Annotated in this window: 417 protein-coding genes and 1 pseudogene (2 of these 418 cut by a window edge); 221 read left to right on the top strand and 197 right to left on the bottom strand. The window is 71.6% G+C overall.

All coding sequences use genetic code 11. The annotated features are described in order from the left end of the window. The 3 genes in view from ACIQWX_RS36475 to pknB are tightly spaced (at most 55 nt apart) and all read right to left on the bottom strand, a layout consistent with a single transcriptional unit that may run on beyond the window. Positions 1–1066, bottom strand: the 5' portion of a protein-coding gene (locus ACIQWX_RS36475) for an SPFH domain-containing protein (RefSeq protein WP_400881129.1). 440 nt of this gene lie to the left of the window's left edge; the window shows 1066 of its 1506 coding nt (coding positions 1–1066); its start codon is at positions 1064–1066; the stop codon falls past the left edge of the window. A gap of 55 nt (positions 1067–1121) precedes the next feature. Further along, the gene (locus ACIQWX_RS36470) at positions 1122–1331 is read right to left on the bottom strand and encodes a hypothetical protein (RefSeq protein ID WP_400881127.1); all 210 of its coding nucleotides are present in this window, start codon (positions 1329–1331) and stop codon (positions 1122–1124) included. Beyond that, the gene (gene pknB / locus ACIQWX_RS36465; protein WP_400881125.1) at positions 1328–3355 is read right to left on the bottom strand and encodes a Stk1 family PASTA domain-containing Ser/Thr kinase; all 2028 of its coding nucleotides are present in this window, start codon (positions 3353–3355) and stop codon (positions 1328–1330) included. The genes ACIQWX_RS36470 and pknB overlap by 4 nt, the downstream gene beginning before the upstream one ends. Positions 3356–3458: 103 nt before the next feature. Between pknB and ACIQWX_RS36460 the strand changes: the two genes are divergently transcribed. Continuing rightward, complete coding sequence (locus ACIQWX_RS36460; RefSeq protein ID WP_400881460.1) at positions 3459–3827, top strand: Rv2175c family DNA-binding protein; 369 nt, start codon at positions 3459–3461, stop codon at positions 3825–3827. A 426-nt stretch (positions 3828–4253) separates the two neighbouring features. Here the strand turns inward: ACIQWX_RS36460 and ACIQWX_RS36455 are convergent. After that, positions 4254–4928: pseudogene (locus ACIQWX_RS36455) on the bottom strand (MFS transporter); the annotation flags it as partial. Positions 4929–4950: 22 nt separating this feature from the next. Between ACIQWX_RS36455 and ACIQWX_RS36450 the strand changes: the two are divergent. Continuing rightward, complete coding sequence (locus tag ACIQWX_RS36450) at positions 4951–5472, top strand: CGNR zinc finger domain-containing protein (protein WP_400881123.1); 522 nt, start codon at positions 4951–4953, stop codon at positions 5470–5472. 3 nt (positions 5473–5475) lie between these two features. Here the strand turns inward: ACIQWX_RS36450 and ACIQWX_RS36445 are convergent, their stop codons facing one another. From ACIQWX_RS36445 to merB (ACIQWX_RS36425), 5 genes are read right to left on the bottom strand one after another with little or no spacing between them, the layout of a single operon-like run. Further along, on the bottom strand, positions 5476–6255 hold the full coding sequence (locus tag ACIQWX_RS36445) for an LLM class F420-dependent oxidoreductase (protein WP_400881121.1): 780 nt from the start codon (positions 6253–6255) through the stop codon (positions 5476–5478). Then, complete coding sequence (locus ACIQWX_RS36440) at positions 6252–7178, bottom strand: phytoene/squalene synthase family protein (protein WP_400881119.1); 927 nt, start codon at positions 7176–7178, stop codon at positions 6252–6254. Before ACIQWX_RS36440 ends, ACIQWX_RS36445 begins: the two co-directional genes overlap by 4 nt. Then, positions 7175–8647 carry a phytoene desaturase family protein gene (gene crtI / locus ACIQWX_RS36435; protein ID WP_400881117.1) on the bottom strand — a complete coding sequence of 491 codons (1473 nt, stop codon included), beginning with the start codon at positions 8645–8647 and terminating at the stop codon, positions 7175–7177. The genes ACIQWX_RS36440 and crtI overlap by 4 nt, the downstream gene beginning before the upstream one ends. A gap of 1 nt (position 8648) precedes the next feature. Beyond that, entirely contained in the window at positions 8649–9740 is a 1092-nt protein-coding gene (locus tag ACIQWX_RS36430) for a polyprenyl synthetase family protein (protein ID WP_400881115.1), read from the bottom strand. A 60-nt stretch (positions 9741–9800) separates the two neighbouring features. Continuing rightward, positions 9801–10493, bottom strand: a complete 693-nt coding sequence (gene merB, locus ACIQWX_RS36425; RefSeq protein WP_400881113.1) for an organomercurial lyase — start codon at positions 10491–10493, stop codon at positions 9801–9803. Positions 10494–10542: 49 nt separating this feature from the next. On the opposite strand from merB (ACIQWX_RS36425), the gene ACIQWX_RS36420 reads away from it, so the two are divergent. From ACIQWX_RS36420 to ACIQWX_RS36410, 3 genes are all read left to right on the top strand, one after another. Further along, positions 10543–11427 carry a methylenetetrahydrofolate reductase gene (locus ACIQWX_RS36420; RefSeq protein ID WP_372668704.1) on the top strand — a complete coding sequence of 295 codons (885 nt, stop codon included), beginning with the start codon at positions 10543–10545 and terminating at the stop codon, positions 11425–11427. 42 nt (positions 11428–11469) lie between these two features. Beyond that, complete coding sequence (locus tag ACIQWX_RS36415; protein ID WP_400881111.1) at positions 11470–13152, top strand: DUF885 domain-containing protein; 1683 nt, start codon at positions 11470–11472, stop codon at positions 13150–13152. Positions 13153–13484: 332 nt separating this feature from the next. Continuing rightward, positions 13485–14357: a DMT family transporter gene (locus tag ACIQWX_RS36410; protein WP_400881109.1), complete on the top strand. Its 873-nt coding sequence runs from the start codon at positions 13485–13487 to the stop codon at positions 14355–14357. 19 nt (positions 14358–14376) lie between these two features. Here ACIQWX_RS36410 and ACIQWX_RS36405 read toward each other — a convergent pair whose 3' ends face one another. Both ACIQWX_RS36405 and ACIQWX_RS36400 read right to left on the bottom strand, forming a co-directional pair. Next, positions 14377–14949, bottom strand: coding sequence for an N-acetyltransferase (locus ACIQWX_RS36405; protein WP_086675138.1), 573 nt, complete (start codon positions 14947–14949; stop codon positions 14377–14379). Then, positions 14946–15458: a YbaK/EbsC family protein gene (locus ACIQWX_RS36400; protein WP_400881106.1), complete on the bottom strand. Its 513-nt coding sequence runs from the start codon at positions 15456–15458 to the stop codon at positions 14946–14948. The genes ACIQWX_RS36405 and ACIQWX_RS36400 overlap by 4 nt, the downstream gene beginning before the upstream one ends. Before the next feature lie 213 nt (positions 15459–15671). On the opposite strand from ACIQWX_RS36400, the gene ACIQWX_RS36395 reads away from it, so the two are divergent. The 4 genes from ACIQWX_RS36395 (at position 15672) to ACIQWX_RS36380 (ending at position 19258) form a co-directional block, all read left to right on the top strand. Next, the gene (locus ACIQWX_RS36395; RefSeq protein ID WP_400881104.1) at positions 15672–16535 is read left to right on the top strand and encodes an SAV_6107 family HEPN domain-containing protein; all 864 of its coding nucleotides are present in this window, start codon (positions 15672–15674) and stop codon (positions 16533–16535) included. Beyond that, positions 16525–17295 (top strand): maleylpyruvate isomerase family mycothiol-dependent enzyme, encoded by a 771-nt coding sequence (locus ACIQWX_RS36390; protein WP_400881102.1) that lies wholly within the window; start codon positions 16525–16527, stop codon positions 17293–17295. Before ACIQWX_RS36395 ends, ACIQWX_RS36390 begins: the two co-directional genes overlap by 11 nt. A 59-nt stretch (positions 17296–17354) precedes the next feature. Next, on the top strand, positions 17355–18083 hold the full coding sequence (locus tag ACIQWX_RS36385) for a VOC family protein (protein WP_400881100.1): 729 nt from the start codon (positions 17355–17357) through the stop codon (positions 18081–18083). Between the two features lie 95 nt (positions 18084–18178). After that, positions 18179–19258: a GNAT family N-acetyltransferase gene (locus ACIQWX_RS36380; RefSeq protein ID WP_400881098.1), complete on the top strand. Its 1080-nt coding sequence runs from the start codon at positions 18179–18181 to the stop codon at positions 19256–19258. Between the two features lie 70 nt (positions 19259–19328). Here the strand turns inward: ACIQWX_RS36380 and def are convergent, their stop codons facing one another. The 5 genes from def to pdxA are packed head-to-tail and all read right to left on the bottom strand — an operon-like array spanning position 19329 to position 27582. Continuing rightward, positions 19329–19829, bottom strand: coding sequence for a peptide deformylase (gene def, locus ACIQWX_RS36375; RefSeq protein ID WP_400881096.1), 501 nt, complete (start codon positions 19827–19829; stop codon positions 19329–19331). A gap of 36 nt (positions 19830–19865) precedes the next feature. Further along, entirely contained in the window at positions 19866–24527 is a 4662-nt protein-coding gene (locus tag ACIQWX_RS36370) for a DEAD/DEAH box helicase (RefSeq protein WP_400881094.1), read from the bottom strand. Next, positions 24508–25308, bottom strand: a complete 801-nt coding sequence (locus ACIQWX_RS36365; RefSeq protein WP_400881092.1) for a DeoR/GlpR family DNA-binding transcription regulator — start codon at positions 25306–25308, stop codon at positions 24508–24510. Before ACIQWX_RS36365 ends, ACIQWX_RS36370 begins: the two co-directional genes overlap by 20 nt. Next, a complete protein-coding gene (locus ACIQWX_RS36360; protein ID WP_400881090.1) occupies positions 25280–26557 on the bottom strand; it encodes an MFS transporter in 1278 nt (425 codons plus the stop codon). Before ACIQWX_RS36360 ends, ACIQWX_RS36365 begins: the two co-directional genes overlap by 29 nt. Then, entirely contained in the window at positions 26554–27582 is a 1029-nt protein-coding gene (gene pdxA, locus ACIQWX_RS36355) for a 4-hydroxythreonine-4-phosphate dehydrogenase PdxA (RefSeq protein WP_400881088.1), read from the bottom strand. The genes ACIQWX_RS36360 and pdxA overlap by 4 nt, the downstream gene beginning before the upstream one ends. A gap of 306 nt (positions 27583–27888) precedes the next feature. Here pdxA and ACIQWX_RS36350 point away from each other — a divergent pair, with 306 nt between their 5' ends. From ACIQWX_RS36350 to ACIQWX_RS36335, 4 genes are all read left to right on the top strand, one after another. Beyond that, positions 27889–29733: an Hsp70 family protein gene (locus ACIQWX_RS36350; RefSeq protein ID WP_400881086.1), complete on the top strand. Its 1845-nt coding sequence runs from the start codon at positions 27889–27891 to the stop codon at positions 29731–29733. A 45-nt stretch (positions 29734–29778) separates the two neighbouring features. Beyond that, positions 29779–29973, top strand: a complete 195-nt coding sequence (locus ACIQWX_RS36345) for a DUF3046 domain-containing protein (RefSeq protein WP_400881085.1) — start codon at positions 29779–29781, stop codon at positions 29971–29973. A 240-nt stretch (positions 29974–30213) separates the two neighbouring features. Then, complete coding sequence (recA, locus tag ACIQWX_RS36340; protein ID WP_400881083.1) at positions 30214–31260, top strand: recombinase RecA; 1047 nt, start codon at positions 30214–30216, stop codon at positions 31258–31260. Between the two features lie 14 nt (positions 31261–31274). After that, entirely contained in the window at positions 31275–31820 is a 546-nt protein-coding gene (locus ACIQWX_RS36335) for a regulatory protein RecX (RefSeq protein WP_372668673.1), read from the top strand. Positions 31821–31858: 38 nt separating this feature from the next. Here the strand turns inward: ACIQWX_RS36335 and ACIQWX_RS36330 are convergent, their stop codons facing one another. From ACIQWX_RS36330 to edd, 4 genes are all read right to left on the bottom strand, one after another. Continuing rightward, complete coding sequence (locus ACIQWX_RS36330; RefSeq protein WP_400881080.1) at positions 31859–33256, bottom strand: MFS transporter; 1398 nt, start codon at positions 33254–33256, stop codon at positions 31859–31861. An 18-nt stretch (positions 33257–33274) separates the two neighbouring features. Beyond that, positions 33275–35245, bottom strand: a complete 1971-nt coding sequence (locus tag ACIQWX_RS36325) for a PEP/pyruvate-binding domain-containing protein (RefSeq protein ID WP_400881078.1) — start codon at positions 35243–35245, stop codon at positions 33275–33277. 204 nt (positions 35246–35449) lie between these two features. Then, positions 35450–36055: a bifunctional 4-hydroxy-2-oxoglutarate aldolase/2-dehydro-3-deoxy-phosphogluconate aldolase gene (gene eda, locus ACIQWX_RS36320; RefSeq protein ID WP_400881076.1), complete on the bottom strand. Its 606-nt coding sequence runs from the start codon at positions 36053–36055 to the stop codon at positions 35450–35452. Continuing rightward, entirely contained in the window at positions 36052–37941 is a 1890-nt protein-coding gene (gene edd / locus ACIQWX_RS36315; protein WP_400881074.1) for a phosphogluconate dehydratase, read from the bottom strand. The genes eda and edd overlap by 4 nt, the downstream gene beginning before the upstream one ends. A gap of 248 nt (positions 37942–38189) precedes the next feature. Here edd and ACIQWX_RS36310 point away from each other — a divergent pair, with 248 nt between their 5' ends. The 6 genes from ACIQWX_RS36310 to ACIQWX_RS36285 are packed head-to-tail and all read left to right on the top strand — an operon-like array spanning position 38190 to position 43712. Beyond that, on the top strand, positions 38190–38477 hold the full coding sequence (locus ACIQWX_RS36310; RefSeq protein WP_196425237.1) for a hypothetical protein: 288 nt from the start codon (positions 38190–38192) through the stop codon (positions 38475–38477). Then, a complete protein-coding gene (locus ACIQWX_RS36305; protein ID WP_400881072.1) occupies positions 38474–39298 on the top strand; it encodes a hypothetical protein in 825 nt (274 codons plus the stop codon). Before ACIQWX_RS36310 ends, ACIQWX_RS36305 begins: the two co-directional genes overlap by 4 nt. A 51-nt stretch (positions 39299–39349) precedes the next feature. Then, positions 39350–41266 carry a fumarate reductase/succinate dehydrogenase flavoprotein subunit gene (locus ACIQWX_RS36300; RefSeq protein ID WP_400881070.1) on the top strand — a complete coding sequence of 639 codons (1917 nt, stop codon included), beginning with the start codon at positions 39350–39352 and terminating at the stop codon, positions 41264–41266. After that, positions 41263–42015, top strand: a complete 753-nt coding sequence (locus ACIQWX_RS36295; RefSeq protein WP_400881068.1) for a succinate dehydrogenase/fumarate reductase iron-sulfur subunit — start codon at positions 41263–41265, stop codon at positions 42013–42015. The genes ACIQWX_RS36300 and ACIQWX_RS36295 overlap by 4 nt, the downstream gene beginning before the upstream one ends. Before the next feature lie 27 nt (positions 42016–42042). Further along, positions 42043–42567, top strand: coding sequence for a GNAT family N-acetyltransferase (locus ACIQWX_RS36290; RefSeq protein ID WP_400881066.1), 525 nt, complete (start codon positions 42043–42045; stop codon positions 42565–42567). Continuing rightward, positions 42564–43712 carry an amidohydrolase family protein gene (locus tag ACIQWX_RS36285; protein WP_400881064.1) on the top strand — a complete coding sequence of 383 codons (1149 nt, stop codon included), beginning with the start codon at positions 42564–42566 and terminating at the stop codon, positions 43710–43712. The genes ACIQWX_RS36290 and ACIQWX_RS36285 overlap by 4 nt, the downstream gene beginning before the upstream one ends. Here the strand turns inward: ACIQWX_RS36285 and ACIQWX_RS36280 are convergent. Then, positions 43663–43845, bottom strand: a complete 183-nt coding sequence (locus tag ACIQWX_RS36280) for a DUF397 domain-containing protein (protein ID WP_400881062.1) — start codon at positions 43843–43845, stop codon at positions 43663–43665. The two genes, ACIQWX_RS36285 and ACIQWX_RS36280, sit on opposite strands and share 50 nt — an antisense overlap. A gap of 3 nt (positions 43846–43848) precedes the next feature. Continuing rightward, positions 43849–44700 carry a helix-turn-helix domain-containing protein gene (locus ACIQWX_RS36275; protein WP_400881060.1) on the bottom strand — a complete coding sequence of 284 codons (852 nt, stop codon included), beginning with the start codon at positions 44698–44700 and terminating at the stop codon, positions 43849–43851. 170 nt (positions 44701–44870) lie between these two features. On the opposite strand from ACIQWX_RS36275, the gene ACIQWX_RS36270 reads away from it, so the two are divergent. Both ACIQWX_RS36270 and ACIQWX_RS36265 read left to right on the top strand, forming a co-directional pair. Next, complete coding sequence (locus tag ACIQWX_RS36270; RefSeq protein WP_400881058.1) at positions 44871–45806, top strand: DUF4037 domain-containing protein; 936 nt, start codon at positions 44871–44873, stop codon at positions 45804–45806. Next, positions 45799–46488, top strand: coding sequence for a YoaK family protein (locus ACIQWX_RS36265; protein ID WP_400881056.1), 690 nt, complete (start codon positions 45799–45801; stop codon positions 46486–46488). The genes ACIQWX_RS36270 and ACIQWX_RS36265 overlap by 8 nt, the downstream gene beginning before the upstream one ends. Here ACIQWX_RS36265 and ACIQWX_RS36260 read toward each other — a convergent pair. The 5 genes from ACIQWX_RS36260 to ACIQWX_RS36240 all read right to left on the bottom strand — a co-directional run bounded on the left by ACIQWX_RS36260 (position 46442) and on the right by ACIQWX_RS36240 (position 50575). Beyond that, on the bottom strand, positions 46442–47179 hold the full coding sequence (locus tag ACIQWX_RS36260; RefSeq protein ID WP_400881054.1) for an SDR family NAD(P)-dependent oxidoreductase: 738 nt from the start codon (positions 47177–47179) through the stop codon (positions 46442–46444). The two genes, ACIQWX_RS36265 and ACIQWX_RS36260, sit on opposite strands and share 47 nt — an antisense overlap. Before the next feature lie 94 nt (positions 47180–47273). Continuing rightward, positions 47274–48182 carry an amino acid ABC transporter permease gene (locus ACIQWX_RS36255; protein WP_400881052.1) on the bottom strand — a complete coding sequence of 303 codons (909 nt, stop codon included), beginning with the start codon at positions 48180–48182 and terminating at the stop codon, positions 47274–47276. Beyond that, entirely contained in the window at positions 48179–48865 is a 687-nt protein-coding gene (locus tag ACIQWX_RS36250) for an amino acid ABC transporter permease (RefSeq protein ID WP_400881050.1), read from the bottom strand. The genes ACIQWX_RS36255 and ACIQWX_RS36250 overlap by 4 nt, the downstream gene beginning before the upstream one ends. A 76-nt stretch (positions 48866–48941) precedes the next feature. Beyond that, entirely contained in the window at positions 48942–49793 is an 852-nt protein-coding gene (locus tag ACIQWX_RS36245) for a glutamate ABC transporter substrate-binding protein (RefSeq protein ID WP_400881048.1), read from the bottom strand. A 53-nt stretch (positions 49794–49846) separates the two neighbouring features. Next, the gene (locus ACIQWX_RS36240) at positions 49847–50575 is read right to left on the bottom strand and encodes an amino acid ABC transporter ATP-binding protein (protein ID WP_400881458.1); all 729 of its coding nucleotides are present in this window, start codon (positions 50573–50575) and stop codon (positions 49847–49849) included. Positions 50576–50849: 274 nt separating this feature from the next. On the opposite strand from ACIQWX_RS36240, the gene ACIQWX_RS36235 reads away from it, so the two are divergent. Both ACIQWX_RS36235 and ACIQWX_RS36230 read left to right on the top strand, forming a co-directional pair. Continuing rightward, positions 50850–51524 (top strand): response regulator transcription factor, encoded by a 675-nt coding sequence (locus tag ACIQWX_RS36235; RefSeq protein WP_400881456.1) that lies wholly within the window; start codon positions 50850–50852, stop codon positions 51522–51524. 1 nt (position 51525) lies between these two features. Next, entirely contained in the window at positions 51526–52923 is a 1398-nt protein-coding gene (locus ACIQWX_RS36230) for an ATP-binding protein (RefSeq protein WP_400881046.1), read from the top strand. On the opposite strand, the gene ACIQWX_RS36225 is transcribed toward ACIQWX_RS36230, so the two are convergent. Next, entirely contained in the window at positions 52920–53846 is a 927-nt protein-coding gene (locus ACIQWX_RS36225) for a TAXI family TRAP transporter solute-binding subunit (RefSeq protein ID WP_400881044.1), read from the bottom strand. The genes ACIQWX_RS36230 and ACIQWX_RS36225 overlap by 4 nt on opposite strands. An 83-nt stretch (positions 53847–53929) precedes the next feature. On the opposite strand from ACIQWX_RS36225, the gene ACIQWX_RS36220 reads away from it, so the two are divergent. Further along, positions 53930–55135 (top strand): NAD(P)/FAD-dependent oxidoreductase, encoded by a 1206-nt coding sequence (locus ACIQWX_RS36220; protein ID WP_400881042.1) that lies wholly within the window; start codon positions 53930–53932, stop codon positions 55133–55135. 298 nt (positions 55136–55433) lie between these two features. Beyond that, positions 55434–56795 carry a beta-1,3-glucanase family protein gene (locus tag ACIQWX_RS36215; protein WP_400881040.1) on the top strand — a complete coding sequence of 454 codons (1362 nt, stop codon included), beginning with the start codon at positions 55434–55436 and terminating at the stop codon, positions 56793–56795. A gap of 49 nt (positions 56796–56844) precedes the next feature. Here the strand turns inward: ACIQWX_RS36215 and ACIQWX_RS36210 are convergent, their stop codons facing one another. Together ACIQWX_RS36210 and ACIQWX_RS36205 are read right to left on the bottom strand one after the other, a co-directional pair. Next, a complete protein-coding gene (locus tag ACIQWX_RS36210) occupies positions 56845–57078 on the bottom strand; it encodes a hypothetical protein (RefSeq protein WP_400881038.1) in 234 nt (77 codons plus the stop codon). A gap of 53 nt (positions 57079–57131) precedes the next feature. After that, the gene (locus tag ACIQWX_RS36205; RefSeq protein WP_400881036.1) at positions 57132–57791 is read right to left on the bottom strand and encodes a TetR/AcrR family transcriptional regulator; all 660 of its coding nucleotides are present in this window, start codon (positions 57789–57791) and stop codon (positions 57132–57134) included. 56 nt (positions 57792–57847) lie between these two features. On the opposite strand from ACIQWX_RS36205, the gene ACIQWX_RS36200 reads away from it, so the two are divergent. Beyond that, positions 57848–58933, top strand: coding sequence for an FAD-dependent oxidoreductase (locus tag ACIQWX_RS36200; RefSeq protein ID WP_400881034.1), 1086 nt, complete (start codon positions 57848–57850; stop codon positions 58931–58933). Here ACIQWX_RS36200 and ACIQWX_RS36195 read toward each other — a convergent pair. The 4 genes from ACIQWX_RS36195 to ACIQWX_RS36180 are packed head-to-tail and all read right to left on the bottom strand — an operon-like array spanning position 58911 to position 67352. Beyond that, on the bottom strand, positions 58911–60080 hold the full coding sequence (locus ACIQWX_RS36195; protein WP_400881032.1) for an SMI1/KNR4 family protein: 1170 nt from the start codon (positions 60078–60080) through the stop codon (positions 58911–58913). The two genes, ACIQWX_RS36200 and ACIQWX_RS36195, sit on opposite strands and share 23 nt — an antisense overlap. Positions 60081–60084: 4 nt before the next feature. After that, a complete protein-coding gene (locus ACIQWX_RS36190) occupies positions 60085–60531 on the bottom strand; it encodes a hypothetical protein (RefSeq protein WP_400881031.1) in 447 nt (148 codons plus the stop codon). Positions 60532–60566: 35 nt separating this feature from the next. Further along, positions 60567–60995 carry a hypothetical protein gene (locus ACIQWX_RS36185; protein ID WP_400881029.1) on the bottom strand — a complete coding sequence of 143 codons (429 nt, stop codon included), beginning with the start codon at positions 60993–60995 and terminating at the stop codon, positions 60567–60569. Positions 60996–61022: 27 nt separating this feature from the next. Further along, positions 61023–67352 carry a phosphotransferase gene (locus tag ACIQWX_RS36180; RefSeq protein ID WP_400881028.1) on the bottom strand — a complete coding sequence of 2110 codons (6330 nt, stop codon included), beginning with the start codon at positions 67350–67352 and terminating at the stop codon, positions 61023–61025. 142 nt (positions 67353–67494) lie between these two features. Between ACIQWX_RS36180 and miaB the strand changes: the two genes are divergently transcribed. Beyond that, entirely contained in the window at positions 67495–68976 is a 1482-nt protein-coding gene (gene miaB / locus ACIQWX_RS36175; RefSeq protein ID WP_400881026.1) for a tRNA (N6-isopentenyl adenosine(37)-C2)-methylthiotransferase MiaB, read from the top strand. Further along, positions 68973–69446 (top strand): hypothetical protein, encoded by a 474-nt coding sequence (locus ACIQWX_RS36170; protein ID WP_400881024.1) that lies wholly within the window; start codon positions 68973–68975, stop codon positions 69444–69446. Before miaB ends, ACIQWX_RS36170 begins: the two co-directional genes overlap by 4 nt. Here ACIQWX_RS36170 and ACIQWX_RS36165 read toward each other — a convergent pair. Both ACIQWX_RS36165 and ACIQWX_RS36160 read right to left on the bottom strand, forming a co-directional pair. Further along, complete coding sequence (locus ACIQWX_RS36165; RefSeq protein ID WP_400881022.1) at positions 69443–69868, bottom strand: hypothetical protein; 426 nt, start codon at positions 69866–69868, stop codon at positions 69443–69445. The genes ACIQWX_RS36170 and ACIQWX_RS36165 overlap by 4 nt on opposite strands. Before the next feature lie 1149 nt (positions 69869–71017). Then, positions 71018–72331: a DUF349 domain-containing protein gene (locus ACIQWX_RS36160; protein WP_400881020.1), complete on the bottom strand. Its 1314-nt coding sequence runs from the start codon at positions 72329–72331 to the stop codon at positions 71018–71020. A 219-nt stretch (positions 72332–72550) separates the two neighbouring features. On the opposite strand from ACIQWX_RS36160, the gene miaA reads away from it, so the two are divergent. Both miaA and dapF read left to right on the top strand, forming a co-directional pair. Continuing rightward, positions 72551–73462: a tRNA (adenosine(37)-N6)-dimethylallyltransferase MiaA gene (gene miaA, locus ACIQWX_RS36155; protein WP_400881018.1), complete on the top strand. Its 912-nt coding sequence runs from the start codon at positions 72551–72553 to the stop codon at positions 73460–73462. A 9-nt stretch (positions 73463–73471) separates the two neighbouring features. Next, positions 73472–74299, top strand: a complete 828-nt coding sequence (gene dapF / locus ACIQWX_RS36150; protein WP_400881016.1) for a diaminopimelate epimerase — start codon at positions 73472–73474, stop codon at positions 74297–74299. A 15-nt stretch (positions 74300–74314) separates the two neighbouring features. On the opposite strand, the gene valS is transcribed toward dapF, so the two are convergent. Together valS and ACIQWX_RS36140 are read right to left on the bottom strand one after the other, a co-directional pair. Then, positions 74315–76828 carry a valine--tRNA ligase gene (gene valS, locus ACIQWX_RS36145; protein WP_400881014.1) on the bottom strand — a complete coding sequence of 838 codons (2514 nt, stop codon included), beginning with the start codon at positions 76826–76828 and terminating at the stop codon, positions 74315–74317. A gap of 9 nt (positions 76829–76837) precedes the next feature. Next, positions 76838–78091: an MFS transporter gene (locus ACIQWX_RS36140; protein WP_400881012.1), complete on the bottom strand. Its 1254-nt coding sequence runs from the start codon at positions 78089–78091 to the stop codon at positions 76838–76840. 64 nt (positions 78092–78155) lie between these two features. On the opposite strand from ACIQWX_RS36140, the gene ACIQWX_RS36135 reads away from it, so the two are divergent. The 3 genes from ACIQWX_RS36135 to ACIQWX_RS36125 are packed head-to-tail and all read left to right on the top strand — an operon-like array spanning position 78156 to position 81207. After that, positions 78156–78659, top strand: coding sequence for an ArsR/SmtB family transcription factor (locus ACIQWX_RS36135; protein WP_400881010.1), 504 nt, complete (start codon positions 78156–78158; stop codon positions 78657–78659). Positions 78660–78701: 42 nt separating this feature from the next. Beyond that, on the top strand, positions 78702–80144 hold the full coding sequence (gene hflX, locus ACIQWX_RS36130; RefSeq protein ID WP_400881008.1) for a GTPase HflX: 1443 nt from the start codon (positions 78702–78704) through the stop codon (positions 80142–80144). A gap of 52 nt (positions 80145–80196) precedes the next feature. Then, complete coding sequence (locus ACIQWX_RS36125) at positions 80197–81207, top strand: hypothetical protein (protein WP_400881006.1); 1011 nt, start codon at positions 80197–80199, stop codon at positions 81205–81207. 289 nt (positions 81208–81496) lie between these two features. On the opposite strand, the gene lexA is transcribed toward ACIQWX_RS36125, so the two are convergent. Then, positions 81497–82156, bottom strand: a complete 660-nt coding sequence (gene lexA, locus ACIQWX_RS36120) for a transcriptional repressor LexA (RefSeq protein WP_051736098.1) — start codon at positions 82154–82156, stop codon at positions 81497–81499. Positions 82157–82509: 353 nt separating this feature from the next. Between lexA and ACIQWX_RS36115 the strand changes: the two genes are divergently transcribed. From ACIQWX_RS36115 to ACIQWX_RS36105, 3 genes are all read left to right on the top strand, one after another. Further along, complete coding sequence (locus ACIQWX_RS36115) at positions 82510–82974, top strand: LysM peptidoglycan-binding domain-containing protein (protein WP_400881003.1); 465 nt, start codon at positions 82510–82512, stop codon at positions 82972–82974. 679 nt (positions 82975–83653) lie between these two features. Next, the gene (gene nrdR, locus ACIQWX_RS36110; RefSeq protein WP_086676168.1) at positions 83654–84148 is read left to right on the top strand and encodes a transcriptional regulator NrdR; all 495 of its coding nucleotides are present in this window, start codon (positions 83654–83656) and stop codon (positions 84146–84148) included. A gap of 31 nt (positions 84149–84179) precedes the next feature. Then, positions 84180–86999, top strand: a complete 2820-nt coding sequence (locus ACIQWX_RS36105) for a vitamin B12-dependent ribonucleotide reductase (protein ID WP_400881002.1) — start codon at positions 84180–84182, stop codon at positions 86997–86999. A 201-nt stretch (positions 87000–87200) separates the two neighbouring features. Here ACIQWX_RS36105 and ACIQWX_RS36100 read toward each other — a convergent pair whose 3' ends face one another. The 5 genes from ACIQWX_RS36100 to ACIQWX_RS36080 all read right to left on the bottom strand — a co-directional run bounded on the left by ACIQWX_RS36100 (position 87201) and on the right by ACIQWX_RS36080 (position 91136). Further along, entirely contained in the window at positions 87201–87986 is a 786-nt protein-coding gene (locus tag ACIQWX_RS36100) for a hypothetical protein (protein ID WP_400881001.1), read from the bottom strand. Between the two features lie 248 nt (positions 87987–88234). After that, on the bottom strand, positions 88235–89647 hold the full coding sequence (locus ACIQWX_RS36095; RefSeq protein WP_400880999.1) for an MFS transporter: 1413 nt from the start codon (positions 89645–89647) through the stop codon (positions 88235–88237). Position 89648: 1 nt separating this feature from the next. Then, on the bottom strand, positions 89649–89963 hold the full coding sequence (locus ACIQWX_RS36090) for a VOC family protein (protein ID WP_400880997.1): 315 nt from the start codon (positions 89961–89963) through the stop codon (positions 89649–89651). Next, positions 89960–90118, bottom strand: a complete 159-nt coding sequence (locus ACIQWX_RS36085) for a CopG family transcriptional regulator (protein ID WP_400880995.1) — start codon at positions 90116–90118, stop codon at positions 89960–89962. Before ACIQWX_RS36085 ends, ACIQWX_RS36090 begins: the two co-directional genes overlap by 4 nt. 88 nt (positions 90119–90206) lie before the next feature. Further along, complete coding sequence (locus ACIQWX_RS36080) at positions 90207–91136, bottom strand: TIR domain-containing protein (protein WP_400880993.1); 930 nt, start codon at positions 91134–91136, stop codon at positions 90207–90209. Positions 91137–91278: 142 nt separating this feature from the next. Between ACIQWX_RS36080 and ACIQWX_RS36075 the strand changes: the two genes are divergently transcribed. Then, positions 91279–91941, top strand: coding sequence for a ferritin-like domain-containing protein (locus ACIQWX_RS36075; RefSeq protein ID WP_400880991.1), 663 nt, complete (start codon positions 91279–91281; stop codon positions 91939–91941). Here ACIQWX_RS36075 and ACIQWX_RS36070 read toward each other — a convergent pair. Further along, positions 91903–92472 carry a TetR/AcrR family transcriptional regulator gene (locus tag ACIQWX_RS36070; protein ID WP_400880989.1) on the bottom strand — a complete coding sequence of 190 codons (570 nt, stop codon included), beginning with the start codon at positions 92470–92472 and terminating at the stop codon, positions 91903–91905. The genes ACIQWX_RS36075 and ACIQWX_RS36070 overlap by 39 nt on opposite strands. A gap of 77 nt (positions 92473–92549) precedes the next feature. On the opposite strand from ACIQWX_RS36070, the gene ACIQWX_RS36065 reads away from it, so the two are divergent. Both ACIQWX_RS36065 and ACIQWX_RS36060 read left to right on the top strand, forming a co-directional pair. Then, the gene (locus ACIQWX_RS36065; protein WP_400880987.1) at positions 92550–93161 is read left to right on the top strand and encodes an FMN-dependent NADH-azoreductase; all 612 of its coding nucleotides are present in this window, start codon (positions 92550–92552) and stop codon (positions 93159–93161) included. Then, positions 93161–93475, top strand: a complete 315-nt coding sequence (locus ACIQWX_RS36060; RefSeq protein ID WP_400880985.1) for a DMT family transporter — start codon at positions 93161–93163, stop codon at positions 93473–93475. The genes ACIQWX_RS36065 and ACIQWX_RS36060 overlap by 1 nt, the downstream gene beginning before the upstream one ends. On the opposite strand, the gene ACIQWX_RS36055 is transcribed toward ACIQWX_RS36060, so the two are convergent. After that, the gene (locus ACIQWX_RS36055) at positions 93465–95477 is read right to left on the bottom strand and encodes a prolyl oligopeptidase family protein (protein WP_400880983.1); all 2013 of its coding nucleotides are present in this window, start codon (positions 95475–95477) and stop codon (positions 93465–93467) included. The genes ACIQWX_RS36060 and ACIQWX_RS36055 overlap by 11 nt on opposite strands. Before the next feature lie 127 nt (positions 95478–95604). Between ACIQWX_RS36055 and ACIQWX_RS36050 the strand changes: the two genes are divergently transcribed. Beyond that, positions 95605–96585: a neutral zinc metallopeptidase gene (locus ACIQWX_RS36050; RefSeq protein ID WP_400881454.1), complete on the top strand. Its 981-nt coding sequence runs from the start codon at positions 95605–95607 to the stop codon at positions 96583–96585. Here the strand turns inward: ACIQWX_RS36050 and ACIQWX_RS36045 are convergent. After that, on the bottom strand, positions 96578–97150 hold the full coding sequence (locus ACIQWX_RS36045; protein ID WP_400880981.1) for a TIGR03086 family metal-binding protein: 573 nt from the start codon (positions 97148–97150) through the stop codon (positions 96578–96580). The genes ACIQWX_RS36050 and ACIQWX_RS36045 overlap by 8 nt on opposite strands. A gap of 77 nt (positions 97151–97227) precedes the next feature. On the opposite strand from ACIQWX_RS36045, the gene ACIQWX_RS36040 reads away from it, so the two are divergent. The 3 genes from ACIQWX_RS36040 (at position 97228) to ACIQWX_RS36030 (ending at position 99611) form a co-directional block, all read left to right on the top strand. Further along, complete coding sequence (locus ACIQWX_RS36040; RefSeq protein ID WP_400880979.1) at positions 97228–98634, top strand: PLP-dependent aminotransferase family protein; 1407 nt, start codon at positions 97228–97230, stop codon at positions 98632–98634. Further along, entirely contained in the window at positions 98631–99077 is a 447-nt protein-coding gene (locus tag ACIQWX_RS36035) for a hypothetical protein (protein WP_400880977.1), read from the top strand. The genes ACIQWX_RS36040 and ACIQWX_RS36035 overlap by 4 nt, the downstream gene beginning before the upstream one ends. A 102-nt stretch (positions 99078–99179) precedes the next feature. After that, positions 99180–99611, top strand: a complete 432-nt coding sequence (locus tag ACIQWX_RS36030; protein ID WP_400880975.1) for a CBS domain-containing protein — start codon at positions 99180–99182, stop codon at positions 99609–99611. A gap of 122 nt (positions 99612–99733) precedes the next feature. Here the strand turns inward: ACIQWX_RS36030 and ACIQWX_RS36025 are convergent, their stop codons facing one another. The 3 genes from ACIQWX_RS36025 to ACIQWX_RS36015 form a co-directional block, all read right to left on the bottom strand. Further along, a complete protein-coding gene (locus ACIQWX_RS36025; protein ID WP_400880973.1) occupies positions 99734–100615 on the bottom strand; it encodes a hypothetical protein in 882 nt (293 codons plus the stop codon). A 219-nt stretch (positions 100616–100834) separates the two neighbouring features. Further along, positions 100835–102520, bottom strand: a complete 1686-nt coding sequence (locus tag ACIQWX_RS36020; RefSeq protein ID WP_400880971.1) for an Eco57I restriction-modification methylase domain-containing protein — start codon at positions 102518–102520, stop codon at positions 100835–100837. A 238-nt stretch (positions 102521–102758) separates the two neighbouring features. Further along, on the bottom strand, positions 102759–104312 hold the full coding sequence (locus ACIQWX_RS36015; RefSeq protein ID WP_400880969.1) for a mucoidy inhibitor MuiA family protein: 1554 nt from the start codon (positions 104310–104312) through the stop codon (positions 102759–102761). Positions 104313–104396: 84 nt separating this feature from the next. On the opposite strand from ACIQWX_RS36015, the gene ACIQWX_RS36010 reads away from it, so the two are divergent. The 3 genes from ACIQWX_RS36010 to ACIQWX_RS36000 all read left to right on the top strand — a co-directional run bounded on the left by ACIQWX_RS36010 (position 104397) and on the right by ACIQWX_RS36000 (position 108320). Further along, positions 104397–106202, top strand: coding sequence for a Xaa-Pro dipeptidyl-peptidase (locus ACIQWX_RS36010; RefSeq protein WP_400880967.1), 1806 nt, complete (start codon positions 104397–104399; stop codon positions 106200–106202). Then, positions 106202–106849: a YdcF family protein gene (locus tag ACIQWX_RS36005; protein ID WP_400880965.1), complete on the top strand. Its 648-nt coding sequence runs from the start codon at positions 106202–106204 to the stop codon at positions 106847–106849. The genes ACIQWX_RS36010 and ACIQWX_RS36005 overlap by 1 nt, the downstream gene beginning before the upstream one ends. A 73-nt stretch (positions 106850–106922) precedes the next feature. Further along, positions 106923–108320: an FAD-binding oxidoreductase gene (locus ACIQWX_RS36000; protein WP_400880963.1), complete on the top strand. Its 1398-nt coding sequence runs from the start codon at positions 106923–106925 to the stop codon at positions 108318–108320. A 1-nt stretch (position 108321) separates the two neighbouring features. On the opposite strand, the gene ACIQWX_RS35995 is transcribed toward ACIQWX_RS36000, so the two are convergent. Then, positions 108322–108963, bottom strand: a complete 642-nt coding sequence (locus tag ACIQWX_RS35995) for a response regulator (RefSeq protein WP_400881452.1) — start codon at positions 108961–108963, stop codon at positions 108322–108324. Next, positions 108960–110075 (bottom strand): sensor histidine kinase, encoded by a 1116-nt coding sequence (locus ACIQWX_RS35990; RefSeq protein WP_400880961.1) that lies wholly within the window; start codon positions 110073–110075, stop codon positions 108960–108962. Before ACIQWX_RS35990 ends, ACIQWX_RS35995 begins: the two co-directional genes overlap by 4 nt. A gap of 96 nt (positions 110076–110171) precedes the next feature. On the opposite strand from ACIQWX_RS35990, the gene ACIQWX_RS35985 reads away from it, so the two are divergent. Continuing rightward, entirely contained in the window at positions 110172–111026 is an 855-nt protein-coding gene (locus tag ACIQWX_RS35985) for a M23 family metallopeptidase (RefSeq protein ID WP_400880959.1), read from the top strand. A gap of 160 nt (positions 111027–111186) precedes the next feature. Next, positions 111187–112347, top strand: coding sequence for a DUF4192 domain-containing protein (locus ACIQWX_RS35980; protein ID WP_400880957.1), 1161 nt, complete (start codon positions 111187–111189; stop codon positions 112345–112347). 57 nt (positions 112348–112404) lie between these two features. Here ACIQWX_RS35980 and galE read toward each other — a convergent pair whose 3' ends face one another. The 3 genes from galE to ACIQWX_RS35965 all read right to left on the bottom strand — a co-directional run bounded on the left by galE (position 112405) and on the right by ACIQWX_RS35965 (position 115361). Next, positions 112405–113385 (bottom strand): UDP-glucose 4-epimerase GalE, encoded by a 981-nt coding sequence (galE, locus tag ACIQWX_RS35975; RefSeq protein WP_400880955.1) that lies wholly within the window; start codon positions 113383–113385, stop codon positions 112405–112407. Positions 113386–113463: 78 nt separating this feature from the next. Next, the gene (galK, locus tag ACIQWX_RS35970) at positions 113464–114648 is read right to left on the bottom strand and encodes a galactokinase (protein ID WP_400880953.1); all 1185 of its coding nucleotides are present in this window, start codon (positions 114646–114648) and stop codon (positions 113464–113466) included. After that, positions 114645–115361, bottom strand: coding sequence for a metal-dependent transcriptional regulator (locus ACIQWX_RS35965; protein WP_364445806.1), 717 nt, complete (start codon positions 115359–115361; stop codon positions 114645–114647). Before ACIQWX_RS35965 ends, galK begins: the two co-directional genes overlap by 4 nt. Positions 115362–115475: 114 nt before the next feature. Here ACIQWX_RS35965 and ACIQWX_RS35960 point away from each other — a divergent pair, with 114 nt between their 5' ends. From ACIQWX_RS35960 to ACIQWX_RS35945, 4 genes are all read left to right on the top strand, one after another. Beyond that, positions 115476–116321 (top strand): sulfurtransferase, encoded by an 846-nt coding sequence (locus ACIQWX_RS35960; protein WP_400880951.1) that lies wholly within the window; start codon positions 115476–115478, stop codon positions 116319–116321. 553 nt (positions 116322–116874) lie between these two features. Beyond that, positions 116875–118044 carry an acetoin utilization protein AcuC gene (locus ACIQWX_RS35955; protein ID WP_400880949.1) on the top strand — a complete coding sequence of 390 codons (1170 nt, stop codon included), beginning with the start codon at positions 116875–116877 and terminating at the stop codon, positions 118042–118044. Positions 118045–118046: 2 nt separating this feature from the next. Continuing rightward, positions 118047–120728: a GNAT family N-acetyltransferase gene (locus ACIQWX_RS35950; RefSeq protein WP_400880947.1), complete on the top strand. Its 2682-nt coding sequence runs from the start codon at positions 118047–118049 to the stop codon at positions 120726–120728. A gap of 2 nt (positions 120729–120730) precedes the next feature. After that, positions 120731–121867 (top strand): serine hydrolase domain-containing protein, encoded by a 1137-nt coding sequence (locus tag ACIQWX_RS35945; protein ID WP_400880945.1) that lies wholly within the window; start codon positions 120731–120733, stop codon positions 121865–121867. Between the two features lie 16 nt (positions 121868–121883). Here ACIQWX_RS35945 and ACIQWX_RS35940 read toward each other — a convergent pair whose 3' ends face one another. From ACIQWX_RS35940 to ACIQWX_RS35930, 3 genes are read right to left on the bottom strand one after another with little or no spacing between them, the layout of a single operon-like run. Continuing rightward, positions 121884–122816 carry an LLM class flavin-dependent oxidoreductase gene (locus tag ACIQWX_RS35940; protein WP_400880943.1) on the bottom strand — a complete coding sequence of 311 codons (933 nt, stop codon included), beginning with the start codon at positions 122814–122816 and terminating at the stop codon, positions 121884–121886. 36 nt (positions 122817–122852) lie between these two features. After that, positions 122853–123881 carry an acyl-CoA dehydrogenase family protein gene (locus ACIQWX_RS35935; protein WP_400880941.1) on the bottom strand — a complete coding sequence of 343 codons (1029 nt, stop codon included), beginning with the start codon at positions 123879–123881 and terminating at the stop codon, positions 122853–122855. 9 nt (positions 123882–123890) lie between these two features. Then, entirely contained in the window at positions 123891–125051 is a 1161-nt protein-coding gene (locus tag ACIQWX_RS35930) for an acyl-CoA dehydrogenase family protein (RefSeq protein ID WP_400880939.1), read from the bottom strand. Between the two features lie 70 nt (positions 125052–125121). Between ACIQWX_RS35930 and ACIQWX_RS35925 the strand changes: the two genes are divergently transcribed. The 14 genes from ACIQWX_RS35925 (at position 125122) to ACIQWX_RS35860 (ending at position 138040) form a co-directional block, all read left to right on the top strand. Continuing rightward, positions 125122–125313: a ferredoxin gene (locus ACIQWX_RS35925; RefSeq protein WP_400880937.1), complete on the top strand. Its 192-nt coding sequence runs from the start codon at positions 125122–125124 to the stop codon at positions 125311–125313. A gap of 82 nt (positions 125314–125395) precedes the next feature. Continuing rightward, positions 125396–126253 carry a 3-oxoacyl-ACP reductase gene (locus ACIQWX_RS35920; RefSeq protein WP_400880935.1) on the top strand — a complete coding sequence of 286 codons (858 nt, stop codon included), beginning with the start codon at positions 125396–125398 and terminating at the stop codon, positions 126251–126253. After that, positions 126250–127014, top strand: coding sequence for a glucose 1-dehydrogenase (locus ACIQWX_RS35915; protein ID WP_400880933.1), 765 nt, complete (start codon positions 126250–126252; stop codon positions 127012–127014). Before ACIQWX_RS35920 ends, ACIQWX_RS35915 begins: the two co-directional genes overlap by 4 nt. Before the next feature lie 88 nt (positions 127015–127102). Further along, positions 127103–127891 carry an MlaE family ABC transporter permease gene (locus ACIQWX_RS35910; protein ID WP_400880932.1) on the top strand — a complete coding sequence of 263 codons (789 nt, stop codon included), beginning with the start codon at positions 127103–127105 and terminating at the stop codon, positions 127889–127891. Continuing rightward, a complete protein-coding gene (locus ACIQWX_RS35905; RefSeq protein ID WP_176175936.1) occupies positions 127891–128733 on the top strand; it encodes an ABC transporter permease in 843 nt (280 codons plus the stop codon). Before ACIQWX_RS35910 ends, ACIQWX_RS35905 begins: the two co-directional genes overlap by 1 nt. Beyond that, on the top strand, positions 128730–130055 hold the full coding sequence (locus ACIQWX_RS35900; RefSeq protein ID WP_400880930.1) for an MCE family protein: 1326 nt from the start codon (positions 128730–128732) through the stop codon (positions 130053–130055). The genes ACIQWX_RS35905 and ACIQWX_RS35900 overlap by 4 nt, the downstream gene beginning before the upstream one ends. Continuing rightward, complete coding sequence (locus ACIQWX_RS35895; RefSeq protein WP_400880928.1) at positions 130052–131089, top strand: MCE family protein; 1038 nt, start codon at positions 130052–130054, stop codon at positions 131087–131089. Before ACIQWX_RS35900 ends, ACIQWX_RS35895 begins: the two co-directional genes overlap by 4 nt. Next, entirely contained in the window at positions 131086–132117 is a 1032-nt protein-coding gene (locus tag ACIQWX_RS35890; RefSeq protein ID WP_400880926.1) for an MlaD family protein, read from the top strand. Before ACIQWX_RS35895 ends, ACIQWX_RS35890 begins: the two co-directional genes overlap by 4 nt. Then, positions 132114–133307, top strand: a complete 1194-nt coding sequence (locus ACIQWX_RS35885) for an MCE family protein (protein WP_400880924.1) — start codon at positions 132114–132116, stop codon at positions 133305–133307. Before ACIQWX_RS35890 ends, ACIQWX_RS35885 begins: the two co-directional genes overlap by 4 nt. Next, positions 133304–134452 (top strand): MCE family protein, encoded by a 1149-nt coding sequence (locus ACIQWX_RS35880; protein WP_400880922.1) that lies wholly within the window; start codon positions 133304–133306, stop codon positions 134450–134452. Before ACIQWX_RS35885 ends, ACIQWX_RS35880 begins: the two co-directional genes overlap by 4 nt. Further along, positions 134449–135684, top strand: a complete 1236-nt coding sequence (locus tag ACIQWX_RS35875) for an MCE family protein (RefSeq protein ID WP_400880920.1) — start codon at positions 134449–134451, stop codon at positions 135682–135684. The genes ACIQWX_RS35880 and ACIQWX_RS35875 overlap by 4 nt, the downstream gene beginning before the upstream one ends. A gap of 5 nt (positions 135685–135689) precedes the next feature. After that, the gene (locus ACIQWX_RS35870; protein ID WP_400881450.1) at positions 135690–136157 is read left to right on the top strand and encodes a hypothetical protein; all 468 of its coding nucleotides are present in this window, start codon (positions 135690–135692) and stop codon (positions 136155–136157) included. Next, on the top strand, positions 136154–136636 hold the full coding sequence (locus tag ACIQWX_RS35865; RefSeq protein WP_400880918.1) for a hypothetical protein: 483 nt from the start codon (positions 136154–136156) through the stop codon (positions 136634–136636). Before ACIQWX_RS35870 ends, ACIQWX_RS35865 begins: the two co-directional genes overlap by 4 nt. A 177-nt stretch (positions 136637–136813) precedes the next feature. Continuing rightward, entirely contained in the window at positions 136814–138040 is a 1227-nt protein-coding gene (locus ACIQWX_RS35860) for a DUF222 domain-containing protein (RefSeq protein WP_400880916.1), read from the top strand. Between the two features lie 927 nt (positions 138041–138967). Here ACIQWX_RS35860 and ACIQWX_RS35855 read toward each other — a convergent pair. After that, positions 138968–139447: a hypothetical protein gene (locus ACIQWX_RS35855; protein ID WP_400880914.1), complete on the bottom strand. Its 480-nt coding sequence runs from the start codon at positions 139445–139447 to the stop codon at positions 138968–138970. 63 nt (positions 139448–139510) lie between these two features. Here ACIQWX_RS35855 and ACIQWX_RS35850 point away from each other — a divergent pair, with 63 nt between their 5' ends. The 4 genes from ACIQWX_RS35850 (at position 139511) to ACIQWX_RS35835 (ending at position 143892) form a co-directional block, all read left to right on the top strand. Beyond that, the gene (locus ACIQWX_RS35850) at positions 139511–140752 is read left to right on the top strand and encodes an aminotransferase class I/II-fold pyridoxal phosphate-dependent enzyme (protein WP_400880912.1); all 1242 of its coding nucleotides are present in this window, start codon (positions 139511–139513) and stop codon (positions 140750–140752) included. A 116-nt stretch (positions 140753–140868) separates the two neighbouring features. Then, a complete protein-coding gene (locus ACIQWX_RS35845; protein ID WP_400880910.1) occupies positions 140869–141837 on the top strand; it encodes a ferritin-like domain-containing protein in 969 nt (322 codons plus the stop codon). Positions 141838–141904: 67 nt separating this feature from the next. Beyond that, a complete protein-coding gene (locus ACIQWX_RS35840; protein ID WP_400880908.1) occupies positions 141905–143008 on the top strand; it encodes an FAD-dependent oxidoreductase in 1104 nt (367 codons plus the stop codon). Beyond that, complete coding sequence (locus ACIQWX_RS35835; RefSeq protein WP_400880906.1) at positions 142963–143892, top strand: aminoglycoside phosphotransferase family protein; 930 nt, start codon at positions 142963–142965, stop codon at positions 143890–143892. The genes ACIQWX_RS35840 and ACIQWX_RS35835 overlap by 46 nt, the downstream gene beginning before the upstream one ends. Before the next feature lies 1 nt (position 143893). Here the strand turns inward: ACIQWX_RS35835 and ACIQWX_RS35830 are convergent, their stop codons facing one another. After that, entirely contained in the window at positions 143894–144931 is a 1038-nt protein-coding gene (locus ACIQWX_RS35830; protein ID WP_400880904.1) for a LacI family DNA-binding transcriptional regulator, read from the bottom strand. A 160-nt stretch (positions 144932–145091) separates the two neighbouring features. Between ACIQWX_RS35830 and ACIQWX_RS35825 the strand changes: the two genes are divergently transcribed. Genes ACIQWX_RS35825 through ACIQWX_RS35810 form a run of 4 tightly spaced genes read left to right on the top strand, consistent with a single transcriptional unit; the run spans position 145092 to position 149579 of the window. Then, the gene (locus tag ACIQWX_RS35825) at positions 145092–146375 is read left to right on the top strand and encodes an extracellular solute-binding protein (protein ID WP_400880902.1); all 1284 of its coding nucleotides are present in this window, start codon (positions 145092–145094) and stop codon (positions 146373–146375) included. Next, positions 146375–147307: a carbohydrate ABC transporter permease gene (locus ACIQWX_RS35820; RefSeq protein ID WP_400880900.1), complete on the top strand. Its 933-nt coding sequence runs from the start codon at positions 146375–146377 to the stop codon at positions 147305–147307. Before ACIQWX_RS35825 ends, ACIQWX_RS35820 begins: the two co-directional genes overlap by 1 nt. 9 nt (positions 147308–147316) lie before the next feature. Then, positions 147317–148201 (top strand): carbohydrate ABC transporter permease, encoded by an 885-nt coding sequence (locus ACIQWX_RS35815; protein ID WP_400880898.1) that lies wholly within the window; start codon positions 147317–147319, stop codon positions 148199–148201. Between the two features lie 16 nt (positions 148202–148217). Continuing rightward, the gene (locus ACIQWX_RS35810) at positions 148218–149579 is read left to right on the top strand and encodes a GH1 family beta-glucosidase (protein ID WP_400880896.1); all 1362 of its coding nucleotides are present in this window, start codon (positions 148218–148220) and stop codon (positions 149577–149579) included. Between the two features lies 1 nt (position 149580). Here the strand turns inward: ACIQWX_RS35810 and ACIQWX_RS35805 are convergent, their stop codons facing one another. Beyond that, positions 149581–150018 carry a hypothetical protein gene (locus ACIQWX_RS35805; RefSeq protein WP_400880894.1) on the bottom strand — a complete coding sequence of 146 codons (438 nt, stop codon included), beginning with the start codon at positions 150016–150018 and terminating at the stop codon, positions 149581–149583. 113 nt (positions 150019–150131) lie between these two features. Beyond that, positions 150132–151928, bottom strand: a complete 1797-nt coding sequence (locus ACIQWX_RS35800; protein ID WP_400880892.1) for an AMP-dependent synthetase/ligase — start codon at positions 151926–151928, stop codon at positions 150132–150134. A gap of 127 nt (positions 151929–152055) precedes the next feature. Here ACIQWX_RS35800 and ACIQWX_RS35795 point away from each other — a divergent pair, with 127 nt between their 5' ends. The 8 genes from ACIQWX_RS35795 (at position 152056) to ACIQWX_RS35760 (ending at position 158094) form a co-directional block, all read left to right on the top strand. Further along, positions 152056–152466, top strand: coding sequence for a polyketide cyclase / dehydrase and lipid transport (locus ACIQWX_RS35795; protein WP_400880890.1), 411 nt, complete (start codon positions 152056–152058; stop codon positions 152464–152466). Between the two features lie 9 nt (positions 152467–152475). Further along, positions 152476–153270 (top strand): metallophosphoesterase, encoded by a 795-nt coding sequence (locus ACIQWX_RS35790; RefSeq protein ID WP_400880888.1) that lies wholly within the window; start codon positions 152476–152478, stop codon positions 153268–153270. A gap of 27 nt (positions 153271–153297) precedes the next feature. Then, positions 153298–153732: an SRPBCC family protein gene (locus tag ACIQWX_RS35785; protein WP_086678751.1), complete on the top strand. Its 435-nt coding sequence runs from the start codon at positions 153298–153300 to the stop codon at positions 153730–153732. A gap of 4 nt (positions 153733–153736) precedes the next feature. After that, positions 153737–154864, top strand: a complete 1128-nt coding sequence (locus ACIQWX_RS35780; protein ID WP_400880886.1) for an ArsA family ATPase — start codon at positions 153737–153739, stop codon at positions 154862–154864. Next, complete coding sequence (locus ACIQWX_RS35775) at positions 154861–155265, top strand: hypothetical protein (RefSeq protein ID WP_400880884.1); 405 nt, start codon at positions 154861–154863, stop codon at positions 155263–155265. The genes ACIQWX_RS35780 and ACIQWX_RS35775 overlap by 4 nt, the downstream gene beginning before the upstream one ends. 15 nt (positions 155266–155280) lie before the next feature. After that, complete coding sequence (locus tag ACIQWX_RS35770) at positions 155281–156219, top strand: ROK family protein (protein WP_086678753.1); 939 nt, start codon at positions 155281–155283, stop codon at positions 156217–156219. 163 nt (positions 156220–156382) lie between these two features. Then, positions 156383–157027: a hypothetical protein gene (locus tag ACIQWX_RS35765; protein ID WP_400880882.1), complete on the top strand. Its 645-nt coding sequence runs from the start codon at positions 156383–156385 to the stop codon at positions 157025–157027. Positions 157028–157251: 224 nt separating this feature from the next. Next, the gene (locus ACIQWX_RS35760; protein WP_400880880.1) at positions 157252–158094 is read left to right on the top strand and encodes an NUDIX domain-containing protein; all 843 of its coding nucleotides are present in this window, start codon (positions 157252–157254) and stop codon (positions 158092–158094) included. Here the strand turns inward: ACIQWX_RS35760 and ACIQWX_RS35755 are convergent. The 3 genes from ACIQWX_RS35755 to ACIQWX_RS35745 are packed head-to-tail and all read right to left on the bottom strand — an operon-like array spanning position 158091 to position 160508. Next, positions 158091–159230 (bottom strand): glutamate--cysteine ligase, encoded by a 1140-nt coding sequence (locus ACIQWX_RS35755; RefSeq protein WP_400880878.1) that lies wholly within the window; start codon positions 159228–159230, stop codon positions 158091–158093. The two genes, ACIQWX_RS35760 and ACIQWX_RS35755, sit on opposite strands and share 4 nt — an antisense overlap. Before the next feature lie 10 nt (positions 159231–159240). Further along, positions 159241–159744, bottom strand: a complete 504-nt coding sequence (locus ACIQWX_RS35750) for a hypothetical protein (protein WP_400880876.1) — start codon at positions 159742–159744, stop codon at positions 159241–159243. Continuing rightward, a complete protein-coding gene (locus ACIQWX_RS35745; RefSeq protein WP_400880874.1) occupies positions 159741–160508 on the bottom strand; it encodes an alpha/beta hydrolase in 768 nt (255 codons plus the stop codon). The genes ACIQWX_RS35750 and ACIQWX_RS35745 overlap by 4 nt, the downstream gene beginning before the upstream one ends. 209 nt (positions 160509–160717) lie before the next feature. Here ACIQWX_RS35745 and ACIQWX_RS35740 point away from each other — a divergent pair, with 209 nt between their 5' ends. Both ACIQWX_RS35740 and ACIQWX_RS35735 read left to right on the top strand, forming a co-directional pair. Next, positions 160718–161479, top strand: coding sequence for a lysophospholipid acyltransferase family protein (locus ACIQWX_RS35740; protein WP_400880872.1), 762 nt, complete (start codon positions 160718–160720; stop codon positions 161477–161479). Between the two features lie 17 nt (positions 161480–161496). Further along, a complete protein-coding gene (locus ACIQWX_RS35735; protein WP_400880870.1) occupies positions 161497–161985 on the top strand; it encodes a polyadenylate-specific 3'-exoribonuclease AS in 489 nt (162 codons plus the stop codon). A 3-nt stretch (positions 161986–161988) separates the two neighbouring features. Here the strand turns inward: ACIQWX_RS35735 and ACIQWX_RS35730 are convergent, their stop codons facing one another. Next, on the bottom strand, positions 161989–162453 hold the full coding sequence (locus ACIQWX_RS35730) for an Lrp/AsnC family transcriptional regulator (RefSeq protein WP_400880868.1): 465 nt from the start codon (positions 162451–162453) through the stop codon (positions 161989–161991). Positions 162454–162562: 109 nt separating this feature from the next. Between ACIQWX_RS35730 and ACIQWX_RS35725 the strand changes: the two genes are divergently transcribed. Beyond that, a complete protein-coding gene (locus ACIQWX_RS35725) occupies positions 162563–163420 on the top strand; it encodes a DMT family transporter (RefSeq protein ID WP_400880866.1) in 858 nt (285 codons plus the stop codon). 253 nt (positions 163421–163673) lie between these two features. On the opposite strand, the gene ACIQWX_RS35720 is transcribed toward ACIQWX_RS35725, so the two are convergent. Next, on the bottom strand, positions 163674–164756 hold the full coding sequence (locus tag ACIQWX_RS35720) for a 3-deoxy-7-phosphoheptulonate synthase (protein ID WP_400880864.1): 1083 nt from the start codon (positions 164754–164756) through the stop codon (positions 163674–163676). 280 nt (positions 164757–165036) lie between these two features. Here ACIQWX_RS35720 and ACIQWX_RS35715 point away from each other — a divergent pair, with 280 nt between their 5' ends. Then, a complete protein-coding gene (locus ACIQWX_RS35715; protein ID WP_400880862.1) occupies positions 165037–166062 on the top strand; it encodes a 6-phosphofructokinase in 1026 nt (341 codons plus the stop codon). Between the two features lie 49 nt (positions 166063–166111). Here the strand turns inward: ACIQWX_RS35715 and ACIQWX_RS35710 are convergent, their stop codons facing one another. From ACIQWX_RS35710 to ACIQWX_RS35695, 4 genes are all read right to left on the bottom strand, one after another. Continuing rightward, entirely contained in the window at positions 166112–166978 is an 867-nt protein-coding gene (locus ACIQWX_RS35710; protein WP_400880860.1) for a CU044_5270 family protein, read from the bottom strand. Further along, positions 166971–167549 carry an RNA polymerase sigma factor gene (locus tag ACIQWX_RS35705; RefSeq protein ID WP_400880858.1) on the bottom strand — a complete coding sequence of 193 codons (579 nt, stop codon included), beginning with the start codon at positions 167547–167549 and terminating at the stop codon, positions 166971–166973. The genes ACIQWX_RS35710 and ACIQWX_RS35705 overlap by 8 nt, the downstream gene beginning before the upstream one ends. A gap of 65 nt (positions 167550–167614) precedes the next feature. Then, a complete protein-coding gene (locus ACIQWX_RS35700; protein ID WP_400880856.1) occupies positions 167615–169051 on the bottom strand; it encodes an aromatic amino acid ammonia-lyase in 1437 nt (478 codons plus the stop codon). Between the two features lie 36 nt (positions 169052–169087). Next, on the bottom strand, positions 169088–169561 hold the full coding sequence (locus tag ACIQWX_RS35695; RefSeq protein WP_400880854.1) for a group II truncated hemoglobin: 474 nt from the start codon (positions 169559–169561) through the stop codon (positions 169088–169090). A gap of 64 nt (positions 169562–169625) precedes the next feature. Between ACIQWX_RS35695 and ACIQWX_RS35690 the strand changes: the two genes are divergently transcribed. Further along, on the top strand, positions 169626–169967 hold the full coding sequence (locus tag ACIQWX_RS35690) for a winged helix-turn-helix transcriptional regulator (RefSeq protein WP_400880852.1): 342 nt from the start codon (positions 169626–169628) through the stop codon (positions 169965–169967). 9 nt (positions 169968–169976) lie between these two features. Here ACIQWX_RS35690 and ACIQWX_RS35685 read toward each other — a convergent pair whose 3' ends face one another. Continuing rightward, positions 169977–170285, bottom strand: a complete 309-nt coding sequence (locus ACIQWX_RS35685) for a metalloregulator ArsR/SmtB family transcription factor (RefSeq protein WP_364385916.1) — start codon at positions 170283–170285, stop codon at positions 169977–169979. A gap of 168 nt (positions 170286–170453) precedes the next feature. Here ACIQWX_RS35685 and ACIQWX_RS35680 point away from each other — a divergent pair, with 168 nt between their 5' ends. After that, positions 170454–171677, top strand: a complete 1224-nt coding sequence (locus ACIQWX_RS35680; RefSeq protein WP_400880851.1) for a glycoside hydrolase family 18 protein — start codon at positions 170454–170456, stop codon at positions 171675–171677. Between the two features lie 49 nt (positions 171678–171726). Here ACIQWX_RS35680 and ACIQWX_RS35675 read toward each other — a convergent pair whose 3' ends face one another. Continuing rightward, the gene (locus ACIQWX_RS35675; RefSeq protein WP_400880849.1) at positions 171727–171939 is read right to left on the bottom strand and encodes a DUF1801 domain-containing protein; all 213 of its coding nucleotides are present in this window, start codon (positions 171937–171939) and stop codon (positions 171727–171729) included. 233 nt (positions 171940–172172) lie between these two features. Between ACIQWX_RS35675 and ACIQWX_RS35670 the strand changes: the two genes are divergently transcribed. From ACIQWX_RS35670 to ACIQWX_RS35640, 7 genes are all read left to right on the top strand, one after another. Continuing rightward, positions 172173–172838, top strand: coding sequence for a DUF2461 domain-containing protein (locus tag ACIQWX_RS35670; RefSeq protein ID WP_400880847.1), 666 nt, complete (start codon positions 172173–172175; stop codon positions 172836–172838). 530 nt (positions 172839–173368) lie between these two features. Continuing rightward, entirely contained in the window at positions 173369–174793 is a 1425-nt protein-coding gene (gene pyk / locus ACIQWX_RS35665; RefSeq protein ID WP_400880845.1) for a pyruvate kinase, read from the top strand. A 36-nt stretch (positions 174794–174829) separates the two neighbouring features. Next, positions 174830–175726 carry an acyl-CoA thioesterase II gene (tesB, locus tag ACIQWX_RS35660; protein WP_400880843.1) on the top strand — a complete coding sequence of 299 codons (897 nt, stop codon included), beginning with the start codon at positions 174830–174832 and terminating at the stop codon, positions 175724–175726. A 378-nt stretch (positions 175727–176104) separates the two neighbouring features. Further along, positions 176105–177007 carry a helix-turn-helix domain-containing protein gene (locus ACIQWX_RS35655; protein ID WP_400880841.1) on the top strand — a complete coding sequence of 301 codons (903 nt, stop codon included), beginning with the start codon at positions 176105–176107 and terminating at the stop codon, positions 177005–177007. A gap of 12 nt (positions 177008–177019) precedes the next feature. Next, positions 177020–177223 carry a DUF397 domain-containing protein gene (locus ACIQWX_RS35650; protein WP_400880839.1) on the top strand — a complete coding sequence of 68 codons (204 nt, stop codon included), beginning with the start codon at positions 177020–177022 and terminating at the stop codon, positions 177221–177223. Positions 177224–177382: 159 nt separating this feature from the next. Next, positions 177383–177592 carry a hypothetical protein gene (locus ACIQWX_RS35645; protein ID WP_400880837.1) on the top strand — a complete coding sequence of 70 codons (210 nt, stop codon included), beginning with the start codon at positions 177383–177385 and terminating at the stop codon, positions 177590–177592. Positions 177593–177653: 61 nt separating this feature from the next. Then, positions 177654–180677: a helix-turn-helix transcriptional regulator gene (locus ACIQWX_RS35640; protein ID WP_400880835.1), complete on the top strand. Its 3024-nt coding sequence runs from the start codon at positions 177654–177656 to the stop codon at positions 180675–180677. A gap of 3 nt (positions 180678–180680) precedes the next feature. On the opposite strand, the gene ACIQWX_RS35635 is transcribed toward ACIQWX_RS35640, so the two are convergent. The 3 genes from ACIQWX_RS35635 to ACIQWX_RS35625 form a co-directional block, all read right to left on the bottom strand. Beyond that, positions 180681–182291 (bottom strand): succinic semialdehyde dehydrogenase, encoded by a 1611-nt coding sequence (locus ACIQWX_RS35635; RefSeq protein ID WP_400880833.1) that lies wholly within the window; start codon positions 182289–182291, stop codon positions 180681–180683. A 112-nt stretch (positions 182292–182403) separates the two neighbouring features. Further along, complete coding sequence (locus tag ACIQWX_RS35630; protein WP_400880831.1) at positions 182404–183441, bottom strand: hypothetical protein; 1038 nt, start codon at positions 183439–183441, stop codon at positions 182404–182406. An 84-nt stretch (positions 183442–183525) separates the two neighbouring features. Next, positions 183526–184143: a TetR/AcrR family transcriptional regulator gene (locus ACIQWX_RS35625; RefSeq protein WP_400880829.1), complete on the bottom strand. Its 618-nt coding sequence runs from the start codon at positions 184141–184143 to the stop codon at positions 183526–183528. Between the two features lie 94 nt (positions 184144–184237). Here ACIQWX_RS35625 and ACIQWX_RS35620 point away from each other — a divergent pair, with 94 nt between their 5' ends. Further along, the gene (locus tag ACIQWX_RS35620; protein ID WP_400880827.1) at positions 184238–185389 is read left to right on the top strand and encodes an acyl-CoA dehydrogenase family protein; all 1152 of its coding nucleotides are present in this window, start codon (positions 184238–184240) and stop codon (positions 185387–185389) included. Between the two features lie 13 nt (positions 185390–185402). Further along, entirely contained in the window at positions 185403–186539 is a 1137-nt protein-coding gene (locus ACIQWX_RS35615) for a CaiB/BaiF CoA transferase family protein (protein WP_400880825.1), read from the top strand. An 8-nt stretch (positions 186540–186547) separates the two neighbouring features. Here ACIQWX_RS35615 and ACIQWX_RS35610 read toward each other — a convergent pair whose 3' ends face one another. Both ACIQWX_RS35610 and ACIQWX_RS35605 read right to left on the bottom strand, forming a co-directional pair. Beyond that, complete coding sequence (locus ACIQWX_RS35610) at positions 186548–187078, bottom strand: GNAT family N-acetyltransferase (protein ID WP_400880823.1); 531 nt, start codon at positions 187076–187078, stop codon at positions 186548–186550. Between the two features lie 284 nt (positions 187079–187362). Then, positions 187363–188136 (bottom strand): crotonase/enoyl-CoA hydratase family protein, encoded by a 774-nt coding sequence (locus ACIQWX_RS35605; RefSeq protein ID WP_400880822.1) that lies wholly within the window; start codon positions 188134–188136, stop codon positions 187363–187365. Positions 188137–188252: 116 nt separating this feature from the next. On the opposite strand from ACIQWX_RS35605, the gene ACIQWX_RS35600 reads away from it, so the two are divergent. From ACIQWX_RS35600 to ACIQWX_RS35580, 5 genes are all read left to right on the top strand, one after another. Further along, positions 188253–188408, top strand: a complete 156-nt coding sequence (locus tag ACIQWX_RS35600) for a hypothetical protein (RefSeq protein ID WP_167379779.1) — start codon at positions 188253–188255, stop codon at positions 188406–188408. Positions 188409–188768: 360 nt separating this feature from the next. After that, the gene (locus ACIQWX_RS35595) at positions 188769–189251 is read left to right on the top strand and encodes a helix-turn-helix transcriptional regulator (protein WP_364445927.1); all 483 of its coding nucleotides are present in this window, start codon (positions 188769–188771) and stop codon (positions 189249–189251) included. A 123-nt stretch (positions 189252–189374) separates the two neighbouring features. Continuing rightward, positions 189375–190289, top strand: coding sequence for a lytic transglycosylase domain-containing protein (locus ACIQWX_RS35590; protein WP_400880819.1), 915 nt, complete (start codon positions 189375–189377; stop codon positions 190287–190289). Between the two features lie 732 nt (positions 190290–191021). Continuing rightward, positions 191022–191420 (top strand): hypothetical protein, encoded by a 399-nt coding sequence (locus tag ACIQWX_RS35585; RefSeq protein ID WP_400880817.1) that lies wholly within the window; start codon positions 191022–191024, stop codon positions 191418–191420. A 24-nt stretch (positions 191421–191444) separates the two neighbouring features. Continuing rightward, entirely contained in the window at positions 191445–191789 is a 345-nt protein-coding gene (locus ACIQWX_RS35580) for a DUF3817 domain-containing protein (RefSeq protein WP_284741204.1), read from the top strand. On the opposite strand, the gene ACIQWX_RS35575 is transcribed toward ACIQWX_RS35580, so the two are convergent. Further along, positions 191767–193191, bottom strand: a complete 1425-nt coding sequence (locus ACIQWX_RS35575; protein WP_400880815.1) for an MFS transporter — start codon at positions 193189–193191, stop codon at positions 191767–191769. The two genes, ACIQWX_RS35580 and ACIQWX_RS35575, sit on opposite strands and share 23 nt — an antisense overlap. A gap of 136 nt (positions 193192–193327) precedes the next feature. Between ACIQWX_RS35575 and ACIQWX_RS35570 the strand changes: the two genes are divergently transcribed. After that, a complete protein-coding gene (locus tag ACIQWX_RS35570) occupies positions 193328–193888 on the top strand; it encodes a TetR/AcrR family transcriptional regulator (protein ID WP_400880814.1) in 561 nt (186 codons plus the stop codon). A 19-nt stretch (positions 193889–193907) separates the two neighbouring features. On the opposite strand, the gene ACIQWX_RS35565 is transcribed toward ACIQWX_RS35570, so the two are convergent. Both ACIQWX_RS35565 and ACIQWX_RS35560 read right to left on the bottom strand, forming a co-directional pair. Then, complete coding sequence (locus ACIQWX_RS35565) at positions 193908–195500, bottom strand: cation acetate symporter (RefSeq protein WP_400880812.1); 1593 nt, start codon at positions 195498–195500, stop codon at positions 193908–193910. Beyond that, positions 195497–195934, bottom strand: a complete 438-nt coding sequence (locus ACIQWX_RS35560) for a DUF485 domain-containing protein (protein WP_400880810.1) — start codon at positions 195932–195934, stop codon at positions 195497–195499. The genes ACIQWX_RS35565 and ACIQWX_RS35560 overlap by 4 nt, the downstream gene beginning before the upstream one ends. A 1015-nt stretch (positions 195935–196949) precedes the next feature. On the opposite strand from ACIQWX_RS35560, the gene ACIQWX_RS35555 reads away from it, so the two are divergent. Genes ACIQWX_RS35555 through ACIQWX_RS35540 form a run of 4 tightly spaced genes read left to right on the top strand, consistent with a single transcriptional unit; the run spans position 196950 to position 202938 of the window. After that, positions 196950–201173 carry a nitrate- and nitrite sensing domain-containing protein gene (locus ACIQWX_RS35555; protein WP_400881447.1) on the top strand — a complete coding sequence of 1408 codons (4224 nt, stop codon included), beginning with the start codon at positions 196950–196952 and terminating at the stop codon, positions 201171–201173. Next, positions 201170–201622, top strand: a complete 453-nt coding sequence (locus ACIQWX_RS35550) for a roadblock/LC7 domain-containing protein (protein WP_004561253.1) — start codon at positions 201170–201172, stop codon at positions 201620–201622. The genes ACIQWX_RS35555 and ACIQWX_RS35550 overlap by 4 nt, the downstream gene beginning before the upstream one ends. Positions 201623–201629: 7 nt before the next feature. Further along, positions 201630–202346, top strand: coding sequence for a DUF742 domain-containing protein (locus tag ACIQWX_RS35545; protein WP_400880807.1), 717 nt, complete (start codon positions 201630–201632; stop codon positions 202344–202346). A 28-nt stretch (positions 202347–202374) separates the two neighbouring features. After that, positions 202375–202938, top strand: a complete 564-nt coding sequence (locus ACIQWX_RS35540) for an ATP/GTP-binding protein (RefSeq protein ID WP_091389756.1) — start codon at positions 202375–202377, stop codon at positions 202936–202938. A gap of 87 nt (positions 202939–203025) precedes the next feature. On the opposite strand, the gene ACIQWX_RS35535 is transcribed toward ACIQWX_RS35540, so the two are convergent. From ACIQWX_RS35535 to ACIQWX_RS35525, 3 genes are read right to left on the bottom strand one after another with little or no spacing between them, the layout of a single operon-like run. Further along, complete coding sequence (locus ACIQWX_RS35535; RefSeq protein ID WP_400880805.1) at positions 203026–203676, bottom strand: DUF899 domain-containing protein; 651 nt, start codon at positions 203674–203676, stop codon at positions 203026–203028. Beyond that, a complete protein-coding gene (locus ACIQWX_RS35530; RefSeq protein ID WP_400880803.1) occupies positions 203673–204104 on the bottom strand; it encodes an SRPBCC domain-containing protein in 432 nt (143 codons plus the stop codon). Before ACIQWX_RS35530 ends, ACIQWX_RS35535 begins: the two co-directional genes overlap by 4 nt. After that, positions 204097–204426 (bottom strand): ArsR/SmtB family transcription factor, encoded by a 330-nt coding sequence (locus tag ACIQWX_RS35525; protein ID WP_400880801.1) that lies wholly within the window; start codon positions 204424–204426, stop codon positions 204097–204099. The genes ACIQWX_RS35530 and ACIQWX_RS35525 overlap by 8 nt, the downstream gene beginning before the upstream one ends. Before the next feature lie 137 nt (positions 204427–204563). On the opposite strand from ACIQWX_RS35525, the gene icmF reads away from it, so the two are divergent. Continuing rightward, positions 204564–207797: a fused isobutyryl-CoA mutase/GTPase IcmF gene (gene icmF / locus ACIQWX_RS35520; RefSeq protein WP_400880799.1), complete on the top strand. Its 3234-nt coding sequence runs from the start codon at positions 204564–204566 to the stop codon at positions 207795–207797. Here the strand turns inward: icmF and ACIQWX_RS35515 are convergent. Then, positions 207794–208171, bottom strand: a complete 378-nt coding sequence (locus ACIQWX_RS35515; protein WP_400880797.1) for a CPCC family cysteine-rich protein — start codon at positions 208169–208171, stop codon at positions 207794–207796. The genes icmF and ACIQWX_RS35515 overlap by 4 nt on opposite strands. 34 nt (positions 208172–208205) lie before the next feature. Continuing rightward, positions 208206–208904, bottom strand: a complete 699-nt coding sequence (locus tag ACIQWX_RS35510) for a class I SAM-dependent methyltransferase (RefSeq protein ID WP_400880795.1) — start codon at positions 208902–208904, stop codon at positions 208206–208208. A gap of 76 nt (positions 208905–208980) precedes the next feature. Here ACIQWX_RS35510 and ACIQWX_RS35505 point away from each other — a divergent pair, with 76 nt between their 5' ends. Next, complete coding sequence (locus tag ACIQWX_RS35505; RefSeq protein WP_400880793.1) at positions 208981–209811, top strand: LLM class F420-dependent oxidoreductase; 831 nt, start codon at positions 208981–208983, stop codon at positions 209809–209811. Here ACIQWX_RS35505 and ACIQWX_RS35500 read toward each other — a convergent pair. Together ACIQWX_RS35500 and kstR are read right to left on the bottom strand one after the other, a co-directional pair. After that, positions 209765–210457 (bottom strand): maleylpyruvate isomerase family mycothiol-dependent enzyme, encoded by a 693-nt coding sequence (locus ACIQWX_RS35500; RefSeq protein ID WP_400880791.1) that lies wholly within the window; start codon positions 210455–210457, stop codon positions 209765–209767. The genes ACIQWX_RS35505 and ACIQWX_RS35500 overlap by 47 nt on opposite strands. Continuing rightward, on the bottom strand, positions 210454–211074 hold the full coding sequence (gene kstR / locus ACIQWX_RS35495; protein WP_091389771.1) for a cholesterol catabolism transcriptional regulator KstR: 621 nt from the start codon (positions 211072–211074) through the stop codon (positions 210454–210456). Before kstR ends, ACIQWX_RS35500 begins: the two co-directional genes overlap by 4 nt. Positions 211075–211220: 146 nt before the next feature. Between kstR and ACIQWX_RS35490 the strand changes: the two genes are divergently transcribed. The 3 genes from ACIQWX_RS35490 (at position 211221) to ACIQWX_RS35480 (ending at position 217382) form a co-directional block, all read left to right on the top strand. Further along, a complete protein-coding gene (locus ACIQWX_RS35490; RefSeq protein ID WP_400880788.1) occupies positions 211221–213266 on the top strand; it encodes an acyl-CoA dehydrogenase family protein in 2046 nt (681 codons plus the stop codon). A 67-nt stretch (positions 213267–213333) separates the two neighbouring features. Next, positions 213334–216222, top strand: coding sequence for a DEAD/DEAH box helicase (locus ACIQWX_RS35485; RefSeq protein ID WP_400880785.1), 2889 nt, complete (start codon positions 213334–213336; stop codon positions 216220–216222). Continuing rightward, on the top strand, positions 216222–217382 hold the full coding sequence (locus tag ACIQWX_RS35480) for an SWIM zinc finger family protein (protein ID WP_400880783.1): 1161 nt from the start codon (positions 216222–216224) through the stop codon (positions 217380–217382). Before ACIQWX_RS35485 ends, ACIQWX_RS35480 begins: the two co-directional genes overlap by 1 nt. Here ACIQWX_RS35480 and ACIQWX_RS35475 read toward each other — a convergent pair. After that, a complete protein-coding gene (locus tag ACIQWX_RS35475; protein WP_400880781.1) occupies positions 217376–218611 on the bottom strand; it encodes an alpha/beta hydrolase in 1236 nt (411 codons plus the stop codon). The two genes, ACIQWX_RS35480 and ACIQWX_RS35475, sit on opposite strands and share 7 nt — an antisense overlap. A gap of 51 nt (positions 218612–218662) precedes the next feature. Here ACIQWX_RS35475 and ACIQWX_RS35470 point away from each other — a divergent pair, with 51 nt between their 5' ends. After that, positions 218663–220048: a wax ester/triacylglycerol synthase family O-acyltransferase gene (locus ACIQWX_RS35470; protein ID WP_400880778.1), complete on the top strand. Its 1386-nt coding sequence runs from the start codon at positions 218663–218665 to the stop codon at positions 220046–220048. Here ACIQWX_RS35470 and ACIQWX_RS35465 read toward each other — a convergent pair. Both ACIQWX_RS35465 and ACIQWX_RS35460 read right to left on the bottom strand, forming a co-directional pair. Then, complete coding sequence (locus tag ACIQWX_RS35465; RefSeq protein WP_400880775.1) at positions 220032–220529, bottom strand: nitroreductase family deazaflavin-dependent oxidoreductase; 498 nt, start codon at positions 220527–220529, stop codon at positions 220032–220034. The genes ACIQWX_RS35470 and ACIQWX_RS35465 overlap by 17 nt on opposite strands. 14 nt (positions 220530–220543) lie before the next feature. Next, a complete protein-coding gene (locus ACIQWX_RS35460; RefSeq protein WP_400880772.1) occupies positions 220544–221398 on the bottom strand; it encodes an alpha/beta fold hydrolase in 855 nt (284 codons plus the stop codon). A 90-nt stretch (positions 221399–221488) separates the two neighbouring features. Here ACIQWX_RS35460 and ACIQWX_RS35455 point away from each other — a divergent pair, with 90 nt between their 5' ends. The 6 genes from ACIQWX_RS35455 (at position 221489) to ACIQWX_RS35430 (ending at position 227075) form a co-directional block, all read left to right on the top strand. After that, positions 221489–222538 carry an acyl-CoA dehydrogenase family protein gene (locus ACIQWX_RS35455; protein WP_400880769.1) on the top strand — a complete coding sequence of 350 codons (1050 nt, stop codon included), beginning with the start codon at positions 221489–221491 and terminating at the stop codon, positions 222536–222538. A 5-nt stretch (positions 222539–222543) separates the two neighbouring features. Next, positions 222544–223698: an acyl-CoA dehydrogenase family protein gene (locus ACIQWX_RS35450; RefSeq protein ID WP_400880766.1), complete on the top strand. Its 1155-nt coding sequence runs from the start codon at positions 222544–222546 to the stop codon at positions 223696–223698. Beyond that, entirely contained in the window at positions 223695–224606 is a 912-nt protein-coding gene (locus ACIQWX_RS35445) for a bifunctional MaoC family dehydratase N-terminal/OB-fold nucleic acid binding domain-containing protein (protein WP_400880763.1), read from the top strand. Before ACIQWX_RS35450 ends, ACIQWX_RS35445 begins: the two co-directional genes overlap by 4 nt. Next, entirely contained in the window at positions 224603–224989 is a 387-nt protein-coding gene (locus tag ACIQWX_RS35440; protein WP_400880760.1) for a MaoC family dehydratase, read from the top strand. The genes ACIQWX_RS35445 and ACIQWX_RS35440 overlap by 4 nt, the downstream gene beginning before the upstream one ends. Then, on the top strand, positions 224986–226158 hold the full coding sequence (locus tag ACIQWX_RS35435; protein ID WP_400880758.1) for a lipid-transfer protein: 1173 nt from the start codon (positions 224986–224988) through the stop codon (positions 226156–226158). The genes ACIQWX_RS35440 and ACIQWX_RS35435 overlap by 4 nt, the downstream gene beginning before the upstream one ends. Positions 226159–226313: 155 nt before the next feature. Next, complete coding sequence (locus tag ACIQWX_RS35430) at positions 226314–227075, top strand: DUF5134 domain-containing protein (protein WP_400880755.1); 762 nt, start codon at positions 226314–226316, stop codon at positions 227073–227075. Between the two features lie 144 nt (positions 227076–227219). On the opposite strand, the gene ACIQWX_RS35425 is transcribed toward ACIQWX_RS35430, so the two are convergent. Genes ACIQWX_RS35425 through kstD form a run of 6 tightly spaced genes read right to left on the bottom strand, consistent with a single transcriptional unit; the run spans position 227220 to position 232641 of the window. Continuing rightward, positions 227220–227675 (bottom strand): riboflavin kinase, encoded by a 456-nt coding sequence (locus ACIQWX_RS35425; protein ID WP_400880752.1) that lies wholly within the window; start codon positions 227673–227675, stop codon positions 227220–227222. 34 nt (positions 227676–227709) lie between these two features. Beyond that, positions 227710–228558 carry a MaoC/PaaZ C-terminal domain-containing protein gene (locus ACIQWX_RS35420; RefSeq protein WP_400880749.1) on the bottom strand — a complete coding sequence of 283 codons (849 nt, stop codon included), beginning with the start codon at positions 228556–228558 and terminating at the stop codon, positions 227710–227712. 10 nt (positions 228559–228568) lie between these two features. Continuing rightward, complete coding sequence (locus tag ACIQWX_RS35415) at positions 228569–229597, bottom strand: 2Fe-2S iron-sulfur cluster-binding protein (RefSeq protein ID WP_400880746.1); 1029 nt, start codon at positions 229595–229597, stop codon at positions 228569–228571. Next, positions 229590–229847 (bottom strand): hypothetical protein, encoded by a 258-nt coding sequence (locus ACIQWX_RS35410; RefSeq protein ID WP_400880744.1) that lies wholly within the window; start codon positions 229845–229847, stop codon positions 229590–229592. Before ACIQWX_RS35410 ends, ACIQWX_RS35415 begins: the two co-directional genes overlap by 8 nt. Continuing rightward, positions 229844–230980 (bottom strand): Rieske 2Fe-2S domain-containing protein, encoded by a 1137-nt coding sequence (locus tag ACIQWX_RS35405; protein ID WP_400880741.1) that lies wholly within the window; start codon positions 230978–230980, stop codon positions 229844–229846. The genes ACIQWX_RS35410 and ACIQWX_RS35405 overlap by 4 nt, the downstream gene beginning before the upstream one ends. After that, positions 230977–232641 carry a 3-oxosteroid 1-dehydrogenase gene (gene kstD, locus ACIQWX_RS35400; RefSeq protein WP_400880738.1) on the bottom strand — a complete coding sequence of 555 codons (1665 nt, stop codon included), beginning with the start codon at positions 232639–232641 and terminating at the stop codon, positions 230977–230979. The genes ACIQWX_RS35405 and kstD overlap by 4 nt, the downstream gene beginning before the upstream one ends. A 100-nt stretch (positions 232642–232741) precedes the next feature. On the opposite strand from kstD, the gene ACIQWX_RS35395 reads away from it, so the two are divergent. The 10 genes from ACIQWX_RS35395 (at position 232742) to ACIQWX_RS35350 (ending at position 242782) form a co-directional block, all read left to right on the top strand. After that, complete coding sequence (locus tag ACIQWX_RS35395) at positions 232742–234340, top strand: FAD-binding protein (RefSeq protein ID WP_400880735.1); 1599 nt, start codon at positions 232742–232744, stop codon at positions 234338–234340. Positions 234341–234372: 32 nt separating this feature from the next. Further along, positions 234373–235536: a 3-hydroxy-9,10-secoandrosta-1,3,5(10)-triene-9,17-dione monooxygenase oxygenase subunit gene (gene hsaA / locus ACIQWX_RS35390; RefSeq protein ID WP_400880733.1), complete on the top strand. Its 1164-nt coding sequence runs from the start codon at positions 234373–234375 to the stop codon at positions 235534–235536. Then, positions 235536–236381, top strand: coding sequence for a 4,5:9,10-diseco-3-hydroxy-5,9,17-trioxoandrosta-1(10),2-diene-4-oate hydrolase (hsaD, locus tag ACIQWX_RS35385; protein WP_400880730.1), 846 nt, complete (start codon positions 235536–235538; stop codon positions 236379–236381). Before hsaA ends, hsaD begins: the two co-directional genes overlap by 1 nt. Next, complete coding sequence (gene hsaC / locus ACIQWX_RS35380; protein WP_400880728.1) at positions 236381–237292, top strand: iron-dependent extradiol dioxygenase HsaC; 912 nt, start codon at positions 236381–236383, stop codon at positions 237290–237292. The genes hsaD and hsaC overlap by 1 nt, the downstream gene beginning before the upstream one ends. Then, positions 237289–237828, top strand: coding sequence for a 3-hydroxy-9,10-secoandrosta-1,3,5(10)-triene-9,17-dione monooxygenase reductase subunit (gene hsaB, locus ACIQWX_RS35375; RefSeq protein WP_400880725.1), 540 nt, complete (start codon positions 237289–237291; stop codon positions 237826–237828). The genes hsaC and hsaB overlap by 4 nt, the downstream gene beginning before the upstream one ends. A 59-nt stretch (positions 237829–237887) precedes the next feature. After that, a complete protein-coding gene (locus ACIQWX_RS35370; RefSeq protein ID WP_400880723.1) occupies positions 237888–238949 on the top strand; it encodes a hypothetical protein in 1062 nt (353 codons plus the stop codon). Positions 238950–239069: 120 nt separating this feature from the next. Further along, positions 239070–239669, top strand: coding sequence for a hypothetical protein (locus ACIQWX_RS35365; protein ID WP_400880720.1), 600 nt, complete (start codon positions 239070–239072; stop codon positions 239667–239669). Between the two features lie 187 nt (positions 239670–239856). After that, positions 239857–240474, top strand: a complete 618-nt coding sequence (locus tag ACIQWX_RS35360; protein WP_400880718.1) for a Crp/Fnr family transcriptional regulator — start codon at positions 239857–239859, stop codon at positions 240472–240474. Positions 240475–240638: 164 nt separating this feature from the next. Next, complete coding sequence (locus ACIQWX_RS35355) at positions 240639–242093, top strand: hypothetical protein (RefSeq protein ID WP_400880715.1); 1455 nt, start codon at positions 240639–240641, stop codon at positions 242091–242093. Further along, positions 242078–242782 (top strand): hypothetical protein, encoded by a 705-nt coding sequence (locus ACIQWX_RS35350; RefSeq protein ID WP_400880712.1) that lies wholly within the window; start codon positions 242078–242080, stop codon positions 242780–242782. Before ACIQWX_RS35355 ends, ACIQWX_RS35350 begins: the two co-directional genes overlap by 16 nt. Before the next feature lie 28 nt (positions 242783–242810). Here ACIQWX_RS35350 and ACIQWX_RS35345 read toward each other — a convergent pair whose 3' ends face one another. The 10 genes from ACIQWX_RS35345 to ACIQWX_RS35300 form a co-directional block, all read right to left on the bottom strand. Further along, positions 242811–243077, bottom strand: a complete 267-nt coding sequence (locus tag ACIQWX_RS35345) for a Smr/MutS family protein (protein WP_400880709.1) — start codon at positions 243075–243077, stop codon at positions 242811–242813. After that, the gene (locus tag ACIQWX_RS35340; RefSeq protein WP_400880706.1) at positions 243062–244123 is read right to left on the bottom strand and encodes an MBL fold metallo-hydrolase; all 1062 of its coding nucleotides are present in this window, start codon (positions 244121–244123) and stop codon (positions 243062–243064) included. Before ACIQWX_RS35340 ends, ACIQWX_RS35345 begins: the two co-directional genes overlap by 16 nt. A 10-nt stretch (positions 244124–244133) precedes the next feature. Continuing rightward, on the bottom strand, positions 244134–245150 hold the full coding sequence (locus tag ACIQWX_RS35335) for a fatty acid desaturase family protein (protein WP_400880703.1): 1017 nt from the start codon (positions 245148–245150) through the stop codon (positions 244134–244136). A 99-nt stretch (positions 245151–245249) separates the two neighbouring features. Beyond that, positions 245250–246362: a pentapeptide repeat-containing protein gene (locus ACIQWX_RS35330; protein ID WP_400880701.1), complete on the bottom strand. Its 1113-nt coding sequence runs from the start codon at positions 246360–246362 to the stop codon at positions 245250–245252. 31 nt (positions 246363–246393) lie between these two features. After that, a complete protein-coding gene (locus ACIQWX_RS35325) occupies positions 246394–248751 on the bottom strand; it encodes an ATP-binding cassette domain-containing protein (RefSeq protein ID WP_400880697.1) in 2358 nt (785 codons plus the stop codon). Further along, the gene (locus tag ACIQWX_RS35320) at positions 248748–248996 is read right to left on the bottom strand and encodes a helix-turn-helix transcriptional regulator (protein WP_400880694.1); all 249 of its coding nucleotides are present in this window, start codon (positions 248994–248996) and stop codon (positions 248748–248750) included. The genes ACIQWX_RS35325 and ACIQWX_RS35320 overlap by 4 nt, the downstream gene beginning before the upstream one ends. Then, positions 248981–250165 carry an MFS transporter gene (locus ACIQWX_RS35315; RefSeq protein ID WP_400880691.1) on the bottom strand — a complete coding sequence of 395 codons (1185 nt, stop codon included), beginning with the start codon at positions 250163–250165 and terminating at the stop codon, positions 248981–248983. Before ACIQWX_RS35315 ends, ACIQWX_RS35320 begins: the two co-directional genes overlap by 16 nt. Before the next feature lie 47 nt (positions 250166–250212). Continuing rightward, positions 250213–250623 carry a VOC family protein gene (locus ACIQWX_RS35310; protein WP_364446040.1) on the bottom strand — a complete coding sequence of 137 codons (411 nt, stop codon included), beginning with the start codon at positions 250621–250623 and terminating at the stop codon, positions 250213–250215. Positions 250624–250633: 10 nt separating this feature from the next. Beyond that, a complete protein-coding gene (locus tag ACIQWX_RS35305) occupies positions 250634–251095 on the bottom strand; it encodes a helix-turn-helix transcriptional regulator (protein ID WP_400880688.1) in 462 nt (153 codons plus the stop codon). Positions 251096–251689: 594 nt separating this feature from the next. Continuing rightward, on the bottom strand, positions 251690–252574 hold the full coding sequence (locus tag ACIQWX_RS35300) for a LysR family transcriptional regulator (protein ID WP_400880686.1): 885 nt from the start codon (positions 252572–252574) through the stop codon (positions 251690–251692). 114 nt (positions 252575–252688) lie between these two features. On the opposite strand from ACIQWX_RS35300, the gene ACIQWX_RS35295 reads away from it, so the two are divergent. Then, on the top strand, positions 252689–254023 hold the full coding sequence (locus ACIQWX_RS35295; RefSeq protein ID WP_400881445.1) for an MFS transporter: 1335 nt from the start codon (positions 252689–252691) through the stop codon (positions 254021–254023). Positions 254024–254442: 419 nt separating this feature from the next. On the opposite strand, the gene ACIQWX_RS35290 is transcribed toward ACIQWX_RS35295, so the two are convergent. From ACIQWX_RS35290 to ACIQWX_RS35270, 5 genes are read right to left on the bottom strand one after another with little or no spacing between them, the layout of a single operon-like run. Further along, positions 254443–255882, bottom strand: coding sequence for an NAD(P)/FAD-dependent oxidoreductase (locus tag ACIQWX_RS35290; RefSeq protein WP_400880683.1), 1440 nt, complete (start codon positions 255880–255882; stop codon positions 254443–254445). Then, positions 255875–256105, bottom strand: a complete 231-nt coding sequence (locus ACIQWX_RS35285) for a ferredoxin (protein WP_310974825.1) — start codon at positions 256103–256105, stop codon at positions 255875–255877. Before ACIQWX_RS35285 ends, ACIQWX_RS35290 begins: the two co-directional genes overlap by 8 nt. 1 nt (position 256106) lies before the next feature. After that, entirely contained in the window at positions 256107–256724 is a 618-nt protein-coding gene (locus tag ACIQWX_RS35280; RefSeq protein WP_400880680.1) for a ferric reductase-like transmembrane domain-containing protein, read from the bottom strand. Continuing rightward, a complete protein-coding gene (locus tag ACIQWX_RS35275; protein WP_400880677.1) occupies positions 256717–257502 on the bottom strand; it encodes a DUF4142 domain-containing protein in 786 nt (261 codons plus the stop codon). The genes ACIQWX_RS35280 and ACIQWX_RS35275 overlap by 8 nt, the downstream gene beginning before the upstream one ends. Next, positions 257486–258046, bottom strand: coding sequence for a hypothetical protein (locus tag ACIQWX_RS35270; protein WP_400880674.1), 561 nt, complete (start codon positions 258044–258046; stop codon positions 257486–257488). The genes ACIQWX_RS35275 and ACIQWX_RS35270 overlap by 17 nt, the downstream gene beginning before the upstream one ends. A gap of 264 nt (positions 258047–258310) precedes the next feature. Between ACIQWX_RS35270 and ACIQWX_RS35265 the strand changes: the two genes are divergently transcribed. The 4 genes from ACIQWX_RS35265 (at position 258311) to ACIQWX_RS35250 (ending at position 262466) form a co-directional block, all read left to right on the top strand. Further along, positions 258311–258871 carry a sigma-70 family RNA polymerase sigma factor gene (locus tag ACIQWX_RS35265; protein ID WP_400880671.1) on the top strand — a complete coding sequence of 187 codons (561 nt, stop codon included), beginning with the start codon at positions 258311–258313 and terminating at the stop codon, positions 258869–258871. A 7-nt stretch (positions 258872–258878) separates the two neighbouring features. Next, a complete protein-coding gene (locus ACIQWX_RS35260; RefSeq protein ID WP_400880668.1) occupies positions 258879–259670 on the top strand; it encodes a zf-HC2 domain-containing protein in 792 nt (263 codons plus the stop codon). A 370-nt stretch (positions 259671–260040) separates the two neighbouring features. Continuing rightward, positions 260041–261489, top strand: a complete 1449-nt coding sequence (locus tag ACIQWX_RS35255) for a DUF1996 domain-containing protein (RefSeq protein ID WP_400880665.1) — start codon at positions 260041–260043, stop codon at positions 261487–261489. Positions 261490–261533: 44 nt separating this feature from the next. After that, complete coding sequence (locus ACIQWX_RS35250) at positions 261534–262466, top strand: SCO0930 family lipoprotein (RefSeq protein WP_400880662.1); 933 nt, start codon at positions 261534–261536, stop codon at positions 262464–262466. Positions 262467–263045: 579 nt separating this feature from the next. On the opposite strand, the gene ACIQWX_RS35245 is transcribed toward ACIQWX_RS35250, so the two are convergent. After that, entirely contained in the window at positions 263046–264167 is a 1122-nt protein-coding gene (locus ACIQWX_RS35245) for an Lrp/AsnC family transcriptional regulator (RefSeq protein WP_400880659.1), read from the bottom strand. Positions 264168–264253: 86 nt separating this feature from the next. On the opposite strand from ACIQWX_RS35245, the gene ACIQWX_RS35240 reads away from it, so the two are divergent. From ACIQWX_RS35240 to ACIQWX_RS35225, 4 genes are read left to right on the top strand one after another with little or no spacing between them, the layout of a single operon-like run. After that, the gene (locus ACIQWX_RS35240; protein WP_400880656.1) at positions 264254–265447 is read left to right on the top strand and encodes a M20 family metallopeptidase; all 1194 of its coding nucleotides are present in this window, start codon (positions 264254–264256) and stop codon (positions 265445–265447) included. Between the two features lie 5 nt (positions 265448–265452). After that, the gene (locus ACIQWX_RS35235; protein WP_086670897.1) at positions 265453–265650 is read left to right on the top strand and encodes a hypothetical protein; all 198 of its coding nucleotides are present in this window, start codon (positions 265453–265455) and stop codon (positions 265648–265650) included. Continuing rightward, complete coding sequence (locus tag ACIQWX_RS35230) at positions 265647–267062, top strand: sodium:solute symporter (RefSeq protein ID WP_400880653.1); 1416 nt, start codon at positions 265647–265649, stop codon at positions 267060–267062. Before ACIQWX_RS35235 ends, ACIQWX_RS35230 begins: the two co-directional genes overlap by 4 nt. Next, positions 267059–268261 carry an amidohydrolase family protein gene (locus tag ACIQWX_RS35225; RefSeq protein WP_400880650.1) on the top strand — a complete coding sequence of 401 codons (1203 nt, stop codon included), beginning with the start codon at positions 267059–267061 and terminating at the stop codon, positions 268259–268261. The genes ACIQWX_RS35230 and ACIQWX_RS35225 overlap by 4 nt, the downstream gene beginning before the upstream one ends. A 30-nt stretch (positions 268262–268291) precedes the next feature. Here the strand turns inward: ACIQWX_RS35225 and ACIQWX_RS35220 are convergent, their stop codons facing one another. Together ACIQWX_RS35220 and ACIQWX_RS35215 are read right to left on the bottom strand one after the other, a co-directional pair. Then, positions 268292–269089 (bottom strand): alpha/beta fold hydrolase, encoded by a 798-nt coding sequence (locus ACIQWX_RS35220; protein WP_400880647.1) that lies wholly within the window; start codon positions 269087–269089, stop codon positions 268292–268294. Between the two features lie 43 nt (positions 269090–269132). Beyond that, a complete protein-coding gene (locus tag ACIQWX_RS35215; RefSeq protein ID WP_400880644.1) occupies positions 269133–270290 on the bottom strand; it encodes a steroid 3-ketoacyl-CoA thiolase in 1158 nt (385 codons plus the stop codon). A gap of 234 nt (positions 270291–270524) precedes the next feature. Here ACIQWX_RS35215 and ACIQWX_RS35210 point away from each other — a divergent pair, with 234 nt between their 5' ends. Genes ACIQWX_RS35210 through ACIQWX_RS35200 form a run of 3 tightly spaced genes read left to right on the top strand, consistent with a single transcriptional unit; the run spans position 270525 to position 273671 of the window. Then, entirely contained in the window at positions 270525–271751 is a 1227-nt protein-coding gene (locus tag ACIQWX_RS35210) for a cytochrome P450 (RefSeq protein WP_400880641.1), read from the top strand. Positions 271752–271803: 52 nt separating this feature from the next. Next, a complete protein-coding gene (locus ACIQWX_RS35205; protein WP_400880638.1) occupies positions 271804–272595 on the top strand; it encodes a transglutaminase family protein in 792 nt (263 codons plus the stop codon). A 56-nt stretch (positions 272596–272651) separates the two neighbouring features. Then, positions 272652–273671 carry a YhjD/YihY/BrkB family envelope integrity protein gene (locus tag ACIQWX_RS35200; RefSeq protein WP_400880635.1) on the top strand — a complete coding sequence of 340 codons (1020 nt, stop codon included), beginning with the start codon at positions 272652–272654 and terminating at the stop codon, positions 273669–273671. Here the strand turns inward: ACIQWX_RS35200 and ACIQWX_RS35195 are convergent. The 5 genes from ACIQWX_RS35195 to ACIQWX_RS35175 all read right to left on the bottom strand — a co-directional run bounded on the left by ACIQWX_RS35195 (position 273646) and on the right by ACIQWX_RS35175 (position 278301). Continuing rightward, positions 273646–274257: a TetR/AcrR family transcriptional regulator gene (locus ACIQWX_RS35195; protein WP_400880632.1), complete on the bottom strand. Its 612-nt coding sequence runs from the start codon at positions 274255–274257 to the stop codon at positions 273646–273648. The two genes, ACIQWX_RS35200 and ACIQWX_RS35195, sit on opposite strands and share 26 nt — an antisense overlap. A 15-nt stretch (positions 274258–274272) precedes the next feature. Then, positions 274273–275436, bottom strand: a complete 1164-nt coding sequence (locus ACIQWX_RS35190) for a thiolase domain-containing protein (RefSeq protein ID WP_400880629.1) — start codon at positions 275434–275436, stop codon at positions 274273–274275. Next, positions 275433–276446, bottom strand: coding sequence for a thiolase domain-containing protein (locus ACIQWX_RS35185; RefSeq protein WP_400880626.1), 1014 nt, complete (start codon positions 276444–276446; stop codon positions 275433–275435). Before ACIQWX_RS35185 ends, ACIQWX_RS35190 begins: the two co-directional genes overlap by 4 nt. A 7-nt stretch (positions 276447–276453) precedes the next feature. After that, complete coding sequence (locus ACIQWX_RS35180) at positions 276454–277437, bottom strand: Zn-ribbon domain-containing OB-fold protein (RefSeq protein WP_400880623.1); 984 nt, start codon at positions 277435–277437, stop codon at positions 276454–276456. Positions 277438–277512: 75 nt separating this feature from the next. After that, entirely contained in the window at positions 277513–278301 is a 789-nt protein-coding gene (locus tag ACIQWX_RS35175; RefSeq protein WP_400880620.1) for a crotonase/enoyl-CoA hydratase family protein, read from the bottom strand. Between the two features lie 62 nt (positions 278302–278363). On the opposite strand from ACIQWX_RS35175, the gene ACIQWX_RS35170 reads away from it, so the two are divergent. Further along, positions 278364–279980 carry an acyl-CoA synthetase gene (locus tag ACIQWX_RS35170; protein WP_400880617.1) on the top strand — a complete coding sequence of 539 codons (1617 nt, stop codon included), beginning with the start codon at positions 278364–278366 and terminating at the stop codon, positions 279978–279980. Between the two features lie 13 nt (positions 279981–279993). Beyond that, on the top strand, positions 279994–281094 hold the full coding sequence (locus ACIQWX_RS35165; protein WP_400880615.1) for an NAD(P)H-dependent flavin oxidoreductase: 1101 nt from the start codon (positions 279994–279996) through the stop codon (positions 281092–281094). Positions 281095–281134: 40 nt separating this feature from the next. Here ACIQWX_RS35165 and ACIQWX_RS35160 read toward each other — a convergent pair whose 3' ends face one another. Continuing rightward, positions 281135–281935, bottom strand: coding sequence for a S1 family peptidase (locus ACIQWX_RS35160; protein ID WP_400880612.1), 801 nt, complete (start codon positions 281933–281935; stop codon positions 281135–281137). Between the two features lie 126 nt (positions 281936–282061). Beyond that, complete coding sequence (locus ACIQWX_RS35155) at positions 282062–283273, bottom strand: APC family permease (RefSeq protein WP_400880609.1); 1212 nt, start codon at positions 283271–283273, stop codon at positions 282062–282064. A gap of 69 nt (positions 283274–283342) precedes the next feature. Here ACIQWX_RS35155 and ACIQWX_RS35150 point away from each other — a divergent pair, with 69 nt between their 5' ends. The 7 genes from ACIQWX_RS35150 (at position 283343) to ACIQWX_RS35120 (ending at position 288553) form a co-directional block, all read left to right on the top strand. Then, on the top strand, positions 283343–284116 hold the full coding sequence (locus ACIQWX_RS35150) for a GntR family transcriptional regulator (RefSeq protein ID WP_400880607.1): 774 nt from the start codon (positions 283343–283345) through the stop codon (positions 284114–284116). A 57-nt stretch (positions 284117–284173) separates the two neighbouring features. Next, positions 284174–284554: a DoxX family protein gene (locus tag ACIQWX_RS35145; protein WP_400880604.1), complete on the top strand. Its 381-nt coding sequence runs from the start codon at positions 284174–284176 to the stop codon at positions 284552–284554. A 69-nt stretch (positions 284555–284623) separates the two neighbouring features. Then, positions 284624–285118, top strand: a complete 495-nt coding sequence (locus ACIQWX_RS35140) for a hypothetical protein (protein ID WP_400880601.1) — start codon at positions 284624–284626, stop codon at positions 285116–285118. A 157-nt stretch (positions 285119–285275) separates the two neighbouring features. After that, positions 285276–285785, top strand: coding sequence for a hypothetical protein (locus ACIQWX_RS35135; protein WP_400880598.1), 510 nt, complete (start codon positions 285276–285278; stop codon positions 285783–285785). A gap of 14 nt (positions 285786–285799) precedes the next feature. Beyond that, positions 285800–286237: an SRPBCC family protein gene (locus ACIQWX_RS35130; protein ID WP_400880595.1), complete on the top strand. Its 438-nt coding sequence runs from the start codon at positions 285800–285802 to the stop codon at positions 286235–286237. 66 nt (positions 286238–286303) lie between these two features. Then, entirely contained in the window at positions 286304–287707 is a 1404-nt protein-coding gene (locus tag ACIQWX_RS35125; protein ID WP_400880593.1) for an MFS transporter, read from the top strand. A gap of 165 nt (positions 287708–287872) precedes the next feature. Continuing rightward, positions 287873–288553: a hypothetical protein gene (locus ACIQWX_RS35120; RefSeq protein ID WP_400880590.1), complete on the top strand. Its 681-nt coding sequence runs from the start codon at positions 287873–287875 to the stop codon at positions 288551–288553. 57 nt (positions 288554–288610) lie between these two features. On the opposite strand, the gene ACIQWX_RS35115 is transcribed toward ACIQWX_RS35120, so the two are convergent. From ACIQWX_RS35115 to ACIQWX_RS35100, 4 genes are all read right to left on the bottom strand, one after another. Further along, the gene (locus ACIQWX_RS35115) at positions 288611–290266 is read right to left on the bottom strand and encodes a fumarate hydratase (protein WP_400880587.1); all 1656 of its coding nucleotides are present in this window, start codon (positions 290264–290266) and stop codon (positions 288611–288613) included. Positions 290267–291225: 959 nt separating this feature from the next. Further along, positions 291226–292260 carry a sigma-70 family RNA polymerase sigma factor gene (locus ACIQWX_RS35110; RefSeq protein WP_086681614.1) on the bottom strand — a complete coding sequence of 345 codons (1035 nt, stop codon included), beginning with the start codon at positions 292258–292260 and terminating at the stop codon, positions 291226–291228. 289 nt (positions 292261–292549) lie between these two features. Then, positions 292550–292975: a D-aminoacyl-tRNA deacylase gene (gene dtd, locus ACIQWX_RS35105; protein ID WP_400880583.1), complete on the bottom strand. Its 426-nt coding sequence runs from the start codon at positions 292973–292975 to the stop codon at positions 292550–292552. Continuing rightward, entirely contained in the window at positions 292972–294474 is a 1503-nt protein-coding gene (locus ACIQWX_RS35100) for a methyltransferase (RefSeq protein WP_400880581.1), read from the bottom strand. The genes dtd and ACIQWX_RS35100 overlap by 4 nt, the downstream gene beginning before the upstream one ends. A 28-nt stretch (positions 294475–294502) precedes the next feature. Between ACIQWX_RS35100 and ACIQWX_RS35095 the strand changes: the two genes are divergently transcribed. Both ACIQWX_RS35095 and ACIQWX_RS35090 read left to right on the top strand, forming a co-directional pair. Continuing rightward, positions 294503–295768 carry an amidohydrolase gene (locus tag ACIQWX_RS35095; RefSeq protein ID WP_400880578.1) on the top strand — a complete coding sequence of 422 codons (1266 nt, stop codon included), beginning with the start codon at positions 294503–294505 and terminating at the stop codon, positions 295766–295768. Positions 295769–295785: 17 nt separating this feature from the next. Further along, on the top strand, positions 295786–296121 hold the full coding sequence (locus ACIQWX_RS35090) for a DUF3099 domain-containing protein (protein ID WP_400880576.1): 336 nt from the start codon (positions 295786–295788) through the stop codon (positions 296119–296121). Here the strand turns inward: ACIQWX_RS35090 and ACIQWX_RS35085 are convergent. Genes ACIQWX_RS35085 through ACIQWX_RS35065 form a run of 5 tightly spaced genes read right to left on the bottom strand, consistent with a single transcriptional unit; the run spans position 296118 to position 299795 of the window. Further along, positions 296118–296990 (bottom strand): carbohydrate kinase family protein, encoded by an 873-nt coding sequence (locus tag ACIQWX_RS35085; RefSeq protein WP_400880573.1) that lies wholly within the window; start codon positions 296988–296990, stop codon positions 296118–296120. The two genes, ACIQWX_RS35090 and ACIQWX_RS35085, sit on opposite strands and share 4 nt — an antisense overlap. After that, positions 296987–297892 carry a pseudouridine-5'-phosphate glycosidase gene (locus ACIQWX_RS35080; protein WP_400880570.1) on the bottom strand — a complete coding sequence of 302 codons (906 nt, stop codon included), beginning with the start codon at positions 297890–297892 and terminating at the stop codon, positions 296987–296989. Before ACIQWX_RS35080 ends, ACIQWX_RS35085 begins: the two co-directional genes overlap by 4 nt. Positions 297893–297901: 9 nt before the next feature. Next, entirely contained in the window at positions 297902–298519 is a 618-nt protein-coding gene (locus ACIQWX_RS35075; RefSeq protein ID WP_400880567.1) for an HD domain-containing protein, read from the bottom strand. Continuing rightward, positions 298516–299007: a PPOX class F420-dependent oxidoreductase gene (locus ACIQWX_RS35070; protein ID WP_400880564.1), complete on the bottom strand. Its 492-nt coding sequence runs from the start codon at positions 299005–299007 to the stop codon at positions 298516–298518. Before ACIQWX_RS35070 ends, ACIQWX_RS35075 begins: the two co-directional genes overlap by 4 nt. Further along, on the bottom strand, positions 299007–299795 hold the full coding sequence (locus ACIQWX_RS35065; protein ID WP_400880561.1) for a sporulation protein: 789 nt from the start codon (positions 299793–299795) through the stop codon (positions 299007–299009). The genes ACIQWX_RS35070 and ACIQWX_RS35065 overlap by 1 nt, the downstream gene beginning before the upstream one ends. Before the next feature lie 58 nt (positions 299796–299853). Between ACIQWX_RS35065 and ACIQWX_RS35060 the strand changes: the two genes are divergently transcribed. Further along, on the top strand, positions 299854–300096 hold the full coding sequence (locus ACIQWX_RS35060; protein WP_167379801.1) for a DUF3039 domain-containing protein: 243 nt from the start codon (positions 299854–299856) through the stop codon (positions 300094–300096). Positions 300097–300259: 163 nt separating this feature from the next. Beyond that, positions 300260–301096, top strand: coding sequence for a hypothetical protein (locus tag ACIQWX_RS35055; protein WP_400880557.1), 837 nt, complete (start codon positions 300260–300262; stop codon positions 301094–301096). Between the two features lie 86 nt (positions 301097–301182). Here ACIQWX_RS35055 and ACIQWX_RS35050 read toward each other — a convergent pair whose 3' ends face one another. Continuing rightward, entirely contained in the window at positions 301183–304332 is a 3150-nt protein-coding gene (locus ACIQWX_RS35050) for an efflux RND transporter permease subunit (protein ID WP_400880554.1), read from the bottom strand. A gap of 89 nt (positions 304333–304421) precedes the next feature. Next, a complete protein-coding gene (locus ACIQWX_RS35045) occupies positions 304422–305579 on the bottom strand; it encodes a YihY/virulence factor BrkB family protein (protein WP_400880551.1) in 1158 nt (385 codons plus the stop codon). Positions 305580–305804: 225 nt separating this feature from the next. Between ACIQWX_RS35045 and ACIQWX_RS35040 the strand changes: the two genes are divergently transcribed. From ACIQWX_RS35040 to ACIQWX_RS35020, 5 genes are all read left to right on the top strand, one after another. Beyond that, positions 305805–307541, top strand: coding sequence for a DEAD/DEAH box helicase (locus tag ACIQWX_RS35040; RefSeq protein WP_400880549.1), 1737 nt, complete (start codon positions 305805–305807; stop codon positions 307539–307541). A gap of 697 nt (positions 307542–308238) precedes the next feature. Then, entirely contained in the window at positions 308239–309378 is a 1140-nt protein-coding gene (locus tag ACIQWX_RS35035; protein ID WP_400880546.1) for a sugar ABC transporter substrate-binding protein, read from the top strand. Between the two features lie 92 nt (positions 309379–309470). Next, the gene (locus ACIQWX_RS35030; protein ID WP_086862680.1) at positions 309471–310244 is read left to right on the top strand and encodes an ATP-binding cassette domain-containing protein; all 774 of its coding nucleotides are present in this window, start codon (positions 309471–309473) and stop codon (positions 310242–310244) included. 20 nt (positions 310245–310264) lie between these two features. Further along, positions 310265–311728, top strand: coding sequence for a sugar ABC transporter permease (locus ACIQWX_RS35025; protein ID WP_400880543.1), 1464 nt, complete (start codon positions 310265–310267; stop codon positions 311726–311728). Between the two features lie 11 nt (positions 311729–311739). Further along, entirely contained in the window at positions 311740–312921 is a 1182-nt protein-coding gene (locus ACIQWX_RS35020; protein ID WP_400880540.1) for an ROK family protein, read from the top strand. Between the two features lie 130 nt (positions 312922–313051). Here the strand turns inward: ACIQWX_RS35020 and ACIQWX_RS35015 are convergent, their stop codons facing one another. After that, positions 313052–313231 carry a hypothetical protein gene (locus tag ACIQWX_RS35015; RefSeq protein WP_086674396.1) on the bottom strand — a complete coding sequence of 60 codons (180 nt, stop codon included), beginning with the start codon at positions 313229–313231 and terminating at the stop codon, positions 313052–313054. A gap of 342 nt (positions 313232–313573) precedes the next feature. Here ACIQWX_RS35015 and ACIQWX_RS35010 point away from each other — a divergent pair, with 342 nt between their 5' ends. The 3 genes from ACIQWX_RS35010 (at position 313574) to ACIQWX_RS35000 (ending at position 317304) form a co-directional block, all read left to right on the top strand. Next, positions 313574–314425: an EamA family transporter gene (locus ACIQWX_RS35010; RefSeq protein WP_400880538.1), complete on the top strand. Its 852-nt coding sequence runs from the start codon at positions 313574–313576 to the stop codon at positions 314423–314425. A 727-nt stretch (positions 314426–315152) separates the two neighbouring features. Continuing rightward, positions 315153–316505, top strand: a complete 1353-nt coding sequence (locus ACIQWX_RS35005) for a glutamine synthetase (protein ID WP_400880535.1) — start codon at positions 315153–315155, stop codon at positions 316503–316505. Between the two features lie 16 nt (positions 316506–316521). Further along, positions 316522–317304 carry a DUF6885 family protein gene (locus ACIQWX_RS35000; protein ID WP_400880532.1) on the top strand — a complete coding sequence of 261 codons (783 nt, stop codon included), beginning with the start codon at positions 316522–316524 and terminating at the stop codon, positions 317302–317304. Here the strand turns inward: ACIQWX_RS35000 and ACIQWX_RS34995 are convergent. The 3 genes from ACIQWX_RS34995 to ACIQWX_RS34985 form a co-directional block, all read right to left on the bottom strand. Next, positions 317282–318745 (bottom strand): amino acid permease, encoded by a 1464-nt coding sequence (locus ACIQWX_RS34995; protein ID WP_400880529.1) that lies wholly within the window; start codon positions 318743–318745, stop codon positions 317282–317284. The genes ACIQWX_RS35000 and ACIQWX_RS34995 overlap by 23 nt on opposite strands. A 17-nt stretch (positions 318746–318762) precedes the next feature. Next, positions 318763–319428, bottom strand: coding sequence for a response regulator (locus ACIQWX_RS34990; RefSeq protein ID WP_400880526.1), 666 nt, complete (start codon positions 319426–319428; stop codon positions 318763–318765). A gap of 466 nt (positions 319429–319894) precedes the next feature. After that, positions 319895–321079, bottom strand: a complete 1185-nt coding sequence (locus tag ACIQWX_RS34985) for a sensor histidine kinase (RefSeq protein WP_400880523.1) — start codon at positions 321077–321079, stop codon at positions 319895–319897. A gap of 109 nt (positions 321080–321188) precedes the next feature. On the opposite strand from ACIQWX_RS34985, the gene ACIQWX_RS34980 reads away from it, so the two are divergent. From ACIQWX_RS34980 to ACIQWX_RS34925, 12 genes are all read left to right on the top strand, one after another. Continuing rightward, positions 321189–322175, top strand: a complete 987-nt coding sequence (locus tag ACIQWX_RS34980) for a hypothetical protein (protein ID WP_400880520.1) — start codon at positions 321189–321191, stop codon at positions 322173–322175. Further along, the gene (locus ACIQWX_RS34975) at positions 322172–322372 is read left to right on the top strand and encodes a hypothetical protein (RefSeq protein WP_400880518.1); all 201 of its coding nucleotides are present in this window, start codon (positions 322172–322174) and stop codon (positions 322370–322372) included. The genes ACIQWX_RS34980 and ACIQWX_RS34975 overlap by 4 nt, the downstream gene beginning before the upstream one ends. 40 nt (positions 322373–322412) lie before the next feature. Beyond that, positions 322413–324374 (top strand): 4-alpha-glucanotransferase, encoded by a 1962-nt coding sequence (malQ, locus tag ACIQWX_RS34970; protein WP_400880515.1) that lies wholly within the window; start codon positions 322413–322415, stop codon positions 324372–324374. Positions 324375–324467: 93 nt separating this feature from the next. Beyond that, complete coding sequence (glgX, locus tag ACIQWX_RS34965; protein ID WP_400880512.1) at positions 324468–326594, top strand: glycogen debranching protein GlgX; 2127 nt, start codon at positions 324468–324470, stop codon at positions 326592–326594. Next, a complete protein-coding gene (treY, locus tag ACIQWX_RS34960) occupies positions 326591–328867 on the top strand; it encodes a malto-oligosyltrehalose synthase (protein ID WP_400880509.1) in 2277 nt (758 codons plus the stop codon). Before glgX (ACIQWX_RS34965) ends, treY begins: the two co-directional genes overlap by 4 nt. Then, positions 328864–330585: a malto-oligosyltrehalose trehalohydrolase gene (gene treZ / locus ACIQWX_RS34955; RefSeq protein ID WP_400880506.1), complete on the top strand. Its 1722-nt coding sequence runs from the start codon at positions 328864–328866 to the stop codon at positions 330583–330585. Before treY ends, treZ begins: the two co-directional genes overlap by 4 nt. Before the next feature lie 52 nt (positions 330586–330637). Further along, on the top strand, positions 330638–332785 hold the full coding sequence (glgX, locus tag ACIQWX_RS34950; protein WP_400880503.1) for a glycogen debranching protein GlgX: 2148 nt from the start codon (positions 330638–330640) through the stop codon (positions 332783–332785). A gap of 271 nt (positions 332786–333056) precedes the next feature. Further along, the gene (locus ACIQWX_RS34945) at positions 333057–335039 is read left to right on the top strand and encodes a maltotransferase domain-containing protein (RefSeq protein WP_400880500.1); all 1983 of its coding nucleotides are present in this window, start codon (positions 333057–333059) and stop codon (positions 335037–335039) included. Between the two features lie 40 nt (positions 335040–335079). Continuing rightward, positions 335080–336888: a maltose alpha-D-glucosyltransferase gene (gene treS, locus ACIQWX_RS34940; RefSeq protein ID WP_400880497.1), complete on the top strand. Its 1809-nt coding sequence runs from the start codon at positions 335080–335082 to the stop codon at positions 336886–336888. A 5-nt stretch (positions 336889–336893) separates the two neighbouring features. Continuing rightward, on the top strand, positions 336894–338267 hold the full coding sequence (locus ACIQWX_RS34935; protein WP_400880494.1) for an aminoglycoside phosphotransferase: 1374 nt from the start codon (positions 336894–336896) through the stop codon (positions 338265–338267). Between the two features lie 4 nt (positions 338268–338271). After that, positions 338272–340497, top strand: coding sequence for a 1,4-alpha-glucan branching protein GlgB (glgB, locus tag ACIQWX_RS34930; RefSeq protein WP_400880491.1), 2226 nt, complete (start codon positions 338272–338274; stop codon positions 340495–340497). A 92-nt stretch (positions 340498–340589) separates the two neighbouring features. Further along, positions 340590–340982: a hypothetical protein gene (locus ACIQWX_RS34925; protein WP_400880488.1), complete on the top strand. Its 393-nt coding sequence runs from the start codon at positions 340590–340592 to the stop codon at positions 340980–340982. A gap of 62 nt (positions 340983–341044) precedes the next feature. On the opposite strand, the gene ACIQWX_RS34920 is transcribed toward ACIQWX_RS34925, so the two are convergent. Further along, positions 341045–342451 carry an RNA polymerase sigma factor gene (locus ACIQWX_RS34920; protein ID WP_400880486.1) on the bottom strand — a complete coding sequence of 469 codons (1407 nt, stop codon included), beginning with the start codon at positions 342449–342451 and terminating at the stop codon, positions 341045–341047. 185 nt (positions 342452–342636) lie between these two features. Then, complete coding sequence (ppgK, locus tag ACIQWX_RS34915; RefSeq protein WP_400881443.1) at positions 342637–343404, bottom strand: polyphosphate--glucose phosphotransferase; 768 nt, start codon at positions 343402–343404, stop codon at positions 342637–342639. A 64-nt stretch (positions 343405–343468) separates the two neighbouring features. Between ppgK and ACIQWX_RS34910 the strand changes: the two genes are divergently transcribed. After that, positions 343469–344287: an inositol monophosphatase family protein gene (locus ACIQWX_RS34910; protein ID WP_400880484.1), complete on the top strand. Its 819-nt coding sequence runs from the start codon at positions 343469–343471 to the stop codon at positions 344285–344287. A gap of 695 nt (positions 344288–344982) precedes the next feature. On the opposite strand, the gene cei is transcribed toward ACIQWX_RS34910, so the two are convergent. Further along, entirely contained in the window at positions 344983–345666 is a 684-nt protein-coding gene (gene cei, locus ACIQWX_RS34905) for an envelope integrity protein Cei (RefSeq protein WP_400880481.1), read from the bottom strand. A 517-nt stretch (positions 345667–346183) separates the two neighbouring features. Between cei and ACIQWX_RS34900 the strand changes: the two genes are divergently transcribed. After that, the gene (locus ACIQWX_RS34900) at positions 346184–346492 is read left to right on the top strand and encodes a DUF4193 domain-containing protein (RefSeq protein ID WP_086676737.1); all 309 of its coding nucleotides are present in this window, start codon (positions 346184–346186) and stop codon (positions 346490–346492) included. 138 nt (positions 346493–346630) lie between these two features. Here ACIQWX_RS34900 and ACIQWX_RS34895 read toward each other — a convergent pair whose 3' ends face one another. Continuing rightward, entirely contained in the window at positions 346631–347113 is a 483-nt protein-coding gene (locus tag ACIQWX_RS34895; RefSeq protein ID WP_400880478.1) for a DUF3093 domain-containing protein, read from the bottom strand. Positions 347114–347137: 24 nt separating this feature from the next. Here ACIQWX_RS34895 and dut point away from each other — a divergent pair, with 24 nt between their 5' ends. Both dut and ACIQWX_RS34885 read left to right on the top strand, forming a co-directional pair. Beyond that, positions 347138–347641, top strand: coding sequence for a dUTP diphosphatase (dut, locus tag ACIQWX_RS34890; RefSeq protein ID WP_372668174.1), 504 nt, complete (start codon positions 347138–347140; stop codon positions 347639–347641). Beyond that, positions 347641–348303 (top strand): DUF3710 domain-containing protein, encoded by a 663-nt coding sequence (locus ACIQWX_RS34885; RefSeq protein WP_400880475.1) that lies wholly within the window; start codon positions 347641–347643, stop codon positions 348301–348303. The genes dut and ACIQWX_RS34885 overlap by 1 nt, the downstream gene beginning before the upstream one ends. A gap of 44 nt (positions 348304–348347) precedes the next feature. Here the strand turns inward: ACIQWX_RS34885 and ACIQWX_RS34880 are convergent, their stop codons facing one another. After that, positions 348348–349031, bottom strand: a complete 684-nt coding sequence (locus ACIQWX_RS34880) for an alpha/beta fold hydrolase (protein WP_400881441.1) — start codon at positions 349029–349031, stop codon at positions 348348–348350. Positions 349032–349166: 135 nt separating this feature from the next. On the opposite strand from ACIQWX_RS34880, the gene ACIQWX_RS34875 reads away from it, so the two are divergent. Further along, complete coding sequence (locus ACIQWX_RS34875; protein WP_400880472.1) at positions 349167–349547, top strand: OB-fold nucleic acid binding domain-containing protein; 381 nt, start codon at positions 349167–349169, stop codon at positions 349545–349547. A 9-nt stretch (positions 349548–349556) separates the two neighbouring features. Continuing rightward, positions 349557–350279: a DUF3159 domain-containing protein gene (locus ACIQWX_RS34870; RefSeq protein ID WP_400880469.1), complete on the top strand. Its 723-nt coding sequence runs from the start codon at positions 349557–349559 to the stop codon at positions 350277–350279. A gap of 598 nt (positions 350280–350877) precedes the next feature. On the opposite strand, the gene ACIQWX_RS34865 is transcribed toward ACIQWX_RS34870, so the two are convergent. Together ACIQWX_RS34865 and ACIQWX_RS34860 are read right to left on the bottom strand one after the other, a co-directional pair. Next, on the bottom strand, positions 350878–351534 hold the full coding sequence (locus ACIQWX_RS34865; RefSeq protein ID WP_400880467.1) for a potassium channel family protein: 657 nt from the start codon (positions 351532–351534) through the stop codon (positions 350878–350880). Further along, the gene (locus ACIQWX_RS34860; protein WP_400880464.1) at positions 351534–352199 is read right to left on the bottom strand and encodes a potassium channel family protein; all 666 of its coding nucleotides are present in this window, start codon (positions 352197–352199) and stop codon (positions 351534–351536) included. Before ACIQWX_RS34860 ends, ACIQWX_RS34865 begins: the two co-directional genes overlap by 1 nt. Before the next feature lie 93 nt (positions 352200–352292). Between ACIQWX_RS34860 and ACIQWX_RS34855 the strand changes: the two genes are divergently transcribed. From ACIQWX_RS34855 to ACIQWX_RS34845, 3 genes are read left to right on the top strand one after another with little or no spacing between them, the layout of a single operon-like run. After that, complete coding sequence (locus ACIQWX_RS34855; RefSeq protein ID WP_400880461.1) at positions 352293–354326, top strand: APC family permease; 2034 nt, start codon at positions 352293–352295, stop codon at positions 354324–354326. After that, complete coding sequence (locus ACIQWX_RS34850) at positions 354323–355510, top strand: class I SAM-dependent RNA methyltransferase (protein ID WP_400880458.1); 1188 nt, start codon at positions 354323–354325, stop codon at positions 355508–355510. The genes ACIQWX_RS34855 and ACIQWX_RS34850 overlap by 4 nt, the downstream gene beginning before the upstream one ends. A 33-nt stretch (positions 355511–355543) precedes the next feature. Next, positions 355544–356101 carry a TIGR03086 family metal-binding protein gene (locus ACIQWX_RS34845; protein WP_400880456.1) on the top strand — a complete coding sequence of 186 codons (558 nt, stop codon included), beginning with the start codon at positions 355544–355546 and terminating at the stop codon, positions 356099–356101. A 376-nt stretch (positions 356102–356477) separates the two neighbouring features. Here the strand turns inward: ACIQWX_RS34845 and ACIQWX_RS34840 are convergent, their stop codons facing one another. Together ACIQWX_RS34840 and ACIQWX_RS34835 are read right to left on the bottom strand one after the other, a co-directional pair. Continuing rightward, positions 356478–356900: a hypothetical protein gene (locus ACIQWX_RS34840; protein ID WP_400880454.1), complete on the bottom strand. Its 423-nt coding sequence runs from the start codon at positions 356898–356900 to the stop codon at positions 356478–356480. Positions 356901–356993: 93 nt separating this feature from the next. Then, on the bottom strand, positions 356994–358463 hold the full coding sequence (locus ACIQWX_RS34835; RefSeq protein WP_400880451.1) for an aldehyde dehydrogenase family protein: 1470 nt from the start codon (positions 358461–358463) through the stop codon (positions 356994–356996). 185 nt (positions 358464–358648) lie between these two features. Here ACIQWX_RS34835 and dxs point away from each other — a divergent pair, with 185 nt between their 5' ends. After that, positions 358649–360562 carry a 1-deoxy-D-xylulose-5-phosphate synthase gene (gene dxs / locus ACIQWX_RS34830; protein WP_400880448.1) on the top strand — a complete coding sequence of 638 codons (1914 nt, stop codon included), beginning with the start codon at positions 358649–358651 and terminating at the stop codon, positions 360560–360562. 222 nt (positions 360563–360784) lie between these two features. On the opposite strand, the gene ACIQWX_RS34825 is transcribed toward dxs, so the two are convergent. Genes ACIQWX_RS34825 through ACIQWX_RS34805 form a run of 5 tightly spaced genes read right to left on the bottom strand, consistent with a single transcriptional unit; the run spans position 360785 to position 367622 of the window. Continuing rightward, positions 360785–362248, bottom strand: a complete 1464-nt coding sequence (locus ACIQWX_RS34825; protein ID WP_400880445.1) for a purine-cytosine permease family protein — start codon at positions 362246–362248, stop codon at positions 360785–360787. Continuing rightward, positions 362245–363603, bottom strand: coding sequence for an aminobutyraldehyde dehydrogenase (locus ACIQWX_RS34820; RefSeq protein WP_400880443.1), 1359 nt, complete (start codon positions 363601–363603; stop codon positions 362245–362247). Before ACIQWX_RS34820 ends, ACIQWX_RS34825 begins: the two co-directional genes overlap by 4 nt. Beyond that, entirely contained in the window at positions 363600–365243 is a 1644-nt protein-coding gene (locus ACIQWX_RS34815) for a thiamine pyrophosphate-binding protein (RefSeq protein WP_400880441.1), read from the bottom strand. Before ACIQWX_RS34815 ends, ACIQWX_RS34820 begins: the two co-directional genes overlap by 4 nt. Then, positions 365240–366184, bottom strand: coding sequence for an agmatinase (speB, locus tag ACIQWX_RS34810; protein ID WP_400880438.1), 945 nt, complete (start codon positions 366182–366184; stop codon positions 365240–365242). The genes ACIQWX_RS34815 and speB overlap by 4 nt, the downstream gene beginning before the upstream one ends. Beyond that, positions 366177–367622: a sodium:solute symporter gene (locus tag ACIQWX_RS34805; RefSeq protein WP_400880435.1), complete on the bottom strand. Its 1446-nt coding sequence runs from the start codon at positions 367620–367622 to the stop codon at positions 366177–366179. Before ACIQWX_RS34805 ends, speB begins: the two co-directional genes overlap by 8 nt. 152 nt (positions 367623–367774) lie before the next feature. Here ACIQWX_RS34805 and ACIQWX_RS34800 point away from each other — a divergent pair, with 152 nt between their 5' ends. From ACIQWX_RS34800 to ACIQWX_RS34785, 4 genes are read left to right on the top strand one after another with little or no spacing between them, the layout of a single operon-like run. Beyond that, positions 367775–369214 carry a PucR family transcriptional regulator gene (locus ACIQWX_RS34800; RefSeq protein WP_400880433.1) on the top strand — a complete coding sequence of 480 codons (1440 nt, stop codon included), beginning with the start codon at positions 367775–367777 and terminating at the stop codon, positions 369212–369214. Positions 369215–369262: 48 nt separating this feature from the next. Beyond that, positions 369263–369772, top strand: a complete 510-nt coding sequence (locus ACIQWX_RS34795; RefSeq protein ID WP_400880430.1) for a hypothetical protein — start codon at positions 369263–369265, stop codon at positions 369770–369772. 35 nt (positions 369773–369807) lie between these two features. Continuing rightward, complete coding sequence (locus ACIQWX_RS34790; RefSeq protein WP_372668141.1) at positions 369808–370485, top strand: response regulator transcription factor; 678 nt, start codon at positions 369808–369810, stop codon at positions 370483–370485. Next, the gene (locus ACIQWX_RS34785; protein WP_400880427.1) at positions 370482–371606 is read left to right on the top strand and encodes a sensor histidine kinase; all 1125 of its coding nucleotides are present in this window, start codon (positions 370482–370484) and stop codon (positions 371604–371606) included. Before ACIQWX_RS34790 ends, ACIQWX_RS34785 begins: the two co-directional genes overlap by 4 nt. A 20-nt stretch (positions 371607–371626) precedes the next feature. On the opposite strand, the gene ACIQWX_RS34780 is transcribed toward ACIQWX_RS34785, so the two are convergent. Then, positions 371627–373153, bottom strand: coding sequence for a twin-arginine translocation signal domain-containing protein (locus ACIQWX_RS34780; protein WP_400880424.1), 1527 nt, complete (start codon positions 373151–373153; stop codon positions 371627–371629). A gap of 69 nt (positions 373154–373222) precedes the next feature. Here ACIQWX_RS34780 and ACIQWX_RS34775 point away from each other — a divergent pair, with 69 nt between their 5' ends. Beyond that, on the top strand, positions 373223–373651 hold the full coding sequence (locus ACIQWX_RS34775; protein WP_400880421.1) for a hypothetical protein: 429 nt from the start codon (positions 373223–373225) through the stop codon (positions 373649–373651). Here ACIQWX_RS34775 and ACIQWX_RS34770 read toward each other — a convergent pair. From ACIQWX_RS34770 to ACIQWX_RS34730, 9 genes are all read right to left on the bottom strand, one after another. Further along, positions 373648–375759: a 3-hydroxyacyl-CoA dehydrogenase NAD-binding domain-containing protein gene (locus tag ACIQWX_RS34770; RefSeq protein WP_400880418.1), complete on the bottom strand. Its 2112-nt coding sequence runs from the start codon at positions 375757–375759 to the stop codon at positions 373648–373650. The genes ACIQWX_RS34775 and ACIQWX_RS34770 overlap by 4 nt on opposite strands. Beyond that, positions 375759–376949, bottom strand: coding sequence for a thiolase family protein (locus ACIQWX_RS34765; protein ID WP_400881440.1), 1191 nt, complete (start codon positions 376947–376949; stop codon positions 375759–375761). The genes ACIQWX_RS34770 and ACIQWX_RS34765 overlap by 1 nt, the downstream gene beginning before the upstream one ends. Before the next feature lie 127 nt (positions 376950–377076). Beyond that, positions 377077–377706, bottom strand: coding sequence for a DUF998 domain-containing protein (locus ACIQWX_RS34760; RefSeq protein WP_400880415.1), 630 nt, complete (start codon positions 377704–377706; stop codon positions 377077–377079). Positions 377707–377765: 59 nt separating this feature from the next. Then, on the bottom strand, positions 377766–378971 hold the full coding sequence (locus tag ACIQWX_RS34755) for a hypothetical protein (RefSeq protein WP_400880412.1): 1206 nt from the start codon (positions 378969–378971) through the stop codon (positions 377766–377768). A gap of 30 nt (positions 378972–379001) precedes the next feature. Then, positions 379002–380591 (bottom strand): allophanate hydrolase, encoded by a 1590-nt coding sequence (locus tag ACIQWX_RS34750; RefSeq protein ID WP_400880410.1) that lies wholly within the window; start codon positions 380589–380591, stop codon positions 379002–379004. After that, the gene (uca, locus tag ACIQWX_RS34745; RefSeq protein ID WP_400880407.1) at positions 380588–384121 is read right to left on the bottom strand and encodes an urea carboxylase; all 3534 of its coding nucleotides are present in this window, start codon (positions 384119–384121) and stop codon (positions 380588–380590) included. Before uca ends, ACIQWX_RS34750 begins: the two co-directional genes overlap by 4 nt. Then, entirely contained in the window at positions 384118–384753 is a 636-nt protein-coding gene (locus ACIQWX_RS34740) for an urea amidolyase associated protein UAAP2 (RefSeq protein WP_400880404.1), read from the bottom strand. Before ACIQWX_RS34740 ends, uca begins: the two co-directional genes overlap by 4 nt. Then, positions 384750–385583 (bottom strand): urea amidolyase associated protein UAAP1, encoded by an 834-nt coding sequence (locus ACIQWX_RS34735; protein WP_400880401.1) that lies wholly within the window; start codon positions 385581–385583, stop codon positions 384750–384752. The genes ACIQWX_RS34740 and ACIQWX_RS34735 overlap by 4 nt, the downstream gene beginning before the upstream one ends. 12 nt (positions 385584–385595) lie before the next feature. After that, a complete protein-coding gene (locus tag ACIQWX_RS34730) occupies positions 385596–387059 on the bottom strand; it encodes an amino acid permease (RefSeq protein WP_400880398.1) in 1464 nt (487 codons plus the stop codon). Between the two features lie 176 nt (positions 387060–387235). On the opposite strand from ACIQWX_RS34730, the gene ACIQWX_RS34725 reads away from it, so the two are divergent. Then, entirely contained in the window at positions 387236–387901 is a 666-nt protein-coding gene (locus ACIQWX_RS34725; RefSeq protein ID WP_400880395.1) for a TetR/AcrR family transcriptional regulator, read from the top strand. Between the two features lie 270 nt (positions 387902–388171). Here the strand turns inward: ACIQWX_RS34725 and ACIQWX_RS34720 are convergent, their stop codons facing one another. The 4 genes from ACIQWX_RS34720 to ACIQWX_RS34705 form a co-directional block, all read right to left on the bottom strand. Further along, positions 388172–389329: a toll/interleukin-1 receptor domain-containing protein gene (locus ACIQWX_RS34720; RefSeq protein ID WP_400880392.1), complete on the bottom strand. Its 1158-nt coding sequence runs from the start codon at positions 389327–389329 to the stop codon at positions 388172–388174. 110 nt (positions 389330–389439) lie between these two features. Next, entirely contained in the window at positions 389440–390663 is a 1224-nt protein-coding gene (locus ACIQWX_RS34715; protein WP_400881438.1) for an HRDC domain-containing protein, read from the bottom strand. Between the two features lie 98 nt (positions 390664–390761). Continuing rightward, positions 390762–391478 (bottom strand): response regulator transcription factor, encoded by a 717-nt coding sequence (locus ACIQWX_RS34710; RefSeq protein ID WP_033261886.1) that lies wholly within the window; start codon positions 391476–391478, stop codon positions 390762–390764. A gap of 1078 nt (positions 391479–392556) precedes the next feature. Next, positions 392557–393120: a DUF3000 domain-containing protein gene (locus ACIQWX_RS34705; RefSeq protein ID WP_400880389.1), complete on the bottom strand. Its 564-nt coding sequence runs from the start codon at positions 393118–393120 to the stop codon at positions 392557–392559. An 88-nt stretch (positions 393121–393208) separates the two neighbouring features. On the opposite strand from ACIQWX_RS34705, the gene hemE reads away from it, so the two are divergent. From hemE to ACIQWX_RS34685, 4 genes are read left to right on the top strand one after another with little or no spacing between them, the layout of a single operon-like run. Next, positions 393209–394279 carry a uroporphyrinogen decarboxylase gene (gene hemE / locus ACIQWX_RS34700; RefSeq protein WP_400880387.1) on the top strand — a complete coding sequence of 357 codons (1071 nt, stop codon included), beginning with the start codon at positions 393209–393211 and terminating at the stop codon, positions 394277–394279. After that, positions 394276–395676, top strand: a complete 1401-nt coding sequence (hemG, locus tag ACIQWX_RS34695) for a protoporphyrinogen oxidase (protein ID WP_400880384.1) — start codon at positions 394276–394278, stop codon at positions 395674–395676. The genes hemE and hemG overlap by 4 nt, the downstream gene beginning before the upstream one ends. Positions 395677–395733: 57 nt before the next feature. Continuing rightward, positions 395734–396426: a hydrogen peroxide-dependent heme synthase gene (gene hemQ / locus ACIQWX_RS34690; RefSeq protein ID WP_372668104.1), complete on the top strand. Its 693-nt coding sequence runs from the start codon at positions 395734–395736 to the stop codon at positions 396424–396426. Next, positions 396426–397766 carry a CoA transferase gene (locus ACIQWX_RS34685; protein WP_400880380.1) on the top strand — a complete coding sequence of 447 codons (1341 nt, stop codon included), beginning with the start codon at positions 396426–396428 and terminating at the stop codon, positions 397764–397766. Before hemQ ends, ACIQWX_RS34685 begins: the two co-directional genes overlap by 1 nt. Positions 397767–397950: 184 nt before the next feature. On the opposite strand, the gene ACIQWX_RS34680 is transcribed toward ACIQWX_RS34685, so the two are convergent. From ACIQWX_RS34680 to ACIQWX_RS34645, 8 genes are all read right to left on the bottom strand, one after another. After that, entirely contained in the window at positions 397951–398289 is a 339-nt protein-coding gene (locus ACIQWX_RS34680; protein WP_400880377.1) for a hypothetical protein, read from the bottom strand. After that, on the bottom strand, positions 398286–399086 hold the full coding sequence (locus ACIQWX_RS34675; protein ID WP_400880374.1) for a DUF692 domain-containing protein: 801 nt from the start codon (positions 399084–399086) through the stop codon (positions 398286–398288). Before ACIQWX_RS34675 ends, ACIQWX_RS34680 begins: the two co-directional genes overlap by 4 nt. Next, a complete protein-coding gene (locus ACIQWX_RS34670) occupies positions 399079–399993 on the bottom strand; it encodes a TIGR04222 domain-containing membrane protein (protein WP_400880371.1) in 915 nt (304 codons plus the stop codon). The genes ACIQWX_RS34675 and ACIQWX_RS34670 overlap by 8 nt, the downstream gene beginning before the upstream one ends. Positions 399994–400059: 66 nt before the next feature. Further along, positions 400060–400965, bottom strand: a complete 906-nt coding sequence (locus tag ACIQWX_RS34665) for a TIGR04222 domain-containing membrane protein (protein ID WP_400880368.1) — start codon at positions 400963–400965, stop codon at positions 400060–400062. Between the two features lie 90 nt (positions 400966–401055). Further along, a complete protein-coding gene (gene msrB, locus ACIQWX_RS34660; RefSeq protein WP_400880365.1) occupies positions 401056–401478 on the bottom strand; it encodes a peptide-methionine (R)-S-oxide reductase MsrB in 423 nt (140 codons plus the stop codon). A 19-nt stretch (positions 401479–401497) separates the two neighbouring features. Further along, positions 401498–401803 (bottom strand): hypothetical protein, encoded by a 306-nt coding sequence (locus ACIQWX_RS34655; protein ID WP_372668090.1) that lies wholly within the window; start codon positions 401801–401803, stop codon positions 401498–401500. Between the two features lie 53 nt (positions 401804–401856). Continuing rightward, positions 401857–403464 (bottom strand): protein kinase, encoded by a 1608-nt coding sequence (locus tag ACIQWX_RS34650; RefSeq protein WP_400880362.1) that lies wholly within the window; start codon positions 403462–403464, stop codon positions 401857–401859. A 114-nt stretch (positions 403465–403578) separates the two neighbouring features. Next, positions 403579–404292 carry a TVP38/TMEM64 family protein gene (locus ACIQWX_RS34645; RefSeq protein WP_400880359.1) on the bottom strand — a complete coding sequence of 238 codons (714 nt, stop codon included), beginning with the start codon at positions 404290–404292 and terminating at the stop codon, positions 403579–403581. A gap of 121 nt (positions 404293–404413) precedes the next feature. On the opposite strand from ACIQWX_RS34645, the gene ACIQWX_RS34640 reads away from it, so the two are divergent. The 4 genes from ACIQWX_RS34640 to ACIQWX_RS34625 all read left to right on the top strand — a co-directional run bounded on the left by ACIQWX_RS34640 (position 404414) and on the right by ACIQWX_RS34625 (position 407516). Continuing rightward, entirely contained in the window at positions 404414–405433 is a 1020-nt protein-coding gene (locus tag ACIQWX_RS34640; RefSeq protein ID WP_400880357.1) for a DNA polymerase domain-containing protein, read from the top strand. A gap of 241 nt (positions 405434–405674) precedes the next feature. Then, on the top strand, positions 405675–406067 hold the full coding sequence (locus tag ACIQWX_RS34635) for a DUF6221 family protein (RefSeq protein WP_400880354.1): 393 nt from the start codon (positions 405675–405677) through the stop codon (positions 406065–406067). A gap of 48 nt (positions 406068–406115) precedes the next feature. Continuing rightward, positions 406116–407081, top strand: a complete 966-nt coding sequence (locus ACIQWX_RS34630) for an LLM class flavin-dependent oxidoreductase (RefSeq protein ID WP_400880351.1) — start codon at positions 406116–406118, stop codon at positions 407079–407081. Positions 407082–407297: 216 nt separating this feature from the next. Beyond that, positions 407298–407516: a S1 RNA-binding domain-containing protein gene (locus tag ACIQWX_RS34625; RefSeq protein WP_400880348.1), complete on the top strand. Its 219-nt coding sequence runs from the start codon at positions 407298–407300 to the stop codon at positions 407514–407516. A gap of 30 nt (positions 407517–407546) precedes the next feature. Here the strand turns inward: ACIQWX_RS34625 and ACIQWX_RS34620 are convergent, their stop codons facing one another. Both ACIQWX_RS34620 and ACIQWX_RS34615 read right to left on the bottom strand, forming a co-directional pair. Then, positions 407547–408203, bottom strand: coding sequence for a maleylpyruvate isomerase N-terminal domain-containing protein (locus tag ACIQWX_RS34620; RefSeq protein WP_400880345.1), 657 nt, complete (start codon positions 408201–408203; stop codon positions 407547–407549). A gap of 19 nt (positions 408204–408222) precedes the next feature. Then, complete coding sequence (locus tag ACIQWX_RS34615; protein WP_400881436.1) at positions 408223–409776, bottom strand: PucR family transcriptional regulator; 1554 nt, start codon at positions 409774–409776, stop codon at positions 408223–408225. A 114-nt stretch (positions 409777–409890) separates the two neighbouring features. On the opposite strand from ACIQWX_RS34615, the gene pruA reads away from it, so the two are divergent. Continuing rightward, positions 409891–411519, top strand: a complete 1629-nt coding sequence (gene pruA, locus ACIQWX_RS34610; RefSeq protein WP_400880342.1) for an L-glutamate gamma-semialdehyde dehydrogenase — start codon at positions 409891–409893, stop codon at positions 411517–411519. A gap of 12 nt (positions 411520–411531) precedes the next feature. After that, the gene (locus ACIQWX_RS34605) at positions 411532–412461 is read left to right on the top strand and encodes a proline dehydrogenase family protein (RefSeq protein ID WP_400880339.1); all 930 of its coding nucleotides are present in this window, start codon (positions 411532–411534) and stop codon (positions 412459–412461) included. A gap of 49 nt (positions 412462–412510) precedes the next feature. Here ACIQWX_RS34605 and trxA read toward each other — a convergent pair whose 3' ends face one another. After that, positions 412511–412882, bottom strand: a complete 372-nt coding sequence (gene trxA, locus ACIQWX_RS34600; RefSeq protein ID WP_364446342.1) for a thioredoxin — start codon at positions 412880–412882, stop codon at positions 412511–412513. 85 nt (positions 412883–412967) lie between these two features. On the opposite strand from trxA, the gene ACIQWX_RS34595 reads away from it, so the two are divergent. Continuing rightward, on the top strand, positions 412968–413210 hold the full coding sequence (locus ACIQWX_RS34595) for a DUF2630 family protein (protein ID WP_372668071.1): 243 nt from the start codon (positions 412968–412970) through the stop codon (positions 413208–413210). 51 nt (positions 413211–413261) lie between these two features. On the opposite strand, the gene ACIQWX_RS34590 is transcribed toward ACIQWX_RS34595, so the two are convergent. From ACIQWX_RS34590 to ACIQWX_RS34540, 11 genes are all read right to left on the bottom strand, one after another. Continuing rightward, on the bottom strand, positions 413262–414809 hold the full coding sequence (locus ACIQWX_RS34590) for an alpha/beta hydrolase (protein WP_400880334.1): 1548 nt from the start codon (positions 414807–414809) through the stop codon (positions 413262–413264). A gap of 69 nt (positions 414810–414878) precedes the next feature. Then, complete coding sequence (locus ACIQWX_RS34585) at positions 414879–415958, bottom strand: ATP-dependent DNA ligase (RefSeq protein ID WP_400880332.1); 1080 nt, start codon at positions 415956–415958, stop codon at positions 414879–414881. A 26-nt stretch (positions 415959–415984) separates the two neighbouring features. After that, positions 415985–416584, bottom strand: coding sequence for an alkaline shock response membrane anchor protein AmaP (locus ACIQWX_RS34580; RefSeq protein WP_400880329.1), 600 nt, complete (start codon positions 416582–416584; stop codon positions 415985–415987). Then, a complete protein-coding gene (locus tag ACIQWX_RS34575) occupies positions 416581–417117 on the bottom strand; it encodes a DUF6286 domain-containing protein (protein ID WP_400880326.1) in 537 nt (178 codons plus the stop codon). Before ACIQWX_RS34575 ends, ACIQWX_RS34580 begins: the two co-directional genes overlap by 4 nt. Positions 417118–417119: 2 nt before the next feature. Further along, positions 417120–417470, bottom strand: coding sequence for a hypothetical protein (locus ACIQWX_RS34570; protein WP_372668066.1), 351 nt, complete (start codon positions 417468–417470; stop codon positions 417120–417122). After that, the gene (locus ACIQWX_RS34565) at positions 417467–417643 is read right to left on the bottom strand and encodes a hypothetical protein (RefSeq protein ID WP_086674141.1); all 177 of its coding nucleotides are present in this window, start codon (positions 417641–417643) and stop codon (positions 417467–417469) included. The genes ACIQWX_RS34570 and ACIQWX_RS34565 overlap by 4 nt, the downstream gene beginning before the upstream one ends. A 38-nt stretch (positions 417644–417681) precedes the next feature. Continuing rightward, on the bottom strand, positions 417682–417912 hold the full coding sequence (locus tag ACIQWX_RS34560; protein WP_400880321.1) for a hypothetical protein: 231 nt from the start codon (positions 417910–417912) through the stop codon (positions 417682–417684). Next, on the bottom strand, positions 417909–418346 hold the full coding sequence (locus ACIQWX_RS34555; protein WP_400880319.1) for an Asp23/Gls24 family envelope stress response protein: 438 nt from the start codon (positions 418344–418346) through the stop codon (positions 417909–417911). Before ACIQWX_RS34555 ends, ACIQWX_RS34560 begins: the two co-directional genes overlap by 4 nt. Positions 418347–418435: 89 nt before the next feature. Beyond that, a complete protein-coding gene (locus tag ACIQWX_RS34550) occupies positions 418436–418849 on the bottom strand; it encodes an Asp23/Gls24 family envelope stress response protein (RefSeq protein ID WP_400880316.1) in 414 nt (137 codons plus the stop codon). Beyond that, positions 418849–419403, bottom strand: a complete 555-nt coding sequence (locus ACIQWX_RS34545; RefSeq protein WP_400880313.1) for an RNA polymerase sigma factor — start codon at positions 419401–419403, stop codon at positions 418849–418851. Before ACIQWX_RS34545 ends, ACIQWX_RS34550 begins: the two co-directional genes overlap by 1 nt. Then, positions 419400–420137, bottom strand: coding sequence for a pyrimidine reductase family protein (locus ACIQWX_RS34540; protein WP_400880310.1), 738 nt, complete (start codon positions 420135–420137; stop codon positions 419400–419402). The genes ACIQWX_RS34545 and ACIQWX_RS34540 overlap by 4 nt, the downstream gene beginning before the upstream one ends. Before the next feature lie 90 nt (positions 420138–420227). Between ACIQWX_RS34540 and zapE the strand changes: the two genes are divergently transcribed. Then, entirely contained in the window at positions 420228–421247 is a 1020-nt protein-coding gene (gene zapE / locus ACIQWX_RS34535; protein WP_400880307.1) for a cell division protein ZapE, read from the top strand. On the opposite strand, the gene ACIQWX_RS34530 is transcribed toward zapE, so the two are convergent. Further along, entirely contained in the window at positions 421201–421752 is a 552-nt protein-coding gene (locus ACIQWX_RS34530) for a phosphatase PAP2 family protein (protein ID WP_400881434.1), read from the bottom strand. The two genes, zapE and ACIQWX_RS34530, sit on opposite strands and share 47 nt — an antisense overlap. Positions 421753–421820: 68 nt before the next feature. On the opposite strand from ACIQWX_RS34530, the gene ACIQWX_RS34525 reads away from it, so the two are divergent. Beyond that, positions 421821–422699, top strand: coding sequence for an FAD-dependent oxidoreductase (locus ACIQWX_RS34525; protein WP_400880304.1), 879 nt, complete (start codon positions 421821–421823; stop codon positions 422697–422699). Here ACIQWX_RS34525 and ACIQWX_RS34520 read toward each other — a convergent pair. Continuing rightward, positions 422686–424035, bottom strand: a complete 1350-nt coding sequence (locus tag ACIQWX_RS34520) for a DUF2252 domain-containing protein (protein ID WP_400880302.1) — start codon at positions 424033–424035, stop codon at positions 422686–422688. The two genes, ACIQWX_RS34525 and ACIQWX_RS34520, sit on opposite strands and share 14 nt — an antisense overlap. A gap of 116 nt (positions 424036–424151) precedes the next feature. Next, positions 424152–425384: an ornithine--oxo-acid transaminase gene (gene rocD / locus ACIQWX_RS34515; protein ID WP_400880299.1), complete on the bottom strand. Its 1233-nt coding sequence runs from the start codon at positions 425382–425384 to the stop codon at positions 424152–424154. A gap of 144 nt (positions 425385–425528) precedes the next feature. Between rocD and ACIQWX_RS34510 the strand changes: the two genes are divergently transcribed. From ACIQWX_RS34510 to ACIQWX_RS34485, 6 genes are read left to right on the top strand one after another with little or no spacing between them, the layout of a single operon-like run. Further along, positions 425529–425849 carry an ArsR/SmtB family transcription factor gene (locus tag ACIQWX_RS34510; RefSeq protein WP_400880297.1) on the top strand — a complete coding sequence of 107 codons (321 nt, stop codon included), beginning with the start codon at positions 425529–425531 and terminating at the stop codon, positions 425847–425849. Further along, positions 425846–426313: an SRPBCC family protein gene (locus ACIQWX_RS34505; RefSeq protein WP_400880295.1), complete on the top strand. Its 468-nt coding sequence runs from the start codon at positions 425846–425848 to the stop codon at positions 426311–426313. The genes ACIQWX_RS34510 and ACIQWX_RS34505 overlap by 4 nt, the downstream gene beginning before the upstream one ends. Positions 426314–426330: 17 nt before the next feature. Further along, the gene (locus ACIQWX_RS34500; protein ID WP_400880293.1) at positions 426331–427182 is read left to right on the top strand and encodes a PPK2 family polyphosphate kinase; all 852 of its coding nucleotides are present in this window, start codon (positions 426331–426333) and stop codon (positions 427180–427182) included. Between the two features lie 20 nt (positions 427183–427202). Continuing rightward, the gene (locus ACIQWX_RS34495; protein ID WP_400880290.1) at positions 427203–429302 is read left to right on the top strand and encodes a prolyl oligopeptidase family serine peptidase; all 2100 of its coding nucleotides are present in this window, start codon (positions 427203–427205) and stop codon (positions 429300–429302) included. Further along, complete coding sequence (locus tag ACIQWX_RS34490; protein ID WP_400880287.1) at positions 429299–430249, top strand: LLM class F420-dependent oxidoreductase; 951 nt, start codon at positions 429299–429301, stop codon at positions 430247–430249. The genes ACIQWX_RS34495 and ACIQWX_RS34490 overlap by 4 nt, the downstream gene beginning before the upstream one ends. A gap of 57 nt (positions 430250–430306) precedes the next feature. Beyond that, positions 430307–430687 carry a hypothetical protein gene (locus ACIQWX_RS34485; RefSeq protein ID WP_400880284.1) on the top strand — a complete coding sequence of 127 codons (381 nt, stop codon included), beginning with the start codon at positions 430307–430309 and terminating at the stop codon, positions 430685–430687. Here the strand turns inward: ACIQWX_RS34485 and crcB are convergent. After that, positions 430684–431058, bottom strand: coding sequence for a fluoride efflux transporter CrcB (gene crcB / locus ACIQWX_RS34480; RefSeq protein ID WP_400880281.1), 375 nt, complete (start codon positions 431056–431058; stop codon positions 430684–430686). The two genes, ACIQWX_RS34485 and crcB, sit on opposite strands and share 4 nt — an antisense overlap. Continuing rightward, positions 431055–431441: a fluoride efflux transporter FluC gene (locus ACIQWX_RS34475; RefSeq protein ID WP_400880278.1), complete on the bottom strand. Its 387-nt coding sequence runs from the start codon at positions 431439–431441 to the stop codon at positions 431055–431057. The genes crcB and ACIQWX_RS34475 overlap by 4 nt, the downstream gene beginning before the upstream one ends. 623 nt (positions 431442–432064) lie before the next feature. Between ACIQWX_RS34475 and ACIQWX_RS34470 the strand changes: the two genes are divergently transcribed. Genes ACIQWX_RS34470 through ACIQWX_RS34455 form a run of 4 tightly spaced genes read left to right on the top strand, consistent with a single transcriptional unit; the run spans position 432065 to position 437899 of the window. After that, a complete protein-coding gene (locus ACIQWX_RS34470; protein WP_400881432.1) occupies positions 432065–433585 on the top strand; it encodes a pyridoxal phosphate-dependent decarboxylase family protein in 1521 nt (506 codons plus the stop codon). Continuing rightward, positions 433582–434859: a lysine N(6)-hydroxylase/L-ornithine N(5)-oxygenase family protein gene (locus tag ACIQWX_RS34465; protein ID WP_400880275.1), complete on the top strand. Its 1278-nt coding sequence runs from the start codon at positions 433582–433584 to the stop codon at positions 434857–434859. The genes ACIQWX_RS34470 and ACIQWX_RS34465 overlap by 4 nt, the downstream gene beginning before the upstream one ends. Continuing rightward, the gene (locus ACIQWX_RS34460; protein ID WP_400880272.1) at positions 434856–436595 is read left to right on the top strand and encodes an IucA/IucC family protein; all 1740 of its coding nucleotides are present in this window, start codon (positions 434856–434858) and stop codon (positions 436593–436595) included. Before ACIQWX_RS34465 ends, ACIQWX_RS34460 begins: the two co-directional genes overlap by 4 nt. Further along, positions 436592–437899 (top strand): glutamine synthetase, encoded by a 1308-nt coding sequence (locus tag ACIQWX_RS34455; RefSeq protein ID WP_400881430.1) that lies wholly within the window; start codon positions 436592–436594, stop codon positions 437897–437899. Before ACIQWX_RS34460 ends, ACIQWX_RS34455 begins: the two co-directional genes overlap by 4 nt. Before the next feature lie 43 nt (positions 437900–437942). On the opposite strand, the gene ACIQWX_RS34450 is transcribed toward ACIQWX_RS34455, so the two are convergent. After that, entirely contained in the window at positions 437943–439331 is a 1389-nt protein-coding gene (locus tag ACIQWX_RS34450) for an FAD-binding oxidoreductase (RefSeq protein ID WP_400880269.1), read from the bottom strand. Between the two features lie 79 nt (positions 439332–439410). Then, a complete protein-coding gene (locus tag ACIQWX_RS34445) occupies positions 439411–442398 on the bottom strand; it encodes an ATP-binding protein (protein WP_400880266.1) in 2988 nt (995 codons plus the stop codon). A gap of 90 nt (positions 442399–442488) precedes the next feature. Between ACIQWX_RS34445 and sthA the strand changes: the two genes are divergently transcribed. From sthA to ACIQWX_RS34410, 7 genes are all read left to right on the top strand, one after another. Then, positions 442489–443901, top strand: a complete 1413-nt coding sequence (gene sthA, locus ACIQWX_RS34440) for a Si-specific NAD(P)(+) transhydrogenase (RefSeq protein ID WP_400880263.1) — start codon at positions 442489–442491, stop codon at positions 443899–443901. A gap of 81 nt (positions 443902–443982) precedes the next feature. After that, positions 443983–445881 (top strand): intein-containing Rv2578c family radical SAM protein, encoded by a 1899-nt coding sequence (locus ACIQWX_RS34435; protein WP_400880260.1) that lies wholly within the window; start codon positions 443983–443985, stop codon positions 445879–445881. Between the two features lie 258 nt (positions 445882–446139). Further along, complete coding sequence (gene merB / locus ACIQWX_RS34430) at positions 446140–446742, top strand: organomercurial lyase (protein ID WP_400880257.1); 603 nt, start codon at positions 446140–446142, stop codon at positions 446740–446742. Positions 446743–446837: 95 nt separating this feature from the next. Continuing rightward, positions 446838–448613, top strand: a complete 1776-nt coding sequence (gene aspS, locus ACIQWX_RS34425) for an aspartate--tRNA ligase (protein ID WP_400880255.1) — start codon at positions 446838–446840, stop codon at positions 448611–448613. Next, on the top strand, positions 448613–449560 hold the full coding sequence (locus ACIQWX_RS34420; RefSeq protein ID WP_400880253.1) for a DUF389 domain-containing protein: 948 nt from the start codon (positions 448613–448615) through the stop codon (positions 449558–449560). Before aspS ends, ACIQWX_RS34420 begins: the two co-directional genes overlap by 1 nt. Positions 449561–449638: 78 nt before the next feature. Next, the gene (locus ACIQWX_RS34415; RefSeq protein ID WP_400880250.1) at positions 449639–450823 is read left to right on the top strand and encodes a phosphotransferase; all 1185 of its coding nucleotides are present in this window, start codon (positions 449639–449641) and stop codon (positions 450821–450823) included. Between the two features lie 824 nt (positions 450824–451647). After that, on the top strand, positions 451648–452517 hold the full coding sequence (locus tag ACIQWX_RS34410) for an SGNH/GDSL hydrolase family protein (protein ID WP_400880247.1): 870 nt from the start codon (positions 451648–451650) through the stop codon (positions 452515–452517). Here ACIQWX_RS34410 and ACIQWX_RS34405 read toward each other — a convergent pair. From ACIQWX_RS34405 to ACIQWX_RS34395, 3 genes are all read right to left on the bottom strand, one after another. Next, the gene (locus tag ACIQWX_RS34405) at positions 452489–453217 is read right to left on the bottom strand and encodes a metallophosphoesterase family protein (protein WP_400880244.1); all 729 of its coding nucleotides are present in this window, start codon (positions 453215–453217) and stop codon (positions 452489–452491) included. The genes ACIQWX_RS34410 and ACIQWX_RS34405 overlap by 29 nt on opposite strands. 62 nt (positions 453218–453279) lie before the next feature. Next, positions 453280–454503 (bottom strand): cytochrome P450, encoded by a 1224-nt coding sequence (locus tag ACIQWX_RS34400; protein ID WP_400880241.1) that lies wholly within the window; start codon positions 454501–454503, stop codon positions 453280–453282. Positions 454504–454537: 34 nt separating this feature from the next. Further along, positions 454538–455233, bottom strand: coding sequence for a TetR/AcrR family transcriptional regulator (locus ACIQWX_RS34395; RefSeq protein ID WP_400880238.1), 696 nt, complete (start codon positions 455231–455233; stop codon positions 454538–454540). Between the two features lie 140 nt (positions 455234–455373). On the opposite strand from ACIQWX_RS34395, the gene ACIQWX_RS34390 reads away from it, so the two are divergent. Continuing rightward, positions 455374–455494, top strand: partial view of a replication-associated recombination protein A gene (locus ACIQWX_RS34390; protein ID WP_400880235.1) — the 5' portion only. The gene runs 1256 nt beyond the window's last position; only the first 121 of its 1377 coding nucleotides appear in the window; its start codon is at positions 455374–455376; the stop codon falls past the right edge of the window.

Below are 455494 nucleotides of genomic sequence, written 5' to 3'. Positions count from 1 at the left end.
CCTCGGCACGCGCCTTCGTGGCCTGCGCCTCGGCCTCCGCCGCCGTCTTCACGCGGGTCGCGTCCGCCGCCGCGCGCAGCTCGGTCTCCTTCGCCTCGGCCTGCGCCTTCGCGATCGATGCGTCACGGGCCGCGTCGGCCGCCGTGCGCGTGTCGTACGCCTTCGCGTCGGCCGGCTTGCGGACCTGCGACTGCAGCCGCTGCTCGGCCAGCGCCGCCTCCAGCTCGGCCGCGCGCGTCTCCTGGACGACGACCTCCTGGCGCGCCGTCGCCTCGGCCAGCGGGCCCGACTGCGACGCCTTCGCCCGCGCCTGGTCCACCTCGGCCTGGTAGCCGGCCTGCTGGATCTGGCTCTCGCGGACCGCCGCCGCCTTCTTCGCGGCGGAGACCTGCTCGACCTCGGCGGCCTCCTGGTCGCGCTGCGCCTCGGCGATGCGGGCCGACGCGGCGACCGCGGCGGCGTGCGGCTTGCCCAGGTTCAGGATGTAGCCGGACTCGTCGTCGATCTCCTGGATCTGCAGCGAGTCGACGATCAGCCCCAGCTTGATCATCTCCGTCGCCGACGACTGGCGGACCTCGCCGGTCAGCGCGTCCCGGTTGTGGATCATCTCCTCGATGGTCAACCCGCCCACGATCGAGCGCAGATGCCCGGAGAACAGCTCGTGGATCGTGTCGTTCATGCCTTTTTGCTGGTCCAGGAACCGGCGGGCGGCGTTGGCGATGGAGGCGAAGTCGTCGCCGACCTTGTAGATGACGACGGCCCGGACGGTGACCGGCAGCCCCTGCTTGGTCACGCAGGAAACCTGGAGGTTGACGCCGCGCGTGTCCAGCGACAGGCGGCGCGCGGTCTGGAAGCCGGGCAGGACGTTCACCCCGCGGCCGGTGATGATCTTGAAGCCCAGGCTGTCCGCGGTGTCCGCGCGGTCGACGCGGACGCCGAGGCCGGAGATGATCAGCGCTTCGTTCGGCTCGGCGACCTTGTACAGCAGCCGCAGGATCCCGAAGATCACCACCAGCGCGACGATGAGCCCACCCACCGAATACAGCAGGATTTCCACGAGACTCATGGCACCGACCCCCTCGCTCTTCTGTTGTGGGTGTGTTGGTGCCCCTTCGACGCCGTCAGCGGCTCAACGGTTGCCACCGCTCGACATAAACCGTCCGCGGGGGTTCGAAGTCCACGACGAGCACCTGGGTGCCGGAGCTGAACGTCTCGCCGGGGTCGGCCGGGTAGGCGTAGAACGCCTCCGTGCCGCCCCGGACGTTCAGCAGGACTTCGCCGATGAGGCCGGGGCCGATCGTGCCGGTCACGCGGCCTCGGCTGCCGATCATCCCCCGAAGCCCTTCAGCTTGACCTTGCTGCCCTTCTGCACGAACGTGCCCGGCTGCGGGTCCTGCTCGAAGACGAAGTCGAACCCGCCGCCGTTGCCGCGGCCCCGCCCGCCGTCGCGGTCGGCCTTCAGGCCGGCCTGCTCGAGGATCTTCTGGGCGTCGTCGAACGAGCGGAACCGGACGTCCGGCACCTGGACGGCGTTGTTGACGAACACGCCGATCCGCTTCGCCTTGGCCTGGGAGTTCGCCGGCGGGTCGGTCCGGGTGACGGCGCCGCCCGGGACGTCCTGCCTGAACTCCTCGCCCGCCTGGAACGGCTCGAACCCGGCCTGCTGCAGCAGCTGGAACGCCTCGTCCTTGCTCCGCCCGGCGACGTCCGGGACCGGTGGCAGCGGGATCGGGCCCTTGGACACGATGATCGTGACCTGGCCGCCGATGTTCAGCTGGCTGCCCGCCGACGGCGTGGTGCGGATGACCGCGCCCTGCGGGACTTCGGCGTCGTAGTCGTCGGTGCCGCGGACCGGCGTCAGCTGCGACGCCTTGATCGCCTGCTCGGCGTCGGGCAGCGCGGTGCCCGGCCGGACGTCCGGCACGGTCGGGCGGCCCTTCGACAGCACCACCGACACCGTCGAGTTCGGCGCCAGCGGCGTGCCCTCGGCGGGCTCGGCGCGCAGCACGGTGTTCGACGGCACCGAGTTGTCGTACTCCTGGCTGAACTGCGGGGTCAGCTTCACCGCGCGCAGCGCGTCGCCCGCCGCGGCCTGGTTGAGCCCGACGAGCTTGGGCACGGTCGCCGTCTTGTCGCCGCCGGTGTCGGTGAGCATGAAGATGAACGCCGTGATCAGCCCGCCGAACAGCAGCACGGCGCCGGCGATGATGGCGATCCGCTTCCGGTTGTCGGCCGGCTTCTCCGGCTCCGGCTCGCTCCGGCGCCGCGCCACCGGCGGCCGCACGGGCGGGATCTGCTGGGTGATGCCCGGGGGCGGGGTGCCGGGGTGGCTCAGCGCCCGCGTCGCGTTCGGGCGGTGCACCGGCATCGTCTTCTCGCTGTCCGGCGCCACCTGCGGGATCCGCGGCAGCGTGCGCTCGGTGTCGGCGAGGTCGCCCTGGCCGTGCGACACCGGGACCGGGACGGTCACCGGCAGCAGGCCCAGCCGCGCGCGCACCGCCGTCAGCTCGGTCAGGAACTCCCCGGCGTCGGCGGGCCGCAGCTCGGGGTCCCGCCGGGTCGCGCGCGTGATCAGCTCGTCGAGCTCCGGCGGCAGGTCCGGGCGCAGCGCGCTCGGTCGCGGGACGTCGTCGTTCACGTGCCGGTAGGCCACCGAGATCGCGGTGTCGCCGGTGTAGGGCACCTGCCCGGTCAGCATTTCGTAGAGCAGGATGCCCGCCGAGTAGACGTCGCCGCGCGCGGACGCCGCGCCGGTCTCGACCTGCTCCGGCGAGAGGTAGGCGACCGTGCCGAGGATGACGCTCGAACTGGTCGTGCCCGCGCTCGCGACGGCCCGCACCAAGCCGAAGTCGGCGACCTTCACCGCGCCGCCGGTGTGCGGCCCGGTCCGGCCGATCAGCACGTTCTCCGGCTTGACGTCCCGGTGCACCAGCCCGGACCGGTGCGCGGCGGCCAGCGCCGACAGCACCGGCTCGGCCACGCTCAGCGCCAGCGCGACGTCCAGCGGGCCCTTCTCGTCCAGCAGGTCGCGCAGGGTCCCGCCGTCGACCAGTTCCATGACCAGGAACGCGAGGCCCGACTCGGCGCCCTGGGGCAGGTCGAACCCCTGGTCGTGCACCGCCACGACGTGCGGGTGGTGCAGCTGCGCCGCCGACTGCGCCTCCCGGACGAAGCGGTCCACGAACGACCGGTCGTCGGCGAACCGCGGGTCCATGATCTTGATCGCGACCGGACGGTCCAGCCGGGTGTCCGTCCCCCGGTAGACGGAAGACATCCCCCCGTGCGCGAGCAGCCGGTCCACCCGGTAGCGCCGCTCGAGGAGCGTGCCGACCAGGCCGGGTTGGGTGCGAGTCACGAGTATGGATCGTACGGAACCGCACACGGTTCGTGGAGGAGACCTCGCGGGTCACCCGTGCGCACTAGCGGGAGTGAGTGCGGAATGTGGCAGAGTGTCACGTGTGAGTGGGATTCCTGTCGCCGACGACGTCCTCGACACCGCCATCGCGGTTCTGCCGCTGGCGGAGGTGGCGAACGTCCTCGGGACCTCCGCCAACAAGGTCCGCCAGATGCTGCGCGACGGGCAGCTGATCGCCCTCAAGCGCGGCGGTGACCTGTGCGTACCCAGCGACTTCTTCGTCAAGGACGGCGTCGTCAAGGGCCTGACCGGCACGATCACGGTGCTCGCCGACTCCGGCTTCTCGCGGACCGAGATGCTGCGCTGGCTCTTCACCGCCGACGACACGCTGCCGGGCAGCACGCCGATCAACGCCCTGCGCACCAGCCACGGCACCGAGGTGAAGCGGCGCGCGCAGGCGATGGCGTTCTGACCTGCGCAGACAGCTCGCCGCGGCTCCTATTTGGACGGCCGCGGCGGTGATCAGGCACGCCGTGAGCGACCAGTTCGCCAGCGGTCCGGCGACGGCCGCTCCGGCGGCCAGCCCGGTGATCTTCACGCTCGCCGCCGTCGTGAACACCTGAGCCCGCACGTGCTCCGGCGCTTCCCGGTGCCGGATGGCGAACAAGGCCGTGAGCTGCGGTCCTTCGGCGATCCCGGCGATCGCGGCGGCGGTCACGAGCGGCACGGCGCTTTCGCTCAGGGCCGCCAGTGCGGCGCTCGCGGCCAGGACCAGCGTGCTCAGCCAGACGATCCGGTCCGGTGGCCACGGCAGCGGTTTCCGCGTGAAGACCGCGTTGGCCAGCAGGGACGTGACCGCCAGGACGGTCAGCAGGAGAGCGCCGTCTTCAGGGCCGCGTAGGTGAGCCGCCCCGAGCAAGGGGTAACAGACGGTGACCATCCCGATGCCGGCGCAGGAGATCGCCGACGCCGTCGTCGCCCGCCTCAGCGGGGCGTTGCGCACGAGGACCGTGAAGCCGTCCCGGAGGCGGGTTTTGGTCGTGGGGCGTTGCTTCTTCGGGAGGAGCCAGGCGACCGGCGCCGCGGCGGCGACGAGGGCGATGGCCGTGGTCACTCCCGCGGGTCCGCCGAGGAGTCCCGCGAGGCCGGGCCCGGCCAGCGCGGCGGCGGTGAAGGTCAGGGCGTCGAGGCGGCTGGCTCTTTCGAGCTGTGGCCGGGCTACGCCGGGCAGCTGAGCCGTCCAGCCGCCCGCGACGGCCGGGTTGAGCAGGCCGGCCACGACGGCGATGGCCACCACGCCCACCAGCGGCAGGTGCCCGAAGGTCGTGGCGACGACGGCGAGCCCGCCGGCGTACCCGGCGAGGGCGGCCGCCAGCAGCCGTCCGGGCGCCGGGCTGCGGTCGAGGAAGGCGCCGAAGACGGGCCCGCCCACGGCGGCGGCCGCGGTCAGCCCGGCGAGCAGCGCCGAGCCGGCGTGCGGGCCGTGCTGCAGGCCGAGCAGCAGGAGGGCGGGGCCGGACAGCTCGTCGCCGGTCCGCGCGAGTGTCGCCCCGGCCAGGTAACGCCTTAACATTGCCGAGACGTTACAGTGGGGCATGGCCTTTCCGCACCGGGATTCCGTGCAGCGCGCGGTCGACCTGCTGGGTGTGCTGCTGGTTTCGGACTGTTCTCCGGCGGCCGTCGCGCAGGTTCTGCGTGCTCACGGCGAGCCGGACGTCCGGCTGTCTTCGGACGACCTCGCCGAGCTGAGGGCGGCGGCTGTTTCGCTTCGTGAAGTGTTCGCGGCCCCGGACGCGGCTTCGGCGGCTTCGGTGCTCAACGCGTTGTTCGCGGCGTACGCGGGGCCGCCGCGCTTGACGGACCACGAAGAGGGCTACGGCTGGCACTTGCACGCGGACGCGGCGGACGACGGGCCGTGGGGAGCGTGGCTGGTGACGTCGTCGGCGCTGGGGCTGGCTTCGCTGTTGGCCGAGCGTCAGGACGTGCCGGGAGGGTTGTGCGCGTCGCCGTCGTGCGGGAAGCCGTTCGCCCACACGGGCGGGGGAAGTCCACGGAGGTACTGCTCGCCCCGGTGCGCGACGAGGGAACGCGTCGCCGCACACCGGGCGCGAGGGTGAAACTCAGCCGTTGGTCTTGTCGCGCCAGGCGATCCACGACTTGAGCGCGTCCAGGTCGTAGTCCGGGCCGCCCACGCCGACCGTGAACGTCGTGACGCCCAGGTCCAGCAGCTTCGGCCCGAGCTCGTCCGGCTCGCCCTGGACGCCGCACGAGCGCTCGATCTCGGCCGGGTCGCGGCCGACGTCGGCGCAGTGCTGGTCGAGGATCTTCACCTTGCGCTCGACGACCTCCGGGTCGCCGAAGCCGTGCCAGATGTCGCCGTGCTTCGCCACGAGCTTGAGGGTCTTCTTCTCGCCGCCGCCGCCGATGAGGACCGGGATCTTGCGCGTCGGGGCCGGGTTCAGCTTGCCCAGGCGCGATTCGATGCGCGGCAGCGACTCGGCGAGGTCGTCCAGACGCCCGCCCGCCGTGCCGAACTCGTAGCCGTACTCGTCGTAGTCCTTCTCGAACCAGCCCGAGCCGATGCCGAGGATCAGCCGCCCGCCGGAGATGTGGTCCACCGTGCGCGCCATGTCGGCCAGCAGCTCGGGGTTGCGGTAGCTGTTGCAGGTCACCAGCGCGCCGATCTCCACCCGGGACGTCGACTCCGCCCACGCGCCGAGCATGGTCCAGCACTCGAAGTGCAGGCCGTCGGGATCGCCGTACAGCGGGTAGAAGTGGTCCCAGTTGAAGACGATGTCGGCCCCGAGGTCCTCGGCGGCCGACGCGGTGCGCCGGATGGTGTCGTAGTCGGCGTGCTGCGGCTGGAGCTGCAGGCCGATCCGGATGCGTCGTTCGGTCATGATCGCAGCCTACGACCGCCGCGGAACGTCTCGCGCGCCCAGACCGTGGCCAATGGGGGTAGTGCGACTACCAGCCTCCGCGAGTTCGGGACGACCGCCCGCCGGGTGAGGATGTCGTAGTCCAGCGCGACGATCTCGTCGAGAATGCCTTCGTACAACGTCAACGCCGTCCGCACGCACGGCCGCGATTCCGGGCGCAGCTGCGAAACCCCCGCCTCCGCCCGCCGGTACACCGCCCGCGTCCGCGCGACGAAGTACGCCAGCGCCGCCCGGATCCGCGGGTCCGGCTCACGCCGCTCCAGCAGCGAGCGCGTGACGCCGAACGCGGCCAGCTCGTCGAGCGGCAGGTACAGGCGGCCGCGGTCGAGGTCCTCGCCGACGTCGCGCAGGAAGTTCGTCAGCTGGAACGCCTCGCCCAGCGCGATGGCGCCCGGCTCGGCGTCGGAGAGGGGGCCGACCGTGCCGAACACCGGCAGCATCTGCAGCCCGATCACCGCGGCGGAGCCGTACATGTACTCGCCCAGCTCGGCGAACGTCCGGTACTCGACCGGCGCCAAGTCCATCCGCATCGACTTGAGGAACGCGTCGAACAGGTCTCGCGCGATGCCGTAGCGCCGTACAGTGTCGGCCAGCGCTTCGAGCACCGGGTCGCCCGGGGTGCCGCCGGCGTAGACGACGTCGACCATGGCGCCGACCCGGTCGAGCGAAGCCGCCGGGTCGCTGCCCGGCTCCGGGTTGTCGACCAGTTCGTCGGCCATCCGCGCGAAGCCGTACAGCGTGTGCGCGGCCGGCCGGGCCCGCGCCGGCAGCAGCCGGGTGGCCAGGAAGAACGTGCGCCCGAACTGGGCGTTGATGCGGCGGCACTCGGTGTACGCGGCCCGCAGGTCCGGCGAGAGGATGCCCGCCGCGTCGAGTTCGTTCACGGGCCGGTGATCCTTTCCGCTGCCAGTCTTCCGGAGATGAGCACGGGCGGGATGCCGACGCCCGGTGTGGTGCCGCAGCCGGCCAGTACGACGTTGCCCGCCGCCCGCACCAGGTTCGCGGGCCGGAACGGGCCGGTCTGCGCGAACGTGTGCGCCAGCGAAAACGGCGTCCCGGCGGCGAGCCCGCGCGCCGCCCAGTCCGCCGGGGTGATCGTCTCGTCGACGGTGAACCCGCCGCCGAACCCGGTCAGCCCGCGTGCTTCGAGCGTGCGGAACAGCTCGTCGCGGTACGGCTCGCGGACGCGGTCCCAGTCGATCTTCCCGTTGCGCAGGTTCGGCGCGGGCGCGAGCACCGAGACGATCTCGCCGCCGCGGCCGGCCAGCCCCGGGTCGGTGGCCGTCGGCCGCGTGACCAGCAGCGACGGGTCGCTCATGAGCTTGCCCTCGCGGATGATCTCGGCGAACGTCCGTTCCCAGGCGCCGCCGAAGAAGATCGTGTGGTGCCCGAGGTCCCACTTCCCGGTGGTCCGCCCGTGCAGGACGACGGCCGAGGGTGAGTACCGCAGCGGCACGAGTCGTCGGGGGCGCGCGCCGAGGAGCCGGTACGCCGCGGTCAGCTCGGTCGCGAGCACGACGGCGTCGCACGCGATCCGCTCGCCCGAGCGGGTCCGGACCGCGCGCACCCGCGAATTCACCCGTTCGAGCCACGCGGCTTCGGTGCCGAAGCGGACGTCGGCGCCCGCCCTTGCGGCCGCGCCGGTCATCGCCCGGCCGATCTCGCCCATGCCGCCTTCGGGGTAGTAGACGCCGCCGACGGTGTCCATGTAGGAGATGACGCCGTACGCGGCGATCGCGCCGGCCGGGTCGAGGCCGGCGTAGAGCGACTGGAACGTGAAGAGCCGCCGGACGCGCTCGTCGAGCAGGTAGCGGCCGACGCGCGGGCCGAGCCTGCCGAACCCGCCCAGCGCGGCGAGCTTCGCCAGCTCGGGACGGGCCAGGTCGACCGGCGAGTCGAAGTTCGCCCCGATGAACCGGTCCTTCTGCGCCGCGTACAGCTCGCTCAGCCAGCGCCGCAGCGCCCGGTAGCCCGCCGCTTCGCGCGCACCGGCGAAGGCGCGGATCTCGGCCTCCATGGCGTCGCCGTCGGTGTGCAACGCGAGCGAGCTGCCGTCGGCGAACCGCGCCCGGTACGCCGGGTCGAGCCTGGTCAGCCGCAGGTTCTTGGCCAGGGGCTCGCCGACCGCGGCGAACGCCTCTTCGAGCAGCTCGGGCATGGTCAGCACGCTCGCGCCGGTGTCCACGGCGTTGCCGTCGAAGTTCTCCTGCCCGGCGCGCCCGCCCGGGGTGGCCGCCTGCTCCAGCAGCGTGACGCGGCGGCCGGCGCCGAGCAGGTGCAGGGTCGCCGAAAGCCCGGCCAGTCCGGCCCCGATCACGACGACGTGGTCGGCCGGCCCGTCGATCGTCCGCACGTCAGTACGTCCGCTGGGTGGCCTTGACGACCAGGCCGGTCAGCGCCTCGGGCGCGGGCTCGGCCAGGTGCGCGCGGTCCAGCGCGGCCATCGCCGCGGTCGTCAGCTCGTCGATCCGGCGCTCCACGGCGTCGACCGCGCCGACCTGCTGCAACGCCAGCCGGACGGTCTCGACGCCTTCGTCGGACAGGTCCGCGTCGCCGATCGCGTCGGCGATCACGGTCGCCGCGGCCGTCTCGCCCTTCTCGGCGGCGAGCTGCAGGCCGAGCGCGACGAGCAGCGTGCGCTTGCCCTCGCGCAGGTCGTCGCCGGCCGGCTTGCCGGTGACCGACGGGTCGCCGAACACGCCGAGCAGGTCGTCCCGCAGCTGGAACGCGACGCCGACCTCGCCGCCGAACTCCAGCAGTGTCCCGATCAGTTCGGGGGAGGCGCCGCCGAGCGCGGCGCCCAGGTGCAGCGGCCGCTGGACGGTGTACGCGGCGGTCTTGAGCCGGTCGATCTTCAGCGCGGCCTCGACGGAGGCGTCGCCGGTGGCCTGCGTGCGGACGTCGAGGTACTGCCCGGCGAGCACTTCGGTGCGCATCGCGCGCCAGGCCGGGCGCGCCGCGGCGAGCGTCTCGGCGGGCAACGGCGCGTCGGCGAACATGTCGTCCGCCCAGGCCAGGGCCAGGTCGCCGACCAGTACCGCGGTGGCCAGGCCGAACGTCGCGGGGGAGCCGAGCCAGCCCCGGTCGGCGTGCAGCTTCGCGCCCGCGATGTGCACGGTCGGGAAGCCGCGGCGGGAGTCGGAGGAGTCGATGAGGTCGTCGTGGATCAGCGCGCACGCCTGGATCAGCTCGAGGCTGGCCACCGCCTGCAGCACGCCCCCGGCGTCCGGACCCGCCGGGTCGCCGCCCGCGCCGCGCCAGCCCCACCAGGCGAACGTCGGGCGCAAGCGCTTGCCGCCGTTCAGCACGAACCCGCGCAGCGCGTCGATCCCGGCCGCGACGGTCGGTTCGGTGTCCAGGATTTCGGTGCCCGCCCGATCGAGGAACCCGGCCAGCGCGCGCTCGACGTGGGCGGGCAGGTCGGCGTCGGAGACGGGCGCGTTCATCCCGCCATCCTCGCGGAACCGGCGGGGGTGGGGGCCGCCGGGGCACCCGGATGTGGCGAATCAGACTCCGGCCGTGGCCGGGGCCCAGAACGGCCCGGTGAGGCCCGCTTCGGCGAAGTAGGTGACCGCGCTGTCGGGCTCGCGCCGCCGGTAGCCGCGCTCGAGCCGGCCCGCGTACCAGCCGCGGGCGAGCCGCCAGAGCGTGACGAGGTCCATGACGTACCCCTTCTCGCCGCCGGTCGCCGCGAGCCAGGCGTCCACACAGGACTCGCAGCAGAACAGCCGCTGGTTGCCGCAGGTGTGCAGCACGTCGTCCCACATCCGCGCCGCCGGCACGAGGAAGTGCGCCACCTGCGCGCCCTCGGGCGGCTCCGCGCGGTTCACGACCAGCGCGTGCGGCTGGGCGCAGCCGGGGCAGCGGGTCGCGACCAGCACCTCGGGCTCGTCGTCGACCAGGTGGGGGATGGCGAACGAGTCCCACGCGCAGCCGCCCCACCAGAGCGTGTGCGAGCCCATCACGGAGAAGCCGAGCGACTTCGCCGCGAACGGGTGGGCCAGCACGACGTGCTCGCACTCGTCGAGCACCAGGTGGTGGGCTTCGGCGAGGCGGTGCAGCGCCTGCTTGGCGACGGCGAGCGACCCGCCCGCGGCGTCGGCCAGCTCCGGCCCGGTCGGCGCGCGGCCGCGCTCGGCGAAGGCGTGGTAAACGGCCAGGCGGACGTCTTCGTCCCAGCTCGCGTCGTCGTCCCTCATCGCTCACTCCTGTATCGAGTCTAGAGCCGGGCCCCTTAACATTCGAGGTATGACGTCGGTGATCGAGCGGTTGCGCGGAGACGGGCCGAAGTTCTCCATCGAGTTCTTCCCACCCCGGGACGCGGCGGACGAGGCCGTCCTGTGGAAGGCGATCCGGGAGCTCGAGCCGTACGACCCGGCCTACATGTCGATCACCTACGGCGCCGGCGGCTCCAGCCGCGACGGCACGGTCCGCAGCATCGCCCGCGTCGCGACCGAGACGACGCTGGTGCCGATGGCGCACCTGACCGCGGTCAACCACTCCGTCGCCGAGCTGCGGAACGTGATCGGCTGGTACGCCTCGGTCGGCGTCCGCAACATCCTCGCGCTGCGCGGCGACCCGCCCGGCGACGTCTACGGCGAGTGGATCCCGCACCCCGAGGGCCTCACCTACGCCGAAGAGCTGGTCCAGCTGGTCCGCGAGCTGGGCGACTTCTGCGTCGGCGTCTCGGCGTACACCTACGGCCACCCGCGATCCTCCGACCTGGAGTCGGACACCAAGTACCTGGTCCGCAAGCTGCGCGCGGGCGCGGACTTCGCGATCGCGCAGCTGTTCCACGACCCCGAGGACTTCCTGCGGCTGCGCGACCGGGTCGCCGCGACCGGCTGCGACGTCCCGGTGCTGCCGGGCGTCATGCCGCTGACCACCATGCGGACCCTGCAGACGACGATCAAGCTGTCCGGCGCGCCGGCGCCCCGCAAGGTCCTGGACCGGCTCGAGCCGCTGGCCGACGACCCCAAGGCGTTCCGCGCGGCGGGCATCGACGTCACCACCGAGCTGTGCGAGAAGCTGATCGCCGAAGGCGTGCCGAACCTGCACTTCTACACGTTCAACCGCTCGAAGGCGACGCGCGAGGTGATCGCACGGCTGGGGCTCGTCCCGGCCCGTGCTTAAGTACGTACCACCGGGTACAGGTGGCCCGGTAGCGTGCGGCGCATGGCTTCTACTGCTTCCGACGGCGTGCACGGCATCTGTGACCGCTACGTCGACGACTACGCGGCCGTGGACCCGGTCGCCGCGACCTCCTACGGCATCAAGGGTCACGACGACCGGCTGACCGACTACTCGGCCGACGGGTTCGCCGAGCGCGCCGGGCTGGCCGCGCGGGCGCACGCCGCCGTCACCGCCGCCGAGCCGCGCGACGCCGCCGAGCGCGCCGCCAAGGCCGTGTTCACCGAGCGCGTCGGCCTGGAGCTGGAGATCCACGAGGCCGGCCTCGACGTGGCGAGCCTGAACGTCATCTCCAGCCCGGTGCAGGAGCTGCGGATGGCGTTCGACCTGATGCCCCTCGACACCGAAGAGGACTGGTCGACCGTGTCGGCCCGCATCGCCGAGGTCCCGCGGGCGCTGGCGAACGTCCGCGGCGGCCTGCTCACGGCGTCCGACGCGGGGCACGTCGCGGCGTTGCGCCAGGTCGGCAAGGTCGCCGAGCAGTGCGAGACGTGGGCCGGGCTGAAGGACGAGACGGGCTACTTCACCCAGCTCGTCAGCGGCGCGCCCGGTCCGGCGCTGGCAGCGGACCTCGCACACGGCGCGCGGGCCGCGGAGGAGGCGTTCGCGGAGTTCGCCGGGTTCCTGCGCGCCGAGCTGGCCCCGAAGGCCCCGGTGAAGGACGCGGTCGGCGAGGAGGTCTACCGCCTGTGGTCGCGCTACTTCGTCGGCGCGGCACTGGACCTGCGCGAGGCGTACGAATGGGGCTGGGCGGAGTTCGCGCGCATCGAGTCCGAGATGCGCGCGGTCGCGAACCGGATCAAGCCGGGAGCGTCCCTGGCGGAGGCGGCGGCGGTCCTGGACGCCGACCCGCGCTACCGCGTCCAAGGCCGCGCTTCGTTCGAGGCGTGGATGCAGCACTTGTCGGACGAGGCCCTGAAGTCGTTGCGCGGCAAGCACTTCGAGATTTCGGACCGTGTGATGGCGTTGGAGTGCAAGATCGCCCCACCGGGTGGCGGAGTGGGCGCGTACTACACGGGCCCGAGCGAGGACTTCAGCCGCCCGGGCCGCATGTGGTGGTCCCTCCCGGCGGGCCGCGACGAGTTCTCGACGTGGCGCGAAACGAGCACGGTGTACCACGAGGGAGCACCGGGCCACCACCTCCAGATCGCGACGGCGGTGGACCAGTCCGAGGGGCTGAACAAGTACCAGCGCCTGATGGCGTTCACCTCGGGCCACGCGGAGGGCTGGGCGCTGTACGCCGAGCGGCTGATGGAGGAACTGGGCTACCTGGCCGACGACGGAGACCTGCTGGGGATGCTGTCGGAACAGCTGTTCCGCGCGGCCCGGGTCGTGGTGGACCTGGGGATGCACCTGGAGCTGGTCATCCCCACCGGAACGGGCTTCCACGAAGGCGCGCGGTGGACGCCGGAGCTGGGGTTGGAGTTCATGCTGACCCGGACGATCACGGACCAGGCCCACGTCCGCGACGAGATCGACCGGTACCTGGGGTGGCCTGGTCAGGCACCGGCGTACAAGATCGGCGAGCGTCTGTGGCTGGCGGCGCGGGCTGAAGCGCAGGGGCGGGCCGGGGCCGGGTTCGACATCAAGCGGTTCCACACGGAGGCTTTGCGGATGGGCGGGATGGGGCTGGACACGTTGCGGGAGCAGCTGGCCCAGCTGGACTGAGGTGTGCGGGGCCGCCCGACAACGGGCGGCCCCCGCCCTTCCCTGGGGGGCGTCCCACGTCCAGTTTATCGGCCCAGCCCGACAAAACCGCCCGGAAAGCCCTTTCGCGGCTCGGTTGTCCACAACTGCGCCGCCCTGTGGAAAACCCATCGCGCCACCCCCTGATCCGCCGCTAAGTTCCCCTTCGTGCGCCGAATTCTCTTCATCACCCCGCCGCCCCGCGTCTGAGCGGGGTGGTTCTTCGCCGCGTGGCCTCCAGTGCCCGCGGCCGGCTCGTCATGCACAACCGCCCCGCGTCGAACTCCCTTTTCCTTCGACGCAGGAGCTTTCCCATGTCTGTCGACCTACCCACGCGCGCCCGTTCTTCGGCCGCGCTCGTCTTCGCCGGGGTTCTCTGGGGCACCGGTGGCCTCGCCGGCTCACTGCTCGCCCAACGAGCCGGCCTCCACCCGCTCGCCGTCGCCGCCTACCGGCTGCTCGGCGGCGGAGGGATCGCCACCCTGGCCGTCCTCCTGAAAGGCGGCACCTTCCCGCGCACGGCCGAAGCCGCCAAGCGCGTCCTCGCCGTCGGCGGGCTGTTCGCGCTCTTCCAGGCGAGCTACTTCGCCGCCGTCGCGCTCAGCTCGGTCAGCATCGCGACCATGACCACCATCGGCGCCGCGCCCGTCTTCGTGACGCTCGCCGGCACCCGGAAACCCCGCGGCTGGACGCTGGTTTCCGTGGCCGGCACCCTCGGCGGCCTGGTGCTGCTCCGCTGGTCGCCGAACGCCGTGGCCACGCTCGGCGGGCTCGGCTTCGCGCTCCTCGCCGCGGCGGGCTTCGCGGCGTTGACGCTGCTCACCGCCAAGCCGGTCGCGGGGCTCGAGCCGCTGCCCACGACGGCGTTCGGCTGCCTGACCGGCGGCCTGCTGCTCACCCCCGTGGCGAGCTGGACGGGCATGGCGCTGCCGCTGCACGCGGACGTTCTGCTGGTCGTCTGCTACCTCGGCGCCGTCCCGACCGCGCTCGCCTACGCCGCGTACCTGCGCGGGCTGGCGGGCGCACACCCCCTGCTGGGCGCGCTGTCGGCGGTGCTCGAGCCGTTGACCGCCGCGATCCTGGCCGCGCTGCTGTTCGGTGAACGGCTGGGCGTCACGGCCTGGTGCGGCGCCGCCGTGCTGGTCGCGGCGCTCGCGGTCGGCTATTGGCGGCCCGAACCCCGGTAGCGGACGGCTGCCCCTCGGCTCAGCGCGCGTCGAGGGGCAGTGCCCGCCCGAGGATCGCGAACGGCCGCGGGTCGCCCGCGAAGTGGTAGTCGCGCAGCACGTCGACGAACCCGGTGCGGCGGTAGAGCTTCCACGCCCGGCTGGTGCCCTCGGGCGTCGACAGCAGGACGTTCGCGCTCGGCACGCCGTCCAGCAGGCCGCGCAGCAGGTCCTCGCCGATCTGGTGACCTTGGTTCTCCGGCTTGACGTGGATCTCGGTCAGCTCGAAGTAGTCCGACAGCCAGCGCTCGGCCGCCTCGGGCCCGAACCGGCGGCTCAGGCCGTGACGGACCTGCTCGTGCCACCACTGCCCGGCCCGGCCGCGGTAGCCGTAGGCGAGCCCGAGCAGGACGTCGTCGGCGTCGAGCGCGGCCATGCAGCGCCAGCCCTCACGCAGCGCGTGGGTGAGCCACATCGGCGCGCGCTGCTCGGCGGTGCCCGCCGGGTACCGCATCGCCCGGACGTAGATGTCCAGCGCTTCGGGCAGGCGTGCGCGGAACTCGTCCGTCGAGAGCTGGACGTAGCGGGAGCAGCCGGCGGGCATCGCGGTCACAGCGATCCATCTTCCTCCGCGCCGTCGAGCGCGCCCGGGGTGCCCCCGGTCAACGCCACCAGCTCGGCGAAGGTGGTCGGGTAGACGGTCTTCGGGTGCCCGGCGGCGGCCCACACGACGTCGTGGGCGCGCAAGGCGGTGTCGACGAGCGTGGGCAGCTTCGCCGGGTGCCCGGTGGGCGCGACGCCGCCGATCGGCTGCCCTGTGTGCGTCCTCACGAAATCGGCGTCGGCCTTGCCGATTTCGGCCCCGGCCAGGCGTTCGAGGGTGGCCGGATCCGCCCGGTGGGCGCCCGAGGTGAGGGCGAGGAGCGCGTTTTTGTCGGACCCCAGGCGGAAGATGAGGCTGTTGGCGATGGCACCCACGGGCACGCCGAGCGCTTCGGCCGCCTGAGCGGCGGTCCGGACTTCGGCGGGCAGCACGCGGATGCCCTCGGCGGCGGCGTGCTGCCCGGCTTCGGCGAGCGCGGCCGCCACCTTGGCGACGGCGGGGTGGTCCAGCGAACTCATGAGCCTATGAGATCACGCCGCCGACCTGGTGTCCCGCGGGATTCCACCCCTGGGGTTGAGCGGACGCCGGGTGGAGGGTTACTCTGGATTTTGTTCGAACAGACGTTCGACATCGGTGAGCGCGCACCGGTCAGGTGCCCGGCTCCGGGGCGGGGGAAGCGTCTCGGCGCCGGGCACATGATCGGGCTCACCCCGCGCAGGAGGAGGGTCGTCATGTCCGTCAAGGTCGTGTCCCCCACGGAGTCCGGGCAGCCGCAGCTGCCCATGTCGCTGCGCCCGCACACCGGGCGGTCCCCGCTGCGCCCGTCGGTGTCGTCGGCCCCGCCGGTCCCGGGGTGCGCGGAGCCCCGCAAGCCCCGGCGCCGCCCGGTGGACGCCGGCCAGCCCGAGCTGCCGATGCGGTCCCGCCCGGTCGACGAGCCCGAACTGCCGCTGGAGCCGCCCACCGCCGCGGTTTCAGTGCCCGAGCAGCCTCGGCCGAGCGAATCGCCGCGCCTGCCGGCAGTCGCCGCTCCTCAGCCGCCCGAGCCGCCGCGTTCGGTCGCGGAGCCCGAGCTGCCGGTGCGCCCGCCCGCCGCCGCTGCCCGGACGGTTGCCGCCGAGCCTGAACTGCCCCTGCGCCCACCAACCGCCGATGGTGACCGTGAGCAGTCCCAGCTGCCCATGTCCCTCCGCCCGCCCGCCCCGCCCGTTGCCGCCGGGCTGCTTGCCCAAGCCCGGCGCGGGCTGGCCGAAGCCGAGCGGGAGACCGATCCCGTCGAACGGTTCGTCGGCGCCTACCTCGCCGCCCTGCGCGGGGCCGCCGCCGTGCTGGCCGCTCGGGGGCGGCCGCACCGGGGGCGCGCCCGGCCGGCCAGTACCTGGGTGCTGCTCGACTCCGTGGCCCCCGAACTGCGGGAATGGTCCGCCTTCTTCGCCGGTAACTCCGCCGCGCGCGCCGCCGCTCAGGCCGGGATCACCGGGAAGGTCAGCGCCGAGTCGGCCGCCGGGCTGGTGCGCGCCGCCACGCCGTTCCTCGAACTCGTCCGCCGTCTCGTGCACGGCCTGCCGATCACCGGGGAAGCCCATGTCGCGTGAGCACGGCCCGGTCGACCAGGGGCGGCTGCTCACGGCGTTGGGAATCGAAGGCCGGGTGCTGGCCGAAGCCGTCCACGCGGCGCCGCTCGAAGCGCCGGTGCCCGCCTGCCCCGGCTGGTCGCTCGGCGAGGTGGCGCGGCACGTCGGGAGCCTCTACCGGATGGTCCGGCGCCGGCTGGCCGACGGCCGCGGCCCGGACGACTGGCAGCGCGACCCCGAGCCGGGCCAGAGCCTGGGCGCGTACCTGGAAACCGGCTTGACCGAGCTGCTCGACGAGCTCGCCGCGCACGATCCGGAAGACCACGCCGACACGTGGTGGCCGGCGGACCCGACCTACGGGTTCTGGCGACGCCGGATGCTGCACGAAACCCTCGTCCACCGCGTCGACGTCGAACAGGCCGCGGGCGCGGAGCCGCGCGGCATCGACGAAGACCTCGCGATCGACGGCATCGACGAGGCTTTGACGCTCTGGTTCGGGCAGAAGCTGCCGATGCTGGGCCTGACCGGCACGAAAGCGGGCTCGGTCGGCGTGCGCGTCGGCGCGCACAGCTGGATCGCGCGCGCCGGGCCCGACGTGACGGAGGCCTGGCGCTGCTCGGCCGAGGAGGCCGAGGCCGCGGACGACGTCGTCACGGCCGGCGAGCCCGAGCGCGTCTACCTGTGGTTGTGGGGCCGCTCGTCGCTGACGTCGGTGACCGTGCGCGGCGTGCACGACCAGGCGGCCCAGCTCTGGGCGCTGCTGCGGCTCGCGACCCGATGACTCCGGTAGGTGGGGAAGCCGAACCGGAACTGTCGGGGGTGGCGGTTAGCCTGCGGCGCATGAACACGCGGCTGGTGAACCTGGTGATCGACGCGGCGCGGCCGAGGGTCCTGGCGGACTTCTGGGCCGCGCTGCTCGGCTGGCGCGTCGCCGTCGAGGAGGCGGACGAGGTCGACGTGCGCGCCCCGGAAACCGACGGCTGGGACCTGGACCTGGTGTTCGTCCCGGTGCCCGAGCCCAAGGAGGTGAAGAACCGGATCCACCTGGACCTGGCGAGCACGACGCCCGCGCACCAGGAGGAGCTGGTGTCGCGCGCTTTGGAGCTGGGCGCGGGCCGCGTCGACCTCGGGCAGGGCGCGGTGCCGTGGGTCGTGCTGGCGGACCCGGAGGGCAACGAGTTCTGCGTTCTCGAGCCCCGCGATCGCTACGCGGGCGGCGCGGTGGCGTCGATCGTGGTCGACGCCCACGACCCGGAGCGCCTGGCGAGCTTCTGGACGCGGCTGACGGGCTGGCCGATCAGCGCCCGCGAGGAGAATGTCCTGGTCGGGCTGCGCGCGCCGTCGGGCCGCGGGCCGTGGCTGGAGTTCCTCCGCAACGACGACGAGAAGCGGGTCAAGAACCGCGTGCACCTCGATATCGCGCCGCCTGAGGGTGCCGAGCACGGCGAGTCGGTGGCCGAAGTGGTGGCGGCGGGCGCGGCGCCGGCCGACCTCGGCGGCCCGGACCTGCCGTGGCGCGTGCTGATGGACCCGGAAGGCAACGAGTTCTGCGTGCTGACCCCGCGCTGACCTGTTTCGGCCGGGTTGCCGAGCGGTCGTGAACGCTGATCTGCGCGAAACACCGGCGTCCTGGGCCGGCAACACACGCGGAGGACCGTGGGGGCATGGAGACCTCCAGAGCGGTGCCCCAGCTCGACCCGGCGGCCGACGTCGATGCGGCGGCCGCGCCGTCGGCGTGGCGGGTGCGGGTCCGGATGCACGACCACCCCGGCACGCTGGCCCGCCTCGCGATCCGGCTCGCCGACCTCGAGTGCAACATCCTCGGCCTGTCCGTGCTGCCGGTGCCCGGCGGCGTGCTCGACGAGATCGTCCTGCGCCCGGCGACCGGTCTGCCGCGGCGCCACCTCGTCGACGCCATCCGCGCCGAGGGCTGCGAGTGCACGGCGATCATCGACGCCGACGTCCACGAGCTGGTCGACCCGTCGTCGTCGACGCTGCTCGCGGCCCGTCGCGCGATCGACGACCCGGCCCGGCTCGCCGAAGTGCTGAAGGACGTGCTGGCCGCGGACGTCGTCACGCGTGTCCCGGCGGCCGAAGCCAACCCGGGCCGCACCGAGAGCGGGCACCGCGCGGTGTTCGCGCTGGGCGATGGAGAAGCGCTGGTGGCGCGGCGCCGGTGGGCGCCGTTCGTGCAGCTGGAGCTGACCCGCGCCGAAGCGCTGACGACGTTGCTGGGTGCGGCGGCCCGCAACATCGCGGGCCCGGTGGTGCTGAACCGCCCGGACGGCGCGGCGATCGTCCTGCGCAAGGGCCTCCCGGCCGACGCGGAGGCGGTCTCCGAACTGCACCGCCGCTGCTCGACGGCGACGCTCTTCCGGCGCTACCACACGGGCGTCCGCACGGTCCCGCGCCGCTGGCTGCACCGGCTGCTGGTGCCGCCGCGCGGAACGAGCGTGCTGGCGGTCTTCGGCCGCGAGGTGATCGGGCTGGCCCAGCTGATCCCGTCGGCCGCGGGCGGCGCCGAGATCTCGCTGCTGGTGGAGGACGACTGGCAGCGCCAGGGCATCGGCACGGCACTGCTGGCCAGGGTGGCGGCGCTCGCGGAGGGGCAGGGGATCACGGAGCTGCGAGCGGACTGCCTGGCCGGCGACGACGTGTTGCCCCGTACGGCCGCCCGGGCCGGTCTGCGCGCGGAACGCTCGGCGGAGGAGAGCACCCAGCTGCGGATGTTCCTGCGGGCTTGAGTGGCGTGGCCGCGCGAGCCGCCGGGTGCGGCCGGTTGATCTCTGTCGCCGCTCTGCCTTGCTCAGCCGGTCAGCGCTTCCAGAACCAGTCCTTGTCGCGGGCTTCGCGCAGCGCCTTCTTCTTGCGCTCGGCCGTCAGGCGGTCCAGGTACAGGATGCCGTCCAAGTGGTCGGTCTCGTGCTGGAGGCACTGGGCCAGCACGTCTTCGCCCTCCACCTCGATCGGCTCGTTGTGGATGTCCACCCCGCGGACCTTCGCGTGCTTCGCCCTCTTCGTCGGGAACCACAGCTCCGGGACCGACAGGCAGCCCTCGTCGATCTCGTGCGTCTCCTCGGACAGCTCGGCTATCTCCGGGTTGATCACGTAGCCCGTGAGGCCGGCGACGTCGTAGCTGAAGATGCGCAGCCCGACCCCGATCTGCGGTGCCGCCAACCCCGCGCGGCCGCCGGGTTTCACCGAGTCGACCAGGTCGCGCACGAGCGCCTCGAGCTTTTCGTCGAACACGGTGACCGGGTCGCAGGCGGACTTGAGGATCGGGTCGCCGAAATAGCGCAGTTCGCGCATCGCCATGAGCAGAACATCCTTCGTGCGTGTCGAACTGGCAGCTTAGGCCCGCAGGCGCAGGCCGGACGGCGTGGCCCGGAAACCCGCCTCCCTCAGCACCTCCGCCAGTTCCGACGTCAGGGCCTGCTCGCCGTCCGCACGTTGGACCGAGAGCTGACCCAGCCAGCCCTCCCGCACCGCCGCCGACAACGCCTGCGCCGCGTCCACCAGCGGTTGCCGCTCCTCCGTGAAACTCAGCAGTGACTTTCCTCCTCGCTCGACGTACATCGCCGGCACGCCGTCCACCAGTACCGCCAGCGCGCCGGCCTTGCGGGCCGGACGGTGCTTCGTGTCGCCCGTCGCCGCCGGCCAGGGGAGCGCCGCCCCGTACGGCTGGGCCGGGTCCGCCGCCGCCAGCACCACCGCGCGGCCGGGTGCCGGTCGACCCGGACCCGACAGCGCGCGCAACCGGTCCACCGCGCCCTTCGCCGCGAACTGCGCCGCGCCCAGCCCTTCCACGACGTAGCCGCGGATCACCTGGCCGGTGTCCTCCATCCCGCGCAGCACCTTGTAGATCCCGGAGAACCCGCCGGTGACGCGTTCGGTGTCGAGCGCCCCGCGGGTCAGGACGCCGTGGCGTTCCAGGAACGCCTCCGTCCGCGCGTGGGCGCGCCGGGTCGCGTCGGTCTCACGATCCGGCGTCAGCGCCCAGCGGCCGGCGACCGTCGGCGGCCCGGACCGCGACGGCATCTGTGGCCGCCCCGCCCGCAGCCGCGCGTACCGGCCGCGGGGTGCCTGGCGCCGTTGCTTGTGCGCGCCGTGCCCGGCCACCTGGGCCCGCAGCGGCCCCAGCGTGTCGCCGGTGACCAGCCCGGCCCACACCAGGTCCCACAGCGCGGCCACGACTTCGGCGTCGTTCGGCGCCTTGTCCACCAGGACGGTCGCGCGGTCCACCAGCTGGCGGAAGAACAGCGCACCACCCTCCAAAGTGGACACGAGTGCGTCGTGCAGCGGGCCGGTCGGGATGTCCTCGACGACTTCCGGCAGCAGCAGGTCGGCGACGTCCGTCGGTGCGAGGGCGATCCAGCCGTCCCCACCCGACAACGCGCCGCAGCCCGCCCACGTGACCTCACCCGCGGTCGTCAGCTCGTCCAGCAGCGCGGGGGAGTAGCCCGGCAGCCGGCCGGGCAGGATCAGCGACTCCACCGCACTCGCCGGCAACGGCGCCCCGGCCAGCTGCTCGACCACCGACAGCACGTCGTCCGCCGTCGGCGCCGAGCGGACGCGGCCGCCGAACCCGTGCCACGACGGCAGGAACCGGCCCAGCGCCGCAGGTTCGACCGGCTCCACCTCGGCCCGCAGCTTCGCCAGCGATGCCCGCCGCAGCCGCCGCAGTACCGCGGAATCGCAGTACTCGACTCCCACACCGTGGCTGTCCGGATGCCCGACCGGGCTCAGCTCGCCGCGCACCAAGCGACCTTCGCCGGTCATCCGGTCGAGGACGCCGGTAACCACGGCCAGCCCGAGCCCGAACCGCCGGGCCACGTCCGCCGCCGCGAACGGTCCCCGGCTGCGGGCGTAGCGGAACAGCAGGTCGCCGAGCGGGTCCGCCACCGGTTCGGTGAACGCCTCGGGCACGCCCACCGGCAGCGCGGTGCCCAGCGCGTCCCGGACCTTGCCGGAGTCCTCGATCGCCAGGAACCGTTCGGTGCCGCCGATCCGCACCCGGATCGCCCGCCGCGCCGCTTCCAGCTCGGTGAGCCACTCCGCTTGGATCCCGCGCTCCGCGGCTTCCTCGACGGTCAGGTCGCCGAGGAAGCGCAGCAGGTCGGCGGCGTCCTCCGCCGAGCGCGCGTGCCGGTCGGGGTCGAGCCGCTGCAGCGACCGGGTCACCTCCGCGACGGCCTCGGGATCCAGCAGCTCGCGGATCGCCTCGGTGCCCAGGAGCTCGGCCAGCAACGCGGAATCCAGCGACAGCGCCGCCGCCCGCCGTTCGGCCAGCGGCGCGTCGGTCTCGTACAGGAACATCCCGACGTAGCCGAAGAGCAGGCTGCGCGCGAACGGCGACGCGGCCGGCGTCTCGACCTCCACCAGCCGGACCTTGCGGGCCCGGACGTCGGCCATCAGCTCCCGCAGCCCGCCCACGTCGTAGACGTCCTGCAGGACCTCGCGCATCGCCTCCAGCACGACCGGGAACCGCTCGTACTTCGCCGCGACCGACAGCAGCTGCGACGCGCGTTGCCGTTGCTGCCACAGCGGAGTGCGGCGGCGCGGGTCCCGGCGCGGCAGCAGCAGCGACCGCGCCGCGCACTCCCGGAACCGCGCCGCGAACACGGCCGAACCGCCGACCTCCGCGACGATCAGCTGCTCCACCTCTTCGGGATCGAGCAGGATGTCGTCCGCGCCGATCGTGACGTCGCCGCCGTCGGCGTCGAGGGCGTCGGGCAGGCGCAGGACGATGCCGTCGTCGGAGTGCGCCACCTGGGCGTCGACCCCGCGGTTCTCCCGCAGCCGCGCGGCGATCGCGAGCGCCCACGGCGCGTTCACCTGCGCGCCGAACGGCGAGTGCACGATGATCCGCCAGTCGCCCAGCTCGTCGCGGTAACGCTCCAGCAGGATCGTCCGGTCGTTCGGCACGTGCCGGGTCGCGGCCTTCTGCTCGGTCAGGTACGCGAGCAGGTTGTCGCACGCCCGCTGGTCCAGCCCCGCCGCGGCGGCCCGCTCGCGCGCCTTCTCGTCGTCCGATGTGGACAGTTCGCGGACGAACTTCCCCAGCGCCCGGCCGAGTTCGAGCGGGCGGCCCGGTGCGTCGCCCTTCCAGAACGGCATCCGCGCCGGTTCGCCCGGCGCGGGCACCACGATGACCCGGTCGTGCGTGATGTCGGTGATCCGCCACGACGACGTGCCGAGCAGGATGGTGTCGCCGACACGTGACTCGTACACCATCTCTTCGTCGAACTCGCCGACGCGCGAACCGGGCTTGTCGTCCCCGCCCGGGGTCATCACGGTGAACAGGCCGCGGTCCGGGATGGTGCCGCCGGAGGTGACGGCCAGGCGCTGCGAGCCGGGCCGCCCGCGCAGCTCGCCGCTGATGCGGTCCCAGGTGATCCGGGCCCGCAGCTCGCCGAACTCCTCGCTGGGGTAGCGGCCGGCGAGCATGTCGAGCACCGCGTGCAGCGCGTCGTCCGGCAGCGACGCGAACGGCGCCGCCCGCCGCACCAGCGAAGCCAGGTCCGGCACCGTCCACGGCTCCAGCGCCACCATCGCGACGACGTGCTGCGCCAGCACGTCCAGCGGGTTGCGCGGGTAGCGGACCGCCTCGATCGCGCCGGTCGCCATCCGTTCGGCGACCACCGCGCAGGAGACGAGGTCGCCGCGGAACTTGGGGAACATCACGCCGGAGGAGACCGCGCCGACCTGGTGCCCGGCCCGGCCGACGCGCTGCAGCCCGGACGCCACCGTCGGCGGCGCCTCGATCTGGACGACCAGGTCGACCGCGCCCATGTCGATGCCCAGCTCCAGCGACGACGTCGCCACCACGCACGGCAGCCGCCCGGACTTCAGGTCTTCTTCGACGTGCGTGCGCTGCTCCCGCGACATCGACCCGTGGTGCGCCCGGGCGATCACCGGCGGCGCGCCGGTGCTGACCCCGGACTGCCCGACCGCTTCGGCCGGGAACGTGTCTTCCGCCCGCAGTTCTGTCTGCTCCGCGGCCAGCTCGTTGAGCCGGGCTGTCATCCGCTCGGTGAGCCGGCGCGAGTTGGCGAACACGATGGTCGAGCGGTGGGCCTGGATCAGGCTCAGCACCCGCTCCTCGACCGCCGGCCAGATCGACGGCCGCTGCACCGGGTTGCCGGCGATCTCCTCCAGCGTGCCCAGGCCGCCCGGAGCGATGTCGCCCGGCGGGAACGCTTCGGTGAGGGACTCCAGCTCGTCGAGCGGGCTCGGCGCCGGGCCGCCGCGCGGGGCGTCGAGGTTGCTCATGTCCTCGACGGGCACCTCGACGCGGACCTCGATGGTCTTCGCCAGCTTCGGCTGGACCACCCGCACCGGACGGCCGCCGGCCAGGAACGCGTTCACCTCGTCGATCGGACGGACCGTCGCGGACAGGCCGATCCGCTGCGCCGGCTTCGGCAGCAGGGAGTCCAGCCGCTCCAGCGACAGCGCGAGGTGCGCGCCGCGCTTGCCGCCCGCGACCGCGTGCACCTCGTCGACGATCACGGTCTCGACGCCGCGCAGCGACTCCCGCGCCGACGACGTGAGGATCAGGAACAGCGACTCCGGCGTGGTCACCAGCACGTCCGGCGGAGTCTTGTTGAAGGAGCGGCGCTCGGCGGCGGTGGTGTCGCCGGTGCGCATGCCGACTTCGATCCCGGGCACCGGGAGCCCGAGCCGCCGGGAGGCCTGCGAGATGCCGGCGAGCGGGGCGCGCAGGTTCCGCTGGACGTCGACCGCGAGGGCCTTCAGCGGGGAGACGTAGAGGATCCGGCAGCGCTTGGTGGCCTCCGCCGGCGGTGGTTCCACCGACAGCCGGTCCAGCGCCCAGAGGAACGCGGACAGGGTCTTGCCGGAGCCGGTCGGCGCGACGACGAGGGCGTGCTCGCCCGCGTGCGCCGCCCGCCAGGCGCCTTCCTGGGCCGCGGTGGGCGCGGCGAAGGCTCCCGCGAACCAGTCCCGGGTCGCGGGGGAGAAGAGGTCGAGCACGTCAACTGCCACGTCGTCCATGATGCGCGGCACCACCGACAATTTCGGGAGCATCCGCGACGATCACGCTGTCGGCGAACGCCGGGTACACGGCGTCGATGCGCGGCTCGTCGGTGATGAGCCGGTACTCGCGGTCGAGCGGCGTCCAGTAGGAAAAAGGGGCCTGGTCCAGCTTGGTGTGGTCGGCCAGCACGTAGGCTTCGGCGCCCGCGTGCAGCATCGCGTGCTTGACCACGGACTGCTCCAGTGACGGGCAGCACAGCCCCCGGCCGGGCACCACGCCGTCCGCGCCCAGGAATACCCGATCGGGTGAGATGTGCCGCAGCTGGGCGAGCACGGTCTCGCCGAGGACGGCCTCGTCGGGGTGCCGCAGCCGGCCGCCGAGGACGATCAGGTCGATCCCGGCGAAGCCGGCCAGCTCGCGGATGGCGGTGACGCCGTTCGTGACCACGGTCAGCCCCTCGCGGTGGGCGAGGTGGCGGGCGAGCCTGCCGGTGGTCGTGCCGGCGTCGAGCAGCACGACCTCGCCGTCGCGCACCAGCGCGGCGGCCTGCCGGGCGATGGCGTCCTTCGCCGCCGCGTTCTCGCGGTCCTTCTCGTGCGGGCTGCGCTCGGTGTCGAGCGCGCCGCCGTAGGTGCGGACGACGTGCCCGGCGCCGGCGAGGGAGGCGAGGTCGCGGCGGATCGTCGACTCCGAGACGCCGAACTCCTCGGCCAGCTCCGCGATGCCGCCCGAGCCGTCGCGGACGGCTTCGAGGAGCATCGCGCGCCGGTCACGGGTGCCTGGTCGCGGCTGGGACATGCGCCGAGTCTTCCACGGGTGCCGGTTTCAGCCCGAAGAACGCCAACCCGGCGGCGACGGCGAGGAACGCGGCCAGGACGACGAACCCGGTGGTCGCGCTGCCGGTGACGTCGGTGAGCCAGCCGACCAGGTAGGGCCCGGCGAACCCGCCGAGGTTGCCCAGCGCGTTGATCAGGCCGATCGCCACGGCGACGACCTCGATGCCGAGGATGCGGCTGGGGATGGCCCAGAACGGCCCGTACGGCATGTAGACACCGGTCGCGACGACGCAGAGCAGCACCAGCTGCACCGCCGCCGGCCAGTGCGCGAGGTTGCCGAGCAGCAGTCCGGCGATGGCCACGACCAGCGGTACCGCGACGGCGAGCCGCCGGTTGCCAGTGCGGTCCGACCAGTGCGCGCACGCGACCATTCCGGCCAGCGCGAGGACGTACGGCACGGCCGACAGGAACCCGACGGCGGTGGCCGAGCCGCCGGTCATCGTCTTCACGACCGACGGCAACCACAGGCTGAAGCCGTAGAAGCCGGTGATCCAGAAGAAGTAGACGCCGATCAGCAGCAGGACCTGCCGGTTCGCCAGTGCCTGCCGGTAACTCTGCTTGACGAACGCCGGCTTGGCCTCCTCCTCGGCCCGCAAGGTGGTTTCGAGGTACTCGCGCTCCTCGGCGGAGATCCAGCGGGCCTTCGCCGGGCGGTCGGCCACCGCGAACCACCAGACGACCGCCCACAGCAGCGGCGGCAGGCCCTGGATGACGAACACCCAGCGCCATGACATGTGGTCGAGCATCAGCCCGGACAGCGGGGACATGACGATCGCCGAGATCGGCAGGCACGTCATCCACAACGCGTTGGCCCGGGCCCGTTCGGCCTGCGGGAACCAGGACGCCAGCAGGATCAGCACCGCGGGCCAGACGCCGCCCTCGAACAGCCCGAGCAGCAGCCGTGCCAGGTGCAGCTGCGTTTCGTTCCGCACCAGGCCACAGAGGACGGCCGCGAACGCCCACGCGACCATCAGGATCAGCACCGTCTTGCGGGCGCTCCACTTCGCCGCCAGTACCGCGGCCGGGATCTGCAGCACGAGGTAGCCGACGAAGAAGATGCCGCTCGCCAGCCCCTTCGCGCTGGCCGACAAAGGGAAGTCGTCGCCGATGTAGGGCAGGATCACCGCGACGTTCGTGCGGTCGAGGTAGGCCAGCAGGTACATCACCACCGCGACCGGGATGACGTACGCCCAGCGCTTGCGAGGGATCACCGGAGGCTCGGCGGGTAGATCGCGGGCAGTTTCCGCGCGTACGGCGCCAGGGTGGCCGCGGCCTTGAACGCCGCGCGCATCGTGCCGTGCGACGCGCGGCCGGTGCCGGCGATGTCGAACGCCGTGCCGTGGTCGACCGACGTGCGCAGGATGGGCAGGCCGACCGTCACCGAGACCGTGCCGTCGAAGTCGTACGTCTTCGCCGCGATGTGCCCCTGGTCGTGGTAGAGCGAGAGCACGCCGTCGAAGCGGCCCTGGATCCCTTGGTGGAACACGGAGTCCGCCGGGATCGGGCCGACGACGTCGAGGCCCGCGGCCCGCGCGGCCGCGACCGCCGGGGCGATCGCGACGATCTCCTCGTCGCCGAACTTGCCGTTCTCGCCGCCGTGCGGGTTCAGCGCCGCCACGGCCAGTCTCGGTTTCTCCGTGCCGAAGACCTCCAGCGCGGTGTACGCCTCGCGGATCGCGTGCTCGATGTTCTCCCGGGTGATCTGATCGAGCGCTTCGCGCAACGAGAGGTGCCGGGTGGCGAAGAAGATCTTCAGCCCCGACACCCAGAACATCGTGGTGAACCGGGTCGAGCCGGTCAGCTCGCCGAGCATCTCGGTGTGCCCGAGGTGCCGGGAGCCCGCCGCCCAGATCGCTTCCTTGTTGATGGGCGCGGTCACGACCGCGTCGATCTCCCCGGCCAGCGCGAGCCGGGTGGCGACCTCGATCGCGCCGACGGCCGCGGCGCCCGCGGTCGCGTTCACCTCGCCCCACGGCAGGTCGTCGGTGACGACGCCGAGGTTGAGGACGTCGACCACGCCGGTGGTGAAACGCGCGTCGGCGACCGTGGCGATCGGGTTGATCTCCACGTGCAGGCCCAGGTGCCGGGCGACGCGCTCGAGCACGACGGCGTCGCCGACCGCCACCCCGCGGGCCAGCTGCAGCGCCTCCGGTTCGAGCAGCGTCTTCAGCGTGATCTCCGGGCCGATGCCGACGGGATCGCCGAGGGTGACGGCGAGGATGGGGAGGTCGCTCACGGGTTGTTCCTTCCGGTGGCCAGGACGTGGTTCAGGTGTTCCCTGCAGGCGGCTGTGACAACCGAGGCTTCGTCACCCGGACCACCGAACCGGCCGTGACCTCGACGGGCCCGGCCGGCTCGACCGTCTCTCGGAAACCTGCGCGATTCGTGCAACTCGCATGATCGGACTGTGCAACTATCGTGCACCGTGATCCACCTCTCCGTCAAGCCGCGGTGACTTTCGCGGGTCCGCACGCACGGTGACCGCGCGCATGGCAGCATCACCGCGAACGCCGTCACGGCGTGTTTCGCGAAGGGGAGTGCTGTGCGGATCCTGTCCGTTGACCTCGGGACGTCCAACACCGTCGCCGTCCTGTCGGCGCACGGCAGGCCGCCCCGGGTCGTCGAGGTCGACGGCTCGGCCAACATGCCGTCGGCGGTGTTCGCCACCGAAGAGGGCACGATCATGGTCGGCCGCGACGCCGAGCGCCGCGCCCGCCTCGACCCGACGCGCTTCGAGCCGAACCCCAAGCGCCGCATCGACGAGCAGACCCTGCTGCTCGGCACCGACGTCGTCCCGGTGACCGACGCGCTGGCCGCCATCCTGCGCCGCGTCCTCGAAGAGACCTCCCGCCAGCTCGGCGGCGAGCAGCCCGACGAGGTCCGGCTGACCCACCCCGCGCAGTGGGGCCAGACCCGCCGCAACGTCCTGATGTCCGCCGCCCGGCTCGCCGGCATGGGCCAGAACATCCTGCTGGTGCCCGAACCCGTCGCCGCGGCCGCGCACTTCGCGTCGTTCCCCGGCAAGTCCCTCGCGCCCGGCCAAGCACTCGCCGTCTACGACCTCGGCGCGGGCACCTTCGACGTCGCGGTCGTCGGCGCCACGCAGAACGGCTTCACCGTGCTCGCCGAGGACGGCCTGCCCGACCTCGGCGGCCTCGACGTCGACCAGGCGCTGATGGTGCACGTCGGGCGCGAGGTCTCGCACTCGGACCCGCAGCGCTGGCAACGGCTCCTGCGGCCGGAGTCCACCGGCGACCGGCGCACCCGGCGCGCGCTGCAGGAGGACGTCAAGGCGGCCAAGGAGGCGCTGTCGCGGCACCCGCAGACCGAGGTGCCGATGCCCGAGCCGTTCAAGGACGTCCTCGTCACGCGCGGCGAGCTGGAAGGTTTGGTCCGGCCGGCGATGCTGCGCAGCGTCGAACTGCTTTCGCGGACACTGCGCTCGTCCGGGCTGACCCCGGACCGGCTGGCCGGCATCTACCTCGTCGGCGGGTCGAGCCGGCTGCCGCTGGTCGGCACGATGATCGCGGAGAAGCTCGGCGTCGTGCCGGGCAGCCTCGACCAGCCGGAGACCGCCGTCGCGCTCGGCGCGCAGCACGTCGCGCGCGACGGCATGGGCGCGCGGACGCAGAACGTCGAAGGGGCGGTGGCCGCGGGTGCCCCGCAGCGGCCGCAGTACGCGCCCCCGGCGCCTCCGCCGCAGTACCCGGGGTACGCGCCGGCGAACTTCCCGCCCAGCGGGCCGCAGCCGGTGCCGGCGAACTTCCCGTCGTACGCACCGGCCGCGGAGAAGGCCGAGCCGAAGTCCGGCGGGAAGAAGAAGCTGCTCATCGGGATCGCGGCCGCGGTCGTCGTGGTGCTCGCGGCGGGGCTGACGTACTTCCTGACGTCGTCGTCCTCGGCGACGACGTACACCGCCGACCAGTGCAAGACGCCGGGGCAGGCCGACGCCAAGGGCCTCACCGGCTGCCTGCGCCAGCTCGCCGGGAAGATCGCCGACACCGGCGACTGCAAACCGGGCATGGGCAACGGCCCGGCGGCGCCGGCGGAGAACCTCGGCGTGTCCTCGACCTGCTCCGCGCCGGGCCGGGCCGGCACGCAGGTGACCTACGTCCAGGGCGACAACGCCGACACGCTCAAGCAGTACACCGACGGCCTGCTCACCTCCGCCGGCGGCGACCGCACGGAAGCCGACTGGGGCGGCAACGGGCTCAAGGGGCACTACTCGTCGGCCGCGGGCAAGACGTCGGCGGTGCTCGTGTTCACGGTGTCGGACCGGCCGCTCGCCGGGTTCATCTACCAGCTGAACTCGGCCGACCAGGCCGAGGCGACCACGCCGGGCACGCTGGCCGACTACTTCGAGGCGAGCGTCCAGCCGGGGGAGTAGGCGGCGCGAACGGACCGTTCGCGCCCGCCGGTTAGAGTGGGTCCGATGCGGATCACGGTTTTCCGGCGGCTGATGGCCGAGGAGTTCGGCCCCGGGCGCGCCCAGGTGCTGGCCAGGGACCACGTGCTCAGCGGGCTCGGCGGCCGCACCGTCGACCAGGCGCTGACCGCGGGAATCCCGGCCAAGGAGATCTGGCAAGAGGTCTGCGACGCCTTCGACGTTCCCCGCGAACGGCGCTGACCTGGGCGGATGCGCACGGGTCCCGATCCGGGCGGGCGAAAATCCTAGCGCAAGGGTGTGTCGCTGCCGACCTCGAACAGGTGTTCGTCTATGGTGTTGTCCACATCGGGTCCAGCGATCCACAGATTGGGCGCCGCGCCTGGAATTGTCGGTCCCCGCCGCTAGCGTCGGACCGGACAGCTGAAGAACCGACACAGAGCCCCCGGAGAGCCGGGGCTTCGACCAGCGAGGTGGACTTCCATGCCTGCAGCACCCGACAAGGACAAGGCGCTCGAGCTCGCGCTCGCGCAGATCGACAAGCAGTACGGCAAGGGCTCGGTGATGCGCCTCGGCGAGGACACCCGGCCGCCCATCGCCGTGATCCCCACCGGCTCGATCGCCCTCGACGTCGCGCTCGGCATCGGCGGGCTGCCCCGCGGCCGGGTCGTCGAGATCTACGGCCCGGAATCCTCCGGTAAGACGACGGTCGCCCTGCACGCGGTGGCGAACGCGCAGCGCGCCGGCGGCATCGCGGCGTTCATCGACGCGGAGCACGCGCTCGACCCGGAGTACGCGAAGAACCTCGGCGTCGACACCGACGCGCTGCTCGTGTCCCAGCCGGACACCGGTGAGCAGGCGCTCGAGATCGCGGACATGCTGATCCGCTCCGGCGCGCTCGACATCCTGGTCATCGACTCCGTGGCCGCGCTCGTGCCGCGCGCGGAAATCGAGGGCGAGATGGGTGACTCGCACGTCGGCCTCCAGGCCCGCCTGATGAGCCAGGCGCTGCGGAAGATCACCGGTGCGCTGTCCAACTCGGGCACCACGGCGATCTTCATCAACCAGCTCCGCGAGAAGGTCGGCGTCATGTTCGGCTCCCCGGAGACCACGACCGGTGGTAAGGCGCTGAAGTTCTACGCGTCGGTCCGCCTGGACGTGCGCCGCATCGAGACGATGAAGGACGCCGGCGAGGCGGTCGGCAACCGGACCCGCGTCAAGGTCGTCAAGAACAAGGTGGCCCCGCCCTTCAAGCAGGCCGAGTTCGACATCCTGTACGGCCAGGGCATCTCCCGCGAGGGTTCGCTCATCGACATGGGTGTCGACCAGTCCATCGTGCGCAAGTCCGGTGCCTGGTACACCTACGAAGGCGACCAGCTCGGCCAGGGCAAGGAGAACGCGCGCCGGTTCCTGCGCGACAACCCGGACATCGCCAACGAGATCGAGAAGCGGATCAAGGAGAAGCTCGGCATCGGCCCGCAGCTCGACGCGGAAGCCGTCGAGGCCGTCCCGGCGCCGGTCGACTTCTGAGAGAGGGCGAGGGATTGGCGAGGGCGCCCAAGGTTCCGCCGGCCGAGCTTCCTCCCGAGGAGCGGTACAAGAAGGCCAAGGAGATCTGCTTCGACCTCCTGGCCGCTCGTCCGCGCACTCAGGAAGAGCTCCGGCAGGCGTTGCACCGCAAGGGTTTCGACGAGGAGACCAGCGAAACCCTGCTCGGCAAGCTCGACCGGGCGGGGCTGGTCAACGACGAGGAGTTCGCCCAGCTGTGGGTGAAGTCCCGGCACGCGAACCAGGGGCTGTCCCGCACCGCACTGGTGGCCGAACTGCGACGCAAGGGCGTCGACGGTGAGGTCGCCGCGCAGGCGGCGGGGGAGGTCGACCGCGAGTCCGAGGAGCAGATGGCCAGGGAACTGGTCCGCAAGCGCCTCGGGTCCCTCGGCAACGTCGACGAGCAGACGGCGTTGCGGCGGCTGCTCGGCTTCCTCGCCCGCAAGGGGTATCCACAGGGGCTGGCCTACACCGTGATCAGGGAGGAACTCCGCGAGTACGGCGCGGAGTCCACCCTGCTCGACGACGCCGTCATCGACTGACCCGCGGGCTTCGTGGGCGAGGGGGAGTGCCAGGCGGGTCAGTTGCCGGCCTGGCCCACCTCACGCGACTGGAGTTGCGAGCCGCGGAACAGGCGTTCCGCAGCCGCCGAGCCGCCGGGCGCGACGGAATCGGTAGGCCGAGGGCCGGCTGGTAGGAAGCGGGGCGTCACCGTCTCGCGGGCGGGTGCCTGATCGCCGAGGCGGGCGACCGGCACCCGGCGGTCCGAGCGGTGCTTGCGGACCGCCAACAACAGCACGGCAAGCAACCCCATCACCACGCACGTGACCACCGCCGACAGCACCAGGAACTCGTCGAGCTGCCCGGCCGCCAGGTACGCGCCCAAGGCCACCGCCACCAGGGCGCACACCGCTCGGTCCACAATGGACTCCATCGACAGCAGCGTCGCGCGGTAACGGGAGTCCGGGATCGAGTCGTTCAGCAGCTGCTTCTGCACCGGGAACGAAATCCCCGTCGCCACCGCGAAGACGCACAACAACACCACCGTCGGGAAGGAGCCCACGAACACGACCGCACCGAGACAGAGCGCCATCACGATCGTCAGCGTGAACACCGAACCCACCGGGCCGATCGCGCGGCGGAGGCGGTGCGGGCGGGCCGCGCCCAATGCCTCGAAGACCGTCATGGCGGCCAGCACCGCGCCGTACCAGTTCACCGACAGCGTCTTCGACTCCAGGATCGGCTGGAACAGGTTCACCTGACAAATGCGGACCAGCGTGAACATCGCGATGCCCTGCACCATCAGCAACGCCAGCCACCGCGACGACCGCAACGCCGACAGCGCGCCGCCGACACCCGCGAGCAGCGACGCCGTCTTGCCCGTCACCCGGCGGCCGCCGGGGATCGGCGGGAGCTTCAGCGCGAACGCCAGCGCCACGCCGGCGTTGAGCGCCGTCAACCAGTACGGGGAAGGGAGGTTCCACGCCATCAGCAGGCCGATCACCGGCCAGTACACGATCTTGCCGACCAGGCTGTACGCGCGGCCGACGCCTTCCACGCGCAGGTAGTGCTCACCCGCACCGGAAGCGTGGAGGTACTCGTACAGGTACGCGCTCTGCGCGCCGGACACCAGTGACCGCGCCAAGGCGATCAGGATGAAGTGCAGCAGGAACCCGGTGTACGAGCCGAGGAACACCGGTACCAGGTTCGCCGCCACGAGCACGCCGGCGCCGGCCGCCAGGGACGTGCGGTAGTCGAACCGGTCCGCGATCATCCCGGTCGGGATCTCCAGCAGGCAGAACACGACGTAGTAGATGCTCTGGATGCCGAAGATCTCGCCGTCGGACAGGCCGGCGAGCTTCTGGTACTGGTAGAAGATCGGCACCCACAACAGCAGTCCGAAGAAGAACTGGAACCCGTAGGTCAGCCGGACGGTGCGCCGGACGGCGGGGTTCGCGGGCAGGCGAAGGCCCAGCATGACGGTTTCTCCCGGAACTCAGGCGGAATACGGACGCAGCTGCACGAGGTGGAGGTGCTCGCCGTCGGCGAGCCACTCGACGTCCACCGGCGAATCGAACGTGTAGTCGGGCGAGAAGTGCCCCTGCAGCAGGCGGCCGGCGATCGCCAGCCGCTGCAGCTGGTCGTGCGCCCGCGAGTCCAGGTCCGCCGGTGCGTCGCCGAGCGACACCGTGCGGCCGCCGCCCTCGACCGTCGAGTACAGGTACTGCATGGGCAGCGTCGACCCCTCGACGACGTCGGTCACGCGCGGCGACACGTTGACGTACACCGTGCGGAAGTCCGCGCGGTTCATCGGGTTCGTCGTCACGAGCACGCCGCCGAAGTCGGCCGCGACCTGCTCCTGGATCACCACGCCCATGTAGCACTCGTCGAGGGAGATGCCGGCCTGGTGCCGCAGCCGGACGCTGCGCACCGACACCAGCGACGCCCACACCTCCTTGACGCTGGAGAAGATCCGCTCGGCCGTGGTCACGTGGTTGAGCGACTCGTAGATCCCGGCCGCCGAGAACCCGGCCAGGTCTTCGGCGTTCGACGAGCTGCGCACGACGAACGTCCGCACCCCGGCCAGCTGCGACACCAGCGCGGAGTCGATCTCCCCGGCGAGCGCGCCCGGCATCCGCGCCGCCCGGATCAGGCCCTGCAGCTCGACGCACAGCGGCTCGATCTCGCGGGCGTCCAGCTCCAGTGCCATCTTCAGCTTGCCGATGGCCTGCTGGATCCGCGGCGACGACTCGAGGAACCGCCGCTGCAGCGAGAACGGCAGCGCGATCCCGCGAGGCACGCGGACGCGCTCGTCCAGGAGCCGGTGCGCGGCCGCGGCGAGGTCGGAACCCGAAGCGGGGACGTCCAGCAGCCGCGCCAGGTACGGCAGCAGGTTCTCCCGCGGCGGGCGCGGCACCTGGTAGAAGCCGAGCAGCCGCTGCGAGCCGTGCGCCAGCACGTGGTGCAGCTCGCCGAGGTTGGCCGCCTTCGTCCCGTACCGGTGGCGGTCGGTCGCGCGCAGCCGGTTCAGGTTCACGATCGGGCCGGCCCCGGCCTCCGGTTCCTCCAGCGTGACGCGCTGGGCGTACCACTTCGGCGGCGCGGCCGTGGCCGGCTCGGCGACCTCCCGCAGCGAAAGCCCCTGATCGTCCACTGTGTACTCGACCCACTTGCCGTCGAGCCCGCGGCGCTGGACGTCGGCCAGAGCGCCGACCTGGACGGCGTTCGGGATCTGCCAGCCGGTGGCCAGGACGTTGGTGTGCGACAACGGTGTCGTGTGGCGGGCGTTGACGATGCCCGACAGTCGCGGGATGTCGTCGGGCACGCGGTCCATCACGACGATGTCCGACCACTCCAGCGTCGCCGCGCGGTACTCCGCCTCGGTGCGGAACGCGCGCAGCCGGCCCGTCGCCGTGCCCGGGTTCAGCGGGACGAACGGCGCCGTCGAGAACAGCTCGTGTGCGAACACCCGCGGCAGCTCGCCCGGTGGGATCTCGCGGACGAGCCGTTCCTGCAGCTGGTTGGCCGGTTTGAACACCAGCGGCAGCGCCGGGTCGACGTACCGCGCGACGAACGCGTGGAACTCGCGGATCAGCGCGACCGGCATCGTGTCGACCTCGACCGTCTCCAGCGAAAGCAGCTGCGGGTGGCGAGCGAGAACGCCGAGCAGGAACCGGCGGTCCGGAGCGTGGTAGAAGTCCTGGTTGTAGGAGTCGATCTCCGCGCGCACCCGTTCTTCGGTGACGCCCAGGATCTCTTCCCCGATATAGATCGCGTGAAAGGAATGGCGGGCGTCGTTCAGGAAGTGGATCACCGCGTTTTCGCGGTCGACCACGACCTTGACGAACGAATAGCCGCCGAGGGTGCCGCCCAGCTGGTGGAGGGCGGACAGCGAAAGGCGTTCGCCGACGAGTGCGGCGACGTTCTCGGGGGCAGGACTGGGGGCGACCACATCGGTCAGGGACACCGGATCTCCTCGCTCGAAACAGCGAGGGGGAACGATAACAGGCCGGTAAATCACCCACCGGGACCGCAATTGCTCCATTCAGCGGGATTCATGACCGCCGCCACACCCGCTCGGAGCACCGTTCCAGAAAGCTGGAACGGTGCTCCCGCGATGCGGACGTGAATTCCGCCGTTCGGGCGCGGCGACGACGCGGGGTGATCTCCGCTACAGCTGCGCGGCCTCGGCGGCCAGCTTCTCGATCGCGGCGGGGTCGAGCGAGGCCGTCAGCCACGAACCGCCGATGCAGCCGACGTTCGGCAGCGCCAGGTACGAAGGCGCCGAAGCGACCGTGATCCCGCCCGTCGGGCAGAACTTCAACGACGGCAACGGGCCCGCGATCGACTTCAGGTACGCGACCCCGCCGGAGGCCTCGGCCGGGAAGAACTTCAACGCCGTGAGGCCGCGCTCGGCCAGCCGCATCGCCTCGGACACGGTGCTCGCGCCGGGCAGGAACGGCAGCCCGGTCTCGAAGCACGCGTCCACGACCGCGTCGGTGCAGCCCGGCGTCACGAGGAACTTCGCTCCCGCGTCCGCCGCCTGCTTCGCGTGGTCGGCCGCGGTGACCGTGCCGGCGCCGATGACGATCTCCGGCACCTCGGTCGCGACGCGCTCGATCGCCGACAACGCCGCCGGGGTGCGCAGAGTCAGCTCGATGACCCCGATCCCGCCGGCGAGCAGGGCCCGGGCCGTGGGGACCGCGTCGTCGGCGTCGTCGATCACCACGACGGGCATCACGGGGGACAGCTCGAGCAGGTCCTGACCGGTGGTCACTGACCGACCTCCTGGGTTGTGAAAGCGGGCATTCCGAAGTGTTCCGGCGTCAAGCCGCCGAACACGGAAGCGCCCTGGTCAGCGGGGCCGACCGCCCGGCGCAACGCGGCGAACAGCTCTCGGCCGGTGCCGGTCCAGGATGCTTCGGACGGCGGGGAGTCCACAAGCTCACGGCGGGCGAGTTCTTCGTCACCGACGAGCACGTCGAGGCTGCCCGTGGCCGCGTCGAGCCGGACGACGTCGCCGTCCGCGATGCGCGCGATCGGGCCGCCCGCCGCGGCTTCCGGCGTCACCTGGATGGCCGCCGGGATCTTGCCCGACGCCCCCGACATCCGGCCGTCGGTGAGCAACGCCACGGCGTGCCCGCGGTCCATCAGCACGCCGAGCGCCGGCGTCAGGCCGTGCAGCTCCGGCATGCCGTTGGCCCGCGGTCCCTGCTGCCGGACCACCACGACGACGTCGCGGTCCAGCTCGCCGGCCTCGAACGCGGCCTTGAACGCCTCCTGGGTGGTGAACACCCGCGCCGGCGCCTGGACGACCCGGTGCTCCGGCGCCACCGCCGACACCTTGACCACCCCGCGGCCGAGGTTGCCCTCGACCATCCGCAGCCCGCCGTCCGCGGCGAAGGGCCGCCACACCGGGCGCAGCACGTCCTCGTCGAGGCTGCGGGTGGGGACGTCGCGCCAGACCAGCTCGCCGTCGGACAGGATCGGCTCGGCCCGGTAGCGGTGCAGCCCGAACCCGGCCACCGTGTGCACGTCCTCGTGCAGCAGCCCCGCGTCGAGCAGCGCGCCGACCAGGAACTGGATGCCGCCGGCGGCGTGGAAGTGGTTGATGTCGGCGCTGCCGTTCGGGTAGACCCGCGCCAGCAGCGGCACGACGGCCGAGAGGTCCGAGAAGTCGTCCCAGGTCAGCTGGATGCCCGCGGCTGCGGCGATCGCGACCAGGTGCATCGTGTGGTTGGTCGAGCCGCCCGTGGCGAGCAGCGCGACGACGCCGTTGACGAACGCCTTCTCGTCGAGGATCCGCGCGACCGGCGTGTACTCCTCGCCGCGCGAAAGGGCGACGATCCGGCGTCCGGCTTCTTCGGTCAGCGCCTGACGCAGCGACGAACCCGGCTGGACGAAGCTGGCGCCGGGCAGGTGCAGGCCCATCACCTCGACGACCATCTGGTTGGAGTTGGCGGTGCCGTAGAAGGTGCAGGTGCCGGCCGAGTGGTACGACGCCGCTTCGGCGTCCAGAAGGTCTTCGCGGGTCGCGAGACCCTCGGCGTACAGCTGCCGGACGCGCGCCTTCTCCTTGTTCGGCAGCCCGGAGTTCATCGGCCCGGCCGGGATCAGGATCGCGGGCAGGTGCCCGAACGACAGCGCGCCGATCAGCAGGCCGGGCACGATCTTGTCGCAGACGCCCAGCAGCAGGCCTGCGTCGAACATGTCGTGGGAGAGCGCGATCGCCGTCGACATCGCGATGACTTCGCGGCTGAACAGGGACAGCTCCATGCCCGCGCGGCCCTGGGTGATGCCGTCGCACATCGCGGGCACGCCGCCGGCGAACTGGGCGACACCGCCCGCGGACCGCACGGACTTCTTCAGCCACGCCGGGTACTCCTGCATCGGCTGGTGCGCCGACAGCATGTCGTTGTAAGACGAGACGATCGCGACGCCGGGGGCGCGCGCGGCCCGCAGGGCTTCCTTGTCGACGCCGTCCATGGCGGCGAAGCCGTGGGCGAGGTTGCTGCAGGCGAGACCGCGGCGGACCGGGCCTTCTTCGTGGGCCGCGGCCACGCGGTCGAGGTAGGCCGCGCGGGTCGCGGCACTGCGGGCGGCGACGCGCTCGGTGACGTCGGCGACGACTCGGTGCAGCTTCGTGGTGGGGGTCGGGCTCATGTCCGGCTCCGGATCACTGGTGTGGGGTGGTCCGCGGGACGGCAGCGCTGGCGCCTCTGGGTCGTGACACTGGCCACAGTACCTCGCGAAAACGCCGAATCAAAATCGATTCAGAAGATCGACCCGCGTGACCCCGATCACCCCCAGAACCGTTAGTGTGCTAGTTGTCACACTGCACGACGCACGGTAAAGCCGTAGGGGCGAGTGATCGCCCGGCTCCGCCGGCCCCACCACACCCGGGAGGATTGATGTCCACCTCCGAGATCGCCGAGCTGCGGCGAACCATCGGCCAGCTCAGGCAGTGCGTCGGCGCACTGCGCTCTCGTTACGGCGACGCGTCGGCGGTCCGCCGGCTCGCGAACGACGTGGAGCGCCTCGACATCGACACCGCGGACCTCGACGGCACGCCCCTGGCGGTGCCCGCCCAGGCGAAAGCGGCCGAACGCGTCCCCGTACCGGACACCCCCTACGACCCGGCGCTCTGGCACGGCGCCGATGACGAAGGCGTCGGCGGCTACAAGCGCGACCAGCGGTGAGCGCTCCGGCTGACAACGGCGTCGGCACCGGCGTCCGGGCCCCCAAGCGGGCCCGGATCGCCGAGCGCACCCTCCGCACGGACCGGTGGTGGCTCCAGCCGCTGCTGACCGTGCTCGGGCTGTCGGCGTTCATCATCTACGCGACGGTCCGGTCGTTCGTGCGCACCGCGTACTGGGTGCCCGACTACCACTACCTGACGCCGTTCTACTCACCTTGCCTCTCGACGTCCTGCGTCGAGGGCTCGAGCCACTTCGGCCACTGGTTCGGCGACCTGCCCGGCTGGATCCCGCTCGGCTTCGTCGTGCTGCCGTTCCTGCTCGGGTTCCGCCTGACCTGCTACTACTACCGCAAGGCCTACTACCGGGCAGTGTGGTTCTCCCCGCCCGCCTGCGCCGTCGCGGAACCGCACGCGAAGTACACCGGCGAGACGCGGCTGCCGCTCATCATCCAGAACGTCCACCGCTACTTCTTCTACGTCGCGCTGATCGTCTCGCTGGTCAACACCTACGACGCGATCACGGCGTTCCACGGGAAGACCGGCGGCTTCGGGTTCGGGCTGGGCAACATCATCCTGCTCGGCAACGTGGTCCTGCTGTGGGCGTACACGCTTTCCTGCCACTCGTGCCGGCACGTGACCGGCGGCAGGCTGAAGCACTTCTCCAAGCACCCGGTGCGCTACTGGATCTGGACCAAGGTCTCGAAGCTCAACACCCGGCACATGGCGCTGGCCTGGACGACGCTCGGCACGCTGGTGCTGACCGACTTCTACGTCATGCTCGTCGCCAGCGGCGCGATCTCGGACCTGAGATTCGTCAACTAGCGCACCCCCTCCCCAACAGCGACGTCCCCAGTTCCGAGGTGGAATTTCTCTATGACCGAGGTCGAACGCCACAGCTACGACGTGGTGGTGATCGGGGCCGGCGGCGCCGGTCTGCGCGCGGTGATCGAGGCGCGCGAACGCGGTTTCCGCGTCGCCGTCGTGTGCAAGTCCCTGTTCGGCAAGGCGCACACGGTGATGGCCGAGGGCGGGTGCGCGGCGTCGATGGGCAACGCGAACTCGAACGACAACTGGCAGGTCCACTTCCGCGACACCATGCGCGGCGGCAAGTTCCTCAACAACTGGCGGATGGCCGAGCTGCACGCCAAGGAGGCGCCGGACCGCGTCTGGGAACTGGAGACCTACGGCGCGCTGTTCGACCGCACCGCCGACGGCCGGATCAGCCAGCGCAACTTCGGCGGGCACACGTACCCGCGGCTGGCGCACGTCGGTGACCGCACCGGCCTCGAGCTGATCCGCACGATGCAGCAGAAGATCGTTTCGCTGCAGCAGGAGGACTTCGCCGAGACCGGCGACTACGAGGCCAAGATCAAGGTCTTCGCCGAGTGCACGGTCACCGAGCTGCTCACGACCGAGGGCCGCATCGCCGGCGCGTTCGGGTACTGGCGCGAAAGCGGCCGGTTCATCCTGTTCGAGGCACCCGCGGTCGTGCTCGCCACCGGCGGCATCGGCAAGTCGTTCAAGGTGACGTCGAACTCGTGGGAGTACACCGGCGACGGCCACGCGCTGGCCCTGCGCGCGGGCGCGAAGCTGATCAACATGGAGTTCGTCCAGTTCCACCCGACCGGGATGGTCTGGCCGCCGAGCGTCAAGGGCATCCTCGTCACCGAGGGCGTGCGCGGTGACGGCGGCGTGCTCAAGAACTCCGACGGCAAGCGGTTCATGTTCGAGTACGTGCCCGAGGTGTTCAAGGGCCAGTACGCGGAAAGCGAAGAGGAAGCCGACCGCTGGTACGCCGACGCGGACAACAACCGGCGCACGCCGGACCTGCTGCCCCGCGACGAGGTGGCCCGCGCGATCAACTCCGAGGTCAAGGAGGGGCGCGGCTCCCCGCACGGCGGCGTCTTCCTCGACATCGCGAGCCGGTTGCCGACCGAGGAAATCAAGAAGCGGCTGCCGTCGATGTACCACCAGTTCAAGGAGCTGGCGGACGTCGACATCACGGCGGAGCCGATGGAGGTCGGCCCGACCTGCCACTACGTCATGGGCGGCATCGAGGTCGACCCGGACACGGCGGCGGCGAGCGTGCCGGGCCTGTTCGCGGCCGGCGAGTGCTCGGGCGGCATGCACGGGTCCAACCGGCTCGGCGGCAACTCGCTGTCGGACCTGCTGGTGTTCGGCCGGCGCGCGGGCCTCGGCGCGGCCGAGTACGTGTCCGGTCTCGAGGGCAAGCCCGCCGTCTCCGAGTCCGATGTGGACGCCGCGGCGAAGATGGCGCTCGCGCCGTTCGACCCGCCCGCGGGTGCGTCGGCCGAGAACCCGTACACCCTGCACACCGAGCTGCAGCAGTCGATGAACGACCTGGTCGGCATCATCCGCAAGGCGGGCGAGATCGAGCAGGCGCTGGTGAAGCTGGCCGAGCTGCGCCAGCGGATCCTGCACGTCACGGTGGAGGGACACCGGCAGTTCAACCCCGGCTGGCACCTCGCGATCGACCTGCGCAACATGCTGATGGTCAGCGAGTGCGTCGCGAAGGCCGCGCTGACGCGGACCGAGAGCCGCGGTGGGCACACCCGGGACGACTTCCCGGGCATGGACGCCGAGTGGCGCCACAAGCTGCTGGTGTGCTCGGCGTCGGACGGCGAGAACCCGGTCGTCCCGGACATCGGCGTCGAGGTCGAGGAGCAGGTGCCGCTGCGGCAGGACCTGCTGGAGCTGTTCGAATTCGGCGAACTCGGGAAGTACTACACCGACGGCGAGCTCGAAGCGCACCCCGGGAGCAAGGAATGACCTACAAGGCGAGTTTCCGCGTCTGGCGCGGCGACGACACGGGCGGCGAGCTGCAGGACTTCACGGTGGAGGTGAACGAGGGCGAGGTCGTCCTCGACATCATCCACCGGCTGCAGGCCACCCAGGCGTCGGACCTCGCGGTGCGCTGGAACTGCAAGGCGGGCAAGTGCGGCTCGTGCTCGGCGGAGATCAACGGCAAGCCGCGCCTGCTGTGCATGACGCGGATGTCGACGTTCACCGAGGAAGAGGTGATCACGGTGACGCCGATGCGGACGTTCCCGGTGATCCGCGACCTCGTCACCGACGTGTCGTTCAACTACACGAAGGCGCGGGAGATCCCGTCGTTCACGCCGCCCGCGGACCTGAAGCCCGGTGAGTACCGGATGCAGCAGGTGGACGTCGAGCGGTCGCAGGAGTTCCGGAAGTGCATCGAGTGCTTCCTGTGCCAGAACACCTGCCACGTCGTGCGCGACCACGAGGAGAACAAGGAGTCCTTCGCCGGGCCGCGGTACCTGATGCGCATCGCCGAGCTGGAGATGCACCCGCTGGACGTCGCGGACCGCCGCGACGCGGCGCAGGACGAGCACGGCCTCGGGTACTGCAACATCACGAAGTGCTGCAGCGAGGTGTGCCCGGAGGGCATCCACATCACGGACAACGCGTTGATCCCGATGAAGGAGCGCGTCGCGGACCGCAAGTACGACCCGATCGTCTGGCTGGGCAACAAGCTCTTCCGCCGGGAGAAGTGAACCGCCGCCACCTGGCAAGGTGGAGGCATGCAGATCGAGGTTTTGCCGCCGTCGGCGGACCGCGCCGTGATCGAGCGGATCACGGCGCTGGTCAACCACGTCTACGCCGAGTCCGAAAAGGGGCTCTGGCTGGGGAATGCCGACCGGACCTCCGCTGACGAGGTGGCCGGGCTCGTGCGGGCCGGGGAGATCGCCGTTGCCTTCGTCGATGGTGATCTCGCCGGGTCCGTGCGGGTCCAGCGGCTCGATGCGGCCACCGGTGAATTCGGCATGCTCGCGGCCGATCCCGCGCGGCGGGGCCTCGGCATCGGGCGTGAGCTGGTGGCGTTCGCCGAACGGGCGAGCCGGGACGCGGGCTGCCGGGAGATGCAGCTCGAACTGCTGGTGCCGCGGTCGTGGACGCACCCGGCCAAGCAGTTCCTCGCCGAGTGGTACGACCGGCTCGGCTACCGCGTGACCCACCGCGCCGACCTCGCCGTGGACTATCCGCACCTCGCACCGTCGCTCGCCACGCCGTGCGATTTCCTCGTCTACCGCAAGGCACTCGCGTGACGGTGCTTGCCGGGGCGCGCGTGTTCGATCCCGAGACCGGTGAGACGACTCGCGCGGACGTCCGGCTCGATGGTGCGCGGATCGCCGAAGTCGGGCTCGGTCTCGACGGCCCGGCCGTCGACTGCGCCGGCGGGCTGCTGATTCCCGGGCTCATCGATTGCCACGTGCACGTCGCTTTCCGGCGGCCCGAGTCGTTGCCGCGCAGCGCCCGGGTTCTCGAGGCCGTGCCGGTGCTGCGGGGGTTGCTGGCCCGGGGGATCACGACCGTGCGGGACGCGTGGGGCGCCGACGCCGGGTTCAAGCACGCGCTGGCGCAAGGGTGGATCGACGGGCCGGACCTGCTGGTCAGCCTGCGTCAGCTGGGGCCGACCGGCGGGCTCGGCGACGTCTGGGATCCGGCTTCGGGCGCCGTCGACAACTACGGTGACCCGTCGCTGCCGGACCCGGTGTTCGACGGGCCGGACGCCGCCCGCGCGGCCGTCCGCCGGATGGTGCGCGCGGGCGCCGACTGGATCAAGGTCGGCGCCGGCGGCTCCATGCGGGCGGTCCGCGCGGGCGTGGACGTGCGCCCGGCCGACGACGAGCTCGCCGCGGTGGTCGACGAGGCCCGCCGCTGCGGTCGCGACGTCCTGGCGCACGCGCACACCTCGCTGGCCGTGGTGTCGGCGGCCCGCGCGGGCGCGCGCAGCATCGAGCACGGCACGTTCCTCGACGACGCGGCCGTTTCCGCGTTGGCGGACGCCTGGTACGTGCCGACGCTCTCGCCGATGAGCGACACCGAGTTCGCCGAGACGCACCGACGGTCGCTGCGCCTCGCGGTGGAGGCGGGCGTCCGGATCGCCGCGGGTTCGGACCTGGCGCCGCGTCCCCATGTCGACTTGACGACCGAGCTGAGGTTGCTGGCCGCGGTACTGGGCGACGCGGCGGCCTTGAGGGCAGCGACGTCCGAAGCGGCGCGGTTGCTCCGGCTCGACGACGACCGGGGCCGGATCGAGCCGGGGCTGCGGGCGGACCTCGTGTGGCTCGACGGCACGGACTTGGACGTGGCGGATCTGCCCGGCCGCATCCGTGCCGTCTGGCACGACGGGGAACGGGTCAGCGAAGTGAACCGAGCAGCTCGGACCACGCCCGGTGGGGGAAGGTGAGGTGCCCGGCGTCCGGGGCTTTGGAGTCCCGGACCGCGGTGACGGTCTGGTCGAGTGCGATCTCCACGCAGGTCTGGTGTTCCTGGCCTTCGCTGTAGCTGCTCTTGAACCAGGTGCGGCTGCTGGGCGTCATGGATCACTCCCTCATGCGTTCGTACTCGTCCGCGAACCGGACGAGCCACTCCCTCGATTGTCCCTCGGGAAGCGCCGCCTGTTCCAGCCGTGTGACCAGGATGTAGAACGCTTCGACGGCGACCCGGTCGTCCACGAACAGGCCCGCTGTATAGGTCTCTTCGTAGACCACCGGCGGATGCTCGGGGAACTCCATGACGGTGAACGTCGTGGTGAGCACCCGGAACGTCGGGTCCGACTCCGGAACCACGCGGATGACGCAGTGCGGCAGATTCGTGGTGAGGACGAGGTTCTGCAGTTGCTCGTGCATGAGATCCGGGCCGCCCACGACCGAGCGCAGTGCCCGCTCGTGCACGAAGAACGTGCAGCGCGGCGGATCTCGGCGTTGGAGCAGCTGCTGCCGATCCACGCGTGCCCGCGTCAGCACACCCAGCCGTTCGGTCGTGTAACGACCGGTCAGTTCGAAACAGGTGCGGACGTACTCCTCCGTCTGCAGCATCCCGGGGATGGCGGCCGGGCTGTAGTAGACGACCGTGTCCGCGAGGTTTTCCTGGATGATCAGGGATTTCATCGGGTCGACGAGCTTGTCGAAGTACGGCCGTACCCAGTACAGGTCGCCTGGAGGTTTCGTCAGTTCGAGGAGCCTCGCGCGCTCGGCGGTCCTGGTGCCGCAGTGGGCGAGGTAGATCGCCGCGTCGATCGGCGAGATGCGGCGGCCGTTCTCCCACGCCGACACCTTGGATGCCGACCAGTCGGCGCGACGGGCCACTTCTCGCAGCGTCATCTCCTTCAGTTCACGTTGTGCCTTCAGTTCCACGGCCATTTCACGCGTGCGCACCGTGCTCTTTTCGGTCATGCCCGCACGCTAGAGGCGACCCCCGACAAAACGGCCCATGCCGCGCAGGGATTCACCGCAAGGAGGTCAGTGTTCCGCCTGTGTGACAACGGATTCCGCTTGCGAAGCACCGCGAAGCAGCTTCGCATAGTGAAGCGCGCTTCGCAGGTTAGTAAGCCACACTGGCATTCATGACGTTCCTTTCCGGAATCGAACTGAGCCGCCGGTTCTACGCCGAAGCCGTCGCGCCCGTGGTCGACGGGCCGCACACCGCCGCGCTGGTCGGGCCCGGGTCCGAGGTCCTCGGCTTCGACACCGTGCGCTCCACCGATCACGACTGGACCGCTCGCGTCTTCCTCTTCCTCCCGGAGGTCCGGGACGTCCCGACCCCGGGCACCTTCCGGGGCCATCCGACGAAACTGGAAGTCGCGACGCTTGACGAGTGGGTCCGCGGCTTCCTCGGCTTCGACCCGCGCCACGCCGGCCGCCGCGACTGGCTCGCCACGCCGACCCAGGTCTTCGCCGAGTTCACCGGCGGTGCCGTCCACCACGACGACCTCGGCTTAGAGGCGCTCCGGCAGCGCGTCGCCTGGTACCCCGATGACGTCTGGCGGTACGTCCTCGCCTGCCAGTGGCAGCGCATCGGCCAGGAGGACGCGTTCGTCGGCCGGTGCGGGGAGGCCGGGGACGAACTGGGTTCGGCCGTCGTCGCGGGGCGGCTCGTGCGGGACCTCATGCGGTTGTGCCTGCTCATGGCCCGCCGGTACCCGCCCTACAGCAAATGGCTCGGGAGCGCCTTCGCGCGGCTGCCCGCGGCCACGGCGTTGACCCCGCACCTCACCGGCGCCCTCGCGGCGACGGGCTGGCGGGAGCGCGAACGGCACCTCGTCGCCGCCTACGAGAACGTCGCCGGGCTGCACAACGCGCTCGGCCTCACCGAGCCGGTCGAACCTCGCGTGAGCTGCTTCCACGACCGCCCGTTCCAGGTGATCCACGCCGAACGGTTCGTCCGCTCCCTCGTCGGCGATACCCCGCTGATCGGCGCGATCGACCAGTTCGTCGACAGCACCGACGCGCTCGGGCACCGCGCGCTGACCCGTGCGGTGGTTGACTGCGCCCATGGCTGAACCGAAACCGCGCGACCTGGCCGCGCTGCTGCTGACGCTCACCGTCGTCACCGGGGTCGTCGACGCCGTCAGCTTCCTCGGGCTGGGCCGGGTGTTCGTGGCCAACATGACCGGCAACGTCGTGTTCCTCGGGTTCGCCGCGGCGGGGGAGGCGACGCTGTCGGTGCTCGCGTCGCTGACCGCGGTGCTCGCCTTCCTCGCGGGCGCGCTCGCGGGCGGGCGGCTGGCTCGCCGCGACGACGACCACGACGCCCTCCGGCAGGCGACCGCGGTGCAGGCCGCGCTGGTCGCGGTGGCCGTCGTGCTGTCCGCGACCCTCGGCGCCGGGACGCGGGTCGGCGCCGAGCTGCTGATCGTCGTGCTGGGTGTGGCGATGGGACTGCAGAACGCGGCCGTCCGCCGGATCGGTGCGCCCGATCTGACCACGACCGTCTTGACCATGACGTTGACCGGGTTCGCGGCGGACTCCAAGGCGGCCGGCGGCGAAGGGTCGCACCCGCTGCGGAAGGTGGCGGCCGTGGGCGCGATGCTCGTGGGCGCGTTGGCCGGGGGACTGCTGCAGCTGCACGTCGCGATGTGGACGGCGCTGACGCTGGCCCTGGTGCTCATCCTCGGCGTGCTGGCGGTGCTGCACGTCACCCGAGGGCGCGACCGCCGTCCACCAGCAGCCGCTGGCCCGTGACGAAGCCCGCCTCCTCCGACGCGAAGAAGCTCACCGCCGCCGCCACGTCCTCCGGCGTTCCCAGCCGGCCCGCCGGGACCGACGCCCGGTATTCCTCGCGCTCCGCCGAGGGGACCTCCGCGTGGCGCTCCACCGGGACGAACCCCGGGGCCACCGTGTTGACCGTGATGCCGTCCGGGGCCAGTTCGCGCGCCCACGCGCGGGTCAGGCCGATCTGGGCGCTCTTCGCCGTCGCGTACGCCGAGCGGCCGGGTGGCGGGCGGTCCGCTACCTCCGAGTCGATGTGGACGATCCGGCCGTGGCCGCGGGCCCGCATCCCCGGCAGCACCGCGTGCCCGAGGAGCACCGGGGACCGCACGAAGAAGTCGAGCTGCGCCAGGTGGTCCGGCCAGTCCACCCGTGACACCGGGGCCTCCGGCTGCGGGCCGGTCGCGTTCAGCACCAGCACGGTGATCGGCCCCAGCAGCGCCGTGACGCCGTCGACGAGCTCGCCCACCTGACGGCGATCCGTCACGTCCGCGGCGAACGCCGCCGCCTTGCCGCCCTCCGCGAGGATGCCCTCGGCCGCCGACTTGAGGTCGGTGTCGTCGTGGTGGCCGTTGACCGCGACGGCGAGCCCGTCACGCGCGAGCCTGCGCGCGATCACCCGGCCGAGCCCGCGGGAGCTGCCGGTCACCAGTGCGACACCCATGCGCCCGACGCTAGGGGAGACCCCCGGGTAGGACAACCCGGGCACGAAAAAGCGGGTGGGTGCGAACCGCGCACCCACCCGCTTCCGGTGAAACTCAGGCCGAGCTGTTGCCCGTGTTGAAGTCGGTCGCCGCGGTCACCGCAGCCGGGGCGGCTTCCAGCGGCTTCGCACCCCGGGGCGCCTTCTTCCGCCGCGACAGCCGGCGCTCCAGCCACGAGGCGAACCACGACAGGAGCAGATTCAGCACGATGAAGATGATCGCGATGACGATCAGCGTCGGGATCGTGTTGTTGAAGTTGCCGGTGATCGGCCCGGACGCGCGGATCAGCTCGTCGTAGCCGATGGTCAGCTGACCGGCGAGCGCGGTGTCCTTCAGGATGACCACCAGCTGGCTCACCAGGGCCGGCAGCATCAGCGTGACGGCCTGCGGGAGCAGGACGTTCACCATCGTCTGGGTCTTGCGCAGGCCCAGCGCCGACGCGGCCTCGGTCTGTCCCTTCGGGAGCGACAGGATGCCGGCGCGGAACACCTCCGCCATCACCGAGCCGTTGTAGAGCACCAGGCCCGTGACGGCGGCGAACAGCGGGCGGGTGTCCGCCTCGATCGGGGTGTAGTACGCGTACAGCGCGGCCCCGAACACCATCAGCAGCAGCACCGGGATGGCCCGGAAGAACTCGACCACGGCGCCGACCGGGATCCGCACCCACTTGTGCTGGGACAGCCGGCCGATGCCCAGCAGGGCGCCGATCGGCAGCGCGATCACGATGGACAGCGCGGCCGCTTCCAGGGTCTTCAGCAGGCCGGGCAGCAGGAACTGCGTCCAGGTCGACCCTTCGATGAACGGCTTCCAGAGCGCACCCGCCCACTGGCCCTTCTCGTCGAAGCCGGTGTAGACGAACCACGCCACCAGCAGCAGCACCAGCAGGAACAGGACCGTGTAGATCCAGTTGCGGGCCTTGGCCTTCGGGCCCGGGGCGTCGTAGAGGACGGACTGCGTGCTCATCGCTTGACCTCGGCTTTCTTGGCGACCCAGCCGAGCAGCAGGCCGAGTGGCAGGACCAGCGCGACGAACACCAGGGCGAACAGGATGAAGACCAGGAACAGCGAGTCGGACTCGTTCTCCACCATCGTCGACATCAGCAGCGACGCCTCGGCGACGCCGATCACCGACGCCACGGTGGTGTTCTTCAGCAGCGCGATCAGGACGTTCGCCAGCGGCGCGATCACCGAGCGGAACGCCTGCGGCAACACGATCAGCGTGAGCACCTGCAGGAAGTTGAGCCCCAGTGCCCGCGCCGCCTCCGCCTGGCCGACCGGGACGGTGTTGATGCCCGAGCGCAGCGACTCGCACACGAACGTCGCCGTGTAGACGACGAAGCCCAGCACGGCCAGCCGGAACGCGTTGTCGGCCAGCGAGGTGGGCGAGTCGGCGGCGGCCAGGTTGATGCCCAGCGTCGACGAGAGCCCCAGCGAGGTGAAGATGATGATCACCGTCAGCGGGGTGTTGCGGAAGATGTTGACGTACGCCGTCGCGAAGCCGCGCATGATCGGCACGGGACTGACCCGCATCGCGACGAGGACCGTCCCCCAGACGAGCGCCCCGATCGCCGAGAAGAACGTCAGCTGGATCGTGGTCCAGAACGCCTCGACGAGGTTGTAGTCAGGGTTGTCGAGAAAATCGAACACGGTTGTCCAACCTGGCCTCGGTATGGGAACGGTGCGCCGCTTTCACGGCGCACCGTTCGTCTTCACAAACCGGATATCAGGGAGCGATCGCCGGGGCGGCCGGGATCTTGTAGCCCGACGGGCCGACGTTGGTCTGCAGCGACTTCTCCCAGGAGCCGTCCTGCTCCATCGCCTGGATGGCCTTGTTGATCGCGGCCTTGCCGTCCGCGTCGTCCTTCTTCAGGCCGACGCCGTAGTTCTCGTCCGTGAAGCCCTTGCCGACCAGCTTGAGCTTGCCGGGCTGCTGCGCGGCGTAGCCGGCGAGGATGACGTCGTCGGTGGTCATCGCGTCGACGGTGCCGTTGAGGAGCGCGGTCACGCAGTCGGTGTACTTGCCGACCTCCTGCAGCTGCACCTCCTTGGCGTACTTCGTCTTCACGTTCTGCGCCGGGGTCGAGCCCTTGACCGAGCAGAGCTTCTTGTTGCCGGTCAGCGACTCGGGGCCGGTGATGTCGGTGTTGTCCTGGCGGACCAGCAGGTCCTGGTGGGCGATGAAGTACGGGCCGCCGAAGGAGACGTCGTTCTTGCGCTTGTCGGTGATCGAGTAGGTGGCGACGATGAAGTCGACCTCACCCTTCTTGATCAGGTCCTCGCGCTGCGCCGACTGCGCTTCCTTCCAGGTGATCCCCGACTCTTCGACGCCGAGCTGCTTCGCGATGTACTTCGCGACGTCGACGTCGAAGCCGGCGTAGGTGCCGTCCGGCTTCTTCAGGCCGAGGCCCGGCTGGTCGAACTTGATGCCGATGACCAGCTTCTTGTTGTCCTTGGCCCGCTGGACCAGGTTCTTGTCGCCGCTCGCGCCGCTGCCGGACCCGCCGCCGCAGGCCGTCAGGGCCAGCCCGGCGGCCATCACGACCGCGCCGACCTGCAGAACTCGGTTCAACCGCATCGTCTCTGGTGTTCCTTCCGAATCTCGTCCGGCCGCACGGCCGGGGAAAGTGCTCAGTGGGTCAGGATCTTGCCGAGGAAGTCCTTCGCGCGCTCGCTCTTGGGCGCGGTGAAGAACTCTTCCGGCGTGGTGTCCTCGACGATCTCGCCGTCGGCCATGAAGATCACCCGATCGGCTGCCCGGCGGGCGAAGCCCATCTCGTGCGTGACGACCAGCATCGTCATGCCGTCCTTGGCCAGGCCGGTCATGACGTCGAGGACCTCCTGGACCATCTCCGGGTCCAGCGCCGAGGTCGGCTCGTCGAAGAGCATGACCTTGGGCCGCATCGCCAGCGCCCGCGCGATCGCCACGCGCTGCTGCTGACCACCGGACAGCTGCGCCGGGTACTTGTCGGCCTGGTTGGCGATGCCGACGCGCTCCAGCAGTTCCATCGCCGTCTTGCGCGCGTCTTCCTTCGAGGCCTTGCGGACCTTCGTCGGCGCCAGCATCACGTTTTCGAGGATGGTCTTGTGCGCGAACAGGTTGAACGACTGGAACACCATGCCGACGTCGGCGCGCAGGGCCGCGAGGGCCTTGCCTTCGGCGGGCAGCGGGACGCCGTCGACGGCGATCTCGCCCGAGTTGATCGGCTCGAGCCGGTTGATCGCCCGGCACAGGGTCGACTTGCCCGACCCCGACGGACCCAGCACCACGACGACCTGGCCGCGAGGCACCTCGAGCGTGATCTCCCTGAGCACGTGCAGGTCGCCGAAGTACTTGTTCACGGCGGACGCCTTGATCATCGGCGCCGCCACCTCCGCGGTCATCTGGCCTCCAGGGTCGTTCGATTGCGGCGTAGGTCACCCGCGATGGCGAGAACCTACCGTTGCTTTACCGGCTGGCAAGCCGAGTTGAGCAATACTTAGGGTTTCAACTGCGTATCGATGTCCATTTTGGGGGTATCGGCGTCAGCGTAACCCACAGTCACCGTGCGGGTGGCTCGTGCGCGGTCGGCCGGGACGTCCTAGAGTTCGGCGCTACCGGCCGGTGGAGCGGGTCACCATGGGAGGCGGACGGGTGCGGGTGCTGCTGGTGGAGGACGACGACCGGGTCGCGGGCGCGCTCATCCCGGCGCTGACCCGCCGCGGCCTGGCGATCGCCCGGCTGGCCACTGGCGCCGGCGTGCTCGACCGCGTCCACGAGGTCGACGTCATCTTGCTGGACCTCGGCCTCCCGGACATCGACGGCGTCACCCTCTGCACCCAGATCCGCGCGGTCAGCGACGTCGCGATCATCGTCGTGTCGGCCCGCGGCGAGGTCGACGACCGGATCCGGGGCCTGCGCGCGGGCGCCGACGACTACCTCGTCAAGCCCTACGACGTCGAGGAGCTGCTCGCCCGCGTCGAAGCCGTGCGCCGCCGCCGTCCGGAGCACACGGTCACCGAGCCGGTGGTCATCGAGGTGGGGGACGTCAGCGTCGACCTCGCCCGGCACGAGGTGCTGGTCGACGGGCGCGCGATCGCGTTGTCCCGCAAGGAGTTCCAGGTGCTCGCGCTGGTCGCCGGCGCGCGCGGGGCGGTGTGCTCGCGCGAGCACGTGCTCACCGAGGTGTGGGGCCACCGGGGCGCGGCGGAGAGCCGGTCGCTGGACGTCCACGTCGCGACGCTGCGGACGAAACTGGGCCGCCCGGCGCTGATCGAGACGGTCCGCGGGGTCGGCTACCGGCTCGGCGGCGCGGCCACCCGGAGCTGACGTGCGCGTCCGGCTGCAGGGCATCGTGCTGACGCTGGTCGCGCTGCTGGTGTTCGGCCTCGGCATCCCGCTGGCCATCTCCATCGCCGCGGGCGCCCAGCAGGACCTCTTCCTCGACCGGCTCACGGACACCGCCCGCTTCGCGTCGCTGGCGCAGCGGCCGCTGCTGGACAACAAGCCGTACCTGATCGAGCCCGACGTCCGCCGCTACACCGAGGTCTACGGCGTCCAGGTGGTGGTCGTCGACCAGGACGGCAGGCCGGTCGTCACGGCGCTCGGCCCGGCCGCGGCGCGGATCGACCTCAAGGACGAGCGGATCAGCGACCCGGTCCACGAGGCGCTGGCCGGGCGCCGGTCGCAGCCCGCCGGCGTGCTGATGCCGTGGGACTCGACGCCGCTGGTGCTCGCCGAGCCGGTGCTCGCCGACGGCGAGGTGCGCGGGGCGGTGCTCACCGTGTCCACCACGGACTCCGAGCGCGCCGCCGTGCTGTGGTGGTGGCTGCTGCTCGCCGCGGGCGGCATCCTCGCGTTCGTGGTGGCGCTGGCCGTGGCGATCCCGGTTGTGCGGTGGATCCTGAAGCCGGTCAAGCGGCTCGACGACGCGACCGGCGCGCTGGTCGCGTCCGTGGTCAGCGGGCGGGAGGCCGAGCCGGTGGGGGAGGGCGGCGGGCCGCCGGAGCTGCGTCAGCTCGGCCGCTCCTTCGACCGGATGGCCGAAAGCGTGTCGAGTGCCTTGGCCGCGCAACGCGCGTTCGTCGCCGACGCCTCCCACCAGCTGCGCAACCCGCTGACCGCGCTGAAGATCCGGCTCGGCAACCTCGACGGCCACGTCGTCGACGACCAGTCCGCCGCCGACCTGGAGGCCGCGCGGATCGACGCCGGGCGGCTGCACCAGATCCTCGACGGTCTGCTCTCGATGGCCCGCGCCGAAGCGTCCGGCGGCGAGCTGGACCCGGTGCTGCTGGACGAAGCCGTCGCCGAGCGCGTCGCCGACTGGTCGGTGGTCGGCGAGGCCAGGGACGTGCGGCTGGTCGTCGACGCGGCGGGCGACGGCGTGCGCGTCCGGATGCCGCCGCGCGGCGCCGAGACGATCCTGGACGCGCTGCTGGACAACGCGCTCAAGTTCACCGCGGCCGGCACCGAGATCCGGGTCGCCGTCGAACGCGACGGCGACCGGGTGCGCCTGTCCGTCCGCGACCACGGGCCGGGCCTGCCGCCCGAGGAGCTCGACCGCGCGCTGGACCGCTTCTGGCGCAGCCCGGCTCATCAGAACGTGCCGGGGTCGGGGCTGGGCCTGGCGATCGTGTCCGAACTGACCGCGCATGCGGACGGCGAGCTGGCGCTCGACCTGCCCGACGGCGGCGGCCTGCGGATCACGATGACGTTCCCGGCCGCCTAGGTCTTCTTGTCGCGGTAGTACCGCAGCGCGCCGGGGTGCAGCGGGATCGGCTGGGTCTCGATGCCAGGGTGGACGTCGATCGACAGCGCCGCCGGGTTCGCCAGCGCCAGCTGCTGGCGCGCGTCGAACAGGCCGCGGACCAGCGCTTCGGCGACGTCGTCGCGCATCGACTTCGGGACGATCAGGAAGTTCGGCACCAGGAGCGTGGTCACCGGGCCCGGCTGGTTGTACGTGCTGGCCGGGATGGACGCGGTGCCGTAGACCTGGTTGATCTCCTGCATCTTCGGCATCACGTCGGCGATGTCGAGCAGCCGCAGCGACCCGCTTGCGTTGTACCCGGCCAGCGTGGGCGTCGGCAGGCCGCCGGACCAGAAGAAGGCGTCGATGTCGCCGTCGAGCAGCGCCTTGACGGAGTCGTCGAGCCCGCGGGCGCTGGTGGTGACCGCACCGGTGAGGTCGGTCGCCTGCAGCAGCCTCTTGGCGATGTACTCGACGCCCGAGGACGGCGCACCGGTCGCGATCCGGCGGCCGCGCAGCTGCCCGACGGTCCGGATGTCGGAGTCGCTGCGCACGACGACGTGCAGGTAGTCGTCGTGGATGCGGGCGAGGGTGGTCAGCCGCGGGTCGGCCTTGTACCGGTCGGCGGCGACGTCGGCGGCGACGAACGCGACGTCGGCGGCCCCGGCGAGCACCTTGTCGATGTTGTCGGGCGAGCCCTGGGTCTGCAGCACGGTCGGCCGCTCGATGTCCAGGCCGGCGGCCCAGGCCGTGGCGAGGGTCTGGGCGAGCTTGTCGTAGACGCCGCCGGGGTTGCCCGCGGCGATCCGCAGCTTGAGGCCGTCGAACCCGGAGCTGCACGCCGAGAGCACCAGGACCAGGGCGGCCGCCATCGCGAGCGCCTGCCTCCGCCGCGTCGTGGCCACGGCCCGATCGTGCCAGATCCGGCGGCCCGGCGGTTGGTCACCGGCGATCCGGGCACTACCAGTGAGGACGAAGGGAGAGCGGCATGGACGTCGTCGTCGTGGGTGGCGGGCTGGCGGGGCTGAGCGCGGCGCGGCGGCTGCGGCGGGCCGGGGCCGAGGTCACGGTGCTGGAGGCGGGCGACGACGTCGGCGGCCGGGTGCGCACCGACGTCGACGGGGGCTTCCGGTTCGACCGCGGGTTCCAGGTGCTGCTGCCCGCTTACCCCGCGCTGCGGCAGCTGGCCGACGTCGCCGCGCTGCGGCCGCGGCCGTTCACCCGCGGCACGATCGCGATGACGGGCTCCGGGCGCCGGTGGCTCGCCGGGCCGTGGCACGGCCTGCCCGCGGTGCGCGGGGCCGCGGCGTTCGCGGCGAGCCGGCCCTTCGACGGCGCGCGGATGGCGGCGCTGGCGGCGCGCGACGTGCTGAAGGCCGACCGCACCGACGCCGGGCGCAGCACCGCCGAAGAGCTGCGACGCTGGGGCATCTCGCGGGCGACGGTCGAAGAGGTGCTGAGGCCGTTCCTGGCCGGGGTGTTCCTGGATCCGGAACTGGCGACGTCGAGCCGCATGTTCCACCTGATCTGGCGCAGCTTCCTGCGCGGTGGCGGCGCGTTGCCCGCCGAGGGGATGCAGGCCCTGCCGCGGCAGCTGGCGACCGGGCTGGCGGTCCGCACCGGCGTCGAGGTCGACGCGGTCACCGAGGACGGCGTCCGCACCCGCGACGGCGAAGAGATCCGCGCGCGGGCCGTGGTGGTGGCGACCGACGGGGACACGGCCGCGCGGCTCCTGCCGGAGGTGGAAGCGCCGGGCTGGCACGCCGTCACGACGTTCTACTACCGGGCGGACACCTCCCCGCTGCGCTCGCCGACCCTGCTGGTCGACGGCCTCGACGACCTGCTGCTCAACACGGCGGTGCTCAGTGAGGTCTCCCCGGCGTACGCCCCGGCCGGCTCGGCACTGATCGCCGCGTCGGTGCCCGACCGCGCCGACCCGGGCCTCGAGCCGCGGGTGCGGCAGCGGCTGGCCCGGATCCACGAAACGGACACGCGGGGGTGGGAGCTGCTGCGGACCTACGCGATCCCGAAGGCACTGCCGGTGTTCGGGCCGGGTGCGCCGCTGCGACGTCCGGTGCGCGTCGGCCCGGGCCGGTACGTGTGCGGCGACCACCGGGACACGCCGTCGGTGCAGGGCGCGCTGGTGTCCGGCAGGCGGGCGGCGACGGCGGTGCTGGCCGATCTCGTGGCTTGAGTCCTTTTAGGACACCGGGGACCGCGGCGCGGTGGGGCATGACTGACTCCAGGGGGAAGCCGGCCCCTGTGCGGGTGGCGGCGCCACGCAGAGGTGTCGAGGTGGAACCGGTTCCGAGGATCGCTGCGCGGGACGGAACTGTCAAGGCTTGACAGGCCGGGTGCGGTGGTATGAACCTTTTCACCGATCGTCCCCCGCCGGCCCTCGAGGGCATCCGCCCGGCGCTCAGGGGACGAGCCGGACCGTGCCGTCCCCTGACCGGCGGCGGGTCCGCCACTTCCCCGGCCAGGGAGGAACCATGCCATCGAACGTCCCGCCGCGGCGCCGTCGCCGCGGACCCGGTACCCGTTTGGCGACGCTCGCGGCGGCCCTCGCGGTCGCCGTCCTCGGTCTCGCCGCACCGTCGGCGACCGCGGCGGACGCCTTGATCTCCCAAGGGAAACCCGCCACGGCCTCGTCGGTGGAGAACGCCGGCACCCCCGCGAGCGCGGCGGTGGACGGCAACACCGCCACCCGCTGGTCTTCGCAGTTCAGCGATCCACAGTGGATCCAGATCGACCTCGGCGGGGCGGCGACCGTCAGCCAGGTCGTGCTGCGCTGGGAGGCCGCCTACGCGACCGCGTACCAGATCCAATTGTCCGCCAACGGTTCCGCGTGGTCCACTGTGTACCAGACGACCACCGGCACCGGCGGCACGCAGACGCTGAACGTGACCGGCTCCGGCCGGTACGTGCGCCTGTCGACGACCGCGCGGGCCACCCCGTACGGCGTCTCGCTGTGGGAGTTCCAGGTGTTCGGCACCGGCGGCGGGACGACACAACCCGGTGCGGGCACCCCGCCGGACTCGTTCTGGGGCGACACCGCGAGCATCCCGGCCGCGCGCAACGTGCTCACCGTGAAGGTGCTCAACCGCACCAACGGCAAGTACCCGGACAGCCAGGTGTACTGGAACTTCGGCGGCCAGACGCACTCGATCGCCGAGCAGCCCTACATCGACATGCCGGCCAACTCCGCCGGCCGGATGTACTTCTACCTGGGCACCCCGAACGGCCAGTACGCCGACTTCATCGAGTTCACCGTCGGGCCGGACGTGTTCAACGGCAACACCACCCGGGTCGACGCGTTCGCGCTGAAGCTGGCCATGCGGCTGCACGCGCACGACGGCTACGACGTCCAGGTCGGTGACGACTACGGCCTGTTCCAGGAAGACCGCTCGGCCACCTTCGCCCGGTTCCAGGCCGAAGTGCCGACGGAGTTCAAAGGCCTGGCGACGGTGAACGCGCCGTACCGCATCCCGGCGCCGGGCAGCGCGCCGGACTTCCGCGCCGGCGGCAAGTACGCGAACTACTTCACCGCCTACGCGCAGTCGGTCGGCGTCAACGAGCCGACGTCGAACATCACCGGCTGCGCGGGTTCACTGGCCGGCAACCCGGACATGTGCGCGGCGCTGAACCGCCACACGGCGCACCTGCCGCAGTCGCAGTGGCAGGACCCGGCGCGCTACTACCAGGCGGCCCCGGCGAACTACTACGCGAAGTTCTGGCACGACCACGGGATCAACCACCTCGCGTACGGCTTCCCGTACGACGACGTGGCGGCCCAGTCGTCGTTCGTGTCCCACGGGGACCCGCAGTGGCTGGTGGTCGCCGTCGGCTGGTGACGCGGATCCGGTGCGGCGGCTCCCGGGCCGCCGCACCGGGCCCGGTCCGTCAGTCCGACCAGCCGACGAGCCCGGCCCACCGGAAGTTCGAGTACCCGCACCCGACCCAGGTGACGAGGTAGCCCTCGGCCTGCTTCTGCTGGGCGAGCGCGGTGCCGGCGGCCTCGCACTGCGCCTGCGTGGAGCCGGTGACGGTCTGCTGGTAGTACTTGGTCGCCGCTTGCGCGGGAGCGGCGAGGACAGCGCTGAGGACGACCACGGCGGTGGCCAGCTTCTTCACCATGCGGGCAGTGAAGCACGCGATGGGGAAGATCGAGGTGGGCAATTTTCCCGGCGTCACCGGTGCAGGGCGGCGATCCCGGCCAGGAAGATGTCGACGCCGGCGAGGAACTGTTCGCGGTCGTCGTGCTCGCGCAGCCGGGTGGAAACCCGGTGCACGAACGGGTACTGCTTCGGGTCCAGCTCCGCCCACTGCGCGGCGACGTCGGCCAGGAAGGCCGTCCGGTCCGCTTCGCCGAAGGCCAGCACCCGGGCGTTCGCGGCGTTCTGCCCGGCGACGCCGAGGACGTAGTTCACCAGCGCGCCCGCCGCGTCGAACAGCGCTGCCTCGGGAACGCCGAACGCGTCGAGCAGCCGGCCGGTGCTCTCGTAGATCTCCAGGAGCGCGGGGCGCCACGGTTCCCGGGAAAGCTGGGCGCCGACCCACGGGTGGGCGTCGATCGCGTCGAACAGGCCCAGTGCCACGGTCCGCAGCACTTCCCGCGGCTCCCCGTCGGTGACCACGCCGGTCAGGACGCCCGCGATGACTTCGTCGGTGGCCGCCGCGAGCAGGTCGCTCTTGTTCGCCACGTGGTGGTAGATCGCGCCGTAGCCGGTGCTCAGCCGCGTCGTCAGCGCGCGGAAGGTCAGCGCGGCCTCGCCGCCTTCGTCGAGGAGCCCGGCCGCCGCCTTGACGATCACCTCCCGGGACAGCCCGTCCGTGCGTCGTTTCGCCATGGGCTCATCCTGCCACGTTTGGATCGGCGATCCAAAGTCGTGGTAGCGTCGTTGGAGTGACGATCCAATCAGCCACGATCATCGGAGCGGGACTCGGCGGCCTGGTGCTGGCCCGCGTCCTGCACGTCCACGGCATCCCGGCGACGGTCTACGAAGCGGACGCCGCACCGGACGCCCGCCGTCAGGGCGGGATGCTCGACATCCACCCGTGGAACGGCCAGCAGGCCCTCGATGCGGCCGGTCTCACGGACGGGTTCCGCGACCTGGTCCTGGCCGGCCGCGAGTCCTACCGCGTCCTCGACCGGACGGGGACGGTCCTGCTCGACCGGCCCGACGACGGCACCGGCGAGCGTCCCGAAGTCCAGCGCGGCGAGCTGCGGCAGCTGCTGCTCGAATCGCTGCCGGCCGGGACCGTCCACTGGGGACGGAAGGTCACCGGCGTCCAGGCCCTCGGCGACGGCTGCCACGAGGTGAGCTTCGCGGACGGCACCACCGTCGTCTCGAGTCTGCTCGTCGGTGCGGACGGCGCGTGGTCGCGCGTGCGTCCGCTGGTGTCGGACGCGATTCCCGCCTACGTCGGCGTTTCGGTCGTCGAGACGTTCCTGTTCGACGCCGACACCCGCCACCCCGCCGCCGCGAAGGCGGTCGGCGCGGGCTCGATGTTCGCGCTGGCGCCGGGCAAGGGAATCCTGGCGCACCGGGAAAGCGGCGGGACGCTGCACGCGTACGCACAATTGCGGAAACCGGAGGACTGGGCAGGCGACATCGCCGGGGAGTTCGACGGCTGGGCCCCGGAGCTGACGGCGTTGCTCACCGGCAGCGACGTGCCACCGGTCCTGCGCCGGCTCTTCACGCTGCCGGCCGGGCACCGCTGGGACCGGGTACCGGGGGTGACCCTGATCGGCGACGCGGCGCACCTGGTGCCGCCGAACGGCGAAGGCGCCAACTCGGCCATGCTGGACGGGGCGTCACTCGCACAGGCGATCGCCGCGCACCCAGCGGATCCGGAGAAGGCACTGGCGGAGTACGAAGGCTTGGTGTTCTCCCGCGCGGTGGAGGAAGAGGACATCTACGACGTCATGCTCGGGGCGGACGCACCGCACAGCATGGTGGCGGTGTTCACGGGTGCCGAGGTGTCGTGAGGAGTTCGCGGCCCCGCTCGGGGGTGATCACGGCGGCCAGAACGGGGTCGGCGAGCAGGGCGACCGGGGCGACGTGGTCCGGCGTGCGCGGCCGCCAGTGCGGCAGCGCGGTCCGGACAGCGGCCCACAGCGCTTCGGGGTTGTCCGGGTGCTCGGCCCGGGCGTCGCGCACCGGCTGGTCGAACTCCGCGTTGCCGTAGGTGAAGCCTGCCCCGGGCCTCGAGAACCGGGGCTCGTTTTCGGCGACCATGGCCCGGATTTCGAGCCGCTCGCCGATCAGCGCGCCTTGCAGCACGGACCTCCCGCCCGGTTGCGCGCCGCGGAGGTGGTCGTCGAAGAGGTACGGCAGCAGTTCCTCCGTGAAGAGCGGGTCGGTGAGGAACCCGTTCGACAGGAAGGACGGGTGCAGCAGCCGGCCGAGCAGCATGCCGGCTTCGTACCGGCGGCCCGACAGCAGCAGGAGCTGCGTGCGCACCACGGTGGCCCGCTCACGCCCGAAGTCTTCGGCTCGCTTCAGCACCTCGCCGGCGATGTCCAGGTCACCGGCGAGCGCGGCGATCCGTGCTCGTTCGACCTCCGCGTCCCAGGCGTCGCGCGTCTCGCCGGCCGGCTTGCGCATCCGGTGGAACTCGGCGTAGAGGCGCTCCATCAACGCGGTGAAGGACGGGAACCGGGCCGGCGGTTCGGCGCGCCAGGAGAACAGGCTGTAGGCGGCCCATTCGCCGGACTCGCCGACGTCGCCGGGGTCGAGGAACAGGATGCCCGCGTCGGTTTCCCCGGACAGGAGCAAGCCCCGGCTGAAGCGGTTGCCGTCGTCCGGGGCGGTGTTCTCCCACTCGTATTCGGCGAGGTCTTCCCACTCTTCCCAGAACGGTTCGAGGTCGCGCAGCCAGCCGAGGGTCGTGGTGTCGCGCATCCGGTAGACGAACCCACCGGCGTGGCGCCACCCGTTGGTGCAGCGCAGGAACTCCCGGTACGACGGCGGCAGCCGAACACCCAGCCGTGCCTCGGCCGCGGCGACCTCGTCCTCGGTCGCGGCCGCGAAGCCGAGCCACCGGTCCCGCGCCACGGCGGGGTCGAGGTCATCGGGGTTTTCGGTACTGATCCACTCCGCGCTCCACTTGCGCAGCCACGGTTCCCAGTCCACCCGGTCACCTTGCCACAGAAGGAGGAGCGGACGTCAGCACGCGGTAGGGCTTCGGGAAGAACGCCCAGTGGTCGTCGCACCAGGCGAGGCCGTCGTAGGACAGACCCGCGGACTGGCCGGGGGAGAGGTAACGCCAGGCGGCCCACACCCGCGTCGGCACCAAGCGGTCCGCCACCGAGCGGTAGCCGCCGGGGAAGGGGCGTGACATCGCGTTGTCGTCGGTGAGCGCGCCCGCGGGCGCGAGGTGGACCCGCAACCGAGGACTGCCTGCCGGCCACCGGAACCCGATCCCGGCTTCCCACATCCGGTCGTACCGTTCGCGGGCGATCTTCGCCGTCTCGCCGGCGAACACCTTCGCGTAGTCGGCTTCCCGCGGCCGCAGCGCGGTGGCTGTCCGGTCCGCCGCGATCGTCCGCAGGATCGGTTCCAGCTGTACCTGCAGTGCGACCATGGAGATCTCCACCCGCACCCGCGGGCTGGGGGCCGTCACCGTTCTTCGTCGGCGCCGGCTCCGCCGAGCCAGTCGTCGAGTCCGCGGCTCGCCTTGCGTTCGGCCTCGTAGTCCTCGGGAGTAGGCCGGTACCACCGCAACCCGGTGCGGATGGTGAGCAGGTCGACCACGTAGGCGCTGATGTCCACCCGGTCGTACTCGACGTCGTCGCTGCCGTCCGGCGCGTACAGAAAACCGTCCTCGGCGACCTCGCCGACGAGTTTCACCACGTTCTTCCCGCCGGCACCGGAAACGCCGATCGCGGAAATCTTGACACCGAAGACGTAGGCGACCTGCGCGGGCCGCCGCTGGAATTCGCCTCGGGCGAAGGTGCAGTCCAGCGCTTGCCCGACGCGCGCGGCGACCTGCTCCGGCGCCTCGTCGGTGTCCGCGCGGGCGCTGAAACGGATCTTCTGTCGTTTCATCCGGACTCTCTCGGCATCGGGGTGACCTTACCAGGGCTGTTCCGCGCGGAGCGCGATCGTGGATTTCTCGATTCCGTTGACGTGCGGGAACTTCTCCTTCAACGCGGCGCCGATCCGCTTGCCGAGCCGGACGAGATCTTCCGGCTCCCCGCCGTCGGGCATGATCTTCGTGCCCTCGGTGTCCAGCAGGTCCGGGTGCTCGGCCGCGACCGCGGCGAACGTTTCCCGGTCGACCACCACGTAGAGGTCGACGTCGAAGTCGTACGGGTCGAACCGGGTTTTCCCTTTGTGCGGACCGCGCAAGCCGGACTTCATGCTGCCGATGTACCCGATCTCCTGGCCTTGGTAGGTGAAGCCGGCGACGACGTCGTCGATCTTGGCCTGGGTCTCCCGGAACGACGCCTCCCAGGCCGCCGTGCCCTTCAGGTCCGCGGTCCGCGCCACGGTGTCCTTGGCCAGCGCGGGATCCCCGGTCGTCGCCGCGAATTCCGCGAGGCGGTCCATGAGCTCACGGGCGTCCGCCGCCAGGCTCTGGACCACCTCCCCGGCCTGGCGGGTCTTCTCCGGCGAGAGCGTGAACTCGTCCCTCTGGTGCGGGAAGAGGTCGTCCCACAGCGCCTTGAACTTCTCGGCCTGCTCCGACTGGAGATCGCGGATCTTGCCGCCGTACTGCGCCTCGAAGCGGGCGCGGACGTCGGCGTCGGCGGTGGTCAGCAAGTAGCTGCGGACGTTGTCGATCGCGGTCCACGCACGGCGGTAGTCGGGCGTCCCCGGCAGCTGGCCGGCGAAGCGCTCGGCGAGCCGGTTCGCCGCGGTGGAGTCGAGGCCCAAGGCCTCCTGCAAGGCGGCGGAAGCAGCACCGACGTCGGGCGCGCGGCGAGGGTCGGGCCGTTCCTCCAAGCGGGTCATGGCCCGCGCCAGCCGGTGGGCCGCCGCGCGGGCGTCGAACATCGCCTGCACCGCGGGCGGCACCACCGGGCCGCCGCCGCGGGCGTACGCGTCGGCGAAGTCCTGGCGGAGCCGGGCGATCTCCGCCGGAGCCAGGCCGAACTCGTAGCCGAAGTGGCCGATGCGCTGGGTGAACAGCGAGACGTCCCGGGCCGGCGAGCCGATGGGGTCGCCGGCGGCGTTCATCGAGTGGTGCAGGGTCGGGGCGTCGATCATCGACACCCCGGCGTCGGCGTCCCAGAGGAAGTTGCCCAGGTGGGCGTCGCCGTGGACGAGGGCGGCCGGGCCGGGGTCGGCCGCGGCCCGCGCCAGCGTCGTCTCCAGCGCGGCCTGGATCCGGTCGAGGTCGATGCCGAGCTCTTCGAGGAGCGGGCGACGGGCCGCCAGTTCGGCGAGGTGCTCGCGGATCGCGGCGGCCTGCGGGGCGAGGTAGGCCGGGGACGCCTGCCGGTCGCCGCCGCGGTGCAGTTCGGCCATGCCCTCGGCGACGCCGGTGACCGCCCGGCGCAGGTCGTCCATCGCGCGGTCGCGGTCCCACGCCAGCGGCACCCGGCGGAGCAGGGCGTCCACCGAGGTGCCGGGGGCGGCCGCGGAGAACAGCGCGCCGCGGCGGGTGCCCTCCGGGCCGGGCACCGAGGCGACGGCGAGGACGTCCGGCACGCCGAACCCGGTCAGCCCGGCTTCGCCGAGCCGGTCCGCGGCCGACAGCTCGCGGGCGAACTCGGCGCCGTCCGGCACGATCTTGACGTAGCCCGCCGGCTCGCCGTCCACCGTCACCCGGTAGACCGGGCGCGTGGTCCGGGCCCGGCCGTCGTGCCCGCCGACCGGCTCCAGCACGACGTCGCCGTCGACGACCGTCGCGACCAGCGCGCGGATCGACGCCGCCGAATCGTCCGGCAGGCTCGGCAGCTTCCGGAGCAGGTTCGCCACCGCACCGGGGGCGACTTCGCCGGTGTCGGTCCGCGCCGACCTCGACGCCCGGCGGGCCACCTCGACCGACTCCGCCGGCGTGCGGAACCGGGCCGGCTTCTCCAGCGGTCCGGCCGCGCTCTCCTGGACCGCCGACTCCAGGCCGGCCTTGCCCATCTCCTGCAGGATGTCGCCGGCGTCGCCGGGGAGCTTGCCCGTCGCCGCGCCGATGCCCAGCTCCACGCCCTTGCCCGTCGCGCCGCCGAGGAACGACGACGTCCCGCGCAACGCCGTGCGGGCCGCCACCGAGCCGCTGAGCGCGTCGCCGAGGGTCGTGCCGCGGCCGGCCGGCAGGGACTCGAAGGCCTGTGACGTCACCGTGCTCGCCATGCCCGCGAGCGCGCCGGTCAGCGTCGCCTCCAGCAGCGCCGCGAAGCCGGGGCCGAAACCCTTGCGCCACGTGGCTTCGTCCAGCAGCGCGCCGCCGAAGCCGCCCAGGCCGCCGGTGGCCCCGCCGATGACCAGCAGGTCGCCCAGCGTGCTGCCGGTGAGGCCGCCCATGGTGGGCGCCAGTCCCTCGGCCGAACGCAGCGTCGTCATCCCCGCCGCCAGGCTCTGGGTGCCACCCCGGGCCACGATCGACAGGTGCTGGCCGACGCCGGCCGTGAGCGCCTGCACCGCCGTCATGCCGAGGTCGACAGCCGCCTGCTCCCAGCCGTACCGGCCGCCGCTGACCGCGCTGTGCACGGCCATCGAGCCGAGGCCGGTCAGCCCGGCGATGGCGGCGATGAGCAGCGGGCTGGCCGCCCCGCCGGTGGCCACCGTGGCGACGGCCGCGGCGACCGCGCCGAGCACCATGACCGCCGTGGTCAGCACCGAGGCGTAGCGGTCGATCGCGGCGGCGTAGTTCTGGGCCGCCAGCTTGCTCACCCGCACGGCGGAGGCGAACTCCCGCGGGTCCGCGCCGGTGTACTTGCCGGTTTCGTCGAACAGGGCGTTGCCCGCGGCGACCGGGCGGCCCGCCGCGTCCGTCCACACGGGATTGCCGTGGTCGTCGACCCGGACGGTCGCGCCGCCCAGCGAAGCGGTGAGCCGGGACTGCGCCGACGCCAGGTCGCGGTCCGTCATGCCGCCGCCGGCCAGCCACGAACCGAGCCAGCCCGTCTCGTCCCGCTGTTGCTGCATGGTGAACGCGGCGACCTCGGCGCGTTCGCGGTCGTTGCGGGGCACGCCGAGCAGCGCCCGTTCCATCCGCAGCCGCTCGTCGCCGGAGAGCTCGGTGAACCAGCCCTGCCCGCCGAAGGTGCCGAGGTCGTCGTCGAGCGCGGTGCCGGTGAGGCCCCGGTACTCGACGCGCATGGCGGCGATCTCGTCGCGGTCCATCCGCTCGACGAAGCGGAACATCAGCTCTTCGTCGGTGCCGGCGCCCTCCGAGGCGTACTTGAGGGCGAGCGCGGCGGTCTTCGGCGTCGGGTAGTCCTCGTGGGCCAGCCGGACGGCCAGCTCGCCGGCGTCCTTGTCGTCGCCGTACGCGGCTTTCAGCTGTCCTTCCAGGAAGGTCTTCGCGGACGCGGGCGTCCCGGCCTGGGCGGCGCCACCGTAGTCGGCGGCGTACTTCTGCAGGACCTGGTTCCGTTCGTCCAGCGCGGTCTTCCGCTCCTGCTCCGGCACTTTCGCGCCCGGCTTGAGCCGCGGGTCGACGAGCGCGGCGTCCAGCTTGAGCAGGTTCGGGCCGCCGGGCCGCTGCGTCTCGACGCCGAGCCGGGCCGCGCGCGCCGCCACGGAGTTCTCACCGCCGCGGATGAGCGCGACGGCGAGGTCCCGGTTCGCGCCGGTGATCTCCCGCGTCTCGACCGTCGAGCCGCCCTCGGCGTCGGTGACGGTCACCTCGATCGGCGCGAGCGTGTACTTCTCGACCGCGGCGGCGGCCTGCTGCGGCGCCACCTTGCCCGTGCCGGCGATGATGCCCGCGAGCTCCTGCTGCACCGCCACCCGGCGCTCGTCCGCGGTGGCCTGGGCGCGGCCGCGTTCGGCCGGCGCCTTGCCGTACTCGATGAGCGTGTCGTGGAGCGCGTCGAGGTCGCCGGTGCGGCGCGCGTCGTCGATCCGGTCCTTCATCCGGAACGCGTCCGCGAGGTTCTGGTTGCCGGCCGCGAGCGCGTCGAACACCTTCAGGTCGGTGCCGCCGAGGCTGTCGCGGACGTCGGCGAGCGCTTCCGCGCCTTCCTTGCTGCCCTTGAGCTTCGCCAGCTCTTCGGGCTTGAGGTTGCGCATCAGCTCCTCGATGCGCGCCTCGTCGTCGTTGTACCAGTGGGTCGACGCCCGCAGCTCGGCCGCGGCGCCCGCCGCCTGGTCACCGCGCAGGTAGGCCCGCGCGGATTCGAGCTCGTCGCCGCTCAGCTCACCGGCCAGCCCCGCGTCGAGCGAGCCGTGCGCGGACTCGTACAGCCAGGTCAGCGCGCGGGCCTGCGTCGGGGTGAGGCCACGCAGGGATCTCGACACCTTCGCTTCGTCGGTGCCCCAGCCGTCGAACGCGTCCACCAGGTCGAACCGGCGCTGCTCCAGGTTCGAGGCCACGCCGTCGGCGGCCGCGTCGATGTCGCCGGCCAGCCGCTTGCCGGGGTCGAGGTACGGCGTGAAGATCTCGCCGATGTACTTGTCCCGCCCGGTTTCCGTCGTCGTCTTCCACTCGGTGAACGGCGCGGTCATCGCCGCCTTCGTCTTGCGGACCGCCGCGCCGAACACCTGCTTCAGCGGCATGGCCCACGCGTCCGCGACCTGCCGGACGCCGCGTGCCGTCGCCGCGAAGGACGCGTCGTGCCCGCGCACGAAGCCGCCCATCCCCTGTGCGGCGGCCCGTCCCGTCCCGCGCAGCGCGGCCGCCGCCTCCGCGCGAGCCTGCCCGGAGGCCGTCGTCGCGGTCCGCTCGACCTCGTTCACCGCGGCGCCGGTCGACGCGTCGGCCCGGGTCACCAACCGCTGCTGCGCGCCGCCGAGCTGGTCCACCTTCGGCCCGGTGTCGCCGACGGCCTTTTCCGTCGTCCGGCGCAGGCTTTCCGCGCCGTTCTCCGCCGCCGGCTTCAGCCCGTCGCGCACCGACGTCGTCACCTGGCCGAACGCGGACAGCCCGGTCGTCGCGGCCGTGCCGAGCCCCGTCACCTCCGCGCCGGCCTGCGCGTGCGAGCCGTGCAGCAGCGCGTTGGCGTCCTCGACCAGGCGGGTCCGGGCCGCCCGGTGCCGCAGCTCGATCGACTCCCGGGCCTCGCGGGCCATCCGGCGCAGTGCCTCGTGACCGCTCGCGGTCTGCTCGCCGAGCGCGCCGTAGGCCGTGCGGGTGGCCTTCCGCACCGCGGCCTGGCCTTTGGTGTCGATCTCGGCCTTGCGGGCGTTCAGCGCGGTGGCCAGGTCGCTCGCCTTGAACTGGTCGCGCACCTTCTCGATCTGGCCGCGGTAGGCGCCCGACTGCGTCGTCGACGCCTCGGTCAGGGCCGCCACCGCGGCCTTGACCAGGCCCGGGACGGCCGCGCGCCGCGCCTCGTTCTCCGCCTCGACCACCGGCGTCGCCCCGCCCGGGAAGAGCTTGGCCGCGGACGCGCCGTAGGCCTGGAGCGCCGCGATCGCCTGCCCGGACGCGGTGGTGATCGCCACCGCGCTCTGCTCCAGCAGGTCGGTGTAGCCCACCGCGAGGTCGTTGACGATCGTGGTGATCTGCTCGCCCGCGGTGTCGGCGTTGGCCCGCACCCGGCGCAGCGCGTTCGCGGAGGCGGAGGCGACCTGCCGGCGGCCTCGCGCGACGGCGAGGTCGAGCCCGACGGTGCCCTCGTCGCAGGCGACGTCGATGGTGCCGAGCGCGTCCAGGCGCAGGTCGTCCAGCTCGTGCTCGGCCGCCGCGACCCGGGACCGGGCCCGGCCGTCCACCCGGTCGTGCCGGTCCACCGCGGCCCGGCCGAGCCGTTCCAGCAGCGACCGCTGGGCTTCGTGGGCGCGCCGGGCCCGGTCGAGGAGCCGCGCGAACGTGCGCGAAGCCGACGTCAGCGCGTCCCGGTCGCCGGTGCCGGGCGCCCGCACCGGCGGCAGCACGGCCGGAGCGTCGAACCGGCGCGCGAAGGACGGCAGGGAAAGCCGCAGCGGCCCGGCCAAGCGCACGCCGTCGGCAGGGCGGCCGGCCGACGGGGCCGCGGTGGTCTTCGCGCCGGGGCCGGTGCGGTCGTCGGCGGTCTTCGCGTCCGTTTTCGCGGGTTCCGGCTTGGCGGGCGGCTGCGGCACCCGGGCCCGGGCCGTGGCCGCGACGGCCTGGTTGCCGACGAGGTTCTGCCCGGCGAGCAGCTGCCCGGGAGACCCGGGCCGCGTGCCGGTCATCGAGGCGGCCACGGCCGCGTTTCCGGCCACCGGAGGCCGGGGTGCCACGGCCGGGCCCGGCGCCGCCCGGACCGGCCCCGGCGCGGCGGCCACGACCGGAGCCACCGGCCGCGGCGCGCGGACCTTGAGGGGCGCGGGCATGACGCAGGATGGCACCCGGCACGTCGCGGCAGCGCTTTCGCGACGTCACGACCACGTCACCGCCGCGGCCGGAGCCCCGCATTCCGGACCTCGGGGCAGGCGGCGGCTTTGCCTGGTCAGGCCGGGGTTACCCTGAAGGACGATGACCGAGACACAGGCACCCAGGGCGTACCAGATCCGCACCTTCGGCTGCCAGATGAACGTGCACGACTCCGAGCGCCTCGCCGGGCAGCTCGAGGACGCCGGGTACGTCCCCGTCGACCACGGGGCCAAGCCCGACCTCATCGTGTTCAACACCTGCGCCGTGCGGGAGAACGCCGACAACAAGCTCTACGGCACCCTGGGCCACCTGCGCCCGGACAAGGTCGCCAACCCCGATCTGCAGATCGCCGTCGGCGGGTGTCTGGCGCAGAAGGACCGCGGGGAGATCGTCAAGCGCGCTCCCTGGGTCGACGTCGTCTTCGGGACGCACAACATCGGTTCGCTGCCGACGCTGCTCGAACGCGCGCGGCACAACGCCGAGGCCGAGGTCGAGATCCTCGAGTCGCTCGAGACCTTCCCCTCGACGCTGCCCGCCAAGCGCGAGTCGTCCTACGCGAGCTGGGTGTCCGTTTCCGTCGGGTGCAACAACACCTGCACCTTCTGCATCGTGCCCGCGCTGCGCGGCAAGGAGCGCGACCGGCGGCCCGGCGAGATCCTCAGCGAGGTCGAGGCGCTCGTCGCCGAGGGCGTGCTCGAAGTCACGCTGCTCGGCCAGAACGTGAACTCCTACGGCGTCGAGTTCGGCGACCGGCTCGCGTTCGGGAAGCTGCTGCGCGCGACCGGCGCCATCGACGGCCTGGAGCGCGTCCGCTTCACCTCGCCGCACCCGGCCGCGTTCACCTCCGACGTCATCGAGGCGATGGCCGAGACGCCGAACGTCTGCCACCAGCTGCACATGCCGCTGCAGTCCGGGTCCGACCGGGTGCTGCGCGAGATGAAGCGGTCCTACCGGTCGGCGCGGTTCCTGAAGATCCTCGACGAGGTGCGTGCGGCAATGCCGGACGCGGCCATCACCACCGACATCATCGTCGGCTTCCCGGGGGAGACCGAGGAGGACTTCCAGGCCACGCTGGACGTCGTCGAGCAGGCCCGCTTCTCCAGCGCCTTCACCTTCCAGTACTCGAAGCGCCCCGGCACGCCCGCCGCGACGATGGCGGACCAGCTGCCCAAGGAGGTCGTCCAGGAGCGCTACGAACGCCTGGTCGCGCTGCAGAACGCCATCTCCTGGGACGAGAACAAGAAGATCGTCGGCCGCCGCGTCGAGCTGCTCGTCGCCGAGGGCGAGGGCCGAAAGGACGCCGAGACGAACCGGATGAGCGGCCGCGCCCGCGACGGCCGCCTGGTGCACTTCACCCCGTCCGGTGCCGACGTCCGCCCTGGCGACGTCGTCGAGACGGTGGTGACCTACGGCGCGCCGCACCACCTGGTGGCCGACGGCGAGCTGCTGTCCCACCGGCGGACGCGGGCCGGCGACAACGCGGAGGCCGGGCTGAAGCCGAAGACGAGCGGCGTCACGCTGGGACTGCCGGGCTTCGGTGCCCCGGCCGCCCGGCCGGAGCCGGTGAGCGGGTGTGCGCTGTGACGGAGTCCAAGGGCAACGGCGAGCTGGCCGAGCTGGCCGCCGAGATCGACGAGGTGGGCGACCGCGCGTCGCGCACGGTCGAGCTGGGCCGGCGCGGGTTCACCATCGCGGTGTTCACGTTCGTGCTGCTGATCTGCCTGATCCTCCCGTGGGTCGGCGACAAGGCGGGCTGGCAGGTGCTGGCCGGCGAGGGCGGCGGCATCCCGCAGCTGTTCGCGGCGACGTCGACGGCCGTCGGCATCCTGGCGTCGGCGCTGGCACTGGTGACGCGCCGCTGGTGGCTGTCCTGGGTGTGCGCCGCCGGCGGCTGGTTCGCTTCGGTGGACGGGCTGCTGGCGATCTGGTCGCAGCAGTCGTCGCACGCGAGCGGAGCCGCGGGCGGCGGACCCGGGTACGGCCTGATCATCGCCTGGATCGCGATGATCTGCCTCGCGACGCAGTGGATGCGGACCGCGTTCTCGCGTTCTTAGACCACCACGACGCCGAAGACGCCGGAGACCGCGCTGACGTAGAGGTCGGTTTCCGGGTGGAAGACGCGCAGGCTCACGCTGGCGCGCACGCTGAAGCTGAGGCTGAGCACGAAGTTCCCGTTCGGCCGGCAGGTGCCGGTGCTGAGGTTGACCCAGACGCCGGCCTGCAGCTGCTGCACGATGACGGGTTCCCCGCCAGTGAGGCTTTCCTGTCCGCCGAGGTCGGCGAAGGAGCCCTTGATCTTGGTTTCTTCGCCGACCTTGACGCGGGACTTGTCGGCCTTGGCTTCGATCTTGGCTTTGTGCTTCTTCGGTCCTTGCACGGCAGTGGGCCCGGTGACGGCAACCGCGGCGGCCGGAACAGCGAGCGCGACGGTGCAGGCGATGACCAGTGCGGACACGAGGTTCGATGTCTTGCTCATGATCGAAGTGGAGCACCGGCGGGGCGGGAAAGCGCCCGGAAACCCCCGGCAGGGGAGGGCGGGGGACCGGTTCGGGTGACGCGTTAACCGTCCGCTTGCTGACGAGGGCCCCCTCGCCGGAGCGAAGGGCCCTCGGCCGATCTCAGCGGTCCGCGACCGCCGCCTCGGCGGCCTGCAGCTACTCCCGCTCCCTGCCGTCGGCCAACCTGGCGAGGTGCGGACGGGCCGGACGGCATGAACGACTCTTTCAGCGCGTCGGACGGCATGAAAGAGTCGTTCATGACATTCGGCCGAGGCGTCGCCGTGCTACCCGGGTGGCTTTTCGGCTGGTAGTCGCTCGGTTCTCGGTTGTCCACAGCGTCACCGTGATGTGGACAAGCGGGCCGCCGAGAGGGCCGTTCACCCGGTTCCGTCGGTCGGCGCCGATAGACTGGATCGGGGTCAGCCCCCAGGGATGGGTGGGGTTTGCTCGGTGGGGTGGGCAGGGGATTTTCGGCGCAGCCGGGGCGCTGGGCGGTGTTCCCGAAGTGCTGGTGCCGGCAGGGAAGTCATGAACGAACGACTCGTTCACTTTTGCCCGGTGTCAGGGCCTCGGCAAAGTGGCGGATGTCGGCCACTCCGCTGTTAGCGACCGGGTCCGGGAAGTCTTGAATGAGTCATTCAAGACGTCCGAGGTCCTGAATGACTCATTCAAGACGTTGGCGGATCGGTCGCCGCGTGTGCCGGCGCGACTTCACCGTGACCCGGGCCTCCCTGGGTGCGTGCCGTTGTCCGGCGTATCGGTGACCGCCGACGAAATCGCCGGAAATTCGGCCGAGCGGCCGGCTTGCCCACAGGACCACCATGATGTGGACAAGCCGGTCCGAAGCTCGGCAGATGGAGGGCTCAACCCGGCCGGCGAACCCTCAGCGGTCCGCCAGCCGCCGCCTGAGCGGTCGGTGAACCTTCAGTGGTCCACCGGCCGTTGCCTGAGCGGTCTGCGACCGCCGGTGAACCTTCAGTGGTCCACCGGCCGTCGCCTCAGCGGTCTGCGACCGCCGGCAAACTTCAGCGGTCCGCCAGCCGTTGCCTGAGCGGTCCGCGACCGCCGGTGAACCTCGCGGTCCGCCAGCCGGAGGACGTCAGCAGTCCGCGACCGCCGCCGAACCCTCAGCGGTCCGCGACCGCCGCCTCGGCGGCCTGCAGCCACTCCCGCCACTGGGCAGCCTGCTCATCCGCCTTCTTGGCCCGCCGCTCATCCCCGGCCGCCCGCGCCTTCGCAGCCTGAGACTCGAACTGCTCCACCCGCTCCCGGAACTGAGCCGCCCGCGCCTGAGCCTCCGGATCAGTCCGCCGCCACCGGGTGTCCTCGGCGGACTTCACCGCGTCCTGAACCGCCTTCAACCGCCCATCGAGCTCACGGATCCGCTCACGCGGGACCTTGCCGATCTCGTCCCACTGCTCCTGGATCCGCCGCAGCGCGCTCTTCGCCGCCTCCAGGTTCGCCGCCGCGTCGATCTTCTCCGCCTCGATCAGCAGCTCCTCCTTGCGGGCCGCGTTCGCGCCGAACTCCGCGTCGCGCTCGGAGAACACCGCCGAGCGGCGGGCGAAGAACTTGTCCTGCGCCGCGCGGAAGCGCTGCCACAGCGCCTCGTCGCTGTCCTTGGGCGCGCGCCCGGCGGCTTTCCACTCCGTCATCAGGTCCTTGTAACGACCGGCCGTCTCGCCCCAGTCCTCGGACTCGCTGATGGCCTCGGCCTCGGCGATGAGCTCTTCCTTGCGCGTCTTGGCCGACGCGCGCTGCTTGTCCAGCTCGGCGAAGTGCGACCCGCGGCGGCGGTTGAACGCCTCGCGGGCCTTGGAGAACCGCTTCCACAGCTCGTCGTCGGTCTTGCGGTCGACGCCCTTGACCGTCTTCCACTCGTCGAGGATCGCGCGCAGCCGGTCGCCCGCCGCCTTCCACTGGGTGGAGTCGGCGGCGATCTTCTCGGCCTCTTCGGCCAGCTCCTGCTTGCGGGCGACGGCGGCCGCGCGGGCCTCCTCGCGCTCCGCCTTCGCGCTGGCCAGCGCCTTCTCCGCGTGCCCGATCACGTACTCCAGCCGCGCCGCGAGCGCCGCCAGGTCGCCGACCAGGGCGGACTCGGCCAGCCCGTCGCGGATCTGCGTGGCGCTCGACAGCGCGTGCTTCGGGTCGCCCGCGCCGGACACCAGCCGGGTCTCCAGCAGCTCGACCTCGGTGCGCACGTCGTCGAAGCGGCGGGCGTAGTGCACGAGACCCGCGTCGGGGCTGCCTGCCTGCCAGACGCCGACGGCGCGTTCACCCTCGGCGGTGATGACGTAGACGGTGCCCTCGTCGTCGATCCGGCCCCAGGTCGACGGGGTGGGTTCGGCGGGCGGCACGGGCGGGGCGGCGTGCCCGGCGTGCAGCGCGTGCGGCACCGGGTGCGGGGCCGGGGTACCGGTGGAAGTGTTCTCCTGGGCCATCGCAGGCTCCTTATCGCCTGTACGCCCGCTCGCGCGGGCGCCCCGCCGCGGAAGCGGGGCCGGGTAATGCGGTCGTCACGGGCCGTGCTCGGATGCTACGGCCCCTAGGCGGCATTCAAGCAGCTCAGCGCGCACCGTGGTACTGGATGAGCCACTCGAAGCTCGTGATCCTACTTCCGGTGGACGCTCCGTGTCGGCCCGCCGGTATCGTCAGCCGCCGTGAACAGCCTCGTCGCCCCGGTCGCCGTGGTCGGGCCGACGGCCACCGGAAAGACCGCGCTCGCCGTCGAGCTGGCGCTGGAGCTGGGCGGCGAAGTCGTCAACGCCGACGCCCTGCAGCTCTACCAGGGCATGGACATCGGCACCGCGAAGGCCACCGAGGCCGAGCGCCGCGGCGTCCCGCACCACCTGCTCGACGTCCTGGACGTCACCGAGACGGCGTCCGTCGCGGCCTACCAGCGGCACGCCCGCGCCGAGATCGAGCGGCTGCTGGCCGCCGGCAGGGTCCCGGTGCTGGCCGGCGGGTCCGGCCTCTACGTCCAGGCGGTGCTGGACGACCTGCGGTTCCCCGGCACCGACCCGGCCGTCCGGGCCCGGCTCGACGCGGAAGCCGAGCGGCTCGGCACCCCCGCGTTGTACACCCGGCTGGGTGAACGCGACCCGGCCGCCGCGGCGGCGATCCTGCCGACCAACACGCGCCGGATCGTGCGCGCGCTGGAGGTCATCGAGATCACCGGCGAGCCGTTCTCGGCGAACCTGCCCAAGCCGGGGCCGGCCCGCTACGGCACGGTCGTGCTCGGCGTCGACTGGGCGCCCGAGGAACTCGACGAGCGCGTGAACGAGCGTGTCCGGCGGATGTTCGAGGCCGGCTTGGTCGACGAGGTGCGCGAGCTCGAGAAGCGCGGCCTGCGCGACGGGAAGACGGCGTCGCGCGCGCTCGGCTACCAGCAGGTGCTCGCCGAGCTGGACGGCGAAAGCGACTTCGAGGCGGCCGCCGCGGCGACGGCGCAGGCGACGCGGCGCTTCGTCCGGAAGCAACGGTCCTGGTTCCGGCGCGACCAGCGGATCCACTGGTTCGACGGCGCCGATCCGGGGCTGGCCGCGCGCGTCCTGGATACCCTGGGCCGGTAATCTGGTCCCATGGGCGGAATCGAGTTCCTCAAGGGGCACGGCACGCAGAACGACTTCGTGCTGCTCCCCGACCCGGCGGGCCGCCTCGAGCTGACCGAAGCCCGGGTCGCCGCGCTGTGCGACCGTCAGCGCGGCCTCGGCGCCGACGGCGTGCTGCGTGTCGTCCGCGCCGCGGCGATCGACGAACCGTCCGCGGGCGAGTGGTTCATGGACTACCGCAACGCCGACGGGTCGATCGCCGAGATGTGCGGCAACGGCACCCGCGTGTTCGCCCGCTACCTCGTCGACTCCGGCATGGAGCGCGAAGGCGAGTTCGTCATCGGCACCCGTGCGGGTGACCGTCCACTGGTGGTGCACCCCGACCGGTCGGTGACGGTCCAGATGGGCCCGGCGACGATCACCGGCACGTCGGTGACGGTGGTGGCCGGCCGCCCGTTCTCGGGGGTCGCGGTGGACGTCGGCAACCCGCACCTGGTGTCGCTGATCGACGAGGACGTGGCGGACCTGGACCTGCGCGACCAGCCCGACTTCGACCACGACGTCTTCCCGCACGGGGTCAACCTCGAGTTCGTCAACCGCCTCGGCGAGGGCGCGCTGCGGATGCGCGTCCACGAACGCGGGGTGGGGGAGACGCGGGCGTGCGGAACGGGCACGGTCGCCGCGGTCGCGGCGGCGTTCCACCTGGCGGGCACGGACACCGGCGAGTCCACAGTGGACATCCCGGGCGGCCGGGTGACGGTGACGGTGACCCGCGGCGCGTCGACGCTGTCGGGCCCCGCGGAGATCGTGGCGCGCGGCGAGATCGACGAAGCCTGGTGGGCCGCCGCCGGTTCCTGACGGCGGCCCCTCGGCCTAGACCTTCGCTTCGATCGCGAAGCCGCCTTCGCGCGTTTCGACGTCGGTGATCGCGCCCGCGACGCGGATGTCCGCCTGGATGGCAGCGAACCGAGCCAGCAGTTCGGCCGGCCCGGTCACCGTCAGCGTTTCGACGGCCGTCCGCATCGACACCTTCGCGTCCGTCTTCGCCCGGCGCACCGCCGCGATCACCTCACCCGCCAGCGCGAGCAGCTCCGGATCGCCCTCGACAGCGTCCGGCAACGGCCATGAAGCCCGGTGCACGGACCCGGGAAGCCACCACGACCAGACCTCCTCGGTCGCGAACGGCAGGAACGGCGCGAACAGCCGCAGCACCGCCGACAACGCCGTGACCAGCGCCGCCTGTGCCGACGCGGCCGCCGCCTCGCCGAGGTCTCCGTACGCGCGGCCCTTCACCAGCTCGACGTAGTCGTCGCAGAACGTCCAGAAGAACGTCTCCGTCACCTGCAACGCCCGCGCGTAGTCCGACGCCTCCAAGGCCGCGGTCGCCGAAGAAACGACAGCCGAAAGCGACGCCAGCAGCGCCCGGTCCAGCGGCTCGGTGACCACCGCGTCCGGCGACGGCACGCCGAGGCCGAGCACGAACCGGCTCGCGTTGAGCAGCTTCGTCGCCAGGCGGCGGCCGACCTTCATCTGGCCTTCGTCCACCGCCGTGTCGACGCCCGGGCGCGCGCTCCCCGCCCAGTACCGGACCGCGTCCGAGCCGAAGCGCTCCAGCAGGTCCACCGGGATGACCACGTTGCCGACGGACTTCGACATCTTCTTGCGGTCCGGGTCGAGCACCCAGCCCGCGATCGACGCCTCCCGCCACGGCAGCGCGCCGTGCTCGAGCTCCGCGCGCACCGCCGTCGAGAACAGCCAGGTGCGGATGATCTCGTGCGCCTGCGGCCGCAGGTCCATCGGGAACACGCGCGTGAACAGGTCGTCGTCGAGGCTCCACCGGCCGACGATCTGGGGCGTCAGCGACGACGTCGCCCACGTGTCCATCACGTCGGCTTCCGCGACGAACCCGCCCGGCACCCCGCGCTGCTCGGAGGTGAACCCCGGCGGGACGTCGCTGCTCGGGTCGACCGGCAGGTCCTCCGGCAGCAGGCGGGCGTCGTAGTCCGGCTCGCCGTTCGCGTCCACCCGGTACCACAACGGGATCGGCACGCCGAAGAAGCGCTGCCGGCTGATCAGCCAGTCGCCGGCGAGGTTCTCCACCCACGACGAGTACCGGACCTTCATGTGCTTCGGCACCCAGTTCAACTCTTCGCCCCGCGCCAGCATGCGAGCGCGGAACGCGGCGTCGTTCCCGCCGTTGCGCAGGTACCACTGCCGGCTGGCGACGATCTCCAGCGGCCTGTCGCCCTTTTCGTAGAACTTCACCGAGTGCGTGATCGGCCGCGGCTCGCCGTGCAGCGCGCCGGCTTCGCGCAGCAGGCGCACCATGATTTCGCGTCCCGTGTGGACGGTCTTGCCCACCAGCGGCGCGTAGGCCCCGGCCGGCACGTCGTGGGGCGCGTCGGGCAGGAACCGGCCGTCGCGGCCCAGCACCACCCGCGTCGCCAGGCGCAGCTCGCGCCACCACGTGACGTCGGTGGTGTCGCCGAACGTGCACACCATGGCGATGCCGCGGCCCTTCTCCGGGTCCGCGAGGTGGTGCGCCACGACGGGCACCTCGACGCCGAACACCGGCGTCCGCACGGTTTTCCCGAACAGCGGCTTGAACCGCTCGTCGTCGGGGTGCGCGACCAGCGCGACGCACGCGGGCAGCAGCTCCGGCCGGGTCGTCGCGATCACGACGTCGGCGCTGTCGGGACCGGTGAACGCCAGGTCGTGGAAGGCACCCGGGCGTTCGCGGTCCTCCAGCTCGGCCTGGGCGACGGCGGTCCGGAACGACACGTCCCAGAGCGTCGGCGCTTCGGCTTGGTAGGCCTCGCCGCGTTCGAGGTTGCGCAGGAACGCGCGTTGCGAAATGAGCCGCGAGTCGTGTCCGATCGTCTGGTACGTCATCGTCCAGTCGACCGACAGCCCGAGCCGCCGCCACAGCTCCTCGAAGACCTTTTCGTCGGTCTCGGTGAGGGTTTCGCACAGCTCGACGAAGTTGCGCCGCGAGATCGAGACCACGTCCTTGCCCGGCTTCTCCGGGGCGCGGAAGTCCGGGTCGTAGGGCAGCGACGGCTCGCAGCGGACGCCGAAGTGGTTCTGCACGCGGCGTTCGGTCGGCAGGCCGTTGTCGTCCCACCCCATCGGGTAGAACACCTCGAACCCGCGCATCCGCTTGAAGCGCGCCAGCACGTCGGTCTGGGTGAAGGAGAACACGTGCCCGATGTGCAGCGAACCGCTGACCGTCGGCGGCGGGGTGTCGATCGAGTAGACCTCGTCCCGGGTCTTGGTGCGGTCGAACCGGTAGGCGCCCGTGGATTCCCATACGGGTACCCACTTGGCCTCCAGACCGTCGACACCGACCTTGTCCGGGACTCGTGGGCGCTCGCAAGGGTTGCTCATGGAACAACTCTAGGCGGCCGGAGAACCGCTTTTCGCCGTGGTCGGCAGATCGCGCATGCGCCGCAACGGCGAGCAGACGACCCACAGGACGGCGGCGGCCTCGCCGGCGACGGCGACCCACATCGCGCCGCGCAGCCCGAGTCCTTCGCCGAGCGCGCCACCGAGCAGGCCGCCGAGCGGGATGGTGCCCCAGACGACGAACCGCACGCTCGCGTTCATCCGGCCGAGCAGCCGGTCCGGGCAGATCGCCTGCCGGTACGAGACCTGCGCGATGTTGTAGATGATGATCCCGAACCCGCTGGCGACGAGCCCGAACGCGGCGAGCCCGAGCCGCCAGTCCGGCGCGGCGAGCGGGACCAGCAGGTAGGCGGGCGCGGTGACCAGCGGGACCAGCCAGATCGCGCGGGACTGGCCGACCCGGCGGGTGACCGCGCCCGAGCAGACCGCGCCGAGGATGCCGCCGGCGCCGCCGACCGCCATGAGCGCCCCGACCGCGGCCGGGGGCAGCCCGACGGTCCGCGTCAGGAACAGCACGTTCACCGCGTTGAACGCGCCGTTGAAGAAGTTGGCCGTCGCCGTCGTGCCCACGATCGCCCGCAACGGCTTGTCGGAGAAGACGAACCGCAGGCCCTCGGCGATCTGCGGGAGCAGCCGGGCGTGGCCGTCGCGCCGCGGCGCGGGCTCCTCCGCGCGGATCCGCAGCAGGCACAGCGCCGAGGTGAGGAAGCCCAGACCGGTGACCAGCACGGTGTTCGCCGCGGTCACCAGCTGGACCAGCACGCCGGCCGCGCTCGGCCCGGCGATCTGTGCGGTCGACTGGACGGCCTGCAGCTTGGCGTTGCCCTCGAGGAGGTGCTCCCGGCCGACGAGCGAAGGCAGGTACGACTGGTAGGCGATGTCGAAGAACAGCGTCGCGATGCCGACGAGCAGCACGACGACCAGCAGCTGGGCGAGCGTCAGCACCCCCGCCCACCAGGCGACCGGCACGCTCAGCAGCAGCGCCGCCCGCGTGAAGTCGGCGGTGAGCATGACCCGGCGGCGGCGCATCCGGTCGACCCACACGCCCGCGGGCAGCCCGATGAGCAGGAAGGCGAGCGTCTCGGCCGCGGTGAGCAGCCCCATCTCGAACGGTGACGCGGCGAGCGTGACCGCCGCGAGCAGCGGGACGGCGGTGTTCCCGACGAACACGCCGAACTGGCTGGCCGTGTCGCCGGCGAAGAGCCGCCTGAAGTCGGCGTGACGGAAGAGTGACCCCCGGTGCATGGTCCCCGAGTCTGGCCCGAGTGATTGGAAAGTGTCAATCACTGTTCGCTCTAAGCTGTCGCGCGTGCCGCCCGAGAAACGACGTACCGCCACCGAAGCCGAGGCCGCCGCGCTGGCCTCCGGAATACGGCTGCGCATCATCCGGTTGACCTTTTCGGAGGCGCTGACGAACAAGGAGCTCGCCGAGCGGCTCGGGCGGGACCCCGCGACGACCCTGCACCACGTGCGCAAGCTCGTCGAGACCGGTTTCCTGGCCGCGCAGCCGCCGCGCCGCGGAGCCCGGGGCGCCAAGGAAATTCCGTATCTTTCGACGGGACTTTCGTGGACACTCGACTCATGCGGTGACAAGGACGTGGAGCAGGCGGTACTCGAGGCCTATCTGGCCGAGATCGCCGACACCGGATTCGAGGGCGTGCACCAGACGCGCCTGGTCGTCCAGGTGGCCCCCGAGGAGCGGGCGGAGCTGGAAACGCGGCTCGGCGCCCTGCTCGAGGAGTTCCGAGCGCGCCCCCGCCGTCCCGGCGCGGAGCGCACCGCGGTCTACCTCGCCACCTATCCCAGCACGTAAAAGTTCGGTTCCCGCGGCGAAACGTGGGAACATGGAGGCACGATGACAGAACTGACACACACCGAAGACCACGACGACGAGCTGTACGACCCCTCGACCGGCGAGATGGAGCTCGAGGACCGCGCTTCGCTGCGGCGAGTCGCGGGACTGTCCACGGAGCTCGAGGACGTCACCGAGGTCGAGTACCGGCAACTGCGGCTGGAACGCGTCGTGCTGGTCGGCGTGTGGACCGAGGGCACGGCCCTGCAGTCCGAGGCGTCGCTGGCCGAGCTGGCGCGCCTGGCCGAGACGGCGGGCTCGGAGGTCCTCGAAGGCCTCATCCAGCGGCGTCCGAAGCCGGACCCGGCCACCTACATCGGCTCGGGCAAGGTCAAGGAGCTGCGGGACATCGTCGGTTCCACCGGCGCCGACACGGTGATCTGCGACGGCGAGCTCTCGCCGGGCCAGCTGCGGCAGCTCGAGGAGAAGGTGAAGGTCAAGGTCATCGACCGGACCGCGCTGATCCTCGACATCTTCGCCCAGCACGCCCGGTCCAAGGAGGGCAAGGCGCAGGTCGAGCTGGCCCAGCTGCAGTACCTGATCCCGCGGCTGCGCGGGTGGGGTGCGTCGCTGTCCCGGCAGGCCGGTGGGCGCGCCGGCGGCGCGAACGGCGGCGTGGGCCTGCGCGGTCCCGGTGAGACCAAGCTCGAGACCGACCGGCGGCGGATCAACAAGCGCGTGGCGAAGCTGCGTCGCGAGATCGCCGCCATGGACACCATCCGCGAGACCAAGCGCGGGCGGCGGCTGGCCAACGAGGTGCCCAGCGTGGCGATCGTCGGTTACACCAACGCCGGCAAGTCGAGCCTGCTCAACGCGCTGACCGGGGCCGGGGTGCTGGTGGAGGACGCGCTGTTCGCCACCCTCGACCCGACCACGCGGCGCGCGCAGACCGGCGACGGCCGCGGCTACACGCTGACCGACACCGTCGGCTTCGTGCGGCACCTGCCGCACCAGCTGGTGGACGCGTTCCGCTCGACGCTGGAGGAGGCCGCGGACGCGGACCTGCTGCTGCACGTGGTGGACGGGTCCGACCCGGCGCCGGAGGAGCAGGTCAGCGCCGTGCGCGAGGTGCTCGGCGAGATCACCCGCAAGCGCAAGGAGCCGCTCCCGCCGGAGCTGCTGGTGATCAACAAGATCGACGCGTCCGACGAGGTCAGCCTCGCCCGGCTGCGGCACGCGCTGGCCGGCTCGGTGCCGGTGTCGGCGCGGACCGGGGCGGGCATCGCGGAGCTCGTCGAGGTGATCGCCGACCGCCTGCCGCGGCCGGAGGTCACGGTCGACGTCCTGGTGCCGTATTCGCGCGGCGAGCTGGTCGCGCGGGCCCACGCGGACGGCGAGGTGCTCGAAGAGGAGCACGTCGAGGACGGAACGCGCCTGCTGGTGCGGGTCCGCCCCGATCTCGCGGCGGCTTTGCGCGACTACGAGACCAACTCGACCCGGGCCTGACACGTCTCCGTAGTGTGCGGACAGGGAGTTCGCACACTACGGAGGTGGCTGGGTGCGCTGGGTGGTCGCTCTTGCGGCGGTGGTCGTGGCGCTGGTGAGCGGGCCGGTCCCGGCTTCCGCGGCTCCGGCCGCTCCGGAGCCGTTGTGCGCGGTGAAGGACTCGCGGATCGGTGAGCTGTCCGGCCTGGTGTCGGACGGCTCGAAGCTCTACGCGATCAACGACGGCGGCACCAAGGTCCAGGTGTTCGTGCTCGGGCGGGACTGCAAGGTCCAGAAGGTCATGAGCGATCGCACGGACCCGTTCGACGTCGAGGACCTGGCCCGGACGTCCGACGGGACGCTGTGGCTGTCCGACACGGGGGACAACAACAAGGGGCGGCTGACGGTCGCGCTGCTGGAGATGAGCCCGGCGGGCAAGGTCACGGTCCACCGGCTCACGTACCCGGACGGGCAGCACGACACCGAAGCGCTGATCATGGACAAGTCCGGCACGCCGTACCTGATCACCAAGGACATCCTCGGCGAGGCGCGCGTGTACCGGCCGCAGGGGCCGCTGGCGAGCCCGGGGCCGACGAACCTGGAGAAGGTCGGCACGGTGAAGATCGCGACGACCGACACCCAGGGCGGCCCGGTCGGGGCGATCGGTTCGGTGCTGGTGACGGGCGGCGCGTCTTCGGCCGACGGCACGGTGGTGGCGTTGCGGACCTACACGGACGCGTACGTGTACGCGGCCCCGGACGGAGACGTGCTGGCCGCTTTGCAGCGGACGCCGGTCCGGATCCCGTTGCCGGGGGAGAAGCAGGGCGAGGCGATCGCGTTCGACCCGGACGGGACGTTGCTGTCGGGGAGCGAAGGGGTGGGGGAGCCGATCCGCGCGGTGCGCGGGGCGGCGGCCTTGGCGGTCGCGCCTTCGTCCGACGGGAAGCCGGCTGCTTCGAGTGCGAGCGGCGGGTCCGGTTCGGACGGTGGGGGAGTGCCGGTGCTGCCGGCGGCCGGGATCGCGGTGGCGGTGGTGGGGCTGGGCTGGTTCGGGTTCAGCCGCTTGCGTCGCCGGAGGGGCTGAGCACGGCGGGCTAGGGGCGCGAACGGTCCGTTCGCGCGGCGCCGGTGGGCGCGAACAGTCCGCAGTCCACAAGCGGCTGTCCTTCGCGCGGTGCGGGGCGCGGCCGCAGGGGCCGCGCAGTCCTGCGCACCGCGCGAAGGAAACCTCGACCGGCGCGGCGGCGGACAGGGCCGGGCTTCCCGTCCACCCGCCGCACGTCGATCAGGTCCGCTCTCCGGCTCCCCACGGCCGAAGATCATCCGATCCGGTGAACCTCCCGGGCCGTGCGAAAGCCCGGGGTTCACCTCTTCTAGAGCCGCCGGAGCACCGCCACGACCTTGCCGAGCACCGTGGCGTCGTCGCCGGGGATCGGCTCGTACGCCTCGTTGTGCGGCATCAGCCAGATGTGGCCGCCCTTGCGCTTGAACGTCTTGACCGTGGCCTCGCCGTCGATCATCGCCGCGACGATCTCGCCGTTGTCCGCGTCCGGCTGCTGGCGGACCACGACCCAGTCGCCGTCGGTGATGGCCGCGTCGACCATCGAGTCACCTGTGACCTTCAGCAGGAACAGCTCGCCCTCGCCGACGATCTCCCGCGGCAGCGGGAACACGTCCTCGATGGCCTGCTCGGCCAGCACCGGGCCACCGGCGGCGATCCGGCCGACCAGCGGCACGTACGCCGCCTTCGGCATGACCGGCTGCTGGTCCATCTCGATGCCCATGGGGTTGTCGTCGGTCGCCGAAAGCACGCCCACCGCGCGGGGACGGTTCGCGTCCCGCCGCAGGTAGCCCTTGCGCTGCAGGGCGCGCAGCTGGTGCGAGACCGAAGACGTCGACGTCAGCCCGACCGCCTCGCCGATTTCGCGGACGCTCGGCGGGTAGCCGAACCGGCTCACCCACGAGCGGATCACGTCGAGCACCTGCTGCTGGCGGACGGTGAGGGTCTCGTCCACGTCGTAGACCTCGGGCATGGGGTGCACACTGCCCCCGGGGGACCCACTGGTCCTGCCCGCCTTGTTCTCCTTCGCCACTGCGTCGCCTCCCAGACGTTCGCTGCACGTATCGCGCGCCGGCCGCCGCCCGCCGGGTGCGGGCAGGCTCGCCGGCGGCATCTGCCCGGCAGATGCCCTGGTCACCGACGTTAGCCCCCGGACACGACGATTTCAAACATCTGTTCGATCGACACGCCGTGTCCGCTCGATTTTGTCGGTGGTAGGTGGTAGACCTTCGCACGGGCGTTCGATAGAACGCTTGTTCGACCTTGATCCACGGGCCGGCACCGGCCCCGGAAACGGGCGGACACCAGGGTTTCGAGGAGGTTCGGATGTCCATTCTGGCCGAACGCGGGCACGCCCGCCCGGCGACCCCGGTCCCGGCGCAGCCCCGTCCCGTCCGCGTCCTGCGCGGCCGCCGCGGCGAGGTCCAGCGCCCGCCGACACGCGCACGGGTCGTGGCGGGCCGCCGTCCGGCGGGCGCGCCCTGCGCGGCGCCCCGCCGGGTGCCGGTGCGCTGGCCGTGGCTGGCGGCGCTGGCGGTGGCGAGCTGCCTGGTGGTGACCGGGCTGGGCCTGCTCGGCGGGCCGTCCGAGGGCGCCCCGGTCCCGGAGCGGACGGCGACGGTGTCGGTGGACCAGGGCGACACGCTGTCGTCGATCGCGGCGAGGTTCGCGCCGGACAGCGACCCGGGCGCGGTGGTCGCCCGGATCAAGGAGCTGAACCGGCTGGACGGCGCCGAGCTGGTGCCCGGCTTGCCGCTGACGGTCCCGGTCGCCGACGTTCCCGCGAAGTGACCGCTCTCCGGTTGGAGGGAAAGGTGCATTGAGTCCGCGCTGAGGCGCGGGTGACAACGGTGCCGGCTCGAGCTTCGCCTCGGGACGGCGATCGCGATGCATCGCGCGCTGAGCCTTGCGCTCTCGCCAGGCGCCGCGGACAGCTGAGCCTCGCGCTCTCGCCGAGCGCCGCGGGCAACTGGGCCTCGCGCTCTCGCCAGGCGCCGAACAGTTGAGCCTTGCGCTCTCGCCGGGCGCCGCGAACACAGGCCGCGAAATCACCCTCCCCGGTGAATCCGCCGGCCCGTCGAGACCACTCGGCCGGCCGATTCGAGCCGCAGCCAAGGCGTCCCGCCGCGCCACCCGAACAGACCAATCCGGCCCCCACCAGGGCGACCACCCCGGAACCCCCTCCGGCACGGCTCCCGAGCCCCGCCGGACACCCTCACCCGGGCGGGTCCGGCACCGGCCGCGTCGCTTGCGCACACCCCCGCCGAGTTCTACTCTCGCCCGCTATATGTAGTAGTTACACCGCTGTAGTTGGTCCACAGGTTGGGGTAGACTGGGCAGCAGTTGTCCACAGCTGGTCGGCGTTTACCCACCGGATGTCCACAAAACGATCACCAGGTGCAGGGGCGCGCGGTGATCGCGGGGGACGTCGACCGCGGGCGGCCGGCGAGGAGGGGAAGGTGATCGGCGGATGAGGTGCCCGTTCTGCCGGCATGCGGACTCCCGGGTCGTCGACTCGCGAGAGGTGGATGAAGGCCAGGCGATCCGCCGGCGGCGCTCGTGCGCGTCGTGCGGGCGGCGGTTCACGACTTCGGAGACGATGGTGCTCGCCGTCGTCAAGCGGTCCGGGGTCACCGAACAGTTCAGCCGGGACAAGGTGGTGAGCGGCGTCCGCCGCGCCTGCCAGGGCAGGCCGGTCGACGACGACGCGCTGCAGCAGCTCGCGCAGCGCGTCGAGGAGTCGATCCGCTCCGCCGGGCTGGCGGAGATCCCGAGTCACGAAGTCGGCCTGGCCATCCTGGGCCCGCTGCGTGAGCTCGACGGGGTCGCCTACCTCCGGTTCGCCAGCGTCTACCGCTCCTTCTCCTCGGTCGAGGACTTCGAGAAGGAGATAGCCGATCTTCGTGAGGCCATGGCGGGTTCTGCTGCTCCGGAGGAGAGCGATCAGCGCGAAGACGGCGATTGACCGTCCCGCTGCGGGAGTGAGGGTTCGACCGATGACCGAAACCGTGGGAACCGGGGCCGGCACGGCCGCCGGCAAGAAGAGCAAGGCGGCCGGCGGCCTGAGCGTGAAGCGCGTCTTCACCACCGAGGGGAAGCACCCCTACGACCAGGTGACCTGGGAACAGCGCGACGTCGTGATGACGAACTGGCGCGACGGCTCGGTCAACTTCGAGCAGCGCGGCGTGGAGTTCCCCGACTTCTGGTCGGTCAACGCCACCAACATCGTCACCAGCAAGTACTTCCGCGGCGCCGTCGGCAGCCCGCAGCGCGAGCGCAGCCTGAAGCAGCTCATCGACCGCGTCGTGAAGACGTACGTCAAGGCCGCGGGCGACCACGGCTACTTCGCCTCGCCGCAGGACCTCGAGATCTTCGAGCACGAGCTCACCTGGATGCTGCTGCACCAGGTCTTCTCCTTCAACTCCCCGGTCTGGTTCAACGTCGGCACGGCGTCGAAGCAGCAGGTCAGCGCCTGTTTCATCCTCGCCGTCGACGACACGATGGAGTCGATCCTCAACTGGTACCGCGAGGAGGGCCTCATCTTCAAGGGCGGCTCCGGCGCCGGCCTGAACCTCTCCCGCATCCGCTCCTCCAAGGAACTGCTGACCTCCGGCGGCACCGCCTCGGGCCCGGTCTCGTTCATGCGCGGCGCCGACGCGTCCGCGGGCACCATCAAGTCCGGCGGCGCCACCCGGCGCGCGGCGAAGATGGTCGTGCTCGACATCGACCACCCGGACATCGAGGAGTTCGTCCAGACGAAGGCCCGCGAAGAGGAGAAGATCAAGGTCCTCCGCGACGCCGGGTTCGACATGGACCTCTCCGGCGCGGACATCTCCTCCGTCCAGTACCAGAACGCGAACAACTCGGTCCGCGTGTCCGACGAGTTCATGCAGGCGGTCGAGAACGGCACCGAGTTCGGCCTGCGTGCCCGGCTCACCGGCGAGGTCATCGACCGGACCGACGCGAAGAAGCTGTTCCGCGGCGTCGCGCAGGCCGCTTGGGAGTGCGCCGACCCCGGCATCCAGTACGACGGCACGATCAACGACTGGCACACCTGCCCCGAGTCCGGCCGGATCACCGCGTCGAACCCCTGCAGCGAGTACATGCACCTCGACAACTCGAGCTGCAACCTCGCGTCGCTGAACCTGCTCAAGTTCGTCACGCCCGAGGGCACGTTCGACGCGCCGCTGTTCGCGCGCGCCGTCGAGTTCGTCATCACCGCGATGGACGTCTCGATCTGCTTCGCCGACTTCCCGACCGAGCCGATCGCCGACACCACGCGCAAGTTCCGCCAGCTCGGCATCGGCTACGCGAACCTCGGCGCGCTGCTGATGGCGCTGGGCCACGCGTACGACTCCGACGGCGGCCGAGCGCTCGCGGCGGCGATCACGTCGCTGATGACCGGCGTTTCGTACCGGCGTTCGGCGGAGATGGCGCAGGTCGTCGGCGCGTACGAGGGCTACGCGCGCAACGCCGAGTCGCACCAGCGCGTGATGCGCAAGCACGCGGCGGCCAACGAGCTCGTCCGCACCTACCACTCGAACGACGCCGCCGTCCGCGCGCTGGCGACGGAGGAGTGGAAGAAGGGCATCGACATCGGCACGAAGCACGGCTGGCGCAACGCGCAGGCGTCGGTGCTCGCGCCCACCGGCACCATCGGCTTCATGATGGACTGCGACACCACCGGGATCGAGCCGGACTTCTCGCTGGTGAAGTTCAAGAAGCTGGTCGGCGGCGGCTCGATGCAGATCGTCAACCAGACGGTGCCGCGCGCGCTGACCGCGCTCGGCTACCAGGACGAGCAGGTCGAGGCGATCGTCGAGTACGTGGCGCAGCACGGCCACGTCGTCGACGCGCCGGGCCTGCGCCCCGAGCACTACGAGGTGTTCGACTGCGCGGTCGGCGAGCGCTCGATCGCGCCGATGGGCCACGTCCGGATGATGGCGGCGGTGCAGCCGTTCCTGTCGGGCGCGATCTCGAAGACGGTCAACATGCCGGAGTCGGCGACGGTCGAAGAGGTCGAGGAGATCTACTTCCAGGGCTGGAAGCTCGGCCTCAAGGCCCTCGCGATCTACCGCGACAACTGCAAGGTCGGCCAGCCGCTGTCCACCGGCAAGAAGGAGAAGGCGGCCGCCTCCGCCGAGCCGGAGAAGGTCGTCGAGTACCGCCCGGTCCGCAAGCGCCTGCCGAAGAAGCGCCCGAGCCAGACGGTGTCGTTCACGGTCGGCGGCGCGGAGGGCTACCTGACGGCGGGCTCGTACCCGGACGACGGCCTCGGCGAAATCTTCGTCAAGCTGGGCAAGCAGGGTTCGACGCTGGCCGGCGTGATGGACGCGTTCTCGATGTCCATTTCGGTCGGTCTGCAGCACGGGATCCCGCTCGAGTTCTACGTCTCGAAGTTCTCGAACCTGCGTTTCGAGCCGGCGGGCATGACCGACGACCCGGACATCCGCATCGCGACGAGCGTGATGGACTACCTGTTCCGCCGCCTGGCGCTGGACTACCTGCCGTACGAAAAGCGCTCGCAGCTGGGCATCCTGTCGGCGGACGAGCGGTCGGCGGAGGTGGAGGCCACCTACGGCTCCCCGAAGGTCGACCTGGAAGCCCTTCAGTCCACAGTGGACGCCTCGCCGGAGCCGCACGTGGCGGAGCCGGAGCACCCGCACCGCGAAGCCCAGACGACGACGGAGCTGATGGAGCTGCGCCTCGGCAAGGCGGCGGACGCCCCGCTGTGCATGACGTGCGGAACGAAGATGCGCCCGGCAGGCTCGTGCTACGCGTGCGAAGGCTGCGGCGCGACGTCCGGTTGTAGCTGACGCTCTCCGCTGACCCGGGTGGCCGCCACCCGGGTCAGCAGGATGCCGCAGTTCGCGCGCCGGGTGCGGACCGGACCGCTGAAGAAGTGTTCGCCTTCGGCCTGGACTGCGTGCTCGACGGCATCGCGGCCCGCGCGCCGCGGTCCTGGAACGCGAACGAGCCGGGCCCGCGTCGGCGGGCCCGGCTCGTGCGTTCACGGGTCAGTCTTCGTCGTACCCGTTGTCGTAGTCCTCGTCGTTGTCGGTCCAGTCGTGGTCGTCACCGGCCCAGTCGTCGGCGTCGGCGACCGCGTGCACCGAGTGCACGGCGGTCCCGCCGGCACCGGCGGCGGTGTACCAGTTGTGGTAGGCCGCGTAGCCCGGCACCGCCAGCGAGTGGACGCCCTCGGACGACGCGCCGCCGGGGCCCGCCGTCAGGTTGCCCGACTCGTAGGTGGCGTAGTCGTCGCCGGCGTGGCTGGCGATGTGCGCCGAGGTGGCGCCGTTCACGCCGGCCGAGTGGACCTCGTTGACGTAGTCGGCGTCGTCGTCGTCGTCGGTGTCGACCACCGGCTGCGTGTAGACGACGTGGTCCGCGGTGTCGACCGGGTCCGGCTGGGGCGCGACGTAGTGGTGGGTCGTCGTGTGGGCGTCGCCGTCGTGGTGGCCGGTCCAGTGCCCGGTCCAGCCGTTGTCGTCGTCGTCCGAGTCGTCGTCCCAGTCGTGGGTGGTGCCGGAGTGCCCGTTGTGGAACACGCCCGCCCCGCCCGCGCCGGCGAAGGTGCCCTCCTCCTCGGACCAGTCGTGGCCCCACCAGTCAGAGCCGCCCTCCGCTTCGTAGGTGCCCGCGCCGCCGATGCCGGCGTAACTGCCCGAGCTCTCGAAACTCCAGGGGGTCCAAGACTCGTACGGACCGTCGAGCGTGCCGGCCGACGACGGCACGACGATGGCGAGGGAAATCGGCAGCGCGAATGCGCCCGCGAAGGCGAGTCGTCGCAATGTGGACATGATTGATCGGGGTTCCTTCCTGGCTGCGGCTCCGGGAATTTTCGGGGATTCCGGCTCCGGGACAGAACATCTGCCCACATCGGACGGTACCGGGCGAAGCGGGCTTCTGACCTGGGTGGATACCCGATCGGTGCGGCGAACCCGCCCGCCGGAGGACAACGGCGGAAAGGCACCGGAACAGCGTAGGCCGGGCGCCAAATGATGTCGGCGTGAATCGAGGTTGATCACACGCTCAGGTAGTCACCTGTTTAACCCGGAAACGACGGTTCCGCACGTCGGCCGCGGATCGCGGACAGGATCGCGGCGGCGGCCATGACCACCGTCAGGGTGGCGAACGCCGTGCTCAGCCCTTCGGTGAACGCCGTCGCGAGCGGGCCGTCCAGTGCCGCGGTGCCGACGAAGATCGCGAACGCCGTGCCGCGTGGAACCGCCTGGGCCGCGACGAGGATCGCCGTGGTGAACGACAGCACCATGCCGACGCTCGCGAAGGTCCGCAGAACCCCCGACGCGATCCCGAGCCGCTCGGGCGGGCAGGCCTTCATCACCGCCGAGCTGTTGGCCGGGTAGAAGAAGCTGCCGCCGATCATGAGGACGACGTTGCCGATCGCCGGCAGCCACAGGCTGCTCGTGGTCGTCATCCGGGCGAACACCACCAGCGCGGCGACCGAGAGGGCGAGCCCGCCGGTCGCGGGGAGCACCGGCCCGAAGCGGTCCGCGAGCCGTCCCGCGTACGGGCCGGCCGCGGCGCCGAGCAGGTAGCCCGGCAACAGCAGCAACGACGCGTCGATCGGGCTCAGCCCGCGCGGCCCCTGCAGGTACATGATGACCAGGAACAGCACCGCGAAGCTGCCGAGCCCCTGGAGCAGGGACGCCAGCAGGGACGGCGCCACGGCGGGGATCCGGAACAGCGACAGGTCCACGGTCGGTTCCGGGTGCCGCAGCTCGACGAGCACGAAGATGCCGAGCAGCACCAGGCCGCCGGCCAGGAGGGCGAGGTGGGTCCACCGCGGCGGTTCCGCGGCGAGCGACGTCATCGCCCACGAGACCCCGGCGAGGCCGAGCCCGAGGAGGACCATGCCCGCCGGGTCCAGCCGCCGCCGGGTCCGCTCACCGCGGTCGTGCAGGACGCGCAGGGCCAGCACCAGCGCCGCCGCGCCGATCGGCAGGTTGACCCAGAAGATCCACCGCCACGACACCGACGTCACGATGACGCCGCCGAGCAGCACGCCGATCACGGAGCCCACGGAGTAGCCGAGGGCGTTGAACCCGTAGGCGCGCCCGCGCTCGGCCGGCGGGTAGAGCTCGGCGATGATGGCGCCGCTGTTGGCGGCGATCAGCGCGGCGCCGAGCCCCTGCACGACCCGGAACCCGATGATCGACGCGGCGTCCCAGGCGAGGGCGCACAGCACCGAGCCGGCGACGAAGACCGCGAACCCGGCCCGGTACATGCGCACCCGGCCGAACAGGTCGCCGAGCCGGCCGAGCTGCGTCGCGAGCACGGTGACGACCAGCAGGTAGCCGATGACGACCCAGGTGACGGCGGCCAGCGAGACGCCGAGGTCGGCCTGGACGGCGGGCAGGGCGAGCACGACGACGGTCCCGTCGACGGCGGCGATCAGGACGCCGGTCATGACGACGAGCATCCCGAGGGTGCGCTGCACGTCAGCTCCCGGCCTGCAGGATCCACTCCCGCCCGTCGGGGTCGCGGACGGTCATTTCGCGGGTCCCGAAGTGGGTGTCTTCGAAGGGGCTCACGACCTCGACGTCCGGGGTGACCTCTTTGCCTTTGAGGACGATCTTCATGCCGGTGGGCTGGCTCTCGGGCACCTCGGCGACGAAGACGTAGGGGCCGTCGCCGTTGCGCAGGAGTCCCGAGTTGTGGTCGGTGGCGAAGTCGAGTTCGAAGCCGAGGGCCTGGAAGAACTTGGCGGCTTTGCCCCAGTTGTGGGTCTCGAGGTACACGGCTTCGATGGTCATCGCTGGTCTCCTTCGGTGTTGGCCAGGTACTGGCGCAGGGCTTCGGTCACGAGCGCCGAGAGGGACTGCCCGTGGTCGACGGCGTGGTGCTTGACCTCCCGGATCAGGTCCACGGGGAGGTACACGTTGAACTGCTTGACGTCCTTGTCCGCCATGACAGTATGCTAGCATTCTAGGCAGCTAGTGGGTCAAGCTCGCGTTTGGTTGCAGGGGTCGAGCTGGTTTGCCGACTTCGGTTCCCGGCTAGCGTGGCCGGCTTTCGAGGAACGGCAGTATCTTCTTCTCCCAGAGTTCGACGAACAGCTCTTCGGCGCCGCGTAGGAGCCGGTCAGCCGATCCGGGGCTGCTGTAGTCGTCGAACACCAGCACCGGGCCGCCCGAATCCGCATCCCATCGCGCCGTGACGGTCCCGTTGACGGCACTACCGATGATGCGGGGCCACGCGAAGGCCACCGTCAACTTGCCGGACCACAGGGATTCGCCTTCACGCAGCACGAGCTCACAGACCGGGTTGCCGTGCTGTTCCGCGGCCACTTGGACGGCAGTGTCCGTCACCCGTACCCGGCGAGTGAACCCGTAGTCGACGAGTTGGGTCGCTTCACTCCGGAAGAGTTCGCCCACACGAGCGAGTGTGTCGTCGAGGACTTCCTGCTGGTGGAAGCTGAGTGGTGCGATCCTTGGCTTGCGTACCTGCAGCGTCTTCTCGATCACGGTGCTGACTTCGACAGGCTCTCGTCGTTCGCCGCGCGCCGTCTCGACTTTCGCGGCGATGACTTCGGCGACTTGCCGCGGGGTGTAGTCCTCGGCTCGCAAGTAGATGACGGCCGGGCTCAGGAGTTCGGGTGGTACGCGGACGTCGTCCATCATGACCGGCAGGATGTAGCCGTCTCCGCGTTCGACACCGGCAGTGATGGCCGTGTAGAGCTCGTCCATCGGGTAAGGCCCGGCAAGGTACTCCTGCGAAAGAAACGGAATCACGAAGCGGGTCACCACGCCGCCGTAGACCTTGCGCAGCTGGGGGATGACGTTGGTGCCCCACAACCGTGCGGTCTCGTTCCGATCGTAGAAGACCCGCACGCCCAGCGCTTCGCTCTCTCGGACGACCTGCTCGACGTAGTCCCGTTGTGCACCCGAAAACGAAACCGCGACGTCGTACTCGTGCGGATCCACCATCACCGCACCTTAGTCGGGAACCTCGCCGTGCCGGCCGCGCCCGCGCGCGAACCGGTCGGCGTGTCTCCGACCTCCCGCTGTCCACCGGATCTCCACCGGACCCGCCCGGAAAGTCCGCGCCCGCACGGCATCATCGGGACCGATGAACTGGTTGCGGGAATTCGAAGCGGAAGCCGAACGCCGAGAGCGTCGGGAAGACCCACCCTGGACGCGAGGAGCCCGGCTCCACCCCGACATCGCGCGAAGCATCCAGCGGTTCCAGGTCGGCGAAGCCGGGGACGGCGCCAACCTCATCGCGAAAGCCGGCGGCGGCGACTACCTCGCCGCCGTCGAGCTCTTCGTGGCCGAGGAACAAAACCACGCCCGGATGCTCGCCGAACTGCTGAAAGCCGCCGGGGTGCCCACCATCGAGTCGCACTGGTCGGACACCGTCTTCGTCCGGCTGCGGCGCGCCCTCGGGCTGCGGCTCGAACTGATGGTGCTGCTCATCGCCGAGGTCGTCGCGCTGCGGTACTACCGCGCCCTGCGTGACGGCACCTCGGACCCGCTCGTCACGGAAGTCGCGGCCCGGATCCTCGCCGACGAGGAACGGCACGTGCCCTTCCACTGTCACCGGCTCCGCGGCGCACTTCCCAAGGCCGTACGCCGCGTCGTGTTCGGGGCGTGGCGGATGCTGCTGCTCGGGGTCGCGGTCACCGTTGCGGCCGACCACCGTCCGGCCTTGAAGCAGCTCGGCGTCGGGCGACGGGCGTTCGTCGTGGACGTGCTAGCCGCCTTCGACGCTGCCCTCGCCCAGCTGAAGTAGGCCGGCGAGCTGCCGCAGCGACGCCGTGATCCGCTCCGGCGTCACCCCCCGTGCGCGCTGGTGCAGGTACAGCTCCGGCGCCAGCGGGGCCAAGAGCACGTCGGCCAGGACGTCCGGGTCGGGGGCGCCGGAAGCCAGCACCTTGACGTGCGTGCGCCAGAAGCCGTACGCGCCCGTCGTGAAGCGGGAGTGGCCGACCTCGGTCCCCAGCACCAGGGGCGCGTGCCGTTCCAGCAGCTCGACCATTGCCTCGTAGAACGCCGCCAGCCGCTGGGCAGGCGGCGCTCCCGGGCCCAGCGGTGGGTCGCCGCGCAGCAGGGACTCCTGCAGCCGGCGCTCGTGCTCGTCCAGCAATGCCACCGCGATCGCCGCGCGGTCCGGGTACCGGCGGTAGAGCGTCCCCCGGCCGACGCCGGCCGCGCGCGCGATGTCCTCCATCGTCACGTCCGCCGCGCCGCGGGCGGTGAACAGCTCCTCCGCTGCCTCGAGGATTTTCACGCGGTTGCGGGCCGCGTCGGCGCGTTCGGGCATGGCCGCAGCCTAGGGAATAAGCGGACGCGACGTCCAGTTGACGTCAAGCGGACACCGCGTCCACTTGAGGAGGAACCGTGACCCACCTGCTGCACCTCGACTCCAGCGCCCGCCGCACGTCGTTCTCGCGCGAACTGTCCGCCCGCTACGCCGAGACCTGGGAAGGCACGCGCACCTACCGCGACCTCGCCGCCGACCCCGTCCCGGTGATCGGCGAGGCGTGGACCGAAATCTGCGACGCGCTCCTGACCGCCCGCATCACCGATCCCGCGCACTACGCCGACGTCGTCGAGACGCCGGACCAGAAGAAGGCATGGGCGATCGTCGAGCCGCTGCTGACCGAGCTGCTCGAAGCCGACGTCGTCCTGATCGGTGCACCGATGTACAACTTCTCGATCCCGGCGGCGCTCAAGACCTGGATCGACCAGGTGACGTTCCCGCGCATGTCGCTGCGGGGCAAGGCGTTCGTCATCGCCGGCGCCCGCGGCGGCACGTACGCGCCAGGGACGCCGAGAGCGCCGTTCGACCACCACGAGCGCTACCTGCGCGACTTCATCGCCGGGCACTACGACGTCGACGACGTCCGGTTCGTGCACGCCGAACTGACCAACGCGCTCGTCGACCCGCACCTCGCTTCGCGCGACGGCGAACGAAAAGAGTCGCGCGAAGCCGCTTTGAAGGCGCTCTGATGGGCTGGGTGACGCTCGTCTTCGCCGGGGTCGTCGAGATCGCCTGGTCGCAGAGCATCAAACCGACGGAGAACTTCACGAAGCCGTGGCCGACGCTCCTGTGCTTCGTGCTCGGCGCCGCCGCCGTCTACCTGCTTTCGCGCGCGATGGACACCGTCCCGGTGGGCACCGCCTACGCGGTGTTCACCGGGATCGGCGCCGTCGGGGCGATCGTGCTCGGCGTCGTCGTGACCAAGGACCCGCTCAGCGTCGGCCGGGTGGCCGCGCTGGCCCTCATCGTCGGCGGCGTCGTGCTCGCCCGCGTCACTTCGTGAGTTGCTCCCACAGGAACTCGAAGACCAGTGCCCACTTGAACGCCAGCTGCTCGTTGTCGGCCGCGGCGCCGTGGCCGCCTTCGATGTTCTCGTGGTAGCGGACATCGTGCCCCTGCTCACGCATGCGCGCCACCATCTTGCGGGCGTGGGCGGGGTGCACGCGGTCGTCCCTGGTGGACGTCACGAACAGGGAAGGCGGGTAGTCACGTCCACTGTGGACGTTCTGGTACGGCGAGTACTTCGCGATGTACTCCCACTCCGCGGCCTCGTCCGGGTCGCCGTACTCGGCCATCCACGACGCGCCGGCCAGCAGCAGGTGGTAGCGGCGCATGTCCAGCAGCGGCACCTGGCTGACGATCGCGCCGAACCGCTCCGGGTAGCGCGTCAGCATGACGCCCATCAGCAGGCCGCCGTTGCTGCCGCCCTGGATCCCCAGCTTGGACGGCGTCGTGATGCCGCGTTCGACGAGGTCCGCCGCCACGGACGCGAAGTCCTCGTACACGCGGTGACGCTCGGCCTTGATCGCCTGCGTGTGCCAGCTCGGGCCGTACTCGCCGCCGCCGCGGATGTTCGCGACGACGTACGTGCCGCCGCGTGCGAGCCAGCCGCGGCCGATCATCCCGCTGTAGGACGGCGTCAGCGAGACCTCGAAGCCGCCGTAGCCGGTCAGCAGCGTCGGCCCGCCTTCGGCGCCGGACGGCCGGACCACGAAGTACGGGACCTTCGTGCCGTCCTCCGACGTCGCGAAGTACTGCGCGACGCTCATGCCCGAAGCGTCGAAGAACGCCGGAGCCTGCTTCAGGACTTCGACCTCTTCGCCGACGTGGCCGTAGCTGAGCGTCGACGGCTGGAGGAAGCCGCTCGAGTTGAGCAGGTACTCATCGCTGACGTCGGGGTCGGTGTCGAAGATGTCCGCGCTGCCGAATTCCGGCCCGCCGGACAGCGGCTCCTCGGTCCAGCCGTCCGGGCCCGGCGTCAGCGTGCGCAGCTCGGTGCGGACGTCGCGCAGCGTGCCGAGCAGCAGGTGGTGGCGCGTCCAGGCCCAGTAGTCGAGCGAGATGTGGTCGTCGGGCGTGAAGAGCGTCGCGAAGGCGCGGTCGCCGGCCAGGAAGTCGTCGAACCGGATGCCGATCAGCGACCCGGCCGGGTGTTCGGTACCGCCGACCGTCCACGCCGTCCGCGGCCGCACCAGCAGCCACTCGCGGTGGATGGACGCGCTCGCGTCGTCGGGGACGTCGATCTTGACCAGCGCTTCGGGCGTCCGCAGGTACAGCTCGGAGCGGTAGAAGTCGATCGCGCGGCTGACGAAGTCGCGTTCGAAACCCTCGGTCGGGTCGTGGGACGCGCCGATCGAGACGTCGTCGGGCTTGCCCTCGTAGACCGTGACGGCGTCTTCGAGCGGCGTGCCGCGGCGCCACTCCTTGGCCACCCGCGGATAACCGGAACTGGTCAGCGTGCCTTCGCCGAAGTCGGTGCCGATGTAGACGCGGTCCTCGTCGATCCAGCCGATCCGCGTCTTCGCCTCCGGCACGGTGAAGCCGCCCTCGACGAACTCGTGCGCGTCGAGGTCGAACTCGCGCACCACCGTCGCGTCCGCGCCGCCGCGGGACAGCTCGACCAGGCCGCGCCGGTAGTCCGGCCGCAGCACGGTCGCGCCCTGCCAGACCCAGTTCTCGCCCTCGGCTTCGGCCAGCGCGTCGACGTCGATCAGCAGCTCCCACTCGGGCTCCGCCCGCCGGTAGGACTCCAGCGTCGTCCGCCGCCACAGGCCGCGCGGGTGGCTCGCGTCCTGCCAGAAGTTGTAGAGGAGCTCGCCGCGGCGGCGGACGTACGGGATCCGGTCGTCGGCGTCGAGCACCTCACGCAGCTCGTCGCGCAGTTCGGCGAAGCGCGCGCCGCGGGTCAGCTCGGCCAGCGTCTCGTCGTTGCGGGCGCGCACCCAGCCGAGCGCGTCGTCGCCGGTCACGTCTTCCAGCCACAGGTGGGGGTCCTCGACACTCATGCCGACAGTTTCGTCCGCCAACGGTCTCGATGGCCACCGGGACGTGTTTTCGTTTCGTGATCCTTCCCTCTCCGGGCGTCCGTATGCTGGTCGCATTGAGCAGGGGGAGAACGTGAACGACGACGGAATGTCCGGTTTTCCCGCGCCGCCGGCCGGGGACCGGTCGCCGGAACCCGCGTGGGCTCCGGAGCCGAACCCGTGGGCGCCGAACTGGGCCGCCGCGCCACCCGTCCCGATCGCCCCGCCGCGCAGCCGGCTCTGGGGCGCCGTGGCCGGGGTGCTCGTCGTCGTGCTGGCGATCTCGCTGATCGCGGCCACCATCCCGCACCGCGTCGACGGGCACGCGTACGTCGCCCAGGGCGTCGACACCGGACGCGCGTACAGCGGCGGTTCGGAGGGCACGCCCGCCAAGCCGGTGCCGGAACTGGCGCGCAACCCGCTGCTGTCGGCCGGCATCACGCCGGGGCCCGCGACGTGCGCGCTGCCCGACCTCGGCCGGGCGCCCGCGCAGCTCAAGGCCTACTACGGCGCGCTCGTCGACTGCCTGGAGCAGTCGTGGCGCCCGGCGCTGGAGAAGGCGAACGAGCCGACGCTCACCGCCACGGTCTCGGTGACGCTGCCCGAGCACAGCGCGTGCGGCTCGGCGCCGTCGGAGAACGAGGCCGTCGCCTACTACTGCGGCGGCGACACCACGATCTACGCCCCGACCGACTGGATGCTCGCCGACGCCGGGCTGAACAAGGCGCGTCACATCGCGACGATCGCCCACGAGTACGGCCACCACGTGCAGCGCGAGAGCGGCATCCTGTCCGCGGCGGCGGACAAGATGACCTCGCCGGACGAGGACAGCGCGGCCGACAAGGAGGTCGTCCGCCGGATCGAGCTGCAGGCGAACTGCTTCGGCGCGCTGTTCCTGGCCGCGGTCGCCGGCTCGGGGTCGGTCAGCCGGTCGCTGGCGAACGCCGCCGTCGCCGACTACGGCCGCGCGAACGACAGCGACACGCACGGCTCGCGCGCGCACCAGCTGTCGTGGGCGAAGGCGGGCTACGACGGCAAGAACACCAAGGCGTGCGACACGTGGAGCGCCGCGCCCGCCGACATCAGCTGACGGTCCACGCCGGGTCCCGGCCGAGGAGGGCGAGGAACCGGTCGAGTTCGCCGGCGTCCGCTTCGATCTTGACGCTGGGGGCGAACGAGCCGTTCTTTTCGCGGCCCTCGTCGGGGATCCGTTCGGCCAGCTGCAGGGCGACGTGCACGGCATCGGCGTCGGGCTCGTAGGGCAGGCCGAGCGTGCGGGCCAGGTCCCAGCCGTGCGCGACGGTGTCGACGAGGTGCATGTGCGCGGCGATCGTGCCGGGGAACGTGCCGAAGTGGTTGATCGTGAGCTGCCGCTCCAGCACGGCGTCGTCGGCGAAGGCTTCGAGGAAGTCGTCGACGGACGCCTGGTAGGCGGCGCGGTGGTCGTCGCCGAGGTCGCCGGCGTCCCAGTCCGGGGCCGAGCCTTCGCGCGCGGCGGTCGCGAAGGCGTGGTTCTCGCTGACCTGGTGGCGGAGGAGGTCTTCGAGGGTCCAGCCGGCGCACGGGGTCGGGCGCGAGAGGTCCTCGTGCTTGGCGGCGGCGACGATCTTGTCGAGGACGAGCAGGGTGCGGCGGTCGAGTTCGCGGAGATCCATGCTCCGCACGCTAGGCGGGGGAGCGGACCACAAGAAGTGCCAAATTCGTGTCTTGTCCGGTGTGCCAATCTGGGTTCATGGACGTCCACATCGACCTGGCCGGCACGCGCGGGCACCGCGACGCGATCTACCGGCAGCTGCGCGCGGCGATCCTGGACGGCCGGATCCGGCCCGGCGAGGCGCTGCCGCCGACGCGGGAGCTGGCGCAGCGGCTGGCGGTCTCCCGGACGACGGTCAGCGCGGCCTACGACCGGCTCACCGCCGAGGGGTTCCTCGCCGGACGCGTCGGGGCGGGCACGTTCGTCACTCCTTCTTCGTTGAGCCGCCCCGCGCTCTCGTCGGTGTCGGGCGTCCGCCCGCTGCCGGAGTGGGACGCGGTGCCGTCGCCGCCCGCGCCGTTCGCGCCGGCCCCGGAGTTCGACTTCCGGCCCGGCGTCCCGGACCTCTCGCTGTTCCCGTTCGACACGTGGCGCCGGCTCGTCACGCAGCGGCTGCGCGCGGGCCAGGCCGACCTGATGACCTACGGCGACCCCCAGGGGTTCGCTCCCCTTCGGGAGGAGATCGCGCGGCACATCGGGGTGTCGCGGGACGTCCGGGCGAACGCGGCGCAGGTCGTCGTGACCGCCGGGGCGCAGCAGACGACGGACCTGGTCGGGCGCGTGCTGCTGCGTCCGGGTGACGTGGCCGCCGTCGAAGACCCGGGCTACCCGCCGCCGCGGCTGGTGCTGGCGGCCCGCGGTGTGCGGGTGGCGCCGGTGCCGGTGGACGCGTCCGGGATCGTCGTCAGCGCCATCCCGGAGGAGGCGCGGCTGGTGTACGTGACGCCGTCGCACCAGTACCCGCTGGGGCTGTCGATGTCGCTGGAGCGGCGGCTGGAGCTGCTGGACTGGGCTGAGCGGCACGACGCCGTGCTCGTCGAGGACGACTACGACACCGAGTTCCGCTACACCGGGCGGCCGCTGGAACCGTTGCACAGCTTGGATTCCCGCGGCCGGGTCGTGTACGTCGGGTCGTTCTCGAAGGTGCTCTCGCCGGCGTTGCGGCTGGGGTTCCTGGTCGCGCCGCCGTCGCTGGTGCCGGCTCTGGTGAAGGCGCGCTACCTCACGGACTGGCACGCGCCGAACGTCGAGCAGGCGGCGCTGGCGGCGTTCATGGCCGAGGGCGGCTTCGCGCGGCACGTCCGGCGGATGCGGAAGGTCTACCGGGAGCGGCACGAACTGCTGTCGTCGCTTCTCCCGGGCTTCGATTTCTTGACGCCGTTGCCGTCCTCGGCCGGGCTGCACGTGAGCGCGGTTTCGACGTCGGATCTGTCACCGCTGGTGCGCCGCGCCCGGCACGCCGGCGTCCGGCTGTACTCGCTGGGGGACTTCGCCGTGGGCGAGCGCCGCCACGGGCTGGTGTTCGGCTACGGTGCGGTCGCGACCGAGCGGATCGGCCCGGGACTGGCCCGGCTGCGGGCGCTGGCGGACGGGGGAGCGGCATGACCGACGACGTGATGGTGGCGATCGACGCCGGTCTGCGGCAGCACATCGGCGGCGACCGCGCGGGCGCGTACGCGACGTTCACGGCGTTGTGGGCGTCGATCGGCCCGGACGGCGACCCGCTGCACCGCGTCGCGCTGGCGCACCACATGGCCGACGTGTGCGACGACCCGGCGGAGGAGCTGGAGTGGGACCTGCGCGCACTGGCGGCGGCGGACTCGCTGACGGATTCGCGGGCCCAGGAATACCACTCGTCCTTGGCGGTGCGCGGGTTCTACCCGTCGCTGCACCTGAACCTGGGCGAGGACTACCGCAAACTGGGTGACGTGGCCGCGGCCCGTGAGCAGCTGGAACTGGCCAGGGCAAGACTGGACGCCCTGTGCGACGACGACTACGCGGCGGGGATCCGGTCGGCCCTCGACGGCTTGGCCGAACGCCTGGGCTGAATCGTTTCGAATACCACGAAGACGCCCCGTTTGCCGGACTTTCGCGAGGGTCCCGGCACCCTTACCCTGTGGTGATCCAGCTCACCGACGGGAAGGATCGCCATGCGGATTGCGGATCTGCTGCGCAAGAAGGGGTCGGCGGTCGCAACGGTCACCCCGGAGACCACGGTGACCGCGCTGCTGGCCAACCTGGCCGAACACAACGTGGGCGCGATGGTGGTCGTCGCCCCGGACGGAGCGATAGCGGGGATCGTCTCGGAGCGAGACGTGGTCCGCCGCTTGAACGACCACGGGCCGAGTCTGTTGGAGGGCCCGGTGTCCTCGATCATGACGAAGCTGGTGGCGAGTTGTACCCCGGACGATTCGGTGGACCAGCTGTCGGTGTTGATGACCGAGCGCCGGATCCGGCACGTGCCGGTGCTGGCCGAGGGTCGGTTGGCGGGGATCGTTTCCATCGGGGATGTCGTGAAGAACCGGATGGAGCAGCTGGAGAAGAGCCAGGAACAGCTGGAGGCGTACATCTCCCAGGGCTGACGGCCCGGGCATGGGTCTTGTGGAGGCTTCGTCGGATTGCCCGACGAAGCCTCCACGGGTGATGTGATCTTGAGCGCCGGAGCCTGCGGGAGGTAGGTAACGCTTATAGGAAAGTATGATGATCACGTGACTGTGACCGGATGTGCGCGGAGTTCCCTTGCGCGCTCGTGGAAGTTGACCGGGCAGTTGTCGAGAACGCGGTTTATCATGATCTTGAAGAACCTCTCCGGGGAGAGTGAATTGGGAACGATATCCGTTCGCAATGCGACTTGTGGAAGTTGATCGATCTTCTCGTCAATCTCCGCCTCGCCTACATCTGCCGGCACGTTCTCCTCGTCGTCAAGGGTTGGTTCGATTCCGGCGGAGACCAGTGGCTTTTCATCGTCGATCTCGTCGTCTGCAATCTCCCTGGCATCGGCCGTCCGGTCCGGAACGATTAGTGCGACCGCGTCGTATGCATCGTCTTCGCGGCCGAGTTTTCCGAGAAGATCGACGATCCAGTCTGCAATTCTGCGATACTTTGGCTCGAACGCCACCTGGTTAAGGCTATATATAAAACCAAGAGCCGCCTGTGGATGACGACCACGGAGGTTCTTTGCGTCTCCGTAGCTTTCCTCGACACGGTTTGCGGCATTGTTTCCGAATGAGGAGTCCATTCGCTTGGTCGAAATCATCAGCTCGGGCCCTGTGTTCCAGGCCGAGATTACCACATCTACTTGCTTGACGTAGTTCTTTCCTAGGATGTTTGCGCTCGCCGACATTTCGCCGCCGTAGGTCTTTTTGTTTTCCATCATGTTGAGCAGCGCGTGTTCTTGGGTCTTGGTCGCTTCTTTGAGGAGAGCCGTGAAGGTAGAGGGTAAGACGCGGGGGTGCGCAGCTCTGGGCCATACGCTATCCGGCTCGAAGCCCGCTCGTCTGAGCTCGTGTGCCGTCCAAACGTCAATGGCCAGGGCGGGTATCCCGGATCGGGGAGTTGAATTCAGCGCCAAGGGGACCGCGAGCAATTTTTGCAGGGTTGGGTAGTCTGGCCGATAGTTCGGTTCGTTTGGCCCGATTTGCCAAGGGTTACCAGGTCTTTCGGTCACGGCTTTTTGAATGATGCGATCGAATAGCGACCACGCCAAGGGCTTTCCGCTGGGTTTGCTGGCCAATTCAACGCCTTCTGTTGACTGGAAATGTGACTCGGGTTGCCTTTTTGGCGCTTCTTTTTGGTGCTGTCAAGTCTAATTTTTGATTGTCGATGGAACTTGATTAGCGGAGTTGAGCTCAAATTCGTCAAGTTGGATGTTGTAGGCTTTCGCGGCAGCCTTTGTGGCCGCGTCGACATCTCGCTCAAGGAATGCATCTTTGAGGCTCTGACGGGTCTCTTGGCTCAAGGAGTCCGGGTCCGGGACCTTGATCTGCTTCAAGTATTGAGCTTGAAACCGAAGAGTTCCACCGCGCATCCTGACGCCGTATGCTTCGATGAACGCCTGTGCGATCCTGGAAAGCAGGATCCCTCCGAGTACTTCCATCTCCCATGTGTCGGATACGATGTAGTAGAGGTTGTGGTGTGGATAGCACCCGCCAGGCTCGAGGACGGGGTTGATGTAGGCTTTCATATCCTGGAGAAGCAATTTTGGGCGCGCAATGAGATCGAACTGCACTTTGTCGATCGTTCGGTACCAGGCGTTTGGCGTCTTCAGGGCGACGTGTCTCTTGCGCACTGCTGGGTGGCGAGAAAGATAAGCGGCCAACTTTGGGTAATCGCCAAGGGGCACCAGGGATCCATCCTTATTCCATGGATTCACCAGGTAATTCCCCTGCCACTGGAATTCGCCGGATTTTAGATCCTCGGGCATGGAGAGGCGGAGCATTCGGTCTTCTTCGGCGACGTCGGCGTCTCTTGTTATGTAGACTTTGTCTGCGCCGGTGGCAACTCCGATTGAGACACGTGTTTTGGTGGTGACGGGATCGTGAATCGGGGCAAAATTATCATTGAGGTATTCGATTAGCGCGAGGCGGGCGGGAGTGCCGGTCGGCCACAATTCATCTCCGGGGAACCAGTGTGGGACGCGGTGGGCCTTCACGCTTTCGTTGGAGAACGTTGGTACTCGCCGACGGCCGTGAGCCCAGTCCTGCAACTCCCGTGCTGAGGTCTCGTTGAACGCTGAGTTTGTGTCGGCCACTACGGCCTCGCCTTGACTGCTTCTCGCCAATACGGTGATCGCCGGATAGGCGGATACCTGGGTTTCGAACGCGTCCACATCGTGCATTGTCCAAATGTGCTCGACGGAGAACCGATTTGCCACAAGCTTGCGAAGATCTGCACCATATTGATTTCGCATCCAGCGATCAGCACAGATGAAGCCAAGCTTACCTTGATCTCGCAGCATGGTCAGGCAGCGCTCAATGAAGCCGACATATATATCGCCGCGACCGCGCATTGTGAGCCACGTTTTGCGATACGCGACGGCGGTTTCTTCTGTGAGGTCGTCGTACCGGATGTAGGGAGGATTTCCCACTGCGAAGTCGATCTCGATATCTTCGACGTCGTCGAGTAAGAAGTCGGCACACTTGATCCAGCTTCTGGTCAACTCGTCGGCGGTGGTCTCTGAGACGCCTGCGGCGGTCAGGATGCTTCTGCACAGGATACGCGCCTTCGCTACATTTTCCGGCCTGAGGTCGTAGGCGCGGACTGCGTCGTGCAGTGTGGCCGGATCGCGTTGCTTTGCGTTCGCGGACTCGATCAGTCGCTTCACTGCTGGGCCGAGGAACGCCCCGGAGCCGCACGAAGGTTCCAGGAAGCGTCGAGCGCCGAGATCTTCTTGGGTGATGTAGCCCACCAAGTCCAGAAGTAGCGCCGCCACCCAGGGGCGAGTGAAGACCTCGCCGTAGCTCGGGACGGAAGCAGGGGCAGTCACAGTCACGCACGACACTCTAAGAGTGGGTACCGACGATCTTGTGACCGACTCGCTGACGCTGAGCTCTTGCATGGAGGCGAGAACAAACCGTTGCCGGCTGTGAGCGAGCCGGCATGGTGAAACTGGCCTTGGGGCGTGGCTTCGACCAGCTAAGGTCACAAGCTGTGACTGGGCGGTGACTCAAGTGTGTGCATCCAATGACTGGTACGTATCCTCTGTCAGTCGTCGTTGCCTCTTCTAGTGGTTACTCCCGCCAGCCGGACAGCTCCACACCCTTCGCCACATCCACCCGGTAAGACAGCTTCACCTCACCGGTCTGCCCAGGCTCCAAAGTCAACTTCCAAGTGAACTCACCCAGCTCCGAAGTCTCCACAGGCTCCGGCGACGTCTTCACATCCCGAACCGTAACCCCGTCATCCCGAGAAACCGGCGCCTGATCCAATACCGTGACGACAGCGGAACGCGGCCCATGGTTCCCCACCGAAATCCGATACTCGGCCTCCCGCCGCCGCTGCCCGGACAAAGTCGCCTTCGAAGCCGTCCGCCGCACCAGCTCGCGCTCGACTCGGATCCGGTCGTCCACCCCCAAAGCCAACTCCAGCTCCTCCCCGGGAGCCCAAGCCTCCAACGAAGTACTCCCGACGAACTCGGCGTCGTGAAAAACCGAAGCCCGCCCCGGCCGCAAAGCGACCGACGACGTATTGACGACGACAGCCCGCAGATAAGCTTCCTCAGCCAACACCGGCGCCGTCACATAACCCAAAACCGCCGTCAGCGAAAGCTCAGCCAACGTGGTCCGATGCCCGGACGCGCCCGACGGCACCGCCACCGGCCGCGAAGGCCGGTACGTCACCGCCGTCGTGCCCTGCTCCACCGAAGCCAGCTTCGGGGCCATCGGCGCCGCGGCCAGGGCGGCAAAACTCCGTGCCCCCTCCGGAATCCCGCCACCCGACCCGCCGTAAGCCGCCGCCGGCGCCGGCGGGATCGGGTGCACCCGGTCCAAATACCACGGCGACAGCTCCGGTACCACCACCGAAACCGCCGGCCGCGCGGTCGACAGCGCCAGCTCGCACTCCGGCCAGTCCTCGCCCGTGTGCTGGCTGACCAGCCCGTACGACGTCACGCTCACCTCGGTGCCGCGGACCCGGACGTCGTACCCCGGCTCCCAGCTCGCTCCCGGGACCACATAGGACAGTTCCAGCTCCGCCGAACCGGAAGTGTCCGAAATCTCCAGCTCCACCACCACCGACGTACTGTCCTCTTCGGACCGCGCGCTGTGGGACTCGATCCGCCGGTCCAAGGCAGCGAGGTCCTCGCGCAGCCGCGTGATCCGATCGGACAACACCCGCCGCGCCTTCAACGCCGTGGCCAGCCGCGACCCCAGAGCATCGGTCACCTCCGTGACGCGCGACGGCTCGGCCGTCCCCGCCGCCAGCGCCTTCGCGAAGCTCCCGCCACTCCGCTTCGCGAGCGACGTCAGCAGTTCCACCTTCATCGCTTCGGCCGCTTCGTCGTCCACGACGCCGTCGAGCGTCGCCTGGTCCGCGCGTCGCTGCTCGACCAAAGCGCGCAACGCCGGATCGGCCGGGGACGCATGCCGCTCGGTGCGGACGTCGACGCCCGCGATCAGCGCGGGACCGGTCCCGGTGACGCGCACCGAACCCGGGTCGAGCGACAGGGGCAGCCCGGCGAACGTCAGGCGCGGCCCGCCGTCGAGCGGGGCCTTTCCCCGGCGGGTGATCCGGGCCTGCTGCGGGTAGACGGTCACGGCGGCGATCGGCGCTTCCACGGTCGGCATGCCCCCGACGTTAGTCTCTTGACACCCCCGCGGCCGGGACGGAAGTCTCGAAACCCGTCCGCTTCGCCCGGCTTGGGGGTTTGAGTGAAAGCCGCACGAACCGCAGTCCTGCTCCTCGCACTGGCGACCCTGCCGCTGACCGCGGTGCCCGCCGAAGCCGCGCCGCCCGCCCCGGTCTTCACCGGCGGCCAGGCCCAGCCGGTGTTCGACCCGGCCGACGTCGTCCGCGAAGACGTCTGGGTCACCGCGCCGGTCGACAGCGACCACGACGGCGCCGACGACCTCGTGCACGCCCAGGTCGTGCGTCCGCGCGCGACGCAGCAAGGCATGAAGGTCCCCGTCGTCTACCAGGCCAGCCCGTACTACGCCGGCGGCAACGACATCGCGAACCACAACGTCGACGTCGAGCTCTACGCGCCCGGGTACGCCCGCGGCCCGGAAGGCCCGCGCGTCGCCGCGCACGGCGTCGGCCCGGCCACCCCGATCACCTGGCGCTACCAGGACTACTTCACCGCGCGCGGCTTCGCCGTCGTCTACGGCGAGTCGCTCGGCAGCGGCCTCTCGACCGGCTGCCCGACCACCGGTGATGTCAACGAGACGATCGGCGCCCGCTCGGTCGTCGACTGGCTCAACGGCCGCGCGGCCGCGAAGGACGCGAACGGCGCCGCCGCGAAGGCCGAGTGGAGCACCGGCAAGACCGGCATGATGGGCGTCTCCTACAACGGGACGCTGCCGAACGCCGTCGCGAGCACCGGCGTCGAGGGCCTCGAGACGATCGTGCCGATCGCCGCGATCTCCAGCTGGTACCAGTACTACCGCAACGACGGAGCCGTCGTCGCGGCCGGCGGGTTCCAGGGCGAGGACGCCGACGTGCTCGCCGAGTACGTCTACACCCGGGCCGACCGCCGGGTCTGCCGCCCGGTCATCGACGGCCTGACCCGCGACCAGGACCGCGTGACCGGCGACTACACGCCGTTCTGGGACGTCCGCAACTACCGCAACGACGTCGCAAACGTGCACGCGTCGGTCCTCGCGGTGCACGGCCTCAACGACTGGAACGTCAAGACCGACCAGGTCGCCGAGTGGTACGAAGCGCTGAAGGCCCACGGCGTCGAGCACAAGATCTGGCTGCACCAGTCCGGCCACGCCGACCCGTACTCGCTGCGCCGCGACGTCTGGCTCGCGACGCTGAACAAGTGGATGTCGCACTACCTTTACGGCATCGACAACGGCATCCAGAACGAGCCGAAGGCGACGATCCAGCGCGAGGACCTGTCGTGGACCGACGAGGCCGACTGGCCGGCGCCGGGCACGTCCGACGTCCGCGTCTACCCGTGGCCGGGTGGCAAGGCGAAGGGCGCCATCGACACCCGCAACCCGGTGCCGGGCACGGCGGCCGTCGAAACCCTCGCGGACGACTCGTCGAAGACGATCGAGCAGCTGGCCGGCCTCGCGTCTTCCGGCAACCGGCTGCTGTACGCGACTTCGGCGGCGAAGCAGTCCGTACGACTCTCCGGCACCGCGCGCGCCGACCTGGCGCTGGCGTTCGACCGGCCCGCGGCGAACGTCTCGGCGATCCTGCTCGACCGCGCCCCCGACGGCACGTCCCACATCATCACGCGCGGCTGGACCGACCCGCAGAACCGCACGTCACCGGCCCGCACCGAGCCGATCACGCCCGGGCAGACCTACCGGATCGGCGTCGAGCTGATGCCGAAGGACTACATCCTCGCGGCGGGTCACCGGCTGGAGTTCCTGCTGGCTTCCAGCGACCACGACTACACCCTGCGGCCCAAGCCGGGCGCGGGGCTGGCGCTGAACCTGACGAGGACGTCGGTGACGCTGCCGGTGACGGGCGGCAAGCCGGCCCTGCGAGCCGCGTTCGGCTGATGCTGCCGGAGCACCTGGACGCCGATGTCCGCACGCTGTGGGAGTACCACGACCTGCGGCACGAGCCGCGGCGTTCCGACGTCGGGATCGGGCTGGGCAGCCGCGATCCCGGCGTCGCCGTCCACACCGCCGAGCTGTTCCACGCCGGGCGCTTCCCGCTCGTCGTCTTCACCGGTGCCAACGCCCCGACGACGGTGGAGCGCTTCCCGCGCGGCGAAGCGGTCCACTACCGCGAAATCGCGCTGGAGCTGGGCGTCCCCGACGACGTGATCCTGGTCGAGCCCGCGGCCCGCAACACCGGCGACAACATCGCGTTCACCCGCCGGCTGCTGGCCGAGCGGGGGATCCGGTCCGTGACGCTGGTGACGCGGCCGTACCAGCAGCGCCGGGCTTACGCGACGGCGAAGCGGCTCTGGCCCGGCGTCGACGTCGTGTGCGCGTCGCAAGCGGCCTCGTTCGAGGACCACGTCACCGGGGAAGAGGACGTCGAGCGCGTGGTCAGCATGCTCGTCGGCGAGACCCAGCGGATCACCGAGTACGCGGCGCGCGGCTTCGCGATCCCGCAGCCCGTCCCGGCCGGGGTCGAGCGGGCGTTCGGCAGGCTGGCCGCGGCCGGGTTCACGCAGCGTCTCCTCCCACGCCGCTGAAGATCACCGTCTGTAACGATCTTCGCAGGTCAGGCGACTTATGGGGGTTCTGTCCGCTGTGAGAGGAACCGCCATGACCTCGACCGCCGAACCCACCTTGGCGAGCTTGCGCGCCCAGCTGACCGGATCCCTGCTCACCCTCGGCGACGCCGGCTACGACGTCGCCCGATCGGTCTGGAACGGGGAGATCGACCGCCGCCCCGCCGTGGTCGTGCGGCCCGCCGGGCCCGCGGACGTCGCGGCGGCCCTCGCGTACGCGCGCGAAGCCGGGCTCGACGTCTCGGTACGCGGTGGCGGGCACAACTTCGGCGGCGCGGCGGTCGTCGACGGTGGCCTCTGCCTGGACCTGAGCTCGCTGCAGGCGATCAGCGTCGACCCCGAGAGCCGGACGGCGCGCGTCGGCGGCGGCGCGACGTGGGCGCAGCTCGACGCCGCCACCCAGGAGCACGCGCTCGCGGTGCCGGGCGGCACGGTCAGCCACACCGGCGTCGGCGGGCTCACCCTCGGCGGCGGCTTCGGCTGGCTCTCCGGCAAGCACGGCCTGTCCTGCGACAACCTGCTCTCGGCCGAGGTCGTCACGGCCGGCGGCGAGGTGCTGCGCGCGTCCGCCGGCGAGCACCCCGACCTCTTCTGGGCGCTGCGCGGGGGCGGCGGCAACTTCGGCGTGGTCACCGAGTTCGAGTTCCGGCTGCACCCGGTGGGCCCGCTCGTCCACCTGGGCCTGTTCTTCTGGGGCATCGAAGACGGCGCCGCCGCCCTGCGCCAGGCCCGCGACGTGCTCGAGACGCTGCCGCCCGAAATGGGCGTCCTGGTCGCCGGGCTCAACGCGCCGCCCGCGCCGTTCGTGCCCGAGCAGCACCACTTCCGACCCGGCTACGCGCTGCTGATCGCCGGGTTCGAGGGGGAGGAGCACCACGCCGACGCGATCCGCGGGGCGCGCTCGGGACCGGCGCCGCTGTTCGAGTTCGTCTCGCCGATCCCGTACGTCGAGCTGCAGCGGATGATCGACGACGCCGCGCCGTGGGGCATCCTCGGCTATGAGAAGGCGGCCTTCGTCGACGGCTTCACCGACGAGGTGGTCGAGGTGATCGCGGACTTCCTGCCGCGGAAGACCTCGCCGATGTCGATCATGCCGATCTTCTCGATGCGCGGGGCGTTCACCGAAGCCGACGAGGCCGCGACGGCCTTCGGCGGAGCCCGGCGGACGAGCCTCGCGGTGAACATCGCCGCGATCGCCGCCGAAGCGGAGCCGTTCGCCGCGGACCGCGCGTGGGTGCGCGAGTTCTGGGAGGCGCTGGTGCCGTTCTCGTCGAACTCGGCCGGCTACGTCAACTTCATGGCGGAGTACGAAGCGGATCGCATCCGGGCTTCCTACGGCCCCGAAAAGTACGAGCGGCTCGCGCGGATCAAGGCGCAGTACGACCCGCGCAACGTCTTCCACCACAACGCGAACATCCCGCCCGCGGAGTGAGTCAGTCGGCGATGCCCGCCCGGTAGGCGAAGGCGACCGCCTGCGCGCGGTCCCGCAGGCCGGCCTTGGTGAACAGGTGGTTCACGTGGGTCTTCACGGTCGCTTCGCTCACCACGAGCGTGCGCGCGATCTCCGTGTTCGACAGGCCCGCCGCGATCAGCCGCAGCACCTCGACCTCGCGGGCGGTCAGGCCGTCGACCTCCTTGACCCGCCGGGGCGTGCTGCGGGTGGCGGCTTCGACGAGCCGCCGCTGCAGTTCGCCGTCCACTGTGGACTGCCCGGCGGCCGCCGAGCGCAGGGCGCGCGCGATGGCTTCGGCGTCGGCGTCCTTGGTGAGGAAGCCCCGGGCGCCGGCGCGCAACGCGGCCAGCAGGGACTCGTCGTCGGCGTAGGTGGTCAGGACGACGACCTCGGTGCCCGGGTGCCCGGCGCGGATCCGTTCGGTGGTTTCGACGCCGTCGCAGCGCGGCATCCGCAGGTCGACGAGGACGACGTCGGGGTGGTGCTCGGCGACGAGGTCGAGCGCGGCCAGGCCGTCGGCGGCGGCGCCGACCACCTCGACGCCGGGCAGCAGCCCGAGCAGCGTGACCAGGCCTTCCCGGACCACCGCCTGGTCGTCGGCCAGCACGACGCGCAGCGTCACGCCGGCACCGTCAGGTGAACCCGCCATCCGTCCTCCCCCGGCCCGCTCTCGAAGCGCCCGTCGAGCAGGGTGACCCGCTCGCTCATCCCGCGCAAACCGTAGCCTGCCGCCGGCGCGTCCGGCGGTCGCCTGCCCTGCCGGTCGGCGACGGTCAGCTGCACCGACCCGCCGGTGTAGTCGAGGGTGACGTCGACGTCGGCCTTCGCCGCGTGCTTGCGCGTGTTGGCCAGCGCTTCCTGCACCGCGCGGACCAGCGCGGTGCCGACCGCGGCGTCCAGTTCTCGGGGTTCGCCCTCGACCTCGAGGTCCGCCCGCGCCCCGCTGTCGAGCCGGTAGGCGGCCAGCAGGTCGGCGATCGCGCGTTCGACGGGCACGGCGTCCTCGCGCAGCGCGGCCACGGCCTGGCGGGCCTCGGCGAGGCCGTCCGACGCCAGTTTCTGCGCCCGTTCGATCTGCGCGACGGCGTCCGGGCTCGCCCCGTCGCGCACCAGCATCAGCCGGGCGCCCTGCAGGTTCAGGGAAAGCCCGGCCAGCGAGTGCGCGAGCACGTCGTGCAGCTCACGCGCGATGCGGGCGCGTTCGGCGAGGGCGGCGGCGCGGGCGTGCTCCTCGGACGCCGTCTGCGCGCGGGCCAGCGCCAGCTCGGTCTGCTCGACCCGGGCGTTGCGCGTCCGCCGGTTCAGCCCCATGAGCACGATCACGGCGAGGACCGCGTAGGTCGACAGGGCGCTTTCCCAGAGGTCCTGGCGGGCCACCCAGACCGCGGTGATCAGCGCGGCGTCGAGCACGATCGCCAGCACGATCGGTACCGGAGCTTGCCGCAGCACCACGAAGAACGTCGTGCTGAACATCGCCACCGTCGCCCAGCTGCCCGGCAGGGCCACCCACAGCGCGCCGGTGGACGCGATCACCGCGAGCGACAGGATCGCCGACGACGTCCGGGCACCGAGGTCGGCGATCCACGGCATCGGGATCGACAGGACGAGGGTGATCCCGATCAGCACCCAGGCGACCGCGTCCGCGCGAGGCATCGTGGTGATCATCGGCACCGCGACGAGCCCCCAGCGCAGCCAGCCCTGTGGCGTGGGGAACAGGGGTCGTCGAGGCGTCATTCGGGGTGTCCTCCGCGGGTGCTTGTACGGAAAATGTACCGACGGGGGCTTCCCTTCGTGGAGTCAAGCTGTCCCCTTTGCCAGGAGGTAAGCCCCATGTCCAGGTTGCGACGGCTCGCCGTGTTCGCCGCCGCCGCGGCGCTGCCCGCGCTCGGCCTCACCCTCGCCGGCCAGGCGCCCGCGTCGGCCGCGCCGAACTTCCAGGTGCCGTTCAAGTGCGGGGTCACCGTGACCGCGGCGACGTTCAGCGGCCACAGCCCCGAGTACTCGGTCGACTTCCAGAAGTCGGGCATCACGGGCATGCCGGTGCTCGCCGCGGCGTCCGGCACGGTGACCCGCGTCGCTGACGAGGGCAGCACGAGCTACGGCAAGTGGATCGAGGTGGACCACGGCAGCGGCTGGCGCACCCGGTACGCGCACCTGTCGGCCCAGGAGGTTTCGGTCGGGCAGTCGGTCGGCCTCGGCAAGGAGCTCGGCAAGGCGGGTGCGACCGGCGGCGTCACCGGCCCGCACCTGCACTTCGAAGAGCGGCTGAACGGGGTGGTGCAGAAGGCGAAGCTGAACGGCGTCGCCGTGCCGTACTACGGCCACACGAACTTCACGAGCAAGAACAACTGCGGCGGCAACCCCTACTCCGCCGAAGAGGTCTGCGGCGACGGCTTCTCCGTCGTCGACCAGCAGGCGCTGGCGAACTCTTCGGGCACGGCGTACCTGCTGTACAACTCCTCGACCAAGGCGAACTGCGTGACGACGCTGAAGGCGACGTCGCTCGGCACGGCCAGCCCGGTCTCGGCGTTCCTGGAGGTCGAAGGGGCCGCGCGGGTGACCGATTCCGGCAGCTTCACCTACTACGCCGGGCCGGTGAAGAAGACCGCCGCGGCCACGTGCGTGAAGTGGGGCGGTTCGGTGGGCGGCAACACCTACGAAAGCGGTTTCGAGCACTGCGGCTGAGGCCGGACCGGTCGGTGGGGCCGGGCACGATAGCCCGCCCCACCGACAAAAACCCGCCGCCCGGGCGCCTTCCGCCCGGTTCCGTCCACATCGGCCCCGGCCATCCACAGATTCGCCGCCACACGCCCCACCCGGCCCCGTCCTGCCCCACGCTGGAGGCATGACCACTTCCACCCCGACCGGCCGGCCGCCGGTCGACCTCCGAAGCCCCGCGCAGCTGCTGGCCGCGCTCCCGTACCTGATCGGGTTCCGGCCCGCCAACTCCGTCGTCCTGATCGGTCACCGAACCGACCGCGTGGGCCTGGTCCTGCGCGGCGACCTCCCGCACCCGGAAGACCGCGCTCGGCAGGCCCGCGCGCTCGCGGCGAGGTACGTCCTGTCGCCGCCCACGGCCGTGACACTGGCACTGATCGGCGGCGGCCGAAGACCCGGCAGCCCGCCACCGCACGCGGGCTTCGCGGCCGAGCTGACCGAGGTGCTGGACGAGCTCGGCATCCCGGTGCTGCACGCGTTGTGGGCCGCGGACATCACCGAGGGAGCGGCCTGGGGCTGCTATTCGGACCCGGAGTGCGGCGGCGAGCTCCCGGACCCCCGCGCGACGGTGACCGCAGCGTGGGCGACCGAAGCCGGCTGGGTCGCGTTCGACAGCCGTGAGGAGCTGGAGGCACTGCTGGCTCCGCGTTCCCCGGAGGCGGTGGTCCGCCGGAGTGCGACGCTGTCGGGGATGCCGTCGTTGCCCTGGCCGGAGTCGACGTGCGTGGCGGAGGCGGCCTCGGTGATCCGAGCCGCCTTCGAGCGCCAGCGGCGTGGCGCGGGGCCGCCGACGGACGAGCAAGCGGTCCTGCTGGCGAGCGCGTTGACGCTCCCTGAGATCCGCGACGCGTGCTTGGGCATGGCGGTCCCACCCCACACGTCACAGGCACGCGAGGCCGAGCGGCTGTGGTTGGCGCTGGTCCAGGAACTCCCGGCCCCGGAGCGAGCCGAAGCGGCCACGCTGCTGGGCTACACATCCTTCATGCGCGGCGACGGGACGTTCGCGGGCATGGCCCTGGACACCGCGTTGGAGGCCGACGAGGACCACGTGCTGGCGGGGTTGCTGCACACCGTGCTGCAGCGCGGCATGCCCCCGGAACAGTTGCTGGGGCTGGCGTTGGCGGCGGACCCGGAAGGGATGGCCGGCTTCGGGCTGGAGCCACCGGAGTTCGACGAGGGCGGCGCGGGTTTCCCGATGACTGTCGCTTGTGGACTTCCGGAGCTGGTGGGAGACGAGCCGGTCGCCGAGGTCGCGCCATCCTGTCCGCACGCGGTCGAACCCGGGTGAGCTGCCCGGCGAGCTGACCGTCGCAGGCGGGCGACGGTCAGCTCGACACCCGAGACCTCAGCTTCGCCGGGCCTGGGTGAAGTCCCAAGCGTCCCGGACGATCTCCGCCAGTTCGGTCCGCTCCGGCTTCCACCCCAGGTCCTCCCGGGCCCGGTCGCTGGCCGCCACGAGCACCGACGGGTCGCCCGCCCGCCGCGGGGCCACCGCCGCCGGGATCGGGTGGCCGGTCACCTCGCGACAAGCCTCGATCACCTGCAGAACGGAGAACCCCGTGCCGTTGCCCAAGTTGTAGATCCGGTGCGCACCCGCCGTCGCGCTCTTCAGCGCCAGCAGGTGCGCGTCCGCGAGGTCCACCACGTGGATGTAGTCGCGGACCGCCGTGTGGTCCGGCGTCGGGTAGTCGTCACCGAAGATCTGGATCTTTTCGCGGTCGCCCGTGGCGACCTGGAGGACGAGGGGGATGAGATGGGTTTCCGTGGTGTGGCGCTCCCCGAACGCGCCGTACGCGCCCGCGACGTTGAAGTACCGCAGGCTCACCGCGGCCAGGCCGTGCGCGGTGGCGAAGCTGGTGATCGCGGCGTCGATGGCGAGCTTCGTGGCGCCGTAGGTGTTGGTCGGCCGGGTCGGCGCCGACTCCGGGATCGGCGACTGCTCCGGTTCGCCGTAGGTCGCCGCCGTCGAGGAGAACACGAGCCGGGGCGTGCCGTGCTCCCGCATGGCTTCGAGCAGCCGCAACGAGGTGACGACGTTGCCTTCCCAGTACTTCGCCGGCTCCGTCATCGACTCGCCGACCAGCGACTTGGCCGCGAAGTGCAGCACGCCGTCGAAGCCCTCGCGCAGCAGGCTGCCCGCCACCTCGGCGGCGTCGCCCTCGACGAACCGCGCGTCCGGGTGGACGGCGTCGGCGTGGCCGGTGGACAGGTCGTCGACGACCGTGACCCGGTGCCCGGCCTCGATCAGCCGGGCGGCGCAGACACTGCCGACGTACCCGGCTCCGCCCGTCACGACCAGCTTCAGGGCGTTGCTCTGCTCCGACACGTCCAGGCCTTCCTGCCGAGGGTGATGACTGTGCTGCTCAGTCTTCCCCCTCGGCAGCGTGCGGGTCCGCCCGGGGCCTCAGACCTCGTCGCGGCCCGCGCCGCGCGACGGCACCGCGGTGAACATCCGCGGCCGCCGGTAGCCGGCCTTTTCGTACGCCGCTTCGACGGCCGCCTTGACCCCGTCCAGGTCGGCGTCACGGACCAGCGCGATCGCCGAGCCGCCGAAGCCGCCGCCGGTCATCCGCGAGCCGAGGGCGCCCGCCTCGCGCGCCGAGTCGACCGCGAGGTCCAGTTCGGCCGTGGAGATCCGGTAGTCGTCGCGCATGCTGACGTGCGAAGCGTCCAGGTGCGGGCCGATGTCGGCCAGCCGGCCGGCACGCAGCAGCTCGACGGTGTCCAGCACCCGCTGGTTCTCGGTGACGACGTGCCGTACGAGCGGCACCAAGTCTTCGGGCAGCCGGTCGAGCGCCGCGGAGAGCCCCTCGACGGTGATGTCGCGCAGCGCCTTCACCCCGAGCAGCTCGGCCGCGCGCTCGGTGCCGCGGCGGCGCTCGCCGTACCCGCCCTCGGCGTGCGAGTGCTTCGTCCGGGTGTCCATGATCAGCACCTGCAGCCCGGCGTCGGCCAGGCCGAAGGGCACCTGCTCCTGCTCGCCGGAGCGCACGTCGAGGAACAGGACGTGGGACTCGGTGCAGCAGAGCGACGCCGTCTGGTCGAGCAGGCCGGTGGGCGCGCCGACGAAGTCGTTCTCCGAGCGCTGGACCCACCGCGCGACCTCGGGCCGCGTCGGGACGCGGTCGCCGGCCGCGCCGAGCTCCAGCCCGGCCAGGCCCAGCAACGCCAGCGACACCGCGCACTCGAGCGCGTGGGAGGAGGACAGCCCCGCTCCCGACGGCACGTCCCCGGCGATGACCAGGTCGGCGCCGGCCGCGAAGCCCTGGTCGCGCAGCACCCAGGCGACCCCCGCCGGGTACGCGGCCCACCCGTCGACCGTGCCCGGCGCCAGGTCGGCGATCTTGAGCTCGCCGGAGCGCTGGAGCTGGCCGTCGTCGCCCAGGGTGGCCACGGACAGCACGCCGTCCTCGCGGGGCGACGCCGCCGCGGCCAGGCGGTGCGGCAGGGCGAACGGCAGCACGAAGCCGTCGTTGTAGTCGGTGTGCTCGCCGATCAGGTTGACGCGCCCGGGCGCGGACCACACGCCGGCGGGCGCGCCTCCGTGGACCGTGCGGAACGCCGCCACGGCTTCCGAAGCGGGGCTCACCTGGCCTGCGCCAGGACTGCGTGCAGCGCGGAGCTGGCGACCTGGGCGGTGGTCTCGCCGCCGGTGACCTCGACGGTGCCGCCGTTGGCCTTGCCGATGGTGACCGTGCCGCCGGGCACGATGCCGACGGACTTGAGCTCGGTCATCAGCGACTCGTCCAGCTGGACGTGCTCGGCGATGCGCCGGATCTCCACGCGGCCGCCGCCGGTGCGGGCGAACTCGTCGAGCCGGACGAGGTCGGCCTCCGCGGGCGGGGCCGGGTCGCCGTCGCCCAGCTTGTCCAGGCCGGGGATCGGGTTGCCGTAGGGGGAGGTGGTCGGGTGGTCGAGCAGCTTGACCAGCTTGCGCTCGACGGCCTCGCTCATCACGTGCTCCCACCGGCACGCCTCGTTGTGCACGTGCTCCCACTCGAGCCCGATGACGTCGACGAGGAGGCGCTCGGCCAGGCGGTGCTTGCGCATGACGGCGATGGCCAGTTCGCGGCCGTGGTCGGTCAGCTGGAGGTGCCGGTCGTCGGCGACCACGACGAGGCCGTCGCGCTCCATCCGGGCGACGGTCTGGCTCACGGTCGGGCCGCTCTGCTGCAGGCGCTCGGCGATGCGGGCGCGCAGCGGAACGACACCTTCTTCTTCGAGCTCGTAGATCGTACGCAAGTACATCTCGGTGGTGTCGATGAGATCGTTCACGCTGTCCCCTTCGTCCGCGTTGCTCATCGTAGTCGTTGACCCCGACAGCGGCGGCGGGCGTTATGGATAACAACTCGCCGGTGACGGATATGTCCCGCACCCCGGCGCGGCCGGGAGGGCGGCCGCTGGAAGATGGGAGGCATGCGTCCGCTGATCAGCACCACCGACCTCGCCGCCGCGCTGGCCGGCCCGGCCGGCGACCGGCCCGTCGTCCTCGACGTCCGCTGGCGGCTCGCCGGCCCGCCCGGCGCCGACTCCTACCGAGAAGGCCACGTGCCGGGCGCGGTCTTCACCGACCTCGACAGCGTGCTCGCGGGCGAGCCGGGCGAGGGCGGCCGGCACCCGCTGCCCGACCCGGCCGACCTGCAGCGCGACCTGCGCGCGGCCGGTATCCGCACGGGCGCACCGGTGGTGGTCTACGACGACGCCGACGGCTCGGTGGCCGCCCGGGCGTGGTGGCTGCTGCGCTGGGCAGGCCACGAAGAGGTGACGGTCCTCGACGGCGGTTACGCTGCGTGGACCACCGACGGTCACCCGGTGAGCACGGACCAGCCGGCCCCGGAGCCGGGCGACATCACGGTCCGGCCGGGCAGCATGCCGGTACTGGACGCGGACGAGGCAGCGGCCCTGGCCCGCGACGGCCTCCTCCTGGACGCGCGCGCCAAGCCGCGCTACACAGGCGAGACGGAGCCGATCGACCCGCGGGCGGGCCACATCCCGGGAGCGGTGAACGCCCCGTTCGCCGCCCACACGACCGACGACGGCCACTGGCACGCACCGGAGGAACTGGCCGCCCGATTCGCGGACCTGGGCCTGCGCCCGGGCGAGCCGGTCGGCGCGTACTGCGGCTCGGGAGTGACGGCGAGTTCGGTGGTCTTGGCGCTGGAACTGGCGGGCCACCCAGGGGCGGGACTGTACGCGGGCTCGTGGTCCCACTGGTCCCGCGACCCCCAGCGCCCGGCAGCAACGGGCGACCTACCCGGCTGAGCACCCGCGAGCCGCCGGGACGGACAGCCGGCTGAGCTGCTGCCGCACCGGCAACTCGCCTGGCCACGCCGTCGCGGACCGGCGCGCGGCAGCCGAGCGCACGGAGCTACCGCCACGCCGGCGAGTGGCTGTGGCGGCTGCTTGCCCCGGCCGGGCCAGCCCGGACCAGCGGGACGGCAGCCCGCCGCACCGGGCTGTCGCCGCGCCCGCGCGCGGCCATCGCGGCAGCTGCTCATCTGACCGCGCTATCGCCGACCGCAGGGCGCAGCGGAGTGCATCGAGCCGCCGCCGCGCCGGCGCCGCGCTGCCGGGCGGGTGCTGCGCCGCCGGGCGGGTGCTGCGCCGCCGGGTGGGTGCCGCGCCGGCGAGTTGCCACCGCGCCCGCGACCTGCCGCCGCGCCGGCGTGCGAGCGTCTCGCCGGCAAAGTGGTCCGGCGAGCGGTCCCACGCCGGCCGAGTGGTCCGGCGCCGAGCGCTCCCGCAGCGGCTGAGCTACCCCGCGCCTCACACTTCCGGTCCACGCGTTCCCCCGATCGGCACTACAGTCGACCCCATGTCGCCGGCCGTCGTTTGGGACTCCGCCCTTCTCGGTTATGACCTGGGTGGGGACCACCCCTTCAACCCCGTCCGGCTGGAGCTCACCGTCCGGCTGGCCACCGAGCTCGGCGTGCTCGACGACGTCCCCCTCCTCGTCCCGACCGGTGCCGGCGACGAGGAGCTCCTCCGGATCCACGCCCCCGAATACCTCGCCGCCGTGCGGGAGGCGCCGCTCGTCGGGTGGGATGTCGGGCACGGGCTCGGGACCTCCGACAACCCCGTCTTCACCGACATGCACGACGCCTCCGCGCTCGTCGTCGGCTCCACCCTCCTCGCCGCCCGGAAGATCGCCGAGGGGGAGACCACCCGGGCCGTCAACATCGCCGGCGGGCTGCACCACGCCATGCGCGACCAGGCGGCCGGCTTCTGCGTCTACAACGACTGCGCCGTCGCCATCTCCTGGCTGCTCGACCACGGCTTCGAGCGCATCGCCTACATCGACACCGACGTCCACCACGGCGACGGCGTCCAGGCCGCCTTCTACGACGACCCGCGCGTCCTCACCATCTCGATGCACCAGCACCCCTTCACGCTCTGGCCGGGCACCGGCTACTCCGCCGAAACCGGCCGCGGGAAGGCCGACGGGACCTCCGTCAACGTCCCGTTGCCGCCGCGCACCCGAGACCCGGGCTGGCTGCGCGCCTTCAACGCCGTCGTCCCCTCGCTGCTCGCCGACTTCGAGCCGCAGCTGCTGTTCACCCAGTGCGGCGTCGACTCGCACGAGGAAGACCCGCTGGCCGACCTCTCGCTCTCCGTCGACGGCCACCGCACCATCTACGCCACCCTCCGCGACCTCGCCGAGACCTACGCCGGCGGCAAGTGGATCGCCGTCGGCGGCGGGGGTTACCAGCTGATCCGCGTCGTCCCGCGGTCGTGGACGCACCTGATCGCCACGGTCCTCGACCGGGACGTCGCCCCGGCGACGCCGCTGCCGCCCCGCTGGGTCGAAACCGTCTCCAAGGCCGCCCCGAACGCCGAACTGCCGCGAGCGATGACCGACGACCGCGAAACCGAGTTCAAGCCGTGGGGCGACGGCGAGGACGACCCGGTCGACGTCGCCGTCCGGGACACGCGCCGGGCCGTCTTCCCCCTGCACGGCCTCGACCCGGACGACCCCAGGGACTGACCATGGCCGGCCGCGACCCCTTCGACTACCCCCGCGACTGGGAAGCCGACGTCGTGCTGTCCGACGGCGGCACCGTCCACCTGCGCCCGATCGTCCCCACCGACGCCGACGGCCTGGTCGCCTTCCACGCCAAGCTGTCCGAGCGCACCCGCTACTTCCGCTACTTCGGCGCCTACCCGCGCATCCCCGAGAAGGACCTCAAGCGGTTCTCCACGGTCGACCACCACGACCGGGTCGCGTTCGCCGCCTTCCTCGGCGACGACATCGTCGCGGTCGGCCGGTACGAACGGCTCGACCACGGCCCGTCGGCGGAGGTCGCCTTCGTCGTGAGCGACGCCCACCAGGGCCGCGGGCTCGGCTCGATCCTCCTGGAACACCTCGCCGCGGCCGCGGCGGAGTGCGGGCTGCGCCGGTTCGTCGCCGAGGTGCTCGCCGAGAACGCCGCGATGGTGCGGGTCTTCCGCGACGCCGGCTACCAGGTCAGCCGCGAATTCGAGGAGGGCGTGCTGCACCTGGAATTCGACATCGACCCGACCGAGGAGTCCCTTGCCGTCGCGCGCTCCCGGGAACAGGCCGCGGAGGCGCGCAGCGTGCACAACCTGCTGCACCCGACGTCGGTCGCGGTGATCGGCGCGTCCGCCGAACCGGGCAAGGTCGGCCACGTCGCCTTCGCGAACCTGCTCGCCGCCGCGTTCACCGGCACCGTCTACCCGGTCAACCCGGAGCACCGCTCGGTCCGCGGCGTCCGCGCGTACCCGTCGGTGCTGGACATCCCGGACCCGGTCGACCTGGCCGTCGTGGCGGTGCCCGCCGAGTCCGTCGAGTCCGTTTTGGACGCTTGCCTCGCGAAGGGCGTCAAAACGCTGCTGATCCTCTCCAGCGGCTTCGCCGAAGCCGGCCCGCACGGCCTGCACGCCGAGCTGCGGCTGGTCGGCGAGGCGCGGGCGCACGGCATGCGCGTCGTCGGCCCCAACGCGCTCGGCGTGCTGAACACCGCGCCCGGCATCCGGCTCAACGCCACCCTCGCGCCGCGCCTGCCCGTGCGTGGGCGGACCGGGTTCTTCTGCCAGTCCGGCGCGCTGGGCACCGCGATCCTCGCCGACGCCGAATCGCGCGGCCTCGGCCTGTCGACGTTCGTCTCGGCCGGCAACCGCGCCGACGTCTCGGGCAACGACCTGCTCCAGTACTGGGAAACCGACCCGGACACCGACCTCGTCCTGCTGTACCTCGAGTCCTTCGGCAACCCGCGCAAGTTCGCGCGGCTGGCGAGAAGGCTGGCCCGCACGAAACCGATCGTCGCGGTGAAGTCGGGGCGGCACGCGGTCCGCCCGCAGCTCGCGGCGACGTCCACGGAGATCGACGAGGCCAGCGTGCAGGCCCTGTTCGAGCAGGCCGGTGTCGTCCGCGTGGAGTCGCTGGCGCAGCTGTTCGACACCGCGCTCGTGTTCGCCCACCAGCCGCTGCCCGCCGGGCCGCGGGTCGCGATCGTCGGCAACTCCAGCGCGATCGGGCTGCTGGCCGCCGACACCGCGCGGATGCAGGGCCTGCGGCTGGCCTTCGACCCCATCGACGTCGGCCCGCAGGCCGGGCCCGACGACTTCGCCAAGGCGGTCGGCGAAGCGCTCACCTCGCCGGACACCGACGCGCTGGTCGTCGTGTTCGCGCCGCCGGTGGCGATCCCCGGCACGGCGTACGCGCGCGCCCTGCGCGAGACCGTGGTCGAACTCGGGCAGCGCAAGCCGATCGTCTCGACGTTCCTCGCCGCTGAAGGCGTGCCCGACGAACTGGCGGTCTCGACGGACGACGGCGTGCCGACGCGCGGCTCGATCCCGTCGTACCCGAGCCCGGAACGCGCCGTGAACGCGCTCGCCAGGGTCGTCCGGTACGCGGCTTGGCGGCAGCGCCCGCAGGGCACGCTGGTGCGCCCGGCCGGGATCCACACCGAGCAGGCGCAGGGACTCGTGCGCGAGCTGCTGGAAAGCGAGAACGGCAAGACGACGCTGCTGTCCGACACCGACGTCGTGCGGTTGCTGGGCTGCTACGGCATCGACGTCGTCCCGTTCCGCGTGGCGTCCACAGTGGACGAAGCCGTCGCCGCCGCGGCCGAGCTGGGCTACCCGGTGACGCTCAAGGCCGTCGACGAGCGGCTGCGCGGCCGCCCCGACCTCGCGGGGGTACGGCTCGACCTCTCGTCCGAGGATTCCGTGCGCACCGCCTACGAAAGCTTGCGCGAGATCTCCGATGACGACGACGTGTACGTCCAGCGGATGGCCCCGAAGGGCCTGTCGTGCGTGATCGGGCTGCAGGACGACCCGTCGTTCGGCACGCTCGTGTCGTTCGGGCTGTCCGGGCTGGTCAGCACGCTGCTGGGGGACCGCGCGTACCGGGCGGTGCCGCTCACCGACGTCGACGCGGCCACGCTGCTGCGCGAGCCGCGGACGGCGCCGCTGCTCACCGGCTACCGCGGCGACGAGCCCGCCGACCTCGCCGCCCTGCAGGACATGGTGCTGCGCGTCGCCGCGCTGGCCGAGGACAACCCGGAGGTGCGGTCGCTGGTGCTGGACCCGATCCTGGCGTCGCCGGACGGCGCCTTCGTAGCCAACGCCCGTCTCGTGCTGGGTGCGCCGCCGTCGCGGCCCGACACCGGCCCGCGGCGCCTGCGCGCCATCAACCCCCTGGACTGACCATGGCGACCTTGACCGAGGTGTTGACCAAGCACATCGAGGACGTCCCGGGCGCCGTGGCGCTCGTCGCCCACGGTGGCCGGCTCGAGGTGGCGGCCGTCGGTTCGGCGGACGCCGAGGGCACCGTGCCGATGGCGCGCGACTCGCTGTTCCGGATCGCGTCGCTGACCAAGCCGATCGTCGCCGCGGCGCTCCTGCTGCTCGTCGACGACGGCGAGCTCGCGCTGGACGACCCGATCGCGCGGTGGCTGCCGGAGCTGGCGTCGCCGGTGGTCGTGCGGACGCCGGCCGGGCCGGTCGACGACGTCGTGCCCGCCGTCCGCCCGATCACGGTGGCCGACCTGCTGACGTTCCGCTGCGGGTACGGCCTCGCGGCGGACATGACGCTGCCCGCGGTCGACCTGCTGCTGCAGGTGCTGGGCCACCCGGCGGCGGCACCGCGGGCGCTGGCACCGGACGAGTGGCTGGCGGCGCTCGCGCAGGTGCCGTTGTTGCACCAGCCGGGGGAGGCGTGGCTGTACGGCACCGGTTCGGACCTCCAGGGCGCGCTGATCGCGCGGGTCTCGGACCGGCCGTTGCCGGAGTTCCTGGGGGAGCGGCTGTTCGAGCCGCTGGGCATGGCCGACACGGGGTTCGCGGTGCCGACCGCCGCGCTGGGCCGGTTCACGAGCGCGTACCGGCCGGCCGGGAACGGGCTGCGGCTGATCGACTCGCCGGAGGGCCGCTGGAGCAGCGCACCGGCGTTCCCGTCCGGCGCGGCGGGCCTGGTCTCGACGGCCGACGACCTGCTGAAGTTCGCCCGCTTCCTGCTGGACGAGGGCACGGTCGACGGCCACCGCCTTCTCACGGCGCAGTCGGTGCACGGCATGACGACCGACCACCTGACCCCGGCCCAGCGCGAGGCGGGCCGGCTGTTCCTGCACGGCCAGGGCTGGGGCTACGGCGGTTCGGTGGACGTGCAGGCAACCAGGCCGTGGGAGGTCCCGGGCCGCTACGGCTGGGTCGGCGGCGCGGGAACGGCCTGGCACCTGCACCCGGCGACGGGCACGGTGACGGTGCTGCTGACGCAGGTCGAGATGACGAGCCCGGAGCCGACCCCGCTGATGCAGGAGTTCTGGCTGTACGCCGCCGAGCAGTGAGGGCGTCGGCCCCGCGTCAGTCGCCCACCCCGGCCAGCTCCAAAGCCTCCGCCGCGCACCGCAGCGCCGCCTTGTCGGCCGCCGGGTCGTCGTGCGTCGGGGACACCGCCAACGTCGTCACCCCCGCCTCGGCGAGGGCGCGCATGCCGTCGGCGATGCGCTCCTTCGGGCCGAGCAACGACGTCGCGTCCAGGAACTCCACCGGGATCGCCGCCATCGCGCCGGCGTAGTCCATCGTCAAGTACCGTTCGCGGACCTCGTCGGCCGCGGCTTCGTAGCCCATGCGGGCCACCAGGTCGCGGTAGAAGTTGCGCTCCCGGCTGCCCGCTCCGCCGACGAACCCCGCCACGTACGGCCGGGCGTGGTCGGCCGCTCGTCGCCAGTCGGGGTCTACCGCCAGCGGGACCGTCGTCACCACGTCGAACCCGGCCAGTGTCTCGCCGATCTTCGCGCGGCCCGCGCGGATCCGGGCGAGCGCCTCGCCGCCGTGCTCCGCCGAGAAGAACAGGCCGAGCCAGCCGTCCGCGATTTCCCCGGTGAGTTCGAGGTTTTTCGGGCCGAGCGAGGCGAGGTAGAGGGGGATGTGCTCGCGCACCGGCGGTACCGCGAGCGGCAGCGCCTTTCCCGGTCCGCCGGGCAGCGGCAGCCGGAAATGCGCGCCGTCGTGGCGGACTCGTTCGTACCGCAGGGCTTTGCGCACGATTTCGACGTATTCACGCGTGCGCTCGAGGGGTTTCCCGAACGGAACGCCATACCAGCCTTCGGCGACCTGCGGCCCGGAAACGCCGAGCCCGAGCCGGAACCGGCCGCCGGAAAGGTTGTCCAGGGTCGCCGCCGTCATCGCGGTCATCGTCGGGCGGCGCGCCGGGATCTGCAGGATCGCGCTGCCCAGGTCGATGCGCTCGGTCCGCGCCGCCAGCCACGCCAGCACGGTCCGATTTTCACTCACCCGAAGTTACCGCTGGTAATCGGTCACCACGGGTATTCAGGGGTGCGACAGGGGTGCGAGCAGATTCCCCAGCGCCAGCAGCTGGTGGGTCGCGCCGCCCAACTCGAACTCCAGGCGTTTCGCCGCCGTGAAGTAGCGGTGCACCTCGTGGTCCACGTCGATGCCGACGCCCCCGTGGACGTGCACCGTCGTGTGGGCCACGCGGTGGCCCGCCTCCGCGGCCCAGAACTTGGCCGTCGCCACCGCTTCCGCCGCGGGCAGGTCCGAGGCCAGCTGCCACGCCGCCTGCAGCGACGTCAGCCGGACCGCTTCGACGTCGACGTACGCGTCCGCGAGGCGCTGGCGGACCGCCTGGAAACCGCCGATGACGTGGTCGAACTGCTTGCGCTCGGCCGCGTACGCCGCCGTCAGCTCCAGGGATCGCTCGACGATGCCGAGCTGCTGCGCGCACACCCCCGCCGTTCCGCGCAGCCGCAGCCACTCGCCGATGTCGCCCAGTGAAGTCCCGCGTACGCCGGAAAGTTCCAGCAGGCACGCGTCCGCGTGGTCGGTCGTCTGCTGCGGCCGCACCGAGACGCCGTCCGCGGCCGCGTCGACCAGGAAGACCTCGTCCCCGGCGGCGACCAGGAACCCGTTGGCGAACGCCCCGAACGCCACGGCGGACCGCGAGCCGGACAGCAAACCGTCGGCCGCCGTGAACCCGGACAGTGCCACCGCTAGAACACGTTCTCCTCGCAGGACCGGCAGCACCCAGCGGTCCACCAGCTCCGGCGTGCCGAACTCGGCCAGCGCCGACGCCGCCATCGTGATCGACGGCAGGTACGGGACCGCCGCCACCGCGCGGCCGATCTCGGTGAGCACCGCGCACTGCTCCAGCAGGCCGAACCCGCCGCCGCCCAGCGACGACGGCAACGCGGCGTCGAGCACGCCCGCCTGGCCCAGCGCCGTCCACAGTGGAGCGTCGAAGCCGCCGGTGCCGTGCGGGTCGTGGGTGGCCTTGTCGGCGACGATCCGCCGGGTCAGCGCGGCCAGATCCGCCGACGCTTCCGAAGGGGTGAAGTCCATGGGACGCTCCTAGCGCGTGACGGGCAGGCCGAGGGTGGTCGCGGCGATCATGTCCCGCTGGATCTCGTTGGTGCCGCCGCCGAAGGTGAGGATCAGCGCCGACCGGTGCAGCCGCTCGATCCGCCCGGCCAGCAGCGCGCCCGGCGAACCGTCGCGGACGACGGCGGCCGCGCCCAGCACCTCCATCAGCAGCCGGTAGGCCTCGATCGCGAACTCCGTGCCGTACACCTTCGTCGCCGACGCCTCCGCCGGGCCCAGTTCGCTCGCCGCGGCCGCCCACGCGATCCGCCAGTTCCGCAGCTTCAGGTACTCCGCGCCGGCGTGCACCCGCGCGAGGTGGACGCGCACCCATTCCTGGTCGATGGCGCCGGTTTCCTTCGCCCACGCCAGGACGTCGGCGAGTGCCTTGCGCACCGGCGCCGACGACGTGAGCGCGACGCGCTCGTGGTTGAGCTGGTTGGTGATCAGCGGCCAGCCCGCGTTCTCCTCGGCGACGCGCGCCGACACCGGCACGCGCACCTCGTCGTAGTAGGTCGCGCTCGTGCCCGCGCCCGCGACCGTGCGCACCTTGGTCCACGAAAACCCGGGCGACGACGTCGGCACGATCAGGATCGACAACCCGCGGTGCTTCTTCGCGTCCGGATCGGTCCGGACGGCGAGCCACACGTAGTCGGCGTACTCGATCAGGCTGGTCCACATCTTCTGCCCGGTGACGACGTACTCGTCGCCGTCGCGCACCGCGCGCGTCCGCAGCGACGCGAGGTCCGTGCCGGCTTCCGGCTCGGAGTAGCCGATCGAGAAGTGCAGCTCGCCCGCGGCGATCTTCGGCAGGTAGAACGCCTTCTGCTCGTCGGTGCCGTACCGCATGATGGTCGGCCCGACGGTGTTGACCGTGAGGAACGGGACCGGCACCCCGGCGACCGCCGCCTCGTCGGTGAAGATGAGCTGGTCGAGCATCGACCGGTCCTGCCCGCCGTACTCCTTCGGCCAGCCCAGCGCGAGCCAGCCGTCCTTGCCCAGCTGCCGGACGATCTCCTTGTACGCCACGCCGTCGCCGTACTCGTCGCCCGCGCGCAGGCTCTCCCGCCGCTCCGGCGTCATCAGCTCGGCGAAGTACTCCCGAAGCTCCGCGGCCAGCGCGCGCTGCTCCGGTGTGTAGTCGATCCGCACCCGTCACCTCGATCCGGCGTTATAGTAGAACCTGTTCTAGTTGTACCAGGACTCACGCGGCGGAGGAAGCATGGAGATCGGCGTCGATCGTTCGCTCTGCGAGGCGAACGCGGTGTGTGTCGGGTTCGCGCCGGACGTCTTCGACCTGGACGACGACGAAGAACTCGTCATCCAGCCGGGTCCGGTACTGACCGATCGGATAGAACAAGTTACAGATGCGGTCAAAGGCTGCCCGAAGAACGCCCTGTTCATCGCTGGTTAGCGGTGTTCACTGAACCTCTTGCGGAGAGCAAGAACAGATTCTAGTGTAGGCGCGGTCACAGGACTCGATGAGGAGGCCTCGCGTGAGCTTGACCGGCAGGACAGCGATCGTAACCGGCGCCGCCGCCGGACTGGGACGGGCCGAGGCCCTCGCCCTCGCCGCGCGCGGCGCGACCGTCGTCGTCAACGACATCACCGAGGCCAAGGACGTCGTCGAAGAAATCGAAGCCGCCGGTGGCAAGGCGGTCGCGGTCGCCGGTGACGTCGGCGACCGGGCCACCGCGGACGCGCTCGTGACGGCCGCGCTCGACCTCGGCGGGCTCGACGTCGTGGTCAACAACGCGGGCGTGCTGCGCGACAAGATGCTCTTCTCGATGTCCGACGACGAGTGGGACACCGTCCTGCGCGTGCACCTGCGCGGCCACTTCCTGTTGTCCCGCAACGCCACGAAGTACTGGCGCGACAAGTCCAAAGCGGACGGTCAGCCGGTGTACGGCAGGCTCGTCAACACCGCGTCCGAGGCGTTCCTCATCGGCTCGCCCGGCCAACCCAACTACGCCGCGGCGAAGGCGGGCATCACCGCGCTCACCATGTCGGCCGCCCGCGGCCTGGCCAAGTACGGCGTCCGCGCGAACGCGATCTGCCCGCGCGCGCGGACGGCGATGACCGAGAGCGTGTTCGGAGCTCCTCCCGCCGAGGGCTCCGATCCGCTCTCGGTCGAGCACGTCGCCCCCTTCGTCGCCTACCTCGCTTCGCCCGCGGCCGAGCACGTCAACGGCCAGGTGTTCATCGTCCACGGCGGCGCGGTGTCGCTGGTCGGAGCGCCGCGGATCGAGCAGCGCTGGTCCCTCGACGAGCTCGAGACGTCGGTCAGCGCCTTCTTCGCCGACCGCGACCCCGGCCGGATGTTCGCCGCCACCGAAATCCTGGGAGAGTCATGAGGCTGGACGGGAAGATCGCCCTGATCACCGGCGCCGCGCGCGGCCAGGGCGCGGCCGCCGCACGCGCGTTCGTGGCCGAGGGCGCGCAGGTCCTGCTCGCCGACATCCTCGACGACGAGGGCAAGCAGCTCGCCGCCGAACTCGGGGAGCAGGCCGTCTACCAGCACCTCGACGTCGGCGACGAGGACGGCTGGGCCGCCGCCGTCGAGCGCGCGACGACCGAGTTCGGCGCCCCGAACGTGCTGGTCAACAACGCGGGCATCCTGCACTTCTCGGAACTGGGCCAGACGAAGCTGGCCGACTACGAACGCGTCATCCGGGTCAACCAGATCGGGGCGTTTCTCGGGATGCGCTCGGTCGTTGAACCGATGACCGCCGCCGGCGGTGGCTCCATCGTCAACGTGTCCTCTGTGGAGGGACTGGCCGGGATGCCCTACCTGATCGCCTACACCGCGAGCAAGTTCGCCATCCGCGGGATGACCAAGGTCGCCGCGATGGAGCTGGGCCGCAAGCACATCCGCGTCAACTCGGTGCACCCCGGCGCGATCGACACGCAGATGGTCGAGACCGCCGCGGGCGGGCAGAAAGTCGACATGTCGTACGTCGGGAAGAAGGTGGCGCTCGGCCGGGTCGGGCAGCCGGAGGACATCGCGAAGCTCGTCCTCTTCCTGGCCAGCGACGAAAGCGCGTATTGCACGGGAGCGGAGTTCGTCGCGGACGGCGGCGCCACGGCGTCGCACGCGCTCAACCTCAGTTTCTGACCGCAAGATCAGTTAACACCGCTAACGAAAATCGGGCACCGGGTATGGAGAACACTCGGAGGTCAGTGACGACCTACTGGGAGGTGTGGTGAGCGAGAGCACGGGGACGCTCCCGGGAACCGCGGCCCTGACCCAGGTCGGCCGCCTCGCGACGCTTTCCTGGGAAGTCCTGCGCGCGATCTTCAAACGCCCGTTCCAGTTCCGCGAATGGATCCAGCAGTGCTGGTTCTTCGCCAGCGTCACGATCCTGCCGACGGCGCTGGTCGCCATCCCGTTCGGCGCGGTGATCGCGTTGCAGCTCGGTTCGCTGACCGCACAGATCGGCGCCCAGTCGTTCACCGGCGCGGCCAGCGCGCTCGCGATCGTGCAGCAGGCCAGCCCCCTGATCACGGCGTTGCTCGTCGCGGGCGCCGGCGGCAGCGCGGTCTGCGCGGACATCGGCGCGCGCAAGATCCGCGAAGAGATCGACGCCATGGAGGTCCTCGGCGTCAACCCGATCCAGCGCCTGATCGTGCCGCGCGTGCTCGCCGCGATGGTCGTTTCGGTGCTGCTGAACGGCTTGGTCAGCGTCGTCGGCGTGCTCGGCGGCTACTTCTTCAACGTCGTCCTCCAAGGCGGCACGCCCGGCGCGTACCTGGCCAGCTTCAACGCGCTGGCCCAGGTGCCGGACCTGTGGGTCAGCGAGATCAAGGCGCTGCTGTACGGCTTCGTCGCCGGCGTCGTCGCGGCCTTCCGCGGGCTGAACCCGCCGCCCGGGCCGAAGGGCGTCGGCGACGCGGTCAACCAGGCCGTCGTCATCACGTTCCTGCTGCTGTTCCTCATCAACGTCGTGCTCACCGCGATCTACCTGCGGATCGTCCCGCCGAAGGCCATGTGATGACGGCCGTCGACACCGACCGGACGCTCGAATACATCGCGCGCCCCGGCCAGAGCCTGGAAGGACTCGGCAAGCAACTCGCGTTCGCCGCGAAAGCGCTGGCCTGGTCGCCGCGCACGATCCGCCGCTACAGCCGGGAAACCCTGCGGCTGCTCACCGAAGTCTGCTTCGGCACCGGCGGCCTGGCCGTCATCGGCGGCACGCTCGGCGTGATGATCGGGATGACGCTCTTCACCGGTCTGATCGTCGGCCTCCAGGGCTACTCCGCGCTCAACCAGCTCGGCACCGCCGCGCTCACCGGGTTCATCTCCGCCTACTTCAACACCCGCGAAGTCGCGCCGCTGTCGGCCGGCCTCGCGTTGAGCGCGACCGTCGGCTGCGGGTTCACCGCCCAGCTCGGCGCGATGCGGATCTCCGAGGAGATCGACGCGCTCGAAGTCATGGGCGTGCCGAGCATGCCGTACCTGGTGACGACCCGCGTGCTCGCCGGCGTCGCCGCGGTGATCCCGCTGTACGCGGTCGGCCTGCTCTCCAGCTACCTCGCGTCCCGGCAGATCACCATCTGGCTCTACGGCCAGTCCGCGGGCACGTACGACCACTACTTCACGCTGTTCTTGCCACCCGGTGACGTCCTCTGGTCGTTCGGGAAGGTGATCGTCTTCAGCGTGCTCGTGATCCTGTCCCATTGCTACTACGGCTTCAACGCCAGCGGCGGCCCGGCCGGCGTCGGCGTCGCGGTGGGCCGCGCGGTGCGGACGTCGATCGTGCTGATCTCGGTCCTGGACTTCTTCTTGTCGCTGGCGATCTGGGGCGCGAACACGACGGTGAGGATCTCGGGATGAGGCGCGAGCTCTGGCAGCGGCTCCGGTACCAGGTGCTGGGGCTCGCCTTCCTGCTCGTGGCCGCGCTGTTCATCGCGGGCACGCTCGCCGTCTACAACAAGGCGTTCACGCCGGTGACGCTCGTGAAGCTGGAGACCGACCGCGTCGGCAGCCAGCTGCGCACCGGCGGCGACGTCAAGGTCCGCGGCATGCTCGTCGGCGAAGTCCGTTCGGTGCTGGCGAAGGGCGACCACGCCGAGCTGGAGCTGGCGCTCGACCCGGACAAGACGCACGTCATCCCTCGCAACGTCTCCGCGCGCTTGCTGCCCAAGACGCTCTTCGGCGAGCGGTACGTCGCCCTGCAGCTGCCCGAGACGTCGCAGGGGCCGATCAAGGCCGGCGACGTCATCCCGCAGGACCGCAGCAGCGCGGCGATCGAGCTGCAGAAGGTCCTCGACGACGTGATGCCGCTGCTGCAGGCCGTCCAGCCGGAAAAGCTGTCGAGCACGCTCACCGCCGTGGCGACCGCGCTCGACGGCCGCGGCAAGCAGCTCGGCCAGACCCTCGTGCAGCTGGGCGACTACCTCGGCAAGCTCAACCCGTCGCTGCCGGACGTCAAGGCCGACATCACCGGGCTCGCGAACGTGGCGAACACCTACGACAAGGCCGCGCCGGACCTGCTGCAGGCGCTGTCGGACCTGACGACGACCAGCCGGACGATCGTCGACCAGCGCGCGCAGCTGACCGACCTCTACGCCACCGTCACCGCGGCTTCCGTGGACCTGACGAGCTTCCTGCAGGTCAACAAGGACAACCTGATCCGGCTCACCACGGCCATCCAGCCGACGCTCGACGTCCTCGCGAAGTACGCGCCCGAATACCCGTGCCTGATGCGGCAACTCGCCGAATCCGTGCCTCGCGCGGAACTCGCGTTCGGCAAAGGCACCGCGCACCCCGAGGTCAGCCGGGTCACCATCGAGTTCGCCGCCAGCCGCGGCAAGTACCTCCCCGGCGTCGACGAGCCGAAGTACGACGACAAGCGCGGCCCACGCTGCTACCCGCAGGTCCCGAAGCCCGGCGTGTGGCCGCAGTACCCGCCGGACGGCGCGATCGACGACGGCTCCAGCAAGCCGCCGCCGCCGAAGTACCCGCCCGAAACGCTGCCCTCCGGCGGTGGCGCCATCGGCGGGTCCCCGGGTTCGATCGTCGGCTCGGCCTACGAAACCGACCTGATCGACCTGCTCGCGTCGCCCGCGCTCGGCACCGCGCCGGGTGACGTGCCGGGCTGGGCGGGCCTGATCGTCGGGCCGCTCTACCGCGGGGCGGAGGTGGAGCTGAAATGAGGAGCTTCGTCCCGTCGCTGATCAAGCTCGCGGTGTTCGCCGTCGTCACCGTGCTCCTCACCGGGGTCCTGGCGGCCACCATCGCGAACACGAACTTCGGCGAGACGTCGGGCTACCTGGCGAAGTTCACCGACGCGTCCGGGCTCAAGGAAGGCGACGACGTCCGCATCGCCGGCGTCAAGGTCGGTCAGGTTGACGCGATCGAAGTCGTCGAGGGCGAGCGGAACCTGGCGCAGGTGCGGTTCGACGTCGAGCACACCTACCGGCTGCCGGAGACGGTGACCGCGACCATCAAGTACCGCAACCTGGTCGGGCAGCGCTACCTCGCGCTCGGCACCGACGTCCCGGGCGATCGCGCGTTGCCGGACGGCGGCACGATCCCGCCCGAGCGCACCAAGCCCGCCCTGAACCTGACCGTGTTGTTCAACGGGTTCAAGCCGCTGTTCAAGGCGCTGAGCCCCAAGGACGTCAACCAGCTCTCGGCCGAGATCATCAGCGTCTTCCAGGGCGAGGGCGGCACGATCACCAGCCTGCTGCAGCACACGGCGTCGCTGACGACGGCGATCGCGAGCAAGGACCAGGTGATCGGCCAGGTCATCGCCAACCTCAACACCGTGCTCGGCACGGTCAACTCCCGCGGCCCGCAGCTCGGCGACCTCATCGAGCAGACGCAGAAGCTGGTCAGCGGGCTGGCCGAGCAGCGCAAGCCGATCGGCGACGCGGTCAGCGCGCTCGGCGACCTCGCCGTGTCCACGACGGGCCTGCTCGCCGACGCGCGCCCGGCGCTCAAGGACGACGTCGCCCAGCTGGGCGTGCTGTCGCAGAACCTCGGCGACTCCGGCGAACTGCTCAACCACCTCCTCGAAGTGCTGCCGGGCAACCTGCAGAAGTTCACCCGGACCCTCAGCTACGGCAGCTGGTTCAACTACTACCTGTGCGGGATCACCGGCACCATCGGCATTTCCTCGCTCGACATCACCGTGCCGATCGTCCCGCTGCCCGGCACCCAGCGCGCGGAGAGGTGTGGTCCGTGAAGCCGCTGAAAGATCGCAACCAGGCGGGAGTCGGCGCGGTCGCGCTCGTGCTGATCGTGCTCGTCACGGCCACGACGTACTTCTCCGACCAGCTCCCGTTCTTCGGCAACGGCACGACGTACTCAGCCTACTTCGGCGAGTCCGCCGGGCTGGCGCCGGACAACGAGGTCGAGGTCGCCGGCGTCAAGGTCGGCACGGTGTCGTCGGTTTCCCTGGCCGGCAAGCAGGTTCTGGTGCGGTTCCGCGTCAAGGACGTCCGGGTCGGTGACGGGACGACGGCGTCGATCGAGATCAAGACGCTGCTGGGGGAGAAGTACCTCGCCCTCGACCCGAAGGGCGACGGCGCGCAGGAGCCGGACGCGACAATTCCGCAAGCCCGCACGCGCACGCCGTTCCAGCTGCAGGACGCGTTCGAGCAGCTGTCGACGACGGTCGGCGACATCGACACGAAACAGCTCGCGGACAGCTTCAACGCGTTGTCCGACAGCCTCAAGGACAGTCCGCAGTACCTGAGGGACACGCTGACCGGGTTGTCGTCGCTGGCGAAGACTGTGTCGTCGCGCGATGCGGACCTGCACACATTGCTGGCCAACACGAGCCAGGTGTCGAAGACGCTGTCCGACCGCAACACCCAGCTGCAGCGCGTGATCAGCGACGGCAACCTGCTGCTCGGCGAGCTGCAGAACCGCAAGAAGGCGATCAACGCGCTGCTCACCGGCACCCAGCAGCTTTCGCAGCAGCTGACCGGGCTCGTCCAGGACAACCGGGCGCAGCTGAAACCGACGCTGGACAAGCTGAGCAAGGTAACCGACATCCTGCAGCGCAACCAGGGCAACCTCGACAAGAGCCTGCAGCTGATGGCGCCTTTCGCCCGAGTCGGCGCGAACGCCACCGGCAACGGCCGCTGGTTCGAGGGCTACCTGTGCGGCCTGCTGCCGCCGACGATCAACGCCGGCGTCGTCACGATCAACCCCGAAGGCTGCACCCCGCCGATCGCGGCGCCGAACCAGGGGGTGGGCGGCCGATGACCATCCGGACCTACCGCGGGCGCAGCCTGGTGACGTGGCTGGCGTTCGCGTGTGTGCTGGCGTTGCTGCTGACCGCGGGTCTGTGGCTGGTGTTCCGGGAATCCACCGGGACGAAGCTGTCCGCGTACTTCGGCAAGACCGTCGGGCTCTACGCGGGTTCGTCGGTGCGGGTGCTCGGCGTGCCGGTCGGGCAGGTCACCGACGTCACGCCGCAGGGCGACGCGGTGCGCGTGGACATGCGCGTCGACGACGTGTCCTTGCCCGCCGACGTCGGCGCGGTCGTCGTCGCGCCGAGCCTGGTCAGCGACCGGTACGTCCAGCTGACCCCGGCTTACGACAGCGGCCCTGTTCTGGCCTCCGGGACGGTGCTGGCGAAGGATCGCACGGCGACGCCGGTCGAGCTGGACGACCTGTACTCGAGCCTGGACAAGCTGTCGACGGCGCTGGGACCCAACGGCGCCAACAAGGACGGCGCGCTGTCCGGCGTCCTGGACACCGCCGCGAACACGCTGAAGGGCAACGGCGCTTCGCTGAACTCGACGGTCGGCCAGCTCGCCGAGCTCGCCAAAACCTTGGACGGCTCGAAAGACGACTTGTTCTCGACCGTGCAGAACCTCAACTCGTTCACCGGCGCCTTGGCCCAGAGCGACCAGCAGCTCAACGAGTTCTACGGCCGCGTCGCCGACGTCAGCCAGTTCCTCGCGGCGGACTCTTCCGATGTCGGCGCGGCGTTGCAGTCACTCGGCGGGGCGCTCGGCGACGTCCAGACGTTCGTCAACGACAACAAGGGCGCGCTGGAGTCCAATGTGGACAAGCTGGCGTCGCTGTCGAAGGTCCTGGTCGACCAGCGGGCCGCGCTCGCCGAAGTCCTCGACATCGCCCCGACCGGCGCGACCAACTTCATCAACTCCTACGACGCCGCATCGGGCACGATCGCCGTCCGCGACAACCTGAACGAGCTGACCAACCCGCCGATCCTCACCGTCTGCCGGCTGATCAGCTCGTTCACACCCAAGGAAATCCCGGACACCTTGGGCGCCATCTGCAAGCAGCTGGCGCCGATCCTGGACGGCGCGTTGAAGCTGCCGACCATCCCACAGGTGCTGAATTCGTTGCAGAACGGGACCTTGCCGCCACTTCCGCTTCCGCTGGTCGACGTCATGGAACAGCTTTCGGGGGGTGCCAAGTGAAGCGGTTCGCCGGCGTGCTCGCCGGGCTGCTCGTGCTCGCCGGGTGCAGCGACGGCGGGTTCAACGGCCTCTACGGCACGCCGCTGCCGGGCGGCGCCGACGTCGGCGACCACCCGTACCACGTGACCGCGCTGTTCACCGACGTCCTCGATCTGGTGCCGCAGTCCAGCGTCAAGGTCAACGACGTCGCGGTCGGGCGGGTCGACAAGATTTCCTTGACGCCGGACACGCGGTCGGCGCAGGTCGCGATGACCGTCAACGGCGACATCGCGCTGCCCGCGAATGCCCGTGCCGAGCTGAAGCAGTCGTCACTGCTGGGGGAGAAGTTCGTCGAGCTGAGCGTGCCGACGGCCGAACCGGCCACCGGACACCTGGGCGACGGCGCCCAGATCCCGTTGGGACGCACCAATCGCAACCCCGAGGTCGAGGAGGTGCTCGGCGCGCTTTCCCTGCTGCTCAACGGCGGCGGCGTCGAACAGATCCAGAAGATCAGCCACGAGCTGAACGACGCGTTGTCCGGCAACGAGCCGGAAATCCGCGCGCTGCTGTCGCGAGTGGACGAACTGGCGACCCAGCTCGACGGGCACCGCACCGAGATCCTCCGCGCGATCGACGGGCTCGGGAAGCTGTCGACCACGTTGGCCGGCCAGACGCAGAACCTGACGAACGCGCTCGACAACCTCGCGCCGGGCCTGAAGGTCGTCACCGACCAGCGCGACCAGCTGGTCGGGATGCTGAACGCGCTGAACACGCTTTCCGGCGTCGCCGTGGACACCGTGACGAAGAGCCGCGACCAGCTCGTCGCGAACCTCAAGGCGCTGCAGCCGACGTTGACGAAGCTCGGCGAAGCGGGTTCCAACCTGCCAACGGCGTTGCAGATCCTGCTGACGTACCCGTTCCCGGACTACGCGGGCAACGTGATCAAGGGCGACTACGCGAACGTCGAGGCGAACGTGAACCTCGACCTGGACACGCTGATCTCGAACTTCACGAACTCGTCGCAGCCGCCGATCGCGCTGCCTTCCGGTCAACAGCCGTCCGCCGTCGCACCACCGCTGCCGCTGCCGGACCTCGGTTCGCTCCCGCAGTCCGCCGGTCCCGACCTGCTGGGCGGCTTGCTCGGCCTGATCGGGGGCGGCAAGTGACCACCCGCAAGATCCGCATCCAGCTGTTCGCGTTCGTCGTCATCGCCGTGGTGTCGGTCGTGTACGCGGGCGGCCGCTACGCAGGTCTGGACCGGCTCTTCGGCAACCGCGGCTACGTCGTGACGGCGCAGCTGACCGACTCCGGCGGCATCTTCGTCAACTCCGAAGTCGCGTACCGCGGCGTGACGGTCGGGCGGGTGACCGGCATGACGCTGACCGAGCACGGCGTCGACGTGGCGCTCGACATCGACGCGGACGCCCCGGAAATCCCGGCCGACGCGCACGCGCAGGTGGCGAACCGGTCGGCGGTGGGGGAGCAGTTCGTCGACCTGCTCCCGCTGCACGACGGCGGGCCGTTCCTGAAGGACGGTTCGGTGATCACGGCGGACAAGACGTCGCTGCCGCCGTCGCCGGACACGGTTTTGTCGCATTTGGACGATCTCGTGGCGAGCGTGCACCCGGAGTCGCTGCGGACGGTCGTCGACGAGACGTACAACGCGTTCGCCGGCGCGGGCCCGGAACTGCAGCAGCTGCTGGACAGCACGGGCTCGCTGACCGCCGTCGCCGCGCAGTACGTCCCGCAGACGCAGGGGTTGCTGTCCAATTCGCGGGTGGTGCTGGACACGCAGCAGCGGCAGGCTGCCAACATCACGGACTTCGCTTCGGGCTTGCGCACGATCGCCGGTCAGCTCAAGAAGTCCGACCCGGACCTGCGGCGGGTGATCGCGGAAGCGCCGCAGCTGAGCCGGCAGATCAGCGACGTGCTCGCCGCGTCCGGGACCGATCTTGGTGTGCTGTTCGCGAACTTGTTGACGACCGCGCAGATCACGTCGTCCCGTCGCGATTCGATCGAGGAACTGCTGGTGGCGTACCCGATCATCGGGGCGTTCTCGCCATCGACGTCCCCGGACGGTACCGGTCATCTGGGCGTGGTGCTCAACTTCTTCGACCCGGCTTCGTGCACGAAGGGGTACGAGGGGACGAAGCAGCGTGCGGCGAACGATGTTTCGGAAGCCCCGGTGAACTTGAACGCGTACTGCGCCGAGCCGCCGGGCAGCCCGACCGGGGTGCGCGGGGCTCAAAACGCGCCCTACGCGGGGAAACCGCCGGCCATTCCGGCGGCGCCTTCGCAGCAGGCTGCCTCGTCTTCTCCGTCGCAGTTGCCGGGAATGCTGAGCCTGTTGACGGGTCCGTCGTCCGGCGGTCTCGGCCGGCTGTTGGGCGCGCCGTGAGGGTTCTGGTCGTGGCCGCGGTGCTTTCGGTGCTGGCGGCGGGTTTCGCCGGCTGGTCGTGGTACCGGGCGGCATCGGACGACTCGTTCGCCCGCGGCCGCGAGCGCGACGCGGTACTGGCGGCGGCGGGCCCGGAACTGGTGACGCTGAACACGATCGACTACCGCTCGGCGGGTGCGGACGTGGACCGGTGGATCGCGGCCACGACGGGGCAGTACGGGAAAGACCTCGCGGGGGACCGTCAGGTCCAGATCGAGCGGGCTTCGGCTGCTCGGACGGTTTCTTCGGCATCGCTGGTCCAGGCGGCGGTGACGGAGATTTCCGCCGATTCGGCTCGCCTGCTGGCGGTCTTGGACGTCCGCCTGTCTTCCGGCGGTGGCGCGGCTGCCCCGCGCTTGAACCGGTTGACGGTGGACGTGTCCCGTACTCCCGATGGCTGGAAGATTTCCGGTGTCCAGGCGGCCGGCTCGTGACTCGGGTGTTGGCTGTGGTCGTTGCTCTTGCTTTGGGGTGTGCCGTTTGGTTCGGGATCGAGACGGCTTCGCTTTCTCCGGGGGACAACCAGGCTTTGGTGGATTCCGCTGGGACTGCTGCTGTTGCGTCTGAGGTCAGTGATGCCGTGAAGTCCGTTTTTTCCTATGACTACGCGAATCTGGCTCGTACCGAGCGGGCGGCTTCTCAGGTTTTGACGGGGGACGCGGTTCGTCAGTACCAGGACCAGTTCGCTTCGGCTCGTGCGCGGGCTTCGGCGGAGAAGCTCGTGCGGACTACTACTGTTCGGGCTGTCGGTGTGCGGTCTCTCGTCGGGGATGATGCTTCGCTTTTGCTGTTCTTGGATCAGCAGACTGTTGCTCAAGGTGGGGGTGCGCCTTCTTCCTCGGTGGCTCAGCTTGCTGTTGGTGCCAAACGGGTTGATGGGCGTTGGAAGCTTGCGTCTTTGACTGCGTTGTAAGTGGTTCAGTTCTACTGATACGGCTTCGCCGGGGCGTGGGAAATCGGCGCTTCTTGTGGTCCCTTGTTGCTCGGTGCCGGAGCGCCGATTCCCCACGCAGCGGTGCCCCTGCCGGACTTCTTGAGGTCTACCCGAACGAGTGATGATCGTGTGTTCGGGTTCGGCTAACCTTGTTGTATGGCAACGGAAACGGCATGGAAGACGGATGCGACGGCCTTGGCCGATCGTATCTCCGCGCTGCTTACTGTTGTGCGGTCGGCTGAGGCTGAGATCGGTGCTCTGCTGGTCGAAATCGAGTCCCGTGGCGTGATGGAACTCTTCGGCTACCGATCTGTCTCCCGGCTGCTCGAGCACCTGGCCGACATCCCGAAGTCCGCGGCGGAGACGGTGGTCAAGCGAGCCCAGTCCCTGCACCCCGGCCACCGCCTCGACAGCCCGCCCGCCGTGGCCCCCGCGACCGCTGCAGCCGCTTCTTCGGGACTTTTGAGCAACCCGATGATCGACACCATCGTCGGCGCGCTGACCCAGATCCCCGTCGAGCACCGCGAGGACGCCGAGCAGCACCTGCTGACCTTCGCCGAGAATGCGGGCCACAAACAAGTCGCCGCCCTCGGCGCGCGCATCATCGCGCACCTGGACCCCGACGGCCCCGAACCCGACACCACCGAACCACCGGTCCCCAGCCGAGAACTCTCCCTACGCCGCAAAAGAACCGGGGTGTGGGAACTGCACGGCCGCTTCGACGACGAGACAGGAACCCGAGCCAGCGCCCTGCTGGACTCCCTGGCCGAACGCCGCACAGGCACCAACGAGACCGGCGACCACCGTTCCCCGCAGGAACGCTACGGCGACGCCTTCTCCGACGCGATCGACCTGGCTTTGAACTCCCCAACCCTGCCGATGCAGGCGGGTGAACGGGCGCACGTGATGGTCGCGGTGCACTTGAAGGACCTGAAGTCCGGCCTCGGCGAGGCCACCCTCGGCGACACCGGCACGATGACCGCGGCCGAGGCGCGGGTCCACGCCTGCGACAGCATGATCATCCCGGCGGTGCTGGGCGAGAAAAGCGAACCGTTGAACCTGGGTCGCCTCCGCCGCCTGATCTCGGCGGGTCTGCGCCGGGCGCTGTACCTGCGAGACCGGGGCTGCGCATTCCCGGGCTGCCACCGCCCACCCCGCCACTGCCAGGGTCACCACATCCGCCACTGGGCCGAGGGCGGCCCGACAGATCTGCACAACTTGGTGTTGATGTGCGCCCACCACCACCGGCTGCTGCACCGGTCGGGTTGGGAGGTGCGCATCGCCGCCGACGGTCTGCCGGAGTTCCTGCCACCAGCGTTTCTGGACAGGGAACGAAAACCCAGGCGCAACAACTTGCACCAACCGCTGCCATTCGCAGCGTGAGACAACCGAAGGTGGGAAAGGCCCGCAGCCAGAAGGCTACGGGCCTACCCGCACGTCCGCATCCAACCCGCGCGATGGGCTGATCGCATGACCGGCCCAGCAGGAACTCCCAAACGCCGGGCCGAACGATGCAAGGCACCAGCCGGAGAGCCGAGACACCAGACCTAGCCGGCGACTGAGGCTGACCACATTCCCGGCAGCGGCCGCAACACTCCGCCCACCGCACCCACCGCACCCACCGCACCCACCGCACCCACCGCACCCACCGCACCCACCGCACCCACCGCTCCCACCGCGCCCGCTGCGCCTTCGCGCCCACCGCGCCCACCGCATCCACTGCGCCGACCGCGCCCGCTGCACCCCTTGCACCCCTTGCACCCCTTGCACCCCTTGCACCTTCGCACTCACTGAGCCCGGCGCGCCCACTGTGCCGACCGCGCCCGCCATGCCCGCCGCGCCTTCTGCGCCCACTGGTTCAGCCGCGCCGACTGTCCCGTCACGCCCGCTGCGCTTACCGCGCCTCCTGGCCCGACCGTGCCTCCCGCGCCCTCTTGAGCTATTGCTTTTACCGCGCCTGTTAGTCAGCTCGCGCCCACTGCGCCTGCCGCGCTCGCTGGAGCGGCTGCGTTTGCCGCGTCTGCTGGTCCGGCCGTGCCGACTGTGCCTGCCGTGCCTACTGGAGCCGCTGCGTTTACCGTGCCCACGAGGCCGACTGCGGCCGCCGACCCGTCGCGCCCACTGGGGCCGCTGCGTTTGCTGCGCATACAGGGCTTGCCGCGCCGACTGTCCCCGCTGCGCCACTGGCCCCACTGCATCTACCGCGCTACCGGCCCGACCGCGCCGCCCCGCCCACCGGACCCGCTGCCCTTACCTCACCTGCCGGCCCGATAGCGCCTGCCCCACCCCGGCCAACCGATCTCCACTCAACTAACCGTCCCAAACGGACGCGCCCTGCCTCAACACCTCGACCTCCGACGGCGACGTCACCGGCCACATCTCCACCACGTACCGGTAATGCTCCCCGTACTCGTGGTCGTTCCAGTCAACCGACGGCGGCCCGGCCGGCACATAAGACACCCTCGCCCGGTACAACCCCGGCAACACCGAAAAGAACTTCTCCTGCGACGGATAGTCCGCGGGCCCGGAAATCACCACCCGGCCGCTCGGAACCGGAAGATCTGCTTCCACCACATGCTCGGCACCAGACGCCAACGCCGGCGGCGAGGGCAACAGAGTCACCGAAGACTCCACCAGATCCGACCGCGCCGTCGCGATGGCGATCCCTGCCGGCTCCGCTGCGATCCGGTGAAATTCGACCGCCGCGGGGGTCCAGCCGCTGCCGTCCATGCGAGAACCGGAGTCGCGCAACGAGAACTGGCGCTGGTCGGCGTGGACTACCAAATGCACACTCACCACCCTAGCCAGGACCCGCCCCGAAATGGTATCGACGACGGGTTTAGCGTTGACGGCATGACCACTGCTTCCGTCGACGTCGACACGGCCCGCCGCGACTACGCGGCCCTGGTCGACCGCGGCCTCTCCCTCGACATCACCCGCGGCAAGCCCTCCCCGGAGCAGCTCGATCTCGCGAACGGCCTGCTGACCCTCCCCGGTGACGGCTCCTTCAAGGCCGAGGACGGCACCGACGTGCGCAACTACGGCGGCCTCAAGGGGCTGCCCGAGCTGCGCCGCATCTTCGCCGGCGCGCTGCAGGTCCCGGTCGAGCAGCTGCTCGCCGCCGGCAACTCGAGCCTCGAACTGATGCACGACGCCGTCGTCCAGGCGATGCTGTCCAAGCTCCCGGGTGCCGAGCGCCGTTGGGCCGACGAGCCCGTCCTCAAGTTCCTCGCCCCCGTTCCGGGCTACGACCGCCACTTCGCGCTCACCGAGCGCTTCGGCATCGAGCTCGTCCCCGTCGCCATGACCGCCGAAGGCCCGGACATGGACGCCGTCGAGACGCTGGTCGCCGAGGACCCCGCCGTCAAGGGCATCTGGTGCGTGCCCAAGTACAGCAACCCCACCGGCATCACGTTCAGTGACGACGTCGTGCGGCGGCTCGCCACCATGACCACCGCGGCGCCCGACTTCCGGATCTTCTGGGACAACGCCTACGCCGTGCACCACCTGACCGACGACGAGCCGGCCCTGGCCGACCTGCTCGCGCTGGCCACCGAGGCCGGCAACGGTGACCGCGTCTTCGTCTTCGGCTCCACCTCGAAGATCACCTACGCCGGCGCCGGCGTGGGCTTCTTCGGCGCCTCCGAGGCCAACCTCGCCTGGTGGGTCGGCAACATCGGCAAGCGAACCATCGGGCCCGACAAGGTCAACCAGCTGCGCCACGCCCTCTTCCTCAAGGACGAAGACGGCGTCCGCGCCCACATGCGCAAGCACGCCGAGATCATCGGCCCGAAGTTCGCGGCCGTCGACCGCATCCTCACCGAGGAGCTGTCCGACCTCGCGTCCTGGACCAAGCCGACCGGCGGGTACTTCATCTCGCTGACCGTGCCCAAGGGCACCGCGAAGGAGGTCGTGCGGCTCGCCAAGGAGGCCGGTGTCGCGCTGACCCCCGCCGGGGCGACCCACCCGCACGGCAACGACCCGGACGACGCCGTGATCCGGATCGCGCCGACCTTCCCGACGCTCGACGTCGTCGAAGAGGCCGTCCGCGCGCTCGCCGTGTGCGTCCGGCTCGCCGCCGCGGAACGCGCCTGACCTGCAAAAATAGAATCGGGAAGAACTTTTTCCCGATTTGACCGAGCCGGGGGCCGTCCAGGTACGTATCACCGTTGGGTGAGGTGGACGAACTCGTCACGAGAGGACGTCCCCCGGTGTTCGGAAAACGCTACACAGAGCAGCTCATCGAGCGCAGCGCGGAGAACGCGACCGACCGCCGCCGCTTCCTCAAGGCTGCGGGAGCGGCGGGGCTCGGCGTCGCGGGCGCCGGTGCGCTCGGTACCGCGCTGTCGCTGGGCCTCGGCTCGGCGGGCGCGACTTCGCAGTACCCGGAGCAGAACGCGCAGGACGCCGCCGCCAGCGACGCCGCGGTGCTGAACTTCGCGCTCAACCTGGAGTACCTCGAGGCGAACCTGTACTCGTTCGCCGCCTACGGCTACGGGCTGAACGAGAAGTACGTCAACGGCGTCGGCAACCTCGGCAAGGTCTCCGGCGGGCACGCCGTCAAGTTCAAGAGCGAGCACACCAAGCAGATCGTCCAGGAGATCGCCGGCGACGAGGTCGCCCACGTGAACTTCCTGCGCAAGGCGCTCGACAAAGCCGCCGTCGCGCAGCCGGAGATCGACTTCCAGAACAGCTTCACCGCCGCCATGCAGGCGGCCGGGGTGATCAACGAGAAGCAGACCTTCGACCCGTTCGCCAGCGAGAACAACTTCCTGCTCGCCGCGTACCTCTTCGAGGACGTCGGCGTGTCGGCCTACAAGGGCGCGGCGCCGCTGGTCAACAACAAGACGTTCCTCGACGCGGCGGCGGGCATCCTCGCGGTCGAGGCCTACCACGCGGGCATCGTGCGCGGGCAGCTGTTCGAACGCGGCCTCGGCGACGTCACGAACAAGATCTCCGACGCCCGCGACAGCCTCGACGGCAAGGCGGACGACGACGAAGGCGTGCTCAAGGACGGCAAGGCGAACCTCGTCCCCACGGACGAGAACGGCATCGCGTTCGGGCGCTCGGCCGACCGCGTGCTCAACATCGCCTACCTCAACCCGGACAAGGTCTCCTCGGGCGGCTTCTACCCGCGCGGCCTCAACGGCGACATCGCCACCAGTGGCGCAAAAGAGTGAGCGCCGCGTGCCGCCCTCACGGTAACGTCGTGAGCGGCGGCACGCGGGGTTCACGAGGGGGCGCGGAGTGCGGGTACTGATCGCGGGTGGCGGGATTTCCGGCACGGTCACGGCGATGGCGCTGAGGCTGGCCGGGCACGACCCGGTCGTCTTCGAGGCCTACCCGGCAGGCGGGGACGACATCGGCGCGTTCCTCACGATCATGCACAACGGCATGGACGCCCTGCGCGCGATCGGCGCCGACCAGCCGGTGATCGACAGTTCTTTCGCGGCGTACGGCGTCGAGCTGGTCGCCCCGACCGGCGAGACGGTCGGGCGGCGCGAGTTCGACACCGAAGGCCTCGACGGGCCGCGCACGCTCACCCGCGCGACGCTCTACCGCGTCCTGCAAGAGGAAGCCGCGCGCCGCGGGGTGCCGCTCGAGCGCGGCAAGCGCCTGGTGAGCGCGAAACCGGGCCCGGACGGCGTCACGGCCGAGTTCGCCGACGGCACCACCGAAACGGGTGACGTGTTGGTCGGCGCGGACGGGTTGCGTTCGGTCGTCCGGCAGCTGATCGACCCGGCCGCGGACGAGCCGCGCTACACCGGCCTGACCGTCGTCTACGGCTACACGCGCGCGCCCGGATTGCCGGAAGCGCCCGGGATCTACCGGATGGTCCGCGGCAGCAAGGCGGCCTTCGGGTTCACGACCGACCCGGACGGCGCGACGTTCTGGTTCGCCCGCATCCCCGACGCCGAGCGCTCCCGCGAGGAGATCGCGGCCGTCACCCCGGCCGGGTGGCGCGAGTTCGCGCACGCGGCGTTCGCCGGGGAACCGTTGCCCTGCGCGGACATCGTCGCGGCGACCGGTGACGAGGTGTTCGGCGGTCACTCCTACGACGTCCCGGAGACGCGCGTCTGGTCGACGCCCGAGATGGTGCTGGCCGGCGACGCCGCGCACGCCGCATCCCCGGCGGCGGGGCAGGGCGCGTCGATGGCCCTGGAAGACAGTGTCGTGCTGGCGCAGTGCCTGCGCGACCTCCCCGATCGGGTGGCGGCTTTCGCGGCTTACGAAGGACTTCGCCGGGAGCGCGTCGAGAAGCTGGTCAAGGCGAGCGCGGGCGGGGACGTCGGCGAAGAGCGCGGATGGCTGTACTCGCACCACATCGACTGGGACGCGAAGATCCGGTGAGTCTCGGTCCACCGCCGCAGCGGATCACCGTCGACGCCGATCAGGTGCGCCGGCTCGTGGCCGGACAATTTCCCCAGTGGGCCGGTCTGCCGGTCCGTCCGGTCGCCGAGGGTGGCTGGGACAACCGGACGTTCCACCTCGGCGACGCGATGATCGCGCGGCTGCCCAGCGCGGCCGAATACGCCTTGGCGGTCGAGAAGGAACAGCACTGGCTGCCGGTGCTCGCGCCCCGGCTGCCGTTGCCGATCCCCGTCCCGCTGGCGGAGGGCCGGCCGGGTGCGGACTACCCCTTCGCGTGGTCGGTCTACCCGTGGCTGGACGGCGAGCCCGCGCGGCGTGAACGCGTCGCCGACCCCGCCGGGTTCGCGGCCGACCTGGCCGGGTTCCTGGCGGCGCTGCGGAGCGTCGACACCACCGGCGCGCCCCGGCCGGGCAAGCACAACTGGTTCCGCGGCGGCACCCTGCGCACCTTCGACGAGCTGGTCGAGCGCTCGCTCGACGGCGACGACCTGGCCCGCGAGATCTGGCGAACCGCGCTGGACGCCCCTTGGGACGGCGTCGAGAGCTGGTTCCACGGCGACGTCGCCGAAGGGAACCTCCTGCTCGGCGACGGCGAGCTGGCCGCGGTCATCGACTTCGGGACGTGCGGGGCAGGCGATCCGGCCTGCGACCTGGCGATCGCGTGGACGCTGCTCACCGCGGACGGCCGGCGGAAGTTCCGCGAGCGTCTCGCCGTCGACGACGCGGAGTGGGCCCGCGGCCGCGGCTGGGCACTCTGGAAGACCCTGGTGACGTGCGCTCGCACGAAGGACCGCGACGACCGCGAAGCCACCGAAGCCCGCCGGGTCCTCGACGAAATCCGCACCGAATACCTCGGGAACTGACTCAAGCTCCGCAGGAGTCGCGGACCACCAGCTTCGTCGGCAGCCGCACCGGGTCGGGGGCCACGCCCGTGTCGATCATCGCCAGCAGCGCGCCCGCCGCCGCCGTGCCGAACCCCGGCTTGTCCTGGGCCACCGTCGTCAGCGCCGGGTCCACCAGGGACGCCACCTCGATGTCGTCGAACCCCACCACCGCCAGGTCGTCCGGCACCCGCAGCCCCGCCGCGCGGGCCGCCAGCAACGCGCCGACCGCCATCTCGTCGCTCGCCGCGAACACCGCCGTCGGCGGGTCCTTGCGGGCCAGCAGCCGGCGCATCCCGACGAACCCGCTCTCGCGGTAGAAGTCGCCGGTGACCACGTAGTCCTCGCGTGCCGCCAACCCGGCCTCGGCCAGCCCGCGCTGGTAGCCGTCAGTGCGGGCGGCCGCCGGCGCGTTGCCGCGCGGGCCGGTGATCGTCGCGATCCGCCGGTGCCCGAGCGCGGCCAGGTGCCGGACGGCCTCCGCCGCGCCCGCCGCGTTGTCCGACGTCACGTAGGTCGCCCGCGGCCCGGACAGCGCCACGTCCACCGCGACGCACGGCAGGCCGGACTGGGCGAACGTGCCGAACGCGTCGGCGTCCGTCCCGCTGTCGATCAGCACCAGCCCGGCCAGGTGGTGCCGCCGGGTCATGCTCACGTACGCGATCGGGTCGGCCAGCGACACGCCGGGGTTGCGGTCGCGGGCGTCGTCGCTCGTGGCGAGCAGCAGCAGGTGGTAGCCGTGCGAGCTGAGCGCGGATTTGAGGCCCAGCAACAGGTCCTGCAGGAACGGGTGCCGCCAGCCGGGCCGCCGGTGGTCGGTGTCCCAGACGAGCCCGACCATCGCCGAGCGCTGCCGCGACAGCGCCCGCGCCGACTCGTTCGGCGAGAAGTCGAGCTCCCGGGCGACGCGCTCGACGTGCTCGCGCGTCGTCGCGCTCACCGTGGCGGGGCGGTTGAACACCCGCGACACGGTCGCGACCGAAACCCCGCAGAGCTGGGCGATCTCGCGGGCGGTGACCATGGTGCCCTCCGTTCTTGTAACCGGTTACATTGGTAGCACATGATCTCGGACTGGGGAAACGCCGAGTCGCGTTATCACTTCGTTACTTGACGAACACTGGCTGGGAGCGCTCTCATGGGTCCCGCGTTTTCCGACCGGCCCGCAGAACAACGGAGATCTCATGCGCCCGAAAACGACAACCCGACGGACCCGCCTGATCGCCGTGGCGGGTGCCGTCCTGGCCGCGGTCACCGCCCTGAGCGCCTGCGGGAGCAGCGACGCCGGCGGTGGCGGCAAGGTCAAGCTGAGCCTCGGCCTCTTCGGCAACTTCGGCTACACCGACCTGATCAAGGAGTACCAGGCCGCGCACCCGGACATCGAGATCACCGAGCGGACCGCGTCCTACTCCGACCACCACAAGAACCTCGCCGCGCACCTGGCCACCGGCGGCGGCGCCGCGGACATCGAAGCGATCGACACCGGGTACGTCGCCCAGTTCAAGGCGACGCCGGACAAGTTCGTCGACCTCAACACCGTCGGCGGCGACAAGCTGAAGGACCGCTGGCTGGGCTGGAAGTGGTCGGCCTCGCTCGGCAAGGGCGGCCAGCAGATCGGCTACGGCACCGACGTCGGCGGCCTGGCCATCTGCTACCGCCGCGACCTGTTCGAGGCCGCGCAGCTGCCCGCCGACCGCGACGCCGTCTCGGCGCTCTGGCCGACCTGGCAGGCGTTCTTCGAGACCGGCAAGCGCTTCCAGGCCAAGGCCCCGAACGGCGTCAAGTTCATGGACGGCGGCCCGACCGTGCTCAACGCGATCTTCGGTCAGGCGCCCGTCGGCTACTACGACCAGAACGACCAGCTCGTCGTCGGCAGCAACCCGGCGCTGCGCACCGGCTGGGACCAGGTCGTCGACGCCGTCAAGGCGAACCTGAGCGCCGGCCTGCTCTACAGCACGCCGACCTGGAACACCGGCTTCACCCAGGGTCAGTTCGCCACCGTCACCTGCCCGGCCTGGATGATGACCAAGATCAAGGACCAGGCGCCGGACACGTCGGGCAAGTGGGACGTCGCGGCCGTGCCCGGCGGGGGCGGCAACTGGGGCGGCTCGTACCTGACCGTGCCGAAGCAGGGCAAGCACACCAAGGAAGCCGCCGAGCTCGCCGCCTGGCTGACCGCGCCCGAGCAGCAGGCGAAGGTCTTCACCAGCCAGGGCCTGCTGCCTTCGACGCCGTCGCTCTACGACGACCCGAAGATCACCGGCTACACGAACCCGTTCTTCAACAACGCTCCCGTCGGCAAGCTCTTCACCGACGCGGCGAAGAAGCTGAACCCGCAGTACCAGGGCCCGAAGGCGGGCGACGTCCAGACGGAGTTCGGCAACGCGATGCAGCGCGTCGAACAGGGCAAGCAGGACGGCGCGGCGGCGTGGCAGCAGCTCGTCGGTGACGTCTCGAAGCTGAAGTAATGGCGCTGAAGGAAACGCTGAGCTGGGCCGACCGGCGGCACAAGTGGGACGTCAAGCTGTCGCCGTTCGGCTTCGTCAGCCCGTACTTCCTGATCTTCGGCGTCTTCGGGCTGTTCCCGTTGCTGTACACGGCTTTCGTGTCGCTGCAGGACCGGAACCTGCTCGACGCCGAGGGCGCGAAGTTCATCGGGTTCGGCAACTACGAGCAGCTGCTGTTCCACGACCCGTACTTCTGGAACGCGATGGGGAACACGGTCAGCCTGTGGCTGCTGACCACGATCCCGCAGATCCTGTTCGCGCTCGGCATCGCGCACCTGCTCAACCGGCGCCTGCGCGGGCGGACGCTGTTCCGGATGGGGATGATCCTGCCGAACATCACCTCGGTGGCGGCGGTGACGATCATCTTCGCGCAGCTGTTCGGCCGGGACTTCGGGCTGGTCAACTGGGTGCTGAGCTGGTTCGGTGCCGGCCAGGTGGACTGGCAGGCCGGCACCGCCAGCTCGCACACCGCCATCGCGGCGATGGTGGTGTGGCGCTGGACCGGCTACCACGCGCTGATCTTCCTGGCGTCGATGCAGGCGATCCCGTCGAGCATGTACGAGGCCGCGACGCTCGACGGCGCCCGCGGGTGGCAGCAGTTCTGGCGGATCACCGTCCCGCTGCTGCGGCCGCAGATCATCTTCTCCACGGTGATCGCGACGACCGGGAACATGCGGCTGCTGGCCGAGCCGCTGCTGTTCAACCCGGGCACGGCGGCCGCCACCGGCGGCTCGGACCGGCAGTTCCAGACCGCCGCGCTCTACCTCTACGAGCAGGGCTTCACCAAGTACGACTTCGGCTACAGCTCGGCGATCGCGCTGATCCTGGCCGTGGCCACGATGCTCGTCGCGGGACTGTCGTACCTGGTGACCCGGCGCATCCAAACGGACTGAGGAGCGGACATGACCACCGTGCTGACCCCGGCGGCACCCGCGCCGCCGGCGGCACCCGGGCGGGCCCGGCGCATCGCGCGCAAGGTCGCGAGCCCGTGGACCTACGCCGCGCTGATCGCGATCCTGGCCGGCTCGGCGTTCCCCGTGTACTGGTCGTTCGTCGTCTCCTCGCAGACGACGGAAGCGGTCGGCAGCGTGCCGCCGGTGCTCGTCCCCGGCGGGCACCTGTTCGAGAACATCGCCCGCGTCTTCGACGAGACGGACTTCGCGCTGGCGCTGGGGAACTCGCTGATCGTCGCGGGCACCATCACCGTGTCCGTGGTGCTGTTCTCGACGCTGGCCGGGTTCGCCTTCGCCAAGCTGCGCTTCCGCGGGCGGACCCTGCTGCTGCTCATCGTCGTCGCGACCCAGGCGATCCCGACCGAACTCGGTGTCGTGCCGCTGTACATGATGATGGCCGACTTCGGCTGGGCCGGGCAGCTGCAGGCGGTGATCGTGCCGGGGCTCGTCACGGCGTTCGGCGTGTTCTTCATGCGCCAGTACTTCGAACGCGCGCTGCCGCTGGAACTGCTGGAAGCCGGGCGGATGGACGGCTGCGGCTCGCTGCGGCTGTTCTGGCACGTCGCGCTGCCGGCGGCCCGCCCGGCCGCGGCGGTGCTCGGGCTGTTCACGTTCATGCAGGCCTGGAACGACTTCTTCTGGCCGCTGGTCGTGCTGGTGCCGGAGAACCCGACCGTCCAAACCGCACTGTCCACCCTGGCCAGTGGCTACACGACCGACTACACGCTCGTCCTGACCGCCGCGACCATCGGCACCGTCCCCGTCCTGCTCGTGTTCCTGCTGTTCGGCCGCCAGATCGTCGGCGGCATCATGCAGGGCGCGCTCAAGGGCTGACCCCACGGAGACCATCGTGACCAGCAGCTTCCCGCCCGGCTTCCGCTGGGGCGTCGCGACCTCGGCGTTCCAGATCGAGGGCGCCACCACCGCGGACGGCCGCGGACCGTCCATCTGGGACACCTTCGCCGCGGTGCCCGGCGCGGTGGCGGGCGGCGACACCGGCGAGCCGGCGGCGGACCACTACCACCGCTGGCGCGACGACCTCGCCCTGCTCGGCGAACTGGGTGTCGACTCCTACCGGTTTTCGGTGTCCTGGCCGCGGGTCCAGCCGGACGGGCGCCGCTTCGAGCGCCGCGGTCTCGGCTTCTACCGGCGGCTCGCGGAAGCGTTGCGGGAGCAGGGGATCGAGCCGTTCCTGACGCTGTACCACTGGGACCTGCCGCAGGCACTCGAAGACGAAGGCGGCTGGCGCTCCCGCGACACGGCCCACCGGTTCGCCGAGTACGCGTCGCTGGTGCACGAGGAGCTGGGCGACGTCGTCGACCACTGGACGACGCTGAACGAGCCGTACCCGTGCGCGGTCGCGGGTTACGGCGAAGGTCGTCACGCACCGGGCGCGCGTGAAGGGCACGGCGCTTTGGCCGCGGCCCACCACCTGCTGCTCGGCCACGGCTTGGCCGTGCGGGCGATGCGGGACCAGGCGACGCCGCAGCACCAGTTCGGGATCGTGCTCAACCAGTCGCCCACGGTCCCGGTGACGGGTTCGGCGGCCGACGGCGCGGCGGCCGCGCGGCAGGACACGTTGCTGCGCAGGCAGTTCACCGATCCGCTGTTCGGCGGCCGGTACGCCCCGGGCCTGGCGGCGATGTTCACCGGCGTCTCGGACTTCTCGTTCCGCCTCGACGGCGACCTGGAGACGATCGCCGTGCCGCTGGACTACCTGGGGGTGAACTACTACTACCGGCTGCACGTGGCGGACGCCCCGCACCGCGAGCCCGACCCGGCGCAGCGCACAGTGGCGGACATCGGCGTGGACACGTCGCGGGTGCCGGACGTCCCGCGCACGGGGATGGGCTGGCCGGTGGAGCCGGAGGGGCTCACGGAAGCGTTGGTGGGCCTGCACAACCGCTACCCGGGGCTGCCCCCGATGTACGTGACGGAGAACGGCTGCGTGTACGCGGACCGGAGTGATTTCGCGGACTACGAGCGCATCACGTTCCTGAGCGAGCACATCGAGGCGGCCCGCACGGCGGCGGCCGCGGGGGTCGACCTGCGGGGGTACTTCTGCTGGTCCCTGCTGGACAACTTCGAGTGGGCCCACGGGTACAAGCACCGGTTCGGCCTGGTGCACGTGGACTACGAGACGCAGGCCCGCACGCCGAGGGCGAGTTTCCGCTGGTACCGCGACTTCGTCACGGCCCAGCGGCTCGAGTGAATCAAGATTTTGGGGAGCGTTTCGCTTTGAGGGGACGACCACGTGCATCCCGCTCCCGGCGTGACACGTCTTGGGTGAATCCAACGCCTCCCAGAATCAGTACAGGTGCCGCCAAGAACCACCACCAAGGACTTGTGGTGATTGCGGTGTAAACCAGCCAGCCACCGCCCGCTATGAAGATCAGCCCGAGACTGATCCCCGTCGGATCGCGCCGTTTGGTCTGCTCGTCGCTGACGAACGACGCGAGTCTGATCTCGACGTGGCGCGTGACCGTATCCCGAGCGTCGCTACCGTCCGGTAGCAAGTTTGCGATGTCCATCAAGGACTTCAGTTCGCTCAGACGAGCCGACCTTGCCCGGTAAATCTCCCATATTTTGAGGCCGGCAGCGATAGTGCCGAGTGCTGCCACCAAAATCTTGGACCAAGTATCCCAATCCATTGTGACACTATGTCAAAGGCCCTGCGATCCTGAGACCTTTCGCGCGACGCAGACGCACACCGAGTTTCCGCTGGTACCGCGACTTCGTCGCGGCCCAGCGGCTCGGCTGACGCTTACTTCTTGTACAGCCCTTCGATGTCGTTCGCGTAGTTCTTGGTGACCACGTTGCGCTTCAGCTTCAGGCTCGGCGTGATCTCGCCGCCGGCCTCGGTGAAGTCGTTGGCCAGCACGGTGAACTTCTTGATCGCCTCGGCCTTGGACACCGACTTGTTCGCCTCGTCCACCGCCGCCTGGATCTCGGCGAGCAGGTCGGCGTCCGAAGCGAGGTCCGCCACCGTGGCCGAAGAAGGCTTGCCGTGCTGGGACTTCCACGCCGGGAAGTACTCCTCGTCCACCGTCACCAGCGCCGCGATGAACGGGCGCTGGTCGCCGACCACCATCGCCTGGCTGACCAGCGGGGCCGCCTTGATCGTGTCCTCGAGGCCGGACGGGGCGACGTTCTTGCCGCCCGCCGTCACGATGATCTCCTTCTTGCGGCCGGTGATCTTCAGGAAGCCGTCGGAGTCCAGCTCGCCCAGGTCGCCCGTGTGGAACCAGCCGTCGGTCAACGACTCGGCAGTCGCCTGCGGGTTGTTGTAGTACGCCCGGAACACGACGTCGCCCTTGAGCATCACTTCGCCGTCGTCGGCGATGCGGACCGAGGTGCCGTTGACCGGCTTGCCGACCGTGCCGACGCGGAACGCCGTCTGAGTGTTGACGTTCGCCGCCGCGGACGTCTCGGTGAGGCCGTAGCCCTCGAACACCGGGACGCCGATGCCGCGGAAGAAGTGCGCCAGCCGTGCACCCAGCGGCGCGCCGCCCGACACCGCCGCCACGCAGCGGCCGCCGAGCGCCGCGCGCAGCTTGCCGTAGACGAGCTTGTCGAACACCAGGTGCTTGGCCTTCAGGCCGAACCCGGCGCCGCCGTTGTCCTGCGCCTGGCTGTACTCGACCGCGACCGCCTCGGCGGCGTCGAAGATCTTGCCCTTGCCGTCGCCGTGGGCCTTCTGCTTGGCCGAGTTGTAGACCTTCTCGAACACGCGCGGCACCGCGACGACGAACGTCGGGCGGAACGTGCCGAGGTCGGCGACCAGGTTCTTGACGTCCGGGGTGTGCCCGAGGGTGACGCGGGCGGTGAGCGCGGTCACGGCGATCGCGCGGGCCAGCACGTGCGCCAGCGGCAGGAACACCAGCAGCGAGTTGCCCTGTTCCATCAGCTGCGGGAACGCCTCGATGTCGGCGCGGATCTCCGCCAGCAGGTTGCGGTGGGTCAGCTCGACGCCCTTGGGGCGGCCGGTCGTGCCCGAGGTGTAGACGATGGTGGCGAGCTCGTCGGCGCCGACCTCGCGGCGGCGCTCGTGCAGCTCGTCGTCGGACAGCGACGCGCCCAGCGCGGCCAGCTCCTCGACGGCGGGGGAGTCGCCCTCGATCTGCCACGTGTTGTCCAGCGTGGTGAGCCGGTCCCGGATCTCCTCGACGGCGCCGCGGTGGGCGTTCGTCTCGACGAACACGCCCTTGGCGGCCGAGTCGGAGAGGATCCAGTACACCTGTTCGGGGGAGGACGTGTCGTAGATCGGCACGGTCACCGCGCCCGCCGCCCAGATCGCGAAGTCGATCAGCGTCCACTCGTAGCGCGTCTTCGACATGATCGCGACGCGGTCGCCGCGGCCGATCCCGGCCTGGGCCATGCCCTTGGCCACGGCCAGCACCTGGCCGGCGAACTCCTTGGCCGTGACGTCCAGCCAGGTCCCGTCGACCTGGCGGCGGAAGCTCACCACGTCCGAGAACCGCTCGGCGTTCGCCCAGACGACATCGGACATGTTCTCGTCGCCGGCCACCGGCTTCCCGGCGGGAGCGCTGTATTCGCGCACGTGGACCTCCGTGTTCAACGCGTGCGGCAGGCGACACCGCTGTTACCCGCCAGTCAACTTAGCGTGGTGAGCACCTTAAGACCATGCTGATCGCCGCCGCACGGCGAGGGCGTGACATTCTTCGCACGTGAACGCACCGCCCGCCATCGACGTCGTCGACGAGACGTTCCTCGCGGTCCCGCCGTCCACCGTGGCCGCCGTTTTCGCCGATCCCCGGTCGTGGCCGCGCTACTGGCCCGACCTGGTCCTGGAGGTCTACACCGACCGGGGCGACAAGGGCCTGCGCTGGACCGTGCGCGGCTCGCTCGTCGGTACGATGGAGGTCTGGCTCGAGCCGGTGCTCGACGGCACCCTGCTGCACTACTTCCTGCGGGCGACCCCCGCCGACGCGGCCGGGACGCCCCGTGCGCTGGCGCCGCGCGACCTGCGCCGGGAGTTCGACCGGCGGGCCCGCGCGGCCAAGGCGATCGCGCTCGGGCTCAAGGAGATCCTGGAGGACGGGCGCGAGCCCGGCGTTCCACCGCGGACCGACAGCTAGGGGGCCAGGGTGCGGGTACACGTCGTCTCGGACGTGCACGGCAACGCGGACGCGTTGAAGCGGGCCGGGGACGGGGCCGACGCCCTGGTCGTGCTCGGCGACCTGATCGACTTCGTCGACTACCACGACCACGAGAAGGGCATCATGGGTGCCCTGTTCGGCGCGGAGAAGGTGGCCGGGTTCGCCCGCCTGCGCCGCGAGGGCACCCGTGACGAAACCGTTGCCTACTCGCGGGAGCTCTGGGCGAGCCTCGACGACCCGGCGAGCGCCGTCGACGAGGCCATCCGCACCCAGTACGCGGCCCTCTTCGCGGCGATGACCGCTCCCACCTACGCCACGCCCGGCAACGTCGACACCCCGGCGCTGTGGCCCGAGTTCGCCGGCGAGGGCATCCAGGTCCTCGACGGCGAGGTGGCCGAGATCGGCGGCCTGCGGTTCGGGTTCGTCGGCGGCGCGCTGCTGCCCGACGGCGTCGTCCCGCGTCCGCGCAAGGGCGCCGCCTGGCGGCCTCACCTGCGGGTTCGCGAGGACTACGACGCGAGCGTCGCCAAGCTGACCGACGTCGACGTGCTCTGCACCCACGGCCCGCCCGCCCTGCCCGAGCTGACCTACGACGTCGTCGCCCGCCGCAGCGAGATCGGCTCGACGGCGCTGCTCGACCTCATCCGCACGCAGAAGCCGCGCTGGTCGGTGTTCGGCCACGTCCACCAGCCCCTCGCGCCGCGTGCCCGGGTCGGCCTGACCGAGTGCCGTAACGTGGGTCACTTCAAGGAGACCGGGCAGCCGTACGTGCTGCGCTGGTGACCGGCCGCGGCGGCTACGCTTCGTCCCATGGCCGAGCAGTCCACACAGTCCATCGAGGTCGACGCCGAGCCCAGCCGGGTGATGGCCGTGATCGCCGACTTCCCCGCGTACCCGGAATGGGCCAAGGCCGTCCGGCAGACCGAGGTCCTCGACACCGACGGTGACGGGCGCGCCAAGCAGGTCAAGCTCACCCTCGACGCGGGCCCGATCAAGGACGTCTACACCCTCGAGTACGACTGGGACGGCGACGGCCTCGGCGTCAGCTGGCACCTGGTCAAGGGCCAGATGCAGAAGGCGCAGAACGGCCGGTACGCGCTGGAGGACCTCGGCGGCCGCACCCGCGTGACGTACACGCTTTCGGTCGAACTCGCGCTCCCGATGATCGGGCTGCTGCGCCGCAAGGCCGAGAAGATGGTCATGGACACCGCGCTCAAGGAGCTGAAGAAGCGGGCCGAGGGGTAGCCGCGTGCGGATCCTGCTGTTCACCGGCAAGGGGGGTGTCGGGAAGACCACGCTGGCCGCGGCCACCGGCGCCGCCCTCGCCGCCCGCGGCAGGAAGACCCTCGTCGTCTCCACCGACCCGGCGCACTCGCTCGGCGACGCCTTCGGCCACACCCTCGGCGCCGAACCGTCCGAAGTGGACGCCCTGCTCTCCGCCGTGCAGATCGACTCGCGCACCCTGGTCGACACCACCTGGCATCGGCTTCGCGCCGAGCTGCAGACGGCGCTGTCCGGCGCGGGCCTCGACACCCTGGACGCCGAAGAGCTGACGGTCCTGCCTGGCGTCGACGAGCTGCTCGCCCTCACCGAGGTCCGGCGGCTGGCCGAGGAAGGGCCGTGGGAGACGATCGTCGTCGACTGCGGGCCGACGGCCGAGACGCTGCGGCTGCTCTCCCTGCCCGAAGCCGTCTCGGGCTACCTGACCCGCGTGTTCGGCCGCCGCGTCACCGACTCCGTGCGCCGGCTCGGCGCCCACCTCGACGGCCTGCGTGCGCTGCTCACCGAGCCGTCGGTGACGACGGTCCGGCTGGTGCTGACGCCGGAGCGGGTGGTCGTCGCCGAGGCGCGGCGCACGCTCAGCTCGCTGGCCCTGCGCGGCATCGCCGTCGACGGGCTGATCGCGAACCGGCTGATGCCCGCGCCCGGGTTCTGGCGGGGCGGCGCCGCGACGTGGCTGCGCACGCGGCGGGCGCAGCAGGACGCCGTGCTGGGCGAGCTGGCGCAAGCCGGGTTCGAAGCCGTGTCGCGCGTCGAGCACCGGGCCGTCGAACCGGTCGGCCTGCCCGCCCTGCTGGAGATCGCCGCCGAGCTCTACCGCGGCGGCGAGCCCCTGGACGGCGACGGAACCCCGGTCACCCCGCTGCTGCGCGTCCGGCGGGCGCCGGACGGGTACACGCTGCGCATCGCGATCCCGCTGGCGCGGGACGCCGAGGTCGACCTCGCCCGCGTCGACGACGACCTGGCGATCACCGTGGACGGCTTCCGCAGGCTGATCGCCCTGCCGGAGTCGCTGCGGCCGTGCCGGATCACCGGCGCGGAATCCGACGCCGACGGCCTGGTCGTGAGCCTGGCCGGGAACCGGGGACGCGGGTGAGCGAAGAGGACGAGGCCGCCGGACCGCGGCTCGCGGAGGAGCTCCGCCTGCTCGTGGAGATGGTCGTGGAGAAGGCCGCGCCGTGGCTCGAAGGCGTGGTGGCGGCCGGCCACGGGGACCCTGACCAGGCGAAACCGGACGGCTCGGCGTGCGGGTGGTGCCCGCTCTGTGCGATCGTCGCGGTGGTGCGGGGGGAGCGTCCGGAGTTCGCCGCTCGCTTGCTGGAACAGCTGGCGCAGCTGGTGGCGTTGCTCCGAGCGGTGCTCGCGGACCGCTGGGAGCCGGACGAGGGCGTGCACATGCCCGGGTTCCGGCCGGCGCCGCGGCCCCCGGCGGACGCCTCGGTTTCGGTGCGGGTGCAGCACATCACCGTCCGCAGGCGCGACGAGTGGGAGAGCTGAGTGCGGACGATAGGGGTGGACGTCGGCGGGACGAGCGTCCGGGCCGGCGTGGTGGACGAGCGCGGCTCCCTGCTGGACACGGCACGCGTCGCGACACCGAGCGAGGAAGGCGCCCTCGAGGACGCCATTTCGGGCGTGATCGAGGACCTGCGCAACCGGCACGAGGTGGCCGGCGTCGGCCTGGCCGTGGCCGGGTTCGTGGCGCGCGACCGCCGGTCGGTGATGTTCGCGCCGCACCTGGCCTGGCGCGGCGCGCCGGTCGCGGACCGGATCGAGAAGCGCGTCGGCCTGCCGGTGCTGCTGGAGCACGACGTCAACGCGGCGATGGTGGGCGAGCACCGCTTCGGCGCGGCCCGCGGCGCCCACGTGGCGGCGCTGGTGGCACTGGGCACGGGCATCGGCGCGGGGCTGTTGCTGGACGGCAAGCTGTTCCGCGGCGCGTACGGCGTGGCCCCGGAACTGGGCCACCTGACGGTGGTCCGCGGCGGCCGGCCGTGCCCGTGCGGCAAGTACGGCTGCTGGGAGCGCTACTGCAGCGGAACGGCGTTGGCGGCGACGGCGGTGGAGCTGCTGGCGCGGCATCCGGGCCGCTCGACGGTGCTGGCCCCGCAGGTCGCGGGCGACCCGGGTTCGGTGACGGGCCGCCGAGTGGCCGGCGCGGCGCGGGACGGCGACCCGATCGCGCAACTGGCGATGGCGGAGCTGGCCAAGTGGCTGGGCGAGGGGTTGGCCCTGGTGGCGGACGTGTTCGACCCGGAGATCATCGTGATCGGCGGGGGAGTGTCGGAGTCGGCCCCGCTGTTCTTGGACGAGGCCCGGGAGCACTACGCGGGCGCGATCACCGGGGCTCGGCACCGGCCGTTGGCCCGGATCCGCACGGCGCATCTGGGCGACGACACGGCGATCGTGGGCGCGGCGGCGTTGGCATTGGAAGCGGCCAAGACCCCCGTCTGACCCGACCGGCGAGGTCGCGAATGACTCATTCGCGACCTCTAGCGTCCCGAATGAGTCATTCGCGACGCCGGCGGCCCGGAACTGTCGGTGGCTCCCGGTAGCGTGGAGATCGGGGGGCGGGCCCGCGAAGGCCGGTGACGTTCGGCGATCATCACCTGACCCCGTGGCTGACCCGCTGCGGTGGCTGGGCTTTCCGGTGGTCGACTCGCTCGGGTGGCTGGGGTCTCGGGTGGTCGACTCGCTGCGGTGGCTGGGCTCTCGGGTGGTCGACTCGCTCGGGTGGCTGGGGTCTCCGGTGGTCGACCTGCTGCGGTGGCTGGGCTCTCGGGTGGTCGACCGGCTCGGGTGGCTGGCCTCTCCGGTGGTCGACCCGCTGCGGTGGCTGGGCTCTCCGGTGGTCGACTCGCTGCGGTGGCTGGGGTCTCCGGTGGTCGACTCGCTGCGGTGGCTGGGGTCTCCGGTGGTCGACCCGCTCGGGTGGCTGGGCTCTCGGGAGGCCGACCCGCTCCGGTGGCCGGGCTCCCCGGAGGCCGACCCGCGGCGGTGGCTGGCCTCTCCGGTGGTCGACCCGCTGCGATGGCAGGGCTCTCCGGTGGTCGACCCGCTCGGGTGGCTGGGCTCTCGGGAGGCCGACCCGCTGCGGTGGCTGGGCTCTCCGGTGGTCGACTCGCTGCGGTGGCTGGGGTCTCCGGTGGTCGACTCGCTGCGGTGGCCGGCCTCTCCGGCGGCTGGCCCTCTCCGGCGGCCTCTCCAGGCCGTCGCCGACCCCATCGGTGGTCTTCGCCGCCACCCCGAAGCCCGATTGTGACTACGGCCGGCGGCACCGCGTCAAGGCGGGAAAGATGCCTTGACCCGGCGTCGCCGGCCGTGTTCTGGCTTCGGATCGGGGTTGCGGGGGTGTGGGCCCCGTTCATGTTCCGGTCTGTCTGCTGCCGCGGCCTCTCCCGCGAGCTGGTTGCCGGCGGCCGCTTGAAGCGAGCCTCGACTTCCGCGGAGAGGTGATCCGCCGCCGACCTGTGACAGGCTGGACATGTGAGTGCCCCTTCCGCGAGCGTCTTCGTCAAGTGTTCCTGCGGGCACCTGCACTGGGGCCGCTACGGTGCCGCCGGCCTGTTGCTCGTCGACCCCGCGCGCGGCGTTCTCCTGCAGCGCCGGGCCTGGTGGGTGCACCACGGCCGCACCTGGGCGCTGCCCGGTGGTGCCATCGAAGCCGGCGAGACGGCGAAAGGCGCCGCCGCTCGCGAAGCCTTCGAAGAAGCCTCCGTCCCCGCCCACGCCTTCCGAGCGGTCTCGGCCTCCGTGGTGGACCATGGGGACTGGAGCTACACGACCGTGCTCGCCCTCGCCGACGGCGCCGAGGCGCGGGTCGCCAACACCGAAAGTGCGGAGGTGCGCTGGGTGGACCCCGACGACGTGCCCGGCTACCGGCTGCACCGCGACTTCGCCGCCGCCTGGCCCGCCCTGCGCGACCGCGTCGGGCAGGAGCTGGTCCTCGTCGTCGACGGCGCCAACGTCGTCGGCTCGCGGCCGGACGGCTGGTGGCGCGACCGCCACGGCGCCGCCGAGCGCCTGCGCGACCAGCTCGCGAAACTCGCCGAAGCCGGCGTGCCCGACCCCGGCGATCCCGCCGTGTCCTGGTGGCCCCGGATCATCCTGGTCGTCGAAGGCAAGGCCAAGCACGTCACCGGGACTAAGGGCGTCGAGGTCGTCGCGGCCGACACCGACGGCGACTCGAAGATCGTCGAGGTCGTCGCGCAGCAGAAGGCCAACGTCCTCGTCGCGACGGCCGACCGGGAGCTGAAGGGCCGCGTCGAAGCCCTCGGCGCGTCGATCCTCGGCCCCGGCACGCTCCGCAGTCAGCTGGACGAGCTCTAGTCCTTGACGATCCCGTCGCGCATCTCGGCGACCAGCGACGCCATCACGGCCTTGAGGCTGCCCTTGTGCGCCTCGGCGACCGCCCGCTGCCGCCGGTAGCTCGGCCCGTACCGCAGGATCGTCTCGACGTCCCGCAGCTCGGCGACGCAGTCCAGGCGCCGCGCCACCGGCTCCAGCCGGTCCAGCAGGTCGGCGACGTCGTCGGTGACCAGCCGTTCGCGTCCCGCCGCGTCCAGGATGATGATCGCGTCGGTGCCGTAGCGGGCCGCCCGCCACTTGTTCTCCTGGACGTGCCACGGCGGCAGTGTCGGCAGGACCTCGCCGTCGTCGAGGCGCTCGCTGAAGTCGTCGACCAGGCACTGCGTCAGCGCCGCGATCGCGCCGACCTCCTCCAGCGTCGGCAGCCCGTCGCAGACGCGCATCTCGATCGTCCCCAGGTGCGGGGCGGGCCGGATGTCCCAGCGGATCTCCGAGAAGTGGTCGATCACGCCGGTGGTGAACATGTCCTCGGTGTAGCTCTCCAGCTCCGCCCACTTCCGGAACTGGAACGGCAGCCCGGCCGTCGGCAGCTGCTGGAACATCAGCGCCCGGTTCGACGCGTACCCGGTGTCCTCGGCGCCCCAGTACGGCGACGACGCCGAGAGCGCCTGCAGGTGCGGCGCGTAGTTCAGCAGCGCGTCGAGGATCGGCAGGACCTTGTCGCGGTGGTCGACCCCGACGTGGACGTGCACGCCGTAGATCAGCATCTGCCGGCCCCACCACTGGGTCCGGTCGATCAGCTTCGCGTACCGCTCCTTATCGGTGACCTTCTGCTGGTACCAGTTCGAGAACGGGTGCGTCCCGGCCGAGAACATCTCGACGCCGAGCGGGTCGGCGACGCCGTGCAGCACGTCGAGCGACCCGGCCAGGTCGGCCTTGGCCTCGGCGATGGTGTCGCAGACGCCGGTGATGACCTCGATGGTGTTGAGCAGCAGCTCCTGCTTGATCTTCGGGTGCTCGGCGGCGCCGTCGGGCCGGACGGCCTCGAGGATCTGCCCGGCGACCGAGGACAGCTCGCCGCTGCGCCGGTCGACCAGGCCGAGCTCCCATTCCGCGCCGACGGTCGATCGCCGCGAAGGGCTGAACTCGATGTTCATCGCCGTCGGATCAGACCTGGGCGCCGTTGCTGGGGTCGGCGCCGGGCGGCGGGCCCTGCCGGACGCGCAGCAGCAGCAACGCGATCGACGTCGCGAGCGCGAGGATGCCCAGCGGCGTCGCCACCGTCGGGCCCACGCCGATCGCGCCGGGCAGGATCAGCAGGAACAGCCCGGCCAGGAACAGCAGCAGGATGAGGAACGCGCCCATCTTCGGCCGCGGCAGCGGGGGCGGCTCCGGCGGGACGTAGTGCTCGTCGTCGCCTGCCGGGTCGTCGGAGAACATCGTCGTGTCCCACGACGTGCCCCCGGACCGCCAGCCGGGCTCCGGCGGGGTGTCCACCGCGGGCGGCTCCACGGGCCGGTCCGGCGTCTTGCGCGGCTCGGTCTCCGTGCTCACCGCGGTGTCGGCGGTGTCGTCCTCTTCGGGGAGCCCGAACCCGCCGGCCCGCAGGTCGGCGACGATCTCGGCGAACGTCGCGTCGACGTCCTCCGGCCCGTCCTTCCCCCGGCTCATGCGGTCTCCTCAGGCTGTGCGGCGTGCGCCTTCACGAACTCGACGCTACGCGTGAAGATGACTTCGGCGTCGTTGTCCTGCGTCGCGACGTGGTAGCTGTTCTCCAGCACCACCTCGGTGACGTCGGTGCTGGACACCCCCTGCAGCACCAGCTGCGAGTTGACCGGCTCGACGACGTGGTCCACCGACGAGTGCAGCAGCAGCACCGGCTGCGTGACCTTGCCCAGGTCCGCGCGCACGACCGCCCACAGCTTCGCCAGGCTCGCCGCGGCCCGCACCGGCGTGCGCGGGTAGGCCAGCTCCGTCTCGCCCGGCTTCTTGATGTCGTTCGCGATCGCCGGCACCGACGGCACGATCCGGCCCAGCACCGGCAGCAGCCGCGTGTCCCACTTCAGCCGCGTCACCGACGGGTTGACCAGGACGATCCCGGCGATCCGGTCGCCGAACTCCTCGGCCAGGCGCAGGGTGAGCGTCCCGCCCATCGACAGGCCGCCGACGAAGACGGTCTTGCACGTCGAGAGCAGCGCGAGGAGCGCCTCGCGGACGGCGCCGTACCAGTCTTCCCACGTCGTGCGGTTGAGGTCCGGCCAGCGGGTGCCGTGCCCCGGCAGCAGCGGGCAGCGCACGGTGAACCCGGCCCCGGCGAGGTGGTCACCCCAGGCCCGCATGCTCGCCGGGGTGCCGGTGAACCCGTGGCAGAGCAGGAACCCGGTCTCGGCCGAACCGGTGTGGCCGAACGGTTCCGCGCCGGCGAGCACGCCCATGCGATCGCCTTCCGTGTGAGCGGTGGATTCGTCCATGCTCTCACGGCTCGCGGGCGTTGTGGGGGTCCGCCCGGGCCCGGAATTCCCTGTGAGATCGATCGCTGCCCGGTGGTAACCGGGTGGTCTCCGTTGTGCGGCGGCCACCGGGCTTCGTAGGCTGTTCGGCGCGGGTGACAGGGGTCGGGCTGTGATGGAGGACTGAGGTACCGGTGCTGTACTGGCTCATGAAGTGGGTATTCATCGGACCGCTGCTCAAGACGCTGTGGCCGACCAAGGTCGTCGGCGCGGAGAACATCCCCGAGACCGGGGGCGCGATCCTGGCGGGCAACCACCTGGCGGTCGCGGACTCGTTCTTCATGCCGCTGCGGGTCAAGCGCAAGGTGACGTTCCCGGCCAAGTCCGAGTACTTCACCGAGCCGGGCTTCAAGGGCCTGCTCAAGAAGTGGTTCTTCACCGGCGTCGGCCAGTTCCCGATCGACCGCTCCGGCGGCAACGCGGCGCAGGCCGCGCTCGACACGGCGACCCGGCTGGTCAAGGACGGGCACCTGCTCGGCATCTACCCGGAGGGCACGCGCTCCCCGGACGGCCGCCTCTACAAGGGCAAGACCGGCGTCGCCCGGATCGCCCTCGAGTCCGGTGGCGTCGTCGTCCCGGTGGCCATGATCGGCACGGACAAGGTCAACCCGATCGGCTCGAAGATGTGGTGGCCGCGCCGCCTCGAGGTCCGCTTCGGCAAGCCGCTCGACTTCTCGCGCTACGAGGGGCTGGCGGGTGACCGGTTCATCGAGCGGTCGATCACCGACGAGATCATGTACGCGCTGATGGAGCTGTCCGGCCAGGAGTACGTCGACATCTACGCGGCGAAGGCCAAGGAGCTGCTGGCCGCCGAAGCCGCCGGGGTGAAGCCCAAGGTGCCCGCTCAGCCGTCTTCGCGGGACGCCGCCCGGGTGCCCGAATCCAAGGTCGGCTGACCCACTACTGTTCACCAGTGCGTTTTTTCTACGACACCGAGTTCATCGAAGACGGCGTGACGATCGACCTGGTTTCCATCGGTGTCGTCGACGAACGGGGCCGCGAGTTCTACGCGGTGTCGACGGAGTTCGACCCGGCTCGCGCGGGCCAGTGGGTCCGGGACAACGTGCTGGACAAGCTGCCGTCGCCGGCGGACAAGGCGTGGCGCAGCCGCGAGAAGATCCGCACCGACCTGCTGGAGTTCTTCGGCAAGCCGCCGGGTGGCATCGAGCTGTGGGCGTGGTTCGCCGCGTACGACCACGTGGCGCTGGCCCAGCTGTGGGGCCCGATGCCGGCGCTGCCCCGCCAGCTGCCGCGCTTCACGCGCGACCTGCGTCAGCGCTGGGAGGACGCCGGGAAGCCGAAGCTGCCGTCGGCACCCACCGACCAGCACGACGCCTTGGCCGACGCGAAGCACAACCTGGCGCGCTGGGAAGTCATCGACGAGTACTTCCACCGCCGCTGACGCTCATTCGCCGGGGCTCACCGGCGTGACGACCGTGCGGCGGACGTGGCTGAAGATCACCGACGTCCGGACGTCGACGATCTCCTTGCGCTGGGTCAGCCGGTCGAGGACGAACCCGCTCAGGTGATCGTTGTCGGCGACCGCGATGTGTAGCAGGAAGTCGTCGCTGCCGGACATCACGAACACCGACAGCACCTCCGGCAGCCCCGCCACGAACGCGCGGAACGACTCGATCACCGCGCGGTCGGGCGGGCGCAGCCGCACCGCGACCATCGCCTGCACCGGCCGGCCGATCTTCTTCAGGTCGACTTCGACGTGGTGCCCGCGCACGATCCCGCGCCGGGTCAGCTCCCGCACGCGTTCGAGGCACGTCGACTGCGCTATGTGCAGCTTGCGGGCCAGTTCCTTGTTCGTCTGCTTGGCGTCTTCCTGCAGCAGGGTCAGCAGCGCCGAATCCAGTTCGTCCATCGCGGTTCTCTCGCTTCCCGGCGCTCGTCTTGTTCGGACTTTTGGCGATGCGGCCGAAATTATCACGGCGTTCGTCGGGGTTCCTCTGTTCGTTGCTTAACCTCGCGCCATGATCACAGAAACGCGCGGCCTCTCGGTGGCCGCCGTCCTGGCCGCGGCGCTGATCTGGAGCAGCTCGTTCGCGGTCACCAAGGTGGCGCTGGCGGAGGTCCCGCCGCTGACGCTGGGCGCGCTGCGGTTCGTCCTCGCCGCGCTCGTCCTCGGCGTGGCGGCGCGCCGGTTTCCCCGGCCGTCTGTCCGGCAACGCCGGTCCATCGGGTTCGCCGGCCTGCTCGGCATCACGGCGTACTTCGCCCTGGAAAACGCGGGCGTCGACCTGGCGACGGCGTCCGACGCGACGCTGATCGTCGCGGCCTACCCGATCATCACGCTGGTCCTGTCCGGCCGCACGGCGTTTTCGCCGGTCCGGCTGACGGGCATGCTGGTGGCGGTGTCGGGGGTTTGGCTGGTGGTGCGCGACCAGCCCGGCGGCCACCACCTCTGGGGAGATCTTTTGCTGGTCGCGGGCGGCTTCGCGTGGGCGGCGTTCAACGTGGTCGCGCGCCGGGACGACTCGGGCGCGTCGCCGATCGTGGTGACGTACTACCAGACCCTGGCCGGCGCGGGCGGGTTCGTCCTGCTGTCGCTGACGGAGGCGTCCCGCTGGAGCGTCCCTTCGGGTGGGACGTGGCTGCGGATCGCGTTCCTGGCGGGGTTCTGTTCGGTGGCGGCTTTCCTGCTGTACAACCACGGACTGCGCGGGCTGGAGCCGAGTGTCGCGGTCAACCTGCTCAACGTCGTCCCGGTGGCGGGGCTGGGGTGGGCGGTGCTGCTGGCGGGGGAGAGCTTGACCTGGTCGCAGCTAGTCGGCGGGGCTGTGGTGCTGGCCGGCGTTTCCCTCGGCAGCCTGCGGCGACGGACGTCGTGAAAGGGTCGTTCATGACGTCGGGCGACAGGAACGAGTCGTTCAGGACATCGCCCGGCCCGGCAGCTGCCCGGCTCACCGGCGAGGCGTCGCGAATGACTCATTCGAGACCTCTGGTGTCCCCTATGAGTCATTCGCGACATCACCCGTGCCGCACCTCGCACGCCGGCAACGTCTCCCGGCCCGCCTCACGCCCGAAAACTGTCGGGGGTCCCCGGTAACGTAAAAACCGGGGGACCCCCAGGCCGGGGACCTCTCAGCGGCGCGCCCGCACCGCGGAAGCCAGCTCGTCGAGCAGCGGAGCCGTGTCGTCCCACGCCAAGCACGCGTCGGTGATCGACTGCCCGTACGTCAGCTTCTCCGCGTGGCCCAGCGAAAGCTCCTGCCGCCCCGCCGCCAGGAAGCTCTCCATCATCAGCCCCGCGATCCCGCGCTCACCGGAAGAGATCCGCGCGGCCAGCTCACGCACCACCGCGGCCTGCCGCACGTGGTCCTTGCCGCTGTTCCCGTGCGAAGCGTCGATGATCACCCGCTCCGGCAACCCCGACTTGGCCAGCCGCGCCAACGTGTCGGTCACCGTCGCCTCGTCGTAGTTCGGCCCGCCGTTGTGGCCGCGCAGGATCACGTGGCAGTCCGGGTTGCCCGCCGTTGTCAGCAACGCCGCCAAACCGTCCGTGTTGATGCCCGGGAACACGTGGCTCGCCGCGGCCGCGCGGGTCGCGTCGACCGCCACCTGGACGTCGCCCTCCGTCGAGTTCTTGATGCCCACCGGCATCGACAGCGCGCTGCACAGCTGGCGGTGCACCTGGCTCGCCGCCGTGCGCGCGCCGATCGAGCCCCACGTCACGATGTCGGCGATGAACTGCGGCGTGATCGGGTCGAGGAACTCGCAGCCGACCGGCAGGCCCAGCTCGGAGACGTCGAGCAGCAGCTTGCGCGCCATCCGCAGGCCCTTGTTGACGGCGAACGTGCCGTCGAGGTCCGGGTCGTTGATCAGGCCCTTCCAGCCCAGCGTGGTGCGCGGCTTCTCGAAGTACACGCGCATCACGATGTGCAGGTCGTCGCGCAGGTCGTCGGCCTTCGCGGCGAGCCGGCGGGCGTAGTCGAGCGCGGCTTCCGGGTCGTGCACCGAGCACGGGCCGACCACCACGAGCAGCCGGTCGTCGCGGCCGTCGAGGACGTCGACCGTCTCGGAACGGCCCTGCCGCACGACTTTGGCGACGGCGGGGCCGACGGGATGGTCTTCGCGCAGCAGCGCGGGCGAAATGAGCGGACTGATCGACGTCGTGCGTGCGGCGTCGAGGTCGCCGATGGCGGCGGGTCCGGCGGAGAGTGTCATCGCGGGGGGTCCTTCCTGGTGGACACCGACCCGCGAGGGATTCGCCGAGCCGGTTCGGAAATCCGGCTCGGGGTGGGAGTCAGCGCAGGTTCACGCCGCCGTGCCCACCCGGGGCCGGCTTCGTAAACCAGAAATAGCGCTGCACGGCGCCAAGGTAGCACACGCCGGAGCCGGACCGATCCGGCAGGTGGTCCGGGCTGCACCGATCAAGACGTTTGCCGCTACGCTGGCTCTCGACGAAATGTGACTGCCATCTCCAGAGAACAGACGGAGGCTTCTCATGCGTGTCGGTGTGCTGACCGGCGGCGGCGACTGCCCGGGGCTCAACGCGGTGATCCGCGGCGTGGTGCGTAAGGGCATCGAGGTGCACGGCTGGGACTTGGTGGGCTTCCGCAACGGCTGGAACGGCCCGCTGACCGGGGACAGCCGCCCGCTCGGCCTCAACGACGTCGAGGACATCCTGACCCGCGGCGGCACGATCCTGCGGTCGTCGCGCACCAACCCGTACAAGGTCGACGGCGGTGTCGACAAGATCAAGCAGGTCCTGGCCGACCAGGGTGTCGACGCGCTGATCGCGATCGGCGGCGAGGACACCCTCGGTGTCGCGAAGCGCCTCACCGACGACGGCGTCGGCGTCGTGGGCGTGCCCAAGACGATCGACAACGACCTGGGCGCCACCGACTACACCTTCGGCTTCGACACCGCGGTCTCCATCGCGACCGAAGCGATCGACCGGCTGCACACCACCGCCGAGTCGCACCACCGCGCGCTGGTCGTCGAGGTCATGGGCCGGCACGCCGGCTGGATCGCGCTGCACTCCGGCCTCGCCGGCGGCGCGAGCGTGATCCTGGTGCCGGAGCGGCACTTCAACGTCGACCAGGTCGTCTCGTACGTCGAGAGCCGGTTCGAGAAGGAGTTCGCGCCGATCATCGTCGTCGCCGAGGGCGCGCTGCCCGAGGGCGGCGAGGAGCGGCTGCTCACCGGCGAGAAGGACGCCTTCGGGCACGTCCGCCTCGGCGGCATCGGCACCTGGCTGGCCGACGAGATCGCCCACCGCACCGGCAAGGAGTCCCGCGCGGTGGTCCTGGGCCACGTCCAGCGCGGCGGCACCCCGACGGCGTACGACCGCGTCCTGGCGACCCGCTTCGGCCTGCACGCGGTCGACGCGGTGGCCGACGGCGACTTCGGCGTGATGGTGGCCCTGAAGGGCACGGACATCGTCCGCGTGAAGCTGTCCGAGGCGACGGCGGAGCTGAAGACGGTCCCGGCCGAGCGCTACCAGGAAGCCGAAGTCTTCTTCGGCTGAGCCTCCCGCGAAGGGCCGTCCCGGACGACCGGGGCGGCCCTTCGCGCGTTCACGGCCGCTGCCGCACCGCGTCGACGATCCCGTGGCCCAGCACCGCCCCGGTCGTGCCGGAGCCGCGATAGACGAAAGTGACCGGGTCGAACAGGAACTCGTCCTGGTTGCCGATCCCGTGCTCGGTCGTGCCGTTCCAGGTGATCCCGAGGACCGGCCGGCCCGTGGCGTCCTTCGCGTCGGCGCGGACGACCAGTCCGGGCACCTTCGCCACGGCCTCGTAGAGCGCGGCCCGTGCCGCCGGCCGCAGGTAGCCGCCGGCCAGGTCGACGACCTCGTTGCCGAGGTCCTGCAGCGTGTCGCCTTCGCCGTAGGTGCTCCGGTGCAGGTAGGCGAGCATGGCGTCGGCGTCCGTCGGCAGGTCCGGGTGGGCGGCCGGACGCGGCTCGCACCGGCTGGTCGCCGTGCGCCCGCGGCTTTCCTTCTGCACGCGCTTCCCGTCGCGGCAGCCCGCGACTTCGGTTTCGTGTCCGAAGAGGACCTGGAGCCCGTCGTGGGTTCCGTCCGCCGACACCCAGAACTCGTTTTCCCGGCCGTCCGCGAGAAGCGTCCGGGTGTAGACGAACTGGTCCGGCCGCGGCTCGACGTCCGGCAGGGCACGCGCCGCCGCGGCGGCTCGGTACAGGATCCGCACCGGGTCCGTCTCCGCCGGGGGCGCCGGCGGGGCGGCCGGCGTGAGCACCACGACGGCGGCTGCCGCCGCGGCCAGCCCGGCCGCGGTGATCCCACCCCGGAGCGCGCGCCGGTGCCGCCGGGGCCGGGTCGTGGTCCCGGCGACGAAGTCCGCGCGCGTCCCGGCCAGCTCGTCGTGCGCGGGCAACCTCGCCGGGCCGGCGAAGTCACGCAGCAGCTGCATCTCATCCATGGTTCGAGACCTCCTCGGCGGGCGCGAGTTCCGCGCGGACCTTCTTGCGGGCGCGGTTCAGCCGCGAGCGGACGGTGCCGACGGGGATGCCCAGCGCCGCGGCCACCTCGTCGTAGGCGAGGCCTTCCCACGCGATCAGCAGGAGGACGTCGCGATCACCCTGGCCGAGCCCGGCCAGCGCGGCGGCGAGCCGTCCGGTCAGCGCCTGGGCGCTCACCCGCTCGGCGACCCTCTCCGCGTGGGAGTCCTGGTCGGCGGGCGGCCCGAGGGCGGCCCGCAGCCGGTACTCACGCCCTTCCGCCCGCCGGCGCTGGCCGACGAGGTTGGTGGCGATGCCGTAGAGCCACGGGCGCGCGCTGGGGAACGCCGGGTCGTAGCGTTCGCGCCCGCGGAACGCGATCAGGAAGGTTTCGCCGGTCAGGTCGTCGGCGACCTGACCGCCGAGCCGCCGGGCGAGGTAACGGTGGATGTGCGCGGCGTGGCGGTCGAAGAGCGCCGCGAACCGTTCGGGGTGCCGGAGCGACGCGGCGATGATCTCCGCGTCGGCCCCGGCTTCACCGGGTGAACTCATGAATCGCCTGTCTGTGGGGAAGCCTGCTGCCCCGTTGTTGGCGGTTCGGGCGGTTCGAGTTCACGCTAGATGCGGGCGAGCCGCTCCAGGACCCCGACCGCGGCGGCGATGTCGTCGGTCAGCGGCCGGTCGTCGACGCTCTCGTCCAGCACCGAAGACGCCGCTTCGAACGCGTCGCGCACCGGCAGGTCCACCAGGTCCGCCTCGCGCATCCGCAGCGCGCGGACCGCCGCGACCAGCTCGCACGCCAGCACCTGCTGGTAGGCCCCGCAGGCCGCCGTCGCCGCGCGTGCCGCCTGCGTCGAGAAGCTCGCGTGGTCCTCGATCCCGCGCGACACGACCGCCGTGCCGAGCGTGGCCGGGAGCGCCGCCTGCCGCAGCTCCGTCAGCGCGTCGTGCGCCACGTACTCCAGGATCATCACGCCCGAGCTGCCCGCCGGGCCCGCCGCGAGGAACGGCCGCAGCCCGGTGAACTCCGGCTCGACGAGGTCGCCGAGCCGGGCCACCGACAGCTCCGCCACCTGGTGCACGGTCGCGCGCGCCTGGTCCAGCGCCGTCGACACGTACGCCGTGTGGAAGTGCGCGTGGTGGTAGGCGTCGCCGTGGACCGTCGAGATCATCGGGTTCTCGGTGCTGGCGTTGATCTCCACCGCGAGGACGTCCCGCAGGTAGTGGATCGCGTCCAGCGCGGGGCCCTGGACCTGCGGGAACGCCCGCAGCCCGAACGGGTCCTGGATCCGGCGGCCCGGTTTCGGCGTCTGGTGCATGCCCAGCAGCCGCCGCATTTCCGCGGCGCACGCGACCTGCCCGGCGTGGGGACGCGCTTCGTGCACCGGCGTCGCGTACGCCTCGGGGTTGCCGTCGAGCGCGACGTACGTCAGCGCCGCGACGGCGTGGCTCGCGCGCGTCAGCGTGTCCAGCCGCATCGCCGCCAGCGTCGCTTCGGCGAGCGTCGCGGCGTTGCTGCTCATGAACGCCAGCGCGTCGCCCGCGTGCACCGGCACCGGCGGGACGTACCCGCCGACCCAGCCGCGTTCCCCGGTGAGCGCCAGCGCCGTCTCGGCCAGTGGCGCGAGGTCGCCGGTGCCGATCGCGCCGAGCCGGTGCACCAGCGGCAGCGCGCCGGTGCGGACGGCTTCGGCCAGCGCGCCGATCAGCTCGGGGCTGATGCCCGAACGCCCGGTGAGGAGCTGGTTGAGGCGGATCAGCATCATCGCCCGCACCTGGCCGGGCGGCATCTGTTCGCCGCTGCCGCCCGCGTGGCTGCGCAGCAGGCGCAGGCCGTGTTCGCGCGAGCTCTCGACGGTGTCGTCCTTGTTCGCGCCGACGCCGGTCGTGCGCCCGTAGACCACCCGTCGCGTGCTCAGGTCCTCGGCGAGCTTCCACGCGTGCTCGGCGGCGCGCAGCGCGGCGATCGAGACGTCGATACCCAGCGGCCCGTCGGTGCGCGCCGCGGTTACGACGTCGGCGCACCGGAGGGTCCGGCCGTCCACCCGGATCAAGGGCAGCCTCCTTTCCAGCTGCTCCTCACTATGCGGCTAGGACGCGGGTGGCTGCCAGGGCGGTCTCGGCCAGTCCCAGTGCGGCACGGGTTCGTGCGGGTCGGGTTCGGCGCCGGGCGCGGAGAAGATCACGGCCAGGCGGCTGCCCCACTCGAGGTAGCCGGCGAAGGCGGCGCGGAACTCGGGGTCGGCGGGCAGGCCGGCCTCGTCGGCGGCGTCGAGCAGCAGGGTCACCCACCGGCGGCGCTGCTCTTCGGTGATGCCGCGCCCGAGGTGGCGCCCGACCATGTGGGCGTGGCCGCCGTGGCTCGCGGAGTACTCGGCCGGTCCGCCGAAGACCTCGCCGAGCCACACGGCGACGTGCTTCGGGTGCTCCGGGTCCATGCCGCGGAAGACGGGTTCGAGCAGCGGGTCTTCCAGGACGTGGCCGTAGAAGATCGTCAGCAGCTTCACGAGGGCTTCGTGGCCGCCGGCCCAGTCGTGGAGGGTGGGGGTTTCTGGCACGATCACCCGGTCAGGCAACCAGCGGCGGCCCGATGGGGCAACCACGTACTTTCCGGTGCGTAGGAGCGAGATGAAGCGGTACCACTGCGCGGTGGAGCTGGCGGTCGACCTGATCGGCGGCAAGTGGAAGCCGGTGATCCTGGCGCATCTCAAGGAGGGCGCGCACCGGTACGGCGAGCTGCGGCGGCGCATGCCGGAGGTGAGCGAGAAGATGCTGACCCAACAGCTGCGCGAGCTGGTGGCGGACGGCATCGTGCGCCGGGTCGAGTTCGACGGCCGGGTCCCGCACGTCGAGTACCACCTGACGGAGGTGGGGGAGGAGCTGCGCCCGGCGCTGCAGGCGCTGTACGAATGGGGCGAGCGCCGGGCCGCGGACCGCGGGATCGCCTTCGCGGCGGCACCGCCGGACTAGGCGTCCCGCTCAGCGGGGATCGGTTTCGTCCAGCCGGCGCTCCAGCGCGTCGAGCCGGTCCGACCAGAAGGCGCGGTAGGGCGCCAGCCACGCGTCGACCTCGGCGAGGGGCTCCGGCCGCAGCGCGTAGCACCTTCGCTGGGCCGCCACGCGCACCGTCACGAGCCCGGCCTCGCGCAGAACCCGCAGGTGCTTGGACACCGCGGGCTGGCTGAGGGACAGCTCGTCGACCAGCTCGCCGACCGACCGCTCGCCGTCGCGCAGCAGGTCCAGGATCGTGCGGCGGCGGGGCTCGGCCAGCACCTCGAACGTCTGCATCACCCCCGAAATGTGCTCCGCCGGGCATATTCCTGTCAAGGAATGCACGGACCGACCAGCGGGCTGCTTGGTCTGAACCATTGACCTAGTGGTCTAGTCCACTTACGGTGGTGTGGTCCCCACCACTCCGGCACCGTCGCCGTGAGTAATTCTCCGGAGGGAGAACACATGTCCCGATTCCGCAGGAAGAGCTTCTCGGCGCTGCTGACCGTGGCGGCCGCCGCGGGCCTCGTCGCGGGCGCCGCGACCGCCCCGGTGGCCACCGCCGCCACCGAGACCGCGCAGGCCTCCGTCGGCAAGGTGGTCGGCTACTTCACCGAGTGGGGTGTCTACGACCGCAACTACCACGTCAAGAACATCGAGACGTCGGGCTCGGCGAGCAAGCTGACCCACATCAACTACGCCTTCGGCAACGTGACGAACGGCGGCTGCGCGATCGGCGACGCCTACGCCGACTACCAGAAGACCTACGACGCCGCGGGCAGCGTCGACGGCGTCGCCGACACCTGGGACCAGCCCCTCGCCGGCAGCTTCAACCAGCTGAAGAAGCTCAAGGCCAAGCATCCCGGGCTGAAGGTGCTGTGGTCGTTCGGCGGCTGGACCTGGTCCGGCGGCTTCGGGCAGGCCGCGCAGAACCCGGCGGCGTTCGCGAACTCCTGCTACAACCTCGTCAACGACCCGCGCTGGGCCGGCGTCTTCGACGGCATCGACATCGACTGGGAGTACCCCAACTCCTGCGGCCTCTCCTGCGACACCAGCGGTGCCGCGGCCTACAAGAACCTGATGGCCGCCCTGCGCGCCAAGTTCGGGTCGAAGCTCGTCACCTCGGCGATCACCGCCGACGGCACCAGCGGCGGCAAGATCGACGCGGCCGACTACGGCGGCGCGGCGCAGTACGTCGACTGGTACAACGTGATGACCTACGACTACTTCGGCGCCTGGGCCGCGCAGGGCCCGACGGCTCCGCACTCGCCGCTGACGTCGTACTCCGGGATCCCCACCGCCGGGTTCTACTCCGACGCGGCGATCCAGAAGCTGAAGAGCAAGGGCGTCCCGTCGAACAAGCTGTTGCTGGGCATCGGGTTCTACGGCCGCGGCTGGACCGGCGTCACGCAGAGCGCCCCGGGCGGCACGGCGACCGGCCCGGCGCCGGGCAAGTACGAGCAGGGCATCGAGGACTACAAGGTGCTCAAGACGTCCTGCCCGTCGACCGGCACGGTCGCCGGCACCGCGTACGCCAAGTGCGGCAGCAACTGGTGGAGCTACGACACCCCGTCGACGATCGCGGGCAAGGTCTCCTACGCGAAGACGCAGGGCCTCGGCGGCGCGATGTTCTGGGAGCTGTCCGGCGACACCACGAACGGCGAGCTGATCACGGCGGTCGCGAAGTAGTGCTCCCCGGTGCGGCCGGCCGTGCGCGGAACGCCGGCCGCACCGGGATTCACACCGCGCCGGCGGGCGGCGTCACCGCCGCGGCGCGCAGGAGTTCTTTCAGCACTTCGGTGTCCACGTCGGACAGCCGCTTGAACCGGACGCAGCTCTTGCCGACCGACGCCCCGGGCAGCCGCTCGGCGAACGCCTCCGGCAGGTACCGGTCGCCGACGACGCACGAGACGTACAGCGAGACGTGGTTCTTGCGGGCGGCCAGCGACACGGTCGCCGCGTCGCCCTCGCGGCCCGAGGCGTACCGGTAGTGGTCCGGGCATGCCGAACTCCATCGTCGGCGCCAGGTCCGGTGCGCACTCGCGGATCAGCTCGTGCAGCGCGCGCAGTTCGCTTCGCCGCGGCTCGGCGAGGGCGGCGAAGTACTCCTCGTGCGTCATGCCCCGGGACGCTACGCCGGGGGACCGACGATTTCCGTCGGTGCGCGCGATTAGGGTCGTCCCCGTGAAGTTCAGCGGATTCGGCGAGTACGCCGTCGACTTCTACGACGGCCTCGTGGAGGACAACTCGAAGCCCTACTGGGACGACCACGTCGAGACCTACAAGTCCGACGTCCGCGCCCCGATGGAGGCGCTGCTGGCCGAGCTCGCCCCGGAGTTCTCCGACGGTTTCGGCGAGCCCAAGGTGTTCCGCCCGTACCGGGACGTCCGGTTCGCCAAGGACAAGACGCCGTACAAGACCCACTGCGGCGCGGTGATCGAGCAGGGCCGCGGCGGCGGCGCGTACTACGTCGAGGTCGGCCCGGAGGGGCTGCGCGTCGGCGGTGGCTGCTTCCACCTGGCGGCCGACCAGATCGCGCGGTTCCGGAAGGCCGTCGACACGGAGTTGCACGGCGAAGCGCTCGAGAAGATCCTCGCGAAGCTCCGGCGGGCCGGCTGGGAGGTCCGCGGGGACCGGTTGAAGTCGAAGCCGCGCGGGTTCGACGCCGGCCACCCGCGTCTGGAGCTGCTGCGGTACCGCTCGGTGTACGCGGTCCGCGCCTGGGAGCCGGACGACGTCCTGCACGAGCGGGGCGCGCTCGAGCGGGTGAAGAAGGCTTGGCGGCAGGTGCGGGAGTTCAACGAGTGGGCCCGGGACCGGGTCGGGCCGAGCGAACTGCCCCGACGCTAGGTCCGCGATGGGCTGCGGTCGGGCGGCCACCTCGCCGGCCGCGCCGGTCTCGCCGGTCTCGCTGGTCGACCCAGGCCGCCGGTTGCCGGCCCTCCCGGCTGCGCGGACTCGCCCGGCCGCATCGGCCGGCCCGGACCCAACGGGCCGGCGCCGGCCCAACGGTGCCGGCCTGGCCCGGTCCCATCGCCTCGGCCGACCCGGCACCGCCAGGCGTCGGCCCGCGCAGCTGCGCCTGCCCGGCCGACCCGCCCCGGCCACCGCCGCTCAAGCCGGCCGGGCCTCACCGGCCCCAGCCGACCCGCTCCACTCGGCCCCAGCCTCACCGTCCAGCCGTGGCCAAATGTCCTGAATGAGTCGTTCAGGTCGCCGGACGTCCTGAACGACTCATTCAAGACAGCCCTCGCCGCGTCAACCCCCGCCGGGGCAACCCACGAGACGACCCCTGGTCGGCCCCGGTTTCTGAACAGTTTTTCTGAACTTTTCGGGATCGGTACAGACGAACGCCCGCCGAGGGACTACGCTGTGCGAACGTGAGCCGACGCGCGAAGATCGTTTGTACCATGGGCCCCGCCACCGCAACGCCGGAGAAGATGCGGGCCCTCGTCGACGCTGGCATGGACGTGGCCAGGATGAACTTCAGCCACGGCAGCCACGGCGACCACAAGGAGGTCTACGACCTCATCCGGACCGCCGCCACCGAGAGCGGCCGGGCGGTCGGCATCCTCGCCGACCTGCAGGGGCCGAAGATCCGGCTCGGCACGTTCGCGGGCGGGCCGGTCGAGTGGCACAACGGCGACGTCGTCCGGATCACCGTCGAGGACGTCGCCGGCACCCACGACCGCGTCTCGACCACCTACAAGGGCCTGGCGAAGGACGCCAAGCCCGGTGACCGCCTGCTCGTCGACGACGGCAAGGTCGGCCTGGTGGTCAAGGGCGTCGAGGGCCCGGACGTGGTCTGCGAGGTGACCGAGGGCGGTCCCGTCAGCAACAACAAGGGCGTCTCGCTGCCCGGCATGGACGTCTCCGTGCCGGCGCTGTCCGAGAAGGACATCGAGGACCTCGAGTTCGCGCTCGAGCTGGGCGTGGACTTCGTCGCCCTCTCGTTCGTCCGCTCGCCCGCCGACATCGACCTCGTCCACCAGGTGATGGACCGCGTCGGCAAGGGGCGCCTGCCGGTCGTCGCCAAGATCGAGAAGCCCGAGGCCGTCTACAACCTCGAAGCCATCGTGCTGGCCTTCGACGCGGTGATGGTCGCCCGCGGCGACCTCGGCGTCGAGCTGCCGCTGGAGCAGGTCCCGCTGGTGCAGAAGCGCGCCATCCAGATCTGCCGCGAGAACGCGAAGCCGGTCATCGTCGCGACGCAGATGCTCGAGTCGATGATCAACAACTCCCGGCCGACCCGCGCCGAGGCCTCCGACGTCGCGAACGCGGTGCTCGACGGCACCGACGCGGTGATGCTGTCCGGCGAGACCAGCGTCGGCCGGTACCCGATCGAGACCGTGCAGACCATGGCCCGGATCGTCGAGGCGGTCGAGACCGATTCGCCGATCGTGCCGCCGCTGACGCACGTCCCGCGCACCAAGCGCGGCGTGATCTCCTACGCCGCCCGCGACATCGGCGAGCGGCTCAACGCGAAGGCGCTGGTCGCCTTCACGCAGTCCGGCGACACCGTGCGCCGCCTGGCCCGGCTGCACACGCGGCTGCCGCTGCTGGCGTTCACGCCGGAGGACTGCGTCCGCAGCCAGCTGTCGATGACGTGGGGCACCAACACCCACATCGTGCCGCGGGTGGACTCGACCGACCAGATGATCCAGCAGGTCGACCACGCGATGCTCGAGATGGGCAAGTACCAGAAGGGCGACCTGGTCGTCATCGTGGCCGGTTCGCCCCCGGGCACCGTGGGCTCGACCAACCTCATCCACGTGCACCGCCTCGGTGAAGACGACCACGCATAAGGGACGTCCCGCCCCCGCAGCACATAGGGTCTGGCCATGACTGAAATGGCCAGGACGGCCGCCACCGAACTGGAGATCCCGGGTGGCGGCCAGCCGGTGCTGGACCGCCTGATCGCGCTGCTCGACCTGGAAAAGATCGAGGAGAACATCTTCCGCGGCGTCTCGCCAGCCCACTCGCCGGTGCGGGTGTTCGGCGGGCAGGTCGCCGGCCAGGCGCTGGTCGCGGCCGGGCGGACGGTCCCCGAGGAACGCCGGGTCCACTCGCTGCACGCGTACTTCATCCGCGGCGGCGACCCCAGCGTCCCGATCATCTACGAGGTCGACCGCATCCGGGACGGCCGGTCGTTCACCACCCGCCGCGTGATCGCGATCCAGCACGGCAAGGCGATCTTCTCGCTCTCGGCGTCGTTCCAGAAGGACGAACCGGGCATCGAGCACGCCGAAGAGATGCCCGCGGGCGTCCCGGCGCCCGAGACGCTGCCGACGCTGATGGAACGCGCCGAGGGCTACGCGATCGGCGCGCACAGCCGGCCGCGGCCGATCGACGTCCGGTACGTCAACGAGCCGCCGTGGATCACCCGCGAGACCGGCGAGCGGCCCGCGCGCAACCAGGTGTGGATGCGCGCCGACGGGAAGCTGCCCGACCAGCAGCTGCTGCACGTCTGCGTGCTGACCTACGCCTCGGACATGACGCTGCTGGACTCGGTGCTCGCGCGCCACGGCGTCTACTGGGACACCGACAAGGTGCTCGGCGCGAGCCTCGACCACGCGCTCTGGTTCCACCGGCCCTTCCGCGCCGACGAGTGGTTCCTCTACGACAGCGTCTCGCCGACGGCGTCCGGCGCGCGGGGCCTGGCCACGGGCCGGTTCTTCGCCGAGGACGGCACGCTCATCGCGACGGTCGTCCAAGAAGGACTCCTGCGCGTCCTCTGACGCCGGTCGGGAAATCACCCTTACGGGCGACAAATGGGCGGAATAATCATTCTGCCAATAGGGCGTCGAGACCGGGAAGAGGTCCGGGGCCGATCGGGGGACGGCCCCGGGCCTCTTCCGCCGAAGATCGCGCGGCGCACCGCACGATCTTCGTCTACGCTGATCACAGGCTCGGCGAGGGGCTGGGGCAGAAGCCCGCCGCGCCCTGATCGCGTCCTGTCGTCGCGCAGGGTGCGAGCATACAGAAGCATTTTGCAAATTGCAGATACGACGCGGGACCGGATCGGGTAATCGGTGCCGTGCGATTACTCGACCGTTCATGTTGGATACTGGCAGCGAGCGTTCGGCTACGACGCCGTCGACACCCGGAGGTGCGCCATGGCAAGGGGACAGAGCCCCACGGTTCGCCGCCGGAGGCTCGCGGGGGAGCTGCGCCGGCTGCGCGAAGCCGCGGACCTGACGATCGACGAAGTGGGCGAAAAGCTCGAGTGCTCGGCGTCGAAGATCAGCCGGATCGAGACCGGCCACGTCGGGGTCACCCCGCGCGACGCCCGCGACATGCTGGCCCTCTACGGGATCACCGGCGACGAGCAGGAGGCGCTCGTCCAGCTGGCCAGGGAGGCGCGCAAGCGCGGCTGGTGGCACGCCTACAACGAGGTCTTCACCGGGACGTTCGTCGGGCTCGAGGCCGACGCCAGCTCGCTGCGCGCGTTCCAGGCGCTGCTGGTGCCCGGGCTGCTGCAGACCGAGCGCTACGCCCGCGCGGTGATCCGGGCGCTGCGGCCGGACGCCGAGGACGCCGAGATCCGCCGCCGCGTCGCCGCCCGGATGGCCCGCCAGGAGCTGCTGTCCGACACCCCGCCGCCGGAGTACTGGGCGGTGATGGACGAGGCCGTGCTGCGCCGGGTCGTCGACGGCCCCGAGGTGATGGCCGAGCAGCTCTACCGGATGGTCGCGGTCGCCGAGAAGCCGAACGTGACCATCCAGGTCGTGCCGTTCGGGGCCGGCGCGCACCCGGGCATGGAGGGCCCCTTCCTGATCATGGGGTTCCCGGAGCAGGCCGACCCGGACGTCGTCTACGTCGACGACAGCACGTCCAGCGGCCTCTACCTGGAGGAACCCACAGACGTCCGGCGCTACGGGCTGATGTTCGACCATCTGCGCGCGGCCGCACTGAAGCCGGACGACTCGGTGAACCTGATCGCCGAGGCCGCCGGACGGTTCGCCGAACAGGCGGCCGTACCGGTTCCGGTGCACCAACTGGAACCGAGGACACAGTAAGGAGTGGGGACGATGGAAGACGGATTCTCCGGGGCGCGGTGGCGCAAGAGCAGCCACAGCGGCGGCGGGAACGACTGCGTCGAGGTCGCGTTCGTCGGCGGCGGGGCCGCGCTGCGGGACTCGAAGGACCCCGAAGGTGGTGCTTTCCGCCTGCCCGCGTCGGGCTGGCGGGGGCTGCTGGCCGCGGTGCGGACCGGCGGCCCGGCGCACGACTGAGTCGTTTGCGAAGACCCCTTACCCCCGCCGAGCTGGGCTCGGCCGGGAGTAAGGGGTCTTTTGCCGGGCAGGGCTGCGTGATCACCCGATGCCTGAGGTGCCCCCTCAGGACGAACCTGAGTGCTACCAAACCGGAGAACTCGGGAACAGGGGAACACGATGCACAGCGATCTGCTGCTCGACGCGGTCCGAGCCGAAGCGGCTTACCGGGCCGAAGAACTGCGGAAGGCCGGGCGCAGCGCCTGGGCCGGCCGCGCGCGCCGCGCCGTCCGCCACCTGCGGGCCACGCGCACCGACGTCACCGTACCGGCGCAGGAGCGCCGCGAGGCCGCGCGGGAGACCGCGGGCGTCGGCAAGACCGCCCGGTGAGGGCGGGGTAATGGTGTCGAAGGCGATAAGCGGTCGGAAACCGTCGGTGGGGTGAGCAACAATGCTCCTCGTGCCCCGACTCGGCTCCGGAATCCCGCTCGTCGCCCGTACCCACGAGATGCGGCGGCTCCGCGCCGCCTTCGCCCGTGCAGAACGCGGCGAAGCCGGCGCGGTGCTGCTCTCGGGGGACGCCGGGGTCGGCAAGACCCGGCTGCTGACCGCGCTCGCCGAGCACGTCGCGGCGTGCGGTGGGCTGGTGCTCACCGGCCGCTGCATCGACGTCCGCGAGGGTGGCCTTCCTTATCTTCCGTTCGCCGAAGCGCTCGCCCCGCTGGGCAGCGCGGCGGACCCGGCGGTGGCCGCAGCGGTGCGGCTCCGGCCCGCGCTCGGGCGGCTGCTGCCGCAGGGCCAGGGCGTCGAGGAGCCCCGTACGGCCGAACACCCGCCGATGACCTCGAACGACCGGGAGACGATGGTGCGTCCCCGGCCCGAGCAGGATCTCGGTCAGCTGCAGTTGTTCGACGCGGTACTGGGGGTGCTGACCGAGATCGCGGAGGCGCGCCCGGTGGTGATCCTGCTGGAGGATCTCCACTGGGCCGACGCCTCGACCCGCAACCTGCTGTCCTTCCTGCTCAGCCGGCTGCGGGCGCAGCGGCTGCTGGTCGTCGGCAGCTACCGCGAGGAGGACGTGCACCGGCGCCACCCGCTGCGCGGCCTGCTGTCGGAGCTGGTCCGGCTCGCCACCGTCGAGCGCGTCGACCTGCACCCGTTCGGGGCCGCCGACGCCCGCAAGTTCGTCGAGGCGCTGGCCGACGAGCCCCTGCCGGCCGACGTCGTGGCCGACATCGTCGCCCGCTCGGAGGGCAACCCGTTCTTCGCCGAGGAGCTGCTCGCCACCCAGACCGAGTGCAACGACCTGCCCGCCGGGCTCGCCGAAGTGCTCCTGTCCCGGCTCGAGCGGCTCTCGCCGGACACCCGGCGGGTCGTCCGGGTGATCTCGGTGGCCAACGAGCCGGTGATGCACGCGGCACTCGCCGAGGTCTCCGGGCTGGGGGAGCTGGAGCTCGACGAGGCCCTGCGCGAAGCCGTCCAGCACCACGTCCTCGTGGTGCTGTCCGACGGCTCCTACACGTTCCGGCACGCGTTGCTGCAGGAAGCGGTGTACGGCGACCTGCTGCCGGGGGAGCGGTCGCGCACGCACGCCGCGTACGCCGCCCGGATCGTGGCGCGCCCGCAGGGCCGGGGCCACGACGCGAAGCTGGCCTACCACTCGATGCAGAGCAGCGATCTGGTCACCGCGCTGCCGGCGCTGCTGCGCGCGATGGACGAGGCCGAGAAGCTCGGCGCGCCCGGGTCGGCGCTGCAGCACGTCGAGCAGGCACTGTCCATCTGGGACGCGGTGCCGGCCGCCGACCGGCCCGAAGGCTTCGACGAGCTGCGGCTGCTGCACGAAGCGTCCTACTTCGCGGGCACGTCCGGCGAGCCCGAGCGGGCCGTCGCGTTCGCCCGCTCGGCCACGCAGGCGTTGTCGCCCGCCGTCCCGAACGACCGGGCCGCGAAGGTGTGGCGGCGGCTGGCGGACGCGCTGCTCGCGCTGGAAGGCACCCTCGACGAGGCCGTCGCGGCCATCGACCGGGCGTGGGACCTGGTGAAGGACACCGAACCGAGCTCGGCGCGCGCCTGGGTGCTGGCCAGCCGGGCCGGGTTCCTGCGGATCCTCGACAAACCGGAGGCGGCGCTGGACAGCGCGCTCGCCGCGGTCGCCGACGCGCAGGCGGTGGGCGCGGTGGGCGCGGAGGCGTCGGCGCTGGTCACCCTGGGCACGCTGGCCGATTCGCGGGGCGACGCCGCCGAGGCGCGGGAGTGGCTGGGCCAGGCCGAACGCAAGGCGCGGGACGCCGAGGCCTGGAACACGGAGAACCGCGCCATCTACTTCCTCGCGTTGAGCTACGACGACCAGGCCGACTTCGCGCGGGCGCTGGAGCACGCCACGCGGGGCGTGGCCCGGGCCGAGGAGGCCGGGCTGAGCTGGAGCGTCTACGGGCTGGAGCTGCGGGCGCGGCAGCTGATGCTGCGGTACCTGATGGGCGACTGGCCGGACGAGAGCGCCGGCCGCGCCGGGCGCGGGGTGTCGAGTGCGGTCGCCGCGCGGATCCAGGCCATCTGGTCGCTGTTCGTCGTCGCGCGCGGCCGGTTCGACGACGCCGCGAAGCTCGTCGCCGGGCTGCGGCAGCACTGGACGGCGGACATGCAGATCCCGCTGTCGGTCGGGGACGCCGGCATCCAGCTGGCCCGGTGGCGCGGTGACCACGCCGAGGCGCTGCGCCGGGCCGAGGACCTGGTCGGCTGGCTGGAGCGGATCGAACCCGGCCTGCTGGCCGGCATCCGGGTCGCCGCGCTCGGCGTGTCCGCCGCGGCCGCGCTGGCCGCCGACGCCCGGGTGCGCGGCGACCAGGCCGCGGCCGGTGCCGCGGTGGCGGCGGGCGAACGGCTGCTCGCGCACGGCCGGATGTGCTCGGTCGTCGGGCAGCCGCGGTCGGGGGAGCTCGGGCCGGAGGGCCGGGCCTGGCTGGCGCGGCTGGAGGCGGCGGCGTCCTGCCTGACCGGGCGGGGTGACGCGGAGAAGTGGTCGGCCGCGGCGGAGGCGTTCGGCTACGGCGCCGTCTACGAGCAGGCGGTCTGCCGCTGGCACGAGGCGGAAGCGCTGCTGGCCTCGGACGGCGACGCGGGCCCGGCGCTCGAAGCGGCCCACGCGGTGGCGGTCCGCCTCGGTGCGATCCCGCTGCGCGACGCGATCCGGGACCTCGCCCACCGCGGCCGCGTCGAGCTGGACGGCGTGGAACCGGCGGCGCCGGCGAGGACGGTGGCGGACCCGCTGACCGACCGCGAGCGTGACGTGCTGGAGCGGGTGGCGCTCGGCCGCACGAACCGTCAGGTCGGCGAAGAGCTGTACATCAGCGAAAAGACGGTCAGCGTGCACCTGTCCCGCGTGATGGCGAAGCTCGGCGCGAGCCGCCGCGCGGAGGCGGTGGCGATCGCGTACGACCGCGGGCTCCTCACGGCGCCCACGGCCGAACACGCGTGAGCGTCAGCGGGGGAGCCGGCGCAGGGCCTTGAGACCGAACGTCATGCCGCGCGACCACAGCGAACCCGGGACCCGCTTCGGCGGCCGCAGCGCCAGGCCACGCTGCAGCGCGATCGACTGGGACTCCGTGTACTTCAGCAGGCCTTCGGCACCGTTGCGGCGGCCGACGCCCGAGTCCTTCATGCCGCCCATCGGGACGCCGACGCTGCCGAACGTCGCCGCGTAGCCCTCGTTCACGTTGACCGTCCCGGCCTTCAGGCGCGCCGCGACCTCCCAGCCCGCGCGGCCGTTGCGCGACCAGACGCTGGCGTTGAGCCCGAACGGCGTGTCGTTGGCGCGGTCGATGGCGTCGGTGACGTCGGTGTAGCCGTAGATCGACACGACCGGCCCGAACGTCTCGTCCGCGAACGGCGCCATGTCCGGGGTGACGCCGGACAGCACGGTCGGTTCGTAGAACAGCGGCCCGAGGTCGGGCCGGGGGCGGCCGCCGGTGAGCACGGACGCGCCCTTCGCGCGGGCGTCCTCGACGTGCGCCGACACCGCGGCCAGCTGCTCTTCCGAGGTCAGCGACCCCATCTGGGCGTGGTAGTTCAAGGCGCCGCCCAGCTTGAGCGCCGCGGTCCGCGCCACGAACGCGCGGGTGAACTCGTCGCGGATGTCCTCGTGGACGTAGATCCGCTCGACCGACACGCACAGCTGGCCCGCCGAGGAGAAGCACGCGGTCACCGCGCCCGTCGCGGCCTTCGCGATGTCGGCGTCGGGCAGCACGATCATCGGGTTCTTGCCGCCGAGCTCCAGCGAGTACGACGTCAGCCGCTTCGCCACCTGCCCGGCCAGCTCCTTGCCGGTCGGCGTGGAGCCGGTGAAGCACAGGTAGTCCGACTCCTCGACCAGCGCCGTGCCGATCTTCGAGCCGCGGCCGAGCACGATCTGCCACGTCCCGGCCGGCAGCCCGGCCTCCTCGGCCAGCTCGTGCAGCCACAGCGCCGAGAGCGCGGTCTGGTTGTCCGGCTTCTGGATCACGGCGTTGCCCGCGGCCAGCGCCGGCAGGACGTCCATCGCGGTCAGGGCCAGGGGGTAGTTCCACGGCGAGATGACGCCGACGACGCCCTTGGGGTGCCGGAGCTCGCCGGCGCGGGTCAGGCCGGGGATGACACCGGCGACCCGGCGCGGGGCGAGGATCTTCGCCGCGTGCTTGCCGTAGTAGGCCGCGACCAGCGCCGTCGCGCTGACCTCGTCGAACGCGTCGAGCCGCGCCTTGCCCGCCTCGACCTGGACCAGGTCGAGCACCTCGTCCTGCCGGGCGAGCACGAGGTCGTGCAGCCGGGTGAGGACGCGGGCGCGGTCGGCGGGGGAGCGGTCCGCCCAGGCCCGCTGGGCGGTGCGGGCGCTGCCGAAGACCGCGCGGACGTCGGCGTCGGTGGCCTGGGGCAGCGTCGCGATCGGCTGCCCGGTGAAGGGCGCGTGCATGCGGATCGGCGCCGAGTCGGCGCCCCCGGCCACGCGGGCGACGAGCTGGGCCGCCCGCGCCGAGCCGGGCGCCCCGGCGACGCCGCCGACGGTCGGCGGCAAGGTCGTGTCTTCGAGCGCGTTCGCGGGGGTCGTGCTGGTCATGACGTCTCCGTTCCGCGGCGTCCGGAGGTCCGGGCGCGACGCCGCGCAGGGGTTACCGACGAGTACACCATACCGTCGGTACGTCAGATGTCCAGCCTGATATGAATATCTTTCACGTATTGGGCGGGTTGAGCGGCGGGAGCTGGTAGTTCGGCTCGGTCGGGTCCTGCTTGGGCGGCGGGTGGGCCTGCGTCGCGCCGCCGTAGGGGTCTTCGAGCCGCGCCGACAGCCCGCCGGGCTGCGCGGAGGACGGCTCTCCCGACTGGGCGGGGAAGGGCTGGGACGGCGGACCGCTTTGCGCGGGGAAGGGCTGTGACGGCGGACCGCTTTGCGCCGGGAAAGGCTGGGACGGCGGACCGCTCTGCGCCGGGAACGGCTGGGACTGCGGCGCGCCGGGGTAGGGCTGCTGCGCCGGGTAAGGGGACTGCGCGCCGGGATACGGCTGCTGCTGCGCGAACTGCTGCTGCGGCGGCACCGGGTACGGCCGCGACTGCTGCTGGTACGGCCCGCCGTACGGCCCGGGCAGCCCGGCCGGTGCGGTCGCCGGTGCCTGGCGCCCGGCCAGCGCCGCGAGCACCAGCGTCACCGCGGCCAGCGCGCCGCCGCCGAGCAGGATCCAGAAGCCGATGCCGGTCGAGTAGAGCGAACTGAGCGTGTCGTCGTCGGACTCGTAGCTCAACGTCGCCGAGACGTCCATGCCGAGCATCCACACCGCCGCGGCCACGCCCGCGCCGCCGGCCACCAGCGCCGTCCGGGCGCCCGAGCGCACCCCGTTGCCCGCCGAGCGCCGTGCGCCCGCGAACGCGAGGCCGGCTCCGGCCAGCAGCACCAGCGCGCCGGCCGAGAGCGGGATCCCGTAGCGCGCGACGTGCGTGTTCTCGTAGAACTTCTTGGCCTCGTCGCCGGGTTCGACGCCGAACGAGCGCGTCCAGGCGCTGATCGTCTGGCTGCTTTCGGTCTTGCCGTTCACGACCTGTTCGAACTCGGTCTGCGGCAGGAAGGACCCGGCCAGCACGACCACCGCGGCGACGGCCCCGACGATCGCGGCGACGAGCCGCAGGCGCGCGCCGGGGTCGGCGGGCGGCCGCGGCGGCTGCGGTGGCCGGCCTTGGGGAGGGCCGTAGGGGTTCTGGTACGGCGTGGCGGTCATGGAAGCTCCCCTCTATCGGGGGGATTGGACCACGAATCCGCCGGGCGGATAAGGGGCATTCCCGCCCTTGCGGTGCCCCGCTGGTCAGCTTGGCGCAGTGGCTGCGTCCTGGTAGAGCAGGACGGCGATCCGCTTCCACTCTTCGAGCAGCTGACGGCGCCGGTTCGGGTCGCCGCCGAGCTCGGCGTCCAGCGCCAGCCCGCGGGTCAGGTTCACGGTGAGCCAGAACAGCATCTCCGCGCGTTCGGGCGGCAGCTCGCCGGCGACCTGGGTGACGTGCTCGAGGGTCGCGCGGCCGAGGGCGCGGTCGACCGGGCGGATGGCCGCGCGCAGCTCGGGGTCGGTGCGGGCGGCGACCCACAGCTCGGTGACGGCGGTGGAGAGCGTGCCCGAGTAACCGGTCCAGAGCAGGTCGATCGCCGCGGCGACGCCGGTGCCGCCGCTGGGCAGCTGGTCCAGCGACGTGGCGAGCTGGCGCCGCAGCTTCGTCGTGAGGTGCTCGACGGCGGCCGCCATCAGCTCGGCCTTCGCGGTGAAGTGGTGCTGCACGGCACCCTTCGACACGCCCGCCCTGGCGCAGATCTCCTGCACCGACGTGCGTGCGTAGCCGACGTCGACCAGGCAGTCGATGGTCGCGTCGAGCAGCGCGGTGCGGGTCTGTTCGCGCCGCTGCGCCTGGGTCCGGTGCGCCGTCTCGGTCACCGCGGCCTCCCTGCTTTACCTACAGGCCGGTACGGATGTACATTCCGCAGAGAACTTACATGCTGATCGTCATGTTTTCCAGCAGGAGGGTCCCGTGCCGCTGCAACTCCCGAAGAGCTCCTGGATGACCACCGAGCTCGAAGACCTCCGCGAGCTGTCGCGGTCGTTCCTGCAGAAGGAGGCCGTGCCGCACCAGGAACGCTGGGCGGCCGAGAAGAAGGTCGACCGCGAGTTCTGGACCAAGGCCGGCGAGGTCGGGCTGCTCTGCCTGTCCGTCCCCGAGGAGTACGGCGGGGGCGGCGGCACGTTCGCCCACGAAACCGTGCTCTACGAAGAGCAGGCCCGCGCCGGCGACAGCGCGTGGGGCGTGACCGTCCACAATGGAATCGTCGCGCACTACCTCAGCGCGTACGCCTCCGAAGAGAAGAAGCGCGAGTGGCTGCCCAAGATGGCCACCGGCGAGTTCGTCGGCGCCATCGCGATGACCGAACCCGGCACCGGCTCCGACCTGCAGGGCATCAAGACGCGCGCGGTGCGCGACGGCGACCACTACGTCATCAACGGCGCGAAGACGTTCATCACCAACGGTTTCCACGCCGACCTGGTCGTCGTCGCGGTGAAGACCGACCCGAACGCGGGCGCGCAGGGCGTCTCGCTGATCGTGGTCGAGACGGACACGCCGGGCTTCCGCCGCGGCCGCGTCCTCGACAAGGTCGGCCTCAAGGGCCAGGACACCGCCGAGCTGTTCTTCGACGACGTCCGCGTGCCCGCCGCCAACTTGCTCGGCGACGCCGAGGGCCAGGGCTTCTTCCAGCTGATGCTGCAGCTGCCGCAGGAACGGCTGATCATCGCCGTCACCGCGGTGGCCGGGCTGGAGGCCGCGGTCGACCTCACGCTCGAGTACACCAAGGAGCGCACGGCGTTCGGCAGGCCGATCTTCAACTTCCAGAACACCAAGTTCACCCTCGCCGAGGCGGCCACCGAAGCCGCGGTGTCGCGCGCGTTCCTCGACCAGTGCATCGAACGCCACCTGCGCGGTGAGCTGGACGTCCAGGGCGCGGCGATGGCCAAGCTGTGGACGACCGAGCGCGTGAACAAGGTGATCGACGACTGCGTGCAGCTCTTCGGCGGCTACGGCTACATGACCGAGTACCCGATCGCGCGTGCCTGGGCCGACGTCCGCATCTCCCGGATCTTCGGCGGCACCAGCGAGATCATGAAGGAAATCATCTCCCGCTCGCTCTGAAAGGACCCCGGTCATGAAAGCAGGTCCGCTCAGCGGCCTGAAGGTGGTGGAGCTCGCCGGTCTCGCGCCGGGACCGTTCGCCACGATGATCCTCTCCGACCTCGGCGCCGACGTCGTCCGCGTCGACCGCGCGCAGCCGGGGGAGGACGTGCTCGGCATCCAGACCGACCCGCTCGCCCGCGGCCGCCGGTCGGTCGGCATCAACACCAAGACGCCCGAAGGCGTCGAGCTGGTGCTGAAGCTGTGCGACACCGCCGACGTCCTCATCGAGGGCTTCCGGCCGGGCGTCGCCGAACGGATCGGCCTCGGCCCGGACGTCGTGCACGCCCGCAACCCGCGGCTGGTCTACGGCCGGATGACCGGCTGGGGCCAGGACGGCCCGCTGGCGAAGGCGGCCGGGCACGACATCAACTACATCGGCATCTCCGGTGCGCTCGAGCCGATCGGGCGCGCGGGCGAGCGGCCGGTGCCGCCCCTCAACCTCGTCGGCGACTTCGGCGGCGGCGGGCTGCTGCTGGCGATGGGCATCCTGGCCGCGCTGTACGAGCGGAACGCGTCCGGCCGCGGCCAGGTCGTCGACGCGTCGATGGTCGACGGCGCCGCGTTGCTCACCACGAGCCTGCACGGCATGGCCGCGGCCGGGCTGTGGGGCGGCCCCCGCGGCGACAACATGCTCGACGGCGGGGCCCCGTTCTACGACACGTACGAGACCGCGGACGGCAAGTACGTCGCCGTCGGCGCGATCGAGATGCGGTTCTGGGGCGACCTGGTGAAGGTCCTCGAACTGGACCCGGAGTCGTTGCCGCTGCACGTGGACAAGACGCAGTGGCCGCGGCTGCGCGAAATCCTGGCGGGGGCGATCGGCAAGTACACGCGGGACGACCTCGTCGCGCGCGCCGAGGGGACGGATGCGTGCCTGACGCCGGTGCTGGCGCCGGGCGAAGCGGCGTCGCACCCGCACAACGCGGCGCGCGGGACGTTCGTCGAGATCGGCGGGATGGTCCAGCCGGCCCCGGCACCGCGCTTCGACCGCACGCCGCCGTCGACGCCGGAAGCCCCGCGTGCCAAGGGATCCGACACCGAAGAGGTGCTCGCGGAACTGGGCGTCACGGATCTGGCGGCGCTGCGTTCGGCGGGGGCGATCGCTTAGCTCTTCGCTTAGTTCTTCGCCAGGTCGGAGCGCACGACCGAGTAGATGACGTGGTCGCGCCATTCGCCGTCGCGGAAGTCGTAGCCGCGAAGGATTCCTTCGCGCGTGAAGCCGGCTTTCTCGAGCGAGCGCTGTTCGGCGCGGTTGCCGACCTCGGTCGTCGCTTCGACCCGGTTGAGCTGGGTGTGGGCGAAGAGGTACTCGACGAGCAGGCGCTGGGCTTGGGTGCCGTAGCCGTGGCCGCGCGCTTCGGGGGCCAGGACGAGGCCGGCGTTCCAGCAGTAGGACGCCGGCCCGCTCCGGCTGCGGTGCCAGGAGACGAGCCCGAGGACGCGGCCGCCGAGCGTCGGGACGAGCATGCCGGTCTCGGCGGTGAGCATGCCGGTCTCCAGCCACCGGCGGCGCAGGTAGCCGGGATCGTGCCAGCCGAACCACTGGTGCTCCCCGGCGCCGACGGGATCGTTGGTCAGACGTTCCAGGAGGTCGAGATCGCCTTCGGCCACGGGCCGCAGCACGACTCTGTCGACGTCGTCGTCCATCGGGCGACCTTATCGGCCGCTTGACCGGAAATTGCGAGGAGCCGGGTGATCCAGCCGGTCCGGTGACGCGCCGTCGCACACGGTGAGCTGAAGGGCACCTTCATGGCATGAGGCGGGCTGAAGGGCACCTTCCTTGCACGAGATGCGCTGAAGGTGCCCTTCAGCTCGCGTCAGCCGAAGCTGCCGTGCCGGCCCGCGCCGCCCGCAAGCCGAGCTTTCGCCCCGCATCAGCCGAAGCTGCCGTGCCGCCCCGTCCTGCTCGCGAAGGCCGCCTTCAGCCCGCGTCAGCCGAAGCTGCCGTGCCGGCCCGCGCCGCCCGCGAAGCGGGCCGCGCCGTCGACCGCTTCCGTCGCCAGCACTCCCGCGCCCATCGCCGCGCCGAACTCCGCCGCCACCGCGTCCTCTTCGGACTTCCCCCACTGCTCCAGCGCCGACATCCGGTCGCCCCTCATGCACGCCTGCGGGAACGCCGCGAGCTGCCGCGCCAGCTCCTGTGCCGCCGCGACCGCCTCGCCCGCCGGCACCAGCCGGTTCGCCAATCCGATCGCGAACGCCTCCTCCGCGTCCACCGCCCGGCCCGTCAAGATCAGGTCCATCGCCCGCGACTGCCCGATCAGCCGCGGCAGCCGGACCGTCCCGCCGTCGATCAGCGGCACCCCCCAGCGGCGGCAGAACACCCCGAACACCGCCGTCGCGTCCGCGACCCGCAGGTCGCACCACAGCGCCAGCTCCAGCCCGCCCGCCACCGCGTGGCCGTGCACCGCCGCGATCACCGGCTTGCCGAGCCGCAGGCGGGTGGGGCCCATCGGGCCGTCCCCGTCCGGGTGAGTGCGGTTCATCCGGTCGGTGCCGATCGCCTTGAGGTCCGCGCCCGCGCAGAACGCGCCACCCGATCCGGTGAGGACCGCGACCGCGGCTTCCGGGTCCGCGTCGAACGAACGGAACGCCTCGGCCAGCTCGGCCGCGGTCGGCCCGTCGACGGCGTTGCGGGCGGCCGGGCGGTCGATGGTGATCGTCGTCACCCCGCCGTCTCGCGAGACCAGGACGTTGGGCGCCATCGCCGCTCCTCGGGGGTTGATCAGGGTGTCTTCCGGGCACGCCTTGCCTAGAGTATGGGCGTGGCCACTCCCAGGACGGGCGCGGCGAGCCGGGGAGGAAGCCGATGTCGAGCGGCATGAAGAAAGTTCTCATCGTGGGCGTCGTCGCGCTCGTGCTCTTCTTCCTGATCACCCAGCCCAACCAGTCCGCCGACTTCGTGCACCGCGTCCTCGGCTGGCTCAAGGACGGCGCCGAAGCCATCGTCACGTTCTTCCGGTCGCTCTTCTCCTGACCCGCGCACCCCTCTTGACCGGCCCCGCGAACCGCGGCGCCGGTCGTCACCCTGTGTGTTAGCGGACGGTAAATCACTGTGTGTCACGAATCTCGGATTTCGGACCGAACACTCGACCATCCGGGTGGATTGCGGCCGAAAACGCGCAGGTCGGCGAATTCGTCGCTGCCGGGGTCTGGCGAAGGAGACCACCCCGGCCCTACGGTGCTCACATTGCGTGATCGGGTGGTTCGCCATCCCCCCGGAGACCCCCGGTACGCAGGCAGTTTCCACTCAGCAAGGTGCAGGTTGGTGCGTGCGGCACCACCGCGTGGGACAGGCGTCAGGGCCTGTCCGTCGGGGACCTACAAGGAGGCAGGGATGACCGGAGATCCCGGAGTGGACGCGCTGATCCGGCAATGGGCAGCCGAGCGCGAGCAGACCCCCGAAGAGCAGGAGGTCGACCGGATCGCGTCCGCGTGGCTGGCCGACGCGCCGGCTCAGGCCCCGGGTATCCCCGGCCAGCGAGCCCGGACCGGGCAGTCGCGGTTCGTCCCCGTCGAGTCGGCCGATCCCGGCTACCTCGCCGCGATGCGCAGCAGGCTGCCGGACGTGCCCGAAGAGCTCCTCACCGCCGCCGCGGGCTGGTGGCAGATGGTCGGCGGCGTCGCCGAGGCCGAGGAGTGGTGGGACGCCGGCATCAGCCCGCTCGACCAGCGGGCCCTCGACTACCGGGCGGCCGGGCTGGCACCGTCCGACCTGAGCCGCCGGCTCGGGCCGATGACCGTCCTGCAGCACCTGCGCCGCGGCAGTGCCCCGGCCTGGTGCGTCGCGCGGCTCGCGCGGCAGCAGAAGTCCGCCTGACGAGACGTTTTCCACTCGGCCGGGTGAACCGGCGCGGTGAGACGATGGCGACGGCCCGCGTAACGCTAACCTGCGCGGGCTCGTTGACACTTCGTCGACACCACGCTGGAGGACCGGAGTTTCGTGCGCACGAGTAGCGGTAAGAACGAGGACGACCCGATCGACGCGAGCGTCGAGGAAGCCGCCCCCGCGGAACCGACACCGGCGCCGCGTTCTTCCGGAGCGGCCGTGCTCACCCGGCTGGTCGTGGTCCTCGCCGTGCTGGCCGTGGCCGGCGGCGGGGTCTGGCTCGTGACCCGCGCCGCGACGCCGGACGCGAGCCCGCTCACCACCGAAATCCCCGCCCTGCAGGTCAAGGCGGCCGACGTCCGGCCGGGTTCGGTCGCGCCGGCCGGCGGTGCGGTCGCGGGCGGGGCCGAGCAGCAGACGTCACCCCAGCAAGCGCGCAGCACCGGCCCGGCGACGCTCTCGCAATGGGCGAGCCAGGTCGCGGCGGCGTCCGGCGTCCCGGCGCGGGCGTTGCAGGCGTACGGCAACGCGGAGCTGGCGATGCGCGCGGACCAGCCGAAGTGCAAGATCTCGTGGGCGACGCTGGCCGGCATCGGCCGCATCGAGTCCAACCACGGCCAGTACGCGGGCGCGGTCCTGGGTGCCGACGGCCGCCCGTCCAAGCCGATCATCGGCGTCCCGCTCGACGGCTCGGCGGGCGTCCAGGCGATCGGCGACACCGACGGCGGCCGCTACGACGGCGACCCGGCTCTCGACCGCGCGGTCGGCCCGATGCAGTTCATCCCGGGCACGTGGCGCAAGTGGGCCTCGGACGGCAACGGCGACGGCCTCGGCGACCCCCAGCAGATCGACGACGCGGCCCTGGCGGCGGCGCGGTACCTGTGCGCGGGCGGCCGGGACATGGCGAGCCCGAGCGGGTGGTGGGCGGGGATCCTGTCGTACAACAACTCGACGGAGTACGCGCAGAAGGTGTTCGGGCTGGCGGACGGGTACGCGAAGGCGGCCCAGTCGGTGCGCAAGCAAGGCTGATTTTCGATGCCGGGCCCGGGGTGTGCAAACCCCACCCTTCCCTGGGGGCTGACCCCGATCCAGTCTACCGACGGCCACCGACGAAGTGGCCGGCCGCGGCCGAGTTGTCCACAACCGGCGGGTGCTGGGGACAACCGTCCGGCGGGGGCTGGGGCCAACCGACCTGCGCCCGCCGAAATATCCGCCGGGTCCTGAGCGGCGCGATTCAGCCCTGGCAGCAGCCAGGACTTGGAGGTCGCGAAAGTCGCATTCGGGACGTGGGAGGTCTCGAATGAGGCATTCGCGGCACGGCCGCGGCCTCCGGGCTGCCGAGGAGGAGCGCCGTTCCGGCTTGAAGCGCGAGCTGCGCCCTGAGCAGAGAGGGGAATGAGCACGCGCGACTTTGCCGGAACCCCACCCTCCCCGGGGGCTGACCCCGATCCGGTCTACCGGCGGCCACCCGACGAAGTGGCTGCCCGCGACCGAGCTGCCCACAACCGGCGAGGGGCTGGTGACAACCGTCCTGCGGGGGCTAAGCACAACCCCTCCGGCGGGGGCTGAGCACAACCCGTCCGGCGAGGGCGGGGGAGAACCGTCCGGCGAGGGCCGGGGACAACCGTCCGGCGGGGACTGGGACAACCGTCATGGCGGTGGCAAGGGGCGGTAAAGCACCGCCGATCCGGGCTGAGAGCCGGGCCACCCCGGTCGCGCCTCGGCCACCACCCCTCGGCCGCCCAGTGCTACTTTCGAACCGTGCCAGCTTCCCCGCCACCGGCCGCGTCCCCCTGGGGGCGGCGGATCGCGATCGTCGCGACCTGCCTGGTGAGCCTGCTCGTCTGCTGCGGGCTCGCCTGGTGGCAGTGGGACCGCTTCACCTCCGCGAACGGCACCTTCCAGAACCTCGGCTACGTCCTGCAGTGGCCGCTGTTCGGGCTGTTCCCCGCCTTCATGTTCTGGCGGATCCGCAAGCTCCGGCTGAAGGCCGAAGCCGACGGGACCGCGGGCGAGACGCCGAAGCCGGCCCCGGTCGCCGAGGTGCCCGCTCCCCGTCCCCGCCCGGACGCGCAGGTCACGGACGAGGACGAAGAGCTGGCCGCGTACAACCGGTACCTACGCGAGCTGAACGCCCGCGACCAGCAGGCCGCAGAGTAAGGCCAGCACAGTGAGGACGACCCGATGACCACCAGCACCGAAGGTGCCGCGCAGACCGCGGTGCCGCTCACCGGCCCCCTGGTCCGGTTCCGCACCGCCGCCTACGTCACCGGCGTCGGCCTGCTCGGCCTGTGCTTCGTGATGGTGCTGCGGTACGGCTTCGACAACCCGACGCCGTCCGCGGTGTACTCGCCGATCCACGGCGTCCTCTACATGATCTACCTGGTGCTGACCATCGACCTCGCGATCAAGGCCCGCTGGTCGATCAAGGGCACCGTGCTGGTGCTGCTCGCCGGCTGCGTCCCGTTCGTCTCGTTCCTCGTCGAGCGCCGGGTGACGCACAAGGTCAAGGCCGGGCAGAAGCTGTAACCCGCCGGAACGTCAGCGCCACCAGCACCGTGCCCGCGGCGAACACCGCGGCCGTCGCGAACGCCGACGTCATCCCGTCGACGACGAGCTGGTTCCCCGTCGCGCTCGACGACCGGGTCACCGAGCCGAACACCGTGATCAGCACGCCGAGGCCCAGCGTGCTGCCGACCTGCTGCATCGTCTGCAGCACGCCACCCGCGGCGCCGGCGTCCTCGGCCGGCACCGTGGCCATCACGATCACGTTCAGCGGCGCGAACGCCAGCCCGCCGCCGAGGCCCATCAGCAGCAGCGGCCCCAGCAGCGCCGGGAAGTACCCGCTGTCCGTGGTGAGCATCGCCAGCCAGAGAACCCCGGTGAGCATCAGCAGGGACCCCGTGACGGACAGGGGCTTCGGGCCGTACCGGGGGAGCAGCCGCGGCACGAGCCGGCTCATCGTGAAGATCAGCGCCGCCATCGGCAGGAACGCGAAGCCGGTGGCCAGCGCCGCGAAGTGCCGGATGTCCTGCATGAACTGCGTGAGGAAGAAGAACATCGACATCATCGCCATCGGCCCGAGGAAGAAGTTGACGTAGGCGGCGCTGCGGTTGCGGTCGGCGAACAGCCGCAGCGGGACCAGCGGCATCGCCGTCCGGGCCTCGATCGCGACGAACCCGGCCAGCAGCGCGAGGCCGCCGGCGAGCGAGCCGAGTGTCACCGCGTTGCCCCAGCCGCCGGACGCGGCGTGGGTGAAGGCGAACACGAGCGAGCCGACGCCGAGGGTGCCGGTGACCGCGCCGGGCAGGTCGAGGTGGGCCCGCCGGCGTTCGGGCTCCGGGACGAACCGCGGCGCGAGCAGCACGATCGCGAGGCCGAACGGGACGTTGATGAACAGCGCCGCGCGCCACGAGATCCACTCGGTGAGCAGGCCGCCGACGATCAGGCCGATGGCGAAGCCGCCGCTGGACATGGCCGAGAACAGCGACAGCGCGCGGACGCGGGCCTTGGCTTCGGTGAACGTCGTCGTGACCAGCGCCAGGGTGCTCGGACCCGCCATCGCGGCGCCGACCCCCTGCAGGACGCGGGCGGCGATGAGCAGCGCGGCCGAGTCGGCGAGGCCGCCGGCCAGGGACGCGAGGGTGAACAGGGCGGTGCCCGCGACGAACATCCGGCGCCTGCCGAACAGGTCGCCCGCCCGGCCGCCGAGCAGCAGCAGGCCGCCGAAGACGAGGCTGTAGGCCGTCATCACCCAGGACAGGCCGGTCGGGGTGAACCCCAGGTCGGCTTGGATGCGCGGGAGCGCGACGTTCATGACCGTCGCGTCGAGGATGAGCATGAGCTGGCAGGTCAGGATGATGGCCAGGACCAGCCCGCTGCGGCGGGCCGGGGCAGGCTCGACCGCACGGTGGATCGTTTGCTGGGACAAGGGATACTCCCCCGAGGAGTAAGAGAGAGAAGCGGAGAATTTCTCCGCTTGCGTGCGATCCGATAATATGGAGAGTGTCTCCGGATGCGCAAGTGAATTCGGAGAATCTCTCCGGTTGAGTGGCGAGGAGGCCGGGATGCCGGGTGCGGACTCGGAGCGTCCGATGCGGGCGGACGCGCGGCGCAACTACGAACGCATCGTCGCGACGGCGAAGGACCTCTTCACCGCGCACGGGGCCGACGTGCCGCTCGACGACGTTGCGAAGAAGGCGGGCGTCGGCGCGGGCACCCTGTACCGGCATTTCCCGACGCGGGAGAAGCTGTTCGAAGCGGTCTACCGGGACGAGATCGAGGTGCTCGCCGACCGCGCGCACGTCCTGCACGACGAGCTGCCGCCGTGGGAGGCCCTCGAGGCGTGGCTGGGGGAGCAGGTCGCGTGGGTCGTGGAGCGGCACAAGCTGGCCACGATCCTCAAGGAGTCGATCGACGCGGGTTCGGAGACCTTCCGGTACTGCCAGGTGCGGCTGCGCGAGGCGGTCGGGGTGCTGGTCGACGGCGCCGCGGGGCTGATCCGGCCCGACGTCGCGGGGGCCGACGTGCTCCGGCTGGCGCACGGCGCCGGGATGGCCGTGCGCAACTGCAGCCCGGAGGACGGCAAGCGCGTGCTGACGGTGATCCTGGACGGCCTGCGCGCGTGACGCAGGCCGTCCGAGGGCACTAGCTGCCGATCCCGGTGAGGGACCGGACCTCCATCTCGGCGTGCTTGTCCGCGTCCGCCTTCGGCCGGCCGACGAGGGTGCCGACGAACCCGCAGAGGAACGAGAACGGGATCGACACCAGGCCCGGGTTCTTCAGCGGGAACCAGGCGAAGTCGATGCCCTTGAAGATCGAGTCCGGCGAGCCGGAGACGACCGGCGAGAACAGCACCAGCAGCAGGCACGCGATCAGGCCGCCGTAGATGCCCCACAGCGTGCCGGTGGTGTTGAACCGCTTCCAGAACAGCGAGTACAGCAGCGTCGAGAGGTTCGCCGACGCCGCCACCGCGAACGCGAGCGCCACCAGGAAGGCGATGTTCTGGCCGTTCGCCAGCACGCCGCCGACGATGGCCAGCACCCCGACCACGATCGCGGTCAGCCGCGCCACCCGGACCTCGTCCGCCGGTTCAGCCTTGCCCTGCTTGAAGATGTTGGCGTAGACGTCGTGGGCGAAGGACGCCGACGCGGTGATCGTCAGGCCGGCGACGACCGCGAGGATCGTCGCGAAGGCCACGGCGGCGATGATGCCCAGCAGCAGCGTCCCGCCGACGTGCAGGGCCAGCAGCGGGGCCGCCGAGTTCTCCCCGCCGGGCGCGGCCTTGATCTCGTCCGCGCCGACCAGCGCCGCCGCGCCGAAGCCGATCACCAGCGTGCACAGGTAGAAGAGGAACATGCACGCCGTCGCCCAGACGACGCTTCGCCGCGCCTCGCGGGAGTTCGGCACCGTGTAGAAGCGCATCAGCACGTGCGGCAACGCGGCCGCGCCGAGCACCAACGCCAGTGCGAGCGACACGAAGTCGAGCTTGGTCGTGCCGTTCTTGCCGTACGAGCCGCCCGGCTCGAGGAGCTTGTCGCCGAGCGGGCTGTTCTCCGCCGCCGAGGAGAGCAGGTTGGAGAACGAGAAGCCGAACTTGCCGAACAGGAACACCGTCAGCAGCGCCCCGCACAGCAGCAGGATGGTCGCCTTGATGATCTGCACCCACGTGGTGCCCTTCATCCCGCCGACCAGCACGTACAGCACCATGACCAGGCCGACGACGCCGATCACCAGCGCCTGGCCGAGCTTGGAGTGGACGTTGAGCAGCAGCGCGACCAGGCCGCCGGCGCCCGCCATCTGCGCCAGCATGTAGAAGAAGGAGATGACCAGGGTCGACGTCGCCGCCGCCGCGCGGACCGGGCGCTGCTTCATCCGGAAGCTGAGGACGTCGCCCATCGTGAACCGGCCGGTGTTGCGCAGCAGCTCGGCGATCAGCAGCAGGTCGACCAGCCAGGCGACGAGGAAGCCGATCGAGTAGAGGAAGCCGTCGTAGCCGTGCATCGCGATGGCGCCGGCGATGCCGAGGAACGACGCCGCCGAGAGGAAGTCGCCCGACAGCGCGATGCCGTTCTGGCGGCCGGTGAACGCGCTGCCGGCGGCGTAGTAGTCGGCCGTCGAGGAGTTCCGGGAGCTGGCCCGGTAGACGACGTAGAGCGTGATCGCCACGAACAGGGCGAACACGACCGTGTTGACGAGGGGGTCGCTGGCCGGCGTGCCCTCGGCGGCGAGCGCGGTCATCGGCGGGTCCCTTCCGGCAGGCCCGCGCGGGCCCGCAGCTCGGCGACGCGCGGGTCGACGTGGCGGCGCGCGTAGCGGAGGTAGAGCCAGGTGACCAGCGCGGTGCTGGCGAACTGGCCGATGCCGAGCACGATGCCGACGTTGACCTGGCCGAACACCTTGCGGCTCATGAAGTCGTGGGCGTACGCCGCGAGCAGCACGTACGTCATGTACCAGGCGAAGAAGGCGAAGCTCATCGGGAAGACGAAGCCCCGGAACCGCCGCCGCAGCGAGACGAACTCGGGGCTGGCCTGGATCCCGGCGTAGTCGGGGCCCGTCGGGGGAACGGGCCGTCGGTGCTGGGCGCCGGGCGGGCGGTCTCCGGTGAACAGGGCCGGCATCTGGCCGGTCTCCTCCATCGGGTTGCCCGCCGCGGGACGCGCGACGTCGTACATGGGTGCCTCCGGCAGGGTGCCTCCGTGGTGGCGGACCCCGGGAACGCCCGTTCGGGCGGGGTGCCGGGCCGCCCTTGCGGACTGCGAGGCGAACATCGTAACTAGGCCGTCCGGCGGACACCGGAGGCGGCCGGTCGATCTCCGGGACTGCTGAGCAGTGGTATTCGATTTCCCGTCGAATGCGTCGAATACCCGTTCGCTGCAAGATCACGGGCAGATCACCCGTCATGATGAAAAGAATTGTGACGCGTCGTTGTCGCATCCGGCCTACGCTGCGGCGAACGGGGGAATCGCCCTGGACGATCGTCCAAATCGATCACGCAGAGTGGCGGAAGGGCGGGTTGTCGCGCCGGAGAGTGTCGCCCTCGTGTGGGCGTGGCGGGGAAGATCCACTGGTCAACGCGCGGTCTCGAAAGAAATCACCAGGTCGGGGTGTGTCGGCGCGGAACGCCACAACATCGGGCACATCTTGAGACTTGACCCACCCGATGGGGGTACAGAGTGTAGATCGTCCGAGGTACTATGCTGCCCTGCATGGGCTAATCGGGTGACGGCCGGATGCCTGGGTGAGACGCGTCCGGTAACCGGAATTCCCTCTTCGGGGGCAGTGAGGTCGAATGTCGAGGGCAGTTCCCGGCCCGGAAAGCACTTTTCGCAGGTCAGCGCCCGAGTGGGGAACAAAATTGACCGGCCGGGCATCGGGGGTACGATTCTTTGGCCCAGCTGACCACAGCGATCGATTGGCACCGATAAAGTTGATCTCGACGACCGTGCAGAACGCAAGTTGCGCCGTGCACGTGCACAGTCCCTTGCACGGGACCGCGGGAGCTTCGGGACGGTGCCCATGCGCAGGCGGCCGGGCGGCCGGGGACGAGCGAGGGGACCGGGGACGCGGCAGGGCGCGGGCGGCACGATCGTCCGCACGCCCGCCGCGAGCCGGGACGCCGCGCCGCCGACGCGGATCCATGACGCCGGACAGGGAGTCACTCACGTGACCGTTGCAGGAGAAGGTCAGGTGCCCGTGGGGGAGCTGCTCGGCCGAGCGCCCCGGCGGTCCAAGGGGAAGGACGCGTGGCGCGCCCTCGTGCGCTGGCGCGACTGGAGCCTCCCCGTCAAGCTTTCGGCCGTCACCGTCGTCCCCATCGTCCTCGCGCTGGTCCTCGGCGTCACGACGATCGCGGGCCAGGTCGGCCGCTCGGACGAGTACCAGCGGCTCGACCGGCTCGTCGCGCTCGGCGGCCAGACGCGCGCGCTCACCGGCGCGCTGCAGCAGGAGCGCACGGTCACCGCGGCGATGCTGACCGAGGGCACCGTCGGCGGCACGCCCGAGCTGGCGGCGGCCCGCAAGGCCACCGACACCGCGGCCGGGCCGTTCACCGCGGCGCAGGCCCGCGCGGCCGACGCCGAGCCCGGCGTGGCCGGTGCCGCCGGCGCGGCCACCGCGCAGGTCAACAACCTCGGCTTCCTCCGCCGCCAGGTCGACGGCGGCCAGCTCGACCCGGCGCAGGCCGTCACCGCTTACTCCGGGATCACCGGGTCGCTGATCAGCCTCGACACCGCGGCCACCGCGGGCGAGGGCGACGGCACCCTCGGCGGCACGCCCGCCGGGCTGCACGAGCTGCTCGTCGCGGGCGAGCAGGTGTCGCTCAGCCAGGCGATGGTCTCCTACGGCATCGCGCGCGCCGCGCTGACGCCGAGCGAGCTGGCCACGCTGCGCGCCGCCGAGCTGCGGCTCGCCGACCGGCTCGTCGATTTCCGGTCCGCGGCGGGCGACACGCTGCAGCGCGACTTCGCGGCCATCGCCGAAGGCAAGCAGGCGCAGAGCCGGGCCCGGATGGTCGAGTCCGTGCTGAACGCGCAGCCCAACGCGGTCGACGACGCCTTCCGCGCGCTGTCGGCCGCCGACTGGGACGCCGCGTCCACCGGGATGCGGCGGGAGATCGGCCAGGTCGCCGACCGGCTCGGCGCGTCGGCCGCGGCCACGTCGGCGCAGCTGGTCGACGACGCCAGCAGCGGCGCGGGCCTGCTCGCGGTGCTGCTGTTCGCCGCCATGGTGCTCGCCGTCGCGGTCGTCTTCCTCATCACCCGCCAGCTGCTGCGTTCGCTGAAGGCGTTGCGGCGCAGCGCTCTCGACGTCGCCGAGACCGCGCTGCCCGAAGCGGTCCGCAACATCCAGGAGGGCCGCGCGCAGGGCACGGACATCGTGCCGGTGCCGGTGCGGACCGACGACGAGGTCGGCGAGGTGGCGCGCGCGTTCGACAAGGTGCACCACCAGGCGCTGCGGCTGGCGACCGAGCAGGCCGCGATGCGCACCGGCTTCGGCAGCGTGTTCGTCAACCTGTCGCGGCGCAGCCAGAGCCTCGTGCAGCGGCAGCTGCAGCTGATCGAGCAGCTGGAGCGCGACGAGGAGGACGCCGACCAGCTCGCGACGCTGTTCCAGCTCGACCACCTCGCCACCCGGATGCGGCGCAACAACGAGAACCTGATGGTGCTGTCGGGCGCCGAGCCCGGGCGCCGGTCCGGCAAGCCGGTCGGCACCACCGACATGCTCCGCGCGGCGGTCTCGGAAATCGAGCAGTACCAGCGGGTCCAGGTGCAGCCGCCGCCCCCGGCCCGGATCGTCGGGTACGCCGCGAGCGACCTGATGCGCCTGGTCGCCGAGCTGCTGGACAACGCGACGGCGTTCTCCGCGCCGGAGACGTCGGTGACGGTCGCTTCGCGGCTGGGCGAGGACGGTTCGCTCAACGTCGACATCCTCGACAAGGGCATCGGCATGAACGAGGCCGAGGTCGCCGAGGCGAACACCCGGCTGACCGAGGCCGGGTCGGTCGACCTGGCCACCTCGCGCCGGATGGGCCTGTTCGTCGTCGGCCGGCTGGCCAGCAGGCACCGGATCGGGGTGTCGCTGCACGGCGGCAAGGACATCGTCGGCGTCCGCGCGACGGTCGTCGTGCCGCCGGACCTGGTGATGCCGGTGACCGACGGCCCGATGACCGGTCCGATCGGCTCCCTGCAGAAGCACCCGGCGAGCCCCGCGGCGGGCAACCAGCTGCCGCGCCGCCAGACCAACGGCCACTCCCGGCCGCGGCCGGTGGTCCCGCAGCAGCCGGCGACGGGGGAGGAGCGCTGGCCGTCGGCGAGCGACCTCGCCGGGCTGACGAACGGCCACGGACCCACCGAGCGCCCGCCGTCGGACCTGGAGATTTCCGGGACGGCGCTGTTCGCCCCGCTGCCGAAGGACGACGACGTCCCGCCGCCGCGTCCGACGCTGCCCGCCGTGCTGCCGGTGCCGGACCCGCCGCGGGCGGGCGACCTGCCGTCGGGCAAGGACCTGTTCTCCGCCAACGAAACGACGCTGAGCGACTGGTGGCGCCAGGCGACCGCGAAGCCGGAGCCGGCTCCTACAAGGGCTCCGGACCCGTCGGAGACGACGCCGATCTTCGACGAGATGCTGTCGGCGTGGTTCCGCGAGGACAAGCCGGCGGCCGCCGTGCCGGAGGAGCCGGAGCCCGCCGTCGCCGCCGCCGTCGAGGAAGAGGTGCGCAGCTGGGACTTCGCCAGCGACGAGAACTTCCGCACGGTCCAGGCGGTCACGAAGTCGGAACCGACGGCGTTCACGGAGAAGGGCCTGCCCCGCCGCAGGCGCGGCGAGCAGCTGCTCCCGGGCAGCGCAACGCCGACCCCGCCGATACCGGCCCCGGCCCCGGCGAGGTCGGACCTCCCGGTCCGCGACCCGGCGGACGTGCGGGGGCGGTTGAGCAGCTTCCAACAGGGCGTGACGAGGGGGCGGCAGCAGGCCCGCCAGGCGGCGCAGGCGGCCGGGCAGGCAGGTACGACCGCGGCCCCGGCTGGTGGTGCGGCGGGCGCTCCGGCTGGTGGTGCTCCGGCACAGGCTGGTGGTGCGGCGCAGGCTGGCGCTCCGGCGCAGGCCGCCGGGACTGCGGCGCCGGCTGGTGGTGCGGCGCAGCCCGGTACTGCGGCCCAGGCCGGCGCTCCGGCTCAGACCGGAGCTGCCGCTCAGGCCGGGACCGCCGCTCAGGCCGGTGCTCCGGCGCAGGCCGGGACCGCGGCTCAGACCGAGGCTGCCGCTCAGGCTGGTGCTCCGGCGCAGGCCGCCGGGACTGCGGCGCCGGCTGGTGGTGCTCCGGCACAGGCTGGTGGGGCGGCGCAGCCCGGTACTGCGGCCCAGCCCGGTGCTTCGGCGCAGGCCGCCGGGACTGCGGCTCAGCAGTCGTTCGCGCAGGGCCTCCGGCCGGGCGCGCTGCCGGGCCGGCCGTCGGCCGCGCCGAACGCGCTGCCGCAGCGGGGACAGCAGGGCGCCTCCGCGCAGCCGAATGCCCTGAACCAGCCGAGCGACCGCCCGGCTCCGGCTTCGCCGGAGGCCGGCGAAGCGACTTCCGGTGAGCAGGAAGGCGGCCGGCTGCCGAGCCGGCAGCCGCGCCCCGCTCGCCGGACGCCCGCCGACCAGCCCACGGCCTTCCAGGAGGCGGTTCCGCGGTCGGCGCCCGTCGAGCAGGCGGACCAGCCGACGGCCTTCCAGGAGGCGGCCTCGCGGCCCGCGCCCAGCGAGCAGGCGGACCAGCCCACGGTCTTCCAGGAGGCGGTTCCGCGGTCGGCATCCGTCGAGCAGGCCGATCAGCCCACGGTCTTCCAGGAGGCGGTTCCGCGGTCGGCGCCCGTCGAGCAGGCGGACCAGCCGACAGCCTTCCAGGAGCCGGCCCTGCGCCCGGCGCCCGCTGAGCAGGCCGATCAGCCCACGGCTTTCCAGGAAGCGGCGCCTGGCGACCAGCCCGCGGCCTTCCAGGAAGCGCAGCCGCCGGCCTTCCAGGAACCGGGCCAACCGCCCGCCCCGGAGACCGCGGCCCGCCCCGCCGCACCCCCGTCGGCCCTCCCCTCCCGACGCGGCTCCGGGCCGACCCCCGAAACCCCCGCCCCGCGGCGCGAAGAGACCACCACCGAGTGGAACTTCGGGACCGATGACGGCTGGCGGGCGGTGCAAGCGGTGTCCCAGTCGGCACCCGCCACCTTCACTTCGGCAGGATTGCCCCGGCGCCGTCGCGGGGAGCAGCTGCTCCCGGGCAGCGCCGGACCGCCCACCGGGGCCACGGCCCCCCGACCACAACGGGACGCACACGACGTGCGCGGCCGCCTGCGCAGCTTCCAGCAGGGCATCGAGCGCGGGCGCCACCGCACCGCTCGGGCGACCGAGACGAACCACGAGACACTGGAGGGTGAATGACCTCGCCGAGTAGTGCGCAGCCGACGCAGAACCAGTTCGGCTGGCTGGTGAACGACTTCGCGGAGCGCGTGCCCGGCGTGGCGCACGCCGTGGTCGTCTCGGCGGACGGCCTGCTGCTGACCGCGTCGAACCGGCTCCCGCTCGACCGGGCCGACCAGCTCGCCGCGGTCGCCTCCGGCCTGGTCAGCCTCACCCAGGGCGCGGCCCGGTGCTTCGAGGCGGGCGCGGTCAACGAGACCGTCGTCGAGATGGAGCTGGGCATCATGGTGCTGATGTCGATCAGCGACGGTTCCTGCCTCGCCGTGCTCGCCGCCCCCAACTGCGACATCGGGCAGGTCGCCTACGAGATGACCATGCTCGTCGACCGCGTCGGTCAGATCCTCACCCCGGAGCTGCGCGCCCAGCTTCAGGGCTCCGGGGGGTCGCTGATCGGCGAACCGGTGGGATGATGGCGCGATGAGCACGGGGTCCGGATTCACTGGCGAACCACCCGGGGGGCAGCACCCCGCCGGGCGAGGGGACGACGGCACGTTCGCCGACGTCCTCAACGGGTTCACCCTGGATTCCGGCCGTGCCCGCCGGAAGCGCAAGAAGAGCAAGGAGTCCCCGCCACCCCCGGCCGCCGGTGCGCACGCGGCCGCGGAACCGCCGGCGCCCGCGCCGTCGGCCGACCAAGGAGATCGTGTGACCTCTTTAGTCTCGCCCCCCGGCAGTACCGACGGGGACAGTCCCAGGCCGGGTGGGCTGTTCGACCCCGGCCCGCCCAGCGGCGAGTTCGTCATGCCCGCGGTGTTCGAACAGCCACCGGCGCCCGAGGACCTGACGGCGATCGTCCGGCCCTACGCTTTGACCGGCGGCCGCACCCGGGCGAACTACGCCCTGGAGCTGGAGACACTGATCTCCGCGAAGGACTACGCTGCCACCGGTGGCTTCCCCGAGGTGGCCGCGGAGCAGATCGAGTGCATCTCGATCATGGAAGAGTGCCGGACCCCCCGTTCGGTCGCCGAGATCGTGTCGGCCCTGCGGGTGCCGCTGGGGGTGGCCCGGGTGCTGATCAGCGACGCGGCCGACGCGGGGCTGGTCACGGTGCACAAGACGATAACGGGCAATGACGGCGCCGAGGCACATCTGGTGTTGATGGAAAGGGTTTTGAGTGGACTCCGTCGGCTTTAAGGCACCGCGGGACACCGCGCCCCCGACCATGACATCCGCCAAGATCGTGGTGGCGGGCGGCTTCGGTGCGGGGAAGACGACCTTCGTCGGGTCGGTGTCGGAAATCGTGCCGCTCACCACCGAGGCGATGATGACCGACGCCAGCGTCGGCGTCGACAACCTCGACCACACCCCGAGCAAGTCGACGACCACCGTGGCGATGGACTTCGGCCGGGTGTCGCTGGACGCGGACCTGATCCTCTACCTGTTCGGCACGCCCGGGCAGCAGCGGTTCTGGTTCATGTGGGACGACCTGGTCCGCGGCGCGATCGGCGCGGTGGTGCTGGCCGACACGCGCCGGCTGGCCGACTCGTTCGCCCCGATCGACTTCTTCGAGGACCGCGGCCTGCCGTACATCGTCGGCGTCAACACGTTCGACGGCGTGCTGGAGCACGACATCAACGACGTGCGCGAGGCCCTGTCGATCGACCCGAACATCCCGATCGTCCGCTGCGACGCCCGGGACCGCGAGTCGACGAAGCAGACGCTGATCACGCTGGTCGAGTACGCGATGCGCCAGTGGATCGCGCTCCGGGCGGCGAAGTCCCGCTGACGCCGTCGGGGCCCGGGGAAGCCCCCGGGCCCGGCGCGGCCCACGCGCGCGGTGACGTGCGCGTGTCAGTCGTGCGCGCGGCCGCCGTCAGTATTCGTCGTGGCGGCGCCACCACGAGCTCGGCGCGTCCTCGCCATGGCTGTCCTCTTCCCACGCCTCCTGCCGCCCCAGCGGCGTGATGTCGAGGTAGCGGTGCGAGGCCAGGAACATCTCGCCGCCCCGGCCGGACGTGAAGTACGTCCGGTAGACGTTGTCGCCCTCGCGCAGGAACACGCTGACGCCGAAGCCCATCCCGACGCCGCAGTCCTCGGTGAAGCCGGTGCCGTGCGCGGACACCCACGGCACGTCCCAGCCCATCCGCGTCCGGTACCGCTCGATCTCCGGCAGCGTCGCCGGCGCGACGATCTTCAGCGTGACGTCGCGGGCGTGCAGGTGGGCCAGGTGCGGCATGTTGTCGACGAGCAGGGAGCAGCCGGGGCAGCCCGCCTCGTCGCCGGGGTGCAGCATGAAGTGGTAGACGATCAGCTGGCGGCGGCCGTCGAACAGGTCGAGCAGGCCGACCGGACCGTCCACGCTCTCGAACTGGTATTTCGCGTCGAACCGGACCATCGGCAGCCGGCGGCGCTCGGCGGCGAGCCGGTCGGCCGCCTTCATGTGCTCCTTCTCCTTGGCCAGCAGCGCGTCGCGCGCGGCCTGCCAGTCCTCCGGCGAGACGATCTCGGGCAGGGTGGCGGTCATCGGTCGTCCTTTCCTCGGATGAAGCCGGTCAGGTCCTCGAAGCTGGAGTTCCAGCCCTCCTCGTGGCCGTCGCGCTCGGCGGCGGTCGGGAAGCCGGTCTGGGTGAAGGTCATCTCGGTCTTGCCCCCGAGGTCGGCGAAGCCGATCGTCACGAGCGTCTCCAGCTCCTGGGCTTCCCAGGCGAAGGTGAACACGAGCCGTTCGGGGACGTCGACCTCGCGGTAGACGCCGTGCATCCAGTGGTCCTCGCCCTCGGGGGAGTGGATGCAGGCCCGCCAGCGGCCACCGGGGCGCGGGTCGACGGTCACGGCGGAGCAGGTGAAGCCCTCCGGACCGAACCAGCTCGCCACGTGGTCCGGTTCGGTCCACGCCGCGTAGACGAGTTCACGCGGGGCGTCGAAGACGCGCGTGATGGTCAGGTCAGGCATCGCCGGTCAGCCTCCTCAGGTGGTCCTCGAGGCGGTCGAAGCCGCCCTCCCAGAACTGCCGGTAGGTCGCGACCCAGTCGGCGACGTCTTCCAGGGGTTTCGCCTCCAGCCGGCAGGGCCGCCACTGGCGGGTGCGGCCGCGGGTGATCAGCCCGGCCTGTTCGAGCACCTTCAGGTGCCGCGAGACGGCGGGCAGGCTCATCGTGAACGGTTCGGCGAGCTCGTTCACCGTCGCTTCGCCCGCCGAAAGCCGGGCGAGGATGGCGCGCCGGGTCGGGTCGGCCAGGGCGGAGAACGTGCGGCTCAGCTGGTCAGTCGTCATTTCAGCACCTTGTTAATTAACGGACTCGTTAAACATAGCGCCGAACAGGGGTCTGTCAAGTTCTCCTGGTGAGCCCTGAGATCCGCGTCACGGGTCCTCGGGTTTCCAATAGTAGGAAGTCAAAGTATTTTGGGGGGATGAGCAGCGAGCTGTACCGCCCCGTGCACCCCGTCCGGTTCGTGACGGCGTCGAGCCTCTTCGACGGTCACGACGCGTCGATCAACATCATGCGGCGGATCCTGCAGTCGCAGGGCGCGGAGGTCGTCCACCTCGGCCACAACCGGTCGGTCGACGAGGTCGCCACCGCGGCCGTCGCCGAGGACGTCCAGGGTGTCGCCATCTCTGCCTACCAGGGCGGGCACGTCGAGTACTTCTCCTACCTGGTGGAGCTGCTGCGCGAGCGCGGTGCCGGTCACATCAAGGTCTTCGGAGGCGGGGGCGGGGTGATCGTGCGCGAGGAGATCGAGCTGCTGCACTCGCGCGGCGTCGCCCGCATCTTCTCGCCCGAGGACGGCTACGAGATGGGCCTGCCGGGCATGATCAACCTGATGATCAAGGCCTGCGACACCGACCTCGCGGCCGAGGCCCCCGCGCTGGACAAGGTGCTCTCCGGCGACGTCGCCTCGCTGTCCCGCGTCATCACGCAGCTGCAGGCCGAGCGGCTGCCCGGTGACCTGCTGAGCGGCATCACCGTGGCCGCGGGCAAGCGCGAGGTACCGGTGCTGGGCATCACCGGCACCGGCGGCTCGGGCAAGTCGTCGCTCACCGACGAGCTGATCCGCCGCTTCCGCCTCGACCAGGAGGACAAGCTGCGGATCGCGGTGCTCGCCGTCGACCCGTCGCGGCGCAAGGGCGGCGGCGCGCTGCTCGGCGACCGCATCCGGATGAACTGCCTCGACGGCTCGCCGGTGTACTTCCGCTCGCTGGCCACCCGGACGACGTCCGGCGAGATCCCGGCCGGGCTGAGCGAGTCCATCCTGGCCTGCAAGGCGGCCGGCTTCGACCTGGTGATCGTCGAGACGCCGGGCATCGGCCAGGGCGACGCCGGCATCGTCGACTTCGTGGACGAGTCGCTGTACGTGATGACGCCGGAGTTCGGCGCCGCGTCGCAGCTGGAGAAGATCGACATGCTCGACTTCGCCGACGTCGTCGCGATCAACAAGTTCGAGCGCCGCGGCGCCGAGGACGCCCGCCGCGACGTCGCGCGCCAGCTGGTGCGCAACCGCGAGGCCTTCTCCTCGGGGCCGGAGGACATGCCGGTGTACGGCACGAGCGCGGCGAAGTTCAACGACGACGGCGTCACCGCGCTGTACCAGCACCTGCGCGGCCTGCTCGCCGAGCGCGGGCTGACCGTCTCGGCCGGCACGCTGCCGCGGGTCGAGGGCAAGGTGTCGACCGACGCGTCGACGGTCATCCCGGGCAACCGGGCCCGCTACCTGGCCGAAATCTCCGAGACCGTGCGCGGGTACCACGCGAAGACCGAGGCGCAGGTCGCCGCGGTCCGCAAGCGCGAAGCACTGGCGCTGGCGAAAACCGAACTGTCCAACGTGGACGCGTCGACGGACGCGCTGGACGGGCTGCTCGCCGCCGCGGAGTCCGATGTGGACGGCGAGTCGACAAAGCTCCTCGCGCGGTTCCGCGAGCTGGCCGAGGAATACCGCCAGGACGAGCTGGTCGTCAAGATCCGCGACAAGGAGCTGCGCACGCAGCTGTGGCGCGACACGCTGTCCGGCAACCGGATCCCGCGCGTGGCGCTGCCGCGGTACGCCGAGTCCGGCGAGCTGCTGTCGTTCCTGCGCCGTGAGAACCTGCCGGGCTACTTCCCGTACACCGCCGGGGTTTTCCCGTTCAAGCGCGAGGGCGAAGACCCGGCCCGGATGTTCGCCGGCGAGGGGGACGCCTTCCGCACCAACCGCCGGTTCAAGCTGCTCTCGGCCGACTCCGAGGCGAAGCGGCTGTCGACGGCGTTCGACTCCGTGACCCTCTACGGCCACGACCCCGACACGCGCCCGGACATCTACGGCAAGGTCGGCACGTCGGGCGTCTCGATCGCGTCGCTCGAGGACATGAAGGTCCTCTACGACGGCTTCGACCTGACCGCGCCGAACACCTCGGTGTCGATGACGATCAACGGCCCGGCGCCGACGATCCTGGCCTTCTTCCTCAACACCGCGATCGACCAGAAGCTCGACGAGTTCAAGGCGGAGCACGGCCGCGAGCCGTCCGACGCCGAGGCCGCCGAGCTGCGCGAATGGGCTTTGAAGAACGTGCGCGGCACGGTGCAGGCCGACATCCTCAAGGAGGACCAGGGCCAGAACACCTGCATCTTCTCCACCGAGTTCAGCCTCCGGATGATGGCCGACATCCAGGAGTGGTTCATCTCCCGCGGTGTCCGCAACTTCTACTCGGTGTCCATTTCGGGCTACCACATCGCCGAAGCCGGGGCGAACCCGATCTCGCAGCTGGCCTTCACGCTGTCGAACGGCTTCACCTACGTCGAGTCGTACCTCGCGCGCGGCATGGACATCGACGACTTCGCGCCGAACCTGTCGTTCTTCTTCTCCAACGGCATGGACGCGGAGTACTCGGTGCTCGGCCGGGTGGCGCGGCGGATCTGGGCGGTGGCCATGCGCGAGCGCTACGGCGCGAACGAGCGGTCGCAGAAGCTCAAGTACCACGTGCAGACGTCCGGGCGGTCGCTGCACGCGCAGGAGATGAGCTTCAACGACATCCGCACGACGCTGCAGGCGCTGTGCGCGCTGTACGACAACGCGAACTCCTTGCACACCAACGCGTTCGACGAGGCGATCACGACGCCGTCGGAGTCGTCGGTGCGCCGCGCGATGGCCATCCAGATGATCATCAACAAGGAGTGGGGCCTGTCGAAGAACGAGAACCCGCTGCAGGGCTCGTTCGTCATCGACGAGCTGACCGACCTGGTCGAAGAGGCCGTGTTGCTGGAGTTCGACCGGATCTCCGAGCGCGGTGGCGTGCTCGGCGCGATGGAAACGGGTTACCAGCGCGGCAAGATCCAGGACGAGTCGATCCTGTACGAGCGCAAGAAGCACGACGGCTCGCTGCCGATCATCGGCGTCAACACGTTCCGCAACCCGCGTGCGGGGGAGGACGAGGTCGAGGTCGAGCTGGCCCGCGCGACCGAGGACGAGAAGAAGTCCCAGCTGGACCGCCTCGCGGACTTCCAGCACCGCCACCACGAGGAGGCCCAGCAGGCGCTGAAGGCGTTGCGCGAGGCGGCCACCCGCGGCGGCAACCTGTTCGAGGTGCTGATGGACGCCGCGCGGGTGTGCACGCTCGGTCAGATCACGGAGGCGTTTTTCGAGGTCGGCGGCCAGTACCGGCGCAACGTCTAGCTGCGACGCCAGAAGGTCGGCCGCCACCAGTAGAGCGCCGTGAGGTCGGCCGGCCACGGTGCCTGGTGGGTGCCCACGGGCTCGAAGTCGTCGACGGCGAGGTCGATGGGCCGCCAGCCGCCGTCGAGTGGTTCGTCCGGAGCGGGCATGCGGACGATGCCGGTGAAGCGGTACTCCATCGCGCCCAGCTCGGCGTGGGCGAGCTGGGAATCGATCAGCGAAGGGGAGTTCGCCCCGCCGGGCATGTCGGGCCACCGCAGCTGGAGGTCGTCGTCCTCCCAGAAACACACCGGGCAGATGTCGTAGCTGCCGGGAGGTCTCTCGAGCGTACGGTGCCCGCAGCACGGGCACGGGTACTCGGCCGGGGTGTCCACGGGTGATCACTGTGGACAACCCGGCCGTCGCCGGTCAACTCGTTTGCCGGACCGCCTTCAGCTGCCAGACCGGCACCAGCACCCGGCCGTCGCCGTCGGTGTCCAGGCCGTTCAGGCCGGCCAGCTCGGCCGGGTCCTGGTCCAGGATCGTCCGGACGCTGTGCCGCAGCTCCTCCGGCGTCATCGACGTCGTGTACAGGGTCGGCTCGAGGCGCTCGATCGTCCAGTCGCGACCGACCGTCTCCCGCAGGTTGGCTTCGGTGATCCGGTACGGCGCCGGGAAGCCGTCCGGGATCTCCGGCGAGAAGGCGAAGAGGTGCAACGTCGCGCCGGGCCGCGTCGCGCGGGTCAGCGCGGCGAGGTACTGGTGCCGTGCTTCCTCGGACAGGCAGTGGTACAGCGCGCTGTCGAGGACCGTGTCGAACCGCTCTTCGTAACCTTCGAGCGTGGTCGCGTCGGCGACGGCGAAGGTGACGCCTGGCGCGCGGGTCCGGGCCTGGTCGACCGCGGACGGCGCGCCGTCCAGCCCGGTGACCCGCAGGCCGCGCGAGGCGAGGAACGCCGAGTTGTCGCCGAGGCCGCACCCGATGTCGAGCACGTCACCGGTGAACTCGCCGGCGTCGGCCAGCGCGACGACCGCGGGCTGCGGCGCGCCGAGGTCCCACGGCATCTTGCGGCCCATCGGGGTGGCGCCCTGGTACAGCTCTTCGAAGTCGACGTCCTGCACGTCCATGACTGCCCCCTTATTCAACGTGTGATGAGATCACTCCATCGTGCACCCCCTGTCAACCCGGTGGTAGTCGTTGAGTATGAAATTCGGGATCTCGACGTTCGTGACCGACGAAGGCATCCGGCCGGACGTGCTGGGCGCGGCCCTGGAGGAACGCGGCTTCGACTCGCTGTTCCTGGCCGAGCACTCGCACATCCCCGCCAGTCGGGAAAGCCCCTACCCCGGCGGGGGCGACCTGCCGCGCGTGTACTACCGCACGCTCGACCCGTTCGTGGCGCTGAGCGCGGCGGCCGTGGCGACGTCGGAGCTGCTGCTCGGCACCGGGATCGCGTTGCTGCCGCAGCGCGACCTGATCCACACCGCCAAGGAGGTCGCGTCCCTGGACCTCGTCTCGGACGGCCGCGTGCTGTTCGGCGTCGGCGTCGGCTGGAACCGCGAGGAGATGCGCAACCACGGCACCGACCCGAAGACCCGCGGTGCCCTGATGGACGAGCAGCTGGCCGCGCTCAAGGAGATCTGGACGAAGGACGAGGCCGAGTTCCACGGCGAGCACATCGACCTCGACCCGCTCTTCAGCTGGCCGAAGCCGGTGCGGAAGCCGCACGTGCCGATCTACATCGGCGGCGAGAGCGAAGCGGCGCTGAACCGGCTCGCCAAGTACGGCGACGGCTGGCTGCTCCGCGGCTTCACGAAGTACCAGGAGGCGCAGCGCGTCCGGAGCTGGCTGGCCGACCAGGGCCGCGACGACGTCGAGTTCGCGGTGTTCGGCGGCCCGACGACGCCGAAGGTGATCGACGGCTTCCGCGAGGCCGGCGTCGAGCGCTACACGTTCCTGCTGGACACGCTCCCGGAAGCGGAGACGCTCAAGGCCCTCGACGAGCTGGCGAAGGTGGCTTCCGCGCACCGCTGACCGGCCAGGGGCCCAGTCCGGGCCGGTCGCCGGCCAGTCCCGTGCCGTCGGCCCGCCCGGACAGCCAGGCCGCGAGGTCGCGCACGGACCCCGTGACCTCGGCGTCGCCGGATCCCCAGCGGTGGTCGCCGGCGCGGACCGCCACGCCGGCCGGCAGCCGGTCGGCGAGGAAGTCGAGGGCGTGCTCGCAGAAGTCTTCGGGCCAGTCGGCGACGCCGATGCCGGCGTCGAGGTCCACGGCGTGGATCCAGACCTCGCGCCAGCGCGCGAAGACGGTGCTGGACAGCTTGCCGTCGCGGTAGTCGACGTGCTGGTCCCAGTCCGTGACGCGCGCCCAGGCGTCTTCGAGGCGGACGGAGTGCCGGAGCAGGGCACGCCGGTGCTCGTCGGCGGTCCGGCCCGCGGTCGCTTCGATGATGCCGTCGCGGTCGTGCGTCTTCGGGTCGTAGAGCGGGACGAGCACGCCGAGCAGGGCCTTCTCGACCAGGTCCGCGAGCGCGCGGCCGGCGTCGGTGACGTGGGCGAGCACGTGCCCGCGCGTCCAGCCGGGCAGCGGGGACGGCGCGCGGACCTGCTCGTCGGTCAGGCCGTCCAGCGCGTGGTGCAGCCGGCGGTGCGCTTCGGCGACCGCCGCGGTCGGGATCACTTGTCCAGGAGGAGGTGCACCGACAGTTCGAGGCGGTTGGCGACGTCGGCGGCCGACGCGCGGCGCGTCACCCAGGCCACCAGGTTCGCCATCCAGACGTCCGCGACGACGTGGAAGATGTCGCGATCGGCCTCGGTCGGCTCGGAGATGCCCATGGCCTGGGCGAACATGTTCTCCATCAGCCGCCCGACCTGCTCGACCTCGGCCGCGGCGGAGGTGTCGGCGAACATGAACGCCCGCACCATCGCCTCGGTCAGGTGCGGGTCGCGCTGCATCAGCCGGGTGTTGCGGCCGAGCACGAACATCAGCCGCTCGGCCGGCGTCTCGCCGGGGATCGCCTGCCGCTCCAGCTTCTCCTGCGCGCGCTCGAACTCGCGGGCGAGGCCGGAGACGAGCAGGTGGATCTTCGACGGGAAGTACCGGTAGAGCGTGCCGAGCGCGACGTCGGCCTTCTCGGCGACGGCGCGCATCTGGACGGCGTCGTAGCCGCCCTTCGAGGCCAGGGCGAGGGTGGCGTCGATGATCCGGCGACGGCGGTCGCGCTGGGCGGCGGAGCCGAGTTCGTCGGCCCCGATCGCGCTCATGCCGTTGCCGCGCGCCTTGGTCTTGCCGGGCATCGGTGTTCCCCCGTCCTCCGGAACTTGTTCCAGTTCACGACGTAGCGTACCTCGCCTGGCGAAACGTTCAACAATTGGCCCACTGGCCGAAAAACTGTAACACGTTCTACACTCGCGAGTAGTGACCCGTCCCGCGAGGAGGCCCCATGCCGGTCGCGCTCACCGAGGAACAGGCTGCGCTGGCCGAGGCGATCCGCGCCTGGGCGAGCGCGCACCACCCGCGCGAGGCGGTGCGCGCGGCGGAAGCCGGGGCCGGTCTGCCCGCCGGCTTCGCCGCGCTCGGCCTGTTCGGCGTGGCCCTGCCGGCCGCGTTGGGCGGCGCCGACGGGAGTATCGCCGATCTGGCCGCCGGCCTGGCCGCGGCGGCGGAAGAACTCGTTCCCGGTCCGGTGCTCGGCACCGCTTTGGCCGGCCTGCTGCTGGCGGAGGTCCCGTCGGCGAAGGAGCTCCTCGAAGCCGTCGCCGACGGGGAAGCGTCGATCGCCGTGCTGCTGGACCCCCTGGAAGACGGCGTCAGCGGGCCCGTACCCGGCGCCACGCCGGAATCCTGGCTGCTCGTGCCGGTCGACGGCGGGCACCTGCTGCTCGCGCCCGGGACGCCCGGGGTGGCGGTCGAGCCGCTCGCGCCGTTCGACTTCTCGCGTCCGCTGGCGCGGGTCCGGTTCGCCGGGGCCGATTCCGACGTCCTGACCCTGCCGCCGGTTCGGCCGCTGGCGGCCGTGCTGGCTTCGGCCGAGGCGGCGGGCGTGGCGCGGCGGTGCCTGACCGTCGCCGTCGAGTACGCCAAGGTCCGCGAGCAGTTCGGCCGGGCGATCGGCGGGTTCCAGGCGATCAAGCACCTGTGCGCCGAAATGCTCTGCCGCGCCGAAGCGGCCGAAGCGCTGGCCTGGGACGCGGCTTCCGGGCGGCACCCGCTTTCGGTGGCGAGCGCGGCCGCCGTCGCCCTCGACGCGGCCGTCGCCAACGCCAAGGACTGCATCCAGGTGCTCGGCGGGATCGGCTTCACGTGGGAGCACGACGCGCACCTCTACCTGCGCCGGGCCGTCGCGCTGCGGCAGTGGCTCGGGGGTTCGGGTCCGTGGCGCCGTCAATCGGCTTCGCTGGCTCTCGACGGGACCGAACGCACTTTGGGCGTCGACGTCGGCGAAGACCCTTCACTGGCGGAGGAAGTGGCGCGGATCGCGGCGCTGCCGACGGCGTCGCACCGGGTCGCCCTGGCGGACGCGGGGCTGCTGACGCCGCACTGGCCCGCCCCTTACGGCCGGGGCGCCGACGCCGCGGAGCAGCTGCGGATCGACGGCGCGCTCGCCGCGGCCGGGGTCCGCCGGCCGGACCTGGTGATCGGCGCGTGGGCGGTCCCGACGATCCTCGAGCACGGCAGCGACGAGCAGCGCACGCGGTTCGCCCGGCCGACGCTGCGGGGCGAGCTCACGTGGTGCCAGCTGTTCAGCGAGCCCGGCGCGGGGTCGGACCTGGCGTCGCTGCGGACGGCGGCGCGGCGCGTCGACGGCGGCTGGCGGCTGACCGGGCAGAAGGTGTGGACGTCGCTGGCGCGCGAGGCCGACTGGGGTATCTGCCTGGCCCGCACCGACCCGGAGGCGCCCAAGCACAAGGGGATCACGTACTTCCTGGTCGACATGCGTGCTTCCGGTATCACGACGCGGCCGCTGCGGGAGATCACCGGCGAGGCCGTGTTCAACGAGGTGTTCCTCGACGACGTGTTCGTCCCGGACGCCGACGTCGTCGGTGCTCCCGGCGGCGGGTGGCGGCTGGCGCGCACGACGCTGGCCAACGAGCGGGTGGCGCTCGGGAGCGGGTCGGCGGTGGGGGAGAGCGTCCAGGCACTGGTGTCCACTGTGGACAGGTCGGTGCTGGACGACGTCGCCTTGGACCGGCTCGGGTCGCTGGTGGCCGAGGGGGTCGCCGGGTCCGTGCTCGACCTGCGGGCGGCCCTGCGCCGGCTGGAGGGGCAGGACCCGGGGGCGGAGTCGAGCGTGCGGAAGCTGCTCGGGGTCGCGCACCGGCAGGACGTCGCGGAGTTCGCGGTGGAGCTGGCGGGGACGGGTGCGCTGGTCGCGGACAGCTCGGCCCAGCACGAGTTCCTGCTGACGCGGTGCCTGTCCATCGCCGGCGGGACGACGCAGGTGCTGCGGTCGTTGACGGCGGAACGGCTCCTGGGCCTGCCGCGCTGACGGCGCGAAAGGACCGTTCGCGCCGTCGGTCCCGAAACTGTCGGGGGCGTGTTCTAGCGTTGCCGTCGTGGAGTTCAGCGCAGACACCCGGGCCACCTACCTCCCCGCGGATCCCCCGCGGGAAGGCGTGCTGGCCTTGTGGGGCGACGACGTGGCCGGCGGGACCACGATCGAGCTCGTCCTGCCCCGGGGCGCGAAGTTCGCGCGGACGAAGGTCGAGGCGGAGCTGGTGCCCCTCGAACGTGCCCTGCCCCGGCTGCTGTCGGTGGGGGAGGAGGCGAGCCCGGCGGTCGCGGCGTGGTCGGCGGCGGTCAACGCGGGCGTGAACCTGGTCGCGCGCGGCCGGCTGCGCCCCGCCGTGTCACCGGCGGGTGCGGCGGCGTGGCGGATCGGGCCGTTGGACGCGGCCGACGAGGAGCTGCTGCGCGGGTTGGCGGGCGCGTTGCCACCGGAGGCGTACGCGCTGCCGTTGACGGGGCTGAAACGCATCCGCCTGCACTCACCGGACTCCCTGGTCCGCGCGTTGTGGGACGCGACGGCCGACCTGCTGGCCCGCAGCCCGGCGGCCCCGGTCGGAGCGGGCGACCCGGCGTTCGCGGCCCGCGAACCGGCGTTGCTGGGCCCGGACGGCGCGGCGTGGCTGGCCGAGCTGGAGGCCCGCGAGCCGCGGGGTGTCCAGGTGCTGCTGCGGGTCGAGGGCCTGGACGACGACTCGTTCGCCGGGGTGCTGGCGGTGCGGAGCATGGCGGAGCCGAGCCTGGTGGTGGAGGCGTCGACGCTGTGGGACGCACCGGACGCGGTGCTGAGCCGCCTGGGCGACCAGGTGGAGACGCAATTGCTGCTCGGCCTGCGCCGCGGGGCGCGGGCGTGGCCGCCGTTGGAGCGGGTGCTGGCCCAGCAGGCGCCGTCGTCGCTGGAGCTGTCGGACGACGAGGTGGTCAGCCTCCTCACCGACGGCGCACGCGACCTGGGCGGCGCGGGCATCGAGGTGCTCTGGTCGAAGGGCCTGTTCGCCGGCGAGGTGAAGGCGAAGGCGAGCGCGACCCAGGCCCCGGCGAGCGTGACGGAGGCGGAGTTCGCGCTGCGGAGCCTGCTGGAGTTCCGTTGGCAGCTCAGCCTGGGCGGCGAGCAGCTGACGCCGGCCGAGGTGGCGGCGTTGGCCGAAGCGAAGAGGCCGCTGGTGCGGCTGCGCGGGCAGTGGGTCCGGGTGGACCCGCAGCTGCTGGCTCGCGTGCGAAGCCGAACGCGCAAGCTGGAGGCAGGAGACGCCCTGGCGGCGGCGTTGACGGGCGAGCTGGAACTGGACGGCGAGCGCGTGGAGTTCACGGCCCCGCCGGTGCTGGGTGACCTGGTGTCGCGGATCCGAGACCGGGCTTCCGCGGAGGTGGCACCACCACCGGGGTTGAGGGCGACGCTGCGGCCGTACCAGCAGGCGGGGGTGGCGTGGCTGGCCACGATGACGGGCCTCGGGTTGGGCGCGTGCCTGGCCGACGACATGGGGCTGGGCAAGACGATCCAGCTGATCGCGCTCCACCTGCACCGGCGTGCTCTGGCGGCCGCGACCGCGCCTGCGCGAGACCTGGCCGGGCTCGCGGAGCCCGCCGAACCTGGCTCTGGGGGGCGCCCCGGCCCGGCTGAGCCTGCGCAAGCTGCCGAGCCCGGCTTCGGCGAAGCCCCGGCGGAGGCCGATTCCACTCCGCCTCCCGCCGGCCCCACCCTGGTCCTCTGCCCGACCTCCCTCCTCGGCAACTGGGAGCGCGAGTTCGCCCGCTTCGCCCCCGAAATCCCCGTCCGCCGGTTCCACGGCGGCAGCCGCCACCTCGACGACCTCGCCCCCGACGAGGTCGTCCTCGCCACCTACGGCGTCCTCCGCCGCGACCGCGAAACCCTGTCCGAAGTGGACTGGGGCCTCGTCGCCGCCGATGAGGCCCAGCACGTCAAGAACCCGCTCTCCGCCACCGCCAAGGAACTCCGCAAGGTCCCCGCGCGCGCCAAGGTCGCCCTCACCGGCACCCCCGTCGAGAACCGGCTCACCGAACTGTGGTCCATTGTGGACTGGACCACCCCCGGCCTGCTCGGCCCGCTCGACCGCTTCCGCCGCACCGTCGCGCGCCCGATCGAACGTGACCGGGACAAGGCCGTCACCGAACGGCTCGCCGCCACCGTCCGGCCGTTCCTGCTGCGGCGGCGCAAGTCCGACCCGGACATCGCCCCGGAACTGCCGCCCAAGACCGAGACCGACCGGTTCGTCCCGCTCACCGCCGAGCAGACCACGCTCTACGAGGCCGTCGTGCGCGAGAACCTGGCCGAGATCCGCGAGACGCAGGGCATCAAACGCCGCGGGCAGGTCCTGCAGCTGCTCACCGAACTCAAGCAGATCTGCAACCACCCGGCCCAGTTCCTCAAGGAACCACACGGCGCGCTCACCGGCCGGTCCGGCAAGCTGGCCGCGTTCGAAGAGCTCGTCGACGTCATCCTCGACGAGGGCGAGAGCGTGCTCGTCTTCAGCCAGTACGTCCAGCTCTGCCGGCTGCTCGAGCGCCGTCTCACCGAGCGCGGCCTGCCCACCGAGCTGCTCTCCGGGGAAAGCTCGCCCGCGAAGCGCCAGGACATGGTCGACCGGTTCCAGGCCGGCGAAATCCCGGTCTTCCTGCTCTCGCTCAAGGCGGGCGGCGTCGGCCTCAACCTGACCCGCGCCACCCACGTCATCCACTACGACCGCTGGTGGAACCCGGCCGTCGAAGACCAGGCCACCGACCGCGCGTACCGCATCGGCCAGGACCGACCCGTCCAGGTCCACCGGCTGATCGCCGAGGGCACCCTCGAAGAGCGGATCGCGCAGGTGCTGGAAAAAAAGCGCGGGCTGGCGGAGTCGATCGTCGGCGCGGGGGAGGACTGGATCACCGAGCTCTCCGACGACGAGCTCGCCGACCTCGTCCGGCTCGGGAGCGGGTGATGCCGCCGAGGCGGAACTTCGGCACGACGTGGTGGGGCCGCGCCTGGGTCGACGCCCTGGAGCAGCGCGCCAAGCTCGACCCGAACCGGCTGCCGCGCGGGCGGACGTACGCGCGCAAGGGCACGGTCAGCGAGCTGCACTTCGGCGCCGGCGAGATGACGGCGCGCGTGCGCGGCAGCCGGCCGCAGCCCTACAAGGTCACCATCTCGATGCGCACCTTCACCGACGGCGAGTGGGACACGCTGCTCGGCGTGGTCGGCACGCAGCTCGGCCACGCGGCCGCGTTGCTCGACGGCGAGCTGCCGGCCGCCCTGACCGAGCAGGCCCGCGAGGCGGGTGCCGATCTCCTGCCCGGCCCGGGCGACCTGCGGCCGCGGTGCTCGTGCCCGGACTCGGCGAACCCCTGCAAGCACGTGGCCGCGGTGTACTACTTGGTCGCGGACGAGGTGGACCGCGACCCGTTCACGCTGTTCCTGCTGCGCGGACGCCCCAGAGCGGACGTCCTGGCCGAGCTGCGCGCCCGCCGTTCCCCGGCGCGCGGCGAGAAACCGAAGCTGCCGAAGCGCGTGGACGAGGGCCTGACCCCCCGCGCGGCTTACGCCCGCCGCCCGGGCGCGATCCCACCGCTGCCCCCGCCACCGCGAGTGGCCGGCCCACCGGCGGTCCTGGACCTCGACCCACCACCAAGCACCGGTTGGACAGCGGCGGCGCTGTCCAACCTCGCAGCGGACGCGGCTTCCCTCGCCCGCGACCTCCTGACCAGCGGCCCAACGGCGACCCAGCTGACGTTCGAGGAGGACCTGGCCCGCCGCGCATCAACGCGACCGGAGGCAGAAGCGGCCGCCCTGGCGACGGCAGCGGGAGTGCCCCCGCGCGACTTGGTGCGATGGGCCGAGGCATGGCGCGAAGCAGGCCGCACCGGCTTGGCGGCGCTGAGGGAGACCTGGCAGCCGGGCCCAGGCCCCCTGGCCGAAGCCCAAGCTGTCGTGGCGGAGGCGGGCCTGCCGGGAACACCGAAGGTCTGGCGCAACCGCCTGACTCAAGGGGACTTACAGCTGCGCTACGGCCGGGACGCCCGCTGGTACCGATTCATCCGCGAGGGAACGGAGTGGCGCTTGGACGGCCCACCGTCGGCAAGTCCAGTGGATCTGGCCTACTGAGCAGCGGCCTTCCATGCGTTGTAAGTGAAGTCCAAGAACCGCGCCACACCCCGAACCACATGCGCCGACCGCACCGAAGTGAACACGTCGAAAGCGTGCTGCGCCCCCGCCAACTCCGCATAAGCCACCGGCTCACGCGACTTCTCCCGCAACCGCCGCACGAACTCGCGCGCCTCGCGGACCGGCACCAGCGAATCGTCCCGTCCGTGGATCACGAAAAACGGCGGCGCCTCCGAAGAAATCCGGTCCAACGGCGACGCCGCGATGTAGTCGTCCAAGTGCTGCACCGGATCACGATCAGCCGCGAACACCCGGCGCGCGATCAAGCTTTCCAGCCGGTACTGGCTGGCCCTCGACCCGGAAGTCGCCGCGAAGTCGTACACCCCGTAGTGCGGCACGCACGCCTGGACGCTCGTGTCCACGTCCTCGAACGACGGCTGCAGCGCCGGGTCGTTCTGCGACAACGCCAGCAACGCCGACAGGTGCCCGCCCGCCGACCCGCCCGTCACCGCCACGAAACGAGGGTCGCCGCCATACGAAGCGATCGACGAACGGATCCACGCCAGCGCCTGCTTCGCCGCCACGATGTGGGCCGGCCAACGGTGCGCCGGCGACAGCGGGTAGTTGATCGCCACGCACACCCAGCCGCGGCGGGCCAGGTAGCGCATCAGCGGCCGGCCCTGCTCCTCCTTGTTGCCGATCACCCACGCGCCGCCGTGGACCTGCAGCAGCACCGGCGCGCCCGACACGTCCTCGAGCGGCCGGTACACGTCGAGCAGGAACCGCTTCCCGCCCGGGGCGTACGCGATGTTGCGGTCGACGCGCACGTCCGGCGCGCCCATCCGGAACGGCAGTGCCAGCTCGCCCCACGGCAACCCGAGGTCGGACCGGCCCAGCTCCGCCGCGTAGTCCTCGCCCAGCGCCGACGTCAGCGCCGACTCGATCTCCTCGCGGGCGCCGTGGCCCGTCCGGACCAGCGCGGCCAGCCCGGCCGCGGACGCCGCGGCCATCGCCAGCCCCGCCTTCGTCGACCGGTCGCGGACGCCGTGGCGGGCCACGTGGGCCAAGGAGTCCGCCGCCGTCAGCGCCAGCAACTGCGGCGCCAGCTCGCTGGTCAACCACCCGGCGAAGAACGTCGGGATCGTCGTGGACCGGGCCCGCAACGGGCGGAGCGCGTTCGCCGTGAGACCGAGCTGGACCGCGCGACGGATCAGGAAGTTCGGCTGCACCAGGGTGATGATACCGGCGAGTAGGGTGACGCGCCGCCTACGCTGATCGCCATGCAGAGACTGAGCGGCCTCGACGCGAGCTTCCTGTACCTCGAGACGTCGTCGCAGGTCCTGCACGTCTGCGGGCTGCTCGTCCTCGACGGCTCGACCGTCCCCGGCGGCTACAGCTTCGCGAAGCTCGAGGACCAGCTCGAAAAGCGGGTGCGGGTGATCCCGGCGTTCCGCCGCAAACTGCACAACCCGGTCTGGAACATCGGGCACCCCGTGTGGATCGAGGACGAGGACTTCGACCTCGACCACCACGTGCACCGCATCGGCGTTCCGGCCCCCGGCGACCGCGCCGAACTGGCGGAGCTCTGCGCGCACATCGCCGGCCAGCAGCTCGACCGAGCCCACCCGCTGTGGCAGCTGTACGTCATCGAAGGCCTGGCCGACGGCCAGATCGCCGTGCTGCTGAAGATGCACCACGCGAGCGTCGACGGCGTGAGCGGCGCCAGCCTGATCACCTACCTGGCCGGCCTCGAGCCCGACGCGCCGATGCCCGAGGTCGAGGCGCCGCGCAACCCCGCGCTGCCGTCGCCGGTGCAGCTGCTCCGCACCGGTGTCGAGAGCGTCGTCCGGCGTCCCGCCGAGGTCGCCCGGCTGCTGCCGGACCTGCTGGGGCTCGTCCCGCAGTGGCTCGGCAAAGCGTTGCAGGGCAAGGGGATGCCGGTCCCGTTCACCGCGCCGCGGACGTCGCTGAACGGCACGATCACCGGCCACCGCAGTGTCGCTTTCGCCCAGCTCGACCTCGACGACGTCAAGGCGGTCAAGAACGCGTTCGGCGTCACGGTGAACGACGTCGTGCTCGCCCTCGTCGCCGGCGCGCTGCGAGACTTCCTCGGCGCGCGCGGCGAACTGCCCGAAGATCCGCTGGTCGCGACCGTCCCGGTCTCGGTGCACGACCGGACCGAACGCGACCACGGCAGCAACAAGGTGTCCGCGTTCTTCGCCTCGCTGCCGACGCACCTCGACGACCCCACCGCGCGCGTGTTCTTCCTCGCCGAGGCCAACCGGCTGTCGAAGGACCACCACTACGACATCGACGCCGACATGCTGCAGGACTGGGCGCAGTTCTCCGCGGCCACGATGTTCGGCCTCGCCGTGCGCGCGTATTCGGCGCTGCGCCTGGCCGAAAAGCACCCGGTGGTGCACAACCTGGTCGTCTCCAACGTGCCCGGCCCGCCGATGCCGCTCTACCTGCTCGGCGCGCGGATCACCGGCTTCTACCCGCTCGGCCCGGTCTTCCACGGCGCCGGGCTGAACGTCACGGTGCTGTCCAACGACGGCAAGGTGCACGTCGGCCTGCTCGGCGCGCGCGAGCTCGTCAAGGACCTCTGGCCGCTGGCCGACGCGCTCCCGGACGCCCTCGCGGCGCTGCTCAAGGCCGCGGGCTGAGGACGACGACCGGGATCTTCCGGTCGGTCCACGCCTGGTACTTCGCGAAGTCGGCGTAGAGGTCGACCAGCCGCGGCCACAGCTCCGCGCGTTCGTCGGGATCGGCCACGCGGGCCGTGACATCGACATTCCGCCGTCCTTTGAGGTGGACGCGGGTTTCGGGGTGCGCCAGCAGGTTCCGGTACCACTGCGGGTGCTTCGGCAGCCCGCCCTGCGAGCCGACGATGACGACGTCCTCGCCGGACCGCAGGTACAGCAGCGGCGTGGTGAACAGCCGGCCGGACTTGCGCCCGCGGTGCTCCAGCAGCAGCGTCGGCACGGGCTTGCGGAAACCGGCCCCGATCCGCCACGTGCTGCCGACGCGGCCGCCGGTCAGCCGGAACACCGCGACCTGGGCTTTCGCGCCGTACTTCATGACCTTGGCCGTCACGGGCGAGTCGAGGCCGCCGGGTTTCTCGTCGGGCAGGCTGAAACGTCCCATCGTGGGTTCCTTCCTCACAGGGAGTGGACGGCGGCGAGCAGTGCGGGCACCCAGCGGTCGGCGGCCAGGACGCAGGCGGCGTGCCCGGCCGCGACCTCGTACGTCGCCGCGCCCGGGATCCGGCGGGCCAGCGACCGCTGGTGGTCGGGGGCGATGAACCGGTCCTTCGCGGTCACGACGACGGCCGCGGGCAGCCTCAGCGCCGGCAGCCACGGCGTCGAGTCGAACCGGCCGATCTCGTCGACGGCGACCGCGATCTCCCACGGCGTGGTCGACCGGAACTCCCGCAGCCCCCACCGGTAGTCCTCGACGCGCTCGCGGGGGACGGCGATGGGTACGGGTGGCAGCTTCACGCGCTCGCGCAGTTGCCGCAGCGTCCGGCCGAACACGTCGAGGGCGACGCGCTGGCGCAGCCCGCGACCGAAGTTGCTCGCGGTCGAGCAGAGGACCAGTCCGGTAACACGTTCTGGTTCCGCGTGGGCGACGAGCTGGGCCACCATCCCGCCCATCGAGTACCCGGCGAGCGCGAACCGCCCGATGCCGAGTGCGTCCGCGATGGCGGTGACGTCCCCGGCGCAGTCGGCGAGCCGGAACTCCGGCGACCGGATGCCGCGGCCGTGCCAGCGCTGGTCGAACACGACGACGCGGTGGTCGCGCGCGAGCCGGTCGAGGGCGGGATACCAGGTCAGCAGGCCCGTGCAGGCCACCGAATGCAGCAGGACGAGCGCGGGTGCGTCCCGCGGCCCGACGTCGGTGACGACGGTCCGGCCGCGCCCCGGCAGGTCGAGCGGGACCGGGTCGGGCACGCCGGCGGTCGGCGGCACGGTGATCAGCCGGCGGCGCGCGCCGCCGCGTTCGGTCACCGCCACTGGAGCTCCTCGCCGGGGGTTGCCGTACCGACCCTTTCCGGTTAAGACTAGAACAGGTTTCAGTATTGCGCCGAACCCGGAGGGACGGGCGTGGACTTCACCCTGGACGATACGCAGACGGAGATCGCCGCCCTCGCCGCCAAGGTGCTCGGCGCGGAGGACGACCCTTGGCGCGCGCTCGCGTCGTCGGGCCTGCTGGCCCTCGCGTTGCCCCCCGACCTCGAAGGCGACGGCCTGGGTGTCGCCGAGGTCGCGCAGGTCCTCACCGAGGTCGGCCGGGTCGCCGCGCCGGTGCCCGCCTACGCCACCCTGGCCCTGGGCGTCCTGCCGGTCGAGACGCTCGGCACCCCCCAGCAGCGCGCGGAGTTCCTCCCGCCGGTCGCCGCGGGGGAGGCGCTGCTCACCGCGGCGTGCAACGAGCCGTCCGCCCCGCTCGCCGCCGAGCCCGCGACGACCGCGCGGGCGGCCGGCGGGAAGTGGCTGCTCAGCGGCGTCAAGACCGCCGTCCCGTACGCCGCCGAAGCCACCCGGATCCTCACGCCCGTGTCGACCCCGCACGGCACCGCCGTCTACCTCGTCGACCCGCGCGCCGACGGCGTCACGCTCGTCCCGACCCCGACCTCGGCGGGGACGCCGGAGTGCACCGTGCGCCTGGACGACGTCGCCGTCGAGGAAACCGACCTGCTGTTCGACCGCGGCGCCGTCGCGGCGCTGCACCGGTTCGCGCTCGCCGGCGCGCTCGCGCTCGGCGACGGGCTCCTGGCCGGCGCCCTGGCCTTGACGGTCAAGCACGTGGGCGAGCGCACCCAGTTCGGCCGGCCTCTCGCCACCTTCCAGGCGGTGGCGGGCCAGATCGCCGACGTCTACGTGGCCGCGCGGACCGTCCACCTGGCCGTCACGTCGGCGGTGTGGCGGCTCGCTTCTGGCCTCGACGCGGACGCCGAACTCGACGTCGCCGCGTACTGGCTCGCGACGCAGGCGCCGGTGGCCCTCGCGACCTGCCACCACCTGCACGGCGGGGTCGGCGTCGACGAAACCTATCCGCTGCACCGGTATTCGTCGCAGGTGAAGGATCTCGGCTGGACGCTCGGCGGCGCCGCGCACCGGCTCGGCAAGCTCGGCGAACGAGTGGCGGGGTGAGGGAGATGCACGTCGAACTGACCGCGGCGCAGAAGGACCTGCGCGCCGAACTGCGCGCGTACTTCGCCGGGCTGATCAGCCCCGAAGAACGCCAGGCGATGCGGCGCGAACGGCACGGGCCGGTGTTCCGCGAGATCGTCCGCCGGATGGGCCGCGACGGCCGGCTCGGCGTCGGCTGGCCGGTCGAGTACGGCGGGCAGGGCTTCGGCGAGATCGAGCAGCACCTGTTCGTCGACGAGGCCGTGCGCGCCGACGTCCAGCTGCCGTCGGTGACCCTGCAGACCGTCGGGCCGACGCTGCAGCAGTTCGGCACCGACGAGCAGAAAGCGTTCTTCCTGCCGAAGATCCTGGCCGGGGAGATCCACTTCGCGATCGGCTACACCGAGCCGGAAGCGGGCACCGACCTCGCGGCGCTGCGGACGACCGCGGTGCGCGACGGCGACGAGTACGTCGTCAACGGCCAGAAGATCTTCACCACCGGCGGCCACGACGCCGACTACCTCTGGCTCGCCGTCCGGACCGCGCCCGACGCGCCGCGGCACAAGGGCATCTCGATCCTCATCATGGACACGAGCGACCCCGGCTACTCGTGGACGCCGATCATCACCTGCGACGGCGCCCACCACGTCAACGCGACGTACTATTCGGACGTTCGCGTGCCGGTGAACCGGTTGGTGGGCAAGGAGAACGAGGGCTGGCGGCTCATCACGACGCAGCTCAACCACGAGCGCGTCATGCTCGGCCCGGCGGGGCGGATCGGCGGGCTGTACGACCGCGTGCACGCGTGGGCCGCCGCCCACGGCCTGCTCGACCTCGCCGACGTCCGGGCCGTGCTGGCCGAGGCCATGGCGGTGACGCGGGTGAACGAACTGCTGAACTGGCAGGTCGCGGTGTCGTCGGCGAACGCGCCGGTGGCCGTCGCGGACGCGTCGGCGACCAAGGTGTTCAGCTCCGAGGTCATCCAGCGGATCGGCCGGAACCTCGAAGAACTGGTGGCGCGCCACGGCGACCTGTCCGATCCGGACACCGCCGAGCTGGCGGAGTGGCTGGACGTCTCGGCCAAACGCAACATCGTGCTGACCTTCGGTGGCGGGGTCAGCGAAATCCAACGGGAGCTGATCGCCTCGATCGGCCTGGGCCTGCCGAGGGTGCCGCGATGACCGACATCTTGACGACCGCCGAGGAGATCGCCGTGCGCGGGGAGTGCGCGCCGCGCCTGGCGCGCGACCCCGTGAACCAGGCCATGGTGAACAACTGGGTCGAAGCGATCGGGGACACCAACCCCGTCTACACCGACCCGGAGTTCGCCGCGCGAAGTGTCCACAAGGGACTGGTTGCGCCGCCGGCGATGGCGCAGGTGTGGACGATGGGCGGGCTGAACGTCCCGCGCGTCAGCGACGATCCCCTGGGCCTGATGATGGAGCTGCTGGACGACGCCGGGTTCACGTCCGTCGTCGCGACGAACTCGGAGCAGACCTACCACCGCTACCTGCGCCCGGGCGAGCAGGTCGAAGCGCGGACCCGCCTGGAGGACGTCGTCGGTCCGAAGAGGACCGCACTCGGCGAAGGCTGGTTCGTCACCACCCGGATGACCTGGTACGTCGGCGAGGAAGCCGTCGCGGAGATGATGTTCCGGGTGCTGAAGTTCCGCCCGCCCGCGCCTTCGCCGCCCGCGGCACCGGTGTTGCGGCCGGTGATCAGCCGCGACACGGAGTTCTTCTGGGAAGGGCTCCGGCAGGGCGAACTGCGCATCCAGCGCTGGGGCGAGACGCTGCGGCACCCGCCGGGGCCGATGCCGCCGGACGGCGCGCTCGACGCGAAGCCGGACTACGTCGTCGCGAGCGGCCGCGGGACCGTGTTCTCGTACGTCGTGCACCACCACCCGCCCGTGCCGGGCAAGGAGCTGCCGTTCGTCGTGGCCCTGGTGGAGCTGGAAGAAGGGGTCCGGGTGATGGCCGAGCTGCTGGACGCGGCGGCGGACGAAGTCCACATCGGACTGCCGGTGGTGGCCGCGTTCGTCCGCGTCGACGACGACCTGACGCTGCCCGCGTGGAAGGTGGCCCGATGACCGTCACCGAAGGGACCGAGCTGCCGCCGTTGACGATCAAGGCGACGCCGACGTTCGTCGTCAGCACCGCGCTGGCCACCCGTGACTTCCAGGACGTGCACCACGACCGTGATTCCGCGGTGGCGCGCGGTTCGAAGGACATCTTCCTCAACATCCTCACCGACACCGGCCTGGTGCAGCGGTTCGTGTCGGACTGGGCCGGGCCGGAGGCGCTGATCCGGTCGATCAAGATCCGGCTCGGCGTGCCGTGCTACGCCTACGACACGCTGACGTTCACCGGCCGGGTGGTGTCGGCTTCGGGGCGTGACGTCGTCGTCTCGGTGTCCGGAGTGGACAGTCTCGGCGAGCACGTCGCCGGGACCGTGGAGGTGACGCTGCCGTGACGCTCTCGGGTCAGGCGGCCATCGTGGGAATCGGCGCGACGGAGTTCTCGAAGGACTCCGGGCGCAGCGAACTGCGGCTGGCGGCCGAATGCATCTCGCACGCGCTGGCGGACGCGGGACTGTCGCCGTCCGATGTGGACGGTTTGGTGTCGTTCACCATGGACGGCAACGCGGAGATCGCCGTGGCGCGGGAACTGGGGATCCCCGAGCTGAAGTTCTTCAGCCGCATCCACTACGGCGGCGGCGCGGCGGCGGCGACCGTGCAGCAGGCCGCGATGGCGGTGGCGACCGGGGTCGCGGACGTCGTCGTCGCCTACCGGGCGTTCAACGAGCGCTCGGGGATGCGGTTCGGGCAGGTGTCCTCGGCCGCGGCCGGGCAGGTCAATTCGTCCGGTGTGGACAACGCGTTCCACTACCCGATGGGCATCGCGACGCCGGCGGCCACCGTGGCCATGGTGGCCCGGCGGTACCTGCACGACTACGGCGCGACGAGCGAGGACTTCGGCCGGATCGCGGTGCTCGACCGCAAGCACGCGGCGACCAACCCGAACGCGTGGTTCCACGAGCGGCCGATCACCCTCGAGGAGCACCAGGCGTCGCGCTGGGTGGCGGAGCCGCTGCACCTGCTGGACTGCTGCCAGGAAAGCGACGGCGGGGTCGCGCTGGTCGTCACGAGTGCTTCCCGTGCCCGCGACCTGGCCCAGCCGCCGGCGGTGATCGCCGCGGCGGCGCAGGGGAGCGGACCGGACCAGTACGTGATGACCAGCTACTACCGCGACGACCTGGCCGCGCTGCCGGAGATGGGCGTCGTCGGGCGGCAGCTGTGGGCGCAGTCCGGGCTCGGACCGTCCGATGTGGACGTTGCCGTGCTGTACGACCACTTCACGCCGTACGTGTTGATGCAATTGGAAGAACTGGGTTTCTGCGGCCGCGGGGAGGCGAAGGACTTCATCGCCGGCGGCACGCTGGAGTTGGACGGCGAGCTGCCGCTCAACCCGCACGGCGGGCAGCTGGGCGAGGCGTACATCCACGGCATGAACGGCATCGCCGAGGGCGTCCGCCAGCTGCGCGGCACGGCGGCCAACCAGGTCGCCGGCGCGGCGCGGGTGCTGGTCACGGCGGGGACCGGGGTGCCGACCAGCGGGCTCGTGCTGACGAGCGGGGTGTAGCCGGCCGTCGCTCTTGTGGGTCAACGGGCTTCACCTCATTGACGGCTGGTGCGCGTGCGGCCGGGGTGTCACGGTGGAATGACGACCCGACGACGCAGAGTGAGGCCCGAGATGTGTGACTCACGGATCCCCGGCGCCCGGCCCGCCGGGTGACGATGGGCTGGGCGCTGACGGCGGCGTTCGCGGCGCTGGTGCTGCCGTGCGTGCTGCGGCTGGTCCGCCTCGACTACGCCCACCTGGGCGCGGCGGTTCGCCACGGAGATTTGGCGGAGCTGCTGCTGGTGGTGGCGATGGTGGCGATGCTGTCCCCGGTGGGAGGCCCGATCCCGGCGGCGGGCTGGCAGGCGGTGCTGGCGCTGACGGCTGGATGGTTCGCAACGGCGTGGTGGCGCGGGCGCCGGTCGGGCTGCGCGCACCACGCGCTTTCGGCGGCGGCGATGTGCTACATGGTGACGGCGATGCCCCACGGCGGCATGGACCACGGCCCGTGGCTGACGATGTCCACAATGGACTCAGGATTGGCGTTGCCGTTGGTGGCGGTGGTTGCGGCGGGGTATTTCGTGGCGGACGCGGCCTGGTCAGGGGCGCGGGTGCTCCGCACCGCGGTAGGGACTGTGCCCGGAGCGATGGCCGGTGCCAGGGGAGCTGGAGCCGCGGCTGGCGCCGCTGCTGCGGGCGCGGGTGCCGGTGGCGCGGGAGTCGCGGGGAGGTCTGCGGTGGCCGGCGGGGGAGCTGGTGGTGCGGGAGTCGCGGCGGGGTCTGCTGTGGCCGGCGCGGGTGCCGGTGGTGCCGGAGTCGTGACCGGCGCAGCTGTCGTCGCGCCGGCGCCGGCGCCGGCCGGGCACGCTTCGCGCGCGGTCTGCCGGGCGGTGATGGGGGCCGGGATGGGTTACATGCTTCTGGCCGCGGCTCTCTGACGGCAGTCCGGATGTAGTGAATGACTCATTCCTGTCACCGGACGACATGAATGAGTCATTCAGGTCACGTCATCCGGACCGGCCGCCCGCTCAAGCGCGCGCCCGCCCGCCCACCCAAGGCCGACCTCGGGCGGCGAGCCGGGTTCAGCCCACGACCCGCCGAACCTCGCCCAACTCGCTCTCACCGACCGCCGGGAGCGAAGCCGCCGGGTTCTCCGCCACCCACTGCCCAGCCGCCGCGATGTCGTTCTTCAACGCCGTGATCAAATCCTCCGCCGAGGAATACTTCTGCTGCTCCCGCAGGTGCGACCCCAGCCACACCACGAGCGTCTCGCCGTACAGATCGCCCGTGAAGTCCAATATGTGGGCCTCCAGCAACCGGTACCCGTCCGCTCCGTAGTACGTCGGGCGGCGGCCGACCGAGATCGCCGCCGGGAGGTGGGTTCCGTCCGCCCTGCGGACCCAGCCCGCCCACACTCCGTCGCCGATCGAGCCGGCCTGGTCGCTCAGCGCGATGTTCGCCGTGGGAAAGCCCAGCTCACGGCCTCGCTCGTCGCCGTGTTCGACCGTTCCCCGCACCACGAAGTATTCCGAAGTCACCCCTCCACGGTAGCGGGCGCCGGCCGGGACGGTCTCACGAAGTGGGCACCAGCACCGTGTCCGCCAGCACCGGTGCGTCGTCGCGCTCCGCTGCCGTCGTCGTCACCAGCAACCGGTCGGACGAGCGCCAGACCCGGACGCGGAGCGTCTCGCCCGGGAACACCACTCCGGCGAACTTCGTCGAGAACGACGCCACCCGCGCCGGGTCGCCGTCCAGGAACTCGTTCACCAGCACCCGCGCCACGATTCCGTACGTGCACAGCCCGTGCAGGATCGGCCGGTCGAAGCCGGCCGCCCGCGCGAACGCCGGGTCCGCGTGCAGCGGGTTCCGGTCGCCGCACAGCCGGTACAGCAGCGCCTGCTGCGGCAACGTCGGCACGTCCAGGACGACATCGGGAGCGCGCGTGGGCCACTCGAGGCGATCCGACGGCCCTCGCGAACCGCCGAACCCGCCCTCGCCGCGGGCGAAGATGCTCGACCGGGCCGTCCACAGTGGATCGCCCGCCGACGACGTGACCGAAACCTCCTGGACCACCACCGCGGCCTTGCCCTTGTCGTACACGTCCGCGACCCGCGACCGCGCCACCGCCTTGCCCGACGTCGGGATCGGCCGGTGCAGCGTGATCTCCTGCTTGCCGTGCAGCACCTTCGCCAGGTCGATCTCGATCCCGGGGAACGACACCGCCGGCGGGTCGAACACCCGCAGGTTCGCCGCTACCGTCGCGAACGTCGGCAGCACCACCAGGTCCTGTTCGTACGTGTAGCGCAGTTCGTCCGGTCCGGCGCCCAACGCCAAGTGGTAGAGCAGCACGTCCGACGACGTCCAGGCGAAGTTCACCTCGCCGATCTCGGCGCCGATGGCGACCGCGGGATCGATGGGCACCCGAAAACTCCTATTCGTAGCTGACCGAGACCTCGTCGGTGACCGGCAGCGACTGGCAGGCCAGCACGATGCCGTCCGCGATGTCCTCGGCGTCCAGAACCTCGTTGTGCAGCATCTTCACCTCACCCGAGGTGATCCGGCACGCGCACGCACTGCATTGTCCCTCGCGGCACGAATAGGGCGCGTCCAGGCCCGCGTCCAGCAGGTGGTCCAGGAGCTTCCGCTGCCGCGGCCACGCCATCGACCGCGTGTCACCGTCCAGCGAAACCGTCAGCGACGCGGGCGCCGCGTCCGAAGGCGCTTCCTCGGTGACAGTGGCTTCGAACGGGTTCCCGGTCAGCGACGTGAACTTCTCGACGTGCACCCGGTCCCGCGGCACCCCGAGCTGCCCGAGCGCCTCGCGCGCGGCGGCCATGAACGGCGCCGGACCACACAGAAACGCCTCATGAGACGTGTACGCCGAAGCCAGCCCGCGCAGCTGCGAGACGTCCGGCAGCCCCTGCACGCTCTCCAGCCAGTGCACGACGACCAGCCGGTCGCCGTACCGCTTCGCCAGCGACGCCAGTTCGCCCGCGAAGATCACCGAATTCTCGTCCCGGTTCGCGTAGACCAGCACGACCCGGCCGGACCCGGTTTCCAGCGCCGTCTTCAGGATCGCCATCACCGGCGTGATCCCGCTGCCGCCGGCGAAGAGCAGGAAGTCCTCGTCCACCGACGCCGGGCAGAACACGCCCGCCGGCGCCAGCACGTCGACCTGCATCCCCGGCCGCAGCGACGAGCACACCCAGCCCGACCCGTACCCGCCGTCGGTGCGCTTGACCGTCACCTGCACGCGGTTCTCGTGCGGCGCGCTCGACAGCGAGTAGCACCGCGCCACCGAACCGGTCTGCTCGCTCGGGATCCGCAAAGTCAAGAACTGCCCGGCGGTGTAAGAAAAAGCGGAGGTGTGCTCGGGAGGGATCTCGAACACCACCGACCGTGCGTCCGGCGTCTCGACGACGACGTCGGCGACCGTCAGCGTGTAGACGCGCTCACCCATCGGCCACCGCCAGCGAACCTTCCCGCACCGCGTCGCCGATGCTGTCCGCCAGCTTCGGGCAGGTGTCGAGCAGCGCCGAGGGGCCGTCCGCGTCGGCGAACACCGGGCAGCTGTCGGCGGGCCGGGACGTCCACTGGATGCTCGTGTGCTGGATGCTGTTCTTCTTCACCAGCACGCACGTCCCGCAGCTGCGGCACTCGTGCGGCCGCAGCCCGCCCGAAAGGAACTCGGTCTGCTCGGCGGTCGTCACACTTCCGCCTCGGTCTTCTGGCGGGCCAGGTTCTCCGCCACCTCCGCCGCCCACGCCTCGTTCGCCTTCGAAGTGTCCACTTCGAACTCGAAGCGCCGGGTCATGTCCTCGGTGACGTCGGCCGCGTCGACGTAGAACTGCTGGTACCACCGGCGAAGCTGGTAGACCGGACCGTCCTCTTCGCACAGCAGCGGGTTGTCGATCTGGGTCTTGTGCTTCCAGATCTCGACGTCCTGCAGGAAGCCGGCCCCGATCCCGCGCGCCAGCTTCGCCGCGATCTTGTCCGCGTGCTCGTCGGTCAGCCCGTGCTGCTTCTTGACCTTCATGCCGTACTGCAGCACGAACGACGTCGGCGTCACGGGGTAGTGGCAGTTGATGAGCACGCTCTCGATTTCGTAGCCCTGGAACGAGTTCACCAGCTTGTTGATCATGTAGGACGGCCCGAAGTACGACGCCTCCGAGCGCAGCAGGTTGTCCTCGCCGCCGTAGTTCGACGCCATGCCCATGTCCGGGCGGCCCTTGGTGTTGAGGTACTGCGTCGCGATGTGGCCTTCGAACACGTTCTTGAAGTACGTCGGGTAGGCGTAGTGGATGTAGAAGAAGTGGGCCATGTCGACGACGTTGTCGATGATCTCCCGGCAGTTCGAGCCGTCGATGAAGATCTCGTCCCAGGTCCAGTTGCTCCACTCGTCGCTGTCGGCGGCCTCGATGCGCGGGATGGCCAGCTCCTCCGGCGGCGGGTTGCCCTCCGGGTCGTGCCACACCATGAGCTGGCCGTTCTGCACCGACGCCGTCCACGACCGCGTCCGCGCGCGCAGCGGAACCCGCTTGGCGTAAGGGATCGAGACGCACTTGCCCTTGCCGTTCCAGCGCCAGTCGTGGAACGGGCACGCGACCTCGTCGCCCTTGACGCTGCCCTGCGTGAGATCGCCGCCCATGTGCCGGCAGTAGCCGTCGAGGACGTTCAGCTCGCCGTGGGAGTCCGCGAACACCACCAGTTTCGTGCCGAACGCCGTGACGGCGTGGGGTTTACCGTCGCGGAACCGCTCGGCCAGGCCGAGGCAGTGCCAGCCGCGCGCGAACCGGGTCGGCGGCTCACCGGCGTAGATCGTGCGTACTGACTCCTGCGTCATCGCTCGCCTCCCGTGGTCCCTTGATCTTCGTCGGCCAGCCGCGTCGCCGCAAGGTAGCCGAACACCATGGCCGGGCCGATGGTCGCGCCCGGTCCGGCGTACGTCCGGCCCATCACGGCCGCGCTGACGTTGCCCGCGGCGAACAGGCCCGGCACGACCGAGCCGTCCTCGCGCAGGACTCGTGCTCGTTCGTCGGTCCGCAGTCCGCCCTTGGTGCCGAGGTCGCCCGGCACGATCTTCACCGCGTAGTACGGCGCTTTGTCCAGCGGGCCGAGGCTGGGGTTGGGCTTGTTGCGCGGGTCGCCGTAGTAGTGGTCGTACTTGCTGACCCCGCGCTGGAAGTCTTCGTCGACGCCGTTGCGCGCGAAGCCGTTGAAACGCTCGACGGTGGCCGCCAATCCCGCGGGCGGGACGTCCATCTTCGCGGCCAACCCGGCCAGCGAACCGGACTTCACCGCGATCCCGGCCTTGAACCAGCGTCCGGGTAGCGGCTGGCGCGGCCCGACGCCGGTGAACATGTACCGGTCCTTGTAGCGCTGGTCGAACACCAGCCAGGTCGGGATGTGCTCGCCCGGGCCGTCGCCGTCGCCGTACATCGCGTGCACGGCTTCGACGTAGGGCGCGGACTCGTTGACGAACCGCTGCCCGCGCGCGTCGACCATGATGCAGCGCGGCCGTGACCGCTCGGCCAGCGCGAACCACGGCCCGCCGGTGAGCGGCAGCGACGGGCCCCACCAGGCGTCGTCCATCAGGTCGAGCGCGGCGCCGAGCTTGAGTCCGGCGGTGATGCCGTCGCCGGTGTTGGCGGCCGCGCCGACGGTCCAGTCGATGCCGATCGGTGCGCGCTGGTACTTCTCGCGCATTTCGAGGTTCTGCTCGAAGCCGCCGCTGGCGAGGATCACCCCGCGCCGGGCCCTGACGACGCCGTCCGCGGTGACGACGCCGGTGACGCGGTCGCCTTCGACCTGAAGATCGACGAGCGGCGTGTTCAGCCGGACGTCGACGCCGGCCCTGGTCAGGCCCACCCGTAGGCCGGCCGCAAGCGCTTGCCCCATGCTCAGCAGCCGCTGCCCGCGGACCTTCCCGACGAGCCACTGGACGCCCAGCGACAGCATCCGGACGGCCCCACGCGGGTGCCGTGCGAGGAGGCTCAGCCAGCGGTAGTCGGCCTGGGTGATCGGCACGCCGAGCGGGGGAGCGCTGTACGGCGGTTCGAGGTGGGCCAGGTCGGCGCCGAGCAAGTTGCCGTCGAAGGCCATCGGCTCGACCGACCGGCCGCCGGGCCGCCCGCCCGGGGCTTCGGGGTGGTAGTCGCTGTAGTCGCGGACCCACCGGAACTTCAGCGGCGTGTGGTCGCAGACGAACTTCAGTACTTCAGGGCCGTGGTCGAGGAACGTGTCGCGCCGGACGGCCGGGACGACGTCGCCGACGATCGAGGCGAGGTATTCGCGCGCCCGCTCGGGCGGTTCGTCGATCCCGGCGGCGCGCAGCGCGTGGTTGCCCGGCAGCCAGACCCCGCCGCCGGAGCGGGCGGTCGAGCCGCCGAAGCAGGCCGCTTTTTCGAGGACGACGACGCTGAGCCCGTGGTGAGCCGCGGCCAGCGCGGCGGTCATCCCGGCGGCGCCACTGCCGACGACGACCACGTCGAACTGCTCCGTCATGCCACCTCACTTGTAACGTGTTCCACAAGAAGAGTATCCAGTTGAGAGCCGCTTTCGCTCACCATAGACGAGAACGTGTTTCAGTTCTAGGGTAGCGACCATGGACGAGCTCTTCGCGGACGTGGTCATCGTGGGGTTCGGGGCGGCAGGCGCCTGCGCCGCCCTCGAAGCGGCCGACGCGGGCGCCGAGGTCATCATCGTCGAACGGTTCGCCGGCGGCGGCGCGAGCGCGGTCAGCGGCGGCGTGGTCTACGCGGGCGGCGGCACCGCCCAGCAGCTCGACGCGGGGGTCGACGACTCCGTCGACGCGATGTACGCCTACCTGCGGCTCGAGGCCGGGGACGTCGTCTCGGAACCGACGCTGCGGCGGTTCTGCGAGGGCAGCCGCGAGATGATCACCTGGCTGGAGGGCAACGGCGTGCCGTTCGACGGCAGCCTCTGCCCGTACAAGACGTCGTACCCCAGCGACGCCCACTACCTGTACTACTCCGGCAGCGAGGCCGCGGGCGGGTTCCGCGACGCGGCGAAGCCGGCCCCGCGCGGGCACCGGGTCAAGGGGCCCGGGACCTCGGGGAAAATGCTGATGACCCGCCTGAAAGAGGCCGTGCGCGAGCGCGGGATCCGGGTGCTGACCCAGACGCACGTCCGGAGCCTGGTCCAGGACGACGGCCGCGTCACCGGGCTCGTCGCCGACTCGCTGAGCGAAGCGCCGGCTCGGATCCGGGCCCGGCACCAGCGGTTCGCGCAGTACGCGGCGAAGCCGGGGATCTACGTGCCGTCGCTGCGCAAGTCGCTGCACCGCCGCGTCGAACGCTTCGAGCGCGCGCACGGCCGTGAGCTGCGGATCACCGCCCGGCGCGGGGTCGTGCTCGCCGCCGGCGGGTTCATCGCGAACCGCGAGATGGTGCGCGAACACGCGCCGAAGTACCGCGGCGGGCTCGCGCTCGGCACGTCCGCCGACAACGGGTCCGGCATCCGGCTCGGCGTCGAGGCCGGGGCCGCAACCAGCGAACTCGACCGGATCTCGGCGTGGCGGTTCGTCACGCCGCCCAGCGCGTTCCTCGGCGGGATCATCGTCGACGCGGGCGGCCGGCGGGTCATCGACGAGTCCCGGTACGGCGCCGCCGTCGGCGAAAAGCTGATCGAAGAGCACGAGAGCAAGGGCTGGCTGCTCGTCGACGCGCCGATCGTCGCCGAGGCGCGGCGCGACGGCCGCAAGCAAAGCCAGTGGTTCCAATGGCTCCAGCTGCGGTACCTGCTGCGCCGCGGCCGGGTCATCGGGGCGACGGTCGAAGAGGCCGCGCGCCAGGCCGGCGTCGATCCGCAGGGGCTGCGCGCGAGCGTCGAGGCCTACCACGGCGCTTCGGACCCGGTCGGCAAGCCCGACGAGTTCCGGCGGCGCCTGGAAAACCCGCCGTTCTCGCTGATCGACATCTCGGTCCGGCCCAACCTGGGGTACCCCACGCCGATGCTGACCCTCGGCGGCCTGGTGGTGGACGAGGACACCGGCGCGGTGCGGGACACGGCGGGGGAGCCGATCCCCGGGCTGTACGCCGCCGGTCGCACCGCGGTGGGAATCTGTTCCAGGTCCTACGTGAGCGGGTTGTCCCTGGCCGACTGCGTGTTTTCCGGCCGCAGGGCAGGGATCAACAGTGCCCTGGCGCAGGGCGTTCTCGACAAAAACGAGAACGTGTTCTAGTCTTGGGCGAGCGAAACGAGAGAGGACTGCGCATGAGCGAGCAGGTGATCGCCGGGGTCCGGGACCTCCTGCCGGTCCTGCGGGAACGGGCCCAGGACACCGAGGACGCGCGGAACGTCCCCGAGGAGTCCGTCAAGGCCCTGCAGGAGACCGGGTTCTTCAAGATGCTGCAGCCGAAGCCGTTCGGCGGGCTCGAATCCGACCCGGTGAGCTTCTACACCGCGGTCAAGCTGATCGCGAGCGCGTGCGGGTCCACCGGCTGGGTCGCCTCCATCCTCGGCGTCCACCCGTGGCACGTCGCGCTGTTCGACGCGCAGGCGCAGCAAGAGGTCTGGGGTGAGGACGAGGACGTGCGGATCTCGTCGTCGTACGCGCCGATGGGCAAGGCGGAGGTCGTCGACGGCGGCTACCGGCTGTCCGGCCGCTGGAGCTTCTCCTCCGGCTCCGGCCACTGCACGTGGGTGCTGCTCGGGGGGCCCGCGTTCAAGGACGGCAAGCCGGTCGACTTCTGCACGTACCTGCTGCCGATCGCGGACTACGCCATCGTGGACGTCTGGGACACCGTCGGCCTGCGCGGCACCGGTTCGAACGACATCGTCGTCGAAGACGTCTTCATCCCGCAGCACCGGGCGCTGAGCTTCATCGCGACGTCGAAGTGCAAGGTGCCGGGCCAGGCCGTCAACCCCGGGCCGCTGTACCGGCTGCCGTACGGTTCGGTGCACCCGTCCACGATCACCGCGCCGATCATCGGGATGGCGCAAGGGGCCTACGACGCGCACGTCGAGCACCAGCGCAAGCGCGTGCGCGCCGCCTACGCCGGTGAACAGTCCAAAGAGGACCCGTTCGCCAAGGTGCGGATCGCCGAAGCGGCAAGCGAAATCGATGCCGCGTGGCTGCAGCTGACCCGCAACATCGACGAGCTTTACGAACTGGCCAAGCGTGAGGAACGGCTGCCCGGCGACCTGCGGCTGCGCGTCCGGCGCGACCAGGTGCGCGGGACCGAACGCGCGATCGCCGCGATCGACCGGCTCTTCGAGAACTCCGGCGGGCGCGCGATCCAGCGCGGCACGCCGATCCAGCGCTTCTGGCGCGACGCGCACGCCGGCCGGGTCCACGCGGCGAACGACGCCGAGCGCGCGTACGTCATGTTCGGCACCGGCGCCTTCGGGCTCCCCGTCGAGAACGCGATGTACTGATGGCCGCACCCGAAGGCAAGTACGTCCAGGCCGGCTCTTTGAAGCTGCACTACCACGAAGCCGGCGCGGAACACGCCGAAACGGTGATCCTGCTGCACGGCGGCGGGCCCGGCGCGTCGGCGTGGAGCAACTTCGGGCGCAACCTGCCGGAGTTCGCCAAGCACTACCGGACGATCGCCGTCGACCAGCCCGGGTTCGGGCGGTCGGACAAGCCGACCGAGCACCCGCAGTACTTCCGGCACAGCGCGGACGCCGTCGCCGGCCTGATGGACGCCCTCGGCATCGAGCGCGCCCACTTCGTCGGCAACTCCCTCGGTGGCGGCGCGGCCGTGCGGTTCGCGTTGAACCACGGCAAACGCGCGGGACGGCTCGTGCTGATGGGGCCGGGCGGGCTGAGCGTCAACCTGTTCGCGCCCGACCCGACCGAAGGCGTCAAGAACCTCGGCAAGTTCGGCGCGAAACCCAGCCGGGAGCGGATGGAAGCGTTCCTGCGCATCATGGTCCACGACCAGGCGCTGATCACCGACGAGCTGATCGACGAACGCTTCGCCGCGGCGAACACCCCGGAGTCGCTCGCCGCGATGCGGGCGATGGGGAAGTCGTTCGCCCACCCCGAAACCTACGAAGAAGGCATGCTCTGGCGCGAAGCCCACCGGCTGCGCCAGCGCGTGCTCCTGATCTGGGGCCGCGAAGACCGCGTCAACCCGTTGGACGGCGCTTTGGTGGCCTTGAAGACGATTCCGCGCGCGCAGCTGCACGTGTTCGGCGGCTGCGGGCACTGGGCCCAGCTGGAGAAGTTCGACGAGTTCAACCGGCTGGCCCTCGACTTCCTCGGGAGTTCCTGATGGGCATCCGGTCACTGGGCTACCTCCGCGTCGAAGCCACCGACATGGCCGCGTGGCGCGAGTACGGGCTCAAGGTGCTCGGCATGGTCGAAGGCAGCGGCACCAACCCCGACGCGCTTTACCTGCGCATGGACGACTTCCCGGCGCGGCTGGTCATCTCGCCCGGCTCCGCGGACCGCCTCGCGGTCACCGGCTGGGAGGCGGCCAACGCCGGCGAGCTGGCCGAGATCCGGTCGCGTTTGGACAGTGCCTCGGTGCCCTACAAGGAGGGCACGCCCGAGGAACTGGCCGACCGGCGGGTCGACGAGCTGATCAGCTTCGACGACCCGTCCGGCAACACCCAGGAGGTGTTCCACGGCGTCGCGCTGCAGCACCGGCGCGTGGTGAGCCCGTACGGCCACAAGTTCGTCACCGGCGAGCAGGGCCTCGGTCACGTGGTTTTGTCCACAAAGGACGACGAGGCGTCGCTGCGGTTCTACCGGGACGTCCTCGGCTTCCGGCTGCGCGACTCGATGCGGCTGCCGCCGCAGATGCTCGGCAGGCCCGCCGACGGGCCGCCCGCGTGGCTGCGCTTCTTCGGGTGCAACCCGCGTCACCACAGCCTGGCGTTCCTGCCGATGCCGACGCCGTCCGGGATCGTGCACCTGATGGTCGAGGTGGAGAACACCGACGACGTCGGCCTCTGCCTCGACCGCGCGATCCGGCGCAAGGTGCCGATGTCGGCCACGCTCGGGCGGCACGTCAACGACCTGATGCTGTCGTTCTACATGAAGACCCCCGGCGGCTTCGACGTCGAGTTCGGCTGCGAGGGCCGCCAGGTTGACGACGACAACTGGATCGCCCGCGAAAGCACCGCCGTTTCGTTGTGGGGTCACGACTTCTCGGTCGGCGCGCGGCCCCCGGGCGCATGACCGCGGCGGCGGTCGACCAGGCCGGCTTCCGCAGCGTCCTCGGGCACTTCTGCACCGGCGTCACGGTGGTCACCGGCCGCGACGGCGACACGCTCGCCGGGTTCGCCTGCCAGTCGTTCGCCGCGCTGTCGCTGGACCCGCCGCTGGTGCTGTTCTGCCCGGCGCGCACGTCGCGGACGTGGCCGGTGCTGGCCGCGGCGGGCCGGTTCGCGGTCAACGTGCTGGCCGAGGACCAGCAGGAGGTCAGCGCGGTGTTCGGCGCCCGCGGCGAGGACAAGTTCGCCCGGGTCGGCTGGACACCGGCCCCGTCCGGAGCGCCGCTGCTCGACGGCGCGCTGACGTGGATCGACTGCGCGCTGGAGGCGGTGCACGAGGCGGGCGACCACTACGTCGTGATCGGCCGCGTGACGGCGCTGGGCGCGCCGTCGGACGCCCGGCCGCTGCTGTTCCACCGCGGCCGGTACGCGGTCACGGAACCGGCGAAGGACGCGCTGTCGGCGTTGATGCCGTGGCCGCGGCCGGACGACTGGCTCTGACGTAACAGCCGCGGGGCCGTGGGCGACTTCCCGGGAGTCGTCGCCCGAGGAGGACTTCCGTGCAGCTGTCCGGTTTCCCGGCCGCCGAGGTGGAGTTCGACCGGGCCGGCGAGCTCGCCGGCGACCGCGGCGCGGCCGTGCGGGCGCTCGCGGCCGACCCGGCCGTCACCGACCTCGTCGTCCTGACCCCCGGCTGGAACGACGGCCACCTCGTCGCGCGGCTGCTCTGTTCGGCGCTGGTCGGGTCGCTGCGCGCGGTTTCCGGCGGCCTGCCGGGCCGGCGGATCGCGTTCGCCTGCGTGCTGTGGCCGTCGCGCAAGCTCACCGAGCCCGGGGCCGGCCTCACCGGACGGCTGGACCTGCTGCGGGACCTGCTGCCCGAGCAGCGGCTGACCATCGACGCCGCGGCCGACCTGGTTCCGGCGCTGACCGCCCGCGCGACCGCGCGCACGGCGTTCGCCGCGGCACTGCTTTCGGCCGCCGCCCGCGGCGCGGACGACCACGAAGACGCGTCGACGCAGCTCTTCGCGCTCCCCGGCGGCATGGTCATGGACCGCCTCGGCGCGACGGACCTGCTGGACTTCCTCGCGTACTACGAGCTGAAGGCGCGCGCGGGTGCCGTGGGCGTCCGCGGCCTCGCGCCGCTGCTGGCCGGCGTCACCGGGCCGAAGGTCCACCTCGTCGGTCACGGCTTCGGCGGCCGGCTGGTGACGGCGGCGGCCGACGCGGCCGCGTCCGTTGCGTCCGTGCGGACACTGACCCTGCTGCAGGCGACCCTCTCGCACCACGCCTTCACCGGCACGTTCCGCCGGATCGTGACCGAGGGCGTCGTGACCGGGCCGATCGTCGTCACGCACTCCGCGCACGACGACGCCGTCGGCGTTCCGTTCGCGATCGCGTCCCGGATCGTCGAAGCCGCGCCCGGCTGCTTCGGCGCACTCGGGCGCACCGGCGCACAGGGGATCGCCGAGGCCGGCGAGCTGGTGCCGGTGGGCGGGGCCTACCACTGGAAGCCGGGGGTGCCGCACAACCTGCGGGCGGACCGGTTCGTCCGCAGCCACACCGATGTCTGCGGCCCGGAGATCGCTCACGCGCTGTGGTCGGCGATCGCGGCCAGTTAGCCCACCGGGTGGTTGTGCCGGGTTGCAAAGGTGGGCCGCATCCCATTCGCGAGAGAAAGTCGAGGCCCCGGGCGCACACTGTTACCTAGTTGAAGTCTTTCTGGGAGGAGTGTGTCGCGCATGCGTGGGCCCAGCGGACGGATCGCCCGGTTCCGGCGCCGGTTGCACCCCGGCCGCAACCCGCTGACCAGGTTCGGCGACCGCGTCGAAGCCGCGCTGCTGGTGCTGGTCTTCGCCGGCGCGCTCCTGGCGCTGCCGTTCGCGGCGGCGTTCGGCTCCGAGACGTACGTGGCGCAGACGGCCCGCGCCGAGCAGGAACGCACGACCCGCCACCCGGCGACGGCGGTCTCGCTGGCCGCGGCGCCCAACCAGCCGTACAGCACCGACGGCGCGGGCGCGCCCGCCGACCAGACGACGGTCCAGGCGGCCTGGTTCGACGCGCGCGGAGCCCGCCACACGGGCGACGTCCTGGCCGACGCGGGCAGCCCGGCGGGCACGCACGTGCAGGTGTGGCTGGACCAGCGCGGCGAGCTGACGAACGAGCCGCTGTCGCCGTCGACGTCGTTGGCGGACGGCATCTTCGCGGCGATCCTGCTGTGGGTGGCGATCACGGGTTCGCTGGCCGGTTTGTACGGAATCGGCCGGTTCGCGGTGAGCCGCGTCCACGCGTCGGCGTGGGACCGAGCCTGGTCCCAAGCCCGCCACGACAGCCGGTTCTGACGGAACTGGGCACGCGTAGAATTCTTCGTCATCGTAGTGGCCGGCTGGTGCCGGATGGCGAAAGTGGCCCAGCCCGGCGGATCGGCGCTCGAATCAGTACTCGAGAAGGCGGCGTCCACTTAGGCGCCGACCAGCTTCCTGGCCCAGCTCCGACGTACGACGTTGGAACGGCTCCTGGCGCTGCAGCGTGCAGACCTACAGCTCTGGTGAACGCATCATCACGGAGGGTCACGAAGCTTCGACCGTCTACTTGCTCTTGACGTCCTTTGCGAAGGTGACCGGACGCCGGGCTGACGGAGGTGAAGCGCTGCTCGCCATCCGGGTCGGTGGCGGCCTCGTCGGGGAATTCGCGGCGATCGACGAAGGTGCCCGGCAGGTCCGGATGGCTACGGTGACAGCCTGCGGACGTAAACCGGTGGTCGTTCTGGGTGTTGAAGCCGAGCACTTCCACGGGACTTTGGCGGCGCACGACCTGCCGGCTCAGCGGCACTTGATGGCCGCCGTCGTGGAGAAGACCCGCGCCGCTAGCAGGCGGCGCGTTGACAATGCCACGGTCCGGTTCGCCAAGGCCCCTCTCGAGCTGAGCCGCACCTGCGGCGATGGAGGCTTCGGCGGATGCGTGCGGATTCGCGTCCCTCTGACGCACCTCGAGCTCGGAACGTTGGTCGGGGTGAGCAAGGCCACGGCGGAGCGGGCGCTGAAGGAGCTGCGTGAGGCAAGGCTGGTGGACACCCGCGAGAAGTACCCGGTCATTCGCGAAATCGCGGCGCTCGCGAAGCTGGCGGGGGTCGACGCCATCATTTGAGGGAAAAGTTGACCATGGATCGCGCGGCGGCCCAGAGTGGTGATCGCAAACCGGTCGGCCCAACGCCGGGCAGACCTGCCGCTCCAAGAATTGTCGGTGGGGCGTGCTAAACCATCTGACGCCGGCGGCGATCCGGCGTGTCGACGATTTTTGGCAGGTGTCGAATGGCTTGGAACCCGGAAGACGCTCGTGCGAGCGCGCAGATCCGCTACGACGAGACCGAGGACCTTGAGGTATCCGAAGTCAAACGCGAGATCGACTTCGAGCGGATCGAACGGAAGAAGCCGAGGCAGGTTACCGGCACCCACTTCTACGTTGACGTCGCAAACTTCAATCAGCTGCTTCGTGCGGAGCAAGACGATGCCGGCGAAGAAATGCTCCTGCTCCTGCACCTTTGCGCCCGCGAGGTGACGCGGGTCGTCGAGAAGGACTTCGGCGCGCAGAAGGTGCACTTCCAAGGGCCGCGTCTGCACGCCGTGGCCTACCGCCCGGTTTCCGACGAGGCGAAGATGGCTCTCCGGGCTGTTCTGGCGTCGCTGGCCGTGCGGCACATGATCGCGGCGTTCAACGACGTGTTCGACCTGGGCGAGCGCGAGTGGCGGATCGCGGCGGGCCTGGACCACGGGCGGTGTCTCGCGACCAAGAACGGGTCGGGCGGCGACCGCGAGCTGCTGTTCCTCGGCAGTGCGGCCAACTATGCGGCGAAGATCCTGCAATCCACCGGCATCCGGATGACCGACCGGGTCCAGGCGCTGCTCCCTGACGATCTTCAGGAAAGCACCGTCAAAGGCGGCGACGGCACGTGGTCCCTTTGGCTGTCTGCGGCGGAAGTCGAACAGCGCGCCGCCGCCGAGGGGTGGCCGTGGCGTCTGGAAAAGACTCGTAGCCGGCTCGAAGAGGAGGCGGAGAAACATCCGGCCGGCAGCCTGACCAGCGCGCAGGTCAAGGAGACGATCGACAAGGACGCGCTGCGCCCCTCAAACACGAAGCGAGTTTCCGCAGCGTCCCTCTTCGCCGACGTCGACGGGTTCACCGCCTACATCGACCAGCAGGAAGCCGATGGTGAAGACCTGACCGAAGCAGTCCGCCTCTTCCACGTCTTGCGTGGGGTCGGTCGGGACACGGCTGTCCAGGGCTTCGGCGCGCTGCGGATCCAGTACCAGGGTGACCGGATGCAAGTCCTGGCCTACCGGCCGGTGAAGGACGGAGAACGCGCCGCGTGCGACACCGTTCGGCTCGCGGCCGCGCTCACCACCGTCGCCGATGACATCGTGCCCGGCGTCGTCGGCACCGACCGTCACCGCGTCGCCATCGGAGCCTGCTGGGGTGAGACCCTCGTGTCCAGGGTCGGCGAACACGGCGAGATGGACTACGTGAGCCTGAGCAGCGCGACTGCTCGTGCGGCATCCATCCAACAGCGGCTGGACGGTGGGCAGATCGGTATCGACGCCGCTCTCCGGGACCTGTTGCCTGCGTGGCTCAAGGTCGTTTTCGAGTGGGACGCGAACGCCAAGGCGTACGTGGCGACCGATTTCGACTGGACGGCGTTCTGCACGCTCGAGGAATCCGAGAAAAGCACGGCTGCGAAATCCGTCGTGCGGCCGTGGCTCAGCCGGTGACCGGCGGCGCGCCGAGACGATTGCGGGAGGACGACGCGACGCTGGCGACCAGTCAACCTGGACTCCGGCGTCGCCGGCTGAACGGGAAGCTCGTCGTTGAAGGCGAGCTCACCGTGCTGCTTCCCGGTGGCGTCACAGGGCAGTTCACCGTCCAGATCCGGTACCCGGGGGCGAGCCCTTTTGAGCTGCCGGACGTCTATGACGTGGACGAGCGGTTCGATCGCGACGGGGCAAACCATGTCGAGGCCAGCGGCCGGTTCTGCATGTGGCTGCCGTTGACGGCGCCGGTCGCCGACTTTCAGCGACCGGGCGGTTTGGCCAGGTACCTCGTCCTGGTCTGCCAGTTCATCAAGCTGCAGGTCATGTACGAGGAGAGGCGCAGGCGCGGGGTGGAGCCGCATTGGCGGTGGGCGGATTGGGAACACGGTACGGCCGGCTACGAGCAGTGGTTCCGCGAAAACAGCGTCGGGCTGGTTCCGGGCCAGCTTGAAAAGCTGCTCGAAGCGGTTCGTGCGCGGCCGCGCACGTCGGCGAAGTGCCCGTGCGGGTCCGGCAAGCGACTGGGCAACTGCCACAAGAAGTGGCTCGCGACCGTGCGGCGATCGGCGATGACCGACTCGAACCTCCTAACGGCCGGGTTCACCTACCTCGAAATCTGGCGTGAATCGGTCCGCCAACGCTCCACCTGAGCGAGGTCTAGGACAGCCGGTTCTGACGTCACTTCCAGCGGAAGTGCACGAACACCCGGCCGAAGTTGTCCTTGTCCTTCTCGACCCGGTGGTAGAGCGCCTTGACGTCCTTGCGCTCGAGGAACCGGAGCACGTGCTTCTTCAGCTGGCCCGACCCCTTGCCAGGGATGATCTCGACCAGCGGCGCCTTCTTCGCGACGGCTTCGTCGATGACCGCGCGCAGCGCCCGGTCGATCTCGCCGCCGCGGTTGTAGATGTCGTGGAGGTCGAGCTTCAGCTTCACAGGGCCTGCCACCAGCCGTCGACCGCCGGGGGTGCCGTCACGTCGATGCGCTCGCCCGGGCGGGGGATGGCCAGCGGGAGGTCCGCCGCCTTCGCTTCGCGCCACACCCGGTCCGCCGGCTCGCCCCACGGGTGCATCGCCAGCTGGAACGTCGCCCAGTGCACCGGGACCAGCAGCTTCGCCCGGACGTCGATGCCCGCCGCGACGCCTTCCTCCGGGGTCATGTGGATGTCCGGCCACTGCGGGGCGTACGCGCCGATCTGGATCAGGGCCGCGTCGAACGGGCCGTGCGCTTCGCCGATCGCGGCGAACCCGTCGAAGTAGCCGGTGTCGCCGCTGTAGAACACCCGGTGCGACGGGCCCAGCAGCGCCCACGACGTCCACAACGTGTCGTCGTTCGTGATGCCGCGGCCGGAGAAGTGCTGGGCCGGGGTCGCGACGAACCGGACACCCGCCACCGTCGCCTCTTCGTGCCAGTCCAGCTCGATGATCCGGCCGGCCGGGACGCGCCAGCGTTCCAGGTGCGCGCCGACCCCGAGCGGCACCAGGAACGGCGCTTCCGAAGCCGTCACCAGCTCGCGGACCGTGGCCAGGTCCAGGTGGTCGTAGTGGTCGTGCGAGATCACCACCGCGTCGACCCGGCCTACGTCCGACAGCGCCACCGGCGGCTCGTGCAGCCGCCGCGGGCCGGCGAACGCCGCGGGGGACACGCGGTCGCTCCACACCGGGTCGAGCAGGATGCGGGCGCCGTCCAGCTCGACCAGCGCCGACGCGTGGCCGTACCAGGTCAGGTGCAGGCCGTCGGCCGCCTCGACCGGCGCCGACGCGACCAGCGGCACCGCGCTGGCGGGTTTGCGCAGCTCGCGGTGCTCGCCGAAGAACATCTCGCGGAAGATGGTCCGCATCGCCGCCGCGGTCATCGGGTGCCGCGGCGCGACGTTGCGGAACACCTTGCCGTCGAACTGCGGCGAGGTGCGGACCCGCTCGGCCCGCGCTCCGGTGGCCTTCGCGCCGAACGCCGCCGGCAGGTCCTTCAACGCCGCGATCGTCTTCCTCATGGGATCGAGTCTACGAACGGTTCCTGAGAGGTGCCCCAGCTTCATGCAGGTGGGTGAGGGCCTGCCGGTAGGACTCGACGAGGCTCGTCTGCAGGTAGGGGATGCCCAGCTCGGCGCAGTAGGACTGGACGATCGGCTGCGCGCGGCCCAGGTGCGGCGACGGCATGCTCGGGAACAGGTGGTGCTCGATCTGGTAGTTGAGGCCGCCGAGGGCGACGTCGGTCACGAGGCCGCCGCGGACGTTGCGGGAGGTCAGGACCTGCTTGCGGAGGAAATCGAGCTCGGGCCGCCCGGTCAGCGTCGGCATGCCCTTGTGGTTGGGCGCGAAGATCGATCCCATGTAGACGCCCCAGAGTCCTTGGTGGACGGCGAAGAACAGCAGCGCCATGCCGGGGGAGAGCACGGTGAACAAGGCGGTGAGGTAGACGACGACGTGCGTGGCGAGCAGCGCGGCTTCGACCCCGCGGCGGCGCAGGCCCGGCTTGACGACCGCGCGGATGCCCGAGACGTGCAGGTTGAGCCCTTCGAGCGTCAGCAGCGGGAAGAACAGGAAGGCCTGGTACTTCCCGACGAACCGCGCGACGCCGCTCGCGTTGCGGGCCTGGTCCTTCGACCACACGAGGATGTCGGGATCGACGTCCGGGTCGAGCTCTTCGTGGTTCGGGTTGGCGTGGTGGCGGGTGTGCTTGTCCATCCACCAGCCGTAGCTCATCCCGATGCCGAGGTTGCCGACGAGCATCCCGGCGATCTCGGTGGGCCGGCGCCGCCGGAACACCTGCTTGTGCGCGAGGTCGTGCGAGAGCAGGGCGATCTGCGCGAACATGACGGCCTGGAAAGCGGCGACGGCCAGCTGCCACCACGAGTTCCCGAGCAGCGCGAAGGCAACCCAGCCGGCCGCGAACAGCCCGCCGACGACGGCGAACCGGGCGGTGTAGTAGCCGGGCCGCCGCACCATCAGGCCGGCGGCGGAGATGCGGTGGCTCAGCCGGGCGAAGTCGCTGCCGGTGCTGATCTCTGTCGTGGTCACCCACCCGAGTCTTCGCGGTAGGGGTGCCTCACCGTAACCCGGACCGCCCCCGGCACATTCCGGGGGCCCGCCCTACCGCGGTATCTGGTATACGGCGGGTCAGGTGCGTACGACGAGGCCGTTGCGGAACTCCATCCCGTCCGGGAGCCGGGCGCCCGTGAAGTCGGCGCGCGTGAGCTTCGCGTCGGTGAGGTCCGCACCCTGGAGGTCCGCGTGCGCGAGGTTCGCGTCCGTCAGGTCGGCGTCCTCGAGATCGGCGCGGGTGAGCTTGGCGTGGGAAAGATCGGCCTCGACGAGGGATGCGCTGGAGAGATCGGCGTACTGCAAGGAGGCACGAATCAAGGTGGCGCCGTCCAACCGCGCGTAACTGAGGCCCGCGAAATCGAGATCGATCCCGGCTACGTGGGCGCCGGTCAGGTCGACTTGGCCGCCCCAAGTCGGGTTCTGTGAGAATCTTTGGAGGCGATCACCCAGGATGCGTTGCGCGGTCAGCCGGACTTGAGCTTCCTGGAGCTCGCTTTCGTGCCGATCGGACACCTCCGGAGACAGCCGGCCGTGCGGCATCCGCAGATAGGCGCAGATCACGTTCAACACCGTCTCGGCTTGGTCGGCGTGGTTGTCGGCGAGCCTGGCGAGCGCGTACAGGCCCGCCAGCCGGACGGCGGCGTTGCCGGAACCCAGCTGGTCGGCGGCTTTGGTGTACAGCTCCGTAACGCGCTTCTCGGTCGCGTCGAGGACCGTGTCCGCCGCCGTGTGCTCCTGGTGGATCTGGCGCCGGACCGCGAGCAGCAGCGCGAAGATGCCCGCCGTCCCGGCGCCGACGCCCAAGCCGGTCTTGATGGCGTCGACCCGGGCGGCCCCGCGGTCGGTGGCGTGGTCGGCCTCCGCGAGCAGCCACTCGGTCGCGCCGGTCACGGCGACGACCACGATCGCGGCCGCCAGCACGACGACCCACCAGCTCAGCCCCACCGGGCGGCTCCGCGCCGGCCGGTCCGCCCGCACCACCCTGCCGATGCCTTGGACGGCGAAGGCGAACGCCACGGCGAAGAACGCCAGCGCCGGGAGGTGGGCTCGCACCCACCCTCCCGACGCGGGCCAATCGACGGCGTCCAGCCAGCCGGACAGCAGGACGACGCCCAGGAGAGCCGTCACGACGGCCGCGGCGAACGGCCGGACCGCGCGGCGCACCGCCTGCCAGATCGAAGTCAGCACGTGAACTCAGTCGTCGGCGCGCCTCGATCCGCTACCCGACGTACTCCGCGAGGTGCTCGCCGGTCAGCGTCTTCTTCCGCGACTTCACCAGGGCCGCCGGTGTGCCCTCGAACACCACCCGGCCGCCGTCGTGGCCTGCTCCCGGGCCCAGGTCGACGATCCAGTCCGCGTGGGCCATCACCGCCTGGTGGTGCTCGATCACGATCACCGACTTGCCCGACTCCACCAGCCGGTCGAGCAACCCCAGCAGCTGCTCCACGTCGGCCAGGTGCAGGCCCGCCGTCGGCTCGTCGAGGACGTACACCCCGCCCTTCTCCGCCATGTGCGTCGCCAGCTTGATCCGCTGCCGCTCGCCGCCGGACAGCGTCGTCAGGGGCTGGCCCAGCGTCAGGTACCCCAAGCCGACGTCGGACAGGTGGGTCAGGATCTTGTGCGCCGCCGGCAAAGCGGCGTCACCGGAAGCGAAGAACTCCAGCGCCGAAGACACCGACATCCCCAGCACCTCGCTGATGTCGCGGCCGCCGAACGTGTACTCGAGCACCTCCGCGTTGAACCGCTTGCCCTCGCACACCTCGCACGGCGTCGCCGTCCCGGCCATGATGCCCAGGTCGGTGTAGACGACACCCGCGCCGTTGCAGTTCGGGCACGCGCCCTCGGAGTTCGCGCTGAACAGCGCCGGCTTGACGCCGTTGGCCTTGGCGAACGCCTTGCGGATCGGCTCCAGCAACCCCGTGTACGTCGCCGGGTTGCTCCGGCGCGAACCGCGGATCCCGGTCTGGTCGACCGTCACCACACCCTCACCGCCGGACACCGAGCCGTGGATCAGCGAGCTCTTGCCCGAGCCCGCCACGCCGGTCACGACCACCAGCACGCCGAGCGGGATGTCGACGTCGACGTCCTGCAGGTTGTGCGTCGAAGCCCCGCGCACCTCCAGGAAACCCGACGGCTCGCGCACCGACGGCTTCAGCGACGCGCGGTCGTCCAGGTGCCGCCCGGTCAGCGTCTTGCTCTTGCGCAGCCCGGCCACCGTGCCCTCGAAGACGACTTCGCCGCCGCCGGAGCCGGCGCCCGGGCCGAGGTCGACGACGTGGTCGGCGATCGCGATCGCCTCGGGCTTGTGCTCGACGACCAGCACCGTGTTTCCCTTGTCCCGCAACTGCAGCAGCAGGTCGTTCATGCGCTGGATGTCGTGCGGGTGCAGGCCGATCGTCGGCTCGTCGAAGACGTACGTGACGTCGGTGAGCGACGACCCCAGGTGCCGGATCATCTTGGTGCGCTGGGCTTCCCCGCCCGAAAGCGTCCCGGATGGACGGTCGAGCGAGAGGTACCCCAGCCCGATTTCGACGAACGAGTCGAGCGTGCGCCGCAACGCGTCCAGCAACGGTGCGACCGACGGCTCGGACAGCTTGCCCACCCACGCGGCCAGGTCGCTGATCTGCATCGCGCACGCGTCGGCGATGCTGATCCCGTCGATCTTCGACGACCGGGCCTCCTCCGACAGCCGCGTGCCGTCGCAGTCCGGGCACGTCGTGAACGTGACGGCCCGCTCGACGAACGCGCGGATGTGCGGCTGCATCGCGTCGACGTCCTTGGAGAGGAACGACTTCTGGATCGCCGGCACCAGCCCCGAGTACGTCAGGTTGATGCCCTCGACCTTGATCTTGGTCGGCTCCTTGTACACCAGGTCGTTGAACTGCTTCTTGGTGTACTTCTTGATCGGCTTGTCCGGGTCGAAGAAGCCGGAGCCGCGGAAGATGCGGCCGTACCAGCCCTCCATGCTGTAGCCCGGGATCGTGATCGCGCCTTCGTTGAGCGACTTGTCCTCGTCGAACAGCGCGGTCAGGTCGATGTCGTTGACCTTGCCGCGGCCTTCGCAGCGCGGGCACATGCCGCCGGTGATGCTGAAGCTGCGCCGCTCCTTGATCTGCCGCCCGGCCTTCTCGATGGTGACCGCGCCGGCGCCGCTGATCGAGGCGACGTTGAACGAAAACGCTTGCGGCGAGCCGATGTGCGGCTGCCCGAGCCGGCTGAACAGGATGCGCAGCATCGCGTTGGCGTCGGTCGCCGTACCCACCGTCGAGTGCGGGTTGGCGCCCATCCGCTCCTGGTCGACGATGATCGCGGTGGTGATCCCGTCGAGCACGTCGACGTCGGGCCGGGCCAGCGTCGGCATGAACCCCTGCACGAAGGTGCTGTAGGTCTCGTTGATCAGCCGCTGCGACTCCGCGGCGATCGTGCTGAACACCAGGGAGCTCTTGCCGGACCCGGAAACGCCGGTGAACACCGTCAGCCGTCTTTTCGGCAGCTCGACGTGGACGTCCTTGAGGTTGTTCACGCGCGCGCCGTGGACGCGGATCAGGTCGTGGCTGTCGGCGACGTGCTTGGTCATCGGGGCTCCAGGACTCGTTCGAAGGTGTGGGTGCGGACGGCCTGGGCGGCGCGCCGGTAGCCGTGCGGGGTTTCGCCGTAGGCCTGGCGGAACCGGCGGGTCAGGTGTTCGGCCGTCATGCCGGCGTCGCGGGCGAGCGCGTCGAGGTCGACGGTCTCGTCACGGCCGATGCGGTCGCGGACGCGGCGCAGCAGCACCAGTTCGCGGAAGTGCTCGCGCGCGGCGGCGGTCAGGCTGAGACACATGTCGGTTCCCCTTTCGGCGTGCGGCCGAGCACAGCCCGGGCCGCGATCGGGAGCAGCAGCAGGGTCAGCACCCCGGAGAGCACGAGCCCGCCGGTGGTGCCGGTCAGTTCGATCAGCGGGCCGCCGAGGGCCAGGCCCAGTGGCGCGGCCACGGTGGCGCCGGTCGTCCAGAGCGTGACGACCGGTTGTTGTTCGCCGGGGGCGAGGCCCGACTGCAGGAAGCTGTAAGCGACCGGCGTGAACGGCGCGTACACCAGGCCACCCAGGGCGAAGACCACCAGCGCGAGCGTCAGGTCGCCGGTGAACGCGAGCGCGATCGGGCACAGCGCCCACAGGCCGATGATCGCGACCAGCAGCGGCCGCTGCGGCAGGTTCCGCAGCCGGCCGACCAGCGCGGCGCCGAGGAACGCGCCGGCCCCGAGCGCGCCCCACAGCAGCCCCAGGCCGGACGCGCCCGCGTGCAGCGTCCCGCTCACGTACAGCGGGAGCGCCACTTCGATGGGCATGTACAGAAAGTTGAAGAAGAATTCGACGACCAGGAGCCGTGCGGCCACCGGGCGGCGCCGCAGGATGCGCCAGCCGGACGTCTTCGGCTCGCGCGGCGCGTCCGGGCTCCCGGGCACGACCCGGAGGGTGGCCGCCAGCAGGACCAACGCGCCGGCCGCGTCGAAGAAGAGCGCGTAGCCCGCGCCCGCCGTCGCGACGACCAGCCCGCCCAGGACCGGCCCGGCGATGTAGAGCGCGAACGTCGTGTTCAGCCCGAGCAGGCCGTTGACGGAGAAGCGCCCGGCCTCGCCCGCCGCCGACGTCGCCAGGAGGCGGCGGCTGCTCGACCCGGCGAGCCGGAACGTCGCGCCGAAGAGCAGCCCGGTGATCAGGACCGGCAGTGTGAGCCGTCCGGCGACGGCCAGGACGCCGAGCGCGGCGAAGGTGAGCGACCGCAGCACGCAGTCGGCGACCAGGAGGGTGCGCGGCGGGACGCGCACCCGGCCCAGCCCGACGGCCAGCGCGAGGCCGGTCGACAGCACGAACGGCGCGGCCTCCACCAGCCCGATCGCGATCGCCTTCGGGACGGTTCCGTGCAGCGACAGCGTCTGCACGGGCATCGCGACGATGATCATCCCGGTGCCGACGTTGGCGAGCAGGTCCCCCAGCAGCAGCCCGGCCACGCGCCGGTCGCGCAGGACCTGGCGGTAGGAACGGGCCGCGATCTCGGTCAGCGCAGCTCCTGGATGCGCAGGAGGTTGCCGGCGGGGTCGCGGAAGGAGCAGTCGCGGACGCCGTAGGGCTGCTCGACCGGCTCCTGGACGACCTCGGCGTTGCCCGCTTCGAGCTTCGCGAAGAGGGCGTCGAGGTCCTTGGTGGCGAGGTTGATGCCGGCGTAGGTGCCCTTGGCCATCATCTCGTTGATGGTGCGGCGCTCGTCGTCGGTGAGGCCGGGCGTCGCGGTCGCCGGCGCCAGCACGATCGCGGTGTCGGGCTGGTTCGGCGGGCCCACGGTGATCCAGGCCATGTCCCCGTACTTGACGTTCATCCGGACCTCGAAGCCGAGCAGGTCGCGGTAGAAGGCGAGGGAGGCTTCCGGGTCGGTGTGCGGGAGGAAGCTCGAGTGAATGGTGACGTCCATGGCCGTCACCCTAGGTGGCCGCCGAGGGCCGCGCTTCTCGATTCCTGATCGGTCTGGTGACCTGTTTGGCCACGCACGGCGGCAGGCCGACGGTCGCCTGGGCCTGCTCTTCGCGGTAGACGCTCGGCGGCACCCCGACCAGCTCGGCGAACCGGGTGCTGAAGGTGCCGAGCGACGAGAAGCCGACGGTGAAGCAGACCTCGGTGACGCTCAGCTCGCCCTTGCGCAGCAGCGCCATCGCACGTTCGATCCGCCGCGTCATGAGGTACGAATACGGTGACTCTCCGTAGGCCTTGCGAAACTGGCGGCTGAGGTGCCCGGCGGACATCCCGGCGCCCTTGGCGAGCGCTTCGACGTCGAGCGGCTGGGCGTACTCCCGGTCGATCCGGTCCTTGACGCGGCGCAGCAGCGCGAGGTCGCGCAGGTACTGCTCGGAGGCGGACGTGCTGCTCACGGACCGATCGTGCCACATCGGACGGCCTCCGCGGGAAGCTTCAGCCGCTCCCGAAACGTCTTGAATGAGTCATTCAGGACGTGGGAGGTCTTGAATGACTCATTCAAGACCTCGCCACCCTTGTCCGGGCCGGTCGGGAGGTCATGAACGACTCGTTCAGCTCGCCCGACGTCATGAAAGGGTCGTTCATGACGTTCTCGTGGCGCCGGGCCGCTGCGGGGCGCGAGTTCGCCGGGGGCCGGACCGCTGGCGTCTTGAATGAGTCATTCAGGACGTGGGAGGTCCTGAATGACTCATTCAAGACTTCGCCACCTTGTCTGAGCCGGTCGGGAGGTCATGAACGACCCGTTCAGCTCGCCGGACGCGGTGAAAGGGTCGTTCATGGCGTTCTCGTGGCGCCGGGCCGCTGCGGGGCGCGAGTTCGCCGGGGGCCGGACCGCTGGCGTCTTGAATGAGTCATTCAGGACGTGGGAGGTCCTGAATGACTCATTCAGGACCTCGCCACCTTTGTCCGGACCGGTCGGGAGGTCCTGAACGACCCGTTCAGCTCGCCGGACGCGATGAAAGGGTCGTTCATGACGTTCCCGTGGCGCCCGGCAAAACGTGGCCGGGTCAGTGGAGCGCGGCGCGGAGGGTGTCGCGCAGCCAGCGCTGGGCCGGGTCCGCGTCGAGGCGCGCGTGCCAGAACAACCCCACCTCCACCTCCGGCAGCTCCGCCGGGATCGGGAACCGGCGCAGGCCCAGCGCCGGGCCGTGCTGCTCGGCCAGCCGCTCCGGGACCAGCCCGACGTGCGCGCTCGACGCCACCAGCAGCAGCGCCAGCGCGGACGTCGGCACCACCGCCGCCACGTGCCGGCGCAGGCCCGCCGCCGCCAGGACGTCGTCCAGCGGCCCGCGGGCCCGGCCGCGGCGGGAGGCCGACACGTGCGGGTGGCGGCAAAGTTGCGCAAGCGTGGGGCGGCGTCCCAGCGGGCTGTCCGCGCGGACGATGCCGACCAGCCGTTCGCGGTACAGCGGAGCCGTCCGGATGTCGGGGGCCGGGACGTCGCCCGCGCCGATGTCGAGGTCGACCGACCCGTCGCGCAACGCCTCCGTGCTTTCGGTGCCCTCCGCGACGAACCGCAGCGTCACACCCGGCGCGGCCGCCGCCGTGGCCTCGACCGCCGCCGTCGCCAGGGTCGCCGCCACGCCGTCGTTGATGCGGATCGTGAACGTCCGCTCGAGGCCGGCGACCGAGAACTCGACGTTGACCAGCGACGCCGCTTCCTCCAGCAGCGACCGCACCCGCGGTGCCGTGCGGAGCGCGAACGGCGTCGGCGCCATCCCGCGGCCCGCGCGCACCAGGATCGGGTCGCCCATCGCCCGCCGCAGCCGGCCCAGCGCGCGGCTGGCCGCCGGGATGGACAGGTGGAGGCGCTCGGCCGCCGCCGTCACGCTGCCTTCCCGCAGCAGCGCGTCGAACACCCGCAACAGGTTCAGGTCCAGCTGGTCCGCCATGGTTGCAGCGTACGCAAGTCATTGTTGCCGAAGTTGCGTGGCACGACACGGCGAAGAATTCCTACCGTCGGCTTCATGCACCTCAAGCACCGAACCGGCGGCCTGCTGACGCTGATGTGCGCGTGCGTCGCGCTCGTCGTCGGCATGGTCGCGGCGGTCAACCTCGCCGTCCCGATGCTCGCCGCCAGCGGGCTCCACCCGTCGCCGTCCGCGCTGGTCTGGATCGTCGACACGTACGTGATCGTGTTCGCCTGCCTGGTGATCCCCGGCGGCGCCGCGGGCGACCGGTACGGCCGCAAGGGCGTCCTGCTGGCCGGGCTCGGGCTGTTCGCCGCGGGCGCGCTGCTGTCGGCGTCGGCCCCGGACGTCGTCCTCCTGCTCGCCGGCCGCGCGCTCACCGGCGTCGGGGCCGCCGCGGTCCTGCCGAACTCGCTCGCCGTCCTGCTCCACGCCGTCCCGCCGGAGAAGAAGCCCGCGACGATCGCCACCTGGGCGTCGATGACCGGCATCGGTGGTGTCCTCGGCAACGTCGGCGGCGGGCTGGTCCTCACGACCGGCTCGTGGCGCTGGCTGTTCGCCGCCGCCGTGCCGATCGCGCTCGCCGAAACCGCGCTGGTGGCGCGGACCGCCCCGGTGTCGTCGCGCCACGACCGCCGGCTCGACCCGCTTTCCGCGCTGCTGCTCGTCGGCGCGTCGGTCGCCCTGCTCGTCGGGATCGTGCAGGGCCCGGAGGCGGGCTGGGGGAGCGCGGTCGTGGTGACCGGGTTCGCCGGCGCCGTCGTGTTGTTCACGGCCTGGACGCTCCGGGAACTGAAGGCCGAGCACCCGCTGCTGGACCCGCGGCTGTTCCGGATCCCGGGCCTGCGCAGTGCCTGCCTCGGCATGACGACGGTCTTCTTCGGCATGTTCGCGCTGTTCTACGTCAACGCGTCGTTCCTCCAGTACGCCAAGGGGTTCGGCGTGCTGGGCACCGGGCTCGGGATCGTCCCGCTGACCGTCCCGATCATCTTCGGCGGCCGGCACGTCGGACGGTTGACCCGGCGCATCGGCTTGGACGCCACGGTCGCGCTCGCCTTCGCGTTCGTCGGCGGCGGCCTGCTCGGACTGTCCACAAGCGACGCATCGACGCCGTACGCGGCCTACGCGGCGTGGCTCGTGGTGACCGGGATCGGCGTGACCCTGGCGCTGCCGACGCTGTCGGGCGTCATCACCGGTTCGCTGCCGCCCGAGCAAGCGGGCGTCGGCACCGGGCTGCAGGCGACCACCCGGGAGTTCGGCAGCGCGCTCGGCGTCGCCGTCATCGGCACGGTCATGTCCGCGACGAGCCACGGATCCGACGCCGTGACGACGTTCGTCGAAGGCGCGGACACGGGGTTGCGCGTGGTCGGCGGGGTGGTCTTGGTGCTCGGCGCGCTGGTCGTGGGGGAGTCCTGGCGGCGGACGAGGTGAAGGCCGTCTCGCGGGTTCCCGTTTCCCTCGAGACGGCCTTCGCCGGTGCAACCCCGAACCCGACTTGCGCCCGTGCCGGCCTTCCCGGCGGCATACCCTTCCCCCGGGAAGGCCGGCACGGACGTGCACGCCGTGACGGCGGAAACCGCCGCGGCGCTCGACCCCGGGCCCCCGCCCGGCGCGCCGGAAGAAGGCCACCCCGGGGGCGTCGGGTTCCCTCGGGATGGCCCTCTCCCGGCCCGCCGGACGCTCGGTTCACGAACGCGAGGCGGGCAGGGGGACGTTCTTTTGTCGGGGCTCCAGGTGGCGGAGCCCCGGATGTCGCAGGGGGCCGGTCACCACACCGCCCAGCCGCGGAGGGGGCGTGGTGACCGGCGAGGGGACGATGGCCGCCGCGCGCAGCCACGTCCCGGCTTTCACTACCTCCCCATCGGGATGGCCATGGTCGGCGGCGCCGCGGCACCGGGCTGGGCGGCGAACGCCGTGGTCGGCGGGGCCGCCAGCGCGGGGAACGCCGTCGTGGGGATGTCGTTGGCGAACTCGCTCTCGAACTCGCGCTCGAAGGCCTGGTGGTCGAAGCCGCTGTCGAACTCCGTCGGCACGTCGGCCGCCAGGGCGGCGACCGCCGGTTCGACCGTGGGGACCTCCGCGACCTCCGGGGCGGGAGCGGGCTCCGGCTCCGGCACGTAGTCGGGCGCGGGCAGCCGGCGGTCGAGCTCGGCCATCCAGTCGAGCATCGCGCGCGGCTTGTCCCACGCGGAGATGCCGACGAGCTGGCCGTCGCGGATGAAGCCGGTGATGCCGTCCGCCAGCGTCACGGTGTCCTCGGCCAGCGACGGCATGCCGCACATCTGCAGCCGCGTGTCGTACAGCGTCGACCACGCGCGGGGGAGCGGCGTGAACGGCTTGGCGCTGGACTGGCCCATCAGCAGGTTGTCCGCCGCGTGCCGGGCCGATTCGACGGCGTTGATCCAGTGCTCGACCCGCCGCGGGGTCTCGTCGAACCGCAGGTTCGGCCAGCGCGCGATGTCCCCGGCGATGACGACGTCGGAAGCGCCCTCGGCGAACAGCTTCGAGTCACACAGCACGCCGTCGCTGATGTCGAGGCCGGAGCCGCGCATCCAGTCGACCGACGGGACGCTGCCGATGGCGAGCACGACGACGCTGGCGACCAGCAGCTGGTTGTTCGTCAGGTGCAGCCCGACGGTGTCCTTCGTGCTGATCCAGTGCCGCACTTCGCTCTTCATCGCCAGCTTCGCGCGGTGCTCGTGGTGCGCCTCGACGATGCCGCTCGAGACGCGGTCGCCGAAGCGGTGCAGCGGCGCCTTCGCGTGCCCGACCAGGGTGACGTCCCGGCCGATGTGCCGCATGCTCGCGGCGAACTCGTTGCCGATCAGGCCGGCGCCGATCACGACGGCCGGCTTCTTGCTGGCGTGCAGGCACCGCCGCACGGCCATCGAATCCTCGACCGTGCGCAGGATCCGCACCCGCGGGTCGTGCCGCGGCGACCCGGGCAGGTGCCGCGGGTAGACGCCGGTCGCGGCGATCAGGCCGTCGTACCAGAGGGACTCGCCGCCGGGCAGGTGCACGACGCGCTCGGTGGTGTCGAGGTGCGTGACCCGCGCGCCGAGGCGCCAGTGCACGTCGAGGTCCGGCAGGTAGTGCGAAAGGCCCACGTCGCTGGGCCGTTCGGTCCCCATGACCAGTGCCTTGGAGACCATCGGCCGGTGGTAGGGCCGCCGGGCTTCGTCGCCGATCAGGACGATCTCGCCGTCGAAGTTCTGTTCGCGCAGGCGTTCCGCGGCACGCAGCCCGGCGACGCCCGCGCCGACGATGACGATCCGGTCGCCGTCAGCCATCGAGGTCCCCTCTCATCACGACCGCCTGCATCGGGCAGCAGCGGGCCGCCATCTTCGCCTGTTCCATGGTGGTTTCGTCGAGCAGCCGCGTGTGGAAGCGCAGGCGGCCGTCCTGGCCGAGGTCGAACACGTCCGGTGCCTCCATGGCGCAGATGCCGTAGAGCTCGCAGCGGTCGTTGTCGACGCTGATCCGGGGCCCGTTGCCGGGCAGTCGGAAGGGCATGTCAGGCCACCTGCTCTTCCACGAGGCCGATGCGTTCGAGGGTCCGCGCGGGCATGAACCGCAGCAGCGACACCGTGACCGCCGGGATGAGCAGCGTGATGCCGCCCAGCCAGACGACCGCGAGGTGGCCGTTGGCGATCGAGCCGAACCACGCGTGCAGCGCGGTCAGCGCGACCGCCGGGTACGCGCAGCGGTGCAGCCACAGCCAGCGGCGGTAGGAGGTGAACCGCTGCAGGCCCGCGGTGAGCGCGATGGCGAGCATGACCTCGAAGCCGACGATGCCGATGCTGTGCCGGGTCTCCTGGCCCGAGAGGAAGGGGAGGAAGAGGTACTGCAGGCTGTACGGCTGGACCGTCAGGTAGAAGAAGCCCAGCGCGTGGACGCCGCCGAAGATCAGCGTTCCGGTGGCCAGCACCATGTGCGAGCTGCGCAGCGCCTTGCGGCCGGTGACCGAGCGCACCCAGCCGGTGGCGGTCAGCACGCCCCAGGTGAGCGTCAGCATCATCGCCGCGTAGGACGCCCGTGCGGCGAACGCCGCGAGGCCGCGGGCCGCCGGGTCGGTCTTCGGCTGGAACTGCTGGGTGACGAAGATCGTCGCGTCGTGCCAGATCTCAACCATGGGTGCCCCCGGTTCTGACGGTGGCCGGCCGGCGGGACGCCCGGGCGCGGCCGCGGTTGCCCTTGATCTGGCGCAGCACGTAGAAGAGGCCGCCGCCGACCAGGAGGAACAGCGCCCCCACCACGGCGATCTGGGACGTGTCGAGGCCGAGCGGCTGCCCGGCGGGCGCGGCCGTGGTGGAGACGGCAGGCGCGGGGAGCGCGGTGTAGTCGACCATGCCGGTGCTCTCGAGCATCGTCATGTGCCGCATGACCGCCTGGTTGCCGACGGTCGCGAAGGCCCGCACGTCGTCGTTGCGGGTGCCGGCGCGCAACTGCGCGAGGACCGCGAAGACCGCGCCGTGCGCGGCGCGCAGCCGGTTGGCGAAGACGCTGTCGAACGACGCACCGGGGGGCGCGGCCATCTCTTCGGCCAGCCAGCCCATCTGCTCGGCCGAAGGCTGGTCGGGGACCGGCGAGTTCAGCTTCTGCGACAGCGCGCGCGTGGCGACGTCGAGCCGGCCGTGGTCCATCATGATCGCGAAGCCGACCGCCTGGACCTTCGGGCTGCCCTTCTGCATCGCCATCATGCCCGAGGGCATCTCCCACAGGCCCGCCTGGCGGACCTTGGTCAGCAGCACCGCGTCGGTGTCCGACACCGCCGTGCTCTGGGCGAGGGACGCCGGCGACATCGACGCGAGCAGCGTCAGCACGGCGACCAGCACGAACAGGGTCCGGACCAGCGGGCGCGAACGCTCGACGGGGGACTCCAGCCCCACGAGCTCAGAGGCCGAAAGCATTTTCCCTCCACTGGTCCTGGGTCAGCGTGATCTTGGTGCCGTCCGGCGCGATCGGGTACCAGGCCTGGTCCGCGCCCTGGCCGGACGTGTCGGCGGGCTCGCTGTCGCCGGCGTAGTGGTAGAGCGGCCAGCCGGCGAGGGTGGCCTGCTGGGTGCCGTCGTCGCGGTTGAGCTGGCCGATCAGCGACTGGTCGACGTCGATCGGCGCGGGGCCACCGGCCTTGACCGGGACCCACTTGGTCGCGCACGCGTCGTTGCAGTTCGAGCGGGGCGGGTTGGTGGTGTCGCGGTCGTAGCGGTAGATCGTGAAGCCGGTCCCGTCGACGAGCATCAGGCCGAGGTCGAACGTCTTCGCGGCCCTGAGCTGGCTCTTCATCGGGTCGTTCGGGGTGGCCGTGATCGGTTGCGGCATCGCGATGATCGGGGCCTGCTGCTGCATACCGGGCATCTGCATGCCGGCACCGCCACCCGCGGCGTAGCCGCCCGAGGTGGTGGCCGCGCCGGCGGTACAGGCGGTGAGCAGGGCGAGTGCGGTGAGGCACACGGCGGCGGGGACCACCGTACGGGGAATGCGTATCACTGCTCCTCCGAGGGCATGACTACGCGCAGTAGCCTGGGGTGAGGCGGAAATGCGCGCGAAGGATCCACAGTGGACATTCGGTCCGGAGTGGATGCGGAGCGTTGCGGGGGACAACGCCTTGTCGGGGTCTTCGGTAGGGGATACGGACACGGTCCGGAAACGGTTCAAAAAAGTTTTGGGACCGTTTGGTACTGGACGTAGGCCCTTCGGAGCACCAGGATGTCCCGCGTGGGACGGCACACCCGAGCGCTGAGACCCGTTCAAGATCAGGAAGTCGTTGTCGAGCCGAACGACGCCTCCGATGACTTGGCGAAGGCGCTCTACCAGGAGTTCGGCGGGTCCCTCATGGCGTTCGCGCTGCGGCTGACCGGCCACGACCGGCAGTGGGCCGAAGACGTCGTGCAGGAGACCCTGATCAAGGCGTGGCGGAACGCGGACAAGCTCGACCGCCAGCCGGAGATGCTGCGCGCGTGGCTGTTCACCGTCGCCCGGCGGACCGTCATCGACGGCTGGCGCAGCCGCAGTGTCCGGCCCCAGGAGCTCGAGGAGATCGAATCCGACGCGATCGCGGTGTCCGACGAGTCGGACCGGACGCTCGCCGCGATGATCGTTTACGAGGCGCTGCAGGGCCTTTCGCCCGAGCAGCGGGAGGCCATCCAGCAGACCTACCTGCGCGATCGCACCGTGAACGAGGTCGCGGCGACCCTCGGCGTGCCCCCGGGCACCATCAAGTCCCGCATCCACCACGCCGTCCGCGCCCTGCGCCGGGCCCTGCGGGAGCGGGGGTGAACTGAGGGTGGCCGGGTCCGCACACACCGACGTCGCCGCGTACGTGCTCGGCGTCCTCAGCGAGGCCGAGAGCACCCAGTTCGAAGCCCACCTGATGAACTGCCCGCACTGCCAGCTCGACCTGATCGAGCTCTACCAGCTGCCGGACGTCCTCGACCTCGTCAAGCGCAGCTGGCCGGAGCCCCCGATGCCGGCGCCGAGCCCGCGCACCCTCGCGCCCGGGCCCCGCGTCCTGCGCGGCCTGATGGAAGAGGCCGCCGTCAAGCGCCGCCGCCGCAAGCGGATCGGCATCCTCGCCGGCGCCGCGGCCGCCGCCGCGGTGATCGCGGGCCCGCTGGTGACCCTCGCGGTCCGCCCGGCCGACGCCGTCCCGCCCGCTTCCCTCGCCGCGCCGGCCGGCAAGCAGCCGCCGCCCGCGACGAGCGTCCTGGCGACGTCCGTGCCACCACCGTCCAGCGGTGCGCCGAGCCAGCCCGGCGGCGGCCAGACCTACGGCCGCGGCAGCGGCGGGTCGGCCGTCAGCGCCGTCGTCACGGTGTCCCCGGTGGAGTGGGGGAGCCGCGTCGACCTCGAGCTGCGCGGGATCGTCGGACCGCTCAAGTGCCAGCTGATCGCCATCTCGACGACCGGCGACGACCGCGTCGTGTCCGGCTGGTCGGTGCCGCCCAAGGGGTTCGGCATCCCGGGCTCACCGGACCCGTTGCGGCTGCAGGGTTCCACTTCGCTCGCCGTGGAGCAGATCAGCCGCTTCGAGGTCCGCGGCGACGACGGCACGGTGCTCGTCGTCGTGCAGCGCTGACTGTTCCTCTTCTGGTCTGAACCACGTATCCGCGCGGCCCGCGGTTCACGTCGTGAACGGGTCGTGCACGACGTCCGGCGCGCTGAACGACTCTTTCCCGACTCCTTTTTTCGGCTGCAAAGCCGTGACCTGGGTGAATGGCGCCCGGTTGCGTTCCGCTAGATAACGAAAAGATAACGGGCTGGTCGCTTTTGAACCTCACCGCGCCGGCGTCCGTATCCCCCAATGCATCCCCCGATGCATCCCGACAGCCGGAACCGGAAGCATCCCCGCAGGTTCCGTGCGATCTCGACCTCAACTAACGGTAGTTCTTGCCCGGGCCACCGCGGTGTTCGGCGTGCCCGGAATGACGAACGAGGTGAACTAGTCTATGGCCCGGAATTCTCGGTCCCCCGTGACGGGCAAGCATCGCGTCGCCCGCCGAACCAAGATCGCGATGGGTGCGATCGGCCTGGCGATCGCCGTCGGCGCACTCGCCGTCGCGGTCACCACGGGCCGCACGGGCGAGGCCAGCGCGGACCCCGCGGACCCGTCGTTCTTCATCGACATCAACAAGGTTCCCGCCGGCAACAACGTCAACGCGGCCTTGCAGAAGAAGGGTGCGCAGGGTTCCTTCACCGTCGACTGTGGAACCAACGCGGACGGCGCGCACCACAACCCGGACAACTTCATCGCGCAGCCGGGGATCAAGAACGGCGCTCAGCACCTGCACGACTACGTCGGCAACGTGACCACCGACGCCGACTCGAACCTCAAGAGCCTCCTCGCCGGCGACACCACCTGCAAGAACGGTGACAAGTCGGCGTACTTCTGGCCCGTGATCCGCATCGACCGCGAAGACGACGCGGCCAACGAGAACGAGAACCAGGAGGCCCAGCAGGACCAGCAGGGCAAGACCGGCGACGTCCAGCAGGACCAGAGCGCCGAGGACGCCCAGGCCGCGGAAGAGGCCGGGCAGGGCCAGGACGCGGAAAACCAGGACGCCCAGGACCAGAACGCGCAGGACCAGAACGCGCAGGACGGTCAGGACCAGAACGCGCAGGACCAGCAGAACCAGGACGGCCAGCAGCAGAAGCGGCGCAACACCGGTGGCGGCGCGGGCCGCGGCGGTGACCAGAACGCCCAGCAGCAGCAGGACGGCCAGAACCAGCAGGACCAGCAGCAGAACCAGGACCGCCGGCGCGGCGGCCAGAACAACGGCGGCCAGAACCAGAGCAGCTCCGCCGCCGCACCGCCGGCCGAGGAGCTCGGCGGCCCCGAGGGCGAAAACGAAGAGGTCGGCGACAACGACGGCGAGATCATCGAGCCGGAGTCCGCGACGCTGAAGTTCATCGGTGGCGGCGCGCGGAACGTCGTCGCGATGCCGCTCGGCCTGCGCGTCCTCTACGGTGACGCCAAGCAGAGCACCAACGGCCCGGCCAACGCCCGGCCCAGCTGGACGTGCACCGGGTTCGAGGACCGGCTGACCGACCTCTACCCGATCTGCCCGGCCGGCAGCAAGGTCGAGCGCATCCACGCCTTCCCGAACTGCTGGGACGGCAAGAACACCGACAGCGCCAACCACCGCACGCACATCGTGTTCGCGAACCAGCAGGGCAAGTGCCCGCAGGGCTTCAAGAACGTGCCGCAGCTGCAGGTGACGCTGGTCTACGACATCCCGCAGGACGTCCAGCAGAACGGTCAGTACAAAGTGGACGCCTTCGCCCAGGAGAAGCACAACCCGCGGTCCGACCACGACGACTTCGCGAACGTGATGAACCGCAAGATCATGGGCCGGCTGGTCAACTGCATCAACTCCGGCAAGGCCTGCGCGGAATAGCTTCGCCAGTCAGGATCACTCCGCACCAGGAGGGAGAACGTCCGATGAACCGTGCTCGTCCGAGTGCCGCTGCCGTGGTCACCGTCGCCGGTGTCGCGCTGGTCGCGGCGTGCGGGACCAACCCGTACGCCACGTCCGGTGCGGTCCAGCCGGCCGCGCAGCAGCAGCTCTCGGCGAGCACGGTTCAGGCGAGCTCCGGAGTCTCCGGGAATTCGGGAGTGGAGGCCCAGCTGACGACGTCCACAGTGGAGGGTCTCGGCGCGGTCCTCACCGACGCCGCGGGCCACACGCTCTACCGCTACGCCAAGGATTCCGCGAAGCCGTCACGGGCCACTTGCGACGATGCCTGCGCGCAGGCGTGGCCCCCGCTGGTCTCCGACTCCCCGGCGTCGGCGGCCGGAGTGGACGGACGGCTCGTCGGCCTGGTCACCCGGCCCGACGGGCGCAAGCAGGTGACGGTCGCCGGCTGGCCGGTGTACACCTACGCCAAGGACACCGGCGCCGGCATCGCGCTCGGCCAGAACGTCGGAGCGGACTGGGCGGCGATCACCCCGGCGGGCGAGAAGGCGGCGGCGTCGACCACCCTCGGCGCCACCGAGATCGACGGCCTCGGCCCGGTCGTCACCGACCAGGCCGGCCGCACGCTCTACTTGTTCACCAAGGACGGCCGCGGTGCCGGACAGTCCACTTGCGACGGCACGTGCGCGAAGACGTGGCCGCCACTGCTGGTGGACGGCCGCATCACGGTGGCCCCGGCCATCGACACCGGCCTGATCGGCCAGCTGACCCGCACCGACGGCCGCAAGCAGGTGACGATCGGCGGCTGGCCGGTCTACACGTACGCGAAGGACAGCGCGCCCGGCGAGGCGACCGGCCACGGCGCCGGGAACACCTGGTACGCCATGGAACCCAGTGGCTGCAGAGTGGACCCGTCGCGCCGGCCGGAAGCGGCGACCTCGACGGCCGGCGGGTACTGACCCGCCCCACGAACCCCGGCCCGGCGGACACTTCCCTCCACCTCACCCCCCCCAGTCCGCCGGGCCGGTTGCACCACCCGCAAGAACCGCGGGACTCCGGTCCCGCGCCCCGAGCCCCGGCCCGGGTGGACACTTCCCTCCACCTCACCCCCCAAGTCCCCCGGGCCGGGATTCCTCACCCCCCACCGATCCGGTGCGCCGGATCAGCGAAGGAGGAAGAAGGCGGGAGCTCGTTCCCGCCCCGCGAGTTCCGGCCGGTGGACGTTCTTCCCTCCACCTCACCCCCCGAGTCCACCGCGCCGGAACTCCTCCCCGCACCAGTCCCGCAAACCTTCCGCTCACCCGGTGCCGGTGTGTCTTGAATGAGTCATTCAGGACCTCCGGTGACCTGAATGACTCATTCAAGACAGTCCGGAGCCCGCCCTCGGCCACCAGGCCGGCGCACCGAAGGCGCAGTCGCCCAAGGAACTCCCGCAGGGGAGAGCGGCAAGACCCTCGGGCCGGCGGCTCGAAGCCAGTCCCCGAGGGGGGCCTCGAAGCCCTCGACCGCGGCGCCGGCCCCGCTCCTCAGCACCGAAGTCAGCTCCCAAGCCAGGCCCCGAAGCCGGCCCCTCGAACCCCGGTCCGGTGGATGCTTCCCTCCACCTCACCCCCCTCATCCCCGGACCGGCCCACGCTGCGGTCCCCGTGCTCCGGCACGGGGACCGCGGCCCAGAAGTCCAGCGGCACCCGGCCCACTCCGCGCCCCGCCGCGTCGAGCAGGCGGCCCATCAGCTTCACGTTCCGCAGCGTCACCGCGCGGGCGACCACTTCCAGCCACGGCAGCTTCGCCGCGAGCACCGCCTCCAGCCCCAGCGTGTCGTGCTGCGAAGGCAGCCACACCACCAGCATCAGGTTCGCCGTCCCGGTCAGCGCCGCGCACATCCGCACCTCCGGCAGCATCGCCAGCGACCGCGCGGTCGTCTCCAGCTTGTCCGGCGGCACGCTCAGCCACAGCGTCACCGTGACCGGTGCCGGCGACGCCGACCGCGCGATCTCGCACCGGACGCGGATCGCGCCCCGGGCCAGCAGCGCGTCCAGCCGGCGCCGGATCGTCGTCGCGCCGACGCCGAGTTCGGCCGCCAGGGAAGCCGCCGACGCCCGCGCGTCCACCCCGAGGGCCAGGATCAGCGCGCGGTCCGCGTCGTCGAACCGCAGCGGCGCGCGGTTCCTCGCCGGTTTCGCCGACAGCGCCTCCCGTTGCCCCGGCGAGATCGCCCGGACCCGCCACCGGCTGCCCTCGGTGAACATCCGCGGCGACAGCATTGTCCGCACCCGCGCCACCCCGGGCACCGCCGCCACCCGGTCGAGCACGTGCGCCCCCAGCTCGCGCAGGCTCGGCGCGACGACGTGGGCGAGCAGGTCGCACGGCCCGGCCACGTACTCGACGGTCGCCACGTGCGGGTCCGCGGCCAGTGCGGCCGCCACCGACAGCGCCGTCCCGGGTACGCACTCGATCTCGACGAACGCCAAGGTCAGCCGCGCGCTCAGCTCGCCGCCGACGTACGCGGTCAGCCACGCGTCGCCGCGCTCGACCAGCGTGTCCCAGTGCCGGGCCGCGGTCACCGCGCTCAGGCCGAGTGCGCGCCCGAGCGTCGACCACGACGCCCGCGGCGCGGCCTGCAGCGCGTCGACCAGTTTGAGATCTTGCTCGGTCAACATGGCGGATTCTTCGGTCATCGGCCCTCGCAGCGGTGGTTTCAGGGCTTTTCCACGGCCATTGTGCTCGACACTTGCATGATCTGCGGATGACCCTGCGCTCCGACGCCGCCGACCTGCTCGCCGACCTGGTCGCCTTGCGCCGCGACCTGCACCGCGTCCCCGAAATCGGCCTGCACCTCCCGCGCACCCAGGAACGGGTGCTCACCGCCCTGGACGGCCTGCCCCTCGAACTCAGCCTCGGCAAGAACCTCTCGTCGATCACGGGGGTCCTCCGCGGCGGCAAACCGGGCGGAACCGTCCTCCTCCGCGGCGACATGGACGCGCTCCCGGTGACCGAGAACAGCGGCGAGGAGTTCAGCTCGACCGTCGACGGCGCCATGCACGCCTGCGGCCACGACCTGCACACCGCGGGCCTGGTCGGCGCGGCCCGCCTGCTCGCCGCCCGCCGCGAAGACCTGCCCGGCGACGTCGTCTTCATGTTCCAGCCCGGCGAAGAAGGCTGGGACGGCGCCGGCCACATGATCGAGGAAGGCGTCCTGACGGCGTCCGGCAAGCACGTCGACGCCGCGTACGGCCTGCACGTTTCGGCCGCCAGCTACGCCAAGGGCCAGTTCACGGCCCGGCCCGGCACGCTGATGGCGGCCTCGGGCGCCCTCGAGGTCCGCGTGCTCGGCGACGGCGGCCACGGCTCGTCCCCGCACGACGCCCGCGACCCGATCCCCGCCGCCTGCGAGATGGTGACCGCGCTGCAGACGATGGTGACGCGCACCTTCGACGTCTTCGACCCGGTCGTCGTCACGGTCGGCCAGTTCCACGCCGGCACCCGGCGCAACATCATCCCGGACGACGCGAAGTTCGAGGCGACGCTGCGGTCGTTCTCGCCCGAGGTCGCGGCGAAGGTGGGGGAGCGCGCGGTCCAGGTCTGCCGCGGCATCGCCCAGGCGCACGGCCTCGACATCGAAGTCACCTACGAACCCGAGTACCCGGCGACGGTCAACGACGCCGCCGCGTACGACTTCGTCGCCGACACCATCCGTGACGTCTTCGGCGAAGAGCGGTTCACCGAGATGGCCGATCCGATCACCGGCTCGGAGGACTTCTCCCGCGTCCTCGAACGCGTTCCCGGCGCGTACCTGTTCCTCGGTGCCTGCCCGACGGACCCGGAAACCGCGCCGGACAACCATTCGCCGCGCGCCCGCTTCGACGACGGCGTCCTCGGCGACGGCGCCGCGCTGCTGGCCGAACTCGCCGTCCGCCGGCTCGCGCTCCTGGCGGGGTGACGCCCGTGCGCAGCTACCACTGGCCGCCCGTGCTCCCGGTCGTCGCGCTCGTCCTGATGCCGTTCCTGCCGTTCGTCAACACCACCGGGCTGTGGCTCGGGCTGCCGCGGATGATCGTGTGGGGCGCGTTCTGGTGCCTCATGTTCACCCCGGCGCTGCTGCTGTCCGAGCGCCTGATGCGCGGGCGGGAGGAGGAGCCGTGATCCTCACGTTCACCCTCGCCGGCATCGTCCTGATCGGCGTCCTCGGCTTCCTCGGCCGGCGCAAGCCCGTCGCCGACCTGGCCGAGTGGACCGTCGGCGGCCGCCGCTTCGGCGCGCTCACCATGTGGTTCCTGCAGGCGGGCGAGGTGTTCACCACCTTCACCTTCCTCGGTATGGCCGGCCTCGCGTTCTCCGGCGGCGTCGCGGCGATGTACGCGCTGCCGTACGTGCCGATCGCCTACGTCGTGCTGTTCTTCCTCGCGAAACGCCTGTGGACGATGGGCAAGGAGCGCGGCTACCTCACCCAGGGCGACTTCCTCGAGGACCGCTACGCCAGCCGGGCGCTCGGGACGCTGTCCGCGGTGCTGGGCGTGGTCTTCGTGCTGCCGTACCTGCAGCTGCAGATCACCGGGCTCGGCCTGATCGTCCGGCTGGTCACCGGCGACAGCGCGTCCGGCACGCTGAGCATGGTCACCGGCAGCGTGCTGGTGGTGGCGTTCGTGCTGTGGGCCGGGCTGCGCGGCGTCGCGGCGACGTCCTACTTCAAGGACGGGATCATGCTGGTCGCGCTGGTGGTGCTGATCATCGCCGTGCCGACGCACTTCGCCGGCGGCATCGGGGGAGTGTTCCACAAGATCGAGCAGCTGCACCCGGAGAAGCTGATCGTCCACAGTGGAGCGAACGACCACGTGTGGTTCGTGACGAGCATGCTGGTCAGCGCGATCGGCGTCGGGCTGATGACGCTGCCGCACTCGTGGCCGGCGCTGATGTCCGCACGCGACCCGAAGGTGCTGCGCCGCAACTACACCTGGATGCCGGTGTACGAGCTGTCGCTGCTGCTGCCGATGCTGATCGGCTTCGCGGCGATCATCGTGGTGCCGAAGGGGAGTGACCCGAACGGCGTATTGCTGACGCTGTCGAAGGACGCGTTGCCGCAGTGGGTGACCGGCGTCGTCGTGGTCGCCGCGACGGCCACCGCGATGGTGCCGGCGGCCGGGATCCTGATCGGCATCTCGTCGCTGGTGGCGCGCAACATAGTCCGCGTCCGCAGCGGACGCAAGCAGTTCTGGATCAACCACGGCACGGTTGTGCTCGCGAGTACCCTTGCCCTCGTGCTCGGCATCTTCCGGCCGGACCTGCTGGCCAACCTGCTGTTGCTCACCTATTCGGGGTCGGTCCAGCTGGCCCCGGCCAACCTGCTGGGGTTCCTGAAGCGGGTACCGGTCGGCAAGGGCCCGGTGTTCGCCGGGCTGATCGCGGGCGAGCTGGTCGTCGTCTGGCTGACCTTTGTGGACACCCATTTCGCGGGCACGGTCAACGTCGGGCTGATCGGGCTCGGCGTGAACGTCGTCGTGCTCGCACTGGCCGCGGTCGTGGCGCCGCGCAAGACTGCACTCGTGGAGGCGGCGTGACGCGCACGGTTTTCACCGGCGGCTCGGTGTTCGACGGCACGGGCGCGGACCCGGCGCCGGCCGATGTGGTGGTCGAGCACGGCCGGATCGTCGACGTCGGCACGGACCTGGACGGCGACGAGGGCGTCGACTGCTCGGGCGCGGTGCTGCTGCCGGGACTGTTCGACTGCCACGTGCACGTCACGGTGTCGGACATCGGGTTGCTGGCCCGCGTGCAGAAGCCGTTTTCCTACCAGTTCTACGAAGCGGCGCGGAACCTGTGGGCGACGCTCGGGCTGGGGATCACGACGGTCCGCGACGCGTCGGGCGCGGACCTCGGCATCAAGCAGGCGGTGGACGACGGCCTGATCCCGGGGCCGCGCTTGCAGATTTCGATCGGCCTGATCAGCCAGACGGGCGGCCACGGCGACAGCTGGAACCCGTCCGGCCTGTGCGTCCCGCTGCTGGTCCCGCACCCGGGCCGCCCGGACGCGACGGCCGACGGCCCCGACGAGATGCGCCGGGTCGCCAGAACCCTCCTGCGCGCGGGAGCGGACGTGCTGAAGGTGTGCACGACGGGAGGGGTGCTGTCCCCGCGCGACGACCCGCGCCACTCGCAGTACACCCCGGAGGAGCTGGAGGTCCTGGTGGCGGAGGCGGCGGCCCAGGGCCGCCCGGTGATGGCCCACGCCCAGGGAGCGGCGGGCATCAAGAACGCGGTCCGCGCGGGCGTGCGGTCGATCGAGCACGGGATCTACCTGGACGACGAGGCGATCGAGCTGATGCTCGGCCACGGGACGTGGCTGGTCCCGACGCTGATCGCCCCGGTGAACGTGGTCCGGGCGGCGGACGCGGGAGTGGATTTGCCCGCCGCGGTGGTGGCGAAGGCGCGCGAGGTGGTGGAGGCGCACCGCGATTCGGTCCGCCGCGCGTATGCGGCGGGGGTCCGGATCGCGATGGGGACGGACAGCGGAGTGGGGCCGCACGGGACGAACCTCGAGGAGCTGGCGTTGATGGCGGCTTGCGGGATGACCCCGGGGGACGTCCTGGAGGCGACGACGTCGTCTGCTGCGCGGTTGATGGGGTTGGACGGCGAGCTGGGGCGGGTCGAGCCCGGGTTGCGGGCGGACTTGGTCGTGGTTTCCGGGGATCCCTATGACTTTCCGGGGCTGGCGTCGAACATCCGGGAGGTCTGGAAGGACGGGGTACGGGTGGTCTGAGGCCCAGGCACCTGGTGCTGTCCGGACCGGTCAGAGCTCCGGGCTCAGCAGGTCCTTCAACGCCGCCGCGAACTTCGCCGGGTTCCGCTGCGGAGCCAGATGCGCCCCGGGCATCTCCGTGAACGGCAACCCCAGCTCCAAAGCCAAGATCTTCGCCGGCTGGTAGTGGTACCGCCCCCGGCTGCCCTCGCCCGCCACCGGGATGATCTCCGTGCTCGCCTTGCGCAGCGCTCGCAAATCCGGCAGGTAGTCGAAGAACTCCGTCAGCTCCCGGTCGAACAGCCGGATCCAGTCGGCCTCGTGGGGCAGCCGCATGTTCGGCAGATCCGGCAAAGCCGCGCCGGCGATCGCGTCCGCGAAACGGGTCACCGCTGTCATCAGCTCGCCCGACCGGGCCAGGCGGACCTGCTCCGAGGCCGCTTCCAGCCACGCTCCCGCGTCCGGCATCAGGTGGACCGCCGGGGGTTCGTGCGCCACCAGCGTCGTCACGTGATCCGAAAACCTGGCCACCAGGTCCAGCCCGATCAGCGCCCCCGCGCTCGTGCCGAACACCAGAGCCGGGCCGAGGCCCACGTGGTCCAGCACCGCCCGCGCGTCGTCCGCCTGCAGCGGCACCGGGACGGGGCCCGTCGTGGAGTCCGTGCTGCCGAAGTGGCCGCGCCGGTCGTACGTGATCACCGTGTAGTCCGCGTACAGCAGCTTCGCCAGCGCGCGGTAGGAGTCGCCCGACCCGGTGCCGCCCGGGATCAGCAGCAGCGCCGGCCCCTCGCCGCCGCGGCGGACGAGGAGCTCGCCGTTCTCCACCGGGCAACGGCTTTCCGAGATCATGCACCGAAGTCAAGCACAAGCCGGACGGCGCACCGGCCGGGGGCTAGAGCCGTTCGACGACCGTTGCCGTGGACAGGGCGCCGCCCGCGCACATCGTCACCAAAGCCGTCGATGCGTCGCGGCGCTCCAGCTCGTGCAGTGCCGTCGTCAGCAAGCGCGCTCCCGTGCTGCCCACCGGGTGGCCGAGCGCGATCGCGCCGCCGTTGACGTTCACCCGGGACTCGTCCGGCTCGACAACCTGCTGCCACGACAACGCCACCGAAGCGAACGCCTCGTTCACCTCGAACAGGTCCACGTCACCCACCGTCATCCCGGTCCGGGACAGCACCCGTTCCGTCGCGCGGATCGGGCCGTCCAGGTGGTAGTACGGCTCCGCGCCGACCAGTGCCTGCGCCACGATCCGGGCCCGCGGCCGCAACCCCAGCGAAGACGCGCGCGCGGAGTCCATCAGCAGCAAAGCCGCCGCGCCGTCGGAAATCTGCGACGACGTCCCCGCCGTGTGGATCCCGTCCTCGACCACCGGCTTCAGCCGCGCCAGGCCTTCGACCGTCGTCTCGCGCAGACCCTGGTCGCGGTTGACCAGCCGCGTTTCGCCCGTCGGGTCACCGGAAGAACTCAGCACCGGCGCCTTCACCGGCACCACTTCGCGGTCGAAATGTCCGGCTTCCCACGCCGCCGCGGCCTTCTGCTGGGACGCGGCGCCGAACGCGTCGACGTCGGCGCGCGTCAGCCCGCGCCGGACCGCGATGCGCTCCGCGGCGCCGTACTGGTTGGGCAAGTCGATCGACCACGACGACGGCCGCGGCGACGCGCCGGCCCGGTTGGCGCCCAGCGGCACCCGGCTCATCGCCTCGACCCCGCACGCGACGCCGACCTCGATGGCGTCCGCCGCGATCAGCCCCGCGACCAGGTGGGTCGCCTGCTGCGCCGAGCCGCACTGGGCGTCGATCGTCGTCGCGCCCGCCGTCTCCGGGAGGCCCGCGTGCAGCCACGCCGTGCGCGTCACGTTGTTGGACTGCTCGCCCGCCTGCGTGACGCAGCCGCCGATCAGCTGCTCGACCAGCGCGGGGTCGATCCCGGCGCGGTCGAGGAGGGCCAGCTGCGCGGCGCCCAGCAGCTCGGCCGCGTGCAGGCCGGCCAGCAGCCCGCCCCGCTTGCCGATCGGGGTCCGCACGGCTTCGACGATGACCGGCACGCCCATGTCGTCCCTTTCGTCGGGGAACTCTTGTCCAGTAGCCAGAAAACTAGAACAAGTTATCGTTTGTGGCAAGCGGTCCCAGGTTCGACGGGATCTTGATCTACGTCCGGTGAGCGGTCGCTCACCTGGCCTCATCGGTCAAGTTAACGGGTTTCACTGAACGGTCTTCCGCAAGTTAACACCGTATGCTTCAATCGCCGTTAGAACGTGTTTCAAAGGCGAACCGTGGGAGGCACCGTGGCCGCTCCGCTCATCCCCGCCGGTTTCGACTTCACGGACCCGGACCTCTACGCCCAACGGCTGCCCGTGGACGAGTTCGCCGAGCTCCGGCGGACCGCCCCCGTGTGGTGGAACCCCCAGAAGCACAACACCGCGGGCTTCCGCGACGACGGCTACTGGGTCGTCTCGCGCCACGCGGACGTCAAGGAGGTGTCCCGCGACAGCACGCTGTACTCGTCGAGCGAGAAGACGGCGATCATCCGCTTCGACGAGAGCATGACCGAGGACAACCTCAACGCGAACCGCCTGGTGCTGCTCAACATGGACGCCCCGCAGCACACCAAGCTGCGGCGGATCGTGTCGAAGGGCTTCACCCCGCGGTCCATCGCGAAGCTGGAGGACACCCTGCGCGACCGCGCCGAGCGGATCGTCTCGGAAGCGCGCAAGAAGGGGTCGGGCGACTTCGTCACCGACGTCGCGTGCGAGCTGCCGCTGCAGGCGATCGCCGAGCTGATCGGCATCCCGCAGGAGGACCGGCTCAAGATCTTCGACTGGTCGAACCAGATGGTGGCCTACGACGACCCCGAGTACGAGGTCGAGCCCCTCGAGGCGTCCGCGCAGCTCATCGGCTACGCCTGGAACATGGCCGAGGACCGGCGCAAGTGCCCGATGGACGACATCGTCACGAAGCTGATCCACGCCGACGTCGACGGTGAGGCGCTCGGCTCCGACGAGTTCGGCTTCTTCGTCATCCTGCTCGCGGTCGCCGGCAACGAGACGACGCGCAACGCCATCAGCCACGGCATGAAGGCGTTCATGGACCACCGGGACCAGTGGGAGCTGTTCAAGGAGCAGCGGCCGAAGACCGCGCCGGACGAGATCGTCCGCTGGGCGACCCCGGTGGTCGCGTTCCAGCGCACGGCCACCCGCGACACCGAGCTGGGCGGCGCGCAGATCCGCAAGGGCGACCGCGTCGGGATGTTCTACAGCTCGGCCAACTTCGACCACGAGGTGTTCGAGGACCCGGAGAAGTTCGACATCCTCCGCGAGGACAACCCGCACGTCGGCTTCGGCGGCACGGGTTCGCACTACTGCATCGGCGCGAACCTGGCCCGCTTGGAGATCGACCTGATCTTCAACGCGATCGCGGACGTGATGCCGGCGATCACCGAGGCGGCACCCCCGGTGCGGCTGCGGTCGAGCTGGCTGAACGGGATCAAGCACTACCCGGTCCGGTACGCCTGAGCCGGACCGCCGACGGGACGCGCTCGCCGGGGCCGGGTGGCATCATGGCCCGATGGCCCCGCGAGCGACCGTCGACGTCGAGTTCTCCTTCCGCGTCACCGCACCCGGGCCCGCGGCGATCTCCGTCGCCGCCGCGCACGCCGACACCGAAGAGCTCACCGTTTCCTGGCACGGCGACAGCGAGCTCGCCGAATTCGACCACGGCACCCGCGCCGAGGTCTTCACCCTGCCCAAAGGCGAACACCGCGTCACCTACCACGCCGAACGCGCGCTGACCGACCCCGAACCCGAGCCGGTCACGCTCGCCGACGTCGCCGTCTTCACCCGGCCCAGCCGGTACTGCCCCTCCGACCGCGTCGCCGGGCTCGTCCCGCCCGCGGCGATCAAAGCCAAGGGCACCAAGGCGAAAGTCGACGCCGTCGTCCGGAACGTCCACGAGCGACTGTCCTATGTGGTCGGCTCCAGCCGGCCCACCGACGACGCGATCGACACCCTGCTCGCCGGCGAAGGCGTCTGCCGCGACTTCGCGCACGTCTGCGTCACGCTCTGCCGGTTCCTCGACATCCCCGCCCGCTACGTCGGCGTCTACGCGCCCGGCCTCTCCCCGATGGACTTCCACGCCGTCTTCGAGGCCGCGATCGACGGCCACTGGTACGTCTTCGACGCCACCCGCCTCGCGCCGCGGCAGACCATGCTGCGGATCTCCACCGGCCGCGACGCCGCGGACACGTCCTTCCTCGCCACCCTCGGCTGCGAGCTCGACTTCCTCGGCAGCACGGTCTTCGCGACGACCGACGCCGCCCTCCCGGTGGACGACGGCACGGGGCTCGTCGTCCTGAGCTGATGGGCCGACCGCGTGTTGCCTGCGCGAAGTGGCCTCCGGCTGGGTAGACAGAGTCCGTGAAGAGTTCCCCGAAGGCCCCGAGCCCCTGGGCCCGGGCCCGCGCCCGGTACCGGTGGCTGGACCACATCGCCCGCGCCGCCGACCGCTACATCGACGCCGGTGGCTACCACTACATCGCCTCCATCACCTACTTCAGCCTGCTTTCGCTGGTTCCGCTGCTGATGGTGACGTCGTCGGTCGCGGGGTTCGTGCTGGCCAGCCAGCCGCACCTGCTCGACACGATGGTCCACGCGATCGTCTCCACGCTGCCCGGCGGGCTCGGCGACAAGGCCACCGACCTGCTCACCGGCTTCGTCGAGCAGCGCACGAGCGTCGGGGTGTTCGGTCTGGTCATCGGCCTCTACTCCGGCTGGAACTGGATGAACGCGCTGCGGGACTCGCTGACGGCGCTGTGGGGGCAGAACCGGTCCGACCAGCCGTTGCTGCGGCTCATCGCCGTCGACCTGCTCGCGCTGCTCGGCCTGAGCGCCGCGCTGCTCGTGTCGTTCACGCTCACCATCTCCGGCACCGCGCTCGGCAGCTACCTGCTGCGGCTCGCCGGCCTCGACGACACGAGCTGGGGGCACCAGCTCGTGTCGGCGTCCTCGGTCCCGCTGTCGCTGGCCGCCGACTGGCTGGTGTTCCTGTGGGTGCTCACGCGGCTGCCGCGGCAGAAGGTCGGCGTGCGCAGCGCGGTGCGCGGCGCGGTCGCCCTGGCCGTCGGGTTCGAGGCGCTCAAGCTGGCCGGGGGCTTCTACCTGCGGCTGATCGGCGACTCGCCGACCGGCATCGCGTTCGGCTCGGTCATCGGCCTGATCTTCTTCATCTCGCTCGTCGCGCGGCTGCTCGTCTACGTCACGGCGTGGACGGCGACCGGCTCGGACGCGCCGCCGAAGCCGGTCCAGCCGCCGGCGCCGGTGGTGCTGAACCCGGTGGTCGTGGTGGACCCGCCGGTCGCGGTGCCGGCCACCGTCGGGGTCGTGACAGGGGTGGTCGGGACGCTGCTCGCGCTCAAGTGGCGACGTTCGCGAGGCTGAAGAGCCGGTCGAGCTGGTGGTCGATCAGCGCGATCGCCGCTTCCGGTGTCCGCTGGCCCAGGATGATGCTGGTCTGCAGGCCGTCGACGCTCGACAGGAGCAGCTCGGCCTCCGGCAGCAGCTCGAGGTCCGGGGCGACCTCCCCGCGGTCGCGGCCCCACGCCAGCAGGTCCGCGGTCAGCCGTTCCAGGTCGGGCGGCGCGGCGCTGAACGCCGACGCCAGCCCGGGGTCCGAAAGCGACCGGACGAAGTACGCGAGGTGCACGAGGTAGCGCGTGCGGCGCTCGTCGCCGACCGGCAGCATCCCGACGAGCATGGCCCGCAGCACCTCGCGCGGCGCCGCGTCCTCCTCGGGGCCGAGCTCCGCGCGGATGCTCTCCCCGGCGTCGGCGTTGAGGATCTCCAGCGCGCCGAGCAGCAGGTCGTCGCGCGTCCCGAAGTAGTACTGGACGAGCCGCAGCGAGACGCCGGCCTCGGCCGCGACCTTGCGCAGCGACACGTCTTCGAGCCCGCGCGTGCTGGCGATCCGCCAGACCGCTTCGGCGATCTGGCGGCGGCGCTGCTCGTGGTCGGCGAGTCTGGGCATGGTGGGTCGAGCGTATCAACGCGGCTTGTGCGCGCCGACCACCCACATCGAGAAGTACTGCGACCCGCCGCCGTAGGCGTGCCCGACCGCGATGCGCGCGCCGTCGACCTGGTAGTCCCCGGCCCGGCCCATCACCTGCTTCGCGGCTTCGGAGAAGCGGAGCATGCCGGACGCGCCGATCGGGTTGGACGAGAGCACCCCGCCGGACGGGTTCACCGGCAGCCGCCCGCCGATCGCCGTCTCGCCGGCTTCGGTGACCTTCCAGCCTTCGCCTTCGGGCGCGAACCCGAGGTTCTCCAGCCACATCGGCTCGAACCACGAGAACGGCACGTAGATCTCCGCGACGTCCACTTCGGACATCGGGTCCTCGATCCCGGCCTCGGCCCACAACGCGGCCGCGGCGTCGCGCCCGGCCTGGGGATTGACCTGGTCACGGCCGGCGAACGTGGTGGGCTCGGTGCGCATCGCCGTCGCGTGGATCCAGGCGGCGCCGCCCTCGACGGCGTCCCCGGCGGCTTCGTCGCCGAGCACCATCGCGCACGCGCCGTCGGACGACGGGCACGTCTCGTCGTAGCGGATCGGGTCCCACAGCATCTGCGACTTCTGCACCGACTCGACGGTGATGTCGGCCTGCTGCAAGTGCGCGTACGGGTTGAGGGCGCCGTTGCGCCGGTCCTTCGCCGCGACGATCGCGCCGACGTGCTCGGGCGCGCCCGACCGGCGGATGTAGGAACGCACGTGCGGCGCGAAGTAGCCGCCCGCGCCGGCCCCGACGGGCATCTGGAACGGCGGCAGGATCGACAGGCCCCACATCGCGTTCGACTCGGACTGCTTCTCGTACGCCACGGTCAGCACGCGGCGGTGCACGCCGGACTGGACCAGCGACGCGGCGACCAGCGCCGTCGACCCGCCGACCGAACCGGCGGTGTGCACGCGCAGCAGCGGTTTCCCGTTGGCGCCCAAAGCATCCGCGAGGAACAGTTCGGGCATCATGACGCCCTCGAACAGGTCCGGCGCCTTGCCGAGCACGACGGCGTCGATGTCGGTCCAGCCGACTTGCGCGTCGGCCATCGCGCGGTCGATCGCCTCGCGCAGCAGGCCCGGCATCGAGACGTCCTGGCGCTTGGCGCGGTGGTGCGTCTGGCCGGTGCCGAGCACGGCGGTGAGCTGCTTGGTCATCGGGCCTCCAGCACGGTCACCAGGTTCTGTTGCAGGACCGGGCCGCTCGTCGCGTGCGCCACGGCCTTGCGGGATTCGCCGCTGTGGATCCGGGCCGCCGCCTCGCCGATGCGGGCGAGGCCGGCGGAGAACATCGGGTTGGCGGCCAGCGCCCCGCCGGAGGGGTTGATCTTGACGTCGTCGCCGAGCTTCAACGCCGTCCGCAGGATGAGTTCCTGGTGGGTGAAGGGCGCGTGCAGCTCGGCGAGGTCGGCGCCGTCGAGGTCCAGCGCGCTCGCCGCGGCCTCGGTGGACGGGCTGCGCGTGAGATCGCGGGCGCCGAGGACGGGGGAGTCGACGCGGTGCTCGATGCCCTGGATCACCGCTGGATGGTCCACGATGTCCTTCGCGCGTTCCACAGTGGACAGGACGATGACCGCGGCGCCGTCGGTGATCGGCGCGATGTCGTGCCGCCGCAACGGGTCGGCGTAGTACGGCGTGTCCAGTAGTTCGGCGACGTCCTTGCCGGTGCCGCGCGCGGCGACCTCGGCAAGGTCCTTTTCGGACCAGAGGCCGGCTTCGAGACCCATGCGCGCCTGGATCCCGGCGATCGAGACGGAATCCGGCCACAGTGGAGTGACGACGTACGGGTCGAGCTGCAGGGCGAGCACCCGGCGCAGCTGTCCGGCGCTGGACTTGCCGAAGCCGTAGACGAGCGCGGTCTCGACCTCGCCCATCTTGATCTTCAGCCACGCTTCGTAGAGCGCCCAGGCGGCGTCCATCTCGACGTGCGACTCGTGGATCGGCGGGAACGCGCCGATCGCGTCGACGGCGGCGATGAACGAGAACGCGCGCCCGGCCAGGTAGTCCGACGAGCCGGAGCACCAGAAGCCGATGTCCTGTTTGGACAGGCCGGTCCGCTCGAAGACCTCGGCGAAGATCGGGACGAGCATTTCCACGCCGTTGGTGGTGCCCGGGGTTTCGCGGACGTTGGGGGCCTTCGCGAAGCCCGCGATCGCGACGTCTGGCATCAGGACCTCACAGGTGGTGGGCGAAGGTTTCGTAGGCCGCGTCCGGCTCACCGGTCGGCTCGAAGTGGCTGATGTTCTCCAGCGACGTCCACCACTCGTCGCGCGGTTTCCACGCGGCGCGCACGCGCATGCCCATCTTGACGTCCTGGGCGTCGCAACCGAGGACGAGGTGCAGGAAGGCGATGTCGGCGCCGTCGAGCAGGATGTACGCGGCCACGTACGGCGGCTTGAGGCGCTGGCCGAGGAACGGGACGTTGACGATGCAGAACGTCGTCACGATGCCGGTGTCGGGGAGTTCGACCTCATCGGTGGTGGGGACGCCGTCGGTCGGGCACGCACCGCGCGGCGGGATGTAGACCTTCTCGCACTTCGGGCACCGCTGGCCGATGAGCTTGCCCTCGGCGAGACCGCGCAGGTACCGGCTTTCCTCGGGGGAGGCGGAGTGCATGTACTTCAGGTGCACGGGGGTGATGACGACGCTGACGGGAGCGCCTTCTTCGCGCTCGGCGACCGGGGGCGCGGGCGCGGTCGGCGTGGTGTCCTCGGCGTCGACCGGCAGGAAGTAGGCGATGTCGCGGATGTGCCCCACGGTCTCGTCGGCCCATCGGACGCGGACCCGCTGTCCACTGTGGATGTTCGCGGGGGAGCCGGCGTCGACGGCGTGGAGCATGGCGGTGTCGGCACCGTCGAGCTTGACGAGCGCCCAGGCGAACGGCCGGTCGAGCGGCTGCCCGTCGAGCGGTTCGGGACACCACGACCACGACACGACGGTGCCCTCGTCGGCGACGGGGACGAACTCGCCGAGCTGAGCGGCGGTCCCGGGGTCGTACTCGACGGGCGGAACGTGCACGCGGCCGTCACTGCCCCGGACGCCTTCGATCCGGCGTTCGCGCAGGGAGGTGACGAACCGGCCCAGAACGGGCCCGGTGGACCGCGTGTAGTCGAAGCCGACGTTGAGGGGTGCCGCCAGTGGTGTCTCGGTCACGTCCATGAGTGAAACATGTTCTTGTTCTGTCGACAAGGTTCCTCCGCGAGGCGGTCCGATATCGGTGGAACGCGTTCTATGTCAGCGGCCATTGAAGTCCGGTTTGCGCTTCTCCGAGAACGCCCGCGGCCCCTCCTTGGCGTCGTCGGAAGCGAAGACCTCGATGCCGTACTGCGAGTCGAGCTTGAAGGCCTCTTCCTCGTGCAGCCCCTCGGTGTCCCGGATCGTCCGCAGGATCGCCCGCACCGCGACCGGCCCGTTCGCGTTCACCAATGAAGCCAGCTCCAACGCGCGAGAGAGGGCGGTCCCGTCCGGCACCACGTGCCCGATCAACCCGATCGCCAACGCCTCGGAAGCGGACAGGTGACGTCCGGTCAGCAGGATGTCGGCGGCCACCGTGTACGGGATCTGACGTGGCAGCCGCACCGCCGACCCGCCCATCGGGAACAGTCCCCACCGGGCCTCCGACACGCCGAACCGAGCCGACTCGCCGGCCACCCGGATGTCCGTCCCCTGGAGGATCTCCGTCCCGCCCGCGATCGCAGGCCCCTCGACCGCTGCGATGAGGGGTTTCGTGAGCCGACGGCCCTTCAAGAGGCCGGGGATCCGGGAAGGGTCGAACTTGCCCGACGCGAACGACTCCGACGGCGAGTTCCGGGTCATCGACTTCAGGTCCGCGCCCGCGCAGAACGCGCCGCCCGCGCCGGTCAGGATGCAGCTGCGGATCGAGTCGTCCGCATCCACCCGGTCCCACGCGGAAACCATGATCGACATCATCTCGCCGGTGATCGCGTTGCGCGCCTCGGGGCGGTTCATCGTGACGATCAGGGTCTGCCCCTCTTGCGAAACCAGCGCGTGCGGTTCACCCACGGAAGACCTCCTGAAGGAGCAGTGCCATTGCCCAGAACGATAACATGTTCTACTTTGAGGGCGTGGCACTCAACATCGCGGATCTTCTGGAGCACGCCGTCGACGCCGTGCCGGAGCGCGTCGCGGTCGTGTGCGGCGACCGGCGGGTCACCTTCGCCGAACTGGAGGCGCGGGCCAACCGGCTCGCCCACCACCTCGCCGCGCACGGCGTGGGACGCGGGTCCCACATCGGGGTCTATTCCCGCAACTCGATCGAGGCCTTGGAGGCGATGATCGCGGCGTACAAGCTGCGCGCGATCGCCGTCAACGTCAACTACCGCTACGTGCACGGCGAGCTCGCCTACCTCTTCACCGACGCCGAGCTCGTCGCCCTCGTGCACGAGAGGAGCTACGCGGACAAGGTCGCCGCCGTCCTCCCTGAGACGCCGAAACTGAAACACGTTGTCGTGATCGACGACGGCAGTGGCGGCGACTACGAGAGCTACGGCGGCGTCGACTACGAAGCCGCGCTCGAGGCGCAAAGCCCCGAGCGGGACTTCGAGGAACGCAGCAACGACGACCTCTACATCCTCTACACCGGCGGCACCACGGGCTACCCGAAAGGCGTGCTCTGGCGCCAGGAGGACGTCTGGCGCGCGCTCGGCGGCGGGATCAACTTCGTCACCGGCGAGTACATCCCGGACGAGTGGACGCTCGCCGAGCAGGGCAAGGCCGGGAGCCTGACCCGGCTGCCCGCCGCACCGCTCATCCACGGCGCCGCGCAGTGGGCCGCGTTCGGCGCGCTGTTCACCGGCAGCCCGGTCGTCTTCGTGCCGCGCTTCGACGCCCACGAGATCTGGAAGGCCGTGCAGGAGCACAAGGTCCAGGTCCTCACGATCGTCGGCGACGCGATGGCGCGGCCGCTGATCGAGGCGTTCCGCGAGGGCGATTACGACGCTTCTTCGCTCGTCGCCGTCTCCAGCCACGCCGCGCTGTTCTCGCAGTCGGTCAAGCAGGAGTTCGTCGAGCTCGTCCCGAACGCCGTCATCACCGACGCGATCGGCTCGTCGGAAAGCGGCTTCACCGGGATCGGCATGGTCGGCAAGGACTCCGACCACAGCGCCGGTCCGCGGGTCAGCTTCGGCAAGGACGCGATCCTGGTCGACGACGACGGCAAGCTCGTCGACCCGGCACCCGGCGCGGTGGGGCTGATCGCCCGCCGCGGGCACGTCCCGCTCGGCTACTACGGCGACCCCGAGAAGAGCAAGAAGATCTTCGTCGAGGTCGGCGGCGTCCGGTACGTCGTCCCGGGTGACTACGCCCGCTACGAGGAGGACGGCACCGTCACGCTGCTCGGCCGCGGCTCCCAGTGCGTCAACACCGGCGGCGAGAAGGTCTACCCGGAAGAGGTCGAAGGCGCGCTCAAGTCGCACCCCGACGTCTTCGACGCGCTCGTCATCGGGATCCCGGACGACCGGCTCGGCCAGCGCGTCGCGGCCGTCGTCCAGCTGCGCGAGGGCGCTTCGCCGGACTTCGCCTCGCTCGAGGAGCACGTCCGCGGCGAGATCGCCGGGTACAAGGTGCCGCGCACGATCTGGCTGGCCGGCGAGATCGGCCGGTCGCCCAGCGGCAAACCGGACTACCCGTGGGCCCAGCGCTACGCGGCCGAGCACGAACCGGCCACGGCCCAGCCCGTCTGAGAGGACATCGCAAGTGCGGACACCCCTGTGCGACCGGCTCGGCATCGACCTGCCGATCATCGGGTTCACGCCCTCGGAGCACGTCGCCGCGGCGCTCAGCCGCGCCGGCGGGCTCGGCGTGCTCGGCTGCGTCCGGTTCAACGACGCCGCCGAGCTCGACCGGGTGCTGACCTGGATGGACGAGAACACCGGCGGCAAGCCCTACGGCGTCGACATCGTGATGCCGGCGAAGGTGCCCGCCGAGGGCACCCAGGTCGACCTGGCGAAGATGATCCCGGACGGCCACCGCGAGTTCGTCGACCGCGTCCTGAAGGAACTGTCCGTGCCGCCGCTGCCGGACGACACCGACGAGCGCGCGGGTGTCCTCGGCTGGCTGCACTCGGTCGCCCGCTCGCACGTCGAGGTCGCGCTCAACCACCCGATCAAGCTGATCGCCAACGCGCTCGGCTCGCCGCCGGTGGACGTCATCGCCCAGTGCCACGACAAGGGCGTGCCGGTGGCGGCGCTGGCCGGCAAGGCCGAGCACGCGGTGCGGCACGTCGAGAACGGCGTCGACTTCGTGGTCGCGCAGGGCTACGAAGCCGGCGGGCACACCGGCGAGATCGCGTCCATGGTGCTGGTTCCGGAGATCGTCGACGCCGTCGACGTGCCGGTGCTCGCCGCGGGCGGGATCGGTTCCGGACGGCAGATGGCCGCGGCGCTCGCGCTCGGGGCGTCCGGCGTCTGGATGGGCTCGATGTGGCTGGCCACCGCGGAGTACCTGCAGACGATGGGCGAGTCGGTGGCGATGCAGCAGGCGCTCGTCGGCGCGTCCTCGTCGGACACCGTGCGGACCCGGATCTACACCGGCAAGCCGGCCCGGCTGCTCAAGACCCGCTGGACCGAGGCGTGGGCCGCGGCCGACGCGCCCGAGCCGTTGCCGATGCCGCTGCAGAACCTGCTGGTTTCCCACGCCCACAACCGGATCCACGCGGCGAACGACCCGAGTGTCGTGTCGATGCCGGTGGGGCAGATCGTGGGGCGGATGAACGCGGTGCGGCCGGTCGCCGACGTCGTCGCGGACCTGGTGTCCGGCTACGAAGAAGCACTGTCGCGGTTGGACAAGACGCGCTGAAGGGGGCCCGCCGCGGCGGGCCCCCTCCTCGCGAAAGTGGTTACAGCGAAGCGGCGGCCGCGGCGATCTTCGACGCGAACGTGCTCACCTCGGTGTAGACCCCGGGGGCGTGCGCGCGGGCGCAGCCGTCGCCCCAGGAGACGATGCCGACCTGGATCCACGCGCCGGCGTTGTCGCGGCGGAACATCGGGCCGCCGGAGTCGCCCTGGCAGGTGTCGACGCCGCCGGAGGCGAGGTTGCCCGCGCAGATCTCGGCGCTCGGGATGAGGTCGGGGTAGCTGCCGCCCTGGGCCTGGCAGGTGCTGTCGGCCACGAACGGGACGGTCGCCTTCAGCAGGTACCGCTGCTGCGCGCCGCCTTCGCGGGCCGCTCCCCAGCCGGCGACGGTGAACGTGCCGGTGTTGTAGGTCGCGTTCGTCGCGATCGGCAGCGTCGAGAGGCCGCTCACCGGGCTGGCCAGCTTGATCAGCGCCCAGTCACCGCCGGTCGAGGTGCCGTAGGTGGGCGACTGGTAGACGTAGGTCGAGCGGATCTTCTGCGCGCTGGTGCTCTGCAGGTCGACGACGCCGACCGTCGCGGTGATCGAGGTGTTCGAACCCGTCCGGCTGACGCAGTGCGCCGCGGTCAGGACGATCTGGTTGGTGTAGAGCGCGCCGCCGCAGCCCATGGACAGCCGGACCATGAACGGGAACTCGCCCTGGGCGGCCCGGGTCCCGCCGACGACGTCGGTGGACGGCGGCTGGGCGGCGATCGCCGGGGTGGCGAACGACGCCGCCGCGGCGAGCGCGGCCAGTGCGGTGGTGGCGTTTCTGAGCAGGGTGAACCAGCGCTTGGGAGCCAAGGGGATCAGTCCTTCCAGTGTCCACAGTGGAAGCCGGTTGCCGTCAGCGGCTCCATGACTACACCAGGTGCTCACATACCGGGACAACCAACTTTCTTCGGATGTTTCGGGCGGTTGGGTGATTTCTCACCGGCGGATCCGACGAACGCCGTAGGCCGAAGCGCCCAGCACCAACGCCACGCACCCGGCCAGCACCGACGGCAGCGGCAGGCTGAAGGCCAGCACCACGCACCCGGCCAGGCCCAGGACGGCCCGCGCCTTCCCCTTCAGGGTGAGCGCGGCGGCGTTGGCGACCGCGTAGTACGTCAGGACGGCGAAGGACGAGAAGCCGATCGCGGCGCGCAGGTCGAGGAACGCGGCGAGCACGGCGACGACGAGCCCGACGGCCAGTTCGGCGCGGTGCGGCACGTCGTAGCGGGGGTGCACGGCGGCGAGGAACCGGGGGAGGTGGCCGTCGCGGCTCATCGCCAGCGTCGTGCGCGAGACGCCGAGGATGAGCGCCAGCAGCGAGCCGAGTGCCGCCAGCGCGGCGCCCACCCGGACGACCGGGGCGAGCCACCCCGGGACGGCGGCCGCGATCGGGTCGGGGCTCGCGGCGAGCGCGGCCGGGCCGAGGCGGACGAGCAGCAGCACCGCCAGGGCCGCGTAGACGACGAGGGTGAGGCCCAGCGCCAGCGGGATGGCGCGCGGGATGGTGCGGGCCGGGTCGCGGACTTCCTCGCCGAGCGTCGCGAGCCGCGCGTACCCGGCGAAGGCGAAGAAGAGCAGCCCGGCGGCCTCGAGGACACCGCCGGCACCGGGCCAGGCGACGAGCGGGCCGCCCGCGGCCGGCCCGGTGGCCATCGTGACCGCGGCGGCGGTGAGCACGAGCAGGGTGCACGAGACGATCACCCGCGTCGCCAGCGCCGAGCGGTGCACGCCGAAGTAGTTGACCGCGGTGAGGCCGCCGACGACGGCGACGGCGAGGAGGCCGCGCCACGGCTGCCCGAGGCCGGGTGCGGCGTAGGCGACGACGGTGAGCGTCATCGCGGCGCAGCTGGCCGTCTTGCCGGTGACGAATCCCCAGCCGGCCAGGTAGCCCCAGAATTCACCGAGCCTTTCCCGCCCGTAAACGTAGGTGCCGCCCGATTGGGGGTGAATCGCCGCGAGCCGCGCCGACGACATCGCATTGCAGTACGCGACGACGGCCGCGACGACCAAGGCGATGAGCAATCCGGCCCCCGCGGCCCGCGCCGCCGGACCGAACGCGGCGAAGACGCCGGCGCCGATCATCGAGCCCAGGCCCAGGAAAACGGCGTCGGCCAGGCCCAGTCGTCGAGCCAAGGGTGTCGGGCGCATCCGGGTGATCCTCCGTGTTGCGCGCCACAGCGAACCACGGCGCACCGGGAAACGAATAGGGTCGATTCCGTGCCCGCCCCTTCACGCCATTCCCGCCTGTCCGCCGATGGTCCCGTCCTCGACGGGATTCCCGAGCACGGCCGTGTTCCGCGCTACTACGCGGTCAAGGTCGAGCTGCTGGCGGTGATCGCGGAACTGGGCGAAGGATCGGTGCTGCCGACGGAACGTGAGCTGTGCGAGCGCTTCGAGGTGTCGAGGGCGACGGTACGGCAGGCGGTCGGCGAACTGGTGCTCGAGGGCAGGCTGAGCCGGCGTCAGGGGAGCGGGACGTTCGTCGCGGGGCCGAAGCTGGTGCAGCCGCTGGCCCTGGTGAGTTATACGGAGGGGTTGCGCCGCCAGGGGATCCGCCCGGGCCGCACGGTGATCACCCTGGAAAGGCGGCTGGCGGGCAGCGCGCTGGCGGCGGACCTGCAGGTGACGTCGGACGCCGAGGTGATCCACATCGAGCGGGTGCTGCTCGCCGACGAGGAGCGCGTCGGGTTGGAGTCGACATATCTCCTGGCGGAGAGGTTCCCGACGCTGCTGGAGGTGTTCAACCCCGAGCAGTCGCTGAACGCATGCTTGAGCGAGCAGCTCGGCGTGGTGTTCGACGGGGCGGAGGAGCGGGTCGAGACGGTGCTGGCGACGCCGCGCGAGGCGTTGCTGATCGGGACGAATCCGGCTTTGCCGATGCTGCTGACGCACCGGATTTCGTGGGGTCCCGATGGGGCGCCGTTCGAGCGGGTGCGGTCGCTTTACCGGGGTGACCGGTTGAGTTTCATGACCCGGCTGGGCCGCGCCTGACTGTCACGTCTTCACCGCCGGTCTCGTTCCTCCCGCACAACCGAACGGGAGGACGTCATGAACATCGCACTGTGGGTCGGTCAGGTGTTGCTGGCGGCGATTTTCGTCGTGTCGGGCGTGCTGAAGTCGACGATGTCCCGTGAGCGGATGCTCGAAACCGGCCAAACGGGCGCGGCGGCGTACCCGCTGCCGGTGGTCCGGTTCACCGCGATCTGCGAGCTGATCGCGGTGGTGGGGCTGGTTCTGCCGGTGCTCGTCGGAGTCGCACCGGCATTGACGGGCTGGGCGGCGGTCGGGCTGGCGGTGGTGATGGTGGGCGCGATGGCGATGCACGGCCGGTTGGCGGTGGTGCAGCACAAGGCGGCTGAGTGGCGGAACGTCGGGGTGAACGCGGTGATCTTGGCGGTGTGCGTGTTCGTGGCGGCCGGCCGGCTCTGACTTCGTCGACCCGAGGATGCTCTCGCGCGGCAGGTGCAACCGATCGAGCCTCCCCTCCGTCCTGGAGGTATGCGCACACTGCTGGGTACGGCTCTTCTGCTCCTCACGCTGACCGCGTGCGGGGCGGCCAACACGGCGGCGCCCGCCGGGAGCAGCACCGGTCCGGAGACGCCCACGACGTCGAGTTCGCCCTCGGTGCCGGGTTCGCCGACGATCGCGCCCCCGCCGTCTCAGACCGTCGGGCGGCCGACGCAGGGCATCGCCCCGGGCGACGACGTGATCGCGGAGTCCCAGGTCGACGCGCGCGGGCTGCCCGAAGGCTTCCCCCGGAGCCTGACCCGCAGCCTCGACGGCAAGACGGTGATCCTCCAGGCCGAGGAGGGCGGCTGCCGCCGCGTTGCCGCGCACGTCGGCGACCAGACGCCGCAGCAGGTGGTCGTGCTGGTTTCGGTCATCACGGCGAAGAAGGGCCAGGTGTGCCCGGACTACATCAAGGAGATCAGCATCCCGCTGACGCTGGCCGAACCGCTCGGGACGCGCACGGTGGTGCTCCGCCAGGGCTGAGCAGTTCCCGCAGACGCTGGGAGGGCCGCCCCGGGATGCCCGGGGTCGCCCTCCCAGACCACGTCCGGGAGCTTTCACGTGAAAGCTCCGGTCCCAGGTCGTGAAAGCTTCACCGGATCCGTGCAACCCCCGGCGCCGCCCGTTCCGTCTTCGGGACATGAGGTACTTAGCGAAGGTGGTCGGGACAGGCGCGTTCCTGCTGATGGCAACGGCCTGCGCCGGCCAGGACATGCCCACCAGCCAGCCCGCTGCCGGGGGTGACTCCGCCGCGCCCACCGGGAGCGTTTCGACGTCGCCGACCGAGTCGGTGCTGCCGACCTCGCCGTCGGCCAACCCGCCGGGCAAACCCCGGCTGACCGTGCCCGAAGGCAGTACGCCGGTGCCGCCGAACAAGGTCGACGCCACGGCCCTGCCCGCCAACTACCCGCACGAGGTGTGGACGGCCAACGGCGGCACCGTCCTGAACATCCGCGCCCAGGAAGGCGGCTGCGGCCACGCCCTCGGCGAGGCGACCGAGCAGGCGGGCGACCGCGTCGTCGTCAACCTGAGCGAGACCAAGGCCCAGACCGGCCAGATGTGCACCATGGACATCCGCTACCCGGTGATCTCGGTCGCCCTGGCCGCGCCGCTCGACCAGCGCACGGTCGTGTTGAAGACGCAGAAATGATCTAGGGTCGGGTGATGGGAAGCCGCCAGGTCTCACGCACCGCGATCGTCGCCGCGCCGCCCGGGAAGATCTTCGGGCTGCTCGCCGATCCGGCCCAGCACCCGCTCATCGACGGATCCGGCACGGTCCGGGCCGCCCAGTCCGGCGGCCCGGACCGGCTCACGCTCGGCGCGAAGTTCGGCATGGACATGAAGATGGGCGCGTCGTACAAGATCCTCAACACCGTCGTCGAGTTCGAAGAGGGCCGGCTGATCGCCTGGCGCCACTTCAACGGGCACCGCTGGCGCTGGCGCCTCGAGCCCCTCGACGACGGCCGCACCGAGGTCACCGAGACGTTCGACTGGTCGACGGCGAAGTTCCCGCTGGCCATCAGCCTCAGCCCGTTCCCGCGCAAGAACGCCGCAGGCATCGAGAAGACCCTCGCGCGGCTCACGCAGCTGTTCCCGGGCTGACCGGGGTCGCACCAAAATTAGTTGTACAGTGCTTAATATTGTCCGTGCAACTAGTTGGGGAGTGCGGTGCCGCAGCCGGTGCGCCGGCGGGTGGTCCTGGCCACCTGCTGCCTGAGCCTGTTCATCGTCGGGCTCGACAACACGATCGTGAACCTCGCGCTGCCCTCGATCCGCCGCGAGCTGGGCGCGTCGGTCTCCAGTCTGCAGTGGACGATCGACGCGTACACGCTCGTGCTGGCCAGCCTGCTCATGCTGTCCGGCTCGACCGCGGACCGGATCGGGCGGCGCCGGACGTTCCAGACCGGCCTGGCGCTGTTCAGCCTCGGGTCGCTGCTGTGCGGGATCGCGCCGAGCATCGGGCTGCTGGTCGCGTTCCGGGCGCTGCAGGCGATCGGCGGGTCGATGCTCAACCCGGTCGCGCTGTCCATCGTCGCGAACGTCTTCACCGACCCGCGTGACCGCACGCGCGCGATCGGCGTCTGGGCCGGGGTGAACGGGCTGAGCCTGGCGGTCGGCCCGGTGCTCGGCGGCGTGCTCGTCGACTGGGCGGGCTGGCGCTCGATCTTCTGGATCAACGTCCCGGTCGGCCTCGCCGCGATCGTCCTGACGGCGGTGTTCGTCCCGGAGTCGCGCGCCCCGCGCCCGCGCCGCCTCGACCCGGTCGGGCAGCTGCTGGTGATCGTGCTGCTGGCGTCGCTGACGTACGGGATCATCGAAGGCCGCGGCTCGGGCGTGCCGGTGATGGTGGGCTGCTTCGCGGTCGCCGCGGCGGCGCTGGCGGTGCTGCTGCCGTACGAGCGACGGCGCCGGGATCCGTTGCTGGAGCTGAGGTTCTTCCGCAGCGTCCCGTTCTCGGGGGCGACGCTCACGGCGGTCGCCGGGTTCGCGGCGCTGTCGGGCTTCTTGTTCCTGACGACGTTGTACCTGCAGGAGACGCGCGGGTTTTCGGTGCTGCACGCGGGGTTGCTGACGCTGCCGATGGCGGTGCTGACGGCGGTGGGCGCGCCGTTGTCGGGCCGGCTGACCGGCGCGCGCGGCCCGCGCCTGCCGTTGCTGGTGGCCGGCGCGGGGATCGCGGCGTCCGGCGTGGTGCTGGCGGGGATCGGCCCGGCGACGCCGATCGCGTGGGTGGTGACGGGGTACGTGTGCTTCGGCGTCGGCTACGGCCTGCTCAACGCGCCGATCACGAACGCGGCGGTGTCCGGGATGCCCCGCGAGCAGGCGGGTCTGGCGGCGGCGGTGGCGTCGACGAGCCGCCAGGTGGGGACGTCGCTGGGGGTGGCGGTGATCGGCGCGGTGGTGGCGGCGGACGCGGGGACGCCGCCGGGAACGGGCCACGCGGTGTGGGCGATCGTCGCGGGGTGTGGGGTGCTGGTGTTCGTGCTGGGGCTGGTGACGACCGGTCGCTGGGCGCTGGCGACCGCGGCGCGCGTGAATGGTTCGGACCAAGCGTCCACTTCAGTGGGTTGACCACGGTGTCCGTTCGCTGGTAGCGGCGGATTTCGCGCTCAGTGGTCCGGACCACTTCTTCCCGCGCCTCTCGAAGTCGTCGAAAAACTTCCGGCGATTCCGGTGAACCGCCCGTGTTACCGAGCCGTATCCAAGGGTGAGGTGGTGATCAGAGAGGAGGGGCACATGCCCCGGTTGAGCAGTGGTCGGCACCGCAAGCAGGCGACCGTCGGGCTGGCCGCGTTGCTGGGTGTTTCCGGCATCACCGCGGCGGCCATCGCGCTGAGCAGTCCCGCGGGCAACGCGGCCGAAGCGCCCAAGGAGAACTGCGGGGGACTCGACACCGCCCTGCAGAACAACCTGAACTTCATCGCGGGCCAGCAGGCGAACCCGGACGCGCAGTCGGCCGCGCGGATCGCCAACCGGCAGGCGGTCGTCGACCTGATCCAGCAGCGGCGGCAGGTCGCCGGCTGCACGGCGAACGTCGTCGCGAACAACGGCCAGGCCGCGCAAGCGCCTGCCGCGCAAGCACCGGCTCAGCAGGCTCCGGCTCAGCAAGCCCCGGCGCAACAGGCGCCGGCCCAGCAGGATCAGTCCGGAGTGGACACCGGCGCCGTCGGCGAAGTCGTCTGCCCGGGTTCGACCGTGACGCTCTCGGGCGAAGGCGGCGCGCCGGCCGCGTCGAGCAACCAGTTCCCGGCCGGGACCAAGCTGAAGGTGACCAACCTGGACAACTCGAAGTCCACCACGGTGGAGGTGACGTCGGTGTCGGGCAGCTGCACGCTGCTCAACAACGCCGCCTTCGAACAGGTTCGGGAACCCGGAAAGTTCCTCATCCGGCGCGCGCGGATCGAGCGCGTCGGCTGAGGGAGCAGGGAAGGAGGGGGACACCGGCGGCGGGCCGGTGTCCCCTTCCCTTGTGCATCAACGGAAGCTGATCTGCAGCACCGGGTCGCCGGTGCTGGCGAAGAAGTCGTTGCCCTTGTCGTCGATGACGATGAACGCCGGGAAGTCCTCGACCTCGATCTTCCAGACGGCTTCCATGCCGAGCTCGGCGTACTCGAGGACGTCGACCTTCTTGATGCAGTCCTGCGCGAGCCGCGCGGCCGGGCCGCCGATCGAGCCGAGGTAGAACCCGCCGTGCGACTGGCACGCGTTCGTCACCTGCTTCGACCGGTTTCCCTTGGCCAGCATGACGAGTGAGCCGCCGGCGGCCTGGAACTGCTCGACGTAGGAGTCCATCCGCCCGGCCGTGGTCGGGCCGAACGAACCCGACGCGTAGCCCTCCGGCGTCTTCGCCGGGCCGGCGTAGTAGACGGGGTGGTTCTTCAGGTAGTCCGGCATCTCCTCGCCGGCGTCGAGGCGCTCGGCGATCTTCGCGTGCGCGATGTCGCGGGCGACGACCAGCGGCCCGGTGAGCGAAAGCCGCGTCTTGACCGGCAGCTGCGAGAGCTGCGCGCGGATCTCCGCCATCGGCCGGTTGAGGTCGACGTTCACGACGTCGTCGGAGAGGTCTTCCTCGGTGACGTCGGGGAGGAACTGGGCCGGGTCGCGCTCGAGCTGCTCGATGAACACGCCGTCGGCGGTGATCTTCGCCTTCGCCTGCCGGTCGGCGGAGCAGCTCACGGCGATGCCGACGGGGCAGGACGCGCCGTGGCGGGGCAGCCGGATGACGCGGACGTCGTGGCAGAAGTACTTGCCCCCGAACTGCGCGCCGATGCCGAACTGGCGGGTCATCTCCAGCACCTGCTGCTCGAGGTCCTGGTCGCGGAAGGCGTGCCCCAGCTCGGAACCCTCGGCGGGGAGGTTGTCGAGGTAGCGCGCGGAGGCGAGCTTCGCGACCTTCAGGTTGAACTCGGCCGACATGCCGCCGACGACGATCGCGAGGTGGTACGGCGGGCAGGCCGCGGTGCCGAGGCTGCGCAGCTTCTCGTCGAGGAAGCGCGCGAGCCGCTTCGGGTTCAGGACGGCTTTCGTTTCCTGGTAGAGGAACGTCTTGTTGGCGCTGCCGCCGCCCTTGGCCATGAAGAGGAACTCGTAGGTCGGGTCGCCCTCTTTGTGGTACAGCTCGATCTGCGCCGGGAGGTTGGTACCGGTGTTGCGCTCGTCCCAGAAGTTGACCGGCGCCATCTGCGAGTAGCGCAGGTTCAGCTGCTGGTAGGCGTCGAAGATGCCCCGCGAGAGGGCGCGCTCGTCGTCACCGCCGGTGAGGACGCCTTCGCCGCGCTTGCCGATGACGATGGCGGTCCCGGTGTCCTGGCACATCGGGAGGACGCCGCCGGCGGAGATGGCGGCGTTGCGCAGCAGGTCCATGGCGACGAAGCGGTCGTTGCCACTCGCTTCGGGGTCGTCGACGATGGCTTTGAGCTGCTTGAGGTGTGATGTACGCAACAGATGCTGGATGTCGGTGATGGCAGTGCGCGCGAGGGTGGTGAGTGCTTCCGGGGCGATCTTCAGGAAGGTGCGGCCGGCGGCTTCGACGGTTTCGACGCCTTCGTCGGTGACCAGCCGGTATTCGGTCGTCGTGTCCTTGCCCAGCGGGAGGACTTCGGTGTGCTGAAACGTGGTGGTGGACGGCACTGCCAGGCTCCTTTGCCAGCTCCGGGATCGGTCCACCCTAATCAGGGGTGGGGGGCACGCCGAAGAGGCATGTGGTCACTGTGGGCCACCCCACGCGGTTTGGGTTCGGTTGGGGGGTTGGTGGGGCCGCGATCCTGGGGTTGGTGTCCCGCTCGGTGTTCCGGGTTGGTGTCTCCGCCATCTCGGGCTTGGTGTCCTGCGACGCCGGGCTTGGTGTCTCCGCCACCCCGGGCTGGTGTGTCTCCACGATCCCGGCTTGGTGTCTCCACCACCCCGATGCCCGATTGTGACTACGGCCGGCGGTACCGCGTCAAGGCGGGAAAGCGTGCCTTGACCCGGCACCGCCGGCCGTGTTCGGGCTTTGGATCGGGGTTGCGGGGAGGTCTGGTTGGTGGGGGTGGCGGGTTTGTGCTGCCTGCCTGCGTTCGCAGGTGGTGGTTGGTCACCGGCGCCCGCTCTCCGGCCCCCGGCTCTCCGGTGCCCGCCCTCGGCGCCCGCCCTCCCTGGGGGACCGCCCCGCTCCAGCGTATCGGTGCTGGGTGACCAAAACGGCGGGGAAGTCGCGCGTGCGGGGGTTTTGTCCACATTGCGGCCCGGCTGTGGACAAGCCCCGGGCGGCGGAAGGCCGGTGCGGCGGCGACCGGAGCCTGAAAGTGGTCGGGAGGCCGGGTCCACCCCGACGGACCCGACCTCCCGGGGAAAGCGGCCGGGTGCGTGCACACCCTGCCGCCTGGTCGGTGCCGGTGTCGCAAGCCGCTCCACGAATGTGGCGTGACGAAGGTCATATGTCAACGCGGCCGAACGGGTTCCGGCGAGGGGTTGCTACCCAGGGCTCGCGCGAGCGAAACCCGCTTTTCGTGAAGGATTTTCCAGAACGGCCGCGTGAAACCGGGAACTGCTGGTCCAGGACACGCGAAAGGGGCGGGTGCACTCTGCACCCGCCCCTTCACGAAAAGCGATCAGCTGGCGTACGCGCGCAACCGGTCGGCCCGCTCGCCCTGGCGGAGCTTCGACATGACCTCGCGCTCGATCTGGCGGACGCGCTCGCGGGACAGACCGAAGTGCTTGCCGATCTGGTCGAGCGTGCGCGGCTGGCCGTCGTCGAGGCCGTAGCGCAGGCGGATCACGTGCTGCTCGCGGTCGTCCAGCGTGGCCAGGACGCGGCGCAGGTCGTCCTGCAGCAGGCCCGAGATCACGGCGCTCTCGGCGTCCGTTGCCTCGGAGTCCTCGATGAAGTCGCCCAGCGGGGCGTCCTCCTCGGTGCCGACCGGCATGTCCAGGCTTACCGGGTCACGCGAGTGGTCGAGCAGGTCGGAGATCTTGTGCGCCGGGATGCCGGACTCGGCCGCCAGCTCGTCGTTCGTCGCGTCGCGGCCGAGCTGCTGGTGCAGGTCGCGCTTGATGCGGGCCAGCTTGTTGACCTGTTCCACCAGGTGGACCGGGAGCCGGATGGTGCGGCCCTGGTCGGCCATCCCCCTGGTGATGGCCTGGCGGATCCACCAGGTCGCGTAGGTCGAGAACTTGAACCCCTTGGAGTAGTCGAACTTCTCCACCGCGCGGATCAGACCCAGGTTCCCCTCCTGGATCAGGTCGAGCAGCGGCATCCCCCGGCCGGTGTAGCGCTTGGCCAGCGAGACCACCAGGCGGAGGTTGGCCTCCAGGAGGTGGTTCTTGGCCACGTGCCCGTCGCGGACCAGGGCGGACAGCTCCTTGCGGCGCTTCGGGGTGAGGTTCTCCCCGGTGTCCAGCATGTGCTGGGCGAAGACGCCGGCTTCGATGCGCTTGGCGAGCTCGACCTCGTCGGCCGCGGACAGCAGGGCGGTCTTGCCGATGCCGTTGAGGTAGACGCGGACGAGGTCGGCGGCGGGGCTCTGGGCGTCGAGGTCGGCGTCGGTGAGCGCCCCCACGCTCAGCGACGACGGCTCCTCGGACACCTGAGCCGGGATGCGCTCGCGAATCCCGCGCGACTCGCGTTCGAGAGTCTGGACTGACATTCTGCCTCCCCGGTCACGGGCTGAACGTGCTGCTGCGGTCGTCCCACCGGGTGCGTACCCGCGGACCGGGGCCTGTGGAACCCGGTACGCCGGTCCGGCCGGCTTGGCTGGACATCTGGCACAACGCTCCGGGTTTCCAAAACGTTCCCGGCTCGCCTGAAAAGGAGACGGCTGCCGGCGCGCTCCGGTTGCTCCACCATTGCTGAGCTTTTGCTGAGAACGTTCCGTGACCGGGGAACCTGAGAATCCCATGTGAATCACGTCAAGACGTGAACCCGGGCGAGGTGGTCTAGACCTCCACGAGAACCGTGAACGGACCGTCGTTGACGCTCGAGACCGCCATCATCGCCCCGAAACGCCCCGTCGCGACGGTGGCGCCGCGCCCGCGCAGCTCGGCCACGACGGCGTCCACCAACGGCTCCGCGACCTCCGGCCGGGCGGCCTGCGTCCACGACGGCCGGCGCCCTTTCTTCGTGTCGCCGTAGAGCGTGAACTGGCTCACCACGAGCAGCGGCGCATTCGCCGTGGCGCATGATTCCTCGTCGCGAAGCACGCGCAGCTCGTGCAATTTGCGCGCCATCGTCACGGCCTTCGCCGCGTCGTCGCCGGCGTGGATTCCCAGCAGCACAAGCAAACCCGGTTCGTCGATCGCGCCGACGACCTCACCCTCGACGGTGACGGCCGCCTGGGTGACGCGCGCCGCGACGGCCCTCATCGGCCCGCCGGGACGAGCATCCCGTGCCGGACGAGCTCGCGGACGACGGGCAACGCGGTGGCGGCGAGCTCCGAAGCGTCGAGTCCTTGCGAGAACGCGAGGAGCTCGATCAAGTCCTCCAAGGGCAACGCACCGCGGCAGCCGGCCAGGAGCCGCGCGGCCAGGTCGTCGACCTCGTGCTGCCAGCCCGGCCCGTCGGTGCGGTGCAGCCGCCGGACGGTCGCCGCCCAGCCCTCGTCGCCGGGTTCCTCGACGCTTTCCAGCAAAACCGTGTCGGGCACCACAAAACGGACATCGAGCAACGAATCTCCCGATTCGCGCAGCCATTCCACGCGGTCCAGCCAGCCGGCCGCTTCCGGGCCCAGCGGGTCGTCGTAGGCCTGCCGGAGGTCTTCGCAGACGACGGTCGGTGTCCGCCCGGACGCGCGCCGCAGCGTGACGAAGCCGAACCCGATGCCCCGGACGTCGTTCGCCGCGAACCAGTCGAGCCACGCCGCCGCCTTCGCCCGGCCTTCCGGCGAGCGCGGGTCGAGACCGGCGTCACGCAGCCACGTGCCGACGTACAGCGCCGGATCGGCCACGTCGCGCTGGACGAACCACGCGTCGGTCTCGGCGGGCAGCCAGCGGCTCACCCGGTCGGCCCAGTCCTCTTTCCCGGTGTGCAGCCACGACGCCAGCAGCTGGCCGACGCCACCCTCGTTGAGGAAGCCGGGCAGCTGCCGGACGACCAGCGCGCTCGCGTCGTCGCCGGCCAGCCCGGAGTCGCGGTAGGTGTAGTCGACGCGCGCCGGCCCGACCACGAACGGCGGGTTGCAGACGACCTGGTCGAACTTCCGCCGCGCGATCGGCGCGAACCACTCGCCGCGCACGAGTTCGACGTCCAGCTCGTTGAGCCGGAACGTCGCCGCGGCCAGGGAAAGGGCCCGCTCGGAGACGTCGGTGGCGGTGACGCGCTGGGCGTGCCGGGTCGCGTGCAGCGCCTGGACGCCGTTGCCGGTGCCCAGGTCGAGCAGGGTGCCGACCGGGCGGCGGCTGGTCGCGCGGATCAGCGACAGCGACGCGTGGCCGACGCCGAGCACGTGGTCTTCGGGCACCGTGGTGCCCAGCACGTCGGCGTCGAGGTCGGACACGACCCACCAGGAGCCTTCCTCGTCGCCGTGCGGCCGGATGTCCAGGGCGGCGCGGTAGCCGTCCCGGACCGCGCTCAGCACGCCGGCGGCGACGGCGTCTTCCGGCGTCAGCGGCGCGAACGCGGCCTTGACCGCGGTCTCCGGCTCAGTGCCGCCCAGCAGGAACAGCCGGATCAGCGTCCCCAGGTCGCCCGCGTCCCGGCTCGCGCGCTCGGCGGGCACCGGCTCGCCGCGGCCCAGCGCCGCGTGGGCGGCTCCGCCGAGGGCGGCCACCACGCCGTCGGCGTCGTAGGAGGTGCGCCGGAAGGCCTCGCGCAACCGCGCGCAGACGTCGTCGGACAGGTCGGGCAGTACGCTTCGCGTGCTCACGGTGGGTAATGCTGCCACGATGGCCCCCGTGACCCATGAACGCGTCCTCGCCCCGCTCGACGCGGCGCTGCCCGAGCTCGAAGCGCTGTACATCGACTTGCACCGGCACCCCGAGCTGTCCTTCGCCGAGACCCGGACGGCGGCCGAGCTGGCCCGGCGGCTGGAGCGCGACGGCTACGAGGTGCACACCGGCATCGCCGGCACCGGGGTGCTGGGCGTCCTGCGCAACGGCGAGGGCCCGACGGTGCTGCTGCGCGCCGACATCGACGCGCTGCCGGTCGAGGAGAAGACCGGCCTGTCGTACGCGAGCACCGCCCGCGGCACCGACGAGCACGGCAAGGACGTTCCCGTCATGCACGCGTGCGGCCACGACATGCACGCCACCTGGCTCTCCGGCGCCGCCGCGCTGCTCGCGAAGGGCCGCGACACCTGGTCGGGCACGCTGCAGGTGGTCTTCCAGCCGGGGGAGGAGGGCGCGGGCGGCGCCGTGCGGATGATCCGGGACGGCCTGTTCGACCGGGCCGGCACCCCCGACGTCGTGTTCGGCCAGCACCTGGTGCCCGGCCCGGCCGGCTGGGTCCTGACCCGGCCCGGCGTGATCATGGCCGCGACGGACACGCTGCGCATCACCCTGCACGGCCGCGGCGGCCACGGCTCGCGCCCCGAGACGACCGTCGACCCGGCCGTGCTGGCCGCGTCCGTGGTGCTCAAGCTGCAGACGATCGTCTCGCGGGAGATCGCGGCCACCGACTCGGCCGTGGTCACCGTCGGTTCGCTGCACGTGGGCACGGCGAGCAACGTCATCGCCGACGACGCCGTCCTCGAGGTCAACGTCCGGTCGTTCGACCAGGCCGTCCGCGAGCGGGTGCTGGCCGCGGTCGAACGGATCGTCAACGGCGAGGCGGCGACGGCCGGCGCGCCGAAGCCGCCGGAGATCGTCCGGTCCGGCGCGTACCCGATCACCGAAAACGACGAAGCCGCCAACGACGCGCTCACCGAGGTCTTCCGCGGCCACTTCGGCGCCGACATCGTGCTGCCGGCGCCACTGGTCACCGGGAGCGAGGACTTCAGCGAGTTCGGCCGGGCGGCCGGCGTGCCGTCGGTGTTCTGGCTGGTCGGCGGCTTCGACCCGCAGACGGTCATCACGGCGATGACCGAGGGCCGGTTCGAGCGCGACATCCCGTCCAACCACTCGCCGCGCTTCGCCCCGGTGCTGCACCCGACGCTGCGCACGGGCATCGAGACGCTCGTGACAGCCGCGTTGAGCCGGTTGTCCCACCCAGGTGTCGGATGACCGGAACAGGTGGGACGATGGGACGTGGAGGTGGTGCAGTGACCACGCCCGCCAAGGACTCGGACCCGGTGCTGATCACCGGGGCGGCCCCGTCGTACGAAGAGCAGTTCGCCGCCCGCAAGCGCAAGTACGTGATCATGATGGCGTGCCGGATCCCGTGCCTGATCCTCGCCGGGCTGACGTACCACACGTGGTGGCTGGCGCTGGGGTTCCTCGCGATCTCCGTGCCGCTGCCGTGGATCGCGGTGCTGATCGCCAACGACCGCCCGCCCCGCAAGTCCGAGAACGTGTCCACGTACCAGCGCGAGGCGACGGCGATCGAAGGCACCAACCACCGCGTGATCGACGGCTAGCCCGGCTGCGGACCCACCTTCCCGACGGCCAGCGCGCCCAGGCGCGTCCCGTGCCGCAGGACGTCCACAGTGGACTCGCCGGCCAGCCAGCCGGTGAGCACACCCGCGTCGAACGCGTCGCCCGCGCCGGTCGAGTCGATGCACTCCGCCTCGACCGCCGGGACGCTCGTGACGCCGTCGTGGTCGACCCAGCTGGCGCCGTCCAGCCCCGCCGTCACCACGACCGCGCCGACGGTGTCGAGCAGTTCCTTCGCCGACACCGGGTCCGCCGAGCCGGTCAGCGCGACCAGCTCTTCGGTGTTCGGCATCAGCAAGTCGACCCCGCGGACGTCGTCGAGGAACGCCGCCGGGTCGGTGATGTGCGCGGCCGCCTGCGGGTCGACCGACGTCGTCAGCCCGGCTTCCTTCGCCGCCGCGAGCGCGGCGAGCCCGGCCGCGCGCGACGGCGGGTCGAGCAGCACGTACCCGGACAGGTGCAGGTGGCGCGCCCCGGCCAGTGCGTCGGCGGTGACGTCCTCGGGGGCGAAGCGCTGGTTCGCGCCGCGGTCGGCCAGCATGCTGCGCTGCCCCGAGCCGTCGACCATGACGACGACGCAGCACGTCGGCGCCTCGGGGTCGACGGCGAACGCGCACCGCACGCCCGCCGCCTCCAGCTCGGCCCGAATCAGCCGGCCGCCCGGGTCGTCGCCGATCCGCGCGAGCAACGTCGTCTCCGCGCCGAGGTGCCGCAGCCACAGCGCCGTGTTGGCGCCCGAACCGCCGCCGGTGAAGCGGATCTTCGCGCGCGCGTCACCGCCGTGCGGCAACGGCTTGTCGTGCCGGGCGATCACGTCGAGGGCGGCGTCGCCGACCACCACGATGCCGCTCATGCCAGCGCCACCGCGACCTCGGTGGCCAGCTTCGCGTTGTTCAGCACCAAAGCCTCGTTCGCGTCGATGCTCACGCCGCCGCTGGCCGTGTGGAAGTGCTCCAGCAGGACCGGCGTGACGTCGGCGCCGTGCACCCCCTGCTCTTCGACGAGCGCGAGGCCCTCGGCGAGCAGCCGGTCGTGCAGCTCTCTGTCCATTTCGGACGCTTCGGGGATCGGGTTCGCCAGCAGGACACCGGAACCCGCGTACGCGCGGTGCGCGGCGACCACGGCGGCGGCCTGCTTCGGGTCGTCGACCCGCCAGCCGACGGCGTGCCCCGACGAGCGGAGGTAGAACGCCGGGAAGTCGTCGGTGCGGTAGCCCAGCACCGGCACCGAGTTCGTCTCCAGCACTTCCAGCGTCGCCGGGATGTCGAGGACCGACTTCACGCCGGAGCAGACGACCACGGTCGGCACCTTCGCCAGCACGCCGAGGTCCGCCGAGACGTCCCACGACTGCGCCGCGCCGACGTGCACGCCCCCGAGCCCGCCGGTGGCGAACATCCCGATGCCGGCCGCGGCGGCCAGCGCCGACGTGCTCGCGACGGTCGTCGCGCCCGACCGGCCGAGGCCGACGGCCGGGCCGAGGTCCCGCAGCGAGAGCTTGTCGAGGCCGGCGTCCGGCGCGCAGACGCGCTCGAGCTCGGCGGGGGAGAGGCCGACGACGACACGCCCGTCGAGCACCGCGATGGTAGCCGGGACGGCACCGCCGTCGCGCACGACGCGCTCGAGACGGCGGGCGACGTCGAGGTTGCGGCCGGGCGGCAGGCCGTGGGACAGGATGGTGCTCTCCAGCGCGACGACGGGGTGCCCGTCACGCAGCGCCGAGGCGACCTCTTCGTGCAGGTTGAGTGGGGTGGTCACGAGGAACCATCATCGGTGATCGTCCCGGTCGGTGCGCCAGTGGGTCAGCTCGGCGGTGAGGTTCTTTTCCGCGGCGGTCGCCCAGCGTGCCCGCGCGGCTTCGCTGCGGTAGAGCCGCCGGGCGAGCATGCCTTCGAGGACGGCGATGCGGCCTTCGCGCCAGACTTCGTCGGTGTACTTCGCGTACTCCTCGCGCACGGCGCGTGCGTAGGCCGCGTATCGGTCGGGCTGGGCGCCGAGGACGGCGAGGTCGGCGTCGAGGAGCGCGGTGGCGAGGTGGTCGTCCGGCGGGGCGTCGTGCTCGATCGTCGTCAGGATCAGGTCTTCGACGCGCTTCTGGTGGGTTTCGGGGACTCCGGTCAGCGCTTCGCGGGCCCAGTGCGCGCTGGCGCGTTCGTCCTCGCCGGGGTTCGCGTCGTAGACGACGTCGTGCGCCCAAGCGGCGACGGCGAGGACCGCGCGGTCGGTTTCATCCAGGTCGCCGGCCAGCCAGGCGGAGTCGCGGACGACGGCGGCCGCGTGGTCGAGCGTGTGGTAGCGGCGGTGGGGCTCGCCGTAGCGGGCCCGGAGTGCCGGCCAGGCGTCGGAGGTGCCACCGAGGACGGCGACCGCTTCGGCCCACTTCACGGGAACGTCCAGCGGGTCGGCGTGCCGGTGAAGTCCTTCTCCCGCAAGCCGATCACCTTCTCGGGCCGCAGCCGCATCGACGCGTTCGCGGTGGGATCGAGGAAGTCCTCGCCGTAGTCCGTGTCGTACTTCGCGTTCATCGCGTCAAGGAACTCCCGCAGGGCCGCGGGTTCGGTGACGATCTCGGCGACGCCTTCGACGACGACGGGCTCGTACGGGTCGTCCGTCGCGATCGACACGGCCGAGCCGGCGGCGATGTTCCGGGCCTTCACCGACCGCCGGGACGAGGAGAACCACAGCACCTCGCCGGTCCACACCGCCCACACCGGCATCAGGTGCGGGCGGCCGCCCGGGGTGACCGTCGCCAGCCAGAAGTCGTGCGACTCCCGCAGCCGCTCGTCCGCCCACGACCAGGGCAGGAGCCCGTCGGTACCGGCCGTGACGCCGTAGCCGGGCATGTGCGGCCGGGCGGCGCGAAGCCCGTCCATCAGTCGAAGATCCCGCGCGGCCGGGCGACCTGGTCGAGCCAGTCGTCGAGCTGCTTCTCCCAGTTGACGTCCGGCTTCATCGTGAACATCCCGAGGAAGTCCTGCCCGCGGCCGCCGAAGCCGCCGGTCTTCGAGACCCGGACCCGCTTGGTCACCTCCAGGACGACGTCCGTGCGGTCGGACGACGCCAGGAACGTCACCGCGAGCTGCGAGAACACGCTCGCGAAGCGTGGCGAAGGAGCGAAGCGGACCTCCTGGAAGAACGGCAGCTGCTGCTGGGCGCCGTTGATCCGGCCCTGCTCCAGGATCGCCTCGCGGAAGGTGAAGCCGATGCGGCTCAGCGCGTCGAGGACGCGCTTCTGCGCCGGGAGCGGCTCGATCGCGACGGCGTCGGCGTCGAACGGGTCGGACACCGACGTCGCCAGGTCGAGCTCGGCCCGGACGCCAACCGCCATGCCGGTCAGCGGCTTGCCGTAGACGCTGGTCACCGGCGTCTCCCAGGGCAGCGGCACCTCGAACGGCACCCGCACCTGCTGGCCCGCGCGGATGACCTCGCGCCCGACGAGTTGCTGGGTGCCGAACGGGAGGTCTTCCGTCTTGTCCGCGCCGGGGACCTGGACGCGGGCCAGCAGCGTCACCGCGAGGCCCTTGATCTCCTGGTCGACGTCGCCGCCGGCCAGCAGGACCTCGCCGTGGAGGGGCCGGCCGGGGGTGGCGGACCGGTCGAGGAGACGGGCGTCGATCTTCGCGCCGCCCGAGCCGAACGTCGCGAGCACCTTCTGGAACATGCCGTGGATCCTGCCAGGCCGAGGACCCGTCGCGTGGGGTCTCGGGCACAATGGACGGGTGAGCACCGAGACGCTGACGAAGCCGGAGACCACGCCCGAGGGCACGGACACCACCGACGACGACACCCCGAAGATGTTCCACTACGTGAAGAAGAACAAGATCGCCGAAAGCGCGGTCATGGGCAACCACGTGGTGGCGCTGTGCGGCGAGGTCTTCCCGGTGACGAAGTCGCCGAAGCCCGGGTCGCCGGTCTGCCCGGCCTGCAAGGAGATCTTCGACGGGCTGCGCCCGGGGGAGTGACCCCGGCCTGATCCCCGGCGGGTGTTCCCGCCGGGTCTTCGGGCTGTCCGGAAACGGACAACTCGTCGAACAAACGTGAAAAACCTTCATTCGGCGGGTGTGCCGGGTGCGGGAGTCCTGGTAAATCCAGCTGGCCAGGTTCCCTCACCCACCGGAGTCGCACATGCGCAGAACCGGGATCGTGCTCACCCTCGCCGCCCTGCTCGCCGTGGTCTCGCCCGCGCTGGCCCAGGCCGTCACCGGCTGGACGGAGGTCGGCCGGGACTCCGCCCGCGCCCTCGACGAGAGCCAGGGGCTCGCCACGATCGTGCGGCCGTCGGGCACCACCATCCGCTACACCGGGATCGGCACCATCCCGGCCGACCTGAGCTCGCAGGGCTGGAACCACGTCGGCGACCCGGGCTCGGCCCAGGGCTGGTACGTCGAGCCCTACCAGCGTGACGACCGGGGCGCGAAGCTCTTCCGCGTCCAGGCCCCGGACGGCTCGTGGAAGAACTACCAGCACACCCTCGAGTCGTGGGAAGCGAACAACAACTCCTTCGCCGCGGTGTCGCCGGACGCGCGCTGGCTGGTGGCGGGGGAGTGGGGCACCATGGACCGGCTCCTGGTCCACCCGATGCCCGGCGTCGTGGCCACCGACCCGGCCGCGAACCTGCCCCTCGCGAGCACGATCCGCCTCGACCACCCGGTCCGCGACGTCCAGGGGTGCGACTTCCAGACGGCGACCCGCCTGCTCTGCGCGTCCGACGACCCGGACGGCAGCCTCTTCGGCACGACGAAGCCGCTCCTGCAGGTGGATCTGGCGGGGCCGCTGTCCGGTTCGGACGTCACCGGGCACGTGACGTCGCTGGGACAGCTGCCGCTGCGCAGCGGCTGCAGCGGGTCGTTCGAGGTGGAGGGCATCGACTTCGACGAGCGTGACAGCACCCTGCGCGTGATCGTGATGTCGCCGAGCATCTGCATCCTCTTCGACAGCATGACCTACCGCTTCCGCCAGTAACGCCCGAGGACCCGGCACTTTCGTAGGGAAAGTGCCGGGTCCCGGGGTCTCAGGCGGAGCTTTCGTAGGGAAAGTTGCGCTTTCGGTCAGGCAGTCGGGGCCGGGTCCAGGGACTCCGACTCCGGCGCCTTCGCCGGTGTCCGCTTGGCTTCGCGACGCGCGCGGCGGCGCTCCTTGCGGGTCTCGACCATCGTGTAGAGCGTCGGGACCAGCACCAGCGTCAGCAGCGTCGAGCTGACCAGGCCGCCGATCACCACGATCGCCAGTGGCTGGCCGATGAAGCCGCCCTGACCCGTGATGCCCAGCGCCATCGGGACGAGCGCGAAGATCGTCGCCGCCGCGGTCATCAGGATCGGGCGCAGCCGGCGCCGGCCGCCCTCGGTGACCGCGTCCGCGACGCTCATGCCCTCCGCGCGGTACTGGTTGATCAGGTCGATCAGCACGATCGCGTTCGTCACCACGATCCCGACCAGCATCAGCATGCCGATCAGCGCCGGCAGGCCGAGCGCGGTGCCGGTCGCCAGCAGCAAGCCGATCGCGCCGGTCGCCGCGAACGGGATCGACACCAGCAGGATCAGCGGCTGGATCAGGCTGCGGAACGTCGCCACCATGATCAGGAACACGATCGCGATCGCCGCCAGCAGCGCCAGGAACAGGTTCGAGAACGCCTCCTGCTGGTCCTGGCTCACGCCGCCGAGCGAGTAGGACGCGCCGCCGGTGAACGTCAGTCCGTCCAGTTTGGACTTGATGTCCGCGGTCGTCTTGGTCAGGTCGTCGCCGGTGTTCTTGGCCGTGACCGTGGTGCTGAGGTCGCCGCCGGTGCGGTGCACCGACGCCGGTCCGTCCACAGTGGACACCTTCGCGACCTCGTCGAGCCGGACGACCCCGGTGGGGCCGGGGATCTGCAGGCCCTTCACCTGGTCGACCGTCACCGGCGCGGTGCCGGCGCGCAGCACGACGTCCGTGCGCTGCCCGTCGACCGGCAGCTGCGTCACCGTCCGGCCGGCGATCGCCTGGTTGGCGACCTGGCCGATGGTGCTCGCCGACAGCCCGCGCGCGGCGGCCGCGGCGTCGTCCACCTCGACCTGCACCCGCGGCGAACCGACGGCCAGGTCGCTGGACACCTCGGTCAGCCCGGCCACCCCGCCGAGCGCCTGCACGACCTGGTCGGACGCGGGCTTGAGCGCGGCCTCCGACGGCGCGGTTACCGTGACCGAGACCTGGTCGGAGTTGAACCCGGACGCGTCCGCGCCGATCTTGATCTCGCCCAGCTCCGGCCGGGAGGTCAGCTTGGAACGCAGGCGGTCCGAGAGCGCGTCGAGGTCGGTGTCCTTGGCGACGGTGACCGAGATGCTCGTGTTGGTCCCGCCGCCGAAGCCGAACGTGCCGCCCCCGCCGATGCTGACCTGGTAGGTCTGCACCGCCGGCTCGGCCGCGAGGGCCTGCTCGACCGTCGTCGCCGCCTTCTCCTTCGCCTCGACGCTCGTGCCCGCGGGCAGCTTCTGCGTCATGTTCAGCGTGGTGCCGCCGGACTGGTCCAGGAAGTTCGTGTTGAGCCGCGTCGCGAGCCCGACGGTGCCGGCGAAGATCAGCAGCGCCAGCAGGACGACGGTCAGCCGCCGCCGGGTCGCGAACCGGATCACCGGCAGGTAGGCGCGCTGCAGGAAGCTGCGGCGCTCCTTTTCGACGGCGGCTTCGCGCGCCCGCTCGGCTTCGATGGCGTCCGCCGGGACCTCGGGCCGCTTCAGGAACCAGTACGCCAGCACGGGAACCACGGTCAGCGAGACGAGCAGCGAAGCCAGCAGCGCCACCGTGACGGTGATCGCGAACGGCGAGAACAGCTCGCCGACGAACCCGCCGACGAACGCGATCGGCAGGAACACCGCGACGGTCGTCAACGTGGACGACGTCACCGCGCCGGCCACTTCGCGGACGCCGTCGAGTACCGCGCGTTGCTTCTCTTCGCCGTAACCCAGGTGCCGCTTGATGTTCTCCAGCACGACGATCGAGTCGTCGACCACCCGGCCGATCGCGATGGTCAGCGCGCCGAGGGTGAGCAGGTTGAGCGACAGGTCGCCGGTCCACAGCGCGATCAGCGCGACGACCACCGACAGCGGGATCGACACCGCGGTCACCAGCGTCGAGCGCACCGACAGCAGGAACAGCAGGATGACGACGACGGCGAACGCCAGGCCCAGCAGGCCTTCGGTGGTCAGGCCGCTGATCGCGTCCTTCACCGGCGTGCCCTGGTCGAACACGACGCTCATCTCGGACCCGGTCTTCTTCGCCAGGTCCGGCAGCTTGTCGCGGACGGCGTCGGAGATCGCGACGGCGTTCCCGTTGTCCACCATGGTGATCGAGAGGCCGAGGCTCGGCTTGCCGTTGGTGCGCGTGATCGACGTCGGCGGCGCGAAGCCGGCCTGGACGTCGGCGACGTCACCCAGCTTCACCGGCCCGCGCGCCGGGGTGCGGCCGGCTCCCGCGCCCGCGGCGGCGCTCGGCGTGAGGAAGAGGTCGCGGATCGTGTCCACAGTGGTCTGCCCGCCGCCGACCTGGACGCTCAGCGTCTTGTCGCCTTCGGTCAGCGTGCCGGCCGGCACGGCGGCGCCGGCGGTCTGCAGCGTGGTCGCGATCGACGCCGGGTCGACGCCGGCCGCGGCCAGCTTCGCGTAGTCGAGCGTGATCGTGACGCGCGGCTGCTGCACGCCGGTGACGGTCACGGTCCGGACGCCGTCGATCTTGCGCAGCTCCGGCGCGACCTGGTCGGTCAGCGCGGGCGCCAGCTCCTGCGGGTCACCGGCGGTGCCCGCGGCGACCAGCACGACCGGCAGGTCGTCGGTGCTGCCCGCGGACACGGACGGCTCGGAGCTCTGCGGCAGCCGCGGCCGGACCTGGTTCACCGCCTGCTGGATCTGGGAGACCGCGGCGTCGAGGTCGGTGCCGAACTCGAACTGCGTGACGACCCGCGAAACGCCGTCCGACGACGTCGAATTGATCTCCTCCAGGCCCTTCAGCCCCTGCAGCGCGCCCTCGAGGGGCTCGGTGACCTGCCGGTCGACCGCGTCCGGCGACGCGCCGGCGTAGGAGGTGACGATCTGGGCCTGCGGGAACTGCAGGGACGGGAACAGCTGCTGCTTGATCTGCGGCAGCGCGAAAGCACCGAAGCCGACGACGACCAGCGCGAGCAGGCCGATCAGGCTTCGGTTGCGCAGGCTCAGTCTGGCCAGCACGGACATGGTGGTGGAAACCCCCTCGGGAATGACGCGACGACCGACGTCTGCGTCAGTGACCCGCTGAGCGTGCCATGTCCGACCTGAGGAGCGACTCAGTCTGGGGGTGGATTCCGGGTCGTCCCTTGGGAGGAGACGCGACCCTGAGGAGCGCTGGGTGCCGGTTCGGGCGCGCTCGGTGACGGCTCGTCCTCTTCGGACGGTGCTCCGGACGGGGCGTCGCCGTTGGTCGAGGCTTCTTCGGCGCGCGGGCGCTTGAGCGGCATCGTCGTGCGCTCCCACAGCTTGCGGCCCTCTTCGGAGCGCAGCCGCTCGGACGCGCGTTCCATCTCCAGCCGCCGCCACTTGCGCCGCTGCCGCCGGGTCGCCTTGGCCGGCCACAGCTCCTGGATCGCGCTGTTGAAGTAGGCCCCGCCGACGACGGCCAGGCCGATGAAGAACATCAGCAGCAGGAACGCGATCGGCGCGGCGAGCGCGCCGTAGGTGTAGCCGGTCTTGGTGATCCAGTTCAGGTAGATGCGCAGGCCCACCGAGGAGAGCAGGAACACGACCATCGCGAGCACCGCGCCCGGCAGCCCGCGGTGCCACGGCAGCTTCCGCGGCAGGGCCAGCTTGTACAGCGTGGTCAGCGCGAGGGTGATCATCACCCCGAGCGTCGGGAAGTACAGCGCGCTCACCCACGACGCCACGGTCGGGCGCCAGTCGGCCGGGAAGAACTCCGGCAGCAGGTCCGGGCCGATCGCCAGCAGCGGCAGCCCGACGACCAGGATGACCAGGCCGCACAGGTAGAGCAGCAGCGCGAAGATCCGCTGCCAGACGTCGTTGCGGACGCCGTACTGGTCGTGCGCGACGGTGATCGCGTCCACGAAGGACGACATCGCCGACGAACCCGCCCACAGCGAGATCAGGAAGCCGACCGAGACGATCTCGCCCTTGCCGACGGTGAGGATGCTGTTCACGGTCGGCTCGATGATGTCGTGCACGGCGTTCTGGCTGAACACCGTGCGGCAGAAGCCGATGATGCGGTCGTGCACCGCGGCGACGACGTCCTGGCCGAACCACTCGCCGACGAACCCGAGGGAGCCGAGCAGTCCCAGGAGCAGCGGCGGCAGCGACAGCGTCTGCCAGAAGGCCGCTTCGGCGGCCTCGGAGAAGATGTTGCCGTCCCAGGCCTTGGCGAGCGTGCGCGTGAGAAGGCGCCACGGCCCCTTGCGGGCCACCTTCGTCGCTGCGGACGGCTGCACCTCACCCATGACGTGTCCAGCATGGTCCATCGGTGCTGATTTGGCTCGTCACACCCCCTGCGGCCGGGCGTGTCGGGGGACATCACCCGTGCCGGTGCCCGGAACTGTCGGACCCGGCCGGTAGACTCGGTCCAGTGCCCTCACCGCAGCCGCCAGCTTGGTTGTCACAGCCGAAGACGGTTCCACAGTGAGGGTTTTCGCACGTCAAAGGCATGATCGAGGGGGAGGACCGGCATGACGGAGACGCAGCTCGGGGCGCCTCCCGCGGAGAAGGACTCGACCGCGCGCCCGCTGCGGGCGTGGCAGCGGCGGGCGCTCACCAAGTACCTGACGCGGAAGCCGAAGGACTTCCTCGCGGTGGCGACACCCGGTGCCGGCAAGACGGTGTTCGGCCTGCGGATCGCCGCCGAACTGCTGAGCGACCGCACGATCGAGGCGGTCACCATCGTGACCCCGACCGAGCACCTGAAGCACCAGTGGGCGGCCTCGGCCGCGGCGGCCGGCATCGCCATCGACTCGAACTTCCGCAACACCACCGGCGTCACGTCGTCGGACTACAACGGTGTCGCGCTGACGTACGCGCAGGTCGCGGCGCACCCGAACCTGCACCGGGTGCGCACCGAGAACCGCAAGACGCTGGTGATCCTCGACGAGATCCACCACGGCGGCGACGCGAAGTCGTGGGGTGACGCGATCCGCGAGGCCTTCACCCCGGCGGTGCGGCGCCTGTCGCTGACCGGGACGCCGTTCCGGAGTGACGACTCGGCCATCCCGTTCGTCACCTACGAGCCGGACGCGGGCGGGTTCCAGCGCAGCAAGGCCGACCATTCGTACGGCTACGCGGACGCGCTGGCCGACGGCGTGGTCCGGCCGGTCGTCTTCCTCGCGTACTCGGGCGAGGCCTCCTGGCGCACGAGCGCGGGGGAGGAGTTCACCGCGCGGCTCGGCGAGCCGCTGACGGCGGAGCAGAACGCCCGCGCGTGGCGCACGGCGCTCGACCCGGCGGGCGAGTGGATCCCGGCGGTGCTGCAGGCGGCCGACACGCGGTTGTCGCAGGTCCGCCAGCACGTGCCGGACGCGGGCGGCCTGGTGATCGCGACGGACCAGGAGTCGGCGCGCGCGTACGCGAAGATCCTGGAGCGCATCTCGGGCGAGATGCCGACGCTGGTGCTCTCGGACGACCCGAAGGCGTCGGGCCGGATCAAGGAGTTCTCCGAGACGAACGAGCGCTGGATCGTGGCGGTCAGGATGGTCTCGGAAGGCGTCGACGTCCCGCGCCTGGGGGTCGGCGTGTACGCGACGAGCGCGTCGACACCGCTGTTCTTCGCCCAGGCGATCGGCCGGTACGTGCGCGCCCGGAAGAAGGGCGAGACGGCGAGCGTGTTCCTGCCGTCGGTGCCGGTGCTGCTGGAGCTGGCGAGCGAGCTGGAGGCGCAGCGCGACCACGTGCTGGGCAAGCCGCACCGCGAGAAAGAGGGCTGGGAGGACGAGCTCCTGGCCCAGGCCAACCGCACCGAGGACGAGCCGGGCGAGGAGGAGAAGGCGTTCACCTCGCTGGGCGCCTCGGCCGAGCTCGACCAGGTCATCTACGACGGCAACTCGTTCGGCACGGCGGTGTTCTCGGGGTCGGACGAGGAGCAGGAGTACCTCGGGTTGCCGGGGCTGCTCGAGCCGGACCAGGTCCGGGCGCTGCTGCGGAAGCGGCAGGAAGAGCAGGTCGCGGACGAGAAGCGCCGCAAGCCGGCCAAGGAGGAGGCGCCGGCCCCGGCGGCCCGGCCCCAGTCGGTGAGCGAGCGGCTGGGCGCGCTGCGGAAAGAGCTGAACGCGCTGGTGGGGATGTACCACCACCGGACGAAGAAGCCGCACGGCGCGATCCACAACGAGCTGCGGCGGGTGTGCGGTGGGCCGGTGACCGCCATGGCGACTGTTGAACAGCTGGAAGAGCGGATCGTGACCCTGCGGTCCTGGTAGCCGGGGGTCAAGCGCCCCAATGTGGCCTTCGTTGCGTCTTACGCACCCAAGGCGGCCTTCGGTGCGTCAGACGCAACCAATGTGGCCTTGGGGCGCTCGGGCCGGGGTCCGTCGGGGCCGGCCGCCCGCCGTCGCCCGGCCACCTCGTTCGGGTGCCTCTCCAGCCCGTCGGGCGTCCCCCGGGCGGCTGAACTCCGCCGTCACCGTCCGTTCCTGGTAAGTACCAGCCGGCAAGTAACCCTCCGTACCCTCTTGGTCACGCGCCGCCTGCCCGCGTGACCCCTTCCGGATGACCCTCCGGGCACCTTCCGCTCCGAAGTTCGCAAGTCGGCGACCAATCAGCGGCCCGTCACGTGGGTTCACCACCACTTCGCGGCGGATTGCACTCAGTGCACTCCCACGGAGTACCTTCAAGCCGTCAAGAAACCCGGATGTAACAGAGGGTGAGTGCCGGCGATCACATCGTCAGCGGAACTGCTCTTTCCGGGCGAGGTTCAGCCCGTGTTGCCGAACCGTGTCCAATTGGTGTCATTTAATCGATCCAGCTATCTTCCCCGCAGCCGCTCAGCGGCATATGTTGTCGCCCACAACATATGCGCGTCGGTGCGCCGGGACCCTCCGGATCACCGCCCCGCAGGGCCCGAGACGACGTCGACGGCCCGCTCGTCACCAATGCTTGGATCCGGAAGGAACGAGGATGCGCAGCAGAACCCTTACCCTCCTCGCCGCCACGGTGAGCACCGGCCTGGTGCTGACCGCTTGCGGTGCCAACAGTTCAGACAGCGGGGGCACGGGGAGCAACTCCGCTTCCTCGTCCGCGCCGGCCGCCAGTGGCGGTGCCAGCGGCAAGGTCGGCGTCATCCTCCCGGAGACCGCCACCTCGGCGCGCTGGGAGGCCTTCGACAAGCCGATGCTGACCGCCGCGCTGACGGCGCAGGGCTTCGAGGTCGACGTCCAGAACGCCCAGGGCGACAACCAGAAGTTCTCGACCCTGGCCGACGGCTTCATCAGCTCCGGCGTCAAGGTCCTGGTCATCGCCCCCGGTGACCCGGCCGTCGGTGCCGCGGTCGAGGCCAAGGCGAAGACCGCGGGCATCCCGGTCATCGACTACGACCGCCCGAGCCTCGGCGGCTCCGCCGACTACTACGTCTCGTTCGACAACGAGAAGGTCGGCCAGCTGCAGGGCCAGGCCATGGCCGACGCGCTGAAGAGCAAGCCGGCCGCGGGTGTCGTCCAGATCGAGGGCGCCCCGACCGACAACAACGCCACGCTGTTCACCAAGGGCCAGGACTCCGTCCTCGACCCGCTGTTCTCGGCGGGCACCCTGAAGCGGATCCAGAAGCAGCCGATCAACGACTGGGACAACCAGCTCGGCGGCACGACGTTCGAGCAGATCTTCACCGCCAACGGCGGCAAGGTCGACGGCGTCGTCGCGGCGAACGACGGCCTGGCCGGCGCGGTCATCACGATCCTCAAGAAGAACGGCCTCAACGGCAAGGTCCCGGTCACCGGCCAGGACGCCACCGCCGACGGCCTGATGGCGGTCATGCGCGGCGACCAGTACATGACGGTCTTCAAGCCGATCAAGGAAGAGGCCGAGGCCACGGCCAAGCTGGCCGCCGCCCTCGCCAAGGCCGACACCGCCGGTGCGGACGCGATCGCCACGGGCAAGCTGCACGACCCGAAGAACAACCGCGACATCAAGTCCGTGCTGCTCACCCCGACGACGATCCTGGAGAAGGACATCAAGACCGTCGTCACCCAGGGCTACGTGAAGGCCGCCGAGATCTGCGGTGGCGACCTCGCCGCCAAGTGCACCTCGCTCGGCATCTCCTGAGCCCCCGGCAGTACCCATGAACAGCCGGGCCGGGACGCGCACCCCGACGGCGCGTCCCGGCCCGGTCCCCACCCAGGAGAAACCATCCAGCCATGAGTGAGCCCATCCTCGAGATCAAGGGCCTGAACAAGAGCTTCGGCCCCGTCCACGTCCTCCACGACGTGGACTTCGACGTGCGTGCGGGCGAAGTGACCGCCCTGGTCGGCGACAACGGCGCCGGCAAGTCGACCCTCGTCAAGTGCATCGCCGGCATCCACCCGTACGACTCGGGGGCCGTGCGGTTCAACGGGCAGGACGCCCACATCCGGGGTCCGAAGGACGCCGCCGACCTCGGCATCGAGGTCGTCTACCAGGACCTCGCGCTCGCCGACAACCTCGACATCGTGCAGAACATGTTCCTCGGGCGCGAGCGCGGGAGCAGCTGGAAGCTGGACGAAGCCAGCATGGAGAAGGCCGCGCGCGAGACGCTGGCCTCCCTGTCGGTGCGGACCGTCAAGTCGGTCCGGACGCCGGTTTCCTCGCTTTCCGGTGGTCAGCGCCAGACGGTGGCCATCGCCAAGTCGGTCCTGTGGAACAGCAAGGTCGTCGTCCTGGACGAGCCGACCGCCGCCCTCGGTGTCGCGCAGACCCGGCAGGTGCTGGACCTCGTCCGCCGCCTGGCCGAGCAGGGCCTCGGGGTCGTGCTGATCAGCCACAACATGGCCGACGTGTTCGAGGTCGCCGACCGCATCTCGGTCCTCTACCTCGGCCGCCTCGTCGCCGAGGTGCACACGAAGGACGTCAGCCACGGCCAGATCGTGGAACTGATCACCGCGGGTCGCTCCGGTGACCTCGGCCTGGCCCGGCCCGAAGCCGTGGTCCTGTGAGCGGGAAGAAAGAACCGGAAATGACTGAGACCCCTGCCAAGCACGAGGTCGGCACACCCGCCGACGCGCTCGCGCAGACCCAGAACCCCACCGCGGCCATCACCGACTTCGGCATCGACACGACATCGATGTCAACCGGGGAAGCCGTCCGCGACTACTTCGCCCGCATCCGGGCCGGCGAGCTCGGCTCGCTGCCGTCGCTGTTCGGCCTGCTCGTGCTGGTCATCCTGTTCAGCGCGCTGTCGGACAACTTCTTCACGCTGGCCAACATCGCCAACGTGTTCCCGCAGGGCGCGGGCGTGATCATCATCGCGATGGGCATCGTCTTCGTGCTGCTGCTCGGCGAGATCGACCTCGCCGCCGGTGTGGCCTCCGGCACCGCCGCGTCGGTGATGGCCCTGCACTACGTCCACGCGGGCAACCTGCTGGGCTCCATGGGTTCCGGCGTGTTCATCACGTTCATCGCCGTTCTCGCCGCGGCCATGCTGCTGTCGGCCTACCAGCGGATCTGGGCCGGCGCCGCGCTGTCGCTGGTCGGCCTGCTGATCGTCGCGATCGGCGTCCCGGCCAACGCCTGGCTGGAGATCCTGCTGGCGATCTGCGTGGGCACCGCGATCGGCTGCATCACCGGCTTCCTGGTGTCGAAGATCGGCATGCCGTCCTTCGTCGTGACGCTGGCGCTGTTCATCGTGTGGCAGGGCGTCCTGCTGCAGTTCATCGGTGAGGGCGGCACGATCGGCATCACCAACTCCGACATCCTGTACAAGATCGCCAACGGCAACCTGAACGTGCTCGGCAGCTGGATCTTCTTCCTCATCGCCGCCGGCGGGTTCGCGGTGATCACGCTGCTCGGCCACTTCCGGCGGCTCCAGCGCGGCCTGGTCGTCCAGCCGACGGCGCTGGTGATGATCAAGGTCGGCGCGCTCGTCGTGCTGTCGGCGCTGGGCACCTGGCTGCTGACGGTCAACCGCTCGCCGAACAAGGCGGTCGTCACGATCGAGGGCATCCCGTACGTCATCCCGATCATGCTGGTGCTGCTGGTGGCCGGGACCTACGTGCTCAACCGGACCAAGTACGGCCGGTACGTCTACGCGGTCGGCGGCAACAAGGAAGCCGCCCGCCGCGCCGGTATCGACGTGCCGAAGATCCGGGCGAGCGTGTTCGTCATCGGCTCGGCGGTCGCGGCCATCGGCGGCATCGTCGCCGCGTCGAAGGTCGGCTCGGTCAGCCCGCAGTCCGGTGGCCTCAACACGCTGCTGTACTCGGTCGGCGCGGCCGTCATCGGCGGCACGTCGCTGTTCGGCGGCAAGGGCCGCGTGGCCGACGCCGTCGTCGGTGGCCTGGTGATCGCCGTGGTCATCAACGGCCTGGGCCTGCTCAAGCAGCCGGCCGCGGTGGTCAACATCGTCACCGGTCTGGTCCTGCTGCTCGCCGCCACGGTCGACGCGCTGTCGCGGCGCCGCGCGGCTGCGTCGGCGCGCTGAACCAGCATGGAATGATCAGATCCGTGACCAGCACACCCGTTGCACGACCGGACGAGGTGCGCCGGCACAACCGCACGACCCTGCTCCGCCTGCTGCACGTCGGCGGGCCGAGCACCCGGGCGACGCTGGCCGCGGAGCTGGGGCTCAACCGGAGCACGATCAAGACCCTCGTCGACGGGCTCGCCGAAGCCGGCGTCGTCGAGGAGAAGGTGCCGAGGCCGGGACGAGGGGCGGGCCGCCCCTCGCTCCTGGTCCTGCCCCAGCCGCACGCGGCGGTCGTGCTCGCGGTCGACCTGCAGGTCGAGCATGTCGCGATCGCGCTGGTCGGGCTGGGCGGGCAGATCCTGGGCCGCAACAGCTGGAACCTGCGCGGCCGGATGGGCCAGCCCGACGAGGTCATCACGCACGTCATCGAGTCGACGGCCATCCTGGCCGGCGACCTCGACGTGACCCCGGTGGCGGCCGGGGTGTCGGTGCCGGGCGTCGTCCGGCGGGCGGACGGGTACGTGCACGAGGCCCCGAACCTGCGCTGGACCGACGTCGCACTGGGCGAGCGGCTCGGCGGGGTGCTGCAGATCCCGATCCTGGTCGGCAACGACGCCGAGTTCGGCGCGGTCGCCGAGCACCTGCGCGGAGCCGCCCGCGGGGCGTCCGACATCGTGTACATCTCGGCGGACGTCGGGGTCGGCGGCGGTGTGATCGCCGAAGGCTCGCCGCTGCGCGGCGGCTCGGGGTACGTCGGCGAGATCGGGCACATGGTGATCCGCCCGGACGGCAGGCCCTGCTACTGCGGCAGCAGCGGCTGCTGGGAGACCGAGGTCGGCGAAGCGGCGCTGTGCCGGGCGCTCGGGCTGCCGGAGGACACCGCGCGCGGCGCGATCTTGTTCGAGCTGCGCGAGCTGGGTCGCGACCCGGAGACGGCGCTGACGCGGCTCGCGGAGTTCGCCGAATGGCTGACCCTCGGGTTGATCAACGTCGTCAACCTGCTCGGGCCGCAACTGGTGATCCTCGGCGACCTGCTGACGGTGCTGCCGGAGGCCGTCCTGCGGCACGTCGGCGCGGAGGTGCGGCGGCGCAGCCTGGTGAGCCGGGCGGTCGGCGGCACCCGGATCGTCAGCTCGGCGCTGGGGGCCGATGTGAAGCTTCTGGGTGCCGCGGAAGTCGCGTTCGAAGTCGTGCTGGATTCTGTCTGATTTTCTGTCCGCTTTCGTGTCCGTAATCACGGCGATTCGGGGCCTTACCGTGATATCGGACACGCACTTTGCAAGATGCAGAAAGGCGGCCGGTGCCTGTGCGCACCGGCCGCCTTTCGCGTCTGGGTCGTTACCGCTGGATGTCGGCGGACAGTTCCTTGAGCTTGGCCTCGTGCTCACGGGCGTGGTGCCCGCAGAAGAGCAGTTCGCCACCTCCGGAGAGGATGGCTCGTACCTGAGCTGCAGCTCCGCACCGGTCACAGCGGTCGGCGGCGGTCAGTTCGGGGCGGGTGAGCGTCGGCGATGTCATGGGGGTCTCCCTCCGTCCCGGCACCGGTCGCCCGGTGCCATCGATCCAGCTACGCCCACTTCGGGACTGATGCCGGGGGCTACGATCGCTCCCGGCTCCGCGGTGTTCGTGCTTCCACTCTTGCAGACGTTTCGCGGCCCGCAAGTGTTCCCGCGCCGGTGGGACCTGAGTCACGCCGATTTACCCCGGATGTCGTAGCCGCGTCCCGCAATGCAGGAGACGAATACCCGGAGAGTTACGTTTTCCGTGGTCAGGCACCATGGGGTCGTGAGTACGGTGACTTCGCCCCGACGGGTTTCCGGGGTACCCGCTCCGCTCTTGTTCGTTCTCAGCGGAATTTCCATGTACGCGGGCGCGGCCATCGCGGTCGACCTTTTCGGCCACGCGACCCCGGCGGGGGTGGCGTGGCTTCGTTGTCTCGGAGCGGCGGTGGTGTTGCTGGCGTGGCGCCGTCCGGGGCGCGCGGCCTGGCGAGGGCGTGGGTTGCGGCTGGCGATCGCGTTCGGCGTGGTGACGGCGGGCATGAACGTGCTGTTCTACGAGGCGATCGCCCGCCTCCCGCTGGGCACGGTGGTGGCGATGGAGTTCATCGGCCCGGTGTTGGTGGCAGCGGCCGGCTCCCGATCGGTGCGCGACGTGCTGGCGGTGGTCCTGGTGGCGTGCGGGGTCGTGGCGATCGCGGACGTCCAGGTGTCGGGGTCGGTCCTGGGTGTGCTGTTCGCGCTGGGCGCGGCGGCGGCTTGGGCGGGGTACATCGTGTTGGGGAAGCGGGTGGCTTCGTCGTCTTCGTTGTCTTCCTCGGGTTCGTCTGGTTCATCGGTTTCGTCAGTTTCGTCGGGTTTGGACAGCCTGGCGATCGGTTTCGCGGCGGCGACGGTGCTGCTTTCGCCGTTGGCGTTCGGGACGGGTGAGGTGTGGTCTTCGCCACGGATGCTGCTGTTGGGGGTCGGGGTGGGGGTGCTGTCGACGGTGGTGCCGTACGCGTTGGACCAGGTGGTTCTGCGGCGGTTGGGCCAGGCTCGGTTCGCGGTGCTGCTGGCGTTGCTGCCGGTGACCGCCGGGGTGATGGGGTTCGTGTTGCTCGGGCAGGTGCCTTCGGTGCCGGAGGCGGTGGGGACGTTGGCCGTGGTGGCGGGGGTGGCGTTGCGGAGCCGGGAGGAGTCGGTGGGGCCGGCCCCGGAGCCGCCGGGATGACACGGGTCGGCGGCGTCCGCGCCTGACTGGGTGTGGTCTGCGGCGGTGGGCGCGGGTGCGCCTGGCTGGTGCTGGCTTGCGCTCGGTTGGCGTGGTTTGCGGCGGCTGGTTTGGCCTGTGCCGGGCCGACGTGACCGCGCCGGGCTGGAATGTGGTCTGCGCCCGGCTGACGTGGTCTTCGGGGCGTTCAAGTGCGGGCCTGATCCCGAGTTGTCCACAGGCCCACCGTGATGTGGATGATCAGGTCTGTCACCCTCGTTTTCCGGCCTTTTCGTCGGACCCGCCCGATACGCTGGAGCGGGGCTCGTCCCCCGGGATGGGTGGGGTCTGCTCGGGTGAGGTTCGCTTCTGTCTGGTGCATCCGCGCCTAGCTGCCGTGGCCTGTGCCCGGCTGGTCGCCTGCCGTGGTGGTGTGTTCTGCGGCCGGAGCGATGACCGCCGAGTTGTCCACAGGCCCACCGTGATGTGGATGATCAGGGCTGTCACCCTCGTTTGCCGGCCTTTTCGTCGGACCCGGCCGATACGCTGGAGCGGGGCTCGTCCCCCGGGATGGGTGGGGTCTGCTCGGGGCCGAGGCGGCAGCCCGCGCCGCGGCCGGGACCTGGTCACGAGGCTTCGGCGAAAGCCGAACGTGGGCGAGCAGCCCCGGGGCGCGGGCCGGATCGTGATGGCCGTTGCCCTCGGTGACCGGGATACTTACCTCCGGGCGGCAGGGAAGCAGGTGGACATGACCAAGGCGGCGTCGGCGGCGGCGAAGGACTTCGCGGCTGCCGGGGTGGGTGGGGTCCACCTCGCCTGGGCGGACAACAACGGCATCCCGCGCTCGCGGATCGTGCCCGTTGCCGGGCTGGCCGAGGCTGCCACCCGGGGCGTTGGGGCCACCTCGCTCTTCGCCGTCTTCGACACCCACGACGCCATCACCTACGCACACCGCGGGCTCGCCACCCCGAGTGGCGACATCCGGCTCGTGCCCGTCGTCGAGCGGCTGCGGCGGCTCGCCGGGCAGCCCGCGCTCGCCTGGGCGCCCGTTCGGCAGCTCACCCCGGACGGCGAGCCCTGGCCGTACTGCCAGCGGGCCGTCCTCGAAGCGCAGGTCGCCGAGGGCGCTCGGCGGGGGCTCGAGTTCCGGGCCGGCTACGAACTCGAGTTCGCCGTCGCCCCTGCGGGCAGTGCCGGCGTCGTCGAGAGCCCCGGCCACCCCGGGCCCGCCTACAGCCCGCACGCCCTCGTCGGGCTCGACGGCTTCGTCGCCGCCCTCCTGCACGACTTCGCCGCCAACGGCCTGCGGATCGGCCAGCTGCACGCCGAGTACGGCGTCGCCCAGCTCGAGCTCTCGCTCGCCGCCACCGATCCCGTCTCCGCCGCCGACGACCAGCTGCTCGCGCGCCAGACCATCCACGCCGCCGCCCGGACGCACGGCCTCGTCGCCAGCTTCGCGCCGCTGATCGGGCTCGGCGCCGCCGGCAACGGCTGGCACCTGCACACCTCCGTCCGCCGCAGGGGCCGCAACCTGCTCGAGACCGGCGGCGACGGCAAGCCGGACGACGGCGGCTACCTCGCCGGGCTCCTGCGCGACCTCCCGGCGCTGACCGCGATCACCGCGCCGAGCGTCCCGTCGACCCTGCGGCTGCGCCCCGGCTACTTCGCGGGCGCGTACGCCTTCTGGGGCGTCGAAAACCGCGAAGCGCCACTGAGGTACGTCCCGGGCTCGCCGCTGCTGGGCGCCGACCACGCGAACGTCGAGCTCAAGACGTCCGACGCCTCCGCCAACCCCTACCTCGCGCTGGCCGTCGTGCTCGCCGCCGGGATGGCCGGCATCGAAGACGCGGCCGCGTTGCCCGACCCGATCGCCGAGGACCCCGGCGGCTGGACCGAAGGCGAACGCGAGACGCGCGGCGTGCGCCGGTTGCCGGCCGACACCGCCGAACAGGACGCCGCGCTGCACGCCTCGCCCCGGATCGCCGGCGTGCTCGGCGAGGAGCTCCTCGGGGCCTTCCGCGCGGTCCGGGCGTCCGACGCGGCGTGGGCGGCCGAACGGAGCGTCGAGGAGATCGTCGCCGCACACCTGTGGCGCTATTGAGGACCTGAGGGGACCGATGTCTTCGGGGATCGACGGCGGGCAGCTCGACCTGTCCGGGGTGCGGTGGCTGCCGGGCGGCGCCCGGCTGGCCGCGGTGGCCCAGGCGGAGCTGCCCCAGAAGGACGGCCTGGCCGCCGCGTTCTGCGGACTCGCGGCGCTGCGCGCGGCCGGGTTCGACGTGCCCGACCAGGACGCCGTCGCGGTGGCCGCGGGCACCGTCCGCGGGCCGGTCGTGCGCCCGCCGGGCGAATTGGGACGGCCGGACTTCCGCCTACCGGTGCCGCGGGTCGACGACCCGGCCGCCGCGGGAACGCGGGTTTCCGGCCTGGCCACGGCGATCGGCGCGCTGTCGGGCGGCGCCCTCGTGGCCGTGCCGGCGACGGGGGAGTGGACGACCGAGACGCTCTTCGACCTGCTCGTCGGCCTGTGGGACGTCCCGCGCGTCGCGGTGATCGCCCGGATCGACGCCGCCGAGCTCGGCGCCCACGACACCCCGGAACGCGCGCTGCTCGACTACCTCGACACCGGCGTTCCTCCACTGTGGACGTCACGCTGGCGCCCGCCCGGCGGCCACTTCGTGCTCGTGGCGAGCATCCGCATCGGCGCCGAAGGCACCTTGCTGTCCGTTGTGGACACTTATTCGTCGTTCGGGGACAACGGGATCCACGACCAGCCCGTCGAATGGCTGACGGCGGCGCTGGCCGGGCTGGGGGTGCTGGTGGTCGTCGACGCGGACCAGGTGGCGGCGGCGCGCGAGGCGATCCGCGTCGCCGGTCTCAGTCCGTCCTATTGGGACTGACTTCCGCGCCGGGCGCGAAGCGGGAATGCCGTCGGCCGTAGGCGAAGTAGATCACCAGGCCGATCAGCAGCCAGACGGCGAACCGGATCCAGGTCAGCACGTTCAGGTTGAGCATCAGGTACAGGCAGGCCAGGGCCGCCAGGATCGGGACCACCGGCGAGAACGGCACGGAGAACGGCCGGTCCAGGTCGGGCCGGCGGCGGCGCAGCACCGGGACCGCCACCGCCACGATGATCATCGCCGACAGCGCGCCGATGCTGACCATGTCGGCCAGCTCGGAGATCGGGATGAACGCCGCCAGCACCGCGATCAGCGCGGCGCCGCCGATGGTCATCCGGTGCGGGGTACCCCACTTCGGGTGCGCGGTGCCGAGCGCCTTCGGCAGCAGGCCGTCGCGGCCCATCGCGAAGCCGATGCGGCCGATCGTCACCAGCTCGACCATCATCACCGACGTCAGGCCGGTCACCGCGCCGAGCGAGATCAGCGCCCCGACCCAGTGCTGGCCGACCTTGTCGAACGCGTCGGCCAGCGGCGCGCCCGTGTCGATGTCGGTGAACGGGATCATCCCGGTCAGCACGATCGACACGCCGATGTAGAGGATTGCGCACACGGCGAGCGCGCCGAGGATGCCGACGCGGAGGTCCTTGCGCGGGTTGAGCGTCTCCTCGCCGAGGTTCGCGAGCGCCTCGAAACCGGTGTAGGCGAAGAACACGATCGCGGCGGCGGTGACCATGCCGGCGATGCCGTAGACCGACTGCTCCAGCCCGAGCGCGGCCTGCACGATCGGCTGTTCCAGCACCGTCGACCCGTTCTCGGGCGCCTGGGCGGGCGGGATGAACGGCGTCAGGTTCGCGCCCTTGACGAAGAACAGGCCGACCGCCAGCACCAGCACGCACACGGCGACCTTCACGCAGACGAGCAGGTTGGTCAGCCAGGCCGACTCTTTGATCCCGAGCACGGCGACGACGGTCAGCACGGCGATGATCAGCACGGCGCCGACGTTGACCTTCGCGTCCTCGCCGAACCACTCCGGCGACAGCCCGAGCAGGTTGGCCAGGTAGCCGGACCAGCCGCGCGACACCACGGCGGCGCCGAGCGCGAACTCCAGCAGCAGGTCCCAGCCGATGATCCAGGCGAAGACCTCGCCGAGGGTGGCGAAGGCGTAGGTGTAGGCGCTGCCTGCGGTCGGCACGCTGGAGGCGAGCTCGGCGTAGCAGAGCGCCGCGAGGCCGGCGACGACCGCGCCGAGCACGAACGACAGCGTCACCGACGGCCCGGCGTGGGTCTTCGCCTCGACGCCGGCGAGGGTGAAGATGCCGGTGCCGATGATGATCCCGACGCCGAACCCGACCAGGTCGCGTCCGCGCAGCCGCCGCTTGAGCTCCCCGGAGTCCTGGCGCTTCAGGACTTCGTCGACGTTCAAGGTTCTCCGCTCACCCATGAGGAGAAGTTAGAAGGTCACGGGGGTTCTCGCAGATCGGCGGCGGCCAGGCCGTTCTCCTGGGCGATGATCGCCGCCTGGACGCGGGAGCGGAGGTCCAGTTTGGTCAGGACGCGGGAGACGTGGGTCTTGACGGTCGTCTCGCCGATGTAGAGCCGGGTGGCGATCTGGGCGTTGGACAGGCCGGCGCCGAGGCAGCCGAGGACCTCGCGTTCGCGCTCGGTGAGGGTCTCGAGGCCGTGGGGGACGGGCGTGGGACCCCGGCCGGCGGCGTAGGCGGTGATCAGCCGCCGCGTGACCTCGGGGGCGAGCACGCCTTCTCCGGCCGCCACGCGCTTGACGGCGTCGATCAGGCGGGGCGCTTCGACCGATTTGAGGAGGAAGCCGGCCGCGCCCGCTTGGAGTGCGCCGTCGACGTACTCGTCGAGGTCGAAGGTGGTGAGCACGAGGACCTCGGACAGCCCTTCGGCGAGCAGCTGGCGGGTGGCGGTGATGCCGTCGGTGCCCGGCATCCGGACATCCATCAGCGTGACGTCCGGCCGGAGCGCGCGGGCTTGCCGCACGGCGGCGGCGCCGTCCGCGGCTTGGCCCACGACCCGGACGCCCTCGGCGTTGTCGAGGATCATGGCGAGGCCGTCGCGGATGGCGGTGTGGTCGTCGGCCACTAGGACGGTGACGGTCATCTGGTGGTGCCTTCGGTGTCGCGGTTCGCCCGCTTGCGTGTGTTCGGCGGGGTGGTTCGGGCGTTGTCGGGGCGGTTGGTGGTGTGGTTGGCGGCCACTCGGACTGTGATGGTCGCCGGGTGGCGCCTTCGGTCTGGGCGGCCGGGGGTTTGGGGCGGATCAGCCGGCCTTGGCTGGAGTGCGGTGGTCGGCGCGTGGGCTTGTCGCTCAGCGGTGGTCGCGAGCGGGGTGATCGTCGTCGGGTGGGCGCGACCGGGGGTTCGGGGTGGCCCAGCTGGCCTTGGTTGGGGTGCGGTGGTTGGCGCGTGGGCTTGTCGCTCGGCGGTGGGCATGGGTGGAGTGATCGCCGGGTGGTGCCTTCGGTCTGGGTGGCCGGGGGTTCGGCGCGGATCCGCTGGCCGGGTCCGGAGCGCGGTGGTTGGTGCGTGGGCTCGTCGAGCGGCGCCGGCCAGGGGCGGGGTGGTCGTCATCGGGTGGCGCCTTCGGTCGGGCTCACCGGGAGTTCGGCGCGGACCAGCCAGCCGTCGCCGGACGGGCCGGCCGTCAGCTTGCCGCCCACCGCGTCCGCTCGCTCGCGCATGTTCAGCAGGCCCGTTCCGGAGCCCTCGGTGGCTGTGGGCGGGTGGTGGACGTCGTTGCGGACCTGGACCTCCAAGATCCCGTCGAAGTGCCTGATGTCCACGTCGACCTGGCCGCCCGGGGCGTGCTTCACCGCGTTCGTCAGTGCCTCCTGGGCGATGCGGTACGCCGTCAGGTCGACCGCGGTCGGCAGCGGGATCTTTTTGTCCACTGTGGACTCGACCGTGACCGCCAGGCCGCTCGCCCGCGCCGACTCGACCAGCCTGGACAGTTCGGCCAGCCGAGCGGGCGCGGTCGTCTCCGCGCTCGCGCCCTCGGTTTTCAGCAGCCCGATCATCGCTCGCATCTCCGCCAGCGCGCTGACGCTGTTTTCCCGCACCGACGCCAGAACCGTCTTCGCCAGCTTCGGGTCCGACAGCGACAGCGCCGCCTCCGACTGGATCGCGATGGCCGACAGGTGCCCGGCGATCACGTCGTGCAGGTCGCGCGCCATGCGCCCGCGCTCGGCGGCCACCGCCGCCCGGCGGTCCAGCTCCGCGATCTTCGCCAGCTGCCCGGCGTTCGACCGCTCCGCGTCGGCGATGTCGCGCTGCTGCCGGACGTTCGCCGCCCACCACACCGGGGTCAGGACGAACGGCAGCGTGCTGACCGCGGCCAGCACCGCCGTGCGCCACCCCTGCCCGAGCAGCAGCACCCCGGCGAGCACGGTCACCACCGACAGCGCGGCGACGCCGATCAGCACCCGGCTCGTGCGCCGCGAGCCGTAGAGCGTCGCCGCGTAAAGGAAGTCGGTGTAGATGATCACCACCGGCAGCGAGGGGCTGAGCCAGATGTCCACCGCCAGCACGGCGGTGGCCAGCAGCAGTGCCCACGGCACCCACCGGCGCAGCAGCTCCAGACCGCACAACGCGGTCAGCTCGAGCAGCCGCACCCACAGGGGCGCGTGGTCGTACGCGGTCAGCAGGCGGTGGACGCCGGCCGCGTAGACCAGGACGCCGACCACCCACGTGGTCAGCGCGATCACCGCGTCCTGCTGCCACGCCGGCCGTGAGCGGAGGCGGGGGAAGGACATGTGACCATCCCAGCACACGGGGTGAGGGGAGCGCGTCCTACGAAGTGATGACCCCCGGTCGTGCTTTCCGACGACGCGCCCGAGCGGGTGCCGGGGCGAGCCTGGAAGCGTGAACGAAATCGGGAAGTTCCTCGCGGAGAATCCGACGGCCGCCGTGATCGCGGCGGGCGAAATCGGGTTCTGGGTGCTGATCGCGGCCGGGCTCGCCGTGCGTTACGTGCTGCGCGCCCGGCGCGCCTCGGTGGTGCTGTTGGCCATGGTGCCGCTGATCGACGTCGTGGTGCTGGTGGCGACCGTGCTCGACCTGGCCGGTGGGGCGAAGGCGAACTTCACGCACGGCCTGGCCGCCGTGTACTTGGGGTTCAGCGTGGTGTTCGGGCCGAGCATGGTGCGGTGGGCGGACGTGCGGTTCGCGCACCGGTTCGCGGGCGGGCCGCCACCGCCGCCGAAGCGGCAGGGGCGGGAGCGGGCGCGGCACGAGTGGCGCGAGTTCGGGAAGTGCCTGCTGGCCTGCGGGCTGGCGGCCGCGGCGCTGCTGGCGGCGATCTTCGTGATCGGCACCCCGGAGCAGGTGGCGCCGCTGTGGGACTGGTTCCCGCGGCTGGGCACGGTGACGACGATCTGGTTTGTCACAGGGCCGCTCTGGCAGGAACTGGCCGGCTCGGGTGGAGACGAGCGCGAGCACGGCCGGGCGGGCGAGGGCGGGGAGGAGCCTGAGGAAGGGGAGAAGCCTGCGCACGGTCAGGTGCGCGGGAATGGGTGCGAGCCCGGGGCGGCGCTCGAGCAGAGCTGGGTGAGTGAGCGCGGGGAGGAGTCTGGGGAAGGGGAGGCGCGTGGGCACGGCCAGGCGCGCGGGAACGGGCGCGAGCGCGGGGCGGCGCCCGAGCACGGCCGCGCGTGGGAGCACACGGAGGTGTGCGAGGACGGCCAGGCGCGCGGGCGCGGGGAGGTGCGTGACTACAGGGAGACACGTGAGCACGGCCAGGCGGGCAACCGCGGGGAGGAGCGTGGGTACAGAGCCGAGCGTGAGCGAAGCCAAGCGTGCGAGAACGGGCACGAACGCCAGGCGCCCGGGCACCGGGAGGTGCGGCGGTGATCGAGCTGCTCGGGATCCTGCTGGTCGTCCAAGGCGCCGGTGGCCTGCTCAACCGGCTGCTGGGCGCGGACTCGCCGAGCTGGTTCGTCCAGCTGCACTTGCTGCCGCCGTCGTTGCACATCGCGGCCAGCGTCGTCATGGTCCTGGCCGGGGCGGTGGTGCTGGTGGCGGGCCGGCGGCGGCAGGGCCGGGAGTGACGTCTTCCCGTGCGGATGGCGGGAACGGCCGCGCACCGGAATGCTGGTGCCCGTGCCCGACGTGATCCCCGCCCGCAGCGCCCTGCACCAGCTCGCCGACCGCCATGGTGTCGCCACCCGGTACGAGAACGCCGACCAGGAGTGGGTCGAAGTCGAAGACGACGTCGTCGTCGCCGTGCTCGGGCAGTTCGGCGTCGACGCCACCAGCGGCGACGCCATTGCCGCTGCACTGGCGGCGCAGGCTCCCGACGAACTGCCGCCGACGATCGTGCTGAAGGAGGGCACCGGACGGCCGCTGCCCGGGGATGCCGAGATCGTGCTCGAGGACGGCAGCCGGCGCCGGGTCACCGGCGAAATCCCCGGCGACCTGCCGCTCGGCTGGCACCGGGTGATCACGGCCGACCAGGACGTCGTGCTCGCCGTCGTGCCCGCGAAGCTGCCGGACGTCCCGCCCGCCTGGGGCTGGATGCTGCAGCTCTACGCCCTGCACTCGACCGGCTCGTGGGGCATCGGCGACTACGCCGACCTCGCCACCTTCGCCGCCCGGTCGGCGTCGGAACTGGACGCCGGCGTCCTGCTGGTCAACCCCGTCCAGGCCTTCAGCCCGGCCCACCCCGTCGAACGGTCGCCGTACTCGCCCGCGAGCCGGCGCTTCGCCAACCCGATCTACCTGCGCGTCACCGCGACCGAGACCTACGAGAAAGCCGACGCGGCCACGCAGGAGGCGGTGCGCTCCCTCGCGCCGGACGGCGAAGGCGAGCTGATCGACTACGACGGCGTCTGGACGGCGAAGCGCGCCGCCCTCGAGCTGCTGTGGCCGCACCGCGTCGAAGCGCTGCCCGACGATCAAGACCTGCTCGACTTCGCCCTCTTCTGCGCCCTCGCCGAGCAGCACGGTGCCGACTGGCGGGAGTGGCCGGAGCCGCTGCAAGACCCCGCCGGGCCCGACGTGGAAAAGGCCCGCGAGGAGCTGAAGGACCGCGTCGGCTTCCACACCTGGCTCCAGCACCTCTGCCGGGAGCAGCTGGAGACCGCCCGCAAGGCGGCGAAGGACGCCGGGATGACCGTCGGGATCGTGCACGACCTGCCGGTCGGCGTGCACCCCGGCGGGGCCGACACCTGGGCGGTGCGGGACGTCTTCGCCGCCGACGTCCGGGTCGGCGCGCCGCCGGACGCCTTCAACCAGCAGGGGCAGGACTGGAACCTGCCGCCGTGGCGGCCGGACAAGCTCGCCGAGGCGGGGTACGCGCCCTTCCGGGACGTCATCCGGGGCGTCCTGCGCTACGCCGACGGCATCCGCGTCGACCACATCGCCGGGCTGTGGCGGCTCTGGTGGATCCCGCCGGGCGAGCCCGCGCACCGCGGCACCTACGTCCACTACGACGCCGAGGCCATGGTCGGCGTGCTCGCGCTGGAAGCGCACCGGGCCGGCGCGGTCGTCGTGGGGGAGGACCTCGGCACGGTCGAGGAGACCGTCACCGAGACCATGCACGAACGCGGCATGCTCAGCTCGGCCGTGCTGTGGTTCGAACGCGACTGGGACGCGCCGGGCAAGCCGTTCACGCGTCCGGACACCTGGGACCCCGAGGCCATGGCCAGCATCTCCACGCACGACCTGCCGACCGTCTCCGGCTGGCTCCGGAGCGAGCACGTCCGGGTCCGGGCCGAGCTGGGCCTGCTGGACCGCGGGGTCGAGGCCGAGGAAGAAGCGGCCGCCGCCGAACGCCAGGCTCTGCGGGAACTCCTTGCGCGGGAAGGGATTCCGGACGACGACATGGTCGTCGCGCTGCACACCCTGCTCGCGCGGGCCGCCTCCCGGCTGGTGCTGACGTCGCCGGCCGACGTCGCGGGCCAGGTGCGGCAGCCGAATCTGCCCGGGACGGTCGACCAGTACCCTAACTGGCGGATTCCCCTTCCCGTCAGCGTCGACGGCTTCTTCACCGCGAAGGGGGTGCGCGCCGCGGTGGCGCCGCTGGCAGCAGCGCGTCCGTTGCCCGGGTAACGGGTACCCCACGGCGTACGACCCCCGCAGTGATGCGCGTCCGCGAGCGCGGACGCGCCCGGCACAACCCTGTGAAAGCTCGAGGAGACCCCAGTGCGGCCCTGGCCCGGAACGCCCTACCCGCTCGGCGCGACCTACGACGGAGTCGGGACGAACTTCGCCCTGTTCTCCGAGGTCGCCGAGCGGGTCGAACTGTGCTTGTTCGACGCCGAGGGCGGCGAGACGCGGTACGCGCTCGAAGAGGTGGACGGTTTCGTCCACCACGGCTACCTGCTGAACGTCGGTCCGGGACAGCGGTACGGCTTCCGCGTGCACGGCCCGTACGACCCGGCCCGCGGCCTGCGCTGCAACCCGAACAAGCTGCTCATCGACCCGTACGCGAAGGCCGTCTCGCACGGCGTGAAGTGGGACGAGTCGCTGTTCGGCTACCAGTTCGCCAACCCGGAGGAGCGCAACGACGCCGACTCCGCCGGCCGGGTGCCGTACTCGCTGGTCGCGAACCCGTTCTTCGACTGGGGCAACGACCGCCTGCCGAAGCGGCCGTACAACGAGACGGTCATCTACGAAGCCCACGTCAAGGGCATGACGGTGAACCACCCGTTCGTGCCCGAGGCGCTGCGGGGCACCTACGCCGGCATGGCGCACCCCGCCGTCGTCGAGCACCTGCAGAAGCTCGGCGTGACGGCGGTCGAGCTGCTGCCGGTGCACCAGTTCGTCTCCGACCACGGCCTCGAAGAAAAGGGCCTGACGAACTACTGGGGCTACAACACGATCGGCTACTTCGCGCCGCACGACTCCTACGCCGCGATGCCCGGCGAAGGCGGCCAGGTCCAGGAGTTCAAGGGGATGGTGAAGGCCTTCCACGAGGCCGGCATCGAAGTGATCCTCGACGTGGTTTACAACCACACCGCCGAGGGCAACCACCTCGGGCCGACGCTGTCGATGCGGGGCATCGACAACGAGGCCTACTACCGGCTGGTGGAGGGGGAGCCCGAGTACTACATGGACTACACCGGCACCGGGAACTCCCTCAACGTACGCAACCCGCACACCCTGCAGCTGATCATGGACTCGCTGCGGTACTGGGTGACGGAGATGCACGTCGACGGCTTCCGCTTCGACCTCGCCTCGGCCCTGGCGCGCGAGTTCTACGACGTCGACCGGCTGTCGACGTTCTTCGACCTCGTGCAGCAGGACCCGATCGTCAGCCAGGTGAAGCTGATCGCCGAGCCGTGGGACGTCGGCCCCGGTGGCTACCAGGTCGGCAACTTCCCGCCGCTGTGGACGGAGTGGAACGGGCAGTACCGCGACACCGTCCGCGACTTCTGGCGCGGCGAGCCCTCGACGCTGGGCGAGTTCGCGAGCCGGATCACCGGCTCGTCGGACCTCTACCAGGACGACGGCCGCCGCCCGTTCGCGTCGATCAACTTCGTCACCGCGCACGACGGCTTCACGCTGCGGGACCTGGTGTCCTACAACGAAAAGCACAACGAGGCCAACGGCGAAGACGGCCGCGACGGCGCCGACGACAACCGGTCGTGGAACTGCGGGGTCGAGGGCGAGACCGACGACGCGGACGTCAACGAGCTGCGCGCCCGCCAGCAGCGCAACATGCTGGCGACGGTGATGCTGTCGCAGGGCGTCCCGATGATCCTGCACGGCGACGAGTTCGGCCGCACCCAGCAGGGCAACAACAACGTCTACTGCCAGGACTCCGAACTGTCCTGGATGGACTGGGAGCTGGCCACCGAGCACGCCGACCTGGTCCGGTTCACCGGCGGGCTGGGCGCGTTCCGCCACCGCCACCCGGTGTTCCGCCGCCGCCGGTTCTTCCAGGGCGGCCCGGTCGGCAAGGGCGACAAGCTCGGCGACATCGCCTGGTTCACCCCGGCAGGCGAGGAGATGACCGAGCAGAACTGGGACGACGGCTTCGGCAAGGCGGTCGTCGTCTTCCTCAACGGCCAGGCCATCCCGGACCTCGACTCCCGCGGCATGCACGTGGAGGACGACTCGTTCCTGCTCGCGTTCAACGCTCACTACGAGGACATCGACGCCAAGCTCCCGGGCAACGGCTACGGCCAGGCTTGGACCGTCGTGGTCGACACCGCGACCGGCGAAGTCGAGCCGCGGGACGCGAAACCCATCGAAGGCGGCGGCCAGTTCACCCTGCCGGCCCGGTCCCTGATCGTGCTGCAGCGGACGGAGACGGAGTCCGAATGACCGTGCCGGAGTCGACCTACCGGGTGCAGCTGCGCCCGGAGTTCTCCTTCAGCGACGCGGCCGGCATCGCCGGCTACCTGCGCGACCTGGGCATCGGCGCGCTCTACGCGTCGCCGGTGCTGGACGCCGCGCCCGGTTCGACGCACGGCTACGACGTCGTCGACCCGACGCGCGCGCGGCCCGAGCTGGGCGGCGAGTCGGCGCGGCAGGAGCTCAGCGCGCTGCTGAAGGAGCTCGGGCTCGGTTTCGTGGTCGACATCGTGCCGAACCACATGTCGGTCGAGGTGCCGAAGGCCAACAAGTGGTGGTGGGACGTGCTGAAGCACGGCCGCGACTCCGAGTACGCCTCCTTCTTCGACATCGACTGGGCGCGCGGCCCGCTGCTGCTGCCGGTGCTCGGCGAGGACGACGCCGTCGCCGAGCTGACCGTCGACGGCGACGAGCTGGCCTACTACGACCACCGCTTCCCGATCGCGCCCGGCACCGAAGGCGGGACGCCGCAAGAGGTCCACGAGCGCCAGCACTACCGCCTGATCGGCTGGCGCCGCGGCAACGCGGAGCTGGGCTACCGCCGGTTCTTCGACATCACGAACCTGGCCGCGGTCCGCGTCGAGGACCCGACGGTGTTCGCGGCGACGCACGGGGAGGTGCTGCGCTGGGTCGCCGACGGCGACGTCACCGGCCTGCGCGTCGACCACCCGGACGGCCTCGCCGACCCCGGCGGCTACTTCCGGCGGCTGCGGGAGAACGCGCCGAACGCGTGGATCGTCGCGGAGAAGATCCTGCACCCCGGCGAGCCGCTGCCGCAGAGCTGGCCGGTCGACGGCACCACCGGCTACGACGCCCTGCGCGAGATCGCCGGCGTCTTCGTCGACCCGGCCGGCGAGCCCGGCTTCACCGAGCTGGCCACCGAACTGGGCGTGAAGACCGGCTACCACCGCGTCGAGGCCGAGGCCCGGCGGCTGGTCACCGACCGCATCCTCGTCGCCGAGGTCCGGCGGATCGCGGCGCTGCTGCCCGACGTCGATCCGGAGCAGGCCCGGCAAGCCGTCGCCGAGACGATGGTCGCCTTCCCCGTCTACCGCTCCTACCTGCCCGAAGGCGCGGCGAACTGGGCGGCGGCGATCGAGGGCGCGCGGCAGGCCCGGCCGGACCTCGCCGACGCGCTGATCCTCCTCGACGCGTACGTGACCAGGAACCCCGGCAGCGAGCTGGCCACCCGGATCCAGCAGACGTCCGGCATGGTCGTGGCCAAGGGCACCGAGGACACGACGTTCTACCGCTACACCCGCTTCGCCGCGCTCAACGAGGTCGGCGGCAACCCGGACCGGTTCGGCCTCGACGTCGAGGAGTTCCACCGGCTGGCGGCCGAGCGCGAGGCCGGGCACCCGGCCGCGATGACGACGCTGACCACGCACGACACCAAGCGCTCGGAGGACACCCGCGCGCGGATGGCCGTGCTGGCGGAGCTGCCCGGCGAGTTCGCCGACGCCGTCCGCCGCTGGACGGTGCGCCGCGGCATCGCCGAGCCGGCACTGAACCTCCTCGCCTGGCAGACGCTCGTGTCGACCTGGCCGATCGAGCCGGCCCGCCTCCGGGACTACCTCGACAAGGCGGCCAAGGAGGCCAAGCTCCGGACCAGCTGGACCGACCACGACGAGACGTTCGAGGCCGACGTCGCCGCGTGGCCCGAGGACGTCATGGGCGACGCCGAACTGGCGGCGGACATCGAAGCGTTCGTCGCGCGGATCGAGCGGCCCGGTTACGCGAACTCGCTCGGCCAGAAGCTGGTCCAGCTGACCGCGCCCGGCGTCCCCGACGTCTACCAGGGCACTGAGCTGTGGGACTTCTCGCTGGTCGACCCGGACAACCGCCGCCCGGTCGACTACGCGGTCCGCCGCGAACTGCTGGCCCGGATCGCCGACGGCGAACAGCCGGAGCTCGACTCCTCCGGCGCGGCGAAGCTGCTGGTCGTGCACAAGGCGCTGCGGCTGCGCCGGGAACACCCGGCGCTGTTCCGCGGCTACCGGCCGCTGCGGGCCGAAGGTCCCGCGGCGGAGCACGTGCTGGCCTTCACACGGTCCGCGGACCTGGCCGTCGCGGTCACCCGGCTGCCGATCGGCCTCGACGCCGCCGGCGGCTGGCGCGACACGGTGCTGCCGCTGCCCGACGGCGTCTGGACCGACGTCCTGACCGGCCGCGAAGCGAGCTCGGACGTGGCCACGTTGTTCGACCGGTACCCCGTCGCGTTGCTGGTGCGAGGAGACGCATGAGGTTCAGCGTGTGGGCCCCGTCCGCCGGGCGGGTCCGGGTGAGCGTCGACGCCGGCGTGCACGAGATGACCGCCGGCGACGGCGGCTGGTGGCACGCCGACGCCGACGGCGTCAACTACGCCTTCCTGCTGGACGACGACGAAAAGCCGCTGCCCGACCCGCGGTCGCGGTGGCAGCCCCACGGCGTCCACCAGGAGTCGCGCGTCTACGACCACGACGGGTTCGAGTGGACGGACGACGCCTGGCACGGCCGCCAGCTGCCCGGCGCCGTCCTCTACGAGCTGCACATCGGGACGTTCACCGAGGGCGGCACCTTCGACGCGGCGATCGACCGGCTCGACCACCTCGTCGACCTCGGCATCACCCACGTCGAGCTGCTGCCGGTCAACTCCTTCGACGGCACCGCGGGCTGGGGCTACGACGGCGTGCTCTGGGGCGCGGTCCACGAGCCCTACGGCGGGCCCGACGGCTTCAAGCGGTTCGTCGACGCGGCGCACGCGCGCGGGCTGGCCGTCGTGCTCGACGTCGTCTACAACCACCTCGGGCCGTCGGGCGCCTACCTCGACAAGTTCGGGCCGTACTTCGCCGGGCAGAACGACTGGGGCCCCGGTCTCAACCTCGACGGCGCCGGCTCGGACGAGGTCCGCCGGTACGTGATCGACAACGCGCTGAGCTGGTTCCGCGACTTCCACGTCGACGCGCTGCGCCTGGACGCGGTGCACGCGCTGCTCGACCGCCGCGCCGTCCACCTGCTCGAACAGCTCGCCACCGAGACCGAGGCGCTGTCGGCGGCGCTGAACCGGCCGCTGACGCTGATCGCCGAGTCCGACCTGAACGACCCCCGGCTGGTGACGCCCCGCGAGCGCGGCGGGTACGGCCTGCACGCCCAGTGGTCGGACGACTTCCACCACGCCCTGCACGTCAAGCTCACCGGCGAGACGTCCGGCTACTACACGGACTTCGCCGCGGGAGATGCCGTCGAGCGCGTACTGCGCGAGGTGTTCTTCCACGCCGGCACCTGGTCGTCGTTCCGCGAGCGGACCCACGGCCGCCCGGTGGACACCCGGACCGTGCCCGGCCACCGCTTCCTCGCCTACCTGCAGAACCACGACCAGATCGGCAACCGCGCGACCGGCGACCGGCTGTCCGCGACGGTCTCGCCGGGCCGGCTGGCGTGCGGCGCGGCGATCCTGTTCTGCTCGCCGTTCACGCCGATGGTGTTCATGGGGGAGGAGTGGGCGGCGAGCACGCCGTGGCAGTTCTTCGCCTCCTTCCCGGACCCGGAGCTGGCCGAGGCCGTCCGCACGGGCCGCCGTCGCGAGTTCGCCCGGCACGGCTGGGGCGAGTCCGAGGTGCCCGACCCGATGGACCCGGCGACGGTCGAGCGTTCGCGGCTCGACTGGGCGGAGGCCGACCAGCCCGGTCACCGAGAGGTGCTCGACCTGCACCGCACGTTGATCCGGCTGCGCCGCGACCACCCCGAGCTGGCGGACCCCCACGTCGACGGCCTGCGGGTCGACGCCGCGCCGGACGGCTCCTGGCTGGTGCTGCACCGGGGTGCGCTGCGGCTGGCCGTCAACTTCGGCGAAGGCCCGGTCACGCTCCCGCTCGGGGCCACGAAGACCCTGTTGACCTGGGCGGACGCCACGGTGGACGGGGGCGCCGCGCAGCTGCCGCCGGACACCTTCGCCCTTGTCGAAACGGCGGCGGCCCGGTAACCGTCCCGGTATAGGGGCGCGGCGGACCGGCCGGATCTGGGACGATTCAGGAATGGCCACACGACCCTCGACCCAGCACGTCCGCGCCGGACGCCCGTTCCCGCTCGGCGCCCACCCCGAGGCGGGCGGGGTCCGGTTCGCGATCACCTCCGCCGTCGCGGACGCGGTCGACCTGTGCCTGATCGACGCCGACGGGTCGGAACGCCGGATCGCGCTCACCGAGCGCACGTTCGGCGTCTGGCACGGCCTGGTGCCCGGGGTGACGCCGGGGCAGCGCTACGGCTACCGCGTCCACGGCCCGTACGACCCGGCCCGCGGCCTGCGCTGCAACCCGCACAAGCTGCTCCTCGACCCGTACGCCCGGTCGATCACCGGCGGGCTCACCGACCTGAGCGCGGCCCAGGGCTTCACCGGCGACCCCGAGCGCGGCCCGATGTCCACTGTGGACTCCCTGGGCAGCGTGCCGCTGTCGGTGGTCACCTCGCCGGGCGGCCCCGACACCGGCATCAAGCCGGAGGTCCCGTTCGAAGAAGCGGTGATCTACGAACTGCACGTCAAGGGGTTCACGCAGCAGCACCCGTTCATCCCGGAGGCGCTGCGCGGCACCTACCTCGGCCTGGCCCACCCGGTGGCGATCGAGTACCTGACCCGGCTCGGCGTCACGTCGGTGGAGCTGCTGCCGGTGCACTCGTTCCTCGACGAGCCGTCGCTGGTGCGGGACGGGCGGCACAACTACTGGGGGTACTCGCCGCTCGGCTTCTTCGCGCCGCACGCGGCCTACGCCAGCGAGCCCGGCCACGAGGTCGAGGAGTTCCGCCTGATGGTGGCCGCCCTGCACGCGGCCGGCATCGAGGTGATCGTCGACGTCGTGTTCAACCACACCTGCGAAGGCGGGCCGGACGGGCCGACGCTGAGCTTCCGCGGGCTGAACGCGCCCGCGTACTACCTGCACACCGACCGCGGCCACATGGCCGACATCACCGGCTGCGGCAACACCCTGGAGGCCGGCTCGCCGACGGTGGTCCGGCTGGTCACCGACTCGCTGCGGTACTGGACGCAGGAGCTGGGCGTCGACGGCTTCCGGTTCGACCTGGCCAGCACGCTCGGCCGGGCCCGCGGCGGCTCGTTCGACCCCGCGTCGACGCTGCTCACCGCGATCACCACCGACCCGGTGCTCTCGCGCTGCAAGCTCATCGCCGAGCCGTGGGACGCGACCGGCGAGGGCTACCGCGTCGGCGGCTTCGGCGCCCAGTGGGCGGAGTGGAACGGCCGCTACCGCGACACCGTGCGCGACTTCTGGCGCGGCGCGACCGGCGTGCGCGACCTCGCCTACCGGCTGTCCGGTTCGTCGGACCTCTACGACCACAACCTGCGCCGGCCGTGGCAGTCGATCAACTTCGTCACCGCCCACGACGGCTTCACGCTGCGGGACCTGGTGTCCTACAACGGGAAGCACAACGAAGGCAACGGCGAGGACAACCGCGACGGCACCAACGACAACCGCTCGTGGAACCACGGTGCCGAGGGCGACACCGCCGACCAGGGGATCCGCGAACTGCGTGCGCGGCAGGTGCGGAACATGTTCGCGACGCTGCTGCTGTCCACCGGCACGCCGATGATCACCGCGGGTGACGAGTTCTGGCGGACCCAGGGCGGCAACAACAACGCGTACTGCCTCGACGACGAAACGTCCTGGCTGGACTGGACGCCGGAAGACCCCGAGGCCGAGGCGATGCTGACCTTCGCCCGCCGGGTCGTGCGGCTGCGGGCGAACAGCCCGGCGCTGCGGCAGCCGGAGTTCTTCGAAGGCCGGACGACCCCGACCGGCCAGCCGGACCTGGTCTGGTTCCGGCCGGACGGCGAGGAGTTCGGCGAGACCGACTGGTTCGAGGACCGGCACACGCTCGGCATGTGGATCGACGGCTCGAACAGCCAGGCCCGCAACCGCGACGGCGAGCTGGTGCCCGACCACTCGTGGCTGCTGTGGCTGCACGCGGGCGACGAGCCGGCCGAGGTGGTGCTGCCGGGCCGCGAGTACGGCGAGACGTTCAAGCCGACGCTCGACACGAGCACCGGCGACGGCAGCCCGGCCAACCCGGGGACGCTGGAGGCCAAGAGCCGGGTGACGCTGCAGTCGCGCTCGCTGCTGTTGCTGCGCGCCCCGCGCCTGGCGGCGGAGGCGCAGGCCGACGGCCGCTGACGGGTAGGGCCGGCGGAGCTTTCCCAGGGAAAGATCCGCCCGGTTCGTCCATTCGGGTACGGGTGGTGGCCGTTCGGGTCCGCGTGTCGGCGGACCGCGTTCGCGCGCGCTCTTAACGCGCCGGACATCCGCCGGAAATTCGTTGCGGGGAAAGCGTTTCGTCCGCGGCCGCCTGGGTACACGGAAGAGAGCCCTGCCTCCCAGGCGCTTGATCGAGTCAGGCAGACTGGCGTCGCCTGCGTCCAACCGAACACACCGAGGGGCGTTGCCCATGACCGGCCGGCTCGGCATCGACGACGTCTCCCCCAGCGTGAGCTGCGGCCGGTATCCGGCCAAAGCCGTTGTGGGGGAACACATCCCGGTCACCGCGACCGTCTGGCGGGAAGGCCACGACGCCGTCGCGGCGACCGTCGCGTGGCGCGGCCCGGACGACCGGCTGACCCGTCAGACGCGGATGGTGCCGCGCGGTCCGGACCACCCCGACTCCTTCGCCGCGGTGATCGTCCCGGACACCACCGGGCAGTGGACCTACCGGATCGACGCGTGGGGCGACCCCTGGGCGACGTGGGAGCACGCCGTCGAGGTGAAGGTCGCCGCCGGGCAGGGGCCCGAGGACCTCGCGAACGACCTCGAGAACGGCGCCCGGCTGCTGGAGCGCGTCTCCCGCCGCCCGGACCGCCGGGCCGAGAAAGCGCTTTTGACCGGCGCGGTGACGGCGTTGCGCGACGAAGAGCGCGCCCTCGCCGAGCGCGTCGGGCCCGCGCTCTCGCCCGAGGTCCGCCAGCTCATGCGCGAGTTCCCGGTGCGCGAGCTGATCACCAAGGGCAAGCCGCACAAGGTCTGGGTCGACCGCCGCCGGGCCGCGTTCGGCTCCTGGTACGAGCTCTTCCCGCGCTCCACCGGCGGCCTCGACGCCGAGGGCAACGCGGTGCACGGCACCTTCACCACCGCCGCGACCGCGCTCGACCGGGTCGCGAAGATGGGCTTCGACGTCGTCTACCTGCCGCCGATCCACCCGATCGGGCGGGTCAACCGCAAGGGCCCCAACAACACCCTCGACGCGAAGCCCGAGGACGTCGGCTCGCCGTGGGCCATCGGCGCCGACGAGGGCGGGCACGACGCGATCCACCCCGACCTCGGCACCTTCGAGGACTTCGACGCCTTCGTCGCCCGGTCCGAAGAGCTCGGCATGGAGGTCGCGCTCGACTTCGCGCTGCAGGCCGCGCCCGACCACCCGTGGGTCCTGAAGAACCCGGAGTTCTTCACCACCCGCCCGGACGGCTCGATCGCCTACGCGGAGAACCCGCCGAAGAAGTACCAGGACATCTATCCGATCAACTTCGACAACGACCCCAAGGCCGTCTACGAAGAGATGCTCCGCGTCATCACGGTCTGGGTCGAGCACGGGGTCAAGATCTTCCGGGTCGACAACCCGCACACCAAGCCGCCGGACTTCTGGGCCTGGCTGATCCAGTCGGTCAAGGACGCCCACCCGGACGTGCTGTTCCTGGCCGAGGCGTTCACCCGCCCGGCGCGGCTGTGGGGCCTGGCCCGGCTCGGCTTCACCCAGAGCTACACGTACTTCACGTGGCGGACCGGCAAGCAGGAGCTGATCGACTTCGCCATCGACCTGCGCGACCACTGGGACCAGGGCCGGCCGAACCTGTTCGTCAACACCCCGGACATCCTCCACGAGTCGCTGCAGCGCGGCGGCCCCGGCATGTTCGCGCTGCGGGCGGCGCTCGCGGCGACGATCTCGCCGACGTGGGGCGTCTACTCCGGCTACGAGCTGTTCGAGCACGTCCCGGTCCGCGAGGGCAGCGAGGAGTACCTCGACTCCGAGAAGTACCAGCTGCGCCCGCGCGACTTCGAGCGCGCGGTCGCCGAAGGCCGCTCGCTGGAGCCGTGGATCGCGAAGCTGAACTCCGTCCGCCGCGCGCACCCGGCGCTGCAGCAGATGCGCACCCTGCACTTCCACCACGTCGACAACGACGCGCTGCTGGCCTACTCCAAACAGGACCCGGCCACCGGCGACACGGTGGTCACCGTCGTGACGCTCGACCCGTACGGGCCCCAGGAGGGCACGCTCTGGCTCGACACCGGAGCGCTCGGGTTCGAGGCGCACGAGCGGCTGATCGCGCACGACGAGGTCACCGGCGACACCTGGGACTGGGGTCAGGCGAACTTCGTCCGGCTCGAACCCTGGCGGGCCGTGGCGCACGTGGTGTCGGTGCGGCGACGGCTGGCCGGCTGAGAACGGAAGGACAGGAACCCGAGGGACTGAGGTGGAGCAGATGGCGGATGAGGCCCGGCCCGACGCGGCGCTGGGGCTGGAAGGCGTGCCGCACACCGGTGAGGCGATCACCGCGGACGGGATGCTCGTCGAACCCCAGGCCGGCGACTTCCGCTCGGCGCAGCAGGCGCCCAGCAACCCGGAGTGGTTCAAGGGCGCGGTGTTCTACGAAGTGCTGGTGCGCGCGTTCGCCGACTCCAACGGCGACGGCACCGGCGACCTGAGAGGCCTGGCCGGCCGGCTGGACTACCTGGCCTGGCTGGGCATCGACTGCCTGTGGCTGCCGCCGTTCTACGCGTCGCCGCTGCGCGACGGCGGGTACGACATCAGCGACTTCCGCGCGGTGCTCCCGGAGTTCGGCAGCGTCGAGGACTTCGTGTTCCTGCTCAACGAGGCCCACCGGCGCGGTATCCGGGTGATCACGGACCTGGTGCTCAACCACACCTCGGACGCGCACCCGTGGTTCCAGCAGTCCCGCAGCGAGCCCGACGGCCCGTACGGCGACTACTACGTCTGGAGCGACGACGACTCCCGCTACGCCGACGCGCGGATCATCTTCGTCGACACCGAGACGTCGAACTGGACCTACGACCCGGTGCGCGGTCAGTTCTACTGGCACCGGTTCTTCTCCCACCAGCCCGACCTGAACTACGAGAACGTCGACGTCCAGAACGCGATGATCGACGTCCTGCGCTTCTGGCTCGACCTGGGCATCGACGGGTTCCGCCTGGACGCCGTGCCGTACCTGTTCGAGCAGGAGGGCACCAACTGCGAGAACCTGCCGCGCACGCACGAGTTCCTCAAGCGCTGCCGCAAGGTCGTCGACGACGAGTACCCGGGCCGGATCCTGCTGGCCGAGGCCAACCAGTGGCCGTCGGACGTCGTCGAGTACTTCGGCGACCCGCAGGTCGGCGGCGACGAGTGCCACATGGCGTTCCACTTCCCGCTGATGCCGCGGATCTTCATGGCGGTGCGCCGCGAATCGCGGTTCCCGATCTCGGAGATCCTCACCCAGACCCCGGAGATCCCCAGCGGCACGCAGTGGGGCATCTTCCTGCGCAACCACGACGAGCTGACCCTCGAGATGGTCACCGACGAAGAGCGCGACTACATGTACGCGGAGTACGCCAAGGACCCGCGGATGAAGGCCAACATCGGCATCCGCCGGAGGCTGGCGCCGCTGCTGGACAACGACCGCAACCAGCAGGAGCTGTTCACGGCCATGCTGCTGTCCCTGCCGGGCTCGCCCGTTCTGTACTACGGTGACGAGATCGGCATGGGAGACAACATCTGGCTCGGCGACCGCGACGCGGTCCGCACCCCCATGCAGTGGACCCCGGACCGCAACGCCGGGTTCTCGGCCTGCGACCCGGGCCGGATCTACCTGCCGGTGATCATGGACCCGGTGTACGGCTACCAGGGCCTGAACGTCGAGGCGCAGTCGAACAACGACGCCTCGCTGCTCAACTGGACCCGGCGGATGATCGAGGTGCGCAAGCAGCACCACGCGTTCGCGGAAGGCGAGTTCGTCGACCTCGGCGGGTCCAACCCGAGCGTGCTGGCGTACAAGCGCCAGTGGCGGCGCCCGGACGGCGGCGAGGACGTCGTGCTCTGCGTGAACAACCTCTCCCGGTTCCCGCAGCCGGTGGAGCTGGATCTGTCCGCGCACCGCGGGTGCACGCCGGTGGAGCTCACCGGCGGCGTGCGGTTCCCCAGCATCGGGGACCTGTCGTACCTGCTGACGCTGCCCGGGCACGGCTTCTACTGGTTCCAGCTGACGAGCTCGGGAGACGAAGGCGAAGCGAGGTGAGTCCCTTGTCCGACCCGCGCGAGCTGGTCGACGACCTGACCGAGGACCTGAGGCGCTGGCTGCCGGAGCAGCGCTGGTTCGCCGGCAAGGACCGGCCGGTGACCGGCGTCCGGCCGCTCGGCGTCACGGAGCTGGTTCCCGGCGATCCACAGCTGCTGCACGTCGTCATCGAGGTCGCCCAGGACGACCGGCGTGAGCCGTACCAGCTGCTCGTGGGCCGGCGGACGCACCCGCCGGAGATCGCGTCCACCAGCTGGATCGGCGCCGTCGGCGACCTCAACGCCTACGAGGCGTCCGGCGACCTCGACGTCACCGGCGTGCTGCTGGACCTGATGGCCCGCGAAGAGCAGGTCGGCTCGCTGGTCTTCGAGCACGAGCCGGGCGTGGAGCTGGAGACCGGCCTGCGCGCGCGGCCGATCACGTCGGAGCAGAGCAACACCTCCCTGGTCTACGGCGGGCAGTACATCCTCAAGCTGTTCCGGAAGCTGACGCCGGGCAAGAACAAGGACCTGCTGCTGCACCGCGCGCTGCAGGGCGTCGGCAGCAAGCACATCGCGCAGGTGCTCGGCTCGGTCACCGGCGACCTCGACGGGGAGCCGACCACGGTCGGCATGCTCCAGCAGTTCGTCTCCGACGCCGTCGACGGCTGGGCGATGGCCACCACCAGCGTCCGCGACCTGATGGCGGCGCCGGACCTGCACGCCGGGGAGGTCGGCGGCGACTTCTCCGGCGAGGCCGAGCGGCTCGGGCGCGCGGTCGCCGAAGTGCACGCGGACCTGGCCGAGGCGCTCGGCACCGAGCCGGTCGACGCCGACGAGCTGGAACGCTCGGCGAAGGCGATGCTCGACCGGCTCGACACGATCGCCGGCCGCGTCCCCGAGCTGGCCGCGCACGCCCCGTCGCTGCGGGCGGCGTTCGAGAAGCTGCGCACGCAGCCCCTCGACTCGGTCACCATGCAGTACATCCACGGCGACCTGCACCTCGGCCAGGTGCTGCGGACGGTCACCGGCTGGCTGCTCATCGACTTCGAGGGCGAGCCCGCGGCCCCGGTCGAGGAGCGGCACGCGCTGCGGTCGCCGTTGCGCGACGTGGCGGGCATGCTGAGGTCGTTCGACTACGCGGCCCAGCAGATGCTGGTCGGCCAGCCGGACGACCCGGCGACGGCCGAGCGCGCCCACGAGTGGTCGGAGCGCAACCGCGCGGCGTTCTGCGAGGGCTACGCCGCCGTCGCGGCCGACCCGCGCGACCAGGGCGAGCTGCTGCGCGCCTTCGAACTGGACAAGGCGGTCTACGAGGTGGGCTACGAGCACGCGAACCGGCCGGACTGGCTCGGTGTGCCGCTCGCCTCGATCGCCCGGATCACCGACGGAGAGGGATGACACCGTGAACGCGGTTCCGGAAGGCCTCCCGGCCGCGGCCCCGCCGGCCGCGGACATCGACCGGCTGCTCGCCGGTTCGCACCACGACCCGCACTCGGTGCTGGGCGTGCACGCGGTGGGCAAGGGCTTCGCGGCCCGGGCGCTGCTGCCCGGCGCCAAGGGCGTCACGCTGCTCGCGGGCGAGCACCGGTACCCGCTGGAGCCGGTCATCGACGCGCTGTTCGCCGCCGCCGTGCCGGAGCACCCGGGCGACTACCGGCTGGAGGTCGAGTACGACGGGCACACCGTCACCGCCGACGACCCCTACCGCTGGCTGCCCACGGTCGGCGAACTCGACCTGCACCTGATCGGCGAAGGGCGCCACGAGCGGCTCTGGGAAGCGCTCGGCGCGCACGTCCGCTCGTACGAGACGCCGAACGGCGTCGTCGAGGGGACGTCGTTCGCGGTGTGGGCGCCCAACGCCCGCGGCATCCGCGTGATCGGCGACTTCAACGGCTGGGACGGGCGCGGGCACGCGATGCGCTCGCTCGGCTCGTCCGGGATCTGGGAGCTGTTCGTCCCCGGCGTCGGTGCCGGCACGTGCTACAAGTTCCGCATCCTCGGCGCCGACGGGAACTGGCACGAGAAGGCCGACCCGATGGCGTTCGGCACCGAGCAGCCGCCCGCGACGGCGTCCGTCGTCACCACCTCCGGGCACATGTGGGACGACGAGCTGTGGGTCGCCCAGCGCGAGGCGACCGACTGGTCCGCGGCGCCGATGAGCGTCTACGAGGTGCACCTCGGCTCGTGGCGGCCCGGGCTCGACTACCGCGAGCTGGCCGACCAGCTCGGCGACTACCTCGTCGAGACCGGCTTCACGCACGTCGAGCTGCTGCCGGTGTCGGAGCACCCGTTCGGCGGTTCGTGGGGCTACCAGGTGACGTCGTACTACGCGCCGACGTCCCGCTTCGGTTCGCCCGACGACTTCCGCTACTTCGTCGACCGCCTGCACCAGCGGGGGATCGGCGTGCTGGTGGACTGGGTGCCCGCGCACTTCCCGCGCGACAGCTGGGCACTGGCGAAGTTCGACGGCACGGCGCTGTACGAGCACGCGGACCCGCGCCGCGGCGAGCAGCCCGACTGGGGCACGCTCGTGTTCGACTTCGGCCGCAACGAGGTCCGCAACTTCCTCGTCGCCAACGCGCTGTACTGGATCGAGGAGTTCCACCTCGACGGCCTGCGCGTGGACGCGGTGGCGTCGATGCTGTACCTGGACTACTCCCGCAAGGACGGGGAGTGGCTGCCGAACCAGTACGGCGGCCGGGAAAACCTGGACGCGGTGAAGTTCCTGCAGGAGCTGAACGCGACCGTCTACAAGCGACACCCGGGCATCGTGATGGTGGCCGAGGAGTCGACGGCGTGGCCGGGCGTCACGCGGCCGACGCACTTGGGCGGTCTGGGTTTCGGCTTCAAGTGGAACATGGGCTGGATGCACGACACGCTCCGGTACCTGTCGCACGAGCCGATCCACCGGGCGTACCACCACAACGAGATGACGTTTTCGTTGGTGTACGCGTGGAGCGAGAACTTCGTGCTGCCGCTGTCGCACGACGAAGTGGTGCACGGCAAGGGATCCCTGTGGGGCCGCATGCCGGGCGACGCGTGGAACAAGGCGGCCGGGCTGCGCTCGCTGCTGGCGTTCATGTGGGCGCACCCGGGCAAGCAGCTGCTGTTCATGGGCGGCGAGTTCGGCCAGCCCGCGGAGTGGTCGGAGCAGCGGTCCCTGGACTGGCACCTGCTGGACGAGCCCCTGCACCGCGGCGTCCAGGACCTGCTGCGGTCGCTGAACTCGGTCTACCGCTCGACGCCGGCGTTGTTCAGCCAGGACACGACCCCGGACGGCTTCCGCTGGATCGACGCGAACGACTCGAGCGGCAACGTGCTGAGCTTCCTGCGCTTGGGCACCGACGGGTCCCGGCTGGCCTGCATCGCGAATTTCTCGGGCGTGCCGCACCACGACTACCGGGTGGGGTTGCCGTCGGCCGGGCGGTGGCTCGAGGTGGTCAACACCGACGCGGAGGCGTACGGCGGTTCGGGTGTCGGGAACCTGGGGGCCGTGGAGGCCACCGAGGATGCTTGGCACGGGCAGCCGGCCTCGGCGGTGCTGCAGCTGCCGCCCGCGGGTGTGCTTTGGCTGGTCCAGGAGAACCCGGAGACCTCGGTGCTTTCGGAGACCCCCGAGCTCCCCTGAGTCATCGCGGGGGGCGGCACTTTCACGTGAAAGTGCCGCCCCGGCGCTCAAAAGGTTCCGCTCGCGGGCCGGTGCGGGCTTACCATCGGTGCATGACCGGCGCCGGCGGCGTCCTCGTGAACCTGATCCTCTTCGCCGTGGTCTGCATCGCCCCCACGGTGCTGTTCTGGTGCGCTCTGCGCGTCCCGAAGCTGATCCACCGGATCCGCGAGAAGCACGCGAAGCCGCAACCGGTGGTCCCGCCGATCGAGCGCGTCGCCGCCGACCTGCGGCGGGTGCACCGCCTCCTGGCCGAGTACCCGTCGGGCACCCCGGCCGCGCGCCGGCTGGGCACCCGGCAGGCGTACGACGAGCTGCTCGCCCAGGCGTGCCGCCAGGTGGACGTGTGTCACCGGCTCGCGGAGCTGCCGGAGGGCATGGACCGCGAGATCGAACGCCTGCGCGTCGAGGAGTCGCTGCGGGAGCGCGGCCTGGCCGTCCCCTGAGGTCCGAAGTGGACACAAGAAAACCCCGCCACCGCAGTGACGGGGTTTCCCTGCGAAGAAACTCAGTCCAGGTAGTCTCGCAGCACCTGCGACCGCGACGGGTGGCGCAGCTTCGACATCGTCTTCGACTCGATCTGCCGGATGCGCTCGCGGGTCACCCCGTACACCTGGCCGATCTCGTCGAGCGTGCGCGGCTGGCCGTCCGTGAGGCCGAAGCGCAGCCGGACCACGCCCGCCTCGCGCTCGGACAGCGTCTGCAGCACCGACTGGAGCTGGTCCTGCAGCAGCGTGAACGACACCGCGTCCACCGCGACGACCGCTTCGGAGTCCTCGATGAAGTCACCGAGCTGCGAGTCGCCCTCGTCGCCGATCGTCTGGTCGAGCGAGATCGGCTCACGCGCGTACTGCTGGATCTCCAGGACCTTCTCCGGGGAGATGTCCATTTCCTTGGCGAGCTCCTCGGGCGTCGGCTCGCGGCCGAGGTCCTGCAGGAGTTCGCGCTGTATGCGGCCGAGCTTGTTGATGACCTCGACCATGTGCACCGGGATGCGGATGGTGCGGGCCTGGTCGGCCATCGCGCGGGTGATCGCCTGGCGGATCCACCACGTGGCGTACGTCGAGAACTTGTAGCCCTTGGTGTAGTCGAACTTCTCCACCGCGCGGATCAGGCCGAGGTTGCCCTCCTGGATCAGGTCCAGGAACGCCATGCCGCGGCCGGTGTAGCGCTTGGCCAGCGACACCACGAGCCGGAGGTTCGCCTCCAGCAGGTGGTTCTTGGCGCGCTCGCCGTCACGCACGATCCACTTGAGATCGCGGCGCATCTGGGTGACGAGCTTCTCGCCCTCCTCCTCGGCGGTGCGCACGCGCTCGGCGGCGTAGAGCCCGGCCTCGATCCGCTTGGCGAGCTCCACCTCCTCCTCGGCGTTCAGCAGCGCGACCTTGCCGATCTGCTTGAGGTAGGCACGCACGGAGTCCGCCGACGCGGTGAGCTCGGCGTCCTTGCGCGCCTGGCGCAGCGCCTCGGACTCCTCCTCGTCCCAGACGAAGTCCGGGTTGTCGGAGCTCTTGGCGGCGGCGGCCTTGTCGGCGGCGGCGCCACGGCGGCGCTGCGCCGGGGTCTCCTCGTCCGACTCGTCGTCGTCATCGTCGTCGTCGGCCGAGTCGGTGTCCGGCTCGTCGTTGACCGTCTCGTCGACGACGTCGACCTCGACCTCTTCCAGGTCCGACAGGTCGGGCGAGTCGAGTTCGGCTTCGTCGATCTCGCCGGGACCGTCCGGCTCGCCGTCTTCGGTCTTCGCGCCCTTGGTCGCGGGCTTCTTCGCCGGAGCCTTCTTGGCCGGCGCTTTCTTGGCGGTGGTGGTCTTGCGCGCCGCTGGCTTCGCCGTCCCGGTGGCTGCCTCTTCGGCCGGCTCGCCGGCTGCGGTCGCGGTCTTCGTCCCGCCTCGGGTTGCGGTTCTTGCGGCTGCCACTTACGCCCTTTCGCAGCGGTCGATCATGACGAGCAACGGCACGGGTGCCACTGCTGCCTCACATTCGGGGATCACGCCTCGGCCTGCGGTTTTGGCCTCCGCAGCCGTGGGCCGTGTTCCATTGTAACGACGGTACGCGCATGCGTCGCGAAGCGATCACCCTCCGGCCCGGTTTCGGGCCGGATTCAGTGCTGGATACCCTCCGCGGCGGCCGCCGCGGCACCCACGATCCCGGCGTTGTTCTGCAGCGTCGCGACCAGCACCGGAGTGCGGATGTCCAGCAGCGGCACCCATTTCTCGGCCTTCTTGCTGACCCCGCCGCCGACGATGAACAGGTCGGGCCAGATCAGGTTTTCGAGCACGGTCAGATAACGGTGCACGCGCTTGGCCCATTCGGGGTAGGAGAGCCCCTCGTTGTCCTTCACGGAGGCGGCCGCGCGCTTCTCCGCGTCGTGGCCGTCGATCTCCAGGTGGCCGAACTCGGTGTTCGGGACGAGCTTGCCGTCCTGGAACACCGCGCTGCCGATGCCGGTGCCGAAGGTGAGCAGCGCGGTGACGCCCTTGCGCGCGACCGGGTCGCCGAAGCGGATCTCGGCCATGCCCGCCGCGTCGGCGTCGTTGAGCATCGCGATCTGGTCGACGCCGCGGCCGAGCCGCTTGGCGAACAGGGCGTCGGCGTCGGTGCCGATCCACTGCTTGTCGATGTTGGCCGCGGTGTGCGCGACGCCCTTCTTGACGACCGCCGGGAGCGTCACGCCGACCGGGCCGTCCCAGGCCGCCTGCGTGACGATGTCGTGCACGACGTCCGCCACCGCCGACGGGGTGGACGGCTTCGGCGTCTCGATCCGGATCCGGTCGCCGATGAGCTGCCCCTTGTCCAGGTCGACCAAGGCGCCCTTGATCCCGCTGCCGCCGATGTCGATGCCGAAACCTCGGCGGGTCGCCTCCACCACGGACGTGGTCCCTTCTCGCACGATTCAGAAGCCTGCCTCGGAGACTTTAACCGGATGTGGTGACATGTCGGACGTGGGAGTTGACGAGTCGTTGCTGAAAAGCGTCGCGGTGCAGGTCGCGACGGACGCCGCCGAGCTGGTCCGCGAGGCCTGGGAAGGCATGGCGAACGGTCGTTCGGTGGATGTGGGGACCAAGTCCGCGGACACCGACGTGGTGACCGCGGTGGACCACGAGTCCGAGCGGCTGGTGCGCGACCGGCTGGCCGCGCTGCGGCCGGGCGAGCCGGTGCTGGGCGAGGAGGGCGGCGGCGCGGCGGGCGACGGCGTGACCTGGGTCGTCGACCCGATCGACGGGACGGTCAACTTCCTCTACGGGCTGCCGTGGTTCGCGGTGTCGGTGGCGGCGCAGATCGGCGGCGAGTCGGTGGCGGGCGCGGTGGTGGAGCCGGCGACGGGGCGCGTCTGGTCGGCGGCCCGCGGCCAGGGCGCGTACCTGGACGACCGCCGGCTGGCGGTGTCGGCGCCCGCGCGGCTGGAGCTGACTCTGGTCGGAACCGGTTTCGCGTATTCGGCCGAGCGCCGCACCCGCCAGTCGCGCTTCGCGGCGGAGCTGCTGGGGCGCGTCCGCGACATCCGGCGCAACGGAGCGGCATCGCTGGACTTGTGCGCGGTGGCGGCGGGCTGGCTCGACGCGTACGTGGAGCACGGGCTGCACCGCTGGGACTGGGCGGCGGGTGCGCTGATCGCGGCGGAGGCGGGCGCGGAGGTGCTGTTGCCGGGATCGGCTCAGGAGCTGGGCGCGGACGCGACGTACGCGGCGGCGCCGTCGATCGCCGATCCGCTGCGGAAGGTTTTGGCGGACTGCGGGGCTGCGGAGGTCTGAGCGGAGGTCTGAGCGGCCCGGCAGGTCGCGAATGACGCATTCGGGACCTCCGGCGCCGCGAATGCGACATTCGCGGCGGCGCGGGAGGTCGGGACCAGAGTGCCGGGAGGTCGGGACCGGGGTGCTGGGCGGCCGAAGTTGTCGGTGCCCGCCGGTAGCGTGGAAACCGGGGGCGCCCCTACGCGCGCGGGTTGCGTGCTTCGGGTCGGCGGGCGCGGCATCGGCGATCACGGTGCGCTTGAGGACGATCGCGGTGAACTCGCGGCAGCCGGCCTCGACGATTCTGGCCGACTCGCCTCGGCCGGTCAGGATTCCCGGCGGCCGATCCGCGGACCGATGGCTCGCTCCCGAGCACGAAGGCGGCGATGAGGAACGCGTCGCGGGCTTCGACCTCGACACTGCCCGGGCAGCGGTCGGTGATGCGCGCTGCATCGCCGGTCCAGGCAGGTGAGCCACCCAAAGAGCGACCGCCACCGTCTCGGTCATGGCCGGTTGGTCCCGCAGATCCGACGGCGACAGCCTCGGATCGCGCGAACGATTGAGGGACGTGAGCCAGGCCGAAACTGTCGGTGCCCAGCGGTAACGTAGAAACCGGGGGTCCCGTTACGCGCGCGGGTTGCGCCACGCTCGCGGCTTCGGGCGGCTCAGACTCGGCAGGCGACGGCTTGGCAGGCTCAGGCCCAGCAGGCGACGACTCAGCAGGCGACGTCGCGAGCCGAAGCCAGCAGCGTCTGGTCGATCACCGGCGCCTGGCCTCCCGCCGACTGCTCGTTCGACCCCCCGCCCTGGTGGGCCTTGGACCAGTCGGCGAGCTGGGTGAGGACCTGGCGGGCCTCCTCGCGCGGGCGGAGGTCGCCGAACAGCGTGCCCGTCACCAGGTCGACGCTCGCGTCCTTGCGGTTGTCCTGGACCAGCTCGGCGCACGGCACCACCAGGCTGAGCGTGCGGGCCGCCGTGCTGCCGTTCTCGCCGAAGCGGATCTGGCCGCGGCACTTCGCCTCGCGGCCCTCGTACGCCGGGTCGTTGGCCGGTTCACCCGCTCCGGTGAACCCCAGCTCCTTGAGCGCCGTCGTGGCGATGCCGCCCTGGCCGCGGGTGCTGGACGCGTTGAGCACCTTCACCGCGACCTTGTCCGGCGGCACCGGCGCGCGGTCGTCGAGGGCGTTGTGGGGCAGCGAGCTGAACGTGACCCCCGGCGGCGGGCTCGCGGCCGGGTCGCACTTCACGGCGTCGTCGACGTCGCCCTTGCCGACCGCCGCGTTGATCCAGACGATGATCGCGCCGAGCGCCAGCACGCCGATGACGATCAGCGCCGGCAGCGGCTTGTGCTTGCGATACGGCCGCGTCCCACGGTCCCCGATGCCGTTCCCCGACGCCACCCGCCCGTCCCTTCCCGAACACCGAACCCGGCCGGTGCGAACCCGGCACCGTCGTGGCCGCTCAGCCTAGGCGCTGCGGCCGGCGCGCACCGTGCCGGGTCACGCGGGCGGGAACACCCGTGCCCGCCCGTCGCCGCGTGCCCCGCACGCGGCCGATCCCCGTGCGGCGATCGCACCACGGCGGGGCCGCGCGGGGCAAGCGGACACGGGCCGCCGGTGAAGTTCTCCACCTCCGGGCAACCCGAATGGACGACACCGCGTCTTACCTGCGGGTTCCCCCTGTCGGGTGACGATTCCCCGGCAATGTCTGACTCGTTGCAGAACCGTCGCGGGCGTGAGCTACCCTTCCCGGGCTCCGGCCGCAGGAAGAGGCGCGAAAAGAAGAGACCTCGGTCACTTCGGCCGTCGGGCACAAACGAGGGCCCTGGAACGTTGACCAGCGGCACGGCGGACTCACGGGCGCACCCGGGGGTCCGGGAAAACGACTACACAAGCTGATCGCAGGGGTGAGGGACACATGGCTACCGACTACGACGCTCCGCGCCGCAGCGAGGCCGACGAGCTGGCCGAAGACTCGTTGGAGGAGCTCAAGGCCCGGCGGAACGAGAACCAGTCCGGCGTCGTCGACGTCGACGAGGACGCGACCGCCGAGAACTTCGAGCTGCCGGGTGCCGACCTCTCCGGGCTTTCCGGTGAGGACATGACCGTGAAGGTGGTGCCGAAGCAGGCGGACGAGTTCACCTGCTCCGTGTGCTTCCTGGTGCACCACCGCAGCCGGCTGGCCGAGGAGAGCGGCGGACGCCTGATCTGCCGCGACTGCGCCTGACACACGCAGGGGTTCTCGGACACAGGGGACGAACAGACGCGACGAGGAGCCTCGAGGGCACCAAGGGGGAGGCTCTGAGCGCGCTGGGGACAAGGGGGCCGGCCGGCAGGCCGGCCCCCTTCCCATGTCCCGGGAGGCTCAGGCGCCCTTGACCAGCTCGGCGACGCGCTCGGGGTGACGGGTGCTGAACAGCCAGTACGGCGTCGGGTCGGCCGGGTCGGTCAGCCGGATCCGCACGACCGGACCCACCCAGCCGCGGTGCAGCACGTAGGCGGCGGGGTCGCCGTCGCGGCCTAACGCCTTGCGCTTGGCCTCCTTGTCGAAGATCTCGACCTCGCCGACGTAGCGCAGCGGCAGGTGCGCGTCGCCGACCCACAGCTCCGGCTCGTCGCCGCCGGTGACGCGGACCTTGGACCGGCCGAGCGACAGCATCAGCGCGACGACCACCGGCAGCGCGATCACGTACGGCAGCCACGCCCGGACACCCGGGTAGCCCATGTCGACCTCGGCCGCGAGCAGGATCGCGCCCAGCACCGGCAGCGGCCAGCCCCACCACGGGACGTACAGCCGCTCGGAGTGCCGGACCGCGGCACTCGCGGCCGTCTTCGCAGATTCACCCACGGGTAGAGAGTAATCTCGCCGCCCGTGTCCAGCGTTCAGGTACTCCTCTCCCGGCTCGACCCGGATGTCCCGCTGCCCGCCTACGCCCGCCCGGGCGACGCGGGCGCCGATCTCGTCACGACCTCGGATATCGTGCTGAAACCCGGGGAACGCGGCGTCGTCGGCACCGGCGTCGCCATCGCACTCCCGCCCGGGTACGCGGGGTTCGTCCACCCCCGGTCGGGCCTGGCCGCCCGGGTCGGCCTCTCGGTGGTGAACACGCCGGGCACGATCGACGCGGGCTACCGCGGGGAGATCAAGGTCTGCCTGATCAACCACGACCCGCGGCACCCGGTGGAGCTCGCGCGCGGCGACCGCATCGCCCAGCTGGTCGTGCAGCGGGTCGAGCACGCGGTGTTCGTCGAGGTCGCCGAGCTCGACACGACCGAGCGGGGCGACGGAGGCTACGGCTCCACGGGTGGACACGCCACACTGGGAGCACCGGCGCTCGCCGCGAGCGCCGGCACGGGGGAAGGAACGGAGAAGTAGTGGGGATTTTCGGACGCAAGCGGCGGACCGAGGGCGGGTCCGCCGGACGGCACGCCGCGCCCGGAGCCGACGACACGATCGAGGACGAGGCGTACGACGAGGACTCGGAGCTTTCGGACGTTTCCGACGGCCCGTTCGACGTCGCGGACTTCGAGGACGACGGCGTCCCGCGGATCGACCTCGGCTCGGTGAAGGTGCCGGTGCCGGACGGTTCCCAGGTGCAGGTCGAGATGGACCCCGAGACGCAGGGCGTGCGCGCCGTGCACGTCGTCACCGAGCAGGGCCAGATCACGGTCAGCGCCTACGCGGCGCCGCGCTCGGGCGGGCTGTGGCGCGAGGTCAGCACCGAGCTGGCCGAGCAGCTGCGGGCCGACGGCGCGAAGGTCAACATCGGCCGCGGCGTGTGGGGCCTGGAGATCTCGGCCATCGTCGGCGACGTCGCGCTGCGCTTCGTCGGCGTCGACCGGCCCCGCTGGATGCTGCGCGGCGTCATCGCCGGGCCGCAGTCGGAGGCCGCGGCGGCGGTCGAGGTGCTGCGCGGGATCGTGCGCCGCACGATCGTCGACCGCGGCGACGCGCCGATGCCGGTCCGCACCCCGCTCACCATCACGCTGCCCGACGCGGTCGCCGAGCACATCGCGGCCCAGCAACAGCAGGGCTGACGCTCGGTTCCCTGAAGGCCGCCCCGGAAGTCCCGAGGCGGCCTTCACGGCGTTTCCAGGGCCCTCAGGAAGGCCAGGACGGTCGCCCGGCCGAGGGACTCGCGGTCCGCGCCGAGCGCCGTGAGAGTCGTTTCGCCGAGGACGCCCCGGGGGAGTGCGCGGGCCCACTCCGATGCGACTTTCGTCGGGTGGATCGGGTCGTCGGTGCAAGTGCCGATCCCGGCGGGCACGTCGAGGGCCGCCAGTTCCTCGATGGCGGGGGCGCGGCGGCCCGCCGCGACGCGCAGCCCGTCGGCCAATCCGTCGCCGTGGCGGCGCCACGCCCGGTCGAGTTCGGCCCGCAGCCAGTCCGGGCTGCCCGCCGTCTGCGCCAGCGCCGCGTCGACCCCGGAGGCGGCCACCAGATCGGCGGACAGCGTCGCGGCCAGCGACGCGGGTGCTGAGCCCGGGACGCCGTTCCAGGCCGGGAGCGCGGCCAGCAGGCCCCCGCAACGCCCCGGGTTGGCGACCGCCCACTCCGCGGCGAGGTGGGCGCCGAACGAAATGCCGCCTACGAGCAGTTCGCCGTATTCGTCCGCGAGCGTGTCGAGGGTGGCCAGGTAGCCGTCGGCGAGGGCCGCACCGGGCGGCGGCGGTGGCGCGATGAGCGGGACACCGAGGGCGCGCAGCGGGCCGCCGAAGACGGCCCGGACGAACACCTCGTCCGAGCCGGTGCCGGGCAGCAGCACCGCGGCGGGAACTCTGATTGCGGACGTCACGTTGCGATCTTTGCGCAAAGGCGTTTCCCTGGCGGGGACCGCAGTACGCTGGAATCGCACGGGCCGCAAGCAGTATGTCGGGGGCCCCGGAGCACAGGAGCACCTATGTCCGCCAAAGACGGCGGCTACTTCAGCCGGCTGGTACGCAAGCTGACCAGCGACGTCGACGAGCTCGACGCCGACGAGATGTCGATGAGGGCCGGCGCCGAGGGCGCGCAGCGGGCCTGCGACTGCCGTTCCGGCGAAGAGGTCACCGTGATGGGGAGACTCCGCAGCGTGGAGCTCTGCCCGACGAACGAGGCCGCCACGCTGGAGGCGGAGCTGTTCGACGGGACACAGGGCGTGACGCTAATCTGGCTCGGCCGCCGCCGGATCCCGGGCATCGAGCCTGGCCGGACGATCAAGGTGCGTGGTCGGATGGCCGAGCGTGACGGCCAGAAGGTGCTGTACAACCCCTATTACGAGCTCCAGAGCCCAGTGAGTTGATCACCCATCGTGACTGAACCCGCCCCGAGCGAGAAGAAGACCGACTCCGGCGACGAACCGCAGCCGACCCTCCTGGAGCAGATGGGCGGCGTGTCCGGCCTGATCTACTCCTCGGTGCCGGTGATCGTGTTCGTGCTGGCGAACGCGTTCTTCGGGCTGACCGCGGCCATCTGGACGTCGGTGGGCAGCGCGGTGGCGATCACCGTGCTGCGGGTGGTCCGCAAGGAGCCCCTGCAGCCGGCGATCTCCGGCTTCTTCGGCGTCGCGATCGCGGCGTTCATCGCCTACCGGACGGGGTCGGCGAAGGGGTTCTTCCTCTTCGGGATCTACGCGAGCCTGGTCTACTGCGGCATCTTCGTGCTGTCGGTGGTGGTGCGCTGGCCGATCGCGGGCGTGGTGTGGAACGTGCTGAACGGCACGGGCCAGGCGTGGCGCAAGGACAAGCCGTCCCGCTACGGCTACGACATCGCGACGCTGGCGCTGGCGCTGGTGTTCGCCGCGCGGTTCGTGGTGCAGCGGTGGCTGTACCAGGAGGACTACACGGGGTGGCTGGCGTTCGCGAAGATCGCGATGGGCTACCCGCTGTACGCGCTGGGGCTGCTGGTGGTGGTGTGGGCGGTGCGGCGGTCGGACAAGCGGCTGAAGGCGATGGAGGAGACCGCGCCGAAGCCGGAGACCGACGCGGAGATCGAAGCCCGGCTGCGCGAGAAGTACGCGGCCCCCGAAGCCTGAGTTCCTTCTGACAGCCTTGGCCGGCGGAACCGGCGCCTCGAGGGAGCCCACGGCTGGTGGCCCGCGGCCGCCGAAGGGTCACCCGCGGCTTCGGAGGTTCCGAACGAGCCATTCGAGTCGGGTCGGGTACGGAGAACGCTTCCAGTGGGCACCGGGCCCCGGTACCGCCCGGATCGCCGTCCCGACGTGCGAGCCCGAGGAGGCCCGCGCGGGGGCGCCCCCCGTTTTCCACGCTACCGGCAGGCACCGACAATTCGGCCGGCCGGACGGCATGAACGGGTCTTTCCTCGCGTCCGGCGCGCTGAACGGGTCTTTCATGCCATCTCCCGCGCAGCAAACGTCCTGAACGACCCATTCAGGACCCGCCGGCCCGAGGAAGGCCGGCCGCACGGCCCGTGCCTCAGACAACCCGCGCGCGTAGGGGAACCCCCGGTTTCCACGTTACCGGCGGGCACCGACAGTTTCGGCCGCCGTGCGCCGCGAATGTCGCATTCGCGGCGCCGGAGGTCCCGAATGAGGCATTCGCGGCAGCGCGAGACCGGCCCAGACGTTCGAAGGCCCCCGCCGCACAGCACCAGGGGCCTTCCAAGCCGCAAACTCAGTACCCCAAAGCCGTCCGGATCTCCGGCTCCACATCCGCGGTGGCCACGAACAGCAACTCGTCCCCGGGCTCCAGCGGATCCTCCGGCTGCGGCACGATCACCCGGTCCCCCCGCAGGATCGTCACCAACGCCGCGTCCCGGGGCAGCGTCAGCTCGCTCACCGGCTTGCCCGCCAGCGGCGTCTCCGCCGGCAACGTCAACTCGACCAGGTTCGCGTTGCTCTGCCGGAACGTCATCAACCGCACGAGGTCGCCGACGCTGACCGCCTCCTCGACCATCGCCGCGAGCATCCGCGGGGTCGAGACCGCCACGTCGACGCCCCACGCGTCGGTGAACAGCCACTCGTTCGCCGGGTTGTTCACCCGGGCCACCACGCGCCGGACCGCGAACTCCGTCTTCGCCAGCAGCGAGACGACCAGGTTCGCCTTGTCGTCGCCCGTCGCCGCGATCACGACGTCGCACTGCTCGATCCCGGACTCCTCCAGGATCGACACCTCGCACGCGTCCCCGAGCACCCAGTCGGCCTGCTCGACCGTCTGCGGCTCGAACTGGTCGGCCTCCCGCTCGATCAGCATCACCTGGTGGCGCCCGTCGATGAGCTCGTTGGCGATGGAACGGCCGACCGCACCCGCGCCGGCAATCGCGACCCGCATCAGTTCTCGTCCTCCGGTTCGCGCTGCGCCACGCTGGTCACGTCGCTGACGGTGCCGGAGCGCGCGGCGACCCACACGTCGTCGCCGTCCTGGACCACGGTCTTGTTGTCGGGCAGCACCGGCGTGCCGAAGCGCATGATGAACGCCACCCGCGCGCCGGACGCCTCCTGCAGGGACCGCACCGAGTGCCCGACCCAGCCTTCGTGCAGCGGCAGCTGCAGCAGCGCGACGTTGCCCGACGGGTCCCGCCACGCCGACGCCACGCCGTCCGGCAGCAGCGTCCGCAGGAACCGGTCGGTGGTCCACGGGACCGTCGCCACCGTCGGGATGCCCAGCCGCTCGTACACGGCCGCGCGCTTGTGGTCGTAGATCCGCGCGACGACGTGCTCGACGTTGAAGTTCTCGCGCGCGACCCGCGCCGAGATGATGTTCGAGTTGTCGCCGCTGGACACCGCCGCGAACGCGCCGGCCCGCTCGATACCCGCTTCGATCAGCACCTTGCGGTCGAACCCGACGCCGACGACCTGCTGGCCGTGGAAGTCGCTGCCCAGCCGGCGGAACGCCTGCTGGCTCTTGTCGATGACGGCCACCTCGTGGCCGAGCCGCTCCAGCGCAGCGGCCAGGGACGCGCCGACCCGGCCGCACCCCATGATCACCACGTGCACGCCCTGCCTCCTCATTCGGCGGTTACCCGTCCGTTCCTACCCCGACATGCCAGCGCCGAACCTACCGTGCCCCCCGCCCGTTAGGCTTCCGTGGTGTCGAAGTTCCCGACCGTGCTGAAACGCCTGGTCCTCGGACGTCCGTTCCGCAGTGACAGGCTCGCTCACACGCTCCTGCCGAAGCGCATCGCGCTGCCGATCTTCGCGTCCGACGCGCTCTCGAGCGTGGCGTACGCACCCGAAGAGATCTTCCTGACACTGAGCGTGGCGGGTCTCTCGGCGTACGCGCTGGCGCCGTGGATCGGCGTCATGGTCGCCCTGGTCATGCTGATCGTGGTCGCCTCGTACCGGCAGAACGTGCACGCCTACCCGAGCGGCGGCGGCGACTACGAGGTCGCCAACACCAACCTGGGCGGCAAGTTCGGCCTGACCGTGGCGAGCGCGCTGCTCGTCGACTACGTGATGACCGTCGCGGTGTCCACTTCGTCCGGTGTGGCCAACATCGGGTCCGCGGTGCCGTGGGTCGCCGAGCACAAGGTGCTCGCGGCCGTCGTCATCGTCGTCGTGCTGACGTCGCTCAACCTGCGCGGCATCCGGGAGTCGGGGAAGGCCTTCGCGATCCCGACGTACGGCTTCATCCTGGGCGTTCTGGTCATGGTCGTGTGGGGCTTGGTCCAGTGGACGACCGGCACCGAGATGAAGGCCGAGAGCGCCGGGTTCACGCTGAACGCGGAGGGGACCTTCGCGGGCTTCGCCTACGCCTTCCTCATCCTGCGCGCCTTCTCCTCCGGTGCGGCGGCGCTGACCGGGGTCGAGGCCATCAGCAACGGTGTCCCGGCGTTCCAGAAGCCCAAGTCGAAGAACGCGGCCACCACGCTGCTGATGATGGGCCTGCTCGCGGTGATCATGCTGATCGGCATCATCACGCTGGCCGTGATCACCGACGTCAAGTTCGCCGAGGACCCGGCGCAGCAGCTCACCGGCGCGCCCGCGGGCTACCAGCAGAAGACGATCCTGGCGCAGATCGCGCACGCCGTGTTCGCGAGCTTCCCGGCCGGGTTCTACTACATTTCGTTCGTCACCGGCATCATCCTGCTGCTGGCCGCGAACACCGCGTTCAACGGCTTCCCGGTGCTGGGCTCGATCCTCGCGCAGGACCGCTACCTGCCGCGGCAGCTGCACACCCGCGGCGACCGGCTCGCGTTCTCCAACGGGATCCTGTTCCTCGCGGCCTTCGCGCTGGTCCTGATCATCGCGTTCGACGCCGAGGTCACCCGGCTCATCCAGCTCTACATCGTGGGCGTGTTCGTGTCGTTCACGGTGAGCCAGACGGGCATGGTCCGGCACTGGAACCGGTTGCTGGCCAAGGAAACCGACCCCGGCAAGCGGCGGCGGATGCGGCGCTCGCAGACGGTGAACGCGATCGGCCTCACCTGCACCGGCACCGTGCTGGTGATCGTGCTGATCACGAAGTTCCTGCTCGGCGCGTGGATCGCGATCGCGATGATGGTGGCGATCTACGTGCTGATGACGGCGATCCGGAAGCACTACGACCGCGTCGCCGACGAGCTGAAGGAGCTCGGCGACACCCCGACCGTGCTGCCGTCGCGCAACCACGCGATCGTGCTGGTGTCCAAACTGCACCGTCCTACGCTGCGCGCGCTGGCCTACGCCAAGGCGATGCGCCCGGACGTCCTCGAGGCCGTCACGGTCAATGTGGACGATGCGGACACGCGCCGGCTCACCGCCGAATGGGACGCGCACAACTTCAAGGTGCCGCTGAAGGTCGTCGAGTCGCCCTACCGCGAGATCACGAAGCCGGTCCTCGACTACGTGAAGCGCGTGCGCGGCGACAACCCGCGCAACGTGGTCACCGTGTTCATCCCGGAGTACGTGGTCGGGCACTGGTGGGAGCAGGTGCTGCACAACCAGAGCGCGCTGCGGCTCAAGGGCCGCCTGCTGTTCCAGTCCGGCGTGATCGTGGCGAGCGTGCCGTGGCAGCTGGAGTCGTCGGCGAAGGCGGCCGCGCGCGTCCGCAACGAGCGTCCCGCGGCCGGCGACGTCCGCCGCGGTTTCTCGCCCAACGGCAAGCCGGTCGCGGCGCCGAAGCCCAAGGAGCCTGCCGAATGACGAGCTGGCTGGGCCGGGTTCTCGAGGTCGAGGTCGGCGCGGTGGCGCACGGTGGCCACTGCGTGGCGCGCGCCGACGGCCGCGTCGTGTTCGTCCGGCACGCGCTGCCGGGCGAGCGCGTCCGCGTCGAGGTGACCGAGGACAACGGCGGGTCGTTCTGCCGCGGCGACGCGGTCGAGGTGCTTTCGGCGTCTTCGCACCGGGTGACGCCGCCTTGCCCGCTCGCGGTGCCCGGCGGGTGCGGCGGGTGCGACTGGCAGCACGCCGACCCGGACTACCAGCGTTCGCTCAAGGCGGCGGTGGTCGCGGAACAGCTGCAGCGGCTGGCGGGCATCGAACGCGAGGTCGTCGTCGAGGCGCTCGACGGCGGGCCGCTGGACTGGCGCAGCCGCGTCCGCCTGGTCGCCGACCGGGACGGGCGCGCGGGGCTGCGGGCGCACCACAGCCACCGGGTGGTGCCCTTGGCCGACTGCCCGATCGCGGTGCCCGGCGCGCTCGACGACGTCCTGGCGCGGCGCTGGCGGCCGGGCAGCGAACTGGAGGTCACCAGCGACGGCGACGGCGGCGTGCACGTCCGCGAGCTGTCGACGGTGCGCGGCAAGGTCCGGGCGCGGCAGCTGGCCGGCGGGATCGCGGTGCAGCACGCGGCGGGCCGCGACTGGCACCTCGACGCGCACGGTTTCTGGCAGGTCCACCCGGACGCGGCGTCGACGCTGTCGGCGGTCGTGGGGGAGTGGGCGGAGGCGCCCTCCGGCGGCTCGGCGTGGGACCTCTACGCGGGCGTCGGGCTGTTCGCGTCGGTGCTGGCTTCGCAGGTCGGCGAGTCGGGGCGCGTCCTGGCGGTCGAGTCCGGGCGGCGCGCGGTCGCCGACGGCGAGAAGAACCTCGCGGACCTGCCGCAGGTGAGCTGGCAGGCGGGGCGCGTGGAGCACGTGCTGGCGTCGGCGGCCAAGCCGGTGGACGTGGTGGTGCTGGACCCGCCGCGCAAGGGCGCGGGCAAGGCGGTCGTGGAGTCGATCGTGGCGGGTTCACCCGATCGGATTGTGTATGTCGCCTGCGATCCGGCGGCTCTGGCCCGTGACCTGGCGTTCTTCTCGTCGCACGGGTACTCGCTGACCGATCTGCGGGCCTTCGACGCCTTCCCGATGACCCACCACGTGGAGTGCGTGGCGCTGCTGTCCTGAGTTTTTGTCGGTGGTGGTCGTCACACTGCTCGCATGACTCCACTCGAGGAATTCGACCTGGCGGCTTCGACGGTGACCGGCCTGGTGGCCGGCATCTCGGCTTGGGACGCGCCGACGGCGTGCGCGGACTGGGACGTGCGCGCGGTGGTGAACCACTTGGCGCACGGCAACGCGAAAGTGGCGTTCTGGGCGGGGATGGGCCCGCCGGTCCCGGATGGCGATTACCTGGGTGCGTCGCCGGTTCCGGCGTTCGTGACGTCGGTGGCGGCGGCTCGGGCGGTGCTGGCTTCGCCCGGGTTGTTCTCGCGGAAGGTGACGACGCCGCTGGGCGAGGTGCCGGGGGTGTTCCTGGTGCACATGCGGGTCAACGAGTACGTGGTGCACGGGTGGGACATCGCCGACGCGCGGGGTGTTTCGACGGATTTGTTGCCGGAGTTGGCGTCGCGGGCGTTGGAGCAGTGGCGGGCGCGGTTCGGATCGGCGCCGCGGCAGCCGGGCGGGCCGTTCGGGCCGGAGGTGGACGCCCCGGAAGGCGCGACGGCGGCGGACCGGCTGGCGGCGTTCCTCGGCCGGAAGGCGGTGAGCGGCTGAGGGAAGCCAGAGCCGACGAGGGACTGCGGCGGCCGCCGGGTGCCGCGGTGGCGGCCCGCTTCGGAGCGGCGGGTGGCCATCGAGCGCCGGCTGTCGCTCGTGCGGTGGTGGGTGCTGCGGCGCGGCGGGTGGCCAGCGAGCGCCGGCTGCCGTTCGCGCGGTGGTGGGTGCTGCGGAGCGGCTGCTTGCCCAGGCGCGGTGGTGGCTGCCGGACGGTGCCGCCCGTCCCGGCAGGCGATGGCCTGCTCGGCCGCGGCGGCACGGTGCGGTGGCAATTCCGCTGCGCGCGGGGCTGGGAGACCCATCACTTGGCCGAGGTCTGGCCTGCCGTCGCGGCGGCTGGGCATCGCACCAACCCGGCCCCGGGCGGGTGGCGTCAGCTTGCCCGGCGGACCGCGAACGCCGCCGCCAGGCCGGCCGCCGTCATCGCGATGCCCGACACCAGCAGCACCCATGCCCCGGCTCCCGGCACCACCCGCGCCGCCGGTTGGATGCGTGTTACCCCCGGTAGCGTCACCACCAAGTGGCGCAGCACCACGCCCGTCACGACCAGCCCCGGCAGGCAGACCATGGCCAGGGGCTCGTCCTGGTGGCGGGCGAACGTCAAGTACGCCAGCGTGCCCGTGATCAGGACCGCCGCCGCGCAGACCAGGCGGAGGCCGATGTCCAGTTCGGGGTCCGGCGTGCCCGGGGGCAGCATGCCTGGGTAGTCCGCCGTGCGGAGGGTCAGCCCGGCGATCACCCCGAGGCCGGCGATGCCCGCCGCCACCGCTCGGGGGACCCGCCACGCTCGCGTCACGCACGCAGCATAAAGCGCCGGATACCGCCTTCCGATCACCTTTTTCGGACTGGGCCGTTCGGGGGATCCCGATCGGAGGACAGCGAGGACAGCTCAGCCGGCGAACCAGCGCTGCGGTGCCGGGCGGAGGTTCTGGTAGATGTGCTTGACCTCGGTGTACTCGCCCAGCCCCGTCGGCCCCAGCTCGCGGCCGAAGCCGGACTGCTTGTAGCCGCCCCACTCGGCCTGCGGCAGGTACGGGTGGAAGTCGTTGATCCAGATCGTTCCGTGGCGCAGCCGTCCGGCCACCCGCTGCGCCCGCGATGCGTCCTGCGTGAACACCGCGCCGGCCAGGCCGTAGTGGGTGTCGTTGGCGATGCGGACGGCGTCGTCCTCGTCGGTGAACGTCTCGACCGTCAGCACCGGCCCGAAAGACTCCTCGACCACCGCCGACGACCCCTGCTTCACCTGGTCCAGGATGGTCGGCAGGTAGTAGAAGCCGTCGGCCAGGGCCGGGTCGTCCGGCCGGCGCCCGCCGGTCCGCAGCACCGCGCCCTCGGCCAGCGCCGCCGCCACGTACGCCTCGACCTTCTCGCGGTGGGCCGCCGAGATCAGCGGCCCTGTCTCCGCCTGGGAGTCGAACGGCCCGCCCAGGCGGATCCGCTCGGCCCGGCGCACCAGCTCGGCGACGAACTCGTCGTGCCACTCCCGCTGCACGATCAGCCGCGCGCCCGCCGAGCAGACCTGGCCCGAGTGCAGGAACACCGCCGTCAGCGCGTAGTCGACGGCCGTCTCGAAGTCGGCGTCGGCGAACACCACGTTCGGGTTCTTGCCGCCCAGCTCCAGGGCCACTTTCTTGACCGTCCCGGCGGCCGCCGCGGCGATCACCCGGCCGGTCGCCAGGCCGCCGGTGAACGACACCAGGTCGACGTTCGGGTGGGACGCCAGCGGCGCGCCGGCCTCGGCACCCGCGCCGAGCACCAGGTTGGCGACGCCGGGCGGCAGGCCCGCCTCGGTGAGCAGCTTCATGAACAGGATCGCCGTGTGCGGCGTCAGCTCGCTGGGCTTGAGCACGAACGTGTTGCCCGCCGCCAGCGCCGGCGCGACCTTCCACACGGTCTGCAGCAGCGGGTAGTTCCACGGCGTGATCAGGCCGCAGACGCCGACCGGCTCGTGCACGATCCGGCTGATCGCGTCCGGGTTTCCGGTGTCGACGACCCGCCCGGCGTCCTGGGCCGCGAGCTTGCCGAAGTAGCGCAGGCACGCGGCGATGTCGGCCATGTCGTAGCGGCTCTCGACCAGCCGCTTGCCGGTGTCGAGCGACTCCGCGCGGGCGAACGCCTCCGCGTCGCGGTCCAGCAGGTCCGCGGTGCGCAGCAGCAGGTCGCCGCGCAGGTGCGCGGGCGTGCCGGGCCACGGGCCGCGGTCGAACGCCCGGCGCGCCGCCGCGATCGCGGCCTCGGTGTCCTGGGCGGTGCCTTCGGCGACCGTCGCGACCGGGGAGCCGTCGGCCGGGCAGCGGATCTCCCGGCGCCCGCCGCCGATCGCGTCCACCCAGTCGCCGCCGATGAAGAAGTCCGCCATGGACACATTCTCGTGGCCACGCCGCGTGACCGCCACAGCACTGTGGGGAGACGAGGTTCACCTGCCGTGATGACCTTTGGTAGCGCTCCGCCTGTGACGCCGGACGCGGCGGGCGGAACCACCCTGGCGGGTCTCCGTAGACTGGGCCGGACGCGGGGCGTGCCGATCAAGTGAGGTGGAGACGAGTGACGTTGCTGGAGTCCCTGAACGGACCGGCGGACCTGAAGCGCATGAGTGTCGAGGACCTCGGCGAACTGGCCGCGGAGATCCGGGACTTCCTCGTCGACAAGGTCCGCCGCGCCGGCGGGCACCTGGGGCCCAACCTCGGCGTCGTCGAGCTCACGCTGGCGCTGCACCGCGTGTTCGACTCGCCGCGCGACGCGCTCGTCTGGGACGTCGGGCACCAGGCCTACGTGCACAAGATCGTCACCGGCCGCGCGGGAGGCTTCGACCTGCTGCGCCAGACCGGCGGCGTCACCGGTTACCCGTCGCGCGCGGAGAGTGAACACGACTGGGTCGAGAGCAGCCACGCGTCGTCTGCTCTGTCCTATGTGGACGGCTTGGCGAAGGCGTTCGCCCTGGACGGTGGCGACCGGCACGCCATCGCCGTCGTCGGCGACGGCGCGCTCACCGGCGGTATGTGCTGGGAAGCGCTCAACAACATCGCCGCGCACCGCGAGCGTCCGGTTGTCGTCGTCATCAACGACAACGGGCGGTCGTACTCGCCGACCATCGGTGGTCTGGCCGACCACCTCGCCGCGTTGCGGCTGCAGCCTGGTTACGAGCGGCTGCTCGATGGTGGCCGGGAGATCCTCAAGCACACGCCGGTTGTCGGGAAGCCGATTTATGCCGCGTTGCACGCCGCCAAGGCCGGGCTGAAGGACGCGTTGAGCCCGCAGGCGATGTTTTCCGATCTCGGGTTGAAGTACCTCGGGCCGGTCGACGGCCATGATCAGGTTGCGCTGGAGAAGGCGCTGCAGAGCGCGAAGGCGTTCGGCGGCGCGGTGATCGTGCACGTGGTGACCGAGAAGGGGCATGGTTATGCGCCTGCGGTCAACAATCAGCACGATCAGATGCACCAGACTGATCCGATCGACCCGGAGACCGGTTTGCCGCCGGTCAAGGGGCCGAGCTGGACCGGCGTGTTCGGCGAGGAGCTGGCCCGGATCGGCGGCGAGCGTGAGGACGTCGTCGCCATCACCGCGGCGATGCTGCGTTCCACCGGGTTGGACAAGTTCGCCGAGGCGTTCCCGGATCGGTGGTATGACGTGGGGATTGCCGAGCAGCACGCGGTGACGTCGGCTGCTGGGCTTGCGATGGGTGGGTTGCACCCCGTTGTCGCTATTTACTCGACGTTCCTCAACCGGGCTTTTGACCAGGTGTTGATGGATGTTGCGCTGCATCGTCTGCCGGTGACGCTGGTGCTCGATCGGGCCGGGATCACTGGGCCTGATGGGCCTAGCCATCACGGGATGTGGGATCTGTCGCTGCTTGGGATGGTGCCGGGGATGCGGGTGGCTGCTCCGCGTGATCCCGGGACGCTGCGCGAGGAGTTGCGGGAGGCTGTGGCCGTTTCTGATGGGCCGACTGCGCTGCGCTTCTCGAAGGGGAAGGTCGGTACCGATGTCACGGCTGTGGAGCGGATCGGCACCGTTGATGTGCTTCGTCGGCCGACCGAGGGTGCGGATGTTCTGCTGGTGACCGTGGGTCCGTTTGCGACGCTGGGGCTGGCGGCTGCTGATCGGCTCGCCGATCAGGGGATTGGTGTGACCGTGGTTGATCCGCGGTGGGTGCTGCCTGTTCCGGCTGAGTTGGTTGCGTTGGCTTCGCAGCACAAGATGGTTGTGACTGTTGAGGACAGTGGGCGGCATGGGGGCTTTGGTTCGGCGTTGGCCGCGATGTTCCGGGATGCCGAGTGCGACGTGCCGTTGCGGGATTTGGCGGTGCCGCAGGCGTTCCACGACTTGGGCAGCCGCGATGAGGTGCTGGGGCGGATCGGCTTGACGGCTCAGGATGTGGCTCGTCGTGTGACCGAGTGGGTCGCCGGCCGGTTGGGCTCGGAAGAGCAGCCGACGAAGAAGGATGCCAACCGTAGTTGAGTCTGTGGCTCGGTTTCGTTGGTGTCTCGGGCTTCGGCTTTTGCTGTGGTTGTAAAAGACTGTCCTCGCCGGACGGGCAGGCTCTGGGATGGCCTCCCCCGCTGGGTGGTCATCCCGTCGCCTGATTGAGGCCTATCACTTTGAGCCAGGCCCGCAAGGTTGGCTTGTTCTCTTGCTTTTTCTTGTGGGTTGCGGGCCTGGCTCAAAGTGATTTTTGCGGCCTCAGGCGACGGGATGGCCACCCAGCTCTTTTTTCGGGGCTGGGGTTTCGGCTGGGGCCGGTGCGAACACCTCTCTGGGTTCTGGGAACAGCTTCACCAAAACCGGGTAGGCGACTGCGGCTGTCAGTAGGGTCACCAGCAGGCTGATGTCCACTCCTCCCGCCACGTCTCTTAGCGGGCCTGCGATCATGGGGGTGTTTGCGCACAGCAAGCCCAGTGTTGTTGCTGGGATCCAGGCCGCCATTGCTCGCCAGTTCACCCCTCTGGTGAACCAGTACCTTCCGCCCTGGCGGCCCTCGTTGAACACCTGCAAGTCCGCTACGTCGTAGAAGCCTCGGCGTTGGACGAAGCCGATCATCATGATCACCATCCACGGGCTTGTGCACAGGACGATCAGCGTTGCGAACGCGTTGATGCTCGATACCATGTCCAGTACGAAATTTCCGACGAAGATGAACGCCACGCTCAGCGTTCCGATCAGCAGTGTTGCCTGGACGCGGGACAACTTCGGGAAGATCGAACTGAAGTCCAGGCCCGTTCCGTACAGCGATGTCGTTCCCGTTGACAGGCCGCCGATCAAGGCCACCACGATCAACGGGATTGCGTACCACAGCGGGGACATTGCCGTCAGGCCCGTGATGTAGTCCGCCGGGTCCGCCACCAGTGTTGCCGTTGCTATGCCGAAGCCGAACGGCAGCAGCGTTGCCACCTGTGCCAGGAACGGTGCCGCCAGCAGAGAGCGCTTGCTGTAGCGCGCCGGGATGTAGCGGGCCCAGTCGCCGAGGAATGCTCCGAAGCTGATCGGGTTCGCCAACGCCGTCAGTGCCGCCAAGGTGAACGTTGGCCAGAACGTTCCCAGTGCGTACGTTCCCGTTCCTTCAAAACCCGGGTTGAACGAGCCGCCGTACGCCACGACTCCCAGGAGCATGATCGCCGTGCCCAGGACCACCGCTATTCGGTTCACCAGCAGCATGAACCGGTAGCCGTAGATGCACACCACCAGCGTTGCCATCGCGATCACGCCGTACGCCACTCCGCGCAGGACCTCGCCGCCGTTGAAGCCGAACAGCCTTTGTGCCGCGCCGGCCACCGCGTCGCCGCTCACCCACACCGAGATCGCGAAGAACGTTATTGCCGTCAGCAACGACAGGAACGACCCCACGCAGCGGCCTACCACGCCGAAGTGCGCGCCCGAGGACACCGCGTTGTTCGTGCGCGTTCGCGGGCCGAACAACGCCATCGGGGCCAGGACCAGGCCGCCGACCACCACTCCCAGCGCTGTTGCCAGGGCCGCGTCTCGGAAGCTCAATCCATACGCGATCGGGAGCGTGCCCAGGATGATCGTGGCGAACGTGTTCGCGCCGCCGAATGCCATGCGGAACAGGTCCCGCGGCCTCGACGTCTGCTCCTCCGGTGGGATCGGGGCGATCCCGTGGTGCTCCACCTCCGTGATCTTGTCGCTCATGCGAACCTCGTCATCACGTGCTTGACGCGCGTGTATTCGGCGAATGCGTATGCCGAGAGGTCCTTGCCGTGGCCGGAATGGCCGAACCCGCCGTGGGGCATCTCCGCGACCAGCGGTCCGTGCGTGTTCACCCACACGCAACCGAAGTCCAGCTCCGCCGATACCCGCGCGGCTATGCCGAGGTCCTTCGTCCACACCGATGACGCCAGTCCATACGGGACGCCGTTGGCCAGCGCCACTCCGTCAGCTTCGTCCGAAAAGGACTGGACCGTGATGACCGGGCCGAAGATCTCCTGCTGGACGATCTCGTCGTCCTGCCGCAGCCCCGAGATCACCGTGGGGGAGAAGTAGAAGCCCTGTGAGCCGAATCGGGTGCCGCCGGTTTCGATTCGTGCGTGTGATGGCAGCCGCGAGATCAGGCCTTCCACGCGCGAGAACTGCACCTCGCTGTTCAACGGTCCGTAGTCGACGCCCGGGGTCTGGGCGGCCGCGACCTTGGCCAGCTCGGCTACGAAGTCGTCGTGGATCGATGCGTGCACCAGGACCCTGCTGCCCGCCGTGCAGTCCTGGCCCGCGTTGTAGAACGCCGCTCCCGCAATGCCCTCGGCCGTGGCCGCGAGGTCGGCGTCCGGGAACACCAGCAGGGGTGCGTTGCCGCCCAGTTCCAGGTGGGTGCGCTTCAGGTCGGCCGCCGCCACCGTGGCTACGTCGATGCCCGCTCGCGTTGATCCGGTGATCGACACCAAGGCCGTGATCGGGTGCTTGACCAGGGCGCGGCCCGTGTCGCGGTCGCCGGTCAGCACCGTGAACGCTCCCTCGGGCAGGAACTGCGCCGCCACCTCGGCCAGCAGCAGCGCCGTCGACGGGGTTGTCTCGGCCGGCTTCAGCACCACCGTGTTGCCCGCCGCCAGCGCCGGGGCGATCTTCCAGACCGCCATCATCAGCGGGTAGTTCCACGGTGCGATCTGCGCGCACACGCCGATCGGCTCGCGGCGGATCACCGACGTGTGGCCCGGTGCGTACTCGCCGGCCGCCGTGCCCTCCAAGTGCCGTGCCGCTCCGGCGAAGAACCGCAGTGCGCTCACGCACTCCGGGATCTCCTCTTCCAGCACCACGGACCGGATCTTGCCCGTCTCGCGGATCTCCAGGTCGGCGAACTCGGCGGCTCGCGCTTCGAGGGCGTCGGCGAGCTTCAGCAGCGCCAGCTGCCTCTGCGCCGGGGTGCTGCGCCGCCAGGTCGCAAACGCTTGCGCGGCCGCTTCGAGTGCCTTGTCCACATCGGACTGCGTGGCGACCGGACTGGTGCCGAACACCTCGCCCGTCGCCGGGTCGGTCAGGTCGAGCGTGCGGGTCATGCCTTCTCCAGGTGGGTCGGCGCGAACAGCTTCAGCAACGCGGGGAGGACTACGACGGACGGGCCCGGTGTGCGCAGCGCCTTCGCCAGGTCGGCGCCCACGGTGTCCAGAGTGGACAACGTCGCCGGTACGCCGAACGACTGGGCCAGCGCCACGAAGTCGGGACGGGCCAGCTCCGTCGCCGTTGTCTGGCCGAACGCGTCCGTGAGGTACTCGCGCAGCACGCCGTAGCCGCCGTCGTCGATGATCAGCCACGTCACGTCCAGGCCGTGCTGGACCGCCGTGGCCAGCTCGGCGACGCCGTACATCGCGCCGCCGTCACCCGATACCGCGAGCGCCGGGCCGCCGGCCGCCGCGCCGCCGAGTGCGCCCGGGAGGCCGTAACCCAGGCCGCCCGCTCCCTGGGCCGTGTGGATCGGTGCGCCCTCGGGGTTCCACGCCGACCAAGCCCAGTACGCCGCGATCGTCATGTCCCAGAACGTCTGCGTGCCCTCGGGCAGTGCCTCGCGGATGTCGTCGATCAGCTTGCGTTCGACCGCGAGGTCCTGAGCGTCCAAACGCGACTCGACGCGCGCGAGCAGTTCCGAGACCGCTTTCTCGGCCCGGCCGTCGGACGGGCGCATCGGCACCTGCTCCAGCAGGGCCTGCAGCGTGAGCCGGACGTCGGCGTGGATGCCCAGACCGGGGTAGTTCGACTCCAGCTTGCCGAGGTCGGCCTCGACCTGGATCAGCCGGCCGCGCGGGGCGAACTCGCGGTAGTTGCTGGACAGCTCGCCGAGGCCCGAGCCGAGCACGAGCAGGACGTCCGCGGCAGCGAGGAACTCCGTGGTGTGCCAGTCCTCCAGCCACGACCGCCCGGACAGCTCGTGGTCCCAGCCGAAGACGCCCTTGCCGCCGAACGTCGAGATCACCGGTGCGCGCAACGCCTCGGCCAGGGCCTTCAGCTCGGCGTGCGCCCCCGACCGCAGGGCGCCGCCGCCGGCCAGGATCACCGGGTTCGAGGCCGCCGCCAGCAGATCGGCCGCCGCATCGACCAGCTCCGGCAACGGTTCCAGCGGCGGAGGAGAGGCCGGCACCGACGTGATCGGCGGGACCCCGGCCGGGCCGAGCAGCACGTCCTGGGGGATCTCGACCCACACCGGGCCGTACGGTGCCGTCGCCGCCGACGTCCACGCCTCCCGCAGCGCCGTCGGGAGCTGGCTCGCCCGCCGCACCACGTGCACCGACTTCACGACGTCCCGGAAGCTCGCCTGCTGGTCGGGCAGTTCGTGCAGGTAGCCGTGCCGGCCGCCGCCGAGGCCCGCGACCGGGACCTGGCTCGAAATGCCGAGCACCGGCACCGAAGCCGCCCGGGATTCCTGCAGGGAAGCCAACGTCAGCAACGCGCCCGGGCCGGTCGACACGACCAGCGGCGTCACCGGCACCGGTCCCTCGGGCCGGGCCGCGAGCCGCGCGCGGGCGAACCCGTCGGCGGCGAACGCGAGGTTGTTCTCGACGCGCCCGCTGATCACGCGCACGTCGTCCGCGCGCCGCAGCGCCTCGAACAGGCCCAGCGCGTGCTGGCCCGGCAGGCCGAACACCGTGTCGGCGCCCAGCGCCCGCAGCGTTTCGACGACGACGTCGCCGCCGATGCGGCTCATGCGCCCTTCCCCAGCGACAGCAGGCTCACCAGGTCGTAGGCGACGTGGGAGGCCGCGATGGCGGTGATCTCGGCGTGGTCGTAGGCCGGGGCCAGCTCGACGACGTCCGCACCGACCAGGTTCAGGTCACGCAGCCCTCGCAGGATTTCCAGCAGCTCGCGGCTGGTCATCCCGCCGGCTTCCGGCGTCCCGGTGCCGGGCGCGTGGGCCGGGTCCAGCACGTCGATGTCGACCGAGACGTACAGCGGCCGGTCGCCGATGCGCTGCCGCAGCGCGTCGACCGTCTCGGCGACCCCGCGGCGCAGGACGTCGCCGGAGGTGACGATGCCGAAGCCGAGACGGCGGTCCTCTTCGAGGTCGCGCTTGCCGTACAACGGCCCGCGCGTGCCGACGTGCGACAGCGCGCTCGTGTCGAGGATGCCTTCCTCGGACGCCCGCCGGAACGGGGTGCCGTGGGTGTAGGGCTCGCCGAAGTAGGTGTCCCAGGTGTCGAGGTGCGCGTCGAAGTGCAGCAGCGCAACGGGTCCGTGCTGCTTCGCCGCCGCGCGCAGCAGCGGGAGGGCGATCGTGTGGTCGCCGCCGATCGTGACCAGGCGCGTCCCGTTCGCTTGCAGCGCCTCGGCTTCCTGCTGCAGCGTCTCGATCGCTTCGCCGATGTTGAACGGGTTGACCGCGATGTCCCCGGCGTCGCCGACCTGCTTCTCCTCGAACGGCGAGACGTCCAGCTCCGGGTGGTACGGCCGCAGCAGCCGGCTCGCTTCGCGGACGGCCGCCGGGCCGAACCGCGCGCCGGGCCGGTAGGACACCCCGGAGTCGAAGGGCACTCCGACGACAGCGACGTCGGCGTGCTCCACCTGGTCGATCCGCGGGAGCCGCGCGAAGGTCGCGAAGCCGGCGAACCGGGGGACGCGCGACGAGTCGAGGGGTCCGATGTTAGGCACTGGTGGGCTCCTGTTCCCGGGTCTCGGTGGTGGTGTCTTCGCCGGCCAGGCGGCGGGTCCAGAGGGAAAGAATCGAATCGGCCGTGCGGGGCGTGGCGAAGCTGACGGCCAGGTAGACGACCAGGCTCGCGCCGAGACCCCAGTAGATCGGGGTGTTGGCGTCGACGCCGTCGATGATCATGAACGCGATCACCGACACCGTGCCGGCCACCATCGACGCGTACGCGCCCTGCCGCGTGCCGCGCTTCCAGAACAGCGCGCCGACGATCGCGACGAGCAGGCCGCCGACCAGGATGTCGTAGGCGATGGTGAGCGCGTTGACGACGTCGTCGACGACCATCGCGATGCCGATGGCCAGCAGGCCGAGCACGAGCGTGGCGATCCGGTTGCGGCTGACTTCGCCGCCCTTCTTCAGGCCCAGCTTGGTGAGCAGGTCCGACGTCGTCGTGGTCGAGCACGCGATCAGCGCACCGCTCGCGGTCGACATCATCGCCGACAGCGCGGCGGCCAGGACGAGGCCGCGGACGCCCGTCGGGAGCAGCCGCTCGACGATCGTCGCGAAGGCGTCCTGGGCACTGGCGAGGTCCGGGTAGAGCGTGTGCGCGGCGGTGCCGATCAGGGCGCCGGCCAGGCCGTAGACCAGACAGTAGACGCCGGAGGTGATGCCGCCGGACGTCGCGATCGCGGGCGTGCGGGCGGTGAACACGCGCTGCCAGATGTCCTGGCCGATCAGCAGGCCGAAGGTGTAGATGACGAAGTACGTGATGATCGTGTCGGTGCCGATCGAGGTGAAGCTGAAGAAGCTCGCGTCCAGCTTTTCGCTCATCCCGCTGAAGCCGCCCGCCGAACTGATGGCGACCGGCAGCAGGATCGCCAGGATGCCGATGGTCTTGATGACGAACTGGGCGATGTCGGTGAGCGTGATCGACCACATGCCGCCGAGCACGGAGTAGAGGACGACGATCGAGCCGCCGACCGCGATCCCGGCCCAGTTCGGCAGGTCGAAGAGCACCTTGAAGATCGTCGCGAAGGCCAGCGTCGAGGTGACCGTGAGCATCAGCGTGTAGCCCCACATCACGACGCCGGACACCGCGCTGGTGCGGCCGCCGTAGCGCAGGTCGAGCATCTCGCCGACGGTGTAGACCTTCAGCCGGACCAGCCGCCGGGCGAACAGCGCGTGCAGCACGAGGATGCCGACGCCGATGCTGACGACCAGCCACATGCCGGAGATGCCGTAGGTGTAGCCGAGCTTCACGCCGCCGACGGTCGACGCGCCGCCGAGGACGACGGCCGACATCGTGCCGGAGTACATGAACCAGCCCAGCCGCCGTCCGGCGACCAGGTAGTCGGATTTCGTCTTCGCGAGCCGGAGGCCGTACCAGCCGACCCCGAGCATGCCCGCGATGTACAGCGCGATCACCGCGTAGTCGCCGGTCACGGTGTCCTCCTCACGTCGGTTTCGGGTCACCGTAGGTTCGCGCGCCACCCTCCTGGCATGGGATGATTCGTCCCCATGTCGACATCTGATGGGCCGAAATGACTTCGACGGCGGATTCAGTGACCACCGAAGTGAATGTTCCGTTACGGGACGTGGTCGGCAACCGGGAGCTGGCGCTGGACGTCGTCCCCGAGACGCTGCGGCCGGGCGCGCTGGACCTCCCCGTGCGCTGGGCCCACGTCAGCGAGCTGCAGGACCCGGCGCCCTACCTGGTGGGCGGCGAGCTGATCCTCACCGCCGGCGTCAACCTCCCGGAGCGGATCGACCGGTACGTGCGCGGGCTGCGGGACGCCGGCGTCACGGCGCTGGGGTTCGGTCTCACCCCGTCGGTCCACGAAACCCTGCCGGAGCCCCTGCGCCGGGCCTGCGCGCGCCACGGGCTGCCGCTGCTCGTGGTGCCGGCGCGGACGCCGTTCCTGGCGGTCAACCGGGCGGTGTCGGTCGCGCTGACCGAGGCCGGGCAGCGCGACCAACGGCGCATCACGGCGGCGCGCGAGACGTTGACCCGCGCGGCGGGCGGCGGGCTCGGCGAGCTGACGTCGGCACTGGCCGGGCAGCTGCGGTCGTGGGTCGCCCTGGTCGGCGCCGGGGACGTGCTGGCCTCGGCGCACGACGCGCCGGCGCCGTTGCCGCTCCCCGTGCGGGACCTGATGGCGACCGTGCGCGCGGGCAGCGGGATCCGGAGCGCGACGACCGAGGTCGACGGCGGGTTCGTCGTCGTCCAGCCGGTGTACCCGCAGGCCACGGCGTCGCACCTGGTCGTCGTCGGCCGGTCGCGGCGGCTCGAAGGCGCCGATCGGGCGATCCTCGCCGTCGGCGCGGCCCTGCTGGGCCTGGTCGGCCGCGCGGGCTCGGACGCCGCCGAACTGGGCGCGGCGGCGACCGGGCTCCTGCTGGGCCGGACGTCCCCCGGCGAGGTGGCCCGCGCGCTGGTGGGGTCGGAGGCCGTCCGGCTGGTGGCCGGGGCGGCGTACCGGCGGGGCCCGGACGAGGTGGCCCAGCGCCCGGACTGGCTGCGCGCGCGGCTCGACACACCCCTGGTTTCGGTGCGGCCCGGCCGGTTCGCGGCGATCGCGGGGTCCGCGCCGCCGCTCGCGGTGCTGGAGGACCTGCGCGCCCACGGCTGGCTGGCGGCGGTGGGGGCACCGGCCCCGGCCGGGCGGCTGTCCGAGGGCGAAGTCGACTTGCTGCTCGCGCGGGCCCAAGCGCTGGGGCGCCCGGTGGTGGCGGGGGATTCGCCGCTGGACTTCGACGCGTTGGTGGACCCGGGCGCGTCCCGGGGTTTCGCTTCGAAGGCGCTGGAGCCGTTGGTTTCCCTCGACCAGGCGGGGGACCGGTCGCTGGTGCTGACGCTGCGGACGTGGCTGGCCCACCACGGCGGCTGGGAACCGACGGCCGCTGAACTGGGTGTCCATCGCAACTCCGTGCGGCACCGGATCGCCCAGGTGGAGAAGGCGTTGGGGGTCGATCTGGCGGATCCGGAGGTCCGGATGCGGCTGTGGTTCGCGCTGCGGTGGGCCGAGCCGGGGTAACGCCGGGCTCGCGGCGCCGACTCCCGGGGTGGCGAAAAGGAGACCGGCATGCCGTGGGACGTCGTCGACGCAGTGGGTTCGATCCTGGGCGGGGTGTTCGGTGGGCTCGCCTTCTTCGCGACGCTGGTCCTGCTCGTGCACGAGATCCGCACCCGGCGGGCCGCGGAGGAGGACGAGCAGGCGAGGCAGGCCCGGTTGGTCGTGTCGGCCACCACGCGGCAGACGTACCCACCGGAAGCGGGGCACCGCGTCGTGAACGTGGAAGGCATGGTGTGGAACTACAGCGACATGCCCGTCTTCGAGCTGGCCGTGACGCTGGAGCCGGTGGGTACCGGCCGGCAGACCCAGCGGATCCTGCAGCCGGGCGAATCGGTGCCGGTCCGCCTCGCCGTCGACATGTTCGGGGGCCGCGAAATCATGAACGCACCCGAGATCCGCGCCGTCGAGCTGAGCCTCCGCTTCCTGGACGCCCACGGCCGGCAGTGGCACCGGATCGGCAACGACCAGCCCCGGCGCGTGCTGGAGAACCGGCGCACACCCGACGCACAACGTCCTTAAAGGGCACTCTCAGGAAGATATGGGATTGTGGGCTGGTGCGAGTTTTGGTAGTCGAGGACGAAGAACCCCTGGCCGACGCGATCGCCCGCGGGCTGCGCCGTGAAGGCATGGCCGTGGACGTGGCGCTCACCGGGGACGACGGGCACGAAAAGGCCGCCGTCACGCGGTACGACGTCGTGTTGCTGGACCGGGACCTGCCCGGGATGTCCGGGGACGAGCTGTGCCGGGAGATCGTCGCGTCCGGGGAGCTCACCCGGGTGCTGATGCTCACCGCCAGCAGCTCGGTGTCCGACCGCGTCGAGGGGCTCTCCCTCGGCGCCGACGACTACCTCGCCAAGCCCTTCGCTTTCCCCGAACTGGTCGCCCGTGTCCGTGCGCTGGGCCGGCGGGCCACGCCGGCCGCGCCGCCGCTGCTCACCGCCGGGGACGTCGAGCTCGACCCGGCCAAGCGGACCGTGCGGCGGGCGAGCGGGCCGGTCGAGCTGACGCGCAAGGAGTTCGGCGTCCTCGAGGTCCTCCTGCAGGCCGCCGGTTCCGTGGTCAGCAGCGAAGAACTGCTCGAACGCGTGTGGGACGAGAACGCCGACCCGTTCACCACGACCGTCCGGGTCACCGTCATGACGCTGCGCAAGAAGCTCGGCGAGCCGGGGATCATCGAGACGGTCGTCGGATCGGGGTACCGGGTGCCGGAACCCGGCGCGCAGCGCGCGTGAACCTGCCGGGCACCCGCAGCCTCCGCGCCCGGATCACCCTGCTGGCGACCGTGCTGGTCGCCGCCGTCAGCCTGCTGCTGCTCTGGCTGGCCTGGACGCTCGTGCGGGACTCGCTCGACACCGTCCCGCAGATGCCGCCGGGCAGCACGGTCGTCGTCGACGGCGTCACGGTCGACGCCTCGACGCTCGCCGAGCACCTGCGCGTCCACGCCCGCAACCGGATGCTGCTGTTCGGGTCGATCGCGTTCCTGCTGGTGGTGGCGGCCGCGGCGATCCTCGCCTGGACGTTCACCTCCCGCGTCCTGCTGCCGCTGCGCGAGATCACCGGCACCGCGCGGCGGCTGTCGGTCGAGTCGCTGGGGGAGCGGATCGGCGCGGTGCGCCCGCGTGACGAGCTGGCCGTGCTGGCGGAGACGTTCGACGACATGCTCGACCGGCTCCAGGCCGCGTTCGACGCGCAACGCCACTTCGTCGCGAATGCGAGCCACGAGCTGCGGACGCCGTTGTCGGTGATCCGCACGGAGCTCGACGTCACCCTCTCCGACGACGACGCCGACGAAGCCGAGCTGCGCCGGATGGGCGGGGTGGTCCGCGACGCGACCGAACGCGCCGGGCAGCTGGTGAACTCGCTGCTGCTGCTGGCCCGCACCGACGGCGCCGGGCTGGGCGTGCGCGAGCCGGTCGACCTGGCGGTGGTGATCGACCGGGCGTGGCGCGCGGTCCGGCTCGAAGCCGAGAAACGCGCGATCCGGGCGACGTTCGCGGTGGTGCCCGCACCCGCGTTCGGCGACCCGGCGCTGCTGGAGCGGATCGCGGGCAACCTGCTGGAGAACGCGGTCCGCCACAACGTCGAGGGCGGCTGGCTGGAGGTCGTGACGCAGCCGGGGCCGCAGTGGTCGACCCTGCGGGTCCGCTCGTCGGGCGGCCTGGTGGACCCGGCGACGGTGGCGGAGCTGTTCGAGCCGTTCCGCCGGGCGGGAGTGGCGCGGACGGCCCGGTCGGGCGCGGGACTCGGGCTGTCGATCGTGCGCGCGGCGGTGGCGGCGCACGGCGGAAGCGTGACGGCGGAACCCATCGTGGGCGGCGGCCTCGGGGTGACGGTCCACCTCCCCGTCCGCTGAAAGCGTCCGCCAGGTTCAGCTCAGCACACGTCCACGAAAATCGGGTTCGCGTACAACCACAAGTCCTCGAACGGGTTCGCCTGCCCGATCGTGTCCGCCGTGGGCTCACCGTCGCCGTTCGACCCACGGACCCGCAGGTAGAACGGCGACCGCACGTTGCGGACCGTGTGCCGGAAGACGACCTGCCGCCCGGGCGCCCAGCGTGGCTCGAACGACTCGGCGACCTTCGTGCCCGGCGCCGTCATCGTGTCGGGGTCGGCCACCGGGCCGGTCACCGGGCCCGCGATGACGTCCAGCCGTGCCAGCCGCGGCACCGAGCCGCCGCCGTTGGGCCGGGAAGCCAGCCGGGCCGAGACCACCAGCGTGACGTCCGAACCGCGTCGCACCCGCAGCCGCCCGCCCAGCGTCGCCGCGTCGCCACCGCCGTACGCGCCGACCTCCAGGGACTGGACCAGCCCGCCGTGCCCGCCCCAGATCCGCCCGGCCCGCAAGCCCTCCAGGACGCCTTCGAGGCTGCGCCGCGTCACCCCGACGTGCGTGCGGCTGAACTCGCCGGGGTAGAAGTCCGCGTACGGCGCGAGCAGCTGCGGGGAGCCGGTGTCGACCGGGTCCGGGAACTTGCCGTGCGTGTCGTACCAGTCGCCCGGGACGTCCGGGCGGACCAGCGTGTCGCCGCGGTTGTAGTGCGAGTCCGAGTTGGTGGTGACCCACCACGGCTTGCCTTCGGCGAGCAGCGAGTCCCAGAGGCCGCCGACCTTCGCCGTCGCCCAGTCCCAGCCGCCGAACGTCCGGTACGCCTCGGCCGGGAAACCCGGCCACGAGTTCGCGCCGGGGCCGTTGGCGTAGCCGCCGCGCGCGCCGCCGTTGCCGAGCGGCTTCGGGAAGCCGTCGGCCTGCGCGCCGGGCGCGCCTTCCATCCCGATGACGATGTTCGGTGCGGCGTCGCGGTAGGCCCGCAGCTCGTGCGGCGCGACGCGGCCGTTGCGCAGCGGGTGGTTGATCAGCACCACGGGCGCGTGGATCCGCTTCGCCTGTTCTTCCGCCGCCAGCCAGCGCAACGCCCGCAGCGCGAGGGCCTCGTTCGCCGGGCTCGACGCCTCGGAGTTCGTCAGCCGCCAGTCGAAGGTCCGCTCGAATTCGCGTAGCTTCGCCGCTTGCTGCGAGCCGGCCTGGAAGAACACCGTCGCGTGCTCGGCGCCCGGGACGTTCCACTCCATGCCGTGCCACAGCAGCAGATCCGGGTACTTCCGCCGGGCGGCGATGAAGTCGGCTTCGGTGGGTTCGACCGACACCTTCTCGTGCTCGGCGTGGCCGTGGTCGGTGAAGACGATCCAGTCGGCGCCGTGCGCCCGCCCGCCGCGCGCGATCTGGTCGATCCGGTACATCGCGTCGTAGGAGTACTGGCTGTGCGTGTGGTGGTCGCCCACCAGCCACTGGTAGCGGCCGGACAACCGGCTCAGGTCGACGTCCGGGTCGGGGAGGGGGATGCCCGCGGCGGCGGCCGCGAGACCGGCGCCCTTGAGGAACCGGCGTCTGTCGGTGGTCACGCGCGGACGTTAAGCCGCCGGGGTGAACGGGCGGTGTCCCGGCGGCCAACGTGTGCTGTGATCTTGGGCGTGGAGGAGAAGCCCCTGGCCCGCGTGCTGCCGCCGGTGATCGCCCTGGCACTGGCGGCCGGCGTGGGGCTGGCGTTCTTCGTCGCGGCCTTGAAGCGCCCGCCGGACCTGCCGGTGGACACGAACCCGGCGCCGCTGGCCGGCCACACGCTGTGCGCGGCGGTCGTCGTCACCTTTCCCACCGGCGAAGACATGCGGGCGGCGACGCAGTCCCTCCGCGACGACCCGAAGGCGCGGCGGGTGTTCGTCGATCCGCCGTCGGTCTCGCTGCTCGCCGTCCCGGGCACCGACCTCAAGACCTGGGCGCAGGAGCTGCACGCACGCTTGCGGAAAGCCGAGCGCGTGACGGTCATCGACGCGGACGCGACGGCGGCGCGGCTGAAACTCACCGCGCCGCCGCCGAAGTGCCCTCGTGAGGGCGAGTACTAGCGCGCCGGGACCGAAGCGACACCCGGGGCGAGGAACGGCTTGCCGTTCACGCGCTCGGAGACGCCGGAGCGGTCCAGGTACGGCGTGATGCCGCCGTTCCAGAACGGCCAGCCGGCGCCGAGGATCAGGCACAGGTCGATGTCCTGCGCTTCCGCGACCACGCCCTCGTCGAGCATGATCCGGATCTCCTCGGCGATGGCCGAGAGCGCGCGCTCACGGACCTGCTCCGAAGTGGATGGAGAGTTTCCTTGCGTCCACAGCGAAACGACCTCGGGGTCGGCGGACTGGTTGCCCTGGGCGTCCCAGACCCAGACGCCCTTCTTGCCCGCCTTGACGAACTTGGCGAGGTTGTCGGACACGGTGAAGCGGTCCGGGAACGCCTCGTGCAGGGTCTCGCCGACGTGCAGCGCGATGGCCGGACCGACGAGCTGCATCAGCGTCAGCGGCGTCATCGGCAGGCCCAGCGGCTCGAGAGCCTGGTCTGCGACGTCGAACGGCGTGCCTTCGTCGACGGTGACCAGCACCTCGCCGAGGAAGCGCAGCAGGAGCCGGTTGACGACGAACGCCGACGCGTCCTTCACCAGCACGCTGGACTTCTTCAGCTGCTTGCCGACCGAGAACGCCGTCGCCAGCGAGGCGTCGTCGGTCTTCTCGCCGCGGACGATCTCCAGCAGCGGCAGCACGGCGACCGGGTTGAAGAAGTGGAAGCCGACCACGCGCTCGGGGTGCTGCAGCTTCGACGCCATCGCGGTGATCGACAGCGACGAGGTGTTCGTCGCGAGGATCGCCTCGGGGGAGACGTGCTGCTCCAGCTCGGCGAACACCTGCTGCTTGACGCCCAGTTCTTCGAAGACGGCTTCGATGACGAAGTCGGCGTCGGCGAACGCGGCCTTGTCGAGCGAGCCGGAGACCAGCGCCTTGAGCCGGTTGGCGCCGTCCGGGGAGACGCGCTTCTTGCCCAGGAGCTTGTCGATCTCGGCGTGGACGTAGCCGACGCCCTTGTCGACGCGCTCCTGGTCGACGTCGGTCAGCACGACCGGCACCTTGAGGCGGCGCACGAACAGCAGCGCGAGCTGGCTGGCCATCAGGCCGGCGCCGACGATGCCGACCTTGTTCACCTTGCGTGCCAACGACTTGTCCGGCGCGCCGGCCGGGCGCTTGGCGCGCTTGTTGACCAGGTTGAACGAGTACAGCCCGGCGCGCAGGACGTCGGACATGAGCAGCTCGGCGAGGCCGTCGGTCTCGGCCGCGTAGCCGCGGTCGAGGTCGTTCTCGCGCGCCAGCTCCAGCAGCTCGACGGCCTTGGTGGCGCCCGGCGACGCGCCGTGCGTGCGACCGTCCACAAGGGACTTGGCGCGGGCGATGGCGGCGTCCCAGCCGGAGCCGCGGTCGATCTCGCGGCGTTCCGGCTTGATCTCGCCGTTGACCACGCGGGCCAGCCACAGCAGCGACTGCTCGAGGTAGTCGGCCGAGCCGAAGACGGCGTCGACGATGCCGAGCTCGGCCGTCTGCTTGACGTTGAGCATCTTGTTCTGCGCCAAGGCGTTCTCGATGATCACCGTGACGGCCGCGTCCGCGCCGATCAGGTTCGGCAGCAGCTGCGTGCCGCCCCAACCCGGGAACAGGCCGAGGAAAACCTCGGGGAACGCGATGGCGGCGGTGTTCTCCGACAGCGTCCGGTAGTGGCAGGACAGCGCCAGCTCGAGGCCGCCGCCCATGACCGCGCCGTTGACGAACCCGAACGTCGGGATCTTCGACTCCGTGAGGCGGCGGAAGACGTCGTGCCCGGTCTGGGCGATCTCGCGCGCCAGCTTCGGGTCGCTGACGGATTCCACACCGGACAGATCCGCGCCGACGGCGAAGATGAACGGCTTGCCGGTGACGGCGATCGCGGCCGGCTCGGCCTCGAAGGCTTTGTCGATAGCCGCGTTCAGGCTGACCAAACCTTGGGGGCCGAAGGTGTTCGGCCGGGTGTGGTCGTGGCCGTTGTCGAGCGTGATGAGCGCGACGGGCTTCTCGAGTCCGGGCACCTTCACCAGCCGCGTCACGGCGTTGGTGACGACCTCGTCCGGGAAGGCGGCCTTCGCTTCTTCAGCGGTGAAAGTCATTACTTGGCCCCCTCGAACGCCGGGTTCTCCCAGATCACGGTGCCGCCCATGCCGATGCCGATGCACATCGTCGTCATGCCGTACTGAACGTCGGGCCGCTCGGCGAACTGGCGGGCCAGCTGCGTCATGAGCCGGACGCCGGACGAGGCCAGCGGGTGGCCGCACGCGATCGCGCCGCCCCACTGGTTGACGCGCGGGTCTTCGTCGTCGATGCCGAAGTGGTCGAGGAAGGCCAGCACCTGCACGGCGAAGGCTTCGTTGATCTCGAACAGGCCGATGTCGTCGATGGACAGGCCGGTGCGCTTGAACAGCTTCTCGGTAGCCGGCACCGGGCCGATGCCCATGACCTCCGGCTCGACGCCGGCGAAGGAGTAGCCGACCAGCCGCATCGCGACCGGCAGGCCCAGCTCGCGGGCGGTGTCTTCGTCGGCGAGGATCGACGCGGTCGCGCCGTCGTTCAGGCCGGCCGCGTTGCCCGCGGTGATCCGGCCGTGCGGGCGGAACGGCGTCTTCAGCCCGGCGAGCGTCTCGAGCGTGGTGCCCGGGCGGGGCGGCTCGTCCTCGGTGGCCAGGCCCCAGCCCAGCTCCTTGGAGCGGGTGGCGACAGGAACCAGCTCGGGGCCGATCTTGCCGGTCTTGACGGCCTCGGCGTAGCGCTCCTGGCTGCGCGCGGCGTAGGCGTCGGTGCGCTGCTTGGTGATCGCGGGGAAGCGGTCGTGCAGGTTCTCGGCGGTCTGGCCCATGACGAGCGCGGTCGGGTCGACGAGCTTGTCGGCGATGATCCGCGGGTTCGGGTCGACGCCCTCGCCCATCGGGTGGCGGCCCATGTGCTCGACGCCGCCGGCGATGGCGATGTCGTAGGCGCCGAACCCGATGCCGGACGCGGCGGTGGTGACGGCGGTCATCGCGCCGGCGCACATGCGGTCGATGGCGAAGCCGGGCACGGACTTCGGCAGCCCGGCGAGCAGCGCGGCGGTGCGGCCGATGGTCAGGCCCTGGTCGCCGATCTGGGTGGTGGCGGCGATGGCCACCTCGTCGACGCGCTCGGGCGGCAGTTCGGGGTGCCGCCGCAGCAGCTCGCGGATGGCGTTGACGACGAGGTCGTCCGCCCGGGTCCCGGCGTAGATGCCCTTGTCGCCGGCCTTGCCGAAGGGGGTGCGTACCCCCTCGACGAAGGCGACGTTTCGCACGCCCCGCGCGTTCGGCGCGAGCGGCGTTGCTGGTGCGGCCACTGATGCTCCATGGGATAGAGGTCTTTGCCCGCACGATAGCCCTTGTTACCCGTCGGTAACCAGTGGTGTGGCCCGGTCGAGTGGGCTACGGCACACTCTTGGGCGTCAGCGTCTGGCCCTTCAGCAGCCACGCCACGCCGAACGCCTCCACCGCGACGCTCTCCAGCCAGAGCGCGGGGTGCACTTCGGGCACCAGCCGCAGCCAGCTCGTCAGCGCGATCAGCACGAGCGCGGCCAGGATCACCACGCCGCAGACGCGGTAGACGACCCCGGCGCCCGGGGGCTGCTCGCCGTCGTGGGGGAACAGGCGCAGGCAGAAGTAGGCGAGGGAGAGGAAGAACACCGCGGCGAAGACGAGGTGCAGCACGCCGGACGTGCGGTCCCACGCCGTCACGTCGTGGTCCGGCGTCGTCGGGAAGAGCGCGAGCCCGATCGCCCCGAGCCCGGCGACGCTGCTGGCGACGTTGTCGGCGAAGTCGTGGCCGTAGTAGGCGAGCAGGAACACCCCGGCGGCGCACATCGCGCCGACGAAGACGTTGCGCAGGTCGGTGTAGTAGTAGGCGCTGAGTGAGCCGGCGAGGTCGCCGCCGTCGACGAGCTGCTTGCCGAGGATCAGGACGAACGGCAGCGCCAGGCCGATCAGGCCGATCGCGCGGCGGAGGAACAGGTACGAGTGGACGAGCGTGGTCTGCGGGGATCGGGTTGCCGTCGTCATGGCCGCCTCCGGGGTCTCACCGAGGTCATCGGCGGTTTCCTGCCCCGCGGCGAGGGCCGTTACCCGACCGGTGACCAGATTCTCAGCTGATCGTTACGGAGTTCGGCGAAGGCGCCGTCGTGGTGGGCGATCGGCGCGAAGCCCTCCAGGAGCCCGACCCGGGCGCCGTCGGCGGGGTCCCAGACCTCGAGCCCGGCTTCGGCGGCGACGTAGAGCAGGCCGCGGTGGGTCCACATCCGGCCGGCGGGCCCGGCGAACACCCCGGTCCGGCGGCCGGTGACGGCGTCGTAGCGCGTGACACCGTCGATCATCTGCTCGTCGTCGTCGCCGATGCGTTGCTGGACCACGGTTTCGTCGTCGAGCCAGCCGAGGGGATCGCCCCAGGCGTAGGCCCGCTGGGCGAGCCGCCGGGGGTGTTCGGGTGCGTACCGGTCGCCGCCGAACCAGGCCGCGCAGTCGATCACCACCGGAACCCCGAACGGCGACCAGACCCAGCCGTCGGCGAGCAGCCGCCGGCCGGACGGGCTCGGCAGGAGCGCGCCGAAGAAGTAGTCGATCGACCGGTCGCCGTCCCGGTCGCGGTCGGTGAGCAGCCGTCCGGTGGCGGGGTCGAAGGCGTCGAGCCGGTTCCAGTCCGTGGCCGCCACGACCCGCGAGCCGACGAACGCGACGGGGAACGGGGTCTGTTCGGGGTGGTAGTCACCACGGTCCAGCTCGAGGGTGACCTCCCCCGACGCGAGGTCGACGATCGCGCCGTGGCGGCCGTGGTCGGTGACCGCGGCCGCGAACCGGCCGTCGGCCGAGGTGTGCAGCGCCGGGCCGCGCACGCGCCCCGCCCACTCCGAGGGCGGCTCCTCCGGCAGGCGGACCCAGGCGGCGTACCGGGGTTCCGGGCCGAGCACGGCGAGGCCGGCGTCGGTCCAGACGAGCCAGCCGTCCGGCAGCGCCGCGAGGCACCGGTCGTTGCGCGGTTCGAGCCCGTCCCACGTGGTCCACGTGCCGCCGAGGTCCCGGTCGTGCCGTCGGATCTCGGGCGCGCCGCGCCAGCCGAGGTACGCGTCGGTCTCGGCCCGCTCGAAGCAGCCGACGCAGGCGTCGAGCAGTTCGGGCGCCTCGGCGTCGGCGCAGGGCTCGCACAGCAGGTCGAAGCGGGTGGCGACCCCGGTCAGCACGCGGTAGCAGTCCCGGGTGTCCTCGGTGGTGAGGTGGACGCAGACGCGCGCCCCGGCGGCCGTCGCGCAGTGGCCGCACGCAAGAACTTCCACGCCTCCAGTATCCGCCGCCGCGCATCCGATTTATCCCAGGTGCGCCAGCCAGCCGCCCTTCGCCGAAATGTCTTCCGCGCCCTCCGTCGCCGCCGGTTCGCACAGGAAACCCGATACCCGGGAACCGTCGGCCAGCTCGACCTTGCCGATCGCCAGCGGCGCCGGTATCCGGGCCACGAACTCGCCGAAGCCGCGCGCCGGCAGGTCCCACACCTCCGCCGCGATCGCGACTCCGCCGGACGCCACCCGCACCAGACCGGGCTTCGGCGGCACCGTGTCCAAGGCGAACAACCGGTAGGACGCCGACGTCGAAACCGCGGACACGAACCGGCCGCCCCGGGAAGTCAGCTCGTGGTTCAGCGGCTGCCCGCGCAGGTGGGCGCCGACCACCACGATCGGTACCCGTTCTTCGCGCAGGCGCGCCAGCGCCGCCAGCTTCAGGTCGTCGTGCGGGGCGCCGACCAGCATCACGCCGAACGGGCGGCCGGCCACCGTGCCCGCCGGGACCGCCAAGGCCGACAGCCCGAACAGGTTGGTCGAGTTGGTGAACCGGCCCAGCCGCGCGTTGACCGCGACCGGGTCCGCCGCGACCTCCGCGAGCGTCGGGTGCTCGGTCGTCGTCGGGAACAGCAGTGCGTCGACGCCCGCCAGGGCCGCCAGTGCTTCGGCCCGCAACCCCGCCAGCTTCGCCTGGTCGGCGAACAGCTGGTGCGCCGGGATGTCACGGGCCGGACCGATGATCGACCGCACGACCGGGTCGACGGACTCCGGGTGCGCGTCGATGAACTCGCCGACCGCCGTGTACCGCTCGGCCACGAACGCGCCGCCGTACAACAGTTCCGCCGCCTCGAGAAACACCGCGGTGTCCACAGTGGTCACTTCTGCACCGGCCGCGGCGTACTCCTCGACGGCTGTCTCGAACGCCTCCGCCCACCCCGCCGCCAACGGGCCCGGCTCGGCGGGTACGCCCAGGCGGAACCGTCCCGTGTGGACCTGCGCCGGTTCGGCCAGGCAGGTCAGCGCGAACGATGCCTCCTCGACCGTCCGCGCGAACAGCGTCACGCAGTCGATGCTCGCGCACGCCGGGACGACCCCTTCCGTCGGCAGCAGCCCGGGCGTCGGCTTGAGCCCGACGATCCCGTTGAACGCCGCCGGCACCCGGCCGGACCCCGCGGTGTCCGTGCCCAGCGCGAGGTCCACGATCCCCAGCGCGACGGCCACCGCCGAGCCCGAGCTGGACCCGCCCGACACGTAGGCCGGGTCGACGGCGTTGCGGACCGCGCCGTACGGGCTGCGCGTCCCGACCAGGCCGGTCGCGAACTGGTCGAGGTTGGTCGTGCCGAGCACCAGCGCCCCGGCCGCCCGCAGCCGCGCGACGACCGGCGCGTCGGCCTCCGGCTTGTACGCGTACGCCGGGCAGCCCGCCGTCGTCGGCAGTCCCGCGACGTCGATGTTGCCCTTGACCGCGGCGAGCTTGCCGTACAGCGGCAGCCCGCGCTGGTCCAGCGCGGCGGCTTCGGCCAGCACTTCGGCTTCCGGGCGCAGGTCGATCCAGATCTCCGGCCGGTCCACCTGCCCGATCCGGCGGTACGCGGCCCGGACGCGCTCCTCAAGACTCATCCCAGCACCACCAGCGGCGTTCCGGGCGCGACCTGGTCACCGGGGGACACGAGCACTTCGACCACCTCACCGCCGGCCGGCGCGGGGATCCGCGCCTCCGTCTTCATCGCTTCCAGCGTCACCAGCGACTGCGCGTCCTCGACGCGTTCGCCCGCCGTGACGTCCACCCGCCACACCGTCGCCGCGAACGGCGCCTCGACGACGTGGCCACCTTGCGGGGCTTCGACGCGTTTCGGCGGCCGCGTCACCGGTTCCGGCTTCGGGTCGAACTCGCCCGCCGCGGCCCACGCCCGCCGTTCCGCTTCGAACGCCGCCGCCTGCGTCGCCCGGAACCCGGCAATGCTGTCCGCGTTGTCCGCCAGGAACTTCTGGTACTCGGCCAGCTTGAAGGTGCCGTCGGTGGTGTCCAGCGCCAGCTGCCCGGACGCACTCTGCGCCCGCAGTTCGAGGAGTTCCTCCGCCGACACCGGGTACCAGGAGATCCGGTCGAAGAACCGCAGGTTCCACGGCCGGTCGCCGCCGTGCCAGCTGTTCCACACCTGCACGGTCCGGCCGACGAACTGGTAGCCGCCCGGCCCTTCCATGCCGTAGATGCAGAGGTAGGCGCCGCCGATGCCGACGGAGTTCTCCGCGGTCCACGTCCGCGCCGGGTTGTACTTCGTCGTGACGAGCCGGTGCCGCGGGTCCAGCGGCGTCGCGACCGGCGCGCCGAGGTAGACGTCGCCGAGGCCGAGCACCAGGTACTCCGCGTCGAACACCGTGCGGTAGACGTCGTCCACACTGGACAGGCCGTTGACGCGCCGGATGAACTCGATGTTCCACGGGCACCACGGCGCGTCGTCGCGCACGCCGGTCATGTACCGCTCGATCGCCTCGCGCGTCGCCGGGTCGTCCCACGACAGCGGCAGCCGGACGCTGCGGCTCGGCACCTCGAGGGCGTGCGTCGGCGGGAGGTCCCGCTCCAGCTCGCGCACCAGCCCCAGCGCCTTGCCGACGGGCAGCGCGTCCGGGTCGACGTGCACCTGCAGCGACCGGATGCCGGGGGTCAGGTCGACGATCCCGGGCACGCCCTCGGCCGCCAGCCGTTCCGCGAGCGCGTGCACCCGCATCCGCAGGGCCAGGTCGAGCTTCATCTCGCCGTACTCGACGAGCAGGTTGTCGTCCCCGCTGCGGCGGTAGGTGACCGACGGCTCGTCGCCGTCCGACGTCTGCCGGCTCAGGACTCCGCCGTCGTCGCGAGTGTCCCGAGTGGACGTCACCGCCGTCGCGGGGCGGCGTCGCAGCACGGCCGCGTGGTCGGTGTCGATCGGCACGAACCGCACGGTGTCGCCCGGCCGCAGCTGCCCGAGCTTCCAGCGCTCGCCGGTGGCGACCGTCGCCGGGCAGACGAACCCGCCCAGGCTGGGGCCGTCCGGGCCGAGCAGGATCGGCAGGTCGCCGGTGTAGTCGACGGCGCCGATCGCGTACGGCGTGTCGTGGATGTTCGACGGGTGCAGGCCCGCCTCGCCGCCATCGGCCCGGGCCCACTCCGGCCGCGGCCCGACGAGCCGGACGCCGGTGCGGGCGGAGTTGAAGTGCACCTGCCAGCCGGTGGCGTAGAACGTGTCGACGTCCTCGGGCGTGAAGAACTCCGGTGCCGCGTGGGGTCCTTCGAGCGCCCCGATCGTCCAGTGTGGAGCGAACTCCGGGCGGTCGGCTTCCGGGACCGCACCGACGGCCGGGTCCGCGGGTTCCGCGCCGGTCCGCAGGACGTCGCCCACGGCCAGCGCGCGGCCGCCGTGCCCGCCGAACTTGCCGAGGGTGAACGTCGCCGCGCTGCCGAGGAACTCGGGCACGTCGATGCCGCCGCGGACGAGCACGTAGCTGCGCAGCCCGGCCGTGCACGCCCGGACGTCGAGCGTGCCGCCGGCGGGCACCTCGACCGGCGTCCACAGAGGAACCTCCGCGCCGTCGAGCAGCACGGTGGTGGGGGCGCCGGTGACGCACACCCGGGTGGCGTGCGAGAACCGCAGCGTCACGCCGTCCACAGTGCACTCCAGGCCGGGCGCGCCCTCGGGGTTGCCCAGCGCGAGGTTGCCCAGCCGCAGCGAGCGGTCGTCCATCGGGCCGCTCGGCGGCACGCCGACGTGCCAGAAGCCGGTGCGGCCGGGCCAGTCCTGCACGGTGGTCATCGTCCCGCCGCGCACGACGTCGATTCGCGGTTCCGCGTCGTCGATCCCGTCCAAAGTGGACGTGTCGTGCGCCGCCGCGCCGAACGCCGCGTCGGCGGCCGCCGCGCGCAGCTGCCCGAGGTTGGTGCGGACGCCGTCGACGCGGGTCGTGGCGAGCGCCTTCCGCAGGCGTGCGAGGGCGTCGTCGCGGTCGGTGCCCGTGCAGATCACCTTGGCCAGCAACGGGTCGTAGTGCGTGGTGACGGTCGTGCCCGGTTCGACCCACGTGTCCACGCGGACGCCGGTGGGCAGCGCGACCCGCGTGACGAGGCCCGCGCTCGGCCGGTGCCCGGCGCTCGGGTCCTCGGCGTACACCCGGGCCTCCACGGCGTGCCCGCGCGCCACCGGCACCGCGCGGAACATCGCGCGGTCGCCCTGGGCCAGGCGCAGCATCCAGGCGACGAGGTCGACGCCGTACACCGCCTCGGTGACCGGGTGCTCGACCTGCAGCCGGGTGTTGACCTCGAGGAAGGCCGGCTCTTCGCGCTCGGGGTCGTAGACGTATTCGACCGTGCCCGCCGAGCGGTACCGCACGGACGAGCACAGCGCGACGGCGGAGTCGACGAGCTGCTTGCGGACGGCGGCGGGCAGGTCCGGCGCCGGGCACTCCTCGACGACCTTCTGGTTGCGCCGCTGCAGCGAGCAGTCGCGCGTGCCGAGCGCCAGCACCTCGCCGAAGCCGTCGCCGAACACCTGGACCTCGACGTGCCGGGCGCGGCGGACCAGCCGTTCGAGGAACACGCCGGCGTTCGCGAAGCTCTTGGCCGCGACGCTGCGGACGCTGTCCCACGCCTCGCGCAGCTCACCGGGGGTCGCGCAGGCGCGCATGCCGATCCCGCCGCCGCCCCCGGTCGCCTTGAGCATCACCGGGTAGCCGATGTCCGCCGCCCGCGCCAGCGCTTCGTCCACATCGGACAGCAGACCGGTGCCGGCCAGCAGCGGCACGCCGGCCGCGACCGCCGCCTCACGCGCGGTGTGCTTGCTGCCGAACACCTCCAGGTGCTCCGGCGCCGGGCCGGCGAACGCGAGCCCGGCGTCCTCGCAAGCCCTGGCGAACGCCGCGTCCTCCGACAGGAACCCGTAGCCGGGGTGGACGGCGTCGCAGCTGGTGTCGAGGGCCGCTCGGACGATCGCGTCGGCCCGCAGGTAGCTTTCGGCGGCGGGGGCCGGCCCGAGTCGCACGGCCCGGTCGGCGAGCCGGACGTGCGGGGCGAGGCGGTCGGCGTCGGAGTACACCGCGACGGTCTCGAGCCCCAGTTCCTCGGCGCTGCGCAGGATCCGGACCGCGATCTCGCCGCGGTTGGCGACGAGCAGCCTCACTCGCCGCCTCCGGGGGACGTCACGACCATGCGGACCGGCGTCGGGTCGAAGCCGTTGCAGGGGTTGTTGATCTGCGGGCAGTTCGACACGAGCACGAGGACGTCGGTCTCGGCGCGCAGCCGGACTTCCAGGCCGGGCGCGGAGATCCCGTCGACGATGCCGAGCGTGCCGTCCTCTTCGACCGGCACGTTCATGTACCAGTTGACGTTGCTGACCAGGTCGCGCTTGCCCAGTCCCCACTTCGCGCCTTCGACGAGGAAGTTCTCGACGCAGGCGTGCTGGAACCGGGTGTGTTGGCCGTAGCGGAGGCTGTTGGACTCCTTGCTGCACGCGCCGCCGAGCGTGTCGTGCCGCCCGCACGTGTCGGCGACGACGGTCAGCAGCGGCGCGCCTTCCTGGGTGCGCAGGACGCTGCCCGTGGTCAGGAAGATGTTCCGCTGCGCGGCGATCGTGGCCGCCGCGCTGTAGCGCTTGGCGGTGTCGTTCGCGTCGTAGCAGAGGAAGTCGACGGCCTGGTTGCCGCCGAGGTCGATGATCGCCAGCTCGCTGCCGCGCTTCAGCACGGTCGAGAACGGGGCGCGCGCGGCGACGTCGAACGTCAGCTCCAGCCGGGACTCGTACGCCGTGCTCATGCGATCCCCCGTGCGGTCAGGTAGTCGGCGGTGTTCTCGAACGCGCGCTGCGCCTCCGGCGAGTGCGTCCACTCCGGACTGTCCGGAGTGGATGGTGTGTCGCGCCAGGCGAGGACTTCGAGGTTCGTCGCGGTGTAGTCCGGGCGTGGGTCGACCGGGTGCGGGACGTTGGCGAGCAGCACGATCGACGGGATCTCGATCCGCAGCTCGACGGACTGCCCGGCGCCCGCGGAGCCGGTGAACTCCAGGCCGCCTTCCGGCTGGACCCGCACGCCCTGGAAGAACGACAGGCTCGGCGGCAGGTCCCGCGGCCCGAGGCCGTTCTTGGCCGCCGCCAAGGTGAACAGTGGCAGCCCGGCGGGGGAGGGGCCCTGCGGGGCGCCGTCGCCGTACCGCTCCACGTTGCCGTCCACAGTGGACGTACCGCACAGGGTGTCGTGGCGGCCGCCGGAATCCGCGACGATGGTGGCCAGCACCCGCGCCTGGTCCGACAGCAGCGCCACCTTCTCGCCGAGGTAGGCGTTCCACTGCACCTTCACGGTGTCCGCGACGTTCAGCCGCTCCCACGGCTGGTCGGCGTTGAACAGCAGCAGGTGCGCGCAGGCGTCGCCCTCGACGTCGGTGAGCCGCAGCCGCGTGCCGCGGGCCAGCACCTTGTGCGTGTAGCCGCCCCCGGCCACGACCTCCGCCCAGGTCAGCGCCTCGGGGGCCACCCCGGGTGGGGGAGCCGGGAAGGTGCTCGCCGGGATCGACGGCATCGTTTCGACCACGGTGCCGGCCTGGGCCCTGGCGTGGTCGCGGGCGCCGTAGGTGGTGGCGGTGGTGCTCATGGACGTCCTCTCTCAGATCGCGGGTTCGAGGGCGGGAGCGGGGCGCAGCCGCAGCCAGCAGAGCCAGCCGATCACCAGTGCGCCGCCGACGAACTCTATCGGGAACAAGAGCATCCAGGGGGCGCCCGAACCGGTCACGTCGTAGATCTCCGCGCGCGGCCAGGCGATGTTGACGATCATGGCGATCCCGTAGAGGACGGCTGCCCCGTTCAGCGGAACACCCCACCGTCCCAGGGAGAACCGGCCGGGCTCCGCGGGGAACCGCCCGCGCAGCCGCTGGATCAGCAAGGGGCCGGTGACCAGCAGGTACGCCAGGTAGACGACCACCACGGACGTCCCGGTGATCGTGCTGAACAGCGTCGGGTTGCCGAAGTTGAGCAGCAGCAACCCGATCGCGAGCCCGCCGGAGAGGAGGGCCGGCGCGACGGGTGTCCCGGTGCGCGGATTGACCGACGAAAGTCGGGTGGCCGCAGGGAGCGCGGCGTCGCGGGCCATCGCGTAGATCAGCCGGACGGTGCCGGTCTGGATGGTGAGGGTGCAGACGACGACGGCGATCGCGACGTCGGCGAGGAAGACCCGGCCGAGGGTGTCGCCGAAGACGGCGGTGATCACGTACGGCAGGCCGCGGCCGGCGAGCTGCCCGTCGGTCAGGCTCGGCGCGGCCATCAGCGCGGTGACCACGACGGCCAGCCCGCCGATCCCGGACACGAGCACGGCCCGCAGCACCGCGCGCGGCGCCGTCTTCCGCGCGTTCTTCGTCTCCTCCGCGACCGACGCGGCGGTGTCGAAGCCGTAGAGCACGTACGCCGCCATGAGCGCGGAAGCGAGCACGCCGCCGATGCCGGCGCTCGTGCCCGGGGCGTCGTGCAGCACGACCTGCGGGCCGCGGACGGCGAACAGCCCGAGCCCGGTGACGAGCACGACGACGCCGAGCAGTTCGGCCGCGACGCCGACGTCGTTGATCCGGGCCATCAAACGGACCCCGCCGGCGTTGACGAGCGTGGTGAAGACGAGCAGCAGGGCGCCGAGCAGCACGGCGTTGGCCGCGCCGGACGGCGACGTCACCGCCGGGTCGCCGCCGACGAGCTGGAAGCCGTCCCACACCGACGGCAGCACCACCTGCAGGGCGATCGCGGCGGCCGCGAGGGCGACGATGCAGCCGATCAGCATCATCCAGCCGGCGAGCCAGCCGAGGAACCCGCGGGTGAGCTGTTTCGCCCACTGGTACACGGATCCGGCGAGCGGGTAGCGCGCGGCGAGCTCGGCGAAGTTCAGGGCCACGAGCAGCTGGCCGGCGAGGACGACCGGCCACGTCCAGAAGAAGAGCGGGCCGCCGAAGGAGTAGCCGAAGCCGAAGAGCTGGAAGACGGTCGTGAGGATCGAGACGAAGGAGAAGCCGGCGGCGAAGGCGGAGAACCCGCCCAGCGACCGGCGGAGCTCCTGGCGGTAACCGAAGGCGGCGAGTTCGTCGGGCATGCACGCTCCTTTTTTCGATCGCACGACAGAAATTAGGGCTGTGCCAGGACTTTTCGATCTCCGGCACGTTAGCGGCTCGTTAACGCCCCGGTCGACGGGACGTCAACGGCGACATGTGGGTGTAACTCCCGCGGCGGTGCGGGTGTGCGGGCGCCGGACCTGGCAAGATCACCGCCGTGGTCAAAGGGGCGGGGGTCGGCAGGCCCAGGGCGAGCGGCGCGGCGGCGAACCGGCCGGACGCGCGGCAGGCGGTGCTGGACGCGGCGGGCGAGCTGTTCACGGGAGCCGGCTACGCGGCGACGACGACGCGCGCGATCGCCGAGCGCGCGGGCCTGCGCCAGGCGTCGCTCTACTACCACTTCCCGGCCAAGGAAGACATCCTTGCGGCACTGCTGGCGGAGACGGTCCGGCCGTCGCTGGACCTGGCGGCCCGCCTGGTCGCGGGCCCGGCCCCGGCGGCGGTCCGGCTGTGGGCGCTGGCGTACGCGGACATCGGCCTGCTCGGCGGAGCCCACCACAACCTCGGCGCGCTGTACCTGCTGCCCGAGGTGTCTTCGCCCAACCTGGCTCGCTTCCGGGCGGAGCGCGCGGACTTGAAGGCGGCGTACGGGAGTTTGGTGGCGGCGTCCGGCGTCGCGGCCGAGGCGGTGGCGATCCGGACGGACCTGGTGTTCGGGCTGGTGGAGAGCATCGCGGTGATCCGCCGGGACGACCCGGCACTGGACGTCGAGGCCCACGTGCGGGAAGGGGCCGACGGGGTGGTCCGGTTGACGGGGCTGCCCGAGCCGACGGACGAGCTGCGGGCCGAGGCGCACACGCTGCTGGCGACGCTCGCCGATTAGTTTTAATGTCCAGCGACGTTGTCCCGGATTGAGGTGACCAGCCGCGGCCTGTCGGGCAAAAAGGTGAAGTCCTCCGGTTGTGAAGGGGCGCAGCGCTACCAAGACGAGGGCGAAGCCGTGACGGCTGTTCACAGCAGCCGCCCGCGCCGCAGCCCGGCCCGCACACCTCGAGCACCTAGGCGGGTCATCGTGCCGCTGCGGTGGCTGGGCCTACGCTCGCTTCTACCCGTTCGAGCCCTGCGCTGGGCGGCGTTTATCTGGACATTACAACTAGTGCAGGACGCCCTGCGTGGGCCGCGACGGGCGGCCGGCCAGCAGGTCGCTGATCGTCCGGGACAGCTCCCGCATCGTGCGCATGCCCAGCTGGATCGACTGGGCGCCGACGCGCAGCGGGCGGATCGCCGCGCGCAGGGGAGCGTTGATCGCCTCCAGCGGGCGGATCTGCGTGAGGAACTCGGTGATCCGGACGTCCAGCCGCAGCAGGCCGTCCAGCATCTCGACGAACTCGTCGTACTCCCGGCGCGCCCGGTCGAACAGCTCCGGCGTCATGTGCGAGTCCATCAGGCGCATGTACGAGCGGATCGTCGAGTCGGTCTCGGCGACCGTCGCTTCGAAGTCGGTGCCGACCTGCTGGATGGTGACCGCCATCGGCTTGATCGTGTCGGCGGCCCGCACGACCCGCGCCTTGATGGCGTCGGGGGCCAGCCCGGCCACGTCGCCGGTCACCTGGCGCATTTCGTCGGCCAGGTCGTCCAGCGACCGGCTGATCGCGTCGAACTGGCGTTCCAGCAGTTCCCCGATCTTCGTCAGGTTCTCGTTGTATTCCGGCAACCCCGGCCCGTCCTTTTCCGGAACGAACCCGTCGAGCAGCAGCTGGTCGCATTTCTTCAGCTTTTCCAGGGTCGCTTCCGCGGAGCGGATCGCCTTGATCAACCGGTCCGCGACGAGGTCCATGGTCCGCCGCCATTCCGCGGTTCCGGCCCCGGCGAGCACGGCCTGCTTGATGTCGACGTACTGGAGCTTTTCGATGATCCGGATGTTGGCGTCGTCGCTCTGGTCGGTGATCAGCTCGTGCCCCAGCACGATCAGCGGCAGGATCAGCTGGGTGAGACCGAGCTCGTTCGCCTTGGCGTAGAACGCGGTCAGCTCTTCCCGGCAGGCGCTGCTCTCGTAGAAGTAGTTCATCGAAATGGCCGGGATGAACACCATCGCGGCGTTGAGCCCGTCCTGGATCTTCGTCCGCCAGTCCTCGCCCCACCCGATGCTCTCGCGGTCCACGAACACTTCGATCTTGCGGCCGTGCGCGGACGCGCAGAACTTTTCCAGCGAGCTCTTCAACGGCGTGACGAAATTGAGGAAACCGTCGTCTTCGTGGGTGAAGCTGAGGAAGCACTGCACGGCGGGCTGATCGGACATGAAATCGGTCATCGAGCTACCTTCGGCGGTGTCGCGGCGTTGCGCGGCGCAGCATAGGGGAGCCGGTGAGCCGGCGTGAACGGTTTCCGCGGTGCAGCCGGAACTGTCCGGGAATTGTCCGTTCAGGAAGCCGTCGTCTGCAGCGCCTTGCTCAGCGCCGTCACCGTCAGCTCGACCTGCCACGGCCGGGCCCCGCCCGCGCGGAGCACCGAAGCCACCGACTCCTCGTCGGTCTCCGACGGCGGACGCCAGCACGTGCGCCGCACGAGGTCCGGCAGCAGCAGGTTCTCCACCGGCAGCCGGCGGTCCTCCGCGATGGCCGCCAACGCGGCCCGGGCCGCCGACAGCCGGGCCGCCGCGTCCGGGTCCTTGTCCGCCCAGCGGTTCACCGGGGGCGGCCCGTCCGTCGGCTGCGACGGCGACGGCAGCTCACTCGCCGGCAGCGCCTTGGCCGCCTGGAGGTGGCGCAGCCAGCTCGCCGTGTACTTGCGCTGGACCCGGCCGCTGAACACCGGCAGCGCCTGCAGCTCTTCGACCGTCTTCGGATCCGCCGTCACGGCGTTGATGATCGCGCTGTCCGGCAGGATCCGGCTCGGCGCGCGGTCGCGCTTGCGGGCCAGCTCGTCGCGGGCCTGCCACAGCTCGCGGACCGCCGCCAGCCCGCGCGGGTTGCGGATCTTGTGCACGCCCGACGTCCGCCGCCACGGCTCGGCCCGCGGCCCGGGCGGCGGTGCGGTGCGGACGAACTCGAACTCCTGCTGCGCCCACGCCAGCTTGCCCTGGGCGTCCAGCTCCGCCTCCAGCTTTTCGCGCAGCTGGACGAGCAGCTCGACGTCGAGGGCCGCGTAGTTGAGCCAGTCGACCGGCAGCGGCCGCTTCGACCAGTCCGCCGCGCTGTGCCCCTTTTCGAGGGTGTAGCCGAGCAGCAGCTCGACGAGCGTCCCCAGCGCCACGCGTTCGTAGCCCGCCAGCCGGCCGGCCAGCTCGGTGTCGAACAGCGCCGCCGGCCGCAGGTCCAGCTCGGCGAGGCAGGGGAGGTCCTGGGAGGCGGCATGCAGCACCCACTCCAGGTCGTTGAGGACGTCGCGCAGCGGCTGGAGGTCGTCGGCCAGTGCGATCGGGTCGATCAGCACCGTGCCGGAACCCTCGCGGCGCAGCTGCACGAGGTAGGCCTTGGGCCAGTACCGGTAGCCGGACGCGCGTTCGGTGTCGACGGCGACCGCGCCGGTGCCCGCGGCGAGTCTTGCGCACGCTTCGGCGAGCGCGTCCGGATCGGTGATCACCGGGGGCGTGCCCTCGGCGGGTTCGCGTAGCAGCACAGGGCCGCCCGTGGACTCGATCTCCATCCCGGTGTCCTCGGCCTCTGCACTTCCCATAACCGACGACCCTACGGGACGGGCATACCGCGCCTGGTCTGCCCGCCCCGCAGGGCTGTTCGCTTGCGTCAGCGGATCACGCCGGCCCGCATGGCCAGCGCCACCATCTGGGCCCGGTCGCCCGTGCCGAGCTTGCGCCCGATCCGGGACAGGTGGGACTTGACGGTGAGAGCGGAGAGCGAAAGCTCTTCGCCGATCTCCTTGTTGGACTGCCCGTCGGCGACCAGCTGGAGCACCTCCACCTCACGAGCGGACAGCTCGCGCGGCGTGTTGTCGGTGCCCGCGACGCGGGTCCCGGTGGCGAGCACCGGAGCCACGCTCGGGTCGGCGTAGACGCCGCCTTCGAGCACGCGGCGCACGCCGTCGGTCACGACGACCGGCGACGCGGACTTCAGCAGGTACGCCTGGGCCCCGGCCTGGAAGGCCGAGCGGACCGCGTACGGGTCGTCCGAGGATGCGAGTACGACCACGCGCGGCCAGCCGTGGCTACGGAGTTCCGTAACCAGCTCGATGCCGCTGCCGTCCGGCAGACCGAGATCGAGGATCGCCAGGTCACAAGGCCCGGTGGCCTGTGCTCGCGCCCTCGCCTCGGCCACCGTGGCGGCTTCGTGGACGGTCCCCGCACCCATCTGTGCGAGTCTTGCTGCGATTGCCTCCCTCAACAGCGGGTGGTCGTCGACCACCAGTACCGAAAAGAGCTCTTCCCGCGGGTGCGGAACCATGCTCGCCGGCAACGCGCCGGCTGGCGTGGATCGGACGGCCTGAGAAATGCCGACGGTAGCCACGTCACTACCTCCCTGGAGTCGGTCGTGCCCCCCGACCGGCACCGGGACCTTCGGCCGTTCAGCCGCGCCAGCTTTAGACCGAAAGTGGTGTCGTCGAAGGCACTGTAGCCGCCCTGAGGCCGTTGCGGGGGGATCGAATGGGTATCTATCTCAAACGAACAGTCACTCAGTGGGTTCGTAGTAACACGATCGGGCTAGTACACGGCCGGTTGTTAACGGATAGCCCAGCGAACACGATGCTAAGAAGTTACCGGCGCCCAAATGGCCGTGCAGATGAGGTGTGCAGCTGCCGGTGCGCCTAGTGACGGGGGTCCGGATGGGGGTCTCCGGAGGGCGGAAAGTGGCCCCGGCCGGGGCATGATCAACTCTCTCGCGCGGCTGCGGCGAGCTTCGCGGGCTCTTGTTCCGGTGACTGTCCGTGGCGCTTTCGGGCCGTCTTCGGGTCCGCGGCCGCCTGTTGATCTTGTTGCGGTGCGTGACTGCCCGGAGTCACTAACGAGGAGACGTGAAACCGCCTCAGGGACGTTCGGGGGAGCGCGGGGCTCCGGGGTGCCGGTCTGAGTGGTTTCGCCCGTCCGGGGGCGCGTCAGGCGGCCGTTCGGGGGTGAACGGCGTTCAGCGGACGTGAGATTTGCTCACATCCGTACAAGGGGCCGCTGACGGACCGGACGGCGGTGGCCGGCCGTTGCCGATTCGTTGCCGACGATCGCCCGATCGCCGAGCAGCTCGGCCGCCGGAGACGTCATGAACGACCCTTCACCGCGCCTGGCGACATGAACGACTCTTTCACCGCGCCTGGTGACAGGGCCCCGGCGAAGTCGCGCGTGCTCATCGCCCGGAGGCCGCGGCAGTGCCGCGAAAGCCTCATTCGAGACCTCCCACGTCCCGAATGCGGCATTCGCGACCTTCAAGTTCTGGCTGCCGCCAGGGCTGGATCGCGCCGCTCAGGACCCGGCGGACATTTCGGCGGGCATAGGTCGGTTGGCCGCGGCGCCGGGACAGTTGAGTTGGGCGACTTCGCCGGGGCCCTGCCGCCTGAGGACATGAACGACTCTTTCATGTCATCCGGCGAGGCGGGTCAGGAGCTCTGGCGCTGCCCGAAGAGGGTCACGCCAACCGGCGGCAAACCCACCACACTGGCCATCACCTGGCAAAACGCCTGCCCGTGCGGCAGCAACCCCGCGTCCGCCGGGGTCCAGGACGCCCGCAGCTCCAGATCGTCGGTCCGCGCCGGACCCGAGATGTCGCCGAAACGCGCCGAGGACGTCTCCGTCACCGTGCCGCCCAGCGCCGTCCAGTTCGCGCCCGACACCTCGAGGGCGTCGGTCAGCCATGACCAGCCGACCTGCGGCAGGAACGGATCCGTCGCCAGCTCGCGGTCCAGCTCCGCGCGCACGTACATGACGAGGCGCAGGACGCCGTCCCAGCCGTCTTGGCCCTCCGGGTCGTGCAACAAGACGAGCCGGCCCGAGGCCAGCACGTCCGCGGGCCCGGCGACCTCGCAGCTGACCGCGTACGACCACGGCGCGAGCCGCTGCGGGGCCCGCATCGGCTCCAGCAGCACCTCCCGGCGGGGCCGGACGGACTGCAGCGCCGAAACTGCTTCGCGGAAGAGTTCGGGCACTGGCGTCATCGCGGTCACGCTTCGACTTTAGGGCGGGCACGCCCCGTTGCGGGCGCAGGCGCGCCGATGGAAGCACCGTCCCCGGCTCGTGGCACGATTGACGGCGATGTCTCCGACCACGCCCCTGCCGCAGCAAGCCGCCCCGTCCGGCCGCCGCGAGCTGCCCGAAGCCCCGTTCCTGGCCGCCGCGCGCGGCGAACGCCCGGCCCGCACGCCCGTCTGGTTCATGCGCCAGGCGGGCCGCTCGCTGCCCGAGTACCGCGCGCTGCGCGAGGGCGTGCCGATGCTGGACGCCTGTTTCGACCCCGAGATGCTCGCCGAGATCACGCTGCAGCCGGTCCGGCGCCACGGCGTCGACGCGGCCATCCTCTTCAGCGACATCGTCGTGCCGCTGAAGGCCGCGGGCGTCGACATCGACATCGTCCCCGGCACCGGCCCGGTGGTCGCTTCGCCGGTGCGCGACCTCGCCGCCGTCAAAGCACTGCCCGAGCTGGCCGCCGACCAGGTCGCGCAGGTTGCCGAAGGTGTGCGGCTGCTGGTCGAGCGGCTGGGCGAGACGCCGCTGATCGGCTTCGCCGGCGCGCCGTTCACGCTGGCCAGCTACCTCATCGAGGGCGGGCCGAGCCGCAACCACGAGCACACGAAGGCGCTGATGCACTCGGCGCCGGAGGTCTGGCACGAGCTGGCCGGGCGCCTGGCCGACGTCGCGCTGACCTTCCTGCGCGCGCAGCTCGACGCCGGCGTCGACGCGGTCCAGCTGTTCGACTCCTGGGCCGGCGCGCTGTCCGAGCGGGACTACCGCCGGTTCGTCCTGCCGCACTCGGCGAAGGTCCTCGAGGGCGTCGCCGCGTACGGCGTGCCGCGCATCCACTTCGGCGTCGGCACCGGCGAGCTGCTGCCCGCGATGCGCGACGCCGGCGCGGACGTCGTCGGCGTCGACTGGCGCATCCCCCTGGACGAAGCAGTGCGGCGCCTCGGCGGTCACGCCGTCGTGCAGGGCAACCTCGACCCGGCGCTGCTGCACGCCGGCTGGCCGGTGCTCGAAGCCGAGGTCCGCCGGATCGTCGAAGAGGGCAAGGCGGCCGACGGCCACATCTTCAACCTGGGCCACGGCGTGCTGCCGGGCGTCGACCCGGACGTGCTGACCCGCGTGGTCGGGCTGGTGCACGAGCTGTGAAGCGCGTCGCGGTCGTCGGCGGCGGCGTCTCCGGGCTGACCGCCGCCTACCGCCTGCGGCGCCTGCTCGGCGAGAGCGCCGAGATCGTCGTGTTCGAGAAGACGAAGACGCCGGGCGGCAAGCTGCGCACCGCCGAGCTGGCCGGCGTTCCCTACGACGTCGGCGCGGAGGCGTTCCTCGTCCGCCGCCCCGAGATGCTCGCGCTGGTCCGCGAGCTGGGGCTCGACGTCGTCAACCCGACGAAGGCGCGCGCGAAGATCCACGCCGGCGGCAGCGTCACCGGCCTGCCGCCGGGCACCGTCATGGGTGTCCCGGCGTCGGCGGAGTCGGTGGCCGGGGTGCTGTCGGAGGCGGGGCGGCGGGCCGTCGAGGCCGAGCCGTCGCTGCCCGAGCTGCGGCTGCCGGGCGGCGACCTGCCGCTGGGGCCGCTGCTGCGCGAGCGGTTCGGCGACGAGCTGGTCGACCGGCTCGTCGACCCGCTGCTCGGCGGTGTCTACGCGGGCGGCGCGGACGGCCTCGGCCTGCGCGCGACCATGCCGGGCCTGGCCGCGGCGGTGGCCGCGGGCGCCGGCTCGCTGACGGCGGCGGCCAAGGCCCAGCTGCCCGCTTCGCCCGGCACGGCGCCGGTGTTCGGCACGGTGCCGGGTGGCCTGGGCACGGTGATCGACCGGCTGACCGAGCTGTCCGGCGCCGAGCTGCGGACCGGGCTGCCGGTGTGCGAGATCGAGCGGCACGGCCCGGGCTGGCGGCTGCGGATCGGCGCGAACCCGACCGCGCACGCGCCCGCGGACAACACGGTCGAAGCGGACGCGGTGGTCCTCGCGGTACCGGCGCCCTCGGCCCGGCGGCTGCTGGCCGACCTGGTGCCCGCGGCGTCGGCGGCGTTCGGCGAGGTCGAGCTGGCGTCGATGGCGGTGGTCGCGCTGGCGCTGCCGCCGGGCACGCCGCTGCCCGACGCGTCGGGAATCCTCATCGGCGCCGGCGAAGGCGACTCCGAGGGTAAGCCGTACGCGGCGAAGGCGTTCACCTTCTCTTCGCGCAAGTGGGCGCACTTCGGGTCGGGACCGGTGCTGGTCCGCGGCTCGGTGGGCCGGTTCGGCGAGCTGGGTGCGTTGCAGGCCGACGACGTCGAGCTGGTCCGCGTGGTCCGCGACGACCTCGCGCGGCTGACGGGCGTGACGGCGGCGCCGATCGAGACCCTGGTGACGCGGTGGGGCGGCGGCCTGCCGCAGTACGGCACAGGCCACCTCGAACGCGTCGAGCGGATCGAGAAGGCGGTCGCGGAGGTGCCCGGACTCGCGGTGGCGGGGGCGACCCTGCACGGTGTCGGGCTGCCGGCCTGCGTGGCGACGGCCGAGGCGGCGGCGCACCGGATCGCGGCCCAGCTTTCTGCGTGAGTGCGCTCACCCGGACCCGTGGCAGCGCCGGGCGGTCCGCGGTGACAGGATGGAAGCATGGCGCGGGTCAACTACAACGAGCTCAACGACACCATCCGCTACACCACCTGGTCGGTCTTCCGGATCGAGCCCGGCAGGCTGGGTGAGGACCGCGGGGCGGCCGGTCGCGAGACGACCGAGTACCTCGACGGCCTGGAGGCCAAGGGCGTCGTCGTCCGGGGTGTCTACGACCTCTCGGGCCTGCGTGCGGACGCCGACTACATGATCTGGTGGCACGCCGAGGAGATCGAGCAGGTCCAGGCCGCCTACTCCGGTTTCCGGCGGACCCCGCTCGGGCGCGCGTCGACGCCGGTCTGGAGCCAGACCGCGCTGCACCGGCCCGCCGAGTTCAACAAGAGCCACATCCCCGCGTTCCTCGCTGGGGAAGAGGCGCGCAAGTACATCTGCGTCTATCCGTTCGTGCGGTCCTACGAGTGGTACCTGCTGCCGGACGCCGACCGCCGCAAGATGCTGGCCGACCACGGCAAGGAAGCCCGCGACTACCCGGACGTGCGCGCCAACACCGTCGCCTCGTTCGCGCTGGGCGACTACGAGTGGATCCTCGCGTTCGAGGCCGACGAGCTGCACCGGATCGTCGACCTGATGCGCCACCTGCGCGGCACCGAGGCGCGGCTGCACGTCCGCGAAGAGGTCCCGTTCTACACGGGCACGCGCGTGCCGCCGGCCGAGCTCGTCGCGGCGCTGCCGTAGTGCGCGAGATCGTCGAGGGCGTCTGGCACGCCCTCACCGGGTCGCGGCCGGGGCCCTTCGAAGTGACCGGCACCGAAGACGTCCTGCCCGGTCCGTACCGGGTGGCCGCGGCGGCTTCGGCTTCGATCGCGGCGGCCACTTTGGCGGCCGGCGAGATGCTTCGGACGCGGGGGATCGAACCCGGCGTGGTCACGGCGGACACGCGCCACGCGGCGGCGGCGTTCCACAGCGAGCAGCTGCTGCGCGTGGACGGCGTCGGCCCGGAGCCGATGTGGGCGCCGCTGTCGGGCAACTACCGCGCGGCCGACGGCTGGGTGCGCCTGCACTGCAACTACCCGCGCCACGAGGCGGCGGTGTGCTGGGGCCTCGGCGTGCCGGGCAGCCGGGAGGCGGTCGCGAAGGCGGTCGCCGGGCGGACCGCGCGCGAGATCGAGCACGCCGTGGTGTCCGCCGGGGGAGCGGCGGCCGAGCTGCGGTCGCCGGCGGAGTGGGCCGAGCACCCGCAGGGTTCCGCGGTGGCTTCGCTGCCGCTGGTTTCGGCTTCGCCGGTGGGCGACGCGCCCAAGCGGACGTTGTTCTACTCGGACCGGCCGCTGGGCGGGGTCCGGGTGCTGGAGCTGACGCACGTGCTGGCGGGCCCGGTGGCCGGCCGGGTGTTGGCGGCCCACGGCGCGGACGTGCTGCACGTCGGCGCGGCGCACCTCCCACGGGTCGAAGCACTGGTGCGCGACACGGGCCAGGGCAAGCGTTCGACGTTCGTCGCGCTGGACACGGAGGGCGGCCGGGCGCGGCTGAAGAAGCTGATCAGCCGCGCGGACGTGCTGGTCCAGTCGTTCCGCCCGGGTGCCCTGGAGCGGATCGGGTTCGGTGCGTCGGAGCTGGCTGAGTTGCGGCCGGGGTTGGTGATCGCGGACCTGAGCGCGTACGGCTGGGACGGGCCGTGGGCGCGCCGGCGCGGGTTCGACAGCCTGGTCCAGATGTCGAACGGGATGGCTTTCGGTGTCGACGGGCCCTCGCCGTTGCCGGTCCAGGCGCTGGACCACGCAACGGGCTGGCTCGCGGCGGCGGCGATCATGACGGCGTTGCGTCGACAGGTCGACGACGGGGGAACCTGGCGGGTCCGGTTGTCGTTGGCGGGGACGGCCCGGTGGCTGGATTCGCTGGGACGCAAGGACCCTGCTGGGGCTTCCGTGGATTTCGAGGACTTGCTGGAGGAAGCGGACAGCGGGTACGGCCGGTTGACGCGGGTCCGGATGGCGGGCGGGTTGCCGGGAGCGGAGCCGCAGTGGGACTTCGGGACGCGGCTGCCGGGTGTCGACAAACCGACCTGGACCCCTTAGTCGACGGCCGGTTTGGTCGACGGCCGGGGGTAGCCGATGGCAGGGGTTAGCCGGCGCTGGGGTTAGCCGGCGACAGGGCGCGGCCCGCCCTTCCCGGGGGGTGCCCCCGCATCCATTCTACCGGCGGGGCCCGACGGAATCGCCGCGCCGAGCACTGTTGTCCACAAGGCGGCCGGCCTGTGGACTACCGGCGCCGGAGGCGGGACACCAAGCCCCGCCTGGGTTTCGGCAAGTGCCCACCCTCGATCAGCCACGTCACGAACGCGTCCGCGTACGCCCCCGAGCGTTCGGTGTCCCGCTTCGGCCGACCCGCGTTGAACTCCGCGAACAACGCCCCGAACCGCTCCCCGAGCGCCTCGGCCACCTCCGGACGCTGGTAAGCCAGCACCCGCCCGTGCTTGCGCCGCAACACCGACGCCTCCACCCGCAACCGCGCGGCGTCGAAGCCGGCCGGAGCCGGCCCGGAAGCCAACAACGCCTGCAGCAACTCCGCCTGCCGCGCCGCCAGCTCCGACCGGCTCACGCCGTCACCGCCGCGCGCAACGCCGCCAGCTCCGCCGCCAGCTCGGCGTCCGTCGGGTAGTCGTCGTCGCGCTCCAGCAGCACCCCCGGTGGGTCCGTGCGGCGGCGCAGCTCCGCCAGCAGCTCCAGCACCTCCGGCAGCACCGGGTGCGCGTGCGTGTCGTGGTAGACGCCGTCCTTCTCGATGCCGCCCGCCATGTGCACGTACGCCAGGCGCTCCCACGGGATGCCGTCCAGGAACCGCACCGGGTCCGTGCCGATGTTGCGCGCGTTCGCGTACAGGTTCGCGACGTCGATGATCAGCCGGCAGTCCGTGCGCTCGGTCAGCTCGGTGAGGAACTGCTCCTCGGTCAGCTCGTTGTCCGGCCAGTCCAGCACCGCCGCGATGTTCTCCAGCGCGAACGGGACGTCCACGATGGACTGGGCGAGCCGGACGTTCGCCACCAGCACGTCGAGCGCCTCGCGCGTGCGGGGGAGCGGCATCAGGTGGCCCGAGTCGAGCCCGCCCGCGCGGACGAAGCACACGTGGTCGCTGACCAGCGGTGCGTCCACGGCCCGCGCGATCTCCGCGAGGTGCTGCACGCGGCCGGTGTCGAGCGGCTCGGCGCCGCCCAGCGACAGCGAAACCGCGTGCGGCAGCACCGGCAGCCCGCGCCGGCGCAACGCCACGAGCGTCTCCGGGAGGTGGTCGGCGTGCAGGTTCTCCGCGACCACCTCCACCCAGTCGACGCCGGGCAGCCGGGCGATCGACAGGTCCAGCTCGTGCCGCCAGCCGATCCCGATGCCGAGCTCACCCACCGCACCCACCCCCACCGCACGACGAACCACACGACGAGCCGCTGCTGCACGACGAGCTCGAGCACGACGACCCGCTGCTGCAGGAGGACCCACCGGACGAACCGCCGCCGCCGAAGGACGTCACCGGCGGGGCCAGTGCTGTGCTCAGCTCTTCGTCCGGGTACATCGCCCAGCCGCCGAGGGCGACCGCCGCCGCGGCGCCGCCGAGCAGCACGCCGCCCGCCAGCATCCCCGCCGGCAGCGGGCCGCTCGACGCGGCGCGGGCCTGGCCGAGCACGCGGTGCCCCGCGGCCGACGGCTGCCGCGGCCCCGTCTTGGACCGCCGGACCGCCGCCACGATCGTCAGCACGGCCGCGACCAGCACCAGGAACACCAGGATCCCGACCGGACGGCCCAGCGAAATGCCGTTGGCCAGCCGCGCGACGCCGAGCACCAGCACGGCCAGCTGCAGCACGAGCCCGAACGTCCGGGACCGGCGCTTCGCCGCCGCCGACGCCAGCAGCCCGCGCTGGTCGAGCCCGTCTTCCAAGGCGCGCATCGCCGCCGACTGACGGCCGTACGCCCGCAGCGTCGCCGTCGTCTTCAGCTGCGCGGCGTCGAAGACCGCCTGCTCCAGCGGTTCGGACGGCCGCGCCCCGGCCTGGCTGACCTGCTTGTAGCTGTTCACGCGCAGCTGACCGCGTTCGACCAGCGCCGCGATCGCCGCGTCCACGGCCCGGTCGGGGCCGCCCGCGAGGAACGCGAGCTGGTAGACGGTCGGCGGCGGCCCGGGCCGCTCGGTGTTCGCCCGCAGCGCGCGGCTCGCGGCGACCCCGGCCACGACGACCCGGACGAGCAGCACGGCGACGAGCAGTCCGATGTAGAGGACCACGAAATCCGGTCCGGAGATGCCCCACGGGTCGTCCATCGCCCGTCTCCCCTCAGTGATGTGCGGTTACCGTAGCTGTGAGACGCGGCTGGTCGCGTCGGCGTTTCAACCGCCGCAGCCCCCGCCGCCACCCCCTCCGCAGGAGCTGCCGCCCCCGCCACCGCAGGAGCTGCTTCCGCCGCCGCACGAGCTGCCGCCGTAGTAGCCGACGGCGGCCCCGCCACCGGCGCCGGCGAAGCGGGTGCGGCGACGCGGTCGCGTCGCCGCCCGCTGCGTGGCACGGCCGGCGGCCAGCCGGACGTCCTTCTCGGGGTGCTCGTCGAAGCCGCCCGCCGCGACGGCCCCGGCCGGCCCCGCGACGAGGGTGCCGGCGCGGCGCGCCTCCTCGGCGGCCGCCCGGCCGGCCGCGGTGGCCTTGACCGGCGGCTCGTTCCGGGCCTTGACCGTCACGACGATCGCCACGACCACGCCGGCCGCGAGCAGGCCGAGCAGGTACCCGACCGGGTGCCCGGTGCTCGACCCGGCGATCAGCCGGACCACACCGAGGACCACCAGCAGCCAGTACGCGACCGCGGCGGCCACCCAGGCGGAACGCACCTTCCGCGCGTCGGCGAGCAGGCCCCGGCCGGTCAGCGCGGTCTCCAGCTCCCGCATCGCCGGGTGGTCGGCGACGGTCGCCCGCACCCGGTCGATCGTGGAGCCGTGCTTGCCGATCTTCAGCAGGGCCGCGCGGCCCAGGTCGTCGGCCGCCGAGCCCTTCACGCGCGACAGCCTGCCGGTGCCGTCGAGCCGGACGGCCTGCTGGTCCAGCAGCCGCGTGACGACGAATTCCCCGGCGCGCAGCCGCCCGCCGGTGAGCAGCGCCAGCTCTTCGGCCCGCTCGGGCACACCGCCGCGGCGGCCCTGCCGCAGGAGCGCCAGCCGGATCGCGGCGGACAGCGCCGGCAGGAGCAGCAGCCCCAGGTAGAGGCCCGCGAACGCCGGTCCGGGAATGCCCCAGGTGTCGGTCATGAGTCCGCCCTCCCTCGTCCGTGTGCGGAGACTACGTTCGAGGAAGGGCGGTGGGTTGTCGGCTTAAGAGAGATTTAGGCTGCCGGGCTCTTACTGCTGAGGGACGAGCTTCAGCGAAATCGAGTTGATGCAGTACCGCTGGTCGGTCGGCGTGGCGTAGCCCTCGCCCTCGAAGACGTGCCCGAGGTGGCTGTGGCAGGAGCCGCAGAGCACCTCGATCCGCTTCATGCCCATGGTGCGGTCCTCGCGCAGCAGCACGGCGTCGGAGTCGGCCGGGTCGAAGAACGACGGCCAGCCGCAGTGGCTCTCGAACTTCGTGTCGCTGCGGAAGAGCTCGGCACCGCAGGCGCGGCACTCGTAGACGCCGGTGGTCTTGGTGTCGGTGTACTCGCCGGTGAAGGGCCGTTCGGTCCCCGCTTGGCGGAGCACGGCGTACTCGTCGGGGCTGAGCTGCGCCCGCCACTCCTGCTCGGACTTCACGACGCGCGGGGTCGCGCCGACAACGGGTTTCATACCTTTCACCCGATCCACGTTACGCCGCGAGCCACGCGAGGGCGTGCACGACGATGTCCCATGCGGCCACGATCACGCCGAGCACGATGAGCACGACGATGAGGGCCGACACCCAGTAGCGCAGCCCGCCCAGGCGGTTGCTGGAGTCGGCGAAGTCGGCCACGCCGTCCAGCGCGGCTTCGATGGTGTAGTTCGGCCCGGAACGTTCGATCCGGTCGAGGTGCTCGGCGAACGCGCGTGCCTCGGGGTCGTACGGGTCCAGGCCGACCAGGTCCTCGTGGAAGCGAGGATTCTGGCCCGGCAGCGCAGCTCCGTCGTCGGCCATACCACCACGGTAGGCCATCGGTGCCCGCGAACCCACCAGCAGCGCGTTAAGTCTCAGAGCCCGGTGTCGGGGTTGGCGTCGAGCTTCGTGTTGCTGTCGATCAGCAGCTGCCCGCCGACCAGCACGATGTGGTAGGCCCGGCGGGTGCCGTTCAGCTCCATCGTGAGGTTCAGCGAACCGTCGTCCCCGCTGCCCGCCGCCTTGGCCTGCTTCCACCCGCTGAGGTCGCCCTTGTGGTCGCTCCAGTACGACTGGTACTCGGCCTGCGAGCCGTAGACCGCCTGCGCGGCCGGCGTCAGCATGCTCCAGCCGCCGGCCGGGTTCGGGTAGTAGCTGTCGGTGAGCAGCCGGCCGGCCTGGCCGTAGTCCGTGATCTTGCCTTCGGACGGCGTCTTGCCCAGCTCGGCGGACGCGGGTTCGTTGCTCGGGCCGGTGGTCTTCGAACTCTGGCCCGTCGTGGGCTGGTTGCCCGGCGACTGGGCGTTCGTGGTGCCGCCGGTGCCCCCGCCGCCGCTGCCGGAGTTCAGCACCAGGAACACGATGACCGCGACCACGACGACCGCGGCGCCGCCCCCGGCGAGCAGCGCGTACTTGCGCTTGTTGTCCGGCTTCGGGGCGTTCGGCGAGTACTGGGGCGCCCTGGCCGTCGGCGCGGCCGCGGGCATCGGTCTGGCCGGCGTGTTCGGCGGCGCGGCCGGCGAGCGCATCGGCATGAACGCCGCGGTCGGGCGCGGCGGGTTCGACGCCGCCTTGTTCGCCGGCACCGGCGTGCCGACCGGCGGCGACGACGGCGCCTTCTGGTCGGTGCGCTGCCACGGCGGGCGCTCGCCGCCGTCGGCGGGCGCGGCGGGCTTGCGGCCCCCGCCACCCGACAGCAGCGGCGGCGACGCCGACATGCCGCCCGGCTCGGTGCGGGCCAGCGCGGCCAGGCGCTCGCGCGCCTCGGCCATGCTCGGCCGCTCGCCCGGCTCGCTGCGCAGCAGGCTCATCAGCAGCGCGGTGGCCGCGCCCGCCTGCACCGGCGGGTTGATCTGGCCGTTCGCGGCCGCGTAGAGCAGCGCGAGCTGGTTGGTCGTGTTGCCGTACGGCGTGGTGCCCTCGATCGCCTGGTAGAGGGTCGCGCCGAGGGCGAAGACGTCGGAGCTGGGCACCGGGTCGGCGCCGCGGGCCAGCTCGGGCGCCAGGTAGGCGGGGGTGCCGCCGATCAGGCCGGTGGCGGTGAGCGTCATGTCGCCCGCCGCGCGTGAGATGCCGAAGTCGGTGATCTTCGCGGTGCCGGTCTCGTCGATGAGGATGTTGCCCGGCTTGACGTCGCGGTGGACGATCCCGGCGCGGTGCGCGGCCACCAGCGCGGACGCGACCTGCTCGCCGATCCGGGCGACGCGGCCGAGCGGCAGCGTGCCCTCCTCGGCGAGGATCGTGGAGAGGCTGGGCCCGTCGAGGTACTCCATCACCAGGCACGGGTCGCCGTTGTGCTCGGCGATGTCGAACACGACGATCGCGTTCGGGTGCTGGAACCGGGCCGCGTTCTTCGCCTCGCGCATCGCGCGCTGGCGCATGTTGTCGCGTTCGGTCTCGGAGACGCCCGGCTGCGGGAGGATCTGCTTGATCGCGACGGTGCGCTCGAGGCGCACGTCGGTCGCGCGCCACACGACTCCCATGGCACCGCTACCAATGTGCTCGACGAGGCGGTAGTGCCCCGCGATCAGCTGACCGGTGTCGATGGCGGCTGCTCCTGACGAAATTCCCGGTGATGGTGGCCCTGCTCAGCGCGTTTACGCTTCGCGCACCCGATCGAGTGTAGCGGTCGGCCCTGTGCTGTTCGCGTCAGCCAGCAGGTCCGGCGGACCCGGTTCGGCCGGTGCCCGCTTCTTGAACACCTTGACCAGCCCGATCGCCCCGGCCAGCGCGAACACGCCGTAGCAGGCGAGCAGCGCGGGCGGCGTGTCGCCGGTGAGGGCGTCGCCGAGGACGACCACGGCGACGGTGCCGGGCACGCTGCCGAGGAGCGTACCGGCCAAGTACGGGACGAGCCGCACCGAGGACACCCCGCAGAGGTAGCTGAAGGGCGCGAACGGCACCACCGGGATCAGCCGCAGCGACGTGATCGCGAGGACGCCGCCGCCGGAGAGCCGGTCGTTGACGGTCCGCACGGCCGAGCGGTGCAGGTGGCGGGTGACCAGGTCCCGGCCGAGCAGCCGGGCCAGCCCGAAGGACAGGCCGGCCGCGACGGTGGTGGCGGCCAGGCCGATGGCGATCCCGGCCGCGGTGCCGACCAGCAGGCCGGCGGCGAGGTTGAAGACGGTCCGCGGGATCGGCGCGACGGTGAGCAGCGCGTAGGCGGCGAAGAGGACGAGCGGGGTGGCGGGCCCGGTGGCGGCGGCCCAGGCACGCAGGTCGGCCGGACCGGGGATCGGCAGGAGCACCGCGGCGGCCGCGAGGAGGGCGACGACGGCGAGCGCGACGATCAGCTTGGTGCGGCCGGACACCCGGTCCAGGTTACAGACGGAGCTTTCACGTGAAAGCGCCCACCTGGGGCCGGAGCTTTCACGTGAAAGCTCCGGCATGTTCGCGGGCGCCGCGGTGCACGATCACCGCTAGCGTGGCCGCATGCCCAAGCACGGTGACCCGGTCGAGTACGAGGTGGGCGGGCGCACCGTCCGCGTCTCGAGCCCGGACAAGGTGTACTTTCCCCAGCGCGGCATCACCAAGCGGCAGGTCGTCGAGCACTACATGGCGGTCGGCGGGCCGCTGCTGCGCGCGATCGGCGAGCGGCCGACGACGCTGAAGCGGTACGTCGACGGCGTCGAGGGCGAGTGGTTCTACGCCAAGCGCGTCCCCAAGGGTGCCCCGGACTGGCTGGAGACGGCCGAGATCACGTTCCCGTCGGGCCGCAAGGCGGCCGAGGTGTGCCCGACCGAGCCGGCGGTGTTCGCGTGGGCGGCCAACCTGGGCACGTTCGACTTCCACCCGTGGCCGGTCCGCCGTCCCGACGTGGACCACCCGGACGAGCTGCGCATCGACGTCGACCCGCCGGACCGCGCCGGCTTCGCGGACGCGGTCGAGGTGGCGCTGGTGGTCCGCGAGGTCCTGGCGGACGCGGGGCTGACGAGCTACCCGAAGACGTCCGGCGGCCGCGGGGTCCACGTGCTCGTCAGGATCCGGCCGGAGTGGGACTTCGTCGAGGTCCGCCACGCGGTGATCGCCCTGGGCCGCGAGGTCGCGCGCCGCATCCCGGAGAAGGCGACGATCGCGTGGTGGAAGGAGGAGCGCGAGGGGCGCGTGTTCCTGGACTACAACCAGGCGGCGCGCGACCGCACGGTGGCATCGAGCTGGTCGGTCCGCGGCACCCCGCGCGCGACGGTGTCGACGCCGCTGACGTGGGAGCTGCTGCCGGAGGTGGACGCGGACGACTTCGACGTGCTGACGATCCCGTCGTTCTTGGCCTCCCACGGCGACCTGCACGCGGGGATGGACGCGGAGGCGTTCGGGCTGGAGACGGCGCTGGAGTGGTACGAGCGGGATCTAGCCGACCACGGGCTGGGGGACATGCCGTACCCGCCGGACTACCCGAAGATGCCGGGGGAGCCCAAGCGGGTGCAGCCGAGCAAGGCCCGGCCGGAAGCTTGAGCTGTTTGTGCGCGGTGCCACAACCGTGCCGCGCGCCACTTCCGGGGGCCGGAAAGCAATCGGAACGTCACCGCGGAAAACGGGGAGTGATCATCCCGCTGCCCGCTGTCGCCTTTCGGGTCACAAATCTCGCACGGCCGCTCCTGTGGTCTCGACCACCGCCTCGAACGGCGTAACGTGCGGTCCCGAATCGACGACTCCTCGACGACATGTCCTGGGGCGAGTTCGAGGGAGGCCCTGCGTGGACGACCTGATCGCATTCCTCGCCGCGCGCGTCGGTGCGCGGCAGGCGTTGATCATGCAGGCCGTCAACAAGGCGAAGGCCGGCGAGTCGATGAACCGCGGCGAGACCAAGGTCGCCGTCGAGCAGAAGATCCGCGGGCTGACCGACCTCGAGCTCGACGTCGTCAACCAGATGATCAACGAGATCGAAGCCACGCGGCGGATCCTGCTCGCCCACCGCACCACGGTGTCGGAGAAGGTGCCCGGTTTTCCGCTCTACGGCAGCGAATACTGGTGTGAGACCTGCCACGTGCCCGCCGACGAGGCCGGCTCCAACTGGTGCCTCACCCTGCGCCTGCTGGCCCTGCCCTACGCCGACCACCCGGAGTACAGCGAGCGCTGGCGGCCCTGACGGGAATCCTCCTCCACGGCGGGCGTTGCACCCGGCGTGAGGTTTTCCGTGCTCGATCGCTCGCCCGTGCGGCGGGACGGCGGGACCGCCCGCGCGCTGCGGGACACCGTCGCCTTCGCCGCCGATGTCGAACGGCTGGGCTACCACCGGTTCTGGGTTTCCGAACACCACGGCGTGCCCGGGGTCGCCGGGTCCGCGCCGACCGTCCTGGCCGCCGCCGTCGCGGGCGCCACCAGCCGGATCCGCGTCGGCACCGGCGGTGTCATGCTGCCGAACCACCGGCCCCTCGTCGTCGCCGAGCAGTTCGGCGTCCTGGAAGCGCTGTTCCCCGGGCGGATCGACATGGGGCTGGGCCGGTCGGTCGGCTTCACCGCCGGCGTCCGCGAGGCGCTCGGCCACGGCAAAGAAGCGGCTGACGGCTTCGGCGCTCAGGTCCGCGAGCTGCTCGGGTTCTTCGACGGCGAGCACCCCGGCGTCCACGCCTACCCGGCCGAAGGGCTGCGCGTGCCGCCGTTCCTGCTGGCCACCGGGTCCGGCGCCGACCTCGCCGCCGAACTCGGGCTGCCGCTGGTGATCGCGCCCGTCCGCGGCGAACGCGCGCTCGCCGAAGCCGTGACGCGCTACCGAGACGGCTTCCGGTCGTCCGCGTGGGCGCGCGAGCCGTACGTCGTGGTGTCGTCGGCCATCGCCGTGGCGGACTCGGCAGCCGACGCTCGCCGCCTGCTCGTCTCGGAGGCCTGGGCGACGGTCTATTCGCGCTCCCACGGCGTCTTCCCGCCGCTCTCGCCGCCCGCGGAGGTCCTCGCGCTGCCGATGACCGACCGCGAGCGCCGGCGCCTCGAAGAGACCCTCGACAGCCAGATCTCCGGCACCGCGGCCGAAGTCGAAGATCGCCTCGGCGCATTGATCGCGGCCGCGGGTGCCGACGAAGTTTTGGTGACGACGGCCGCGTACGACCAATCCGCACGGCTCGATTCCCTCGCCCGGCTCGCCGATCTTCCCGCGCTTGTGTGAGTCGATTTCCCGATAGCCGGACACCGCGTCGGAGAATTACCACTGGTGCAATTCCGCGCTCGCGTTATACGGTTTCCGGCGTGACTGCCGGGTCGGCCTCGAGCCGTGAGCAGACGGGGTACCCGGCTGAGCCGTGACCTCCGGGCGGGCCCGTGGCCCGCCGCCTCCCGCACGTTCGTCCAGACCGGAACGTGCGCGGGAAGGAGGTGAAACCGCATGTCCCCCTGGCAGGAGTTCGTCGCCGCCCACAGCGAGGGCGGGGTGCTCGACGGCGTCGTGGCGCGGACGCTGCCGTTCGGCGCGTTCGTCGAAGTGGCGCCGGGCGTGCACGGCTTGCTCGTGACCGACCGCGTCCCCGAGACCGGCAGCCGGGTGACGGTCCGCATCGACGCCATCGACGTGGAGCGCCGCCGGTTCAGCCTGGTCGAGGCGTGAGCTGAGCCGGGTGAGGCAGGGCGCCCTGCCTCACCCGAGCACGAACGGCAGCCGCGCGGCCAAGTCACCCAGTTCGCCGCGCTCGGCGTCCGAAGGCGAACGCCGGCCGGTCGCCACGAGCAGCACGTCGGTGTCCGAGAACGACGCCGGGAACGCCGTCCCCGCGATCTTCTCCAGCATCGAACGCGTCGCCGCCAGCCCCTCGGCGGGCGGGGGCTCCGCACCGGAGAGGTGCGCGACCAGGTCGAGGTGGTGCAGCGTCCACTCCAGCACGTACGCCGCCAGGTAGTCGCCCGCGGTGAGGACCATGTCCTGCGTCGACACCCGCGTGCCCGGGTCCGCCAGGTCGGCCGCGCGGCCCGCCGCCGCGCCCACGTCGTCGAGGTGGAACTTCAGCAGCGCCGGGTCCTCGTACGCCGCGGCCAGGCGGACGATCAGCGCGTCCAGCGGGTCGTCGCCCGAAGGCAGCGAGGGGGACACCGCCCAGTACGTCACGGCATCGTGCGTGACGGCCGAAGAAGCCGGCGTCACCAGCGTGATCAGCACGTCCTGCGCGTCGATCACCAGGTGGCACACCAGGTCCCGGACCAGCCATCCCCGGCAGCCCGACGGCCGCGCGAAGTCCGCGTCGGGCAGGGAAGCGACCGCGGCACGCAACGCCGCCCACGTGCGCGAGAAGAGATCCACGCCGGCGAAGCTAACAGGGTCACAGCCTCAGCTGCAGCTGAGTAAGGATGCGCTGGGCCGGGTCGTCGAAGTCCACTCCGGACACTTCGGCCGCCCGCCGGACGCGGTACCGGACGGTGTTCGGGTGGATGTTGAGGACCCGGGCCGCCGCGCGGACGTCGCCGAACGCGTCCAGCCACGCCAGCACGGCCGGCACCAGGATGCCGCCGTGCTCGGTGTCGTGCTCCACGAGCGAGACCAGCCGCGGGTCGCGGATGCGCGGCTGCTCACCGAGGAACGCCAGCACCTCCGACAGCAGGACTTCGGCGCGGACGTCGGCCAGGGAAGCGACGTCGGCGGCCCAGTGCCCGCGGGCCATCGCCGCCAGGACGCGGTCGGCGTCGCCCCGGGACGCGGCCGCGTCGGACAGGCGCGGCACGACGCCGCCGAGGGCCGCCCGCACCGGGACGTCCAGGTGGCGGCGCGCGGTGCCGGTGATCTCGCGCGCCAGGGCCAGCACCGCCGCGTCCGAGTGCTCGGGCAGGTCCGGCAGCAGCGCGTAGACGCGGCCGCCGACCACGCTCACCAGCGCGCTGCGCCGGTAGGCCGCCGTGTGGACGGCGATCAGGTGCACGAGTTCCGCGCGCCGCAGCTGCCGGTTGTCCGACCGCTCCAGCGAAAACGCCAGCACCTGGGCCGGTCGCGCGGGGTCGGCGCCGATGTCGTCCGCGACGGACTCCGCGTCGAGGCGCCCTTCCAGCAGGCTCGCGAGGAGGTCCTCCCGCAGCCGCAGCTCCGGGCTCGGCAGCGTGCGGGCGCGGATCAGTTGCGGTGCCAGGGCGCGGCTGGCGCCCAGCAGGGCCGTCTCGGCGCGTTCGGTGAGCGGCTGGGCGCCCTCCTGGACCCAGATCGTGCCGAGCGGCTGCTTGCCGGCGTGGATGCCCGCGGCGATGCGCCGGCGGATGCCCAGCTCGGGCCGTTCGTCGATGCGGACGATCCCCTCGCCGGCGCGTAGCCGCTGGTAGACGCCCCACTCGCGGAGCATCGCGAGGTAGCGTTCCGGGCCTTCGCGGCCGAGGATCGACAGCCGCCGCAGCTCGTCGACCTCGTCGCCCGCCCGCGAGTACGCGAGGACGCGGTTGGCGGTGTCCTCGATGCTGACCAGGCCGCCGGTGAGCGTCGCGATCGTCTGGGCCAGGGCGAACAGGTCGCCGAGCACTTCACCGCTGGCCGCCTCGCCGCCCGCCCGCGCCGCTTCGACGACGCCGCGGGCCAGTGATTCGACCTGCTCCCAGCGTGCCTCCGCGCCGACCGTCAGCAGCGCGACGCCCGCGTCGGCGGCGACGTCGGCGCCCGTCGCGCCCTTGACCGCCACCGCGGCCGCGCCGCCGCGCCCGGCCGCGCGGATCGCCGGGGCCGCCGCCCGTCCGCGCGCGCCGATCACCAACACGAGGTCGCCGGGGGAGGCTTCCAGGGGATCTTCGGGGTCGAGGATCACGACGTCGGTGACCGGGACGCCCAGCCCGTGCGGCGCGACGACGACCTCGACGAGCGGTTCTCCCAGGGTGGCCAGCACGTGGCGCAGCGATGTTATCCGATCGGCCAAGGTCACCCAATTGATTTTAGCCGGTCGAACAAGCCGCCGGAGCGTGTCCGGAGTTACCGTTCGGGGCATCAAGAGACGTAGAGGAAAGGCAGAGGAGCCGCCGTGGACGCCGTGACCCAGACCCCCGCCCCGAAGAACGAGCCGGTGCTCACGTATGCGCCGGGCAGCGCTGAGCGCGCCGAACTCGAGGGTGCGCTCAAGCGGCTGGGCCAGGCGGAACCGCTCGACCTGACGGTCACCGTCGGGGGCGAGCAGCGCCCCGGCGGCGGCGAGAAGATCGACGTCGTCCAGCCGCACAACCACCGGCACGTGCTGGGCACCATCCACAGCGCCACCCAGCAGGACACGACCGACGCCATCGCCGCCGCCGCGAAGGTCGCGCCGGAGTGGCGCGCGCTGTCCTACGACGACCGCGCCGCCATCCTGCTGCGCGCCGCCGACCTGCTGACCGGCCCGTGGCGCGCCACCCTCAACGCCGCCACCATGCTCGGCCAGTCCAAGACCGCGACCCAGGCCGAGATCGACTCCGCCTGCGAGCTCGCCGACTTCTGGCGCTTCAACGTCGAGTTCGGCCGCCGCGTCCTCACCGAGCAGCCGATCAGCTCGCCGGGTGTGTGGAACCGGCTGGAGCACCGGCCCCTCGAGGGCTTCGTCTACGCGATCACGCCGTTCAACTTCACCGCGATCGCCGGCAACCTGCCGACCGCGCCCGCGCTGATGGGCAACACGGTGCTGTGGAAGCCGTCGCCGACGCAGTCGTTCGCCGCGCACCTGACCATGCGCCTGCTCGAAGAGGCGGGCATGCCGCCGGGCGTCATCAACCTGCTGCCGGGCGACGGCAAGGCCGTCTCCGAGGTCGCCCTGACCCACCGCGACCTGGCCGGCATCCACTTCACCGGCTCGACCGCGACGTTCCAGCACCTCTGGGGCACGGTCGGCGCGAACATCGCGGGCTACCGCGGCTACCCGCGCCTGGTCGGCGAGACCGGCGGCAAGGACTTCGTGCTCGCGCACCCGTCGGCCGACGTCGACGTCCTGCGCACCGCGCTGGTCCGCGGGGCCTTCGAGTACCAGGGGCAGAAGTGCTCCGCCGCGTCGCGTGCGTACGTGCCGCGCAGCCTTTGGACGAAGCTGAAGGACGGTCTCGTGTCCGAGACCGAGGCGCTGTCCTACGGCGACGTCACCGACCTGTCGCACTTCGGCGGCGCGGTGATCGACGCCCGTGCGTTCGCCAAGCACACCAACCTCTTCGAGAGCGTCAAGAACGACGCTTCCGTCGAGGTCCTCACCGGCGGCACCGCCGACGACAGCGTCGGGTACTTCGTCAAGCCGACGATCCTGGTGTCGGACAACCCGAAGCACGAGATCTTCTCGACCGAGTACTTCGGCCCGATCCTCTCGGTGCACGTCTACGAAGACGGCGACTTCGACGCCGTGCTCAAGCTCGTCGACGAGACCGCCGCGTACGCGCTGACCGGCGCGATCATCGCCAACGACCGCACGGCCGTGGCGAAGGCGGCCGAGGCGCTGAAGTTCGCCGCCGGCAACTTCTACGTCAACGACAAGCCGACCGGTGCCGTCGTCGGCCAGCAGCCGTTCGGCGGCGCGCGGGCCTCGGGCACCAACGACAAGGCCGGGTCGATCTTCAACCTGCAGCGCTGGACCAGCCCGCGCTCGATCAAGGAGACCTTCGTCCCGCCGACCTCCGTGCGCTACCCGCACCAGGGCTGAGGAGGACCCGCCATGTTGCGTGCCCCGTTGCTCGCCGCCGCCCGCTCCCGGAAGATCCGGGCGCTCGTCGAGGCCGTGCCCGCCACGCGATCCGTGGTGCGCCGGTTCGTCGCCGGGTCGGAGACCGCCGACGCCGTCCGCGTCGCCAGGGAACTGGCCGCGGACGGCCGGCGGATCACCCTCGACCACCTGGGCGAGGACACGACCGACGCCGCGCAGGCCGCGTCGACCGTCGCGGCCTACGAAGCCGTGTTGTCGGCGCTGGCGGCCGAAGGGCTGGCTGACGGTGCCGACGTCTCGGTGAAGCTGTCGGCCGTGGGCCAGTTCCTGCCGTCGAACGGCGAGGACGTCGCCTTGGAGAACGCGCGGAAGATCTGCGCGGCGGCCGAGGCGGTCGGCGCCACCGTGACGCTCGACATGGAGGACCACACCACCACGGACTCGACGCTCGGCATCCTGCGCGAGCTGCGCGGCGAGTACCCGTGGGTGGGCGCGGTGCTGCAGGCCTACCTGCACCGGACCGAGGCGGACTGCCGCGAGCTGTCGGGTCCGGGTTCGCGGGTGCGGCTGTGCAAGGGCGCGTACGCCGAGCCGGAGTCGGTCGCGTTCCAGGAGAAGTCCGAAGTGGACAAGTCCTACGTCCGCTGCCTGCGCGTCCTGATGGCGGGACAGGGTTACCCGATGGTCGCTTCGCACGACCCGCGGATGATCGAGATCGCCGCCGCGCTGGCCGACGAGAACGGCCGGAAGGACGACGACCACGAGTTCCAGATGCTCTACGGCATCCGGCCGGAGGAGCAGGCGCGGATCGCGGCCGCGGGCTCGCGCATGCGCGTCTACGTGCCCTACGGCGACGAGTGGTACGGCTACTTCATGCGGCGGCTGGCCGAGCGGCCGGCGAACCTGGCGTTCTTCCTGCGCGGGCTCGCGACGCGCTCCTGAACCACGACGAAGGCCGCCCCGCGGGGCGGCCTTCGTCGTGTGGTGGTGGTCAGGCCTGTTCGGCCTCGGCTTCGGCGGCCTTGCGCTTGACCTCGGCCATGTCGACCTCGCGAGCCTGCTTGATGAGCTCTTCGAGGGCGGGCTCGGGCAGCGCGCCGGGCTGGGCGTAGATCAGCGTCTTGTCGCGGATGATGGCCAGCGTCGGGATGGAGCGGACGTCGAAGGCGGCGGCGAGCTGCTGCTGCGCTTCGGTGTCGACGCTCGCGAACACGATGTCGTCGTGCTTCTCGGACGCCTTCTCGTAGACCGGTGCGAACTGGCGACACGGCCCGCACCAGCTCGCCCAGAAGTCGATCAGGACGAACTCGTGGTCGTTAACCGTCTGGTCGAAGTTCTCGGCAGTCAGCTCAACGGTGCTCATGCCCTGGTCAACGACGTGGACGCGGCGGGAATTCCCGGAGCCGGGGTAGCGTCTGCACCCGAGCACCCGTGAAGAGGAGGAACAGATGGCCGACGGCGAAATCCTGGGCCGGATCGACGAGCTGATCGCGGAGGAGCACGAACTCCGGTCGCGCTCGGTCGGCGTGGGGCTGAGCGGCGGCGACAAGGACCGCCTCACCGCGGTCGAGCAGCAGCTCGACCAGTGCTGGGACCTGCTCCGCCAGCGCCGGGCGAAGTCGGAGTTCCACGAGAACCCGGACGACGCGCAGGCCCGCCCGGTCTCCGAGGTGGAGTCCTACCGCCAGTGACGCTCGTGAGTGGGAAACAGTGTTCTAACCCTGTTTCCCACTCACGAGGGGTCAAGCGGGGCAGAGGGTGCCGTCGACGGGGACCTTGCCGTCCACCAGGAACGCGCGTGCCGCCTCGGTCACGCACGGGGACGTGCCCACCGCGCCGTGGCCCGCGCCCTGCCAGGTGATCGTCACCGCCGTCGGCATCTGGTCCGCCGCGCGGGTGCTGCCCACCTGGGGGGTCAGCGGGTCGGCCGCCGTGGCCGCCACCAGGATCGGCGGAGCGCCCGTCGCGCCCGCCGGGGGCAGCGGCTCGGTCCGGACCGGCCACGGCCCGCACCACGCCAGCTGCTGCGCGACGACCGTGCCGAACTGCGGGTACTTCGCCCGCATCCCCGCCGCCACCTGGTCGAGCTGGTCGGCCGAGAGCCGCGTCTGGCTGTCGTTGCAGCGGGTCGCGATCGTCGCGTCGAGCCGGGACGGCTGCGCGCGCGTGTCGTGCAGCACCGGGGCCGCGAACGCCGCCAGCGGCGTGATGTTGCCGCCCCGCGCCGCCACGATCGCGTCCGCCAGCTCAGGCCAACGCGAGCGCTGCGAGAGTCCCGAATAGACCGCGTACATCGCCACGCCCGGCCCGAACGCGACGGCGTCGTCGGTCGTCGGCGGCACGGCCCGCAGCTGCTCGGCGAGCGCGGTCAAGGCCGCCTTCGGGTCGCCGAGAGGGCACTTGCGGGCCGCGCAGTCCGCGGCGAACGCGTCCAACGTCGTCTGCGCGCCGGCCGCGACCGCGTCCAGCACCGCCGCGGTGTCCGGGCCCGGGTCGGGGACGCCGTCGAGGACCATCCGGCCGACCTGCCCCGGGAAACGCACGGCGTACTCCGACAGCAGCTTCGAGCCGTCGCCGCGGCCGAGCGCGTTGAGCCGGTCCGAGCCCAGCGCCTTCCGCAGCTCCTCCAGGTCGCCCGCGCCGCGCCAGCTGTCCAGCGCGGTCTGGGAGTCGTCCAGCTCGATCGCGCACTGCTGACCCGCCTTGCGCGCCGCGTCCAGGACGTCCTGCAGGTCGCCCTGGCCCGGGTCGGCGTCGATCAGGTCGTGCCGGATGTCCGGCGGCACGCACTGGACGGGCGCCGACAGCCCGGTCCCGCGCCGGTCCAGGCCGATCAGCGAGAACTTCGCCAGGAACGCCGGCGGCAGCGTCGCGGCCAGTCGCGCGGCGTACACCGTGCCCGGGTCGCCGTCGACGTCGTTGACCACGACCAGCGGGATCGGCCCGGTGCCGACCTTGAGCGCCAGCAACCGCACCACCGAGCGCCGGGCCTCGCCGGGCGCGTCGAGTGGCGCGGTGACCCGGGCGCAGGTGAAGTGCAGGCTGTCCGGCACGGCCGGGGTGCCGATCCGCTGCCGGGTGTCGTCGTCGCAGTCGGCCCACCGCAGCGACGGCGACTGCGGCTCGGTCAGCGGCGGCAGTGGCACCGACGGGGTGCCGGACGGTGCCGCGGACGTCGTCTTCCCGTCGTTTTCGACCAGCGCCGGGCGGACCGACGGCCCCGCGGCGCAGCCCGCGGCGGAGGCCAGGGCGAGCAGCGCGACCAGGAGACGGGTACGGCGGCGGCGCACGGGCGGGATCCTCACGTCGATCAAGGGCGGGGTACTGCCGAGCTTCGCACGGCCGGTGTGGGACGCGGGTTAGCGGGTCCGCACGACCTGGCCGCGGAACACGGCGTCGAGGTCGTAGCGGGCGGGCTCGTCGAGCTGGCTGTAGTCGCAGGACGCGGGTTCGCGGTCGGGCCGCCAGCGCTTGAACCGCGCGTTGTGCCGGAAGCGCGACGGCATCCCGCCTTCGGTGTTCTCGTAGGCGACCTCGACGACGCGCTCGGGCCGCAGCGGCACCCACTCGTGTTCGGTGGCGCGCCAGCGCGTGACGCCGCCGGGGATCCGCTGGGCTTCGCCGGTCGCGCGGCCGCCCCACGGGTGGTCTTCGCCGTCGGTGACGAGCGGCGCCAGCTCTTCGGCGAGTTCGCGCCGGCGCTCCTTCGGGAACGACCCGACCGTGCCGACGTGGTGCAGCACGCCCTTTTCGTCGTGCAGGCCGAGCAGGAACGACCCGACGAGTTCGCCGGGGCCGCCGTCGACGTGCCAGCGCAGCCCGGCGAGGACGCAGTCCGCGGTGCGCAGGTGCTTGTACTTGACCATCACGCGCTTGCCGGGCGTGTACGGCTCGTCGAGGGGCTTGCCGATGACGCCGTCGAGGCCCGCGCCCTCGAACAGCTCGAACCAGTGCCGCGCGGTGTCCGGGTCGGTGGTCGCCGGCGTCAGCGGGAAGCGGTCGCCGGCCAGCTCGACGAGCCGGTTGCGGCGGGTCGACGTCGGCTCGTCGAGCAGGGACTCGTCGTCGAGGGCGAGGACGTCGAAGGCGACGAACTCGGCGGGCTGCTCGGCCGCCAGGAGCGTGATCCGGCTTTCGGCGGGGTGGATGCGCTCGGTGAGGGCGTCGAAGTCCAGCCGGCCGCCGCGCGCGACGACGAGTTCGCCGTCCAGCACGACCCGCGGCGGCAGCGTCTCCAGCAGCCGCGCGACCGCCTCCGGGAAGTACCGGTTGAGCGGCTTTTCCGCGCGGGACTGCAGGTACAGCTCGTCGCCGTCCTTGAAGACGATGCAGCGGAAGCCGTCCCACTTCGGTTCGAACAGCAGGCCCCCGGAGTCCGGGATGGCCTTCGCGGGCTTGGCGAGCATCGGCTTCAGCGGCGGCTGCAGCGGTAGGGGCATGCGGGCATTCTGCGGAAAGACGCCGTTCAGCGCACGCGTTTCGCGCTGCTCGTGTCGAGCTCCAGGCGGACGGCCGTCGGCAGGACGTCGAGGCCGAGCGACTCGCGGGCCCTGGTCAGCACGCGGGAATCCAGGTCTTCCCAGACGCTCTTGAGGTCGGTGCCCTCGTGCAGCCACAGCGTGACGCGCAACGCGGGAGACGTCCGGGAGCCGACGGCGCGGACCCGGGCGCGGCTGACGCCGTCGAGCTGTTCGGCGTCGGCCTGGACCGCGCCGGAGATCGCGGCGGCGGTGACGACCAGTTCGGCGCCTTCGGTGCGGTCGAGGTCCAGGTCGGGCCGCGGTTCCGGGCGCAGCGAGCGCAGCGTGCCGCGCAGGCCGAGGACGACCAGCAGGAGCCCGAGCACGATGGCGGCGATCCGGGCGGGGGTGGCGTGGCCGCCGAGCCAGTCGAGGGCCATCGGGTCGAGCAGCGGACGGCGCCCGCGGAACTCGCCGAGCACGCCGAAGCCGACCACGAGGGCCAGCGCCCCGCCGAGCAGCGCGAGCAGCCCGACGAGGAACACGCCGGTGCGTTCGCCCGCGTACGACCGGGAAAGCGCCTTCGCGGCGATCGACTTGCTCATCGGCGGTCCTTCGGGGAGTCGACGACGACCGACACCTTCGGCCGTCGCGCCAAGGGGACGTCGTCCAGGAGCGCGGACACGGTTGCGAGCAGCCGCGGACGCAGCTCGCCCTCGGCTTCGAGGGTGCTCTTCGCGCGGACCCGGACGCGGCGGGCGCTGGCGGTGACCGTCGCGCCGGCGACGTTGTCCTGCGCGCGCACGGTGAGCCCGACGAGCCGGGCCAGCGAACGCGGCGACGTCGAGACGCTCACTTCGTCGGCCGGGTCGGTGAGCCGGACCGCGCGGTTCCCGGCGGCCAGCGCGCACAGCAGCAGGACCAGGCCCGCGGCGGCGAGCACGCCGGCGCCGACGCGCACCGCGTAGGCGTCCCAGCCCAGCGACGCGAGCTGCGCCTGCCAGCGCGGCCACGGCACGAGCAGCGGGTCCGCGGCCGGGCGCCACCAGTGCCAGCCGACTTCCAGGGCGAGCAGGGCGCCGGCGGCGGCGAAGGCCAGCCCGAGCAACGTCGAAAGGAGGCGGACGAACAGGCGCACGGCTACCGCACCCTCGGCGCCACCGCGGGCCGCAGCGCGGACACCGTCACGGCGAGGGTGCGCACGTGGTAGCCGGTGAGCAGCTCGACCTCTTCGGTGACCTTCTCGCGCACGACGCCGACGACGGTCCGCACCGGCGCCGGGTACTGCAGGGCCAGGTCCAGCGCGAGGTCGACGTCGTTGTCGAGCCCGCCGACCTTCGCCTTGGCCCCCTTCTTGCCGTCGCTCGCGGTCCCGGGGACCTGGTCGGCGGCGTGTTGGGCGACCTTGCGCACCACGGCGTGCCCGACGGTGAGCGTGCCGCGCTCGGCGGGCTCGGCGAGCTCGCGCGGGACGTCCAGGACGCGGCTCACTTGTCGCGGCCCTTGCCGAAGAGCTCGCCGAGGTCGAGCTCGCCGTCGAGGACCCGGCCGGCGACCAGGCCGATGATCCCGACGGCCAGGGTCACCAGGAACGCGGTGAACCCCTGGGACGCGGCGAGGCCGAGGATCAGCCCGGCCAGGAGCCCGGTCTGCGTTGCGTTCACTTGTCCTCCTTGGACGGTCCTTCGCGCGGGAAGCGCGGTCACCGCACCCGGGGCGGGCGGCGGCGGAAGCGGGCGAGCAGCGCGGCGATCCCGCGCCGCCGGGCGGTGAAGCGCACCGGGGCGTCGTAGCGGGAGTCCACTTCGGACTCCCCGGCGCGGAACCGGGCCAGCCCCGCGGCGAACACCGCCGGATCGCCGCCCACGTCGGGGTGGTGGGTGCGCACGAACTCCCGGAAGGCCGCCCGGCCCGCGGGATCGGCCCCGCTCATTCCACCCGCGTCGATTCGGCTTCTTCCTCGCCGGGCAGGTGGATGTCGTTGACGGCGATGTTCACCTCGATCACCTCGAGGCCGGTGATCTGCTCGACCGCGGTGATCACGTTGCGGCGCACCGCGCGGGCGACGTCGACGATGCGCGCGCCGTACTCGACGATGACGTCGAGGTCGATCGCCGTCTGCTTTTCGCCAACCTCCACCGCCACGCCGGTGGTGCTGACCGTGCCGGAGCCGGGGATGCGTTCGCGCAGCGCGCCGATCGCGCGCGACACCCCGCCGCCGCCCAGTGCGTGCACCCCGGCGACCTCGCGGGTGGCCAGGCCGGCGACCTTCTGCACGACCAGCGAGGAGATCGTGGTGCGGCCGGCGGCGCCCTCCTCGTTGAGCGGGGTCACCGTGCCGGGGCTTTCGATCCGTTCCGGGTGCATGCGTGCGGGCTCCTCTCGCGGCGGTCTCTCGCCCGTACGATGCCCGCGGGCGCGCAAACCTCACGCAGACTCACCCGATCGGGGGAAAGTCAGTCCCGGTGGACGTCCACGACGTGCACGTTCACCGTCGCCTCGCTCCCGAGCTGGCGGGCCAGCTCCGCGGTGACGTCCCGCCGCAACGCCTCGGCGGCTTCGTCGGCGGCGACGCCGAACCGGACCGAGACGAGCACCTGCACGGCGTCGTCCTCGACCGCGACGGCCGAAACCCGCACCCCGGCCGGCGCCCGCTCGCCCGCGATCGCCGTGGCCAGCCGGGTGACGACGGTTTCGGCGACCCGCAGGTCGCCGTCGTCGCCGGGCACCTCGACGGCGGTCCGGCGGCCGCGCGCGACGGCCCGCAGCACGCGTTCGACCAGGCCGGGCGGGGTCGGCACCCGGCGTGCGGCCGCCCGGCGCACGGCGTCCCAGCGGGGGTCCCGCTCGGGGTCGGACTGCTCGGCCATCACCGCTCCCTCAACTCGGCGAGCAGCGCCACCCTGGCCCGGTGCAGCCGGGAACGCAAGGCGCCGACGTTCACGTCGAGCACTTCGGCGACCTCTTCGTAGCTCAGCCCCTCCAGCTCGCGCAGCACCAGCGGCACCCGCTGGGAGACCTCCAGCCTGCCGATCGCGCGCAGCACCGCGTCGACCTCCTCGGCCCGCACGACCCGGCCTTCGGGCCCCGGGACCGCGGCGGCGAGCAACGCGGTGTCCACAGTGGACCGGTCGGCGGGCTCGTCGAGGGAGACCGTGGGACGGCGGCGGCGCAGCAGCGCGAGCGCGCTGTTGGTGACCACGCGGTAGAGCCACGTCGAGACCGCGGATTCGTGGCGGAAGCCGGGCAGGGCGCGCCACGCGGCGAGCCACGAGTCCTGCACGACGTCCTCGGCCTCGCCCGCGCTGCCGGTGATCCGCAGCGCGACGCGGTACATCCGGGGCGTGTGCCGGCGCACGAGCGCGCCGAACGCGGCGTCGTCGCCGGCCGCGGCCTTGGCGACCAGGTCGGCGTCGTCGTTCACCCGGCGTCCCGGCGGTAGCGCAGGAGCGTGAAGCCGTCCTCGACCAGGATCGACGCCAGCGCGAGCCGGCGCGGCACGGAGACCGGCCCGGCCGCGATCCGCGACGCGCTCCCGGCGACGAGCAGCGGCGCGACCGTGAGGCACAGCTGGTCGACCAGATCGGCTTCGACGAGCTGCCCGAACAGCCGCGGCCCGCCTTCGCACGCGACGCGGCGCAACCCGCGCGCGGCGAGCAGGTCGAGCGCGCGCCGGACGTCGACTTCGGTGTCCCCGGCGCGCAGGATCTCCGCTCCGGCGGCCTCCAACGGCCAGGTTCTGGCGGTCTTCGTGGTCACCACGATCGGGGGTACGACGGTTTCGGTGAACAGCCGGGACGCGGGGTCGAGATCGGCCGTGCGCGTCACGACGGCGATCGGCGGGACGGTGTCGAACCCGAGCCGGCGCCGGCGTTCGAGGCGCTTCGGGCCCGCGACGACCCCGCGGTAGTCCTCCGCGCGGGCGGTGCCGGCGCCGACCAGGATCACGTCGGCGAGATCGCGCCCGAGCAGGAAGACCTTGCGGTCGGCGGCGTGCGAAAGGCCGGCGGAGGTCGTGTCGACCTCGACGGCGCCGTCCGCGGACGCGACGAAGTTGACCTGCACCCAGGGGCGGTCCAGGTCCGCCGGGTAGGCGTAGATCGCTTCGAGGTCGACCCCGGTCAGCTCGCCCGTCGAAGAAGGCCACACGCTCCGCACGTCCACAATCCCAGCACGGGCGTGAAGTGCGTCTCGACCGGGGGACATCGCCACCCGACGGGGTGGGGCCCGCCGTTAGGCTCTGCGACCATGCCCGCGCACCTCGCCGACCGCCGTCCCGAGCTGTCCTCCGACGAGCTGATCGGCGCGCTGGTGCCGCCGCCGCGCTTCGACGCCGTCCGGTTCGAGACGTACATCCCCAATCCGGACGAGCCGAGCCAGGCGGCCGCGGTGGAGGCGTGCTCAGCGTTCGCGGCGAAGGTGGGCGCGCGCAAGGAGAAGAAGCGCTTCAAGCTCTTCGGCGGGTCGTCCGAACCGGCCGGCCCGATGGGGCTCTACCTCGACGGCGGGTTCGGCGTCGGCAAGACCCACCTGCTCGCCTCGACGTGGCACGCGGCGCCCTCGCCCAAGGCGTACGGCACGTTCGTCGAGCTGACCCACCTGGTCGGCGCACTGGGCTTCGCCGAGGCCGTCCGGCGGCTGTCGGAGCACCGGATCCTGGCCATCGACGAGTTCGAGCTGGACGACCCCGGTGACACCACGCTGGTCACGCGGCTGCTGCAGGAGCTGATGGACGCGGGCGTGCACGTCGCGGCGACGTCGAACACGCTCCCTGAGAAGCTCGGCGAAGGCCGGTTCGCCGCCGAGGACTTCCTGCGCGAGATCCAGACGCTCTCGGCCCGCTTCGGCGTCGTGCGCGTCGACGGCCCGGACTACCGCCACCGCGGCCTGCCGGACGCGCCACCGCCGGTTTCGCCGGACGTCCTCGAAGAGTCCGTCGCGGCGCACGAAGGGTCCACTGTGGACGACTTCGACGCGGTGGTCGAGCACCTGGCTTCGCTGCACCCTTCCCGCTACGGACGGCTGCTCGACGGCGTCACCCGGGTACACCTGCGGGACATCCACCCGGCGCCGGACCAGAACGTGGCACTGCGGCTGGTCGCGTTCGCCGACCGGCTCTACGACCGCGCCATCCCGGTGGTCGTCTCGGGCGAGCCGCTGCCGTCGCTGTTCACCGAGGAGATGGTGAACGGCGGCTACCGCAAGAAGTACCTGCGCGCGGTCAGCCGGCTGACGGCGCTGGCTCGCGACGCGGCGCCGGCCAGCTGAGCAGAACCACCGCGACGGCGAACAGCGTCCCGCCGGCGACGTCGGTGAGGTAGTGGTAGCCGAGGCCGACCAGCCCGGCCGTGGCGGCGAGCAGCGCCAGCGCGCTCAGCACCACCACGACCACCTTGCGCGTGACCAGCACGAGCACCGTCAGCACCGCGACCAGGCTCACGGTGTGGCCGCTCGGGTAGACCAGGGTGTCGTTCTTCCACCGGTCGTACAGCGGTTTGAGCAGGACGGCGGTCAGCAGGATCGCCAGCAGCGGCGCCGCGAGCGCGAGCGCGGCCTCCGGCTTCCGGCCCGCGCGCAGGCACAGGACGACGCCGAGGACGCCGAGCGCGAACACGACGTACGGCTCGGTCGGGAACACCAGCACGCGCAGCACGCCGGGGCTCAGGTGCGCCGTCCAGCCGGCGGCGACGGCGTCGACCGCGCCCGGGGTCGTGCCGCCGGCGAACGGCAGTCCCAGCAGCAGCGCGAGCGGCCCGCAGACCGCGGCCGGCACCCACATCGTCCTCACCCGCGCGAGGGTAGCCGCGACGCCGTCAGGCGGCCGTCTGCCACGATGCGGGAATGCACATCACGGTGGCGGGGGCCGGGATCATCGGCCTGAGCTGCGCGTACCGGCTGGCCGGTGCGGGACACGACGTGACGGTCGTCGCGGCGGCCGGCCCGGCGGAGTCGACGTCGGCGGTGGCGGGCGGGGTGCTGTACCCGCCGATCCGCCGCCCGGACAAGCGGATCGCGCGGTGGACGGCGGAGACCCTGGACGTGCTGCGGTCGCAGGAGGCGCCCGGGGTGCGGTTCCGGCGCGGCCGGGTCCTGCTGGCGTCGGGGGAGCCGGAGCCGCAGTGGCTCCCGGCGATGATCGACCCGGTCCGCGACGGCGACCGGCTGGTGTTCACGACGGCGCTGGTCGACACGCCGGTGTACCTGGAGTGGTTGCTGGCGCAGGTGATCGCGCGGGGCGTGCGCGTCGAATACCGGCCGCTGACGTCGTTGTCGGGGCTGGGCGTGGTGGTCAACGCGGCGGGGCTGGCCGCGGGTCCGCTGGCGGGCGACGGCTCGATGGTCCCGATCGGCGGGCAGGTCGTGCACCTGGTGGACCCGGGCCTGTCCGAGTTCCTGGTGGACGAGACGGGGCCGGGCGTGACGTACGTCATCCCGCACGGCACGCACGTGGTGTGCGGCGGAACGGAGGAGCCGGGCCGCGGCGACACGATCCCGAACCCGGGCGTGACGACGGACATCGTGCGGCGCTGCCGCGAGCTGGTCCCGGCGTTGGCGGGAGCGGAGGTGCTGCGGTCGGCGGTGGGCCTGCGCCCGTTCCGGCCGGTGATCCGGCTGGAGCGGACGGGCGACGTCGTCCACTGCTACGGCCACGGCGGCTCGGGGATCACCCTGGCGTGGGGCTGCGCGGCCGACGTCGTCGAGCTGTTCAGCGCGAGCTGAAAGCGGCGTGGTCGGCTTCCGTTTGGTCGGCGTACCGGACCGCGTACGCGCCCATGGCCTCGTCCAATTCGGAGTCGTCGGCGAAGTAGCCCGCCAGGAGCTTCGGGTGCAGTGACCGCGTGTGCGCGCGGGCCAGCAGGGCGCCCGCCAGCCGGCCGTAGTCGTCCAAATGGTCCTTCTCCAGCTCCGCCGGGTCGATGTCGCCCTTGAGGTTCCGGAACTGGCGGACGATGTAAGGCACGCCGTCGATCGTGGTCCAGCCGAGCAGGATGTCCGTCTCGGCCTGCACCAGCCGGGCGCCCTCGACGATCCGGCGGCCTTCGTGGTCTGTCGCCGGCACGTCGAGGTACGGCGCCAGCGCGGGCTTCGCCGCCTGCTTCACCTGCAGGATCAGGTCTTCGTCGTCGTTGCCGTGCAGGAGGGCGACGTAGCTGCGCAGGCCCACGCTGCCCGTGCCCACCACGCGGAAGGCGACGTCGGCGACGCGGTACCGCTCGATCAGCGTCCGCCTCGACTCGCGCAGGGTGTCCACATAGGACACCAGGCCGGCGGCGACGGCTTCGGCGGTCCGGTCGTCGACGTGGGTGAGGACCGGCGGGTCCTCGACGAACCGGTGGCGCGCCAGGCCGGTCTCGTGGTCGTCGACGCGCTCGGTCCACTTCGCGGAGACCTTCGCGCTGTCGTTCTTGCGGGCCTTCTCGGCGGCGTCGGCGAAGTCGTCGATCAGCTCGTCGGCGCGGGCCTTGCTGAGGACGGAGGAGTCGGGCAGGGCGTTCCAGCTGCGCAGGAACGGTAGCTCGGCGAGCGCGCGGATGGTGCGGCGGTAGGACTTGACGGCGTCTTCGGCGGCCTCGCGGCAGCCGGACTCGCCGATGCCGCCCTCGCGCCCGGCCAGCACGAGGCTGGCGGCGAGCCGCTTGAGGTCCCACTCCCACGGACCCGGGACGGTCTCGTCGAAGTCGTTGATGTCCATCACGATCTTGCCTTCGGGCGTGCCGTAGAGCCCGAAGTTGGCGGCGTGGGCGTCGCCGCAGAGCTGGGCGGTCAGCCCGGAGTCCGGCGTACCGGCGAGGTCGGCGCCCATCAGCCCGGCGGCGCCGCGGAAGAAGGTGAACGGCGACGCGAGCATGCGTTCGCGGCGGAGTTCGGCCAGCTCGGGAAGACGCCCGGCGTTGGTGGCCTCGAAGTACTGCGTCGCGCTCGGCCGGTCTTTCGCCGCGGCCTCGTGGTCGTGCGCGGTGGCCGGGACCTTCTCCCGGAGCCGCTTCCCCTGCTCGTACAGCTCGCTCGGTGTGACGCTGTTGGTGCCCACCAGCGGGCGCTCCCCGAATCCCATACCGGGCACAACGTCCGAAGGGGACGATCTGCTCCCGGGGCGCCGGTCGTCACCCGGCCGCGTTGTGCTCCGGATGCCGCCGGGGCGGGAGGCTCACCCGGCGGCATCCGGACGTCTCAGGGGCGGATGACCTCGGCGATCGCGTCGATGCCGCGGTCCAGTTCCTCGCGCGTGATCACCAGCGGCGGCGCCACGCGCAGCGTGCGCTCGTGCGTCTCCTTGCACAGCACGCCGCGGCCGGCCAGCGCTTCCGACGCCTCGCGGCCCGACGGCCCGCCCGGGGCGATGTCGATGCCCGCCCACAGGCCGCGGCCGCGGACCTCGGACAGCCCGGCCCCGACCAAAGAGTTCAGCCGCGCGTGCAGGTGCGCGCCCAGCTCCGTCGAGCGCTGCTGGAACTCACCCGTCGCCAGGAGCTTGACCACCGCGCGGCCGATCGCGCAGGCCAGGGGGTTGCCGCCGAAGGTCGAGCCGTGCTCGCCCGGCTTCAGCACGCCCAGCACGTCGCGGCGGCCGACCACCGCGGACACCGGCATGATGCCGCCGCCGAGGGCCTTGCCCAGTGTGTACACGTCGGCGCGGACGCCTTCGTGGTCCAGCGCCAGCACCGTGCCCGTGCGGGCCAGCCCGGACTGGATCTCGTCGGCGATCAGCAGCACGCCGTGCTCGTCGCAGGCCGCGCGGACGTCGGCGAAGTAGCCCTCCGGCGGCACGATCACGCCGGCCTCGCCCTGCACCGGCTCCAGCAGCACCGCGGCGGTGCGCGGGGTGATCGCGTCGCGCAACGCGGCCGCGTCGCCGTACTTCACCGTGACGAAGCCCGGCGTGAACGGGCCGAAGTCGGCGCGCGCGGTCTCGTCGGTCGAGAACGACACGATCGTGGTCGTCCGGCCGTGGAAGTTCGAGCCGGCGACGATGATCTCGGCGGTGCCGTCCGGCACGCCCTTGACCCGGTGCGCCCACTTGCGGGCGATCTTGACCGCGGATTCGACAGCCTCGGCGCCCGAGTTCATCGGCAGCACCAGCTCGGTGCCGGTCAGCTCGGCCAGCTCGCGGCAGAACAGGCCCAGCTGGTCGTGGTGGAACGCGCGCGACGTCAGCGTGACGCGGCCGAGCTGGTCCACGGCGGCGGCGACCAGGTCCGGGTGGCGGTGGCCGAAGTTCAGGGCCGAGTAGCCGGACAGGAAGTCCAGGTAGGAGCGGCCTTCGACGTCGGTCACCGAAGCACCGGAGGCTTCGGCGACCACGACGGGCAGGGGGTGGTAGTTGTGCGTGCTCCACCGCTCGTCGAGCTCGATGAAGCTCGCGGCGGTGGGGGCGGCGGTCTCCCGGCCGGCGAACGTCGTCATGCGTTCAGGTTAAGGGCAGAAGACGCAGAGTTCAGCCGGGAATCGTTGCTTTCACCCGTCGTTCGTTGCGCAATCCGCGCCGGCGACCCCCGAAACGCTGCGCAGGCGTTGACGACCGCATTGGTAAGCCGTAACTTACCGTTCGTGGCGACTTACGGAAGCGACCAGCTGGCCGCCCTCGCCGACCCTTCGCGCCGCGCGATCTTCGAAGCGCTGCGCGACGGGCCGCGCGCGGTCGGCGAGCTGGCCGCGGACCTGCCGATCAGCCGCCCGGCCGTCTCCCAGCACCTGAAGGTGCTCAAGGCGGCGGGCCTGGTCGCCGACCGGGCCGTCGGCACCAAGCGGCTCTACCGGCTGGAACCGGCCGGGATCGCCGCCCTGCGCGCCTACCTCGACGGGATGTGGTCGGACGCGCTGAAGTCCTTCGCCGAACTGGCGGAATCCACCGAAGAGGAGCAGTCATGACCCTGGATCCGATCCGCAAGACGATCACCGTCGCCTGCTCGCGCGAGCACGCGTTCAAGACCTACACCGAGGCCTTCGACAGCTGGTGGCCGCGGCAGCACCACATCGGCGCGGGCGAGCTCGCCGAAGCCGTCCTGGAGCCGAAGCCGGGCGGGCGCTGGTACGAAAGGACCGTGGACGGCGCCGAGTGCCAGTGGGGCGAGGTGCTCGTCTGGGAGCCACCCGCCCGGGTGGTCCTGTCGTGGCGGATCGACGGCGACTGGCGGATCGACCCCGACCCGGCCAACGCCAGCGAGATCGAGGTCAGGTTCGTCGAAGAGGGACCGCGCTCGACCCGCGTCGAACTGGAGCACCGGAACTTCGAGCGGCACGGCGAAACCGGCGCCAAGGTGCGCGAAGGCGTCTCGGGCGAGGGCGGGCACGGCGCGCTGCTGAAATTGTTCGCCGAGAAAGCCGCCGCCTGAGCGGGTAGCTTCGGCGGATGGCCAAGAAGGACACAGGAAGCCGGGTCCGGGACGCGCTGCGCGTAGGCGCGGAGCTGCCGGACCCGGGCTCGACCCCCGTCGGCCCCGGCAAGAAGCCCAAGGCGCTGGCCAAGCTCGAGGGGGCGGGCGAGCGGCTCTCGACGCTGCAGGAGTCGCTCTACGCCGAGGGCGTCGGCGGCGGCACCCGCAGCCTCCTGCTCGTGCTGCAGGGCATGGACACCTCGGGCAAGGGCGGCACGGTCTCGCACGTGCTCGGCCTGGTCAACCCGATGGGCGTGCACTACGCGGCGTTCAAGAAGCCGACCGCGGCCGAGCGGCGCCACGAGTACCTGTGGCGGATCCGCAAGCAGCTGCCCGCGCCCGGGCAGATCGGCGTCTTCGACCGCTCGCACTACGAGGACATCCTCGTCCCGCGGGTGTCGGGGCTGCTCAGCGCCACCGAACGACGCCGGCGCTACACCGAGGTCAACGCCTTCGAGAAGGAGCTGACCGACGCCGGCACCACCGTGGTCAAGGTGTTCCTGCACCTCTCGCCCGAAGAGCAGCTCAAGCGGCTCAAGGCCCGGCTGGAGACCCCGGAGAAGCACTGGAAGTACAACCCGGGCGACCTCGAGGCGCGCTCGCACTGGCCCGCCTACCAGGAGGCCTACGCCGACATCTTCAAGAGGACGTCGACCGACCACGCGCCCTGGTACGTCGTGCCCGCCGACCACAAGTGGTACCGGAACTGGGCCGTCGCCGAACTGCTCCTCGAGACGCTCGCCGAGCTGGACCCGGTGCTGCCGGAGCCCGGCTTCGACGTCGACGCGGAGCTGGCGAAGCTGAAGGGCGTTGGCGTATCCGCTTGATCGTCTGAAAGAGTGCGGACGTGACCGATGTCGACGACCTCCCGTTCCTCCGCAAGCAGGCCCGGACCCAGCGCTTCACCCTCGGCGCGCCGAAGGAGTTCCGGGTCGCCCCGGACGCCTCGCGCGTGCTGTTCCTGCGCGCGGAGTCGGGCACCGACCCCCGGCACAGCCTCTGGTCGGCCGACCTGGCGACCGGCGCCGAGACGAAGCTGGTCGACGCCGCCGAGCTGCTGCCCGGCGAGGAGGAGCTGCCTGCCGAAGAACGGGCGCGCCGCGAACGCGCCCGCGAGACCGGTGGCGGCGTCGTCCACTACGGCGTGGACGCGGGCTTCACGGTCGCCGCGTTCTCGCTCTCGGGCAAGCTGTACACCTTGGACCTCGCGTCCGGCGAGGTGACGCTGCGCGTCGACGGCTCGGTGATCGACCCGCGGCCGAACCCGACCGGGACGCACGTCGCGTACGTGCGGAACCGGCGGCTGCACGTCATGGAACTGGCCACCGGCGACGACCGCGTGCTCGTCGAGGAGGACGGCGAGGACATCGCCTGGGGCCTCGCCGAGTTCATCGCGGCCGAGGAGATGGACCGCACCCGCGGCTACTGGTGGGCACCGGACGGCCGCAGCGTCCTCGCCGAGCGCTCCGACCGCGGCCCGGTGCCGCGCTGGACCATCGCCGACCCGGCCAACCCGCAGAACCCGGCCAACGTCGTCGCCTACCCGGCGGCGGGCACCACGAACGCGCTCGTCTCCCTGGCCGTCCTCGGTCTCGACGGCTCCCGCGTCGACGTCGCGCCGGGGGAGTGGGAGTATCTGGCGACGGTGCACTGGTCGGCAGGCGGCGCGCCGCTGCTCGCCGTGCAGCCGCGCGACCAGAAGCGGATGGACGTCCTCGCGCTGGACGTCGCCGACGGCTCGACGTCGGTGCTGCACACGGCGTCCGACCAGCACTGGATCGACATCGTCGGCGGCGTCCCGGCGTGGACGCCCGACGGCCGGCTGGTGGTCGAGGGCATGGTGGACGGCGACCACCGGCTGTTCGTCGGCGGCGAGGCCGTCACGCCGGCCGGGCTGCAGCTGCGCGCCGTCCTCGACGTCGGCGACGAAATCCTCTTCAGTGCGTCCGAAGAGGACCCGACGCAGATCCACGTGTTCCGGACCGACGGTGCTTCCGTGCGTCGCCTGTCCACTGTGGACGGCGTGCACCACGGCGCCGGGAACGCCGCGGTCACCGTGCTTTCGTCGTGGAGCCTCGAACACAGCGGGCCGCGGGTTTCGGTGCTGCGCGACGGCTCGCCGGTCGCGTCGATCGAGGCGTCCACTGTGGACCCGGACATCGTGCCCAACCTGACCTGGCTGACGCTGGGGGAGCGGGGGTTGCGCGCGGCGCTGCTGCTGCCGCGCGGGTACGAGCCGAGCGAGGGCAGGCTGCCGGTGCTGCTCGACCCGTACGGCGGGCCGCACGCGCAGCGCGTCCTGCAGAGCCGCAACGCCTTCCTGACGTCGCAGTGGCTGGCCGACCAGGGGTTCGCGGTGCTCGTCGCGGACGGCCGCGGCACGCCGGGCCGGGGCGCGGTGTGGGAGCGGGAGATCGCCGGGCGCCTCGCCGACGTCACCCTGCAGGACCAGGTGGACGCGCTGCAGGCGGCGGCTTCGCAGTTCCCGGAGCTGGACTCGGAACGCGTGGCGATCCGCGGCTGGTCGTACGGCGGGTACCTGTCGGCGCTGGCGGTGCTGCGGCGCCCGGACGTGTTCCACGCGGCGGTCGCGGGCGCGCCGGTCACCGACTGGTCGTTGTACGACACGCACTACACCGAGCGGTACCTGGGGAAGCCGCAGGACGAGGTGGAGAGCTACGCGCACAACTCGCTGATCGAAAGCGCGGGCGAGCTGAGCCGGGCGCTGCTGATCGTGCACGGGCTGGCCGACGACAACGTGTTCGTCGCGCACTCCCTGCGGCTGTCGTCGGCGTTGCTGGCGAAGGGGCGGCCGCACGTGTTCCTGCCACTGGCGGGCGCGACCCACATGACGCCGCAGGCCGAAGAGGTCGCGGAGAACCTGATGCGCACGCAGGTCGACTGGCTGCTGCGCGAGCTTTCCGCCGTGGACAAGGAGAACGCATGAGCCGCTGGGGCCTCACGATCCCGCTGACCGGGGTGCCGCTGACGGCACACCGGGAAATGGTCGAGCAGTTGCCGGACCTGGGCTACACCGACGCGTGGACGGCGGAGACGGCGGGCACCGACGCGTTCACGCCGCTGGTCCTGGCCTCGCAGTGGGCGCCGCAGCTGCGGCTCGGCACCGCGATCGTCCCGGTGTACACGCGTGGCCCCGGTCTGCTGGCGATGCAGGCGGCGACGGTGGCGGAGCTGGCGCCCGGCCGGTTCGTGCTGGGCATCGGCGCGTCGTCCCCGGTGATCGTCTCCCAGTGGAACGCGGCTTCGTTCGACGAGCCGTTCGCGCGCTCGCGGGACACGCTGCGGTTCCTGCGGACGGCGCTGGCGGGGGAGAAGGTCAGCGAGAAGTACGACACGTTCGCGGTCTCGAAGTTCCGGCTGGAGCGGCCGGCCGACCCGCCGCCGTCGATCATGCTGGCGGCGTTGCGCCCGGGCATGCTCCGCTTGGCGGCCCGCGAGGCGGACGGCGCGATCACCAACTGGCTGGCGGCATCGGACGTCCCGAAGGTGCGCTCGGTGGTGGGCCCGGACGTCGAGCTGGCGGCCCGCATCTTCGTCTGCCCGACGGAGGACGCCGAGGCAGCGCGCGGCTTGGGGCGGATGCTGATTTCGAGCTACCTGACGGTCCCGGTGTACGCGGCGTTCCACGAGTGGCTGGGCCGAGGTGAGGCGCTGGCGCCGATGCACGAAGCCTGGGCGGCCGGCGACCGGCAGAAGGCGAACCAGGTGATCCCGGATTCGGTCGTGGACGAGCTGGTGATCCACGGGAGCGTGGAGTCGTGCCGGGAGCAGGTGCAGTCCTATGTGGACAACGGGTTGACGACGCCGATCATCGCGTTGCTGCCGACCGGCGGGGATCCGTTCGAGCAGGTGCGCGGACTGGCGCCGCGCTGATATTTCGTTGCCTCCCTCCGGTGTCCGGGTGTTTCCTGGGCGCCGGAGGAGGGACGGATGAAACGGAAGTCGCCGCAGGAGAAGAAGCGGCTCAGCTATCTGAAGGACCGCCGCGACGACTACGGCGAGAACGCCAAGTCGACGCGCAAGAACCTGCCGCGCAGCAAGGCGTTCGCCCGCCGCGCGAATCGGGCGCGGGAGAGCCTCGCGCTGCGCGCGGCGACCGGGGTGCCCGACGAGGTCCGCGCCGAGGCGGCCGAGCTGCGGCTGTTGGGTAGACGCCGCCGGGTGAAGCGCAAGGAGGCCGACACGACGTTGGCCGAGTACGTGGAGTGGAAGCTCGAGCACCGCGCGGCCCGCGAAGACGGCCAGGCGAGGCGCCTGGACGAGGCGCTCGGCCGCGTGCAGCGGCGGCTGGGGCGGCGGGACCGCGGTTAGGCGAAGACCGCGGTGGCGAAGAGCAACCCCAGCGTCCCCGAAACCAGCCCCGCGACCACCGTCACCAGTACGTTCAGCACCGCGTACCGCCGCGCCTTCTCCGAGAACAGCCGCACGGTCTCGTAGCCGAACGTCGAGAACGTCGTCAACCCGCCGCAGAAGCCCACCGCCACCAACGCGCGCACTGACGACGGCTCCGCGCCGCGCAGGAGCCAGCCGCTCAGGAACCCGAGGATGAACGAGCCCACGACGTTCACCGTCAGCGTCCCGAACGGGAACGGCGACTTCCGCCACGCCTGCACCCGGAGGTCGGTCAGGTAACGCAGGATCGACCCCGCCGCGCTGCCGAGGGCGACCAGGAGCACGGTCACTTCCGCACCGCGCGGGTCGCCGTCAGGGCGGCCGTCACCGCCGCCAGGCACAGCGCCACCGACGCCAGCACGTATAGCGCGGAACCGAGGATCCGCCCGGTCGTCGCCGCGTCGAGGGTGTCGGTCACGAACGTCGAGAACGTCGTGAAGCCGCCGAGGATGCCGACGCCGAGGAACGGCCGGAGCAGGGGGTGGGGGTGCGCGGTGGTGGCGAGCAGCGCCATCAGGACGCCGATGAGCAGGCAGCCGAGGACGTTGGTGAGCAGCGTCGCGACGGCGAACTCGCCGCGGGCGTGCGGGATCGCCGCGGACAGGCCGTAGCGGGCGAGGCTGCCCAGCGCGCCGCCGGCGCCGATGGCCGCCAGGACGTCCCACCGGGGCACGCGATCACCTCCTCGCGGTGAACCTACTCCCGATGGCCGACGCGTCCCCGCCACCCGGTCGAGCATCCTGGGACGGGGCCGGGTGACAGGCAGCCGTCGGTCGCCGTACTGTTGCTCAGCGTAGGCAAGGCAACCCTAAGGAAGGCGGGTACATGCGCGGAGACGGGCTGGCCGGCGGCAACGGCGGCGCGCAACGGCTCGGCGAGCTGATCCCGGCGGCCCTGCGCGGAATGGCGGCGGGAGTGGCGGAACGCGGAGGCCCCATCCCGGCCGGCGGCCCGGCAGCGGTAGCGGCGGCACTGGTCGCGGAGGGTGGCGAGCGAGCGGCCGGCCGAGGCGGTCCGGACCCGGCCACCGAACGCGATCGCCGGGCGGTTGACGCCGCAGCCGAGCAGGCTGCGGGGGCCGGCCCGACCGCCGCCGAGACCGCCTCGGCGCAGACTGCGAGGCGCGGCGAGGCCGGCCCGGCCTTGGCTGCCGCGCCTGCTCCCGAGCGCGCGCCCGGGGTGCCGGGTGCCGGATCTTCGCCGCTTTCGCCGGTTGAGCGCGGTGGCCCGAGCCCCGCTGATGCCGCCGCTCGGAGTGTTGCAGGCGGACCGGTGGCCGAGCAGCGCGCGCCCGGGGTGCCGGGTGCCGGATCTTCGCCGCTTTCGCCGGTTGAGCGCGGTGGCCCGAGCCCCGCTGATGCCGCCGCTCGGAGTGTTGCAGGCGGACCGGTGGCCGAGCAGCGCGCGCCCGGGGTGCTGGGCGCCGGATCTTCGCCGCTTTCGCCGGCCGAGCGCGGTGGCCCAAACCCCGCCGATGCCGCGGCTCCGAGCGTCGCAGGAGCACCGGCGGCCGAGCGCCGTGAGCGGGTACCGACCGAACCCGCGCCCCTCCCACCAGCCCTTCCCCGCCACGGCGTCGGTGCCGAAGCCGCCCTCGAGGAACTCAGCCGTCTTCTCGCCGCCGGGTCCGCCGATCCCGCCGATCCCTCCTGTGCCGCCCACCTGCACTGCCCGCCCCTCGCCGTGGCCGTGGCCGCCGATGTCGTCGCCAGTGCCCTCAACCCCTCCATGGACTCCTGGGACCAGGCTCCCGTCGCGAGCGAACTCGAGCGCGAATTCACCACCGGGATCGCCCGGTTGTGCTACCCCACCGCCGGTACCCCCGACGCCGTCGTCACCACCGGGGGCACCGAATCGAACCTGCTCGGCCTGCTCCTGGCCCGCGAAACCGGCGTCCTCCAGAGTGTCTGCGGCGCCAACGCCCACCACAGCGTCGCCCGCGCGGCCTGGCTGCTCGGCCTGCCCGCGCCGATCGTCGTCCCGTGCGAAGGCGATCGCATGCTCCCCGCCGCCCTCGCCGAGGTCGCCGGGCCCGGCACCGTCGTCGTCGCCACCGCCGGGACCACCAACACCGGGACCCTCGACCCGCTGCCCGAAATCGCCGAGATCTGCCGCCGGCAGAACGCCCGGCTGCACGTCGACGCGGCCTACGGCGGCACCGCCCTGTGCAGTGACGTGCTCAAGCACAAGCTCGCCGGGCTCGAACTCGCCGACTCCGTCGCCCTCGACCTGCACAAGTTCGGGTGGCAGCCGGTCGCGGCCGGGCTCTTCGCCGCCCGCGAGGCCGGTGACCTCGCCGCCCTGACCGTCCGGGCCGAGTACCTCAACGCCGACGACGACACCGAGGCCGGCCTGCCGGACCTGCTCGGCCGCTCGATCCGGACCTCGCGCCGGCCGGACGCCTTCCGGATGGCCGTCACCCTGCGCGCGCTCGGCACCGACGGCCTCGGCGCGCTCGTCGAACGCTGCTGCGCCACCGCGGCCGAAGTCGCCGAACGCGTCGAACAGCACCCCGGCCTGCGCCTCTGGGGCCGGCCCGAGCTGTCGACCGTCGTGCTGCGGCCCGTCGCCGCCGACGAGACCGGCGACGACGAGCTCGTCGCCCGCGTCCGCCGCGCGCTCCTGGAAGCGGGCACCGCCGTCATCGGCCGCGCCGCGCTCCCGACCGGGCCCGCCGGCGAGAACCAGCTCTGGCTCAAGCTGACGCTGCTGCACCCGCACACCACCGCCGAGGACTACCGCCCGCTGCTCGACCGGATCGTCGCCACGGCGTCCGCGGAGCTCGTCGCCGCCCGGGAAAGCCCGGTCGCTTCGTGAGGCGCCACCACCTCGCGGGCGTCGGCATCGGGCCCTTCAACCTCTCGCTCGCGGCGCTGGCCGCCCCGGTCGACGGCCTGGACGCCGTGTTCTTCGACGCCCGCCCCGAGTTCCGCTGGCACCCCGGCCTGCTCGTCGACGGCGCGACGCTGCAGGTGCCGTTCCTCGCCGACCTGGTGACGCTGGTCGACCCGACCAGCCCGTTCTCGTTCCTCAACTACCTGCGCGACCGCGGCCGGCTGCTGCCGTTCTACTTCGCCGAACGCTTCCACATGCCACGCGTGGAATACGACGACTACGGCCGGTGGGCCGCGAACCGGCTGCCGTCGTGCCGGTTCGGCCACGAGGTCACCGGCATCCGCTGGGCCGGCGACGCCTTCGAGCTGACGATCGCCGGGGCCGAGCCGGTGCTGGCGGACAACGTCGTGCTCGGCGTCGGCTCGGTGCCGTCGGTGCCGGAGCCCCTGACGGACCTCGTCGACGACCCGGCGATCCTGGCCCTGCACTCGGCCGACTACCTGTCGCGCCGGGAAGAGCTCCTCGCCGCCGAGAGCGTCACCGTCGTCGGCTCCGGGCAGTCCGGTGCCGAAGTGGTCCTCGACCTGCTGCGCTCCCGGTCCACTGTGGACGGCGTACGCTGGCTCGCGCGGACGCCGGCGTTCGCGCCGATGGAGTACTCGAAGCTCGGGCTGGAACAGTTCACCCCGGACTACACCGCGTACTTCCACGGCCTGCCCGAAGCGGTCCGCGACCGCCTGCTGCCCGCGCAATGGCAGCTGTACAAGGGGATCGACACCGAGACGATCGGCGCGATCCACGACGAGCTGTACCGCCGCAGCATCGCCGGGCCCCCGGGCGCGGTGCTCACACCCGGGGTCGAGGTGGTCACGGCGTCCACTGTGGACGACCGGATCGAGCTGGGGCTCCGGCACGCCCAGCAAGGTCGCAGTGGCACCCTGCGCACCGCCGCCGTCGTGGCCGCCACCGGTTACGCCGAGACGCCGACCGGGCCGCTGCTGGCCGGGCTCGGCGACGCCGTGCACCGCGACGCGCGCGGCCGCCTCGCGGTCGGCGCTGATTACCGCGTCGCCCTGGACGTGCCCGGCGCGCTGTTCGTGCAGAACGCCGAACGGCACACCCACGGCCCCGGCGCGCCCGACCTCGGCCTCGGGGCCTGGCGGGCGGCCGTGATCCTCAACGCCGTGTGCGGCAAGACCGTGCACGACCTGCCCGACCGCACCGCCTTCACCACGTTCGGCCTGGAGGAGAAGTGACCCTCGACGAAGCGGCCGCCTGGCGCGCGGCCGGTGCCCTGATCGTGCACAAGATGCTCGGCGAGCTGTCCTACGAGCACATGCTGGAGCCGGTCGCCGACGGCGACGGGTACCGGCTGGAGCTGCCCGGCGACGTCGTCTACACGTTCCAGGCCCGACGCGGCGCCTTCGACGCGTGGACGGTCGTGCCGGGCAGTGCGCGGCGGTCCGGCGAGCCGGCCACCGACCCGCGCACGCTCGTCGTCGACGCACGGGAACTGCTGGGGCTCGGCGGGTTGCGCCTGGCCGACGTCCTGGCCGAGCTGACCGCGACGGTCGCCAACGAAGCGTCCCGCCTGCGTCGCGCCCCGACCGCCGCCGAGCTGTCCACTATGGACTACAATGTGGCCGACGGGCACCTGACCGGCCATCCGCGGCTGGTGCTCAACAAGGGCCGCGTCGGCTTCTCCGCGCGCGACCGCGCGAGCTACGCGCCGGAAGCGGGCGCCGACGTCCGGTTGCGCTGGTTCGCCGTCCACCCGGACCACGCCGAGTTCCGCTGCGTCGACGAGCTGAGCCGGGACGCGCTGCTCGACGCCGAACTCGGTGCGCAGCGGGCGGAATTCGCGGCGCGAGCACCCGAGGACTACGTCTGGGTGCCGGTTCACCCTTGGCAGGCCGACGAAATCGTCGGCACGCTCTACGCCGCCGAACTCGCCACCGGGGTCGTGATCGATCTGGGGGAGAGCGCCGACGCCTACCGTCCACACCAGACGGTCCGGACGCTGGCCAACGTGAGCGCGCCGCACCGGCACGACGTCAAAACCGCCGTGTCGGTGCGGAACACGCTGGTTTACCGGGGGTTGAACTCGGCGGCGACGCTCGCCGGGCCGTCGGTGACGTCGTGGCTGCGCCGGATCAGCGCCGTCGATCCGCTGCTGAGCGAGAAGTACCGGTTCGGGCTGCTCGGCGAGGTCGCGAGCGTGTCGGTGCAGCACCCGCTGTTCGGGCACCTGGAGGAGCTGCCGTACCGGTTCCACGAGACGCTGGGCGCGTTGTGGCGTGAGCCGCTGGTCGCGCAGCTGGCCGACGGCGAGCGCGCGATTTCGTTCGCCGCACTGCCTTATCGCGGCCCCGACGGCGTCTCGGTGCTGGCGCACCTGATCGGCGGCGGCGACGCGGAAGCGTGGCTCACCCGGCTTTTCGACCTGCTCCTCACGCCGTTGCTGCAGTGGCTGCTGCGCCACGGCGTCGGGTTCTGCCCGCACGGCCAGAACCTCGTCCTGGTCGTCGACGCCGCCGGGTTCCCGCAGCGGGTGCTGATCAAGGACTTCGCCCAGGGCGTCGACCTGCTCGACGAGCAGCTCGAGAGCTACGAGTCGCTCCCGCCGGAAGCGGCCGCGGACATGCTGCGCTGGCCCGCGCACCTGCTGGCGCAGTCGCTGTTCAGCTCGGTGTTCTCCGGGCAGTTCCGGTTCTGGGCCGAGGTCCTGCTCGACGAGCTGGGCCTGCCGCGGGCGCGGTTCTGGGCGCCGGTGCGGGAGGTCGCCGGCCGCTACCGCGAGGAGAACCCGGACGTGGCTGCCCGCTTCGACGCCTGCCGGCTGTTCGCGCCGGACGTCGAGCGCGTCACGCTGAACCGGGAGCACCTCGCCGGCCAGGGTTTCGACAAGGTGGAGCGCGACGACGAGTTCGACGTCCGCTGGGGCCGGGTGCCGAACCCCTTGCACGCCCCGGATCCCGGCGGCGCGTGGTGACGGCGTTCGCCCGGCCGGCCGGCCCGCGGTCGCTGGCCACCCGGCGCGCGGCGGCCGCGGCGGGAACCGAGGTGCTGCGCGGCCTCCTGGCCGAGGACGACACGCGGCTGCTCCTGCTGGTGCCCGACCCGCACGCGCGGTTCGCGGCGGTCGAGCTGGCCGCGCCGTTCGCGGCTTCGGTCCTCGACGACGGCTACGGCGTCTGCAGCTACGTGTTCGCGTGGACGCCGTCGCGCGATCCGCTCCCGGAGTCCGGCGTGCTCGGCGGGTATCTCGACGGCTTCGGCGATCTCCGTGTGCGCCCGGACGCGGCGACCGCGATCCCGTTGGGCGACCGGACGTGGGCGGTGGTCTGCGACGCGGAGTGGCCGTCGGGTCAGGCCGCGGAACTGGCCCCGCGCGAGGTGCTGCGCGGCCAGCTCACGGCGTTGGAGGGGCTGGGACTGGTGCCGTCGGTGGGCATCGAGCACGAGGTGGTGTTCCTCGACGCCGCCGGGAAACCCCTGACGTCCCACGGGGTCGACTACGCGGTCGGCGGCACTTCGCGGTTGGCGCCGCTGCTGTCCGAGGTGCGGACGGCGTTGCACGAGGCGGGACTCGGCGTCGAGTCGGCGCGCGCGGAGTGCCACCCGGGCCAGTACGAGGTGGTGCTGCGCCACCGCGACGCGTTGGCCGCGTGCGACGACGTGCTGCTGCAGCAGCTGCTCGTCCGCCGGGCCGCCGCCCGCCACGACGTCACGGCGTCCTACCTCGCGGCTCCCTTCCCGGGGCAAGGGAACTCGGGACACGTGCACCTGTCCTTGTCCACAGTGGACGGCTCGCCGCCGGACCTGCTGGGCGGCTTCCTGGCGGGAGTTCTCCGCGACGCGCGGGCGCTGACGGCGGTGTGGGCCCCGACGTGGAACAGCTACGTCCGGCTGCGGACCGCGCCGTTCTCCCCGCGCGAGGTGCGCTGGGGCCACGACGACCGGACGGCGTCGGTACGGGTGGCCGGACCGCCGTCGGAGCCCCGGCTGGAGTTCCGCTTCCCCGGCGCGGACACCCAGCCGCACCTGGTCGTCGCGGCGTTGCTGGCGGCGGGGCGGTTCGGGCTGGAGGAGGGGTTGACGCCGCCGGAACCCGGGGCTCCCGCGGGGACCTTGGCCGGTTCGCCGTGGGAGGCGCTGGCGTCGATGGACCGGGTGGGCGAACTGCTGGGCCCGGACGTCGCGGCCCAGCTGACGGCTTTGCTGACGGAGGAGATCGAGTCCGGTTTGGACACGGTGACGGACTGGCAGCGCGAACGCGGAGCACTGCGGTCCTGATCCGGGGCTGACGGCCCCCCCTCCGGCCGTCAGCCCCGAAGTTTCACGCCGGGCGGATGTTCTGGTTGACGTGGAACGCGTTGTCCGGGTCGTACCGCCGCTTCACCGCCGCCAGCCGGTCGTAGTTCGCGCCGTAGGACGCGCGAACCCGGTCCTGGCCCTCCTCCATCATGAAGTTGACGTACGCGCCGCCCGCCGACGTCGGGTGCAGGTCCTCCCAATACTCGCGCGTCCACTCGGAAATCGCCTCGGCCTGCGAAGGCGATGGGTCCACCCCGACGATCACGCCCGACCAGCCGCCGGAGCGGTGCGGGAACGCCGTCGCGTCGGGGGCGACCCGGCTCGCCGCGCCGTCGATCGGGTACAGGTGCATCGACGAGTGCATCGTCGGCAGGTCCGCGCCGTGCTTGAGGTGGACCTCGATCGCCGCGTCGGAGATCTCGTGGAACACGTCCGCCCGCCAGTACCACTGCAGGCCGGCCGGGTACAGCGCGTCGAACGCCCCCTGCAACGCCGTGTACGGCAGGTCGTGCAGCCCCACCAGCAACGGCGACCCGAACGACCGGACCGGCGCCAGCACTTCGTCCGCCTTGTCGTGCGCGCCCGTGTAGCACCAGACGATGCCGCACGCCTTGCGGCCCCACAGCTGCTCCGGGAACGGCGGCGCCGGCGGGATCGTCAGCAGGCCGAACCAGCCGTTCAGCTCCTCCGGCAGCGACGGCAGCAGGTCGCGGTACCAGCGCAGCACGTCGGGCGTGTCGGCCAGGTCGTACAGCACCGGCCCGCCGATCACCACGCCGCGCTCGCCGATGTCGTGGCAGCGGAACGTGAACGACGTGACGACGCCGAAGTTGCCGCCCCCGCCGCGCAGGGCCCAGAACAGGTCGGGGTGCGACGACTCCGAAGCGTGCACGAACGAGCCGTCCGCGAGCACGACGTCCGCGCCCAGCAGGTTGTCGACCGTCAGGCCGAAGCGGCGGGCCAGGTAGCCGATGCCGCCGCCGAGCGTCAGGCCCGCGACGCCGGTGGACCCGACGATGCCCGACGGCGTCGCCATCCCGAACGCGACCGTCGCGTGGTCGACGTCGCCCCACGTGCACCCGGCGTCGGCGCGGACCGTGTGGTTCACCGGGTCGACCGTCGTGCTGCGCAGGCCGGACAGGTCGATGACCAGCGCGCCGTCGGCGACGCCGAGGCCGCCCGCGTTGTGGCCGCCGCCGCGGATGGCGAGGTCCAGGCCCCGTTCGCGCCCGTAGCGGACACAGGTGACGACGTCGGCGGCGTCGCGGCAGTAGGCGATCGCCGCCGGCCGCTTGTCGATCATGGCGTTGTAGACCGCGCGGGCTTCGTCGTAGCCCGGGTCGGCCGGCGTGACGAGGTTGCCGCGCAGCGCGGTGGCCAGTTCCTCGTGCGGCAGAGCGGTGGTGGTCATGGTGCCCCTCTCGGATTTCCCGTACCGGGGGCAACGTAGGCAGCGGGCGTTCGCGCAGCGTTCGGTCCGTTCGCGCCGGTCAGGACGGGAGCCGAACGCCCAGGTCCGCCTCCGCCCGCCGCCGCAGGGCGACGCTGCCCTGGACGCGGGCCAGCTCGGCGGCCGCCCGCAGCCGGGGCACCGGATCGGCGTCGTACGCCGCCCGCAGCCGCAGCACCTCCAGCAGCCACCAGCGGTCGTCGCGGGCTTCCCCGGCGGCCAGCGCGGCGTCCAGCGTCGCGCCGGCCGCGACCGGCTCCGCGAGCTCGGCGACGAGCGTCAGCCAGTACGGCATCCGCGCGAACGACCCTTCGGCCTTGAGGTTCGCGACGCCCTCCTGCGCCGCGGCCAGCCCGGCCTCGCCGCCGCGGGCCCAGCCGCCCAGCACCAGGGCCCACTCGCGGTAGTAGGCGAAGCCGTACCGGTCGCACAGCGCGTGCAGCTCCGAGACGGCCGCCCACAGCGCCGTCCTGTCGCGGCGCATCTGGTGCGTCACGCCCGCGTAGGCCAGCCCGATGGCCAGGCTGTACGGGTCGTCGACCTCGCGGGCGCGCGCGACGGCCTCGGCGGCGCTCGCCACCGCCGCGTCGTCGTCGCCGAGGAGCCAGTGCGCGTGGGCCGCCCAGGCCGGGCCGTGGACGTCCGGGCGGGTGCCGACCGGCAGCCTCGGCAGGTCGCGCGTGCGGTCCGCGGCGAGGGCGAAGTGCCGCACCGCCTCGGCCGGGCGGCCGAGGCTGACCGACGAGCCGGCGTAGGCGAAGTGCGCGGTGCCCGTCTCGGCGGCGGCCGCGTCCGGGCCGAGCAGCTCGAGCGCGCGTTCGGCGACCTCGTGGGCCTGGGCGGTCCGGCCCTGCACGAACCGGGACGAGAAGACGGCCAGCAGCGCGGTCACCGTCGCCGCGGGGTCCCCGGCCGCCTCCGCCAGCACGAGCGCGCGTTCGACGGTCCGCTGCAGGTGGGGCGAGGCGTAGCCGTGGCGGGCGTTGAGCGGGCCGGCGAGCTCGTCGAGGACGGCGTGCTCGGTGCGGTCGCGCATCCCGCTCGCGGGCTGGGCGCGCACCAGCGCCAGCGCCGCCTCGAGCAGGCGGATCGCTTCGGCGTGGGCGAAGGTGCGCGCGGCGACGGCCGCCGCCCGCCGGTAGGAGGCGACGGCGCGGTCGGGCCGGCCGCCGCGGGCGTACTGCTCGGCCAGCTGCGCGGCGACGGCGTCGATGTCCTCGGCGTGCAGCAGTTCCAAACCCTGGGCCAGCCGCCGGTGCAGCAGCCACCGTCGCGGCGGGCTGACCTGCTGGTAGGCGGCCTCGCGCAGCAGGTCGTGGGTGAAGTCGTAGCCGCCGCGGAACTCGCGCAGGATCCGGCGGCGCCACAGCTCGTCCACCGCGTCGACGACGGTGTCCGCGTCGAGGTCGCTCGCCTCGGTGAGCAGCTCGAGGGTGAAGTCCCGGCCGGCCGCCGCGGCGAGCCCGGCGACCTCGCGCGCCGCCGGCCCGGGCTGCGCGAGCCGGGCCCGCAGCACCGCGCCCAGGCTCTCGGTGGGCGGCGCATCGCCGGCCCGCAGCGCTTCCACGACGAAGAGCGGGTAGCCGCCGGTGGCCGCGTGCAGGACTTCGCGGTCCGACGCGGTCAGCGGTCGTCCGGCCACCGCTTCGCCGAGCAGCGCCGTGCCGCCGGCGTCGAACGGGCCCAGCGGCAGCTCGGTCAGCCTGCCGTCGTCGCGCAGCTGGGCCGTCCACGCCGCCACGCCGGGGGCCGGCGTGCCCTCGCGCAGCGTCGCCGCGACCAGCAGCGGCGCGTCCGGCAGCAGGCCGAGGCAGAAGGCGAGGAACGCGCCCGTTTCCTCGTCGCACCACTGGACGTTGTCGAGCACCAGCAGGACCGGCCGGCCGCCGGCGGTGAGCGCCCGCGCCAGCCCTTCGAAGAACCGCCCCCGCTGCCACGCTTCGAGGGCGGGCTGGCCGCCGTCCGGGCGCGCGGCGGGCAGCAGCCGGGCGACCTCGGCCCGCCACACCGGGTCCAGCGAGCCGGCGGCGCGCTGCAGCGCGGGGGTGCGCAGCCAGTCGGCCACCGGCGCCAGCGGGAGCCGGCCGGCCGAGCCGAAGCAGCGGCCGGTGGCCACGACGGCGCCTTCCGCGCGCGCCAGGGCGGCGAGCTCGGTGACGAGCCGCGTCTTTCCGACCCCGGCGTCGCCGCGCACGAGGACGATCCCGGATCGGCCCGCGGCGGCCGCGTGCCACCGCTCGCCCAGCCGGGCCAGCTCGGCGGTCCGGCCGACGAGCCCGGTGGCCGCCGCGCGCCGGACCTCGGGGCCGGGCCGGGCGAGCAGCCGGCGCAGCGCCGCGCGGGTCGGCTCGGCCGGGACGACGCCGAGCTCGCGTTCGAGGACCGACGCGCACCGGTGGTACGTGCTCACCGCGCCCGCGCGGTCGCCGGCGTCGGCCTGCAGCCCCATCAGCGTCCGGTAGCCGGTCTCTTCGAGAGGCCGCAGCCGGATCCGGCGGCGGGCCGCGGCGAGCGCGGCGGCCGGGTCGCCCGCGCGCGACCGGCAGATCAGGTCGCACAGCTCGACGCACTGGCGGTCCAGCTCGGCGCGGGCCGCCAGTACCCAGTCGTCGGCCAGGCCGGGCAGCAGCTCGCCGCGGTAGGCCGCGAGCGCGGCGTGGGCGTGCGCGACGGCTTCACCGGGGTCCTCGGCGGTCGTTGCGGCCCTGTAGGCGACGTCGAACTCGCGCACGTCCACCCGGCTCGACGGCGTGTCCCGCCAGCACAGGTCCCGTCCGGTGACGGCCAGCGAAGGGAGGTCGCCGAGGACGCGGCGCAGCTGGTGCAGCTCGCGGCGGAGGTTGGTCAGGGCCTGTGCGTCGGTGGAGTCCGGCCAGAACAGCCCGGCGAGCAGCCGGCGCGGCTGGGCCAGCCCGGCGTGCACGACGAGGTGGGCCACGAGCGCGACCGACCGCGGCGACCGCGTCAGCACGGTGCCGGTGGCGTCGTCGGCGATCACCTGCTCGCCCAGCAGCGAGACGCGCAGCACCCGGCCACGCTAGCCCGGAAACCGATCCGCGCGCGGATCTTCACCGGCGGGGGGTTGCGCCGGGCCGTCCGGGTGCGCAGGCTCGACACCGTGAGCGAGCACGAGTACGACCTCATCGTCATCGGTTCGGGCCCCGGCGGGCAGAAGGCCGCGATCGCCGCGGCGAAGCTCGGCAAGCGCGTGGCGGTCGTGGACCGGCACGACATGGTCGGCGGGGTGTGCGTCAACACCGGCACGATCCCGTCCAAGACCCTGCGCGAGGCCGTGCTCTACCTGACCGGCATGAACCAGCGCGAGCTGTACGGCGCGAGCTACCGCGTCAAGCAGGACATCACGATCGCCGACCTGCTGGCGCGCACGCAGCACGTCGTCGGGCGCGAGGTCCAGGTGGTGCGGGCGCAGCTGATGCGCAACCACGTCGACCTGATCTCCGGCACCGGCTCGTTCGGCGACCCGCACACGGTGGTCGTCGAGAGCAAGCACCCCGGCGACCGCCGGACGCTGAGCGCGGACTACGTGGTGATCGCCACCGGCACCCGCCCGGCGCGTCCGCCCCAGGTGGACTTCGACGCCGCGCGCGTGCTCGACTCCGACGAGATCCTGCGGCTCGAGCAGATCCCGTCGTCGCTGGTCGTCGTGGGCGCGGGGGTCATCGGGATCGAGTACGCGTCGATGTTCGCCGCGCTCGGCTCCCGCGTCACGGTGGTCGAGCAGCGCGACCAGATGCTCGACTTCTGCGACCCGGAGATCGTGGAGTCGCTGAAGTTCCAGCTGCGCGACCTCGGCGTGACGTTCCGCTTCGGCGAGAAGGTCGCGGACGTGGCGGTGTCCGACGACTCGACGATCACGACCCTGGTCAGCGGCAAGCGCATCCCGGCCGACGGCGTCATGTACTCCGCGGGCCGCCAGGGCATGACCGGCGAGCTGGCCCTCGACGCGGCCGGGCTGAAGGCGGACGAGCGCGGCCGGCTCGTGGTCGACGAGAACTACCGCACGGAGGTCCCGCACATCTACGCGGTCGGCGACGTGATCGGCTTCCCGGCGCTCGCGGCGACGTCGATGGACCAGGGCAGGCTCGCGGCGTACCACGCGTTCGGCGAACCGGCGAACGGCCTCGGCGCGCTGCAGCCGATCGGGATCTACACCATTCCGGAGATTTCGTACGTGGGCGCGACGGAGGCGCAGCTGACGTCGTCGTCGGTGCCGTACGAGGTCGGCATCGCCCGCTACCGCGAGCTGGCGCGCGGCCAGATCACCGGCGACAGCTACGGGATGCTGAAGCTGCTGGTGTCCACGAAGGACCGGAAACTGCTGGGCGTGCACGTGTTCGGCACGGGCGCGACGGACCTGGTCCACATCGGACAGGCGGTGATGGGCTGCGGCGGGACGGTCGACTACCTGGTGGACGCGGTGTTCAACTACCCGACGCTGTCGGAGGCGTACAAGGTGGCGGCCCTGGACGCGACCAACAAGATCCGCGCGCTGGACCGCTTTTCGTCCTGAGCGAAATCCCAGTCGTCCCACCGGCACCAGGAGTCCCGAAGCCGTTTGACACTCCTCTAGAACATATGTTCGACTGGCGCGGTGCGATGGGATCGGCAGCGAGCGGGGGAGGGTGAGCCGGCACTGCCCGGGCTGGAGGGCCTGGTGCGGTCCGTGCGGTCACCGGAGTTCGACGGCGTCACCTTTCACGAGGTGCACGCGCGCTCGGTGCTGAACAAGGTGCCGTCGGGCTCGGGTGTCCCCTTCGACTGGACCGTGAACCCGTACCGCGGTTGTTCGCACGCCTGCACGTACTGCCTCGAAGGCGGCACCAAGATCCTCATGGCGGACGGCCGCACGCGGGCGCTGTCCGAGCTGAAGGTCGGCGACGAGATCTACGGCACCCGCGGCCACGGCGCCTCCCGGCGGCTGGTGCCCACCCGGGTCGAAGCGCACTGGACGACCCTGCGCGCCGCCTACCGCGTGACGCTGGAGGACGGCACCCGGCTCGTCGCCGGCGGCGACCACCGGTTCCTCACGAGCAAGGGCTGGAAGCACGTCACCGGCAGCAAGTTCGGCGCGGCGCAGCGGCCGCACCTCGAACCCGGCACCGAGCTCGTCGGCGTCGGCCGGTTCGAGCCGACGCCGGACGAGACGCTCGGCTACCGGGCCGGCTACCTGTGCGGCATGCTGCGCTCCGGCGGGTTCGCCGCGGAGCCGGACGCGGCCACCCGCGCCCTCGGGTACCTGCCCGACTTCGGCGCGTCCGTCGGGTTCCTCCAGGTGCCGGCGGACCCGGACGCGCACTGGCAGCGCGGGTTCCTCGCCGGCGTCTTCGACCTCGCGGGCGACTACGGCCGCGGCGTCCTCGCGGTGGCGCACGACGAACCCGAGATCGTCGAGGCGTTCGCCGCCGCGCTCACCCGGTTCGGCTTCGCGCACCAGATCGACGAAGTGCCGAAGTTCCCCGCGCGGCAGGAAGTCCGGCTGCTGGGCGGAACCGCGGAGGTGCTGCGGTTCCTGCACGTGGGCAACCCGGCGGTGACGTGGAAGCGGTCGCTGGACGGCGCGGTGATCGGCGCGAGCCGCCGCACCGTCGAGGCGATCGAGCCGCTCGGGCTGCAGCTGCCGCTGTTCGACATCACGACCGGCACCGGCGACTTCATCGCCGACGGCATGGTGTCGCACAACTGCTTCGCCCGGAACACCCACACGTACCTGGACTTCGACGCGGGCCACGACTTCGACACGCAGGTGGTCGTGAAGGTCAACGCGCCGGAGGTCCTGGCGGCGCAGCTGAAGCGGCCGTCGTGGCGGCGCGAGCCGGTGGCGATGGGCACGAACACCGACCCGTACCAGCGGGCGGAGGGCCGCTACCGGCTGATGCCGGGGATCATCACGGCGCTGGCCCGGTCGGGGACGCCGCTGTCGGTGTTGACGAAGGGCACGGTCCTCGCGCGCGACCTGCCACTGCTGCAGGAGGTGGCCCGGGACGTGCCGGTGTCGCTGGCGGTCTCCTTGGCGCTGCTGGACGGCGAGCTGCAGCACCGCCTCGAGCCGGGCACGCCGAGCCCGCGGGCCCGGCTGGAGCTGATCCGCAAAGCGCGTGACGCGGGATTGCCGTGTTCGGTGCTGGTGGCGCCGGTGCTGCCGTGGCTGACGGACTCGGCCGAGGCGCTCGACGCGTTGTTCGCCCGGCTGGCGGAGGTGGGCGCGACGAGCGCGACGGTGATCCCGCTGCACCTGCGCCCCGGTGCCCGGGAGTGGTTCGGCCGCTGGCTGGCGGGAACGTATCCGGAGCTGGTGCCGAGGTACCGCGAGCTGTACGCGCGGGGGAGCTACGTGCAGAAGGCTTATCGGGAGAGGCTGGGGGAGCGGGTGGCACCGCTGCTCCGGCGGCACGGGCTCATGCGGAGCGCGGGGGAGAACCCGCGGGGTGCGGAGCCGGTGCCCGAGCCGCGGATCGAGGTGCCGGCCGCGGAGCAGTTGCGGCTGTTGTGAGCCGGGGCGATCGCCGTCCTTGCGGTCCTTTGTGGACAAGCGCCGCCCGTGGTGCGTGATCACCCGCCTCGCCGCCGTGTGGGTGAAGCCGTCACCCCGATCGCCTCCGCAGCCGGTCGAACTGCGCCGTTCGCCGTAGTCCTCACCCGATTGCGCGGCCAAGTCGGGGGCTTGCGGAAAAATGTCCGATCGTGTCGTTGTCGCTCCGGCTCGCCGACGCCTAACGTCGAAGGGATCGATGCGGAAGGGAGAGCGGTGATGACGACCTCGCAGACCGATCGGGTCGCGGCCGCCCGGCTCGCGTGGGCCGCCCTGAAGCTGACCCGGGCCGGGCGGCACCCCGTCGGCGTCGAGCGGCTGGCGGCCACCGTCGGCGTCTCCTCGGCCGAAGCGCGCCGGCTCGTCGAACTGATCGGCTTCACCCTGCACCGCGACCTCGTCAGCACCGGTCCCGCGCCGCGCGGCGCCCACCACCGCCTCCAGCCCGCCGAAGGCACGCTCGGCGCCGGCCCGGACGGCACCGTTGACATGTTCCTGCTGGCCATCGCCACCGGCGAGCCCGTGCACGCGGCCGCCGTCTGCCCGGTCACCGGCACGCACATCCGCATCGACCTCACCGACCGCGCGGTGCTGCAGGCCGACCCGCCCTCGGCCGTCGTCGCCGCCGTCGACCTGGGCTTCGGCCTCGAGCACGCCGACGCCGTGGCCTGCGCCGGCCAGCCGTTCTTCTCCTCGGCGTCGGCGGCCGCGAACTGGCTGGTCGCCCACCCGGGCGGCCGCATCTACCGGGTCGCCGCTTACCTCGCCCAAGCCCACCGGCTGGTGGCCGCGCTCGAGATCCGGCCGAAGTTCGTCCTCTGACCACTTCGCAAACCAAGCCTGCCGACGTCCTAAGCTGGGCTGTTCGTTAGCCTTTCCGGGCAGCGATAACCCCAGGTCGAAGGAGAGCAGTCGCAGTGCTCCGCACTCACAACGCCGGCACCCTGCGTGCCGGACAGGCCGGACAGACCGTCACCCTCACCGGATGGGTGGCCCGGCGGCGCGATCACGGCGGCGTCATCTTCATCGACCTGCGCGATGCCAGCGGCGTCGCCCAGGTCGTCTTCCGCGAAGGCGAGATGGCCGAGCGCGCGCACGCCCTGCGCTCCGAGTTCTGCGTGAAGATCGTCGGCGAGGTCGCGAAGCGCCCCGAGGGCAACGCGAACGCCGAGATCCCCACCGGCGAGATCGAGGTCCTCGCGACCGAGCTCGAGGTGCTTTCCGAGGCCGCGCCGCTGCCGTTCCCGATCGACGACCGCGTCGACGTCGGCGAAGAGGTCCGCCTCAAGCACCGCTACCTCGACCTGCGCCGCAGCGGCCCGGCCGCGGCCATGCGGCTGCGCAGCGAGGTCAGCCGCGCCGCGCGCGAGGTGCTGCACGCCCAGGACTTCGTCGAGATCGAGACCCCGACGATGACCCGCTCGACGCCCGAAGGCGCGCGCGACTTCCTGGTGCCCGCGCGGCTCAAGCCCGGCTCCTGGTACGCGCTGCCGCAGTCGCCGCAGCTGTTCAAGCAGCTGCTCATGGTCGGCGGCATGGAGCGGTACTACCAGATCGCCCGCTGCTACCGCGACGAAGACTTCCGCGCCGACCGCCAGCCGGAGTTCACCCAGCTCGACATCGAGATGAGCTTCGTCGAGCAGGACGACGTCATCGACATCGGCGAGCAGATCGTCTCCGCGCTGTGGAAGCTGATCGGGCACGAGATCCCGCGGCCGATCCCGCGCATCACCTACCACGAGGCGATGGCCAAGTACGGCTCGGACAAGCCGGACCTGCGCTTCGACCTCGAGATCACCGACATGACGGAGTTCTTCGCCGACACGCCGTTCCGCGTGTTCCAGGCGCCCTACGTCGGCGCGGTCGTCATGGCGGGCGGCGCCGACCAGCCGCGCCGCCAGCTCGACGCGTGGCAGGAGTGGGCGAAGCAGCGCGGCGCGCGCGGCCTCGCGTACATCCTCGTGAACGAAGACGGCACGCTCGGCGGGCCGGTCGCGAAGAACCTCTCCGAGACCGAGCGCGAGAACGTCGCCGCCGCGGCGGGCGCCAAGGTCGGCGACTGCATCTTCTTCGCCGCCGGCAAGGCCGCGTCGACGCAGCCGCTGCTCGGCGCCGCGCGCGACGAGATCGGCAAGCGCCTCGGCCTGATCGACGAGGACGCCTGGTCGTTCGTGTGGGTCGTCGACGCGCCGCTGTTCGCGCCGGTCGAGGACATCGGCGACGACGTCGCCGTCGGCTCCGGCAAGTGGACCGCGGTGCACCACGCGTTCACCTCGCCGACCCCGGAGTGGATCGACAAGTTCGAGCAGGACCCGGGCAACGCGCTCGCCTACGCCTACGACATCGTCTGCAACGGCAACGAGATCGGCGGCGGCTCGATCCGTATCCACCGCGGCGACGTCCAGAAGCGCGTCTTCACCTTGATGGGCCTCGGCGAGGAGGAGGCGCAGGAGAAGTTCGGCTTCCTGCTCGACGCCTTCGCCTTCGGCCCGCCGCCGCACGGCGGCATCGCGTTCGGCTGGGACCGGATCGTCATGCTGCTGGCCAAGGCCGACTCGCTGCGTGACGTGATCGCGTTCCCGAAGACCGGCGGCGGCTACGACCCGCTGACCGCGGCGCCGGCGCCGATCACGGCGCAGCAGCGCAAGGAAGCCGGCATCGACGCGAAGCCGGCCACCCCGCCGCAGAGCTAGTGCTGCACCTCAGGGCCGTGTGCCCGCCGGACGTCACCGCGCGAGCGCTGGACGTCCTGCGGGCGCACGCCGGGACGGCGCACCTGGTCGTGCACCGCGGCGCCGCCGTGGAGCCGGCGGGTGACCTGGTCGAGGCCGACATCGCGCGCGAGGCGGCCGACGAGATCGTCGACGCGCTGTGCGGGCTCGGGCTCGACCACACCGGCGGCATCACGCTCGAAGCCCTCGACACCGCGCTGTCCGACGCCGCCGACCGGGCGGAGGAGGCGGCGCCGGGCGAGGGCGCGGACGCCGTCGTGTGGGAGGAGCTGGTCGCCCGCACGGGCGAGGAATCCCGGGCGAACGTGACGTTCCTGGCGTTCCTCACCATCGCCTGCCTGCTCGCCGCGGTCGGCGTGCTGACGAACTCCGCGGTGACGATCGTAGGCGCGATGGTCGTCGGGCCGGAGTTCGGGCCACTGGCCGCGCTCGCGGTCGGGCTCGTCCTGCGGCGCGGTGACCTGCTCCGCCGGGCGGGTGTGGCGTTGGGCGTGGGTTTCCCGCTGGCGATGGTCGTGACGCTGGGTGGCGCGCTGCTCGTGCGCGCGACCGACGTGTTCGGCGAACAGGCTTTCCGGCTGGACCAGAACCACGAAGTCGACTTCGTCTTCTCCGTCGGCGTGCCGTCCCTGGTCGTCGCGATGCTCGCCGGCGCCGCCGGGATGCTCGCCATGACGTCGGCGAAATCGGCCGCGCTGGTGGGCGTCTTCATCTCCGTGACCACGGTGCCGGCCGCGGGTTACGCGGTCGTCGCGGCCGTGGCGGGGGAGTGGAGCCGGTGCCTCCAGTCGGTCGGCCAGCTGCTCGTCAACCTCCTCGGAATCGTTGCAGCAGCGGCCATTGTGTTGACTCTGCGCCGGAATGGGCAACGTTCACGGGTGGGAACGCGTCCGCTATCACGGGGATGACCCGTTCCGGACGGGGGGCTCCTTCTTGTCCGGATGTCAGTAGTCATGGTTGCTCAGTCACGAGTAGGGTCGGTGACAATGACAGTCGACACCTCCTCCACCGGCGACGCTGGGGTCGGGGCAGGAGCCGAGCACCTCGCCGTGGCCGCGGCGGTCGCGGCGGGCGAGTCCGTTCTTTCGCGCCGGTTCGGCAGTGCGATCACCCTGGTGGCGCCCGAGGACCTCGCGGGGAGCGGGCCGGCGAAGGTGGTCCGGGCGAGAGTGGTGTCGTCGTCCTTCGCGCTGCCGCGCACGCTGGTCATCAAGCACTACCCGGACCAGCCGTCCTCGGGTGCCGACCCGTTCGCCCAGGAGGCGGTCAGCTACCAGCTGTTCACGGCGCTGGCGCCGGACGAGCGGATGTGCCCGGAGCTGCTGGCCCACGACGGCCGCGACCGCGTGCTGGTGCTGGAGGACCTCGGCCGCACGCCGACGCTGGAGGACAAGCTCTACGCGCGCGACTCCCGCGCGGCCGAGCGCGCGCTGCTGTCGTGGGCGCGGTCGCTCGGCAGGTTGCACGCGAGCACGGCGGGGCGCGAAGCGGACTTCAACGCGTTGCTGCGACGCCTCGGCGGCCCGGCGAAGGACGACGGTCGCGGTGACGACGAGCTGTGCGCGAGGGTGCCGGTGGTGATCCAGGAGCGCCTCGGCATCCCGGCGCCGGACGAGGTGCTGACGCAGGTGGCGGAGGCGCTGGAGCAGTCCCGGTCGGCGGGGTTCCGCGCGTTCAGCCCGGTGGAGCTGAGCCCGGACAACAACCTGGTGACGGGCGAGAGCGTCCGGTTCCTGGACTTCGAGTACGGCTGCGTCCGCTCGGCACTGGTCGACGCGGCGCACTTGAGGCTGCCGTTCGCGAGCTGGCCGGACGCGCTGGCGCTGCCAGCGGGCATGAGCGAAGCGATGATCGCGGCGTGGCGAGCGGAGGTGGTCGGGGTGTGGCCGGCCTTCGGCGACGACGACGTGCTGGCCACGCACCTGACGACCAGTGAGCTGCTGCGGGTGTGGGTGATCACGGGGGAGGAGCTGGGGTCGCTGGATCTGTCCCGGCATGCCGCTCCGGTGAGCCGCGAGGCGGCGCTGGTGACCTGGTGGCGCGATCTGGCCAAGCACGCGGGGTATGTGCGGATGACGGCGGTGTCGGAGTTCGCGTCCCGGGTGGCGGCGGCCTTGGCGGCACGGTTGGGGCCGCACGCGGATTTGGCGTTCTACCCGGCTTTCCGCTGAGGTCGGCTTGGGTGGGGTCGGCCGGGTGGCTGGTGGCTTCTTGCTGAGGTCGGTCTTGGTGGGGCCGGTCGGGTGGCTGGTGGCTCTTTGCTGAGGTCGGTCGTGGTGGGGCTGGCCGGGTGGCTGGTGGCTCTTTGCTGAGGTCGGTCGTGGTGGGGCCGGTCGGGTGGCTGGTGGCTTTTCGCTGAGGGGTGCGGTTGTCCACAGGCGGGCCGTGATGTGGACAGGCGGCGCCGGCGGGCGCTTTTTCGCGCGGGTTTGTCGGCCCTCGCCGATACGCTGGAAGCGGGGGCAGCCCCCAGGGAGGGCGGGCTTTCGGCCGGGCGGCGCGGCTGTCCACAGGGCGGCCGTGATGTGGACAGCCGGCGCAGGTGGGGGCTTTTCCGGCGCGGGTTCGTCGGCCCTCGCCGATAGGCTGGAAGCGGGGGCAGCCCCCAGGGAGGGCGGGCCTTCGGCTGGGCTGGGCTGGGCTGCGCCAGGCAGTGCCGGACCGGGCAGGGCCGGGCCGCCGGGCCGGGCAAGGCCAGGCAGTGCCGCCCCGGGCCGGGCAAGGCCAGGCAGTGCCGGGCTTGTCTACCATCGCCGTCCCGAAGCCCAAGTGTCTTGAATGAGTCATTCAGGACCTCCGAAGACCTGAATGACTCATTCAAGACCTTCGGCGGGACCGCCGGCCATGCCCACGCGGAGCCCCGGCCCGGGAAGTCGGGCCTGCACACCGCCGCCGGACAGGACATTTCCGGCTCGCGTGAGGTGAGCGTCAAGAATTAGGCGCTCCGTCCCAGGCGCGTTACCTCGTCCTCACCGGGTGTGAGTCTCCGTGGCCGATGGTCGTGTACGTGACCGTGATCAGTGTCGAAGTCACTCCCGAACCTCCCCGGCCCGCCCGGCCCCCACTCGCGGCCGTACCGAACGTCGCGCCCTCGACCGCGCTCAAGCGCGCCGAGCGGCTTGTCGTGCTCGGGGACTCCACCGCCGTCGGGCTCGGGGATCCGCTGCCCAAGCGGGGTGGCTGGCGGGGTGTCGGCCCGCTCGTCGCCGCCGCGCTCGGGGTCGATCCCGCCGGCTACCTCAACCCCGCCTTCACCGGTGCCCGGATGCGGTGCGTGCTCACCGAGCAGGTGCCCGCCGCCGTCGCGCACCGGCCTGATGTCGCTCTTCTCGTCGCCGGCATGAACGACACCCTGCGGCCGGACTTCGACGCCGCCCGGATCGCCGCCGACCTCACCGACGTCATCCGGCGCCTCCGCGACGTGGGCACCACCGTCGTCCCCGTCCGGTTCCACGACCACAGCAAGGTGTTCCGCCTGCCGCCGTCGCTCAAGCGCGCCCTCAGCGCCCGCGTCGCCGAGCTGAACGCCGCCATCGACGAGGTCGTCGCCCGCGAAGGCGTTCCCTGCCTCGACCTCGACCGCCTCCCCGGCGCCTACGACCTCACGGTGTGGAGCGTCGACCGGCTGCACCCCTCCGAACTCGGCCACCGCCTGCTCGCGGACGGCTTCACCGCCCTGCTCTCCGAAGCCGGCTTCGCCGTCCCCGAGCCGGTGAGCCTCACCTGCAGCGGCGGTGTCGAGCCCAGCGCCGCCGGGCACGCGGGCTGGCTGGTGCTCAAGGGGATCCCGTGGCTCTGGCGCCGCGGCCGCGAGTTCCTGCCCTACGCCGCCGTCATCATGTGGAACTCGTTCCGCGCCCGCTGAACACCCGCACCGCCTCCGCGTCCGAAGCCGGGTTCCGGACGAAGTAGTCCACCCACTCCTCGATGCCGGGATAGCCCGACCCCGCGGCCAGGAAAGCACAAGCCGCCTCGACGTCGTACGACGTCCGCCGCAGCTCGACGCCGTCGCCGAGCAACGCCCAGTGCGCACCCCGCGTGCCGTACGGCATCCCGACGCTGCCGGGGTTGACGACCAGCCGGCGGTCGGCGAGCCGGACGAACGGCATGTGCGTGTGCCCGCAGACGACCGTCAACTCGGCGAAGCCGTCGAGGACTTCCGCCCACCGCTCCAGCGGGCTGTCGACGAGCACGATTTCGGTGTCGTCGCGCGGGGTCGCGTGGCAGAACAGCACGCCGTCGAGCGACACCGTCAGCGGCAGCGCCTCCAGCACCGGCAAGTCCGCCGGACGCAGCTGCCGCGCCGCCCACGGGAAGATCGGGTCCGGCACGAAGGTCCCGGCCCCGCGCGCCGACGCCACCAGCTCGCGGTCGGCGTTGCCCCGCACCCAGACCGCCCGCGAGCCCAGCGAAAGCAGCCGGTCCATGGTCTGCACCGGCATCGGGCCCGCGAGCAGGTCGCCGAGCAGCACGATCTTCTCCGCCGCCACGACGTCCGGCTCGGCCAGCACGGCGTCCAACGCGGGGAGCACGCCGTGGATGTCCGCCAGCACCGCGACCGTCATCGCCCCACGATCGGGCACGGTAAGCGCCCCGGGCGAGGGATTTCGCCCAGGGCGCAACCGGTTCACGCCGTGGTGAGCTTCAGCTCCCGCACCCCGGTCATGTTCGGGTTGATCTGGAACTTCGGCGGCTCACCCGGGATCGTGCGCAGCGCGGGGTAGCGGTCGAACAGGATGTCCAGCGCCACCCGGCCTTCGAGCCGCGCCAGCGGCGCCCCGATGCAGAAGTGGATCCCGCGGCCGAACGCCAGGTGCGGGTTGGGGTCCCGCAGCGGGTTGAACGTGTCCGGGTCGGTGAACACGCGGTCGTCGCGGTTGGCCGCCGCCACCCAGACCAGCAGCATCTGGTCCGCGGGCACGGTCGTCCCGCCCAGCTCGACCTCGCGGGTCGTCGCGCGGGCCACCACCGCGAACGGCGACAGGTACCGCAGCGACTCCTCGATCGTCGGTGGCACGAGCGACCGGTCGGCGCGCACGCGCTCGTCCCACTCCGGGTGGGTGTCCAGGCACAGCACCGCGTTGCCGAGCAGCATCGTGGTGGTGATGTGCCCGGCCAGCAGCAGGACGTTCGCGAAGTTGACGACTTCGTTGCGCGTCAGCCGTTCCCCGTCGACCTCGGCTTCGACGAGCTTCGTCAGCAGGTCCTCCCGCGGCTGCTTCCGCCGTTCGTCGACGTGCGCGCCGAGGTAGTCCGCAAGCGCTTTCTGGCCTTCCAGGGACTTCTTGACCGCTTCCTGGCGCCCCTCGGTCTGCTCCTTCAGCGAGAACTGCTCCGAGGAGTCGAACAGCTTGTCCACCCAGCCCTTGAACAGGGTCCGGTCGCTCGCGGGGACCCCCAGCAACTCCGCGATGACGATCACCGGCAACGGGTAGGCGAGGTCCTCGACCAGCTCGAGCCGGCCCGAGGACCCCGCCGCGTCGAGCAGTTCGTGCGTCACCGCGGCGATGCGCGGCTCCAGGTCGGCGACGACCTTCGGCGTGAACGCCCGGCTGACCAGCTTGCGCATCTTGTTGTGCAGCGGCGGGTCCAGCTGCAGCAGGTTGCCCGCCCGCATCTCCTCGAAGTCGACGTCGACGTCCTGCTCGGCCATCATCTCCGCCGGCACCAGCCGGGTGGTGTCCGAGGAGTACGTCGCCGGGTCGCGGAGCACCTCTTCGGCCTCCGGGTGCCCGTAGACGTTCCAGAACCCGAGGTCTTCGGCGTGGTGCACCCGCTCCTCGGGCTGCTTCCCCCGCAGCCAGAACTGGGCTTCGTGGAGTCCCCAGAGGTCCGCTTGTGTGGTGGTCATGTCCGCCCCTTCTTTCCCCTGTGTGGCCCCGGGATCAGCCGGGTGCCCTGGTGGGATCGTGTGCGTAGATCCCTTGCCGGTAGCCCGAGACGAGCTCCTCGAGCGCCGAACCCAATTCCGCCGCCACGTCCGCGACCGCCGCGGGATCGGGCTCCCCGGCCGGTTCGAACGCGGTGCGGATCACGTGCGCGAGAGCCGCCGCCTTCTCCTCGAGCGCGATGCCGTCGAACTCGTCGGACAGCGTCCCGCCCAGGTAGAACCCGACCGTCGCGGCGTTGAGCGCGAAGGACAGGTTCGGGACGTCCGGCCGGACCAGCCCGTGCCGCAGCATGGTTTCCTCGAAGTGCCTGCGCAGCTCGTCCTGCTGCTTCTTCAGGGCGAGGTCGCCGAGCGAGCCGAACATCTCGGCGTTGCCGCGCAGCATCGCCATCACCAGCGGGCGGCGATGGGTGGTGAGGAACGACGACGAGATCATCCGGTGCGGGAGGATCATCGCCGGGTCGCCCTTGATCCGGCCCAGGATCTCGTCGGTCAGGTCGGCCGACTCGCGCATCATCAGCGCCTGGAACAGCAGTTCCTTGTTGCGCCAGTGCAGGTAGACGGTGCCCTTGCCGATCCCGACCGCGCGCGCGATGTCGTCGACCGCCACCTTGCGGTAGCCCATGCGCAGCAGCAGCTCGCCCGCCGCGTCCAGGATGCGGTCCGCGCGCTCGCGGTTGGGATGGCTCATGCGTTCCACCTGCGGTTCCGTTGAACGTTTGACCTGTTGACCAGAATCGCACTTTCGGTCAACCGGTCATCACGACGGTAGCGCCGATCGCGGGGCCGGGGCAAGTGGTTCTGTCGGTGGCGTCGGTTAACGTCATCGATGTGGCACAGGACGAACTCTTCACCGTGAACGCCGACGTGGCCCCGCCACCGGAGCGCACGACGTCGAACGCGGGCGAACCGCAAGCCGACCCGGCCAGCTCGCCGCTGGCCGTGCGGATGC

This window comes from Amycolatopsis sp. NPDC098790 (assembly GCF_044759945.1).
Taxonomy (GTDB): Bacteria; Actinomycetota; Actinomycetes; order Mycobacteriales; family Pseudonocardiaceae; genus Amycolatopsis.
This window is presented reverse-complemented; position numbering and strand designations above follow the sequence as displayed.

Bases quoted from the DNA above. Each gene is read 5' to 3' on its own strand.
- ACIQWX_RS36470 (WP_400881127.1), bottom strand. From the start codon at position 1,331: ATGATCGGCAGCCGAGGCCGCGTGACCGGCACGATCGGCCCCGGCCTC.
- ACIQWX_RS36450 (WP_400881123.1), top strand. From the start codon at position 4,951: ATGGCCTTTCCGCACCGGGATTCCGTGCAGCGCGCGGTCGACCTGCTG.
- ACIQWX_RS36445 (WP_400881121.1), bottom strand. From the start codon at position 6,255: ATGACCGAACGACGCATCCGGATCGGCCTGCAGCTCCAGCCGCAGCAC.
- ACIQWX_RS36430 (WP_400881115.1), bottom strand. From the start codon at position 9,740: ATGAACGCGCCCGTCTCCGACGCCGACCTGCCCGCCCACGTCGAGCGC.
- merB (WP_400881113.1), bottom strand. From the start codon at position 10,493: ATGAGGGACGACGACGCGAGCTGGGACGAAGACGTCCGCCTGGCCGTT.
- ACIQWX_RS36420 (WP_372668704.1), top strand. From the start codon at position 10,543: ATGACGTCGGTGATCGAGCGGTTGCGCGGAGACGGGCCGAAGTTCTCC.
- ACIQWX_RS36415 (WP_400881111.1), top strand. From the start codon at position 11,470: ATGGCTTCTACTGCTTCCGACGGCGTGCACGGCATCTGTGACCGCTAC.
- ACIQWX_RS36410 (WP_400881109.1), top strand. From the start codon at position 13,485: ATGTCTGTCGACCTACCCACGCGCGCCCGTTCTTCGGCCGCGCTCGTC.
- ACIQWX_RS36400 (WP_400881106.1), bottom strand. From the start codon at position 15,458: ATGAGTTCGCTGGACCACCCCGCCGTCGCCAAGGTGGCGGCCGCGCTC.
- ACIQWX_RS36395 (WP_400881104.1), top strand. From the start codon at position 15,672: ATGTCCGTCAAGGTCGTGTCCCCCACGGAGTCCGGGCAGCCGCAGCTG.
- ACIQWX_RS36390 (WP_400881102.1), top strand. From the start codon at position 16,525: ATGTCGCGTGAGCACGGCCCGGTCGACCAGGGGCGGCTGCTCACGGCG.
- ACIQWX_RS36385 (WP_400881100.1), top strand. From the start codon at position 17,355: ATGAACACGCGGCTGGTGAACCTGGTGATCGACGCGGCGCGGCCGAGG.
- ACIQWX_RS36380 (WP_400881098.1), top strand. From the start codon at position 18,179: ATGGAGACCTCCAGAGCGGTGCCCCAGCTCGACCCGGCGGCCGACGTC.
- def (WP_400881096.1), bottom strand. From the start codon at position 19,829: ATGGCGATGCGCGAACTGCGCTATTTCGGCGACCCGATCCTCAAGTCC.
- ACIQWX_RS36370 (WP_400881094.1), bottom strand. From the start codon at position 24,527: ATGGACGACGTGGCAGTTGACGTGCTCGACCTCTTCTCCCCCGCGACC.
- ACIQWX_RS36365 (WP_400881092.1), bottom strand. From the start codon at position 25,308: ATGTCCCAGCCGCGACCAGGCACCCGTGACCGGCGCGCGATGCTCCTC.
- ACIQWX_RS36345 (WP_400881085.1), top strand. From the start codon at position 29,779: ATGCGGATCACGGTTTTCCGGCGGCTGATGGCCGAGGAGTTCGGCCCC.
- recA (WP_400881083.1), top strand. From the start codon at position 30,214: ATGCCTGCAGCACCCGACAAGGACAAGGCGCTCGAGCTCGCGCTCGCG.
- ACIQWX_RS36330 (WP_400881080.1), bottom strand. From the start codon at position 33,256: ATGCTGGGCCTTCGCCTGCCCGCGAACCCCGCCGTCCGGCGCACCGTC.
- edd (WP_400881074.1), bottom strand. From the start codon at position 37,941: ATGAGCCCGACCCCCACCACGAAGCTGCACCGAGTCGTCGCCGACGTC.
- ACIQWX_RS36310 (WP_196425237.1), top strand. From the start codon at position 38,190: ATGTCCACCTCCGAGATCGCCGAGCTGCGGCGAACCATCGGCCAGCTC.
- ACIQWX_RS36300 (WP_400881070.1), top strand. From the start codon at position 39,350: ATGACCGAGGTCGAACGCCACAGCTACGACGTGGTGGTGATCGGGGCC.
- ACIQWX_RS36295 (WP_400881068.1), top strand. From the start codon at position 41,263: ATGACCTACAAGGCGAGTTTCCGCGTCTGGCGCGGCGACGACACGGGC.
- ACIQWX_RS36290 (WP_400881066.1), top strand. From the start codon at position 42,043: ATGCAGATCGAGGTTTTGCCGCCGTCGGCGGACCGCGCCGTGATCGAG.
- ACIQWX_RS36280 (WP_400881062.1), bottom strand. From the start codon at position 43,845: ATGACGCCCAGCAGCCGCACCTGGTTCAAGAGCAGCTACAGCGAAGGC.
- ACIQWX_RS36275 (WP_400881060.1), bottom strand. From the start codon at position 44,700: ATGACCGAAAAGAGCACGGTGCGCACGCGTGAAATGGCCGTGGAACTG.
- ACIQWX_RS36270 (WP_400881058.1), top strand. From the start codon at position 44,871: ATGACGTTCCTTTCCGGAATCGAACTGAGCCGCCGGTTCTACGCCGAA.
- ACIQWX_RS36265 (WP_400881056.1), top strand. From the start codon at position 45,799: ATGGCTGAACCGAAACCGCGCGACCTGGCCGCGCTGCTGCTGACGCTC.
- ACIQWX_RS36260 (WP_400881054.1), bottom strand. From the start codon at position 47,179: ATGGGTGTCGCACTGGTGACCGGCAGCTCCCGCGGGCTCGGCCGGGTG.
- ACIQWX_RS36255 (WP_400881052.1), bottom strand. From the start codon at position 48,182: ATGAGCACGCAGTCCGTCCTCTACGACGCCCCGGGCCCGAAGGCCAAG.
- ACIQWX_RS36245 (WP_400881048.1), bottom strand. From the start codon at position 49,793: ATGCGGTTGAACCGAGTTCTGCAGGTCGGCGCGGTCGTGATGGCCGCC.
- ACIQWX_RS36240 (WP_400881458.1), bottom strand. From the start codon at position 50,575: ATGATCAAGGCGTCCGCCGTGAACAAGTACTTCGGCGACCTGCACGTG.
- ACIQWX_RS36220 (WP_400881042.1), top strand. From the start codon at position 53,930: ATGGACGTCGTCGTCGTGGGTGGCGGGCTGGCGGGGCTGAGCGCGGCG.
- ACIQWX_RS36215 (WP_400881040.1), top strand. From the start codon at position 55,434: ATGCCATCGAACGTCCCGCCGCGGCGCCGTCGCCGCGGACCCGGTACC.
- ACIQWX_RS36210 (WP_400881038.1), bottom strand. From the start codon at position 57,078: ATGGTGAAGAAGCTGGCCACCGCCGTGGTCGTCCTCAGCGCTGTCCTC.
- ACIQWX_RS36205 (WP_400881036.1), bottom strand. From the start codon at position 57,791: ATGGCGAAACGACGCACGGACGGGCTGTCCCGGGAGGTGATCGTCAAG.
- ACIQWX_RS36190 (WP_400881031.1), bottom strand. From the start codon at position 60,531: ATGGTCGCACTGCAGGTACAGCTGGAACCGATCCTGCGGACGATCGCG.
- ACIQWX_RS36185 (WP_400881029.1), bottom strand. From the start codon at position 60,995: ATGAAACGACAGAAGATCCGTTTCAGCGCCCGCGCGGACACCGACGAG.
- ACIQWX_RS36180 (WP_400881028.1), bottom strand. From the start codon at position 67,352: ATGCCCGCGCCCCTCAAGGTCCGCGCGCCGCGGCCGGTGGCTCCGGTC.
- miaB (WP_400881026.1), top strand. From the start codon at position 67,495: ATGACCGAGACACAGGCACCCAGGGCGTACCAGATCCGCACCTTCGGC.
- ACIQWX_RS36165 (WP_400881022.1), bottom strand. From the start codon at position 69,868: ATGAGCAAGACATCGAACCTCGTGTCCGCACTGGTCATCGCCTGCACC.
- ACIQWX_RS36160 (WP_400881020.1), bottom strand. From the start codon at position 72,331: ATGGCCCAGGAGAACACTTCCACCGGTACCCCGGCCCCGCACCCGGTG.
- dapF (WP_400881016.1), top strand. From the start codon at position 73,472: ATGGGCGGAATCGAGTTCCTCAAGGGGCACGGCACGCAGAACGACTTC.
- valS (WP_400881014.1), bottom strand. From the start codon at position 76,828: ATGAGCAACCCTTGCGAGCGCCCACGAGTCCCGGACAAGGTCGGTGTC.
- ACIQWX_RS36140 (WP_400881012.1), bottom strand. From the start codon at position 78,091: ATGCACCGGGGGTCACTCTTCCGTCACGCCGACTTCAGGCGGCTCTTC.
- hflX (WP_400881008.1), top strand. From the start codon at position 78,702: ATGACAGAACTGACACACACCGAAGACCACGACGACGAGCTGTACGAC.
- lexA (WP_051736098.1), bottom strand. From the start codon at position 82,156: ATGCCCGAGGTCTACGACGTGGACGAGACCCTCACCGTCCGCCAGCAG.
- ACIQWX_RS36115 (WP_400881003.1), top strand. From the start codon at position 82,510: ATGTCCATTCTGGCCGAACGCGGGCACGCCCGCCCGGCGACCCCGGTC.
- nrdR (WP_086676168.1), top strand. From the start codon at position 83,654: ATGAGGTGCCCGTTCTGCCGGCATGCGGACTCCCGGGTCGTCGACTCG.
- ACIQWX_RS36105 (WP_400881002.1), top strand. From the start codon at position 84,180: ATGACCGAAACCGTGGGAACCGGGGCCGGCACGGCCGCCGGCAAGAAG.
- ACIQWX_RS36100 (WP_400881001.1), bottom strand. From the start codon at position 87,986: ATGTCCACATTGCGACGACTCGCCTTCGCGGGCGCATTCGCGCTGCCG.
- ACIQWX_RS36090 (WP_400880997.1), bottom strand. From the start codon at position 89,963: ATGACCATCGAAGCCGTGTACCTCGAGACCCACAACTGGGGCAAAGCC.
- ACIQWX_RS36085 (WP_400880995.1), bottom strand. From the start codon at position 90,118: ATGGCGGACAAGGACGTCAAGCAGTTCAACGTGTACCTCCCCGTGGAC.
- ACIQWX_RS36080 (WP_400880993.1), bottom strand. From the start codon at position 91,136: ATGGTGGATCCGCACGAGTACGACGTCGCGGTTTCGTTTTCGGGTGCA.
- ACIQWX_RS36075 (WP_400880991.1), top strand. From the start codon at position 91,279: ATGAACTGGTTGCGGGAATTCGAAGCGGAAGCCGAACGCCGAGAGCGT.
- ACIQWX_RS36070 (WP_400880989.1), bottom strand. From the start codon at position 92,472: ATGCCCGAACGCGCCGACGCGGCCCGCAACCGCGTGAAAATCCTCGAG.
- ACIQWX_RS36060 (WP_400880985.1), top strand. From the start codon at position 93,161: ATGGGCTGGGTGACGCTCGTCTTCGCCGGGGTCGTCGAGATCGCCTGG.
- ACIQWX_RS36055 (WP_400880983.1), bottom strand. From the start codon at position 95,477: ATGAGTGTCGAGGACCCCCACCTGTGGCTGGAAGACGTGACCGGCGAC.
- ACIQWX_RS36050 (WP_400881454.1), top strand. From the start codon at position 95,605: ATGTCCGGTTTTCCCGCGCCGCCGGCCGGGGACCGGTCGCCGGAACCC.
- ACIQWX_RS36045 (WP_400880981.1), bottom strand. From the start codon at position 97,150: ATGGATCTCCGCGAACTCGACCGCCGCACCCTGCTCGTCCTCGACAAG.
- ACIQWX_RS36040 (WP_400880979.1), top strand. From the start codon at position 97,228: ATGGACGTCCACATCGACCTGGCCGGCACGCGCGGGCACCGCGACGCG.
- ACIQWX_RS36035 (WP_400880977.1), top strand. From the start codon at position 98,631: ATGACCGACGACGTGATGGTGGCGATCGACGCCGGTCTGCGGCAGCAC.
- ACIQWX_RS36030 (WP_400880975.1), top strand. From the start codon at position 99,180: ATGCGGATTGCGGATCTGCTGCGCAAGAAGGGGTCGGCGGTCGCAACG.
- ACIQWX_RS36015 (WP_400880969.1), bottom strand. From the start codon at position 104,312: ATGCCGACCGTGGAAGCGCCGATCGCCGCCGTGACCGTCTACCCGCAG.
- ACIQWX_RS36005 (WP_400880965.1), top strand. From the start codon at position 106,202: ATGCTGCCGGAGCACCTGGACGCCGATGTCCGCACGCTGTGGGAGTAC.
- ACIQWX_RS36000 (WP_400880963.1), top strand. From the start codon at position 106,923: ATGACCTCGACCGCCGAACCCACCTTGGCGAGCTTGCGCGCCCAGCTG.
- ACIQWX_RS35990 (WP_400880961.1), bottom strand. From the start codon at position 110,075: ATGACGCCTCGACGACCCCTGTTCCCCACGCCACAGGGCTGGCTGCGC.
- ACIQWX_RS35985 (WP_400880959.1), top strand. From the start codon at position 110,172: ATGTCCAGGTTGCGACGGCTCGCCGTGTTCGCCGCCGCCGCGGCGCTG.
- ACIQWX_RS35980 (WP_400880957.1), top strand. From the start codon at position 111,187: ATGACCACTTCCACCCCGACCGGCCGGCCGCCGGTCGACCTCCGAAGC.
- ACIQWX_RS35965 (WP_364445806.1), bottom strand. From the start codon at position 115,361: ATGAGCAACGCGGACGAAGGGGACAGCGTGAACGATCTCATCGACACC.
- ACIQWX_RS35960 (WP_400880951.1), top strand. From the start codon at position 115,476: ATGCGTCCGCTGATCAGCACCACCGACCTCGCCGCCGCGCTGGCCGGC.
- ACIQWX_RS35955 (WP_400880949.1), top strand. From the start codon at position 116,875: ATGTCGCCGGCCGTCGTTTGGGACTCCGCCCTTCTCGGTTATGACCTG.
- ACIQWX_RS35950 (WP_400880947.1), top strand. From the start codon at position 118,047: ATGGCCGGCCGCGACCCCTTCGACTACCCCCGCGACTGGGAAGCCGAC.
- ACIQWX_RS35945 (WP_400880945.1), top strand. From the start codon at position 120,731: ATGGCGACCTTGACCGAGGTGTTGACCAAGCACATCGAGGACGTCCCG.
- ACIQWX_RS35935 (WP_400880941.1), bottom strand. From the start codon at position 123,881: ATGGACTTCACCCCTTCGGAAGCGTCGGCGGATCTGGCCGCGCTGACC.
- ACIQWX_RS35925 (WP_400880937.1), top strand. From the start codon at position 125,122: ATGGAGATCGGCGTCGATCGTTCGCTCTGCGAGGCGAACGCGGTGTGT.
- ACIQWX_RS35915 (WP_400880933.1), top strand. From the start codon at position 126,250: ATGAGGCTGGACGGGAAGATCGCCCTGATCACCGGCGCCGCGCGCGGC.
- ACIQWX_RS35905 (WP_176175936.1), top strand. From the start codon at position 127,891: ATGACGGCCGTCGACACCGACCGGACGCTCGAATACATCGCGCGCCCC.
- ACIQWX_RS35900 (WP_400880930.1), top strand. From the start codon at position 128,730: ATGAGGCGCGAGCTCTGGCAGCGGCTCCGGTACCAGGTGCTGGGGCTC.
- ACIQWX_RS35895 (WP_400880928.1), top strand. From the start codon at position 130,052: ATGAGGAGCTTCGTCCCGTCGCTGATCAAGCTCGCGGTGTTCGCCGTC.
- ACIQWX_RS35885 (WP_400880924.1), top strand. From the start codon at position 132,114: ATGACCATCCGGACCTACCGCGGGCGCAGCCTGGTGACGTGGCTGGCG.
- ACIQWX_RS35860 (WP_400880916.1), top strand. From the start codon at position 136,814: ATGGCAACGGAAACGGCATGGAAGACGGATGCGACGGCCTTGGCCGAT.
- ACIQWX_RS35850 (WP_400880912.1), top strand. From the start codon at position 139,511: ATGACCACTGCTTCCGTCGACGTCGACACGGCCCGCCGCGACTACGCG.
- ACIQWX_RS35835 (WP_400880906.1), top strand. From the start codon at position 142,963: ATGGCTGTACTCGCACCACATCGACTGGGACGCGAAGATCCGGTGAGT.
- ACIQWX_RS35830 (WP_400880904.1), bottom strand. From the start codon at position 144,931: ATGGTCACCGCCCGCGAGATCGCCCAGCTCTGCGGGGTTTCGGTCGCG.
- ACIQWX_RS35825 (WP_400880902.1), top strand. From the start codon at position 145,092: ATGCGCCCGAAAACGACAACCCGACGGACCCGCCTGATCGCCGTGGCG.
- ACIQWX_RS35820 (WP_400880900.1), top strand. From the start codon at position 146,375: ATGGCGCTGAAGGAAACGCTGAGCTGGGCCGACCGGCGGCACAAGTGG.
- ACIQWX_RS35815 (WP_400880898.1), top strand. From the start codon at position 147,317: ATGACCACCGTGCTGACCCCGGCGGCACCCGCGCCGCCGGCGGCACCC.
- ACIQWX_RS35805 (WP_400880894.1), bottom strand. From the start codon at position 150,018: ATGGATTGGGATACTTGGTCCAAGATTTTGGTGGCAGCACTCGGCACT.
- ACIQWX_RS35785 (WP_086678751.1), top strand. From the start codon at position 153,298: ATGGCCGAGCAGTCCACACAGTCCATCGAGGTCGACGCCGAGCCCAGC.
- ACIQWX_RS35755 (WP_400880878.1), bottom strand. From the start codon at position 159,230: ATGAACATCGAGTTCAGCCCTTCGCGGCGATCGACCGTCGGCGCGGAA.
- ACIQWX_RS35750 (WP_400880876.1), bottom strand. From the start codon at position 159,744: ATGAGCCGGGGGAAGGACGGGCCGGAGGACGTCGACGCGACGTTCGCC.
- ACIQWX_RS35745 (WP_400880874.1), bottom strand. From the start codon at position 160,508: ATGGGCGTGCTCGCCGGCGCGGAACCGTTCGGCCACACCGGTTCGGCC.
- ACIQWX_RS35730 (WP_400880868.1), bottom strand. From the start codon at position 162,453: ATGGACGAACTGGATTCGGCGCTGCTGACCCTGCTGCAGGAAGACGCC.
- ACIQWX_RS35725 (WP_400880866.1), top strand. From the start codon at position 162,563: ATGATCACAGAAACGCGCGGCCTCTCGGTGGCCGCCGTCCTGGCCGCG.
- ACIQWX_RS35720 (WP_400880864.1), bottom strand. From the start codon at position 164,756: ATGACACTCTCCGCCGGACCCGCCGCCATCGGCGACCTCGACGCCGCA.
- ACIQWX_RS35715 (WP_400880862.1), top strand. From the start codon at position 165,037: ATGCGTGTCGGTGTGCTGACCGGCGGCGGCGACTGCCCGGGGCTCAAC.
- ACIQWX_RS35710 (WP_400880860.1), bottom strand. From the start codon at position 166,978: ATGGATGAGATGCAGCTGCTGCGTGACTTCGCCGGCCCGGCGAGGTTG.
- ACIQWX_RS35705 (WP_400880858.1), bottom strand. From the start codon at position 167,549: ATGAGTTCACCCGGTGAAGCCGGGGCCGACGCGGAGATCATCGCCGCG.
- ACIQWX_RS35690 (WP_400880852.1), top strand. From the start codon at position 169,626: ATGAAGCGGTACCACTGCGCGGTGGAGCTGGCGGTCGACCTGATCGGC.
- ACIQWX_RS35685 (WP_364385916.1), bottom strand. From the start codon at position 170,285: ATGCAGACGTTCGAGGTGCTGGCCGAGCCCCGCCGCCGCACGATCCTG.
- ACIQWX_RS35680 (WP_400880851.1), top strand. From the start codon at position 170,454: ATGTCCCGATTCCGCAGGAAGAGCTTCTCGGCGCTGCTGACCGTGGCG.
- tesB (WP_400880843.1), top strand. From the start codon at position 174,830: ATGACTGAAATGGCCAGGACGGCCGCCACCGAACTGGAGATCCCGGGT.
- ACIQWX_RS35655 (WP_400880841.1), top strand. From the start codon at position 176,105: ATGGCAAGGGGACAGAGCCCCACGGTTCGCCGCCGGAGGCTCGCGGGG.
- ACIQWX_RS35650 (WP_400880839.1), top strand. From the start codon at position 177,020: ATGGAAGACGGATTCTCCGGGGCGCGGTGGCGCAAGAGCAGCCACAGC.
- ACIQWX_RS35645 (WP_400880837.1), top strand. From the start codon at position 177,383: ATGCACAGCGATCTGCTGCTCGACGCGGTCCGAGCCGAAGCGGCTTAC.
- ACIQWX_RS35640 (WP_400880835.1), top strand. From the start codon at position 177,654: ATGCTCCTCGTGCCCCGACTCGGCTCCGGAATCCCGCTCGTCGCCCGT.
- ACIQWX_RS35635 (WP_400880833.1), bottom strand. From the start codon at position 182,291: ATGACCAGCACGACCCCCGCGAACGCGCTCGAAGACACGACCTTGCCG.
- ACIQWX_RS35630 (WP_400880831.1), bottom strand. From the start codon at position 183,441: ATGACCGCCACGCCGTACCAGAACCCCTACGGCCCTCCCCAAGGCCGG.
- ACIQWX_RS35615 (WP_400880825.1), top strand. From the start codon at position 185,403: ATGAAAGCAGGTCCGCTCAGCGGCCTGAAGGTGGTGGAGCTCGCCGGT.
- ACIQWX_RS35610 (WP_400880823.1), bottom strand. From the start codon at position 187,078: ATGGACGACGACGTCGACAGAGTCGTGCTGCGGCCCGTGGCCGAAGGC.
- ACIQWX_RS35605 (WP_400880822.1), bottom strand. From the start codon at position 188,136: ATGGCGCCCAACGTCCTGGTCTCGCGAGACGGCGGGGTGACGACGATC.
- ACIQWX_RS35600 (WP_167379779.1), top strand. From the start codon at position 188,253: ATGAAGAAAGTTCTCATCGTGGGCGTCGTCGCGCTCGTGCTCTTCTTC.
- ACIQWX_RS35595 (WP_364445927.1), top strand. From the start codon at position 188,769: ATGACCGGAGATCCCGGAGTGGACGCGCTGATCCGGCAATGGGCAGCC.
- ACIQWX_RS35580 (WP_284741204.1), top strand. From the start codon at position 191,445: ATGACCACCAGCACCGAAGGTGCCGCGCAGACCGCGGTGCCGCTCACC.
- ACIQWX_RS35570 (WP_400880814.1), top strand. From the start codon at position 193,328: ATGCCGGGTGCGGACTCGGAGCGTCCGATGCGGGCGGACGCGCGGCGC.
- ACIQWX_RS35565 (WP_400880812.1), bottom strand. From the start codon at position 195,500: ATGACCGCGCTCGCCGCCGAGGGCACGCCGGCCAGCGACCCCCTCGTC.
- ACIQWX_RS35560 (WP_400880810.1), bottom strand. From the start codon at position 195,934: ATGTACGACGTCGCGCGTCCCGCGGCGGGCAACCCGATGGAGGAGACC.
- ACIQWX_RS35550 (WP_004561253.1), top strand. From the start codon at position 201,170: ATGACCTCGCCGAGTAGTGCGCAGCCGACGCAGAACCAGTTCGGCTGG.
- ACIQWX_RS35545 (WP_400880807.1), top strand. From the start codon at position 201,630: ATGAGCACGGGGTCCGGATTCACTGGCGAACCACCCGGGGGGCAGCAC.
- ACIQWX_RS35540 (WP_091389756.1), top strand. From the start codon at position 202,375: ATGACATCCGCCAAGATCGTGGTGGCGGGCGGCTTCGGTGCGGGGAAG.
- ACIQWX_RS35535 (WP_400880805.1), bottom strand. From the start codon at position 203,676: ATGACCGCCACCCTGCCCGAGATCGTCTCGCCGGAGGACTGGCAGGCC.
- ACIQWX_RS35530 (WP_400880803.1), bottom strand. From the start codon at position 204,104: ATGCCTGACCTGACCATCACGCGCGTCTTCGACGCCCCGCGTGAACTC.
- ACIQWX_RS35525 (WP_400880801.1), bottom strand. From the start codon at position 204,426: ATGACGACTGACCAGCTGAGCCGCACGTTCTCCGCCCTGGCCGACCCG.
- icmF (WP_400880799.1), top strand. From the start codon at position 204,564: ATGAGCAGCGAGCTGTACCGCCCCGTGCACCCCGTCCGGTTCGTGACG.
- ACIQWX_RS35510 (WP_400880795.1), bottom strand. From the start codon at position 208,904: ATGGACGTGCAGGACGTCGACTTCGAAGAGCTGTACCAGGGCGCCACC.
- ACIQWX_RS35505 (WP_400880793.1), top strand. From the start codon at position 208,981: ATGAAATTCGGGATCTCGACGTTCGTGACCGACGAAGGCATCCGGCCG.
- kstR (WP_091389771.1), bottom strand. From the start codon at position 211,074: ATGCCCGGCAAGACCAAGGCGCGCGGCAACGGCATGAGCGCGATCGGG.
- ACIQWX_RS35490 (WP_400880788.1), top strand. From the start codon at position 211,221: ATGCCGGTCGCGCTCACCGAGGAACAGGCTGCGCTGGCCGAGGCGATC.
- ACIQWX_RS35480 (WP_400880783.1), top strand. From the start codon at position 216,222: ATGCCGCCGAGGCGGAACTTCGGCACGACGTGGTGGGGCCGCGCCTGG.
- ACIQWX_RS35470 (WP_400880778.1), top strand. From the start codon at position 218,663: ATGCAGAGACTGAGCGGCCTCGACGCGAGCTTCCTGTACCTCGAGACG.
- ACIQWX_RS35465 (WP_400880775.1), bottom strand. From the start codon at position 220,529: ATGGGACGTTTCAGCCTGCCCGACGAGAAACCCGGCGGCCTCGACTCG.
- ACIQWX_RS35450 (WP_400880766.1), top strand. From the start codon at position 222,544: ATGCACGTCGAACTGACCGCGGCGCAGAAGGACCTGCGCGCCGAACTG.
- ACIQWX_RS35445 (WP_400880763.1), top strand. From the start codon at position 223,695: ATGACCGACATCTTGACGACCGCCGAGGAGATCGCCGTGCGCGGGGAG.
- ACIQWX_RS35440 (WP_400880760.1), top strand. From the start codon at position 224,603: ATGACCGTCACCGAAGGGACCGAGCTGCCGCCGTTGACGATCAAGGCG.
- ACIQWX_RS35430 (WP_400880755.1), top strand. From the start codon at position 226,314: ATGGGCTGGGCGCTGACGGCGGCGTTCGCGGCGCTGGTGCTGCCGTGC.
- ACIQWX_RS35415 (WP_400880746.1), bottom strand. From the start codon at position 229,597: ATGGGTGAGCGCGTCTACACGCTGACGGTCGCCGACGTCGTCGTCGAG.
- ACIQWX_RS35405 (WP_400880741.1), bottom strand. From the start codon at position 230,980: ATGACGCAGGAGTCAGTACGCACGATCTACGCCGGTGAGCCGCCGACC.
- kstD (WP_400880738.1), bottom strand. From the start codon at position 232,641: ATGACGGAGCAGTTCGACGTGGTCGTCGTCGGCAGTGGCGCCGCCGGG.
- ACIQWX_RS35395 (WP_400880735.1), top strand. From the start codon at position 232,742: ATGGACGAGCTCTTCGCGGACGTGGTCATCGTGGGGTTCGGGGCGGCA.
- hsaA (WP_400880733.1), top strand. From the start codon at position 234,373: ATGAGCGAGCAGGTGATCGCCGGGGTCCGGGACCTCCTGCCGGTCCTG.
- hsaD (WP_400880730.1), top strand. From the start codon at position 235,536: ATGGCCGCACCCGAAGGCAAGTACGTCCAGGCCGGCTCTTTGAAGCTG.
- hsaC (WP_400880728.1), top strand. From the start codon at position 236,381: ATGGGCATCCGGTCACTGGGCTACCTCCGCGTCGAAGCCACCGACATG.
- hsaB (WP_400880725.1), top strand. From the start codon at position 237,289: ATGACCGCGGCGGCGGTCGACCAGGCCGGCTTCCGCAGCGTCCTCGGG.
- ACIQWX_RS35365 (WP_400880720.1), top strand. From the start codon at position 239,070: ATGCGTGGGCCCAGCGGACGGATCGCCCGGTTCCGGCGCCGGTTGCAC.
- ACIQWX_RS35355 (WP_400880715.1), top strand. From the start codon at position 240,639: ATGGCTTGGAACCCGGAAGACGCTCGTGCGAGCGCGCAGATCCGCTAC.
- ACIQWX_RS35340 (WP_400880706.1), bottom strand. From the start codon at position 244,123: ATGAGGAAGACGATCGCGGCGTTGAAGGACCTGCCGGCGGCGTTCGGC.
- ACIQWX_RS35325 (WP_400880697.1), bottom strand. From the start codon at position 248,751: ATGACCAAGCACGTCGCCGACAGCCACGACCTGATCCGCGTCCACGGC.
- ACIQWX_RS35320 (WP_400880694.1), bottom strand. From the start codon at position 248,996: ATGTGTCTCAGCCTGACCGCCGCCGCGCGCGAGCACTTCCGCGAACTG.
- ACIQWX_RS35310 (WP_364446040.1), bottom strand. From the start codon at position 250,623: ATGGACGTCACCATTCACTCGAGCTTCCTCCCGCACACCGACCCGGAA.
- ACIQWX_RS35305 (WP_400880688.1), bottom strand. From the start codon at position 251,095: ATGTGGCACGATCGGTCCGTGAGCAGCACGTCCGCCTCCGAGCAGTAC.
- ACIQWX_RS35300 (WP_400880686.1), bottom strand. From the start codon at position 252,574: ATGGCGGACCAGCTGGACCTGAACCTGTTGCGGGTGTTCGACGCGCTG.
- ACIQWX_RS35295 (WP_400881445.1), top strand. From the start codon at position 252,689: ATGTGCGCGTGCGTCGCGCTCGTCGTCGGCATGGTCGCGGCGGTCAAC.
- ACIQWX_RS35290 (WP_400880683.1), bottom strand. From the start codon at position 255,882: ATGGCTGACGGCGACCGGATCGTCATCGTCGGCGCGGGCGTCGCCGGG.
- ACIQWX_RS35285 (WP_310974825.1), bottom strand. From the start codon at position 256,105: ATGCCCTTCCGACTGCCCGGCAACGGGCCCCGGATCAGCGTCGACAAC.
- ACIQWX_RS35280 (WP_400880680.1), bottom strand. From the start codon at position 256,724: ATGGTTGAGATCTGGCACGACGCGACGATCTTCGTCACCCAGCAGTTC.
- ACIQWX_RS35275 (WP_400880677.1), bottom strand. From the start codon at position 257,502: ATGCTTTCGGCCTCTGAGCTCGTGGGGCTGGAGTCCCCCGTCGAGCGT.
- ACIQWX_RS35255 (WP_400880665.1), top strand. From the start codon at position 260,041: ATGGCCCGGAATTCTCGGTCCCCCGTGACGGGCAAGCATCGCGTCGCC.
- ACIQWX_RS35250 (WP_400880662.1), top strand. From the start codon at position 261,534: ATGAACCGTGCTCGTCCGAGTGCCGCTGCCGTGGTCACCGTCGCCGGT.
- ACIQWX_RS35245 (WP_400880659.1), bottom strand. From the start codon at position 264,167: ATGTTGACCGAGCAAGATCTCAAACTGGTCGACGCGCTGCAGGCCGCG.
- ACIQWX_RS35240 (WP_400880656.1), top strand. From the start codon at position 264,254: ATGACCCTGCGCTCCGACGCCGCCGACCTGCTCGCCGACCTGGTCGCC.
- ACIQWX_RS35220 (WP_400880647.1), bottom strand. From the start codon at position 269,089: ATGATCTCGGAAAGCCGTTGCCCGGTGGAGAACGGCGAGCTCCTCGTC.
- ACIQWX_RS35215 (WP_400880644.1), bottom strand. From the start codon at position 270,290: ATGGGCGTGCCGGTCATCGTCGAAGCCGTGCGGACCCCGATCGGCAAG.
- ACIQWX_RS35205 (WP_400880638.1), top strand. From the start codon at position 271,804: ATGGCCCCGCGAGCGACCGTCGACGTCGAGTTCTCCTTCCGCGTCACC.
- ACIQWX_RS35195 (WP_400880632.1), bottom strand. From the start codon at position 274,257: ATGCCCAGACTCGCCGACCACGAGCAGCGCCGCCGCCAGATCGCCGAA.
- ACIQWX_RS35190 (WP_400880629.1), bottom strand. From the start codon at position 275,436: ATGACCAAGCAGCTCACCGCCGTGCTCGGCACCGGCCAGACGCACCAC.
- ACIQWX_RS35185 (WP_400880626.1), bottom strand. From the start codon at position 276,446: ATGCCAGACGTCGCGATCGCGGGCTTCGCGAAGGCCCCCAACGTCCGC.
- ACIQWX_RS35180 (WP_400880623.1), bottom strand. From the start codon at position 277,437: ATGGACGTGACCGAGACACCACTGGCGGCACCCCTCAACGTCGGCTTC.
- ACIQWX_RS35155 (WP_400880609.1), bottom strand. From the start codon at position 283,273: ATGCGCCCGACACCCTTGGCTCGACGACTGGGCCTGGCCGACGCCGTT.
- ACIQWX_RS35145 (WP_400880604.1), top strand. From the start codon at position 284,174: ATGAACATCGCACTGTGGGTCGGTCAGGTGTTGCTGGCGGCGATTTTC.
- ACIQWX_RS35140 (WP_400880601.1), top strand. From the start codon at position 284,624: ATGCGCACACTGCTGGGTACGGCTCTTCTGCTCCTCACGCTGACCGCG.
- ACIQWX_RS35135 (WP_400880598.1), top strand. From the start codon at position 285,276: ATGAGGTACTTAGCGAAGGTGGTCGGGACAGGCGCGTTCCTGCTGATG.
- ACIQWX_RS35130 (WP_400880595.1), top strand. From the start codon at position 285,800: ATGGGAAGCCGCCAGGTCTCACGCACCGCGATCGTCGCCGCGCCGCCC.
- ACIQWX_RS35120 (WP_400880590.1), top strand. From the start codon at position 287,873: ATGCCCCGGTTGAGCAGTGGTCGGCACCGCAAGCAGGCGACCGTCGGG.
- ACIQWX_RS35110 (WP_086681614.1), bottom strand. From the start codon at position 292,260: ATGTCAGTCCAGACTCTCGAACGCGAGTCGCGCGGGATTCGCGAGCGC.
- dtd (WP_400880583.1), bottom strand. From the start codon at position 292,975: ATGAGGGCCGTCGCGGCGCGCGTCACCCAGGCGGCCGTCACCGTCGAG.
- ACIQWX_RS35090 (WP_400880576.1), top strand. From the start codon at position 295,786: ATGGGACGTGGAGGTGGTGCAGTGACCACGCCCGCCAAGGACTCGGAC.
- ACIQWX_RS35085 (WP_400880573.1), bottom strand. From the start codon at position 296,990: ATGAGCGGCATCGTGGTGGTCGGCGACGCCGCCCTCGACGTGATCGCC.
- ACIQWX_RS35070 (WP_400880564.1), bottom strand. From the start codon at position 299,007: ATGGACGGGCTTCGCGCCGCCCGGCCGCACATGCCCGGCTACGGCGTC.
- ACIQWX_RS35065 (WP_400880561.1), bottom strand. From the start codon at position 299,795: ATGTTCCAGAAGGTGCTCGCGACGTTCGGCTCGGGCGGCGCGAAGATC.
- ACIQWX_RS35055 (WP_400880557.1), top strand. From the start codon at position 300,260: ATGCGCAGAACCGGGATCGTGCTCACCCTCGCCGCCCTGCTCGCCGTG.
- ACIQWX_RS35050 (WP_400880554.1), bottom strand. From the start codon at position 304,332: ATGTCCGTGCTGGCCAGACTGAGCCTGCGCAACCGAAGCCTGATCGGC.
- ACIQWX_RS35045 (WP_400880551.1), bottom strand. From the start codon at position 305,579: ATGGGTGAGGTGCAGCCGTCCGCAGCGACGAAGGTGGCCCGCAAGGGG.
- ACIQWX_RS35040 (WP_400880549.1), top strand. From the start codon at position 305,805: ATGACGGAGACGCAGCTCGGGGCGCCTCCCGCGGAGAAGGACTCGACC.
- ACIQWX_RS35035 (WP_400880546.1), top strand. From the start codon at position 308,239: ATGCGCAGCAGAACCCTTACCCTCCTCGCCGCCACGGTGAGCACCGGC.
- ACIQWX_RS35030 (WP_086862680.1), top strand. From the start codon at position 309,471: ATGAGTGAGCCCATCCTCGAGATCAAGGGCCTGAACAAGAGCTTCGGC.
- ACIQWX_RS35025 (WP_400880543.1), top strand. From the start codon at position 310,265: ATGACTGAGACCCCTGCCAAGCACGAGGTCGGCACACCCGCCGACGCG.
- ACIQWX_RS35020 (WP_400880540.1), top strand. From the start codon at position 311,740: ATGATCAGATCCGTGACCAGCACACCCGTTGCACGACCGGACGAGGTG.
- ACIQWX_RS35015 (WP_086674396.1), bottom strand. From the start codon at position 313,231: ATGACATCGCCGACGCTCACCCGCCCCGAACTGACCGCCGCCGACCGC.
- ACIQWX_RS35010 (WP_400880538.1), top strand. From the start codon at position 313,574: ATGTACGCGGGCGCGGCCATCGCGGTCGACCTTTTCGGCCACGCGACC.
- ACIQWX_RS35005 (WP_400880535.1), top strand. From the start codon at position 315,153: ATGACCAAGGCGGCGTCGGCGGCGGCGAAGGACTTCGCGGCTGCCGGG.
- ACIQWX_RS35000 (WP_400880532.1), top strand. From the start codon at position 316,522: ATGTCTTCGGGGATCGACGGCGGGCAGCTCGACCTGTCCGGGGTGCGG.
- ACIQWX_RS34995 (WP_400880529.1), bottom strand. From the start codon at position 318,745: ATGGGTGAGCGGAGAACCTTGAACGTCGACGAAGTCCTGAAGCGCCAG.
- ACIQWX_RS34990 (WP_400880526.1), bottom strand. From the start codon at position 319,428: ATGACCGTCACCGTCCTAGTGGCCGACGACCACACCGCCATCCGCGAC.
- ACIQWX_RS34985 (WP_400880523.1), bottom strand. From the start codon at position 321,079: ATGTCCTTCCCCCGCCTCCGCTCACGGCCGGCGTGGCAGCAGGACGCG.
- malQ (WP_400880515.1), top strand. From the start codon at position 322,413: ATGCTGGTGCCCGTGCCCGACGTGATCCCCGCCCGCAGCGCCCTGCAC.
- treY (WP_400880509.1), top strand. From the start codon at position 326,591: ATGACCGTGCCGGAGTCGACCTACCGGGTGCAGCTGCGCCCGGAGTTC.
- treZ (WP_400880506.1), top strand. From the start codon at position 328,864: ATGAGGTTCAGCGTGTGGGCCCCGTCCGCCGGGCGGGTCCGGGTGAGC.
- glgX (WP_400880503.1), top strand. From the start codon at position 330,638: ATGGCCACACGACCCTCGACCCAGCACGTCCGCGCCGGACGCCCGTTC.
- ACIQWX_RS34945 (WP_400880500.1), top strand. From the start codon at position 333,057: ATGACCGGCCGGCTCGGCATCGACGACGTCTCCCCCAGCGTGAGCTGC.
- treS (WP_400880497.1), top strand. From the start codon at position 335,080: ATGGCGGATGAGGCCCGGCCCGACGCGGCGCTGGGGCTGGAAGGCGTG.
- ACIQWX_RS34925 (WP_400880488.1), top strand. From the start codon at position 340,590: ATGACCGGCGCCGGCGGCGTCCTCGTGAACCTGATCCTCTTCGCCGTG.
- ACIQWX_RS34910 (WP_400880484.1), top strand. From the start codon at position 343,469: ATGTCGGACGTGGGAGTTGACGAGTCGTTGCTGAAAAGCGTCGCGGTG.
- ACIQWX_RS34900 (WP_086676737.1), top strand. From the start codon at position 346,184: ATGGCTACCGACTACGACGCTCCGCGCCGCAGCGAGGCCGACGAGCTG.
- ACIQWX_RS34875 (WP_400880472.1), top strand. From the start codon at position 349,167: ATGTCCGCCAAAGACGGCGGCTACTTCAGCCGGCTGGTACGCAAGCTG.
- ACIQWX_RS34865 (WP_400880467.1), bottom strand. From the start codon at position 351,534: ATGCGGGTCGCGATTGCCGGCGCGGGTGCGGTCGGCCGTTCCATCGCC.
- ACIQWX_RS34850 (WP_400880458.1), top strand. From the start codon at position 354,323: ATGACGAGCTGGCTGGGCCGGGTTCTCGAGGTCGAGGTCGGCGCGGTG.
- ACIQWX_RS34845 (WP_400880456.1), top strand. From the start codon at position 355,544: ATGACTCCACTCGAGGAATTCGACCTGGCGGCTTCGACGGTGACCGGC.
- ACIQWX_RS34835 (WP_400880451.1), bottom strand. From the start codon at position 358,463: ATGGCGGACTTCTTCATCGGCGGCGACTGGGTGGACGCGATCGGCGGC.
- ACIQWX_RS34825 (WP_400880445.1), bottom strand. From the start codon at position 362,248: ATGAGCGACAAGATCACGGAGGTGGAGCACCACGGGATCGCCCCGATC.
- ACIQWX_RS34820 (WP_400880443.1), bottom strand. From the start codon at position 363,603: ATGACCCGCACGCTCGACCTGACCGACCCGGCGACGGGCGAGGTGTTC.
- ACIQWX_RS34815 (WP_400880441.1), bottom strand. From the start codon at position 365,243: ATGAGCCGCATCGGCGGCGACGTCGTCGTCGAAACGCTGCGGGCGCTG.
- ACIQWX_RS34795 (WP_400880430.1), top strand. From the start codon at position 369,263: ATGCCGTGGGACGTCGTCGACGCAGTGGGTTCGATCCTGGGCGGGGTG.
- ACIQWX_RS34770 (WP_400880418.1), bottom strand. From the start codon at position 375,759: ATGACTTTCACCGCTGAAGAAGCGAAGGCCGCCTTCCCGGACGAGGTC.
- ACIQWX_RS34760 (WP_400880415.1), bottom strand. From the start codon at position 377,706: ATGACGACGGCAACCCGATCCCCGCAGACCACGCTCGTCCACTCGTAC.
- ACIQWX_RS34750 (WP_400880410.1), bottom strand. From the start codon at position 380,591: ATGAGTCTTGAGGAGCGCGTCCGGGCCGCGTACCGCCGGATCGGGCAG.
- ACIQWX_RS34740 (WP_400880404.1), bottom strand. From the start codon at position 384,753: ATGAGCACGGCGTACGAGTCCCGGCTGGAGCTGACGTTCGACGTCGCC.
- ACIQWX_RS34735 (WP_400880401.1), bottom strand. From the start codon at position 385,583: ATGAGCACCACCGCCACCACCTACGGCGCCCGCGACCACGCCAGGGCC.
- ACIQWX_RS34730 (WP_400880398.1), bottom strand. From the start codon at position 387,059: ATGCCCGACGAACTCGCCGCCTTCGGTTACCGCCAGGAGCTCCGCCGG.
- ACIQWX_RS34720 (WP_400880392.1), bottom strand. From the start codon at position 389,329: ATGACCGATTTCATGTCCGATCAGCCCGCCGTGCAGTGCTTCCTCAGC.
- ACIQWX_RS34715 (WP_400881438.1), bottom strand. From the start codon at position 390,663: ATGGAGATCGAGTCCACGGGCGGCCCTGTGCTGCTACGCGAACCCGCC.
- hemE (WP_400880387.1), top strand. From the start codon at position 393,209: ATGTCTCCGACCACGCCCCTGCCGCAGCAAGCCGCCCCGTCCGGCCGC.
- hemQ (WP_372668104.1), top strand. From the start codon at position 395,734: ATGGCGCGGGTCAACTACAACGAGCTCAACGACACCATCCGCTACACC.
- ACIQWX_RS34670 (WP_400880371.1), bottom strand. From the start codon at position 399,993: ATGGACGACCCGTGGGGCATCTCCGGACCGGATTTCGTGGTCCTCTAC.
- ACIQWX_RS34665 (WP_400880368.1), bottom strand. From the start codon at position 400,965: ATGACCGACACCTGGGGCATTCCCGGACCGGCGTTCGCGGGCCTCTAC.
- msrB (WP_400880365.1), bottom strand. From the start codon at position 401,478: ATGAAACCCGTTGTCGGCGCGACCCCGCGCGTCGTGAAGTCCGAGCAG.
- ACIQWX_RS34655 (WP_372668090.1), bottom strand. From the start codon at position 401,803: ATGGCCGACGACGGAGCTGCGCTGCCGGGCCAGAATCCTCGCTTCCAC.
- ACIQWX_RS34650 (WP_400880362.1), bottom strand. From the start codon at position 403,464: ATGGGAGTCGTGTGGCGCGCGACCGACGTGCGCCTCGAGCGCACCGTC.
- ACIQWX_RS34640 (WP_400880357.1), top strand. From the start codon at position 404,414: ATGCCCAAGCACGGTGACCCGGTCGAGTACGAGGTGGGCGGGCGCACC.
- ACIQWX_RS34625 (WP_400880348.1), top strand. From the start codon at position 407,298: ATGTCCCCCTGGCAGGAGTTCGTCGCCGCCCACAGCGAGGGCGGGGTG.
- ACIQWX_RS34605 (WP_400880339.1), top strand. From the start codon at position 411,532: ATGTTGCGTGCCCCGTTGCTCGCCGCCGCCCGCTCCCGGAAGATCCGG.
- trxA (WP_364446342.1), bottom strand. From the start codon at position 412,882: ATGAGCACCGTTGAGCTGACTGCCGAGAACTTCGACCAGACGGTTAAC.
- ACIQWX_RS34595 (WP_372668071.1), top strand. From the start codon at position 412,968: ATGGCCGACGGCGAAATCCTGGGCCGGATCGACGAGCTGATCGCGGAG.
- ACIQWX_RS34585 (WP_400880332.1), bottom strand. From the start codon at position 415,958: ATGCCCCTACCGCTGCAGCCGCCGCTGAAGCCGATGCTCGCCAAGCCC.
- ACIQWX_RS34580 (WP_400880329.1), bottom strand. From the start codon at position 416,584: ATGAGCAAGTCGATCGCCGCGAAGGCGCTTTCCCGGTCGTACGCGGGC.
- ACIQWX_RS34560 (WP_400880321.1), bottom strand. From the start codon at position 417,912: ATGAGCGGGGCCGATCCCGCGGGCCGGGCGGCCTTCCGGGAGTTCGTG.
- ACIQWX_RS34555 (WP_400880319.1), bottom strand. From the start codon at position 418,346: ATGCACCCGGAACGGATCGAAAGCCCCGGCACGGTGACCCCGCTCAAC.
- ACIQWX_RS34550 (WP_400880316.1), bottom strand. From the start codon at position 418,849: ATGGCCGAGCAGTCCGACCCCGAGCGGGACCCCCGCTGGGACGCCGTG.
- zapE (WP_400880307.1), top strand. From the start codon at position 420,228: ATGCCCGCGCACCTCGCCGACCGCCGTCCCGAGCTGTCCTCCGACGAG.
- ACIQWX_RS34525 (WP_400880304.1), top strand. From the start codon at position 421,821: ATGCACATCACGGTGGCGGGGGCCGGGATCATCGGCCTGAGCTGCGCG.
- ACIQWX_RS34520 (WP_400880302.1), bottom strand. From the start codon at position 424,035: ATGGGATTCGGGGAGCGCCCGCTGGTGGGCACCAACAGCGTCACACCG.
- rocD (WP_400880299.1), bottom strand. From the start codon at position 425,384: ATGACGACGTTCGCCGGCCGGGAGACCGCCGCCCCCACCGCCGCGAGC.
- ACIQWX_RS34505 (WP_400880295.1), top strand. From the start codon at position 425,846: ATGACCCTGGATCCGATCCGCAAGACGATCACCGTCGCCTGCTCGCGC.
- ACIQWX_RS34500 (WP_400880293.1), top strand. From the start codon at position 426,331: ATGGCCAAGAAGGACACAGGAAGCCGGGTCCGGGACGCGCTGCGCGTA.
- ACIQWX_RS34490 (WP_400880287.1), top strand. From the start codon at position 429,299: ATGAGCCGCTGGGGCCTCACGATCCCGCTGACCGGGGTGCCGCTGACG.
- ACIQWX_RS34485 (WP_400880284.1), top strand. From the start codon at position 430,307: ATGAAACGGAAGTCGCCGCAGGAGAAGAAGCGGCTCAGCTATCTGAAG.
- ACIQWX_RS34450 (WP_400880269.1), bottom strand. From the start codon at position 439,331: ATGACCACCACCGCTCTGCCGCACGAGGAACTGGCCACCGCGCTGCGC.
- merB (WP_400880257.1), top strand. From the start codon at position 446,140: ATGACGACCTCGCAGACCGATCGGGTCGCGGCCGCCCGGCTCGCGTGG.
- ACIQWX_RS34415 (WP_400880250.1), top strand. From the start codon at position 449,639: ATGACAGTCGACACCTCCTCCACCGGCGACGCTGGGGTCGGGGCAGGA.
- ACIQWX_RS34410 (WP_400880247.1), top strand. From the start codon at position 451,648: ATGGTCGTGTACGTGACCGTGATCAGTGTCGAAGTCACTCCCGAACCT.
- ACIQWX_RS34405 (WP_400880244.1), bottom strand. From the start codon at position 453,217: ATGACGGTCGCGGTGCTGGCGGACATCCACGGCGTGCTCCCCGCGTTG.
- ACIQWX_RS34400 (WP_400880241.1), bottom strand. From the start codon at position 454,503: ATGACCACCACACAAGCGGACCTCTGGGGACTCCACGAAGCCCAGTTC.
- ACIQWX_RS34395 (WP_400880238.1), bottom strand. From the start codon at position 455,233: ATGAGCCATCCCAACCGCGAGCGCGCGGACCGCATCCTGGACGCGGCG.